This window comes from Xanthomonas sp. DAR 34887 (genome assembly GCF_041245805.1).
Taxonomy (GTDB): Bacteria; Pseudomonadota; Gammaproteobacteria; order Xanthomonadales; family Xanthomonadaceae; genus Xanthomonas_A; species Xanthomonas_A tesorieronis.
Window position 1 is genome coordinate 937052 of record NZ_CP162490.1, and the last position, 461373, is coordinate 1398424.

A 461373-nucleotide genomic window follows, 5' to 3' on the forward strand; every position below is an offset into this window, starting at 1 on the left:
GAAGTCGGCGTCGTGGCCGGGGCGCTGGGTCTGCCAGCGCGCCGCCGGGCCGGGGCCGGCGTTGTAGGCGGCGATGGTCAGGTAGGGCAGGCCGTAGGTATTCAACAGTTGGCGCAGGTAGGCGGTGCCGATGGCGATGTTGGTATCCGGGTCGTACAGGCTGGCGGCGCCGCCGTAGCCGGCCAGGCCGAGGTTCCTGGCCACGCTGGCGCCGGTAGCCGGCAACACCTGCATCAGGCCCATCGCGTTGGCCGGCGAACGCGCGTTCGGATTGAAGATGCTCTCGGCGCGGATCTCGGCGGCGACCCAGGCCGGGTCGATCGCGTTCTTGCCCGCTTCGCGGCGGATGGTGGCGTCGTGGTGCAGCGGGAAGCGCAGCGAATACAGGCGTTGCTCGTCCGGCAGCCTGCCCAGCGAAAACACCGCGCGATCGAACCAGCCGTTGTCGCGCGCCACTTCCACCGCGATGCGCCGCTGGGTGTCGTCGAAGCGGGTCAGCGCGTCGTTCCACTCGGCCGTGGCCCACGCCGCGCGGTCGATCTTGAACAGTTCCAGCGCGCGCATCAGCGCCGGATCGCGGGCCACCGCTGCCTGTGCCTGTGCGCTGTCGTTGGGTTCCCACGGGCACAGCGCGTACGCCTGCTTGAGCCGGTCGGCGGCCATGAAGCCATGGAAGGTGGCGGACTTGGCGGCCTCGCGGTACAGCCGCTGCGCCTCGCCGGCATTGCCGGTCTTTTCCGCCAGCCGCGCCTCGAAATACTGCCAGCGCGAATCGTTGCGCTGCGCCGGCCCCATCTTGCGGATCGCCGCCAGCGCCGCCGGCCAGTCGCCGCGCGCCATGGCCTCGCGCGCGCGCCACTCGTGCAGGCGTTCGTCGTAGGCGGACTCGGGCACCGCGTTGAGCCGGCGCGCCGAATCCGGGCCGTACGAGGCCACCGTCCACAAGGCGATCTGGTACAGCACCTCGCCGCGCTGCGCCTCGCTCAGCTGTAGCGCCTGGGCGAATTGCGGCAGCTGCCGCTCGGCCGCGTCCGGATCGGTCTTGGCCAGTTTTTCCAGGCCGTCCACCGCCACCTTGCGGCTGCGCTCGGTCTTCGGCCAGGTCAGCGCACGCGTGTGCACCGCATCCAGGAACGCCGCGTAGTCGTTGGCCAGGGCCAGCTCGGCGGCGGGCAGGCCGCGCGCGGCGCTGCGCATCACCGCCGGCTGCTGCGCATCGGCCGCCGCTTCCACGCGCGCCCAGCGCAACGCGTCGGTCATGCCGCCGCGCGCCTGCAGCACCGCGAACACGGCGTCGCAGGCATCCGGCAGCGACTTGCCGCTGCTGCGCCACAGCGCCTGCGCCTCGTCGATCCATTGCGCATCGGCACGGCCGGTGGCCTGGCGCGCGTTGAGCTGGGCGCAGCGCAGGCCGGTGTTGTCGGTGGGTTTCCAGTTGGCCAGCAGCGCCGGCCAATCCTGGCGCCGCGCCAGCGCCGGCAGCCACAGCGCGCGGAAGCTCTCGGCCACCGGCTGCCCGGCGTAGCGCTTGAGGAAATCCTGCGCCTGCGCATCGGAAATGCGGTCGATGTTGCGGCGCAGGTTGGCGTATTCGAGCCAGCCATACAGCGGATGCTGTTTGAACGCGGCCGCTTGCGCGGGATCGAACTGGCCACGCTCGGCGGCGTCGATCGCCGCGCGCAGCGCAGGACGCTGGGCGTCCAGGTTCTGGGCGAGGGCAGGCGCGGTGCCGCACAACGCGGCGGCGAGCAGCAGGAGAGACGTGCGCAATTTCATGCGCGGGACTATACCGAACGCCGATGAATCGACGCGGCAAAGGCTTGCGGCGATTGTGGCGCGAGCGCTGTGGGCAGGGGGGCAGGGGTGTTGCGGCCCAACGCTACCCCGGCAACGTTATTGGCGCAGCAGGGCGCCGGTTGGATCCGGCGCAAGGGCGCTTGGCGTACCGATGCACCGGGCGGTCGTCATGCGCTGCGCGTGCCACACACTTGAAGCTGCACGAAGCTGTGTCTGTCGTGCATCGTCGGAGGCTGCGATACGGTATTGCGAATGGGCGCACTGTCGCGCTACAGGTGGCCATGTCGCTCGCATCGTCCGGCAAGGTGGGCCGCATATGCGGTGCTCGCACTTCGCGAGTCGGCCTGCGCACGCCGCCTGCCGTTGTCTTTCGCCGTGTCCTGGCGCCCGTCTGCCTGGTCCGCCTTGTCCTGCGCCGGTCGGAGTGCGAGTCCGGGTGGACTGCCGCCATGTCTACGAGATCGTCCAGTCGGTCCAGGACTGTCCGAATCGCGGTCCGATTGCTTGCTTAGGGTTTACGTTTTGTTTACAAGGTAGGCCACGCCGTCGCGGTGCAGGGGGTCGCAGCGGCCGACCCACATCCTTTCTGGAGAGAGAGACGGATGAATTGCCTGCACCGCCATCCTTTGGTTTTCGCGGTTTCCTTGTCCTTGCTGGCCGGTTCGCCCGCGCTGGCCATCGCCCAGCAGGCAGCGCCCGCTGCCCCCGAGTCCGCCACCACCCTGGACAGCGTCCAGGTCACCGGCACGCGCATCCGCAAGGCCGAGCTGGAGGGCCAGGTGCCGGTGCAGACGCTGAGCCGTGCCGACATCGAACGCACCGGCCTGACCTCGATCGGCGACGTGCTGCAGGAACTGACCGCCTCCGGCTCGGCGTTGAACACCAAGTTCAACTCCTCCGGCAACTTCGGTTTCCCGCCCGACGGCAGCGGCGTCGGCGCCGGTTCGGCGCAGGTGGACCTGCGCCATCTGGGCGCCAAGCGGGTCCTGGTGCTGGTCGACGGCATGCGCTGGGTCAACGAGTCCTCCGCGTCCGGCGTGGGCGCGGCCACCGACCTCAACACCATTCCGCTGGCCATCGTCGAGCGCATCGAGGTGCTGGAAGACGGTGCTTCCTCGCTGTACGGCTCCGACGCCATCGCCGGCGTGGTCAACATCATCACCCGGCGCAAGTTCGATGGCGGCCAGGTCACGCTGAACTACGGCCAGTACGACAAGGGCGACGGCGCCAGCAAGGGCGTGGACCTGGCCTGGGGCCACAGCACCGATCGCACCAGCCTGTTCCTCGGCGCCAGCTACACCAAGCAGGATCCGATTTACGCGCGCGACCGCAAGCAGTCGCTGTATCCGGTGCCCGGCACCGGACTCGCCTTCGCCAGCTCGGCCACGCCGAACGGCCGTTTCATCTTCGTCGATCCGATCACCGGCGCCGAGCAGGACCTGACCCCGAACAGCGGCGCCAGCACCCCGACCTACGACGGCAGCGCCGGCTGCGCCCGCAGCGACGACTACCACTGCTTCAGCACCGCCGACCGCTACAACTTCGCCGCGTCCAACCTGTTGCTGACCCCGTCCGAGCGCAAGGGCGTGTTCGGCCAGTTCCGCTACTTCTTCAACGACGACGTGCAGTGGTACCTGAAAGTGCTCGGCAACCGCCGCGAGTCGACCAACCAGGCCGGGCCGGAGCCGATCTTCCTCGGCCCGGATGCCGGCACCGGCAATCCGCTGGCCGACAACATCGTCATTTCCGCGGCCAATCCGTACAACCCGTTCGGCTTCGACCTGGATTCGTCCAGCAACCTGATCATGATCGGGCGGCGGCCGGTGGAAGGCGGCGCGCGCGTGTTCGAACAGCGCGTGGACACCCAGTACGTGGGCACCGGCTTCATCGGCAGTTTCGAGAGCGCCGACCGCACCTGGTTCTGGGACGTCAACGGCGCCTACAGCAAGAACAAGGCCGAGCAGACCAACTACGGCAGCTACAACATCTACAACATCAACCTGGCGCTGGGCGATCCGGCCGCCTGTGCGGCGGTGGCCGGTTGCGTGCCGTTGAACATCTTCGGCGGCGCCGGCAGCATCACCCCGGAGATGCTGCGCTGGATCCAGCCGGTGGTGCACGACCGCAGCCAGAACGAGCTGACCCAGTTCACCGCCAACCTCAGCAGCGACCTGTTCACCCTGCCGGCCGGCGAGGTGTCCTTCGCCACCGGCGTGGAATACCGCAAGTACGAAGGCTGGTACCACCCGGATCCGTTGACCGTGATCGGCCACTACAACGGCGTGCCGTCGTTGCCGACCGAGGGCAGCTACAACGTCAAGGAAGCCTATCTCGAACTGAGCGTGCCGATCTTCGCCGACTCGCCGCTGGGCGATAAGCTGGACCTGAGCCTGGCCGGGCGTTACTCGGATTACTCCACCTTCGGCGGCGAATTCACCCCGAAGTACGGCCTGCGCTGGCAGGTGTCGCCGGACTTCGTGCTGCGCACCAGCTATGCCGAAGGCTTCCGCGCGCCGACCATCGGCGAGCTGTACGGTTCGGCCGCGCGCGCCGACCTGACCCTGTCCGATCCGTGCTCGATCGGTCTGGGCGGCACCGCGCCGCGCGGCAGCGCCGCCAATTGCGCCGCGCTCGGCGTGCCGGCCGGCTATCAGCAGGCCAACTCGCAGATCTCGGTGACCACCGGCGGCAACCGCGCGCTGGAGCCGGAGAAGGCACGCAGCTTCAGCGCCGGCTTCGTGTGGAGTCCGTGGTTCGCCAGCAACGTGCCGTGGTCGGACCGCTTTGATGTGGAGGTGACCTTCTACCGCCACGACATCGATGGCGCGATCCAGGCGATCAATGCGCAGACCCAGCTCGACCTGTGCGTGGACACGCTGGACGCGACCTATTGCGACGGCATCACCCGCGCGTCCACCGGCGGCATCAATGGCTTCAACAACCGCCTGACCAACCTGGGGTCGATCAAGACCGACGGCTGGGACGTGGACCTGTTCTGGACCTCGCCGCAGACCGCCGCCGGGCGCTTCAAGATCGGCTGGCAGAACACCTTCGTCACCCGCTACGTCGCCACCGGCGCCGCCGGCCAGGTGCAGCCGCAGGAACCGGGTGTGGAAGTGGTGGACAGCGCGATCCCGGAGTGGACCAGCAACCTGACCCTGGACTGGTCGTTGAACCGCTGGAACGCCTCGTGGACGGTGCGGCACATTTCCGAACTGACCGAGCAGTGCGGCGACGCGGTGGCGTTCCCGGTGTGCAGCAACCAGGCCGCCGGCACCAACACGCTCGACGCGATCACCTACCACGACCTGCAACTGGGCTACCGCTTCGACTGGCTCAAGGGCCTGACCGTGAGCGGCGGCGTCAACAACGTCTTCGACAAGGATCCGCCGATCTGCCTGTCGTGCTCGCTCAACGGCTACGACGCGTCCACGTACGACATCCCGGGTGGGCGTTATCTGTATGTGCGGGCGGATCTGAAGTTCTAGGGCGCTTGCGCTTATGCAGAACATGGGAGCGACTTCGGTCGCGACGGAGCTGGTCGGTAACGCCCGTCGCGACTGAAGTCGCTCCCACATTGTCCGCACGCCATCGCGCTTTCTGTAGGAGCGGCTTCAGCCGCGACGCTTCACCGATGGCGCACGGTCGCGGCTGAAGCCGCTCCTACAGGGAGCGTTGCCGCAGCGCAGCGATGCCATGCCGCACAGGAAACGCGGCAGCTGGCTAGCGCAGCAGCCCCTGCGGCACTTCGATCTCGGTCGCCACTGCCAGGTGGTCGGAGCGACCGGCGCATTTCTGTAGGAGCGGCTTCAGCCGCGACGCTTTACCGATAGCGCCCGGTCGCGGCTGAAGCCGCTCCTACAGGGAGCGTTGCCGCAGCGCAGCGATGCCATGCCGCACAGGAAACGCGGCCGCTGGCTAGCGCAGCAGCCCCTGCGGCACTTCGATCTCGGTCGCCACCGCCAGGTGGTCGGAGAACGCGGCCGGGAGCGCGCGCTGCGCGTTGCAGCGCAGGCCGTCGCTGACCAGGATGTGGTCGATCGCGCGCTGCGGGCGCCAGCTGGGGAAGGTCGGCACCACGCAGCCCGGCGGTTGCAGCCGGGTGCGCTTGTACAGGGCCTGCATTTCGGGCCGGTCGGCGACGCAGTTGAAGTCGCCCATCAGCACCGCGTTGGGATGGTCGGACAGCAGCTCGGCGATGAACGCCAACTGCGCCGCACGCGAGTTGGCGCCCAGCGACAGATGCGCCACCGCGATCGCCAATCCTTCCGCGCCGTCGCCGAACTTGGCCAGCAGCACGCCGCGTCCGCCGAGCCGGCCGGGCAGGGGATGGTCCTGCACTTCGACCGGCTCCAGCCGGCTGAGCAGGCCGTTGGCGCTGGAGGCCACGCCGCCCATGCGCCGGTTCGGCTGGTGGCTCCAGTAGTTGAAGCCGGCGCGCTCGGCCAGGTAGTGGGTCTGGTTGGTGAAGCCTGAGCGCAGGCTGCCGGGATCGCTTTCCTGCAGGCCGACGATGTCGTGCTCGCGGGCCAGCTGCGCGATCGCATCCAGGCTGCTGCGCTTGCTGCCCGCCGGCAGCGCGTGCGACCAGCTGCGGGTCACGTAATCGCTGTAGCGGCGCGTGCTGGAGCCGGCCTGGATATTGGCGGTGAGCACGCGCAGCGTGCGGGTGGTGGGAGCGGTCACGGCAGGGCGGCCTGGTGGGAGCGGGAGCTTACTTGGCCAGCGCCGCACGCTCGCGCGCGATCAGGTGATCGGCGATGCGCAGCTTGTCCGGGTAGCTGTTGCCCTTGATCAGATACTTGCCGTTGACGATCAGCGACGGCGTGCCGTTGATGCCGCTGCGCGTGGCGAACTGCTTGGCACGGTTGGTCTTGCTGCTGACCGCGAAGCTGCCCATGGTGTCGGCGAACTGCTTGGGATCCACGCCGTACTTGGCGTAGAAGCCGGCGATGTCCTGCACCGAGTCGCGGCCGCGCTCGCCCTTGAGGGTCTGGTCGACGTGGATCGCCTTGTACAGCGCCTCGTGGGTCTTTTCCTGCACGCCCAGCGCCTCGGCGGCGTAGAACGCACGCGCGTAGTCGTCCCAGGTGCCGCCGAACATCGCCGGCACGTACACGAAATGCACATCCGCCTGCAGGCCGGCCTTCCACGGGCCGATCAGCGGCTGGAAGCCCGCACAGGCCGGGCACACATAGCCGAACACTTCGACTACTTCGATCTTGCCGTTGGTCGGCTGGAACGGCTGGCCGCCCGGGATATCGACATAGTCGGTGCCGGCGACCGGCTCGGCGCCGCTCGGCGCACGCGCTGCGACCGGCGCGGCCGGCGTTTCGGCGGCAGGCGGCGCTGCGGCATCGGTCGCCGGGGTGGAGGCGGTTTCGGCGGTGGCGGACGGTGCGGTGTCGCTGGCGGCGGGCGCGGCCGGCGCTGCGGCCGGTGCGTCGGCGGCCGGGGCGACGGTGTCGGCAGAGCCGTCCTGGGCCTTGCATGCGACCAGGATCGGCAGCAGGGCCATCAGGGTCAGGGCGAAGCGGGTCTTCATCGGCGACATCTCCAGCAGGATGGGGGGTAGAACGCCGGCCGCGCCGAATAGCGCGGCAGGCAACCCCGGCATGATGCCATGGCGTGGATGAAGCGCCGTGCTGCGGGTTCGCGCGGGATTACTTGCCCGCGCGCTCGCGGGCGACCAGCGCATCGGCGATGCGCAGCATGTCCTGGAAATTCTTGCCCTTGACCAAGTACTTGCCGTTGATCACCAGCGCCGGCGTGCCGGGGATATCGCTGCGCGTGGCGAAGTCGCGCGCGGCCTTGACCTGCGCGGCCACCTGCGGGCTGTTGTAGGCGGCGACGAAGTCCTGCGGCTTGACCCCGTACGCGGCGTAGAACGCGGCCAGCTCTTCCGGCGCCACGTTCTGGACCGGCACGCTGTGCTTGTCGTGGATCGCCTCGAACAGGTCGTGGTGGCTGCGGGTCTGCACGCCCAGCTTCTGCGCGGCATAGAAGGCGCTGGCGAAGCTGTCCCAGAAACCGCCGAACGCCGCCGGCACCAGGGTCACCCGCACGTCCTTGCCCTGCTTGCGCGTCCACTCTTCGAAGATCGGTTCGAAGTGCGCGCAATGCGGGCAGGTGTAGCCGAACACTTCCACCACCTCGATCTTGCCGGCCAGCGGCGCGAACGGCTGCGGCTTGGCGATCAGCGCGTAGTCCTCGCCTTCGACCGGGGCGGCGGTCTTGGGCTGCGCGCAGGCGCTCAGCGGCAACAGGGTGAGCAGGCACAGCAGCAGGCGGGGCAAACGGTTCATGCGATCTCCATGGCAAAAAACGAACGCCGGTCGTGACGACCGGCGCGAGGGGGAAGCGGTCCGGCGCCGCGTTCGCGGCGCACGGTTAGGATTGTTGCGCAGGCGCCGCCTGTTGTGGCGCCGGCCCTGCCTGCGCCGCAGCCGCGTCGTCGGCGCGGTCGTGCAGGCCCTGCAGATAGCTGCCTAGCGCCTTCATCTCCTGCTCGGTCAAGGGCTTGGCCACCTGCGCCATGATCTTGAACATGGTCTGGTCGCGCTCCTGCGTGGTGCCGGACTGGTATTCCTGCAGACGCCGCGCCACGTAGTCGGCGTGCTGGCCGCCCAGGTGCGGATACGCCGGGCCGGGATTGCCGGCGCCGGTGGGGCCGTGGCAGGCCATGCAGGCCGGAATCCCGCGCGACGGATCGCCACCGCGGTACAACTGCTGCCCGACCTCGTAGAACTTCATGCCGGCGTACGGGCCGTCGCTGACCACCGCGTCGTCGGCGATACCGGCGCCGGCCTTCTGCGTGGCGAAGTAGGCGCCGATGTCGCGCATGTCCTGTGCGCTCAGCGGCTGCACGAACGGCACCATCGCCGCCACCGCGCCGGATGTGCGCTCGCCGTGCGCGATCAAGGCCATCTGCCGCGCACTGTAGCGTTCGCTCTGGCCGGCGATGCGCGGGTACATCGCGATCGCGGGGTTGCCGTCGGCGCCATGGCAGGCGGCGCAGGCCGCTGCCTTGGCCTGGCCGGCCTTGGGATCGCCCCAGGCGACCTTGCCGACGTCGCCTTCCAGCGGCGCGGTGCGTACCGGCGCGTTGTCGGGAATGGGAACCACCGAGGTCTGCGCGAACGCGACGACAGCGGCGGCGGAAACGGCTAGACCGGCAAAGGCAAGAACGCGAGCGTGGCGCATTAGCTGAAGCTCCGTGTGACCCGACCCGCGGCTGCCAGGTCGGCGACCGCACTCGCGCGATTATCCCTGCGTGGCGCCCTGCCGGTCAACGAACCCCGCCCGGAGCGGCGGACGTGCGATCCTAGCGCCATGTCGCTCCTCATCGAACGTGCCCAATACCTGCTTTCCGCCCACAATCCCCGGCAGCTGCCGGAGGACGGGGGCTGGGAGGTGGCCTTCGCCGGCCGCTCCAACGCCGGCAAATCCAGCGCGCTGAATGCGCTCACCCGGCAGAACGCGCTGGCCCGCGTGTCCAAGACCCCTGGCCGCACCCAGCAGCTGGTGTTCTTCCATATCCAGCCCGAGCGCTATCTGGTGGACCTGCCCGGCTACGGCTACGCCAAGGTGCCGCTGGAGCTGCAGGCGCACTGGCAGGCGTTCATCGACAAGTATTTCCGCACCCGCGACGCCCTGCGCGGGCTGGTGGTGGTGATGGACATCCGCCATCCGCTGAAGGATTACGACCGGCAGATGCTCGGTTATGCGGTGCAACGCGGATTGCCGGCGCATGCGCTGCTGACCAAGGCCGACAAGCTCGGCCGCGGCCAGCAGGCACAGGCGCTGCAGCAGGTGCGCAAGGAGCTGTCCAGCTCCTTCGGCGACACGGTCAGCGTGCAGCTGTTTTCCGGCGAGACCCGCCAGGGCGTGGACGAGGCGCGTGCCATCGTCGGCGGCTGGCTAGGGCTGGAGACGGAGCCGACCGCCGCGGAGTGAGCGTGGTGCGCGCGGCCTCTCGTACCCAAACGCCGCGAGACGCTTTCGCGCCGCACCCTCACCCCAACCCCTCTCCCGGTGGGAGAGGGGCTAGCGGTTGTTCCTTCTCCCCCCGGGACCATGGCCCCCTTTTGGGGGAAGATGCCCCGAAGGGGCGGATGAGGGTACGGGCGAAGCCTCGTGCGCCCAAACTCCGCGAGACGCTTTCGCGCCGTACCCTCACCCCAGCCCCTCTCCCGGTGGGAGAGGGCCAGCAACTGCTCCTTCGTCCGCAGGGAGAAAGCCGCCCTCAAGGCGTCGCCGGCAACGGCGTGAACTCGGCGGGCACCCAGGCGAAGGCTTCGCCCTCGCGGCGCACATGGCCCAGGCCCGGGAAGGGCAGATGCGCGCCGGCCACCCACCAGCCGCCGTCGGCGGCCTGGGCCATGGTCCGCTTGCGCGCGGCGATCGCCGCCGTGCGGTCGCTGTCGGCTTCGTACGACGCCTGCGGCTGCGCGAATTGCACCGCGTGGTAGTGCACCAGATCGCCCCACACCAGCAACTGCTGGCCACCGCCGCCGTCGAAGCGGTAGGACACGTGGCCGGGCGTATGCCCGTGCGTGTCCAGCGCCACCGCGCCGCCGGGCAACGCATCGCCGGGACGGAAGCGGCGCAGCCGGTCCTTGGCCTGGTACGGCGCCGCCGCCGCGCGCGCCAGCGGGAAGGCGAACTTCAGCATCTGCGGTGCGCTGGTTTCGCTGGCCGGATCCAGCCAGTACGCGGCATCGGCCGCGCTCAGCCACACCGTGGCGTTGGGATAGGCGGCCTGTCCTTGCGCATCGAGCAGGCCGCACATGTGGTCTGGGTGGGCATGCGTCAGCAGCACGTCGTCCACCTGCGCCGGCGCGTAGCCGGCCGCGCGCAGGTTCGTCAGCACCTGGCCGAGCCCGGGGCCAAAGCACGTGGCGGTGCCGGTATCGACCAGAGTCAGGTGCGTGCCGTCCTGGATCAGATAGGCGTTGACCGCGGTCTGCAGGCCTTTGTCGTTCTCCGGCACATAGCGGTGGTCGAGCAGGCGGGCGATCGCCTCCGGGGGAATGTTCGCCAGTTGCGCGCGCGGCAGCGCCACGGTGCCGTCGAACAGGGCGGTGACGCGCAACCGGCCGATCGCCTGGCGATACACGCCGGGCACCTGCGTCTGCGCGCTGGTCGGCGCGGCGGCATGGGCGGGGGATGGCAGCGTCAGCGCCGCGCTGGCGCTCAGGGCCAGCGCGCACAGCGCGCGCAACGGGAACACGGACATGGGGACTTCCTGGCAGAGCGGCAGGCGCCGCGGTACCGGCATGCTGCGCCTGCGCTGCTGCGCGATTCGCTCATTCCGCTGCGCGCGGCGCTCAGCGCCGACGCGGCTCAGTTGCCGATGCTGGACGGGTCCAGGCCGTAGCGTTGCTGGAAGCGTTGGCTGAAGCTGCGTACCGAGCGGTAGCCGGCGTGCGCGGCGACCGTCTTCAGCGGCCAGCGCGTGGTGTAGAGCAGCTGCATCGCATGCGCCAGGCGCGCATCGGCGAGCAGGTCGCGCAACGAGGTTCCTTCGCTGGCTAGGTGCCGGCGCAGGGTCGCGCCGCTGAGACCGAGGCTGTCTTCGATGTCGCGCGAACGCCAGGCGCGTTGCGGCTGCGCGACGACCAGGTCGCGCACCCGCGCGGCCACGCTCGGCGCCGGCGGCAGCAGCAGTCCGCCGTGGCCGCGCCGGCACAGCGCCACCACCAGGGCCGCCAGCGCCAGCCGCGCCTCGGTGTACCGGCCGTCCTGCAGCGCCTGCCGCCATTGCAGCAGGGTGCTGCCGAACTCCTCGGCGCGCAGGCGTGCCAGCTCCGCGCCGGCGGCGGGAAGCGGTTCGTTCCACAGCACGCGCGCCGCGCTCAGCGCTTCCTCGCACAACGGCACCAGCACGCTCAGGTACAGGCCGCTGTGCGGATCCGGGATGTTGACCACATCGATGCGGCAGCGCCGCGTCACCAGGAACAGGTCGCCCGGCACGAAGTCCAGGGTCTGCGTGGCGGTGCGCACCTGCTTGCGTCCCTGCAGCAGGATCGCCAGCTGCGGCTGCGGGATCTCCACCGAGCGCGCGCCGTGTTCGCGACGCGCGGTGATGCAGGCATAGCCCTCGGCCTGCGTACAGTCGGCCAGGCTGGCCAGGCGCGCCAGCAGCAAGGCGTCGGGGGAAGTGGTGTCGGCCATGGCCGTGATGCTAGCGCAGCGCGGTGCGCGCGTGCTCAGAGTAAAGCACCGGGCCGCTACGTCGCAGCCGGCAGGACCAGCACGACTATGCTGGTGCCGGCCCCGCAAACTGCCGGTCTCCGCGCGCCACAGGCCGCTTCCCCGCGGGTTGGCCATCCGCGCCGCGGACAGCGACGCATATCGCCTCAAAGTGCATCACTACACTTTAGCCAGCGGCGATCGAAAGTGCCGGAGCGCCCCACGCCATGCCGGATGAGACTTTAGAGTGGCTAACAAAACGTCGCGAGCAGTCGCCATGCCGGCGCGGGCGGCGCACAGGAACTGCAGCATACAAGTGGGACATGAGGATTCCGAGTGCTGCACGCACCCGGCCGGCGGCTGCGCAGTCGTTGTATTAGCTACTCTTACCTGGGAGGTTGCATGACCTCGATGGTGATCCCGTCGGGCCCGCTGACATAGGCAACGACGGTTCCCGCGCGTGGCCCGGCCTCGATCGGCCGCGGAGATCCTTTCAAGTGCCATCCGTGCGCCTGGATCCTGGCGACAGCCACGTCGATATCCGTCACGGTGACGGCAAGATGGGCCGCGCCGATCGCGCCAGCGCTTGCGGGTGTCTTGCCCAACGTGCGGGCTGTCGAGTATTCCAGCAGTTCGATGGGAAAGCCGGCAGGCGATACCACCAGCGCCATGCGGCAACGAGGATCGTCGACGCCCGTCACCTCGCGCAGGAAATCGCCGCCCATTTCGCCTGTGCGGACAAGTTCGAAGCCCATGGCCTCAGTCCAGAACTCGATCGCCTCATCCAGCGATGAAACGGAAAATCCCATGTGGTCGACGACGAAGGTACCAGTGCTAATTTTCATTACTCCAAGTCAGGTTCCGTTTTGAGCGATGGGCGTGCGGTTGCCTTGCATTTCGGGGGAACAGGTGTCGCCATGCCGGTGATGCTACCCAGTACGGTACGCGTCCGCTCAGACGTGCACGCCGAACAGGCGCCCGACCGCGCCGGTGGCGAGCATCGCCGCCGCGCCCCAGAACACCACGCGCACCGCGCCGCGCAGCCCGGAGGCGCCGCCGGCGCGTGCCGCCAAGGCGCCGGTCAGCGACAGCCCGAGCAGCGTCGCTGCGACCGTCACCCACACCTGGCGCTCGGCCGGCGCCAGCAACGCGGCCAGGATCGGCAGTGCCGCGCCGCAGCAGAACGCGGCCGCCGACGCCAGCGCGGCCTGCAGCGGCCGCGCGCGCAGGGTCTCGGTGATGCCCAGTTCGTCGCGCGCATGCGCGCCCAGCGCATCGTGCGCGGTCAACTGCTCGGCGACCTGGCGCGCCAGCGCCGCGTCCAGCCCGCGTTGGCGGTAGATGCCGGCCAGTTCTTCCAGTTCGCTGTGCGGGTCCTCGCGCAGTTCGCGGCGCTCGATCGCCAGGTCCGCGCGCTCGGTGTCCACCTGCGACTGCACCGAAACATATTCGCCCGCGGCCATCGACATCGCACCGGCCACCAGGCCGGCGATGCCGGTCGCCAGCACCACTGGCGCCGGCGCGCCGCTGCTGGCCACGCCGACCACCAGCCCGGCCACCGACAGGATGCCGTCGTTGGCGCCCAGCACCGCGGCACGCAGCCAGCCGGCACGATCGGCGCGATGCAGTTCGGAATGGGCGGGGCGCATCGGCTGCCTGCATGGCGAAGAACAGGCCTGCAGCCTAGCCGAGCCCGGCGCGGCCGGCGGTGCTGCGTCTCACTCTCGCTGGCGCCGAGCGGGCGGTCCGTGGAATGCTGCGGTACCGCCGGTAGCGATGTGGGCTTCGCGCCGGTCACGCTATAGTGCGGGCCTTGCGATGCGGGCGTTCCGTCCCCACATCGCCTCATCTTCCGTGCGAGCCTGCCCTTGTCGAGCCCAAGCCACGTTGCCGAAACGCTGATCACCGACCGCAACGAACTGGTCGAGGTGCTGGCCTCCGGCGAAAAGCCCGAAGCGCAGTGGCGCATCGGCACCGAACACGAGAAGTTCGGCTTCCGCCTAGACGACCTGCGCCCGCCGACCTTCGACGGCGAGCGCGGCATCGAGGCCCTGCTCACCGGCCTGACCCGCTTCGGCTGGGAGCCGGTGCAAGAAGGCGGGCATACCATCGCGCTGCTGCGCGACGGCGCCTCGGTGACGCTGGAACCGGCCGGGCAACTGGAGCTGTCGGGCGCGCCGCTGGAAACCATCCACGACACCTGCGTGGAAGTGGGCAGCCACCTCAACGAGGTCAAGCAGGTCGCCGACGAACTGCGCCTGGGCTTCCTCGGCATGGGCTTCCAGCCGAAGTGGCGCCGCGACGAGATGCCGTGGATGCCCAAGGGCCGCTACCAGATCATGAAGAACTACATGCCCAAGGTCGGCAAGCTCGGCCTGGACATGATGACCCGCACCTGCACGGTGCAGGTCAACCTGGACTACGCCAGCGAAGCGGACATGATCAAGAAATTCCGCGTGTCGCTGGCGCTGCAGCCGATCGCCACCGCGCTGTTCGCCGACTCGCCGTTCGCCGAGGGCAAGCCTAACGGTTACCTCAGCTACCGCTCGCACATCTGGACCGACACCGACGCCGATCGCACCGGCATGCTCGACTTCGTGTTCGAAGACGGCTTCGGCTACGAGCGTTATGTCGACTACCTGCTCGACGTGCCGATGTACTTCTCCTATCGCGACGGCACCTACGTCGACGCCAGCGGGCAGAGCTTCCGCGATTTCATGCAGGGCAAGCTGCCGGCGTTGCCGGGCGCGCTGCCGACGCTGCGCGACTGGTCCGATCACATGACCACCGCGTTCCCGGAAGTGCGACTGAAGAAATACCTGGAAATGCGCGGCGCCGACGCCGGCCCGTGGGGTCGGCTGTGCGCGCTGTCGGCGTACTGGGTCGGCCTGCTGTACGACGATGCCGCGCTGGACGCGGCATGGGACCTGGTCAAGGATTTCAGCCTGGTCGAACGCCACGCGCTGCGCGACGGCGTGCCGAAGCAGGCGCTGAAGCTGCCGTTCCGCAGCGGCACCGTGCAGGACCTTGCCGCCGAGTCGGTGAAGATCGCCTTGAACGGCCTGCGCCGCCGCGCCCGTTTGAACGGCGATGGCCAGGACGAATCGCGCTTCCTGGAACCGCTGGTGGAGATCCTGCACGCCGGCGAGACCGCGGCCGAGCGCAAGCTGGAGCTGTATCACGGGGCTTGGCAGGGGAGTGTGGACCCGGTGTTTTCCGAGTTCGCTTACTGATCTGCGTGCGCCGGCCGCTGTCGATGCGGCTGGCGGTTCTGTATCGTGAAGTCTTGCTTCGGAGAGCTGCTTCATTGCCGGCGTGGTGTCGCACTCCCATGCTATTTGGCGTGCGCACGCTTGATGCATAGGGAGAGGAACCCAGCCGGAGCCGGCCGGGGAGTTTCTCCCACGCTGCCGAGAGTAGATGCCCCGTTACGCCTTCACAGTCACAGGTGTAACTCATACCACCTGTGCGAACGTCGGATAACGCGATTGCTGTCTTTGGCCGAACTGCCATCCATGAGCTGGCAAGTCGCTGAAAGGTAATGGGAATTAACTTCTTTCCAGATTCGTCCGATGGTGGATACTCGGTGCAACACCGCTTTTAGGCGGTCCAATAGTAGTTAGCCATCACAACGGACATCAGGGCTAATCCATGGAGTTCTCTGCGGTAGACGTTCTTGATGTGTCTCAGGCCGGCTTCATAGCCGTAGTTGTTACCCCTGACTTGCCTGAATTTCCTCCCGGCAGCGTCCATCCGGTACAAGTGACGCGCCCTGATGGGAGCCTTCTTGAGGTGCCGGCCATTGTTGAGTATCGGCGGCGCCCACCACTCAAGCCAGTGCTCCTCCGATTCTCTGGGCTCGTTCCCGCTGATATTCCAGTAGGCTCTACACTCGTCATCGACACCATGGCCGAGTTAATGGCTAACAATTCATTCAAGCCGAACCCGCTTCACGGGTCGGCTTAATTCAGGCGTTAGGCCGCCGGAGAGATCATGCACCCGTTGACTTATTTACCTCTAGTTCTATTTGCTGCCGTCATAGCGAATGATTGGTTGCTGGCCCATAGGATCCGCAAGGCCGTTGGGGCGCAGCGGCTAGAGTCAGCTGGCCTGGGGGATTTTCGCTCCGGTGGCTCGCCGCTTGGGATCGTCCTTAACCTATTCCGCATGCGCAAAATTCCCGCAACTAATGATCTGTCAGACCCAGACCACATTGTCATTAGGCGGCACTACCGTGCTCACCAGGTTCTCGTCGGGTTGTTGGGCGCTTGCATTGTCGTGCTCTTGCTCCTTCGGGCAGCGGCCTAACAATTCATCCAAGTCGAACCCGCTTCGCGGGTCGGCTTAATTCAGACGTTGGGCCGCAGATCATGCAACCACGCGTAGTCATTGGTACCCTCGCTCTATCTGGGATGCTGACGGGCTGTGGCTTGTTCGACTCCGGCAGTCCTTGGAGTTCCGGCAAGTTTGAGGTGCTCTGGGTCGATGGCCCCTCTAATAGTCATCTGGCATATCGTATCGACGCCACCACCTCTACCGAGGTTGTAAGCGGCTGCATTGTTGCAGCTGGCGCAAACGAAAAATACGTTGTCGTTAAGCAACTCAATCAAACGCGCGAGAGTTTCTATGTCGTCACGAGAGACCGATATGGCCTGTCCGGCCTGGCACCAGGTGCCGTCGTCGGGCCGTTGTCGGGGCCAGAGTTCGCAACTTCTGGCGCGGCGCTCGCACTACCCGCTCTCAAGGATGTTCTACCTGCCAGCTCATGCAATACTGCGACCTGACAATTCATTCAAGCCGAACCTGCTTCGCGGCTCGGCTTAATTCAGGCGTTAGGTGGGCGGCCATGCATATCGTCAAGGACAAAATTCCAAAAAGCGCGAGCTTCGTGCTCAGGCCAAGTCTCTTGGAGAGGATGATCCAAGAGGTTGGCCTATCTGCGCGTATCGATCTGCACCAAATTCACTCTGCCATCCTCTTTGACGCCTTCTTTTGGCCGCCTCGGCCAAATGTGCCGCACGAGTTTTTTTTAGTCCGTGCGGGCACAGTTCCTGCAAATCAGGCGAAGATTGCGCGTGCCCACATTGAGACGAGTGTGCTACCGGATTTCATCGCATGGGCTGCAGCCATCCTGCAGCTCCCGCCTAATTCCCCCGTCCGTCGGAGCAATCAGAAGTTCGCCCGCGTGCTTCCCGGCCATATGCCTAACCATTCATCCAAGCCGACGCCGCTTCGCGGCGTGGCTTAATTCAGGTGTTAGCACCAATGAAAGTCATTGTCCTTCTGCTGCTTTTCTGGGCGCCTATTGCGCCCTTGGCTGCAAAATGTGGCGATAGATTCCTTGTCTTTTCTGGATCTGTCATAGACAAGCAGGGCAATCCCGTCAAATCTGCACTGGTGAGCGTTGCTTGGTCCGAGAACTCCATGTCACGTGGTCCCGCCATGTCGCTCACGGATTCAGCAGGTCGCTACTCCATTCCAATCACCTTTAACACGTACTCAGGCCATTTCGCTTTTCGGGGCGACAACTGCAACGGCGCTCTTAAAAGAGTGTCCGTATCTGCTTACACCGATTCGAAACGATCGTGGCCCCTGATTCTAGATATCGGCTCCAAGTCACAGGTTGACGTTCCTTTGCTAGAGATCGTTTTTCCAATCCAGCGCGAGCCAACTTGGCCACATGAGGTTGGGGCTAACAATTCATTCAAGCCGAACCCGCTTCGCGGGTCGGCTTAATTCAGGCGTTAGCCCCCATGAAATACGACGACGCATCTTGGCATTCTGGCGGAGAGTTCCCGAAGGATCTGCCGTCTGAGGCTGGTGCCACCCACTCGGGGATGTTTGTAGCTTGGGCGTTGCTCTCCGGACTTGCTGGCGAGCTTCACCTTGAGGACTTCCCAGCGAGCATTCCGCGATTGACGGATCGCTCAATCACGCCTGGCGCCTTCTTTTTAGCTGTCTGTGACGGAAAGTTCACTGACGAAGACCTGAGCGATGATGGTAATGCCTTCGCTGAGCACTACTTTGACTTTGACAAGGGCCAGTACCTTGCAGATTACGAGGCGGCGCTGGGTCATGGAATTCCTGCGGGGCCCAATGGGATCTATTACATCGCTGACACATGGGACAACTTCGACAAGCTAAGGCCCGTGCTGGATCGTCGCCTAGAGGAGTGGCGCGCCAATGTGGGATAACAATTCATTCAAGCCGAAACCGCTTTGCGGTTCGGCTTAATTCAAGCGTTAGGCCTACAAAGCGATGATGTCGCCACGTTCTAAGCAAAAGAAGGAACTCTACAAACTGGTCGTTGCCAGATCTGGCATCTTTCAGGCTCAGAGGACGTGTCAGATGATCCTAGAGAAAGTGACGGGCTTTAGTGACAGTTTTTACGCGCCGCTGTTCCATGCCGCAGTGATTTCGTATGGGCGGCCGTTTGTGGACAACAAATCCACTGGAGTGTTGTCTAGGCACTGGTCTGACTTCACGGATGCAAGACTATCAAAGACACACAAGACTTTGCTCAAGACGCGGCACGAACTTGTGGCACACAGTGACTCTCAGACCCGGATAGTTCATGTTATTCCCACGTCAGCCGACGAGCCCGGCATGTCCAAGCCGCGAGATCATGTGTCCGTCAAGATCAGCTCTTACTACTACAAACCTCAATTATTTGCGGACGGCTACGACACCTGTAATTATCTAGTTGGGCGCCTCTCAGACCGCATCGACACCCTGATATCGGAGCTATACGACGGCCTATACCTGCCATCGCAATCCTTCAAACTGGACTTCACAGACGGGCTGTAGGCCTAACAATTCATTCAAGCCGAAGCCGCTTCGCGGCTCGGCTTAAATCCTAGTGTTAGGTGGCGCACTTGAGTGACCTGAGCATGAGCGATAAGAGCGGGCAGCAGCCAATTCCAACTCATTGGCGGCAGACGTTTCGCGAGGTGGTGAAAGCATTTGCGGCCGACGACTACCGTCCTGAGATTCCTGGAGTCGAACCTCTCTCGGCTGATACGGCAACTCAAGTCCAACACTACATCCGAGACTATGGCGCCACGTTGGTAGCCCTGCCGGAGGAGACTTGGGGATCCTCCGTCTGCATGTGGGCCGGCGACCACTGGGAAGCCCTGATTGACCTGTGGACACAAGAGGAAGGGCGGAGCGATCTGGTGCTCCATGCTAAGGTAACCGACGAGCCTAGATTCTCGGTTAGAGTGCATCTGGTCTATGTGCCGTAACCGGGCGGCATCTGACAATTCATTCAAGTCGAACCCGCTTCGCGGGTCGGCTTAATTCAGGCGTTAGGCATCAGATGGCTGTTACCTCGAAAACATCACCGTACCGTTGGAGGACCGCCTTGAGGCGGCGCTTGCCGTGGTTTCTGATTGACCTAGGAATCGCAGACAAAGGACTGAATTGTGAGGCTGCTGGCGGGACCCATTCCTGGTACAACGTGGACGACAGGAGCAGCGGGTGCTACCACTGCAAGGTCGTCCGGACGGGTCGCCTGTGGGAGTCGGCTGATGCCTAACAAGTCAATCAAGCCGATGCCGCTTCGCGGCACGGCTTATTTCCAGCGTTAGGCCATTCATGGGTCTTAGGACGCTCTTCGTAGTATTGCTTGTGGCGCTTGGCGTGCTTTCGCTGCTAATGGCTACCACGTTTCTTGTCGCGGCTATCTATGCATCAGCAACAATTCCAGCGGGTCAAGTCAACGATGCCGGCTTTGGCTTTGCGTTTGCATGTTTTTTTTGGAGTTGTTGGTCTTTTCTTGTTTGGCTTAGGTAGGAAATCTCGAGTCAGGCCACATACCCCGCATTAGCTGCCGGGGCACGGTGAGCAGTCGTGGTGCCGTGCTGACCTCTGCCGGCGCGCTAGCCTGGCTGTGCGGTGTCGCCCTGTCCTACCATCCGGACGCCGCTTCGTGGCGCGGCTTAACGCAGACGTTAGGGCGCATGGCGAGAACGTGCGAGTCGTCGTGGCATCGAGAGCAGCTGCTCGGCGGCGATGTTGGCGTTTGCTACGACTTCTGCTTCGAGTTCGCTGCTTCAACAATCATGCGGTGGTGCGACGAACACAAGGATGGCGTTGGCGCAGCGGCTGGCAAGCTGTGTGAGTTGGCTTGATCCTTTTAAGATCAGCGAGTTGCGCGCCATGTCATGCGACTGGCGGCTCCGTGGCGGGTCGCTGACGTAGACGCATTCCGGGTTTTTCGTACACGATCCAGCCGCTCAATCCAAGGACGAAAAGATGATCACGCATAAATTTCGGCTCAAGAGAGGTTGGTCCCAGCAGCAGCTGGCCGACATCAGCGGAATCAGCCTGCGCACGATTCAGCGTCTGGAGGCCGGCGCCAAGCCGAGCCTGGAAACACTCAGGTCCCTGGCCGCGGTTTTCGAAGTGTCCATCGAAGACCTGGGAGAACCGGACATGACGGCCGCGGAACACCGGATCCCATCGCAGGAGGTGATGGCCATGAAGCAGGTCAGCCAGCTGCGAGAGTTCTATCACCACATCGTGGTCTACGTCGTCGTATGCGCGGCCGTCGTCGCCGTTCTCCTGTTGCTGTCCCCCGAACACTGGTGGGCCGGGCTGCTGTTGGGGCTGGTCTGGGGCGCTGACCTATCGATCCACGCGCTCAGGACATTTTTGCTGGGCGGTGCGTGGGAGCGGCGCCAGGTCGAGCGATGGCTCGGCCGACCCTTGTAACGATCGTGCTCCGGTACGGCGAGCACATGAAGATATTCGGAAATTTGTCCTACAAGCCGCAGCCGAACCTGGTCGCGACTTTCCGGAGGGCATGCTCCGATTCATGCGAGTGCCCATTCGGACGGGGGTACATGAAATTTCTGGTGAGTAGGCCGTCACGGCTCGGCCTAATTCAGGTGCAAACGCAATGAAGAAGGTCTAAAAGGCGACCGGCGGCTTGTGTCTCTGCGATGGAGGCCATCTCGGCTTGCTGGGGAGCTTTTCACGTTGTTCGTGTTCTTTTGGCCATGGTGCATCCGCCACAAGGCGTGTTTGAGCCGCTCGTACCTTTGGTAGCAGGCGGCGCTGCGATGTTGATGGGCCTTGGGCTGCTCAAGATCGGACGCGGGTTGCGGCCGGCCGATAGGGCCGGCTCTGATCAGTTGTCTCCAGTGGCCTTGGGCCATAGAATCCGCCGAAGCCTGGCAGGTTTTTTTGCGGGCGTTTATTCAGGCATTGGATGCCATGCCCAAACTTCGTGCACTTTTCTGTATCAGTATCTGCACTGCGTTGCTTGCCACTTCATGCAAGCCGCAGCACGACCAGGCGGCGCCCGCTCCGCAGCCATCTACTTCCGATGATGAGCCCACTCGCTCTACGGGTCAGAAAAATTTGCCTGCCCATGTCCGCACGATCATTGCAGCCAGTCGGGCGCGGATGTCTCTGGGAGAGATCTACGATCCGGCCTACTACACCATCGCCTACCCGGGCGGTGATGTTGCCAATGATCGTGGCGTTTGCACTGATGTCGTCATTCGAGCCTACAGGCATCTCGGCATCGATTTCCAGCAATTGATTCATGAGGACATGCAGCAGAATTTTTCTGCGTATCCGCAGCGCTGGGGGAGTAAATCGCCCGACAAGAACATCGACCACCGGCGGGTACCCAACATCGAAACGTTCCTGGCCCGCAAGGGTGCATCGCTGCCGATCAGTCATCGTGCCGTGGACTACCGCCCCGGCGATTTGGTGACGTGGCGGCTGACAGGTGGGTTGCCCCATATCGGCATCGTCTCCGATCGCCATGCGCCAGGAAGCGATCGCCCGCTGATACTCCACAACATCGGTGCCGGTACTGCCGCAGACGACATTATTTTTGCTTATCCGATCGCCGGTCATTTCCGCTACTACCCGGACGGTACCTAGTCCGAGCTGCATCGTCTCTCAGCGCGCTTGAGTCATTCGCGTGGAAGCCGACACGCAGCGCGATACAGATGAACTATCAACATCCTCATTGGTGACCACATGTTGCGTTACTTCCTTGCTATCGCCCTTGCCGTGTGCCCCCCCGTAGCCCTTGCGGATGGGGCGCTTCCGCAAGCGCTTCCGCCAGAGCAAGAGGCTGCAGCGCTAAAGGCGGCAGAAGCCACCGGCTTGGATATTTACCGACACGATCGTGCTGCCGCCGTCGCAACAGACGCCGTCATCGCGTTGCGGCGGTTCAAGAACGACGCGCGGGTCAGAGGATGGGTAACGGAGGAGCATCAGGATCGAATCATTGTCACCTTCATCGATCAGGCGCCTGCGGCGCTGTATCGGGTATCCGTTTCAAAGGAGGGTGTCGCTGGCCCGGTCACTGCGCTGGACGAGCCAGCGCCACTTAGTCACTATGAGCTTGGGGCTGCAACTGCTCGTGCCGCCGCTATGGCATCGGCGATCGAGCCTTGCTCAAAGAACTACAACTCCGTGGTGCTTCCGTCCGGCGCCACGCCGGGGACCGATTGGAATGTGTACTTGCTTCCGGGTACCACCAAGCACAATGTCGTGCCCATCGGTGGAACTTACCGTATGGAGATCGATGGTGCGAAGGTCGTCTCGCAGCGCGGTTTCACTCGTACGTGCATCGCGCTGCAGAGCGAGCCCGAAGCGGTTGGCCTCATGATCACGCACTTGCTGGACCCGATTCCCACAGAGGTTCACGTGTTCTGGAGTCTGTGGGCAAAGAAGCCTATCTACGTTGCAACTCCGCCAAATGGGACCATCTGGATCGTCGACGGCAACAAGATCGGGCTTGTTGAGCGCAAGGCGGCAGAGGGCTGATACTTCGTTGGTCTTTGGGGGGACTGGAAGTGGGACTTCTTTTGTTCGCGGTCGTCGTCTTCGCCAACGTCCTCGCATCGGTCGCGGTACTTCGCGCGCCTGTCTTTTCGCCATCGCAACGCTTTTGGCAGCTCGCGCTCATCTGGTTGGTGCCGCTGGTCGGTGCCGTTGTCTGCGGAGTCTTTGCTTTTTCTCAGGCGCTTGGCCCTGATTCGCCTGGCACGATCGAGGCGCTCCACTCGCCTTCGGACGGAGGCGGTACAGATGACCTGAGTGTTGGGCTGCCTGCTTTCGGCGAAGATGGGAGCGATTGATGCTTCAGGAAAACACTCCATCGGAGCCGATGCCGCTCAGCGGCATGGGACAGTCCCGCCTCGAGGGGAGGACCATCATCAGCCGGTGTCTCGCCAACTTTTCTTGGCCGATCTACTGCCGCAGCTAGCTTGTCACGCTGGCTGTGCTCTTCATAGGATTTGGCTACATGCTCGTGGCCCGCCATCGGGAGGCGTCGGGGCGCTTTCTCAAGGCTGTCAGCTTGGATTTTGGCTCGCCTTGCGCATCGGGATACTTCTGGTGCTCGCGGGCTCGCTGGGGTCGTCCCGCCTGATCGCGGGTTGGGCCGATACTTGGTCTCGGCATGGGATCGCGCTCGTTCTCATGCTTCTGGCGGTCCCGTTCTATCTAGTGCTTGTTCCCATCTATCGACGCCGCTAGAGCGCGAGCCTGGCTGCTTATTCAAGTTCGCGTTACTGAGCGCTGCGCGTCATGGCGCGGCGCCGCTGCTCAACCCGCAGGCACCTGGCACGGCAGCTCCACGCACACCCGCAACCCGCCTTCGGGGCGGTTGGTCAGGGTGATCTCGCCGCCATGGGCGAGCACGATGCTGTGGGCGACCGACAGGCCCAGGCCGATGCCGCCGGTGTCGCGGTTGCGCGAGTTCTCGCCGCGGAAGAACGGAAGGAACAGCTGTTCGTGCTGGGCCGGGTCGATGCCGGGGCCGTCGTCGTCGATCCACAGCACGCAGTCGGGACCGTCGCGATGCAGTTGCAGGCGCGCGCGCTTGCCATACTTCAGTGCGTTCTCGAGCAAGTTCATCACCATGCGCCGCAGCGACAACGAATCGCCATCGAGGGTGATGGCCTGGCCGGCGACGAAGCTCACGTCGGCGCCGGTGTCGCTGGCGTCGTCGACCACGCTTTCCACCAGTAAGCGGAAATCCAGCGGTGCGCGGGTGCCGCGGCGGCTGTCGTTGTGGATGAAGTCCAGCGCGGCGGAGATCATCGCCTTCATCTCGTCGATGTCGGCGATGGTCTTGTCGCGCAGCGGCGGCTGCAGGCCTTCCAGGCGGAACGCCAGGCGCGCCAGCGGGGTGCGCAGGTCGTGGGCGATCGCCGCGACCATGTGCGTGCGCTCGTTGATCAGGCGGTTCAGGCGCGACTGCATGGCGTTGAACGAGTCGGCGGCCTGCACGATTTCGCTGGGACCGCTGCGCTGCAGCGGCTCCGCGTCGGGATTGCGGCCGAGCCGGTCGGCGGCTTCGGCGAAGCGCTTGATCGGCGCGGCCAATGCGCGCGAGAACCACCACGCCAGCGGCAGCATCGCCAGCAGGCCGGCGACGAACAGCAGCGCGACCTGGGTCTTGAATGCGGTGGAGAAACGCCGCGGCGGCGACACCACGCTGCGCCAATGGCCGTCCGGTTGCTGAAGTGCGGCAGTGAAGCCGCCCAGGAGCGGGGATTCGGGAGCGAAGCCGCGCTTGCGCCAGCGCGAGCCCGCCGCGCGCATCGCATCGCCGAATGGCGCGCTATCGGCGTCGTTCGGCGGGGGTTGCCGCCGTGCATCGGCTTCGGCGCCGAATGGCGCGGGCGGCGGCGCGCCGGGATCGTCGAACGGCGGCGGCCCGTCATGAGGGAACCGCGCGTCGCCGGGCGGTCCGGAACGCGCCCGCAAGCGCGCCAGTTCTTCCGGCGGGAAATCCATGTTGGGAAGCTTTTCGTCGCTGCTGCGATAGAAACGCACCCGCTCCGGCGCCACGTCCAGCCAGTTGGTCAGCATGAATTCCGCGAAATGGTCGCGGATCTGTCCGCGCGCAGGCAGCGGCGCCTTCGCCGAGTCGTGCACCTTGAGGGTCTGCGTGCCGGCCGGCATCTTGGTGGTCAGCAGCGCGATCACTTCCGGCGGATGCACCGGCATTTCGTAGACCGGCGTGCGCAGCACCAGCAGGGCGATGCCGATCAGTTGCGCGGTCAGCAGGGCGGCCAGCAGCAGCAGGAAGGTGCGGACGAAGATCGAGACGCCGCGGCGGCCCCGCTGCCTGGGCGCGCTCACAGCCGGGCGACGCTCGGCAACAGCATGTAGCCCTCGTTGCGCACGGTGCGGATCAGTTCGGTCTGCACGCGTTCGTTGATCTTGCGGCGCAGGCGGCTGATCTGGCTGTCGATGGCGCGATCGTAGACCTCGGTGTCGCGGCCGCGCGCGTAGTCGAGCAGCTGGTCGCGGCTGAGCACCCGCTGCGGATGCTCGACGAAGGTGCGCAGCAGGGCGAATTCGCCGTCGGAGAGGTTGATGAAGATGCCGGTGGGATCGCGCAAGTCGCGGCGGATCACGTCCAGCCGCCAGCCGGCGAACTCGTAGACGTTGCCGCGCGCTTCCGGCGGCAGCGCCGCTGCCTGGCTGCGGCGCAGCAGCGCGCGCACCCGCGCCAGCAGCTCGCGCGGATTGCACGGCTTGGCCAGGTAATCGTCGGCGCCCACTTCCAGGCCGATGATGCGGTCGGTGTCGCTGCCCAGTGCGCTGAGCATGATCACCGCCGGCGCGCCGCGCTCGCTGGCCAGTTGCCGGGCGGCGCTGAGGCCGTCTTCGCCGGGCATCATCACGTCCAGGATCACCAGGTCGGGTTGGCGGATCGCCATCAGGCGGCGCATGTCCGCGACATTCTCGGCGGCTTCCACCTGGTAGCCGTGCTCTTGCAGGAACTCGCTGATGAGCCGGCGCAGATCGGGGTCGTCGTCGACTACCAGAATGAAGGATTGCATATCCATGGTCTTGAAGGGCGGCCGCTCGGGATACAGCCAGTCTAGACGCGGCCGCTGCCGCCTGTAACTGGTGCGGGCAGGCCATCGCTGCCGGAGCAAGGCGGGCGCATGATCGCAGCGCCATGATAGGCAGCGCCGGCGGTGGCCTCATGGCGGGTTTGTGTCGTATTCAGACACATATCGACACAAAGCGCTGACGTGTCAGGACTCTTGCGGGGCGCCATCGCGAAGAGGAGCGCGCGGCGCGGCAGTGGCGCGGTGCCGAAGCGGATTACTGCATCAGCTCCACGCCGAACGGCTCCAGTTCGATCCTGCCGGCATAGGTCTTGTGCGTGAGCACGCCGGTCTTGCTGCCGGGGAAGGTGACGCTCGCCGGAGCGTCGGTAGTGTTGACGTACATGGTGCGCCCGTCGACCACCCGCGCCACCACGCCCGCGGGCGTCTGCGGGCCGCGGGCGATGTGCAGCGACGCATACAGCGAGCGGATCAGCGGTGCGATGAACGGCGCTTGCGCCGCGGTGGCGAGGTAGATGGCCTGTCCCTTGCCGTAGCGGTTGATCGCGATCGCCGGGCTCTTTTGCGGCGTGTTGTCGAACATGGCCAGCGGCCTGGCGGTGCCCAGTTCCAGCACTTCGTAATACGGGTCGGTGCCGGTCAGCGCGGCGCCGTCGAAACTGATCTCCAGCGGTTTCTGCGAGCGGTAGAAGGCGTTGGTGCGCAGTCCGAACACATCGGTCAGCCGGCCCGGCAGCGGGGTTTCGAACCACTTGCCGGTTTCGTCCACCTTCGCCGAATAGCCGGTCATGATCACGGTGCCGCCCTTGGCCACATAGTTGCGCACCGCGTCGGCGGTGTCCTGATCCATGATGTAGGCGCTGGACAGCACCACCAGCTTGTACTTGTCGATCGCGTCGTGGCCGATGTCGATCACCGCGGTGTCGATGTTGTCCTCGAACAGCGGCGCGAATGCGGCCTTGACCTGGTCGCCGTAGTTGCCCTTGAAATACTCCTGCATGGTGTTGGGCCCGGGCGGCGGCGTGGTCAACCAATTGGTGTCGAAGGAATAGTGCAGGGCGATCTCGGGCTGGCCATAGCGCGGGAAGCCCATGCCGCGCAGGGTCTTCATCTCGCCGGCGATGCGCTTGAATTCGTCGACCTTCCAGGACGGCCGGCTGTCGTGATCGAGCAGGCCGAACAGCGCCTGTTCCTCGCCGCCGATGTGCGAGTTGAAGGTCCAGGCGAGGAAGGTCTGCGAATAGTGCAGCAGGCCGAAATAGGCCCACATCCGCGAACGCCCCGGCGTGCCGTAATAACCGCCGCCGCCGGCGGTGAATTCGTTGAACCAGGTCGGTGTGCGGTGCCCGGCGCGGGTCATCATCACGTCAAGTGCGGCGGTCACCGGATCACCGGGGTAGAAGCCCTGCGCGCCGTAGGTGGAGATCTGGTCCCACGCGCGCAGATAGTCGAAGCCTTTGGTCGGCGCGGTCGGCCACAGGTTGGAGGCCACCGGCAGGTTCGGCGCGTAGCGCTTGCGCGCCGCTTCCAGATCCTTGAGTGCGCCGATGGTGTCGTCGGACCAGAAGCGGCGCAGGTCGAGATAGCGTTCGTTCGGTCCGGGGCCTTTGCCGTAGGGCAGATCGACCTGGTCCCAATCGTTGATCCGGCGCGACCAGCGCTGCGTGGCCCAGGCCTTGTTGAGTGCGGCGACCGAGCCGTACTTGCGCTGCAGCCAGGCGATGAAACGTTGCCGGTCGGCTTCCGAATAGGACAATTGGCCGTTGCCGATCTCGTTGTCGTAGCCGAGCGCGATCACCGCCGGGTTTCGGGCGTAACGCTGCATCATGGTTTCGGCCAGGCGGCGTGCCAGGCGTCGGTAGTCGGGGTCGGCGATGTTGTCCCAGTAGCGCGTGGCGGCGTGCAGGCGCACGCCGTCCTGGTTGACCAGGTCGACGCCGGGGTAGGCCTTGTGCAGCCAGATCGGCGCCGGTTGCCCGGGGATATCGAGCACGACCTTGATGCCGGCGGCGTGCATCTGGGCGACGACGTCGTCGAACCACTCGAAGGTGAAGCGGCCTTCCTCCGGCTCGAACGAATCCCACGACAGATCGCCCATGCGCACCATGCTGAAGCCGGCCGCCTTCATGATCGCGATGTCCTGCCGGATCTGTTCCGGCGAGCGGTCGATCGGCTGGTAGTTGGTGCCGACGAACAGCTGACCCTTGCCCGGCCAGTCCGGATGCCCGTCGGCGCTTTGCGCATGGGCGCTGCGCGGCGGCACGACGAGCGCGAGGACGGCGCCGAACGTCAGCGTCAGGGCAAGGCCGGCCAGGCGGACGATCGACTGCGTCATGCGGGTCTGTTCCTGATCAGGATGCGGTGCAATGCGCAGCAACTGGAGCGGCATGCATCTGGCGCGTGCGTTCGGCCGCGGCCGGGAACGCCATGCAGGTTCATGCAGTGTGGGCGAACGGCGCATGCCGCGCTTGTCGAACAGGGCATTCGTCTCTCCGCCTGCCTGGACATACTCGATTACCGCGCTTCCCCAGAAGCAGGACGCTCCCACGCGGCACGCGTCCGGCATGGTTGCAAATATCGCCGTACCCGACAAGCGGCCTGCGACCCGGGAAGATCGGCATCCGAAGCACCCTCGCGGCGGGCGCTGGCGCAGCGCTGCGTGCGGGTCGCCGTCGCGCCATCGATGGCGCGACGCGCGCGGCCATGCCGACGCCGGGCCGCATCGCGGCACTGTGTCGTGTTCTGCCACATGCTGACAATCCGTCGACACTCGCAGCGCCGAGGCTGGGGGCCTCCTTTCGCGTCCCACCTGCATGGCGTCCGATCTCTACCGCATCGTCAGCTGCGACAACGGCACCGGTCTGAGCCGGGATCTGGGGCTGATGGCCGAGGCGCTGGCGCTGGGCGGCCAGCAGGTGCAGCAGCTGGGCTTCAGCCGCGGCAAGCTGACCCGGCAGGTGCAGGAGGTCGGCGCGCGGCTCGCAAAGACGTTCGGCCATCGGGTGCACACCCAGGTGTTTTCCGAGCGCATCTATCCCGCCTGTCTGGCGCTGGCCGAGCGCAACCTGCTGGTGCCCAATCCGGAATGGTTCCTGCCGCAGTGGTTGTCGCTGCTGCCGCGCTTCGAGGCGGTGCTGTGCAAGACCCGTCATGCGGAGGCGGCGTTCCGGCGGCTCGGTTGCCGCACCCGCTACATCGGCTTCACCAGCCGCGACCGCCACGATCCCGCGGTGCCGCGCCGCTATGCCTTCTTCCATCTGGCCGGGCGCAGCACCGCCAAGGGCACGCGGGTGCTGCTGGAAACCTGGCAGCGCCATCCGCAATGGCCGCAACTGACGGTGGTGCAGAACCCGCGCAGCGCCGGCGAACCGGTCCGCGCCGACAACATCGCGCATCGCATCGCCTACCTGGACGATGCCGAGCTGCGCACGCTGCAGAACGCGCATCTGTTCCATCTGTGCCCGTCGGAGGTGGAAGGCTTCGGCCATTCGCTGATGGAAGCGATGAGCGTGGGCGCGGTGACTCTGACCACCGATGCCGAACCAATGAACGAGCTGGTGACCGCGGCGCGCGGCCTGCTGTTGGCGCCGGCGCGCTCGCGCGTGCAGCGGCTGGCCAGCTATCACTACGTCGACCATGCCGGCATCGAGGCCGGCGTCGAGCGGGCGCTGGCCCTGTCGGCATTGCAGCGCGCTTCGATCTCGCGCGCGGCGCGCCGCTATTTCTGCAACAACGACGCGGCCTTCGCCGCTCGCTTCCAGGCCGCTGTGCTCGCCCCGTCGGCACCCGCCATGGCGGCCGGTGCGGCGGAGCGCATCGCCGCGATCGGCGCGCCGGCGCCATGAGCTTTCCGATGCTGGCGCGATGTCTGCGGTTGCGCCGCCACCGGCGGCCGAGCGCTGCGCTGCGTGCGGCGTGCCCGGCAAGCGGGTTTTACCGCGTGTCGCACGGCGACAACGGCGCGCGATATCGACATGAAACGATGCCGTGCGTGGGCGCCTTGGCGAGCACGCCGCGCAGAGCGGGCGCAGCGCTGTCGGCGCACCGCGTCCGTTGTCCATTTCACCACCCCGCCATCAGGAGGAGGCATGACTAGCATGACGTCGCATCGAGTCGCCAAAGGGGCGTTGACCCTGGTATTGAGTGCCGCACTGAGCGGCTGCGTCACCGTCTGTGTCGGCGGCCCCGCAGCGCCGCCCCCGCCGCCGGATGGCGGGCCGCATCACGGCCCCGGTCACGGCGCGGACACAGGGCCGGGCCGCGACCAGCCGCCGCCGCGCGATCCCGCGTTCGAGGCCGCGGTGCAGTTCTGTGCGCGCGAGCTCGGGCTGCCGCCGCCGCCGCATGGTCGCCCGCCGGGTCCGCCGGGTTCGCCGCCGGCCGCTGCCGGCACGGACGGCGCCCCGGCCGCACAGCCGCCAGGCTCCAAGCCTGACCCGGCGATGCGCGCCAATTTCGCCAAGCTCGATGCCTGCCTGCGCGGCAAGGGCGTCGAGCCGCCGCCGCGGCGCGGCCCGCCGCAGGATGGCGCGGCGCCGTCCCCGGCTGCGCCGCCCGCCCAGCGCTGAGTCCTGCGGCCCGGTGCCGCACGCCTGCGCCGTCCCGATCCGGGATGGCGCGGGCGTTTTCTTTTTCGGGCAGGGTAATATACTGTCCCCCAGTATAGTTCCCAGGTCGCACCGCATGCCGCATACGCCCCACGAGAAGAAACGCGTCCTGGCCCGCATCCGCCGCATGCGCGGACAGGCCGAGGCGCTGGAGCGGGCGTTGGAAGGCGGCGCCGATTGCGCTGCGGTGCTGCAGCAGATCGCCGCGATCCGCGGCGCTGTCAACGGCCTGATGTCGGAAGTGATGCAGGCGCACATCCGCGAAGAATTCGGCCACGCCGCCGCCTCGGACACGCAGCGCGCCGCGCGCGTGCGCGAGATGGGCATGCTGGTCCGCTCCTACCTCAAGTGATCCCGAACCCCACGACCCAACCCGTTCTTCCAGGAGAAACCTCATGAAATCCCGTGCCGCCGTCGCTTTCGAAGCCGGCCAGCCGCTGCAGATCGTGGAGATCGACGTCGAACCGCCGCGCCAGGGCGAGGTGTTGGTCCGCATCACCCACACCGGCGTCTGCCATACCGATGCGTTCACGCTGTCCGGCGACGATCCGGAAGGCATCTTTCCCGCCGTGCTCGGCCATGAAGGCGGCGGCATCGTCGAGGCGATCGGCGAGGGCGTGACCAGCGTCAAGGTCGGCGACCACGTGATCCCGCTGTACACGGCCGAATGCCGCAAGTGCAAGTTCTGCCTGTCCGGCAAGACCAACCTGTGCCAGGCCGTGCGCGCCACCCAGGGCAAGGGCCTGATGCCGGACGGCACCACCCGCTTTTCCTACAACGGCCAGCCGATCTTCCATTACATGGGCTGCAGCACCTTCAGCGAATACACCGTGGTGCCGGAGATCTCGCTGGCGGTGGTGAATCCGGAAGCGCCGCTGGAGAAGGTGTGCCTGCTCGGCTGCGGCGTCACCACCGGCATCGGCGCGGTGCACAACACCGCCAAGGTCAAGCCGGGCGACTCGGTGGCGGTGTTCGGGCTGGGCGGCATCGGCCTGGCGGTGATCCAGGGCGCGGTGCAGGCCAAGGCCGGGCGCATTCTGGCCATCGACACCAATCCGGGCAAGTTCGAGCTGGCGCGCAGCATGGGCGCCACCGACTGCATCAATCCGAAGGACTACAGCAAGCCGATCCAGGAAGTCATCGTCGAGCTGACCGATGGCGGCGTGGATTTCAGCTTCGAGTGCATCGGCAACGTGCACGTGATGCGTTCGGCGCTGGAGTGCTGCCACAAGGGTTGGGGCGAGAGCGTCATCATCGGCGTGGCCGGCGCCGGCCAGGAGATCAGCACGCGCCCGTTCCAACTGGTCACCGGCCGTGTGTGGCGCGGCAGCGCGTTCGGCGGCGTCAAGGGCCGCACCCAATTGCCGGGCATGGTGGAGCAGGCGATGCATGGCGAGATCGATCTGGATCCGTTCATCACCCACACCCTGCCGCTGGAAGAGATCAACGAAGCCTTCCATCTGATGCACGAAGGCAAGTCGATCCGCACCGTGATCCATTTCTGACCCGACGGTCAGTCCGGCGCGCGGCCGATTCCGCGCATGCAGGTACGCAACGAACCCGGGAGGGGCATGATGAGTACCGTAACGATTCATCCGTCGGTGGACGGCGGGGTGCGCGCAGGCGCGGACAATTTCCAGGGCGGCACCCTGGAATGCCACTGCGCCAGCGACAAGGTGACCGTGGAAGTGGGAGCGCAGACCGCGCACAACCACGCCTGCGGCTGTACCAAGTGCTGGAAGCCGAAGGGCGCGACGTTCTCGGTGGTGGCGGTGGTGGGCCGCGACAAGGTCAAGGTCACCGCGCACGAAGAGAAGTTGAAGGTGGTCGACGAGAGCGCGACGATCCGGCGCCATGCCTGCACCGGCTGCGGCGTGCACATGTACGGTCGCATCGAGAACACCGAGCATGCGTTCTACGGCCTGGACTTCATCCATACCGAGCTGTCGCCGCAGCAGGGTTGGTCGGCGCCGGGCTTCGCCGCGTTCGTGTCCTCGATCATCGAGAGCGGTACCCGTCCTGAAGCGATGGATGGCGTGCGCAGCCGGCTGCGCGAGCTGAAGCTGGAGCCGTACGACTGCCTGTCGCCGGCGCTGATGGATGCGCTCTCCGCCCACGTCGCGCGCAAGAACGGCGTGCTGCAGTAAAGCCTGCTGCCCGCCGCGCGCCGCCCTGGTGGCGCGCGGCGGCAGCGTCTCCGGATGCGGCCGGGGTCTGCCCGGCCGTATCCCCCCAATCCGGGATCCTTTCCATGGAACGCATCGAACACCATGCCTGCTGCGGTGGCTGGCAGGACGTCTATCGCCATGAGTCGACCGTGCTCGGCTGCACGATGAACGTGGGCGTATACCTGCCGCCGCAGGCCGAACACGCCGCGCTGCCGGTGCTGTACTGGCTCAGCGGGCTCACCTGCACCGAGCAGAATTTCATCACCAAGGCCGGCGCGCAGCGCTACGCCGCCGAACACGGGGTGATCCTGGTCGCGCCGGACACCAGCCCGCGCGGCGACGATGTCGCCGATGCCGAGGGCTACGACCTGGGCAAGGGCGCCGGCTTCTACGTCAACGCGACCCGCGAGCCGTGGGCGAAGCATTACCGCATGTACGACTACGTGGTGCAGGAACTGCCCGCGCTGATCGAAGCGCAGTTCCCGCACAACGGGCGGCGCGCGATCAGCGGCCACTCGATGGGCGGCCACGGCGCGCTGGTGATCGCGTTGAAGAATCCGGGCCGCTATCGCAGCGTGTCGGCGTTCTCGCCGATCGTGGCGCCGTCGCAGGTGCCGTGGGGCGAGAAGGCGTTTTCGGCCTATCTCGGCGACGACCGCGCCAGCTGGAAGGCCTACGACGCTACCGCGCTGGTCGCCACGGCGAGCGAGCGTCTGCCACTGCTGATCGACCAGGGCGGCGGCGACGAGTTCCTCGACAAGCAGCTGCAGCCGCAGTTGCTGCAGGCCGCGGCCGATGCCGCCGGCTATCCGCTGACGCTGCGCCTGCAGCCCGGCTACGACCACAGCTATTACTTCATCGGCAGCTTCATCGGCGAGCACATCGCCCACCACGCGCGCGCGCTGCAGGGCTGAGCGGGCTGCGGTGGCGCATCGGACCTTCCGTGCGCCGTCGGTTGCATCCGGCAGTGGCCGCGTGCGCTGCGTGGGTGGCGATGGCGGGGTGCCGGGGCATCGCTGTGGGACCGGCTTCAGTCGCGACGGGCATTACCGGGAAAGCCCGTGGCGACCGAAGGGCGCCTCTAGTAACTCCATTCCGGGGGCTGCACGCTGCGCGTGGCGATGGCGTGTTCCTTTTTCTGTCGCGGCTGAAGCCGCTCCTACACATGCGCGCCTTACCCTTGTAGGAGCGGCTTCAGCCGCGACAGGAGGACGAAGTGGCCGTGATGCCAAGGCGTCCATGAAAAACGCGGCCGCAACGCCACCGTGTCTATCCACAGTGCGCCTTAGCCACCCATCGCATCTCGAACGTATCGATGCCCGAACCTGCGGGCTGGGCGTGTCGGCGTCTCGCAAGCGCATCGACATGCTTTTGGGGGGTAGTAGAGGTGCCCTGAAGTCGCTCCTACCAGGGCACGTCGCTTGAAAGGGAACAGAGGGGCAGGTCTGGCGCCCTCATGCGGCGGCGCCGGAGTTGCGTCACCGGCCAGCTTTTGCCGCCCCTGACCATCGCGATCGCTACTGCAAGATGGCGTTGCCGTGACAGTGGCATGGCGATTCCGCTCGCGTCGCGGCGCTACGCGTAAACAAATGGGCGGCGCATCGTCCAATGCGCGGTTGTGCGATTGCCGTCGCGTTGGCTGAGACGGCGTGCGGCTAGATTCCTCGGCCTTCGCCATCGTGTTTTCCGGACCGGAGTCGCGCCATGCTCGCTTGCCGCAAACCTGCATCGTTGTTCTCGCGGCAACGCTGGCGCAGTCCGCTCAGTGCGCGGGCCATGCTCGCCTGTACCTTGTTCGGCGCTTGCGCGGCGCTGGCGATCGGCGCGGCGACGCCGTAACCGAGGCCATGCTCGGGGTGAGCCGCGGTGCGTTGCGGGCCCACGAACAGCGTCGGTCGCGATAGTGAGCACAGGGGGTGAGCCGCCGCCCCGTGCCGCGGTGCCTTGCTGGACTAGAGAGTCGGTCGGCGCATCGCGACCTGACGCTGCGACGCGAAGGCCGCTCGGTACGGAATGCGATTGTCGGTAGCGAGTGCACTGTCTGCACAGCGCCGGCATGGTGGTCGGCGCGCGACCGCGCTTGCCATAGGCAATCTCCAAACGCATTCCGGCTCGGAGAATCGGCGAGTCGGCGGCTGTGTGAGCGAGCGCCTCAGCGCGGCAGCCGCCTGGCCAAGGCGCCCAGCCGCCGCATGGCCGCGTCCAGGGTGTCGCTCCACGGCTGGCCGCAGGTCAGGCGCAGGTGGTCGGCGTAGTCGCCGCGGCTGGAATACAGGTGGCCGGGCGAGGTGCCGATGCCCGCGGCCAGCGCCGCCTCGAACAACGCCTGGCCGCTGCCGCCGTCGGCCAGCTGCAGCCATAGCGACAGCCCGCCGACGGGATCGCCGACCCGGGTGCCGGCGGGCCAATGCCGCACGATCGCCTCGCGCAGGCGCTGGCCGTTGTCGGCGAGGGTGCGGCGCAGCTTGCGCAGGTGCCGTTCCAGGTCATGCTGCGCCAGGTAGTCGGCCAGCGCCAGCTGCGGCAGGCTGGCGCCGCCGACCGTGGAGAAGTACTTGGCGCGCACCAGGGCATCGGTCCATTCGCCGCCGAGCAGCCAGCCCACGCGCAGGCCCGGCGCCAGCACCTTGGAGAACGAACCGCAGGTGATCACGTTGCCGTGTGTGTCGAAGTGGCGCAGCGGGCGCGGGCGCTGCCCGGACCAGTCCAGCTCGCCGTAGATGTCGTCCTCGATCACCACGGTGCCGTGGCGCGCGCAGCTGTCGAGCAGCGCGCGCTTGGCGTCGTCGGGGGTGAGGCTGCCGAGCGGATTGTTGAAGTTGGGCACCAGCACCGCCGCGCGCGCCGGGGTGCGTTGCAGCAGCGCGTCCAGGCGTGCGGCGTCGATGCCGTGACCGGCGCGGTTGGGTACTTCCAGCACCTTCAACCGCAGCGCCGCGACCGCTTGCAGGATGCCGTGGTAGGTCGGCGTTTCCACCAGCACCACGTCGCCGGGTGCGGTGAGCGTACGCAGCGCCAGGCTGATCGCCTCCATCGCGCCGGCGGTGACCACCACTTCGTCCGCCGCTATCGTGGTGGCGCAGTGCGCGTAGCGCTGCGCGATCTGCCGGCGCAGCGCGGGGTGGCCTTGCGGCGGGGCGTAGTCGAGTGCGGCGGCGCGATGACGGCGCAGCTGCCGCGCCAGCGTGGCGGCGAGTTGCGCGGCCGGCAGCAGCGCCGGCGCCGGAGTGGCGGTGTGCAGCGGGACCAGGTCCGAGCGCGCGAGCATGTCGAGCACGCCTTGCAACGCCGGGTTGTCGACCGTGCCCGGCGTGCGCCGCCGCATCGGCGCCGGTAGCGGCGGCAATGCGTCGGTTGCGGCGCGCACGAAATAGCCCGAGCGCGGCCGCGCCTGCACCCGCCCTTCGCGCTCCAGCTGCAGGCAGGCCTGCACCGCGGTGGCGGTGCTGATGCCGTGGTTGGCGGCCAGCTGCCGGATCGATGGCAGGCGCTCGCCGGCGCGCAGCGTGCCGCGCGCGATCTGCTCGCGCAGCTGTGTGGCGAGCGATTCGTACAAGAGCATGCGGGCGTCTCATCTGTATCGGTCCACTTACAGCGTATCTGAATCTGTACTGGTCGGGGAGGGCGCTGCACACTGCTTGCGTGCCGGCCACCGCGCCGGCGTTCCCATTGCGTGCGAGGCCGGTCATGCCGCTTTCCATGTTCGTCGTCGATGCCTTCACCACGGTGCGCTTCAAGGGCAATCCGGCTGCGGTGGTGCCGCTGCAGGCCTGGTTGCCGGATGCGCTGATGCAGGCTATCGCCAGCGAGAACAACCTGTCGGAGACGGCGTTCTTCGTCCGCGAGGCCGACGGCGCGTTCGCGATCCGCTGGTTCTCGCCGCTGAAGGAAGTCGGCTTCTGCGGCCATGCGACGCTGGCCAGCGCGTTCGTGATCGCTACCCAGCAACTCGCGTCGTTCCCGCTGCGCTTGCGTGCGGCCGCGGTCGGCGAACTGAAGGTGGAGCGGCTCGCCGACGGCAGCTTCGAGATGCGCTTTCCGAATCAGATGCCTGCCTCGTTGGCGGAGGTGCCACACGCCTTGGTCGATGCCTTGTCGATCGCGCCGCAGGCGGTCTACGCCAACCGGCAGGCGTACATCGCGGTGTACGCGGACGAGCGCCAGGTGCGCGAGGTGGTGCCGGATCTGACGCGCATGCTGGCGCTGGCACCGCGCGATGTCGCAGTGACCGCGCCCGGCAGCGGCCACGATTTCGTGTCGCGCTATTTCTGGCCGGCTAATGGCGGCGCCGAAGATCCGGTGACCGGCTCCATCCATGCCGCGCTGGCGCCGCTGTGGGCGCAGACCCTGGGCAAGGCGCAGCTGACCGCGCTGCAGGCGTCGGCGCGCGGCGGCGAGCTTGGCTGCCGGGTCGAGGCGCAACACGTCTACGTGCGCGGTAGCGCGGTGCAGTATCTGCACGGGACGATCGCCTTGTGAGCGCGGCCGTCGCGGTTGCCGGCGGCGCCACGCGGCGCGCGCTGTGGCAGTTGTTGCTGGCCGAAGTGCTGATCGGCTCGGTCGGCGTGTTCGTGCACGAGAGCGGGCAGGACCCGGTGACCTCGGTGTTCTACCGCTGCCTGTTCGGCGCGTTGTTCCTCACCGTGTGCGGGCTGCTCGGCGGCCAGTTGCGCGGGCTGTGGCGCGAGCGCAGGTTGCTGCGCGATGCCGCGCTCAGCGGCGTGCTGCTGGTGTTGAACTGGGTGGCGCTGTTCGCCGGCATGGCGCGCTCGTCGATCGGCGTGGCGACGATGGTCTACCACGTGTTCCCGTTCGTGATGCTGATCCTGGCCGCGCTGCTGCAAGGCGAGCGCACGCGCCGCAGCGACCTGGGCTGGACGCTGCTGGCCTTCGTCGGCGTGGCCTGCTCGGCGGATCCTGCGCGGCTCTGGCAGACCGCCGATCGCGGCTATCTGCTCGGCATCGCGCTGACCTTGCTGGCGGCGCTGCTGTGCGGCGCGTCGCTGTTGATGTCGCGGCGTATCAGCCGCGAGCGGCCGCTGGCGGTGGTGACGGTGCAATGCTGGGTGGGCACGCTGTTGCTGGCCGGATTTTCCAGCGGCAGCGCGTTGCATGCGGGGACGCACTGGCTGTGGCTGGCCGGGCTGGGGGTGATCCACAGCGGCATCGTCTACGTGCTGTTCTATTCGTCCTACCGGCACCTGCACGTGGCGACGATCGCGATCCTGGCGTTCGTCTACCCGTTGGTCACCTTGCTGCTGGACTTCCTGCTGTACGGCCACCGGCTGGTGCCGATGCAATGGCTGGGCCTGGCGCTGATCGTGCTCGGCACGCTGGCGGTGAACCTGAAATGGCGGTGGCCGCAGCGTGCTGCAGCCGCGGCGCCGGGCGGCGTGGCGCCTTAGAGGTTCATTGCAGCCGGACAAGCACTGTAGGAGCGGCTTCAGCCGCGACAGACTTTTTCAGCAAAGCCTATCGTGCCCGAACGCGCTCCCATCAATGTCATCACCTTCCATCGAAGCCGCAGATACGAGACGAAGATCCGCTCAGCGGACGTTGCGCAGTTCCCAGCCGCTGCCGGCGAGCAGGCGCATGCGTTGCTTGAGGATGTCGCCGGGAATGCTGGTGGTGGCGGCCAAGTCGATGCGCAGGTCGTCCTGCTTGCCACTGACCTTGGCCGCAGGATCGACCACGCCCAGCGACGGATCCACATCGTCCGGTTCCGGCTGCAGCGCGCGCCAGCGCTCGAACCAAGCCGGGTCGCTCAAGGCCTGCTGCAACTGCTCGGCGAAGGCGTCGGCGCCGTTGGCGCTGAAGCTGAGCGAGGGCTCGCTGCCGCGTGCGCGGGCGGGGTCGGGCAAGCTGATCGAATAGGTCACGGCCATGGCGGTTCCTCTGAAGCGGTGCGGCGCAGCCTAGCAGGCGGCGTCGTGATCGGTTCGTCTACGCGGCGCAGGTTGTTGTAGGAGCGGCTTCAGCCGCGACAGGCCATTGAGGACATCTGTCGCGGCTGAAGCCGCTCCTACAGCTGCGTGATCCGCGCGATGTTTAGGCAAACGTGTGCGGCGCATCGGCAAAGCCGAGGGTGAGCGCGCCCTTGCCGACGTTGACCATGCCGGTCAGGCTCATCACGCTTTCCAGCACCTCCACCGCATGCGCCGCGCAGACCTCGCGCAGCGCCGCGTAGCCGGGCAGGGCGCGCAGTTCGCTCAGTTCGCCGCCGTAGCTCAGGCACAGCGTCGGCGTCATCAGCCCGGCGGCGACGCGCTTGCCGACGAACTCGAACAGCTTCTGCACCGCGGCGTCGAAACCCTTGATCTTGGCGACCGGCGCGGTTTCGCCGCGATAGCCGTGCAGCACCGGCTTGATGTCCAGCGCGGTGCCGAGCGCGGCGCTGATCAGGCCGACGCTGCGGTCGCCCTTGCTGCGCGCGCGTGCGCGCATGTAGTACAGGTCGCGGGTGACCATATAGCCGTGCACGTTGCCGGCCAGTTCCTCCAGCCGCTCGCGGATCGCCTGCACGCTGGCCCCGGCGGCGCGCAGCCGCACCGCCTCCACCGCGGTCACCGCCTGCGCGGCGAACAGGTTCTGCGTGTCGATCACCCGCAGCGCGAACGGCGAGGTGTGTCCGGCGGCCTGGCGGATCGGCTTGTAGTCGTTGAGGATGGCGAAGCTGGCCTGCAGCGCATGCTCGTGGATCGGACTGCGGGTCTTGGTGATGGTCATGCAGAACACGTGGTCGAAGTCGATCACCAGCCGGCTCAGGAACAGCTCGCGGATCTGCGCCACGCTGAACGGAATGGTCTCCGCTTCGGCACCGTGCTCGGCGACGTGGGCATGCAGGAAGCTCAGCGTGGCTTCTTCGTCGCGATGGTCGGCCAGCACCGCCTCGCCGATGCGCACGCTGATCGGCAGCAACACGATGTTGTTGTCTGCGATGTAGTCCTGCGGCAAGTCGCAGGCAGAATCCACCACGATCCCGATACGCATCTGGCCCCCCTTCCGGCGTTGCGCTTCGTCGGTACCGGCTAGGGTAGCGCAGACGCCTGGCGACGTCGCGGCCGGTCAGGCGCCGCGTTGTACGGCGACCGGCAGCGCCGCCAGCCGCGCCATCTCGCCGCGCTGCAGCAACTGCGGATCGGCCAGCAGCGCCTGCATCAGCGGATGCGCGTCGTTGCCCCACAACAAGGTCTCGCCGACCTGCAGCGTCGGCACGCCGAACACGCCGGCGGCGATGGCCTGCTCGGTATTGCCGCGCAACCGCGCCTTGACCTGCGGATCGCCGACGGCGGCGGCCGCATCGGCGATGCCCAGGGCCTGCGCCACTGGCGCCAGCGCGGCGGCATCGTCGCCGGCGTGGCCGTCGCGCCACAGCCAATCGAACAGCGCGTCGATCGCCTGCGGCGTGCTGCCGGCGGCGATGCACAGCCGCAGCGCGGCCAGCGGGTTGAACGGATGCGCCGGCGGAAACCGCAGCGGCACGCCTTCCTGCTGCGCCTGCCACTGCACGAACTGGTAGGTGAAGCTGCGCTTGTGCGGGATCTCCGCCGGCCCGCGCGTGTGCAGGTGCTGCAGCACCGCGCCGAACACGATCGGCACCGCTTCGATCCGCGCGAACTCCGGCAGCGCCTTGAGCTTGTGCCAATGCAGGTAGGAAAACGGCGAGACGAAATCGAAATACCAGCGCAGGCGCATGAGCGGGCTCCGGTCGGGATGCGCCAGCTTACTCGCCTGCCGGCGCGCGGCGCAGCGTGTTGCACTGCGGCGCATGCCGCGCTCGTGTGGTCACCGCGACCTGGGCGCTGGACGCTGCGGTAGACAATGCCTCGCCGCCGATCTCGATGGCGTTTGGGAACTGGGAACGCCCGCACGCTGCAGGTCTCGATCGCGTGGCGCTATTGCCGCAGCGCATGTCGGTAGGCGTTCTTCGCATAGCTCGTGCCGCGACGGTCTTGCTAGCGTCCGCCGCGGCAGCACCTCCGCTGCCGTGCTTGCCGACTTCCTGGAGAACCGAACATGCATGATGACCAGATCGCTTCGATCGCCGCGGCGCAGCTGCGCGCCGCCGCGCCGCGCGCGCGCCTGCGCCGACGCCTGCTGCAGGCGCTGTTCGCCGTGTCGTGCCTGGCCGCTGCGCCGTTGGCCCTGGCCGGGCCGTACAAGATCTTCGGCAACCACTATGCGTGGGTCAACAATTTCAACGATCCCAACAACGTCATCCAGGGCACCTTCGGCAACGGCAGCACGCCGGAGCTGACGGTGACCTTCAATTTCGCCAACTCCAGCCTGTACGGCTATCCGGCGATCGTGCGCGGCTGGCACTACGACTGGAACCCGACCAGCGACACCCTGTTCCCGCGGCAGGTGTCCTCGCTGAGCACGATCCCGGTGAAGTTCGCCTACAGCGCCGGCGGCAGCAACCTGGGCGGCGATTTCGCCTACGACCTGTTCTTCCGCCACGACACCAGCAAGGGCGTGCCGCAGCTGGAAGTGATGATCTGGGGCGGACACAACTCCTGGCCGATCGGCACGCTCAGCGCCAGCAACGTGCTCAGCGCCGGCGGTTACACCTTCGACCTGTGGGAAGGCAACAACAGCGCCGCCGGCTACTACGTCTACACCTTCATCCCGCACGCCACCGCCGGGCAGCCCAACCTGCCCACCAGCGGCACCCTCAACGTCGACGTCAAGCCGTTCCTCAACTGGCTGCAGGCCAACCGCAGCAAGGACGGGCGCTACAGCAACGCGCTGTATCTGCACGTGGTCGAGGCCGGCTTCGAGGTGGTGCGCGGCAACGGCTGGGCCAAGGTCAGCGCGACCATCGACGCGCATTGAGCGCGCGGTGCTTGCGGCGCGCCGTGGCGCTGCGCGTGTGTGGCCGGGACGCGGCGAGGCTGCGTCCCGGCTGATGCATCGCGCTGCTGCGCTGTGCCGCGTCGGGCCTGCAGTCGCTAGCCGAGTAGGGGAGAAGCAGCGCTTGTTGTCGAAGGATGGTGGATCTAGGCGCTGCAACGGCAGGCTTTCAGCGTCGGCTTGTCGACCTGCTCGGTCGTCTGCACGCAGAAACGCCGTGCGCCGCTCGGAGGCCCGGCGGCGCATATCGGCGTCGGTGCCGCGCTACTGCGTATACGCCCGCGGCAGCGTGCCGGCCTGCTTCATGTAGCGGTCGCGCAGTTCGGTCTGGCGCGAGCGCATCGGGATCGCGCGGCCGCCCAGCCAGACCTGCTCGGCGTAGTGGGCCACGTCCAGCGGGTCGCCTTCCCACAGCACCAGATCGGCCAGCTTGCCCGGGGCGATGCTGCCCAGCTTGTCGCCCACGCCCAGCGCTTCGGCCGGAATCCGGGTCAGGCCGGCCAGGCCGTCTTCCCAGGGCAGGCCATGCGCCACCGCGTTGCCGGCCAGCTGGCGCTGCTTGCGCGCGTTGTGCGAGCCGTCGCCGCCCTGGGTGAAGCTCACCGCGACGCCGGCCGCGCTCAGGCGTGCGGCGTTCTCCAGGGTCGCGCCGATCTGGTCGAAGCTGCTGGGCAGGTCGTCCAGCGCGTTGACGAACACCGGCACCTTCATCGCCGCCAGCAGCGGCGCCAGCTTCCACGCCTCGTCGCCGCCGGCGATGGCGATGCGCACCTTCTCGCGCTCGGCCCAGCGCAGCAATTGGCGGATGTCGGCGGCGCGGTTCACCGCCACCACGATGCGGCCCTGGCCGGCCAGGTACTTGGCCAGCACGGCGCGCCCGGCCGGGGTCAGCAGCGCGTGCGGCGAATCGGCCGGCATGCGTCCGCGCGCTTCGGCCACCAGCTGGTCGAGCAGCATCCACTGCGCGGCGCGCGACTTGCCGCTCAACTCCAGCGCATCGCTGCCCAGGCGCACGTACAGCGCACGCGGGCCGATCGGGTCGGGGCCGCCGTCCAGGCGCATCACCGCGCCCTGGCCGGCGATGAAGGCGCCGCCGCTGTTGGCGCCGAGCGCGGTGAAGCCGATGCCTTCCACGCGTGCGACCGGGATCAGCACCGAGTCGGGGTTGTAGGCCAGGGTCACGTCGAACTCCGGGCGCATCGGCTGGTCGTGCGGCAGGCTCAACGCGCTGTCCACCGTGGAGGACTCGCCGGACACTTCCTCGATGCCGATCTCGGTGATGCCGCCGAACAGCGCCGGGGTCAGCGGGCGGCCCTTGGCTTCGACCACGGCGACGCCGGCCGGTGCCGACAGGCCGGAGCCGACCGCACGGATGGTGCCGCCCTGGACCAGCACGTCGGCATTCTGCAGCGTGCCGCGCGCGCTGGCGGTGTGCACGGTAGCGCCGCGGATCAGCACGTCCTGGGCGAAGGCGGGCGCGCTGCCCAGGACCAGGCAGGCGGCGAGCGCCAGGCGCTGGGCGATCATGCGGCGCGCATGCGAAACGGAGCGGCTCATGGGGCAGCCTCCTGGCCGAGCATGAAGTCGGATCTGGGTTGCAGGCGGCGGTCGGCGCGGTCGTAGACCTGCGCGCCGTCGATGTAGACCTTCTCGGCCAGCGCATAGGAACTGAACGGGCTGCCGTTCCACACCACCACGTCGGCCATCTTGCCCGGTTCCAGCGAGCCGGTCTGCTTCTCGATGCCCAGCGCCTTGGCCGGATTGCTGGTCAGCCAGCGGATCGCGCGCTCGGGCGGGATGTCCATGCCGGCGCGGCGCCCGGCGGCCATCGCCTTGGCCGCTTCCTGGTTGAGCCGCTGGATGCCTTCCTCCGAATCCGAATGCACGATGGCGCAGCCGTTGGCCGGGCGATCGACCAGCGCGATGTTCTCCTGGATGCCGTCGAAGGCTTCCATCTTGAAGCCCCACCAGTCCGCCCACAGCGCGCCGCAGACGTTCTCCTGGGCCAGCCGGTCGGCGATCTTGTAGGCCTCCACGCCGTGGTGGAAGGCGGCGATCTTGAAGCCGAATTCCTTGGCCAGGTCGAGCATGGTGGTCATCTCGTCGGCGCGGTAGCAGTGGATGTGCACGCGGATGTCGCCGTTGATCGCGCCGGCCAGGGTGTCCAGCTTCAGGTCGCGCTTGCCGCCGCTGTCGCCGGAGCTGTCGTTGTCGCCGGCGCCGCGGCTCCACCAATGGCGCTTTTCCGGCGCCTTCTTCTTCGGCGCGTTCTTGCGCAGGTATTCGCTGGCGTCGATGAACGCGGCGCGGTAGCCGGCGACGTTGCCCATGCGCGTGGCCGGGCCGCCCTTCTCGCCGTACACGCGCTTGGGATTTTCGCCGCAGGCCATCTTCAGGCCCCACGGCGCGCCGGGAAACTTCATCGCCTGGTAGGTGGTGGCCGGCACGTTCTTCAGGGTCACGCCGCGGCCGCCGACCAGGTTGGCCGAGCCCGGCAGCACCTGCAGCGAGGTGACGCCGCCGGCCAGCGCGGTGCCGAAGCCCGGATCCTGCGGCCAGATCGAATGTTCGGCCCAGACGTTGGGCGTCACCGGCGCGGTCATCTCGTTGCCGTCGCTGTGCGCGCTGACGCCGGGGCTGGCGTACACGCCCAGGTGCGAGTGCACGTCGATGATGCCGGGCGTGACCCACTTGCCGTGGCCGTCGACGCGGGTGGCGTTGGCCGGGGCGGCGAGCGCGCGGCCCACGGCCTGCACGCGGCCGTCCTGCAGCAGCACGTCGGCATCGTCCAGGCGCTCGCCGGTGCCGGTGAGCACGGTGGCGTGCTCGATCAGCACCGGCGTGGACGCCAGCGGCCGGTAGGTGCTGGGGTAGGGGTCTTCGACGAAGCGCGAGGCGGCCGCGGCAGGGCCGCACAACGCCACGCCCAGGCAGGCGAGCAACAGATGACGCATCAGATTTTCCCCGGATGTTGGCTGCAGCGTTGGCGCCGCCTGCGCACGCTAGCCCGAGCCGGCGCGCTTGCCAAGTGCGGGCGGCGCGCGCGCCGTGCCGGCGCGCCGTGGCGCACACCGCATGCCGACGCCGGATCGGGTATAGAGGCCGATTGCCGACCGATGGAAATGCGATGACCGAGATCCTGCCCCGCGATGTCGTGGAGTTCTGGCGCAGCGCCGGCCGCGAGCGTTGGTTCGTCGCCAACGACTCGTTCGACGCGAACGTGCGCCAGCATTTCCTGGACGCGCATCACGCCGCGGCGCGCGACGAGTACGCCGGGTGGATGGACGGCGCCGAGGGCGCGCTGGCGCTGCTGCTGTTGCTCGACCAGGTGCCGCGCAACGCCTTCCGCGGCAGCGCGCATGCCTACGCCACCGATGGCCTGGCCCGGCGCTACGCGCAGCTGGCGCTGGCGGCCGGCTACGACCTGCAGGTGGAGCCGGAGTTGCGCATGTTCTTCTACCTGCCGTACGAGCATGCCGAAGACCCGGCCTTGCAGCGCGAGGCGGTGGAGCTGTTCAGCGCGCTGGGCGATGCCGACAGCCTGCAGTGGGCCACGCAGCACGAGGACATCATCGCGCGCTTCGGCCGCTTCCCGCATCGCAATGCGGCGCTGGGGCGGGAGAGCACGCAGGACGAGCAGCGGTTCCTGGACGAGGGCGGCTTTGCTGGGTGAGTAGCGCGGGGCGGTGGCGCTCTTGTAGGAGCGGCTTCAGCCGCGAGAGGCTCTTCGGGTAGAACCTGTCGCGGCTGAAGCCGCTCCTACAGTGGATGGCGACCGGTTCGCGGCCGGCGGCGCTCAGCAGCCGCCGACCAGGTCGTCGCTGCGCCACTGGCCGTCGACCAGGTGCAGCAGCCAGAAACCGTAAGTCTCGTAGCCGCTGTGCTGGATCAGGAAATCGACCGCGCCGTCGCCATCGATATCGGCGAACTGCAGCAGCGCATAGTCGTTCTTGCGATCTTCGCAATCGTCGCAGCCGTAGTCGGCGAAATTCTTGCGCATGCGCCAACCGCCGTCGCTGTGTTCCAGGACCGCCAGCAGGGTGGTCAGCTTGGGCGAGGCGCCGTCCGCGTTCGCGGCCGTGGCCGGGTCGTAGACGCCGGCGGTGACCAGCGCCACCTCGTGCCCCGGCTGTTTGGCATCGGCGATCACGGTCAGTGCCGGCTTCTCGTCGGCGGGGGGCGCGGCCAGATGCGCCAGCAGCCGCTTCAGCGCTGGGGCAGGCAAACGCTTGCGCACGGATGCGTCGCTGCCGACGACCTGCAGCAGCGCGCGCCGCTGCGTGGCATCGAGCTCGCGGCGGGTGAAGCGCTGGCCGGGGTTGAGATCGAACGAGGCCAGCAGGGCATCGTGGGCGAAGGTGGCGCCATGCGCAGTCTTCAGGCGCACGCGCAGATCGCCGCCGCACATGGTGTTGTCGTCGACCGAGAACCCCATCGGCGTCGCCACGCCGTCCTCGATGCCTTTGTCGAATACGCGCAGCGGCTTCTTCAACCCGCGCCAGGCGCCCAGTCCGGCTTCTTCCGACGGTGCGCCGCGCACCGGGATGTAGCTCATCACCTGCGCCTCGTCCGAGACCGGGGTGACGTAGATCACCGTCTGCTGCGTGGGGGCGGGTGGCGCCGCGGCCGCAGGCAGGGCGGCGAGGCAGATCAGTGCGGCGGTCCAGCGTTTCGGTGCGCGTGCCATGGCGTGCTTCCTCCCCGGAAGCGCAAAAATCGTTCGCAAAAAAACGGGCGACCCGTTGGATCGCCCGCCGTGATGCCGCTGCGGCGTGCGCCGCCGGCTCAGTATTTCGCCACGCTGCCGTCCACGGCGTCGGCCCAGGCATCGATGCCGCCGACCACGTTGTGCACGCGGCTGAAGCCCAGCGCGCGGAACTGTTCGGCGGCCTGCGCGCTGCGCCCGCCGTGGTGGCACAGGAAGGCCAGCGCGGTGTCCTTCGGCAGCGCTTCCAGCTGCGCGCGCCCATCGCCATCCAGCGTGCGGAACGGCACGTTCACCGAGGCGATCGCGCGCTCTTCCGGCGGGCGCACGTCCACCAGGATCAGGCCGCCGGCGCGCACCTGGTCGTCGGCGTCGCGCACGCTCAGTTCCTGCACCGGCTTGGGCGCGTTCGGGTTGTCGATCGCCAGGCCGCGGCCGCGCAGGTCGTCGACCCAGTCGATGGTGATGCCGTCGGCGCGGCGCGCGCTGGCCAGATCGAACTGCACGCGCAGGCCGTTGGACTCGGCGGCGATGGCGTTGGGGTCGGTCGGGGCCAACTGGAAGTTCGGCTGGAACTGCGCGTCGATCGCCAGCGCCAGGGTCGCGCCCGGGGCATCGGCCAGCGCGCCGCGCAACATTTCCGCGGCGGCGTCGGTGATGGTGATCGTCGGCGGGGTGCGGTCCGGCGCTTCCACTCCGAGCAGCTCGCTCAGCTCGCCGCTGCCGGCCATCTGCAGGATGATGTCGCTGCCGCCGACCAGTTCGCCGTCCACGTACAGCTGCGGAATCGTCGGCCAGTCGCCGTAGGCCTTGATGCCTTCGCGGATGTCCTGGTCGGCCAGCACGTTGACGTGGGCGAAGTCGACGCCCAGTTCGTTCAGCGCGCCCACCGCCTTGGCGGAGAAGCCGCACTGCGGCATGCTCGGCTGGCCTTTCATGAACAGCACGACGCGGTTGGAACTGAGCAGCGTTTCGATGCGGGAGCGCAGGGCGGGATCGAGGGACATGGCAGTGATTTCGGTCGCTGAGTCGGACCGGTCATTCTACGCCGCATGGCATCATGGGGCATGACAGTTCCGGAAACGCTGCATCGCATCCCCCGCCACCCCTACCGCTGGCTGCCGCTGGCGCTGCTCTCGCAGGCGCTGGTGGCGGCGGTCTGGTGGCACTGGGGCTGGCGGATCGGGCTGCCGGCGCTGCTGGCCTCGCACGCGGCGCTGGTGCTGCCGGTGTTCCTGCCGCGGGCCCGGCTGTACGCCCCGGTGCTCAGCCGCCTGCCCGGCACTGCGCCGCGGGTGTGGCTGACCATCGACGACGGCCCCTCCGACGACACCGCGCCGCTGCTGGACCTGCTCGACCGCCACCAGGCCAAGGCCACCTTCTTCCTGGTCGGCGACCGCGCCGCCGCGCGGCCGCAGCTGGTGCGCGAGATCCTGCGCCGCGGCCACGGCATCGGCAACCACAGCCAGACCCACCCGCAGGCCTGGTTCTGGGCGTTGGGGCCGCGGCGCATGGCGCGCGAGATCGGCCAGGCGCAGCAGGCGCTGGCCGCCATCGCCGGCACCGCGCCGCGCTGGTACCGCTCGGTGGTGGGCATGACCAACCCCTTCGTCGCCGCGCCGCTGCGCCGCCACGGCCTGACCCGGGTCGCCTGGAGCGCGCGCGGCTTCGACGGCGTGCACTGCGATCCCGCCGCGACCGTGGCGCGCATCGCGCGCGACCTGAGGCCCGGCGCGATCGTGTTGCTGCACGAAGGCGCGGCGCATGGCCACAACCTGGCGATCGTGGAGGGGGTGTTGCGGGCGATGCGCGAGAAAGGCCTGGTCAGCGTATTGCCGGGCTAGCGGCGCCGGCAGCCGCGGTCGATCCGCCAGTCCTGCGCCGCCCATCCCGCCGCTGCGTGTGCGCGACGCATTCCCCTTGTCCTGCGCGCAGCTGCGCCAGGACGATCTGCATCTCAACGGAATCCTCATGACATCGCCAACGCTTCCACCCTATTCCGGTCTCGGCATCGCTTCGTTCGCGGTCAGCCTGATCGCCGCCGTGCTGACGTTCGCCATGATCGGCGTCTCGGCGGTCCTGGCGTACTCGCAGCCCGGCAGCCTGGACGAGGACTCGCCGCTCTCGATCCTGGTGGGCTTGGCGATCATGGTCTGCGTCTTCGCCGAATTGGCCGCGGCAGCGCTGGGCATCGGCACGCTCTTCCAGCGCGACCGCAGGAAGCTGTACGGCGTCCTCGGCCTGGTGTTCGCGATCGCCACCCTGGTCGGCCTCGTTGCGCTGATCGTCTTCGGTCTCGTGCAGGAGGGCTAGCGTGTCGCGTGTGCCGCTTCGTGCAACAGCAGGATAGGTAGGCCCGCGAAGGCGTTGAGCCGCGGTGCTTGCGACTGCAGCGCATGGCTTAGCTGTGGACGACGGTTGTGGGCGTGGGTGTTGGCGTTGGTGTTGGTGTTGGTGTGGGGGTCGTCGGCGCCGGCGCCGTGGGCGTGGTCGGGCGCGGGGCAGGCGGCGGTGGTGCCGGCGGCGTTGCCGCAGGCGTGACCGGCCGTGCCGCGCTGGCGATGCTGGCGTCAAGCGCGGTGCGGCGTTCGCGTTCGGCGCTCTGCTGCGCATGCAGGCGCGCGGCGCGGGCCACGCTGGGATCGGGGATGTCGGCGCTTGGATTGAGGGTGGCGCTGCGGATGCGCTCGGCCTGCGCGGGCGCGGCCATCTGGTTGAGCGGCAGGTAGTCGCTGCGGAAATTCAGTTCCACCGAGGAGGTGAGGTCCAGGTCGGTGTTCATTTCCTCGCTGCTCTGCGAGCGCTGGGTGGAGACGTAGCCGATGTTGTTCTCGATCTCGGCGCTCGCGCCCCAGGGGCCTGCGCCGAAGCTGCCGGAGGCGCGAACCCGGTTCTGCAGGCTGAACTGGCTGCCACGGTCTTCGTTGGCGGCGCTGTGGGTATCGATGTGGAAGCGCATCGCGGCGTTGATGCGGCCGCTGTCCACGACGATGCGCTGCATGCCCATGGCCACCATCGTCGCCAGCATCTGCTGGCGTTGCCGCGCCAGGTAGCGCCGTGCCAGCGGCACCAGTTGCTCCGGCGACGAAGCGTCCAGCGGTTCTTCCGGGGCCATGCCCAACGTGGCGCGGATGTCCTCCGCGTTCGGCATGGCGGCGCCGCTGCGCAGGCGCAAGCGCACCGCCGCGGCGTCTTCCGGATCGGGTTCGTCGCCCGGGTCGGGCGTGTCGTATTCGATCGCTTCGGGAAAATGATCCGCCACCCATTGCCGTACCTGCGGCAGGCCGAACTGGGTGCGCTCGAAGCCGGCCGCAGACGCGGAGACGGCGCCGAGCAGCTCGACGTATTGCTGCATCTGCTGGGCATTGGAGTCGAGCATGGCGCGGAACACGCCGTTGATGAGGTCGGTGACGAAGCGCGGGAACGAGACGGCGTTGAGCACGTTGCGGGTGGTGCCGGCGATGCGGTCGGCGGCCGCGCCGAAGTCCTCGGCCTGCGCATGCGCCAGCACCGGCGCACGCTTGGCGATCTGGTGTTCGGCTTCGTGTTCTTCGCGGATCAGGTCGGCGGCCAGCGCCGAGACGCTCACCATCGAGCGCGCCAGCGCCTGCCGGTCGTTGGGCGCCAGCGCCTGGTACTGCGGGCTGCGTTCGAGCACGTCGCGCACCGCAGCGCGGACCCACGGCGGCGGTGCGGCAGCGGAGCCTGCGCTGGGCGGGGCGGCGACGGCGTGCATCGCTCAGGCCGCGGCCGGCAGCGACACCGGCGCCGGCGTTGCCGCCACCGCCGGCAGCGACGCCAACCAGCGCTGCGCGGCGGTCATCACCACCACGTCCTGCGGCTGTGCCGGATCCAACTGCAACGGCGCGTTGGGCGGCTGCGCGGCCAGCCACAGCAGCACGCTCTGTCCGACGCGACCGCGTTCGGCCTGCGCCTGCAGGCCGCTGGCGCGGCCGGCAGGCGCGGCGGCGGCGACCAACGGCCACAGCCCATCGACGCCGAACGCGGCCTGCAGGCGGCGGTCGCGCAGAAAGCCGAGCGCGGCGTTGAGGTTGTCGACGATCTCGCGCGCGGCCATCGCGGCCATCGCGTCGGTGCGCAGCGCCAGGAATTCGCCCAGGTCCTGCACGCCGATGCCCAGCGCCACGTCCTCGCGCAGGTCGCGGCCGTCGGCGGTGGCCACGATCGCCGTGCAGCACACGCGCATCAGCCGCTCGAACTGCGGCGCCTCGAACACGCGCCGGAAGATGGCGTCGCGCTCTTCGCGCTGCAACCGCTCGCGGCGGCCGCGCCAGAAGGCGTTGAGCATCTGCGCGACCGGGCCCAGCGGCTGGGTGATGGCGCCGCTGGCGAACAGGCCGGCGATCTGCTCGGCTGCGGGCAGCACGCCGGCGCTTTCCAGCGCGCTGGCGAAATACAGCGGCGCGGCCGCCTGCAGTTGCGCGCGGTCCAGCACGGTGGGCGCGCCGGGCGGCAGATCGATATCGCCCAGCTCGGCGAGCGCCTGCGCCAGGGCGTGTTCGCGCTGCGCCAGCGTCGCGCGCGCCAACGCCAGCGCCTGCAGCAGCGGCGCATGCGGATGGCAGTGCGGCAGGCGCAGGTCCGCGGGCGGCGGATGCAGGCGCATGGCCGCCGGCTCAGCCGCCCGCCGCGGCAGGTGCACCCGCCGCGGCGGGCGCCGCACCGGCGCGGGCGTTGGCGGGCGTGTTCGGATCGAACGGCATGGCGTTGCCCTGGATGCTGGCGATCATGCCGGGCGTGGCCAGTTTCTCCATCGGGAAATAGTCGGACTTGAAGTTGACCCGCACCTCGCCGGTGAGCTTGGCCTTCATTTCCTGCTTGGATTCGGAATCTTCGTTGACCGAGGACTGCACCGTGGTCATGTGCCGCTGCACGTTGGTGTTGGCGCTGCCGGCGGCGCCCCAGCCGAAGCCGACCGCCGCGGCGCTGGTGTTGCGGTTGTAGCTGGACTGGCTGTCGCGCAACGAGGCGCCGGCGTGGCGGCTGGCCTGGTCGCTGGCGCGGAAGTCGAACACCACCTTGGCGTTGATCGCGCCGTCGGTGACCACGATGCGGTTGATGCCCAGCATCACCATCGACGACAGCAGCTGTTGCCGGCTGCGCGCCATCTGCAGCCGCGCGGCCTGCACCAGCCGCGTTTCCTGTTCCTCGTCGGACAGGTCGGTGACCGGCTTGGCCAGCTGCATTTCCTGGTTCATGCTGCCCAGCACGGCGTCGGCGCGGTCCTCGTTGCCGATCGCCAGGCGCGCGCCGTCGTCGCCGCTGTTGACCACCACGTCGCCGGGAAAACGCTCGGCCAGCCAGCCGCGCGCGCTGTCCATGCTGATGTTGTCGGCGGCGAACTGGTCCACCGTCTGCGCCACCGACTTGAGCAGTTCGCCGTAGGCGTTCATCTGCTGGATCGAGGCGTCGACGATGGCCTGGAACACGTTCTGGATCAGGCCGCCGACGAAGGCCGGGAAGTCCACCGAGCCGACGTACTTCTTGAAGTTGTCGGCGCCTTGCTCCACCGAGCCGGCCTTGAAGTCGCTGCCGGCGAAGGTGCCGACCTTCTGCGAAGCCTTGGCCTTGGCGTCCTGCACCGGATCGGCCAGCGCGCGCGCCGGCGCGGCCTCCTGCGCCTTGGCCAGTACGCCGCCGGTCGGCGCCAGTTCCTGCTTGGCCAGGCCGTCCGGGTTGGACATGTACGAGGCCACGCGCACCATGTTGCGCGCCAGTTCCTGTTGTTCGGCCAGCGGCAGCTGGCGGAAGCCGGGCGAGGATTCGAGCAGGCGCCGCACCTGCGGCCGCACCGCGGCCAGGGTGTCGTCGTCGAGCCAGGCCGGCGTTTGCGCCGCGGCGAAGGTGCGGGAGGTGGCGGCGTACATGGGCGGCGCTCCGGATCAGGTGGCGGGCGTCGGGGTCGTCGCCGCTGCCGGCGCGGGTGCCGCCGGCGCGGCTGCCGTGGCGGCGGGACGGTTGGTCGCCAGCGACTTGACCATGCCCGGCTGTGCGTTCATCTGGATCGCGGCGATCGATTCGGGGTTGGCCAGCTTTTCCAGCGGCAGGTAGTCGCTCTTGAAGTTCACCTCGACCTGCCCGGCCAGGCTGGCCTTGGCCTGCAGCGAGGAATCGCTCTGCAGTTGCGAGGTGCTCATCATCTTGATGATCGGCTGCTCGGAATACTTGTAGTTGCCCTTGGCGTAGTAGCTGCCGTCCTGGCGGTCGACCGCGCCGTCGGCGCCGCGGGTGTAGCTGCCGCCCTCGCTCTTGTTGTCGTATTCGCCTTCGTAGCCGCGGGTCTTCTGCACGTTGCCGGCCGCATCCTTCTGATGGTCCATCTTGGTCGCGCTGTAGCGGTAGCGGCTGTTGTCGCGCGCCTGGAAGTCGTACATCACCTTGGCCGAGATGCGCCCGTCGGTGACCACGATGCGGTTGATGCCCAGCATCACCAGGGTGGCCAGCAGTTGCTGGCGGCCGGTGGCGATCTGGGTGCGCGCGGCCGGCACCAGCAGCGCTTCGACCAGGTCGTCGTTGAGCGAGGTGATCGGCTTGTCCAGCGGCAGCGACTGGTTGATGCGGTTGACCGCGGCGCGTTCGTCCACGTCGCCGCGCACCACCACCCTCGGTTGCTGCGCGCCGCCGCCCTCGTCGCCGAAGCCGCCCATGTCGCCGAAGCCGTCGCCGCCCATCTGCAATTGGAAGATGTCCGGGAACTGCTCCACCAGGTGATCGCGGCCCTGGTTCTGCGTGGTGTTGTCGTCGCGGAACTGGTTCAGGCTCTTGGACACGTCGGCGACCAGCTTGGCGTAGGCCTCCATCTGTTCGATCGAGGAGGTGACGATGGAATGGAACACGCCGTTGATCAGGCCGCTGACGAAGGTGGGGAAGTTCACCGCATCCATCAGCGCGCCGGCCTGCTGCACGCCGGTGCGCAGCGCCTGGCCGAATTCGGGCTGTTTGTCCTCGGCCAGCGGGGTGCTGTCCCCTTCGGCCATCGCCCGCACCTGCGGGCTCTGCCGTTTCAGGCGCACGCCGTCGGGTTCGGCCAGGTAGCTGCCGATCTGCACCAGTCCCTTGGCCAGGGTTTCGCGCTTGTCCGCCGGCAGTTCGTTGAACGATTGGCTGCGCTCCAGCAGGTCGCGCACCGCCAGGCGCGCGGCCTCGTGGGTCTCGCGGCTGGCGGGGGCGGCCGTGGCGCGGGCGGCGGGCACGGATCGGGGAAAGATGGAGGACATGGGAGCGCTCCGGTGGCGAGGCGATTCGGGTCGGAAGGGCGGGCGTGCGGTGCGCGGCAGGGCAGGGACGCTGCCGCTGTGCGCGATGGGCAGACAGCGGTCACTGCAGGGCGCGCGCCTCCTCGATGGCTTCGCGCATCTCGAATTCGATCGGGCGCACGTACAGGCTGATGCGCGCCGGCGACGCCGGGGTGACGCGGATGCTGAGCACCGAAAAATGGCCTTGCTCGCCGGCATCGTCCATGCCGAACGCATCCAGCCAGCGCGACAGCGCGGCCAGCTGCCGCGGGCGTTCGGCGAGGCCGAGCTTGAGCAGGTCGAGGAAGCGCGCCGGCAGGTCGGGAATCGCCGCCAGCAGGATTTCCAGTTTCAGTTCGGCGCCCTCGGCGGTATCGCGGATACCGACCAGCACCGCGCCCGGCGGCAGTTCGAAGCGCCCGCCCAGGGCCACGCCGACGATGCGCATCAGGCTCGGCAGCTGGTGGCCGATGCCCAGCCGGTTCATCAGCGGGCCCAGCGCGTTCACCGCCAGCGCGCCGCGGTGCAGGAAGGTCACGCGCTGGCTGCCGGTGTCGCGTTTGCAGCCGATCGAGGTGAAGATCGGCATCAGCCCCGGCATCTCGGCGATCACCTGCCGGGTCAGCCTTGCCAGGCCCGGCGCCAGCGCGTCGATCTGGGTGGGCAGCAGTTCGTAGTAGATCTTGGTCGCGTACAGCCCGTCGCGGTCGAAGGCGCTGCCGAACCAGGCGCCGTAGTTCATCCAGCTCATGCCGCCGAAGCCGCGCCACTCCTCGCTGCGCGAATCGAACCAGCGCAGCGCGTCGTTGCCGAAGATCGGCGCCACCAGCCGGCGCATCTCGCGGGTGGCCTCGTCGCGGCGCGCGACCGGCGGCGCGTCCGGGCCCAGCGGTTCGATGGTGAACCGCAAGGTGTTCGGCTCGGTCTCGGAGAACGAGGGCTCGTACGGCACCGCGCCCGGCGCCAGCGAGTTGCGCGCATACGACACGTCGTCGTCGGGCAGGTAGAACGCGCGGTCGATCAGGCCGTCGACGTAGGGCATCGGATCGCGCGTGCCCAGCGCATGGGCGGCGGCGCGCAGCGAGTGCTTGACCAGGTTCTTGACCGGTTGCGGGCGGTTGTCGGGAATCGGCATGACGGCGCTCCTACATGCCCGGCAGGCTGACGCCGGCCTGGTTGAGCAGGTCGCGCGCGGCCTGCGGGATCTCGATCGGGCGGCTGGTGATCACCGGCGATTCCACCGATTGCGAGTACTGCTCGATGCTGGCGTCCTGCACGCCGCCCACCGCCAGCCACTGCTCGCAGGCCTGCACCAGATCCCAGTCGGTGGGATCCACGGTGGGCTGGTCGCTGCCGCGCAACTGCGGATTGGTCAGCGCGCTGATCGAGATCACCTCGCCGTAGCGGCTGCCCAGGCGCTGGTGGTTGTTGGCGATCCAGCGGATGATCACCGCGCCGGCGCGGGCCTGGGTGCGGAAGCGGTTGGTGTTGCGCGCCCCGCCCAGGTAGTTGGCGTTGACCTGGTCGATCACCTGCCACATGTCGCGCGCGCCGAACGAGCCGCGCACTTCGCTGTCGCTGAGCAGGTCGCGGTATTCCAGGATCATCTGCTGCAGCTCGGTGGCGGCGAAGTAGGCGATGCCGTAGCCGCTGCGCGACATGCTGGCGCCGAGGTCGCGCGCGGCCTTGCGCACCTGTTCCTGCGACACCGCGACCGGGATGTTGGTGCGCAGCATGCGGTCCACGCTGAGCTGGCGGCCGAACGCGGACACCGCGGAGATGAAGCGCAGCCACAGTTCGTTGAATTCGCGGTTGGGCTCGTTGCCGTTGGGATCGCCGCCGGGGGCGCCGAAGCAGCGCATGTACAGGTCGCGGCGCTCGCCTTCGGTGATGCGCTCGGCCGCGGTCTTGTAGTAGCGGAACAGGTAGTCGCCGGCCTTGCCGCGGCCCAGCGGCAGCAGGCCGCTGCGGAACAGTTCGACGATGCGCTCGACCACCTGCGGCATGCGCGTCTCCTCGAGCATGTAGGCGAAGTAGATCGCCTGCACCGCGTTGAGGTTCTCGCGCACGATCTCCACGTCGGTGGCTTCGTCCAGGTCCGGCAGGATGATCTCCATCGCCGACGGCGGCGCGCCGGCGACCACCCCGGTCTGCATCTCGTAACCGTTGTGCAGGTGGCTGGCCAGCCAGGCGTTGTCGGCGTCGATGCCGTTGCTGGCCAGGCGCCGCACGGTGGCGGCGAGGTTGCGCGTGCTCAGCGCGCAGACTTCGTCGTCGGCGCCGGGGCGGAACTCGGTGTCGGTGCTGTAACGCTCGCGCCGGTCTTCCGGATTGTCGTTGGGCCATTCGCAGCCGACGATGTCCGCATCGATCGTGCCGCTGGCGATCTGCGACTTCAGCGTGACCTTGTACAGCGGCGCCAGCAGCGTGTACGCCGCATCGAACAGCGCGCGGTTCTGCCGGTATTCGCCCTGGGCCACGCTGATCCGCTGCACGAAGCCCTTCAGCGAGGCGTCGGTATAGCCGTCCAGCTGCATCAGTCCGCAGATGCCGAGGATCTCGCGTTCGTCCGCGCCCAGGGCCTTGCGCAGCTTCTCCGGCGTGCGCTGCGAGCCGACCAGGCCGTACTTGTGCACGTTCTCCTGGTTCTTTTCCAACTCGTTCCACGGCTTCTGCTGCTGAGTGGCCGCGACCAGCCGGTAGAACGGGTCGATGGCCACGTCGCTGCCGAGGCTGGCCTTGATCTGCGCCAGTTCCGCGCTTTGCCGCGCGTTCAGTCCGCCGCTGGTGTCGGCGGTCTTGTCGAGGGTTTCCAGGACCTGGCGGCGCGCGCGCAGTTCCTGGCGCTTCTTGGTCTCGCGTTCGCCAAGATCGACCAGCAGGATTCGGTTCATGGGTGTGGCTCCGTTAGCGGAAGGTGGGTCTTGCTGCGAGGCGGCGGCCTCTTGTTTTGCGGTGGCGGCCTGCACGGCGGCAACCTCCGCGCTGCGCTTGGCGGCACGCCGCGCGGCGGCGCGGGCCTTGCTGGCGGCGGCCTTGGCGGCCGCATCGGCCTGTGCCTGTTTGCGTGGAGAGGGTTTGCGTGTTGTCGCCATCAGGGTGTCCTCGGCAGCGTCTGGGAGATCAGGCCGCGACGGGCGCGGAGGGAAGCGGAGCGGGGGTGGCGTCGGGCTCGAGGTCTTCGCCGGCCTCGCGCATCTGCGCATCGATGCTGGCGTCGAGCGCGTACAGCACCGCCTGCGCATCGACCACGCCGCTGCCGCAATCGGTCACCCCGGCGGCGGCGAACGGCCGCGCGCTGGCGTGCAGCAGGCGCCGCGCCAGGTGGCTGTCCAGCGGCCAGGCGCGACGCTGCGCGCGCGCCACCATCAGGCCGCACACGGCCGCGACGAACGGCGCGGCGAAGCTGGTGCCGGAGGCGACCTGGTAGCCCTCCAGCGCACAGGTGCGGATGTCGCGGCCCGGCGCGCACACCGCGACATGCGCGCCGCGGGTGCTGAACCCGGCCGGGACCAGGCCCGGATCGACCGCGCCCACCGCGATCACGCCGTCGTGCGCGGCGGGATAGAAACGTTCGTTCAGTCCGGAATTGCCGCTGGCCGCGACCAGCACCACCCCGCGCGCCAGCGCGTAGCGCACGGTTTCCTCGTGCGGCTTGGGCGCATCCGCCAGCAACGCCGATTCGGGCGTGCCGAAGCTCATGTTGATGACCTTGACCCCCAGATCGATCAGTCGCTTCATGCCGGCGTCGATGTTGTCCAGCGCACCGACGCCGACGCGGCGATCGCCGCTGCCCAGCGCCGCGCCCAGCACCCGCACCGGGGTCAGCCCGCAGGCACCGGCGCTGCCCGGCGGCAGCTGGCGGCCGTTGGCGACCAGGATCGCGGCGCAGCCGCTGCCGTGGCCGACTTCGTCCTGCGGGCGCTCGCCGCTGCGGCGGAAATCGCCGACCAGGGCCAGGCCGCCGACGCTGTCCGGATCCAGGTCGACGCTGTCGAAGCCGGCGCGCAGGCGCCCGGCCAGCTCCGGGTGCTGCAGGGCCACGCCGGTATCGGCCAGGCCAATCACCACCGCCGGATCGCCCGGCTCCAGGCGCAGCGCCTGCGGCAGCCGCATCGCCTCGCGCGCCCAGGCGTCGTGCGCGGGCGCGGCGTTGCGCTCGCCGGCATCGCGCGCATCGAACGGCAGGCCGCACAGGTGATCGGCGCCGACCCGTTCCACCATCGGCAGTTCCGCCAGCGCGCGCAGCAGCGTCGGCAGGTGTTCGCCATCGCGCAGGTCGATGCGCAGCACCCGCGCCACGCCGCTGAGCTGCTCGGCCTCGTCGAAGCGGCGCGCGCCGATCGCGCGGCTGTCGTTGCGGCGCAGGCGCGCGCTGTGCAGGCGCGCGGCGCGGAACGCACCGCCGTGGTGGCGCAGCAGCCGGTCGATCGCGCCGCGGTCCACGTAGTCGCCCATCGCCGCGCCGTAGCCGCGCACCGCGCGCAGCCCGGGCAGGTGTTCGGGCATCTCGCCGAGCTTGAGCGTCAGCAGCAGCCGGCGCGGTACCAGCAGGGGGCGATGCGGGGCGTTCATGGCGCCACCCATTGCCCGAGTTCGCCGCTGCGCAACGGCACGCGCGCGATCTCGCCGTCGCCGAAGTCGAGCTCGGCCTCGCACCCCAGTTGCGAGGCCAGCGGCGCCAGCACCATGCGCCCGTCCTCGGCGGCGCTGACCGGCACCGCCAGGCCCGCGGCATGCACCCGTGGCAGCCGCGCCGCGCGCAGGCCCGGTGCGCTCAGGTGCACGCGCGGTGCCGGGGCCTCGCCGTCGGCGGCGGTGTCGTCGATGCGGGTCACGCGCGGCGCGGCGGCCTTCAGCAACGCCTGCTGCAAGCGGTTGATCGGCATCCGCGACAGGCGCGCGATCACGTCGGTGCCGGCGCTTTCCTTCAGTTCGTTGAGTTGGGTGATGGTGCGTACGCCGATGCGTTCGAGCTGGCGTTGCTCGTTGTCGGAGATCTGGTCGCCGAGCGCGGCCTTGAGCCCGAAGCCGGGGTCCTCGGCGCGGAAATCCACCGCGTTCTCCTCGATCATCGGCTTGGTGATCGTGGTCAGCGACAGGCGGATGGTGCTGGCCTCGCTCTCGCCGGGACCGGCCGGGCGCAGGTACACGTCGTCGTCGATCATCTGCACGAAGGCGCGGATGTCCAGGGCCACGTCCTTGACCGCGAAGGTCAGCGGCAGCTTGCCGACCCGCGCCTTGATGGTCATCGCCGCCTGCGCCTTGTCCAGCTGTTCGGTCAGGGCCTGGATGAACAGGTCGAACGGCACGCCGGCGTCCTGCAGCAGCGGGGGCAGTTGCGCGCTCATGCGGCCTCTCCGATGCTCCAGCACAGGCGCAGTTTCGACGGCGCGGCCAGCCATGCGTCGACCGTGCGGCTGCGCGGCACGTCGGCCAACAGGCGGCAGCCGCCGTCGCGCAGGATCGGGCGCAGTTCCAGCGGCAGGGTCATCTCCACCTGGGTCAGCTGCAACCCGGCGCGCCCTTCGATCGCGAGCAGGCCGTCGTGCAGTTCGTCCAGCAGTTGCGACAGTTCGCGCAGCATCACGGTGCTCCTTCGGCGGCAGGACGCGGCAGGGCGGCGGGCGCGGCGGCGGCCGCGGCTGGCGCCGCCGACGACACGGGCGGACCCAGCGTCGGCGAGTGGCGCTGCACCAGCGCGATCTTGGCGGCATCGGCCAGGCGGTCCAGCGGCAGGGTTTCGCTGACGAAGTTGAGCTTGACCTCGCCGTACAGGTCGGCGCGCACGTTGGATTCGTTCTGCGCGTTGACCTGCACCGTGGAGACCATGGTCGAGGCCTGCGCGGTCTGCGTGGCCGACCCGCGCGCACCCCATTTGTCCAGCTGCGCCGGATCGCTGCTGGTCGCGTAACCGACCTTGGCCGCGTCCTGCGCGGCGGCGCGGAACATCACCTTGCTGCTGATGCTGCCGTCGCGCACCACCACCCGGTTCATGCCCAGCAGCACCATCGTCGCCAGCAGCTGCTGGCGCTCGCCGCCGACCTTGAGCCGCACCTGCGGCAGCACGGTGTTCTCCAGCAGGTCCGCGGTGAGTTCCTCGTCTTCCACGCCGTAGGCCGACAGCCACGCCGGGCGCAGGCCTTCGCTGCGCGGCAGCAGTTGCGGCTGGGTGCGCGCGCCGCCATCGGGCAGCAGCAGCTGCACGTCGCCGGGGTAGTGCGCGGCCAGCCAGTCACGGGCCTGGTTCGGGGTGACGTTTTCCTCGGTGAACTGGTCCACCGTCTTGGCCACCGCCGCGACCATGCTCGAATAGCTTTCCATCTGCCGGATCGAGGCATCGACGATGGCGTCGAAGGTGCCGTGCACCAACTGCGCGACGAAGCCGGGGAAATCCACTTCGTTGACCATCGCGCCGGTGCGCTGGGCGATGCTCTCGGTGGCCTGCGGCTTGACCGTGGCCGGTGCCGGTGCCGATGTAGGAGCGGCGGCCGGCGCCGCCTCGGCCAGCGCGCGCACCGCCGGCACGCTGGCGCGTGGCGGGAAGATGCGGCTGCCGGGGCGGGCGCTGGCGTTCATCGCTCTCAGGCCGCCACCGCGGCGCCGGCCGGCTGCGCGGTCCAGCGGTTGATCCGCTCGTAGCGGCCATCGCCGAGCAGGCGCAGTTCGATGCTGGCGGCGGGATTGCCCTGGGCCAGGCCGCTGAAGCGGTAGTCGATGGAGACCTTCAGCGTGGCGACATTGCCCACGTCCTCGGCGTCGTCGATGCGGGCGCTCACCTCCACGCCGTAGTCCAGGCGCGCCGGCACGCCGGCGTCGATCCGCACCTCGCCGACGCTGCCGGCCTCGGCGTAGAAGCGCACCGTCAGCGGCAGCGGCGTGGCCGCGCCGTCGATCGCCGGCCAGTCGTCGAGCGCGATGCGCACGTCGCCGCCGGCAAGGCTGCTGGGCCCGCTGCCGCCGCTCCGCGGCGCCTTGCGGCCCTGCAACTGCTCCAGCGCCCAGCGGCAGCCGCCGGCGCTGCCGCGCACGCGGCGCATGCGCGTGCCGGCGATGCGGCTGGGTTCCAGCGGCTCGTCGCCCTGGCCTGCGGCCGGGTCGGCGTCCAGCGCACGGGCCGGTGCCGGCGGCCGCGCCAAGCGCATCGCGCCGGTGCCCAGGCCCTGTGCGGTGGCCGCGGTGGCGGGCAGGTACAGCACGCGCCAGTTGCCGTAGTCCGGTTCGGCCATGTTGCCGAAGTCCGAGGCGAAATCCTGGAACGGCAGCCAGTCGGCGTAACCGGCGTTGGGCGGATTGAACGCGACCGGGTCGTTGTCGAACGCCACCCGCGTGTCCCAGGGATTGAGCAGCAGCACCTGGGTGGCCGCCGGATCGGCGAGGTTGCCGCGGATGCCGGCCAGCACCACCGCATGCGGCGCGCCGACGATCACCACCCACAACGGGCCGTGCGCACTTAGCCAGTCGGCCCATTGCTGCGGTGTGTGGTACAGGCTGGCGTTGGACGGCTGCTCGATGGCGACGAAGCCGTAGCGTGCCTTCACCGCATCCAGCAGCGCCCAGTCGTACGAAGTGCTCAGCGACTGGCCGACTTCGGCGGCCAGCGTCTCCGGCGCGATCGAGGCATGGCGGCGGTACGACAGCAGCATCGCCATCGACGCGGCCCAGCACGCGTCCTTGTCCGGTTGCGGGATCAGCGGCACGTCGTAGCGCGGTTCGGCGCCCAGCGTACGCGCCGTGCCCGGCAGCGCGAACGCGCTGCTGCTGCCTTCGATCCATGCGAGCTTGGCGGGGGTGAGGAAGCAACCGCGGTTCAGCCCCTGCGCCGCCGGCGCGCCGGAGATGTGCACCGCGCAGACCCGCGCCTCCAGTTGGCCGCTGCTGCGGTCCAGCGCGTACACCGGCGCGCCGCTGGCGCGATGCAGGGTCAGGATCGGGTATTCGATCAGCTCGGCGCTGCTCATTGCCCGCGCGTAGCCGCCGTGCAGGTGCTGCTTGTCGCCGTTCATCAGCGCGGTCAGTTCCGGCACCGCGTCCGAGCTCCGCGAATAGCCGCAGACGACAAGCGGCATATGCTCGGACGGAGTCGCCTGCAGGAAGCGGAACCACCGGCCGTTGGGCGCCTCGATCGGCACGTTCTCGATCACCGCCAGGTCGCGCTCGCTGTCGCTGGACGAGGCATAGCCCGGCGCCAGCCGCCACGACGACGCCGGCACCGTGCAGCTGCCGAACGGCGCGTTGCCGGTGCCGTTGAGCGCGGGCACGATGGTGACCTGCGAACTGCCGTGCAGGTTGTGTGCGCAGGTGAGGATGCGGTTGCGGCCGATGTAGAAACCGGTGCCGGTGCCGTCGTCCGACACCAGCTGGCAGATCGCCGAATGCGGGAACGCGCGGGTGTCCTCGACCCCGATGAACCATTCCTCGCGCGCCTGGCTGAAGGCATCGTCCTGGCAGGTCAGCGCGGTGGCCGGATCGCTCGGGTCGTAGAACGGGGTGATGATTTCCTGTGCGCGCGCATAGCCGCGCGTGGCCAGGCTCTGTGCGGTTGTCGCGTGCGCGCTGCGCTCGGCCAGCGCCTGCTGCACGCAGGCCATGTAGTGGTCCCAGTCCCAGATCGAGGAAGGACAATCGTGGTTGTCGCGGGGGGAGATCTCGTAGTGGCCGACGATGTGCTCGCGATCGGCGGCGATGCCGAATTGCGCGCACAGCCATGCCACGAGCTGCGCGGAGGCCTGGTATTGCGGCTCGGTGAGCGGCAGGTCGCGCGGATTGCCGCGGCTGGGCTTGTTGGCGCAATGCTCGATGCCGACGCTGCGCGAATTGGCGGCGCTGGCGTGGTAGGCGGTGTCGGCGTTGCGCACCATCTGCACCACTTCGCCGTCGCGGCCGACGATGTAGTGCGCGCTGCTGACGTTGGGCCGGTCGCCGTTCTGGAACCAGGCGATGGTGCCGTCGATGCGCGGCCCGCCGGCGGTGATGTGGATGACGATGCGGTCCACGCTGCTGCCGGCGCGGCGGCCGCGGCGGAAATTGCGCGCATGCGCCGGGGCGAAGCGGCTGGCGCCGGGGTAGTCGGGCGCGGGCGCCTGCAGTGTGTTCGCGCGCAGCGCTTGCGCGCCGGCGGCGACGCTGTCGGTGGGTTCGTCTTCGCAGATGCCGAACGCATCCGGATCGATCTCGGCCTCGCTTGTAGCGGCCGCCTCCTGCGCCAGCGCACGCGCGCCCAGCGAGAACGCCACGGTCTGGCCCCAGGCGGCCGCCTGCTGGCGGATCCAGGCCAGCTTGCCGGCGGTGATCCGGCAGCCCAGATTGGTGGTGGCGGTGGCGGGAGCCACGTGCACGCCGACCATGTGGGCGCGCGGCACGTCGCCGGCTTCGATGTAGTACACCGGCGAACCGCTGGCGCCGCCGAGCGACTGCAGGTCGTAGTCGAACGTCTCCTCGCTGGGCAGCGAACGGATATGGCCGCCGTGCAGGTGCTGCTTGTCGGGATCGATGACCGCATTGACCAGCCCGCCGATCGCGCTGCTGTCCGGCGAATAGGCCGAGTAGCCGCACACCACCACGTCCTCCGGCCGCGACTGGGTCAGCTCCTCGACCAGGTCGAAATAGTCCGGCGCGGCGGCGCCGGCCGGCACCCGGATCAACGCCATGTCGAAGTCGCGGTTGTCCGCGCTATAGGCCGGATGCATCTGCATGTCGGCGGCACCGACGCGGAACCGCCCGCGCGGTTCGCCGGCGCTGTCGCTGCCGGCGCCGTTCTTGCCCGGCACGATGATCAGTTCGTCCTGCCCGTCGACCACGTGCGCGGCGGTGAGCAGCAGGCGCGGGCCGATGAAGAACGCGCTGCCGTGCGCTGCGCCGCCCTCGCTGCCGTCCACGCGCCGCGCCTGGCAGATCGCGCTGTGCGGCGGCACGCTGGTGTCGTCCACGCCGAGCAGCCATTGCGCGCTGCCGGCGAAGAATTCCAGCTGCGCACGCAGCGCGTCCAGCCAGCCGCTGGGCCGGTAGTACGGCCCGACCACGCGCATCGCCTGCGCCGGTGCCGTGGCCCTGCGCGGTGCGGCGCCGCGCACGGCCAGACCCTGCGCGGTGGCCGCTGCGGGCCCGGCCAGGCAACTGCGGCTGGTGATCGACTGCATGTACGCCGGCCACTCCCACACCGCATCCGGGCAGCCGCGATGGCTGGTCTGCGGATCGGCCTCGGCATGGCCGAGGATGTGCGTGCGGTCGGCGGGAATGCCGTAGCGCTCGCACAGCCACAGCACCAGCGCCGCCGACGCGCACAGCTGCGCCTGGCTCGGGCGCAGGCCGCGCGTGTTGGCCACGTGCTCGATGCCGATGCTGTTGCCGTTGGCGCTGCGCGCATGCCAGGCGACATCCTCGTGGCGCACCATCTGCACCACTTCGCCGTCCTGGCCGATCACGTAATGCGCGCTGACCCGCGCCGCCGGATTCTGGAACCAGCCCAGCGTGCCGTCGATCCTGGCGCCGCCATCGGTGATGTGCAGCACGATGCGTTCGATGCTGCGCGGCGCGCTCGACGCGCGGTAGTTGGTCGGGTTGGCGGCGACGAAGCGGCTGGCCTGCGGGTATTGCGGCGCGGGTGCGCCCAACGGCGAGGCGAGCGTGCGCAGGCCCAGGCTGCCGGCGCTGAGCGTGTCGTCCGGAATGGGGCCTTCGATGCCGTAGGCGGCGTCGGGGTCGGATGCGGTGTCCTGCGCCAGGCTGCGGGCGCGCCAGGCTTGCGCCGAAGCGGTCGGCGCGGCGGGGCTGGAGGCGGCGGGCGCAGCAGGCGCCGCTGCGGGCGCCTGTGCAGGCGGCGCTGCATTGCCCGCGCCGTTGCTGGCGGGCGGGGCAGGTTGCTGCTGCCATAGCTCGTCCGAATAGCCATCGCTGTAGCCGCCGCGCGTGCCGGTGGTGCCGCCGCCGGCGTTCGGTGCGGTGGCCGCGGAGCCACTGTTGCCGGTGGCGGGCGCTGCGGCGTCGCCGCCCCAGCCCAGGTCGATGCCGCCGTTGCCGTAGTTGCCGCTGTCGCCGCTGCGCGTGGCGCGGCGCAGGCTGCGCTCGCTGAGCCCGGCCAGGCTGACGTACATGCTGCCGCGATCGGGCAGGTTCACTTCGATCGGCTGGCTGCGGTTGCGATCGCTGTAGGTGACCAGCCCGAAGTACAGCCGCGGCTGGCCGACGAAGCGCGCCATCACGCTCGGCGGCACCAGGTACATCGCCTCGCGGTCCTTGCTGCGCGGCTGGATGCGGCTGGAGAAGAAGTTGCGCGCGGTGCGCTGCGCGCGATTCTCCGGCTTGAGCAGCTGCGGATCGGTCGCCAGGCCGATCTCGAACAGCGGATTCTCGGTGCGGACGCTGAAGCTCAGCACGTTGAAGCGATCGTTGACGGTATCGCGGGTGGCGCGGATCAGGGCCATGACGCACTCCTAGCGGCGTTTGCGTGGGCGGGGCGGCGAGACGGTCACGGGGAGGGCCACCGCTTCCAGCGCGGCGCCGTCGCCGGGTTCGGGATCGATCGCCGCGGCGATGCGTTCCCAGAACCGTTGCCGCCCGTCGATGCCGATGCCTTGCAGGTGCGGCTGCATGAAGGCGAGGGCATGTTCGAGGTGGCGGAAGAAGCGGCGTTCCCCGGTCTGCACGTGTTCCACCGAGCCGCGCCATTCGCCCAGTGCGCTGTCGGCATCGCCGCGCTCGCACCAGATGCGGATGATGAAGACGGCGGTGCGGTCCTCGAGCAATGCCATTGCCGCGTTTCCATCGGGTTGCAGCCACCCTAGGCGGCCGCGCTCACCGCAGTGTCACCGGCGCATCACCGCCGTCTCACCGCATCCGTGAGGGTGGTGATGTCGCAGTGATGCGCATCCCGGAAGCATGCGGCGAGACGCGGCGCAGACATACGCCGCCGGGGCTGTCGGCAGATGGGCACCTCTGATAACTCCGTTCCTGAAGCTGCACGCTGCACGTGGCGATGACGTGTTCCTTTTTTTCTGTCGCGGCTGAAGCCGCTCCTACACATGTGCGCCTGCTCTTGTAGGAGCGGCTTCAGCCGCGACAGGAGGACGAAGTGGCCGTGATGCCAGGGCGTCCATGAAAAACGCGGCCGCAACGCCACCGGGTCTACCGCCAGTGCGCCTTTGCCACTTCATGGCATCTCGAACGTATCGATGCCGGAACCTGCGGGCTGGGCGTATCGGCGTTTCGCAAGTGCATCGACATGCTTTTGGGGTTATTAGAGGTGCCCAAATGCCGGGGGGAGGACGAACGCGGCATGCGCCGCGGTGACTGGCGTGGCTGGCGTCTGCCAGGACAGGCGCGACACGGTGACGCGGCGCGGGCAGCCAGTGCCCACGCCGTCGGCGGGAACGCGGTCTGCGCGCTCAGTGTTCCAGGAATTGCAGGCTCAGCTGCAACTGCGCATCGGCCGAGGCCAGGCCGCGGCGGGCGGTCTCGATCAGCCATTGCGCCTGCATGGCGGCGCTGGGCATCGGCGTCGGCATCGGCATTGTGGCCGGGACGGCGAAGCCGGCGTAGGCCGCATGCGGTTCCGCCGCCGCGCCGATCGCGCCGTCGGCGATGCGCTGATACAGGCTCAGGGTTTCGCGCATCGGCTGGATCGCCAGTTCGCGGCGCAACAGATCGCGGCAGCGTTCGAACTGGCGCAGGGCGTGCGCGCGCTGTCCGTTGAGTTCGAACAGTTGCATCAGTTCCCGGTGCACATCCTCGCGCAGGGGGTCGTGGTCGAGGATCGCCTGCGCATGACGGATGCCGTCGGCATAGTCGTGGCGCAGCCGCGCCAGCTGCATCAGCCGCCACAACGCGTTGAGATAGCTGCGGCGGTGCCGCTCGCGCTCGCGCAGCGCCCAGTCGTCGGTCAGGTCCATCAGGATGTCGGAGCGGTACAGGGCCACGCCGCGGCGCAGCGCCTCGATGTCCACCTCGCTCATCCGTTCCGGCGGCTTGCTCAGCGCCGGCCCGACCAGGCTGGAGAACTCGGCCACATCCAGCCAGATCTCCGTGGGGCCGTCCAGGCCGATGGCGCCGCGGCGATCGCTGACGATCAGATCGCCGTGCCGCAGCGGCGGCGTTTCCACGATTCGCCGCAGGCGCCATAGCGCCGTGTTGAACGAGCCGCTGGACGCGCAGGCGTCGCGCTCGGGCCACAGGTTGGCGAGCAGTTCGCTGCGGCTGAAATAGCGCCGCTGGCCCAGCGCCAGATAGGCGAGCAGGCTGCCGCAGCGTCCCGACACCGCAACCGCGCGCGCATCGCCATAGGCGATCGACACCGAGCCGAATACCCAGATCCTGAACATCCTTGCTGTCCTCCTCCGGAACCGCACCTTCCCCTGTCTGAACCCAAACGCGAATCGGCGGCGGCAGCGGCCATCGCCTTCCAGGCGTTGCGCACCCGGCCGTAGGGAGCCGCTGCAGCCCAGGGGGCAGAAGGGCGAATCAGCGGGGAATGCGCTGTGCCAGTGCCAGCGCAGCGTGCCGCTGGCCGATGCGATGGCGTATGGCCGCCCCGATCGGGCACGGTCGGGGCAGCGCGACATGCGCCATCTGTTTTTTTGGCAGCGCCTGCTGCCTTTCCCAGGTCCGTCCAGCGGACGCAATGGTTCTGTACCCGAACCGCGGTGCGAAAACGAACAGATTCTGGCGTTCCGGGTCAGGCCGAGCGCGTGGCCGGCCACATCAGCGCGGTTTGGCCACGATCAGCCAGTTGTTGAACGGGGTGTTGCCGTACAGCGGCGCGAAGGTGGCGCGCAATCCGGCATCGCCGAGCTGACGTTCCAGGCTGTCGCGGGTGGGATAGCACTTGGGCACTTCCTGCATCCAGCCGGCCAGATGCGCGAGCACGTCGGTGATGCGGCTGGTGCGACCGCGGCCGCTGGTATCGCCCAGCCCGCTGCGGATCACCAGCTTGGCGCCGGGCGTGAGCATTTTCGCCACGCTGCGGATCAGGTTGGCCTGCATGGCCGCGTCCAGGTACTGCAGCACGTCCAGGATCGCGACGCTGCCGCTGTGTTCGGGCCAGGCCTGGCCGAGGTCGACCACCTCGAAATCGGCGTCGTGCAGGTCGCTGCGCTCGGCGATGCGGATCGCGCGGCGGATCTTCGCCGCGTCGATGTCCACGCCGTGGTAGCGCTGCCGCTGGCCGTCGGCGCGCAGCGCATGCGCGAGCAGGCCCAGGCCGCAGCCCAGATCCAGGACAGGCGCTTCGGTGCCGCGCAGCGCGGCGAGCACGCCGGGGTAGAGCGGGTCGGTGCGCAGCTTGGTGCGGGTGTAGTAGTAGTCGTAGCGATTGCCTAGCGGATGCGTCGGCAGGAAGGCGCGGGCGATGGCCAGGGCCTGCAGGCGGGTCATGGGCTGGATGGTGCTGGCGTCGCGCAATGTCGGTCCTTGGCAGCGGGGCGTCGTACGTCGCTAGGCTAACGCATCGCGCACCGCGGGCAACAGCAGGCCGGTCCAGCGCGCATACATCGCCGCCGACGGATGCAGGCCGTCGGCGGCCAGCATCGCCGCGCTGCCGCCGCCATCGCGGCTGGCCGCGGTGATGTCGACGAAGCGCACCGCACGCGCCCGGCAGCAGGCCTGCGCGGCCGCATTGAATGCATCGATCTGCGCGCCGATGCGCGCCGGATCGTGTTCGGGCGTCTGCGCGAACGCGGTCACGCCCCAGTCCGGAATCGACACCGTCAGCACCCGCCGCGGCTGGCCGTCGGCGAAGCCGATCGCGCGTTGCAGCAGCGCGGCGAACTGCGCGCGGTAGTCGTCGAGCGCGCGCCCGCGATACTGGTTGTTGACCCCGATCAGCAGCGTCACCAGCGCGAACGGACCTTGCGGTGCGGCCGCGTCGATGCCGGCGTCGAGTTCGTCGGTGGTCCAGCCGGTGGTGGCGACGATCTGCGGATCGTCGATGGCGATGCCGTCGTGACGCAGCGCCGCGGCCAGTTGCATCGGCCAGCGCCCGCTGTCGGCCACGCCTTCGCCGATCGTGTAGGAATCACCCAGCGCCAGATAGCGCAGCGGGGCCTGGTGGAGCGTGGCGAAACTGCCCTGGCTCATCTACGCGGTACCAAAGGCTGCCAACTCACCGGGGCTCGGGTCGCAGGAACGGCGCACGCTTTGCCCATTCCCGATTCCCCATTCCCGATTCACCGCCCCACAGCCACACTGCGCGGCTTCAGCGGCACCACTTTGGTCGCCGCGTCGGCGCGGCGCGCCAGCACCCGGTCGATGCGCGCGAACACCTCGCGCATCACCGCCGCTTCCGGCAGCAGGGTCACGCGGAAATGGTGGCGGTAGGGCACGTTGAAGCTGGAACCGGGCACCACCAGCACGCCTTCGTCGTTCATCAGCTCCAGCGCGAAGTCGTGGTCGTCGAAATTGCGCGCGGCCGCGCCGACCACCGCCGGGAACGCGTACAGCGCGCCGGCCGGCTGCACCAGCGCCAGGTGCTCGCTGGCCGCGCAGGCCTCGATCACCGCGCGGCGGGTTTCGTACAGGCGCCCGCCCGGCGCGCACAGCGGCGAGATCGTGTCCGGGCCGTTGACCGCGGCGTCGATCGCGTACTGGCCCGGCACATTGGCGCACAGCCGCAGCGCGCCGAGCAGGTCCATCGCGTTGCGGAACTCGGTGACGCGCTCGGCGGCGCCGGACAGCAGCGCCCAGCCCACCCGCCAGCCGCAGGCGCGGTGCACCTTGCTCAGGCCGCCGAAACTGATGCACGGGTGCTCGCCGGCCAGCGGCGCGACCGGCACGAAGTCGGCGCCGTCGTACAGCACCTGGTCGTAGATCTCGTCGACCATCAGCAGCAGGTTGTGCTTGGCCGCGATGGCGACGATCTTCTCCAGCAGTTCGCGCGAATAGCTGGCGCCGCTGGGATTGTTCGGGTTGATCAGCACGATGGCGCGGGTGCGCGAGGACACCAGCGTCTCGATCTCCACCGGATCGGGCTGGAAGCCGTTCTCCGGCGCGCAGCGGTAATACACCGGGCGGCCGTCGTTGAGGATGGTGGCGGCCGACCACAGCGGGTAGTCGGGCGAGGGCACCAGCACTTCGTCGCCGGGATTGAGCAGCGCGCGCAGCGACAGGTCGATCAGCTCGCTGACCCCGTTGCCGATGAAGATGCGGTCCGGATGCGCGTCCGGGTGCTGGCGCCGCGCATAGGCCGCGGCGATCGCCTCGCGCGCCTCGGGCAGGCCCTGCTGGTGGGTATAGGGATCGGTGCGGCCCATGTCGTCGGCGATCGCGCGCTGCAGGTGCTCCGGCGCGCGGAACCCGAACGCGCCGGGATTGCCGATGTTGAGCTTGATCAGCTTGCGCCCCTGCGCCTCCAGCTCCCGGGCTCGCCGCGCCAGTTCGCCGCGGATCTCGTAGCGGACTTCGGACAGGCGTTCGCGGATCGCGAGCGGCTTGATCGGCAGGGTGGGCATCGCATAGGCCGGTGGGGGCGTGGAACCGGCATGGTAGCGGAAATGTGACACGGCGGCCGGGCCGGGGCCCGCACCGTCTAGAATCCGCCCCATGACTTCCCCCCAGATCGACTTCGACGCCCTGCGCCCCATCGGCTGGCCCTGGCCCGGCATGCCGGAAGAGCCGGCCTGGCTGGCGGCGATGGCCGCGCATCCGCTGGCGCGGCCGGCGCGGGTCAGCGAGCAGCATCGCACCGGCTACGTGGTGGCCGATGCGGTGGAGACCGGCTTCAAGGTCGAGTCGCTGCCGGAATGGCAGCGGCCGCGCTTCCCCAGCCACGAGCGCGCCGCGGTCGGCGACTGGGTGTTGCTGGAGGACGGCAAGCGCATCGTCGCGCTGCTGCCGCGGCGCACCGCGATCAAGCGCGGCGCGGCCGGCGAGCACTACCACCAGCAGGTGATCGCGGCCAATATCGATACCGTGTTCATCGTCTGCGGCCTGGATGCGGACTTCAATCCGCGGCGCATCGAGCGCTACCTGCTGCTGGTGGGCGGTGGCGGCGCCGAGCCGGTGGTGATCCTGACCAAGGCCGATCTGACCGAATACGCCGACGATGCATTGGCGGTGCTGGAAGAGCTGGCGGCGCAGAACATTCCGCTGCTGACCGTCAACGCCAAGGACGCCGACAGCGTGGCGGCGTTGCGGCCATGGCTGGGTGCCGGGCGCACGGCGGTGCTGGTCGGCTCGTCCGGCGCCGGCAAGTCCACCCTCACCAATACCTTGCTCGGGGTGCAGAAGATGCGCACCGCGGCGGTGCGCGAGAACGATTCGCGCGGCCGCCACACCACCACCCACCGGGCGCTGCTGCCGCTGCCGTCCGGCGCCTGCCTGATCGACACCCCGGGCATGCGCGAACTCAAGCCCACCGGCGAGGAAGACCTGGCCGAAGGCGGGTTCGCCGACATCGAGGCGCTGGCCGCGCAGTGCCGTTTCAACGATTGCGCACACCAGGCCGAGCCGGGCTGTGCGGTGCAGGCGGCGATCGAGCGCGGCGAGATCGAGGAGGCGCGGCTGGCCAACTACATGAAGCTGCGCGAGGAAGTCGCCGGCGCCGCCAGCAAGCTGGCGCAGCGCCAGGCGCAGAACGCGGACGCCGCCAGGTCGGGGCGGCCCGGCTCCGGCAAGCCCGGCGGCAAGCGGCCGCCGCCGCGCAACCAGCGCCGCTGACCGGCCGCCTCCGCCCGCTACGCTCGCGATGACCGCGCTGCCCGCCGAGATCCTGCACCATGCCACGCTGGATGCGCGCCTGGTCAAGGCGGTGCGCGGCATCCGCCTGCTGGCGCTGGCGAGCTGGCCGGCGGCGGTGCAGGCGCCGTTCCTGGACAGCGTGGCGCGCGGCCAGCCGCAGCTGCCGCAGGTGCAGTATCCGCGGCTGGATTTCGCCGACACGCGCCGCGAGCTGGCGGCGATCGCGCAGGCGGCGGATCCGACGCATCCGCTGGGTGCGTATCTGCAAGCTTCCGCGCATAGCTGGGACCTGGCCGCGGCGTTGCTGGAGTCGCTGGGCACGGCGGCGGTCGGCACGTACTCGGCACAGCTGTTCGGTGTGCCCGAGGATCCGATGCCCGGGCATGGCCCGACCACCCGCGATGCCGCCGGTCACTTCATCCGCATCGCGCAGGAACTGGATCGCGAACTGCTGTCGGCCGAAGAGCAGGTGCCGGTCTCGGCGACGGCGCTGCGCCTGCAACTGCAGCGCGACCTGGACGCATTCTTCGGCGAACGGGTGATCGCGGTGGAGCTGGATCCGCAACTGCTGGCCAAGGCCGCGGCCGGCGCGCACCGCATCCGCCTGCGCTCCGGCGCGTCGTTCAGCGACTACGATCGCGCGCAGCTGTTCCACCACGAGGCGCTGGTGCATTCGCTGACCGCGCTCAATGGCCGCGAGCAGGTGCACCTGCCGAGTCTGGCCTTGTCGTCGCCGCGGGTCACCGCCACGCAGGAGGGCCTGGCGACCTTCGCCGAGCAGATCACCGGCAGCATCGATATCGAGCGCATGAAGCGGATCAGCCTGCGCATCGAGGCGATCGCGCTGGCGCGCGGCGGCGCCGATTTCGTCGAGGTGTTCCGCTATTTCGATGCGGCCGGGCAGTCGCCGGCGGAGAGTTTCTCCTCGGCGCAGCGCGTGTTCCGCGGCGTGCCGACCGGCGGCGGTGCCGCCTTCACCAAGGACACTGTGTATCTGCGCGGGCTGGTCTCGGTGCACACCTTCTTCCGCCAGGCCCTGCAGCGCGATCGCCTGCCGCTGTGCCGCTGGCTGTTCGCCGGCAAGATGGCACTGGAGGACGTGGCCGCGTTCGCGCCACTGTTCGAGAGCGGCGTGCTGGCGCCGCCGCGCTGGCTGCCGACCTGGGTCGCGCGGGCCAGCGGCCTGGCCGGCATGCTGGCGTTCTCGTTGTTCGCCAACCGCATCCGCATGGACCAGCTGGACGGCACCGGCGGCGCCTGAACGCCGCCACGCAACGCTCACCCGCCGCGAATGGTCGCGTGCAGATACTGCGCGCCCGGCCTGCCTGCGCATGGCCACCGTTCCCCACGCAAAAGGACACCCGCATGAAGATCCTGATGGTGCTGACCTCGCACGACCGCCTCGGCGACACCGGCCACAAGACCGGCTTCTGGCTGGAAGAATTCGCCGCGCCGTACTACGTGTTCAAGGATGCCGGCGCCGAGATCACGCTGGCCTCGCCCAAGGGCGGGCAGCCGCCCCTGGACCCGAAGAGCGATGCGGCCGATGCGCAGACCGACGCCACGCGCCGCTTCAAGGCCGATCCGGCGGCGCAGCAGCAACTGGCGAACACGCGGCCGCTGGCCGACGTGCGGATGGAAGACTACGACAGCGTGTTCTATCCCGGCGGCCACGGCCCGTTGTGGGACCTGGCCGAAGATCAGACCTCGATCGCGCTGATCGAGGCGTTCGAATGTGCCGGCAAGCCGATCGGCTTCGTCTGCCATGCGCCGGGCGCGTTGCGCCGGGTCACGGCTGCCGACGGCACGCCGCTGGTCAAGGGCCGCCGCGTCACCGGTTTCACCAATGGCGAGGAAGCGGCGGTCGGGTTGACCGAGGTGGTGCCGTTCCTGATCGAGGACGAGTTCCAGCGGCTGGGCGGCCTGTACGAGAAGGGTGCCGACTGGGGCGTGCACGTGGTGGTGGATGGTCGGCTCGTTACCGGCCAGAACCCGGCCTCGTCCGAAGAGGCGGCCAAGGCCCTGTTGGGCTTGCTGGCGAAGTGAGCTGAGCGCGGCCGGCGCGGTGTCGTCGAAGCTCATCCGCGGACGCTGGCCGGTGGCAGTCGGTGCTATGCCGGAAGTGGGTGCCGATCGCACGCAGCGCACTCGCATCGGACGCGGCGAACACCGCGTCCGGCCGATCGGCGCAGCCGCCAGCGCACGCGGGGAGCGGGGACGCGGCGCAGGATGGCGGCCATCCGGCCGCCGCATTTCGCCGTCAGCCCATATGCAAGCCGCCGTTGACTGCATAGTCGGCGCCGGTGACGTAAGCCGCTTCGTCGGACGTCAGCCAGCCGCACAGCGCGGCCACTTCTTCGGGCTTGCCGAGCCGGCGCAGCGGCACCGAGGTCGCCAGGCGGTCGAGCACGTCCGGCGGAAAACTGCTGATCGCGGCGCTGGCGATATAGCCGGGCGACACCGTGTTGACGGTCACCCCGCGCGAGGCCACTTCCTGCGCCAGCGCGCGGCTGAAGCCCTGCATCGCCGCCTTGGCGGTGGCGTAGTTGATCTGCCCGATCTGGCCCTTCTGCGCGCTGACCGCGCCGATGTTGACGATACGGCCCCAGCCGCGCGCGGTCATGCCGTCCACCACCTGCTTGGTGATGTTGAACAGCGCGTTGAGATTGCTGGCGATCACCGCCTGCCAATCCTCGCGGCTCATCTGCCGGAACAAGGTGTCGCGGCTGCCGCCGGCGTTGTTGACCAGCACGTCGATCTCGCCGACCTCGGCCTTGACCTTGGCGAACGCGGCGACGGTGGAGTCCCAGTCGGTGGCGTTGCCTTCGGAGGCGACGAAATCGAAGCCCAGCTCGCGCTGCTCGCGCAGCCACGCCGACTTGCGCGGCGAATTGGGGCCGCAACCGGCGACCACGGTATGCCCGTTGCGCGCCAGCTTCTGGCAGATCGCGGTACCGATGCTGCCCATGCCGCTGGTGACGTAGGCGATTCGTAGAGTCATGGAGGAACTCCTTCGGAGTTGGGATTCGGGAGTGGGGATTCGGGATTGGATGGGCGCGCGGGCTGTGGCTTCTACGAATCCCCAATGCCAATTCCGAATCCCGGGCGGCGCTCACTTGGCCAGCGGAAAGAGACCGAATAACAGCCCGCCGCCCATCAAAAGCAACGACACCAGCACCGCCCACTTGATGGTGAAGCGCTGGTGGTCGGCGAAATCGACCTTGGCCAGCCCGACCAGCAGATAGGTCGAGGGCACCAGCGGGCTGAGCAGGTGCACTGGCTGTCCGGCCAGCGAGGCGCGCGCCATTTCCACCGGGGTGATGCCGTAGTGGCTGGCCGCTTCGGACAGGATCGGCAGCACGCCGAAGTAGAACGCGTCGTTGGACATGAAGAAGGTGAACGGCATGCTGGCCAGTGCGGTGATCACCGCCAGGTACGGGCCCCAGGCGTCGGGAATCACCGCCAGGAAGCTGCGCGACATCGCTTCGACCATGCCGGTGTTGGACAGGATGCCGGTGAACACGCCGGCGGCGAAGATCAGCGACACCACCGACAGCACGTTGCCGGCGTGGTTGACCAGGCGCCGGCGCTGCTCGGCCAGGTTCGGATAGTTGATCAGCAGCGCCAGCGCGAAGCCGATCATGAACAGCACCGGCATCGGCAGCACGCCGACCACCAGCGCCGCCATCAGCGCCAGGGTCAGCGCCAGGTTCACCCACAGCAGCTTCGGCCGCTTGATGTCCTCGGCGTCCTCCACGGTCGGCAGCGCGTCGCCGTCGTCGGCCACGCTGCTGTCCATCCAGCTGTCGCCCGGCAGCGCGGCCACGCCGAGGCGGCGCCGCTCCTGCATGCCCAGGTACCAGGCCAGCAGCAGGATGCCGGCGATCGCCAGCGCCATCGCCGGCACCAGCGGCACGAACACGTCGGCCGGGTCCACGTGCAGCGCGGTGGCTGCGCGCGCGGTCGGTCCGCCCCACGGCGTCAGGTTCATCACTCCGCCGGCGAGAATGGTCACGCAGGTCAGGTTCAGCGCGTTCATGCCGATGCGCCGGTACAGCGGCAGCATCGCCGACACGGTGATCATGTAGGTGGTGGAACCGTCGCCATCGAGCGAGATCAGCAGCGCCAGCACCGCGGTGCCGACCACGATCTTCATCGGGTCGCCCTTGACCAAGCGCAGGATGCGCCGCACCAGCGGGTCGAACAGGCCGGCGTCGATCATCACCCCGAAGTACAGGATCGCGAACATCAGCATCACGCCGGTCGGCGCGATCTTCTTGATCCCTTCCAGCATCATCTCGTTGATGCCGGTGCCGAAGCCGCCGGCCAGCGCGAACACGATCGGCACGATGATCAAGGCGACCAGCGGCGACAGCCGCTTGCTCATGATCAGGTACATGAAGGTGATGACCATTCCGAAACCGAGCGCGGTCAGCATGAGCGTTCCTCAGGGTGGTGCGTGAAAGAAGTCGGACGCAGGAGCCGAAAAAGGGATCCGCGGAAAGGAAGCCGATAGCGCGTCACATCGCGCAACCTGCTTCTGCGATTCCCGAATCCCCATTCCCCAATCCCGGCCTTCAAAAGTCGTACTGGAAGCGGCCGGTGATCGCGCGGGTATGGTCCAGCGTGGTGCCGGCCAGGTGGTCGCGGTTGCGGCTGTCGATCAGGTTCAGCATCAGGCGCAGGTTCGGCTTGAGGTACCAGTTGCCGGCCAGCGTCCACGACGCGGTGGACGCATCGAGGAAGTCCGCCTGGCCATCCAGGTGCTGCTTGCCCTGCATGCGGTCGTAGCGCAGCGCAAGTTCGAACGCGCCGCGCGGGTTGTTGACCTGCTTGATGCGGGTGAAGCGGCCGGTCTTGCCGTCGTAGCGGCGCGATTCGCCGGTGACGAACCAGCTGACGAAGCCGTAGGCGGACAGCACCTGCGCCCGCTGCGCGCCGTCGTCGAACAGGCCGCCGCTGAATTCGCCTTGCCACGACAGCGGGCCGCGCACCTGCGCGTACTCCAGCGACCACTTGTCCACGTCGGTATCGCGGCCGTCGGCGAAACGCGCCAGGGTGACGCGGCTGTCGTCGGACAGATGCCCAGCCGGGCGCGGGCGGATGCTCAAGGCCGGCGCGCCGTTGGCGCCGGGGTGGTCGTAGCGCTCGTGCGCCAGCGACAGGCCCAGGTGCAGCACGTCGCCATCGCGTGCACTGGGCGCCCAAGTGCCGCGGCCGCCGAACGCATCGCCCTTGATGTTGGACACGTCGATGCTTTCCAGGCTGTAGACGCTGGCGGCCCAGGTGTAGTCCTTGCCGGCGGCCTGCCACGACACCGCCTTGCGGTACAGCGGCGCCAGCGTGCTGGCCGCGCCGCTGCGCTCCAGGAACTGGCCGAAGTTGGAGCCGGTGCGGTCGTCCAGCGAGAAGTACTGCTTGAACTGGCCGACGCTCAGCGTGCCAGCGTCGAACTTGCGGGTCAGGTAGACGTCCTTGGCCTCGATGCCCTTGCCGTTGAAGTCGTCCTGCAGCCCGGCGAAATCGCCTTCGACCTTGTAGCCGAAGCCGAAGAACTTGCCGGACACGTCGATCCACAGGCGGCGGATCTCGGTGTCGTCGGGATTGGGCGTGCCGCGCTGGTCGTTGTCGAACTGGGCGAAGTCCCAGTGCAGGCGGCCACCGATCTCGGCGGTGACCGGGCCGTCGTCGTCCCCATCGGCGGCCCGCGCCAGCGCGGGCAGTGAGAACAAGGCGCAGGCGCAAGCGCCGCACAGGCTCAATTTCTTCAGGTCCACGTACCCTCCCAGGTGCGCGCAGCGCGTCGATGAGTCGGTAGCCCGCAGCGCAACGCGCAGGCCAGCGTGGCTGCAGCCTAGTGCGGCGTAGCTGTCATCGACCTGTCGGTGGGGAGCCAACCGTTTCGGCGCGACCGCTAGCCCATTGCCGGACCTTCCGCCCCGGCGCGCGGGCGGCGATGGCGACTGCTGCAGCGCTCGTCGTTGTGCAACCGGCGCAGTCTAGGTAGGTTATCGGCGCTGGACTTTCGGCCAGCGGGAGACCGCGTTCCCTCGCGTCGCGGCATCTCCCTGGTCCCAATGCCCGTCATCGGAGTCGCCATGCGTAGAGTGCTCGCGGGCCTGTCGGTCCTGCTTCTTGCGGTCGGAGCGTTCATGCTTTGGCAGCGGGCGCCTGACGCCGCGCGCTCGCAGTCAGGCACTGGAACCTCCGCTGCCGCCGCTAACGGCGACACGCGCGATGCGCTCGCCGACGGCGCAAAAACGCGCTCGGGGACGGACCTGCTTCGAGCCGAGGAACCGCAGCCCGCCCTCGCCGACACGTCCACTGCAACGCAGGATCCCTCACCCGCAGCTGCGGCGGAGATGGCATTCCTCACGGGAAAATCGATCGACGGCGACACGGCCATGCGTGTCATCGGCGGCAAGGACTTCGACCTCATTCTGCAAAAGGTCGCAAGGCAGGCCGAGTCCGACGGACTGAACAAGTCCAGGGCCTACAAGGAGAATTTCAAGGACTACCTGCGCGAGGCCGATCCTGGTTTCGCAGTCAGAGATGTCGCATGCGGATCCCATGTCTGCATGGCATCGGCCTCGAACACGCACCTCAGCGATGCGCAATTCTCCACTGCAGTGCAGGCCATGGCCGGCTCTGTCGATGCGCCGATGTATTCCACCGTCATGCAGACGTTGCCGGATCCGGCCGTGCCTGGCGCTTACCAATACCGGCTTATTTTCACCACGGATCCGAGCATGGCGGCGATCACCATGCGGTCGCCGTGAACGCGTCATCGGTAGGCGCAACGGCGATGGCCGTGATCTGCGGTTTCGGTGCCGGGCATCGCCGCCGCCTGAATCGCCGGCCCGATTGCCGGCTGCCAGCGCGACCCGAACGAGTCAGCATCCGCCGGCCGAATGGCTCTTGCGAATCCCCAAGTCCCGCTTTCCACAGGTGCATGGCTGGTCATCCCCAATGCGTCTCTTACTAGTCGAGGACAACGCCGATCTGGCCGATGCGATCGTGCGGCGCATGCGCCGCAGCGGGCATGCGGTGGATTGGCAGAGCGACGGGCTGGGGGCGGCCAGCGTGCTGCGCTACCAGAGCTTCGATCTGGTGGTGCTGGACATCGGCCTGCCCGGGCTGGATGGATTGCGCGTGCTGGCCGGGCTGCGCGAGCGTGGCGACACCACGCCGGTGCTGATGCTGACCGCGCGCGACGGCATCGAGGACCGGGTGCAGGCGCTGGACGTCGGCGCCGACGATTACCTGGGCAAGCCGTTCGACTTCCGCGAGTTCGAGGCGCGCTGCCGGGTGCTGCTGCGGCGCAACCGCGGCAATGCCAGCGAAGTGGTGCAACTGGGCGGCTTCGCCTTCGACAACGCCGCGCACAGCGTCAGCCTGGACGGTGCGCCGATCGAGCTGCCCAATCGCGAATATCGCCTGCTGGAAATCCTGATCGGCCGGCTCGGCCAGGTGGTGGGCAAGGACGAGATCGGCAACGGGCTGTTCGGCTTCGACGACGAGGCCGGGCCGAATGCGATCGAGCTGTACGTTGGGCGCCTGCGCAAGAAGCTGGTCGGCGCGCCGCTGCGCATCGTCACCGTGCGTGGGGTCGGCTACAAGCTGGAAGCCGCGGATGCGCAAACGCCATCGACGCCGCCGCAGGACACGCATGGCGATGGCTGAGGCCGCGCTGCCGGCACCGTCGATCCGGCGCACGCTGCTGCTGTACCTGGGGGCGCTGTCCCTGCTCGGCGCGGTGGCGCTGTTCTTCGCCGCGCGCGATTACGGCCAGCGCGCGGCCAACCGTTCCTACGATCACCTGCTGGTGTCCTCGGCGCTGTCGATCGTCGATTCGGTGGCGCTGGCCGACGGGCAATGGCAGGTGGACCTGCCGTATGCGGCGCTGGATCTGTTGGCGATGGCGCCGGAGGACCGGGTGTTCTACCGCGTGTTCGATGCGCGCGGGCGCACCATCACCGGCTACGGCGATCTGCCGAAGGCGCCGGCGCTGCCGCGTGCCAGCGCGCCGCCGCAGCTGTTCGATGCGCCCTACAGCGGCGAGCAGGTGCGCTTTGCGGTGGTGGCGCGGCGGGTGTCGTCGGCGGCGGTGCAGGACGAGGTGTGGGTGCAGGTCGGGCAGACCCGGCGCGCGCGCGAAGCATTGGCGCAGGATGTGGTGCTGCACGCGCTGGTCGCGATCGCGGTGCTGTCGCTGCTGTCGCTGGCGCTGGTGTGGCTGGGGGTGTATCGCGCGTTGCGTCCGCTGCACCGGATCGAGCGCGACCTGTCGCGGCGCGAGCCCTCGGAGCTGAAGCCGCTGGCGGTGGCGGCGCCGCAGGAAATGCACCAGATGGTGGCGGCATTGAACCGCTTCATGGCGCGCCTGGCCAGCAGCAACGAGACCTTGCGCGCGTTCATGGCCGAGGCCGCGCACCAGATGCGCACGCCGCTGGCCGCGTTGCGCGCGCAGGCGCAGCTGGCGCTGGACGACGACGATCCGCGCGACATGCGCCGCAGCCTGGAGGCGATCGAACGCAACGCCACGCACATGAGCCGGCTGCTCAACCAGTTGCTCAGCGACGCCAGCGTGATCCACCGCGCCAACCTGCAGCGCTATGCCAGCGTGGACCTGGCCGAGGTCGTGCACCAGGCGCTGCACGAAGCGTTGCCGCAGTCGCAGCCGCGGCCGCGCGTGCAGCTGGCCGTCGCCAGCGAGCCGGCGATGGTGCATGGCGATGCGCTGCTGCTGCGCGAGGCGATCAAGAACCTGATCGACAACGCCAGCAAATACGGCGGCGACGGCGCGCTGCAGGTGGCGCTGACCTGCGAAGCGCGCGATTGCGTGGTGACCGTGGCCGACCACGGCCCCGGCATCGCCGCGGCCGACGCAGAACGCGTGTTCGAGCGCTTCGCGCGCGGCGAGGGCGCGGCCGCCGGCGGCGCCGGGCTCGGCCTGGCGATCGTCAAGCGCGTGGTCGACAGCCACGGCGGGCGCATCGATCTGTCCAACCGCGTCGGCGGCGGCCTGATCGCCAGCCTGCGCCTGCCCAGGTTGCATCCATGATTCCGCTTGCCTCGTTTCGCGCGGCCGTCCTGCTGCTGGGCTGCGTCTTCGCGCATCACGCGCTGGCCGCGCCCGGCGACATCCGCCGCTTCCCGGCGCAGGGCGGCGCCGAGGCGCAGCTGTGCATCCAGGGCTCCACCGACATCGAAGTCTTCGCCGCGGTGATCGGCGACTACCAGCGGCTGCACCCGCGCACCGAGGTGGTGTATCAGGACGTGATCGCCTGGGACATGTACCAGCGCTACCTGCATCCGCGGCCCGGCGCACGCTGCGCCGACCTGCTGATCAGCGCCAGCATGGACCTGCAGACCAAGCTGGTGAACGACGGCCACGCGCTGGCGCACCGCTCGCCGCAGACCGAGGCGCTGCCGGCGTGGGCGCAATGGCGGCACGAGGCGTTCGGGATCAGCTACGAACCGGTGGCGATCGTCTACAACAAGACGCGGCTGCCGGCGGCGCAGGTGCCGCGCACGCGCCGCCAGTTGCTGGAGCTGCTGCGCGCGCCGGGCATGCCGCTGCGCGGCAGGATCGGCACCTACGACGTGGAGCGCAGCGGCGTGGGCTATCTGTTCGCGACCCAGGACGGGCAGATCGGCAGCATGGCCGGCGCCTTGCTGGCGGCGATGGGCGACAACCAGGTGGTGCTGGAGGAACGCACCGGCGTGCTGCTGGACCGGGTCAGCCGTGGCGAACTGCTGCTGGCCTACAACGTGCTCGGGTCCTACGCGCAGGCGCGGATCGACGCCGGCGCGCCGCTGGCGATCGTGCAGCCGGAGGACTACACCCTGGTCGCGCTGCGCACTGTGGTCATCCCGCGCGATACGCCGCACGCGGCCGAGGCGCGCCGGTTCCTCGACTATCTGCTGTCGCCGCGCGGGCAGCGGGTGCTGTCGCGCGAGGCGCGGCTCAAGCCGATCCTGCCCGGGGCCGGCGGCAGTGGCAGCGCGACGCCGGCCACGCCTGCATTCCGCCCGATCGCGCTGGGCCCGGGCTTGCTGGTGTACCTGGACGCGCTCAAACGCCGCCAGTTCCTGGATGCCTGGCGCAGCAGCATGCGTCGCCATCCGCCGCGCTGAACGCGCCGCCGCGGACGCCGGCGCTCAACGCGCGAAATGCGGCGGCTGCGCGGTGGAATGCACGATGCGCACGCTGTCGCCGAGCTGTTCGGGCGCGCCGCCGGCAAGCAAGGCCTGCACGCTCGGCCGATCCGGCGCAGCGCCGGCGCCCACTCCGACCCAGGCGTTCTTGCCGGCGCCCTTGGCCGCATACAGGCAGCGGTCCGCCAGGCCCACGCTCTGTTCCCAGTCGCCCAACGCCGGCCATGCCGCCACCAGCGGCCATGGCGCGAAACCGATCGAGCAGGTCAGGGTCAGTTCGCGTTGCTCCAACGCGAAACGCTGCGCAGCCACCGCCGCGCGCAGCCGCTCGGCCAGTGCCTCGGCCGCGCCGTCGCGCGGCAGGCGGGTGACCAGCAGGAATTCCTCGCCGCCCCAACGCACCAGCAGATCGCGCTCGCCGCACAGCGCGCGCAGGCTGTCGGCGCAGTGCACCAGTGCGGTATCGCCGGTCTGGTGGCCGTAGTCGTCGTTGATGCGCTTGAAGTTGTCGAGGTCGATCATGAAGAAATACAGCGCATCGGCGCTGCTGCCGGCATCGAGCTGGGCGCGCAGTGCCGGGCATTCGCGGGCCAGCCAATCCTGCAGTTCCCGTCGGTTGGGGACCCGGGTCAGCGGGTCCAGGCGGGTGGCCGCTTCCAGTTGCGCATTGCTCTGCAACAGCTGCTGGTTGGCGCGCTCCAGCTGCCGCGTGCGCTCGGCGACGGTGAGGTTCAGCAGTTCCACCATGTCGCGCTCGCGGTTGACCGTGCGCCGCACCCGCTGCGCGGTCAGGCCGAGCAGCAGCAGGCCCAGCAGCGCGTACCCGGCATACGCCAGCGGATGCCGCCACGGCGGCGGCCGCACCTCGATCTGCAGCGTGCGCGCGGCGCCGAACTGGCCGTCGCGTCCGGCCGCCTGCAGTTCCAGCGTGTAGCGGTCCGGCGGCAGATGGCTGACCGAGAATTCGCTGTGCGCGGTCTGCGGATAGATCCAGCCCTTGTGCAGGCCGTCCACCCGGTAGCGCAGCCGCGCCGTGCCCGGCGCGGTGAAATCGATCGCGGTCATGCCCAGGGTGAACACGTTGTCGCGATAATCCAGCGCGATGTCGTGCGCATACACCACATCGGTCTCGGTCTGCCGCTTGCCCGCGTGGTCGCCTTCGCTGGCGTCGAGCACGCGCAGGTCGGTCAGCACCGCGCGCGCGGGTTGGCTGCGCAGCGGCAGCTTGCGCGGGTCGATTACGTCCACGCCCTGCGTGCCGCCGAAATACAGCAGCCCGCGGCTGTCGCGGTAGCCCTGGCCGCTGTTGTATTCCTGGTTCTGCAGGCCGTCGCGGCTGCCCAGGTTCTGCACGATGCGGGTGGCCGGGTCGAGTACGCTCAGGCCGTTGTTGGTGCTCAGCCACAAGCGTCCCTGCGGGTCCGGCAGGATGGTGTAGATGACATTGCTGCTCAGGCCTTCGCGGTCGGTGTAGCGCACCGCCAGGTCGCGCTTCAGGTCCACCGCATACAGTCCGCCGGAGAACGTGCCCACCCACAGCACGCCGTCCTTTTCGTAGAGCGACCACACCGACGGATACAGGCCGGCGCCGCCGGGTCGATACGGCTCGGCCGGCCGATCGCCGCGCATGCGCCACAGGCCGCAGTCGTTGCAGCCGATCCACAGCGTGCCCTGCGTATCGCGGTAGATCCGGGTCAAGATGCGCCCGGCCAGTGGCGCCCAGCGCGGATCGTCCTGGACGCGGCCATCGACCACCCGGGTCAGCCCGCGGCGCGTGGCCACCCACAGCGTGTCGCCCTCGCGCAGCAGGCCGTTGACGTGCGCGTCGGCCAATCCGTCCACGCGCGCCAGCGCGCCGTTGCCGTCCAGGCGCCACAGGCCGTGGCGGGTGCCCAGCCACCAGTGGCGGCCGTCGCCCTCGATGGCGCGCACCATGCGCGTGGCCAGCGCGGCGGGGACCTGCCAAGGCGCGTGGTCGCGCTCGCGCAGCAACAAGCCCTGATCGGTGCCGATCAGCATGCGCGCGCCGTCGCGCCAGATGCCGCGCACGCTGGGACTTGGCCAGGCGTGGGTGTCGCTGAGGTCTTCCTCGTCGTTGCGGATCACCGCCGACATCGGCCGCACCCGGTACAGGCCGGCGGTGTAGGTGCCGATCCACCAGGTGCCGTTGCCGTCCTGGTAGAACCGGGTGATGGCGCTTTGCGGCGGCACGTCGAAGCTCAGCCGTCGCGGCGTCGCCGCGTCCTTGTCCAGCTGCGTCACCGTGGCATTGGTGGAGCCGACCAGTACCCGCCCGTCGGCCAGGCGGATCAGCGCGCTGAGATCGCTGCGCCCGGTCAGCAATTGCTGCGGGCTCCAGTGCGCGAGCGTGGCGCCTTGCGCATCGAGCTTGAACAGGCCGGCGCTGGCCGAGGCCAGCCACAACCCCTCCGGCCCGGATTGCAGGCCCACGCATTCGTCGATGCCGGACGGCGCCGGCAGCGCCTGGCGGGTGCTCGCGCCGAGCAGCCACAGCCGGCAGCGCCGGTCCAGCGCCACCGCGTGCTTGCCGTCGGGCATCCAGGTCAGGCCGACCACCGGCGCATCGCCGCCCAGCGGCAACACCTGGCTCAGTGTCGCGTCGACGCGGTCGATGCCGTGCTCGGTGCCGAGCCAGGCGCCGCCCTGCGGATCGATCAGGATGTTCATGATCCGGTTGTGCGACAGGCCTTCGGCCACGCCCAGCCGATGCCGTTTCCAGGTGGCCAGGTCGATCACTTCCAGGCCGGCGTCGTTGCTGCCCAGCCACAGCCGGGTGCCGCGGGCGTCGAAGGCGAGGCTGTCGACGCTGCTGCTGAGCAGGCTCTGCCGGTCGCTGGCGTTGAGCTCGTGTCGGTAGACGCGGAACAGATGGCCGTCGAAGCGGTTGAGGCCCTCCTGCGTGGCGACCCACAGGAAACCCTGGTCGTCGCTCTGCAGCGCGGTGATGGTCAGCTGCGACAGCCCGTCGTCCAGGCCGAAATGCTCCAGGCTGCTCGGCAGCTCGGTGTCGTCGCCGCTGTCTGCGAGCGTCGCGGCCACGCTCGCGCCCGGCGCCAGCAGCGCCGCCAGCAGCGCGCAGCGGCGCAGGGTCGGGCGCAGGCCGCGCAGCAGGGTCGAAAGGGTCTGGATCACGCCTCGCTATCGGCCGCCACCGCTGCGGCTTGAACGCCGCCGCTGCCGGGGGTTGCCCGCTTCCAGACGCAGGACCGGCACGGCCGCGGCCGCGCATGCCAGACTGTAGGCATGGATGCGCCCACGATTCTGGTCGCCGACGACCATCCCCTGTTCCGCGCCGCGGTGCTGCACGCGCTGCGCCAGGCCTTGCCGCGCGCGCGGGTGACCGAGGCCTCCAGCGCCGCCACGCTGGATGCCGCATTGGCTGCGCAGGCGCACGCCGACCTGGTGTTGCTGGACCTGGCGATGCCTGGCGCGCGCGGTTTCTCGGCCCTGCTGCACGTGCGTGGCGAACGTCCGGAGGTGCCGGTGGTGGTGATCTCCTCCAACGACCACCCGCGGGTGATCCGCCGCGCGCAGCAGTTCGGCGCGGCCGGCTTCATTCCCAAGTCCTCGCCGGCCGAGACCATCGGCATCGCGGTGGCGGCGGTGCTCGACGGCGGCACCTGGTTTCCGCCGCTGACCGCCGCGCGTTCGGAAGCCGACGCGCAACTGGCGGCACGCCTGGCGCAGCTGACCCCGCAGCAGTTCCGCGTGCTGCTGTGCCTGGCCGACGGCCTGCTCAACAAGCAGATCGCCTACGAGCTGGGCCTGGCCGAGAACACGGTCAAGGTGCATGTGACGGCGATCCTGAAAAAGCTCGAATGCCACAGCCGCACCCAGGCCGCGGTCCTGGTCAAGGCGCTGGAGCCGGAAGGCGAGGCCTGAATCCCGCGCGGCGCTAGGCCGTGCGGCGGCCGGGCGTTTTCCGCCGCGCCCGGATACGCGATGCTATGCACTGGCGCCCGCGCTTCCTGCGGGCGGAAAGGATCCCCGGACCATGCCTATCCGCAACGAGCAGATCGCCTACTACCCGTTCCTGCAGGAAATGCTGGACGACGATTATTTCCCTTCCTTTCTGGTCGGCAAGGGCCAGAAGATCCTGCTGCGGCTGTGCGAGGCGATCGAGGCGCAGGCCCCGCCGGACCTGCCGGCGCTGTACAAGCTCACCCACGCCGCCACCGAGGAATTCAACGCGCTGGCACTGGAGTTCGAGGCGCACGACAGCGAGATCGAGACCGCCGCGCGCGACAACATCGGCGTGGACTTCCTGTACATCGCCAAGACCTATGGCTTCGATGCGGCCGACGCCGAGGAGTTGATCGCGCCGCGGGAGTGGTGAGGTGCTGCGGTGATGGGTGCTATCCGCTATGCGAGACGCTTTCGCGCCGGACCCTCACCCCAACCCCTCTCCCGGGGGAGAGGGGCTAGTCGGCTGTTCCTTCTCCCTGCGGGAGAAGGTGCCCCGAAGGGGCGGATGAGGGTACGGGCGTAGCCTCGTGGACCCAAACGCCGCGAGTCGCTTTCGCGCCGTACCCTCACCCCAACCCCTCTCCCGACGGGAGAGGGGCTAGCGCTCCGGTGGGAGCGCTAGCCCCGCCGCAACAGCATCTGCGTCATCAGTGCGCGCAGGGCCGGTGCGCGCACCGGCTTGGACAGGAAGCCCCATCCATGTTCCTGGGCCAGCGCGCGTAGCGCCGGGTCCGGTTCGGCGGTGACCAGGATCGCTCGCGGCTCGGCGTTCCAGCGCTCGCACAGCTGCGCGAACAAGGCCGGGCCGTCGCGCTCGCCCATGCGCACGTCCAGCAATACCAGCTCCGGCGCCTGGGCTGGTTGCGCGGCGGCCAGCGCCTCCTCCGGGCCGGCGGCCAGTTCCACCCGGCACGCCCAGCGTTCCAGCAGCGTGCGGCTGGCTTCGCAGACCCGTGGGTCGTCGTCGATGCACCACACCCGGCAGCCGTGCAGGATCGGGTCGTCGCCGTGGTCGCTGGCCACCGCGGTCGGTGCCTGCGCCTGCGCCGCCGCGGCGGCGTCGCCCAGCGCCACGGTGACCGCGAACACGCTGCCGCGGCCGAGCTGCGAGCGCAGGCCGATGCGGTGCCCGAGCAGGCGGCCGATGCGCTCCACGATCGCCAACCCCAGGCCGGCGCCGCGGTCGTGGGCGACCCCGTCGCCGAGGCGGCGGAATTCCTCGAAGATCTCCTGCTGCAGCGCCTCGGGGATGCCCGGGCCCTGGTCGTGGACCTCGATGCGCAGGGCGTCGCCGTCGCGGCGGCAGCCCAGCAGCACGCGGCCGCGCGGGGTGTAGCGGATCGCGTTGGACAGGAAGTTCTGCAGGATGCGCCGCAGCAGGGTCTCGTCGCTGCGCACCGCGGCGCGCGTGGGCACGTAATCCAGGCGCAGGCCGCGGTCCTCGGCGACGATCCCGAACTCGTGCGCCAGGGTCTGCAGCAGCGGTCCCAGCGCGAAGTCGCGCACCTGCGTCTTCAGCGTGCCCGCTTCCAGCCGCGAGATGTCCAGCAGGCTGTTGAGGATCGCGTCCTGCGCGACCAGCGCGTTGTCGACATGGTCGGCGATCTGCCGCGCGTCGGCGTCGTGCAGTTTGCCGCGCAACGCGGACACGAACATGCGCGCGGCGTTGAGCGGCTGCAGCAGGTCGTGTACCGCCGAGGCGACGAAGCGGGTCTTGTAGCGGTTGGCGTTCTCGGCCTCGCGCTTGGCATCGGCCAGGTCGCGGGTGCGTTCGGCGACGCGGTGCTCGAGCGCGTCGGCCAGCGAACGCAGTTCGCGCGCGGCGTTCTTGTAGCTGGTGATGTCGGCATAGCTGGTGACGAAGCCGCCGTCGGGCAGCGGGTTGCCGCGGATTTCCAGCACCGTGCCGTCGTCCTTCTCGCTCTCGCGCATGTGCGGGCGGCCGCTGCGCAGGTGGTCGAGGCGGCGCTGGATCGCCGCTTCCACCGGGCCGGGGCCGAGCAGGCCGCGGCGCGCGTTGTAGCGGAACACGTCCTCGATCGGGCGGCCGATGCGGATCAGGTCCGGCGGGAAACGGAAGATCTCCAGGTAGCGCGAATTCCACGCCACCAGGCGCAATTGCGCATCGATGATCACCACGCCCTGCGGCAGATGCTCCAGGCTGCGGCTGAGGCCGGTATCGGCCTGTTGCGCGGCCTGCACCACGCCGTCCTGCGCGGTGCGCAGTTCCTGCGCATGCTGTTGCAGCAACGACTCCAGCTCGCGCCGGCTGCGCTGGCGCAGCCGCGCCAGGCGTTGCCGTTGCTGGAACAGCAGGCCCAGGAACACCAGCGCCAGCCAGATCCCGGCCGCGGCCAGTGCGGCGGCGCGGCCGGCGGCGCGGCTGCCGCCGATGTCGTGCAGCAGATGCAGGCGCCAGCCGCTTTCCGGCAGCGCCATGCTCTGCCACAGCAGCGGCGCCGATTGCGTAGGCGCGTCGATGCGCATCACCTGACCGCCATCCTCCAGTGTGGCCAGGCTGCGCCGCCGCGCGGGCAGCAAGGTCTGCCGGGCATATTGGCGGGTGGCCAGCAGTTCGTCGCGTTCGTGCGCGCTGAGCGCCTGCAGCTGGCGGTAGCGCCATGCATCGCGGCTGGACAGGAACACCACGCCATGGCGATCGCTGACCAGGACGACGTCGGGCACGCGCAGCCATTCGCGTTCCAGCGCGGCCAGTTCGATCTTGATCACGATCACGCCGAGGGTGCGCCCGGCATCGTCGTGGATCGCCTGCGACAGAAAATAGCCGGGGACGCCGGTGGTCATGCCGATGCCGTAGAAGCGGCCACTGCCCTGCGCCAGCGCCTGCTTCACGTAGGGGCGGAAACTGTAGTCGGCGCCGACGTTGCTGCTGGCCAGGCGCCAGTTGCTGGCGGCCACCGCCACGCCGTCGGCATCGATCAGGGTCAGCGTCGAAGAGCGGGTGACGTCGTTGGCGCGTTCCAGCTTCAGGTTCAGCCGCTGATGCGCGGCGGCGTCCAGCGGCCGGCTCAGCGCCTCGCGCAGTTCCGGATCCAGCGCCAGCACCTGCGGCAGCGTGCGGTAGCGGTCGATGCGCTGCTGCAGGGTCTGCGCGTACAGCTCCAGTTGCTGGCGCAGTTGCCGGCTCTCGGCGCGCAGCGCGCGCTGTTCGGCGAAATGCCCGGCCGACAGCATCGCCAACGCCATGCCGCCGAGCGCGGCGAGCAGGAGCAGGACGAAGCGGCGATAGCGCAGGGCAGGGTACATGCGGAGTGGGCGCGGTCGGAACGGTATCGTGCCAGCTTAGCGGCAGTGGCACGCGTGCTGGTGGCGATGCGTTGCGCGGCCGGTCGCCGCGTCGCGCCGAACGCGCGAGCGGCCCATCGCGGCTGAGGCCGAATGCACGACGGCAGCGCCGGCCCGTGCGCAGGGCCGGCGCTGCCGCCGTGTGTCTTCGCTGCGAACGCGTCGCGATCGGACAGGGCCGATCGCGATGCGATCAGGGCCTGCCGATCAGAACTGCACCTGCGCGCGCAGGTCGATCGAGTCCGGCTTGGTGTGCACGCCGGCACGTTCGGCATCGGCGCGCACGTAGTTGGCCTGGAACTTGAAGTGACTGGTCAGGTACCAGTTGGCGCCCACGGTCCAGTCGTGCTGGCGGCCACCGAGCACCGTGCCGTCGTCCAGATCCAGGCGGCTGTAGCGCAGCAGCAGTTCGACCGCGCCGTAGGCGTTGGCCGGCTTGATGTTGGCCACGTTGCCGGCGCTGTACGGGCGCGACTCACCGGTCAGCACGTAGCTGGCGAACACGTACTGGCCGTCGGCGGTGTAGTCGGGGCGGCCGTTGTCGCGGGTCACTTCGGCGCGCAGCGCTTCGCCCTGCATCGAGAACGGACCCTTGATCCAGATTCCTTCCAGGCCGGTGCGGCGCACCTGGTCGGCATCGACCAGGGTGCCCGAATCGACCAGGCGCACATCGGTCAGGCCGGCTTCCGGGCGCGCACGCAGGCGCACGCGCGGGCTGAAGCTCACGTCCAGGCCGTTGTGGTAGCCGCGCGGGTTTTCCTGCGAATACGCCAGGCCCAGGTGCAGCACGTCGCCCTCGGCCTTGAACGGGGTCCACACGCCACGCACCGCCTGGGTGGTGCCGGGGTTGTCGCCCTGCAGATCCTTGCCGCCGTACGCGCCGGCCTGCAGCAGGTACTGCGGACGCTCGAAGGTCCACTCCACGCCGGTGCGGCGGCCCTGGTAGATCGCCTGGATCGGCAGCGCGGTTTCCAGGAAGCTGTCGGCGCGCGAGCTGGTCACGCCTTCCAGGCCGACCGGCACCTTGATGTAGCCCAGGCGCACCTTGCCGTAGTCGCTGCCGAACAGCGCCTTGGTCTCGAAGCGGAAGAACACGTCCAGCCACAGCTTGGACTGGAAGTCGAAGTACACCATCGCGTCGTAGACGCCCTTCTTCTTCAGCGTGGCGCCGAATTCCTTGCGGCGGAACGCGTTGTCGTCTTCCAGGCGCGCGTCGTCGTCGGAGAAGTTGTTCCAGTCGTAGCCGTAGTTGCCGGTCACGGCCAGTTCGGTGCCGTCGTTGAAGGCGACCTTGGTCGGCCAATCGTCGAATCCGTTGGCGGCAGCGGCAGGAGCGGCGGCGGTCAGGCACAGCGCAGCGAAGAGAAGGGTATGGCGCATGGTGTGATGTCTTCTTGATGAGGAAAAAGCGCGCCGGCACTCGACTGACGGGACGGCAAGGCTTGCGCGGGCGGTGCAGCGGGAGACCGACCGCGACCTTCCCTCGGTCGCGGTGCGGGGCGCATCGCCGGAATCACGAGCCGCCCGCATGCAATAGCGGACGAATCCGGCGGTTCTTTACAGCGGTGTTGCGATCCTGCGACGGCGCATCGCCCCTGAATACGCATGCGACGCCGGCAGCGCCGGCGGCAGATCGGCAGGCGACGCGGCATCGGCGGGCATTCCCATGGCCGGCCTTGCGCGTCGCACCTCCCTCCCGTGAGCGTGCCGGGACACTGTAACTGCGTCCGCGGCGTCACGAACAGGGGACTAGTACCAATAGGTTATCTGCTTAGAAGCTGGCGCCGCGTACAAAGGCAGCATTCCGCGACCTGCGTCGGGTCGCCGGTCTACATCCGCTCCGGAGCGCACACATGCATATCCCCGCTTCCCCTGCCGGCCACGTGCCGCGCCCTGTGCCGTTCTACAGGCATACGTACGTCCAGGTGCTGGTCGCCATCATCATCGGTGCCTTGCTCGGCCATCTGGAACCGTCCTGGGGCACCCAGCTCAAGCCGCTGGCCGACGCGTTCATCAAGTTGGTGAAGATGATCATCGCGCCGGTGATCTTCCTGACCATCGTCACCGGCATCGCCGGCATGACCCAGCTGAAGATGGTGGGCCGGGTGTTCGGCAAGGCGATGATCTACTTCCTGTTCTTCTCCACCCTGGCGCTGGTGGTGGGCATGATCGTCGCGCACGTGGTGCAGCCCGGCGCGGGCATGAACGTCAATCTGGCGACGCTGGACCAGAGCAAGGTCGCCAGCTATGTGCAGAAGTCGCACGACCTGACCCTGGTCGGCTTCCTGATGGACATCATTCCCAATTCGCTGATCGGCGCGTTCACCGGCGACCAGGTGGTCAACGGCAAGCTGGCCGGCCCCAATGTGCTGCAGGTGCTGTTCGTCGCCGTGTTGTTCGGCGTGTCGCTGGCGCTGGTCGGCGAGCGCGGCAAGCCGGTGGTGAACCTGCTGGAGGCGCTGATCGCGCCGGTGTTCAAGCTGGTGCACATCCTGATGAAGACCGCGCCGATCGGCGCGCTGGGCGCGATCGCCTACACCATCGGCGAACACGGCCTGCACTCGCTGGTGCAGCTGGCCTGGCTGGTCGGTTCGTTCTACGTCACCTCCCTGCTGTTCGTGGTGGTGATCCTCGGCGCCGTGGCGTACCTGTGCGGGTTCTCGATCTTCAAGCTGATCCGCTATCTGAAGGCGGAGTTGTTGCTGGTGCTGGGCACGTCCTCGTCCGAATCGGCGCTGCCGTCGCTGATGGAGAAGATGGAGCGCGCCGGGTGCGAGAAGTCGGTGGTCGGCCTGGTCGTCCCTACCGGCTACTCGTTCAACCTCGACGGCACCAACATCTACATGACCCTGGCGGCGCTGTTCATCGCCCAGGCCACCAACACCGAGCTGACCCTCGGCCATCAGATCACGCTGCTGCTGGTGGCGATGCTCAGCTCCAAGGGCGCGGCCGGCGTGACCGGCGCCGGCTTCATCACCCTGGCGGCGACCCTGGCCGTGGTGCCGGAGGTGCCGGTGGCCGGCATGGCACTGATCCTGGGCGTGGACCGCTTCATGAGCGAGTGCCGCTCGCTGACCAACTTCATGGGCAACGCGGTGGCGACCGTGGTGGTGTCGCGCTGGGAGAACGCGCTGGACCGCGATCGCCTGCGTCTGGCGCTCGACGGTGGGACCGTGCCGCTGCCGGCGGTGACGGCCGAACCGCTCCCCGCGCGCTGATCAGCGGCAGTGCACGACGCGCCGGCAATGCCGGCGCGTCGCGTTTTTTCAGGCGCCGGCGCGCGCGGCGACAGCCGCCAGACAGGACCGGCCATGGTCGCGGAGGGTAGAATTCCAAGCCTCCGCGCCTTTCGACAAAAGAAGCCCTCGATGTCAAACGACGATTTCAAACAGGCCGCTCTCGACTATCACCGCCAGCAGCCGCCGGGCAAGATCAAGGTCGCCGCGACCAAGCCGATGCTGACCCAGCGCGACCTGTCGCTGGCCTATTCGCCAGGCGTGGCGTTCGCCTGCGAAGCGATCGTCGCCGATCCGCAGCAGGCCAGCGAGCTGACCGCGCGCGGCAACCTGGTCGCGGTGATCAGCAACGGCACCGCGGTGCTGGGCCTGGGCAACATCGGTCCGCTGGCGTCCAAGCCGGTGATGGAAGGCAAGGGCGTGCTGTTCCAGAAGTTCGCCGGCATCGACGTGTTCGACATCGAGATCAACGAGAACGACCCGGACAAGCTGGTCGACATCATCGCCAGCCTGGAGCCCACCTTCGGCGGCATCAACCTGGAAGACATCAAGGCGCCGGAGTGTTTCATCGTCGAGCGCAAGCTGCGCGAGCGGATGAACATCCCGGTGTTCCACGACGACCAGCACGGCACCGCGATCATCGTCGGCGCGGCGGTGCTCAATGCACTGGTGGTGACCGGCAAGAAGATCGAGGACGTCAAGCTGGCCACCACCGGCATGGGCGCGGCGGGCATTTCCTGCGTCAACATGCTGGTGTCGCTGGGCCTGAAGCCGGAGAACATCCTGGCGCTGGACCGCGACGGTGTGATCCACACCGGCCGCACCGATCTGGATCCGGACAAGCAGCGCTATGCGCGCGATACCGACAAGCGCACTCTGGCCGAGATCGTCGAGGGTGCGGACATCTTCCTCGGCCTGTCGGCCGCCGGCATCCTCAAGCCGGAGATGGTGGCGACGATGGCGCCGCAGCCGGTGATCTTCGCGCTGGCCAATCCCAATCCGGAGATCACCCCGGAAGCGGCCAAGGCGGTGCGCCCGGACGCGATCATCGGCACCGGCCGTTCGGACTACCCGAACCAGATCAACAACGTGCTGTGCTTCCCGTACCTGTTCCGCGGCGCGCTCGACGTCGGCGCCACCGGCATCAACGAGGCGATGAAGATCGCCTGCGTCAAGGCGATCGCGGCGATGGCGCGGCGCGAGGCCTCCGACCTGGGCGCGGCCTATGGCGGCGAGACCCCGAGCTTCGGCCCCGATTACCTGATCCCGCGGCCGCTGGATCCGCGCCTGCTGGTGGAGCTGTCCTCGGCGGTGGCGCAGGCGGCGATGGACTCGGGCGTGGCCACGCGTCCGATCGCCGACATGGAGGCCTACCGCGACAAGCTCGGCCAGTTCGTCTACCGCACCAGCCTGATGATGAAGCCGGTCTACGACCGCGCCCGCGCCGACAAGCAGCGCGTGGTCTATGCCGAGGGCGAAGAGGAAGTGGTGCTGCGCGCGGTGCAGAGCGTGATCGACGAAGGCCTGGCGTTCCCGATCCTGATCGGCCGCCCGGACGTGATCGAGGCGCGCATCCAGCGCCTGGGCCTGCGCATCACCGCCGGCGTGGATTTCGAGATCACCAACATCCACGACGATCCGCGCTTCAACGACTACTGGCAGTACTACCACTCGCTGACCGAACGCCGCGGCGTCACCGTCACCGCGGCCAAGGAGCTGATGCGCTCGCGGCCGACGCTGATCGCCGCGGTGATGGTCGCGCGCGGCGAAGCCGATGCGCTGCTCACCGGCGTGGTCGGCCGCTTCCACAAGAAGCTCGGCTACGCGCGCAGCGTGATCCCGCTGGAGCCGCGGGTCAGCTCGACCTCGGCGATGACCGGGGTGATCAACCCGCAAGGGGCGTTCTTCTTCCTGGACACGCACGTGCAGGAAGATCCGAGCGTGGAGCAGATCGTCGAGGCCACGCTGCAGGCCGCGTTCCGCTTGAAGCTGTTCGGCATCGAGCCGAACATCGCGCTGCTGTCGCATTCTAACTTCGGCAGCCACGACTCGCGCGACGCGCTGAAGATGCGCCAGGTGCGCGAGGCGCTGCTCAAGCGCAGGCCCGAGCTCAACATCGACGGCGAGATGCAGGGCGACACCGCGTGGGACGAAGCGCTGCGCAAGCAGATCATGCCCAACAGCACCTTGAAGGGCCGCGCCAACCTGTTCGTGCTGCCGAACCTGGAAGCGGCGAACATCGCCTACAACCTGGTGCGCGTGTTCACCGACGGCGTGGCGATCGGCCCGATCCTGATGGGCATCTCCAAGCCGGTGCACATCCTCACCACCAGCGCCACCTCGCGCCGGGTGATGAACATGACCGCGATCGCCGCGGTCGATGCGCAGATCCGCAAGCAGCTGGAAGCGGAGAAGGGCGCGCCGTAAGCGGAGCGCTTTGGCGCGTTCGGCCCGATGCGCGCAGCCGCCGATGGCTGCGCGTTCTCTGCGCGGCCCGGCCCGTTGGTTGGTGCGTATGGCGGGCTGCCTGCAGCGCGGCCCTGCAGGCAATCGCGCCGGGCTTGCCCGACGTCCGGCACGATGGCACCGATCCGGCGATGGCTTGCCCTGCGCGAACGCGCTTCACAGATGGCCGAATGCGGCAGCGAAGTTGAGCGACCGACGCCGAGGCGGGTCGAAGTCAAGGCGGGCTGGTTGGGCACCAGGCCAACGAACGCCGCGGACACGCTAAATGCCTGTGCAGTCAGCGCAGCTCGTGAACGATTTAGAATTTTCTGCGTACAAGCCCGCGGTCAGCTGCGCTGAAGCGCGAGGCCATGCAGCGTCACAACGCCTTTGCGCAGGATCGAACGCGGCGCCCCAGCGGGCGCCGCAATGCGCTCAGGCCAGGCGCTTGCCTACCGGCAACGGCAGGCTTTCGTGGTCGCCCTGGTTCAGCTTGGACGGCTTGCCGGTCAGCAGCACATAGGCGTCGACGCCGGTAAGTTCGGCAATCTTCAGCAAATGCCGGGCATTGGGGACGGAACGATTGTTCTCCCAGTGACCGAGGGTGCTATGCGCCACGCCCAGCAAGGCCGCCAGTTCGCGCAGCGTGAAACCGGCATTGCGCCGCGCCTGCATCAATCGCACACCTATATCCACGGGACACCTCAGAGCGGCATGGTTGCGCCGCGTCCCCCGAGCATAGTGGATGTCATCGCCTGGCATCAAGCCGACAGGAAAGGACATTTTTGGGACAGGACCGGCGGCGCCTTCTCGGCCGGCGCGTGGGCGGGGCGGGCTGCTAGAATTCCCCGTCTCCTCCCGCCGCATCCCACCGCCATGAGCCATACCGCCACCGCGCCCGCCAATGCAGAGAAGCGCTACACCGTGCACCGCGCCGACCTGCCGCTGAGCTGCCCGACCCCGGAGATGGCGCTGTGGAACTCGCATCCGCGGGTCTATCTGCCGGTGGACGAAGAACCCAGCCACGAGGCCCAGTGCCCGTACTGCGGCGCGGTCTTCGTGCTGGTCGACTGACCGCCGGGTCGATGCACCGCCTGACCGTGGTGCAACTGCTGCCGGCGCTGGAATCCGGCGGCGTCGAACGCTCCACCCTGGAAATCGCTGCGGCGCTGGTCGCGGCCGGGCATCGCGCGCTGGTGGTGTCGGCCGGCGGCCGCCTGCTGCCGGCGCTGGCGGCGACCGGTGCCGAGCACATCGCCCTGGACATCGGCCGCAAGTCGCTGCTGAGCCTGCGCCACGTGCCAACGCTGCGGCGCCTGTTCGTGCGCGAGCGGGCGGACATCGTGCACGCGCGCTCGCGGCTGCCGGCCTGGCTCGGCTGGCACGCGCTGCGCGGGTTGCCGGCGGCGCAGCGGCCGCGCTTCGTCACCACCGTGCATGGGCTCAATTCGCCCAGCCGCTACAGCGCGGTCATGACCCGCGGCGAGCGCGTGATCTGCGTGTCGGCCACGGTGCGCGACTACGTGCTGCGCCACTACCCGCGGACCGACCCGGCGCGCCTGCGGGTGATCCCGCGCGGCATCGACCCGGCGCAGTTCCCGCGCCGTACGCAGCCCGATCCCGGCGCGCGCGCCTGGGCCGCCACCCAGGCGCCGGCCATGGCCGGCAGCGGCCCGTTGCTGCTGCTGCCCGGGCGCGGCACCCGCCTCAAGGGCCATGCCGATGCGCTGCGCCTGCTCGCCGCGCTGCGCGCCGACGGCCGCGACGCGCGGTTGTGGCTGCCCGGCGCGCGCGAGGCCGGGCGCGCCGCCTATGTGCAGGAACTGGAGGCCGAGGCCGCCGCGCTGGGCGTCGCCGAGGCGGTCGCCTTCACCGCGCCGACCGCGCGCATCGCCGAGGCCTATGCCGCCAGCGATCTGGTGCTGCAGCTGTCGCGCAAGCCGGAAGCGTTCGGCCGCACCGTGGTCGAGGCGCTGGCGGTGGGGCGGCCGGTGCTGGGCTGGGCGCACGGCGGGGTCGGCGAACTGCTTGCGCAGCTGCAGCCGTCCGGTGCGGTGCCCGCGTTCGATGCGCAGGCCCTGCATGCCGCGGCGGCGCGGCTGTTGGCGCAGCCGCCGGCAGCGCCGGCGCAGATTCCCTACACGCTGCAGGCGATGCAGCATGCGACCCTGGCGGTGTATGACGAACTCCGGCGCTGATTCCTCCCTGCTGCCGCCGCTGACGCCGGCGCGCAACGAACGCTGGGCTCCGGTCTGGGTGCTGGTGTTCGTGGCGCTGTGGCCGGCGCCCGGCCTGGCCGCCGGCGTGCTCGCGCTGGGCGCGCTGGCGACCCTGGCGCGGCTGCTGCACAGCCGCTTTCGCGGCGGCGCCAGCCTGCTCAGCGGCCCGGCATGGGCGCTGACCACGCTGCTGTTCCTGACCTACTGGTTGCCGCAGCCGCTGTCGGCGCTGGATGCGGTGGACGTGCCGCTGGCGCTGCGCGAATCGGCGGTGGACCTGCGCTTCCTGCCGTTCCTGTGGCTGGTGGCGATGGCGGTGGCGACGCCGCGCGGCCGCCGCACCACCTTCAACGGGCTGGCGGTCATCGTCGCGGTCTGGACTGTGGATGCGCTGGCGCAGGCGCTGTGCGGCGCCAGCCCGCTATTCTGGTCGATGGACCAGTTGAAGTGGGCGATCAGCCACCACGGCCTGTGCACGCCGCAGGAAATCGCGCTGGCCGACCGTCTCAGCGGCGTGTTCGGCCCGTGCAACCTCAAGTTCGGCCAGGTGCTGGCCAGCCTGTCGCCGTTCCTGCTGTTCGCGGCCGGACGCCGCGGCGGCGCCTGGGGCTGGCTGCTCGCCGCCGCGGCGGTGGGCGTGGTGCTGGTGCTGGCCGGATCGCGCGCGTCGTGGATCACCTACGCGCTGGTGCTGTTGCTGTCGGGCTGGCGCCTGCTGGGCATGCGCCGGATGCTGGCGTTGGGCGTGGCCGCGGTGCTGGTCGCCGGCGTGCTCGGCGCGCTCTCGCCGCAGGTGCGCGAACGCTTCGCCCGCACCACGCTGGCGTTGAGCGGGCGCCCGGCCGACGTGAACGCGGCGCTGGCCGGGCGCACCCAGATCTGGGACGCCTCGTGGTGCATGATCCGCCAGCATCCGCTCAACGGCGTCGGCGTGCGTGGTTTCCGCGAAGCCTACGTGGCCTGCGACCCGGATCCGGCGCATGGCGGCGCCTGGGGTCGCGAGCCGGCCTTCCATGCCCACCAGATCGTGCTCGAAGTGCTCAGCGAGACCGGCGCGATCGGCCTGCTGCTGTGGCTGGCCGGCGCCGCGCAGGCGTGGCGCGCGTGGCGCTACGCCTCGCCGCAGGCGCGCGAACGGGCGCGGCCGGCGATGCTGGCGCTGCTGGTGACGGTGTTCCCGTTCAACACCCACCTGGCGTTCTATTCGTCGTTCTGGGGCTCGCTGGCGCTGATGCTGGTGGGCCTGTATGTCGGCGCGCTGCTGGCCGAGGAGCGCGACGCCGGGGACGACGCTGCGCGGTCCGCCTTGCCTGCCTCTGCCTAGAAGGCGATCGCACGATCACGTCGAGCATGCTGGTGAACTTCCCGATGGGGAAACGAGCGCGGTGCATTAGCCCCTCTCCCGCCGGGAGAGGGGTTGGGGTGAGGGTCCGGCGCGAAGCGACTCGCGGAGGTTGGATGCACGAGGCTGCGCCCGTACCCTCATCCGCCCTTCGGGGCACCTTCCCCCGATGGGAGAAGGAACAGCCGCTAGCCCCTCTCCCATCGGGAGAGCGGTTGGGGTGAGGGTCCGGCGCGAAGCGGCTCGCGGAGTTGGGTGTGCGAGGCCGCGCCCGCACTTACCGCGCTCACTCGCGCTCGTAGAACGTACTGCGCCCGCCGGGCTGGCGCTTGAAGCGGCGGTGGATCCACAGGTATTGCGCCGGCGCTTCGCGCACCATCGCCTCGATCGCAGCATTGACCTGCGCGGTGTCGGCGACCATGTCCTGCGACGGGAAGTTTTCCAGCGGCGGCGCGATGCGCAGCACGTAGTCGGCGCCTTCGCGGCGGTGGAAATACGGCACCACCGCGCAGCCGGTCAACCGCGCCAATTGGTGGGTGGCGGTGATGGTCGACGCAGGCATGCCGAAGAACGGCACGAACACCGTGTCCTTGCCGCGCATGTCCTGGTCCGGCGCGTACCACAGGAAGCCGCCGCGCTTGAGGTGGCGCACGCTGCCGCGCAGGTCCTCGTTGGCGAACATGGCGATGGCGTAGCGCAGGCGGCCGCGCTTGACCGCCCATTCGAATACCGGGTTGCGGTGGCGGCGGTACATGCCGGCCAGCGGCACGTACTGGCACAGCAGCCGGCCGCACATCTCCAGGGTCATGAAATGGCCCGACACCAGCAGCACGCCGCGCCCCTGCGCCTGCAGCGCACGCAGATGCTCCAGGCCTTCGATGCGGGTGCGGCGGCGGATCGGGCCGATGCTGCCCCACCAGGCGCGCGCGAACTCGAACACGCCCACGCCCAGCGCATCGAAGCTGTCGTGCAGCAGGCGCGTGCGCCAGGCCTCGCTCTGCTCGGGGAAGCACAGCTTCAGATTCACTTCGGCGGCATGGCGGCGGGTGCCGGCCAGGCGCAATGCGATCCAGCCGACGCCGCGGCCGAGCGCGCGTTGCAGCAGCCAGGGCAGCCGCGCGGCGGCCACCGCGATGCCGAGCAGCAGCCAGGTCGGCCAGTGCCGCGGCGAGCGCGGCGGCGGCGCGGCCGTGGTGGCGGCGGACGGAAGAGCGGGGGTCGGATCGGACATGCGCCAAGTTTAGCCGGGTGCGGGCGATGCGGCATTGGCGCGGCACGGCGGCGTCTGCGCTTGGTGACCGCGGTCGCGCTGTCTGCCGCCTGCGCGACGCAACCCGCTATGCTTTCGCGATGCGCAACGATTTCACCGAACGGCTGCTGCGTGGCCTGTACTCGACCGTGCTGTACATGCTGCTGCCGGTCACCGTCTATCACCTGGTCTGGCGCGGGTTCCGCGTGCGCCAGTACTTCCAGCGCTGGGACGAGCGCTACGCCTCGTATCCGCAGGCGCGCGGGCGGCCGCGGGTGTGGCTGCACGCGGTGTCGGTGGGCGAAGTCAACGCCGCCGCACCGGTGGTCAACGCGCTGCGCGCGCAGCGCCCGGACATCCGCTGGGTGATCACCACCATCACCCCGACCGGGTCGGAGCGGGTGCGCGCGCTGTGGGGCGATGCGCTGGACCACGTCTACCTGCCGTACGACGTGCCAGGCAGCGTCGGCCGCTTCCTGCAGCATTTCCGCCCGAGCCTGGCGCTGATCCTGGAAACCGAACTGTGGCCGAACATGCTGTTCGGCTGCCGCGACCGCAACATCCCGGTCTACGTGCTCAATGCGCGGCTGTCGGCGCGCTCGCTGCGCGGCTATCGCCTGCTGCGGCCGTTGATCGGGCGCGCGCTGCGCACCGTCACCTGCGTCGCCGCGCAGTCGCAGGCCGATGCCGAGCGCTTCATCGAGCTCGGCGCGGATCCGCAGCAGGTGCGCGCGCTGGGCAACCTGAAGTTCGACATCGCCGTCCCCGCGCAGCTGCCGGCGTTCGTCGCCGCGTTCGGCGAACGCGTGGCGAAGGGCCGGCCGGTGTGGATCGCCGCCAGCACCCACGACGGCGAGGAGGCGGCGGTGATCGAGATGCACCGGCAACTGCGCCGGCACTGGCCCGACCTGCTGCTGCTGTGGGCGCCGCGTCATCCCGAACGTTTCGCCAAGGTCGAGGCGCTGGCGCGCGACCAGGGCTGGCGCGTGGCCACGCGTCGCCAGCAGCAGTGGCCTGGCGCCGAGGACAGCGTGTTCGTGATCGATACGCTGGGCGAGTTGATGCTGTTCTACGCCTGCGCCCAGGTGGCCTTCGTCGGCGGCAGCCTGCAGCCGATCGGCGGGCACAACCTGCTGGAGCCGGCCGCGGTCGGCACGCCGTCGGTGAGCGGGCCGCATCTGCACAACTTCGCCGAGATCTCGCGGCGCATGCGCGAGGCCGGTGCGGTGGCGATCTGCGAAGACGCCGCGGCGGTCTGCGCGGCGCTGCAGGAATTGCTCGGCGACGCGGACGCGCGCGCACGCATGGCCGAAGCCGGCTGCGCGCTGGTCGCCAACGGCCGCGGCGCGCTGCAACGGGCGCTGCAACTGATCGCCGAGCATCTGCCGCCGGTGGCGCACGACGCGCCGACGAACGAATAGGGCGGTTCGCCCCGGGCATTGCAGTTGGCGCTGTGTTGTGGGAGCGACTTCAGTCGCGACGGGCTTCACCGGTGATGCCCGTCGCGACTGAAGTCGCTCCCACACGTGGCATCGTCATGATCGAAGATGCCCAGCGCCAGGCGGCGTTCCTCTGCAATTTGGCCGCCCCATGCAAAACGGCGGACCCGAAGGCCCGCCGTTCGCACTCGCGCAGTTGCCGGTGCGGCGTTACTGGGTGCTGGTGCCGGAGTTGAGCTTGGATTCGGCGCTCTGCGTCAGCAGCGCGTTGATCGACTGCACTTCGGACACGTCCAGCGAGCCCAGCGCCTGGCTCAGCAGCAGGCGGTTCTGCAGGAAGTTGTAGCGCGACTGCGCGTAGTTCAGCTGCGCCTGGTACAGGGTGCGCTGGTTCTGCACTACATCCAGCACGGTGCGCGTGCCCACTTCCAGGCCAACCTGCGAGGCGTCGTACGCAGCCTGCGCCGACACCACCGCCAGGCGCCGCGCCTCGATTTCGCTGATGCCGGCGACGACGGTCTGGTAGGCGTTGCGGGTATTGCGGTCGAGCGCGCGCTTCTGCTGCTCGAACGTGTCCTGGGCGATGTCGCGCTGCGCCAGCGCCTGGCGCACCGCCGACTGGGTGGCGCCGCCGGCGAAGATCGGGATGTTCAGGGTCACGCCGATGACGTTGCTGTCGGTGCGCGGCGAATTGCTGCCGGACACGCCGTCGCCCCAGCTCGCATCGCGGCCGGCGCTGGCCGACAGGCTCAGCGTCGGCAGATGGCCGGCGCGCGCGGTGGAGACGTTGTCCTCGGCCTGCTGCACCTGGTATTGGTAGGAACGCAGCGACGGGTTCTTGTCCAGCGCCGAGGCGATCAGCGCGTCGATGTTGCCGCTGTCGGCGGGCAGCTGTGGGCGGAAGTCTTCCGGCAGGCCGCGCAGGTCGTGCACCGGCTGCCCGGTGATCTCGGTCAGCGCCTGGTACAGGTCCTGCAGCGAGTTGCGCGCGGTGATCGTGTCGGCGCGCGCCTGGTCGTATTCGGCGCGGGCTTCGTGCACGTCGGTGATCGGCGCCAGGCCCACTTCCAGGCGCTTGTCGGCGTAGTCGAACTGCTTCTTGGCGGCGGCTTCGTTGGTCTCCGCGGCGACCAGCGACTCGATCGCGACCAGCACGTTGAAGTAGGCGGCCGAGGTGCGCACGATCAGGTCGTCCTTGGCCGATTCCAGCGTGTAGTCGGCGGCCAGGCTGCGCGCCTTCTGCGCGCGCAGGGTGGAGAACTGGGCGAAGTTGACCAGCGTCTGCGAGCCCTGGATCGCGTAGCTGCGGCTCTTGCCGGTGCCGGCCAGCTCGCCGCTAGCGCGGTCGATCTCGCTGTGGCTGCGCTGCAGCGAAGCGGAGCCGTTCAACTGCGGCAGCAACGCTGCGCGCGCCTGCACCTGGCCTTCCTTTTCGTACAGCTGGGTCGATTCCGCGCTGGCCAGCTGCGGGTCGCTATTGCGGGCCATTTCGTAGACTTGCAGCAGGTCCGCGGCGTTGGCGGCCAGCGGAAACAGCGCGGCGGCCAGCGCCAGGGCGAGGGATCGGCGGATCATTGCGGCTTCCTTGATGGATCAGAATGTGAACTGGGGGACCGGCGCGGCACCGCGCAGGTAGTACGCCAAATCGGTTTCGAACAGCGATTCCACGCGCGGCGCGCCGGCCTCGGCATGCACCAGCACCGCTTCCATGACCGGGGCGCGGCCGCGGATCGCGAACAGGCGGCCGCCGGGGCGCAACCAGGCCAGGAACTGCGCCGGGATCTCGGTGACGGCCGCGGTGACGCAGACCACGTCGAAGCGGCGCTCGCTGTGCCAGCCGAACGCGTCGGCGGTCTCGATGCGCACATTGCTGCCCAGCCCGGCGGCATCCAGATTGGCGCGCGCGGCGGCGGCCAGCGCCGGCTCGATCTCCAGGCTGACCACCTCGCGGCCGAGTTCGCCCAGGCAGGCGCTGACGAAGCCGCTGCCGGTGCCGATCTCCAGCACGTCCTCGCCCGGTTGCAGGTCCAGCGCCTGCAGCATGCGTCCTTCGATCACCGGCTTCATCATGTACTGGCCGTGGCCCAGCGGAATCTCCAGGTCGGCATAGGCCACCGCGCGGTGGCTCTGCGGCACGAAGGTCTCGCGCGGCAGCCGCGCCAGCACGTCGAGGACGCGCAGGTCGAGCACGTCCCAGGGACGCACCTGCTGTTCAACCATTTTTTCGCGGGCTTGGGAGTAGTCGATCGTCATCTGGGGCATCCAACGCGGTGGGTCGCGCATTTTAGCCGGCACACGGGCCGGGCGTACGCGCCAGCATCGCCGCAGCGGCGCCGCCGCGCGCAGTGCCGGAAGTCATCGGGCCGGCCTGCCGGCGCGGGCTCAGCGCGCCGCATAGGCGCGCAGGAAGAAGTCCACGCTGGCCTGGACATGGGCCTGGATCTGCGCCTGGCTGGGGTCGCGGCACAGCCCGCACATCATCAGCGGGTGCAGTTCGCCCTTGATCAGGCAGAAGAACTGGGAGGCGGCCAGGCCCAGGTCGGCGATCTCCAGCTCGCCGGCGGCGACATGCGCCTGCAGCAGCTGCGCCAGGTCCTGCTGGGTCCGTTTGGGACCGGCATTCCAGAACATCTCGCGCACGTGCTCGTCGCCTGTACCGGGCGCCAGCATCATGCGATGCGTGGCCATCGCCGCGTCGCTGCTGATCATCGCGAAGAACGCCAGGCCGATCTCCTCCAGTTGCGCGCGCAGCGGCCCTTTCAGCGCGTGCCCGAACAGGTCGTCGGGCAGCAGCGCCTGGCATTGCGCGCGCACCGCCTCGGCGAACAGGGTCTCCTTGTCGCCGTAATGGCTGTAGACGGTGAGCTTGGACACCCCGGCGCGCGCGGCGATGCCGTCCATGCTGACCCCGCCGAAGCCCAGCTCGGTGAACATCTGCTTGGCCGCTTCCAGGATCGCCGCACGCTTGCCCATGTCCTTGGGACGGCCCGGCCCGGCGGCGCGGGAAGAGGCTTTGGGGGAGGGAACGGGTTTGCTGACCATGGCTGCAATACTAGACCAGTCGGTTCGATATTTATACTATACCGTATGGTTCATTATTAAATGTGTCAGTCCGTTGTCGCCTCATTGACCACTGGTCGGCTGGCCGGTTAAGCCTGCGGCAGGGTTCGCCGATGCGGCAGAGCGCATACGGCGCCCGCGTAATGATTCCCTGATGCGCGGCTTACATTCGCCTAACGTTCGGCTCATGGTCGGCTAATCGACGGCACCGACGATGCCGCCATGGCCATCGTTCCCCTCTCTGTCGTGTCTCCTTCGCGTTTCGTCCGTGCCGCGTTGATCGGTCCGGAACACCCCGAGCGCGCCGCCGTGGAAGCCTTCATCGCCCGCGTCTATCGCCAGCGCTACGGCGCGGTGCTGCGCGGTTTCCTGCCGCATCTGCTGGCCTACCGCGATGCCGATGACATCGTTCGGGCCGCGGTGGGGCTGCGCTGCGCCAGCGAAGGAGATCTGTTCGTCGAGCAGTATCTCGAGCGATCGGCCGAACTCGAGATCGCCGCACGGGTGCCGCGGCCGGTGGCCCGTACGCAATTGGTGGAGGTTGGCAATTTCGCCGCCGACCAGCCCGGCGACGCGCGGGCGATGATCCAGGCGTTGACCGCGACCCTGCATGCGGCCGGACTGCGCTGGGTGCTGTTCGTGGCCACCCGGCAATTACGCAATACCTTCGACCGGCTGCACCTGGCCACGGTGGACTTGGGCGAGGCGCGCGGCGAGCGCCTGCGCGGCGATCCCACCGACTGGGGCGACTACTACGCGGCGCAACCGCGGCTGATGTTCGGCGATATCGCGGCCGGCCATGCCTTCCTGCAGCGCGACAGCGCATCGCGGCAGGATTTGGCATCGCCGTTCCACGTCGGCATGTTCGGCGGCTGCATGGCGGCTGCGCCGTGAGCACACCCAGTTTCGCCGAGCTGATCGGCCAACTGCGCGGCGGCGAGGAGCGCCTGCTTACCGCCCATGGCGCGATCGGTGCGGCTGCGATGGCCGACCAAGTCCGCGCGCTGGCCGATATTCTGCAGCGGCATGACCTGCACTGCGTCGCCAGCCGCCTGGACAACGGCAGCGACTGGCTGGCGCTGGACCTGGCGATCCGCCTGCGCGGCGGCGTGCACGTGCCACTGCCGACCTTCTTCAGCCCTGCGCAGGCGCAGTACGCGCTGGACGGCAGCGGCGCGCAGTGCCTGATCGCCGCTGTGGGTAGCGCCGTACCGGGAGGTGAGCCGCTGCAATTGCCGCTGTCGGCGCCCGGCCTGGGCTGCTGGCGCCTGGCGCCGCCACCGGTGCCGGTGACGCTGCCGGCCGGTACCGGCTGCATCACCTACACTTCGGGCACCACCGGCCAGCCCAAGGGCGTGTGCCTGGAGGCGGACGCGCTGCTGCGGGTGGCCGGGTCGTTGGCCGATGCGGCCTCGGCGCTGGCGCCGCGCCGCCACCTGTGCCTGATGCCGCTGTCGACCTTGCTGGAGAACGTGGCCGGGGTGTACGCCACGCTGTTGTCCGGCGCGCAGATCGCGGCGCCGTCGCTGGCCGAGATCGGCTACAGCGGCGCGGCCGGGCTCGACATTCCCAGCTTGATTGCCTGCCTGCACCGCTACCAGCCGCACAGCGTGATCCTGGTGCCGCAACTGCTGTTGGCGCTGGTGATGGCGGCCGAACAGGGCGTCGCGCTGCCGTCCTCACTGCGCTACCTGGCGGTCGGTGGCGGCAAGGTCGGACCCGGCCTGCTGCGCCGCGCCGCGGCGCTACGGCTGCCGGTGTTCGAAGGGTACGGGCTGACCGAGTGCGCTTCGGTGGTGGCATTGAACCGGCCCGAGGCGCAGCGCTTGGGCAGCGTCGGCCGCGCATTGCCGCACGCGCAGGTACGTGCCATTGATGGCGAACTGTGGGTCGACGGCGTGCGCTGCCTGGGCTACCTGGGCACGGGGGGTCCCCCGGCCGGCGCCATCGCCACCGGCGACCTGGGGCATATCGACGACGAGGGCTTCGTCCACGTCACCGGCCGCCGCAAGCATGTGTTCATCACCGCCTTCGGCCGCAACGTGTCGCCGGAATGGGTGGAAAGCGAACTGTTGCAGCACCCGCACATCGCCCAGGCGGTGGTCTGCGGCGAAGCGCGCGCGCACAACCTGGCGGTGCTGTGGCCGCGCAACGCCGCGCTGGACGATGCGGCGATCGCACGCGCCCTGGCCGAGGTCAACGCCGGCCTGCCGGACTACGCGTGCGTGTCCGGCTTCGTCCGCGCAAGCGCGCCGTTCACCGCCGCCGACGGCCTGCTCACCGGCAACGGCCGCCCGCGTCGCGACGCGATCCTGCAGCGCCACGCCGATGCCATCGCGCGGCGCTACGCCGAACTCGAATCCCCATCCTCCCACGGAGTTTCCCGATGAGCTTCCACGAACGCCTGCTCGCCGACACCCAGGCCGAGCGCGCCGCGATGATCTCGATCCCGATCATCCAATCGGCCTTGGCCGGGCAGATCGCGCGCGAGGACTACATCGCCTTCCTCGGCCAGGCCTACCACCATGTGCGCCACACCGTGCCGTTGCTGATGGCCTGCGGCGCGCGTCTGCCGGCGCGGCTGGAATGGCTGCGCACGGCGGTCGCCGAATACATCGAGGAGGAACTGGGTCACCAGGAATGGATCCTCGACGACCTGGCGGCCTGCGGCGCCGACCGCGCCGCGGCCGCGGCGTCCGCGCCGGCCGCCGCCACCGAGCTGATGGTGGCCTACGCCTACGACACCATCGCCCGCGGCAACCCGGTCGGCTTCTTCGGCATGGTGATGGTGTTGGAAGGCACCAGCGTGGCGCTGGCCACGCGCGCGGCCGAGAGCATCGAAACCACGCTGGGCCTGCCGCGCAATGCCTTCAGCTATCTGCGCTCGCACGGCGATCTGGACCTCGAACATGTCGGTTTCTTCGTCGGCTTGATGGACCGGCTCGACGACGCCGACGACCAGCGCGCGGTGCTGCACGCGGCCAAGCGCTTCTACGGCCTGTATGGCGACATCTTCCGCAGTCTGCGCACGCTGCCCGCGTTGCGCATGGCGGAGGCGGCGTGATGGATCTGCGCGGCCGCAGCGTGGTGTTGACCGGTGCCAGCGGCGGTATCGGCGCGGCGCTGTGCGACGAACTGGTCGCCGCCGGCACCCGGGTGCTGGCGGTGGGGCGCGATCCGCTGCGGCTGGCGCAGGTGGCCAGCCGCCACCCGCCAGGTCAGGTGCTGCCGCTGCCGGCGGACCTGTGCAACGACAGCGGCCGCGCGCAGGTGCTGGCGGCGGCGCGCGCGCTGCAGGCGCCGCCGTCGCTGCTGCTGATCGCGCATGCGCAAAGCGGCTTCGGTCTGTTCGCCGAACAGTCCGAGCAGGAACTGCGGCACATGCTGGAAACCAACCTGCTGGCGCCGATGCTGCTGGTGCGCGCGCTGCTGCCGTTGCTGCAGGCGCAGCCGCAGGCGGCCGTGGTCGCAGTCGGCTCGACCTTCGGCAGCCTGGGGTTCCCCGGCTTCGCCGGCTACAGCGCCAGCAAGTTCGGCCTGCGCGGTCTGTTCGAGGCGCTGGCCCGCGAATACGCCGACAGCCACGTGCGCTTCCAGTACCTGGCGCCACGCGCCACCCGCACTGCGTTCAACACGGCCCAGGTCGATGCGCTGAACCAGGAACTGAAGGTCGGCGCCGATTCGCCCGCGCAGGTGGCGCGCGCCTTGCGCCAGGCGATCGAGCGCGGCGACAGGCGGCTACAGATCGGTTGGCCGGAAAAACTCTTCGCGCGCCTCAATGGCGCCTTGCCCGGCCTGGTCGACCGCAGCCTGAAAGCGCAATTGCCCGTGGTGCGGCGTCATGCCGCACGGGTTCCTTCCGATCTTGGAGACGTCCGATGAAGACTTGCCGCCGTTGCCTGCTGCTGATCCTTGCGCTGTTGCCGCTGGCCGCGGTGGCGGCCACACCGCTGTCGCCCGCAGTCGCGGCGGTGCGCGAACAATGGGCGCAGGTCGCCTACCAGACGCCCAAGCCGCAGCGCGTGCAGGCCTATTCGGCGCTGGCCACGCACGCGGCGGCGGCCAGGCAGGCCGCGCCGCAGGATCCGGCCGCCCTGATCTGGGAAGGCATCGTGTTGTCGAGCGAAGCCGGCGAGCGCGGCGGCCTCGGCGCGCTGAGCCTGGTCAAGCGCGCTCGCGCCGACTTCGAACAGGCGCTGCAGCTCGATCCGGCCGCGTTGAACGGTTCGGCCTGCACCAGCCTGGGCGCGCTGTACTACCAGGTGCCGGGCTGGCCGGTCGGTTTCGGCGACGACGCCAAGGCGCGCGCGTTGTTGCTGCAGGGCCTGCAATACGATCCCAACGGAATCGACGCGAACTACTTCTACGGCGACTTCCTGCGCGAACAGAAGGACTGGAACGGCGCGGCGGCGCTGAAGAAGGCGTTGGCGGCGCCGCCGCGGCCGGGCCGCGAACTGGCCGACCGTGGCCGTCGCCAGCAGATCCAGGCGGCGCTGCAGGAGGTCGAGCCGCACCTTGCCAGCCATTGAGCGGCCGCCCACACTGGTCCACATGCGCATCTTGCTGGTCGAGGACGATCTGTCGCTGGGCGAAGGCATCCGTACCGCGTTGCGCCGCGCCGCCTATTCGGTGGACTGGGTGCAGGACGGCGCGGCGGCGCTGATCGCGATCGGCGATGGCGGCATCGACCTGGTGCTGCTGGACCTGGGCTTGCCGCGCATGGACGGGCTGGAGGTGATCCGGCAATCGCGCCAGGCCGGCACCGACGTGCCGATCCTGGTGCTTAGCGCGCGCGAGCGCCCGGCCGACCGCGCGCTGGGCCTGGACCTGGGCGCCGACGACTACCTGGGCAAGCCGTTCGACACCACCGAACTGCTGGCGCGTACCCGCGCGCTGCTACGGCGTAGTGCCGGGCGCGCCACGCCGCAGCTGGAGATCGGCGCGCTTTACTTGGATCCGGAGCGGCTGGCGGTGCGCTGGCGCGGACGCTCGCTGGACCTGACCCGGCGCGAATTCGCGCTGCTGTGGCTGCTGGCCGAGCGCCACGGCCGCGCCATCGCGCGCGAGGCGATCCAGCAGCGCCTGTACGGCTGGGACGAGGACGTGGCCAGCAATGCGGTCGATGTGCACGTGCACCAGCTGCGGCGCAAGCTCGACCCGGCGTTGATCCGTACCGTGCGCGGGGTCGGCTATGCGCTGGACGAACAGGCCGCGGCCGCGGTGACGGCGCCATGAGTTCGATGCGGCGGATGCTGCTGGGCGGTCTGCTCGGCGTGGTGACCCTGGTGTTCGCGGCGGCCGCACTGCTGAGCTATCGCGCCGGCCTGCAGGAAGCCGGCGAGATGTTCGATGCCAAGCTGGTGCAGTCCTCGCGGGTGCTGATGAGCCTGGTCGACGAGCCGCTGGACGAGCTGGCCCGGCTCGGCCCGACCGGCGAGCCGATCGTGATTCGCGGCTGGCACGGCCAGGCGCAGGGTGTGGGCGAGGCGCTGGCGTTCCGCACCGGCCACGCCTACGAAAGCAAGCTGGCGTTCCAGGTCCGCGACGCGCGCGGCCAGTTGCTGTTGCGTTCGGACAGCGGGCCGACGCAACAACTGGCGCCGCTGGTCGCCGGCTACGCCGACGTGACTCTGGATGGCCGCCGCTGGCGCACCTTCAGCCTGCATTCGGCGGGCGGGCGCTGGTTCCAGACCGGCGAGCAGGCAGACATCCGCCAGGAGCTGGCCGAAGACATCGCGCTGGGCACGGCCTTGCCGCTGCTGCTGGCGCTGCCGGTGCTGGCGTTGCTGGTGTGGGCAGTGGTGAACTGGGCCAGCCGCGCCTTGAGCCGGGTCTCGCAGGCGATCGGCGAGCGCGACCCGCAGCGGCTGGAACCATTGCCGCTGCACGGCGTGCCGCGCGAGATCCGTGGGCTGGTGGCCGCGGTCAACGACCTGATGCAGCGCCTGGAGGCGGCGCTGGCGCGCGAGCGCCGCTTCATCGCCGACGCCGCGCACGAACTGCGCACCCCGATCGCCGCGCTGAAGGTGCATGCCGACAATCTGGGTCAGGCCCGCGACGCGGTCGAACGCGACGAATCACAGCGGCACCTGGATGCCAGCGTGCACCGGGCGGAGCGGCTGGTCGCGCAGTTGCTGACGCTCAGCCGGGTCGAACCGGGTGCCGCCGAGCCGGCACAGGAACGGTTGGCGCTGGACGGCCTGGTCGCGCTGCAGGTGGACGACGCGCAGCCGCTGGCGGCGCGGCGCCAGCAGCGGCTGCGGATGCTGTGCAACGACCCGGTCATGCTGCTCGGCAACGAAGCGGGCCTGTCCGCGCTGGTGCGCAATCTGATCGACAACGCCGTGCGCTATGCGCCGCAGGGTGGGCAGGTGGAAGTGGCGCTGCGTGGCGACCAGGCCTGCGCCTGGTTCACGGTCGAGGATTCCGGCCGGGGCGTCGCCGAGGCGGCGCGCGAGCGCGTGTTCGAGCGTTTCCACCGCGAACTCGGCAGTGGAGTGGAAGGCAGTGGACTCGGCCTGGCGATCGCGCGCGAGGTGGTGAACGCGCACGGCGGCGACATCGTGCTCGATGCCTCGCCGACGCTGGGCGGGCTGCGGGTCAGGGTGCGCCTGCCGTTGCGCTGAGCGGCGGGCCGGACTGCCAGCGTTCGGCAATGTGAGGAACGTCCTGACATCGGCGGCGAACATGGAGTGATAAATTGGCTTCTCGTGCGGTTCGGAGCCGCATGCCGCCGAGAGGCATGATTCGGGAAGCAATGAAGCAGGGGGACCATCGTCACACTACCATCGGCAGCGCGTCCGCGTTGCGGCAACGCCTGCGCGCTCGCATCGGCGTCATCGGTGTATTGCTGATGTTGTGGTGCGCCTGCTGCGCGGCAGGGACTGCCCTGGCCCAGGCCACGCTGCCGCTGACCGCGCGCAGCGTCACCGACCGCCCGACGGTGGTGCGCTGGACGATGGACGAAGGCCTGCCGCACAACCTGGTGCATGCGCTGGCGCAGGACCGCGACGGCCTGCTCTGGATCGGCACCTGGGAAGGCGTGGCGCGCTTCGATGGCCGCGCCTTCACCGTGTTCGACCGGCAGAACACGCCGGGCATGGAGATGTCCGGCGTGTTCGCGATCGTGCCCGAGCGCGACGGCGGGGTGCTGGTCGGCACGGCCTACGACGGCGTGTTCCGCTACGCGGGGGGCGCCTGGGAACATCTGGGCGATGCGCGTGCGCAGCGGCTGCAGGTGGCGTCGATGCTGCGCGCCCGCGACGGTGCGCTGTGGGTCGGCAGTGAGGACGGCTTGTTCCGGATCGAGGCCGATGGCCGCCTGAGCGCGGCCGGCGCCGCCGCCGGGCTGCCGAAGGCCCGGGTCGCGGCGCTGCTGCAGCAGGCCGACGGCAGCGTGCTGGTCGGCACCGCGCTGGGGCTGTTCCGCCTCGACCCGGCGACGGGCCGCGCGCGGCGGTGGGGCCGTACGGACGCGATGCGCACGGCGCCGGTCCGGCGGCTGAGCCGCGATCGCGACGGCGGCTTGCTGGTCGCCGGCGACGCCGGGGTGTTCTGGCTGCACGCCGACGGCGCGCTGCAGTGGTTGCGCCAGGGCCAGCGCGTGGATGCCGCGTTGCAGGACCGCCAGGGCCAGGTGTGGACCAGCCTGTCCAGCGGCCAGTTGCTGCGGCGCTCGCCGAGCGGCGTCAGCGAGGAAATGCTGTCGATTTCCGGCGTGGTCAGCCCGGCGCTGATCGAGGATCGCGAGGGTCTGATCTGGGCCGGCAGCACCGACGGCCTGTTCCGCGTCGCCGCCGGCGACGCCGGCGGCTTGACCCGGCGCGACGGCCTGGGCGGCGACTACGTGCGGGTGGTGCAGCAGAGCGCCGATGGCGCGGTCTGGATCGGCCATGCCGCCGGCCTCGACCGCTGGCAGCACGGCCGCATCGCCCCGGTGCGCATCGCCGCCAGCGGCCGCGATCCGTCGGTGCTGGCGCTGGCCGCGGCCCACGATGGCGGCATGTGGGTCGGCACCTACAACCAGGGTGTGCTGTTGCTGGCGCCCGACGGTGCGGTCCGGCAACGGCTCGGGACCGGGGCCGGCATCCCGCAGGCCATGGTGCGGACGCTGTTGCAGGATGCGGACGGCGGATTGTGGGTCGGCGGCAATGCCGGCCTGGCCTACCGCAACCGTAGCCGCACCCGTCTGTACACGCTGGCCGATGGCCTGCCGGCGCTGCAGGTGCAGGCGCTGTACCGCGATCGCGCCGGCGTGCTGTGGATCGGCACCAGCGGCGGCATCGCGTCGCTGTCGGCCGACGGCACGCTGCGCGGGTGGCCGGCCGGCGCCGCGTTCCCCGCGCACAACGCGTTCGATTTTCTGGAGGACGCCGACGGCGCGCTGTGGATCGGCAGCGACCGCGGCCTGCTGCGGCTGCGCGACGGCCGCTTCCGCATCTACGACCATCGCGTCGGGCTGCCGCGCGACAAGCTGTTCCGGGTCATCGACGATGGCCAGGGCCATCTGTGGGTGACCAGCAACCAGGGCGTGTTCCGCATCGCCCGCGACAGCATCGCGCAGCTGGATGCCGGCCGCCGCACGCAGTTGGCGGTGGACGTGGTGGATCGCAGCGACGGCATGCCCGGCAGCCAGGGCAACGGCAGCAGCGCGCCGGCCGGCTGGCTGGGCCGCGACGGCATCCTGCTGATCCCGACCTCCGCCGGCCTGGCGCTGATCGATCCGGCGCTGCCCAGCCGGCGTTCGCTGCGCGCGCCGTCGGTGGTGATCGAGCGGCTGCAGGTCGATGGCCGCGAGCAGCCGCTGCGCGCCGACTACCGTTTGCACGGCAGCGTCGGCCGGCTCAGCGTCGATTACGCCGGGCTGAGCTTCCGCTCGCCGGACAAGATGCGCTACCGCTATCGCCTGCACGGCTTCGACCGGCAGTGGATCGATGCCGGCAGCAGCGAGGAGGCGGTCTATACCAACCTGCCGCCCGGCGACTACCGGCTGGAAGTGCAGGCGACCACCAACGCGATGGACTGGTCGCGCAGCGATCTGGTCGGTCGCGCCGCGCTGCAGCTGGACCTGGTGCCGCCGTTCTGGCAGCGCGGCGCGTTCGTGGTGATCGCGGCGATCGCGTTCAGCGGATTGCTGCTGTGGTGGTACCGCGGCCGCAGCCATCGCTACCTGCGCCGCCAGCGCCGGCTCAACCGCATCATCGCCGAGCGTACCCACGAACTGCGCGCGAAGAACCTGGCGCTGAAGCTGGCCGATCTCGAACGCGAGGAGCTGGTGCGCAAGCTCGCCCACCAGGCCGGCCACGACGCGCTGACCGGGCTGCCGAACCGGCGTACCGCCGATCCGCACCTGACCGCGGCGCTGGAGCACGCGCGGGCCATGCAATCGCCGCTGTGCGTGGCGCTGCTGGACATCGACAACTTCAAGCGGATCAACGATAGCCACGGCCACGAGATCGGCGACGAAGTGCTGCGCCGGGTCGGCGAGGTGCTGCGCGCCACGCTCGGCGAACTCGCGTTCGCCGCGCGCCATGGTGGCGAGGAGTTCCTGCTGGTGCTGCCGGGCCTGGACCGCGAACAGGCGCGGGCGCGGCTGGACGACCTGCGCCGCCGCGTCGCCGCGATCGTGGTCCACGACGTCGATGGGCGCACGGTGCAGTGCACGGCCAGCGTCGGTTTCGCCTGCGTCAGCCCGGCGCTGCAGACCCGGCGCGAATTGCTGGTGCTGGCCGACCAGCGCCTGTACCAGGCCAAGCACGAAGGCCGCGATCGGGTGATCGGGTAGCGGGGCGGAGTAGCGGGCGTGCGTTGCAGCGCCTGCATCGCGCCGCATGTTTGGTAGCGAGCGCGGGCGATGACTGCATCGTCTGGACTGAAGTCCCTTCACCGTGCGTCGAGCCGGCGTGCCACCAGCCCGATGGGGCTGGCTGCGGTCGCGACGAGCCACGCAGTGATGTATCGCGTGGACCGCGTCGGGACTGAAGTCCCTCCCACAGTGCAGTCCGTGGGAGGGCCGCAAGCCTTATGCAGTGCGGCTTCAGTCGAAACGAAGGGAGTGGTGGGCGATGCCGGCTCCGGCGGCCGCCGTCATCGAACTGCGGCCGCCGGTGCGTTTCCCGCATCCCGGCGCTGCGCAGCCGCATGGCTGGCAGGCCGGTGTGCCGCTCAGTCGTGCGCTTCCTCGGCCGGCACCGAGCCGTGCGCCTGCAACTGCTCCACCACCGCGCGCGCGGCCGCATTGGTGGAAATGCCGTGGCCCGGGGCGGCGAGGTCGGCGGTGAAGGCGTGCGCGTGGAGCGCGGCGTCCACCGCCTGTTCGATCGCCTCGGCTTCGGCGTTCAGGCCCAGCGAATGGCGCAGCAGCAGCGCGGCGCTGAGAATGGTGGCGTAGGGATTGGCGATGCCCTTGCCGGCGATGTCCGGCGCCGAGCCGTGGATCGGCTCGTACAGGCCGATGCGGCCTTCGCCCAGCGAGGCCGACGGCAGCAGGCCGAGCGAACCGGCGAGCATCGACGCCTCGTCGGTGAGGATGTCGCCGAACATGTTCTCGGTGACGATCACGTCGTACTCGCGCGGCTTGGCCAGCAGGTGCATCGCCATCGAATCGACCAGCTGGTGTTCCAGGCGCACGTCCGGGAATTCGTCGCGGCCGATGCGCGTGGCCACGTCGCGCCATAGCCGCGAGGTTTCCAGCACATTGGCCTTGTCTACCGAAGTGACGTGATTGCGGCGTTGTCGGGCCAGGCGGAACGCGCTGCGCAACACCCGCTCGATCTCCTCGACGCTGTAGCGGCACAGGTCGCTGGCGTCGGTGGCGGTGCGGGTCTTGTCGCCGAAATAGATGCCGCCGGTCAGCTCGCGTACCACCACGATGTCCACGCCGGTGAGCAGGTGCGGCTTGATCGGCGAGGCGTCCAGCGCCGCCGGATGCGGCTTGACCGGGCGCAGGTTGGCGAACAGGCCCAGGCCGCGACGGATCGCCAGCAGGCCCTGCTCGGGGCGGATCTTGGCGTTGGGGTCGGACCACTTCGGCCCGCCGACCGCGCCCAGCAGCACCGCGTCGGCCTGCTGGCAGGCGGCCAGCGTCGCCGCCGGCAACGGCTCGCCGTGGCGGTCGATGGCGATGCCGCCGATGTCGTGTTCGTGGAATTGGAACGTGTGCTGGTAGCGGCGGGCGATGGTGCGCAGCACCGAGACCGCGGCGGCGGCGACTTCGGGGCCGATGCCGTCGCCGGGCAGGATGACGATGTCAGCGTGCATGGGTGGCCTCGTACTGTTCGATGGCGGGTTGGCGCAGCAGCAGGTAGCCGAGTTCGTCGACGCCTTCGAGCAGGCAGGTCTGCGAGAACGCGTCGAGCGGGAAGATGTAGACGCGGCCGTCGGGCGTGCGTAGTTCGCGCGCGGCCACGTCCACGGTCAGCTGGTCGTCCGGGCGCTGCATCAGGGTCTGCACGTCGGCCTCGTCCAGCACGATCGGCAGCAGCCCGTTCTTCAGGCTGTTGTTGCGGAAGATGTCGGCGATCTCGCTGCTGACGATGGCGCGCAGGCCCAGGTCGGTCAGCGCCCACGGCGCGTGCTCGCGCGAGGAGCCGCAGCCGAAGTTGCGCCCGGCCAGCAGGATCTGGCGGCCGGCGTTGTGCGGTTGGTTGAACGCGAACTCCGGGTTCGGCGTGCCGTCGGCCTGCCAGCGCCAGTCGTTGAACGCGTTGCGGCCGAGACCGGCGCGCTCGGTGGTGGACAGGAACCGCGCCGGGATGATCTGGTCGGTGTCGATGTTGGTCTGGCGCAGCACCACGCTGGCCGAGGTGAGGGCGGCGAATCCGGCCATCAGCAGGTCTCCTGTGACACGGTGGCGGGGTCGGCGACGGCCGCATCGGGCACTGTCGCCGGCGGCAGTGCCGCGGTGGGGACGTGCGGCGGCAGCAGCGGCTTGCCGCGATGGGCGAAGGCGCGGGTGGTGGCGGCGACGAAGGTCAGCGTGGCCGCGAACGCGGCGATGTGCGGGACCATCACGCGACCTCCGCAAACAGCGTGCGCGGGTCGCTGACCTTGCCGTTCACCGCCGCCCAGGCCGCGGTCATCGGCGACGCCAGCAAGGTACGCGAACCGGGACCCTGGCGGCCTTCGAAGTTGCGGTTGCTGGTGCTCACCGCCAGTTGCCCCGGCGCGACCAGGTCGCCGTTCATCGCGATGCACATCGAGCAGCCGGATTCGCGCCACTCGGCGCCGGCGGCGCGCACCACCTCGTGGATGCCTTCGGCCTCGGCCTGGCGCTTGACGATCTCCGAGCCGGGCACCACCAGCATGCGCACGTTCGGCGCGACGCGGCGGCCGCGCAGCACCTGCGCCACTTCGCGCATGTCGCTGAGCCGGCCGTTGGTGCACGAGCCGACGAACACCACGTCCACCGGGGTGCCGATCAGCGCGTGGCCGGAGGCGAAGTGCATGTAGTCCAGGCCCTTCTGCGCGGCCGCGTCCTGTGCCGCCGGAATCGGCACGTCCACCGCGATCGCGGTGCCTGGGTGGGTGCCCCAGGTCAGGGTCGGGCGGATGTCGCGCGCGTCGATGCGCACCTCCACGTCGAAGCGCGCACCGTCATCGCTGCGCAGCTGCGACCAGCGCTGCACCGCGGCGTCGAGCTCGGCGCCCTTGGGGCCGCGCGGGGTGTTGGCCATCCAGTCGAAGGTGACCTGGTCGGGCGCGACCATGCCGGCGCGCGCGCCGGCCTCGATCGACATGTTGCACAGTGTCATGCGCTGCTCCATGTCCATCGCGGCGATGGTGGAGCCGCGGTACTCGAGCACGTGGCCGGTGCCGCCGTTGACCCCGATCACGCCGATGATGTGCAGGATCACGTCCTTGGCGCCGACGCCGGGCGCCAGCGGCCCGTCGACGGTGATCGCCATGGTCTTGGCCTTGCGCTGCAGCAGGCATTGCGTGGCCAGCACGTAGCCGACCTCGCTGGTGCCGATGCCGAACGCCAATGCCCCGAACGCGCCATGGGTGGAGGTGTGGCTGTCGCCGCAGACGATGGTCATGCCGGGCTGGGTGAAGCCCTGCTCGGGCGCGATCACGTGCACGATGCCGCGGTTGTCCGAGCCCATGTCGAACAGCTCGATGCCGTAGTCGGCGCAGTTGCGCGCGAGCATGTCCACCTGCGCCTCGGAGGCCTTGGTGTAGTACGGCAGCTTGCCGTCGGCGCCGCGCGGCAGGGTCGGCGTGGAATGGTCCATCGTCGCCTTGGTGCGGTCGGGACGGCGCGGCTTCAGGCCGCGCGCCTTGAGTTCGGTGAACGCCTGCGGCGAGGTCACTTCGTGGATCAGGTGCAGGTCGATGTACAGCACCGCCGGAGCGGTGTCGCTTTCGGGGACGACGACATGCGCGTCCCACAGTTTGTCGTACAGGGTGCGGGGGGTCGAAGACATTACGGGACTACCTGGCAGGGACGCTGGGCAAGGAGGGGAAGCTGGAAAGGGTGCATCGCGACGATGACGGCGGCGTGGCCGCTCAGGCGGCCGCCGTCGCGGCGTCGGCCGGCGCGCCCTGGCGCTGGCGCAGCACGCGATTGGCCACGTCCAGCCAGGCCAGCGCGCTGGCCTCGATGATGTCGCGGCTGGTGCCGCTGCCGTCGTATTCGATCTCGCCGTGGCGCACGCTGAGGTTGGCTTCGCCGCGCGCGTCGGCGCCGATGCCGACGCTGTGCACCTGGTAGCTGTCCAGGGTCAGCTGCACGCCGGTGGCCGCGGCCAGCGCGGCGAACAGCGCATCCACCGGGCCGTCGCCTTCGGCGCGCTCGCTGACCCGCTGGCCGTCCGGATCGGACAGCTCGACCTGCGCGCTGGCGCGCTGGCCGCGGTCGCTGACGGTCATCGACGACAGCCGGTAGCCCTGGCTCTCCGGCGCGTCCTGCATCATCGCCTGCAGGTCGGCGTCGTTGACCACGCGCTGCTGCTCGCACAGCGCCTTGAACGCCTCGAACGCCAGGTTCAGTTCGGCCTCTTCCAGCACATAGCCCAGCGCGCGCAGGCGCTGTTCGACCGCGGCGCGGCCGCTGTGGCGGCCCAGCACCATCTGCGAGGACTCCCAGCCCACGTCTTCCGGACGCATGATCTCGTAGGTGCCGCGGTGGCGCAGCATGCCGTGCTGGTGGATGCCCGACTCGTGGGCGAAGGCGTTGCCGCCGACGATCGCCTTGTTGCGCTGCACCGGCATGCCGACCAGCCGCTGCAGCAGCTGCGAGCTGGCGACGATGCGCTGGGTGTTGATCGCGGTGTCGATCTCGTAGAACGCGTTGCGCACCTTCAGCGCCATCGCGATCTCTTCCAGCGCGCAGTTGCCGGCGCGCTCGCCGATGCCGTTGATGGTGCATTCCACCTGCCGCGCGCCGCCTTCCACCGCGGCCAGCGAGTTGGCCACGGCCAGCCCCAGGTCGTTGTGGCAGTGGGTGCTGAATACCACGCGGTCGGCGCCGGGCACGCTGGCGATGATCCGCGAGAACATGCCGCGGATCTCCTCGGGCGTGGTGAAGCCGACCGTGTCGGGCAGGTTGATGGTGGTGGCGCCGGCGGCGATCGCCACCGCGCTCACTTCGGCCAGGAAGTCTTCCTCGGTGCGGGTGGCGTCCTCGGCCGAGAATTCCACGTCGTCCACGTACTGGCGCGCCAGCGACACGTGCTTGCGCACCGATTCCAGCACCTGCTCGCGGCTCATCCGCAGCTTGTGCTCGCGGTGCAGCGGGCTGGTCGACAGGAACACGTGCAGGCGCGGCTTGGCCGCCGCCTCCAGCGCGCGCGCGGAGGTCTCGATGTCGGCGGCCAGGCAGCGCGACAGCACCGCCAGGGTCGGCTCGCGCAGTTCGCGGCCGATTAGCGCCATGGCCTCGCGGTCGGACTGCGAACTGGCCGGAAAGCCGGTCTCGATGATGTCCACGCCCAGCTCGGCCAGGGCGCGCGCCATGACCAGCTTCTGCGGCGGGGTCATGCTGCAGCCGGGGGATTGCTCGCCGTCGCGCAGGGTGGTGTCGAAAATGCGGATGCGGGGGGTCTGGGAAGAAGGAGAAGTGTTCACCAGATGGTTTCCTCTACGGCGGCGGTGGCTGGCGGATGGGAGAGCGAAGACGCGGGGCGAGCGGGAGCGGGCGGGGCGGCGGCACGTTGGTTGCGAAGTCGCTCGGCATTGCGGCGGCGCGGCTTGCGTGGCGCGCGCGGGCGCACCTCCGACAACAGCGTCGCCAGCACGCCGGCGTCGATGTTGCCACCGGACACCACCGCGCATTTGCGCTTGCCGGCGACGCGGCGGCCGGCCGCCAGGGCCAGCGCGCCGGCGCCCTCGGCGATGACGTGCTCCTCCAGCGCCAGGCGGACCAGCGTTTCGCGCAGTTCCGCCTCGCGCACGATCACCACGTCGTCGAGCAGGCTGGCGCACAGCCGGCGGGTGATGAACCCGGGGATTTTAACCTTGACGCCGTCGGCCAGGGTGGGTACCGGGTCGATCGCGCGCAGATCGCCGCGGACCGCCCGTGCCATCGAATCCACGCCCTCGACCTGGGCGCCGACGATGCGCACGCCCTGCGAGCGCAGCGCCAGGGCCACGCCGGAGGCCAGGCCGCCGCCGCCGATCGGCACGATCACCACGTCCGGGGCGTGCGCGGCCAGCTCGATGCCGACCGTGCCCTGGCCGGCGATCACGTCCGGGTCGTCGAACGCGGACAGGAAGCGGTAGCCATTCTGTTCGGCCAGTTCGCGGGCGAAGGCGTAGGCCTCGTCGTAACTGTCGCCGTGCTGGCGCACGGTGGCGCCCCAGTGGGCGACGCCGGCGATCTTGGTCTGCGGCGCGCCGTGCGGCATCACCGTGATCGCCTGCACGCCCAGCCGGTGCGCGGCCCAGGCCACGCCCTGCGCATGGTTGCCGGCCGAGGCGCAGATGATGGTGCGCTCGTCGCCGCGCTCCAGCCCGGCCAGCAGCGCGTTCAGCGCGCCGCGCACCTTGTAGGAGCCGGTGCGCTGCAGGTTCTCCAGCTTCAGCCACACGCCGAAACGCTCGGCGTAGTGCACCGGCGTCGGCGGCAGGTAGCGGCGCAGCCGCGCCTGCGCAGCCAGCACGTCGGCGACGCTGACCGCTACGTCGCCTACGTCGGGCTCCTGCGGGGCGGGGCGGCCGCGGTCAGGCATGGAGATGCCGGGATTTGGGATTGGGGAGTGGGGATTCGACATGCGAATCCTGTGCCCGAAGAAGAAACCTCCGTGGAAGAAGACTCCTCCGTGAGATGGCATAGCGCTGGCGGATCGCCGGCGCGGCAGCGGCGACGGCGCAGCCGTCGGCGGGCTTGCCGAATCCCGAATCCCGACTCCCGAATCCCGGCCTCGTCATGGCACCACATCCAGCGCGGTGACCCGTACCGACTCGCAGTCGTACACCTTTTCCATCTGCAGCCGCAGGCTCTCGCCGGGGCGAGTGCCGTCCACCACCATCTGCAGGTGCCAGCGGCCGGCGTCCTCGGCGACCGGCGCGCCGCTGATCGAGATCGGCGCGAAGCCGCGCCGTTCGGCCATCCCGATCGCGCGCAGCAGTGCGCCGTCGATCGGTTTCAGCACCAGGTCAAGCTGGTATCGCATGGGGGATCTCCTGGCGCTGGGTCGCGGGGTTGCTCTCCAGCATGGTGCTGTTGGCGGTGTTCGGCGGCACCAGCGGCCACACGTTGGCGCGCGCGTCGATGGCCACATGCAGCAGCGCCGGACCCGGCTGCGCCAGCAGTTCGGCCAGGCCGTCCTCGACCTGGCCGCGCGCGGTGATGCGCTTGGCCGGGATGCCGAACACCTGCGCCAGCGCGGCGAAGTCCGGGTTGTCGGACAGGTCGATCTCGCTGTAGCGCTCGGCGAAGAATAGTTCCTGCCACTGCCGCACCATGCCCAGCGAACTGTTGTCCAGCAGCACGATCTTCACCGGCAGCTTGCAGCGCGCGATGGTCACCAGCTCCTGCACGTTCATCATGAAACTGCCGTCGCCGCTGACCAGCACCACGGTGCGGTCCGGGCAGGCGAACTGCGCGCCCATCGCTGCCGGCAGGCCGAAGCCCATGGTGCCCAGCGCGCCGCTGGTCAGGTGGTTGCGCGGATGGTTGAAGCGGCAATGCTGCGCCACCCACATCTGGTGCTGGCCGACGTCGCAGGCGATCACGGTATCGGCCGGGGCCAGCTCGCTCAGCCGCTTCAGCAGGCCGGGTGCGTAGATGTCCTCGCCCGGCGCGTCGTAGCGCGCGCCGAATTTTTCGCGATGGCCGATGCAGCGCGCATGCCACGCCTCGCAGGTGCTGGTCGCCGCGCTCAGCGCGCGCAGCGCTTCGGCCACGTCGCCGGGCACGGCGATGTCGGCCTGGCGCAGCTTGGAGATCTCGCAGGCGTCGGCATCCAGGTGGATGACCCGCGCGAACGGGGCGAACTCGGCCAGCTTGCCGGTCGCCCGGTCGTCGAAGCGCGCGCCGACCACGATCAGCAGGTCCGACTCCTGCACCGCCATGTTGGCGGCGCGGGTGCCGTGCATGCCGAGCATGCCCAGGTAGTGCGGATGCCCGTGCGGCAACGCGCCCAGCCCGCGCAGGGTCAGCACGGTGGGGATGCGGGTGGCGTCGACGAAGTGGCGGAACGCGTCCACCGCATTGGCCAGGGCGATGCCGCCGCCGCCGTAGATCACCGGCTTGTCGGCGCCGGCGATCGCCGCCAGCGCGTCGGCCAGGGCCGCCGCGTGCGGTGCCGGCGGTGTCGGCACCGCGGCCGGCACGTGGTCGGGCAGGTGCGAGGCGTCGGCCAGCTGCACGTCCTTGGGCAGATCGATCAGCACCGGTCCCGGACGCCCTTCGCGGGCGATGCGGAACGCGTCGCGCAGCACCTGCGGCAGGTCGTCCACACGGCGCACCAGGAAGCTGTGCTTGACGATCGGCAGGGTCAGCCCGAACACGTCCAGTTCCTGGAACGCGTCGGTGCCCAGCAGCGGCGTGGCGACCTGCCCGGTCAGGCAGATCATCGGCACCGAATCCAGCATCGCATCGGCGATGCCGGTGACCAGGTTGGAGGCGCCCGGGCCGGACGTGGCGACGCAGACCCCGACCCGCCCGCTGGCGCGGGCGTAGCCGTTGGCGGCCAGCGCCGCGCCCTGCTCGTGGCGGACCAGGATGTGCTTGAGCTGGCTGTCTACCAGCGCGTCGTAGAACGGCATGATGGTGCCGCCCGGATAGCCGAACAGCGTGTCCACGCCTTCGGCTTCCAGGGCCTGCGTCAGCCAGCGCGCGCCGTTGCGGGGCGTGCCGTGAGCGGAGGAGTTCATACGGTGGCGACCTTTCGGTGGAAGCGGGTGGGGGAGCCGCGGGTTACGCGGCTTGCTGGCCGGTCGCGGCCGGCTTGGCGGCAGCGGCGTCGTTGCTCAGCCAGACCATCTTGGCGCGCAGCTGCTTGCCGACCACTTCGATCGGGTGCTCCAGATCGGCCTGCTTGAACTTGGTGTAGTTCGGCAGCCCGGCGTTGTATTCGGCCACCCAGTTCTTGGTGAAGGTGCCGTTCTGGATATCGGTCAGCACGTCGCGCATGCGCTCCTTGGTGGCCGCGTCGATCACGCGCGGGCCGCTGACGTAGTCGCCGTACTGCGCGGTCTCGGAGACGAACTCGAGCATGCGGGTGATGCCGCCTTCGTAGAACAGGTCCACGATCAGCTTCAGTTCGTGCAGCACTTCGTAGTAGGCGATTTCCGGCTGGTAACCGGCTTCCACCAGCACTTCGAAGCCGGCCTGGACCAGCGACGAGGCGCCGCCGCACAGCACCGCCTGCTCGCCGAACAGGTCGGTCTCGGTCTCTTCCTTGAAGGTGGTCTTGATCAGGTTGGCGCGTGCGCCGCCCAGGCCGGCGGCGTACTCGAGCGCGAACTGCTCGGCCTTGCCGCTCTTGTCCTGGTACACGGCCCAGATGCACGGCACGCCGCGGCCGATCTCGTACTCGCGGCGCACCAGTGCGCCCGGTCCCTTCGGCGCGACCAGCACCACGTCCAGGTCTTCGCGCGGCTTGATCATGTCGAAATGCACGTTCAGGCCGTGCGCGAACAGCAGGCAGGCGCCCTGTTTCATGTTCGGCGCCAACACCTCGTCGTACAGCTTCTTCTGCACCATGTCCGGGGTCAGTACCGCGACCAGGTCGGCGTCCTTGACCGCGTCGGCGGGGCTCTTCACCACGAAGCCGTCGGCCTGCGCCTTGGCTTCGGTCGGGCCGCCCGCGCGCAGGCCGACGGTGACGTCGAAGCCGGACTCGCGCAGGTTCAGCGCGTGCGCGCGGCCCTGGCTGCCGTAACCGACGATGGCGATCTTGGTGGTGGGCTGTGCGGAACTGGTCATGGGGCGAATTTCCTCGAAGCGTGTGGGTAGGAAGGGAAGCGGGTGTTTCGCGGTTACTAAAATGAAAAACCCCGCGCCGTTGCCGGTGCGGGGTCTGATCGAATCCAGGCTGCTTGTCGCTTACACGCCGGTTCGTCCCGCACTTGTGGGCGAGGTAATAAGCACGAGTACGAGGAGCGACGCGGCGGCGTCCGCGCGCAGCGCGGCGGGCAGGCGGGTCGGCTTCGGGCTGGTGTGGCGATGCAACATGCAGCGAGATAAACATGGCCTTTGCAGGGCTGTCAACCCTGCTGCCGCGTCGAAACCGCGAATGTGCCGAAAGCCGCACCAGCACAGCATCGTTACGCCTGAAACGGTGCGCGGGCACAGCGTCTGCGCGGCCGATTGCGCGGAAAATCGGCACCTCGCGCGCCTGCGACACGCTGTCAACTGGCGGTTGCCGTCCTGCGGTACTCTGGCGCGGTTGCCACGGCCCACGCCGTTGCCGGCCACCTTCAACCACTTCCGTTCGACGATCCGGCGCATGCATTCCGAATCTCTTCCCGTGGCGCTCGCTCCGCGCAAGCCCTCCGCGTCGGCCGTGGCCGAGAGCGGGCAGGTCACCGGTCTGCTGCAGCGCTGGCGCAGCGGCGACACGCAGGCCGAAGCGCGATTGCTGGAACTGGTCTATGCCGCGCTGCGCGAGATGGCCGCCGCGCGCATGGCGGTGCGCCATGGCGACGCCCTGCTGCAGCCGACCGCGCTGGTCCATGAAGCCTTGCTGCGCATGCTCGACGCCGACGTGGAGTACCGCGACCGGGTGCATTTCTTCGCCCTGGCCTCGCTGAAGATGCGCGCGGTGCTGGTCGATTACGCGCGCGCCAACCTGGCCGCCAAGCGTGGTGGCGGGGCGATGATGATGACCCTGTCGCATGCCGACCGCGATGGCGCCGCGCCCAGCGAGGAATACCAGGTGCTGGCCCTGCACCAGTCGCTGCAGCGCTTCGCCGATGTCGATCCGCGCGCGGCGCATGCGGTGGAGCTGGCCTACTTCGGCGGCATGACCCACGACGAGATCGCCTGCCTGCTCGAGGTGTCGGTGCCGACCGTCGAGCGCGACCTGCGCATCGCCCGCGCCTGGCTCAAGCGCGAACTCAGCGCCGATCCGGGCCGCCCATGAGCGACGAACGCTGGCAACAGGTACGCCAGCTGTTCGAATCGGTCTGCGATCTGCCGCCGGCGCAGTGGCAGCCGACCCTGGAGCGGCTCAGCCAGGATCCGGCGCTGGTGCAGGAAGCGCTGGCCCTGCTCGCCGCGCAGACCGTGCAGTTGCAGCAAGTGGCCGAACCGTTGCGGGCGTTGGCCGGACGCATGGCCGCGCCGGAACTGGGCGTGGGCGACCGGCTCGGTCCATGGCGGCTGACCCGCTTCCTGGCCAGCGGCGGCATGGGCAGCGTGTTCGTCGCCGAGCGCGCGGACGAGCAATATCAGCGGCAGGTGGCGGTGAAGCTGCTGCGCGGCCTGCCCGACGCGTTGACCGCGCAGCGGCTGGCGGCCGAGCGGCAGATCCTGGCCAGCCTGCAGCATCCCAACGTCGCGCGGCTGTACGACGGCGGCGCCACCCCGGGCGGGCAGCCGTACCTGGTGATGGAGTACGTCGACGGCGTCGCCCTGGATGTCTACCTGCAGGCGCGGGGCTTGGACCTTCCGGCGCGGCTGCAGCTGTTCCTGCGCATCTGCCGCGCGGTGCAGGCGGCGCACCAGCGGCTGGTGCTGCATTGCGACCTGAAGCCCGGCAACGTGCTGGTCCGCGCCGATGGCGAGCCGGTACTGCTGGACTTCGGCATCGCGCGATTGCAGGACGCGGCCGACGGCGCCGAGCGCGGCCGCTTCTGCACGCCGCCCTATGCCAGCCCCGAACTGCTGGCCGGGCAGCCGGTGGGCGTGGCCGGCGACGTCTACAGCCTGGGCGTGATGCTGATCGAAGTGCTGTCCGGGCAGCGTCTGCCGGCGCACGCCGGGGCCGGGGCGGCCTGCCCCGCACCCAGTGCGCTTGCGCAGCGGCCGGCGGCGCGCCGGCAGCTGCGCGGCGACCTGGATGCGATCGCGGCCAAGGCCTGCGCGCAGGATCCGGCGCAGCGCTATGCCAACGTCGCCGAGCTGGCCGCCGATCTGCAACGCCATCTCGACCGCCGCCCGGTACAGGCGCGTGGCGGCGGCCGCCGCTATGCGCTGACCTGCCTGCTGCGCCGCCGCTGGCGTGAAAGCGCGGTGGCCGCGGCGGTGCTGCTGCTCAGCGCCGGCTTCATGTGGCGCCTGCTGGAGACCCGCGCACAGGCGCAGCGCGAGGCGGCGATCGCGCAGCAGGTCAGCCAGTTCATGACCGCCGCCTTCGACGCCGCCGATCCGCGCAGCCGCGGCGCCCATGGCACCGAGACGATCAGCGCGCGGCAGGTGCTGGACAGCTGCGCGGCGCAACTGGACCAAGGCCTGGCGCAATCGCCGGCAGTGCGCGCGCGGTTGCGGGCCACGCTCGGTCGCGCCTACCTGAACCTGGGCGAGGACGCGCGTGCCGAGGCGCTGTTGCGTCAGGCCGCGCGCGAACTGCAGAGCGCACAGGTCGACGCGCCGGCATTGGCATCGCTGGCGCTCGGCGACCTGGCGGTGCTGCTGTCCAACAACGAGCGCGGCGATGCGCTGGCCGTGGCGAACGAGGCATTGCGCCTCGCCGAACGCAGCGGCGACCGCGACGCCCTGGCCAAGGCGACCAACGCGATGGGTCTGGCCTTGAGCCGCGTCGGGCGCGCCGACGAAGCCGTGGCGATGCTGCAGCGCTCGCTGGCATTGCGGATGCAGCCGGGAACGAAGACCGACGGCGGCCCGTCCTCGGTGATGCACAACCTGGGCCAGGTGTTCAAGGCCAAGGGCGATCAGGCGCAGGCCGAGCAGTGGTACCGGCGCGCATTGGCGCTGAAGGAACGCGAATCCGGCGTGCGCAGCGTCGACTACCTGCACAGCGCCGACGGCCTGGCCAAAGCACTGGCCGCGCAGGGCGAATTGCCCGAGGCGAGCGCGCTGATGCAGCGCAACCTGGAACTGGCGCGTGCGCTGTTTGGCGCGCAGAGTCCGCTGCTGGCCGATGCGGAGAACGAACTCGCGTCGGTGTACCAGGATGCCGGCGATTTCGCGGCGGCACGCACGCACTATCTGCAGGCGCTGGCGATGCTGCCAGCGCTGGGGTTGGCGCAAAGCGTCGATCATGCGCGCTATCTCAACAACCTGGCCACGCTGGAAGAATCGCGCGGCGATCTGGCCGCTGCCGAAGACCTGTATCGGCAGTCCTGGCAGATCCGCCGCCAGCGGCTGGACCCGGACAACCCGATGACGCTCAATGCCGAAAGCAACCTCGGCCGCATGCTGCTGCGCCAGGATCGGGTGGACGAAGCCGAGCCGCTGTTGCGACACGCCTACGAGGGCATGGCGCGGCAGTATCCGGTCGACCATCCGCGGCAATTGGTGCAGCGCCTGAACCAGGTGGAGCTGCGCATGCGCCGTGGCGAACTGGCGCGCGCGCAACGCGAGCTGGACGCGATACGGCCCGTGGCCGGCTGGCCTTCGACGCAGCTGCAGCGGCGCCGCGACATGTTGGCCGCGGAACTGGCGCAGCGCGCCGGCGACACCACCGCCGCGCTGCGCGGCTGGGAACAGGTGGTGCAGGCGGACCAGGCCGAACTGGGCGGCGCGGCGGTGCCGACGGCGATGGCGCGGGTGTCGCTCGCCGAAGCGCTGCTCGCCGCCGGCCGGCGCGAGGAGGCGCACGCGCAATTGCGACAAGCGCGGCCGGTGCTGGTCGCGCAACTGGCGCCGCAGGCCGAGTTGCTGCGCCGCCTGGATTCCGGGCAGGCGCTCGCTTCGCGCTGAGCGCGGCGGCGGGGATGCGCCGCGTCCGCGCAGCGCCGACAATGGAACGCCGTGCAAGGTGTTCGCCATGTCCCGTCCCGAAGACCAGCCGCCATCGCCGACAACCACCGATGCGGAGTGCGCCGCGCGCATCGCCTACGAATGGAGTCTGCTGGGCGATCCGCCGCCGGCCGCTGCGCCGCATCTGCGCCGCAAGGCGCCGTTGCCGATGCAGCTCGACGACGCGCGCATCGCCAGCGCGCTGCGGTTGATGGAGCGCAATCCGGCGGGACCGCTGTCGCTGGACGCGATCGCCGGCCATGTCGGCCTGAGCCCGTTCCACTTCCAGCGCACGTTTCTGGAGGCGATGGGCGAGACGCCCAGCGCGTACATCCGCCGCGTCCGCCTGGACCGCGCCGCGATGAACCTGGCGATGAGCGAGGCGCCGGTGCTGGAAATCGCGCTGACCTGCGGCTACGCCAGCCACGAGGCCTTCATCCGCGCCTTCCAGCGCCAGTTCGGGCTGGTTCCCAGCCAATACCGCGCGTTCGCCCGGCAGGTCTCGGTGGGCCCGGCACCCGGCGACGCCGAGCGGGCCGCACAGGCGCGGGTGGCGCGACACGGCGCACAGCGGCTGTTGGCGCTGCGCTTTTTCGGGCCATGGACCGAGGTGGAGACCTATTGGCAGCGCTTTGCCGACGTGCTGTGCTCGGCCGGAATCGATCCGCAGGCGTGCCAGCCGGTGGGCGTGGTCAAGGACACGCCGGAAATCACCGCGCCGGCGATGTTGCGTTACGACTGTGCCGTGGTCGACACCGGGTTGGACGTGGCCGGCACTGCGCTGACCCCGATCGAGTTCGAGCCGGGCCGCTATGTTTCGCTGCGCCATCAAGGTCCCTATGCCGAGCTGTTTCATAGCTACCGCGCATTGAGCTTCGCCTGGCTGCACGGCGCGGGGGAGACCTTCGCGGCCGATGCGACCGGCGGTTTCCAGTTCTTCCATCAGCCGCCCTGGCTGCACGCAGGTGGCGCCCACGATCTGGATCTGCGCCTGCCGCTGCAGGGCTGAGCGGGCGCCGAGCTCCTTGGCCGGGGCCGCCGACCGACCGCAAGTCCGATCAAGCCGACCGGCAGCGGCCTGGGCATAGTCGCGGCCGAGCGTGGCCCGGCGTTGCGGCGCCACGCGGGATACCCGGCGCCGCGTGCGCCGGTACGGCATCGGCGAGTTGCGCGGCAGCGACGGAGGCGAGGATGGACCGCTCGGGCAGCATGGCAGCGGAACCTGTCACGGACGGTGCGTGGACCTGCAGCGCCAGCGACGGCAGCGAAGGTCGCGCGGACGATGCGGCGTGCGCGCCCATCCGTCTGCTGGGAACGCCGGCATTGGGCGATCCGCTGCGCGCGGTCGGCCTGCGTTACCGCAAGGGCTGGGTACTGCTGGCGTACCTGGCGCTGGAGCGGCGCGCGCACCGGCGTGTGGCGCTGGCCTGGCTGTTGTGGCCAATGCTGTCCGAAGCCGCGGCACTGACCAATCTGCGCCAGGTGGTGGCCGACCTGCGCCGCGCGCTGCGGGCGATCGATCGCGATGCCTGGCTGTGGGGCACGCGCCACACCCTGGCGCTGGACCCGCAGGCCCGCTGCGACATCGATGCCCTGGACGTGCGCTGCACGTCTGCTGCGCTGGACGATGCGATGCTGGATGGCAGGCTTCTGGAGGGCGTGGAGATCGACGACGGCGCCGAGGCCCGGGCCTGGTTGGATGCGGCCCGGGTGCGTTGCGCAGCCTATGCAGCGCATCGCCTGGAGCGGCGTCGCGATGCCTTGCTCGGCGCAGCCCGGCCGGATCTGGCGATCGGTCTGGCGCGCCGGCTGCTGGCGGCGGATCCCTGCAATGAGCGCCATGCGCGCGCGCTGATGGCGACGTTGGCGGCGGCCGGCGCGCCAGACCTGGCGCGCTTGGAGTTCGAGCAACTGCGGCAGCGCCTGCGCAGCGAACTATGCGTTGCGCCGGCGCCGGAGACGCTGCAACTGGCTGCTGCGCTACGCGACGACCTGCGCGCAGATCGATCGCGCCAACTGCGGTCCTCCAGCACCCGATAGCCGACGGCGTCGGCGGGACCGGGCGCCGCCACCGGCGTATCGCGCGCCGGCACGTGCCGGCGGCGAGCCGCGAGCGGCAGGATCGGCAGCCGCCCGATGGGCACCTCTAATAACTCCATTGCGGAAGCTGCACGCTGCACGCTGCACGTGGCGATGGCGTGTCCTTTTTCCTGTCGCGGCTGAAGCCGCTCCTACAAGAGCACGGCGCGCATGTGTAGGAGCGGCTTCAGCCGCGACAGGAGAACGAAGTGGCCGTGATGCCAAGGCGTCCACGAAAAACGCGGCCGCAACGCCACCGTCTACCGCCAATGCGCCTTTGCCACTCCATGCCATCTCGAACGTATCGATGCCGAAACCTGCGGACTGGGCGTGTCGGCGTCTCGCAAGTGCATCGACATGCTTTTGGGGTTAATAGAGGTGCCCTATGTCGCAGCGATGCCTGGGCCGTCGCGGTCGGTGCCGTGGCTGCGGACACAGTACGTCGGCACATCGGTGGCGTTTCGCGCGTGCGCCGTGTTCGCGCAGGCGCGCGGCGCGGGCGCGGGCGTGGCAGGCGCCTGCGGCGCCAGCTCGACTGGCGCTTGCAACAGCGCGCGTACGCTTGCGCTGCACAGCGGCAAGCCGCTGATGGCGCCGCGCAATGCGGGCGAAGGCTCTGGGCCATGCGGCGCCGCCGGTTGTATGTAGGCGGCGTATGGCGCCGATGCGGTGGCGTTCGGCAGAAGCATCGCGGCAAGCAGCACGATGCTCCGAGGCTCTATTCCCTGCACGGCGCGACATTCCCCCGTGGCGAACCCGCGCCGGATGGCGCGGGTGCGCGGCGGCGCGCGCGGGACATGGATAGAGCGCCGCCGTAAGCGCTGCGTAAGAGACCGGCGCGGCCGCAGCTGCGCGTGCGGCCCCGCTCGGGTAGGGTGGTGCGGTATCCGCACTGAGGGGAAAGCGCATGTCCGTTTCGAAGTTGTCCGTTGCCTGCCTGGCGCTCGCGCTGGGCCTGCCATCGCTCGTCGCAGCCGCCGACCGCGTCACCGGCCAGGCGTTCGCCACGCGCTCGGAAGTGATCGCGCCGCACGCGATGGCCGCCACCTCGCAGCCGCTGGCCACGCAGATCGCGCTGGACACGATGAAGGCGGGCGGTTCGGCGGTGGATGCGGCGATCGCCGCCAACGCCGCGCTCGGCCTGATGGAGCCGACCGGCAACGGCGTCGGCGGCGACCTGTTCGCGATCGTGTGGGATCCGAAGACGCACAAGCTGTACGGTTACAACGGTTCGGGCCGTTCGCCCAAGTCGCTGACCCTGGCCGAGTTCCAGCGCCGCGGCTTGAAGGACATTCCGCCGACCGGGCCGCTGCCGGTGTCGGTGCCGGGCGCCGTGGACGGCTGGTTCGCGCTGCACGAACGCTTCGGGCGCAGACCGATGGCGCAGAACCTGGCGCCGGCGATCCGCTACGCGCGCGAAGGCCATCCGGTGGCCGAGACCATCGCCTATTACTGGGACCGCTCGGTGCCGCGACTGTCGCAGTACCCCGGCTTCAAGGAGCAGTTCACCATCGACGGCCATGCGCCGCGCAAGGGCGAACTGTGGAAGAACCCGAACCTGGCCAATACGCTGCAGCAAATTGCCGACGGCGGCCGCGACGCGTTCTACAAGGGGCCGATCGCGCGCACCATCGACGCCTATTTCAAGGCCAATGGCGGCTTCCTCAGCTACGACGACCTGGCCAGCCACCATGGCGAATGGGTCGAGCCGGTCAGCAGCAACTACCGCGGCTACGACGTGTGGGAATTGCCGCCCAACAGCCAGGGCATCGCCGCGCTGCAGATGCTCAACATCCTGGAGGGCTACGACTTCTCCAAGATCCCGTTCGGCTCGGCCGAGCACATCCATCTGTTCACCGAGGCCAAGAAACTGGCCTTCGCCGACCGCGCGCGCTTCTACGCCGATCCGGCGTTCCAGCCGGCGCCGCTGGCCAAGCTGATCTCCAAGGACTATGCCGCGCGGCGGCGCGCGCTGATCTCGATGGACAAGGCGCTGAAGGAAGTGCAGCCGGGCACGCCGAAACAGCTGGAGGAAGGCGACACCATCTACCTCACCGTGGCCGATGCCGACGGCATGATGGTGTCGCTGATCCAGTCAAACTACCGCGGCATGGGCAGCGGCATGGCGCCACCGGGGTTGGGTTTCATCCTGCAGGACCGCGGCGAGATGTTCGTGCTGAAGAAGGATCATCCCAACGGCTACGCGCCGGGCAAGCGCCCGTTCCAGACCATCATCCCGGCGTTCGTGACCAAGGACGGCAAGCCGTGGCTGAGCTTCGGCGTGATGGGCGGGGCGATGCAGCCGCAGGGCCACGTGCAGATCGTGATGAACCTGATCGATTTCCACATGAACCTGCAGGAAGCCGGCGACGCGCCGCGGATCCAGCACGAAGGCTCCACCGAACCGACCGGGCAGGCCACGGCGATGAGCGATGGCGGCGAGCTGAATCTGGAAACCGGGTTTTCCTACGATGCGATCCGCGCGCTGATGCGCAAGGGCCACCGCGTGATCTTCGCCGACGGCCCGTATGGCGGCTACCAGGCGATCGCCCGCGACCCAGCCAGTGGCGTGTACTACGGCGCCTCGGAAAGCCGCAAGGACGGGCAGGCCGCCGGCTACTGAGTCGGCGCCGCGACGGTTACGTGGACGGCGCGCGTGCAGTGGCCGGCAGTGCGGCCCGCGTGCTCATTCCTGCGCGCGCTCCGCTTCGCTGCGCGTGGGGGCCTGCGCCGCCTGTTCGCGCGCGATCCACGCCTCGATCATGTGCCTGGCGTGTCGATCGCGGTGGCGTTCGCGCGTGTACTCGGCGTCCAGCACGCGGTACAGCGCAACGATCACCAGCACCATCAGCACCGCGAACGGCAGCGCGGCGATGGTGATCATGCCTTGCAGCGCGTCCAGGCCCCCGGCCAGCAACAACACCGCCGCGATCAACGCCACCGCCACGCCCCACACCAGCTTGCGTCCCAGCGGCGGATCGCCGGCCTCGTCGGTGGACATGCTGGCCAGCACCAGCACCGCCGAGTCGGCCGAGCTGACGAAGAAGATCGTCAGCAGCAGCAAGGCCACGCTGGACAGCAGCAGTGAGCCGGGTAGGCTGTCGAACAGGGTGAACAGCACCGTCTCGTAGCCGTTGCCCAGCGCCTGCAGCATGTCGACGTGGCCGAACAGCTGCGCCCACAGCGCCGCGCCGCCGAACACCGAGAACCACACGAAGCCGAGCAGGGTGGGGGCCAGCACCACGCCCACCACGAACTCGCGGATGCTGCGCCCGCGCGAGACCCGGGCGATGAACGCACCGACGAACGGTGCCCAGGCGATCCACCAGGCCCAATAGAAAATGGTCCATTCGGCCACCCACTTGCTGCCGGAGAACGGCGACATGCGCAGGCTCATCGTCACCAGCTGGTTGAGATAGGAACCCAACGTGGTGGTGAAGGTGTCGAAGATGAAGCCGGTCGGACCCAGCACCAGCACCGCGGCCAGCAACAGCGCGGCCAGCGCCAGGTTGAAGTTGGACAGCCACTTGATGCCGCGCTCCACGCCGCTGGCGGTGGAGGCCATGTACAGCACGAAGGCCACCGCGATGATGCCCATCTGCACCGGGATGCTGGCCTGCACGCCGACCACGCGTTGCAGGCCGGCGGCGATCTGGATGGTGCCGAAACCCAGCGTGGTGGCCACGCCGATCGCGGTGGCCACCACCGCAGCGATGTTCACCGCGTTGCCGATCGCACCGCGGTGGTGGCGGCCGATGACCGGCTGCAGCATGTCGCTGACCAGTCCGCGGCCGTTGCGGTTGTACTGGAACCAGGCCATCGCCAGGCCGATCAACGCGTAGATCGCCCACGGATGCAGGCCCCAATGGAAGAACGCGTAGCGCATCGACGCGCGCGCCGCCTCCATGCTTTGCGGCGGCAGGCCTTCCGGCGGCTTGAGGAAGTGCGAGATCGGCTCGGCCGCGCCCCAGAACACCAGGCCGATGCCCATGCCGGCGGCGAACAGCATCGACAGCCAGCTGGCGCGGGAGAAATCCGGCTCGGCATCCTCGCCGCCGATGCGCAGATGGCCGAAGCGGCCGAAGGCCAGATACAGCATGAAGGCCAGGGTCAGGAACACCACCAGCAGGTACATCCAGCCGGCGCCGCGGATGACCTGGGCCAGTGCCGCCTGCACCACGTCGTCGAACGGACCGGGTGCGACGCCGGCGATCAGCACCAGCAAGGCCACCTGCGCGATGGAAATACGGAACACCATGCAGCAGCGTCTCCGGGCAAGGAATCGAGAGGAAGCGCGCCGTCCTTGCGGCAAGGCCCAAGGGCAGGCGGCGCGCAGCGGTTGCCGGTCTGGAATCGCTGCAGCGGCAGCGAAGGGCGATCGCGACGAAGTCGGCAACGATACCGGGCGTATCGTCACGGGACCGTTATGGTGCGTTGCGTTGCGCGCCGCAGGCGTGTGAATTCAGGGGTGTTCCGGCAGTCAAACAAGCCCGGGCGCGCAGCCGATTCCAGTGGGTTCCCACAAGCAAAGCCGCCCCTTCACGATGCTGTCCGCAGCCATCGGCGGTGATCCTTGCCGTCGCGGCGCGGCCGCAGGCGGCTGAATCGCTAAGAGCCCGGGCATGACGCCGATCCCGGTTGCGCGCCTGCCCGCTCAGGTTGCGCGGAGGCGGCCGATACCATGGCGAAGAATTCCTGGAGGGTGAAGACGATGGCGTTGTTCACACGCAGCCCGGACGCCGATGCCGGGCATGCCGCGGCCTTGCCGGACGCACCGGTAGCGTTGCTCAGGCTGGATCAGCTAGGACGCGTGAGCGCCGTCAACCGTGCAGCGCTGGACCTGCTTGGCGTACACGTCGAGGCCTTGCTGGGCGAACCCTGCGCGGCGGTATGGGGGCTGCCGCTGGCGGCGCTGGTCGGCAGCGAGGGCAGCTGGCTGGCCTCGAACGACGATCCGGCGCGGCGCGTGCGCTACCAGCGCGATCGCGACGGCGACGGATGGCTGCTGTCGCTGCCGCATGCGGAAACCGCCGCACTGCTGCGCGACGTCGCCCTGCTCGGCGCCGGGCAGCCGCAAGGCGCCATCAGCCCGGCCTTGCAGGCGCTGGCGCAGCGGCTGCAGGCCGGTGCGCAGGCGCAGACCTTGCTGGACCGGGTCGGCGAGCGCCTGACCGGGTGCGACCTGGATCTGGGGCTGAGCACCCCGCTGTCCGCGCAGGAAACCGAGGCGATGGCCGGGCGGCGCCTGTCGGCCGGCTTCGGCAATCTGGCCGAGGCGATCCGCCAGGCGGTGGCGCTGTCGCTGCAGATCGCCGCCGACGTGCCGCATGTGGTCGCCGAGAACGACGCGCTGGCGCAGCAATCGCAGACCCAGATGGAGGCGTTGCAGACGGTGGTGGCGACCACCCGGCGGCTGCTGCAGGGGCTGCACGAAATGGACCAGGAGCTGCGCGCGGTGATCGCGGTGGCGGCCAGTGCCGACGACAGCGCGCGCCAGGGCGCGGACGCGGCGCGTGCGCTGAGCCAGGCGATGCGCGAAGTGGAGCGGCGCTCGGCGCGCGCCAACGAGGTCATCGAGGTGATCGACGCGGTCGCGTTCCAGACCAACATCCTGTCGATCAACGCCAGCATCGAGGCGGTGCATGCCGGCGCCGCCGGGCGCGGCTTCGCCGTGGTCGCCAGCGAGATCCGGCGCCTGGCCGAGCGTGCCGCCGCCGCCGCGCGCGACGTGCGCGTCATCGTCGGCGAGACCAGCAGCGCCTTGCACGACAGCGCCGCTTCGGCGCAGCACACCGAGCAGGTGCTCGGCGGCATCGGCCAACTGCTCGGCCGCGCCAGTGCGGCCATGGAGACCGTGGCCACCCGCGTCGCCGCGCAAGGCGAGGAGATCGGCGGCATCGATCGCGCGGTCGAGCATGTGGTCGGGCTCAGCCGCAGCAACCTGGACCATGTCGCGCGCGTGGTCGAGCGTAGCGCGGCATTGGCCGCGGGCAGCAGCACGCTGCACGACTGCGTGGGCCTGTTCCGCTTGCCGGCCGATCCGATGCAGCAACCGCGGCACGCGCGCATCCGCGAACTGGCGACGTCGACCGCCGGCAGGATCGGGCAGGCGCTGGCCGATGCGGTTGCGCGCGGCCGCATCGGCGAGGAGGCGCTGTTTTCCACCGACTACACGCCGATCGCGGGCATCGATCCGCCCAAGTACCGCACCGCCTTCGACGCGTTGTGCGACGAACTGCTGCCGCCGCTGCAGGAACCGCTGCTGGCCGCGCATCCATGGATCGTGTTCGCGATCTGCGCCAACCCGGATGGCTACGTGCCCACCCACAACCTGCGCTTCAGCCAGCCGCTGAGCGGCGACCGCGCCCGCGACCTGGTCGGCAACCGCACCAAGCGCATGTTCACCGATCGGGTCGGGCGCAGCGTCGGCCGCCATACCCAGCCCTATCTGTTGCAGGTGTATCGGCGCGACACTGGGCAGATCCTGTTCGACCTGTCGGTGCCGGTGTACGTGCGCGGCCGCCACTGGGGCGGGCTGCGCGTGGCCTACGTGCTGGAATGAGCGTCGCGGCGGACGCCGCACAAAAAAACGCCACCGGGGTGAGCCGGCGGCAGGGAGAGAGAGACGTCGTTCTTGTGGAGCCCAGGCTAGGCGCGGCATTTCGCCGGGGTTTGCCGCAACGGCGCGCGCGCGTGGCAGCGCTGACAAGAAGCGGGCCGGGTTGTGCGCCGATTCAGCTGCGCGCGGTTGGCGGCCGGCGCAGAAACGGGTCTAATAGCCGCAGAAGCGGGGGTACCGTCGGCGCAGGCCGCGGTTGAGACAGTCCCTTCGAACCTGATCCGGTTGATACCGGCGTAGGGAAGCTTCGCAAGCCTGGTCCGTGCGCGTTCGCGCCGGGCCGTGCCCGCGCCGCCGCTTCGTCCGTGATGCGAGTTCGCTCGCAACCGCCCGCACTCGCTGCAGGCTCTCAGAAATAGGACGAATGCCGATGAATGCCGTACCCAGCCCGTTGCCGCAGCAGGCCGATACCCTGTCCGAGTCGGTGACCCGGCCGATCCCCGGTTCGCGCAAGATCTTCGTGCCGGGCTCGCGTCCGGACCTGCGCGTGCCGATGCGCGAAATCCAGCTGACCCGCACCCCGACCCTGTTCGGCGGCGAAGACAATCCGCCGGTCACCGTGTACGACACCTCCGGGCCGTACACCGATCCGGACGCGACCATCGACCTGCGCGCCGGCCTGGCGCCGCTGCGCGCGCGCTGGATCGCCGAACGGGGCGACACCGCGGCGCTGGCCCAGCCCAGTTCCGATTTCGGCCGCGGCCGCGCGCACAACGCGCGGCTGGACGCGGTGCGCTTTCCGGCCCGGCACCTGCCGCGGCGCGCGCTGGCCGGCGCCAACGTCACCCAGATGCACTATGCGCGCCGCGGCATCGTCACGCCGGAGATGGAGTTCGTGGCGATCCGCGAGAACCAGCGGCTGGAGGCGGTGCGCGATGCGCTGCTGCGCCAGCAGCATCCCGGCGAGGCGTTCGGCGCCAGCATCCAGCACGTCATCACCCCGGAGTTCGTGCGCGAGGAGATCGCCCGCGGCCGCGCCATCCTGCCCAACAACATCAACCATCCGGAAAGCGAGCCGATGATCATCGGCCGCAATTTCCTGACCAAGATCAACGCCAACATCGGCAACAGCGCGCTCAGCTCGGGCATCGCCGAGGAAGTGGAGAAGCTGGTGTGGTCGATCCGCTGGGGCGGCGACACGGTGATGGACCTGTCCACCGGCAAGCACATCCACGAGACCCGCGAGTGGATCATCCGCAATTCGCCGGTGCCGATCGGCACGGTGCCGATCTACCAGGCGCTGGAAAAAGTGGATGGCCGCGCCGAGGAGCTGACCTGGGAGATCTTCCGCGACACGCTGATCGAGCAGGCCGAGCAGGGCGTGGACTACTTCACCATCCACGCCGGGGTGCTGCTGCGCTACGTGCCGCTGACCGCCAAGCGCGTCACCGGCATCGTCTCGCGCGGCGGCTCGATCCTGGCCAAGTGGTGCCTGGCGCATCACAGGGAGAATTTCCTCTACACCCACTTCGAGGACATCTGCGAGATCATGAAGGCCTACGACGTGGCCTTCTCGCTGGGCGACGGGCTGCGCCCGGGGTGCATCGCCGATGCCAACGACGCGGCGCAGTTCGGCGAGCTGGAAACGCTGGGCGAACTGACCAGGATCGCGTGGCAGCACGACGTGCAGACCATGATCGAAGGCCCCGGCCACGTGCCGATGCAGTTGATCAAGCAGAACATGGACAAGCAGCTGCGCGAATGCGGCGAGGCGCCGTTCTATACGCTGGGCCCGCTGACCACCGACATCGCGCCCGGCTACGACCACATCACCTCGGCGATCGGCGCGGCGATGATCGGCTGGTTCGGCACCGCGATGCTGTGTTACGTGACGCCGAAGGAGCACCTGGGCCTGCCCAACCGGCAGGACGTGCGCGACGGCATCATGGCCTACAAGATCGCCGCGCACGCGGCCGACCTGGCCAAGGGCCATCCCGGTGCGCAGGTGCGCGACAACGCGCTGTCCAAGGCGCGCTTCGAGTTCCGCTGGGACGACCAGTTCCATCTCGGCCTGGATCCGGAAAAGGCCAAGGACTTCCACGACGAGACGCTGCCGAAGGACGCGCACAAGCTGGCGCATTTCTGTTCGATGTGCGGCCCGCATTTCTGCTCGATGAGCATCTCCCAAGACCTGCGCGGCGAGTCCGCGCAGGGCACCCAGGACGTACGCGACTACGCCGCCGAGCACGGCGTCGGCGAGGCCGACGCGCTGCAGGCCGGCATGGCCGAGAAATCGGCGCAGTTCCTGGAGGCCGGTGCCGAGCTCTATCGGCGGGAGTAAGGCCGAGGCCGCGGCATTGCCGCCGCCGTGGCGTGCGCTTGTCTATGATGCGCGCACGCCACTTCCGGAATTCCGCATGCTTCGCTACTCGCTCGCCTTGCGCCGCCACCCGTCCGCGTTGCTGCTGGGCGTGCAGTTGCTGGGCCTGCTGCTGTATCCGCTGATGGAAGACACCGCCGCCGGGCGCGCGCTGTTCGGCGCGTTCGGCATCGTGGTGCTGGGCTTGGCGCTGTGGGTGGTCAACCGCAGCCCGTCGGTACTGTGGATCGCCTGGTGCCTGGCGGCGCCGTCGGTGGTGCTGTCGATCGCCGCGGCGCTGCAACACAGCCCGCAGCTCGGCGCGTTCGCGCAGCTGCTGGAAAGCCTGCTGTATTTCTATACGGCGGCCAGCCTGATCGCCTACATGCTGCAGGACCACGAGGTCACCCGCGACGAACTGTACGCGGCGGGCGCGACCTTCACCTTGCTGGCATGGGCGTTCGCCTTCGCGTTCTCGGTGTGCCAGCAGTGGCTGCCCGGCAGCTTCATCGGCGCACAGATGACGCAGTCGCCGCGCACCTGGATGGAGTTGCTGTACCTGAGTTTCAGCGTGCTGTCCGGGGTCGGGCTCAGCGACGTGCTGCCGGTGTTGCCGCTGGCGCGTTCGCTGGTCATGCTCGAGCAGTTCGCCGGGGTGATGTATATCGCCCTGGTGGTGTCGCGGCTGATTGGGCTGAGCGTCACACGCAAATCGAAAACCTGAACCGACGTTAAAAAAAACGCGCCAACTGGCGCGTAATCTTGCAACGTTTATGTGAGTTTCGTCGGCGGAGAGAGAGCCTGTAGTGCTTCGCCGCGATTGGCGGCGGCAACGACTAGGGTAGAATTTGTCGGCATCGCCACGCCTGGCTGCATTCGTCGCATTGGTTTGCCGAATCTGCCCGTTGACGCCACGTGGCGCCATTTTTGCCGTGACGCGGTTCCCACTCCATCGCAGATCGTCGTTGCCTTAGCCGCATGTCCTCACCATCTTCCGCCACGCCGCTGCTTCCGGACCGGTTGCAGGTCGGCGATTGCCTGGTGCTGCTGTCGCTGCGCGAAGTGCATGCGCCGCGCGCGCGGCGGCCGCAGCGGCTCACGCCCAAGGCGATGGGCGTGCTGCGCGCGCTGCTGGCGCAGCCAGGGCAGGTGGTGGAGCGCGAGACCTTGCTGGCCCAGGTGTGGCCGGACACGCAGCCGACCAACGATGTGGTGACCCAGGCCATCACCCAGCTGCGCAAGGCGTTCGCTGCCGGTGTGAAGGGCGATGCGCCGCCCTACATCGAGACCCTGGCCAAGACCGGCTATCGCCTGGTGGCGCCGGTGCAGGCGCTGGCGGAGGTGGATGCCGCTGCGCCAGCGGCCGCTGCGGCGACGAACGAGCAGCCGCGGGCCGATGCCGACATCGCCGCGCCGGCGCTCGCCGACGCCGCGCCGTTGCCGGCCGCGGTTGCGCCTGTGCCGCCGCCGCGCCGCTGGCAGGCGGTGCTGGCGGCCGCCGCGGGCGCGAGCCTGATGTTGCTGGCGATGCTGATCTGGTGGCTGCCGCAGCGGGGCCAGGACGCGGCCGGCAGCGAGCAGGAGCGGGTGATCGGCAGCCCGGAGCGGCCGTACCGCCTGATCACCACGATGCCGGGCTTCGAACTGGAGCCGGTGTTGTCGCCGGATGGCGCGCAGGTGGCCTATGCCGCGGGAATCGAGGGCCGTGCGGGGACGCAACTGCTGGTGCAGGCGACCGGCCGTGCGGCTGGCAGCGTGCCGCCGCGCTCGCTCGGCGTGCCGGGCAAGGGCTATTCCGATCGCCTGCCGGCCTGGTCGCCCGATGGCCGCCGCATCGCCTTCGCCCGGCTGGGGCCGGAGGGGGAATGCCAGGTGCTGCTGGTGGCTGCCGACAAGCCCGGCGTCGCGCGCGAAGCGACCCGCTGCGACGGCACCGAGCTGCTCAGTTTCGACTGGACGCCGGACGGGCGCGGCCTGCTGTTCGGCAGCATGACCGGGCGCCAGCCCAACCGCGGGATCCGCGTGCTGGATCTGGCCAGCGGCCACTGGCGCGCGCTGCCCTACACGCTCGCGGCGGGCGATTTCGACTACGCGCCGCGGTATTCGCCCGATGGCCGGTGGATCGCGTTCGTGCGCAACCCGCAGTTGGGCGGGCTGTGGCGGATGCCGGCCGGCGGCGGCCGCGCCGAGCCGCTGACCCGGGAGCTTGCCGAGATCCGTGGCTGGGACTGGACCCAGGACAGCCGCGGGCTGGTGTTCGGGCGCAGGGTCGACAGCGAGACGCGCCTGTACCGGCTGGATACCGCCTCGCGACGCCTGCGCGACCTGAACCTGGGCGACGCGCAGTCGCCGACCCTGTCGCGCGACGGCGAGCGGCTCGCCTTCGTGCACCGGCGCCCGCAGTTCGCGCTGTATCGCATCGCCGCCGCCGATCGCCATGGCAAGCGCGAGAGCCAGCGCCTGTTCGCCTCCACCGGGCGCGACAACCAGCCGGTAATCGCGCCCGATGGCCGCCAGTTGGTGTTCACCTCCGACCGTTCCGGCAGCTTCGCGCTGTGGTGGGGCGATGTGACCCGGCCGCAGTCGCTGCGCATGATCGAAGGGTTGCGTCCGGAAACCGGGCAGCCGCCGGCCTGGTCGGCCGACAGCCAGTCGCTGCTGATCAACGGCCGCGATGCGCTGGGGCGTTCGCTGATCTACGAAGTGCGGCCGCAGTCGGGCAGCGTCGTGCCGTTGCCGTTGCCGGTGCCGTCCGGCGAGCCGCTGCAGGCCGCCTACACCGCCGATCCGGCGCAGTTGCTGGTGCTGCTCGGCGAGAACGGCCACACCCGTCTGCAGCTGTACGACCGGCGCAGCCTGCCGTGGCGGCGGCTGGCGGCGCTGGACGATGTCTCGCAACTGCGCGTGGACGCGGACAACGGCCGGGTGCTGTTCACCCGCCTGGCGCGCAGCGGCCTGTGGCGTGCCGACGCCACCCTGGACCCGGCCAGCGTGGCGGCGGTCGACGCGGCGGTGCCGTCGCTGTGGCGCTACCGCACCTGGGCGCTCGGTGCGGACGGCGCCGTGCGCTACCTGTTCCCGACCGGCGAGTGCGCCAGCCGGCTGGCGCGGATCGGCGGCGGCCTCGGCGACAGCACGTGCCTGGACCGCGACCGGCTCAGTTCGGTCAGCGGCTTCAGCATCGACCGGCGCAGCGGCGACGTGTATGCGTCGCTGGCGGTGGAGGACGGCAGCGACATCGGCTTCATGCGCATGCCCGAGAGCACCGGCTGGTTCTCGGTGATTGCTTCCAAGTGGTTGATGAACAAGGGGAAGTGAGCTTCGTAAGTTGTTCGTGACGGCTTCGTGCCGATTTCGGACAAATATCGCCACATCGTCCTGACCTTGCCGCCACATCCGGCAAGACTGCGCGCCTGTTCAAGCAAAGCGGGTGCAGCGGATGCGACAAGTCTTCATGGCCGATCGTGGGCAGCAACGGATCCTGGACAACGAGGACGCGCCGGCCGGCTCGGCCTGCCTGGGCGCGGCGCGCCTGGGTAGCCTGCAGGCCTCGGCCACCGCGTTCACGGTCTGGATCCAACTGCGCGGCAGCGCCTGGATCGAAGCCAAGGAAGGCCGCTTCGAACTGCAGCGCGGCCAGTGGCTGGCCTTGGAGCGCGATTCGCGTCCGCTGGTGCAGGCCGATCGCGACGGCTTGTGCATCGGGCTCAGTCTGGACGCCGATGCGCTGAAGGCGCTGGGACGGATGGCCGATGCGACCCTGTACGCCGGCCGCGGCGTGCTGCCGCCGCGCGAGGCGCGGATCGCGCTGCGGCTGTGGCGGCAGGCGGCCGCGCGGCCGGGCGATGTGCTGGCGATGCGTCCGGTGCTGTTGCACCTGGCCTCGATGCAGGGCGAGCTGTCGCACCGTGTGCAGCGCTGCCCGGGGCGTTCGCGGGTGCGCAAGCGCCAGGTGTTCGGACGCATGCAGCGCGCGCATCTGTATCTGGAAGGGCACCGCGACCGCGTGGTGCGGATCAGCGAACTGGCCGAGCTGACCAACTTCTCCAGCTGGTACCTGTCCAAGACCTTCCAGAGCCTGTACGAGGAAAGCCCGCAGGCGCTGTCGGCGCGCCTGCGCCTGGAACGCGCCGCGGACCTGCTGCGCGAGACGCCGATGATGATCGGCGAGGTCGCCGCGGCCAGCGGCTTCGACAATTGCTGCAGCTTCGCCCGTGCTTTCCGTGCGCGCTTCGGCGTGTCCGCTTCGCAATATCGGCAGGCGGCCACGGTGCCGCCAGAGTCGGCAAAGTCTGCGAACGGCCGCGGCAAAGCGCCGGTGCTCACCGGAACGTAACGTGCCGAGGGCGCTTAACACGCCCCTAACGTTACCCCTGGAGAGATGAATGAACCTTCGCACTTCCGCAGTGCGGCTGGGCCTGTTGCCCGCCAGCATCGCGATCGCGTTGACGCCGGCCATGGCCGGCGCGCAAGAATCCGCCGCGTCGACCACCACCCTGGATCGCATCGAGATCACCGGCTCGCGCATTCGCAGCGCCGATGTCGAGACGCAGCAGCCGATCCTGACCCTGGATCGCCAGGCGCTTGAGCGCCAGGGCTACACGTCGGTCGCCGACGTGCTGCAGAACCTGACCTCGGCCGGTTCCCCGGCCATCTCGCGCGCCGACGCACTGGCTTCTGGCGAGAACGTCGGCGGCTACTACGTGGATCTGCGCAATCTGGGCGCCGAGCGTACCCTGGTGCTGGTGAACGGCAAGCGCCTGGGCGCAACCACCTCGGGTCTGCAGGACCTCAGCCAGATTCCGATGTCCGCGATCGAGCGTATCGAAGTGCTGAAGGACGGCGCCTCGTCGATCTACGGCTCCGACGCCATCGCCGGCGTCGTCAACGTCATCACCCGCAAGCGCTTCGACGGCGCCGAGGCCTCGGTCGAGTACGGCCAGTTCGGCCAGGGCGACGGCGAGACCTCGCAGTACTCCTTGACCATCGGCTCGCAGGGCGAGCGCGGCGGCGTGACCCTGAGCGCCGAGTACTCCAAGCAGGATCCGGTGTTCGCCAAGAACCGCTGGTTCAGCCGCGACGGCAGCCGCGGTCCGAACTCGACCCCGGGCAGCTGGAGCCCGATCAGCCAGAATGGCTCCTGGTGCAACCCGCTCCAGGTCGACTGCACCGATCCCAGCGTGGCGGTGTGGCAGACCCTGAATCCGGGCGGCAACCCGAACAACCCGGCCGACTACCATCCGCTGACGGCCGCCGAGCGCGCCAACTCGAACCAGCAGATGATGTTGCAGACCGGCATCGAGCGTAAGTCGGTGTTCGCCAACGCGAACTACGACCTGACCGACGCGATCGTGTTCAACGCCGACATGCTCTACAACGAGCGCACCACCGACCAGCAGATCGCCGGCTACCCGTACCAGTCCGCGTCCTTCGACACGCCGCTGTCGGGCGACAGCGCGTTCAACCCGATCGGGCAGGACGTCGATTTCCGCCGCCGTCTGTGGGAAGTGCCGCGCACCACCGAGAGCAAGCTGAAGACCACGCGCTTCGCGCCGACCGTCAGCGGCTACTTCGAATTCGCCGGCAAGACCTGGGACTGGGACGTCGGCGCGCTGTGGAACCGCAACGAGAGCACCAAGACCGGTCACGGCGACATGAGCCTGATCGCCTCGCGTCAGGCGCTGGGTTCGTCCTTCATCAACGCCAACGGCGTCGCCCAGTGCGGCACCGCTGCCGCGCCGGTGTCGCTGAGCAACTGCCGTCCGTGGAACCCGCTGCTGCCCTACGGCGTCGCCGGCCCGGGCTCGCTGGCCGACCCGGACACCCAGGCCTTCCTGTTCCCGTACTTCACCGACACCGGCCTGACCAAGACCACCAGCTACACCGCGAACCTGAGCGGCACGCTGGCGACCCTGCCGGCCGGCGATCTGGGCATCGCGGTGGGTTACGAGCACCGCAAGGAAGAAGGCCGCTTCTCGCCGGACGCGTTCGCGCAGTCGGGTGAGAGCACCGGTCTGGGCGCCAAGACCACCGCCGGCAACTACAAGCTGGACGAGTTCTACCTCGAGTTGAACGTGCCGATCCTGCGCGACATGGCGTTCGCCAAGGAACTGACGATCAATGCCGCCAGCCGCTATTCGGACTACAGCAACTTCGGCGACACCGTCAATTCCAAGTTCGGCTTCACCTGGAAGCCGATCGACGAGCTGCTGGTCCGCGGCACCTACGCCGAAGGCTTCCGGGCGCCGACCATCAACGATCTGTACGGCGGCCTGAGCAGCAGCTTCGAGTCGTATGTCGATCCGTGCGGCGTGGGCGCTCCGAACAGCGTCAACGGCAACGCGGCGTGCACCGGGGCCGGCGTGCCGATCGGCTACACCCAGCTGGGCCAGGGTTACGTCCCGTGCACGACCTATCCGTGCCAGACCCCCGACGAGTTCATCAGCGGCGCCAACCCGAACCTGAAGCCGGAAACCTCCACCAGCAAGACCGCGGGTCTGGTGTGGAGCCCGCGCTGGGTGCAGGGCCTGGACATCTCGCTGGATTGGTACCGCTACGAGATCAAGGACATGATCATCTCCGATAGCGTGGACCGCATCCTGCGCGACTGCTACGTGCTGGGCGACGCCTCGCGCTGCGCGGGCGTGACGCGTGCGGCCGACGGCCACATCTCGGCGATGACCTACGGCGTGGCCAATCTCGGCCAGATGGAAACCGAAGGCTACGATCTGGGCGTGAAGTACCGTCTGCCGGAAATGGGCATCGGCAACATCCTGATCGACTGGCAGACCAGCTACGTCAGCAAGTACGACGAAGCGGGCCAGAACGGCGCCGGCGACAACATCATGATCGGCCGCGTCGGCGAGCCGGGCATCTTCCGCGTGCGCTCCAACCTGGGCGTGAACTGGTCGATGGGCGACTTCGGTGTGAACTACACCCTGCGCTACTACTCGGGCATGAAGGAAAGCTGCATTTCTCTGGCACAGGACTACTGCGACGCGCCGGACCATTTCGCCAACGGCGAATCCGATCCGCTGCGTCACACCGGCTCCAACACCTTCCACGACCTGCAGGTCAACTGGAAGGCGCCGTGGGATGCGACGATCGCCATCGGCGCGAACAACGTGTTCGATCACCGCGGTCCGCTGATGTACTCGGCACCGGATAGCGCATTCGCCTACTACGGCGGCTTCGATATCGGTCGCTACATGTACATGAAGTACACCCAGCGCTTCTGATCCACCGACGTTTGAGCAAAAAGAAGACGGGCCGCAAGGCCCGTCTTTTTTTGTGCGGTTTGCGCGAGCGAGGCAGCGGCAGTCGCGAGGCAGTGCGTCCTGTGTGGGAGCGACTTCGGGGCAGCTTTAGTAGCTTCATTCCGGAAGCTGCGCGCTGCACGCTTCGTGTCGATGGCGAGTCGTTTTCCTGTCGCGGCTGAAGCCGCTCCTACAAGAGCACGGCGCGCATGTTGTAGGAGCGGCTTCAGCCGCGACAGAACGACGAAGTGGCCGCGATGTCAAGGTATCCATGAAAAAAGCAACCGCAACGCCACCGAGCCCACCGCCAATGCGCCTCTGCCACTTCATGGCATCTCGAATGCATCGATGCCGAAACCTGCGCGCTGGCCATGCCGGCGTCTCGCAAGTGCGTCGACATGCTTTTTGGGAATTATTGAGGTGTTGAAGCCACTCCCACACATGGCAGCAGGAGTACCCGTGCTTATCGTCGCTGCAGCGGCGAAACGTGCTGGCGGCGGTGTCGCGCTCAGCGCGATCGAGGAGAGAAGCCGAGCGGCTCTTCCGCTTATCGGCGCTTGCTGCGCTGCCGTAGGTGGCGGCGCTGAGGAAGGTACGGATGCCCGGAATCGGCGGCACCGCGCATGGCACTGCGCATCCATCGCTGCGATCGCGATCGGCATGCGCGCCAAGGGAAGCCATTTCCCTGAACGTTCCCTGCGCCACGCGGGCGCAGCGCTGCCGCGGCGCTAGGCCGAGGTCAGCCCCATCAGGTTTTCCGCCTGCTCGCGCCAGGCCGGCAGCTTGTTCAGCGTGCCGGTCTTGGCCAGATAGTCCTCGTCGATGTCCGAGCCGCTAGCCAAGGCCATCGCCACGTGCACCGCGCCGGTGACCCAGAAGCTGCGGGTGCTGGAGCGCTGCGGCTCGCGGTGGAACGCCACCGCTTCGATGATCGGCATCGGCAGGCCCCACAGGCCGAGCAGGTAGGCGCCCGCTTCGGCATGGCCGGGACGTTCGTCGTCGCCTTCTACGGCAGGCTCGCGCTCGTTGCGGACGCCTGGCAATAGCAGGCCGATATCGGCCAGCAGCGCGGCGGTCGCACCCAGTTCGGCGCTGGAGGATGGCAGCATCTTCGACGCCAGCTTCGACGCCAGCAGCGAGCGCTGCTGCAGCGCGTTGCGCTCGGCATTGGACAGCGCCTGCACCGAGAACACTTCGCTGGCCAGGACCAGGTCGCGCAAGGTGGCGATGCCCAGCCGCGTCACCGCGGTGCGCAGGTCGGAAATGGTGCGGCCGTTGGAGAAGTATGCCGAATTGCACAGCTGCAGCACCTTGGCCGCGATCGCCGGATCGGCCGAGACCAGCTTGGCCAGGTCGGCGGCGTTGCTGCCGTCGTCCTGTTCCAGCGCATGCATCAGGCTCAGGTACAGATGCGGCGGCGAGGGCAGCTTCTCGATGCGGCCGATGCTGGCGCGCAGCCTGGGATCGCCGAGCAGCTCCTGCAGTTCCTCGATGCTGGTGACCGCCTCGAGCAGCATTTCCGGCGCCAGCGGCAGCGGCAGGAAGCGATGCGCCACGCCGATGATGCGCGCCGGCGGTGCACGATTGCTCTGTTCGGCGTCGATCAGCGCGATGCGGATGGTCTCCGGGCTCAGCGTGCGGATCTGGCCGAGCAGGGTGGCCGTGGTCAGGTCGGGCAGCGCAGGCGCGGCAATTACCGCGTCCAGGTGCACGGTCGCGGCGGCGGCAATGGCGGCATTGCCGTCGGTCACGGTCTGGACCTGCCAGTCCTCGCCCAATTCGCGGATGTATGCGGTGACTTCGGCCGGCAGGCTCGCCTCGTCGCCGACGAACAGGATACGCAAGAGACTACCCCCCAAGAGGAGCCGGTTCACGCTCGACCGGCCCGGACATTCGTTCAGCAATGTACTCTAAACCCGGGAATACGGCAGCGTCCGTATTCGTAAAACGTGAAGCGAGTCAGCCGCGGCGGCGATCCCCCGCCGCCGCGTCGGTTTTCGTGGGGTCAGCCGCCGGCCTTGTAGCGCTCGACCGCGTCCAGCAGGATCTGCTTGGCCTCGGCGGCGTTGCCCCAGCCATCCAGCTTGACCCACTTGCCCTTCTCCAGATCCTTGTAGTGCTCGAAGAAGTGGCCGATGCGCTCCATCCAGTGGCCCGACACCTGGGCGATGTCCTCGATGTGGCCATAGCCCTCGAACACCTTGGCCACCGGCACCGCCAGGATCTTCTCGTCGCTGCCGGCCTCGTCGCTCATCTTGAGCACGCCGACCGGGCGGCAACGCACCACGCAGCCCGGCACCAGCGGCAACGGCAGCACCACCAGCACGTCGGCCGGGTCGCCGTCGCCGCACAGGGTGTTGGGCACATAGCCGTAATTGCAGGGATAACGCATCGGCGTGGACAGGATGCGGTCGACGAAGATCGCGCCGCTGGCCTTGTCCACTTCGTACTTGACCGGCTCCGAATCCTTGGGGATTTCGATGACGACGTTGATTTCTTCCGGGAGATTCTTGCCGGAGGTGACCAGTTCCAGACCCATGCGCTAGCTCCAGTGGAGTGGCTTCAAAAGAGGTCTGCATTCTAGTCGGTTGGCTGTTGCAATGCAGCGCGGGCGGCTCAGCCTATTCCTACAAGGCTTTCGGACTCCGTACCGCTGCGCATGGGCGGGTTTCCGATAGTGCCCGGCCGGCTGCGGGGCGACGCTATGCGCACAGTCCACCCAAGGAGCAAGGCGATGAAAGGAATCCCGTTGTTGGTCGGCGCGACGTTGGCGGGCGCGCTGCTGGTTGTCGGTGCGGCCCGGGCGCAGGCGCAGCAGGTCTATGTGGATGCGGTCGACTATCCCACCGCGGGCGCGGGCTGGGAGGCGTTCGACGACCTGGAGCGGCGGCTGGCCGAAGACTTCGACCAGAGTTGTGGCGACACCTTCTGCGAAGGCGAGTACAGCGACTACCAGCCGCTGCGCTACCGCTGCTCGGTACGCCAGCGCGATGGCGCGATCGGCCAATGCGTGTGGACCTTCGGCGCCAGCGAGGCCAGCATCGACCCGGCCACCGGCCAGGTGCAGGTGGATGCGAAGCTGTGGCAATGCCCCACGCCGTTGCTGCCGCAGACCCGGCTGGTCGCGCTGTACCAGGCTCTGGCAGGAGAGCATCCGTTGTTCGCGCCGCTGCCGCACAGCGAGCGCAGCGTCAACGATGGGCTGATCGATTGCCTGTAGTCGCGCTCGTGCGGCCCGGCGCCGGCGGATCGCCAGCGCCGGTGCCGGGCGGTGCCGCTACAGCAGCGGCACCATCAGCAGCGCGACGATGTTGATGATCTTGATCAGCGGATTGATCGCCGGGCCGGCGGTGTCCTTGTACGGATCGCCGACGGTGTCGCCGGTGACCGCGGCTTTGTGCGCCTCGCTGCCCTTGCCGCCGAAGTGGCCGTCCTCGATGTACTTCTTGGCGTTGTCCCAGGCGCCGCCGCCGGTGGTCATCGAGATCGCCACGAACAGCCCGGTGACGATGGTGCCGATCAGCAGGCCGCCGAGCGCGCGCGGGCCGAGCAGCAGCCCGACCACCACCGGCACCGCCACCGGCAGTAGCGATGGCACGATCATTTCGCGGATCGCCGAACGGGTCAGCATGTCCACCGCGCGGTCGTACTGCGGCTTGCCGGTGCCTTGCATGATGCCGGGGATTTCGCGGAACTGGCGCCGCACCTCCTCGACCACGGCGCCGGCGGCGCGGCCTACCGCCTCCATCGCCATCGCGCCGAACAGGTAGGGGATCAGCCCGCCGAGCAGCAGGCCGATGATCACCGTGTGGTCGGACAGGTCGAAGGCGAAGGTGTCGCCCGGATGCGCAGCGCGCAGGTTGTGCGTGTAGTCGGCGAACAGCACCAGCGCGGCGAGTGCGGCCGAACCGATCGCATAGCCCTTGGTCACCGCCTTGGTGGTATTGCCGACCGCGTCCAGCGGGTCGGTCACCGCGCGCACGTCCGGCGGCAGCTCGGCCATCTCGGCGATGCCGCCGGCGTTGTCGGTGATCGGCCCGTAGGCGTCGAGCGCGACGATCATGCCGGCCATCGACAGCATCGCCGTGGCGGCGATGGCGATGCCGTACAGGCCCGACAGCGCGAACGCGCCCCAGATCGCCGCGCAAACCGCGATCACCGGCAGCGCGGTCGATTTCATCGAGATGCCGAGCCCGGCGATGATGTTGGTGCCATGTCCGGTGGTCGAGGCCTGCGCCACATGCTGCACCGGCTTGTACTGGGTGCCGGTGTAGTACTCGGTGATCCACACGATCAGGCCGGTCAGCACCAGGCCGATCAGCGCGCAGCCGTAGAGCTTGGTCGCGCCGGCCGCGGTGTCGCCCATCAACTGCTGGGTCACCGGCCAGAACGCCGCGGCGGCCAGCACCGCGGACACGAGCACGCCCTTGTACAGCGCGCCCATGATCGAGCCGCCGGGTCGCACCCGCACGAAGAAGGTGCCGACGATCGAGGCGACGATCGACACCCCGCCGAGCACCAGCGGATACAGCACCGCGTTGCGCCCGGCCTCGGCCGCCATCAACCCACCCAGCAGCATGGTGGCGATGACGGTGACCGCGTAGGTCTCGAACAAGTCCGCGGCCATGCCCGCGCAGTCGCCGACGTTGTCGCCGACGTTGTCGGCGATCACGGCCGGATTGCGCGGGTCGTCCTCCGGGATGCCCGCCTCGACCTTGCCCACCAGGTCCGCGCCGACATCGGCGCCCTTGGTGAAGATGCCGCCGCCCAGCCGCGCGAAGATCGAGATCAGCGAACTGCCGAAGGCCAGGCCGACCAGCGCGTGCAGGCTTTCCTCGACGTTGCGCCCCAGCCATTGCAGCACGCCGTAATAGCCGGCCACGCCGATCAGGCCCAGCCCGACCACCAGCATGCCGGTGATCGCGCCGCCGCGGAACGCCACGTCCATCGCTGGTCCCAGGCCGCGCCGCGCCGCCTCGGCAGTGCGCACGTTGGCGCGCACCGACAGGTTCATGCCGATGTAGCCGGCCGCGCCCGACAGCACCGCGCCGATCGCGAAGCCACCGGCGGTGTACCAGCTCAGGAATAACCCGACCAGCAGCAACAGCGCCACGCCGGCGATGGCGATGGTCTGGTACTGGCGGTTGAGGTAGGCGCGTGCGCCTTCCTGGATCGCATCGGCGATCTGCCGCATGCGTTCGTTGCCGGCGGGCTGCGCCAGGATCCAGCGCGTGGACACCACGCCGTAGAGTATTGCCAAGACCGCGCACGCCAGTGCCACGGTAACCGCATATCGTTCCAGCATGACCCCTCCCAAGGATGTGGATGTCGCCCAAGCGGTGGGGCGTACAGCGGGATCACACCGAAAGGAGCCTGAGGCATGCAACGACTCCGCGGCCGCAATGCGCCGGTGGTGCGTATCGCAATGTGCGACCTGGCCTGAACGCGCCGAGTATGCGCCCGGGTTCTGCGCATCGCCAGCACCAGGCGCCTGCGCTGTCTTGGCGCCGCGTTCAGTCGGCGCGTGGCAGCGTTGCGCATCGCTTTCAAGGAGCAAAGCCCATGCAATCGACGATCCCGGCGCAGTTGCGCGCACTCGCTTCGACTCTGGCCCTGGGCCTGTGCGCCTGCGCGCCGCTGGTCGCCTTGGCCGCCGATCCGGTCCCGGAACTGCAGCGCCAGCCCGGTGCCGCGCAGGCGGTGGGCGTGGTGCATACGATCCGGCAGATCCCAGAGGCCTGCGTGCGCTTCGAAGGCGTCTACACCGGCGATGCGGCGCAGCCCTACAAGTTTTCCGCGGTGCGCAGCAGCCCCACCTGCCAGCCGCGCGCCAAGCTGGTGGAGTTCGACCAGGCCAAGCCCAGCGAGGCGACGGGTTGGAAGTTCAACGACGTGATCCGCGTGCCCAGCGCCGCCTGTCCGTCGCAGCAGGCGGTGGTGCGGGTGTGGCGCAAGCCGGTGGCGACCAAGGCGGATCTCGACGGCCAGGGCCAGTCGCGGATCTACCTGGAAGAGGCGAAGAAGCAGGCGGCGGCCGGCGCGATCGCGCAGGTGCCGCAGTTCGCCGCGCAGATGACGGTGGAAGGGAAGGCCTGCCGCTGAGCTGTTGCGCGTAGCGACAGGCCTCGCGGCATTCGGCTGCTCGCGACTGCTAGCGCAGCATCGCCGATGGGTTGCGCGGTCATCGAGTGGCCGCGCACGTTTGCTGGCTCACCGGTGCGCTCGCATGCTCGCGCCGTTCGCCGGGCTCAGCTCCGTAGCCGCTGCCTGAAATGCATTTCTCTCGGCCGCGAACGCGCGGTGCCGCGCACCGTCGCCGGTTCCAATCAACTGCATAGGCCGTGCGAACCGCGCGCACTATCGAACCAGCTACCCTCGTGGCTGCCGTCGGCGCAACCATTCGTCGGCAACCTTGCCCATGCGCTTGGGCGTGCCGTCCTTGATCCACGCCATGAAGGCGCGATCGAACTTGAACTCGGCGCCACAGGCGCCGGCCAGGAACCGGCGCACTGCCTGCGTATTGCGGTAGGTCTCGTTCACCGGCGTTGCGCGCGTGATCGGGCCGTTGTGCCAGTCGAAGCTCATCTCGTTCCTTGTCGATCGTGCGCGCCGATCGCGGTCTTGTCTTTCGTCGCGCTCTTGGCAATAGTACTGCACGCGCCAGAAGATCCGAGCATCCATGCGATTTCAATCGATTGTCAGCGGCTTGTTGTTGCTGACGGCGGCGACGGCCGCGAGTACGGCCGCGGTGCCTTCCGCCACGGCCGTGCCGGATGCGCCCGCGCCGGATACGGCGGCGCGCGTCCAGGCCGCCAACGACCAGTCCGTGCAGGACGCCATGCATGGCCGCTATCTGGATGCCTCGTTCGGCCTGCTGGCGCATCTCGGCGTGGCCTCGGCGGGCGATATCCAGGATGCGGACGTGTTCGACCAATGGGCGCAGGTGATGTCGTGCATGACCGGTATGCCGACGTTCAATCCGGCGAAGGCGGCGGACTTCCACGTGCCGGAGGAGCAGCTCGCCGACCTGCGCGGCGCGCACGGCGTTGCCGCGGTTGCGGAGATCGTGCGCCGCGCGCGCCGCACCAGCATCGTGATCCTCGACGAGAACCATCTCGATCCGCGCGGCCGCGCGTTCGGGCTGGAGGTCGCGCGCGCCTTGCGCCCGCTCGGCTACACTGTGCTGGCGGCCGAGGCGTTGAAGCGCGATGCCGACGATGCGGTCTCGCGCGACAAGATGGCGGCGCTCTCGAAGGATGGCTACCCACGGCAGACGAGCGGCTACTACCTGCACGATCCGGTCTTCGCCGATTTCCTGCGCCAGTCGCTCGCGCTGGGCTATCGCCTGGTGTCGTACGAAACCACGCGCACGGACTACGCCGCCGATCCCGGCGAGGCCCAGGCGCAGCGGGAGCAGGACCAGGCCGACAACCTCATCCGGCGCGCGCTCGAGCAAGCTCCCGCCAGCAAGATCCTGATCTATGCCGGCGAACACCATGCCGCCGAACGGCCGATCGCCGCAGAGGGCGGAAAGGTCGAGATGATGGCGCAGCGGCTCAAGCGCGCCACGGGCGTCGATCCGCTGACGATCGACCAGGCGGGCCTGTCGCCGATCCCGATGAATCGGCCCGACGCCGACCTGTACGCCATCGCCGAACCCAAGACGCACGGCCGGTCCGTGGTCCTGATGCGGCACGGCAAGCCGCTGACGGTGGGCCTGCTCGCCGGTTCGGTGGATCTGCAAGTCGTGCACCCGCGCACGACGCTCGTCGCCGGGCGTCCGCAATGGCTGACGGGCATGGGCCGCACGCCGAGTCCGATCCCGCAGGCGCTGTTGCCGACCGCCGGCACCCGCCTGGTCCAGGCCTTCGTCGCGCGCGAGGGCGACGACGCGATCGCGCTGGACCAGGTGCTGGTCGCGCCGGGAACCGCAGCTCCCGCGTTGATGCTGCCGTCGCTGCCGGTTCGCTACGCCGTGCAGGAACGCGACGCGCGCTAGGGCGTGTCATCGATCCCGAGTAGGTCGCGTTGGGTCTGTCAGGTTGCCAGCCGGCGCTGCGTGGCGCAGCGCCTGACTGGCGGTCAGGTCAAGCCGCGCGGCGCTGGCTGGCGGCCTGACAGGCCCAACCCGCAGGGCCGCTCTTGTGCGCCCTGGGCGCCAGGTCATCGCCCGGGTGGAGCCATCCTCCCCGCCTTCTCACGCGTGCTGCCTCGTGCACGCACAAGAACGGCGCGATCTGCTCGGGGATTGATGACACGCCCTAGGGCCGACGACGCGATTGGACTGGATCCATTCCATCCGCGTTAACCGGCGCTAGGCCGTCGCGAGGGCGCGCGGCGCGGGTGCCGGAGACGGCAAGCCTAATGAGGCGAATTCGCTGCGTTCGCTGCAGCTTTCGCCAACGCGTTCGCGGGCGGTGATGCCATCCTCCATGCACCACGCGCGCATCGACGTGAGCCTATGCGCCGTCATGGCCGGCGCGCGCCGGGCGGGTCAGCCCTCCCAGGCCGGCAGCTTCTTCTTCATCGCCACGTTCTTCAGCGCCACGTACTTCGGCAGCCCGTCGCTGCGGTCGTAGGGCGGATACGCTTCGCCGCGGATCAGCGGCTGCAGGTAGCGACGCGCCTTCTCGGTGATGCCGAACCCGTCCTTGCGCAGGAACGCCGGCGGCATCTTCTTCTCGTGGTTGGCGATCTTGCTCAGCGGCGCGGCCTCGATCTTCCAGCGGTACGGCGCATCGCTGCTGCGCACGATCACCGGCATCACCGCGTTCATGCCCTTCAGCGCGAACTGCACCGCGGCCTTGCCGGCCGCCTGCGCCTGCTCCCAGTCGGTCCTGGAGGCGATGTGGCGGGCCGAGCGCTGCAGGTAGTCGGGCAGGGTCCAGTGCACCTTGTAGCCGAGTTCGGCCTTGACCTTGCCGGCCAGGTACGAGGCCACGCCGCCGAGCTGGCTGTGGCCGAACGCGTCGGTGCCGCCGCGGGCGTCGGCGACGAAGCGGCCGTCGGCGGTCTGGATGCCTTCGCTGGCCACCACCACGCACCAGCCGACCTTGTCCACCACCTTGCGCACCTGCGCCAGGAACGCGGCTTCGTCGTAGGCGCGTTCTGGGAACAGGATGATCTGCGGCGCGTCGTCGGGCGACTGCGCGGCCAGTCCGGCCGCGGCGGCCAGCCAGCCGGCATGGCGGCCCATCGCCTCGTAGACAAAAACCTTGGTCGAGGTCTCGGCCATCGCCGCCACGTCCAGCGCCGCCTCGCGCACCGACACCGCGGTGTACTTGGCGGCCGAACCGAAGCCGGGACAAGTGTCGGTGACCGCCAGGTCGTTGTCGATGGTCTTGGGCACGCCGATGCAGTGCAGCGGATAGCCGAACGCGTCGGCCAGCTGCGACACCTTCCACGCGGTGTCGGCCGAATCGTTGCCGCCGTTGTAGAGGAAGTAGCGCACGTCGTGCGCCTGCAACACCTGCAGCAGACGCTCGTACTTGGCGCGGTCGGCCTCCAGCGACTTGAGCTTGTAGCGGCACGAACCGAACGCGCCGCCGGGCGTGTGCGCCAGCGCGCGGATCGCCGCGGCCGACTCCTTGGAGGTGTCGATCAGCTCCTCGCGCAGCGCGCCGAGGATGCCGTTGCGCGCGGCCAGGACCTTGACCTTGCGTGCGCGCGCCTCGCCGATCACGGCGGCGGCGCTGGCGTTGATGACGGCGGTGACGCCGCCGGACTGGGCATACAGCAAGGTGCCTTGGGCCATGGTCGGGACTCGCTCCTGGGGTGGGGACATTGCCGGGACATTGCCCGGATGCGTTAAGCTGGGGGCCTTGCGGTACAGCGCAGGCGTGGCCCCGAGTCTAACGCCGCCGGCCGCGCACGGTAATTTCCTCGAGGAGTCAGGTTGATGCGATTGGTTCTGTTGGGACCGCCCGGATCGGGCAAGGGCACGCAGGCGAGCCGCCTGAAGGACAAGCTGCAGATCCCGCACATTTCCACCGGCGATCTGTTGCGTGCCGAAGTCGCCGCCGGCACCCCGCTGGGCGTGCAGGCCAAGGAAGTGATGGCGCGTGGCGACCTGGTTTCCGACGACATCCTGCTCGGCATGCTCGAATCGCGCCTGGGCCGCGACGACGTCGCCAACGGTTTCATCCTCGACGGCTATCCGCGCAACCTGGCGCAGGCCTCGGCGCTGGACGAGCTGCTGGCCAAGATCGGCCAGCCGCTGGACGCGGTCGTGCAACTGGACGTGGCCACCGAACTGCTGGTCGAGCGCATCGCCGGCCGCGCCAAGGCCGAAGGCCGCGAAGACGACAACCCCGAGTCGGTGCGCAAGCGCCTGCAGGTGTACAACGATTCGACCGCGCCGGTGATCGGGTTCTACGACAAGCGCGGCACCCTGGCGCGCGTGGACGGCGTCGGCTCGCTGGACGACGTGCTGGCGCGCATCCTGGCGGCGATCGGCCGCTGAGACGGCCTTGCGCCGAGCGCCCGCCTCGTTGCGGCGTGCTCGGCGCGAGCGATGGTCGATGGTCGATGGTTCGTCCCGTCCGCGGCGCCCCCTTTGCGGACCCGCGGCCATCTTGCTGGGCGCACTGTAGAAGGGCTTCAGCCCCGACGGTTTCGGAAGTCGGAAGGTTCGCCGCTGCGCTTGTCGCGGTTGAACCGCTCCTGCAAGGTTTGGGCTTGGTTGCCTGGGGACGTTGTGGAAGTGCTTTTCGTTCCAGCATTGCCCGCGCCGGCGCTTCTGCTGCTTTTTCTATCGCGACTGATGATCCGGGCCATCTGGAGCCTCTCCCAAGGGATTGCAGCCTGCTCGCTTGGTGCACTGTGGGAGGGACTTCAGTCCCGACGGTTTCCGAAGCCGCCGAGTCCGCCGCTGCATTCGTCGCGGCTAGAGCCGCTCCAGCAGGGACTTGCGGCAAGCTGACTGGGTGCACTGTAGGAGGGGCTTCAGCCCCGACAGGCTGTGTCCGAAGTCTGCACATCTCGCACTTCCCTTGTCGCGGTTGAAACCGTTCCTGCAAGGGAAAAGGACGTAAGGCCGGCGTGTGCGGCGCGCGCGCAGGGTTCAATCCCGCCAGGGCGTCGACCAACTCCGGCTGCCGCGCGTCCGTGCCACTAGGTCAGCGAACCGCTTTCTGCGCAAGATCCAACCGCATCCGCCGTCAACAGTGGGCAGGCCAAACCGACGCCTCCCGCCACGCGCGGACGCGGGCGGGAGGCCGGAAACGTTAGGTGCCAGCGAACGGGCTTGCTCAGGGCCCCACAACATGAGCTCCCTTGGGGATGGCCTCTTGGGGAGTAGGACCGTAGGGTGTTGCGGCTGGCCCGTTCATTTTCGATGTTGGCTCCCGACTTGCCTATCGGGAACTTTCTTCAGGGGGTGTGGGGGATTCCCTACTTGACGTCGCCGCCATTTCGAGCGCTGAGCGGCAGGCGCCAGCCCATCGGTGGGCCGCGCCGCGGACCGGCCGCCGCACCGTGCCGGTTTGCGCGCGTCGGGGGATCGGCGACAATCGCGGCATGAGCAAGATCCATATTCTCGGCATCGCCGGTACGTTCATGGGCGGTGTCGCCGCGTTGGCGCGCGAACTCGGCGATGAGGTCGAAGGCAGCGACCAGGCGATCTACCCGCCGATGTCCACGCAACTGGAACAGCTGGGCATCGCGCTGAAGCAGGGTTACCTGCCCGAACACATCGCGGCCGACTGCGCGCAGGTGATCGTCGGCAATGCGCTGTCGCGCGGCAATGCCGCGGTCGAGGCGGTGCTGGATTCCGGTCGCGCCTACACCTCCGGCGCACAGTGGCTGAGCGAGCGGGTGCTGCCCGGGCGCGATACGCTGGCGGTGGCCGGCACCCACGGCAAGACCACCACGACCAGCATCCTGACCTGGCTGCTGCAGGCGGCCGGCCGCGAGCCCGGGTTCCTGATCGGCGGCGTGGCCGAGGATTTCGGCGTGTCCGCGCGTTTGGGGCGTCCGGTTGCCGAACTCTCATCCATCGCTTCGCGCCAGCTTCTCCCGGAGGGAGAAGGAGATCAGGTGCAGGACCTGGCGGACCGGCCGTTGTTCGTTGTGGAAGCCGACGAATACGACACCGCGTTCTTCGACAAGCGCAGCAAGTTCGTGCACTACCGGCCGCTGGTGGCGATCCTCAACAACCTCGAGTACGACCACGCCGACATCTTTCCGGATGTCGCCGCGATCCAGCGCCAGTTCCACCATCTGGTGCGCACCGTGCCGCGGCGCGGGCGGCTGATCGTCAACGGCGAGGACGCGCATCTGCGCGAGGTGTTGGCGATGGGCTGCTGGACGCCGGTGGAGCGCTTCGGGTTCGATCCGGCGTTCGAATGGAGCGCGCGCCTGCTCGCGGCCGACGGCAGCCATTTCGCTGTCTTGCATCAAGGCCAGCAACTGGGCGAAGTGCGCTGGCCGTTGCTCGGCCGGCACAACGTGATGAACGCGTTGGCCGCGTTGGCCGCGGTACACGCTGTAGGGGTGACGCCGGCGCAGGTGATGCCGGCGCTGGCGCAGTTCCGCAGCGTCAAGCGACGCCTGGAAGTGCTGGGCCAGGCGCAGGGCATCACCGTCTACGACGATTTCGCGCATCACCCCACCGCGATCCGCACCACCCTGGAAGGCTTGCGCGCCAAAGTGGGCGCGGCGCGCATCGTGGTGGCGATGGAACCGCGCAGCAATTCGATGCGGCTGGGCGCGCATGCCGATGCGCTGGCGCCGGCGCTGGACGCGGCCGATGCGGTGGTGTTCCTGCAACGGCCGGAGCTGGCCTGGGATGCCGGCAAGGTGATCGCGGCGGTCCGCGGCCAGGCCTGTGCCGCCGCGGACGTGGACGCGTTGCTGGCGGCGCTGCAGGCGCAGGCGCGCGCCGGCGACCACGTGGTGTTCATGTCCAACGGCGGCTTCGACGGCGCGCCGCGGCGCTTCCTGGCGGCGTTGCAATGCGCGTAGTGGCGCGCGCTGGAGCGCACGCATGAGCGACGAGCGCAGCACGCTGGCGTTGTTCCCGCTGCATGCGGTGCTGCTGCCGGGTGCCTCGATCAAACTGCGCGTGTTCGAACGCCGCTACCTGGACATGGTGCGCGATTGCGGTCGCAGCGGCGGCGGCTTCGGCGTATGCCTGATTCTGGAGGGCGCCGAAACCGGCGTCCCGGCGGTACTGGCGGCGTACGGCACCGAGGCGCGCATCGTCGATTTCGATGTCGGTGCCGACGGCGTGCTGGTGCTGAGCCTGCGCGGCGAACGCCGCTTCCATGTGCTGCGCAGCCGGGTCCGCGACAACGGCCTGGTGGTCGGCGACGTGCGCTGGCGCGAGCCGGACGAGGACGACGAGTTGCGGCCGCAGCACGCGCTGTTGTCGACCGTGCTGGACAGCATCCTGGACCAGGCCGCCGACGTGTATCCGGTGGCCGGCCCGCGCCTGCTCGACCAGGCCGCCTGGGTCGGCTGGCGCCTGGCCGAACTGTTGCCGCTGGCCGAGCGCCAGCGCCTGGCGCTGTTGCAGGAGGACGATCCGCACGAGCGGCTGGAGCAGTTGTTGTCCTGGATTCCTTGAAGCCGGGATTCGGGATTCGGGATTCGCAGCGCTGGCGGCGGATGCGTCGATGACAGCCTGCAGCAGCACGTTCGATCCGGTAATGCCCCTCTGTGGGAGCGGCCTCAGGGCCTCTAACCCCTCGGCAGCATGGCAGTGCGCTTGCGCCGCCGATGCGTTCGCATGGATGCCGTGGCACCGCGGCCACTTGGTTCTCCTGTCGCGGCTGAAGCCGCTCCTACAGGGGCGCTGCGCGCATGGTGTAGGAGCGGCTTCAGCCGCGACAGGAAAACGCCATGCGCAACGTATAGCTTCGGACTGAAGTTATTAGAGGTGCGCTTCAGTCGCGACGCCGTTTGCCTGGTTGGCTGTCGCGATCGAGACCGTTTCGGCTATAAGCGGTACGCAAGCTGGCGGTCATAGCGGCGGCGTGTGACGCGGAGAGCGAGGGCGCGTCGCGTGTTCGCATGCTTGGCGCGACATGGCGTTGGACGGCGTGCTGCGCTGTGGTCGGGAGTGGACCGAGGCCATTGCGTTCCATGTGAAGCGTGGTATTTCGCGGTCGCGCAAACGCGCGGGCGATGGCACCAGGCCGACCGAATTCAATCCTGCATACGTCGCGGTTCGCCCACACCGCCGGGGAGTGGAGGCTCATGGCGACGACGGGCAGCATGGCACTGCCTGGATGGCCTGTCCGCGCGCCGCCCGCGAACGCGCTCAGGGCGCGGCAGGCGGCGCCTCGCCCTCGCTGCGCACCAGCAATACCGGCACATCCGACGGGCGATGCATGTCCCTGCGCGTGGGCAGCGCGTGCAATGCGTCGGTGACCGCGTTGAGTGCCGGATCGGCGCCGCGCAGCGGGCGCCACAGGCCGATCAGGTTGAAGTGGCGTTCGTAGCGCAGGCTCTGCGCGCTGCCCAGCCACAGCGGCACGTCGCCCGGTTGCAGCCGCGCCGGAGCCGGCCACAGGCGCAAGGCATAGAGTTCGCCGGGGCGCGGGCCGCTGCGCAGCATCAGCAGCGATTCCACCTGGGTGTCCAGCGTGGCCGGCAGCACCGGGACGCGTTCGGCCTGGGTCTTGTAGTCGAGCAACTGCAGCGCCTGCTGCCAGCCGGCTTGCGGCTGCACGCGCCAGCCGGCGGCTTCGAGCTGGCGCTGCAGCGGCGCCAGCGGGCCGGCCACCTGCAGGTCCAGCGGCCAGCGCTGGTCGTCGTCGAACTCGTTGCGCCGCGACGGCAGCAGCCGCCATTCGTCCTGCCACCAGGTGCTGGCCGCCAGGTCCATCAGCACCGGCGGCGGCGGTTCGAACTTGGCCAGTTTCCGCTCCAGGTTGCGCGGCGCGTACCACAGTGCCGCGGCGACGAAGCCGCCATAGAACAACCAGGCCAGCGGCTTCATCCAGAACGCGCGGTTGAAGCGGCGGCGGTAGGCGATGCCCAGCACCAGCAGCCAGAAGATGCCGAACAGCATGCCGCCGACCACGTCGCTGAGCCAGTGCGCGCCCAGGTACAGGCGGGCGAAGCCGATCAAGGTCACCACCACGCCCGACAGCAGGTACGGCCACACCCGCGAGCGCCCGGGCAGCTCGCGCGCGATCAGCACGGCGAAGAAGCCGAAGCTGATCGTGGCCATGGTCACCGCCACCGAGGGAAAGCCGAAACCGCTGCTGGCCGCCGGCGGACGCACCACGTGCACCGTGGTGCCGAGCAGCTTGGTCAGGGCCAGGCCGAAGGCCAGTGCCGCCAGCCAGTGCGCCGCGGCCATCCAGCGCTGGCGCCAGATCAGGTAGACCAGGCCCAGGGTGGTGGCCGGCACCAGCACCTGCCAGTCGCCGAGCGAGGCCAGCGCGGTCATCGGGTAGTCGGCCAGCGGGTTGCGCAGCGCCAGCATCAGATCGTGCACAGCCAGGTCAAGCCGCAGCGGCTCGCCGTGGCCGACCACCACCATCAGCAGCGCGAACCAGCCCCAGCCCAGCGCCAGCAGCATCACCGCCAGCATCGCCAGCGGCACCGACTCGCGCCGTTGCGGGTCGAACGCGGCGATCGAATAGCGGCCCAGCACCGGGTGCCGGCGCGACCAGTCCAGGCCGCGCGCCAGCAACGCGTCCATGTGCCCGGCCGACCAGCGATAGCCGTACAGCACGATCGCCCACACCAGGCCCAGCGCCAGCACCAGCAGCCCCAGCACCAGGAACAGGCGGCCGGCGACCGCGGCGACCGCGTCGTAGGCCTGGCCGAGCAGCCAGCCCGGGCCCAGGAACAGCAGCGCCCAGCTCACCGCGGCCACGCCGCTGGCGATGAAATAGCGGCGCAGCGGCATCTTCATCATGCCGGCCACGGCCGGCACGAACGGGCGGATCGCGCCGACGTAGCGCGCCACCAGGATGCTCTTGAAGGCGTTGCGGCGGAACATCGCCTCGCCGCGGTCCAGCAGCTGCGGGTAGCGCTTGAACGGCCAGTAGTTGCGCAGCTGGTGACCCCAGCGATGGCCGACCCAGTAGCTGAGCGCGTCGCCGGCCAGTGCGCCGAGCGCTGCACTGATGACCGCATACGGGCCGGAAATCTGGCCGAGTCCGATCAGCACGCCGATCGCGAACAGCAGCGGCAGCGCCGGCACGATGGTGCCCAGCACGATGACCGCGTCGCAGAACGCGATCGCGAAGATGACCACGCCGGCCAGGATGGGATGCGCTGCGACCCACTCCAGCGTGGCGTCGATCCATGATGCATTCATGGGTCCAGTATAAGTGGGCGAGCATGGCGTTCCGCTTAAACTGGGTGGATGACACGCGCGCCGGCCGCTTCCACCCACATCCTCAAGTCCGACAGCTTCGGGCGCATCCTGCTGGTGCGCGAGGCCGGCGGCCACGGCGAGCGCGTGTTCGTGCGCCGCGACCTGACCGCCGCGCCATGGTGGCTGCGCCTGCCGGCGTGGTGGCTGGCGCGGCGCGAGGCGCTGGCGTTGCGGCAGTTGGACGGGATGGCGGCGACGCCGCAGCTGCGCGGCTGGGACGGCACCTTCCTGGACCGCAGCTATCTGGCCGGCGATGCGATGTACCAGCGCCCGCCGCGCGGCGACCTGGCCTACTTCCGCGCCGCACGGCGCCTGCTGCAGCAGGTGCACCGGCGCGGCGTGGCGCACAACGATCTGGCCAAGGAAGCGAACTGGCTGGTGCTGGAAGACGGCAGCCCGGCGCTGATCGACTTCCAACTGGCGGTGCGCGGCGCGCCGCGTTCGCGCTGGATGCGGCTGCTGGCGCGCGAGGACCTGCGCCACCTGCTCAAGCACAAGCGCATGTACTGCCGGCAGGCGCTGACCCCGGTCGAACAGCGCCTGCTCAAACGCCACTCCTGGGTGCGCGAACTGTGGTTCGCCACCGGCAAGCCGGTCTACCGCTTCGTCACCCGGCGCATTCTGAAGTGGGAAGATAATGAGGGGCAGGGGCCGAAGCCCTGAGAAGCCGGCATTCGGGATTGGGGATTCGGGATTAGTAACGGCGCATGGTGGCGTCGGGGAGTGTCTTGGCGCGGATAGCAAAGGCGCTAAGCTCTGGCGAATCCCCAATCTCGAATCCCTAATCCCGTGACCTTACAAGGCAAAACCCTCCTAATCACCGGCGCCTCGCGTGGGATCGGTCTGGCGATCGCGCTGCGCGCGGCGCGCGACGGCGCCAATGTGGCGATCGCGGCCAAGTCGGCGGTGCCCAATCCGAAGTTGCCCGGCACCATCCATAGCGCGGCGGCGGCGGTCGAGGCGGCCGGCGGCCGCGCGCTGGCGCTGAAGTGCGACATCCGCGAGGAGGAGCAGGTGCGTGCGGCGGTGGCGGCGACGGTCGAGGCGTTCGGCGGCATCGATATCCTGGTCAACAACGCCAGCGCGATCTGGCTGCGCGGCGCGCTGGATACGCCGATGAAGCGCTTCGACCTGATGCAGCAGGTCAATGCGCGCGGCAGCTTCCTGTGCGCGCAGGCCTGTCTGCCGCACCTGTTGCGCAGCGCCAATCCGCACATTCTGACCCTGGCGCCGCCGCCGTCGCTGGATCCAAAATGGTGGGCGCCGCATACCGGCTACACGCTGGCGAAGATGGGCATGAGCTTGGTGACCCTGGGCCTGGCCGGCGAATTCGGCCCGCAGGGCGTGGCGGTCAATGCGCTGTGGCCGCGCACGCTGATCGCCACCGAAGCGCTGAACATGATTCCCGGTGTCGCCGCGGGCAACGGTCGGCGTCCGGAGATCATGGCCGATGCGGCGCATGCGCTGCTAACGCGCACCGCGGCCGGGTTCCATGGCCAGTTCCTGATCGACGACGAAGTGCTGGCCGCGATCGGAGTGACCGATCTGTCCGGCTACGCGCTGGATCCGGCGCAGCCGTTGTTGCCGGATCTGTTCCTGGATTGAGTGGCGCTGCGTCGTAGGGCGTAGGCGCGGCGAGCGTCCGCAGCGGGGGCGGTGCCGCGCTGGTGCTGTGCCCGGTAGGGTAGCCGCAGCGGTGTTGATCTCTGCGAGGTTCCTGCTTCGTTCGTCGCGGCTGAAGCCGCTCCTACAGGGAGCGTGGTGCGGATGACTGCGCGGTGGTGGAGTGTTCGGGCAGCCGGTGCGGTGGCAAGGGCCGCGTCCTGAAGTTGGTCGATTCACTAACTAAAGGTGAATTAAATATTTCAACTTGCCCGGGTATGCTGCGCCGACCTTCTGCCAGTCCCCGCTCATGCCCGCTCCCGTCGCCGTTTCGCTGCCGCGCGCTGCCCGCTCCGTCCACGCCACGCAGGCCGATCTGAGCGACAACGAGCGGCGCATGCTCGACAGCCTGCGCCTGTTCGGCACCGTCACCCGTGCCGACCTCAGCCGCATCACCGGATTGACCGTGCAGTCGGCGGTGCGCCTGATCGACGGCCTGGCCGAACGCGGGCTGGTGCTGATCGGCGCCTCGCTGGCGCACGGCGGCCGCGGCAAGCCGGGCGCGGCGATCGCGCTCAATCCCGCGCACGGCCATACCGTCGGTTACTCGATCGCCACCGACGCGCTGTCGCTGGCGCTGCTGGATTTCAGCGGCCAGGTCCGCGCCACCGCCGAGCATCCGCTGCGCTCGACCGAGCCGGCCGCCTTGCTGGCGCAGTTGCGCGAGGCCGACGCGGCGCTGCTGGCCGAGGCCGGACGCGGCCTCGGGCCGCGGCTGGGCGCGGGCGTGGCGATGACCGGATTTTTCGTCGATGGTGCCCAGCACATGAACCCGCCCGATCCGCTGCGCGCGTTGGGCGAACTGTCGATCGGCGACTGGCTGGCCGACGCGCTGCGCCTGCCGGTGTGGGTGGACAACGACGGCAGCGTCGCCGCGGTCGGCGAAAGCCTGCTCGGCGTCGGCCGCCAGTACCGCGATTTCGCCTATCTGTATTTCAGCTACGGCCTCGGCGGCGGCGTGGTGATTGACGGCGCCTGCCTGCGCGGCGCGCACGGCAACGCCGGCGAATTCGCCGGCATGCTGCCGGGACCGGGCCTGGAGCGCGGCACGCTGGAGTTGCTGCGGCAGATGCTGATCGAGGACGGGGTGGTGCTGCCCGACGTGCGCGCGCTGGTGGCCGCCTACGATCCGTCCTGGCCGACGATCGAGCGCTGGATCGCGCGCGCGGTGCCGGGCCTGTCGCTGATCGTCTCGGCGATCACCGCGGTGTTCGATCCGCAGGCGGTGGTGTTCGGCGGACGCCTGCCGCGGGATCTGGCGCTGCGCCTGATCCCGCAGCTGCGCATCGACAACCAGCCGCGGCGCGGCCAGGCGCGGCCGCTGCCGGTGCTGCTGCCGGCCGCGGCGATGGCCGACGCCAGCGCGGTCGGCGCGGCGACGCTGCCGTTGAAGGCCTGTTACTTCCGCTGAAAGGCGTGGCGCACGGCGGCGTGCCTGCGGCTTGCCCGCGTCTGCACGCCGCGGGCGCTACCCTATGCGCCTGTGCCAAGAGCGCGCAGCCGCACGCCGCGGCGCGTGGTCCTGACCGTTTCCCCCATCACTGGAGTTGTCGCGATGAAATACCTGCACGCCATGATCCGCGTCCACGATCTGGACAAGACCAGCAAGTTCTTCACCGAAGGTCTGGGCCTGAGCGAAACCCGGCGCATCGAGAACGAAGCCGGCAAGTTCACCCTGGTGTATTTCGGCGCGCCGGAGAACCCGGAAGCCGAAGTCGAGCTGACCTACAACTGGGGCTCGGACGAGGACTACGGCAGCGCGCGCAACTTCGGCCACCTGGCGTTCGAGGTCGACGACATCCACGCGATCTGCGCGCATCTGCAGGCGCAGGGCGTCGTCATCAACCGCCCGCCGCGCGATGGCCGCATGGCCTTCGTGCGCAGCCCGGACCTGATCTCGATCGAACTGCTGCAGAAGGGCGAGGCGCTGGCCCCGGCCGAGCCGTGGGCATCGATGCCCAACACCGGCGTGTGGTGAGGGCTCAGGACGCGGAATCGGGCAACGCCTGGCCGCAACCCCGGCAATAGCCGGCGCTGCGCTCGTGGCCTTGCAGGCCGCAGCGCGCGCAGGTGCGTCGATCCGGCGCGCGGCTGCGGTCGGCGTCGCGCAGGCTGTTGGCCAGTTCGGCGGTGTAGATCCCGGTGGGCACGGCGATGATGCTGTAGCCGATCAGGATCAGCACCGAGGTGATGGCGCGGCCCAGCGGCGTGAGCGGCGCGATATCGCCGAAACCGACCGTGGCCATGGTCACCACCGCCCAGTACATGGCGGTGGGAATGCTGGTGAAGCCGTTGGCCGGCCCTTCCACCACGTACATCAGCGCACCGAAGATCACCACCAGCGTGATCACGGTGAACAGGAACACGAACACCTTGCGCCGGCTGCGCCATAGCGCATCGATCAGCAGGCTGCTTTCCTCGACGTAGCGGGTCAGCTTGAGGATGCGGAACAGCCGCAGCACCCGCAGCACCCGCACCACCAACAGCGTCTGCGCGCCGGGCAGCAGGAACGAGATGTAGGTGGGCAGGATCGAGAGCAGATCGATCACGCCCCAGAAGCTCAGCGCATAGCGCAGCGGCCGCTGCACCGTCATCAGGCGCAACGCGTACTCGGCGGTGAACAGCGCGGTGAAGACCCACTCCAGCACGTAGATGTAGCCGGCGTAGCGCGCGTGCAGCGCCGGGACGCTGTCGACCATGATCACCGCGACGCTGGCGACGATCGCCGCGACCAGCAGCAGATCGAAATTGCGCGCCGGCCGGGTGTCGTGCCGATAGATGATGTCGAACCAGCGCCGCCGCCAGCCGTGCTCGCGTGCGGGGGCGAGCTGGGGATTGGTGAACAGTCGCATCCGTGCATGCTAACCCGCCCTTGGCGTTCGCGGGTCGCTGCCACACTGCGGCGAAGGAGCGTGCATCGCGCCGCCCCGGTGCGGTGGCGTTGGTCACGCACCCAGCCGACTGCGGGGGCCGGGCGATGGGCGGTCACACCGCTTGCACGGATGGCAGGCCGCCGCCGTCACGCAGGCATCCCGATGCTGGCGCCGGTCCGGGTTGCCGACGAATGCATCGGGCGCGGGGCGGCCGGTCCTCGCGCCAGCTGCGGCTGCGCAAATACGGGTCCGCGCGACCGGTCGGCGCTGCGCTGGCGTCGCTGCAGCGGTGCGTGCCCCTCGACCGTTCATCGCCGGTCAAGCCGTCAGCGCTGCTCGCCGGCCTTGCATTTGCTGGCTTGGCCGGGCGCTGCGCGCGCTCATGACGCGGCGTTGCAGCGCATGCGCGTGCGCGCATGTGGCCGGCACGCCGCGGCAATCCACCGCCACATCCGCTGCAGACCCTTCGGCGCTCCCTTCGCGCCCCTGGAGCTGCCCATGTCCTCGTCTTCGCCCACCGCACTGCAGGCCGCGCCGACGGTGTCCGTCGTCATCTGCACCTTGAACGAACACGAGGCGATCGGCCCGGTGCTGCGCGAACTCGCCGCGCACCTGCGCCATATCGACTACGAAGCGATCGTGGTGGACGACTCCGACGACGAGCGCACCGCGCAGGCGGTGGCCATGCACGCGGCCACCGACCCGGCGGTGCGCCTGGTGCGCCGGCGCGGCGGACGCGGCCTGGCCTCGGCGGCGATCGCCGGGTGGGACAGCGCCCGCGGCCGCTGCCTGGCGCTCATGGACGGCGACGGCCAGCACGATCCGGCGCTGATCGCGCGGATGTTGCGGCGCATGCAGGAGAGCGAAGCCGAGGTGGTGGTGGCCAGCCGCTATCTGGACACGGGCGATTCCGGGCTGGGCCGCTGCCGGCATGCGCTCAGCCGTGTCGGCGTGCGCCTGAGCCAGGCGTTGCTGGGGCTGGGCGTGGCCGATCCGATGAGCGGCTGCTTCCTGATGCGGCGATCCTGGTACCGGCAGGTGCGGCCGCAGCTGTCGGGCGTCGGCTTCAAGATCCTGGTCGACGTGCTGGCCTCGGCGCGGCGGCGTCCCTACGTCGCGCAGGTGCCGACGCGGCTGCGCAGCCGCCGCGGCGGCGCCTCCAAGCTCGACGCGCGGGTGGTCGCCGAACTGGCCGCGCTGCTGCTGGAGAAACGCACGCGCGGCTGGCTGCCGGCGCGGATGAGCCTGTTCTTCGCGGTCGGCTGCAGCGGCGTGGGCGTGCATCTGCTGGCGCTGGGCGCGCTGCTGCTGTCCGGCGTGGCGTTCTGGCTGGCGCAGTTGCTGGCGATCTGCGCGGCGATGGCCTGGAATTTCCTGTGCAACAACCTGTTGACCTTCCGCGACCGGCGCCTGAGCGGCATGCGCCTGCTGCGCGGCATGGCGATGTTCTATGCGGCCTGTTTCGGCGGCGCCATCCTCAGCGAGCTGATCGGCAGCGGCCTGCATGCGCTGCAGTGGCCGTGGTGGCTGGCCGGCGCGGCCGGCGCCCTGGCCGCGGGCGGCTGGAACTACTACGCGGCCAAGCGCACCGCATGGCGCCCCGCGCATGCGGCGGCGGATGCTGCGCCGTGCGGCGAGAGCGCCGCGCCGTCGCCGCTGGCGATGAAGGAATGAGCGAGCCGCGCGACGTCGCCGCGCCGCGCTGGCGGGCGCTGGCCTTCGCCGCGATCGCGGCCTGCGCCTGCGTGTTCGCCTTCGTCGGCCTGGGCGCCAGCAATTACTGGATCGACGAGCTGTACACCGTGCACGTGATTGGCCATGGCCAGGGCCTGGGCGAACTGTGGCGGCGTGCGCTCACCGATACCCATCCGCCGCTGTACTACGTGCTGCTGTATGCGTGGAGCCATCTGGCCGGCGCCAGCGAGGCGGCGCTGCGCCTGCCCAGCGCCGCGGCGGCTGTGCTGGCGCTGGGCGTGTTCGGCATCGGCCTGCGGCGGGTGTTCTCGCCGACCGCGCTGGCCTTCGCCATGGCCGCCGGCGCGGTGTCGGTGTTCTGGTTCGAGCAGAGCCAGAACGCGCGCAGTTACGCACTGTGCCTGCTGTTGTCGGCCGGGTTGCTGTCCATCGCGGTGGCGTTGCGGCGGCGCGCGCAGGCCGCCGCCGCGTTTCCGTTCGCGCACTGGGCCGCACTCAGCGTGCTGGGGCTGTGCGCCAGCCTGACCCATTCCTACCTGCTGCTCTGCATCGGCATGCTGTTGCTGTTCCTGGTCGCGACGCTGCGCGACACGCGCCTGCGCGTGGCGTTGGTCGTCTCCGGGGCGGTGATCCTGGCGGTCAATGTCGCGTTCGTGCTGCTGTTGCTGCGCTCCACCCAGCAGGACGTGCACCAGCTGTGGTTCCGCAACGACGCGCGGTTCTTCTACAGCCAGTTGCGCAGCGCCAGCCGCGGCCTGCTGTCCGGCGGAACCACGCTGGCGGTGCTCGGGCTGCTGGGCGCCTGGCTGTGGCGGCGGCTGCGCGCGGTTCCGCGCGATCCGGCGCGCACCGGCGCGCAGGCCGACTGGGCCGCGGCGCTGTGCGGTTGCGTGCTGGTCGGCATGGTGCTGAGCGGGATCGCGGTGAGCCTGGCCATTGCGCCGTCGTTCTCCGCGCGCAATCTGCTCACCGCCGCGCCGTTCGCCTGGGCCTTGCTGGCGCGCCTGTACGACGCGGCAGGACCGCGTGCGCGCAGCACTGGCGGGCGCATCGCGGCGGTCTTGCTGATCGTGCTGGTGGGCGCGCAGCTGTGGCTGCTGCGTGGCCGGCCGCTGCAGCGCAACGAGGCTTGGCGCGCGTCGGCGCAGCTCGTGCAGCGCCTGCCCGGCTGCCGCGACGCCGAGCTTCCGGTGGTGCTGCCTTACAAGTTCGGCCCTTCCAGCGCGCCGTACCGCATCCTGGCCGAGCAGGATTTCTTCGGCCACTACCTGCGTGGCCATCGCCTGCGCGCCTACACGCCCGACGAACTCGCCGGGCGGGTTGCCGCAGACGGGCTCGCCGCGCGGCTGGCGGCACGAGCGCAGGCCGCCGCAGGCGGCGGTTGCGCGTTGCTGGCCTGGGGCGTGCACGATCTCGATGCGGCCAGCGCGCTGCAGTTGGCGCAGGATCTGGCGCGGCTCCCCGGCATGGCCCCGCACCGGGTCGTGGTGCAGCCGGTGCTGCGCTGGCGTCGGCGCCGGCTGGGCTGGAAGCAGGTGGCCGACGGATACGTATTCCTGGCCGCACCGCCGCTGCGCCCCGGCCAGGCGTCGGCCGATCCGGGCGTGGCGTCGGCCTGGGCTCGGCTGCCGGCGCTCGGTGCGCGCTGGACGGTCGGCGCGGACGGCACGGTCTGCGCGCCCGACTGTGCCGCCGACCCCGGCAACGGCGCCAGGCCGTAGCGGCGCACGACTGGCTGCGCGCATGGCGAACCGCGCGCGGCGGTCGTGCCGGCAGTCTTATACTCGTGCGCTTTCCCCCAGGAATCCCTTCGATGACCGCTTCCTCCGCCGCGGATCTGCTCGCCCTCGGCCAGCACTACTACCTGCCGATCTATCGCCCGCGCCAGCTGGTGCTGGAGCGCGGCCAGGGCGCCAAGGTGTGGGACAGCGAAGGCCGCGACTACATCGACCTGTCCGCGGGCATCGCGGTGTGCGGGCTCGGCCACAACGATCCGGACCTGACGGCGGCGCTGCTAGAGCAGGCCGGCAAGCTGTGGCACACCAGCAACGTGTTCTACAGCGAGCCGCCGCTGCGCCTGGCCGAGGAACTGGTCGCCGCATCGCGCTTCGCGCAGCGGGTGTTCCTGTGCAATTCCGGCAGCGAGGCCAACGAGGCGGCGATCAAGCTGGTGCGCAAGTGGGCCGCCAGCCAGGGCCGTGCGCCGGACCGGCGGGTCATCGTCACCTTCCGCGGCAGTTTCCACGGCCGCACCCTGGCCGCGGTCACCGCCACCGCGCAGCCGAAGTACCAGGAGGGCTACGAGCCCCTGCCCGGCGGTTTTCGTTATGTGGACTTCAACGACATCGTGCAGCTGGAAACGGCGATGGCCGCCGGCGACGTGGCCGCGGTGATGCTCGAGCCGGTGCAGGGCGAGGGCGGGGTGATGCCGGCCGCGCCGGGCTTCCTGGCAAAGGTGCGCGCGCTGTGCGATCACCATGGCGCGTTGCTGCTGCTGGACGAGATCCAGTGCGGCATGGGCCGCACCGGCACGCTGTTCGCGCACTGGCAGGACGAGGTGACGCCGGACATCGTGACGCTGGCCAAGGCGCTGGGCGGCGGTTTTCCGATCGGCGCGCTGCTGGCCGGGCCGAAGGTCGCCGAGACGATGCAGTTCGGTGCGCATGGCAGTACGTTCGGCGGCAATCCGCTGGCTGCGGCGGTGGCGCGCGTCGCGCTGCGCAAGCTGGCGTCTGCGCCGGTCGCGGCGAATGTGTCGCGGCAGGCGGCGGCGTTGCGGCAGGGGCTGGCAGCGCTCAACGAGGAGTTCGCGCTGTTTTCGCAGGTGCGTGGGCGTGGCTTGATGCTGGGCGCGGTGTTGAATCAGGCGCATGCGGGGCAGGCTGGGGCGATTCTCGATCATGCCGCTGCGCAGGGGTTGTTGACGTTGCAGGCTGGGCCGGATGTGTTGCGGTTCGTGCCTTCGTTGAATATCACCGATCAGGAAATGGCTGAGGGGTTGAAGCGGTTGCGGGCGGCATTGCAGGAGTATGTCGGGAAGCGTTGAGTCGATTGGTAGTGTTGGTCGTCTAGTTGTGTGGCAACGGCAACGGCAACGGCAAGAGCAGTAGCAAAGCTTTCGCGCGTTGCGCGAGTCACTTTTCTTTGCTTGTGCAAAGAAAAGTAACCAAAAGAAAGCACACCCCAGACGCGCGCCCTTCGCTGCGCTCCGGGTGCGCGAGGGGGACAGGAATTTTCCGATGACACATCCATGTGCCAGCGGAAACGCCACGCATCCTGCGTGGCGCCCCTGCGGGGTTTACCTGCCCCCCTCGCCGCGCTCTATGGGGACCCCAAAAAGCCAAGATCAACATCTGAGCTACGGCAACAGCTGGTGCACCGCGTTCGGCTGAAGGTCGAGCTTCGAGGTGGCGCCGGAATGCCACAGGCGACTGCTCGAAGCTAATGGCGATCTGCTGGCTGTACTCGCGTTAGTCAGGCCAGGCCGTGGCGTGCCAAGGCGCGGCGCAGGGCGCGGGTGCCGCTGGCGGTTTCGGCGGGTAGGCCGATCGCGCGGGCGCCGCGGACATTGACGAACAGGTCGTCGATGAACAGGGCGTGCCGCGGGGCGACGCCGAAATGGACGAGCGCGCGGCGGTAGACCTCGGCCTGCGGTTTGCGGCCGCCGAGTGCGCCGCTGCACAGCACGCGTCCGCGTAGCAGCGGAAATAGCGTCGGCACGATCTGCGGGATCGCTTGCGCCATCAGTGCGCCGTTGTTGGTCAGTACGCCGATGTCGATCCCGTCGGCCAGCGCCAGGACGCGTTCGATCACGCCGGGGTCGCCACGGCTGCCGGCCACGCGCGCGGCGATCCAGTCGGCTTCGTCCACCTGCGCGCCCAGACCTGCGCCTAGCCGGTGCAGATAGGCGGCGGTGGCGATGTCGCCGCCGTCGTAGGCGGTTTCCAGTCCGGAGGCGAACAGGACTTCGCACACCCGCGCCGGTTCGCAGCTGCAGTGAGCGGCCAGGTGCGCGATGCGTGCCGTCCGCGAGTAGGCCGCCAGCACGCCGTCGAAGTCGAGCAGCAGCAGTTTCGGGCGTGGCTGGATCAACGCGCCCACCGCGGCTGGCGCTGCACGCAACGGCGTTGCAGGAACATGGTCGGCTCCGAAGTGTCGGTGGCCGAGAGTAACCCACTGCCCTCGGCGCTGAGCGCCACTACCCGCGCCGGGATGCCTGCCGGTCCCCGCCCACCCGCTCGCTGCGCACCTACCCGTCGGATGCGGTCGCCCGGCGCCGTGCGCTGGCTATGGTCCCTGCACGCCGCGATCGCGGCGCCGCCGGCCGGGGAGCCGGTGCGCATCCACGCCACATCCATGCCATCTCGGGGGTCTTGAACATGAGCAAGCGTTTGAACGCCGATCGTCTGGCGGAATCGGTATGCAGGGGATTGAGCAATGCACGGCATGGCCACGGACTGGCCAAGCTGACGCTGTTGCTGGCCGGCGCACAGGCGCTGCCGGCGTTGGCGGAAGAGCCGGGTGGCGACGCCAAGACGCTGGACGCGATCACGGTCATCTCGACCGGCACGCGCAAGGCCAACATGGCGGTGACCGACAGCCCGGCACCGATCCAGCTGGTGAGTGCGGAAATGCTCAAGCAGTCGGCCGCGCCGGACCTGATCAACGCCATCGCCAACCAGGTGCCGTCGTACAACGCCAACCAGACCGGCAACGACATGGCGAGCCAGACGCTCACCGCCAGCCTGCGCAACCTGTCGCCCAACCACACGCTGGTGCTGGTCAACGGCAAGCGTCGCCACATTACCTCCAACGTCAACACCACCACCGGCGCGGCCTCGGCCGATCTGTCGTTCATTCCGGCCGCGGCGATCGATCACGTCGAAGTGCTGACCGATGGCGCCGCGGCGCTGTACGGGTCGGACGCGATCGCCGGCGTCATCAACGTCATCCTCAAGAAAAACCACGACGGCGGCGAAGTGGACGCCGGTTACGCCGGCTACAAGGATGGTGGCGGCGGCACCGATTCGTGGGGCGCCAACATCGGTTTCGGCAGCGACGCGGCGTATTTCAGCCTCAGCGCCGAGGTCGAGAACCGCAAGACCGTATACCGGCTCGGTTCCTACAGCTACGCCGACTGCGTGGCCAACTACGCCGACTGCTCGGCGGTCAATCCGAGCATGGCCGAGTTCCTGGCCGACGACGTCGAAGGCATGACCCTCAACGGCCGCTTCCCCAACGTCAACGCCTGGCTCAATCCGCCGGAAGTCCATCGCAAGGCGCTGTTCTTCAATTCGGGGGCGGTGCTCAGCGACACCCTGGAGTTCTACGCGTTCGGCAGCTACGGCAAGAAGACCGCGGAGTCGGAGGAAAACTACCGCCGTCCCAGCCAGGACGGCGGCTACGTCGACCCGGTGACCGGCGCGGTCAGCCACAAATATCCGCTGGGCTTCAATCCGTCCGAAGCGTCGGACGAGATCGACTACGAACTCACCGCCGGGTTGAAGGGCGTGCTGGCCGACTGGTCCTGGGATTTCTCCAGCAGCTACGGCAAGAACGAGATGGACGTGTACACGCTGAACTCGATGAACTTCAGCCTGTGGCAGGACGACGGCTACTCGCCTGAGGACTTCTACGACGGCAGCTTCTGGGCCAGCCAGTGGACCACCAACCTCAACGCCACGCACGATTTCGACGTCGGCCTGTCGCAGCCGCTGACCTTCAACGCCGGGGTCGAATACCGCCGCGACCAGTACGGCATCGATCCGGGCGATCCGACCTCGTACTACGGCGCCGGCGCGTCCTCGTTCCCCGGCTACAACCCGCTGTTCAACACCGGCTCGTACAGCCGCCACAGCTACGCCGCCTACGCCGACGTGGTGTTCAACCCGACCGAAAAGTGGCTGCTGGACGTGGCCGGTCGCTACGAGAACTACAGCGACTTCGGCAGCAAGGTGGTCGGCAAGCTGACCACGCGCTTCGACCTCACCGACACCTTCGCGGTGCGCGGCACCGCCAGCACGGGCTTCCGCGCGCCGACGCTGCAGGAAGGCTACTACTCGGCGGTGCAGGTCGGCCCGACCAGCGCCACCCCGACCCTGCAACCCAACAGCGCGGCCGCGGCGGCGCTGGGCTTCGGCAACCTGAAGCCGGAGACCAGCACCAACTACAGCCTGGGCTTCGTGTTCCGGCCGATGCAAAACTTCGACAGCACGCTGGATTTCTACCGCATTACCATTTCCGACCGCATCGGCGTGGGCACCTTCGAGTATTCCAAGGCCGGGCAGCCGGGCGACACCAACGGCGACGGCACGCCCGACGCCGCCTACAACGCCGCGCTGGGCCAGGCGCTGGTCGACTTCGGCTACCTCGGCGGTATCGATCCGGCGGCGCCGGGCGGCTCGCTCGACGCCACCGCGCGGCAGAACATCTCGGTGGCGATCTTCAACAACGCTTTGAAGACCCGCAGCAGCGGCGTGGACTGGGTGACCAACTACATCACCGAGTTCGACTGGGGCTCGATCGACTGGATGCTGGCGGCCAACTACAACAAGACCGAGGTGCTCAGCGCCAAGCCGGCGCCGGAGGTGCTCGGCGGCGCCACCATGTACAGCGCGGCGACGCTGATCAACCTGGAGAACAACGCGCCCAAATACCGGGTCAACCTGGGCGCCACGTTCAACGTCGGCAAGTTCAGCCTTCGCGTGACCGAGGCGGTGTACGGGCCGCAGTACCAACTGGTGGCGCCGTACGACGAGTGGAACGGCGACATCTTTCCCGACAGCGTGCTGAGCCAGCTCGACGTGGTCGACGTCAACGGCGCGCCGTACTACAAGCAGAAGATCGGCACGATGGCGCTGACCAACGTCGAACTGACGTTCCGGCCCACCGAACAGCTGACCGTCAGCGTCGGCGGCGACAACGTGTTCAACAAGTATCCCGACAAGATCCCGTCGGCGGCCTACGAGTACCTCGAGAAGAACTACCTCAGCTACTACAACTCGCCGTATCTGACCGGCAGCCCGGTCGGCTACTTCGGCGCGCGCTACTACGCCAAGCTGACCTACCGCTTCTGAGCGGGTGCCCGCGCCTGAGCCCCTCTCCCACCGGGAGAGGGGTTGGGGTGAGGGTCCGGCGTGAAGCGGCTCGCGGAGTTGGGTGCACGAGGCTTCGCCCGTACCCTCATCCGCCCCTGCGGGGCACCTTCTCCCGCAGGGAGAAGGAACAGCCGACTAGCCCCTCTCCCCCCGAGAGAGGGGTTGGGGTGAGGGTCCGGCGCGAAGCGACTCGTGGAGGTTGGGTGCACGAGGCTGCGCCCGTACCCTCATCCGCCCCTGCGGGGCATCTTCTCCCGCAGGGAGAAGGGAACAGCCGACTAGCCCCTCTCCCACCGGGAGAGGGTTGGGGTGAGGGTCCGGCGCGAAAGCGACTCGTGGAGTTTGGGTGCATGAGGCTGCGCCCGTACCCTCGTCCGCCCCTGCGGGGCACCTTCTCCCGGTGGGAGAAGGGAACAGCCGCTAGCCCCTCTCCCCTCGGGAGAGGGGTTGGGGCGAGGGTACGGCCGCCAGCAGACGCCACTCACACAACGCCGCCCCATCCGCGGCCTACCCACTCCATCGCGACCTACCCGCCGCGCGCAGCCTGCACCACCGCCGCGGCGGCTATGGTCGATCCGCAATCCGTGAGGCGATGTCGACGATGCAAGCAACAACCAAGGGCGGCATGACCCGCCGCCAATTGCTCGCCAGGATCGGCCTGGCCGGCGGCGGCGCGATGATGTACCAGGCGATGCACAGTCTGGGCATGGCGGCCGAATCCCGTTTCAACGGCGTGCCGCGGCTGGACGGCGACGCCAAGGGCGCCTCGGTGCTGGTGCTCGGCGCCGGCCTGGCCGGGCTGACCGCCGCCTACGAACTGCGCAAGGCCGGCTATCGGGTGCAGGTGCTCGAGTACAATGCGCGCCCCGGCGGCCGCAACTGGACGCTGCGCGGCGGCGACCGCTACACCGAGCTGGGCGGCTTCGAACAGCACTGCGGCTTCGACGAGGGCATGTACCTCAATCCCGGTCCGTGGCGCATCCCGCACCACCACAAGGCGGTGCTGTCCTACTGCGAGCAGTTCGGGGTGGCGCTGGAACCGTTCGTGCAGGTCAACTTCAACGCGCTGCTGCACAGCCGCGAGGGCTTCGGCGGCAAGCCGCAGCGCTTCCGCGACATCGACGCCGACTACAAAGGCCATGTGGCCGAACTGCTGGCCAAGAGCACCCGGCAGGGCGCGCTGGACGCGCAGGTGCAGCGCGAGGACCAGGAGATCCTGCTCGAGTCGCTGCGCAACTGGGGCGCGCTGGACAAGGACTTCGGCTACGTCAAAGGCCGCGAGAGCAGCGAGCGTCGCGGCTTCGCCAAATATCCCGGCGGCGGCCTGTCCGGCAAGCCGCAATTCTCCGAACCGTTCAGCACCCAGGACATCCTGCGCTCGCGGCTGTGGGCCACGCTGGCGGCGGGCAACAACTACGAGATGCAGACCGCGATGTTCCAGCCGGTCGGCGGCATGGACCAGATCGGCAAGGCGTTCGCGCGCCAGCTCGGCGATGCGATCCGCTACAACGCCCGGGTCACCCGCATCGACCAGGACGCGCACGGGGTCAGCGTCGCCTACCAGGACGGCAGCGGCAGCGAACAGCTGGCGAAAGCCGATTGGTGCGTGTGCACGATTCCGCTGTCCATCCTCAGCCGCATCCCGCTCGCGGTGGGCGAGAAGATGGCGGCGGCGATCGGCCAGGTGCCGTACGCGGCGTCGGTGAAGGTGGGGCTGCAGTTCAAGCGCCGCTTCTGGGAAGAGGACGAGGCGATCTACGGCGGCATCAGCTACACCGACCTGCCGATCACCCTGATCAGCTATCCCAGCACCGGCTTCCAGAGCGCCGGCAAGGGCGTGCTGCTCGGCGCCTACGTGTGGGGTCTGGAGGCGTTCGAGTTCACCTCGATGACGCCGCAGCAGCGCGTGGCCAAGGCGGTGGAGTACGGCACGCAGCTGCATCCGCAGTACCCACGCGAATTCGACAACGGCATCGCCGTGGGCTGGCACCGGGTGCCGTTCACCCATGGCTGCTTCGGCATGTGGAGCGACGCCGCGCGCGCCGAGCATTACGAAAACCTGTGCCAGATCGATGGCCGCATCGCGCTCGCCGGCGAACACGCCTCGTACATTCCGGCCTGGCAGGAAGGGGCCATCACCTCGGCGCTGGATGCGATCGAGCGCCTGCATCGCCGCGTCGTCACTGGAGCCCGCGCATGAAGCCCGATCGTCACTGGTTGCTCGCTGCGGCAGCTGCCGCCGGCGTGTTCGCGCTGATGCTGCCGCCGGCGATCGGCCCGGCCGCGGCGCAGAGTTCCGATGCCACCCCGCTGTATCCGCAGGCCACGTTCTCCACCGCCTCCGGCGCCACCGTGTACGCGGCGATCTGCCAGAGCTGTCACATGCCCGGCGGGCAGGGCGCGCGCGGCGGCGGCGAGTATCCGGCGCTGGCCGGCAACCCCAAGGTGGCCGCGGCGCCGTACGTGGCGATGATGGTGCTCGACGGCCGCGGTGGCATGCCCGGCTTTGCCGGCATGCTCAACGACCAGCAGGTCGTCGAGGTGGTGCACTACGTGCGCAGCCAGTTCGGCAACGATTATCCCGGCAAGCTCAGCGCCGCCGAGGTACGCACGCTGCGGCACTGAGCAGGTTCCGTTTCATTCCCCTTTTCGACCGCGAGGAGTTCCGCATGCGCCGTTCGTTCGTTTCCCGCTCGCTCCGTGCCGGCCTGTGCGCCGCGCTGTGGCTGCCCGCCCTGGCCGGCGCCGCCGAGGTCGTGCGCCACAAGATTCCCAACAGCGACTTTCCGATTTCCGCGGCGGTGGAGATTCCGGCCGGCAAGACCACGGTCTATCTCAGCGGCGCGGTGCCGCGGCCGATCGATGCCAGCGCGCCGAAGGATTCGCCGGCCGCTTATGGCGACACCAAGGCGCAGACCGTCAGCGTGCTGTCGCAGATCGAGGCGCAGCTGAAAGGCATGGGCCTGGGCATGGGCGACGTGGTCAAGATGCAGGCGTTCCTGGTCGGCGATCCGGCGCTGGGCGGAAAGATGGATTTCGCCGGTTTCATGGAGGGTTACCGGCAATTCTTCGGCACGCCCGTGCAGCCCAACCTGCCGTCGCGCTCGGCGTTCCAGATCGCCGCGCTGGGCAATCCGCTGTACCGCATCGAGATCGAAGTGGTCGCCGTGCGTCCGTAGGTTCTTCGCCCCGTTTCCAAGGAGTCCGTCATGCAGCAGCCGTCGCGTTCGCGCCGCACTTTCCTCAAGGACTCGGCGCTGGTCGCCGCGGCCGGCTTCGGCGCGCCATGGCTGGCGCAGGCTGCATCCGGCGCAACGCAGGCGGCCGATGCCGAACTGGCGCCGGTGCTGATCAACGCCAACGAATATCCCGATGGCCCGTCGCCGGCCGCGCAGCGGGCGATCGCGGCGATCGCCTCCAGCGGCGGCCGTTACCTGGGCGAACTGCAGATGGAGTTGCTGCGGACCCTTGCCGGCCAGCTCGGCGTGGGTGTCGATCACCTGATGGCCTACGCCGGTTCCACCGAGCCGCTGGACTACACCATGCTGGCGTTCACCTCGCCCGGCGCGTCGCTGGTCACCGCCGATCCCACCTTCGAGTCCGGCTGGCGCGCCGCTGCGCGCAACGGCGCCAAGGTGATCAAGGTGCCGCTGCGCAAGGACGACGCGCACGATGTGCAGGCGATGTGCGCCGCCGATGCCAATGCCGGAGTGCTCTACATCTGCAACCCGAACAATCCCACCGGTTCGGTGACCGCGCGCAAGGACCTGGACTACGCGCTGGCGCACAAGCCCAAGGGCTGCGTGCTGGTGGTCGACGAGGCGTATCTGCATTTTTCCGACAGCGCCAGCAGCATGGTCGATCGCGTCGCCGCCGGCGACGACGTGATCGTGCTGCGGACCTTCTCCAAGCTCTACGGCATGGCCGGCATCCGCCTGGGCTATGCGGTGGCGCGGCCGGACCTGCTGGCCAAGCTGAAGTTCTACAGCGTCAACAGCCTGCCGGTGACCGCGGTCGCCGCCGGCCTGGCCAGCCTGCGCGATCCGGCGCTGGTGCCGCAGCGCCGCGCACTCAACAGCGCCATCCGCAACGACGTGGTGCGCTGGCTCGCCGCGCAGGGTTATGCGTGCACGGCGTCGGAAAGCAATTGTTTCATGCTCGACGTGAAGCGCCCGGCGCAGGCGTTCATGGACGCGATGGCCACGTACGGCGTGTTCGTCGGCCGCAGCTGGGCGCTATGGCCGAACCGCTCGCGCATCACCATCGGCACCGCGCCGGAGATGGCGCGGTTCAAACGCGCGTTCGCGCACGTGGTGGCCGGCAAGCGCGGGCCATTGCCGGTGCCGCCGCCGAGGATGGCGCTGCACGATCCGTTGCACGGATTCTTTCGTAACGCCTAGTGGGCACCTCTAATAACTCCATTCCGGAAGCTGCACGCTGCGCGTGGCGATGGCGTTTTCTTTTTTCTGTCGCGGCTGAAGCCGCTCCTACACATGCGCGCCGTGCTCTTGTAGGAGCGGCTTCAGCCGCGACAGGAGGAGGACGAAGTGGCCGTGATGCCACGGCGGCCATGAAGAACGCGGCAGCAACGCCACCGGGTCCATTGCCAATGCGCCGTTGCCACTCCATAGCATCTGGAACGTCTCGATGCCGAAGCCTGCGGGCTGGGCGTGTCGGCGTCTCGCAAGTGCATCGACATGTTTTTTGGGGGGATTATTGGAGGTGCCTGCGCCGGGATGCTGCAGTGCACGAGCGTTTGTCGTTGACAAACATTTGCGCAAAGGCAGACAGTCGCAGCGACGCCGCTGCGCGCAGCGCAGGCAGGCGTTGTTCGTGTCGTTGTGCCGCCCCCATTGCCAAGGAGTCCGTCTTGAAAGCGAAGTCGCTACACCTCTTGCTGGTCCTCGCCGCGCTCGCGTTCGCGCCGGCGGCCTGGGCCAAGACCTGTGCGGTGACCATCACCGGCACCGACCAGATGTCCTTCGACCAGCAGCAGATCAAGGTCGCCGCCGACTGCACCGAAGTGGCGCTGACGCTCAAGCACAGCGGCAAGCTCGCCGCTGCGGTGATGGGCCACAACTGGGTGCTGGCCAAGACCGCGGACTTCCAGGCGGTGGCCAACGCCGGCACCAGTTCCAGCCTGGCCGACAATTACCTGCCGAAGAACGACGCGCGCATCATCGCGCACACCAAGGTGATCGGCGCCGGGCAATCGGACACGATCAAGTTCTCCACCGCCAAGTTGAGCAAGGGCGGCGACTACACCTTCTTCTGCTCGTTCCCCGGGCACTGGGCGATGATGAAGGGCAAGTTCGTGTTCGGCTGAGGCGTGCCGCGGTTGCGCTGCAGGTTGCGGCCAGCGCGCTGCAACGCCTTTCGAACACGATGGCGCCGCAGGCTTCGGCCTGGCGCAACGCCGACTCCCTGTAGGAGCGGCTTCAGCCGCGACAGGCACCCTCCGGATAGGACCTGTCGCGGCTGAAGCCGCTCCTACAGGCCCGCGACGATTCTCGCGATCGCGAGATCTCAGTCCAATCCCGTATCCGGCGGCGCCATGCGCTGCAGCAGGCCGCGTTGCAGCGCGCTGGCCAGCGCGGCTTCGCGGGTGCCGGCTTCCAGTTTGCGGTACAGGTTCTTCAGGTGGAACTTGACCGTGTTCTCCGACAGCGCCAGGCGTCGCGCGATCTGCTTGTTCGCGTCGCCCTGCGCCAGCAGCGCCAGCACTTCCAGTTCGCGTTCGCTGAACAGCTCGGCACCGCTGTCCTGGTCGTGGCGCAGCTTGTCCAGAAGCGCCTGGATGGTCATCGCCAGCGTGGTGTTCGGCGCGGCCTGCGGATCCTGCTGGCGCGCCATGCGCAGCAGCGCCTTGCCCGGCACGCCCAGTTCCAGCAGGCATTGCCAGGCCTGGGTGCTGGCCACGTGCTGCAGCGCGTGGCGCAGATAGGGCAGGGCAGCGGCGGATTCGCCGCGGTCGTGCAGCACCAGCGCCATGCGCGCGCGCACCCGCGCCAGATGCACCTGATTGTCGGCGGCCATGCAGGCCGCCTCCACGCCTTGCAGCACCGCCAGCGCAGCGCGGGTGCGTCCGCCGAGGCGGTGCCAGCGGGCCAGGGCGAAGCCGAGCGCGGCGAGAAAGCGCCAATCCTGCGGCTGGCCCAGCGCATGCGCGAACCGCGCCTCGCCGCCGGTGCGCGCGACCAGTACGTCGATCGCCGGCGACGGCGGTTGGTCGAGCAGTACGTGCAGCCGCCACGCCAGCGCCAGGTCGGCGAGCCGGCCCAGGTGCCGCGCGTGCGCGATGCGGTCGATATGGTCGAGCAGGTCCAGCGCGGCGCGGCCGCTGCGGTCGTGCTGGCGCGCCAGCACCAGCGCGGTCTCGTAGCCGGCGGCATAGATGTCCAGCCAGCCGTCGTGCTGTTCCAGGAAGCCCAGCGCCGGCTGCAGGCAGTCTGCGGCCTCGTCGTAGCGGCCGTGCTCGCATTGCAGCTGTGCCAGCAGGCACTGGCCGACCGCCTGCAGGGTGGGATCGAGCTGCTGCTGGCGCTGGGCGATGGCCAGCGCCTGGCGGCAGGTGGCTTCGGCGCGCTCCAGGTGGCCGCGGTAATAGTGGCTCTGCGCCAGGTGGATCAGCGCATAGCTGGCACCGACCTCGCTGCCGCCGGCCTGCATCGCGCTGCCTGCAAGCTGCGCATAGCGTTCGGCACCGGCGAAATCGGCGCGGCCCAGGGCGGTGGTGGCGCAGATGCACCACAGCGTGCCGCGGCCCAGGCCGTCGTCCTCGTCCAACGCCGCCGCCTGCGCGGCGATCTGCGCCAGGCCGCGCGGGTTGGCGCAGACCTGGTCGAGCAGGTCGCGCAGCAAGGCCACCACCACCGTGTAGTCGCGCTCGAACGGCGCACGCACGTGTTCGGGGAAGTCGCGGAAGCGTTCCAGCAGGGTCTGCGCGTGCGCGAACTCGCCCAGCTTCATGTGCAGATAGGCCTGGGTCAGATTCAGCGCCGGCCGCTCGCCGATGCTGCTGCGCGGGAAGCGGCGCAGCAGCGCGCGAATCGGCGCGGTGCCGTGACGCAGCAGCAACTGCCAGGTGCCGGCGCGGGCGATGCAATCGGCGGCGCTGTCGATCGCGCCGCCGCGCACCGCATGTCGCACCGCTTCGGGCAACTGTCCGTGCGCGTCGAACCAGTGCGCGGCGCGCCGGTGCAGTTGCGGCGCCAGTCCGGGCGTGTCGCGTTCCAGCTGCTGGTACAGGTAATCGGCGAACAGCGGATGGAAGCGGAACCATTCGTGTTCGCCGTCCAGCGCCACCAGCAGGCCCTGGAAGTGCGCCAGCCGCTCCAGCAGGCGGCCGCTGTCGTCGCGCTCGCGCACCGCATCGGCGAGCGCGGCGTTGAACCGTTCCAGCGGCGACAGTTGCAGCAGCAACGCGCGCAACTCCGGATCCAGGTCGTTGAGTACCTGTTCGGCCAGATACGCCGCCAGCTCGGCGGTGCGTCCGGAGAACCGGCCCAGATCGTCGCGGCGGCGTTCGTCGCCGCCCAGCCACAGCCCGGCCAGTTGCAGCGCGACCGCCCAGCCCTCGGTCTGCCGGCGCAGCTGGCGGGCCATCGCCACCGGCACCTGCGGTCCCAGCAGCGCCAGCGTCTCGGCTTCGTCCAGCGCCAGTTCGCGTGCGCCGATGCGTTCCAGCTGGCCCTGCAGCGCCCAGCGCGCCAACGGCAGCGCCGGCGCGCGGCGCGTGGCCAGCAGCAGGTGCAATTGGCCGCCGGCGTGTTCGACCAGCCGCGTCACCACCTCGTCGAGCGCGCTGGCGTGGCCGCGGTCGTAGTCGTCGAGGATCACCAGCAGGCGCCGCGGCGCGGCACGGATCGCGCGAATCAGCACCGGTAGCGTGGACGCCACCTCCAGGTCCTGGCCGTGCTGCTGCAGCGTGGCCTGCAAGGACGCGCCGAGTTCGATCCCGGCACCGCGCGCGGCCAGCGCCAGGTAGGCGAGGAAGCGCCCCGGGTCGGCATCGTCCTCGTCCAGCGACAGCCATGCCACCGCGGCTTCGCCGCGTTCGCGCAGGCGCTGGTGCCATTGCCCGAGCAAGGTGGTCTTGCCGAAGCCGGGCGGCGCCAGCAACAGGGTCAGCGGCAGCTCGGCGGCGCGGTCCAGGTGCTGCAGCAGGGCCTCGCGCGGCACCGCGGCCACGCGCGAGCGCGGCGGCGCCAGTTTGTCGGCCAGCACCCAGTCGGGCATGGCGGAACTGTCGTGCACGGCCGGCGGCAAACGCGGATTCAACAGCGTGACAGGCTTGAGCATGTCGCCATGAGTGTCTGCAGCGGTCGCCCTCGCGCCCTCTGGCGCTTCGGGTGACGGTACGGAGTCGGACGCGTGCCGGCTCACCGCGCAGATCGCGGAAAGCTCGGGTGCGGCGCCGATTCCACGAGCCCCCGCCCTGATGCCGTCCGTTGGCCGTGAACGTTGAACTTATGACACGGCCGCGACAAAAGCAAAGTCGCGACCGGGTGCTCAGTTTCCGTTCAGCCGGCGGCGACCACGTCAAATGCCTCGCGCGCCGCGGCCAGCGTGGCCTCCAGCACGCCTTGATCGTGCGCGCTGGACAGGAAGCCGGCTTCGTACGCCGACGGCGCCAGGAACACGCCGCGCTCCAGCATGGCGTGGAAGAAATGGTTGAACGCGGCGGTGTCGCAGGCGATGGCCTGGGCGTAGGTCTCCACCTTCTGCGTGGTGAAGAACAGCCCGAACATCGCCCCCACCCGGTTGGTGGTCACCGCCACGCCGGCGTCGGCCGCGGCTTGCTCCAGCCCCGCGCACAGCGCCGCGGTGGCCGCCTCCAGGCGCTGGTGGAAGCCCGGCGCCTGCACCAGCTCCAGCATCGCCAGGCCGGCGGCCATCGCCACCGGATTGCCGCTGAGCGTGCCAGCCTGGTAGATCGGCCCGGACGGGGCGATCTGCCGCATCAGCTCGGCGCGGCCGCCGTAGGCGCCGACCGGCATGCCGCCGCCGATGATCTTGCCGAAGGTGGTCAGGTCCGGCACCACGCCGTAGTGCGCCTGCGCGCCGCCCAGCGCGACGCGGAAGCCGGTCATCACCTCGTCGAAGATCAGCAGCGCGCCGTGCCGCGTGCACAGCGCGCGCAGGTGTTGCAGATAGCCTTCGCGCGGCGGGATGCAATTGGCGTTGCCGACCACCGGCTCGATGATGACCGCGGCGATCTCGCTGCCGATCTCGTCGAACAGCGCGGTGGCGCCGTCGAAGTCGTTGTAGCTGAGCGTGGCGGTGAGTTCGCTCAGGCCCGCCGGCACGCCCGGCGAGGTCGGCACGCCCAGGGTCAGCATGCCGCTGCCGGCCTTGACCAGGAACGAGTCGCCGTGGCCGTGGTAGCAGCCTTCGAACTTGACGATGCGGCTGCGCCCGGTGGCGCCGCGCGCCAGGCGCACCGCCGACAGGGTGGCTTCGGTCCCGGAATTGACCATGCGCACCATTTCGCACGAGGGCACCAGCCGAGTGATGGTCTCGGCCATCGTCACCTCGGCCGGGCACGGCGCACCGAACGACAGGCCGTCGCCGATCGCGCGCTGCACCGCTTCGCGCACTGCCGGGTGATTGTGCCCGGCGATCATCGGGCCCCACGAGCCGACGTAGTCGATGTAGCGGTTGCCGTCCACGTCGTACAGGTAGGGGCCGTCGGCGCGCTGCACGAAGAACGGCTCGCCGCCCACCGACTTGAAGGCGCGGACCGGCGAGTTGACGCCGCCGGGGATCAGCGATTGCGCCTGGGCGAAGAGGGCGTGCGAGCGGGCATGGTGCATGGGAGGAAATCCTTGGCGGGCTGGCTGGGCCGGTTGGCCGGGCGCGGAGCGATGCCGACTATTGTCGCGGCTGGCGCCTGCACGTGCCATGTCGCCGCGATTCGGCCGCGGACCTACCCGCTCGCGGCGCACCTACCCGCCGCGGTCGGCTCCGCCGTGTGATCCGCTGCCTAGTATCGGAACGTCCAGGGGCGCACGGCCCGATCGCCGATGGCGAGCGGCCGTGCGGTGGGCGGAGCTGCCACAGGGTTCGCGGGGCGCGCCATCGGCCATTGGCGCCGCGCCTGCATTTTTCGTTGGGTTGCCAACGATTTCATTTTCGGGGAGAGAGCATGCACCGTACGATCCGCAGGAGCGCCTTGGCGCTCGCGTTGGCGCTTGCCGCCGGCAATGGCTATGCGCAGTCCACCACCGGCAGCATCGTCGGCAGCGTGCCGCCCGGCGCCGGCGAGAGCAGCGTGCTGATCACCAACACCAGCGGCTTCAGCCGCGAGGTGAAGGTGGACGAACGCGGCCGCTACGCGCAGGGCAACCTGCCGCTGGGCACCTACACGGTCACGCTCAAGCGCGACGGCCAGGTGGTGGAGACGCGCGAGAACATCAGCCTGGTGGTCGGTGCCGGCACCGAAGTCGGCTTCGGCGGCGGTTCGGCGCAGACGCTGGACGCGGTGAACGTGGTGGCCGGCAACGTGGCCAGGATCGACGTGGCCAGCGTCGACAGCCGCACCGTGATCACCGCCGAGCAGCTGGCGGTGCTGCCGCTGGGCCGCAGCGCCGAGGCCATCGCCTTGCTGGCGCCGGGCGTGGTCGCCAACAGCGGCGGCTACGACAACGGCCCGCTCGGCGGTTCGCTGGCCAGCTTCGGCGGCTCGGCGGCGAGCGAGAACGCCTATTACCTCAACGGCTTCAACACCACCGATCCGGCCAGCAGCCTCGGCGGGCTGACCCTGCCGTACGGCGCGATCGACCAGCAGGAAATCTTCACCGGCGGCTATGGCGCGCAATACGGCCGTTCCAACGGCGGCGTGATCAGCCAGGTCGGCAAGCGCGGCAGCAACGAATGGCATTTCGGCGCGGCGGTGATCTGGCAGCCGGACAGTCTCAGCGCCCGCCAGAGCGATCTGTATTTCCGCAAGGACAGCGTGTACTGGGATCCGAGCAACGCCAAGTACACCGCCGGCAACTACATGCCGCTGAGCGAGACCAAGGCCGACCAGACCACCTACAGCGCCTATGTCGGCGGCCCGCTGGTGCAGGACCGGTTGTTCTTCTTCCTGGCGCTGGAGCAGGTCGATTCCAGCGGTACCCGCGTCGCCGATGCGCGCGTCACCTCCGGCGGCATCTCCGGCTCGCCATGGACCCGCTATGACTACAAGCAGACCCGCGCCTACGCCAAGATCGACTGGCAGATCAGCGACAACCACCTGCTCGAATTCACCGGCGCGCAGGACAAGGCGCGCACCAACGGCAACATCTACGGCTACGACTACGTCAACCGCGAGGTCGGCAGCTACAAGGGCCGCGAAGGCAAGAACGAGTTCGGCCCGACCCTGTTCGTAGGCAAATACACCGGCTATTTCGGCGACAACCTCACCTTGACCGCGCTGTACGGCAAGGAAAGCCTGCCCAACAAGCTCACCGCGATCGGCTACGACGCCGGCAACGGTCCGTTCCTCAACAGCGTCGCCAACCAGAATCCGGCCTATACCGGCGGCACCGCGATCGGCAACGCGCAGACGGTGGTGTCGATCACCGATCCGGACCGCGAATACAAGAAGGACAACCTGCGCCTGAATCTCAACTGGCGGCTCGGCGCGCACAGCATCGATGTCGGCATCGACAACCAGAAGAGCGAAGCGATCAACATCGGCTCGTACAAGTCCGGCCCCGGCTATGCCTGGACCTACGGCTACACCCCGGACCCGTACGGCTTGAACAGCGGCGGGCTGGTCAGCGGCTCGGTGGCCGAGGACGGCAGCGTCGGCGTGCCCAGTCCGGGGCTGGCCGATCCCACCTACGGCAGCACCGGCTACTACGTCACCCAGGACATCGACACCAATCTGTATTCCTACGACGCCAAGCAGACCGCGTATTACGTCGAGGACCATTGGCAGGCCACCGAAAAGCTGATGCTCTCGCTCGGCGTGCGCAACGACAGCTTCACCAACTACACCCCGTTCGGCCAGGCCTACATCGAACTGAAGAACCAGTGGGCGCCGCGGCTGGGTTTCAGCTGGGACGTCAAGGGCGATTCCAGCCTGAAGGTGTACGGCAACATCGGCCGCTACTACCTCGGTCTGCCGCTGTCGCCGGCGGGCCTGTTCACCCCCGCGGTGTCCACCACCACCTACTACACCTACAGCGGCATCAACGCCGACGGCACGCCGATCCTGGCCACCCAACTGGCGCCGCCGGTGTCGGCCAATTCGCGCTTCGGCCGCCTCGCCGACGTGCGCACCGCGGTGGCCGAGGACATCAAGGGCGAGAACCAGGACGAGGTCATTCTCGGTTTCACCACGGTGTTGCCGAACGACTGGGTGTTCGGCGTGCGCGGCACCCACCGCCGGCTCAACGACGGCATCGACGACACCAACCTCGACAACTCCAACGCGGGCCTAGTGGCCGCGGCGGCCGCGGCAGGCGTGGACATCGACTGGACCAAGAACGCCAGCGCGGCGCTGGTCAATCCGGGCAAGACCAACACATACCGGGTGATCGGCACCGACGGCCAGGTGCACGCTTTGACCGTGACCCGCGAGCAGGGCGGCTACCCCGAATTCAAGCGCCGCTATTCGGCGCTGGAATTCAACCTGGAACGCCCGTTCGACGGCCGCTGGTACGCCAAGGCCAGCTACGTATGGTCGCACAGCTACGGCACCACCGAAGGCCAGCTGCGTTCGGACCTGTGGCGCACCGGCGGCGCGCTGGGCAGCTACCAGGGCCAGGCGGCGACCTCGACCACGCAGAGCTGGGATCACGCAGCGCTGATGGAGCACTTCAACGGCAACCAGTCCAACGACCGCCGCCACCAGCTCAAGGCGTACGGCTTCTACCAGCTGACCGAGGAATGGGGCGCTTCCGGCAACCTGAGCCTGATTTCCGGCGCGCCACGCCCGTGCCTGGGCTACTACTACGGCAGCAACTACGACGCCGGCGACCGCGATCCGGCCGGCTATGCCAACCCCAGCATCACCGGCGGCACGTACCACTTCTGCTACAACCCGGCCACCGGCACCGGCGAGGCGTCGCCGCCAGGATCGCACGGCAATCTGAGCTGGGTGGCGCAGCTCGATCTCGGCCTGACCTACAAGCCGAAATTCGCCGAAGGCAAATTGGCGCTGAGCCTGGACGTGTTCAACGTCACCAACCGGCAGACGGTGACCAACGTCTATCCGTTCTCCGAATTGAACCCGGGCGAAGTCAATCCGCTATGGAACCAGGCGGTGGCCTACCAGGCGCCGCGCTCGGCCCGGGTGACGCTGAGCTACGACTTCTGAACGGGGATGGCTTTAAGCCCCTCTCCCCTCGGGAGAGGGGTTGGGGTGAGGGTACGGCGCGGAAGCGACTCGCGACGTTTGGTGGCGCGCGAGGCTTCGCATCAAGATCGCTACGTCATCGGCGCATTCGCAAGTCGCGCCGCCTCCGCAGCTCAGTCGAAGCAGGCGCGGTACGCAGCCAGGGCCGCGCGCGGATCCTCGGCGTCGAACACGCCGCTGATCACCGCCAGCAGGTCGGCGCCGGCGGCGACCACGGCGCGGCCGTTGTCGGGAGTCAACCCGCCGATCGCCACCCGCGGTAAGCCAAACGCCGCGGCATCGCGCAGCAGGCCGGGGTCGGCACGGCGCGTGGTGACCTTGCTGCGCGTGGGGAAGAACGCGCCGAAGGCGACGTAGCTGGCGCCCGCCGTGACGGCGGCACGGGCCAGTGCGAGGTCGTCGTAGCACGAGGCGCCGATCAGCGCATCGGCACCGAGCGCTGCGCGCGCGGCGGCCAGGTCGCCGTCGTCTTCGCCCAGATGCACGCCGGCGGCGCCGACCGCCTGCGCCAGGGCCACGTCGTCGTTGACGATCAGCGGCACCCCGGCCTGCGCGCACAGCGCCTGCAGCGCCGTCGCCTGGGCCAGGCGCTGCGCCGCGTCGGCGCGCTTGTTGCGGTACTGCAGCCAGGTCGGACCGTGGCCGAGCAGCGGCGCCACGCGCGCGAGCAGGCGTTCGCCGTCGGCCTCGTCGGGGGTGATCAGATAGACGCCGCGGGGCGGCGGTGATGCCTTCATGGAGAAGCCTTTCAGTGCGCAGGCGAGGGTGGGACAATGCCCCTCCGTTCCGCCAGCAGACCCGCGATTATCCAATGAGCGATGCCACTGCCACCACCTACCGCGCCTGGATGTGCGTCGTCTGCGGCTTCATCTACCGGGAAATCGACGGCCTGCCGGAAGAGGGCATCGCCCCCGGCACGCGCTGGGAAGACGTGCCCGACACCTGGACCTGCCCCGACTGCGGCGTGACCAAGGACGATTTCGAGATGGTGGAGATGGACTGATCGAAGGCCAGGATTGGGGATTCGGCATTTGGGATTCGTAAAAGCGGCTTGCTGCAGGCCGTCAAATTGCCGAGCTCCGGCAGGAGTGGCTTCACTCCAGGCGCCCTGTCGATAAATCAAGTCAGGATTTGAAAGCCCACACTGCAGGCCGCAGCGAATCACGGGTCAGGCGCTGAAGCCGCGTTTGCGAATCCCCAATCCCGACTCCCCAATCCCGGCCTCAATGCATCCGCTGCGCCCGCGCACTAAGCTCCACCAGGCGTTCGCGGATCGGCAGCACGTCGTTGGCTTCCGGATTCAGTTGCAGGTAGCGGCTCAGGTCGCGGCGCGCGCCCGGCACGTAGTCCATCTGCAGGTAGGCCATGCCGCGGTCGCGCAGGGCTTCGGGCTGGTCGGGCATCAGTTTGAGCACGCGGTCGGCGCTGCGTGCGGCGCGGTCCCATTCGTCGCGTTCGGCGTAGACGCCGTGCAGGTTGCGCAACACCCGGGTCAGGATCGCGCGGTGCGGCGCCGGATCCAGGATCTGCAGCAGCGCGCGGTCGTCCGGGGTCTCCCCGCCCAGGTGCGGACGCGCGCGTTCGCGCAGTTCTTCCACCGCCAGCGGGCGGCCGCCGTTGAACGGGTCCATCACCAGCAGGCCGTCGTCCACCGGCAGGCGCACCAGGAAGTGCCCGGGGAAGGACACGCCGTCGAGCGGGATGTCCAGCCGCCGCGCCACTTCCATCTGCACCAGCGCCAGCGAGATCGGATTGCCCAGGCGGCGCTCGAACACCTGGTTCATGTAGCTGTTGCGCGGGTCGTAGTACTCGTCGTGGTTGCCGCTGTAGCCGAGTTCTTCGAACAGGTGGCGGTTGATCGCGGCCATCTTCAGCGGCCACGGCTCGATCATCGCCACCTCGTGGCGCAGGTGTTCGGCGTGGTTCTGCGCCAGCGTGTCGTAGTGCTCGGCATCCAGTTCCGGATACTCGTCGCGGGCGATCAGCAGCGCGGTGGCCAGCAGCGGCAGCGCATCGTCGTCCAGCGCGGCCAGGGTATTCCAGCTCGGCAATGTCAGTCGATCGGCCATGGCCCAAGACTGGCCGCAAAGTGCGACGCGATCAAGTCCGGGGGTTCCCGACAGCGGTGTCGGGTTCAGCGCCACAGCGGCGGCGCGTTTCCCGACCCCGGCGCGGCTCAGCGGGCGGTGGGAATGCCCGGGCCGAAGCGCAGTTCGGCGCCGTCCTGCAGCTTGAGTTGCGCGGCCTGGCCGGCATTGAGTTCCAGCACGTAGCGTGCCGGCGCATTGCTGGGATAGGGCGGACAGGCGTTGCCGGCCGAGCACGGCGGCACGTCGCGCTGCTGCGCCACCAGCTTGCGCCGGCTGTCGAAGTACAGGATGTCCAGCGCGATCTTGGTGTTCTTCATCCAGTACGCCTGCGGTTCCTCGCGGTCGTGGATGAACAGCATGCCGTGGTCGGCGTCCATCTGGTCGCGGAACATCAGCCCGCGCGCGCGGGTCGCATCGTCCTGGGCCAGCTCGACCTGGTAACGGTGCCCGGCCAGTTCCACCCACTCGCCGCCGGCGCTGGCGCAGCCGCTGAGGGCCAGCAGGACGAGCACGAACAGGGCGCGGAACAGGGACATGGCGTTGCCGGGGAAAGTGGATCAGCGCGCACCTTGTTGCATGGTGCGTGGCCAGTCAAGGGAGCCGGGATTGGGGATTCGGGATTCGGGATTCGCAACAGCGGATCCGGAGGCCGGACAGAGCTTCTGGCTTTTGCGAATCCCCAATCCCGAATCCCGAATCCCGCGCGCGTCCTACAGGACGCGCGGCGGCTCGCCGCCGACGATCACCACGTCGGCGGGGCGGCGTGCGAACAGGCCGACGCAGACCACGCCGGGGATCTGGTTCAGTTCGCGCTCCAGCGCCACCGGATCGGTGATGCTGAGGTGGTGCACGTCGAGCACCACGTTGCCGTTGTCGGTGACCACGCCGTCGCGCCAGACCGGCTGGCCGCCGGTGCGCGCCAGGATCTCGCGCGCGACCAGACTGCGCGCCATCGGGATCACTTCGATCGGCAGCGGAAACGCGCCCAGCGTCTGCACCTGCTTGCTCGGGTCGATGATGCACACGAAGCGCTCGCTGGCCTCGGCGATGATCTTTTCGCGGGTCAGCGCGGCGCCGCCGCCCTTGATCAGGCAGCGGTTCGGATCGCATTCGTCGGCGCCGTCCACGTACAGCGACAGGTTGCCGGTGTGGTTCAGTTCCAGCACCTCGATGCCGTGCTGGCGCAGGCGCGCGGTGCTCTGCTCGGAGCTGGATACCGCGCCCTTGATGCGATGGCCGATGCGGCCCAGCGCGTCGATGAAGTAGGCCACGGTGGAGCCGGTGCCGACACCGACGATCATGCCGTCTTCGACGTATTCGATGGCTTTTTCGGCGGCCAGGCGCTTGCTTTCGGACATTGGAGACTCGGGATTGGAGATTCGGGATTCGGGATTGGTGAAATGCGGCCGGCGGGCATAGGGCAGGAGACGAATCCCGAATGCCCAATCCCCAATCCCGGCTATTCGAGCGCCAACAGCAGCTTCCACTGCGCGGCGCTGACCGGGAACACCGACAGGCGGTTGCCGCGCGCGGTCAGCGGGAAGCCTTCGCCGAGCGCGTCGGCGTGCTGCTTGATCTCGTCCAGCGCGATGGTGCGCGCGAGCTTGCGCTCGAAGGCGACGTCCACCAGATACCAGCGCGGCTGTTCGCGGGTGGCCTTGGGGTCGTGGTAGTCGGATTTCGGATCGAACTGGGTGACGTCCGGGTACGCTTCGCTGGCCACGGTCGCCGTGCCGACGATCCCGGGCACCTTGCAGTTGGAGTGATAGAACAGGATGCCGTCGCCGACCTTCATGCCGTCGCGCATGAAGTTGCGCGCCTGGTAGTTGCGCACCCCGTTCCAGGGTTCGCTGCCGACCCGCTGCAGGTCGTCGATCGAGAAGGCGTCCGGTTCGGATTTCATCAGCCAGTAGCGCTTGCGTGCGGTCATGCGGGGAGATCGGTCGCGGTCAGGAGGGTGAGGGAGTCGGTGCAGACCGCATCCAGCGCTACGTCCCAGGCGGCGACGGGCAGCGCCGCGACCTGCTGCGCAGCGAAGGCGGCGCCGACCAGCCAGGGCGGAGGCGCGTGCCGCTGGCGAAATGCGAAGCTGCGATCATACCAGCCGCCTCCCATGCCCAGGCGCCCACCGCCGGCGTCGAAGCCGACCAGCGGCGCCACCACCAGCGCCATCTGCTCCGGCGCCAGTGTCGCCTCGGCGGCGACGTCGGGTTCGGGAATGCCGTAGCGGTTGGCGGTCAACGGCTGCCCCGGACGCCACGGCGCGAAGCGCAAGGTCTTGCCGCTGAGCACCGGCAGGCAGTACTGCACGCCGGCCGGCAGACTCAATTGCCAGCGGTGCAGCGCGATCTCACCGTCCATCGCCCAATAGCCGGCGACATGGCCGTGCTGCGGCGCGAACGGCAAGTCCAGCAGGCGCTGCGCCAGCGCGTCGGCGGCGGCCAGGCGCGCGGCTGCGGGGAGCGCGCGGCGGCGCGCGCGCAGTTGCTGGCGCAGGAGGTCGCGGTCGTCGGGAATCATCGGGCAGGCGCGGGAAGGGACGGCGCTATTGTCGGTGCCGGCGCGTGGACTGGCTAGGGCGTAACTGCCTTTGCGGGGTCAGGCGTAGATCGCCACCGTCTGCCGGCCCGACAGCACCAGCCGCCCGGCGTTGTCCCAGATCTGCATGTCCTGCAGCGAGTAGCCGTCGGCGGCGTGCTGGCTGGCCGATCGCAGCAGGAACCAGTCGCCCGCCGTCGCCGGTTGCGGGAAATCCAATGTCCAGGTCATCGAACTGACCGGTGCCGGTTCGGTGAAGCAGGCCATCGCCGCCGGCGGCAGGCTGTCGCCGAGCGCGACCAGGGCCAGGCTCGGATCCACGCCCGCGCTGTCGCGATGGCGCACCCAGACCATCAGTTCCGGGTTGGCCGCGCCGGACACCGGCAGCGCGCCGCCGGCCAGGCGCATCTCGAAGTTGCCTGCGAACGCCGGGGTGATCGCACTGGCGGCGATCGGCATGGCGGCATCGGGCCCGCACACCGCCGGCCGCGCCGGCATGAAGTCGTGGGCGATGCGGCTGGGACGCGGCTGCGCGAACAGCAGCGACGCGCGCAGCGCGACCTGCGTGCCGGCCAGGCAATCGACCGCGATCGAGGTGGCGGACTTGCCCTGGCGCAGCAGCTGCGCCTGGAAACGCAGCGTGGCGTCGGTGGGGCCGACGAACCAGATATGCGCCGACTTCAGCGGCGGCAACGCGGACGGCGCCGCGCGCAGCGCCGTCTGCAGCGCCAGCGCCGCGGACAGGCCACCGAAGGCGGTGCGTCCCTGCAACCAGCTGGCAGGTACGTCGAACCCGGCGTTCGGGTCGAAGCGGTCGATGATCTGGGCGAGCGAGGGCATGCGGCGTCTCCTTGAAGGGCGCGACAGTATCCCAGGCTTGCGGGGCGCTGATCAGTACGTGGTTGCCGTGCGCTGCAAGAAGGCCAGCGCGACGGCATCGATGCGCTGCGCCGTTGGGCACGATGCACGCGAGCGCACAAAAGGAAACGGCGCCTTGCGGCGCCGTTTCCGGGATATTGCATTCTCCGCCGTAGACGATGCGTGCGAAACGACCTTGAACCCGGGGTTCAAGTGGGATAGCTGGGGAACCATCGGGCTTCCCGCTACAAGGCGGACCTGCACACCCGATTCCGTCGCCACCCCGTGGTCGTAATTAAGGGACAAGGCGAATGTTTGCACACGCTGTCGTTTACAGCAGAGAACGCAAACGAAGTATAGCGCTGTCGCCGCGCTTGGCTAGTCCGTTCGTCGGTCGCGCGGTACAGCGCAATTCACGTTGATGATCGAAATGCGAGGCACGTATCAACGCGCCGTATCGACCACGCCGTCGAGCCGGCGATTGAGATCGGCGAGCGTGCGCGCCATCTCATGATCGCGCCGCGCCTGCTCGTCGCGCAGTTGCTGCAGTTCGTGCGCAAGATTGAGCGCGGCCAGCACCGCGACCCGGTCCACTGCGGCCATGCGGTTGCTGCCGCGCACTTCGCGCATCTTCGCGTCGAGCAGGCGTGCGGCGGCGAGCAGGCTGTCGCGTTCTTCCGCTTCGACGCCGACGGTGTATTCGCGGTCCAGGATGCGGACGCTGACCGGTTCGCTCACGTGTGCTGCTCCAACGACTTGAGCCGGGTGATCATCGCCTCGACCCGCGAGCGCGCCTGTTCGTTCTTGGTCAGCAGCTGCGAGCGCTCGCCGATCAACTGCTCCTGCTGCTGGCGCAGGCTGCGGTTCTCATCGGTCAGGCGCTGGCAACGCTCGACCAGCGTTTCCACGCGTGTGGCGAGGGTGCGGAGCTGGGCGAGGGCGTCGGGGCTGTCCATGGCGCTCACGATAGGCATGCGCCCGAGCGGCGGTCAAGACGGCGGCCGACCGCGCCACGGCCGCCGCTCAGGCGGGCAGCAGCAGCGGCTGCTGCAGCAACTGCAGGCAGGCGTCCGGTTCCAGCGCCGGCGCGACCAGGTGGCCCTGGATCTCGTCGCAGCCGTGCTGGCGCAGGAAGGCGAGCTGGCCGGGCAGTTCCACGCCTTCGGCGACCACTTTCAGGGTCAGCGAGTGGCCCATCGCGATGATGGTGCTGGTGATCGCCTCGTCGTCCGGATCGCGGGTCAGGTCGCCGATGAATTCCTGGTCGATCTTCAAGGTGTTGATCGGCAAGCGCTTCAGGTAGGCCAGCGACGAATAGCCGGTGCCGAAGTCGTCGATCGCCAGGGCCAGGCCCAGCGCGCGGCAGGCGTGCAGGGTGGCGGCGTTCTTGCCGACCTGCGACATCACCACGCTTTCGGTGAGTTCCAGCTCGACGCTGGCGGCCGGGACCCCGGTCTCGGCCAGGATCCGCGCCATCAGCGCCGGCAGGTCGCCGCGTTCGAGCTGGATCGCCGACACGTTGATCGACATGCACAAGTCGGTCAGGCCCAACTGGCGCCATTCGCGCAGCGTGCTGCAGGCCTGACGCAGCACCCATTCGCCGATCTCCAGGATCAGCCCGGTCTCTTCGGCCAAGGGGATGAACTGGCTCGGCGAGACCGTGCCGAAATCGGCGCTGTGCCAGCGCAGCAGCGCTTCCACGCCGACCACGCGCTGCTCGCGCAGCGAATAGCGCGGCTGGTAGACCAGCTTCAGTTCCTGGTCGAACGGGATCTTGCGCAGGGTGCTGGCCAGCGTGGCGCGGTGGCGGGTGGCCTCGTCCATGCGCGCCGAATAGACCTGCACGTTGCGGCGCCCGGCCGCCTTGGCCTGGTACATCGCGGTGTCGGCGTGCTTGAGCAACTCGCTGGGCAGCAACGCGTGCTGCGGGAACAGCGAAATGCCGATCGATGAGGAGATCGCCACTTCGCGGCGATCCTCCAGTTGCAGCGGCGCATCGAACGCGGCCAGCACGCGCGTGGCCACGGCTTCGGCCTCGGCCTGATCGGCGATGTCCTCCACCACCACGGTGAATTCGTCGCCGGCCAGGCGCGCGACGGTGTGCTGCGGGCCCACCGCCTGCTGCAGGCGTTCGGCGACCGCGCGCAGTACCCGGTCGCCGACCGCGTGGCCGAGCGAGTCGTTGATGTCCTTGAACCGGTCCAGGTCCAGGAACAGCACCGCCACCGAACTGCCCTGGCGCCGCGCCCGCACGATCGCGCGCGCCAGCCGCTCGGACAGCAGCGCGCGGTTGGGCAGGCTGGTCAGCGTGTCGTAGTTGGCCAGGTAGCGCAGTTCCTGCTCGGCGCGCTTCTGGTCGGTGATGTCTTCCAGCACCACCACGTGGAAGCTGTGCCGGCCGTCGGCATCGACGACCGTGTTGCGGCGCACGTGGCAGAGGATTTCCAGGCCGTCCTTGCGCCGCTTCCAGGCATCGCCGCGCCACGAGCGGCCGTGCTCGAGCGACGGCGCGGCGGGCACGTCGGGCGCATGGTCGAGCAGGGTCATCGGCTGGCCCAGCACCTCGCGTTCGCTGTAGCCGGTGATGCGGGTGAAGGCCGGGTTGACCGAGATGAAGCGCAGGTCTTCGTCCAGCACCGCGACCGCTTCGCTCATGCTGCGCAGCACTTCGCTGGCGATGCGCCGTTCCAGGTCGGCCTGGCGGTGCGAGGTGATGTCGCGCGCGGTGCCGGCGAGCCGGCGCGGCTTGCCGGCGGCGTCGTAGTCGACCACGCGGCCGCGCACCCGCGCCCACAGCCACACGCCGTCGCCGGCCAGGTCCACCCGGTACTCGGCCACGTAGACCGGGGTCAGGCCCTGCAGGTGTTCGCGCAGCGCACGCTCGGCCTGCGGCACGTCGTCGGGATGGATGCGCAGCGGATCGTCCTCGCGGATCACCATGGTGATCTCCTGCGCATGCGGCGCCGCTTCGTCGGCGCGCATGCGGCGCAGCTTGCGCTGCTGCAGGTCGTAATCCCAGAAGTGCTCGCCGGAGGCCCACAGCGCCAGCTTCAGGTGACGGTCGCGCTGCTGCAGCTGTTGCTGGCGTTTCTGCTGTTGCTGCATGCGCCGCCGCCAATGCAGCGCCTGCAGCGTGGAAATCGCCGCGGCCGCCGCCAGGATCGCCGCGGCGGCGGCCCAACCCCAGCGCCAATCCCTCGCGGCGTAACCGGCAATTCCCGCAGCGACGTGCTCGATCGACATGGCGGGAAGGGGCTTCGGTCAGGAAAGGGGGTGGTGGAGTGTAGGCGCGCGCCGGAAGCCTTAACAAGCAGCGCGACACATGCGGATTGCTACACTGCGCAGCCCCGCTCCGCCGCTGCGCCCCGACGTTCGGTGGCGAGCGCCCAACAGGCCTTGTGTCCATGATCGAACTTCCCAGCGCCGACGACGTCACCCAAGCCAGCCAGCAGCTGGGCCTGGCCGCGTCGGCGGCCGAACTCCACGGCGCCTTGTGCGGCTGGCTGGCCGGCGGCGGCGCCGACCTGGCGGCGTGGCCGGCCGCGGTGCTGGCCGATGCCGGCATCGCCGCACCGCGCCCCGGCGACGTGCTGGACCGCCTGCGCGAGGCCACCGCCGCGCAGCTGGAGGACCGCGATTTCGCCTTCGATCTGGTCCTGGCCGATGCCGGCGCGCCGCTGTCCGAGCGCGCCGACGCGCTGTTCGACTGGTGCCGCGGCTTTCTCGGCGGTTTCGGCCTGGCCGCCGGCGCCACGCCGCCGTTGTCGGAGGAGGGCGAAGAGTCGCTGCAGGATCTGGCGCGACTGGCGCAGGCCAGCACCGACGATTTCGACAGCGCCGACGAGGACGAGGACGCGTTGGCCGAGATCGAGGAATTCGTGCGCGTGGCCGCGCTGCTGCTGCACAGCGACTGCGTGCTTGGCCCGCGCCATCGGCAACGCCTGAACTGAGCGATGAAACGACTCACCGGCATCGGCGCGGGCGAATACGCGCGGCGGCGCAAACACTTGATGGACATGGCCGGCGACCACGCCATCCTGGTGCTGCCGAGCGCACCGGAGCGGGTGCGCAGCCACGACACCCATTACCCGTACCGGCAGGATTCGGATTTCTGGTACCTGTGCGGGTTCCCCGAGCCGGAGGCGGTGCTGGTGCTGGTACCGGGGCGCAAGCACGGCGAGGCGCTGCTGTTCTGCCGCGAGCGCGATCCCGAGCGCGAAGCCTGGGACGGCCCGCGCGAAGGCCAGGAAGGCGCGGTGGAACGCTACGGCATGGACGATGCGTATCCGATCGAGGACCTCGACGAGATCCTGCCGGGCCTGCTGGAAGGCCGCTCGCGGGTGTACTACCACTTCGGCCGCGACGTCGATTTCGACCTCAAGCTGATCGGCTGGGTCAATCGGGTGCGCGAACAGGTGCGGCATGGCGCGCAGCCGCCGCACGAGTTCCTGGAGCTGGGCCACCTGCTGCACGAGCAGCGCCTGTTCAAGTCGCGCGACGAGATCGCGCTGATGCAGGTCGCCGCCGATCTCAGCGTGGCCGCGCATCGCGCGGCGATGCGGCTGGCGCGGCCGGGCATCCACGAATACCAGTTGCAGGCCGAGATCGAGCGCGAGTTCCGCGCCGGCGACGCCTGGCCGGCGTACGGCAGCATCGTCGGCAGCGGCGCCAACGCCTGCGTGCTGCATTACCGCGCCAACGCCGCGCGCCTGCGCGACGGCGAGCTGGTGCTGGTCGACGCCGGCGCCGAGTACCGCGGCTATGCCGCCGACATCACCCGCACCTTCCCGGTGAGCGGCCGCTTCAGCGCCGAGCAGCGCGCGCTGCACGACCTGGTCGGTGCGGCGCATGCGGCGGCGCTGGCGCAGGCGCGGCCGGGCGTTGCCTACGAGGCCGGGCACCTGGCGGCGGTACAGACTCTGACCGAAGGCCTGCTGCGGCTGGGCCTGCTCAAGGGCACGCTGGAGCAGAACCTGGCCGATGGCGACTACCGGCGCTTCTACCGGCACAAGACCGGACACTGGCTCGGCCTGGACGTGCACGACGTCGGCGACTACAAACTGGCCGGCGCCTCGCGCCTGCTGGAGCCGGGCATGGTCTTCACCATCGAGCCGGGGTTGTACGTGGCGCCCGACGACAAGCAGGTCGATGCGAAGTGGCGCGGCATCGGCATCCGCACCGAAGACGACGTGCTGATCACCGACGACGGCCACCGCGTGCTGACCGCCGCGCTGGAACGCAGTGCGGAGGAGATCGAGGGCTTGATGGCTGGGAATGGGGAATAGGGAATCGGGAATGGGAAAGGCGGTGGTCGCGCGCGCGATGGCCGCAAGCGAGAATCTCAGATGATCGCTTTTGCTCTTGCGATTGCCGGTTCCCTACTCCCGCTTCCCAGCGCTTTTCCCATTCCCGATTCTCGATTCCCCATTCCCGGCGGCGGCCCTCAGGCCGCCGCGGCAAACGCCGGCCGCGTCAGGTTCTCCGGATCGCCCTCGGTGCACGCCACTTCGTCTTCGATGCGGATGCCGCCGTAGGGCTTGAACTGCGCGACCCGGTTCCAGTCCACGCTGGCGGCATGGCCGTTCTTTTTGACCTCGTCCAGCAGCATGTCGATGAAGTACACGCCCGGTTCGATCGTCACCACCATGCCCGCTTCGAGCACGCGGGTCATGCGCAGGTAGGGATGGCCGGCGGGGCGCTCGATGCGGCCGCCGCGGTCGCTGGCGGCGAAGCCGGCCACGTCGTGGACCTGCAAACCGATCGGATGGCCGAGGCCATGCGGGAAGAACGCGGCGCTGACGCCGGTGGCCAGCGCGGCTTCCGGCGACACGGTGATCACCCCGAAGTCCTTGAGTACGCCCATCAGCGCCAGGTGCGCGTCGAGGTGCAGCTGCTTGTAGTCCACGCCTGCGCGCACGCTCTGGCCCATGCGGATCTGCGCGGCGTCGACCGCGTCGATCAGCGCCTGGAACTCGCTGCCGGCGTCGGCGGCGTAGCTGCGGGTGATGTCGCTGGCGTAGCCGTGCGCGGAGGCGCCGGCGTCGATCAGGAAACTGCGCCGTTGCGCCGGTGCCTGCCGCTCCAGCTCGGTGTAGTGCAGCACCGCGCCGTGCTCGTTGAGCGCAACGATGTTCCCGTACGGCAGCTCGTTGGCGTCCTGGCCGACCGCGCTGCAATAGGCCATGTGGATCTCGAACTCGCTGCGGCCGTCGCGGAACGCGGCTTCGGCGGCGCGGTGGCCGCGCACCGCCAGGTGCTGGGCCTGACGCAGCAGCGCCAGTTCGTAGGCGGTCTTGTAGGCGCGGTGGTATTCCAGGTACTGCACGACCGGCTCGGGATTGTTCGGCACGTAATCGCCCAGCGCGCTCTGCGCTTCGCCGAGGATCGCGCAGCGCGCGGCCGGTCCCGGCAGCAGCGCCAGCGCGTCTTCCGGGGTGCGGATGACGTGGATATCGCAATGCTCCACCCACCAGCCGCTCGGTGCCGCCGGCACCACGTGCCAGTAGTCGCGCGGCTGGTGGAAGATCAGCTGCGGACGGCGTCCGGGCGTGTACACCAGCCAGCTGTTCGGCACCCGGGTCAGCGGCAGCCAGGCCTTGAACTGCGGGTTCACCGCGTACGGATAGTCGCGGTCGTCGAACAGCTGGTAGTGCAGGCTGCCGCTGGGCACCAGCAGATGATCGAAGCCGCCGCGCGCCAGTGCCGTGTCGGCGCGTTGCGCCAGCGTGCGCAGGTGGTCGGCGTACAGGGCGCTGGGGTCTTGCTGGATCATGGCGGCAGCTCGGTCGGCGATGCGGAATAGAGAGAGGCGCCAAGTTTGCCGCAAACCGCAAGAGCGTGTTGACGCACCGCGTGCCTACGCGTGGCATGCGGCTGTGCGTAGGCGTCGTCGTTGCCGAGCCCAGCGGATGTTCTTTCGTCTTGTGCAAGCGATGGCCACTGTAGGAGCGGCTTCAGCCGCGACAGGATCCATCGACGGTGCCTGTCGCGGCTGAAGCCGCTCCTACAAGGATTCGCCGCGAGGCCGCCGGCGCGCTAGCCGGCCGGCCCGGCATTGATCCACTGCCGCAGCAGCTCGCGATGCGCCGGCGAGATGGTCAGGAAGCGGAAGCCGGCCCAGGCCTGGCCCGGCGCCTGCGCGCGTTCGCTCCACAGCAGGTGCACGCCGACGTCGATCTGCGCCTCGCGGCCGAGTTGCGGCAGCGCGAAGCGCAGCTGGTACAGCGCGTCCTCGTGCAGCGGCGCCGAGGCCAGCAGCAGCATGCCGCTCTCGGAAAGATTGCCCAGACGGCCGACCACGGCGTCTTCCATCATGTCCAGCACCGGCACCATGTCCGGGACCTGGCGGCGCGGCGAACGGCGGGCTTCGGCGATCATGCGTCCTCCAGGGTGTCAGCGGGAATCGGCGCGCCGGCCAGGGTGCGCAGCGCGCGCACGGTGGCGTGCCAGGCGCGGTCGATCAGGCGCGCGCGGTCCTCGGTGACGATCCGCGCCTGGCCCTGCGCCAACAGCCGCGACAGCGCGTCCAGCGAATACTCGGCGGTCTTGTGGCCGCGCTGGTTGACGAACAGGGCGCGGTCGGTGATCGGGCTGTACCAGGACAGCCGCTGCCGTTTCAGGTCACCCTGCTGGTTGGTCACGAATTCGAACCAGGTGCCGAACGGCAGGCTGCGCAGCCGCGCATAGGCCGCCTGTTCTGCCTCGTTGCGCGGCGCCAGCAGCGGCCGCTCGCCCTCCTCGCCCTGGTCGCCGAGACGGGTGCGCGCCTTCAGCTTGGCGCTGAGTTCGGTGCGCGAGGTCAGCGTGTCGCCGCCGCCCGGAGTGGACAGGCGGCGCGCGATCGCCTCGGCTTCGTCCTGGTGGTAGCCGACCTGCAGCAGGGCGCTGCGCACTTCGCCGGCCAGGTCCGGATCGGGGTCGCCGCCGCTGGCGCGGCAGGTGACCTCGGCGATGCACTGGCTCAGCTGCTTGCGCTCGCGCCATGCATCGGAGTCTTCGCCTTGGCGCAGCAGCGTCAACGTCAGCACATCGGACCAGGCCTGGTTCAGCAGCGCCTGCACGAACTTGGGCGGCTCCCAGGTCCGGCACATCGCATCCAGCGTGGAGCTGGCCAGTTCCTTGGCCACTTCCAGCCGCTCCTTGCCGCGCGCGGCCTCGATGTGGCGGCGCTCGGCGATCTCGGCCTTGTGCGCCAGCGCGCGGTACTGCGCCTGGATGTCCTGATGGGCCTGCTCGAAGACCTGCTCGTCGCCCTCGTATTCCTCGACCACCCGGTCGACGGTCTGGTTCAACTTCAGCAGCAGCTGCGGATCGGTGTCCTCTTCGCTGAGCCAGGTGGCGCCGGACTCGGCGACCGCGTTGAGCAGCTCGCGCGCCGGATGCTGGCTGCGCACGAAGAACGCGCTGTCCTGCAGCGCGGCGCGCACCAGCGGCACCTGCAGGCGCTCCAGCAGCGCGGCGGCCGGCGCATCGCTGCGCACTTCGCGTTCGATTTCCGCGTACAGCAGGCCGAGCAGGTCGAAGGTGTCGGCATCCTGCGGCGCCAGCGCCGCCTGCGGGCCATGTTCGGTGCGCAGCGTGGCCAGCAGCGCCGCCTGCACGTCGCGCACCTGGCGGCGCCCGCGCAGGCCGGCCAGGGTGCTGTGCGCCGGCGGTTGCGCCTGCAGTTCGCCCAGGGCCTGCAGCAGCGATGCGGTAGCGACGCCGGGGGCGCTGCTCTTGGTAGAGCTGCTTGCCGCGCCGTTTGCGGCGGCGGCGCGCGGAGCCGAGGTCGGGGCGTTGCCGGATGATGCGGGCATCGCGGGCCCAGCGGACGCTGCGGCAGCGTTTGTGGAAGCGGTGCCCGCGGCTGCGGGCGGTGCCGCCTGGGCGGCCGGCACCGTTGCACGGTCGCGTGCGGCAGCGAGCAGCTGGCGCAGCGTGGCCAGGTCGGGCGGTGCATGGCCGGGCGCGGCCGGCGCTGCGCTCGCTGCCGTTGCGGCGTTGGCCACGGTCGGGCGCGGCAGCGGGCCCGCGTCGCCGCTGGCGCTCGGGCCCGGGCCGGACCAGCCTCCGGGCGCCGCCTGCCCGGACCAGGCGGTAGCCGGGCGCGTGGCGGAGGAGGCGCGCGCCGCGCCGCGGTTGCCTGCGGCCGCGGCGGGCGCGGTCGCCGGGCGCGCCACGTAGGGCAGGTAGACCAGGCCGGGCAGCACGCCGGCGTGCGCCAGCAGCACGTTGGCGCGTTCCACCATCTCGCCGTAGCGGACCAGCACCTGGCGCTCGAAGGCGCGGTACAGGGTCAGCTGCGCGTCCAGCCCCAGCTGCAGTTCTTCGCCGGCGTCGCGCAGGATCCGGCACAGCAGGTGCGGCCCCAGCGGCGTGTGTTCGGCTTCGAACGCCGGTCGCGCGGCGAGCACGCCGAAGCGCTGGCCGAGCAGTTGCAGGGGAGTGCTGGCCCGCGTCGCCTCGCGCCGGGCGATGTCGTGCAGGACGATGTCGCGGTCGATGTCCACGTCGGCGACCAGGGTCAGCATCTGCATCGCCGCGCTGGCCTTGTCCTGGCGCAGCGGGCCGACTGGGGCGGGCGGTGCCCGCAGCGTGGCCAGGGAGGCTTCCAGCTGCGCCTTGTAGAACGGCGCGAAGCGCTCGCGGCGCGCCCGCAGGCCCTGCAGTTCCTGGTACGTGTCCTGCTGCAGCTGGCTGTGGCGCGCGCGCTCGGCCTGGTCGAACAGCTCGCGCTCCAGCTCGCTCAGGGTCGACTGCAGCGGCGCCTCCAGCGACTGCCACAGCAAGGCTTTCAGCGCTTCCAGGATGTCGCGCACGCGGGCGGGCAGGGCGGCGCCGGCAAGCGTCGCCGGGGGTGCCGACGGAATGGCAGACAATGACATCCTGTGATCGCCGTTTGATTTTCCGGGTCCGGTATGTAGCACGTTTCTGGCGGCGCAACCATGTCGGCGGCCGCCGGGCACCGCGTTTCAGAGCATGAACAGGGCGACCACGTCGTTGGTGAAGCGCCGTCCCAGTTCGGTCGGCAGCGCATGCCCGGATTCCACCTGTAGCCAGCCCTGCGCCTGCGCCTGGGCCAGCGCCGGGGCGATCGCCTCCGGGTCCAGGCCGGTGCGCACGGCGAAGTCGCGCAACGCGAAGCCCTGGTTCAGGCGCAGCGCATTGAGCATGTAGTCGAAGGGGCGCCGCTCGGCGCCGATCCACTCGTCGCCGCCGATCGCCGCCGGGGTGCCGGCGGCGGCCAGGAACGCCTGCGGATGCTTGGTCTTCCAGCGGCGCAGGATGCTCTGCTCGGCGCCGGAGCTGATCTTGCCATGGGCGCCCGCGCCGATGCCCAGGTAATCGCCGAACTTCCAGTAGTTGAGGTTGTGCGCGCACTGGTAGCCGTCGCGGGCGTAGGCGCTGACTTCGTACTGGGCGTAGCCGGCGGCGGCCAGCAGCGCCTGGCAGCGCTCCTGCATGTCCCAGGCGTCGTCGTCCTCGGGAATGCCCTGCGGCGGGCGCGCGGCGAACACCGTGTTCGGTTCCAGGGTCAGCTGGTAGTGGCTGATGTGGGTGGGCTGCAGCGCCAGTGCGCGGGCGATGTCGGCCTCCGCCCCAGCCAGGGTCTGCTGCGGCAGCGCGTACATCAGGTCCAGGTTGAGGTTGGTGTAGCCGGCGTCCTGCGCCAGCTTCACCGCGCGCTCGGCGTCGGCGCTGTCGTGGATCCGGCCCAGGCGCTGCAGCGCGGCGTCGTCGAAGCTCTGGATGCCGAAGCTGAGCCGGTTGACCCCGGCCGCCAGGTAGCGGTCGAAGCGCCCGTGCTCGGCGGTGCCCGGGTTGGTCTCCAGGGTGATTTCCAGGTTCGGCGCGAAGCGCAGGCGCGCGCTGGCCGCCTGCAGGAAACGGTCGATCGCCTCGGCCGGAAACAGGCTGGGGGTGCCGCCGCCGAAGAACACGGTCTGTACGGTGCGGCCCCAGACCAGCGGCAGGTCCTGGTCCAGGTCGCGGATCAGCGCGTCCACGTAGTCGTCGAACGGCAGCGCGCCCTTGGCCGCATGCGAGTTGAAGTCGCAGTACGGGCATTTGCGCACGCACCAGGGCAGGTGCACGTACAGCGACAGCGGGGGCGGGATCAGCATGATCGCGTCAGCGGGTCCAGTAGCCCACGCAGCGCTCGGCCGTGGTCAGCGCTGCGCTGAGCCGGTCGAGCTGCGCGTAGCGTTCGCGGCCGTACGCCAGGCAGTGCGCGTAATCGGCTTCGTCGCGCCAGCGGTCGATGCTCAGGTAGGCGCCGGACGCCTGCGCGCGCAGCAGTTCGGTGCTCAGATAGCCCGGGAATTCGGCGAACAGCGCGGCCCAGCCGCCATCAGCGGCATACAGCGCCTCGAATGCCGGCGCCTGGCCCTCGGCTACCTCGTATTCCCAGATCGTGACGAACATCGGTGTCTCCCTCAGGTGTTCCAATGCGCCAGTTGCTTGCGCAGCAGCGCCAGCGCCTGGCCGCGGTGGCTGATCCGGTTCTTCAGCGCCAGCGGCATCTGCGCCGCGCTCTGGCCGTGGTCCGGATCGAAGAACACCGGATCGTAGCCGTGGCCGCCGTCGCCGGCGCGCGCATGCAGGATGCGCCCGCGCCAGCTGCCTTCCACCAGCAGCGGTTGCGGGTCTTCGGCGTGCCGCAGCAGTACCAGCACGCAATAGAAATGCGCGGTGCGTTGCGCGTCGGGCACATCGCGCAGCGCGTGCAGCAGCTTGTCGATGTTGGCCGCGGCATTGCCGTGTTCGCCGGCGTAGCGCGCCGAGTACAGCCCGGGTGCGCCGCGCAGCGCGTCCACGCAGATGCCAGAGTCGTCGGCCAGCGCCGGCAGGCCGGTGACCTGGGCGGCGTGGCGCGCTTTCAGCAGCGCATTCTCGACGAAGGTCAGGCCGGTCTCGTCGGCATCGCGCACGCCGAGCGTGGACTGCGCGACCAGGTCGATGCCGGCGCCGTCGAGCAGCGCATGCAGTTCTTCGAGCTTGCCGGCATTGCTGCTGGCCAGGACCAGTGTCTTCATTGCTTGGGTTCCAGCAGGTCCCACTTGGTGCCGTACAGGTCGCGGAACACGGCGACCGTGCCATAGGCTTCCGTGCGCGGGGATTCGAGAAACTCCACGCCCTGCGCCAGCATCGCGGCGTGGTCGCGGGCGAAATCGTCGGTGTACAGGAAGTGGTCCACGCGCCCGCCGGTCTGGTCGCCGATCCGCGCGCGCTGGGCCGCGTCGCCCGGCTCGGCCAGCAGCAGCGCGGCATCGTCGCTGCCGCCCGGGCCGACCACCACCCAGCGCTTGCCGTCGCCGAGCGCCACATCCTGCAGCAGGGCGAAGCCGAGCTTGCCGGTGTACCAGGCGATCGCCGCGTCGTAGTCGGCCACGAGCAGCGTGGTCAGTGCGATCCGTCGCTTCACCGGGCCAGGGCCTCGCGTTGGGCGGCGAGCAGTTGGCCGATGCCGGTTTCGGCCAGGGCCAGCAGCGCATCCAGTTCGTCGCGGCGGAACGCATGGCCTTCGGCGGTGCCCTGCAGTTCGATGAAGCCGCCGCCGTCGTTCATCACCACGTTCATGTCGGTGTCGCAGTCGCTGTCCTCGGCGTAATCCAGATCCAGCACCGGCGTGCCGCGGTAGACGCCGACCGAGACTGCAGCGACCGCGCCGAGCACCACCGGCTTCTTCAGGTCGCCGCGCTTCTGCAGCCAGTTCACTGCGTCCATCAGCGCCACATAGGCGCCGGTGATGGCCGCGGTGCGGGTGCCGCCGTCGGCCTGCAACACGTCGCAATCCAGGGTAATGGTGCGCTCGCCCAGCGCATTGCGGTCCACGCAGGCGCGCAGCGCGCGGCCGATCAGGCGCTGGATTTCCAGCGTGCGCCCGCCCTGTTTGCCGCGCGCGGCCTCGCGGTCGGAGCGCGAATGGGTGGCGCGCGGCAGCATGCCGTATTCCGCAGTGACCCAGCCTTCGCCCTTGCCGCGCAGGAAGCCCGGCACCCGGTTCTCCACGCTCGCGGTGCACAGCACACGGGTGTCGCCGAAGCTGACCAGCACCGAGCCTTCGGCGTGGCGGGTGAAGGCGCGTTCGATGCGCACCGGGCGCAGTTGATCGGCCGTGCGGCCACTGGGACGGGAAAAGGTCATGGGGAGCGATCCGGAGGTGTCGTGAGGGCCGGGCGCGGCAGCGGGCCGGGCCGTGGGAGCGGAGAGGCGCTAGGTTACCATTCGCGCTTTGCACGCACCGGAACTGCACATGATCCGCAGCATGACCGCCTTCGCCGGCGCCGAGCGCATCACTCCCTGGGGCACGCTGGGCTGCGAACTGCGCTCGGTCAACCACCGTTTCCTGGAAGTGGGCGTGCGCCTGCCGGAAGAGCTGCGCGCGCTGGAGCCGCAATTGCGCGAACGCCTGGCCGCCCGCGTCAGCCGCGGCAAGCTGGACCTGATGCTGCGCCTGCGCGCGCCGGACGCGGCGCAGTCGCTGGCGGTGAACGAGCCGCTGGTCGAACAACTGGCGGTGCTTGCGCAGCGGCTGGGCGCGCGTTTCCCGCAGCTGCAGGTGCAGTTCGCCGACCTGCTGCAGCTGCCCGGCGTGCTGCAGGGCCAGGCGGTCGACCCGGCCGCGCTGCAGGCGCAGGCGCTGGAGCTGCTGGACGAGGTGGTGGCCGAGTTCGTCGCCGCGCGCGAGCGCGAGGGCGGCAAGCTGGCCGCGGCGATCGTCGAGCGGGTCGATGCGGTGGAGCGCATCGCCGCCGAGGTCAAGCAACTGATCCCGGCCATCCGCGAAGGGCAGCGCGCCAAGCTGGCCGCGCGCCTGGCCGACCTGCCGCATCCGGTCGATCCCGGCCGCGCCGAGCAGGAACTGGTGCTGTGGCTGCAGAAACTCGATGTGGACGAAGAACTGGACCGGCTCGGCAGCCACATCAAGGAGATCCGCCGGGTGCTGCGTCAGCCCGAGCCGGCCGGCCGGCGCCTGGATTTCCTGCTGCAGGAATTCAACCGCGAAGCCAACACCCTGGGTTCCAAGTCGGTGGACAGCCGCACCTCCAACGCGGCGGTGGAGCTGAAGGTGCTGATCGACCAGATCCGCGAGCAGGTGCAGAATCTCGAATAGCCGGGATGAGGGGATTCGGGATTGGGGATTGGCACAGCGGATCCCGGCGTCGGCCGGGTCGCGCTCAATACCGGGTAGCATATTGTCCCCGTGGGTGCTGGCCCGCGGCCCTGTTCGCGAATCCCGATTCCCCAATCCCGAATCCCTGATCCTATGCGCGGCACTCTCTACATCGTCGCGGCGCCTTCCGGCGCCGGCAAGAGCAGCATCGTCAACGCCACCCTGGCGCGCGATCCGCAGATCGCCCTGTCGATCTCGTTCACTTCGCGTGCGCCGCGGCCGGGCGAGCGCCATGCCGAGCACTACCACTTCGTGTCCGCCGACGCGTTCCAGGGCATGATCGATGCCGGCGACTTCTTCGAGTACGCCCGCGTTCACGGCGACTGGAAGGGCACCGCGCGGCAATCGGTGGAGCCGCAGCTGGCGGCCGGTCATGATGTGCTGCTGGAAATCGACTGGCAGGGCGCGCGCCAGGTGCGGGCCAAGGTGCCCGACGCGGTCAGCGTGTTCATCCTGCCGCCATCGCGGGCGGCGCTGGAGCAGCGCATGCGCAAGCGCGGCCAGGACAGCGAGGCGGTGATCGCGCAGCGGCTGGCCGCGGCGCGCGAGGAGATGTCGCACTACGCCGACTTCGACTACGTGATCGTCAACGAGGACTTCGACACCGCGGTGGACGAGATGTGCGCGATCTTCGTCGCCAGCCGCCTGCGGCGCCTGCCGCAACAGCAGCGCCATGCCGACCTGATCGCCGCGCTGCTCGACCAGGATCAGGCAACTGGCTGATTCCAAAGGAAACTGAATGGCGGCAGGTTGATTTCGGCCGGCCCTGGTCCTACAATCGCCGCCCTTTCCCTCATTCGAGCGCGTGGCCGTTGCCGGCCCGCCGGGAGCCCGCATGGCCCGCATCACCGTAGAAGATTGCCTGGAAGTCGTTAACAACCGTTTCGAACTGGTCATGATGGCGTCCAAGCGCGCCCGCCAGCTCGCCAACGGCGTGCAGGCCACCCTCGACAACACCGAATCGGCCGACAAGCCGACGGTGCTGGCGCTGCGCGAGATCGCCGCGCGCAAGATCGACAACGCGCTGATCGACGAAGTCGAGAAGGCCGAACGCGAGCGCGCCGAGCGCGAAGCGCTGGAGTGGGCCGCGGCCGAGGTCGTCGCCGACGAAGACATGTCCAAGAACGACGACTGATCGCCTCGCCGCGCTCGGAGCGTCTGCCGAACAGCCCGCATCCGCGGGCTGTTTCGTTTTGCGGGTTTGCCGTCCTTGCGCCGCTGGCATAGTCTTCGCGCATGAACCCAGGCCCTTCTGCCCAGGTCGCCGCCGCCGCGCCGTCGCCGGCCAACGAGGCGATCCCCGACTACGTTCTGCAACTCGAACGCAGCGCCAGCTATCTGCCGGCCGAGCAGATCCCGCTGCTGCGGCGCGCGTGGGAAGTGGGCGCGGCCGCGCATGCCGGACAGACCCGCAAGTCGGGCGAGCCCTACATCACCCATCCGGTGGCGGTGGCCGGCGTGCTGGCCGAACTCGGCCTGGACGTGGAGGCGCTGATCGCGGCGATCCTGCACGACACCATCGAAGACACGCCGCTGACCCGCGCCGAACTGGCCGCCGAATTCGGCGAGGCGGTGGCCGAACTGGTCGATGGCGTCACCAAGCTGGACAAGCTGAAGTTCCGCGACCGCCAGGAAGCGGCGGCCGAGAGCTTCCGCAAGATGCTGCTGGCGATGTCGCGCGACCTGCGCGTGATCATGATCAAGCTCGCCGACCGCCTGCACAACATGCGCACGCTCGGCGCGCAGAGCGCCGAGGCGCGCGGCCGCATCGCCCGCGAGACGCTGGAGATCTACGCGCCGATCGCCCAGCGCCTGGGCATGAGCCTGATGAAGTCCGAGCTGCAGAACCTCGGTTTCCGCGCGCTGCACCCGTGGCGCCACGCGATCATCGAAAAGCACATCCGCAGCCAGCCGGTGGTGCGCCGCGAGTCGATGGCGCAGGTGGAGGTGCAGCTGTCGCAGCGGCTGGCAAAGGAAGGGCTGGAGCACCGCCTGGTCAGCCGCATCAAGACCCCGTGGAGCATCTACAACAAGATGCGCGACGAGAACAAATCCTTCGACCAGGTGATGGACGTGTTCGGCTTCCGCCTGGTGGTGCGCGGGGTGCCGGACTGCTACCACGCGCTGGGCGCGGTGCACGCCACGTTCAAGCCGCTGGATGCGCGTTTCCGCGACTTCATCGCCATTCCCAAGGCCAACGGCTACCAGTCGCTGCACACGGTGCTGTTCGGCCCTTACGGCTCGCCGATCGAGGTGCAGATCCGCACCGAGGAAATGGACCTGATCGCCGAGCGCGGCGTGGCCGCGCACTGGACCTACAAGTTCGGCGGCGATTCGCCCAACAGCGCGCAGAGCCGTGCGCATGCGTGGATCGTGGAATTGATCGAATCGCAGCGCGCCGCCGGTTCGTCGCTGGAGTTCCTGGACAACGTCAAGGTCGATCTGTTCCCGGACGAGGTCTACCTGTTCACGCCCAAGGGCAAGATCCTGGCGCTGCCGCGCAACTCCACCGCGCTGGATTTCGCCTATGCGGTGCATACCGACGTCGGCAACCGCGCGGTGGCCTCGCGGGTGGACAAGAAACTGGTGCCGCTGCGCACCAAGCTGGTCAGCGGACAGACCGTGGAAGTGATCACCGCGCGGTCGGCCACGCCCAAGCCGCAGTGGCTGGAGTTCGTGGTCAGCAGCAAGGCGCGTACCGCGATCCGCCACCAGCTCAAGCAGCTCGAGCACGAGGATGCGGTGCAGCTCGGCCACCGCATGCTCGACCGCGCGCTGGAGGCGATGGACAGCGCGCTGGAGCGCTTGCCGAAGGGACGCCTGGACTCGTTCCTCAGCGAGCACCGCTATCCGCGCCTGGAGGCGTTGCTGGCCGACATCGCGCTGGGCAACTGGATGCCGAACCAGGCCGCGCAGGCGCTGATGGCCTATGCGGAACTGCGCGGCGGCGGCCTGTCCAAGCATTCGCAGGAAAAGATCCTGATCAACGGCACCGAGCGCGGCGTGGTCAGCTTCGCCAACTGCTGCCAGCCGATTCCCGGCGACGAGATCATGGGCTACCACACCGCCGGCAAGGGCATCGTCGTGCACCGGCTGGATTGCCCGAACCTGGCCGAACTGCGCAAGTCGCCGGAGCGCTGGGTGCCGATCGGCTGGGACACCAGCGTCATCGGCGACTACGACACCGCGCTGGTGGTGGACGTGGAGAATCGCACCGGCGTACTGGCGCAGCTGGCCGCGGCGATCGCGCAGAGCCAGTCCAACATCGAGCGCGTGGACTACCTGGATCGCGATTTCAACGCCGCGGTGCTGCGCTTCAACATCCAGGTGCGCGACCGCAACCACCTGGCCGAAGTGATGCGCCGCCTGCGGCGGCTGACGGCGGTGCAGAGCGTGCGCAGGCAGTAGTGGGGCCGGGCTCGGGCTGGTCGCAAGTGCGCTGCATTTCGCCTTTCTGTAGGAGCGGCTTCAGCCGCGACGCCTTCCCGGTAAAGCGTCGCGGCTGAAGCCGCTCCTACAGAAAAGCGGTCGATCGGCAGCTGCAAGAAGCCGCTTCCTTCTAAGGAATCGGCGCTTTCAAGCCGTTTGACAGCGATATGCGGCGAGGCATCATCCTGCCGTCCCGAGTCCCGAGTCCCGAGTCCCGAGTCCCGAGTCCCGAGTAAAATACCCATTCCCTTTTCCGTTGGAGCCGCCATGTCCCGCCAGATCATCCACACCGAGCAGGCGCCGGCCGCGATCGGCCCGTATTCGCAGGCGGTGCGCGCCGGCAACACGGTGTATTTCTCCGGGCAGATTCCGCTGGATCCGGCCACCGGCGACGTCGTGCCCGGCGATATCGGCGCGCAGGCGCGTCGCGCGTTCGACAACCTCAAGGCGGTGGCCGAAGCGGCCGGCGGTTCGCTCGACCGGATCGTGCGGCTGGGCCTGTACCTGACCGACCTGTCGCAGTTCGCCCAGGTCAACGCGGTGATGCAGGACTATTTCCAGGCGCCGTTCCCCGCGCGTTCCACCGTCGAAGTGTCCGCGCTGCCGAAGGGCGTCGGCTTCGAGGTCGATGCGGTGATGGTGCTCGACTGACCCTTGCCCGTGCCGCGTGTGCAGGTTCCGGCGCCGGCGCTGTCGGCGGCAGGCGAGGCGCCGTTGTCGGCGCTGCCGGGCGTCGGCCCGAAGGTCGCCGAGAAGTTCGCCGCGCGCGGCCTGCTGACCCTGCAGGACCTGTGGCTGCACCTGCCGCTGCGCTATGAGGACCGCACCCGGCTGACCCCGGTGGCGGCGCTGCAGCCGGGCGTCCCGGCACAGGTCGAAGTGCGGGTGGAGGCGGTGGACCGCGGTTTCCGCTACCGGCCGATGCTGCGCGTGGCGGTCGCCGACGATTCGCGCGCCACGTTGGTGCTGCGCTTCTTCCAGTTCCGCGCCGCGCAGGTGGCGCAGTTCGCGGTGGGCGCGCGGCTGCGCGCGTTCGGCACGCCCAAGCCGGGCCAGCACGGCCTGGAGATCGTGCACCCGAGTTACCAGATCCTCGGCGGCGACGAAATCGCGGGCCTGGACGACAGCCTGGACCCGGTGTATCCGGCGGTCGAAGGCATCGGCCCGGCGACGCTGCGCAAGCTGATCGGGCAGGCGCTGGACCGGTTGCCCGAGGAGGCGTCGCTGGAGCTGTTGCCGGCCGCGTTGCTGGCCGAACTGGGCCTGCCGTCGCTGCGCAGCGCGCTGCTGGTCGCGCACCGGCCGCCGCCGCAGGCCGATCTGGGCGCGCTCGCCGCCGGCCTGCATCCGGCGCAACAGCGGTTGGCGCTGGAAGAATTGCTGGCCCACCACCTGAGCCTGCGCCGCCAGCGCATCGCGCTGCAGCGGCAGCGTTCGCCGTCGCTGCGCGGGCGCGGCCTGCTGGCCAAGCGCCTGCAGCAGTCGCTGCCGTTCCAGCTCACCGGCGCGCAGCAGCGGGTGTTCGCGCAGATCCGCGCCGATCTGGAAAACCCTTCGCCGATGCTGCGCCTGGTGCAGGGCGACGTCGGCAGCGGCAAGACCGTGGTCGCGGCGCTGGCGGCGATGCTGGCGGTGGACAAGGGCAAGCAGGCGGCGCTGGCGGCGCCGACCGAATTGCTCGCCGAACAGCACCTGGCCAACCTGCGCGCCTGGCTGGAGCCGCTCGGCATCCGCGTCGCCTGGCTGGCCGGCAAGGTCACCGGCAAGGCGCGCGCCGCGGTGCTGGCGCAGATCGCCTCGGGCGAAGCGCAGGTGGTGGTCGGCACGCATGCGCTGATGCAGGCGGCGGTGACCTTCCACGACCTGGCCCTGGCCATCGTCGACGAGCAGCACCGCTTCGGCGTGCACCAGCGCCTGGCCTTGCGCGACAAGGGCGCCACCGGTGCCGGCGTGCCGCATCAACTGGTGATGACCGCCACGCCGATCCCGCGCACGCTCGCGATGGCCGCGTACGCGGACCTGGACGTGTCGGCGATCGACGAGTTGCCGCCCGGGCGCACGCCGGTGCAGACCATCGTGCTCAGCGCCGAGCGCCGCCCGGAGCTGGTGCAGCGCATCCGCGTGGCCTGCGCCGAAGGCCGCCAGGCGTACTGGGTGTGCACCTTGATCGACGAAGCCGAGGAGGGCGACAAGCCGGCGCCGGGGCAGGGCGGAGGTGCGGGCAACCGCATCGATGCCAGTGCCGCGCAGGCCACCTACGAAGCCTTGTCGGCGCAATTGCCGGAGCTGAAGGTGGGGCTGGTGCACGGGCGCATGAAGGGTGCCGAGAAGCAGGCGGCGATGCGCGCGTTCAAGCAGGGCGAGATCGACCTGCTGGTCGCGACCACGGTCATCGAGGTCGGCGTCGACGTGCCCAATGCCTCGCTGATGATCATCGAGAACGCCGAGCGGCTGGGCCTGGCGCAGCTGCACCAGCTGCGCGGCCGGGTCGGGCGCGGCGCGGCCGCGTCGAGCTGCGTGCTGATGTACCAGGCGCCGTTGTCGGCGATGGCGCGGGAGCGGCTGCAGACCATGCGCCAGACCAACGACGGCTTCGTCATCGCCGAGAAGGACCTGGAACTGCGCGGGCCGGGCGAGTTGCTCGGCACCCGCCAGACCGGCCTGGCCGCGTTCCGCGTCGCCGACCTGGCCCGCGACGCGGGCCTGTTGCCGCGGGTGCATGCACTGGCCGACCGGCTGCTGGCCGACTCGCCGGCCCTGGCCGATCGCATCGTCGCGCGCTGGGTGGGCGGCGCGGCGCGGTTCGCGGGGGCATGAGGGGCCGAGATTCGGCATGACCAGCCTGCGGCTGTTTAAAGCCGGGATTGGGGATTCGCAAAAGCGGCATCGCCACGTCTTCGTTCGTAGGGCGGCTTCAGCCGCGATGGGGCTTTCCCGGTAACGCCGGCCGCGGCTGAAGCCGCTCCTACGACGGAGCGCGGTAGCGCCGCCTTTGCGAATCCCCACTCCCGAATCCCCAATCCCCGCTCCTTCCCATGCCCGCCCCGCGATGCCAGACTCGGCGGCCGAACGGACTGACGAAGAATCACGCATGAGCGACAAGATTCCCCTGTTGATCGACACCGATCCCGGCGTGGACGATGCCCTGGCCCTGCTGATGGCTTTCGCCGACGACCGCCACGACGTGGTCGGCCTGACCATCGCCGCCGGCAACGTCGGCCTGCAGCACACCGTGCGCAATGCGCTGAAGGTGTGCGAAGTGGCTGGGCGCGAGGACGTGCCGGTGTTCGCCGGCTGCGCCGATCCGCTGCTGCATCCGGCGGTGGACGCCGCCCATGTGCATGGCCTGGACGGTTTCGGCGATGTCGGCCTGGCGCCGGCGGCGCGCACCGCCGAGTCCGAACACGCGGCGCTGGCGATCCTGCGCCTGTCGCACCAGTACGCCGGCTCGCTGCTGCTGGTCGCGCTCGGTCCGCTGACCAACCTCGCGCTGGCGCTGAAACTGGATCCGACCCTGCCGCAGCGGGTGCGCCGTTTCGTGGTGATGGGCGGGGCGATCACCTGCCACGGCAACATCACCCCGGCTGCCGAGTTCAACATCGCCTTCGATCCGGAAGCGGCGCATATCGTGTTTTCCGGGTTCCCGCACATCGAGGTCGCCGACTGGGAGGCCACCGTCGCGCATGGCCTGCCGCATCGCGAGGTCGAGCAATGGCTGGCCGCGGACGCCGACAAGGCGCGCTTCTACGAGGAGATCTCGCGCAAGACCCGGCTGTGGTCGGAGGATTCGCGCGGCGAGCACTGGTACGCCGCCGATGCGCTGGCAATGGCCTGGGCGCTGCAGCCCGAGGGCGCGCTGGAGGTGCAGTCGCGGCCGCTGCAGGTCGAGCTGGCCGGGGTCCACAGCCGCGGCGCCACCCTGGTCGACTGGAACCGCCAGCTCGGCCTGGCCGACAACGCGGCGATGCTGATCCGCTACGACCAGGCCCGGTTCCAGGCGCTGGCGCGCGCGGCGGTCGGCGCCGGTTGAGCGGGCCGGAGACGCCCGGGCGTGGTCGGGGCTCCTCCCCGAGCCCAGGCCCCGGCGGGCCGTGAATTCGGCGCAAGTTGTTCTTGCGCGCAGGCCCGGTGAGTTGCTATAGTTTCCCTCTTGTCCAGCAGCCCCCTACGGTGCGAGCCCATGAAGGCCGACATCCATCCCAAGTACCACAACGTCGTTTTTCACGACGTCACCTCCGATTTCAAGATCCTGACCCGTTCGACCATGTCCTCGAAAGAGACGGTCAAGTGGGAGGACGGCGAAGAATATCCGCTGGTCAAGGTCGAAATTTCCTCGTCTTCGCATCCGTTCTATACGGGCAAGCACAAGGTCATCGACACCAGCGGCCGCATCGACAAGTTCCAGAAGCGCTACGCGCGCTGATCGAGCGGTCGAAGTGGTAAAGGACGGCCGCGCCCTGCGCGGCCGTCTTTTTTGCGTCTCCGGAAAATGTCGCCGCGCGGTCGCGCTGGCGGTTTGTACACATCCTTCCCGTCCTGGCTATGGCGAGGGCGCAACGCTGTGTCCCCAGTGGCACCCATCCTGCGGCGCGAGGACGAGCAACGACTCAAATGTTGCTGTGCGATAATGGCGCGATCCGTGGTAATTGCCGTGGACTTCCTTCACGCGTCTGTTCGCAAAGTACGGGCAGGCGCCTTCCACTGAGGAGCGCACACTGTGTCCGATCTTGATCAGGTCACGCTGAATGCCGGCGACAAGTCGGTCGTTCTGCCGGTACTCAAACCCACCTTGGGCAACGATTGCGTCGACATTTCCAAGTTGACCAAAGAAACCGGTCTGTTCACCTACGACTCGGGCTTCACCGCGACCGCCAGCTGCAAGTCGGCGATCACCTACATCGACGGCGACAACGGCGTGCTGCTGTACCGCGGCTACCCGATCGAGCAGCTGGCCGAGAAGTCCAACTTCCTCGAAGTGGCCTACCTGCTGATGAACGGCGAGCTGCCCACCGCCGACGAATTCAAGAAGTTCGACCACGAAGTGACGCATCACACGATGATGCACGAGTCGCTGAAGAACTTCCTCGGCGGCTTCCGCCACGACGCGCACCCGATGGCGATGATGGCCGGCACCGTGGCCTCGCTGTCGGCGTTCTACCACGACACGCTGGACCTCAACGATCCGGAGCAGCGGCGCCTGGCCGCGATCCGCCTGATCGCCAAGGTGCCGACGATCGCCGCTGCGGCGCACCGCTATTCGATCGGCTGGCCGATCCGCTACCCGCGCAACAACCTCGGCTACGTCGAGCGCTTCCTGCACATGATGTTCGAAGTGCCGAGCGAGCAGCTGGAGATGAATCCGGTCGTGGCCAAGGCGCTGGACCTGCTGTTCATCCTGCATGCGGACCACGAGCAGAACGCCTCGACCTCGACCGTGCGTCTGGTCGGCTCCACCGGCGCCAACCCGTACGCGTCCGTCGCCGCGGGCATCACCGCGCTGTGGGGCCCGGCGCATGGCGGCGCCAACGAAGCCGTGCTGAAGATGCTGGAAGAAATCGGCACCGCCGACAACGTCGAGAGCGCCGTGGCCAAGGCCAAGGACAAGAACTCGAGCTTCCGCCTGATGGGCTTCGGCCACCGCGTCTACAAGAACTTCGATCCGCGCGCCAAGATCATCCGCGAGATGACCCACAAGGTGCTGGGCGAACTGGGCGTCAACGATCCGCTGCTGGAAGTGGCGCTGAAGCTGGAAGAGGCCGCGCTGAAGGACGACTACTTCGTGCAGCGCAAGCTGTACCCGAATGTCGACTTCTACTCGGGCATCATCTACAAGGCGCTGAACATTCCGGTGGAGATGTTCACCGTGATGTTCGCCATCGCGCGCACCGCGGGTTGGGTGTCGCATTGGCTGGAACAGCAGGTCGATCCGGAAATGAAGATCGGCCGCCCGCGCCAGATCTACACCGGCTACGACAAGCGCGACTACAAGGCCGACGGCCAGCGCTGATCGCGCTGCCTTCGGTTTGTCGCGAAAACGCCCCGCTTTGCGGGGCGTTTTTTATGGGGTGGACCGCGATGCGATGATCTTCCGCAGTCCTCTTGTCGTGACTGATGGACTGGGATCGTCTGGCGCGCACAAAGACATGCGTGCACTCACCGCGCTGAAGCGCTTCGTGTGCGAGAAGGTTCGGCCCGGACAGTGTTGGCAGCTGCAAGGTCTGCCGCTTCCTTGGTCGCGACTTAAGGGCGCCTCTAATAACCCCCAAAGCATGTCGATGCACTTGCGAGATGCCGACACGCCCAGCCTGCAGGTTTCGGCATCGGGACGTTCGAGATGCCATGGAGTGGCAAAGGCGCACTGGCGGTGTACTTGGTGGCGTTGCGCCCGCGTTTGTCATGGACGCCTTGGCATCACGGCCGCTTCGTCTTCCTGTCGCGGCTGAAGCCGCTCCTACAAGAGCAAGGCGCGCATGTGTAGGAGCGGCTTCAGCCGCAACAGACAAAAGGAACACGCCATCGCCACGTGCAGCGTGCAGTTTCCGGAATGGGTTTTTAGAGGTGTCCTTAAGCCGCTTCTACAGGGCGCGCGCGGCCGACTCGCTGGCAGCACTGTGCTGCGACCTCAGATGGGCCGGGACCAACCCGATGCCGTTTCCGCGGAGTTGCTCCCGCGGCACGCGGGGCGGAGCGGCAGACCTGGATCGCGATGCCCTACAGCTGCGCTGGCACTTCGATCTGCGTCACCAGCGCATGGCTGTCGGCCTGGTGCATGCGCGCGGTGCCGTCCAGGTCGAGCAGGTAGAAGTGGCCGCGGTCGGTCAGGAAATGCCAGGCCAGCACCTGGCTGCCATTGTGCTGGTGGCTCGGGTCGCCGGCAGTGACGCGGTCCAGCGTGTGTCCGCTGTCGGCGCATAGGCGGCGGATCAGTTTCATGTAACGCGGCTCGTTCTCCAGCGCCGCGGCGATGCGCTCGAGGCGATCGGGCAGGGCGGCGCCGCGGCGCTGGACCTCGGCCTGCATCTCCTCGATCGACAGCGCCACCAGTTGCGGATGCGCGCGCAGCCAGGCCGAATTCAGCGCGATCAGGTCTTCCTCTTCGGCCAGCGCGAAGAACGCATCGCCATGCCGGTCGAGCGCATCGCGCGCCGGGTTGTCGCCGAAGTATTCGCCATCCATGAATGCCTGCAGCGTGTCCTCGTCCATCCGTTCGAGCAGCGCGCGGCTGGCGGCGTACAGCGCCGCATGCCGAGGTGCCTGCATCGCCTGCAGTCCGCGTCCCACCTGGTCCAGTACCAGCGGATCGGCGTTGCAGTTGTAGACGAATTGGGCGAAGCCGCCGTTTTCCACTTGCGCCACGTAGAAGTCGACGTAGTAGCTGCACATCGCATCGGCGGCGATCTCGTCCGGACGCAGCCACTGGTCGAGCTGGGCGTTGATGAAGCTGATGTTGGACTGGATCGGCGCGTACGCGTCGTCGCTATCGAGACTGTTGCGCGAGACGACGATGGCGTCGGGCGGAATGGCGGGCATGCAGCTAGGTCCGTTGGCGGAAGGAATCGGTGCGCGGAGCGCGGCGCGCGCTGCGCTCAGCGGCGCTGCTGGTAGTCGGCGATGTCCTGCTCGGTCAGCAACTGCCGCAGCTGGCTTTCCGAGGCGCGCCGCATCGGTTTCTCGTCGACCTGCGACAGCGGCGCCTGGCGCAGCGCGTCGTAGGGCAGCACGGTCAGGTCGAAGGTCAGTTCCTCGGCGGCGAACACCCACACCGGGAAGTCCTCGCTGCGTTCGCGGTCCAGGCGCAATCGGCGCGTGCGCGATTCGGCCGGGATCCGGTGCTCTTCGAGGAAGCGCGCCACCGCATCGGCGTCGTCGCTGTGCAGGTGCAACTGCACCGGGCTGTTGGCATCGGCGGTGCCGTCGTACACCGGACCGACCAGGCGCGGGGCGAAGCCATGCAGGAAGTCCATCGCGCGCAACGCCGCCTCGCGACGCAGGCGCAGGCCGCCGGCGTGGTCGGGTCCAGCGAACAGGCGCTGGTACTCGCGCAGCGCATCCTCGATCTCGCGGTTGCGCGGCAGCGAGGCGTCGTCGTGGATGCCGAGCCGCTCGGCGGCCTTCAGCTTGGCCTGGTGGAAGTCGCGGATGCCGCCTTCGGCCATCAGCCGGGCGGCTTCGTGGGCCAGCCGGCGGCGGCGTTCGTGCGTGCGGGTCTGGGCATGTTGCCGAGCGTGATGCATGGGGCCGCCTCCCTCAAAGCCTGACCCGACTGTACAGCAGCGCGGTGACAGCGGCATGCAGCGCGATGACGCGCTGGGCGGCCGCGGCTGTCCGCGCGGCATCTCGGCGACGCGGCGTCCGCCGGTGTCGATACCGCCTATCGCCGCCTCGGCATCGGGACCCGCCGCGTCCCGAGTCCCCGGTCCCACGTTTCGCGCCCGTCAGAAAATATCGAACGCCGCGTCGTCGGTCTTCTGGTCCTGCAGGCCGTAGTCGAAGTCCTGGATGCGATCCATGTCCTCGACCTTGACCCACTCGGTGGCGCCGTTGAGCGTGGCCTGGACCATGCCGGCCGGCGGATCGTTGCTGGCGATCGGCTTGTCCTTCAGTGCTACGCGCATGTAGTCGATCCAGATCGGCAGCGCCGCCTTGCCGCCGTACTCGCGGTAGCCGAGCGAACGAAAATCGTCGCGGCCGACCCACACGGTGGTCACGTAGGGGCCGCCGAAGCCGGAGAACCAGGCGTCGCGGTGGTCGTTGGTGGAGCCGGTCTTGCCGCCGACGTCCTCGCGACCCAGCACCTTGGCCGCGGTGCCGGTGCCGCGCTGGACCACGTCGCGCATCATCGAGACCAACTGGTAGGCGGTACGTTCGTCGATCGCGCGCGGTGCCACCTTGGCCTCGGGATCGGTCGCCGGCGCGGTCTCGGCCGGGGTCGCAGCGGCGGTGGCCGCCGGCTTGGGCGCCGGCGGCGGCGTCGCCGCGCCGAAGTTGAAGCCGTCGACGACCTGGCTGGCCGGCGTGACGCTGCCGCCGACGCTGCCGCAGCTGCGGCAGGCGGTGGGCGGGTGCTCCTGGAACAGCACGTTGCCGTCGCGGTCGGTGACCTTGTCGATGATCCAGGGGTCCACCCGCGAGCCGCCGTTGGCGAATACCGCATAGCCGCGCGCCACCGACAGCGGGGTCAGCGAGGCGGTACCCAGCGACATCGACAGGTTGGGCGGCAGCTCGGCTTCCTGGAAGCCGAACTGGCTGATGTACTTGCGCGCGAAGTCCACGCCGATGCTGTCGAGCAGGCGCACCGAGACCAGGTTGCGCGACTGCACCAGCGCCTCGCGCAGGCGCATCGGGCCGCGGAAGCCGCCGCCGTCGTTCTGCGGCGACCAGGTCTTGCCGCGGCGGTCGCGGAACACCACCGGCGCGTCGAGCACGATCGAGGCCGGGTTGAAGCCCTTCTCAAACGAGGCCGCGTACAGGAACGGCTTGAAGCTGGAACCCGGCTGGCGCCGCGCCTGGGTGGCGCGGTTGAACTTGTTGCCGGCATAGCTGAAGCCGCCGACCAGGGCGCGCAATGCGCCGTTGCTGGCGTCCAGCGATACCAGCGCCGATTGCCCGCGCGGCAGCTGGGTGATTTCCCATTCGCCCGGCTTGTCGCCGGCCTGGATCCGTACCAGGTCGCCACGCTTGAGCAGGGCGGCCGGGCTGCGCCCGGTCCAGCGGCTGGACGCGACCGGCAGCACCAGTTCGCTCTTGTTGGCCAGCACCACGGTCGCGCTGCCGTCGCTGCCGGTGGCGGCGACGATGCTCGGCACCATTCCGCCCTGCACGTAGCTGCCGGTCAGATGGCTGGCCAGCGCCGCGGCGTCGGCGTCGGCGGCCACGTCGAAATGCTTCTCCACCCCGTTCCAGCCATGGCGGCGGTCGTAGATCACCAGGCCCTTGCGCACCGCGGCATTGGCCGCGGCCTGCAGCTCCGCGTCGATCGTGGTGGTCACGTGGTAGCCCTTGTCGAGCACGTCGCCGCCGAAGCGGGCGATCATCTCCTGGCGCACCAGCTCGGCCACGTAGGGCGACTCGACCTCGACCGGGCGCTCGTGCGGGGCCGCGTGCATCGGCACCGCCTTGGCGGCGTCGGCCTCGGCCTGGGTGACGAAGCCCAGCGCGGCCATGCGGCTGAGGACGTAGTTGTCGCGGCGCTGCTTGGCGCGCTCGGGATTGCTGATCGGGTTGCCGCTGGACGGGAACTTGGGGATGCCGGCCAGCGAGGCCATTTCGTCCAGGCTCAGTTCGTTGAGCTTCTTGCCGTAGTAGTACTCGGCGGCGGCGGCGATGCCGTAGGCGCGGTTGCCGAAGAAGCTCTTGTTGAGATACAGCTCGAAGATCTCGTCCTTGCTCAGCTCGGCCTCGATCTTGCGCGCCAGCAGGATCTCGGCCAGCTTGCGGGTATAGCTGTACTCCGAGCTCAGGAAGAACTGGCGGGCGACCTGCTGGGTGATGGTCGAACCGCCAGGCACGCGCTTGTCGTTGGTGGTGGCCAGCAGCCACACCGCGCGGGCGATGCCTTTGTAGTCGACCCCGCCGTGCTGGTAGAAGCGGGCGTCCTCGGTGGCCAGGAACGCCTGCTTCAGCTGCTCCGGCACGTCCTTCATGGTGATCGGATAGCGCCGGGTCTCGCCGAACAGGGCCATCAGCTTGCCGTCGCTGGCATAGACGTACATGGGCTCCTGCAGCTCCACCTGGCGCAGCGTCTGCACGTCCGGGAGCTTGGAGGAAACGACGTAATACAGCCCGCCGGCGGCGGCTGCTCCGATCAGGGCGAGGACGACGAACGTGACCAGCGCCCAGCGCAGCCAACGACGAAAACGGGGCATCGAGAGAGATTCCGATTGCAGATTTCTTGGGCGCAGAGTATAGAGTACGCCGGGGAAAGGCTGGGGCCGATTCCGGGGATGCGACCGGTTTGCTGCCACGGGATGTGTTGTGACCTAGGTCGCGACATGTCCAGGGCGGTTGCCAATTGCAAAAAATTTGTTATTAATGCGTGGGCGCAACATTGCCGTCCAAGTGCCCGTCGGCAGGGGAAAATCCGTGGGGCTTATTCCAAAAAGTCAGCAACCGCTGATCGGTGTCGATATCAGTTCGACCGCGGTCAAACTGTTGCAGCTGTCCCGTAGCGGCAACCGGTTCCGCGTAGAGCACTACGCCGTGGAACCCTTGCCGCCCAACGCCGTGGTCGAGAAGAACATCGTCGAGGTCGAGGCCGTGGGCGAGGCGATCCGCCGCGCCGTGACCCGTTCCGGCACCCGCGCCAAGCATGCCGCCGCGGCGGTGGCCGGCTCGGCGGTGATCACCAAGCTGATCCCGATGCCGGCCGAGCTCGACGAGAACGAGATGGAAGCGCAGGTCGAGCTGGAGGCGGTCAACTACATTCCGTACCCGATCGACGAAGTGAACCTGGACTTCGAAGTGCTGGGGGTCATCCCCAACAACCCGGAAATGGTGCAGGTGCTGCTGGCCGCGTCGCGCTCGGAGAACGTCGAGCTGCGCCAGTCGGCGCTGGAACTGGGCGGCCTGGTCGCCAAGGTCATGGACGTGGAGGCCTTCGCGGTCGAGAACGCGTTCGCGCTGGTCGCCAGCGAGCTGCCGGTGGCGGCCGACGGCGTCGTCGCCCTGGTCGATATCGGCGCCACCATGACCACGCTCAACGTGCTGCGCAGCGGACGCAGCCTGTACAGCCGCGAACAGGTGTTCGGCGGCAAGCAGCTGACCGACGAAGTGATGCGCCGCTACGGCCTGACCTACGAGGAAGCCGGCATGGCCAAGCGCCAGGGCGGGCTGCCGGAAAGCTACGAGATCGAGGTGCTGGAGCCGTTCAAGGAAGCCACGGTGCAGCAGATCAGCCGCCTGCTGCAGTTCTTCTACGCCGGCAGCGAATTCAATCGGGTCGACCATATCGTGCTTGCCGGCGGTTGCGCGGCGCTGGCCGGGCTGCCGGAGATGGTCGAGGAACAACTGGGGGTGGCGACCGTGGTCGCCAACCCGCTGGCGCAGATGACCCTGGGACCGAAAGTCCAGGCGCATGCGCTGGCCCAGGACGCGCCGGCGCTGATGATCGCCACCGGCCTGGCTCTGAGGAGCTTCGACTGATGGCAAAAATCAATCTGCTGCCCTGGCGGGCGGAGCGGCGCAAGCAGCGCGAGCGCGAGTTCTACGCGATGCTGGGCTTCGCCGCGCTGGCCGGCGTGCTGCTGGCGATGCTGATCTGGTTCTATTACGACCGCCAGATCACCGGACAGAACGAGCGCAATGCCTATCTGCAGACCGAGATCGACAAGGTCAAGGCGCAGAACCAGGAAATCGACAAGCTCGACGAGCAGAAGCGGCGCCTGCTGGCGCGCAAGCGGGTCATCGAGGAACTGCAGGCCAAGCGCTCGCAGATGGTGCACCTGTTCGACTCGCTGGTGCGCACGATCCCCGACGGCGTGGTGCTGACCGCGGTCAAGCAGGAGGGCGACATCCTGACCCTGGAAGGGCGCTCGCAGTCCAATGCCCGGGTCAGCGCCTACATGCGCAACCTCGAGGGCTCGGGCTGGATGACCAATCCGGAGCTGTCGGTGATCGAGGCCAAGGCGCAGGAGAAGGAGGTCAAGGGGCCGATCGTCGACGCCAAGGCCTTGCCGTACGTGTTCACCCTCAAGGTCAAGCTGCCGGTGCCCGGCGATACCGCTGACGCCACGCCCGGCGCTGCCGCGCCGGCGCCAGGCGCGCCTGCCGCAGTCCCGGCGCCGGGCGCTGCCGCCGCGCCGGCACCCTCTGCCGGTCCCGCGCCTGCTGCACCGACCGCACCCACGACGCCGCCGGCCGCCGCGCCGGCGCCGCCAGCTGCCACGCCAGCGCAACAGGGACCGGCGTCATGAGCAAGAAATTCAACGTCAAAGACCTGGACTTCAACAACCTCGGCAACTGGCCGCAGCAGGCCAAGATCGGCTTCTGCGTGCTGGTCGCACTGTTCATCCTGATCCTGTCGTGGTTCTTGCTGATCAGCGACAAGCGCGACGAGCTGGGAACCTTGGAACAGAAGGAAACCGAGCTGCGCGCTTCGTTCGAGAAGGAGCAGAGCCGTGCGGTCAATCTGCAGCCGCTGAAGCAGCAGCTGGCGCAGATGGAGCAGGTGCTGCAGCAGATGCTGCGGCAGCTGCCGAGCAAGACCGAAATGCCGGACCTGATCATCGACATCTCGCAGACCGCGTTGTCCAGCGGCCTGGCCAACGAACTGTTCCAGCCGGGTCCGGAGTCGCCGAAGGAGTTCTACGCGGAGAAGCCGATCGCGCTGCGCATGGTCGGCAGCTATCACCAGTTCGGCGCTTTCGTCAGTGGCGTGGCGTCGCTGCCGCGGGTGGTGATCCTGACCATGCACGACATCAATCTGAAGCCGCGGGACAAGACCGCGGGCATTACCGCGCGCGGCGAGCTGGAGCTGTCCGGTACCGTCAAGACCTATCGCTACCTCGACGACAAGGAGATGGCGGATCAGGAGAAGGCGGCGGCCGCGGCGAAGAAGGCTTCCAAGCAAGGCGGTGGCGCATGAAGCGGCGGACCAGGGCATTCAAGTGCTTGGCGGGGCTGGCGCTGGTGGCGTTGCTCGGCGGTTGCGGCCGCGGCGTGACCAGTACTCCGGGCGATGCACCGAATCTGGAGAATTGGGTCAAGGAAGTACGCGCGCGGCCAGCGCAGCCGCTGGAGCCGCTGCCGGTGATGCAGCAGTTCGAGACCTTCGAATACGCGGCGCAGGGCCTGCGCGATCCGTTCAGCGATGCCTGGGCGAGCCCGGACGGCAACAGCGGCCTGCGCCCGGATCCGAACCGGCGCAAGGAGCCGCTGGAGCAGTTCCCGCTGGACGGCCTGAAGATGGTCGGCACGCTGGGCAACGGCGGGGGGCTGGTGGCGCTGGTGATGGCGCCGGACAAGGTGACGTATCGGGTCCGTCCGGGCATCTACATGGGGCAGAGCGATGGCCGCGTGACCGGGGTGCACGAGGATCGCATCGATTTGATTGAACTGGTGCCGGATGGCGCTGGCGGTTGGCTGGAACGTCCGGCTGCCGTGGCGCTGGACGATCAATGATTGATTATGGGGATAGCACGATGACTTTTTCCAAAGCCCTGAGCCTGCGTCCCATCCGGCGCCACGCGACGGTGCGGCTACGCGCATTGGGGTTGGCGGCGCTGCTGGGGAGTTCGGCTGCGATGGGCGCGGCGCTGGCGGCGACGCCTGCGGCGGGTCCGGCGCTGGCGACAGCGCAGGCACCGGCCAAGCTCGCGGTGTCGAAGATCGACTTCAAGCGCGGCGACGGCGATGCGGGGCGGCTGATCCTGCACTTCAGCGGCGCCGGCGCCAGTCCCGACCTGCGCACCCAGGGCAACACCGTGGTGGTCGATGTCGGCAACGCATCGTTGCCGGCGGAGCTGCAGCGTCCGCTCAACGTCACCGACTTCGCCACCCCGGTGCAGCGCATCGACGCCAAGCCGTACGCCGGTGGCGCGCAACTGGTGCTGAGCACCAACGGCGCCTTCGAGTCGTTGGCTTACCAGTCAGGGAACGAGTACGTGGTGGAGATTTCGCCGCGGACCTCGGCACCGGCGGTGGGCGCGGTCAGCGCGGCCACGGTCAGCCAGGCGGCGGCGCAGGTCGCCGCGCGCGGCTACAGCGGCCGCCCGGTGACGTTCAACTTCCAGGACGTGCCGGTGCGTACCGTGCTGCAGCTGATCGCCGAGGAATCCAATCTCAACATCGTCGCCTCCGACACCGTGCAGGGCAGCGTCACTCTGCGCCTGGTCAACGTGCCGTGGGACCAGGCGCTGGACATCGTGCTGCGCGCCAAGGGCCTGGACAAGCGCCGCGACGGCGCCGTGGTCTGGGTCGCGCCGCAGCAGGAGCTGGCCAAGTTCGAGCAGGACAAGGAAGACGCGCGGATCGCGATCGAGAACCGCGAGGACCTGAGCACCGACTACATCCAGATCAACTACCACAGCGCTACCACGATTTTCAAAGCGCTGACCGAGGCCAAGGGGATCGGTGGCGGTGGCGGCAGTGGTGGTAGTGGCGGTGGTGGTGGCGGCCAGACCGACAACGGCTTCCTGTCGCCGCGCGGGCGTATCGTCGCCGACGAGCGCACCAATACGCTGATGATCAGCGACATCCCGAAGAAGATCGCGCAGATGCGCGAGCTGATCAACGTCATCGACCGACCGGTCGACCAGGTGCTGATCGAGGGCCGCATCGTTATCGCCACCGATACCTTCGCCCGCGACCTGGGCGCCAAGTTCGGCATCGGCGGCACCCACACCTACGGCGACAACACGGCGACCGTGGGTAGTGGTGCGACCGGCGGCGGGACCGCCGCCACGCGCGGGCTTAACGTTGACCTCGGTGGTACGACGTTCACCAATGCAACGACGCTGCCAAGCTTGGCCTATACCTTGCTCGGATCCAATTTCAATCTGGATCTGGAACTGTCGGCGCTGCAGGAAGAAGGTCGGGGCGAAGTTATCTCCAACCCGCGTATCGTGACCTCCAACCAGCGCGAGGCGGTGATCAAGCAGGGCAAGGAGATCGGCTATGTCACCATCACCGGCGGCACCGCCGGTACTGCGGCGACGCCGAACGTGCAGTTCAAGGAAGTGTTGTTGGAACTGAAGGTCACCCCGACCATCACCGATGACAATCGCGTCTTTCTGAACATGAACGTGAAGAAGGACGAAGTCGACCAGTACCGTGTTCTCGAAGGCTACGGCACCATCCCGGAAATCAACCGCCGCGAGGTCAATACCGCCGTGCTGGTGGACGACGGCCAGACCGTGGTGATCGGCGGCGTATACGAGTTCACCGACCGCAACAGCGTTTCCAAGGTGCCGTTCCTGGGCGATATCCCGTTCCTGGGCAATCTGTTCAAGAAGCGCGGCCGCAGCAAGAGCAAGGCCGAACTGCTGATCTTCGTGACCCCGAAGGTGATGCGCGTGGCCAAGCGCGCGCCTACCGCGGGCTGACGCGCCTGCCTTGCCGAACCACGGCGCACAGGCCAGCATCATGGCGGTATCCAGACGGGAGAAGCAGTCGCTTCTCCCGTCGTCGTTTGTGCCGGCGGATGAGGAAAATCTGAATTTGCGACCGATTGTCGCGCGCGACGCAGAACCATTTCACCGCCGATGGGTCAAACTCGGCACATGAACACCACGCCCTCCAGCTTCGAGCCCACTCCCGCCACGTCCGAGCAGCAGCGCCTGCACGCGGCATTCCTCGCCCTGCGCGACGGCCTGTCCGAAACCATCGTCGGCCAGTCCGCGCTGGTGGAGCGCTTGCTGATCGCGTTGCTCGCCGATGGCCACCTGCTGGTCGAAGGCGCGCCCGGCCTGGCCAAGACCACCGCGATCCGCGCGCTGGCCTCGCGGCTGGAGGCGGACTTCGCCCGCGTCCAGTTCACCCCGGACCTGTTGCCGGCCGACCTGACCGGAACCGAGGTATGGCGTCCGCAGGAAAGCCGCTTCGAGTTCCTGCCGGGGCCGATCTTCCATCCGATCCTGCTCGCCGACGAGATCAACCGCGCGCCGGCCAAGGTGCAGTCGGCGCTGCTGGAAGCCATGGGCGAGCGCCAGGTCACCGTCGGCCGGCATACCTATGCGCTGCCGAAGCTGTTCCTGGTGATGGCGACGCAGAACCCGATCGAGCAGGAAGGCACGTTCCCGCTGCCGGAAGCGCAGTTGGACCGGTTCCTGATGCACGTGCGGATCGGCTATCCCGAGGCCGCCGCCGAGGCCGAGATCCTGCGCCTGGCGCGCGAGCGCGCGCGCGAAACCCTGGAACACGGCGAGGTGCCGCCGCAGCGGATGCCACTGGACGATGTGTTCGCCGCACGGCGTGCGGTGCTGTCGCTGCACATGGCGCCGCCGCTGGAGCGCTATCTGATCGAACTGGTGCTGGCCTCGCGCGACGCCAGCGGCTACGACCCGGCACTGGGGCGGCGCATCGCCTGGGGCGCCAGCCCGCGCGGCTCGATCGCGCTGGAGCGCTGCGCGCGCGCGCGGGCCTGGCTGGCGGGCCGCGATTTCGTCACCCCGGACGACGTGCGTGCGGTGGCGCCGGACGTGCTGCGCCATCGCGTGCTGCCCAGCTACGAAGCCACCGCCGAGGGCTGGGACGGCGATCGGCTGGTCGCCGCGCTGCTGGACAAGGTGCCGCCGCCTTGAGCGGGCGCCAGCACCAATTCGGACGGCTGCAGCACCGCTGCGCTCCGGTGTATCGCGCTGCGGTGCCGCCAGTGCGCGGCAGCGTGACGCAGGCGAGGTAAGCGACGATGGCGGTGCAGGTGATGCCCCCGCAGACGCTGCGCGTCGATGCCGCGACCGGCGCGGATGGCGTGCGGCCGACCCTGGCCGAGCTGGTGGCGCTGCGCGCGGCAGTGGTGCGGGTGCCGCCGCCGCGGCGCGGCCGGCATGGCCTCAGCGGCAGCGCGCCGGCGGCGCTGCGCGGTCGCGGCATGGAATACGCCGAGTCGCGCGAATACGTGGCCGGCGACGACGTACGCCATATCGACTGGCGGCTCACCGCGCGCAGCGGGCGCACCCATACCAAGCTGTTCCAGGCCGAGCGCGAGCGGCTCAGCCTGATCGTGGCCGATACCGCGCCGACGCTGTATTTCGGCACCCGCGTGCGGTTCAAGTCGGTGCAGGCGGCGCGTGCGGGGGCGGTGGCGGCGTGGACCGCGCAGCGCCAGGGCGACCGCCTGGCCGCCTTGCGCGGCAGTCGCAGCGAGGCGCCGGTACCGCCGGCGGCCGGGCCGCGCGGCGCGTTGCGCGTGCTCGATGCGCTGGCGCGCTGGTACGCGCAACCGCCGCAGGACGATGCAGGCCTCGGCGTGGCGCTGGAACACGCGGCCAAGCTGTTGCGGCCGGGCTCACGGCTGGTGGTGCTGGCCGATCCGGCCAGCGCGAACGCGATTCCGGCGGCGCGCTGGGCCGGGCTGGCGCTGCACAGCGATGTGGTGCTGCTGCTGCTGGCCGACGCGCTGGAACTGCAGCCGCCGCGGGCGGCGTTGCCGTTCTGGGCTGGCGGGCGCCGGGTGGAAATCGATCTGCTGGCGGCCAGTGCGCAACAGCGCTGGCACGAACAGTTCGTCGCACCGCTGGAAACGCTGGCGGCCGAACTGCCCGGCCGCGGCGTGCAAGTGCGCGTGCTGCGCAGCGATGCGGCCAGCGAATCCTGGCTGCTGCCGGTAATCGGCGGGAGCGCGCCGCGATGACGCCGCAACAGTTGCCGCTGCGCGATGTGCATCTGCCGCCGGCGCCGCCGTGGTGGCCGCCGGCGCCGGGTTGGTTGCTGCTTGGCGCAGCGCTGTTGTTGGCGCTGGGCATCGCGCTCGGCTTGTGGGTCTGGCGACGTGCGCGGCGACGCCGCTGGCAGCGCCAGTTCGATGCGGCGCTCGGCAGCGGCGCCGCGCCTGCACAAGTGGCCGCGGTGTCGGAACTGCTGCGCCGCGCGGCGCGGCGCCGCGACCCGGCCGCCGCGGCGCTGCAGGGCGAGCCATGGCTGCGCTTTCTCGACGGGGACAAGCGCCGGGATTTTTCCGCGGGACCGGGCCGCGTGCTGCTCGATGGCGGGTATCGGCGCGACCTGGAGCATGCGCAGCTGCAGGCGCTGCTGCCGCTGGCGCGGCGCCGCTTCCTCGAACTGATGGGCGGGCGCGGCGGGTGATGGCGATGAGTACGCTTTCGCTGCACTGGCAAAGCCTCAGCGATCTGCTCGCCGGGTTCGCCTGGCCGTGGATGTGGCTGGCGATGCCGTTGCCGCTGCTGGCCCGCCTGTTGCTGCCAGCGCAGCGCGGCAGCGCACCGGCCTTGCGCGTGCCCTATGGGGCGCGGTTGCAGGCGGTGGCGGCCGCGCCCGCGCGCGGCGGCCTGTGGCGGGTCGGCCTGTGGCTGACCTGGCTGGCCTGGTTCTGCCTGTGCGGTGCGGCGGCGCGGCCGCTGCAACTGGGCGAGCCGATCTCGCCGCCGCAGCAGGCGCGGCAACTGATGCTGGCGGTGGACCTGTCCGGCAGCATGAGCGAGCCGGACATGACCCTGGGCGGGCGCGTGGTGGATCGGCTGACCGCGGCCAAGGCGGTGCTGGCCGACTTCCTCGACCGCCGCGACGGCGACCGGATCGGCCTGCTGGTGTTCGGCCAGCAGGCGTATGCGCTGACGCCGCTGACCGCCGACCTGGCGACGGTGCGCGACCAGTTGCGCGACAGCGTGGTCGGCCTGGCCGGGCGCGAGACCGCGCTCGGCGATGCGATCGCGCTGTCGGTCAAGCGCCTGCGCGAGCAGCCGCAGGGCGACCGGGTGCTGATCGTGCTGACCGATGGCGTCAATACCGCTGGCGTGCTGGAACCGACCAAGGCGGCGGAACTGGCCAAGGCCGAGCACGTGCGCGTCTACACCATCGCCTTCGGTGGCGCCGGCGGCTATTCGCTGTTCGGCTTGCCGATGCCCGGCGGCGGTGGCGACGATCAGGTCGACGAGGACACCTTGCGCAAGATCGCGCAGGACACCGGCGGGCGCTTCTTCCGCGCCCGCGATACCGAGCAACTGGTCTCGATCTATGCCGAGCTGGAGCGCCTGGAGCCGGTACGCTCGGCCGGTCCGGCGGTGCGCCCGCGGATCGAGCGCTATGCGTGGCCGCTGGGCGCGTCGCTGCTGCTGGGAGTGATGGGCTTCATCTGGCCTTGGAGGCGGCAATGAACGCGGTGCTCGGCTTCCTGGAGGCATTGCATCTGTTGCGCCCGCAGTGGTTGTGGGCATTGACGCTGCTGCCGTTGCTGGGCTGGAGCTGGCTGCGTCGGCGTCGGCGCCGCAATGTATGGCGGCACGCGGTGGACGCGCATCTGCTGCCGCATCTGCTGGCGAAGGAGGATGGCCGGCGATCGCTGTCGGGGATGTGGCTGGCCGCGCTGGGCTACGTACTCGCGGTGGTGGCGCTGTCCGGACCGAGCTGGCGCCAGGAACAGCAGCCGCTGTGGCAGTCGCGCACGCCGCTGGTGATCGCGCTGGATCTGTCGCCGCGGATCGAAGCCGGCGACCTGCCGCCGTCGCGATTGCTGCAGGCACGCGCCAAGCTGGCGACGCTGCTGCGCGAACGTGCCGGCGGCGAAGTCGCGTTGCTGGCCTATGCCGGCGAACCCTATACCGTCGCACCGTTGACCGACGACGCGGCCAACGTCGCGCTGTTCCTGGACGCGCTGTCGCCGCAGGTGATGCCGGCGCCTGGGCAGCGCACCGATCTGGCCATCGATTGGGCGGCACAGCTGCTGCGACAGGCCGGTTTCACCCGCGGCGACATCCTGCTGCTCAGCGACCAGGCCGACGCGCAGGCGCAGCAGGCCGCGGCGCGTGCGGCCGGGCAGGGCTACCGGGTGTCGGTGCTGGGATTGGGCACCGCGCAGGGCGCGGCCTATCGCGATAGCCAGGGCGGCGTTGGTCACGCGCAGCTGGATGCCGGTTCGCTGCAGGCGCTGGCCAGCGCCGGCAACGGCCGCTACGCCGCGCTGACGCCCACCGACGCCGATCTGCGCGGTCTGGGCGTGCTGCAACCGGCGCAGCAGGAAGACGCGACAGCCGCCGGCGAGCGCAGCGGCAAGGTCTGGCTGGACCAGGGCTATTGGCTGCTGCCGCCGCTGCTGCTGTTGGCCCTGTTCGCGTTTCGCCGCCGTGGCGGCGCTGCGCTGCTGCTGGTGGCGCTGCTGCCGTTGGCGATGCCACAGCCGGCGCATGCGGCGGCGGCCGAGGCGGCCAGTGGCGATTGGTGGCGGCGCCCCGACCAGGTGCGCCAGCAACGCCTGGACGCGGGCGTGCAGGCCTACCGCAAGGGCGATTTCGCCGCCGCGCAGCAACAGTTCCAAGGCGTCGACAGCGACCAGGGCTGGTACAACCTGGGCAATGCCTTGGCCCGCCAGGGCCGCTACGACGAGGCGATCGACGCCTACGACAAGGCGTTGCGGCAGCATCCGCAGATGGCCGACGCGATCGCCAACCGCGCCGCGGTCGATGCCGCGCGCAAGCGCCAGTCCGGGCAGAACAACGCCGCGCAGAACAAGCCGGGACAGCAGGGCAAGCAGCAATCGCAGCAGAACCAGAAGGGCCAGTCGCAGCCGGGTGCCGGCGGCGCGCCGAAGGGCCAGGATCCGTCGCAGGCCAAGGCGCCGGCGGATGCGCAAGGCCAGCCGGGGCAGAAGAATGCGCAGTCGCAGGCCGGGTCCAAGGAAAAGGATGCGACGCCGCCGGGGCCGCCGAAGCCGGGCGATGCGCAGGCGCAGCAGCAGGCCGACGCGGCGCAGCGCCAGCAGATGCAACAGGCGATGGCGCAGCAGGGCGCGGCAGGCAAGCAAGCGGACGCACGCGCCGCCGCCGCGGCGGCGGAAACCCCGCAGCAGCGCGAACAGCGCCAGGCGGTGGAAGCATGGCTGCGGCGGGTGCCGGACGATCCGGGCAACCTGCTGCGCGCCAAATTCAAGCTCGAACACGAACGCAGGCAGCGGGAAGGACCATGATCGAACGCAAGCAACGCCGCTGGCGCGGGGGCGTATCCGCGATGCGGATGCGATCGGTACTGCTGACGGTGTGGGCAGCCGTGTTGCTGGCCACGCTGGCGCTGCCGGCCGCGGCCGCGACCCGTGCCTGGCTGGACCGCGACAGCATCGGCGCCGGCGAAAGCGTCACCCTCAACATCGAGACCGACCAGCGCGTGGCGGCGCCGGAGTACGCGCCGCTGCGCGCGCAGTTCGCGCTCAGCGACGAGGTCAGCAGCCGGCAGATGCAGATCGTCAATGGCCAGGTCACGGCCAAGTCGCTGTTCGGCGTGGCGCTGACCCCGCGCGGCACCGGCACGATCGACATCCCGTCGGTGCAGGTGGGCAACGAGCGCACCGCGCCGTTGCGGCTGCAAGTCGCGGCCGCCGCGGCGGCGCCGGCCGGCAGCACCCGCGCCGGCGATCCGGCGCAGCTCGGCAACGCCGACGTGTTCGTGCAGACCGTGGCCGACGACGCGCAGCCGTATGTGCAGCAGAGCGTGGGCGTGGTGGTGCGGCTGTACCTGGGCGTGCCGCTGACCTCGGGCGAACTGGATCTGGATCCGCCGGCCGGGGCGGCGCTGCAGCGCATCGGCGACGATATCCAAAGCCGGCGCGAGATCGACGGACGCATGTTCACCATCGTCGAGCGCCGTTATCTGCTGGTGCCGGAGCACAGCGGGCCGTTGACGCTGCCCGGCGCGCGCTTCCGCGGGCGCGGTCCCAGCGGCTTCTTCGACGATTATTTCGGCCGTGGCGGCGACCTCAGCGCGCGCAGCGCGGCGCAGGCCCTGCAGGTGCGCGCGCAACCGGCCAACGCGCCGCAGCCGTGGCTGCCGCTGCACGACCTGCGCCTGCGCTACACCGCCACGCCGCAGCGTGCGGCGGTGGGCGAGGCGGCCGACATCGTGGTCGAGGCCAGCGCGCGCGGCGCCACCCAGGCGCAGTTCCCGGAGTTGCCGACGCCGAGCGTCGATGGCGCGCAGGTGTTCGCCGAGCCGCCGCAGTTCGACGAGACGTTTGTCGACGGCAGCCCGCAACTGAAGATCACCCGGCGCTACTCGATCGTGCCGCAGACCGCTGGGCCGTTGCGGGTCAGCGGGCTGCGCGTGCCATGGTGGGACGTGGCGGCCGGCAATGCGCGCGAGGCCAGCTTGCCCGAGCTGAACCTGCAGGTGCTGCCAGGGCGTGCCGCACCCGCCGCGCCTGCGACGCCGGCCAGCGTAGCGGCGCCGAGCCTGACGGTGGTGCCGACCGACAACGCGGTGACTCCGACTCGCGCGGCGTCCGGATGGCTCGGGTCGTTGCCGCTGTGGATGGCGCTTGCCGGACTGTTCGCGCTGCTGTGGCTGGCGACGCTGCTGTGGGCCTGGCGCCGCAGCCGCGGTGCGCATGCGCCGGCCGGCGCATACGCTGCGCCGGCGGTAGCGGCAGGCGCGGCGCCGCGCGCCCGCTACGGCCTGCCCGACCTGCGCAAGGCGCTGGATGCCGGCGGCCTGGACGAGGTCGCGGCGATCCTGTGCGCGCAGGCCGGCGTCGCCGACCTCGATGCGCTGCTGGCCCGCCTGGATGATCCGGCGCAACGCGAAGCGGTGGTGCGCCTGCAACGCGCACGCTGGGGCGGTGCCGGCGACGTGCCTGGCGCGCGTGCCGCGCTGCGCCAGGCGTTTTGGGCCGGGCCGCGTTGGCGCGACACGCCGCGCAAGCGTGGCAAGGACGAGCTGCCGCCGCTGTACCCGCGCGACGCGTAAGAACGTCGTCCTGGGGACGAGCGGCGCGAGGCGCAGTGCACTGGCGAGGACGCTGGCTTGCGGCCTGCCGCTACGGGTTTGTTAAGCTCGGTGTTCCCTTCTGCAAGGCGCACACGATGACCGACACCCCCGTGAAGGCCAAAACCGGCATGCCGTTGCATTGGAAAATGGCGATCGGTTTCGCTTTCGGGCTGGTGTTCGGCCTGGCCGTGCACATGAGCGTGGGCGGCGATGCGGCCTGGGTGCAGGCGCTGACCACCTACCTAACCACGCCGTTGTCCAAGCTGTTCCTCAGCCTGATCTTCATGCTGATCGTGCCGCTGCTGTTCTCGGCGCTGGTGATGGGCATCTCCGAGATGGGCGACATCCGCGCGCTGGGCCGGATCGGCTGGAAGACGCTCGGCTACACGGTGGTGTTGTCGGGCATCGCGGTGCTGCTCGGACTGGTGCTGGTCAACGTGCTCAAGCCTGGCACCGGCGTGGACCACGCGCTGGCGCAGCAACTGCTGCAGCAGAACGCGGAGCGCGCCGCGCAGATCGTCGACCAGAGCAAGGAGCAGCCGCGCGGCATGGACATGCTGCTGGCGATCGTGCCCGACAACGTGGTCGCCGCCGCCTCCAGCAACGGCGCGATCCTGTCGCTGATGTTCTTCGCGGTGATGTTCGGCGTGGGCATGGTGCTCAGCGACGACGCCAAGGTGGCCACGCTGCGGCGCGGCATCGAAGGTGTGTTCGAGATCTCGATGACCCTGATCGGGCTGGTGATCCGCCTGGCGCCGTACGCGGTGGCCTGCTTCATGTTCAATCTGGCGGCGCTGTTCGGCTTCGAACTGTTGATCCGGCTCGGCGCCTACGTCGGCGTGGTGGTGCTGGCGCTGGGCCTGCACATGGTGGTGACCTACGGGCTGGCGGTGAAGTTGGCCGGGCGCTCGCCGCTGGAGTTCTTCCGCGCCACCCGCGAGGCCACGGTGATGGCGTTCTCCACCGCCTCCAGCAACGCCACCTTGCCCACCGCGTTGCGCGTGGCCGACGAGATGGCGCTGCCGAGCAAGGTGTCGCGCTTCGTGCTGACCGTCGGCGCCACCGCCAACCAGAACGGCACGGCGCTGTTCGAAGGCGTCACCGTGATCTTCCTCGCCCAGTTCTTCGGTGTGGAGCTGAGCATCGCGCAGCAGTTCATGGTCATGCTGGTGTGCATCCTCGGCGGCATCGGCACCGCCGGCGTGCCGTCCGGCTCGCTGCCGGTGGTGGCGCTGATCTGCGCGATGGTCGGGGTGGACCCGGTCGGCATCGGCATGATCCTGGGCGTCAACCATTTCCTGGACATGTGCCGCACCGCGCTGAACGTGACCGGCGACCTGGCGTTGACCACGCTGGTGGCGAAAGGCGAGGACGGTTGAGGGCCGGGATTAGGGATTGGGGATTAGGGATTGGTAAAGGCGGCAGTGCGGACGCCCAAGCGGCTGCGTGTGTGAGCGGCTTTGAGTGCCGCGGCTGCTATCGGTAATGCCCGTCGCGGCTGAGGCCGCTCCTACAAGGCCTGGCGGCGTCCGTGCCGTGCCGTTGCGAATCCCCACTCCCGAATCCCGAATCCCCGCCTGTGGGACAATAGCGGACCCGAAGCCCCGTGCCCGCTAACAGAACCCACATGACGACGCCCACCCGACGCCAGCTCGCCAACGCGATCCGTTTCCTCGCCGCCGATGCGGTCGAGGCCGCCAAGTCCGGCCATCCCGGCATGCCGATGGGCATGGCCGACATCGCCGAAGTGCTGTGGAACGACTTCCTCAGCCACAATCCGAACAATCCGAAGTGGTTCAACCGCGACCGCTTCGTGCTCTCCAACGGCCACGGTTCGATGCTGCAGTACGCACTGCTGCACCTGTCCGGCTACGACCTGCCGCTGGACCAGCTCAAGCGCTTCCGCCAGCTGCACAGCAAAACCGCCGGCCATCCCGAGCGCAGCGAGACCCCCGGGGTGGAGACCACCACCGGCCCGCTCGGCCAGGGCTTCGCCAACGCGGTCGGTTTCGCGCTGGCCGAGAAGCTGCTGGCGCAGCGTTTCAACCGCCCCGAGCACCAGATCGTCGACCACCGCACCTGGGTGTTCATGGGCGACGGCTGCATGATGGAAGGCATCTCCCACGAAGCCGCCTCGCTGGCCGGCACCTGGGGCCTGGGCAAGCTGGTCGCGTTCTGGGACAACAACCATATCTCCATCGACGGCAACACCGCCGGCTGGTTCAGCGACAACACCCCGGCGCGTTTCGAGGCCTACGGCTGGCACGTGCTGCGCGATGTCGACGGACACGGTGCCGACGCGATCAAGGCCGCGATCGAGGCCGCCATCGGCGAGAGCGACAAGCCGACCCTGATCTGCTGCCGCACCACCATCGGCTTCGGTGCGCCGAGCAAGGCCGGCAAGGAATCCTCGCACGGCGCGCCGCTGGGCAAGGACGAACTGGAAGGCGCGCGCAAGGCGCTGGACTGGCCGTACGGCCCGTTCGAGATCCCGCAGGAGATCTACGACGGCTGGCGTGCCGGTGGCGCCGGCACGCTGCGCCAGGCCGAGTGGGAGCAGGCGTTCGACAAGTACGCCAAGCAGTTCCCGGCCGAGGCCGCGGAGCTGACCCGCCGCTCGCACGGCGAACTGCCGGAAGACTTCGTCGCCCAGGCCGACGCCTACATCGCCAAGCAGGCGAGCGAGGCGCAGACCATCGCCTCGCGCAAGGCCTCGCAGATGGCGATCGAAGCGTTTGCGCCGCTGCTGCCGGAGCTGGTCGGCGGTTCGGCCGACCTGGCGCATTCCAACCTGACCCTGTGGAAGGCCAGCAAGTCGGTCGCCAGCGACGACCCGAACGCCAACTACGTGTACTACGGCGTGCGCGAGTTCGGCATGACCGCGATCGCCAATGGCCTGGCGCTGCACGGCGGCTTCATCCCGTTCGACGCCACCTTCCTGGTGTTCAGCGACTACGCGCGCAACGGCGTGCGCATGAGCGCGTTGAACCCGGCGCATGCGATCCACGTCTACACCCACGATTCGATCGGCCTGGGCGAAGACGGCCCGACCCATCAGCCGGTGGAACACCTGGCCTCGCTGCGCTACATCCCCAACAACGACGTGTGGCGCCCGTGCGACACGGTGGAATCGGCGGTGAGCTGGAAGGCCGCGATCACCCGCCAGGACGGCCCGAGCTGCCTGGTGTTCAGCCGCCAGAACCTGCCGTTCCAGGCGCGCAGCGAGGCGCAGATCCAGCAGATCGAACGCGGCGGCTACGTGCTGGCCGATGCCGAGGGCGGCGCGCCGGACGTGATCCTGATCGGCACCGGTTCGGAAGTGGGCCTGGCCGTGGAGGCGAAAAAGACCCTCGATGCCGCGGGCATTAAGACGCGCGTGGTGTCGATGCCGTCGACCGACGTGTTCGACCGCCAGGATGCGGACTACCGCGAGTCGGTGCTGCCGAACGCGGTGCGCAAGCGCGTGGCGGTGGAGGCGGGCGTCACCAGCTTCTGGCGCAAGTATGTGGGCCTGGACGGCGCGGTGGTCGGCCTCGATACGTTCGGCGCCTCGGCACCGGCCGACGAGCTGTACAAGTACTTCGAGATCACCGCCGAGCACGTGGTCGCGGCGGCGAAGGCGTTGTAATCCGCGGTATCCCGCGGCACTGGAAAAGGCCGGCGCAAGCCGGCTTTTTTCTTGCGTCGTCGCGGAATTCAAACGCGCCACCTGTAGGAGCGGCTTCAGCCGCGACATGCACCCTGATGGCGTCTGTCGCGGCTGAAGCCGCTCCTACAAGGGCGTTATCGGCCTGATTGGGCCGTATGCCTGGCACGCATGGCGGCGGCCTGTGCGCGGCCTTGTTTCAGCCGCGCTTGCGCGGCTTGCCGCGCGCCGGCTTCCTGCCGATGGCGGCGTTGGGCTTTTGCTGCGTGGCGAGCACGTCGTCGTCGTGCATCTGCTGCAGCCACGACAGCGCGTCGACGTAGGCCAGGAAATGCTGCAGATAGCCAGGCGACAGGGTGCGCATCAGCGCCAGCGAGCGGTGCACCAGCACGCCGGAATTCAGCGGCCCGGCATCGGAAGGGGCCTGTTGCAGCGATTGCCGCAGCTGGCTGCGGCTGCGCAGCTCGGTCCACAGTCTGCGCGCATCGTCGAGTGCAGGTAATTGCGGCGCAGACTGCAGCGGCGTGGCGCTTGCCGTGCCGTTGGCATCGTTCGCGGTGGCGGCGGGGAACCGCTGCAGCAGCTCGCCGAGCGGGCTGCGCGCAGTCGCGCTCACTGTCGCGGCGGGCGCGGCATGGGCATCGGTGACGTCGCCGCCGCAGGCATCGGCATTGGTGCCGCCTTGCGCCAGCGCCGGCTGCAGCGCGACTGCCTCCTCCTCGCCGGCAACGCGTACCGGCTGCGCAACCGGCATCCTGGCCAGATCCGCGGCGTAGGCGTCGAGCAGCGCGGACAGCTTCTGCTCCAGCAGGTGGCGCGCCTGGCCATGATGCGCATCGACGCGCCGCGCCAGCGCTTCGATGAAGCGGAAGCGCAGCGGATCCAGGCGCTCGGCGTGCTGTTGCCGCCATGCGCCGAGCAGTTCGCTCGCCGGTGTCGCGTTATCGCGCATGCGGGTTCGCGGCAGACTTGGACAGTTTCGGCAGCGGCGCCATTTCCACGCGTCGGTTGCTGGCGCGTCCGGCTTCGTCGGTGTTGGGGCTGACCGGTTGCTGCGCGCCGAACGCGGCGGCGAACACCGCGTCGGCCGGTACGCCTTCGTCGATCAGCGCGCGGGTCACGGTCAGCGCGCGCTGCGCCGACAGTTCCCAGTTGTCGGCGAACTGGCGGTTGCTGTCGCGCACCTGGCGGTCGTCGGTGAAGCCGCTGACCATCAGGATCTCGCCGCGCGCCTTGAGATAACCGGCCAGCGGCGCAGCCAGGCTCTTCAGCAGCTCGCGTCCCTCGGGCTGCAACTGGTCGGAATTGAGCGCGAACAGCACGCTGCCGCGGATACCGATGCGGCCATCGACCAGGGTCACCCGGCCCGCCGCCAGCGGCGCGGCCAGCGCCTGTTCCAGGGTCTTGCGTTGCCGCGCTTCGGCTTGCCGCTGCCGGACTTCCTCGTCCAGCTTGTTCGACAATTGCAGTTGCACGCCGATCACGCCGATCAGGATCAGCACGAACGCGCCCAGCATGACCGACATCAGATCGCCGAACACCGCCCAGATCGGCGCGCCGGCGTCGGCGTCGATCTCCAGCTCGTCGCTCATGCCGCTTCGGCCCCGCCGTCGGCGTGCTGGCCGGGCAGCTGGCGCAACTCCTCGAGGATCTGCTTCTGCGACAGCATGCTCAGGTCGATGACTTCGCGCGCCTGCGCCACGTAGTAGGCCAGTTGCTCGTCGCTACGTGCGAGCGACTTGTCCAGCGCCTGTTCGATGCCCTGCAGGCGCTCCAGCAGCGCCGCGTTCGACTGGCCGAACGCTTCCACCGCGCCGCCGAACGCATCGCCCAGGCTCGCCACTTCAGTGGCGCCGACCGCGACCTGCGCGGCGACCGATTCGAGTTTGCCGGTCTCGGCTTCGATGTGGTCGGTGAAGCGGGTGCCGACGCGTTCGAGCAGGTCGGCCGAGGTGGTGACCAGCGCATCGACCGCCGTGCGTTGTTCGGTGGAGGCGTGGTTCACCGCATCGAGCAAGGTGTGCAGCGTGTCCAGCAGGCGGCTGCGCTCTTCCAGCATGGCGGTGTCGCGGACCATGCTCTCGGAGAGTTTCTGGCGCAGTTCGGCGACGACGTCGGCGGCGGCCTTCGGCGCTTCCGAGGCGGTCTGCACCAGGCGCGAGATCTCGGCGATGGTCTCGCTGGCATGCGCCTGGGTCTGCGCCGCGATCGCGGCCGCGGTGCGTTCGAGGGTGGCACAGATGTCCTGCTGGCGTTGCGCGATGCGCTCGCCGTTGCGCTCCCACTCCGCGTTCAAGGCGGCGACCATCGCGGCGAACGTGTCGGTCCACGTGGCCAGGCGCGCCTGGTCGCGCGCCTGCAGCGCGTCCTGCAACTGCGCATGCGAGTGCTGCATGGTCTCGACCAGCGCTGCCGCGCGTTGTTCCAGCGTCGCCGCGGCAGCGTCCAGCGCCTGCGCGTTGCGCTCGGCCAGGGCAGCGTTGATGTCCTCCTGGCGCGACAGCGCGTCGCTCCAGGCCTGCTTGGCGCCATCTGCGGCGGCGTCGAGCCGTGCCGAGATCGCGTCCAGCGCCTGCGCGTTGCGCTCCGCCAACTGCGCATTGATGTCCTGCTGGCGCGACAGCGCATCGTTCCAGGCCTGCCTGGCGCCGTCCGCCGTGGCATCCAGCCGCGCCGACACGGCATCCAGCACGCCGTTGGAGCGCGTCGCGAAGCTGTCGCCGAAGCCTTCCAGCGCGCTGCGCAGATCCTGCACCAGCGCCTGGTTGGTGTCGCGCTGGCCGGCCAGCGCGGCCTCCCACGCCTGCGCGGCGCGCGCGGCGGCGTTCTCGAAGCCGCTGGCCAGGCCATCCAGCTGGCGCTGCACGGCCTGGCCGACATGCTCGTGCAGCGTGGCGGTTTCGCGCGCCAGGCCGTCCAGGGTGGACTGCACCAGCGGCTGCAGCGCCGCGCCCAGCGCGCGCGCGTTCTCCGCGACGCCGGCCTGCAGCGACTGCTCCACCGCGCCGGCCAGGCGCGTGTAGGCGGCCTCGGTTCTGGCGTGGAAGGCGTCCTGGTTGCCCGCCAGGCGTTCGCCACTGGCGGCGCCCTGCTGCTCGATGCCGGCCGCCATTGCCTGCAGCCGGTCGATCAATGCCGGCATCAGGTCGGTCTGCCGCTGCAGCAGCTTGAACGCTTCGTTGCGCTGGAACGCCTGCGAATGCACGTGCAGCGTGGTCGCGATGGCCAGATCGAGCGCTTGCACCGCCTGTAGTCGCTCGCGCCGGCACAGCGCGGCGAGCAGGCCGAGCATCGCCGAACTGGCCACGCCGGCGATGGAGGTGCCGAACGCGAAGCCCAGGCCCTTGACCGGTGCGGCCAGCGAGTCGCGGATCGCCTGCAGGTCGGTCGCGCTTTCCAGCGCCAGGCCGGTCCCGCGCAGGGTCGCCATCATGCCCAGGAAGGTGCCGAGCATGCCCAGCAGCACCAGCAGGCCGACCAGGTACGGGGTCAGCCCCGGCGCCGGCAAGGCGACGCGCTCACCCTCGATGCGCAGGCGCACCGCGTTGCGCAGGCCTGGATCCAGGCGCTGCAGCCAGCCGCCCATGTCGGATCGTGCCGCCTGCGCGTCGTCCACGGCGTGGACCAGCGTGGCCGTGGCCTGCCGGTAGCGGTACAGCTCCAGCGCGCCGGCCACGTAGCACGCGCCGATCAGCAGCGCGAAGCCGACGCCCAGCGGGTTGTTGCCGAGGTAGCCCACGCCGATCCAGCACACGGCGGCGAGGCCGGCCAGGAACACGATGGAATTGAAGAAGTTCTTGAACATGAGATCTCGGTCAGCGGGGGCGCAGCGCTGCGAGCAGCGCGTCGATGGGGTGGAAGCGGACATCCAGCTCGGCACGCAGCACGCTGCGCATGTCCTGCCGGAACACGTCCAGCCAGGCGTTGGCGGTCGGTGCCTGAGCGGTGTCCGCCGTGTGCGTGTCGGCCGCCGCGGTGGGGGCGATCTCGCGCAGGCGTTCGAAATGCTGTTGCAGCAGCGCCGGCACGGCCGCCAGCAGGGTCTGTTCGCGCGGACTCAGGGTCAGCTCCATGACCGCATCCACTTCCGCCAGCCGCGCCATGTCGGCCGACGTCCGCGCCAGCGTGTCGCGCAGTTGGCCGCGCAGGCGGCCGGTCGCGGTCAGCATCGTCCGCTGCAGCGACAGGTAGCGCTGGCGGAACGGCGCATAGTCCAGCGGCGCGTTCGCGTCGGCGGTCTGGCCGGGCCGGGGGACTTGCTTGCCGGCGTCGGTCGCGCTGTCGCTGGAAATCGCCTCCTCCAGCGCGCTGCGCACGCGTGCGCATTCGTGCTCATCGATGCCCTCGAACGGCGCGTCGGCGTCGATCGCGGGTAGCGTGCCGTCCAGCGCCCGGGACACGGCCACGGCGCGCGTCCAGTCGATCCATTGGCCTAGCCGGTCGGCCAGCACGGGGCTGGACGGCGCGATCTCGGCGTCGGTGAGACGTGCGAGGAGGCGAATGAACGCCGGGCCCGGGACAGGCGGCCGTGGAAGAGCTTTCGCCATTGCTTCTGGGTAAAACCGGGAATTTTACACGCGAATGACATGCCGGGCCGGCCGGCGACTCCGGCGGCGGCCCCAACGCCGGTCCCCCGGCCCGGTGCGGTTCAAGCTGGCGTGGCTGGGTTTGCCCCCAGCAATGGTGTAGTGCAGGGCCTGCGCGAGCTTGCGGCAGAACAGCACCTGCGGCGCTTCAGGGTATCGGGAAGCCCCGTCCCGAGTGCCCCGCGGTCCCGCGCCCCGCCAGGGGGCGTGCCTGGGCCTACAGCCGCTGCTCGCCCCGCAGCAGCGGATACGGATTGAGCGATTCGCCCTTCCACCACTGCTTTTCCGGTCCCAGCTGGTGGATCTCGAAATGCAGGTGCGGGGCGCCGGGATCGGCATTGCCGGTGCTGCCGACATAGCCGAGCACCTGGCCGCGGCGGAGCGTCTGTTTCTCCGCCAGGCCATCCGCGTAGCGCTGCAGGTGCGCGTAGTAGTAGGCGTAGCGGCCGCTGGGTTCGAACTGGTACACGGTAAGGCCGCCGCGTTCGCTGTCGAACAGCTTCTCCACGCTGCCGTCGGCCACCGCCAGCACCGGCGTGCCGGCCGGCGCCAGGATGTCGATCGCATCGTGGCGCCGGCCCTGGCTGCGCGCGTCGGTGAAGGTGTCCTGCAACTGGTCGCGGCGCACACCCTGTACCGGGATCAGCAGCTCATCGGAGACATTCGCCGGCGCGGCCGCGGGGGCCTCCGCCACGGGCGCAGGTGCAGGGGCCATCGCCTCGCGCTGCGCCGGTGCCGCTGCCGGCGCTGCGGCGGGGGACGGCGCCGGCGCGGCCGCGGCGTCGCCAACGGCGGCCGCACTGGGCCGCACCTGCACGCCAGCGCGCAGCACCCAGTAGCCGAGCGCTACCGCCAGCACCAGCGCGGCCAGGCTGAGCAGGGTCTTCATCCGCTCACTCCTGCATCGTTACCGGTACCGACGCGTTCACCGCGGCGGCCACGGTCAGCGCATCCCAGTTGGTCAGGCGCACGCAGCCATGCGATTGCGCCTTGCCGACCCGCGCCGGATCCGGCGTGCCGTGCAGGCCGTAGTGGTCCTTGGACAGGTCGATCCACACTTCGCCGACCGGGTTGTTCGGGCCTGCGGCCAGCGTGGCCTTCTTGTCCGACTTGTCGGCGTCCCAGAACAGCTTGGGGTTGTAGTGGAAGGTCGGTTGCCGCACCACGCCCTTGATCTTCCAGTCGCCGATCGGCAGCGGATCGTGTTCGCTGCCGGTGGAGGCGGGGAACTGGGCCAGGATCGCGCCGCCGGCGTCGAGCAGGCGCACGGTGGAATCGGATTTGTCGACCACCAGCTTGGCCGCCTTCGACAGTGCGGCGGTGCCGAGCACGTTCGGCACCTGCACGCTGGCGCCGGCCTGGCCGAAGTCGACCGCCGGGTTGAGCGCGCGCAACAGCGCAGGCGCGGCGTGGAAGCGTTCGCCCAGGCGCTCTTCCACCGACTCGTAGCCCAACGCCGGCAGCTTGGCCTTCTCCGCAGTGTCCTCGGGGATCTTGGGGAACGGACCGGCGACGTCCTCGGCGGTGAGCGTGTAGGCGACCAGCGCGGGCGCGCCGTCCTGCGCCAGCGCCTGCCAGGTGGCGTCGTCGAGTTCGCCGCTCACGGTCAATCCGCGCGCCTGCTGGAAGCCGGAGACCGCGCGGCGCTGGTTGGAGCCCGGCTGGCCGTCGATCTCGCCCGGGGAGAAATGCGCGCGGTCCAGCAGCACTTGCGCGCGCAGCGGCGAACGCTCGCCGCTGTCCGGGGCCGCGGTGGACGTTGCGGCCTTGCCCGGTTGTTGCGCCGATGCGTTGCCGGCTGCGCTGGCGAACAGCACGGCGAGGCAGGCGAGTGGGAGCGATAGGCGAGACATCGGCGACTCCGGCGTGAATTGCCGTCACCATGCCTAAGCGCCGCGACTAGCCCGCGTGAAATGACTGGCTGGCTGCTGACCAAAGCGTGGCCGGCACTGCCGGGCCGCGCTTCCGCATCGCCTTCGAGATCGCAGACCCGAGGCCTCACGCGCTTGGCCGGAGGCCGGCCGCGCTCAGTAGGTGTAGCCCACCGTCAGCATGTACACCCGCCCCGTCTCGACATACGCGCCGTCGGCGCCGGGGTCGTAGGCCATGTAGCGCTTGGATTTGCCCTGGGTCTCGTAGAACGTGGCCGCATCGAGCAGGTTCTTGGCCGACACGCCGACGTCGATGCCGTGCGGCAGGTGGTAGGTGGCATGCAAGTCCAGCGACTTCACCGGTTGCAGGTAGTAATTCAACCGGTCGCTGGTCAGGCCGAGCAGCTGCAGGCCGGTGTAGTTGTAGCTCAGGTCCGCACGCAGCCTGGTGTCGTCGTAGAACAGATCCAGGTTGTAGATGCGCTCCGGCGCGCGCGGCAACCAGGTGTTCTCCGGCTGGTCGGCGCGCTTGCTGTCGGCCGAGCTGTGCTGCAGGGTGAGATTGGCGGTGGCGCCGAAATTGCCCCAGAAACCAGGCAGATCCTGCAGGCGTTTGCTCAGCGCCAACTCCACGCCGTACAGCTTGGCCGTGCCGCCGTTCTGCGGCATGGTCACCGGTACGCCGTTCTCGAACGTGGTGCCGGTGGGAACCAGACCGCCGAGCGTGTTGTCGTTGCTGGTGGCAGATTGCGAGGTGTAGATGAAGCCGGTGATGCGCTTGTAATAGGTCGCGGCACTGAGCACGCCGCCGTGGTGATCGTAGAATTCCGCGGACAGATCGGCGTTGTCGGCCTTGCTCGGATTCAGGTCCGGATTGGGCTTGGAGATGCCTATGACCGTGTTGTTGGGGTCGATGGTATAGACCGTCTCGCCGGAAATCAGGCCGAAGGCCGGACGGCTGAAACTGCGCCGCAGCGAGGCGCGGTAGACGGTGAGATCGTCCGGGCGATAGTTGAGGCTGATCCCGGGCAGCACTTCGCCGTAGGTGCGGCCGTTGCCGACGAACTGGCCATTGATGCCGTCGCCGCTGGATTGCCAGGAATCGGCCGAATAGCGGGTCAGTTCGTAGCGCACGCCGGGCAGCACGGTCACGTCGCCGAGGTGCAGCGTGGCCATCGCATAGCCGGAATAGATCGCCTCGGTGCTGGAAGTGGTGTTGGCGTTGTAGTCGTTGGCGGTATAGACACCCGCGCCGTTGGGATCGTCGACGTATTTGTAGGGTACGGCCTGCGCCAGCATCCAGTTGCGGTCCAGGATCTTGAACGGGCCGGCGTAGTGGCCATCGAATGCGCCGTAGGTCAGCCGCCCCGGGATCGCGCTCAGCGGCGGGCCGCCGGCGGTGGGGAACGCGTAGTTGGGGCCGCCGAAGTAAGGGCCGTTGCTGACGAAGTTGCCGTCCTTGTGGAAGAACGGATGGTCGTAGGCGCTGCGGTCGGCGTGGTCGGCCGCCAGCCCGAGCTTGACGCTGTCCAGCACGCTGTCGTCCACGCTGTAGGTAATGTCGGTGTGCGCGTTGATGCGGTTGTCGTGGCTGCCGGCGTCATGGCCCTGCACTTTCCACAGCAACGACGAATCCAGGTTGTAGAAGAAGTTCTTCAGCGCCTCGGAGCTCGGGCCGATGCTCGGATAGGTCGGATCGCCGAGGTCGAAGGCGAAGCTGCCGGGGGTGAAGCCGTACAGGCTGGCCGAGACGTAGTCCGGGCGGCTGCGGGTGCCGCGGCCGAAGGAGGCGCCGTAGTCGAAGCGCAGCCGGTCCAGCGTGGTCCGGCCGCCCAGTTGCAGCGTCGCCAGTGTTTCGTCGATGTCGTGCGTGTTGAAGTAGCCGCCGCGCACGGCGGTGGGCTGGTTCAAATAGGTTTCGAGGCGCGCGCTGGACTGGTCCTGCTGCCCGGTGACGCCGTAGCTGCCGTAGATGGCGCGGGCGTACAGCGCGCTGCGTTCGCCCTGCCAGTCGAACGCGAGATTGGCGCCGTAGCGTTCGATCTGGCTGGTGTAGACGCTGTACTTGTAGCGGGTGCTGACCAAGCGCCCCACGTCGCGCAGATCGACAGCACTGGCCTGCGCCGGATCGACCGGGACGTATTTGCTGTTGGGCGCAGGCGCCTGCGCCATGTTGTTGTTCTTGCCGTAGTAGGCCGAGGCGTAGAGGCCGAAGGCCTGGTCGTCGCCGAACTTCCAGGCCAGTTCCTGTTGCAGCGTGCCGCCCTTGTCCTTGCCGCCCAGGTCCGAGGCGAGCGCGTTGAACTGGCCCTGCGCGGTGGTCTTGCCGTAGAAATCGCCGTTGAAGTCGAAGGCGCTGGGAGTGCGCATGTCGATCGCGCCACCGATCGCGTCGCCGGGCATGTCCGGCGTCGGCGCCTTGGACACCTGCACCGTCTGGATGCCGAACGGGGCCAGCATGTTCAACGAGATCGCGCGGGTCGACGAGTCGGTTTCGGGCATGCCGAAGCCGTTGAGGGTGTAGGCGTTGTAGCTGGCGTCCATGCCGCGGATGCTGACGTAGGCGTTTTCGCCGGTGGTGGCCTGGCCCAGATGCATGTCGCTGTAGGCCGACAATCCCGGCATGTGCGCGAGCACGCCGGCGATGCCGGCCGAGGGAATGGCGTCGATCTGCTCCTTGTCCATCACGCTGTTGACGCTGTCGGACAGGCGCTGTTCGTTGATCGAACCGGGCGCGGGCGCCTGGTCGGCCTGCACGTTGACCGAGTCCAGCGTGGTGGGGGTGCGCGGGCCCGCGTCCTCCGCGAAGGCGGGGGAGGAGAACGTTAGGGCGATGCTGATGGCGTAGCTCAGGCGGCTGATGGAACGGAAGGACGGCATGCGGAACACTCGCGGTTGGTGAGCTGGGGTAACCCTGGCCCCGGCCATGCGGGCGCAGGCGATGGCATCGCCCATGCGTTCCATTGCGACAGGTGTGTGGGGGTGGTGCGGTACGAAACGCTGCGAGCGGCGTCGATTCAGTGGGCCAGATCGACGCCGTCGCAGCGTGCGTTCGGGAATTGCGGATTGCAGCGCGCTACCGCGTCGCCATCGAAACGCACCACGTAGCCGGAAGCGGCCGGCTCGTGGTCGGGAAAATCGGTGCTGAGCAGTTGTGCGCCGCTGGCGAGCATGCGGTCGCGGCGCGTGGTGTCGTTGTGCGCCGGTTCTTTCAGGTCCGCATCGGTCCGCGTACGCACCAGATAGCCGGCTTTCACCAGGCCCGCGATCTCTTCCACGCTGCCGTCGTTGCGCTCGGTGAAGGCCGCATCGTCTTCGCCGGGAGTGGCATTGGTGAAGCACACGCGGCCGCGCAGCGAAGGGTGGCCGGGCAGGTAGTTGCTGCCCACCGAATGCTGATCGAGCAGGAACACGATCTTGCCGCGCGCCTCGGCCAACGGCGGCCAGCCGTGGGCGAGAATCGCGGCGTTGAGCGTGGGTGCGCTGCCGCGCACCTGGTCGGGGCTCAGGTATTCGTCGCGCCGGAATACCGAGCGGATTTCCGCATCCAGCGCATCCATCGCCTTGGCGTCGAAGGGCTCGGGCTGCACGGTCGGGAACGCCAGGTGCAACGAAGACTCTTCGGTTTCCAGCAGCACGAACACCGGCAGGTGGCGCGGATGGCGCTTGGACCACGCACGCACTTCCTGCAGGCAGGCGAGTAGCGGTTGGCAGGTGCTGCGCTGGTCCAGGTCCTGCACGTGCATGACCTTGAATCCCGGCTTCTCCATCACCCCGGGCGCAGCGATGGGCGGCGCCGGCGGCAGCCCGGCCCCGGCGATCTGCGCGTCGATCGCCGGATGCGCATAGCGGCCGCCCTTGGCATCGGCATAGATGTCCAGCTCGATCTGCCTGACGCCGTCGTCGAGTTGCTGCGCCAGCGGCGGATGGCGGTAGTCCAGCTTCGCGAACGTCGCCGGATCGGTCCGCTTCCAGAGTTCGGCTTCACTGGGAGCGAAGCCCGCGTGGTAGCTGTTGTGACTGCCGATGTACTGCAGTTCATTGAGCCGCGGAGCGGCGTGCACGGCGAGCGGGACGATCGTCAACAGGCCGAGCAGGGCGCTTTCGATGCGTTTGCTGCGCGGCGAACGCGCGCCTGGCGTGGCGGTGGCACAGACCGATGCCAGCGCCGACAGGATGGATGCAGAGAAACGCATGCGGCGACGCCGGAGAACGAGATCGCGCCATCATCGGCGGTGAGCTTGACGCGTATCTTTCCATCTTGTTGCCACTCGGCGTCATGCATTGCAAGCGTTCGCCATCCACGCGGCAACCGCTGCAACGCGGTGTCGCCGCTTGGTAGGCGCGAGCGCTGCCCGTGGCAACTTCAGCGCGACCTGGTCTGCTGCAAGGCGTAGGCCAGCAGGCGCGCGGCGATGCGTTCGCCGAGGCCGCGCGGCGCATCCAGCGCCATGCGTTGCAGGCTGGCCGGATCGCCGGGATCGCGCGAAAACAGCGCGCGTGCCACGGTGGCCAGCTTCGTGCCGGTGCTGGCGGTGTTGCGCTTGAGCCAGGCCAGTGCGCGCAGCAGGCGCTGTTCGACCGCGGTGAAGTCGCTGCCCAGCGGATAGTCGGGCAGGGTGCCGTCGGCGCGGAACGAGGCCAGCGCGGCGCGCACGCGTTCGCCGCGGTTGCGCTGCCAGTGCGGCCGCGCGATGACGTCGGCGCCCAGCTTGCCGGCTTGTTTGGCCTCGGCCAGTAGCGCAGGCTGGAACGCCGCGTCGGCGATGCCGATCATGCCGACGATGCAGTCTTCGTCGGTCATGCCGCGCAGGTCGGCGATGCCGTACTCGTTGAGATAGATGTCGCGCAGGTGGCGCGGGATCGTGGTGTGGCCGTAGTTCCAGCGCACGTTGGAGTGCAGCGCGGGCGCCTCGCCGCGGATGGCGCGGAACATCAGCACGCTGCGCGCGTCGTCCAGCGCGTGCGCCATCGCCACGAAGTTGTATTGGCCGCCGACCCCGGATACCACGCGGCCATCGTCCAGCGCATCGGACACCGCCGCGCCCAGCGCGGTGGCCATCATGCAGGAGTTGAAGAACCGCGCTTCGCGGCGTTGCAGGCGGCGCAGGCGCTCGTCGCCGTACAGCTGGTTGATCGCGCTGATGCGGTGCATGCCGATGCCGGCGCGCGCTTCCGGCGCCATCTCGCGCAGCCAGGCATAGAACTCGGGCGAGCCGAGGTAGAACGCGCCCTGCAGGTATTCGCCGTCGCGCTGCAGCCGGGCCTGGTCGCCGGCATCGGCGCTGCCGTCGGCCACGCGCTGCATCAGCTCCACGTCGTCGAGCACCTTGCGCTTGATCACGCCGCACTGGACCAGCTGGCGGAAGCCTTCGTTGAGCATCTCGCTGCAGCCGAACAGGCCGATCGAAAAGGGTGCGAGTCCGCCGCATTCCTGGACCGCGGGGTGCGTTTCCAGTTGCGGATCCAGCGCCGCCAGCACCTGCCGGTAGCGTGCGTTGTCGGTGTGCCGCAGTACCAGCGCGTGGCACAGCGCGTCGGCCAGGGTGCCGATGCCGATCTGCAGCGTGCCGCCATCGCGCACCAGCGTGCTGGCATACAGGCCGATGGCGTAGTCGGCATCGGCCACCGGCTGCCGCGGCAGTCCGAACAGCTGGGGATAAGGGCCCGGCGGGGTCACCACCACGTCGAAGAACGACGCATCCACTGCCGCGCTGCCGCCGATCCACGGCAGCTGCGGATCCACCTCGGCAACCAGCAGCGGCCGCGGCAGGCCGCGCCGGCGCACCGCATCCAGGGTGTCCTGGGTGATGTCGTTGTTGCAGGAGAACGACAGGCGGGTGCCGCCGGGTTCGCGCGCTACCTTCTGCACGATCAGGTTGGGCGCACGCTGCGCCACCGCGTCGGCCGCATACGTGTAGTTAAGGCTGGTGTAGTTGCGCTGCGCCTGCGTGGAGCGCAGCAACGCGCCGGACTGCATGTAGAACTCTTCCACCTGGATATGCGCCGGCAGCGCATCGCGCTGCAAGGCCTGCACATACTTGAGCTTCGGGAAGTCGTCGCCGAAATGGCGCTGCACGAACGGGCGCAGGAAACGGCCTTCCAGTCCGCCGCCGGGCGCCGGCGGGTTCAGCGACAGCGCGGTGTAGAGCTGCAGCGGCCGTTGCGGATCGGCGGCGACCCGGTCGTACAGCGCGTTGAGCAGGCGGTGCGGCTTGCCGATGCCCAACGGTGCGCCGATGCGCAGTGGGCCGGGGATGCGCTGCAGGATCAGCTCGGCAGCGGCGTCGAGGTCTTCGAGGGAGTCGGTCATAGCAGCATAGCTTAGGCGAGCGCCGCCACGGCGTGCTTTCGGCGGTTGCCGAAAGCGCTTGACAATGGTTTCGATTACCCATGTAATCGGTAAAAATTACACGCGTAAACGATATGTCGATCAGTGATGCCGAAGCCGTGGTGATGGAGGTGCTGTGGAACCGAAGCCCGCTGGGCGCCGAAGAGGTGTTCGCGGCGCTGTCCGGGCATGGCGGCTGGGCCGAACCCACGGTCAAGACCTTGCTCAATCGGCTGCTCAACAAGGGCGCGATCCGCGCCGACAAACAGGGCCGCCGCTATCTGTACGCGCCGCTGCTGCAGCGCGAGCAGTGGGTGCAGCAACAGAGCGAAGGCCTGCTCGAACGCCTGTTCGGCGGCCGCGTCGCGCCGCTGGTGGCGCATTTCAGCGAACGCGGCAAGCTCAGCGACGCCGATATCGCCGAACTCAAACGACTGATCCAGGAGCTGGACGATGAGCGTTGAAACCTTCGTAGCGGGAATGTGGGCCACGGCGCTGTCGGGCAGCGCGGCGATCCTGTTGGTGCTGGCGCTGCGTGCGCCACTGCGGCGCGCGTTCGGTGCCGGCGTCGCCTACGCGGCATGGGGGATGGTGCCGTTGGCCATGCTCGCCGTGTTGCTGCCTGGCGATGTGCGTCCGGCGCTGCCGACGGTGTTGGCGATGCCGCAGGTCTGGGTGAGTGCGCCGCAGGAAGCGGCGGAGACCGCGGGTGCGCTGCCGATCGCGGGCAGCGGAGTCGCATTTTGGATGGTCGCGCTGTGGTTGCTGGGCGCAATGACGATGGCGGTCGTCCAGTGGTGGCAGCAACGGCGCTACCGGCGCAGCCTGGGGCGGCTGTCGCCCGGCGCCGATGGGGTGCTGTACGCGCAGCACGCCCTGCACGGCCCGCTGGTGCTCGGCGCCTGGCGCCCGCAGGTGGTGCTGCCGATGGATTTCGCGCAGCGCTATCCGTCTGCGCAGGCGCAACTGGTGCTGGCCCACGAGCGCATGCATATCGCCCGCGGCGATACCCGCCACAATCTGTTGCTGGCGGCCTTGCGCTGTGCGTACTGGTTCAACCCCTTGCTGCACTGGGCCGCGGCACGGTTCCGCTTCGACCAGGAGCTGGCCTGCGATGCGGCGGTGCTGGCGCGGCATCCGGCTTCGCGGCGCAGCTATGCCGAGGCGATGTTGCAGACCCAGCTGGACGCGATCGCGTTGCCGGTCGGCTGCCACTGGCAGGCCGGGCAGACGTTGCGGCAGCGGATCGGGATGTTGCAGCGGCCGGTCGTGAGCGGCTGGCGGCGGCGTGCGGGCATCGCCGTGGTGGCGATGGCGACGCTGTGCGGCGGTGGCGCGGCGTGGGCGTTGCAACCGCTGCCGGCGTCCGCGTTGGCGGGAAGCGGCATTGCGCCTGGGCTGGCGATTGCGCAAGCACCGGATGCAGGCGCGCGGCCGGGGGGCGCTTCCTCCGTGGGCGCGGCACCGGCCAGCGCTGAAACGCGCTCGCCAATGCTGCTCGCGTCGGCAGCCGATGCTGCGACCACATCCGAGAAGCGTGCGATCACACCGGCCAAACCGTTGGTCATGCCGCCACCGGCTTATCCGGCCGATGCACTGCGCGAGGGCGCCTCGGGAAAACTGACGCTGTTGGTCAGCGTGGACGCTACCGGTTCCGCCAGCGACGTGCAGTTGCGTGGCCGTGGCACCGGCAATGCCGCGCTGGACCAGGCGGCGATTGCCGCCGCCAGGCAATGGCGCTTCGTTCCGGCGCAGAAGCAGGGACGCGCCGTTGCATCGCGATTGGAGATACCGGTCACCTTCGAATCCGGGAGGGAGCCGGTGGATGCGCCACCAGGAGCCACCAATGCATCGGACTACCGCTGGTATCTGGTGGATACGACGTCGGACGATGCGCCTGAGCAGACCTGCGACATCGTCTCCGTCGATGGGCAAGGACCGAACCGACGCGTGTATTGCGGCATGTCCCTGAAGGCGGCCAAGCGATGAGCCTGCGCAGGATCTGCCTGGCCAGCGTGTGCCTGTACCTGGCCAGCTGCGCCAGCCAGCCGCAGCGCGAGCAGACCCAGCGGCTGGATTCCGTGGACCAGCACCTGCTGGCACCCCGGGGCGATGGCACTGAAGGCGGCGCCATCGCGGCCTACACGATGCAGCCGCAGCAGGTGTTCCGCATGCCGCAGCCGCTGGCCGCGGCCACGCCGCAACTGCCGGCCGATTCGCCGCGGCGCACGCTGGCGCCGACCACCGTGTGCATGCGTGTGGTGCTGTCCGCGCAAGGCGAGGTGCAGCGCAGCGAGCCCTTGCACGATCGCGAGGAATGCGAGGCCGGCGCGCTGGCGGACAACGCCGACCTGGTGCAGGCGGTACAGCGGGAGGTCGCGCACTGGCGTTTCGTGCCCGCGGCGATCTGCAGCTATGCCGATCCGGCGCAGCGGCCGGCCGTGGAGGGCCGCTGCGACGATGCCGTGTCGGTGGAAGAGGTGCCGGTGACGCTGGCCTACGCGTTCACCTTCGAGGTGCGCGAGGGCAAGGCCAGCGTGCAGGCCGGGCGCGTGGGCGCTCGTGGGGCGCGTTGAGTGGCAGGCGCGCGGGCTGCGGCGGGAGCACGCTGCGCGCATTGCCGTAGTTGTGCGAGCGGTGCCCTGGTTCCAGACACACCGGTTGCGGCATATGTGGTCGTGCGTCGCCAGTCGCGGCTGAAAGGCACCTCTAATAACCCCCAATAGCATGTCGATGCACGTGCGAGACGCCGACACGCCCAGCCTACAGGTTCCGGCATCGAGACGTTCGAGATGCCATGGAGTGCTAAGGCGCGCTGGCGATAGACTCAGTGGCGTTGCGGCCGCGTTTTTCATGGACGCCTTGGCATCACGGCCACGTCGTCCTCCTGTCGCGGCTGAAGCCGCTCCTACAAGAGCAGGGCGCGCATGTGTAGGAGCGGCTTCAGCCGCGACAGAAAAAGAAACACGCCATCGCACGCGCAGCCTGCAGCTTCAGGAATGGAGTTATTAGAGGTGCCCTGAAGCCGCTCCTGCATTGGGCTTCGTCCTGGCCGCATCAGGCCGTTGCCGTGCCGCGGTTACAGCATCTCCGGCTTGAACAGGCGTCGCCGCGAGACTTCCGCGCCGGACAGCATGAACTTGCCGTCGCCACGGTAGTGCAGGGTCTTGGGTCGTTTCGGCGATGTGGCGACATGCGCCTTGATCACCTCCCAGACGAACAGGTTGTGCCTGGCGATCTGGCGACCGTCGTGCAGGCGGCATTCGAAGCTCGCATAGCACTCGGCGATCGATGGCGCATCGACGTGCGTGCCGGCGACCGCGGTGAGGCCGAAGTGCGCGAACTTGTCGAGCTGCGCGCCGCTGCTGTTGCCGATGCCGACCACGGTATCGAGCAGGTCCGCAGTGGGCAGGTTGATCGTGCACTGCTTGCTGCGCCTGACCAGCTCGAAGCTGTGGTTGGCGCTGGAGATGCAGCAGGCGATCAGCGATGGCGAGAAGTCCAGCACCATGTGCCAGCCCATGGCCATGATGTCGCGCTGTCCTTTCCATGCCGAACCGACCAACACCACCGGGCCGGGTTCGAGGAACCGGCGCACCTGGTCGAGCGGAAAATCGTGCTTGCGGTAGCGGCGCATGGCGGCGGCCTCGCTTCGATTGCGATGGCGCACAGTCTGGCCACCGGCGGTGAACGCGGCGCCGGTGCGTGTTATTCCAGCCGATGGATCGCGTCGGCGATGCGTTCCACTTCCTCGGCCTGGTGGCTGACGTAGAGCATCGGCAGCCGCACTTCGTCGCGCACGCGCTGCAGGTACGGGATCAGCTCGCTGCGGCGTTGCGCGTCCAGCGCCGACAGCGGTTCGTCGAACAGTAGGATCGCCGGCTGCGACAGCAGCGCGCGGCCGATCGCCACGCGTTGCGCCTCGCCGCCGGACAGATTGCCGGGGCGCCGCGCCAGCAGCGGCGCGATGCCGAGCAGCTCCACCACCGCGTCGAAGCCGAAGCGCTCGGCCTGGCCGCGGCCGTGGCGGCCGTAGCCGAGGTTGCGGCGCACGTCCATGTGCGGGAACAGCCGCGCATCCTGGAACACGTAGCCGATGCGGCGCCGATGGGTGGGCACGTCGATGCCGGCGGCGCTGTCGTAGAGCACGCGCTCGTCGATGACGATGCGTCCGCGGCGCGGGCGCAGCACGCCGGCGATGGCGTTGAGCATGCTGGTCTTGCCGGCGCCGGAGGGGCCGACCAGCGCGACCACGCGCGCGGTTTCCTCGACCCGCAAGCGGCGCTGGAAGCGGCCGCGCTGCACTTCGATATCGATGCTCAGCATCGGCGCACGCTCGCATCGCGCAACGAATGCGCGGCGCCGTGGAGGCGCGCTGCGCACCGGCCGCGTGCAGCGCCGCTGCGCCGGCTCATGCATCCGCCTCCGGCCCGCGCTGGCGCCGCACCAGCCATTCGGACAGCAGCAGCGCGGCCAGCGAGATCGCCAATGCCACCGCCGCCAGCCGCCAGATCCCGGCTTCGCCGCCGGGCACCTGCAGCAGGCCGTAGATCGCCGACGACAGGGTCTGGGTTTCGCCGGGAATGTTCGACACGAAGGTGATGGTGGCGCCGAATTCGCCCAGCGCCTTGGCGAAGGCGAGCGCGGTGCCGGCGACCAGCCCCGGCCAGGCCAGCGGCAGGGTGATGCTGAAGAACACCCGCCATGGCCCGGCACCGAGCGTGGCCGCAGCCGCCTCCAGGCGCCGGTCGGTGGATTCCAGTGCCAGGCGGATCGCGCGCACCATCAGCGGAAATCCCATCACCGCGCTGGCCAATGCCGCGCCGGTCCAGCGGAAGGCGAACTGCACGCCCAGCTGTTCCAGCAGCCAGGCGCCGACCGGCCCCTGCGTGCCGAGCACGATCAACAGCGCATAGCCGGTGACCACCGGCGGCATCACCAGCGGCAGATGCAGCAATGCATCCAGCAACGCCTTGCCGGGGAAGCGGCGCCGCGCCAGCAGCCAGCCGCAGGCCACGCCGAACGGCAGGCTGCCCAGCGCCGCGACCAGCGCGACCTTGACGCTGAGCGCGATCGCGGTGAGCTCTTGCGGCGTGAATGCGAACAACGGCAACGACTCAGCGCGCGAGCGAGAAACCGCGGCGCTGGAAGATCGCCTGCGCCGGCGCGGTGCCCAGCCAGCGCACGAAGTCGGCCGCGGCCGGGTTCTTGCTCGCGCGCAGCGCCGCCACCGGATACACGATCGGCGCATGGCTGTCGGCCGGGAACACCGCCACCACCCGCACCTTCGGTTCGGCCTTGGCATCGGAGCCGTAGACGATGCCCAGCGGCGCCTCGCCGCGCGCGACCAGCATCAGCGCCGCGCGCACGCTTTCCGATTCGGCCAGGCGCGCCTGCACGCCGTCCCACTGGCCGAGCTTTTGCAGCGCGGCGCGCGCGTACTTGCCGGCCGGCACGCTGTTGGTCTGGCCGACCGCGAGGCGGCCCTGCGCACCGAGCGCGGCGGCGAGCGTGTCGGGTTTGCGCAGATCGACCTTGGCGGCGCTCGACACCGGCGCGACCAGCACCAGCGTGTTGCCGAGCAGGTTGTGGCGCTGCGCCGGATCGACGAGCTGGCGCTGCTGCAGATAGTCCATCCACTCCAGGTCGGCGGAGAAGAACACGTCCGCCGGCGCGCCTTGCTCCACCTGCCGCGCCAGCGCCGAACTGGCCGCGTACGACACCTGCACCGGCGTGCCGGTGGAGCGCTGGTAGGCGGCGGTGGCCTCGTCCAGGGATTCCTTCAGGCTGGCGGCGGCGAACACGGTCAGCGGCGCCTGCGCCCAGACCGGCGGCACGGCCATGGCGACGGCGAGCGAGAGCAGGCACAGCAGGCTACGTAGCGAACGGGACATGGCGGGGCTCCTTGGAAAATCAGGGGGTGACGACGGCGATCGACTGCACCTGGCGGACCCAACGCGCGGGCCGCTGGTCCTGCGGCACGATCAGGCGCAGCGGGCCGTCCCCGGCAGCGAGCGGCTTGCCGTCGCAGCGATCAACCAGCAGCACGCGGCGCGCGCCCAGCGTGGGGTCCAGTTCGGCCAGGGTGAACACGGCGACATAGCCGTCGCGCGCGCCGACCTCGACCCGCCGTTGCAGCTGCGCGCCGCGCAGCGGCTCGGTGGGCATCGCGCGCTGCGCCTGCAGCACGCTGCGCAGCGCCACGCCTTCGCACTCCAGCGCTTGGCCGTGCGCCTGGGCGCTGACCCGCTCGCGCGGCAAGGTGCCGAGCGTGGCGTCATCGAGCGCGAGACGCACTACGCCGGTGGCCGCTGCGGCAGCATCGGCGTCGGCGTGCGCGGCGTGCGCCGGCGGACACAGCAGCGCCAGGCCGAGAAGAGCGAAAAGGCGGGATTGGAGCATGCCCGCATCCTACCGTCTTCAGCGCGGCGCGGCGTGCAAGTCGTCGGTGCGGCCGGCCTGGATGTTGGCGCGGACCGACGGCTGCATCAGCCGCGGTTGCGCCAAGGTCGCGTCGCGCGCCTGCCGCAACGCGACGAACTCGGCTTCGCCGACGCCGTCGCGTACGTGGATGTTGTCGCGGCGCTGCGCGCCGATGCTGGTTTCGCAGGCGACCGCGCGGCCGCCTGCGCCGTAGTCGTGGCAGACGAATACGCGGGTGGATTCGGGCAGCGCGTAGAGCCTGTGGATCGAGCGGAACAGCGTGGCCGCATCGCCGCCGGGGAAATCGCAACGGGCCGTGCCGCTGTCGGGCATGAACAGCGAATCGCCGGGGAACACCGCATCGCCGATCAGGTAGGCGATGCTGTCGTCGGTATGCCCGGGCACCGCGATCACCTGCGCCTGCAGCCCGCCGATCGCGAAGCGCTCGCCATCGGCGAACAGGTGGTCGAAGCCGCAGCGCGTGTCGCCGGCATCCTCGGCCAGGCCGAACTGCGGCGCGAAGCGCGCGCGCACCGCGCGGATGCCGGCGCCGATCGCCAGCGTCGCCTGCGGCCAGCGCTGCTTGAACCACTGTGCGGCCGAAACATGGTCGGCGTGGGCGTGGGTTTCCAGGATCCAGCGCAGGTGCAGGCCGCGCGTGGACAGCAACTCGGCCAGGCCCTGCACCGGTGCGTCGCGCAGCGTGGCGGTGTCCGCATCGAAGTCCAGCACCGGATCGATCACTGCGGCGTCGTGGCCGTCTTCGACCAGATAGCTCCAGGTGCCGGAACCGGCGTGGTGGAAGGGGTGGACGTTGGGAATGTGGCTCATGGGCCTGCCTTGGCGGAAGAGGAAGGGCCGACGCTGCAGTAGATGCCGTGCAAGGTCTCGAGGATGCGCTGCGCCGGGCCGGGAACCAGCGAATAGTAGATGGTCTGCCCGTCGCGGCGGGTCTGCACCAGGCCGTCCTCGCGCAGCACCGCGAGATGTTGCGACAGCGCCGATTGGCTCAGGTCCAGGCGCGTGTTGAGCTCGCCCACCGATTGTTCGCGGTCCACCAGCAGGCACAGCAACAGCAGCCGCTTTTCGTTGCCGAGCGCCTTCAGCAGGCGCGCGGCCTCGCCGGCATGCGTGCGCATCGCCGCCGGGTCCATCGCCGGTTGCAGGCGCCGGGCCATCGGATTCAGAAGGCGACCGGCAGGCCGGCCGCGGTCCAGCCGAGGAAGCCGCCATTCAACGAGCGCACCGCGCTGTAGCCGAGTTGCTGCAGGCTCAGCGCGGCCAGCGTGGAGCGTCCGCCGCTGGCGCAGTACAGCAGGATCGGCTGGTCGCGCTTGGCCAGCGCCGGGTCGCTGTCGAGATGGAATTCGAGGATGCCGCGCGGAACGTTGATCGCGTTGGGCAGGTGGCCGACGGCGAACTCGCCGGGTTCGCGCACATCGATGATCCATTCGCCGGGCAGCGGTGTGGCGGCGGCGTCGGTCTCGACTTCGTGGATCTGCAGGCGCGCCCGGTCGACCAGGGCTTGTGCGGAGGTGTGGGGCATTGGGGGCTCCGGTGGATGAACGGCGCTCATAATATCAGTTGACTCTAATATAAGAAAATTCTAATTTATCTGGCAGCCAGCGACGCGTCGCTGGCATCGATCGGGTTCCGTCGAACCCTCGCCCTGGAGCCGCTGCGTGAAGCCGTTTGCCTTTTCGATCGCGCTGGCCGCGAGCCTGTCGCTCGCGGCGTGTCGCCATGAAGCCCCTTCGGCGGTTGTGCCGCCGCTGCCTGCGCTGCAGACCGACGTGGTGGGAGTGGCCGGCTCGCCGGCACGCGCCTGGGATGGCGTGGTCGCCGCGGTCGAGCACGCCGACCTGTCGGCGCAGACCGACGGACGCGTGCGCGAGGTAAGCGTGGACGTCAACGATCGCGTCGCCGCCGGCCAGGTGCTGCTGCGTCTGAGCGCCGTGGAGCAACGCGCCGGCGTGGACAGCGCGCAGGCGCAGCTGCGTTCGGCCACGGCCAGTGCCAACGAGGCCGAGGCCAGCTATCGCCGCTATGCCGCGTTGGCCGGCGCGCAGTACGTGTCCGGGGCGCAGCTGGATCAGGCGCGGGCCAGCCGCGATGCCGCGGTCGCGGCGCGCCAGTCCGCCGCTGCGCAATTGGCGCAGGCGCGGCAGCCGGCCGACTACACGGTGATCCGCGCGCCGTTCGCCGGCGTGGTCAGCGCGCGGCAGGTGCAGCCGGGGGAAGCGGTGGCGAGCGGCCAGGCGCTGCTGTCGCTGTACGCGCCTGGCGCGCAGCGCATCGACGTGCAGGTGCCGCAGTCCGCCGCCGCGGCGATCCGCGCCGCGCCGCATGCGCAGGTGCGGCTGGACGACGGGCGCGCGCTGACGGTGCCGCAGGTGCTGGTGTTCCCCACCGCCGATCCGAGCAGCCACAGTGTGACGGTGCGCGTGCCGTTGCCCGCGCTGCTGCCGGCGCCGGCACCGGGGACGACCGCCAAGGTGGCGTTCGCCGCCCGCGACGCTGGCGCCGAGGCGGCCACGCTGTGGATGCCGCGCGCGGCGTTGCTGCAGCGTGGCGAACTCAGCGCGGCCTATGTGCTCGCTGCCGGCACGCTGAGCCTGCGCCAGCTGCGCGTGGGCCGGCAGGAACCGCAGCGGGTCGAGGTGCTGGCCGGATTGCGCGCCGGCGAGCGCGTGGCGCGCGATCCGGTCGCCGCCGGGCAGGCGCTGGCCGCGCAGCGGCGCGCGCTGGCGGAGCGCTGAGATGGCGCCGCGCCTGGGTGTGTCCGGACGTCTGGCAGCGGCGTTCCAGGCCAATCCGCTGACCCCGTTGCTGGCACTGCTGGGCCTGCTGCTGGGCCTGGCCGCGTTGGCGATCACCCCGCGCGAGGAAGAGCCGCAGATCGACGTGACCATGGCCACCGTGTCGGTGGCCTTCGCCGGCGCCGAAGCGCGCGAAGTAGAGCAACTGCTGAGCACGCCGCTCGAGCAGAAACTGGCCGGGATCGAAGGGGTCAAGCACGTGACCTCGGTCAGTCGCCCGGGGCAGGCGCTGCTGACCGTCGAGTTCCAGGTCGGGGTGCCGCGCCAGGCGGCGCTGGTGCGCCTGTACAACCAGGTCTATTCGAACCTGGATGCCTTGCCGCAGGGCATGGGCGTGGGCACGCCGCTGATCAAGCCCAAGGGCATCGACGATGTGCCGGTGATGGCGGTGACCCTGTGGAGCGACGATCCGCAACGCAGCGCGCTGGCGCTGGGCGAGGTCGCGCATACGCTGGAAACCGAGCTCAAGCGCATCCCCGGCACGCGCGACATCTACAGCATCGGTGCGCCGCAACGGGTGCTGACGCTGACCCTGGATCCGGCGCGACTGGCCGCCTATGGGCTGACCGTGTCCGATCTGAGCCAGTCGCTGCAGGCGGCCAATGCGGTGCGCCAGCTCGGCGATCGCATCGGCGGCGGCCGCGCCGTGCCGGCCGCCGCCGGCACCTTCCTGGCCGATGCGGACACGGTGGCGGCGCTGGTGATCGGCGTGCACGACGGCCAGCCGCTGCATCTGCGCGACGTGGCGCAGGTGCGCGCCGGCGCCGACCTGCCGAGCCGCTATGTCTGGTACGGCGCACCGGCGGCCCGTGGCGGTCCGGCGCAGGGGCGCGCGCCGGCGGTGACCCTCGCCATCGCCAAGCAGCCCGGCAGCGATGCCGCCGCGCTCACCCGCGCCGTCGCCGCGCGCCTGCAGCAACTGCGCGGCGAGCTGGTCCCGCAAGGCGTGCACGTCGAGGTGACCCGCGACTACGGCGCCAGCGCCGACGCCAAGGCCGCCAAGTTGATCCACAAGCTGGTGTTCGCGACCGCCTCGGTGGTGCTGCTGGTGTTGTTCGCGCTGGGCTGGCGCGAGGCCGTCGTGGTCGGCAGCGCGGTGGTGCTGACCCTGGCGCTGACCCTGTTCGCGTCGTGGGCGATGGGCTTCACCCTCAACCGGGTCTCGCTGTTCGCGTTGATCTTTTCGATCGGCATCCTGGTCGACGACGCCATCGTGGTGGTGGAGAACATCCACCGGCACATGCGCGCCGGCGGCAAGACCCTGCGCGAGGCGATCCCGCCGGCGGTGGACGAGGTCGGCGGGCCGACCATCCTCGCCACCTTCACCGTGATCGCGGCGCTGATGCCGATGGCCTTCGTCAGCGGATTGATGGGGCCGTACATGCGGCCGATCCCGATCAACGCCTCGGTCGGCATGCTGCTGTCGCTGGCGATCGCGCTGATCGTGACCCCGTGGCTGTCGCTGAAACTGCTGGCGCGGCATGCGCCGGCGGCGACCGCTGCCGACAGCGCGACGGCGTCCGCATCGCCGCGCCTGCTGCGCTTCTTCTCGAGCCTGTTGCACCCTTTTCTCGCTCCAGAACGCGGCGCGCGGCGGCGCGGCTGGCTGTTCGCCGGCATCGCCGCGTTGCTGCTGCTGGCGGTGTCGCTGGTCGGCCTGCAATGGGTGGTGATGAAGATGCTGCCGTTCGACGACAAGTCCGAATTGCAGATCGTGGTCGATCTGCCCGAAGGCAGCACGCTGCAGGACACCGATGCGCTGCTGGCCGAGCTGGCCGGCGTACTCGACCGCACCCCGGACGTGCACGACTACCAGGGCTATGCCGGCACCTCGGCGCCGGTCAATTTCAACGGCCTGGTGCGCCAGTACGACCTGCGCAGCGGCAACAACGTCGGCGACCTGCAGGTGAACCTGGTCGACAAGCAGCTGCGCACGCGGCACAGCCACGCCATCGCGCGCGCACTGCGTCCCGCATTGGCGGCGATCGCGCGCCGCCATGGCGCGGCGCTGAAGGTGGTGGAAGTGCCGCCCGGTCCGCCGGTGCTGTCGCCGCTGGTCGCCGAGGTGTACGGTCCGGACTACGCGCGCAGCCGCCAGTTGGCGCTGGCCTTGGAGCGGCGCTTCCTGCGCACGCCGAACGTGGTCGATGTGGATACCAGCGTAGAAAGCGCCGCCACGCGCGAGGTGATCGTGGTCGATCGGGTGCGTGCGGCACGGCTGGGCGTCAGCCAATCGGCGATCGCCGATGCGCTGGCCGTTTCCGTGCAAGGCGTGGATGCGACCTGGCTGCACGATGGCGCTTCCAAGTACCCGCAACCGGTGCGGCTGCGCCTGTCCGCGGCCGACCAGGCCGGGGTCGCGCGCATGCTGGCGCTGCACGTGCGCGGCGGCGATGGCCAGTTGGTGCCGTTGTCGGAGCTGGTCGCAATGCAGCGGCTGCCCTGGGATGGTGCGATCTCGCACAAGGATCTGCGGCCGGTGGTGTACGTCACCGGCGACGAGGCCGGGCGCCTGGACAGCCCGCTGTACGGCATGTTCGACCTGGTCGGGCAACTGCGCCGGCAGCGCGGCGGCGGGCAGGCTGTGGCGCAGTCTTTCATCGCGCAACCCCTCGACAGCGGCGACTTCGCGGTGAAGTGGGACGGCGAGTGGCAGATCACCTACGAGACCTTCCGCGACATGGGCATCGCCTACGCGGTCGGCCTGCTGCTGATCTATCTGCTGGTGGTGGCGCAGTTCCGCAGCTATCTGGTGCCGCTGGTGATCATGGCGCCGATCCCGCTGACGGTGATCGGCGTGCTGCCGGGGCATGCGCTGCTCGGCGCGCAGTTCACCGCCACCAGCATGATCGGCATGATCGCGCTGGCCGGCATAATCGTGCGCAACTCGATCCTGCTGGTGGACTTCATCCGCCAGGCGCTGGCGCAGGGCCGCAGCGCCGAGCAGGCGGTGGTGGACGCCTGCGCGGTACGCGCGCCGCCGATCGTGCTGACCGGGCTGGCGGCGATGCTGGGCGCCTTCTTCATCCTCGACGATCCGATCTTCAACGGCCTGGCGGTGTCGCTGATCTTCGGCATCCTGATCAGCACCGCGCTGACCCTGCTGGTGATCCCGCTGTTGTACTACCCGCTGGCGCGGCGCGCCGCCACGCCGGCGTGAGCGCAATGCGCATGCGCGTCCACGCCGTCTTTGCGCCGCCGGCGTAGAGTCGGGATTCCCATTTGCGGCCTGCTGGAGACCTGCATGAGCATCGGCGATCCGATCCGCGTCACCCTCGAACAGGAGGCCGATTTCGCGTTCCGCATCCAGTTCGACGAAACCGAGCTGGCGCCGTGGCTGGGCGACGAGACCGCGCCGCTGGGCCACGAGCGCGGCCCGAACCCGTCGCGCATCCTGTTGGCCAGCATCGCCAACTGCCTGGCGGCGAGCCTGCTGTTCGCGCTGCGCAAGTTCAAGAACGATCCGGTCGGCGTGGTCGCGCACATCACCGCCACACCGATGCGCAACGCGGACGGGTTCTGGCGCATTCCGCAGGCATCGGTGGAGCTGCAGTTGCCCGACGGCAACCAGGACTACGCGCAGCTGCAGCGCGTCCTCGATCAGTTCGAACAGTTCTGCGTGGTCACCCAGAGCGTGCGCCAGGGCATCGACGTGCAGGTCACGGTGAAGGACGCACACGGCAACATCCTGCTCGGCGACAAGAGCATCGAGGCTGGCGCGTGAGCGATCCGCTGCATATCGCCTGCCCGCACTGCCAGGCGCTGAACCGGGTGCCGGGCGAACGCCTGGCGGCGGCACCGCAATGCGGGCGTTGCCATCGCGCGCTGTTCGTCGGCGTACCGGTCGCCCTGACCGCGGACACCTTCGCCGCGCATGCCGAGCGCAGCGACATTCCGCTGTTGGTGGATTTCTGGGCGCCGTGGTGCGGCCCATGCCGCACCATGGCGCCGCAGTTCGAGGCCGCCGCCGCGCAGCTGGAGCCGCGCATGCGCCTGGGCAAGCTGGATACCGAAGCGCAGCCGGCGCTGGCGGCGCGGTTCGGCATCCGCAGCATTCCGACCCTGGCGCTGCTGCGGCATGGCCGCGAGCTGGCGCGGCACAGCGGTGCGATCGGTGCTGCCGACATCGTGCGCTGGGCACGGGCGAACGCGGGTTAGCGTCGTTTCCGCGGGCTAACGCAATCCCGCCCCGAACCCTGTAGATACCGTCTTCCGGCCTAACAGGCAATGGCCTTTTGAGGATCGAAGGGTGTGCGTGATTTGAGCACGCCATAGGCGATGTGCAGTAGCTTGCGCATGGCGGCGCAGATGATCTGCTTGTTGGCCTTGCCGCGTTGTCGCATGCGCTGCTTCAGCGCACGGACGACCGGATTGTGGGTCATGGCGACCAAGGCCGGCAGGAACAGGCCAGCACGCAGGCGCGAGGAGCCAGTGCGGGAGATGCAGACCTGCCCCTGGCGCTTGCCGGACTCTTGCAGGCGTGGGTTGAGCCCGGCAAAGGCGGTCACCGCCGAAGCGCGGGCGAAGCGGTCCACGTTGCCAAGTTCGGCCAGCATCAAGGCCGCGCTGGTGTCGGCGATTCCGTCGATGCTCACCAGCAACTCGCGCTGCCCGCGCAAGGTGGGATCCTGGTCGATATGATCGTCGATGGCGCGTTCGATCTGCGCGATGCGCGCCTGCAACTGGCCGATGTTCTCCAGGATCGAGTCGCGCACCACCAGTGTAGCCACGTCCAGGCGGTTGCGCTCCATCTGCAGCATCTGCAGCAGGTCGTCCCGACGCCGCACCAGCGCCTTGAGCTGCTTGAGCGCCGGCGGATCGGGCTGCCAGCGCCGCAGCGACTCCCGGTGACGCAGGCCATAGCTGGCGATCAGCTTGGCATCGCTGCGGTCGGTCTTGACCCGGGTCAGCTGGCTGCGCGCATACAGCGCCATCTGCGCCGGGTTGAGCACGCACACGCGATAGCCCTCCCCATGGACAAACTCGGCCAGCGCCTCGTGATAGGTGCCGGTGGCTTCCATGACGATCCAGCTATCCGGCTGCGCATGGGTCCGCAACCACGCATGCAGGGCGTGGAAGCCCTTCGGATCGTTGGGTAGCTTGGCCTTGGTGCGGTACTTGCCGTTGGCCAGGTCGATGGCCAGGTCGAAACTGCGTTTGGCGACGTCGATGCCGACGACTGGGGACATGAGAATTCCTCCGTCGGATGGGGATCACGATCATCGCTGCGCCCGGTCCTGCCTTGTGGATGCGAGTTCACGCCGAGGGCGGACTCTGGATACCGTTCGGACACCGTGGGCCAGCATGTGGAGGGCGGGAGCCGATCTACAGCACAAGCTCGAAGCTTCAGGAGCGACTGGACTTCCCGCACCTCCTCCGATGATCAGTCGGAAGACATAACGTCCTAACGGCGTCATGTCCAGATACAAGGAGCGGCTTCAGCCGCGACACGCCTTACCGATAGATTCTGTCGCGGCTGAAGCCGCTCCTACAAGAGAGACGCATCCCGCCGACCCGGCAACGGATACGTAAGTCGCGCGGTCGTCGCGACTATTTCCCCAGCGCCGCGTTCAGCGTCGCCGCCAGATCCGCGCCGGCCTGGCGCAGCTGCGCTTCGGCCACCGGGCGCCAGGTCGCCACGTAGTCCGCCGGCAGTTTGGCGCCGGGCGGATAGAAGCCCGGGCGCAGCATGATCTTGCACGAGGCTTCGGCCCAGGCCGCGGCCGGCGGCGGCAGCGCGCTGCCGGCAGGCGAGGGGGGCGGCAGCGGTTGCGCCTGCAATTGCGCCAGGTAGTGCGCCTCGTCCAGGCCGCGGCTGCGCAGCAGGCCGCTGTCCCACAGCGAGTGCAGGTTGCTGCCCTTGCCCTCGAACTGGATCTGGAACGTGTTGGCGCCCTTGTCGTGGGCATAGCCGGCGTGCAGCGGCTGCTGGATGTCGCCGGCGAAATGCACCACGAACTTCAACGCCTGCGCGCGTGCCGCCTGCGGCTGGCGACGGTCGGCGAGGATCGCGGCCTGGCGGCGCAGCGCCTCGACCACGCAATTGCCGTCTGGGCAATCGCGGGTTTCCTCGTAGTGGCACTGTTCTTCGCCGATGTTGACGTAGTGCCAGGGGCCGCTGCGCTTGCCCAGGTCCGGGTCGCTTTCGCGCAATCGGTCGGCCCAGTTGGCGACGCCGGCCAGGGTCGGCTCGGGTTCGCCCTGCAGCAGTTGCTGCACCTGCGCGCGGGCTTGCGGAGTGAGTTGGGAATCGGCGAGATCGGCGACCAGGCGATGGCCCAGCGGGCCCCAGGCGAAGGCGGCGGACGGCGCGGCGGCCAGCGCCGCGGCGAGCGCGGCGGAAACGAACAGAGCGGATTTTTTCATGCGCGGATTCTAGCCGGCGCCGATGACGTTGCCATGGCCGCGTCATCGTGCCGTTGCGCAACCGCTAAGCCTCGTCCGTGCGGACGGGTGCGGACCCTGTGGATCAGAAATACAGCAGGTAGGCCAGGCCGTAGGTGATGGGATCGAGCTTGGCCTTGCCGAGCGTGCCGCTGTCCACTTCGACGTCGCTGCGCATGCTGGTCCAGCGCGCGTCCACGCGCAGCGCGCCGCGCTCGCCAATGGCGAAGTCCACACCGGTATGCACGGCCGGGCCGACGCTGTCCTTGAACTTGACGTCGTCGCTGGAGAACGCACCCTTGCCGTCGGCGCCCAGGAAGGTGGTGTAGTTGAGGCCCACGCCGACGAACGGGGAGATGTCGCCGTTGCCGTTGAAGTGGTATTGCAGCGAGACCGTCGGCGACAGCGCCCAGGCGCTGCCGATGTCGCCGCCCTGTTCCAAGCCGATCTTCTGCTGCCCGACCAGGGTCTGGATCTCCACGCCGAGATTGCCGCGGAAGAAGTATTCGTAGCTGAACGAGAGCGCCGGCGCGGTGTCGGCGCTGAAGCGCTGGTCGCTGCCGCTCAGGTTGCCGTTCGACGAGCCGGGCACCATGCCGTGGATGCCGTAGCTGGTGGTGAAGTGGCCGGCCGACTGCGCCGCGGCGGGCAGGGCGATGGCGGCAAGGGCGGCGACGGCGAGACGGCGGAACAGGCGTGGCTTCATTGGGGACCCCGGTGACGGCGAATGGGCGGATGCGAATCCCAGTGTCGGCCCGGCGGCGACCGATCCACATCCTTGTGGAGCGTAGTCTGCCAGAGAAGCGCGGCGGCTGTGCGGCCTCAGAACTTCATCACGTAGGCCAGGCCGTAGACCAGCGGATCGATGTTGGCGGTGCCCATGTTGGTGCCGTTGACCTTGACCTTCGTGTCAATGTCGGCCCAGCGCAGGTCCACCCGCAGCGCGGACTTGTCGGTGAGCGCGAAGTCCACGCCCGCGTGCGCGGCCAGGCCCCAGGAATCCTCCAGCTTGAGCTTGGTGCCGGCCAGTGCGCCGGTGGTGTCCTCGCTGAAGAAGGTGGTGTAGTTGATGCCGGCGCCGACGAACGGGGAGACCTTGCCGGCGCTGTTGAAGTGGTACTGCAGCGAGACCACCGGCGGCAGCTGCTTGGTGCTGCCGACCTTGCCGACGCCCTTGACGTCGATGTCGTGCTTGAACGGCAGCGCGGCCAGCACCTCGATGCCCAGGTCCTGGTGCACGAAGTATTCGAAGGTGACGGTGGGCTTGATGTCGCTGCCAATGCTCAGCGGCAGGGTGCCGCCGGCCAGCTTGCCGTTGTCGGACTTCGGGTTGACCTGGTGGGCGCCGATGCCCACGGTCCAGTCGCCCTGCGACTGTGCCAGCGCCGGCAGGGCGCACAGCGAAAGGGCCATGGCCAGGCCGGACAGCAGGAGGGGGGAGGTCTTGCGCATGATGGGCGTCTCGTTTGGGTGTGGGCGCAGTGTCCTACCCATGCCGCGGCGCCGCCTTGATCCTGATCAAACGCGTTCAATGCGCGTGCCGGGCGCGATGCGGCCGGCCTGATAGAATGTTCGCCCCCTTCCATCCGCCGCGTCTGGCGCGGCCGCAGGAGCTACTGAAATGGCAATCAAGGTTGGCATCAACGGTTTCGGTCGCATCGGACGCAATGTGCTGCGCTCGGCGGTACAGAATTTCGGCAGCGACATCGAGATCGTCGCCATCAACGACCTGCTCGAGCCCGACTACCTGGCGTACATGCTGCAGTACGACTCGGTGCACGGCCGTTTCGACGGCGAAGTGTCGGTCGACGGCAATCACCTGGTGGTCAACGGCAAGAAGATCCGCCTGACCCAGGAACGCGATCCGGCGGCGCTGAAGTGGGATGAGGTCGGCGCCGAGGTGGTGATCGAATCCACCGGCCTGTTCCTGACCAAGGACACCGCGCAGAAGCACATCGACGCCGGCGCCAAGAAGGTGATCCTGTCGGCCCCGTCCAAGGACGACACGCCGATGTTCGTGTACGGCGTCAACCACGCCACCTATGCCGGCCAGGCGATCGTCTCCAACGCCAGCTGCACCACCAACTGCCTGGCGCCGCTGGCCAAGGTGATCAACGACAAGTGGGGCATCAAGCGCGGCCTGATGACCACCGTGCACGCCGCCACCGCCACCCAGAAGACCGTGGACGGCCCCAGCAACAAGGACTGGCGCGGTGGCCGCGGCATCCTGGAGAACATCATTCCGTCCAGCACCGGTGCGGCCAAGGCGGTGGGCGTGGTGATTCCGGAGTTGAACAAGAAGCTGACCGGCATGAGCTTCCGCGTGCCGACCTCGGACGTGTCGGTGGTCGACCTCACCGTGGAGCTGGACAAGCCCGCTACCTACGCCGAGATCTGCGCCGAAGTGAAGGCGCAGAGCGAAGGCGCGCTAAAGGGCATCCTCGGCTACACCGAGGACAAGGTGGTGGCCACCGACTTCCGCGGCGACGCGCGCACCTCGATCTTCGACGCCGACGCCGGTATCGCCCTGGACAGCACCTTCGTCAAGCTGGTGTCCTGGTACGACAACGAGTGGGGCTATTCCAACAAGTGCCTGGAAATGGTCAAGGTGGTGGCGAAGTAAGCCGCCACGCCGCCCACAAAAAAAGCGCCTTCGGGCGCTTTTTTTGTGCGTGCCGGGCGGCGCCGGCGCAATGGCCGCGCCGGTGCAGCTCACTCGGCCTCGATGCGCATGTCCTCGCCGCTGCCGGTCACCTTGACCCGGCTGCCGACCGCCAGCCCGGCCACGTCGGCGCTGGGCTTGGACACCACCGTCTGCGACTTGTTGTCGAAGCGGATCTTCACCATGTAGTGCGCGGCCGGGCCGTTGCCGGCGATCTTGGCGCCCACGGTTTCGCCGGCGGCGGCGCCGGCGGCCTGCCCGGTGCCGACACCCACCGCGCTCTTGCTCTTCAGACCGAGGAAGCCGCCGGCCAGGCCGCCGAGGTTGGCGGCGGCATTTTTGATGGTCTTGGTCCGCTCGGGCACGTCGGTGTTCTTGTTCTCGATCGGCTCCAGCGCCACGATCTCGCCGTGGCGCGGACCTGCGGCCAGCGCCGGGGCGCTCAGCGCCAGCAGCGTCAATGCGATCGCCGACCAGGCGACACGGGCGAGTGAATTCTTTGCGCTCATCGGATGTTCCCCTGTGTGTACGAATCGAAAGCCGGCACCACGCGCGGCGACTATTTCTTCTTCTTCGGCCGGCCCCAGCTGCGGATATACGGCTGGCACTTGCTGCCGGCGAAATCGTAGCGGGTGATGATGCCTTCGGCATCGGCGACGAAGGTGATCTCGCAGTGGTGCTCGGCCGGCACGAAGGTGGTCTGGCTGCGCTGGTTCTGCTCGAAGATCGGCGTGGGCGCCACGCCGTTGCCGCCGGGGGCCATGCCGATCACCCCGCCCTGCTCGGTCCAGTAGTCGGTGCGGTAGTGCGCCTCGGTGCCGAAGTTGTAGGTGTAGGCGGTTTCGTGGGTCTCGGTGTTTTCCGAGGTGTACAGGCCGCGGTCCACCGGCCACTGCAGCATCAGCTCGGCGGCGTCGTGGCCGAGCCAGCTGCGGGCGATGTCTTCGGGGCTGCCGAACATGTCGGCCGAGGCCAGCGGCGCGCTCCCCAGCAGTGCCAGGGCGCACAGCGCGGGCAGGACACGGGGGCGACGGTAAGTGGGCATTACGGCACGTCCTTGCGGTGGGGCGGTGGCGCCGGATCCATTGGCTGCGCCTGGAATGCGCATCACGCTGGCGCGATTTTTAGCATGCCCGGCCGGTGCCGGCAAGCGGCGATGGCGGCGCCGCGCAGGCGTGGACATCGGCGCCGACGCATGCACTAATGCGCCGCTGGCCAGCGGATGTTCCCGCGCTGGCACGACAGACGTTGGACAGGGGGCACTCAATGGAAGCAAGGAGCGAGAAGATGCAGATCAACCGTGTATGGACGGGAGCCCTGGTGCTGGCCGTGGCGATGGTGGCCGCGGTGCCGATGCAGGCGATGGCGAAGAAGCAGAGCGGCACGCCGAGCTGGATGAACGCCGATGGCGAGGTGACCGATTCCTCGAAGGTGGAAGCCGGTTACGGCGAGACCGTCAAGGGCGTCAACGATTACGAAGGCGAGATCACCGGCAAGCCGGCACCGGACAGCAAGTTCACCCAGCTCAAGATCGGCATGCCGATGAAGCAGGTGACCGACCTGATCGGCGAACCCACCGACCAGGGGTCCTATGTCACCGGCAAGGCCTTCATCCCGTTCTTCTACGGCGGCGATCGCTACCGCTACGAACTGGCCTACAAGGGCCAGGGCCGCCTGGTGTTTGCCGGCAAGTCGATGGGCAGCGGCGGCAACCTGATCTGGATCATCCACAACGAGAACGACAGCGGCTACCGCGAGTAAGCGGGCGCAGCAGCACAGCCCGGGCCGCGGTGCGCGCCCGGGCTTTTTTTTGCCTGCGAAAGCCGTTCGTCCTTGCCTTGAGGCATCCGTTGCGGGGGCGGCAGGTGGAAGCCGGGCGCCCGCGCTGGGGACGCGTGCGGCTGGCCCGCAGCGCCTTGCCGGATTCACCGGCCGATATCGCCCGGCCTTGGCGGCGCGCCCGTGTGCGATCGCCGGCGACAGGCCTGCGCGCCGCCGGCGCGTGGCACTCCCGCGCTCAGGTTCCGCTGCGCTCGCCTGCCACCGGGGTCGTATCCAGCGCCGCGAGCAGGTTGGCGCGGCATACCGCGAGGATCTCGTCCGCCAGCGGCGAATCGTCCGGACAGGCCCGCGACATGACGATCGCGCCGAGCGCGTGCGCCAGCATGTCCAGGCGCCTGGCGCGCGCATCGGCGGGGCTGGCGCCGGTCGCTGCGGCGTCCTCGCGCTCCAGGGCCGCCAGTGTGGCCTCGACGCCGTCCGCGAACGCGGACCGGACCATCTCCGGCTCGCGCGCGGCGTCGCCGCCCAGCGCGGCCATGGTGCAGCCCGCCGCGCGGGCATCGCGGTGCGCGCGCGAGACGTAGCGGCGGACGAATTCCCGCGGCTCGACCCCCTCCACCAAGGCCACCGTCTGCGCGATCCCGCACGCCGTCGCCTCCGCCATCAGGTCGGCCTTGGACGGGAAGTGCTTGTAGAAGCCGCCGTGGGTGAAGCCGGCCGCGGCCATCAGATCGGCCACGCCGATGCCTTCGTAGCCGCGTTCGCGAAACAGCGCGGACGCGGTTTCGACGATGTGCGCCCGGTTCGCCTGCGCCTGCGCCTTGCTGACCTTCATTGCGGATGCCTCCAACGGCGCCATTCCAGGCCTAAGGATACATTGATGTTGGTCGTCATCAAAACGTTGACAAGTAAGATTATGGTCGTCATCATTATGGAACTTGCTTCGAACCGCCTGCTCGCCTGTCGCGCCGCCGGCGCGCCTCCCTCCATCGAGAACGTTCTCCGCCATGTCCGACTCCGCACTGTTCACGCCGTATCCGCTGGGCCCGCTGACGCTGGCCAACCGCATCGTCATGGCGCCGCTGACCCGCAACCGCGCGGGCAAGGGCCTGGTGCCCGGCGAACTGGCCGCTACCTACTACGCGCAGCGCGCATCCGCTGGCCTGCTGATCACCGAGGCGACGCAGATCTCGGCGGACGCGCAGGGCTACCAGGACACGCCGGGCATCTACACGCCGGCGCAGATCACGGGCTGGCGCGCGGTCGCCGAGGCGGTGCATGCCAGGGGCGGGCGCATCTTCATGCAGCTCTGGCATGTCGGCCGTGTCTCGCACGTGGACCTACGCCCTGGCGGGACCCCTCCGGTGGCGCCTTCGGCGATTCCCGCGGCCACCAAGACCTTCGTCAACAACGGCTTTGCCGATGTCTCCGCGCCGCGCGCGCTGGCGCGCGAGGAGCTGCCGCGCATCGTGGACGACTTCCGCCAGGCCGCGGTCAACGCCATCGCCGCCGGCTTCGACGGCGTGGAGCTGCACGGCGCCAACGGCTACCTGCTGGAGCAGTTCATCAAGGACGGCGCGAACCAGCGCAGCGACGCCTATGGCGGTTCCATCGAGAACCGCGCGCGGCTGCTGCTCGACGTCGCCGCGGCGGTGGCGCAGGCGATCGGCGCCGAACGCACCGGCGTGCGCATCTCGCCGGTGTCGCCGGCCAACGGCATCTCCTGCAGCGATCCGCAGCCGCAATACGACTACATCGCCGAGCGGCTCAGCGCGCTGGGCGTCGTCTACCTGCATGTCGTGGAGGGCGCCACCGGCGGGCCGCGCGACGTGGCGCCGTTCGACTACGCGGCGCTGCGCCGCCGCTTCAAGCAGACCTATCTCGCCAACAACGGCTACGACCAGGCGCTGGCCAGTGCCAGTCTCGTCGCCGGCCGCGCGGACCTGTTCGCCTTCGGCCGCGCGTTCATCGGCAATCCCGATCTGGTCGATCGGCTCAAGGCCGGCGCGCCGCTGGCCGCGCTCGATCCGGCCACGCTCTACGGCGGCGGCGCCAAGGGCTATACCGATTACCCGACGCTGGCCGAGAGCGCCAGCGGCTGACACTGCCCCGCATCACCGGCCGCGTCCTGGCGGCCGCACCTTCCCTTTGATCCGAAGAGACCACTCGCATGAGCAGCAACTCCACCGTCCTCATCACCGGCGCCTCCAGCGGCATCGGCGCCATCTACGCGCAACGCTTCGCCCAGCGCGGCCATGACCTGGTCCTGGTCGCGCGCGACAAATCCCGCCTGGATGCGCTCGCCGCGCGCCTGCGCGAGGAACACAAGGTCGCAGTCGACGTGCTGCAGGCCGACCTGACCGCACAGGCCGACCTGGCCACGGTCGAAGCGCGCCTGCGCGACGACGCGCGCATCGGCATCCTGATCAACAACGCCGGCATGGCCCAGTCGGGCGGCTTCGCCGAGCAGACGGCGCAGGACGTCGAACGCCTGGTGGCGCTCAACACCACCGCGCTGACGCGGCTTGCGGTGGCGATCGCGCCACGGCTGGCGCAGTCCGGCAGCGGCGCGATCGTCAACATCGGCTCGGTGGTCGGTCTGGCGCCGGAATTCGGCATGACCGTGTACGGCGCGACCAAGGCCTTCGTGCTGTTCCTGTCGCAGGGCATGCACGTGGAACTGGCGCCCAAGGGCGTGTACGTGCAGGCGGTACTTCCGGCGGCCACGCGCACCGAGATCTGGGAGCGCGCGGGCATCGACGTCGATACGCTGCCCGAGGTGATGGACGTGGAAGAGCTGGTCGATGCGGCGCTGATCGGCTTCGACCGCCGCGAACTGGTGACGATCCCGCCGCTGCACGATGCCGATCGCTGGGACGCGCTGGACGGCGCCCGACAGGCGCTGCTGGGCAGCATCCGGCAGGCCAATGCCGCGGAACGCTATCGGCCGGCGGCCTGACGCCCGCAGCAACGCGCCTGGCGCGATCGGGACGATCCACATGCAAACACAACGCGATGGTTGGGTGCTGATCACCGGCGCCTCGAGCGGATTCGGCGAGGAGTTCGCCAGGCAGTACGCGGCGCGCGGCCACCGGTTGATCCTGGTCGCGCGGCGCCTGGACCGGCTGGATGCGCTGGCGCAGGCGTTGCGGCAGCGGCACGGCGTCGAGGTCCTCGTCGAGCAGGTGGATCTGTCGCAGATCGCGGCCGTGCGCCTGCTCCACGCCGGCTTGCAGGCGCGCGGCATCGAGGTCGAGGTGCTGATCAACAATGCGGGGCACGGACTGCAGGGGCCGTTCCTGGATGGCGACCTCGAGCCGGCGTTGTCGATGATCCAGCTGGACATCGCCAGCCTGACCGCGATGACCCACCTGTTCGGCCAGGACATGCGCCGGCGCGGGCGCGGCAGGATCCTGCAGGTGGCCAGCCTGCTGGCCTACCAGGGCGTGGAAAACTTCGCGGTGTATGCGGCCGCGAAGGCCTACGTGCTGCGCTTGGGCGAGGCGCTGCATCGCGAGTTCGCGCGCGACGGCGTCACCGTCACCACGCTGTGCCCTGGGCTGACCGACACCGGGTTCGCGCGCGTCGCCCAGCAACGGATCACGTCGCAGTTGAAGGCGTTGATGATGCAGACCCCGCCGGTGGTGCGCGCCGGCATGCGCGCGCTGGATGCCGGCCGCATCAGCGTGGTGCCAGGCCTGATCAACAGGTTGAACGCGGTCTTCATGTGGGCGACGCCGCGCTGGATCCACCAGGCCGTGCTGTCGCGCATCCTCAACCGGTGACCGCCATGCGCCCGAGTTTCCGTTCGCTGTCGGTCGTGGTCTCGCTGCTGTTCCTGGTGATCGCCTGCACCTGGATGTTCGTGCCCGGCGCGATGCTGGCGAACTGGGGCATCGGCACCTCGCCAGCGGCCGAGCTGATGGCGCGGCGCGGGGCGGCGCTGTATGCGGGCCTGAGCGTAATGTTCTTCATGGCGCGCGGCGCGGCCCCGACGCCGGCGCGTTCGGCGCTGGTGGCGGGCTTCGTCACCGCCTGTGCCTTGCTGGCGGCGCTGGGCATCGGCGAACTGGCCAGCGGCCACGCGGGCCGCGGGATCCTGGTCGCGGTCGTGCTCGAAAGCGTGTTCGTCCTCGCGTTCCTTTTCGTCAGGGAAAAATCATGAAAGCGTTCTTCATCGAAGGCTATGGCCACAAGCATCCAGGCCGGATCGGCGCGCTGCCCGAGCCGGAGGTGGGCGAGGACGAGGTGCTGGTCGAGGTGCATGCCGCCAGCGTCAACGTGCTCGATGCGAAAATCCGCAAGGGCGAGTTCAAGCTGATCCTGCCGTACCGCTTTCCGCTGGTGCTGGGCAACGACCTGGCCGGCGTGGTGCTGCGGGTCGGGACCGGCGTGCGCGGCTTCAAGCCGGGCGACACGGTGTATGCGCGTCCCGACCACACGCGCATCGGCAGCTTCGCCGAACGCATCGCGGTCAAGGAAAGTGCGCTGGCATTGAAGCCGGCCAGGTTGAGCATGGAAGAAGCCGCCGCGGTGCCGCTGGTCGCGCTGACCGCGTGGCAGGCCCTGGTCACGACGGCGCGGCTGCAGAAGGGACAGAAGGTGCTGATCCATGCCGGCTCCGGCGGCGTCGGCAGCATCGCCATGCAGCTCGCCAAGCACCTCGGCGCCTACGTCGCGACCACCACCGGTACCGGCAATGTCGGCTGGGTCAAGGCGCTGGGCGCCGACCTGGTCATCGACTACCGGACGCAGGACTTCGCGACCGCCTTGCGCGACTACGACGTGGTCCTCAACAGCCTGGGCAGCGACGTGCTGGAGAAATCCCTGCGCGTGCTCAAGCCCGGCGGCAAGCTCATTTCCATCTCCGGCCCGCCGGACCCGGACTTCGCCGTGCGACAAGGCCTGGCATGGCCGCTGCGGCAGGCGATCCGCCTGCTGAGCGGCGGCATCCGCAGGAAGGCCAGGCGGCACGGCGTCGACTACGCGTTCCTGTTCATGACCGCCAACGGCGAACAGTTGCGTGAGATCGGTGCGCTGATCGAGGCCGGCGTCATCACGCCGGTGTTGGATCGGGTGTTCCCGCTGGAGCAGGCGGCGCAGGCCCTGGCCTACGTCGAGAGCGGACGCGCCAAGGGCAAGGTGGTGATCCAGGTCGGTCAGCGCTGAGCGTTGGCCGACCCGCGCGCGCGGCGCGCTACAGCGCCTGCAGAATCAGCGAATGCCAGCCGGTGCGATAGGTTTCGTAGCCGGGCGAGGCCGCATGCGCGATGCAATGCGGACGCCCGTCGAGATCGCTCAGCACGGCGCCGCGCGGTTGCTTGAACAGCGCGTCGCGGCCCTGGAATTCGATCCGGTCCTGCAGCATGCGCCCGGCCGAATCGGCCAGGACCTGGCCGCGCTGGTCGACGATGCAGACCCGGCTGCGGCCCCATTCCTGCTCCGACAGCGGCGTGCGCTGCACCACCGTCTGCGCCAACGCGTCCCAGCGGAACACGATGCCGAGCACGCCCAGCACGCGGCCGTCGACGCGGCCGCCGTCGCGCACCGTGCACGAATACACCAGCACGCGTTCGCCATCGGCCAGCGTGCTGGCATGCACGTCCTGGAAGCCGAATTCCTCGCCGCTGCGGGTGCGCGTGGCGTCTTCGAACCAGGCCTGCCCGGAGACGTCGCTGCCGGCCGAGGCGTACTGCTGCGGCCGGCCATTGGTGAGGATGCGGCCGTCGGTGCCGGCCAGCACCAGGTCGAAGTAGACGGTGTACGAATCCAGGATCTGGCCCATGCGCCGCGACGCGTAGGCGAGTTCGTCGTCGCCGCGGCCGGGGCGCGCGGCGGCGACGATGGCCGCGTCGGTCGCCCACCAGCGCACGTCGCAACTGCGTTCGTAGAGGTTGCGGTCGATCAGGTCGATGTTGCTCAGCGCCAGTTCGCTCAGGCGCGTGCGGCGCACGTCGTCTTCCAGCCGCTGCAGGGTGTGGCGCATGTCGGCGCTGGTGCTGGCGGCGACCTTGTCCAAGTCCTGGGTGGCATCGGCGACGCGCCGCGACAGCACGTCCATTTCCTGCGCGATGACGCTGAAGCCGCGCCCGGCCTGGCCGATCCGCGCCGATTCGATGCGGGCATTCATCGAGATCACGTGGGTGGTGCGGTTGATCTCGTCGATGCGCTGCAACGACCGCCGCAGCTGTCCGAGCAGTTGATCGGACAGGCCGACCACGGAGCGGATGTGGTCGTCGATTCCCGCTTCGGTGGGCTTGGCTGGCAGGTTCATGGGTGCCGTCGGTGGGAGGGGAGGGAACAGCGGACGCAACGTGGGATAAGGGAGGTAGCGGCCGCAAATGCACCGGCTTTAGCGCCGATCGCGCCGGCTTCCATTGCCCGAATGCCTTGCCGCGCCTGGGTTGCGCCACCGTCGGCACGATGGCGGCGAGGCCGAACTCGTCTACCATCTGCCCCAGGACCGGCGCCGCCGGATCATTGGTACGCCGCCCAGCGCCGTGCCGGCTTGGGCATGGAGTGCGGATGGAAGCGTTGATCGTGTTGGTGGTGGTGGCGGTATTGGCAGTGCCGATCCTGATCATCGTGATGCTGGTGGCGCTGGCCGGCGTGCGCCGGCGCGTGGCGGCGCTGGAACTGCAACTGGCGCAACTGCGCGGCGCGGCGCCGCAGCCCGCGCACGCCGCGTCCCGCTTCGACGCAGCCAGCGACGCCGATGACGTCTGGACCGAAGCCGAGAGCGCTGCGCCGTTCGCCGCGGACGATGGCGTGGAGGATCGTCCGTTCGTCGTGGCCGCGGCTGCCGCCCCGACAGCGCCCACGCCACCGCCGCTTCCGCCGCCGTTCGTCGCGCCGACCGCCAGCGCGAACGCGGCCGCGGACCCCGTCGCCGCGCCATTGCCGCCGGCACCGCGCGGCCCGGATCCGATCGAGCGGCTGTTGGCCGGCACCAAGCGCTGGTTCACCGAAGGCAACGTGCCGGTGAAGATCGGCATGCTGGTGCTGCTGGCCGGCGTCGCCGCGCTGCTGAAGTACGCCGGCGACCAGGGCTGGCTGCGCATGCCGATCGAACTGCGCTACGCCGGCATCGCCGCCGCGGCGCTGGGCGGCCTGGGCTTCGGCTGGCGCCAGCGCGAACGCAAGCGCAGCTTCGCGCTGGCCTTGCAGGGCGGCGCGATCGGGGTGTTGCTGCTGACGGTGTTCGCCGCGTTCAAGCTGTCGGGGCTGATTCCGGCCAGCGCCGCGTTCGCGCTGAGCATCGTGCTGGTGGCCAGCATGTGCGTGCTGGCGGTCGTGCAGGAATCGCGCACGCTGGCCGTGCTGGCCACGCTGGCCGGATTCCTGGCGCCGATCTGGCTGTCCACCGGCAGCGGCAACCATGTCGGCCTGTTCTCCTACTACGCGGTATTGAACGCGGCGGTGTTCGCGATCGCCTGGTACCGGCCGTGGCGGGTACTGAACCTGCTCGGGTTCGGTTTCACCTTCGGCATCGGCACGCTGTGGGGCGCGCTGCAGTACCAGCCGGCGAAGTTCGCCAGCACCGAGCCGTTCCTGCTGCTGTTCTTCGCCTTCTACCTGCTGATTCCGATCCTGTACGCGCGGCGCCAGCCGGCCACGCGCGGCAACCTGATCGACGGCAGCCTGGTGTTCGGCACGCCGCTGGTCGCGTTCTCGCTGCAGGCCGGGCTGCTGCGCGGCGAGGGCTTGCCGCTGGCGCTGTGCGCGCTGGGCCTGGCGGCGGTGTATGCGGTGTTGGCCGCGGCGCTGATCCGGCGCGAACGCTTCGCGGTGCTCGGCCACGCCTATGCGCTGCTGGCGGTGGGCTTCGCCACGCTGGCGGTGCCGCTGGCGCTGTCCGCGCGCGCCACCGCCAGCATCTTCGCGCTGGAAGGCGCGGCGTTGGTGTGGCTGGGCTTGCGGCAGCGGCGCTGGCTGCCGCAGGTCACCGGCGCCGGCCTGCAACTGGCCGCGGCGGTCGGCCTCGTGCTGGCGCAGGCCGTTGCCTGGAGCGTCACCACGGCGGTGGTCAATGCCACCTTCATGAGCGGTGCTCTACTGGCCCTGGCCGGTTTCGCCAGCGCCTGGAGCTATCGCCGCGCCGGCGCCAATGCGCCGGCCTTGGTGTACTACCTGTGGGGCCTGGCGTGGTGGTGCGGGATCGGTGTCTCCGAGATCGAACACTTCGTCGCGTCCGCGGCGCAGGCCGACGTGTTGCTGGCGTTCGTCGCGCTCAGCGGCTGGCTGGCCGCCGAGGCGCAGCGCCGCTGGCCGGCGCGCGCGCTGGCCACGACCACGCTCGTTGGGCTGCTGCTGGCGCTGCCGCTGGCGCTGCTGCAGGCCGAAGCGCACGGCCAGCCGTTCGCCGGGCATGGCGCCTGGGCCTGGACGCTGTTCGCGGTGCTCGGCGTGCGCAGCCTGATCTGCCTGCGCGGCAGCGGCGGCTGGGTGGCGCGGGCGGCGCAATTCGCCTGGTGGCTGGTGTGGCCGTCGGTGCTGTCCCTGCTCGGTATCTGGCTGGCGCAGCACTTCGCCCTGGCCGAGGGCTGGCAATGGGCCTTGCTGCTGGCGCCATGGCTGCTGGTGGCGGCGTTGTCGCTGCTGCGCTGGCCGTGGCTGGCCGCGCCGCTGGGGGCGGAGTTCGACCGGTGCCGCACGGCGCTGCAGGGCAGCTATTTCGGCCTGCTCGGCCTGGCCTGGCTGTGGACGCTGTGCGTGCCCGGCGCCAGCGCGCCGCTGCCGTGGGTGCCGCTGCTCAATCCGCTGGAACTGAGTCAGCTGCTGGCGGTGGCGCTGGCCGCGCGTTGGCTGTGGTCGGCGACCGCGCCGGCGCTGTTGCGGGCGCAGCGCCTGCAATTGCTGGCCGCTGTCGGATTCCTGTGGGTCACCAGCGTGACCCTGCATGCGGTGCACTACTGGGCGCCGGTGCCGTGGGCGTCGCTGTTGTCTGCCAGCGTGGCGCAGACCAGCCTGACCGTGGTGTGGAGCGTGCTCGGCGTGCTCGGCTGGGTGCTCGGCTCGCGCCGCGGCCAGCGCGGCCTGTGGCTGGCCGGTGCGCTGCTGATGGCGGTGGTGCTGGGCAAGCTGTTGCTGGTGGATCGCGGCAACCTCGGCAATGTCGCCGGCATCGCTTCGTTCATCGCCTACGGCCTGCTGTGCACCGTGGTCGGCTATTTCGCGCCTGCACCGCCGCGCGCCACCGAACCGGCCGAGGAGGCCCATCCATGAAACGCCTGATCCTTCCGGCAATGCTGCTGGCCTTGGTTCCGCTGGTCGGCGTCGCCGCCAGCCAGCGCGACGACTATGCGCAGCAATGGCCGCTGACCCTGCAGGATCCGGCGGCCGGCGCCTACCGCGTGCAGCTCGACGATGCGGTGTACCGCAGCGCGCACCTCGCGTCGCTGGGCGACGTGGAGGTGTTCAACGCGGCTGGCGACCCGCTGCCGGCGGCCGTGTTCGCGGCCGAACAGGCCGAGAGTGCGCCGCGCCGGCAGCCCTTGCCCTGGTTCCCGCTGCCGGCCGTGGCCGCTGGCGGTGCCGACAACCTGGAGCTGATCGCCGAGCGCGATAGCGACGGCAGCGTGCGCCGCATCCGCACGCGCATTGCCAGCGGCGGCGCGACCAGCGCCGACGCCGGTTGGTTGATCGATGCCAGCGCGTTGCGCGAGCCGTTGCGCGCGCTGTCGCTGCAGTGGGCGGCCGATACGCAGCCGCGGCAGGCGCGCTACCGGGTCGAGGCCAGCGACGATCTGCGCGACTGGGATCTGCTGGTGCCGGAGGCGACCCTGGTCGACCTGGCCAACCAGGGCAAGCGCCTGCAGCAGTTGCGCATCGCCATCGATCGCAAGGTGCGCTACCTGCGCCTGCTGCCGTTGTCGCCGCCGCCGCTGCCGGCGCTGACCGGGGTGGAGGCCGAACTGGCGCCGGCACCGGTCGCCGCCGACTGGCACTGGCAGCAATTGGACGCGCTGCACGCCGATCCGGCGCAGCACAGCTTCGACTTCGTATCGCCCGGCCGCTATCCGGTCGCGCAGATCGACATCGCGCTGCCCGGCAACAGCGCGATCGAATGGCGCGTGCAGAGCCGCGACAACGCCGAGGCGCCATGGCAGGACCGGGCCGGGCCGTGGGTGGCCTACCAGGTCGGCACTGGCGCCGGCCGCTCGCCGCCGCAGGCGCTGGCGCAGCCGGTGCGCGACCGTTACTGGCGGCTGCTGGCCACGCAGGACCCGGGCAAGCAGCGGCCGGCGCTGCGCCTGGGCTATCAGCCGGAGACGCTGATCTTCCTGGCCCAGGGCGTGCCGCCGTACGCGCTGGCTGCCGGCAGCGCGCGCACCCAGCGCGCTGCCGCGCCATTGGCGACCACCTTGCAGGCGCTGCGCGCACAACGCGGCCCGCAATGGACGCCAGCCACGGCCACGCTCGGCGCGGCGACCCCGTTGGCCGGTGCCGCGGCGCTGCAGGCGCCGGCCGCGCCGCGCGACTGGAAGACCTGGCTGCTGTGGGCGCTGCTGGTCGGCGGCGCGCTGATCGTGGTCGGTTTCGCGGTCAGCCTGTTGCGCAAGCCGGTCGCGCCCGGCGCGGACTGAGCGTCGCCGGCGTCGCCGGCGTTGCCGCGCCACGCGCCTGCTGCGGCGTGGCGAGCCTCGATGCGCGCGGGGTTTTGCGCGGGCCGCTGCGCTGCGCCACCCGCTGCGCGATGTCTCGATTTGCCGCTGCGCGGCCGACACCGGACAATGGCCGCCTCGGCCCCGCCCGCGCGCGCTGGCGCCAGCGCGCCTAAAGCGGGCGTTCCGACCGCCGCGCCCAGGCTGCGCACCGCATCCTCTTTCCTCAGCAACCCCACGATAGCGAGCAACCGACAATGCCCATCCTGCGAATGACCGACCTCGACCTGTCCGGCAAGCGTGTGCTGATCCGGCAAGACCTCAACGTGCCGATCGACGACAACGGCCAGATCACGTCCGAGCAGCGCATCCTGGCTTCGGTGCCGACGCTGAAGCGCGCGCTGGAACAGGGCGCGGCGGTGATGGTGACCTCGCACCTGGGGCGGCCCAAGGAAGGCGTGTGGACGCAGGCCGATTCGCTGGCGCCGGTCGCCGCGCGGCTGACCGCGCTGCTCGGCACCGAGGTGCCGCTGCTGCGCGACTGGGTCGACGGCGTGGAGGTGCAGCCCGGGCAGATCGTGCTGCTGGAGAATTGCCGCATGAACGTCGGCGAGGGCAAGGACGACGAGGCGCTGGCGAAGAAATATGCGGCGCTGTGCGACGTGTTCGTGATGGATGCGTTCGGCACCGCGCACCGCGCGCAGGCGTCCACCCACGGCGTGATCCGGTTCGCCCCGGTGGCAGCCGGCGGCCCGCTGCTGATGGCCGAGCTGGACGCGCTGGCCAAGGCGCTGGAGCACCCGGCCAAGCCGCTGCTGGCGATCGTCGCCGGCAGCAAGGTCTCGACCAAGCTGGAACTGCTGTCGAATCTGGTCAACAAGGTCGAGCAGCTGATCGTCGGCGGTGGCATCGCCAACACCTTCATCGCCGCGGCCGGCCATCCGGTCGGCAAGTCGCTGTGCGAGCCGGACCTGCTCGACACCGCGCGCAAGATCGTCGCCGACGCCAATGCGCGCGGCGCGGCGATCCCGCTGCCCACCGACGTGGTGGTGGCCAAGCAGTTCTTGCCCGATGCCGAGGCCACGGTGAAGGCGCTGGCCGACGTCGCCGACGACGACCTGATCCTGGACATCGGCCCGCAGACCGCGGCGCACTACGCCGAGCTGATCGCCAAGGCCGGCACCGTGGTGTGGAACGGCCCGGTCGGCGTGTTCGAGTTCGACGCGTTCGGTCACGGCACCGAAACCCTGGCGCGCGCCATTGCCGCCTCGCCTGCGTTCTCCATCGCCGGCGGCGGCGACACCCTGGCCGCGGTCGACAAGTACGGCATCGCCGAGCAGGTCAGCTACATCTCCACCGGCGGCGGCGCGTTCCTGGAGTTCCTGGAAGGCAAGACCCTGCCGGCGGTGGCCGCCCTGCAGGCGCGCGGCGCGTGAGCGCGCCCACCCTGTTCTTCGACCTGGACGGCACCCTGGTCGATTCGGAGATCGGCATCGTCGGCAGCATCGCGCATGCGTTCGAGCAGTTGCACCAGCCGGTGCCGGGGCCGGACGCGCTGCGCGCCTGGATCGGCCCGCCGCTGCGCGACAGCTTCCACGCGCATTTCGACGATCCGGCCGTGGTCGAGCAGGCGTTGGCGCTGTACCGCCAGCGCTACGACGAGCGCGGCTGGCGCGAGCACACGGTGTTTCCGGAGATCGGTGCGGCGGTCGAGGCATTGGCCGCGGCCGGCCATCGCTTCGCGGTGGTGACCTCGAAGAACGAGCGTTTCGCCCGGCGCATCGTCGAGACGCTGCCGTTCGCCGCGCATTTCGAGGAGGTGGTCGGCGCCAGCGAGGACGGCCAGCGCCGCTTCAAGCCGGACCTGATCGCCGAGGCCCTGCGGCGGCTGTCGCTGCAGCCGGCGCAGTGCGTGATGATCGGCGACCGGCGCATGGACATCGAAGGCGCCAACCACCACGGCATGCGCAGCATCGGCGTGCTGTGGGGCTTCGGCGACGAGGCGGAGCTGCGCCAGGCCGGCGCCAGCGCGCTGGCGCAGGTGCCGGCGCAGTTGCCGGGCTTGGTGGCTTGACGGCGGGGATTGGGGAGTCGGGATTGGGGATTGGTGAAAGCGGGAGCGCCGCCGTGGGCCGGGCGGTGCGGCTGCGAGTCCACATACTGTCCCGCACTGTCTGCAAGACATGCATGAATTCGCGGTGGCCTATTCCGATTCGCCATCCTGTCGCAGGGGCGCCTGTGCTAGTTTTGACGGCTTTTCCAGGGAACGACGTATCATGATCGAACGCCAGCGCCGCACCAAGATTCTCGCCACCCTCGGCCCGGCCACGGATCCGCCCGGCGTGCTCGAGGACCTGTTCCGCGCCGGCGTCAACGTCGTGCGCCTGAATTTCTCCCACGGCGACCCGTCCGGCCAGGCCAAGCGCGCCGCCGAAGTACGCGCCGCCGCGCAGCGCGTGGGCAGCGAAGTGGGCATCCTCGCCGACCTGCCGGGTCCGAAGATCCGCATCGAGCGCTTCGCCGCCGGCAAGGTGTCGCTGAAGGCCGGCGCGCGCTTCGACCTGGTCGCCGACGCCAATGCGCCGGCCGGCAACGAAAACGAGGTCGGCGTCAGCTATCTGGGCCTGCCCAACGACGTCAAGCCCGGCGACGTGCTGCTGCTCGACGACGGCCTGCTGCAGTTGCAGGTGGTCGAGGTCGACGGCCCGCGCATCGTCAACACCGTGCTCAACGACGGCGTGCTGTCCGATCGCAAGGGCCTGAACAAGCAGGGCGGTGGCCTGTCGCTGGGCGCGCTGACCAAGCGCGACGAAGAACTGATCGGCATCGTCGCCAAGATCGGCGTGGATTTCATCGCGGTGTCGTTCTGCCGCAATGCGCAGGACATGCACGACGCGCGCCGCATCGCCCAGGAACACGGTTGCAACGCCGCGCTGGTGTCCAAGATCGAGCGCACCGAGGCGATCGAGAACCTGAGCGAGATCGTCGAGGCCAGCGACGTGGTGATGGTCGCGCGCGGCGACCTGGGCGTGGAGATCGGCGATGCCGAGCTGCCGGGCCTGCAGAAGAAGATCATCAAGGAATCGCTGGCGCAGAACAAAGTGGTGATCACCGCCACGCAGATGCTGCAGTCGATGGTCGAGAACCCGATCCCGACCCGCGCCGAGGTGCTGGACGTGGCCAACGCGGTGATCGACGGCACCGATGCGGTGATGCTGTCGGCCGAGACCGCCGCCGGCGCCTACCCGGTCAAGGCGGTGCAGGCGATGGCGCGGATCTGCCTGGGCGCCGAGCGCCAGTTCGAGATGGATACCGACTTCGAGGCCGCGCAGCGCAACCTCGAGCGCGCCGACCAGGCGATCGCGATGGCGACGATGTTCCTGTCCGAGCACATCGGCCTGAGCGGCGTGGTCACCCTGACCGAATCCGGCGGCACCCCGCGCTTCCTGTCGCGGTTCCGTTCGAAGATGCCGATCTACGCGTTCACCCGCCACGACGGCGCGCGCCGCGGCATGGCGATGATGCGTGGCGTGTTCCCGATCAACTTCGACAGCCGCGGCCTGACCCCGCGCGAAGCGGCGCGTGCGGCGATCCGCCTGCTGGTCGAGGCCGAGCGCATGGGCCCCGGCGACCGCGTGGTGTTCACCAGCGGCGAGCACATGGAAACGCACGGTGCGACCAACACCCTGCGCCTGCTTGAAGTCGGCCCCGACGGCCGCGCCAGCGGCCTGGGCGAGCTGTAACCGCGCCGGCGTCGCCACGCCGGCCCACCGACCGCGCGCTGCCTGCCTGGGCAGTGCGCGGTTTTTTTATCCCGGCTCCAGCGCAGTACTTCGCTGGACCACGCGCAGGTATGCGCTCGGGCTGTCGATGCAGGGTTTGATCGAGCGGGCCGAGACGAGGCGCAAACTCGACGGTTGGCGATACGTACATGCGTACAGCGTTTGTCCGCTATCGGTGCATGTCGAATATCACGCAGGTCGTGGTCGCATGCGCGTAGAGCTTTCCGCTTTCGTCTTCGACACGCGCCTCGGTCGTGGCAATCCGGCGGCCAGCGTGGATGATCTTGGCGACCGCGCGCAACGGCCCGGTTTGGTGCGAGGCCGGACGCACGATGTTGATGCTCAGCTCTGCCGTCGTGTACGAACGCCCCGCTGCCAGCGTGCTTTGCACCGCGCAGCCAAGCGCCGAGTCAAGCAGCGTCGAAAACCAGCCGCCGTGGACCGTGCCTAACGGGTTGTAGTGCCGGAGCAACGGAATACCCTGGAACACGGCGCGGCCATCATCCACCTCCAGCAGGGTCATGTTCATCGTGTCGTTCATCGGAGGATACGGGAGTTCGCCGGACATCATCGCCTCGAGGATGTCACGTCCGGTTTTCCGGCGATCTGCTCGATTCGCGCAAGACCGGGATTGCCGCCCCCGGCAAGAGCGCGCCGACATGCTGCTTCGTGCTGGGCCAGCCAGTCATTGTTCGATAGGGAATCCATCGGTTGCCTCCGGCGATCGTGTTTGCGAACGTGACAGGGATATGCCGGCAGCAGACAGTGCTCCGGCACGACGTTTCCTACGGTTTTTCCGGACTCGCTTGCAGCGGGCGGGATGTGGCGATGGCTGCGGGCGATGTGCGCACGGGCAGGCACAGCAGCGCGGTGATCAGCGCCAGGCTCATGTGCCACAGGTAGATCGCGTCGAAGTCGGCACGCTGCAAGCTGCCGCTGCCGAGCAGCAGCACGGTCAGCGCCACTCCCATGACCGAGCCGATTTGCCGTACCGCCTGGTTGACGGCACCGCCGACGGCGTAGTGCTCTGCCGGCAAGCGGCTGACCGCGGCCCCGGACAGCGACGGCATGACCATGCCGACCCCGATCCCGCTCAACAGCATGCCGGGCAGCCACTGCGTCACATAGGCCGGTTCGGTGCCAGGCACCAGCAAGAACCACACGGCGCTGGCCGCATAGATCAGGCAGCCCACCACCAGTAACGGGCGGTGTCCATGTCGGCCTGCCACCCGGCCCGAGAGCGCCGCCGCCGGAACGACCATCAGCGGCCCCGGCGCCATCGCCACGCCCGCCAGCGGCAATGGATATTTCCAGATCGCATTCATGTAGAAAAAGAACGCGAAAAACATCATCGAGAACGCGATGCCGAAGCTGAACGTTGCCAGATTGACGTAGCGATAGGTCGCATTGCGAAACAGACGCAAGTCGACCAGTGGAGCAGGGGCGATCCTCGCCCAAACGACGAACCCGACGATGCTCGCCAGTCCGATGCCCGCAGCCGACAGCAGTGCCTGCTGCGACCAGTTCGGCGACTGCGCTTGCACGATGGACAACGCCAACGTGCCGATGCCGACGACGAGCAGGCACATGCCCACCACATCCAGCGGGCGCTTTGTGGTTGGCTGCCTGGATTCGCGCAGCAGCGCCGCACCGCGCCAGATGGAGAAAATCCCCAAAGGCACATTCAGATAGAACGCCCATTGCCAGCCAAGCGAGGCGATCACGAACGACCCCATGCTGGGGCCGACGGCCGCAGCCAGGCCGCCGACAGCACCCCATAGACTGACCGCGACGGCTCGCTTGCCGAGCGGGAATGCCGCCAGCACAAGCGAAAGCGATGCGGGCGTGAGCAATGCGGCGCCCATGGCTTGCAGGCTTCGGGCAAGGACCAGCCATTGCACGCTGGTGGCCAAGCCACAGGCAACGGAGGCCGCCAAGAACAGCGCGACGCCAAGCAGGAATATCTTCTTGCGTCCATGCTTGTCTGCCAATCCGCCCGAGGGAATCAGCATCGCGGCATAGACCACGGTGTAAGCATTGATCACCCACGACAGGTCCGCTGCGGTGGCCTGCGCAAACCCGGCCCGCAAGGCGCTGAAGGCGGCAAACAACATCGTGCCGTCCATCGAGACAAGAAACACCGCCATGCTCACCACCCAGAACACCGGCCACGGTGACGCGGTGTCGGGCGGCTCGCTGGGCAAGGCTTGGCTGTTCGAGTAGGCCAAGGAGTTGTTCCGATCGTTTTCCGCGCGTTGCATGGCAGTTCGTCGCGTCGCCTCAGGCCAATCCGAAGGTCTTTCTCAGGCCTTTTTCGACCGGGCCAGCTGGCAGGAATCGGCGCAACCTGGCCAACAGCGAGGCCTCGCCCTTGGGCGTGCGGCGCATCTTCCAGGTTCCCAACGCCGCATCGAGGATCGTGCTGGCGACGCCCTCGGGATCGGGTGCGTTCTGAACATTCTTCCGAATGGCTTGGGAGACGACAGCGAACTCGCTGCTGTAGTCGGCAATCCTGGACGTTGTCTGTGGCGCGTTGAGATCCAGGTTGGTTTTGGTGAAGGACGGCTCGACCAGCGCCACGCGAATCCCGAATTGGCGTAGCTCGTGATCCAGGGTTTCCGAGAGGCCTTCGACGGCGTGCTTGGAGGCTGCATAGAGCGCCATGTAGGGTGCGGGCAGAAAGCCCAGCACCGAGCTGATGTTGACGATTCGGCCGGAACGCTGCCCACGCATGTGCGGCAGCACCGCCTGGATCGTGCGCAACACGCCGAACAGGTTGGTGTCGAACAACGCCTGAGCTTCTGCAATCGACGTTTCTTCCGTTGCGCCGAGCAAGGTCACGCCCGCGCTGTTGACCAGCACGTCGATACGGCCGGCTTGGGCGATGATGGTCTGGATGCCGCGTTGAACCGACGCGGCGTCCCGAATATCCATCTCGACGAGCGCAACGCCGGGGATCGCCTGTGCCTTTTCGGCATTGCGCACGGTTCCGAATACCTGGCAGCCAAGTTCAGCAAATTTCGCTGCGGCGGCGCGCCCGATGCCCGAGGACACGCCGGTGATGACAACGACCTTGGAATTTTCCATGGCGGTTCCTTTGGTGAGTTGAATTGGTGCGAGGGATGATCAGTGATGCAAAGGAACTGGCTTGATCTTGAACCAGATGGAATACATGGCTGGCAGAAACACCAGCGTCAGAATCGTCCCCGCGAGCGTGCCACCGATCAGCGTGTAGGCCAGCGTTCCCCAGAACACCGAATGGGTCAGCGGGATGAAGGCCAGGATCGCGGCCAGCGCCGTCAATATCACCGGTCTTGCGCGCTGCACGGTGGCTTCGACGACCGCATTGAACGGACTCAGTCCTTCCTGTTCGTTGTGATGGATCTGCCCGATCAGGATCAGCGTGTTGCGCATCAGGATGCCCGACAGCGCGATCAGGCCGACCAGCGCATTGATGCCGAACGGTTGCTGGAAGATCAGCAAGGTCGGCACCACGCCGATCAAGCCGAGCGGACTGGTGGCGAAGACCATGACCATCGCCGCGATCGATCGCACCTGCAGGATGATGACGAGCAGGGTGAGCGCGATCATGATCGGGAACAGCGGCAGCATCGCCGTGGTGGCCTTGGCGGCCTCTTCGATCGAGCCGGCCTGTTCGATCCGGTAGCCGGAAGGAAGCGTCTCGATGATCGGTTGCAACTGCTTCAAGACCGCGGTGGAAACGTCCGGCGGCTGCAATCCTTCGGCGATGTCGCCGCGCACGGTGATGGTCGGCGTGCGGTCGCGACGGCGCAGGATGGGATCTTCCATGCGCACATCGACGCTGCCCACCTGCGACAGCGGGATGCGTTGACCCGCCGATCCGACCAGCGTAAAGGCGGCGATCTTTGCCGGATCCAGGCGGGTAGCGCCGGCCGCGCGGCCAACCACCTGCACCGAACGGATGTCCTCGCGCACCTCGGTCAGCGGCACTCCGCTGAGCAGGAATTGCAACTGCAAGGACACGGAATTGGAGGTCAGCCCGACAGCCTGGAGTCGATCCTGATCGAGCGTGAAGTGCAGGGTCGGAACGCGCGGACCCCAATCCGTGTTGACGGTGCGCATCATCGGACTGGCGTGCATCACGCTTTCGACTTCGTTTGCGATCGCGCGCAGTTTGTCCGGGTCTGGGCCCATCACGCGGTAAGCGACGGGAAACGGCGAGGGCGGGCCGAACACGATCTGGGTGACGCGCACCCGCGCCTCGGGCGCCAACCCGTCGGCCACCGCCCGGCGCAGCCTGAACTTGAGCGCTTCCCGCTCCTTGTCGTCGCCGGCGAGTACCACGATCTTGGCGAACGCCGGGTCGGGCAGTTCGGGCGCCATGGCCAGGAAGAAGCGTGGCGCGCCCTGGCCGATGTAGGACGTGACGATCCTGGCTTCCTGCTGCTTCGCCAGCCAGGCTTCCAGCTTCGCCGTTGCCGCGCTGGTTTGCGCGATGGAGGTGCCATATGGCATCTGCACTTCGACCAGCACCTCCGGCCGATCGGACGTCGGGAAGAACTGCTTCTTGACAAGGCCCATGCCGACCACAGCCAGCACGAACGTGCCGACCACGGCGCCGGCGACCAGCCACTTGCGCGCGATGACGCGCGCGAGCACCTGCCGGAAGCGGTTGTAGTTGCGGGTGTTGTAGATGGCTTCGTGCCCGCCCTCGACCTTCTTGATATCCGGCAGCAACTTCACGCCCAGGTACGGCGTGAACGCCACCGCCACTACCCAGGACACGATCAGGGCGATGCCGACGATCCAGAACATGTTGCTGGTGTATTCGCCTGCCGTGGAGCGGGCGAAGCCATTGGGCATGAAGCCGATCGCCGTGACCAGCGTGCCGGAAAGCATCGGCGCCGCGGTGTGGCTCCAGGCGTAGGCGGAGGCCTTGCTGCGGCTGTAGCCTTCCTCCATCTTCACCACCATCATTTCGATGGCGATGATGGCGTCGTCCACCAGCAGGCCCAGCGCCAGGATCAGCGAGCCCAGCGTGATGCGGTCGAAGTTCTTGCCGGTGGCCGCCATGATCACGAACACGGCCGCCAGCGTCAGCGGCACGGCGGCCGCGACCACGATGCCGACCCGCCAGCCCATGCTGAGAAAGCACACCACCATCACCACCAGCAGGGCGACGAAGAACTTGACCATGAACTCGTCCACCGCCGAGCTGATGTTGACGGCCTGGTCGGTGACTTTGCTCAGCGTCATGCCCAGCGGCAACCCGGTATTGATCTTGGTGACTTCCGCCTCGAGCGCCTTGCCGAGATCGAGCCCATTCCAGTCGTCGCGCATCACCACGCCCAGCAACAGCGTCGGCTCTCCGTTGTTGCGCACCAGGAAGGTGGCCGGATCTTCATAGCCGCGCGCGACGGTCGCCACATCCGACAGCTTCAGCGTCCGGCCCTGCGCCATGACCGGGGTCTGGCGGATCTTCTCCAGGTCGTCGAACGCGCCGTCGACGCGAACGAAGATCTGCGGCCCCTGCGTCTCGATGGAGCCTGCAGGCGTCAGCACGTTCTGGCTGTTGAGCGCGGCGAAGATGTCTTGCGGAGTGACGCCCAGCGTGGCCAGGCGATCGTGGGAGAACGAGACGAAGATACGTTCTGGCTGTTCGCCGATGATGTTGACCTTCTTCACCCCTGAAACGTGCAGCAACTGCTGGCGCAGCGCCTCCGCATCGCGCGCCAGTCGGCGCTGCGGCTCGCCCTTGGCCTTGAGCGCAAACAGCGCGAAGGTCACATCCGCATACTCGTCGTTGAGCATCGGGCCGATGACGCCGGCAGGCAGTTTCTTGGCCTCGTCCCCCAGCTTCTTGCGCGCCTGATAGAACTCCTCCTGGACCGCCGCGGGCGGCGCGCTGTCGCGCAGGGAAATCATGGTGACGGCCAGGCCGGGGCGCGTGTAGGTTTCCGCGCGGTCGTACCAGCGCAATTCCTGCAGGCGCTTTTCCAGCGGTTCGGCGATTTGATCCTGCATTTCCTGCGCCGTTGCGCCCGGCCAGGCGGTAATGACGGTCATCTGCTTGATCGTGAACGGCGGGTCTTCCGCGCGGCCGAGCTTGAAGAACGCGAGGATGCCCGCCACCGAGACCAGGAAGATCAGGAACAGCGTGACGGAACGCTCGCGTACCGCAAGCGCCGAAAGATTGAAGCGCCCTTCGCTCATGGACGATCTCCGGCAGGCATCGCTTCGCCTTGGCCTATCGGCCTGACGGCCTCGCCTTCGCGAAGCAGATGCGCACCGAGTGAGACCACCTGGTCGCCGACCTTGAGATTGCCTTTCACCTGCGCCGCTTCGTCCGACAGGCCCAGCACCTGGACGGAGCGCCAAACCGCTTTTGCAGGCTTGCCTTCGATGGCCCACACGCCCGGCCCTTTGCCTGGGTCGAACAACGCGCCGATCGGGACCTTCAGCGATGCCGTGGCGTGCGTGCCGTCGGGAATGTCGACGGTGACGGTGGCGCCCAGCGGCGCCTGCGCCAGCGCACCTTCTAGCACATACCTGGCCTCGTAAGTACGCGTTGCGGGATCGGCCGCGTCGGAGAGCAGCCGCAGTTTTGCCGATACGGCGGCCTGCCGATTTCCGAACAACGTCGCTTGCGCAAGCGATCCAACGGTCGGTCGCAGCGTTTCCGGCAGATGCACGATGGCTTCGCGCTGGCCGGCCCGGGCAAGGCGCACGACCGGCTGCCCGGCACTCACCACCTGCCCCTGCTCGGCGAGGGTCTCGACCACGACGCCATCTGCATCGGCAAGCAGGAGCGCATAGCCCGACGCGTTCCTGGCGACGCCGGCTTGCGCCTCGGCGGCCTTGAGTTGTGCTCGCGCCGAGTCGGCTGCGGCTTTGATTTGATCGTATGCAGAGGCCGAAACAGCGCCTTCGGCGACCAGGTCGCGGTAGCGCGCCTCATCGTCGGCGGTTTGCTTCGCACGCGCTCGCGCCGCGGCCACCGCTTCCTGTTGCGCTTGAGCCTGCAACCCCAGGTCGATGGGGTCCATCCGCATGAGCGGCTGGCCGCGCCTGACGGTCTGCCCGGTATCGACGAGGCGCTCCAGCACCTTGCCAGAGACGCGAAAGCCCAGGTCGCTCTGAACCCGGGCCGCCACCACCCCGGTGAACGCTCGAGACGTGGCGGAGGCGCCCTCGACGGCCCCGACCCGGACCAGCGGAGCCTCCGTACGCGGATCGGAAGAGTGGCCGTTACCGCATGCCGTCAGGGCAAGCGGCAACAGACAGACGGCATACGAAGCGAGCTGGCGCCGGAACATGGGAACCCTTCTGGGCGAGGAGAAAGTGTTCCCATCTTATACTTGTGACCAATACAGTCAATAGTCACAACATCCGGATTACGGTGCCAGGCTGCGCAGTATCAGGTTGGATAGCTGGGCCGTCGCCTCGGCCGCGTTGTCCAGGTTGTGCTGCAACTGCAGCGGATTGATGTAGGGGCGCATGACCAGGTAGATGGCATTGACCGCTTCATCCAGCGGCGTCTTGCGCTCGAATTCCCCGGCTTGGCGGCCATCGCGCACGATCTGCAGCACCATGGCCTTGAGGCGGTCTTCGTATGCGCCAACCGACGGCCAGGACTCGCCGGCCGAGGTCGCGGCGATGTCGTAGAGCTTGCGGTCGTGGAAGAACAGATAGCTGCCGGCCTCCACCAATGTCTTGAATACCCGGCGCAGTCGCTCGGGAGCGGCGGGAACGTCGGCGACGGCTTCGTCGACAGCGGCCATGATCATGCTCAGGCGATTGGAGCAGATGACCTCGCCGATCGCCTGTTTGGAATCGAAGAACTTGTAGATGTAGGCCTTGGAGAAGCCGATCGCCTTCGCCAGATCGGAAACGGTGGTTTTCTCATAGCCGTAGCGGCCGAAATATTCGGTCGCCGCCTCGACGATCTGAGCGCGGACGTCATGATCCGAAGGCCCCCGAAGTTGGGGCGCGGGAGTGTGTGCTTTCGTCATCGGGTCAGCTTACTGCCGGCGTCCATGATTGACAATGAGTGACCATTTCGTATTATGGTCACAGCGTGCCATCTCCCAAGGATCATCATGTTTCCACGTCGCTCCTTTGCGCTGTTCCTCTGCGCCAGCCTGATGGCCGGTTGCGCGGCAGGCCCGGACTATCGCCGCCCGGATGCGCCCCTCCCGAGCCATTACATTGGGCGGGCGGCCGAACCAGGGCGTGGCCCATCTGCCTCCGAACTGGCGGCGTGGTGGCAGGGGTTCGACGATCCGCTGCTCGCCCACTTCGTCTCCTTGGCGCTGGAACAGAACCTCGACCTGGCACAGGCCGCTGCCCGCGTCAGCCAGGCGCGCGCCGGGCTTGGCGCCGCCAATGCGGCCTTGCTTCCGTCGGCGGCGATCGACGGCTCGGCGGCTCGCGCCCGCCAGTCGGTCGAAACCCCGCTGGGACAAGTGCTCGCGTCCACGCCCGGATACGACAGGTGGGGAAATGCCTACGAAGCCGATCTGGGTGCGAGCTGGGAGCTGGATGTTTTCGGAGGCCTGCGGCGCGGCCGCGAAGCGGCACTGGCCGACTACCAGGCCTCGCAGGCCGGGGCCGTTGCGACACGCCTGGCGGTCGCTGCGCAGACAGCGGACATCTACGTCACCATTCGCGGCTTGCAGGCCCGCCTCGGCATTGCCCGGCAGCAAGTCAAGACCCAACAAGATCTGCTGACCAAGGTCGGTCTGCTTTACGGCAAGGGACTGGCTGCCGAGTACCAGGTCCGGCAGACGGAGGGGGCGTTGTCGCAGGTGCAAGCGACGGTTCCCGTTCTGCAGGCAGGTCTCGATGCGTCGATGAATGCATTGGACGTGATGCTGGGTGTTCCTCCAGGCACGCATCGCCCCGAACTCGAAACTGTCGTCCCGATTCCGGCAACGCCGCGGATCGGCGAGACGGGCTCGCCGGCCGATCTTCTGCACAGGCGCCCCGACCTGATCGTGGCCGAACGCCGGCTGGTTGCGTCCAACGCCCGGATTGGTGAGGCGATCGCCGAGTATTACCCCAAGTTCTCGCTGAGCGGTTTGCTGGGAAGCGCCACGGCGATTTCCAGCGACAATCTGTTCACCAGCGGCGCGAGCCAGACGTCGGCCGTGTTGGGGCTGAGGTGGCGTCTTTTCGACTTCGGCCGCATCAATGCGCAGATCGATCTGGCGAAGGGACGCGATGCCGAGGCATTGGCCGCGTACCGCCAGGCCGTTCTGCGCGCGACCGAGGATGTCGAGAACGCTTTTTCGGCATTGGCCAATCGCGGCGAACAGGCCGCGACGTTGACGCAAGGCGAGCTCGCGCTTTCTCGCGCAAGGGCGTCCTCGTTCGCGGCCTATCGGCGAGGGGCCGCGAGCCTGATCGACGTGTTGCACGCCGACGCATCGCTGTTGCAGGCGTCGGATGCGAGGGCGCAGGCGCAGACCGAGTCGGCGCGCGCTGCCGTCGCCGCGTTCAGGGCGCTTGGCGGCGGCTGGCAGTCAACGCCTTCGGACGCAACGGCGGCTCGCTGAGGTTCGGCAATCCGGTGGCTCGGCGCGGCGCCAACGCGGTCTTGGGCGACGTGCCGCAGTGCAGGGTGGGGGAGACCCAGCGGCCGGTATGGGCTTACGGCCATCCGCTCGGTTCCAATGAACGCGCGACACCGCTTCTTCTTGTCCGCGCCGCGTGCGTGCATGCGGCGCTGCGTCCAGCGTCGCAGTTTGCGTCTACCGGATGGAAACGGTTGCAGGCATTCCGTGAAGGAATCGGTAGCGTTTGCCGCGATATACTTCGGGTTTCCCCCCGTGCCATAGGAATTCCATGAGCATCGAACAGCTTGCCGAAACCGCACAGGCGATGGTCGCCCCGGGCAAGGGCATCATCGCCATCGACGAATCCACCAGCACGATCGCCAAGCGCTTCGCCAGCGTCGGCATCGAGAATGTCGAGGAGAACCGCCGCGCGTATCGCGAGCTGCTGCTGACCACGCCGAAGCTGAGCGATCACATCTCCGGCGCGATCCTGTACGACGAGACCATCCGCCAGAAGACCAAGGACGGCGTGCCGTTCCCGAAGTACATGGCCGAGCACGGCATCATTCCCGGGATCAAGGTCGACAAGGGCACGCACCCGCTGGCGGGCATGCCCGGCGAGCTGATCACCGAAGGCCTGGACGGCCTGCGCGCGCGCCTGGAGGAGTACTACAAGCTCGGCGCGCGCTTCGCCAAGTGGCGCGCGGTGATCACCATCGGCGAGGACATCCCGTCGGGCGTGTGCATCGAGACCAACGCGCACGCGCTGGCGCGCTACGCCGCGCTGTGCCAGGAGCAGGGCCTGGTGCCGATGGTGGAGCCGGAAGTGCTGATGGACGGCGACCATGATATCGAGACGTGCTACGAAGTCACCGAAGCCACGCTGCGTTCGCTGTTCGGCGCGCTGTACGAGCAGAACGTGGTGCTGGAAGGCACCATCCTGAAGGCCTCGATGGTCATCGCCGGCAAGGGCTGCGACGAGCAGGCCAGCGTCGAGGAAGTGGCCGAGTCCACCGTGATGTGCCTGAAGAGCACCGTGCCGGCGATCCTGCCGGGCATCGTGTTCCTGTCCGGCGGCCAGACCGACGAGCAGTCCACCGCGCATCTCAATGCGATGAACCAGCTCGGCACTCTGCCGTGGCCGCTGAGCTTCTCCTACGGCCGCGCGATGCAGCAGGCCGCGCTGAAGCTGTGGTCGCAGGACATGAAGGGCAACTTCGCCAAGGCGCAGCAGGTGGTCTACGAGCGCGCCAAGGAAAACGGCCTGGCCGCACTGGGCAAGTGGCAGGGCTGAGTCCAGCCACAAGGAAGCTACGAAAAACGCCGGCAGCGCCGGCGTTTTTCGTTTCCGCTTCTCCTTCCCGCTGCGCGAGCATGGCCGCATTTCGGGGGGACGTGCCGGATGAGGGTAGGAGCGACGCTCCGGAACGACCCTGTCGGCGCAGCAACGCCTGGCACGCACTCAGGGTTTCAGCGCCGCGGGCGCATGAAAGCGGTAGCCGCTATTGCGCAGCGTCTTCACCGGCAGCGGCCGCCCGCTGATCTCTTCCACGCGCCGCCGCAGCCGGTACATCTGCGTGTCCAGCCGGCGGCGATCGTGGTCCAGGAAGTTCACGCCGAGCGCCTCGGCGATCTCGCGATGGCCTACGCTCTCGCCGGCGTGGCGCATCAGGCAGCCGAGCACCAGCAGGTCCTGGTGCGAGAGCGGCACCGGCGGCGCATCGGGGACGTTCAGGCGTGCCGCCGCCATCTCCAGGATCCAGCGCGCCGGCGGCGGCTGCAGCGCCAGGCGCCTGCCGAGCGAGGCCAGGGTCGCGGCGAGTTCGTCCAGGTCGGCACCCTTGCCCAGGTAGTGGTCCGCACCGATGTCCAGGCCGGCGATGCGATCGCCGCCGGTGTTGTGCGCGCTGAACACCACGATGCCCAGGCGGTGGCCGGCGCGGCGAAGGTCGCCGATCAACTCCAGCCCGCTGCCGTCGGGAAGGCCCACGTCGATCACCGCCATGGCGTGGCGCAGCGGATCGAATCGCTGCCGAAACTCGCCGATACTGGCCACGCATGTCGCAAGATGCCCCAGATCCTGCAGGAACTCGCCGAGCTCCTCGCGCAATACCGGCTCGTCCTCCAGCAAGATCACCTCGGCCATCGCGCAGATCCTCGTGCATCGTCGTTTGCTGTAACTTAATCGGTTGGCGACCGTGCGGTACAGCAAATGATGGCGGACTGTCTTCGCTGGCTCGTGGCGGCATGGCTGGTACTGGGGATGAATGCGGGTCTGGGCGCGGAACCGGCGCGGTCGCCGACGGCCGCGTTGCCGCTGACGGCCGACTACCAGGACGCCAGCGGATACCTGCAGCGCCTGGACGATCCGCACCACCGGCTGGATGCCCGCCAGGCCGCCTCGGCGTCCGGCTGGACCCGGTTGCCTGCCGGCCTCAATGCGGGTTTCACGCCCGGCACCGTGTGGTTGCGGCTGCCGCTGCGGGTCGAGCGCGTACCGCCGGGAGGCTGGATGCTGCGCTTGAGCAATGCCGTGATCGACGATGCGCAGGCCTACGCCAGCGTCGATGGCGGCGCCTGGCGCGAACTAGGCCACAGCGGCGAGAACGTGCGGCGGCGCGACTGGCCGGTGGACTACCGCAGCCCGGTGTTCCCGTTCGCGCCGTCGCATCCCGGCGACTACGTGGTGCTGGTACGGCTGCGGAGCAAGAATGCGCTGGTCACTCGCCTGGATGTCTGGCAGCGGCTGCCGTTCGACAACCAGTCGCGGCGCGAGGGACTTGAGTTCGGCCTGTACTTCGGCTTCTACCTGCTGCTGCTCTGCCTGCATCTGCTGTTCTGGATCGCCACGCGCGCGCGCATGAGCGGGCTGTTCGTCGCCTACCTCGGCGGCTGCGTGCTCAACGAAGCGATGTCGATCGGCCTGGTGCAGCAGGTCTCGGGATTGCCGGTGGCGTGGAGCGACAGCCTGCTGGGCATCAGCATCGCCTGCAGCCTGCCGGTGGGGTTCCAGGTCGCTAGCCGGCAATTGAACCTGCGCGCGTTTCGTCCGGGATTCGTGCGCTGGAGTTCGCGCCTGCTGTGGACGGTCGCACTGCTTTGCGCGGGGTGCGTACTCGCTGGCCGCTACGCCTGGGGCATGCGACCGGTGCAGGCGCTGGCCTTGCTGGAGATCGTGCTGCTGACGGCAGTGGCGCTGGGCCTGCTGTGGCGACGCTATCCGCCGGCGCTGTTCTTCGTGCTGGCCTTCTTTCCGTTCTACCTGGGGGTGGCGCTCGGATTCCTGCGCAACCTGGGAATCGTCCCGCTCAATGCGTGGACCCAGTACGCCACCACGCTCGGCACCATGCTGCACATGACGCTGATGAGTTTCTTCATCATCGGCCGCTACGAGCGGCAACGGCGCATCCGCGAGCGCCGGCATGCCAATGCCGCCACGGAACTGGCGCGCCGGCACGGCATGCAGCTGGAGCGCGAGGTGGCGCTGCGCACCGCCGAACTACGCAGCGAGATACGCCGGCGGCAGTCGCTGGAGGACGAACTGCGCGCCTCGCTGGACACCGAGCGCAGGGTGATGCAGGAGCAGCGCGACTTCGTGGCGATGGTGTCGCACGAGTTCCGCACGCCGTTGGCGGTGATCATGACATCGGCGCAGCAACTGGCGCGCAAGCTGGAGGCGCCGCCGGAACGCAATCGCGTGCGCTGCGGCAATATCCGCAATGCCGCGCAACGGCTGCTGGCGCTGGTGGACGAGTACCTCGCCGAAGACCGCATGGGCGAAACCAGCTCGCAATTGCGGCTGCAGCACTGCGCGTTGCGCGCGATGCTGGACGAGTTGTGCCGGGACTTCCCGCCGCAGCGCGTGGTCTGCGACTACCAGATCGACGACGACAGCCTGTTCACCGACGCCGGCTTGTTGCGGGTCGCCTTGCGCAATCTGATCGCCAATGCCGACCGCCATTGCCCGCAGGGCGAATCGATCGGCATCCGCGTGCGCGGTCGCGGCGAGGGAGTGCGGGTGGAAATCGCCAATCCTGGCGAGCGCATCGCACCTGCAGATCGGGAGCGGCTGTTCCAGAAGTACTATCGCGGCGCGAACGCGGGGAACACGTTCGGCGCCGGACTCGGCCTCTATCTGGTGCGCAGGATCGCCGAACGGCTTGGCGGCTGGGTCGGGTTGGCCGGCGAAGCGTCCGGCTCGTCCATCCGCTTCGTGCTGCTGCTGCCGCGACGTGCGGACACGCCGATTGCGATGTCGCTGTCGTTGCCTGCGCCCGATCCCTGAGGCGGTACTGCCGGGCGTGCGCATCCCAGCGCGCCGGGGCATCCGATCCGTTGCCGACTCAGGCGTGCCTGCACGGCTCGCTTCGAGCGTCGGCGAACAGCGGCCGCTCCAGCGCCGCAAGGGCGGCGCCACGCCCCAGCACGCCGCAACCCGGCGTCCTGGGGCATGCATCGGCTATTGCTGGATGATGCAGGCTTCCGCCGGCACGCTGGACCCGCCCTGGCTGCAGGCGAATGCCGGCGTGCGCACGCCACCGTCGACGATCATGATCGAGCCGTTGCCGGACACGGCGCCGCCGCCCTGGGGCTGGGCGCTGGCCGCCAGTTCCCTGGCGACCTCGTCGCTGGCCTGCGGATCGTTCGGCAGCGCCGAACCGGTATCGCCGCTCCATGCGCTCGCCGCCACCGAACTGTTGATCGCCTGCACCGTCGAAGTGCCCAAGTCGATGCCGGGCGTGGTCTCCCCGCCCGCGGCCAGGACGGTCAACAGGCCATCGACGTAGCTGATGGTGTAGTTGGACAGGCCCGCGCCGGTGGCGCCGGAAGCGTTGATGGCATAGCGGCCGACCGCGGCGCCGGCCGCCGTACCGGTGCTGCTCAGCGAAACGCCGGACACCGCATCGCCGTTGAGCAGGCCGGAGACGCTGTAGCCGCTCAGATTGAGCGTGCTGCCGAAGGTCTTGCTGGCATCGGTGGCGACGATGCGCAGCGTCGCCGGATCGACGCCGAGGCTGCCGTCGACGTAGCTGATGACGTAATTGGACAGGCCCGCGCCGGTGGCGCCGGAAGCGTTGATGGCATAGCGGCCGACGCCTGCGCCGGCGCCGGAACCGGCGCTGCTCAGGGTGACGCCGGAGACCGCGTCGCCATTGACCAGGCCGGAGACGCTGTAACCGGTCAGGCCGACCGTGCTGCCGTAGGTCTTGCTGCTGTCGGTGGCGACGATGCGCAGCGTGGCCGGATCGACGCCGAGGCTGCCGTCGACGTAGCTGATGACGTAGTTGGACAGGCCCGCGCCGGTCGCGCCGGAAGCGTTGATGGCATAGCGGCCGACGCCTGCGCCGGCGCCGGAACCGGCACTGCTCAGGGTGACGCCGGAGACCGCATCGCCATTGACCAGGCCGGAGACGCTGTAGCCGGTCAGGCCGACCGCGCTGCCGTAGGTCTTGCTGCTGTCGGTGGCGACGATGCGCAGCGTGGCCGGATCGACGCTGAGGCTGCCGTCGACGTAGCTGATGACGTAGTTGGACAGGCCCGCGCCGGTCGCGCCGGAAGCGTTGATGGCATAGCGGCCGACGCCTGCGCCGGCGCCGGAACCGGCACTGCTCAGGGTGACGCCGGAGACCGCGTCGCCGCTGACCAGGCCGGACACGTTGTAGCCGCCGAGGTTGGCGGTGGTGCCGTAGGTCTTGCTGCCGCTGGAGGCGGTGACCGTCAGCGACGCCTGGGCGATGGTGACGCTGCCGGTCGACGAGTAAGCGATGTCGTAACCCCGCTGGCTGGAATACAGCCCGCCGACAGTGAGGCCGCCGTTGCCGGTCGAGTAGGTTCCCGCGTTCTTGCCGGTGGTCGAGTAGCCCAGCGACGAGCCGAACAGCAGGCTGCTGTCGACGTTGCCGGACGTCGTGTAGCCGGACACCGTGCCGCTGGCGACCGCGCCGTCGTAGGTCTTGTCCGCGCCGGAGACGTTGGCGCTGACGGTGAGCGTCTGCAGGAAGCTGCGCAGCAACGGGGTCGTGTCGCCGTCGTAGATGCGCCAGGCCAGGCCGGTCCCGCCTTTGTCGTCGATGTTCCAGCCGGCATCGGTGAAGGTGGACAACGTGGTCAGCTGGGTCCAGGTCCTGCCGCCGCTGTAGCCGTCGATGCTGCCGCCCGCGTTGCCGGCGATGTTCAGGCCGGCATTGATCGCGTTGCCGCCGGCATCGGTGGTGGCGAAGAAGCTGGCGGCGATGGTGCCGTTGGAATTGGAGCCGACCAGGCCGCCGACCGCGTTGCTGCCGGACACGCTGCCGGTGCTGTAGGAGTCGCTGATGGTGTTGTTGTAGTTGACCCCGACCAGGCCGCCGACATACGCGTTGCCGGCGGCATTGCCGCTGGCGTAGGTGTTGGCGATGGTGCCGTTGTAGTTGTAGCCGGCCAGTCCGGCGACATACATGTCGCCGGTCGCGGTGCCGGTGGCGTAGGCGGTCGCGATGCTGCCCTCGTCGTTGTAGCCGACCAGCCCGGCGATGTAGTCGTCGCCGGAGACGTTGCCCGTGGCGTAGACCCTGGCGACGGTCGCCGAATCGTTGTAGCCGACCAGTCCACCCACATAGCTTCCGCCCGACACGTTGCCGGTGGCGTAGGCCGACTCGAGGCTGCCGCCGGACAGGCTGCCGACCAGTCCGCCGGTATCGTAGGTGCTGCCGGTCACGGCGCCGGTCGCATACACGTTGTCGATCGCGGTGCCGGAACTGCGGCCGACCAGGCCGCCGATACTCTTGGTTCCGGACACATGCCCGCGGGCATAAGCGTTGTGGATGCTGCTGGACGCCGCAAGACCGACCAGGCCGCCCGCGCTCGCGGTGGTCGCAGTGACGTCGCCGGTGGCATGCGCATTCAAGATGGTGCTCTGGGTCGCGCTGCCGACGAGGCCGCCGACGTTGTTGCCGGTGGTCGCGCTGGTGCTGGTCACGTTGCCGTTGGCATGGACGTTGTCGTACGTGCCCTGGTAGTCGTTGCCGACCAGGCCGCCCACGCTGCTACCGCCGGACACCGTGCTGCTCGAGGACGAGGCGGAAATCGCGCCGGCGTTGTTGCTGCCGATCAGTCCGCCGACGTAGTTGCCGCTGTACGCGCCACCGCTGCCGACCACGCTGCCGTCCGTCTGCGAGCCGGAAATCGCCCCGCCGGTGTTGTAGCCGACCAGGCCGCCGACGAAGTTGCCGGTGCCGGTCACGGTGCCGACGGTGGAGACGCCGCTGATGTTGCCGGCATTCTGGCCGACCAGCCCGCCGACATACGCCGTTCCCGACATGCTGCCGTTGCTCAGCGCGAGGTCGCGGATCGTGCTGCCGCTGCCGGTCACCCCGAACAGGCCGACATTGTTTTCGGCGCTGCGCGCGATGCGCAGGCCGCTCACCGTGTGCCCGCGCCCGTCGAGGCTGCCGTTGAAGACGTGGGTGGTGTCGCCGACCGGATCGAAGCCGGCGCTGCTCCACATGCCGCTGACATTGCTGCCGGAGGTCTGGCTGGCATCGATGTCGTCGGAGACGGTGTAGTTGGCCGACAGGTTGTACGCCATCAACTGCAACTGATGGGCGTTGGCGATGTGGGTGCTGTACTCGCTGGCCAGGAACGGGCGCGTCTGCCCCTCGATCATGATCCAGGCCGCAGTGCCGTTGCTGTCGGTGGCCACGTAGACGTCGCTGGTGCCGCCGACCAGCGACCAGGTGCCCAGCGCGCCGTAGCTGGAATGGGCGTAGCGGCTGCCGCTGGCGATGCTGGCGACATTGGACGACGTCGAATTCTCGAAGCTGTAGCCGATCGCGTTGGCCTGGCCGGAACTGCCCGCGTCCCAGTAGGCATTGCTGAGGCTCGAGTTGTAGCGGTGGTAGCCGACCAGGCCGCCGACCGAGACGGCCGAGGAATTGGTGGCGGTCACCGTGCCGGTCGCGTAGACGTGGTCGATGGCCGACTGATAGGTATAGCCCACCAGGCCGCCCACCTCCGAGGTCGCGCTGACGTTGCCGGTCGCATAGGCGCCGCTGATCGGGCTGCCGACGCTCTGCCCGACCAGGCCGCCGCCGTTGTTGCCGGTGGCGGAGACATTGCCGGTGGCGTAGACGTTGGTGAGGGGGCCGGCGCTATAGCCGGCCAGGCCGCCGACATAGGCCTGGCCGGAGACGGTGCCGGTGGCGTAGGACGCGTTGACGCTGCCGATGTTGTATCCGACCAGCCCGCCTGCGTAGCGGTAGGCCCCGGCGACATTGCCGGTCGCGTAGGAATCGCTGATGCTGCCGCCGTTGTAGGCGACCAGGCCGCCGAAATACGTTCCGGTCGCGCTCACCACGCTGGTGGAATGGCTGGCGGTGATGGTGCCGTCGGGGTTGTAGCCGACCAGCCCGCCGACGTAGTTGGCGGCGCTGACGCTGCCGCTGGCGTAGACGTTGCTGACCGTGGCCCTGCTGCTGCCGGCGAGCGCGCCCACGTAGTTGTTGCCGGAGACCGTGGCATTGACCAGGCCGAGGTCGCGGATGGTCGCGGTGCCGACATAGCCGAACAGGCCGACGTAATTGTTCCCGGACGCGATGTTCAGGTTGCCGATGGTGTGGCCCAGGCCGGCGAACGTGCCGCTGAACTCGCCCGAGGCCGTGCGCGCCATGATCGGCGCTCCATACGTGGTTCCGCCGGCATCCAGATTTCCGGCCAAGGCATAGTTGCCGGTATTGCCCACGACGTTCTGCAGGTCGCTCATGGAGTGCAGCAACGTGTAGGCATCGCCATTGATGTGCAGCTGGGCGTTGCTGCCGCCGAGCGTGACCGGGGCATTGACGCGGTAGTCGGTGCCGCCGGTGGCGGCGCCGTTGGCGGTGTAGCCGCCGTAGTTCAGCACCAGGCCGGCACTGTCGCCGGTCGCGGTGATGGCCGCATTGAGGTTGATGTCGTGGTAGGCATCCAGGGTCAGCGTGGTGTTGCCGCCCCAGTTGATCGCCGCGTTCACGTTGATGTCGCCGTTGCCGCCGCTGGTCACGCTGCCGGGACCGCTGGCGGTGGTGCTGGTGGTGATCAAGGTGACGTTGGTGCCGCCGTCCAGCGCGGTGCCGATGGTGCCGGCGGCGGCGCTGTCCACGGTGAGGTCTTCCGGGTCGACCAGCCAGGTGCCGGCCGCGCCGGTGCCGGCCGCCTTGGCGCCGACCGCGATCCCCGAGAAGTCCACCGTGTGGCCGCTGGTTTCGAGCAGGCCGCCGTTGCCGTTGCCGGCGCCGTTGGCGGCCAGCGCGCCATGCACCGCGGTGTGGCCATTGGACCAGACCACGACCGAGCCGCCGTTGCCGGCGCCGGTCGCGCTGGCATCGAGCACCGCGCCGCTGGCGACCGTGGCCGAACTGGCCTGCAGCAGGTTCTCGCCGCCCTGGTAGCCGCCGCCGATGCGGATGCTGCCGCCGGCGGTGGCACCGCTGGCATCGATGCGGCCGCCCACGTTCACCGCGGCATCGGAAAGCAGCTGCACGCTGCCGCCGCTGGTGCCGGAGACGTCGATGCTGCCGCTGCTGGCGATCGCGCCGCCGCTGGCGACGAACCTGACGCTGCCGCCCGACGTGTCGATGGCGGAGGCCTCGATGGTGCCGGTGTTGTTGATCAGCAGGTCGGAAAGGCCGTTGCTGGCGGCCTGCAGCAGGATCTGGCCGTTGCCGGCGCGCAGGCTGCCGCTGTTCTCCACCGCTGCCTCCGTGCCATCGGCGGATGAGCCGGCGGCGGCGACGAGCTGCAGGCCGATCGCACCGGCGGTATCCATGGTCACCTTGACCTGGTCGGCGGAGACCAGGCGAATGGCGCCGTTCTCGGCGGCGATCGCGCCGCTGTTGGCGACGTGGTTGCCGACCAGGTTGACCGAGCCGCCGCCGTTGGCGGTGATGCTGCCGCGGTTGACCACGCTGGCGGCGGCGTGGTCGCCGCGGGCCAGCACATAGGCATTGTCGTCGTCCCCGGCCAGGCCGAGCGAACTGGCGACCAGGCCGCCGACGTTGACCTTGGCAGTGCTGCCGAACAGGATGCCGGCCGAGTTGATCAGGAACACGTTGCCGTTAGCGCGCAGGCTGCCGTTGATGGTGCTGGCGCCGTGGCTGGCGTCGATCAGGTTGAGCGCCACCGCCGAGCTGGACGGCTGCACGAACACCACGCTGGCGTCCTTGCCGATGTTGAAACTGTTCCAGTTGAGCACGGCCTTGGCCGCGTTTTGGTCGATGTGCAGCGTGCTGCCGTTCTGCGACACGCTGGCGCCGGTGGCGCTGGACAGCGAGGGCACGCCGCCGGCGTGGGCCGGCGCTGCCAGCGCGCAGGCCAGCGCGAACGGCAGCAGCGGCGCGGCCAGGCGCGCGGCGCCGGCGCTGCCGCCGCCGGCATGGCCGGCGGCGACTTCGGAGGCGACCTGGAGCACGCCGAGATTGCGGTTGAAAACGAGGCGGTAAATGCGGTTCATGGTGGTCCCCAGGTCAGAAGGTCAGGCCGAAACGGGCCCAGTAGCGCACGTCCTTGCCGTCGGCCGGCTCGGTGCCGCCGGTGGGCTTGGCCGCGGCCAGGTCCAATGCCAGCCCATGCCAGTGGGGAACGCGGAAGTTCAGGCCCACGCCCGGGCCCTGGAACGTGGTGACGGCGTCGTACACGGCGCGGTTGGCGCCGTTGGGATAGACCCGGCCATAGTCGTAGAACACGCTGGCGGTCAGCAGGTCGCTCCAGGGACGGCCGCCGAACGGCGAGGCGGCGCCGGCGAAGCCGGGCGCATCGACCTGGTATTCCAGGCTGGAGTCGAAGCCGCGATCGCCCAGCGCGCTGCCGAGGGCGAACGCGCGCACGCTGGTGGGGCCGCCGAGCGAGAACTGTTCCAGCGGGGTCAGGGTGTCGTCGCTGTACTGGCCATTGAGGCGCAGCTGCAGGCGCTGGGTGGCGGTCAGGCCCTGCAGGCGGGTGTAGGCCAGGCGCGCGACCAGGAAGTGGCGATCGTGCCGGGCATACAGGTAATCGGTGCGTGGCGAGTCGTCGTCCAGCGCGCCGCGCACGCTGAGTTGCAGCATGTCGATCGCATGCCGCTCGCGGTCGTCGTGGCGGAACGAGGCGCCGAGTTCGAGCACGTCGAACTTCTGCTTGGACAGCAGCACGCCCAGGCCCTGGATGCGCGAGCTTTCCTGCACCAGGTGCAGCCAGCTCTGCATGCGCCAGGCATCGGTGTTGCGGAATTTCCAGTCCAGGCCGAGCGAGGTCTGTTCGGTCGGCCCCTGGATATCGAGCGCGGCGAACGCGCCGGTGTTCAGGTCGACCAGGCTGCGGGTGTAGGCGGCGCTGACGCCCAGGCCCGGGACGTCGGCGATCGGCGCCTGGTAGGCGACGCTGCCCTGCCAGTTGTTGGCCGGATCGAGCGCATAGGCGTAGCTGGCGGAGAAATGGTCGCCCAGGCCGAGCGGGTTGTTCCAGTCCACGCCGAGCTGGGCGCGATAGCGTCCGATGCTCTCGGTGCCGTAGTTGCTGGCGCCGACGCTGACCTGCAGCGGGCGCGCTTCGCTGGCCTGGATCACCACGTCGGTCTCGCCGGGCTGCGCGCCGGGCTTGAGCACGGAGGTGACCGAGACGCCGGGCAGGTCGCGTGCGTACAGCAGCGCGGACTGCAGGTCCTGCTGGCGCAGGATCTGGCCTTGCAGCGCCAGCGCCGGGCTGGCGATGAGGCGGTCGTCGTAGCGGCGCGCGCCCTCGACGGTGATCTTGCCGACCCGGCCCTCGGCGACGCGGATTTCGACCACCTGGTCGGAACCGAGGGTCTGCACCGGCAGGTAGGCGCGGGCGACCAGGAAGCCGGCCTGGCGGTAGGCCTGGGTCAGCGTGTCGGCGATCTGCTGCAGCTGGGCGAAGCTGAGCTGCGCCGGCAGCGAGCCGCCGCCCAGTTCGCGCAGGCGTGCGTCGGCCAGCGCCTGCAGGCGCGGTGCGCTGATGTCCTGCCGCGGATGCTCGCCGACACCGGTCACACGGATTCCCTGCACCGCGATCGGTGCCGCCGCCGCGGTCGATGTGCCGGCAGCGGGTGCGGCGTCTTGCGCAAGCGCCGGCGCGCAGGTCAGGGTCAAGGCCAGGCTGGCGGCCCAGGGCAGCGCGAACAGGGCGTTCGCCAGCGCGCTCGGACGCGGACGGCAGGAAATCGTCATGATGTTAAGGCGGCGTTAGTGTGAAGTCCCGCGCAATTTAGCCTTCCCACCTGGGACCAATCTGAGCAAATCTGAGCGCCACGGCGAATACCTGTGGCCTTCCCCCACAGGGGTGTCGGGGAAACACCTACAGCGCGCCTGCGGTCGCGTGCGCGTTGTCGTCAGGCAGTTACAAGGGCCGCGAACGCGGGATCCGATTGGCGCAGGATCGGCAAGACGCTCGCCGCCGAGCGTCCAACCCGGACGCGGCGGTCGCGTGACCGCTCAGGCCGCGGCGCTGGTGTACTGGACGTCGCGCAGCGCCTGCTGATAGGCCTTGGCGGTGGCGTCGTTGTAGGCGACCAGGATGATGCGCTTGGGCACGGCGTGCGCCTTCTGCCAGGCGTCGGTTTCGGCCACCGCGATGCGCGCGGCCTGGTGCAGCGGATACCCGTAGACGCCGCAGCTGATCGCCGGGAACGCCACCGAATGCAGGCCCATCTGTTCGGCCAGGCGCAGCGAGCGCCAGTAGCAGTTGGCCAACAGCGCCGGCTCGTCGTGGGCGCCGTCGCGCCACACCGGGCCGACGGTATGCAGCACATGGCGCGCCTTGAGCCGGTAACCGGCGGTGGCGCGGACCTCGCCGACCGGGCAACGCACGCCCGGCTTGAGTTGCGGCAGGGCGAGGCATTCCTCCAGCAATTGCGGGCCAGCGGCACGGTGGATCGCGCCATCCACGCCGCCGCCACCGAGCAGGGATTCGTTGGCGGCGTTGACGATGGCGTCCACGTCCAGTTCGGTGATGTCGCCTGGCCAGATTTCGATCTTCATGCGGCGATCTTTATGGGATTCCAATGATGGAAACGTGATGAAGGTGGGGTTCGCGCCGCGCCGATGCAACGGCGGCTTAACCGACGAACGGCAAGACTGCTGCGTCTTCGTCTCAGCGCCTGCGACATGAACCGCACCCAGCCGCCACCCGCCATCGCCGAAGCCCTGGCGCGTGGCGAAATCATCAAGGCCATCAAGCTGTTGCGCGCGCAGAGCGGCATGGATTTGCGCAGCGCCAAGCTGCAGGTGGATGCGTGGCTGCAGGCCGGCGCGGCACAGACGGTCGCGGACATGCTCAACCGGCATGCCGACACCGCCCAGACCCAGGCCGAGGCGTCGATGGTGGCGGGGACGTATCGGCTGTCGCCGGCGGCGTTGTCGGCGCTGGCCCAGGGGCAACTGCTGCAGGCGATCAAGCTGACCCGCGAGCAGCATCCGGGCATGGGCCTGCGCGAGGCCAAGGAAGCGGTCGAGCGCTACCGCGACCGCAACGCGCCGCGCGCAGGATCGTCGCCGACCGTGGCCGGCGGCGACCGCTCCAGCGCGTGGCTGTGGTTAGGCATGCTGGTGCTGCTGGCCGCTGCTGCGGCGTTCTGGTGGCTGCGCGGCGGTTGATGTGGGAGCGACGTCGTCGGAAGCGACGGCTCACTGCCAAGGTCCGTCGTTGTCCATCAAGTGGCGGATCGAAGCCTTTGCCCAGGCGAGCGCAGTCGCGATCCAGCGCGATGCCATCCGATTCGCCGTGCGGCGCCGCCTACAGCCAGCGCCTCACCTGCGCGCAATAACGGTCGTAGGCGCTGCCGAAGCGCTCGCGCAGGCGTGCTTCCTCGAACGGGATCACCACGCGTTGCAAGGCGAGCAGCGGCAACGGCAGCAACAGCAGCGCCCACGGCCAGCCGATCTGCACGCACAGGCCGGCGTAGCTCAGCACCAGGCTCAGGTACATCGGATTGCGGGTGTGGCGGTGCGGACCGCGCAGCACCAGACTGGACGGATCACGTTCGGGCAGCACGGTGGTGCGCCGCTGCACGAACAGCGCCAGGCACAGCACCGACAGCAGCAGCCCGGCGACGGCGACCACGCCACCGCCCAGCTGCATCCAGGCCAGCGCACGGCCTTGCGGCAGCGGCAGGTCCAATGCGTGCTGCAGCCATGCGCCGAGCAGCATCGCGGCAATGAAATGCGCAGGCGATGTGGTGCGCACCAGCAGCGGAATACGTGCGTACCGGTCCTGCCGCTGGCTGCTTGCTTGATCGCTCAACCCTAGTTCTCCTGCCCGAGGCTCCGTGCAGCGCCACTGTAACGCGCCGCAGCTCAGGCGTGAGCACGCCATCGTTCGCCGCGGCGCTGGCTGCATGCGCCGATGGCCTGCACGCACGCGTGGGCTGTGCAGCGCCGGCGCAATGGTGTTCACTTGGATCGCCGCACACGCGTCGCCTTCCTCCTCCTTCTCATACGCAGTCCATGCCCGCTCCGACATCCGCTTCCGCTGCTTCCCTCGCATCACGCCGCCGCGTCATCCTCGAAGACGACATCGACGGCTTCACCCCCGCGCAGCTGCTGTTGCTGCAATCGCCGGAGGTTGAGGTGCTCGGCATCTCGGTGGTCAGCGGCAATATCTGGCGCGACGAGGCCCTGGCGCACACGCGCCGCTTGCTGGAAATCGCCGGCCGCGGCGAGGTGCCGGTGCTGCCCGGGCCGGTGCAGCCGATGCTCAACAGCGAGCTGGCCACCGAGCGCTGGGAGGCGCTGTACGGCAAGCTGCTGTGGAAGGGGGCGTGGACCCGGCACTGGATCGAGCACGACACCGTGCAGAGTGCGCCGCGCTACCACGCGCACGACGTGGTGCCGGACCTGGCGCTGGGCAATCCGTCGGTGGTGCAGGCCGCCAGCGAGCCGGCGGCCTTGTTCATGATCCGCAAGGTGCGCGAGTTCCCTGGCGAAGTCAGCATCGTCGCCACCGGCCCGTTGACCAATCTGGCGCTGGCGCAGCGGCTGGATCCGCAGTTCGCGTCGCTGGCCAAGGAGCTGGTCTACATGGGAGGCAGCCTCAACCCGCGGCAGCGCCGCGACAGCGTGTCGGCGCGGCAGTTCGCGCGCGAGTTCGTCAATTCGCCGCGGCGCGAGTTCAACATCCGCTGGGATCCGGAAGCGGCGAGCATCGTGATGCGCTCGCCCTGGCGCAAGATGGTGATGGTGCCGGTGGATCCGTCCACCGCCACCGAGTTGACCCCGCAGTTGCTGGCACGGATGAGCGCCGCCGACACGCCGATCGGCCATGCGTTGCGCCGGCGCGAGCCGGGCTTCCCTATGTGGGACGAACTGGCCACCGCGGTGTGGCTGCGCCCGGAGCTGGCCACCGTCAGCGAGACGCTGTACGTGGATACCAACACCGAATTCGGCCCCGGCTATGGCGACATCCTGTCGTGGGCGCCGGGCTACCAGCCCGGGCTCGGCGAGCAGGCGCAGCAGGTGGTGCGCGAGGTCGACGTGGAGGCCATCGAGCAGTTGCTGGTGGAGCGCCTGACCGCGCCGCAGCCGCCGGCGCTGGGTGTGCCGTTGCCGGGCTGACGGTTACGCGGCGCCAGCGATGCAGGCGCACTCGCGCCACGTTGCTGCGTTCGCTGGCTGCTCCGCTGTACGGCGCGACCTACAGTCGTCAGCAGCCTGCTACGCAGCCACGCTTGCACGATCCGCTCGCCGCGGGCGACCCTGCCACCGCGGCGAAGGTTGGCCGGCTCCCCCCCAACGAGAGACAAGCGTCATGCAGATCCCCGCGACGTGGCAGGCCGGCATCCAGCGCAACACCGAGTTGCTGCTCGGCTATGCGCAACTGCTGCAGGCGTTCGAGGCGCCGCCCGAGCCGTTGGCCGCGGACGGCGGCGGCGCGATCGCCGCGCTGGTCGCCGCCACGCGCGCGGATGGCGCGGCCGCGCAGCGGCATGCGCGGCAGGCGCTGGCGCAGATCGAGCGCGAAAATCCGCGGTTGTGCGCGGTAACGCGGCCGTTGCCGGCGCGTGCCGACGCCGATGCCGCGCGCGTGCAGGCGGCATTGGCCGGTGGCGGCGATGGCGGTGCGCTGGCCGGGGTGCCGTTCGTGGTCAAGGACCTGTTCGATGTCGCCGGCCTGGCGACCACCGCCGGCGCCGCGTTGCGCGCCGAGCTGCTGCCGGCCACGCACGATGCGGCGGTGGTGCGGCGCCTGGCCGACGCCGGCGCGGTGCTGGTCGGCACCGCCAACATGGACGAATTCGCCTACGGCTTCGCCACGGTCAACGCGCACTACGGCACCACCGCAAATCCGCACGATCCGCAGCGCCTGGCCGGCGGCTCCTCCGGCGGCTCGGCGGCGGCGGTGGCCGCGCGCTGGGTGCCGTTCGCGCTGGGCTCGGACACCAACGGCTCGATCCGCGTGCCGGCGGCGCTGTGTGGCGTGTACGGCCTGCGCCCGAGCCACGGCAGCCTGGAGATGGAGGGCGTGTTCCCGTTCGTCGAGGCCTTCGACGTGATCGGGCCGTTCGCGACCACGGTCGCCGACCTGCGCGCGGTGTACACGGCGATGCGCGGGCAGGCACTGGCGCCGGTGGACACCGCCGCGTTGCGCGTGGCGCGCCTGGGCGGCTGGTTCCAGCGCAACCTCAATCCGGACCTGGAGGTCGGCCTGGCCGCCGTCCATGCCGCGCTCGGCGGCAATGCGCTGCGCGACCTGCCGCAGGCCGAACGCGCGCGCGCCGCGGCTTTCGTGATGACCGCGGCCGAAGGCGGCTACCGCCATCGCCAGGCGTTGGCCACGCACGGCGAGCGTTTCGATCCGGCCACCCGCGAGCGTCTGCTCGCCGGCCTGCAATTGCCCGCGGCCGCCATCGCCGATGCGCAGCGTTTCGGCGCGTGGTTCGCCGGTGCGATGCAGCGCCTGTGGGACGAGGTCGATGTGCTGCTGGCCCCGGCCACGCCCTGCGTCGCGCCGCGGATCGATCAGGAGACGATCCAGATCGACGGCAAGGCGGTGTCGGCGCGCGCCAACCTCGGCATCTTCACCCAGCCGCTGGGCCTGGCGCGTTGCCCGGTGCTGGCCGCGCCGCTGTACCGTCCCGGGCGCCTGCCGCTGGGCGTGCAGCTGATCGCCGCGCCGGGACGCGAGGACCGCCTGTTCGCGCTCGCCGCGCAACTGGAACGCGACGGCTTGATCGGTTCCACGCCGCCCTCGCTGGAGCCGCGCTGATGCTGCACACCTTGCGTTCCCGGCGCGGCATGGTGGTCGCGCCGCATCACCTCGCCGCGCAGGCCGGGCGCGATGTGCTGCGCGACGGCGGCACCGCGGTGGAAGCTGCGGTAGCCACCGCCGCGTGCCTGGCGGTGGTCTATCCGCACATGACCGGGATCGGCGGCGACGGCTTCTGGCTGATCGCCGAAGCCGATGGCCGCGTGCATGCGATCGACGCCTGCGGCCGCGCCGCGCAGGCGGCCACGCTGCAGCATTACGCCGGGCAGGCGGCGATCCCCTGGCGCGGTCCGGGCGCGGCCAACACCGTCGCCGGGACCGTGTCCGGCTGGGCGCTGGCGCTCCAGCGCAGCGACGCGCAGTTGCCGTTGTCGCGCCTGTTGGAGGACGCCGTGCACCACGCCGCGGCGGGTGTGCCGGTCACCCTCGGCGGCGCCGCCATCGCCGCGGCCAAGAGCGCCGAGCTGCGCGCGCAGCCCGGCGCCTATGCGGCCATCTTCGAAGCCGCCGGCCGTCCGTTGCGCGAAGGCGAACTGCTGCGCCAGCCGCAGCTGGCCGCCACGCTGCAGCGCCTGGCCACGGCCGGCCTGGACGATTTCTACCGCGGCGCACTGGCGGCCGACATCGCGGCCGACCTGGAAGCCTTGGGCAGCCCACTGCGCGCCTCCGATCTGGCCGCGCACCACGCCGAGCCCAGCGTGCCGCTGTCGGTGGCGATCGCCGGCGCGCGCCTGTACAACCACGCGCCGCCCACCCAGGGCCTGGCTTCGCTGCTGATCCTGGCGCTGTTCGACCGCCTGGCCGCCGACCAGGCCGATGGCTACGCGCATCTGCATGGGCTGATCGAGGCGACCAAGCAGGCATTCCTGGTGCGCGATGCGCACGTCGGCGACTCGGCCTGGATGACGCTGGACGCGCAGGCGCTGCTCGACGACGCCGGCGCGCTCGACGCGCTGGCCGCCCGTATCGATCCCGCGCGCGCGCTGCCTTGGCCGCAGCCCTCGCAGGCCGGCGACACGGTCTGGTTCGGCGCGATCGACGGCGCCGGCCGTGCGGTCAGCTGCATCCAGTCCACCTATTTCGAATTCGGTTCCGGGCTGGTGTTGCCGCGCAGCGGCATCGTCTGGCAGAACCGCGGCTGCAGTTTCCGCCTCGCCGCCGACGGCTGGAACGCGCTGGCGCCGGGACGCAAGCCGTTCCACACGCTCAATCCGGCGTTGGCGCGCTTCGACGACGGCCGGCTGATGGCCTACGGCACCATGGGCGGCGAAGGCCAGCCGCAGACCCAGGCGGCGCTGTTCAGCCGCTATGCGCGCTTCGGCATGCCGTTGCAGCAGGCGGTCAGCGCGCCGCGCTGGCTGCTCGGCCGCACCTGGGGCGAGGACAGCACCACGTTGAAACTGGAAGACCGCTTCGATCCGGCCGTCGTCCAGGCCTTGCGCGACGCCGGCCATGCGGTCGAACTGTTGCCGGCCTACAGCGCGGTGATGGGCCATGCCGGCGCGCTGGTGCGCGAGGCCGACGGCATCCTGTGCGGCGCCAGCGACCCGCGCAGCGATGGCGCGGTGGCGGGCTGGTAGCGCGGGCTTCGCATCCGATGACGAGCGACCACGACAGCCACTCCCTCGCGCGCGCCAGAGCGCTGGTGGAGGCGGCGATGCGCGATGCGCAGGGCGGGTCCGCCCCGCTCGCGCAGGCCGAGTCGCTGCTCAGGGCGGCGGCCGCATCGGCACCGGACGACAGCGCGGTGCTGACCTGCCTCGGGGCGGTGTTGTGCGACCAAGGGAAATACCGCGAGGCGGCCGAGGCGCTGCAGCGTGCGCTGCGCCTGCGCTCGAACGACCGCAACACCCACTTCAATCTCGGCGTCGCGCTGCTCAACAGCGGCAAGCGCCGCCAGGCGATGCAGCGCTTCCGGCAGGCGGCGTCGCTGCGTGCGTCGGCGGCAACCTGGGAAGCCTATTTCGATCCTCATGCGCAGTGAAGCGCCACGAGCAAAATACGGTACGCGAAGCAACCCGCGTTGGTGCTCTGCGTCGCTTCGTACTCTGGCACTCCTGACGATGAGCAACCGCCCCAAGGCCTGGTCGTTGCCGATCCTGGTGCTGTTCAGCCGCTATGCGCGATTTGGAGTGCCACGATGAAGTGAGTGCGCCGCGCTGGCTGCTCGACCGTACTTTGGGGCGAAGATGCCACTACGGTGAAGATGTTTGCATTGCCATTGCACCATTGCAATCGGCCCCAGGCTCAGGCACGGCTGCGCAAAGTCGCAGTCGGCGAGATGCAGCAGTGGGATGGTTGATTCGGCGATATCGCCGCTCAATCAAGGAGTACTTATGGCTGACGATACCCTCAGAAGCGATCTTGCGGATCCTGCACAAGGTGCGGCGCTCGTCGCTTATCTGGCCGGCGGCTCGGGCATGATCGCGCGAACCATAGCCGATAGACTCGATGACGAGGTCAGTGCGTTTGATGCGATGACGGCTGCGCAACGTTCCGACGTGCGCTCCGGAGCGGGGGCCTCGAATGTTTCGGCGGCCCTGCAAGCAGTGGTGGACAAACTGGCAGCTATGGGCGGCGGTCGTGTGAAGTGTCCGCCGGGCGTGTATCGCCTGACTGCGACGGTCAATGTTCCCAACGGCGTCACGATCGAAGGGAGCGGGTGTGCGCCGTACATCGGAACCGGAGAGACGTCCAAGCCTCGCGGTGGCGGTACGTGGTTTCACCCGGATCATGCCGGCGTTGCGTTCCAGGCAAATGCGAATGCGGGTAGCCCGGTGGGTTCCGGCGCGGTGCTGCGCAACTTCGGGGTGTTCCGTACCCACGCCGTGCCGGCGGCCGGTTGGGCGCCGACGACCTACGATTACGATATCGTGACCTATGGCGTCGACTTGCTGATCGAGGATGTGACGCTTCTCAATGCCTGCAAGGGCATCAAGATCGCAAGCGCGGGATTCGGTCGGTTGCACGTGAATCGCCTCAAGATGCAAGCTTTTCAGGTCGGCATCGATCTCGATCAGTCTTTAGATACCTGTCGGGTCGAGAACGTGCAGATGTGGCCGTTCTGGTCGGATCACTTTGCGGTGCGTGACTATATGCTGCAGAACCTGAAAGCGTATCGGATCAAGCGCGCCGACAATTCAGTGATCCATGGCTGCTTCAGCATCTATCATCAGGTCGGGATCTATGTCGATGGGGATGGCGCAGGAGCCACTGCCTACGCGTTGCGCATCAGCAACTGCAACATCGATCCCGGTGGTTGCTCTGTCCAGTTCGCGCCTGGGGCCGACAATGCCACCGCGCTGATCGAGAACTGCATTTTTGCCGGTGCAGATGAAGTTGCCGGGTCGTTCGGAATACTGTTCGAATGCGACAACGCGCGCGTCGGCGTGTCCAATTGCGAACTGGTCAATTATGGATCCTATGCATTAGCGGTATGGGGTGCCAACAATTTGCTGAGAATGAATAACGTCCACGTCGCGAACTGGAACAAAGGCAATGCCGCCATGGCCGCGATCCAGGTCGGTGTCACCAACGAGGTGCGGCAGGCTAATGTCACCCGGTCCGGCGGCAATGGCGCGAATCTGTGGAGCGGTGGCGGTCTCATGTTCGGATATACAGGGGGCGGAGAGGTCGCGTCGGGGACCGATGCATTGGGCGATATCACGGTTAGCCATAACCTGCGCATGGTGCCCCGTCGCGTGTATGTCCAGCAGACCGAACCCGACACTGCTTACGATTTGCGTGTGCATTCGCGCAATGCAACGACCTTCAAGGTGCGTGTCTACAGCGCTTCGGGAACGGTGGTGGCAAATGGAGGTGCACTCACGCTTTTCTGGCAGGCCGAAGGCATGTGATTTTCCATGCCTTGATCGGATCCGATAGGCGGACTTAGCCGCCTAAGGCGCCTACCTTTGGGGCCCGTCGCGGTGCTCGCGACGGGCCGTTGATGGTTCGCTTCCACCGGCTGTCTGTCGTTTCGGCTTCGACCAAAGCAACGATTTGCGAAAACGAGTGCAGACGCTTCCTCGTTGTTGGAGAGTGTATTGCGTTCCAATGTACGAACATGCCACTGTCGCTGCTAGTTGCTATGTGTTTGCTGAGATCGCGGCGGCGGGTCTGCGCTCCTCGCTATGCTTCTCACAGGAACCGCCATGCCGACCTTCTCCCGCTTCACCCGCTATTTCATGGAAGTGGCGCATTGGCGCAGCATCCGCCGCGCCGCGGAGGCGCTGCACGTGTCGGCGTCGGCGATCGACCGGCAGATCCTCAAGGCCGAGCAGGAACTGGGCGTGCCGTTGTTCGAGCGGCTGCCGGGCGGGCTGCGCCTGACCAGCGCCGGCGAGTTGCTGCTGGTCGATGTGCGGCGCTGGGAGAAGAGCTATCAGCGTACGCGGGAGCAGTTCGACGAACTGAGGGGGCTGCGCCGCGGCCATGTCGAGATCGCGATGATCGATGCCTTGAGCGAGGGCATCGTGGTCGATGCGCTGGCGCAGCTGATCGACGAGCATCCGGGCCTGACCTTCGGCCTGCAGACCGAGGACAACCAGAAGGTAGCCGACAAGGTCATCGCCGCGGAGGTGGATTTCGGCCTGTTGCTGGACCCGGTCAGCGGCATCGACCTGGAGGTGGTCGCCTTCGCCGAGATCCCGCTGGGTATCTGCATGCCCGCGGGGCATCCGCTCAGCGGCAGGGCCAGCCTGCAGTTGAATGAAGTGCTCGACGACCACCGCCTGCTGCTGCCGGCTGCGCCACTGATCGTCAACGAACACGCCAAGGTGGTGTACCAGCGCCAGCACATCGACACGCGTCGCTGCATCCGCTGCAACGACGTGCGCACGCTGCGTGCGCTGGTGCGGCAGGGCGTGGGCGTGGGCCTGCTGTCGCAGCTGGACGTGTTGCCCGATCTGGCCGACGGGCGGCTGGCGTTCGTGCCCTTGCGCGAAGGCCTGGCCAAGCCGATGACGCTGTCGCTGTGCGTGGCGCCGCAGCGGCAACTGTCCAGAGCCGCGCAGACCATGCTCAAGGCGCTGGCGCCGCGCGTGGAAGCCATCCTGGAACCGCAGTAGCCAAGCCGGCCGGATGCGGTCGAGGTGAAACCCCTCCCTGCAGGCGCACCCGCAAACCCACGACTTCCCTGTAGGAGCGGCTTCAGCCGCGACAGCCCCCGACCGGCGCCAACCAAGGCCCCGTTTTCGAAAGTGCACGCAGCATCGCTTCCAAAACCGTCTTAGCGCGCGAATAAGCACGCACATCCCTGCCGCGTTGCATTTTTTGCACTGCAGACACGCGAAAACGGTGTTTGCCGGCCTTCCGCGCGGTTCGTATAGTGCTTTCAACCCGGCAAAGCTGCGTTTCTTCGGAAATAAGCTTTTGAATTGAAAGAATTTTCCTTGGGTATGCCAGTTGCAGGCCTAGTTGCCGCCGATCGCCCGTCCCGCTCCGTCCGCCCCCTAAACGAACCCATCATGCGCACCACCACTCCACATCCCGGCCCAGCCGGCGGCCGCACCTGAGGCGACAGCCGCCATGCTGATGCCGGCTAGCGTTCCTGGCCCGCGTGCGGTCGCACGCTGCGACGCGCTCGGCGTGGCGCCTTACAGCGACACCGCGGATGGCCTGTTCCGCGGCTGGCTGAGTCCGGCGCATCGCGCCAGCGTGGCGGCCGTGGCCGGGTGGATGGCCGAGGCCGGCCTGCACACCCGGATCGATCCTGCCGGCAACCTGATCGGCCGCTACGAGGGCGTCGCCGCGCAGGCGCCGGCACTGCTGATCGGCAGCCACCTGGACAGCGTGCGCGACGCCGGCCGCTACGATGGTCCGCTCGGGATCATGCTCGGCATCGAATGCGTGGCTGCGCTGCACGCGCAGGGCCGCCGGCTGCCGTTCGCGGTCGAGGTGATCGCATTCGGCGACGAGGAAGGGTCGCGTTTCCCGGCCTCGATGCTGAGCAGCCGCGCCGTCGCCGGCACGCTGGACCCGGCGGCGTTGCAGGTGACCGACGGCGATGGCGTGGAGCTGGCCGATGCGCTGGCCGCCTGGGGCCTGGACATCGCCACGCTGCCAAGCGCGGCGCGCGCGCCGCACAGCGTGCTGGCCTATCTGGAAGCGCATATCGAACAAGGGCCGGTGCTGGAGGCCGAAGGCCTTGCGCTGGGCGCGGTCACCGGCATCGCCGCGCAGCGCCGCTACCGCGCGCTGCTGGTCGGCCGCGCCGGCCATGCCGGCACCACGCGCATGGATCTGCGCGCCGATGCGCTGGCCGCCGCCGCCGAATGCGTGCTGGCGGTGGAGCAGGTCGCGCGCGCTGGCAGCGCGGACCTGGTGGCCACGGTCGGGCGCCTGCAGGTCGCGCCGGGCGCGGTCAACGTGGTGCCGGGGCGGGTCGAGTTCTCGATCGACGTGCGTGCCGGCGACGACGCCGTGCGCGACGCGGCGGCCGCGGCGATCGCGCAGCGCCTGCACGCGGTCGCCGCGGCGCGCGGCGTGCAGTTGCAGCTGCAGTGCGTGCAGGACCTGCCGGCCAGCCCCTGCGATCCGCGCCTGGTCGCCGCGCTGGACGCGGCGATCGCCGCGCAGGGTCTGGCGCCGCGGCGGCTGGTGTCCGGCGCCGGCCACGACGCGATGGTGATGGCCGCGTTGTGCCCGACCGCGATGCTGTTCCTGCGCTGCGCCGGCGGCGTCAGCCACCATCCCGCCGAACATGTGGATCCCGCCGATGCCGACCTGGCGGTGGCGGCGATGCTGCACTTCATCGAGTCCCTGGGAGACACCCTTGTCCGTTGATCCGTCGCACGCCGAGCTGTTCGGCGAACTCGATCCGCCGCAACGCCTGCTGATGGGGCCGGGCCCGGTCAATGCGCATCCGCGCGTGCTGCGCGCGATGTCGGCCGACCTACTCGGCCAGTTCGATCCGGAAATGACCGGCTACATGAACCAAGTGATGGCGCTGTACCGGCCGCTGTTCGGGACCGAGAACCGCTGGACCTTTCTGGTCGACGGCACCGCGCGCGCCGGCATCGAGGCGGCGCTGGTGTCGCTGGTGGCGCCGGGCGATCGCGTGCTGGTGCTGAACTTCGGCCGCTTCGGCCTGCTGCTGGGCGAGATCCTCGGCCGCATCGGTGCGGTGGTGGAGAACGTGGATGCGCCGTGGGGCGAGGTGGTGCCGATGGCGGCGGTGGCCGAGGCGATCGAACGCTTCGCGCCGAAGCTGGTCGCCTGCGTGCACGGCGATACTTCGACCACGATGGCGCAGCCGCTGGACGGCCTCGGCGCGCTGTGCCGCGCCGCCGGCGCGCTGTCCTATGTCGATGCCACCGCGACCATCGGCGGCATGCCCATCGCCAGCGACGCCTGGGGCGTGGACGTGGTGACCGGTGGTCTGCAGAAGTGCCTGGGCGGGCCGTCCGGTTCGGCGCCGATCACCGTGTCCGCGCGCGCCGCCGAGGCGATCTTCGCGCGCCGCCATGTCGAGCGCGGCATCGTCCGCGACGATCTCGCCAACGGCAGCGGCGTGCGCATCGGCTCCAATTATTTCGACCTGGCGATGGTGATGGACTACTGGTCGGACAAGCGCCTGAACCACCACACCGAGGCCACCAGCATGTTGTACGCGGCGCGCGAATGCGCGCGCGTGGCGCTGCAGGAGGGCTTGCCCGCGCGTTTCGCCCGGCATGCCGCCGCCGGCCGCGCAGTCGCCGCCGGCGTGCGCGCGCTGGGACTGCAAGTGTTCGGCGACGACCGCTATCGCATGACCAATGTCACCGGTGTGGCGATTCCCGCGGGCATCGACGGCGAGGCGGTGCGGCGGCGCATGCGCGAGGATTTCGAGATCGAGATCGGCACCGCGTTCGGGCCGCTGCAGGGCAAGCTGTGGCGGATCGGCGCGATGGGCTACAACGCGATGAAGCACAAGGTGCTGATCACCCTGGGCGCGCTGGAAGCGGTGCTGCGCGCCGAAGGTTATGTGTGCACCCCGGGCGCCGGGGTGGACGCGGCGCTGGCCGCCTGGCATGCCGACGGAGCGCCGCGGTGATCGCGGTGCGCGATCTGGTCGGCTACGGCGCGCAGCCGCCTGACCCGCAGTGGCCGGGTGGCGCGCGGGTGGCGTTGCAGTTCGTGATCAATTACGAGGAGGGCGCCGAGAACTGTGTGCTCAACGGCGATGCCGGCTCGGAGGCGTTCCTGTCGGAGATGGTCGGCGCGCACAGCCAGCCGGGCGCGCGCGCGATGGCGATGGAGAGCCTGTACGAATACGGCAGCCGCGCCGGCTTCTGGCGGCTGCAGCGGCTGTTCTCCGCGCGCGACGTGCCAGTCACGGTGTTCGGCGTAGCGCAGGCGTTGGCGGCCAATCCCGAGGCGGTGCAGGCGATGCGCGACGCCGACTGGGAGATCGCCAGCCACGGCCTGCGCTGGATCGATTACCAGCAGGTGCCGGAGGCGACCGAACGCGCGCATATCGCCGCGGCGATCGCGCTGCACACGCAAGTCGCCGGGACGCGCCCGCTGGGCTGGTACCAGGGCCGCACCAGTCCCAACACCGCGCGCCTGGTGGCCGAGGAGGGCGGCTTCGTCTACGACGCCGACAGCTACGCCGACGACCTGCCGTATTACGACCGCCGCCACGGCCGCGTGCAGCTGGTGGTGCCGTACACGCTGGACGCCAACGACATGAAGTTCGTCGCCTACAATGGCTTCGCCGATGGCGAACCGTTCTTCCGCTACCTGCGCGACGGCTTCGAGCAATTGTGCGCCGAAGGCGGGCGGATGATGTCGGTGGGCCTGCACGGGCGCATCGCCGGGCGCCCGGCGCGTGCGCTGGCGCTGGCCCGTTTCGTCGATCATGCGCTGGCCAGCGGCCAGGCCTGGATCGCGCGGCGCATCGACATCGCCCGCCACTGGCAGCAGGTGCACCCGGCATGATCATCGATGCGCCCGAGGTCCTGGCCGAGGTGCAGGCGGCATTCGCCGCCTACGAGCATGCGCTGATGGCCGACGACGTCGCCGCGCTGGACCGGCTGTTCCACGATGCGCCGACCACGGTGCGCTACGGGGTCGGCGAAACGCTGTACGGCGCCGAGGCGATCCGCGCGTTCCGCCGCGCGCGTGGCGGATCGCCGCAGCGGCAGTTGCAGCGGGTGCAGATCGTCGCCTATGGGCGCGACTTCGCCACCGCCGATGCCGAGTTCCTGCGCGAAGGCAGCACCCGCCGCGGCCGCCAGAGCCAGAGCTGGGTGCGCTTCGCCGACGGCTGGAAGGTAGTGTCGGCGCACGTGTCGCTGCAGGGGGACCACGCATGACCGGCATCGACTGGAATGCGCTGCCCGAGGCCGAGTTCGTCGCGCGGCTGCACGCGCTGTTCGAGCATTCGCCGTGGGTGGTGGAGCGGGCGGCGGCGCGGCGCCCATTCGCCGATCTGCATGCGGGCCTGTTGCAGGTACTGCACGCGGCCGGCGCCGACGAGCGGCTGGCGCTGATCCGCGCGCATCCGGAGCTGGCCGGCAAGGCCGCGATCGACGGCAGCCTGACTGCGGCCTCGGCGGCCGAGCAGGCGCAGGCCGGGCTGGATCGGCTCACTGCCGAGGAGTTCGCGCGGTTCCATGCGCTCAATGCGGCCTATCGCGCGCGTTTCGATTTTCCGTTCGTGATCTGCGTGCGCCTGACCGACAAGGCCGGGATTCTCGCGGCGATGCAGGCGCGGTTGGCGAATACGCGCGATGCCGAAATGGCCGCCGCGCTCGACGAGATCGGCAAGATCGCGCGCTTGCGCCTGGAGGCCTTGCAGTGAGCGCGGGCAACGGCTTGCAGGCGTTGTCGGCGCAGGTCGCGCGCGAACTGCAATGGCTCGGCCATGGCGGCCCGGACTGGATCCGCCCGCAGCGGCATGGCGCCGAACATGTCTACGACGTGGTCGTCGTCGGCGGCGGGCAGAGCGGGCTGGGTGCGGCGTTCGGGCTGCTGCGCGAGCGCATCTCCAACCTGCTGGTGATCGACGAGAACCCGGCCGGCCAGGAAGGCCCGTGGGTCACCTACGCGCGCATGGTCACGCTGCGCACGCCGAAGGAACTGAGCGCGCTGGACTTCGGCATGCCGTCGCTGACCTTTCGCGCCTACTGGGAAGCCCGCCACGGCGCGGCGGCCTGGGACGCGCTGGGCAAGATCGCGCGCGCCGACTGGATGGACTACCTGCGCTGGTACCGCGAGGTGCTCAGGCTGCCGGTGCGCAACCAGACGCGGCTGCTGCGCATCGAGCCGCTGCAGGCGCAGCGCCTGCAGCGGCTGCACCTGGCCGGCGGCGACAGCCTGCTCGCGCGCAAGGTGGTGCTGGCGACCGGGATCCAGGGCGGCGGGCAATGGCACGTGCCGCCGCTGGTGGCGCAGACGCTGCCGCGCTCGCGCTACGCCCACACCTCCGAGGCGATCGACTACGCGGCCCTGGCCGGGCGCCGCATCGGCATCCTCGGCGGCGGCGCCTCGGCCTTCGACAACGCCCAGCACGCGCTGGCCGCCGGCGTCGGCGAGGTGCACGTGTTCCTGCGCCGCGCCGAACTGCCGCGGGTCAATCCGATCCGGCACATGGAGCGCAGCGGCATCATCCCGCGCTTCGCCGCGCTGCCCGACGCCGACAAGTACGCGATGATGGCGAGCTTCTTCCGCCACAACCAGCCACCGACCAATGACACCTTCGAGCGCGCGGCGGCCTGGCCCAATTTCCACCTGCATCTGGGCAGCCCGTGGCAGCACGTGGCAGAAGACGCCGGCGGCGTGGCGGTGACCACGCCGCACGCGCGCCTGCAGTTCGATTTCGTGGTGCTGTCCACCGGCCTGGTCACCGATCCGGCGCTGCGCCCGGAGCTGGCCGCGGTGGCCGACGGCATCGTGCGCTGGTCCGATCGCTACCGGCCGCCGCAAGGGCAGCAGGTGCCGTTGCTGGATGCGCATCCCTACCTGGGGCCGGGCTTCGAACTGCTGCCGCGCACACCCGCGCATGCGCCGGCGCTGCACGGGCTGTTCGCGTTCAACTATTCGGCGCTGCTGAGTTTGGGCCTGTCGGCGGCGGCCTTGTCCGGTCTCAAGCACGCGTTGCCGCGGCTGGTGAAGGCGGTCGCCGACCAGTTGTTCCTGGACGAGCGCGAGGCGATCGTCGGCGCCTACCTGGACTACGCCGAACCCGAATTCGTCGGCCAATGGCCGTTGCCGCAAGCGGAGGACTGCGTCGGATGAGCACGCTATCGACCCATGTGCTGGACCTGAGCCGCGGCGTGCCCGCCGCCGGCGTGGCGGTGCGTCTGTTCGCCGGCGAGGCGCTGCTGCACGCCTGCGTCACCGATGCGGATGGGCGCTGTCCTTCGCTGCGCGAACTGCGCCTGGAGACAGGACGTTATCGGCTGGAATTCGCGGTGGCCGACTACTTCCGCGGCCAGGGCGTGGTCTTGCCCGAGCCGCCGTTCGTGGACGTGGTGCCGATCGCGTTCGGCCTGGCCGCTGCGGCGCACTACCACGTGCCGCTGCTGGTCTCGCCGTTCGGCTATTCCACCTACCGGGGCAGCTGAGATGGACGCGGTGCGGTTCCTGCTCGATGGGCAATTGCTGGAACTGGAGTCGGTGGACCCGACCGCCAGCGTGCTCGACCTGCTGCGCTACCGGCTCGGCCGTACCGGCAGCAAGGAAGGCTGCGCCGAAGGCGATTGCGGCGCGTGCACGGTGCTGGTCGGCGAACTGGCCGGTGCCGAGGGCGAGGAGCGGGTGCGCTGGCGCGCGCTCAACGCCTGCATCCTGTTCGTGCCGATGCTCGACGGCAAGGCGCTGCTGACCGTGGAGAGCCTGGCGACCGGCGGTGCACTGCATCCGCTGCAGCACGAACTGGTGCAGCGCCATGGCTCGCAGTGCGGCTTCTGCACGCCGGGCTTCGTGATGTCGCTGTACGCACGCAGCATCGGTGCGCTGGGCACCGAGCAGGCGGTGCTGGCCGACGTGATCGCCGGGAACCTGTGCCGCTGCACCGGCTATGGCCCGATCCTGGAGGCCGGCGCGGCGGTGCCGCTGGCGCGGCGCGACGACGCGGCCACGCTCGCCGGCCTGCGCGCGTTGCGCCGCCAGACCGCGCTGGTGCAGACGCATGCCGATGCCACGGCCGGCCGCGTGCGGCGCAGCGAGACGCCGCGCAGCGCCGACGCATTGGCCGCGTTGCTGCTGGAGCGCCCGGACGCGCGCCTGGTCGCCGGCGCCACCGATGTCGGTCTGTGGGTGACCAAGCAGCAGCGCGTGCTCGACGATGTGGTGTTCATCGGCGACATCCCCGAGCTGCGCGAACTGCGCGACACGCCCGACGGGCTGCACATCGGCGCCTGCGTGCGCTACAGCGAAGCGCATTCGGCATTGGCCGCGCTGCACCCGGCGCTGGGCGAACTGCTGCGGCGCATCGGCGGCACCCAGGTGCGCAACGCCGGCACCATCGGCGGCAACATCGCCAATGGCTCGCCGATCGGCGACATGCCGCCGGCGCTGATCGCGCTAGGCGCCAGCGTGACCCTGCGCCGCGGCGATGCGCGGCGCGTGCTGCCGCTGGAGGACTTCTTCCTGGCCTATGGCCGCCAGGCGCGCCTGCCGGGCGAGTTCGTGGAGAGCGTGTACGTGCCGCGCCCGGCGGCTGCCACGCTGTACCGCGTCGACAAGCTCAGCAAGCGCTTCGACAGCGATATCTCCGCGGTCTGCGGCGCGTTCGCGCTAAGCATCGACGATGGCCTGGTGACGAAGGCGCGGATCGCCTTCGGCGGCATGGCCGGCATTCCGCAGCGTGCGCGTGGCGCCGAACAGGCCCTGCTCGGCCAGCCATGGAGCGAGGCGACGATCGAGGCCGCCGCGGCCACGCTGGCGCAGGACTTCCGTCCGCTCAGCGATGTGCGCGGCTCGGCGGGGTATCGGCTGGCGGTCGCCGCGAACCTGCTGCGGCGGCTGTGGATCGGGCACGCGCAGCCGCACGAACCGCTGTCGGTGCTGGCGCCGGAGCTGGTCGATGGCTGACGGACCGGCCGCCAGCGACGCGGCGTTGCCGCAGGTGCAGCGTTCGTTGCAGCACGACAGCGCGCAGGCGCATGTCAGCGGCCAGGCGCGCTATATCGACGATCTGCCGGAGCCGCCCGGCATGTTGCATCTGGCGTTCGGCCTGAGCGAGCACGCGCATGCGCGGTTGTTGCGGGTGGACCTGGCGCCGGTGCGCGCCGCGCCCGGCGTGGTGGCGGTGTTCGCCGCCGCCGATATTCCCGGCGAGAACAACGTCGCTCCGGTCGCGCACGACGATCCGCTGTTCGCCGGCGACGAAGTGCTCTATCACGGCCAGCCGCTGTTCGTCGTCGCCGCCGACAGCCATGCCGCCGCCAGGCGCGCGGCGCGTCTGGCGCAGGTCGAGTACGCGCCGCTGCCGGCGCTGCTGAGCATCGCCGAGGCGCGCGCCGCCGGTGCGGTGCTGGAGCCGGCGCAGCGCATGGCGCGCGGCGGCGATGTCGATGCCGCCCTGGCCGCGGCGCCGCGGCAGTGCAGCGGCGCGCTGGAGATCGGCGGGCAGGAGCATTTCTATCTGGAAGGGCAGATCGCGCTGGCCTTGCCGGGCGAGCAGGGACAGCTGCATGTGCTGTCCTCGACCCAGCACCCGAGCGAGGTGCAGCACCTGATCGCGGAACTGCTCGGGTTGCCCAGCGCCGACGTGACCGTGGAAGTGCGGCGCATGGGCGGCGCATTCGGCGGCAAGGAAACCCAGGCGGCGGCGCCGGCCGCGGCCTGCGCGCTGGTCGCGGCGCTCACCGGGCGCCCGGCCAAGCTGCGCTACGACCGCGACGACGACATGCGCATCACCGGCAAGCGCCACGACTTCGTGGTCGACTACCGCGCCGGCTTCGACGGCGACGGCCGCATCCTGGCGCTGCGCCTGGAACTGGCCTCGCGCTGCGGCGCCACCACCGACCTGTCGCTGGCGATCAACGACCGCGCCATGTTCCATGCCGACAACTGCTACTGGCTGCCGGTGGTGGAGATCGTCTCGCACCGGCTGCGCACGCATACCGTGTCCAACACCGCGTTTCGCGGCTTCGGCGGGCCGCAGGGCATGCTGGCGATCGAGCGGGTGCTGGACGCGGTCGCCGCCGCGCTGGGCCGCGATCCGCTGGCGGTGCGCCGCCTCAACCTGTACGCGGCGCCGCACCGCAACGTCACTCCGTACGGCATGACCGTGGAGGACAACGTCGCGCCGGCGCTGATCGAGGAACTGGCCGCGCGCGCCGACTACGCCGCGCGGCAATCGGCGGTCGCCGCGTTCAACGCGCGCCACCGGGTGCTGAAGAAAGGCCTGGCGCTGACCCCGGTGAAGTTCGGCATCAGCTTCACCACCAGCCACCTCAACCAGGCAGGCGCGCTGGTGCTGGTCTACGCCGACGGCTCGGTGCAGCTCAACCACGGCGGCACCGAGATGGGCCAGGGCCTGATGATCAAGGTCGCGCAGATCGTCGCCGACGTGTTCGGCATCGGCGTGGAGCGCGTACGCATCACCGCCACGCGCACCGACAAGGTGCCCAATACCTCGGCCACCGCGGCCTCCTCCGGCACCGACCTCAACGGCATGGCCGCCTACAACGCGGCCAGCGAGATCCGCGCGCGGCTGGCCGCCCTGGCCGCCGAGCGCGGCGGCGTGGCGCCGGAGCAGGTGCGCTTCGCCGCCGGCAAGGTCGTCGCCGGCAGCCTGGAACTTGCGTTCGGCGCGCTGTGCCGGCAGGCGCACATGGCGCGCATCTCGCTGGCCGCCAGCGGCTACTACGCCACGCCCAAGATCCACTACGACCGCGCCAGCCACCGCGGCCGCCCGTTCTACTACTTCGCCTACGGCGCGGCGCTGAGCGAAGTGGTGATCGACACGCTGACCGGCGAGCACAAGGTGCTGGCGGTGGACGTGCTGCACGACGTCGGCCGCTCGCTCAACCCGGCGATCGACCTGGGCCAGATCGAGGGCGGCTTCGTCCAGGGCATGGGCTGGCTGACCACCGAGGAACTGGTCTACGACGCGCACGGCCGGTTGCTGACGCATGCGCCCTCCACCTACAAGATTCCCACCGCCAGCGACCGCCCGGCGCGGATGGACATCCGCCTGTGGCAGGCCGGCCGCAACAACGAGGCCACGATCCACCGTTCCAAGGCGGTCGGCGAACCGCCGTTGATGCTAGCCATCTCGGTGTTCTCGGCGCTGACCCAGGCGGTGGCCGCGGCGGCGCCTGGCACCGGACTGCCGGCGCTGGATGCGCCGGCCACGCCGGAACGGATCCTGGCCGCGATCGCGGCACGGCACGCCGATGCGCGCTGACTGGAGCCTGCAGGCCGAAGCGGCGCTGGCCCGCGGTGCGACCGCGCTGGTCACGGTGCTGGCCACCGCCGGCTCCACCCCGCGCGAGGCCGGCACGCGCATGCTGGTGAGCGCCGACGGCAGCATCGGCACCATCGGCGGCGGCGTGCTCGAGTGGCGCGCCTGCGCGCTGGCGCGTGAGCTCCTCGCGCAGCCGCCAGGCAGCTGGCAGGTGCAGGACTACACGCTGGGCGCGGTCGCGCCGGCGCGCGCCGTGCGTTGCAGCGGCAGGTGCGGCGATTGCGCGACGCACGCCCGGGCCGACGATCTGCTCGGCCAATGCTGTGGCGGCCGCGTGCGGCTGCTGCTGGAGCGGCTGGACCCGGCGCGCAGCGACTGGCTGCGACAGGCGACGCTGGGGCGCACGCTGCTGACCCAACTGCGGCGCGGCGATCTCGAACACCGCATCGGCGATGCGCCGGCGCAAGCGCTGTCGCTGCGTGCGCCGGCGCCGGCGGCGGGCGCCTTGCTGGCGCAGGCGATCGGTCCGCGCTGCACGCCGCTGCATTTGTTCGGTGCCGGCCATGTCGGCATCGCCATCGCGCGTGCGCTGCACGGGCTGCCGTTCGCGCTGGCCTGGTCCGATTCGCGCGCGGACCTTGCGGCTGCGGCCGGCGCGGAGCATCTGCAGGAAGCGGCACTGCTCGCGCGTGCCGCCGCGGCGCCGGCCGAGGCGATGCTGCTGATCCTGACTCACGACCACGCGCTGGATTATCGGCTCACCGCGGCGGCGCTGGGTGGCGAGGCGGGCTTCGTCGGCCTGATCGGCTCGGCCTCCAAGCGCGCGCGCTTCCTGTCGCGACTGCGCCAGGACGGCCTGGGCGAGGCCGCGCAGGCGCGGCTGACCTGCCCGATCGGTCTGCCCGGCATCGACGGCAAGGCCCCCGCGGTGATCGCGCTGGCGGTGGCTGCACAGCTGTTGCTGCGTGTGTCGGCCTTGGAGACGCAGGGTCCGCAGGTGGAGGGCGCTGCGTCACTGCTGCAGCTATCTGTGCTCGGTGCGCGCTGATATCGCCATCGTGGAGGTGCTGCGTGGCCTCGGGTGATCAGTCACGATGAGCCAAGTGTGAGAGGTTCGGACTTCGGACACAGCCTGTCGGGGCTGAAGCCCCTCCTACAGTGCACCCAGGCAGCTCGCCGCAAGCCCGTGTAGGAGCGGCTTCAGCCGCGACGAGCGAAGCGGTGCGCTTGCCGATGGCGCAATGCGTCGGGACTGAAGCCCTCCTACAGTGCACCCAGGCAGCTCGCCACAAGTCCCCTGTAGGAGCGGCTTCAGCCGCGACCAGCGAAGTGTGGGAGGTTGCACTTCGGACAGAGCTTGTCGGGGCTGAAGCCCCTCCAACAGTGCACCCAGGCAGCTGGCCGCAAGCCTGTAGGAGCGGCTTCAGCCGCGACGAGCGAAGTATTGGAGGTTCGGACTTCGGACACAGTCTGTCGGGGCTGAAGCCCCTCCTACAGTGCACACACGCAGCTTGCCGCGAGTCCCTGTAGGAGCGGCTTCAGCCGCGACGAGCGAAGTGGTGTGCTTTCCGTCGGTGCGATGCGTCGGAGCTGAAGCCCCCTACATTGCATCCAACTCACGCGCCGCAAGTGCGTGGCGACGCGGCTGCATCACCGCGCCGCCACGGCGATCACGGCAGGCCGGCCAGCCAGTCGTCGTCGGAGCCCTCGTTGATGTCGGCGAACAGCGGGGTGGAGAAGTAGCGCTCGCCGGTGTCGGGCAGCATCGCCAGGATCACCGAGCCGGGCGCGGCGGTCTCGGCCACGCGCAGTGCGGTGGCCACGGTGCCGCCGCCGGAGATGCCGGTGAAGATGCCTTCCTCGGCGGCAAGGCGACGCGAGACGGAGATCGCGTCGGTGTCCTCCACGCTCAACACGTCGTCGTAGACCTCGCGGTTGAGCACCTCCGGCACGAAGTCCGGGGTCCAGCCCTGGATCTTGTGCGGCTTCCACTCCTGGCCCTGCAGCAGGGCGGCGCCGGCCGGCTCGGTGGCGGTGATGCGGATGTCCGGGCGCGCCACGCGCAGCACTTCGCCGACGCCGGTGAGGGTGCCGCCAGTGCCCCAGCCGCTGACGAAATGATCGAGCCGGCGGCCGGCGAAATCGCGCAGGATTTCCGCGGCGGTGGTGCTGCGGTGGTAGGCCGGGTTGGCCGGGTTGGCGAACTGGCGGGCCAGGAACCAGCCATGCTGCTGGGCCAGTTCCTCGGCCTTGCGCACCATGCCGCTGCCGCGCTCTGCGGCCGGGGTCAGGATCACCTTGGCACCGAACGCGCGCATCAGCTTGCGGCGTTCGATCGAGAAGGTCTCCACCATCGTCGCCACGAACTTGTAGCCGCGCGCGGCGGCGACCATCGCCAGGGCCACGCCGGTGTTGCCGGAGGTGGCTTCGACGATCGTGTCGCCGGGCTTGAGCAGACCCTTGGCCTCGGCGTCGAGCACGATCGCCAGCGCCAGCCGGTCCTTGACCGAGCCGCCGGGGTTGAATGCCTCGACCTTGACGTACAGGTCCACGTGCGCGGGCGGCAGGCGGTGCAGCTTGACGATCGGGGTGTGGCCGATGGTGTCGAGGATGTTGTCGTAGATGGCCATGCGCAGGGTCTCCGTAAAAAGGATGCGGGTCAGGCGGCGTGGGCCAGGGTAGGCACGGCCGGCTTCGGGAAAGGTGAGGGCGCGGCGCCCAGCGGCGCGGCGCCGAACCAGTGCAGGCCGGTCGCCAGCGCGGCCACCTCGCCCAGGATCAGCAATGCCGGCGAACGCACCTGGTGCGCGCGGGCGGTGTCGGGCAGGTCGGCCAGGGTGCCGACCACCACCCGCTGCTGCGGGCGCGAGCCGTTTTCCACCAGCGCGAAGGGGGTGTCGGCGGCGCGGCCGGCGCGCAACAGGCGTTCGCGCACGGTGTCCAGTCCGGCCACGCCCATGTATACCGCCAGGGTCTGCCGCTCCTGCGCCAGCGCGGCCCAGTCCAGCGTGTCGAAGGAGTCCTTGCAGTGCGCGGTGGCCAGGCGCAGCGACTGCGCGTGCGCGCGGTGGGTCAGCGGGATGCCGGCGTAGGCCGCGCAGGCCAGCGCCGCGGTGATGCCCGGCACCACCGCGTAGGGCACGCCGTGTGCGCGCAGGTATTCCAGTTCCTCGCCGCCGCGGCCGAACACGAACGGATCGCCGCCCTTCAGCCGCACCACGCGGCGCCCGCGCCGCGCGTGCTCCAGCATCAGCGCGTGGATCTGCTCCTGGCGCATGCTGTGGCCGCTGCCCGACTTGCCGACTTCGATCCGCTCGGCCGTGTCCGGCAGCAGGTCCAGGATCGCGGCGCTGACCAGGCGGTCGTGCAGGACCACATCGGCGCCGCGCAGCGCGCGCAGCGCGTTGAGCGTCAGCAGGCCGGGATCGCCGGGGCCGGCGCCGACCAGGGTCACCGTGCCGGGACGGAGCGCTTGCGCTGCAGCGGCGGATGCGTCGATGCCGTTGCCTGCATCGTCCGCCGATGCGTTGGCTGCGACCGTGACGGTTGCGCCGATCGCATCCTGCGCCAGCACCCGCAGCGCCGCGGCGGCCTGCAGCGCCTGCCGGTTCAGCGCGGGGTCGTCGCTGGCGGCGACCAGATACCACACCGCATCCAGCCAGGCGCCATCGAAGCGGCCGCGCAGCCACTGGATGCGTCCTGCATCGGCCAGGGCCTGCAAAACCGGCGTCAGCGCCGGCGCCCCCAGCCGCGGCAGCGCGCCGGCCGCGAGCAGCGCCTGTATCTGACGCTCGGCGGCGGCGCCGCCACCGACCACCAGCACGGGCCGCTCGCGCAGGTCCGGATACAACGCAATCGGGGCAGGGCTCACGGCGGTCGCAACGCAGGAAGGAGGTGGGAGGCGTGACCGTAGCGCCGCCTTATAGCCGCCGGAAATGACTTCATGCCTCTACCAGATAGCTTTCGGTTATAAGGTGAGAGGCCCATTTCCACTACAGTCGTGGCTGCTCCCGCCAGGCGGCGCCTCGCCCTCGCTCCGATGACGCTGACCCAACTCCGCTACCTCGTCGCCATCGCCGATGCCGATCTCAACATCACCCTGGCCGCGGCGCGCGTGCACGCCACCCAGCCGGGGCTGTCCAAGCAGCTCAAGCAACTGGAGGACGAACTCGGCTTCCTGCTGTTCGTGCGCAAGGGTCGCAGCCTGGAAACGGTGACCCCGGCCGGCCGCGAAGTGATCGAGCGCGCCCGCGCGGTGCTGGCCGAGGCCAACAACATCCGCACCTACGCCGCCAACCAGCGCCGCGAGAGCCAGGGCCAGCTGACCCTGACCACCACCCACACCCAGGCGCGCTTCGTGTTGCCGCCGGCGGTGGCGCAGATCAAGCAGGCGTATCCGCAGGTCAGCGTGCATCTGCAGCAGGCCGCCGAGAGCGCGGCGCTGGACCTGCTCAGCCAGGGCGATGCCGACATCGCCATCGTCAGCACCGCCGGCAGCGAACCGGGCGCCGGCATCGCGGTGCCGCTGTACCGCTGGCGGCGGCTGGTGCTGGTGCCGCGCGGGCATGCGCTGGACGTGCCCAAGCGGGTGCCGGACATGGCCGCGCTGGCGGTGCAGCCGCTGATCAGCTACGAATCCTCGACCCGCTCCGGCTCTTCGCTGCAACGCGCGTTCGGCCGGCTCGGGCTGGAGCCGAGCATCGCCCTGACCGCACTCGATGCCGACCTGATCAAGACCTACGTGCGCGCCGGCCTCGGCGTCGGCCTGCTCGCGGAAATGGCGGTGCATGCCGGCGACACCGACCTGCGCGCCTGGCCGGCGCCGCCGGAGATTCCCGAGTGCATCGCCTGGGCGGTGCTGCCGCGCGACCGCGTGCTGCGCGACTACGCGCTGGAACTGGTGCACGTGCTGGCACCGCAGATCGACACCCGCGACCTGCGCCGGGTCATGGAAGGCAACCAGGAACCGGACTGGCCGACCCCGCCGACCTGGGAAGAGCTGACCCAGACCATCACCAGCTGAGCGGCGCTACCGCGTCGTCGCCGCGCCTGGCGCAAGCCGCGACGGCCGTGCGATCTCCGCATCGGCGGCGTCGACGGCGCCGCGCAAACGGCGCGCCGCCGCTACGCGCATCTGCCACCCGGTTGCGGTTGCCATTGCCATCGCGGCGCGCGGCCGCTACGGTGCGCGCTCTTTTATCCACCACAAGGATGTCCATGCACCCCGTCCTCCAGCAGAACCTGTTCTTCGTCAAGGAGCAGGTCGGCATGTTCAAGGCCGCCAACAACTACGACGTGTTCGATCCGCAGAGCAACCAGAAGGTGCTCGAATGCCGCGAGCCGAACCTGGGCGTGTTCACCAAGATCTTCCGGTTCACCGACTACAAGCGCATGACCCCGTTCCAGGTGGAAGTGCGCACGCCGAACGGGCAGAAGGTGCTGACGGTCAAGCGCGGGTTTTCGCTGTTCCTGTCCAAGGTCGAGGTGCTGGACGAGCACGATCGCCTGGTCGGTTCCTTCAGCCAGAAGTTCTTCTCCATCGGCGGCAAGTTCGACGTGCTCGATGCGCGCGAGAAGCTGGTGTGCACGCTGCGCGGCAAGTGGACCAGCTGGGATTTCCGCTTCGTGCAGGGCGAGCGCGAGCTGGCGCGCGTGGCCAAGAAGTGGGCCGGGCTGGGCAAGGAGCTGTTCACCTCCGCCGACAACTACATGCTCGCGATCGAGAATGCGGTGCCGGCCGAGGACGACGTGCGCATCCTGATCATGGCCGCGGTGCTGTGCATCGACATGGTGCTGAAGGAATAACTGCAGTGTCGCGCGCGCCACGGCGCGCGCAGCGCGGCCGCGCTCAGGCGTCGGTCGCGCCCGCCAGCGGCAGGGTCACCGAGAAGCGGCTGCCCTGGCCCGGGCGGCTGCGCACCTCGACGCTGCAGCCCAGCGTTTCGGCGGTGCGGCGCACGATCCACAGCCCCAGGCCGAGGCCTTCGCTGCGCGGATCGGCCTGGCGGAAGGCCTGGAACAGATGGCGCAAGCTGTCGCCGTCCATGCCGATGCCGCTGTCGATGATCTCCACCGTCACCTGCCCGCGCCGGCGCCGGCAGCCGACCAGTACCGAGCCGTGCTCGGTGTATTTGACCGCGTTGCCGAGCAGGTTGCCGAGCAAGGTGGCCAGCAGCGTGGCGTGGCTGCGCACGCGCAGCGTGGTCGGCACGTAGCGCAGGCGCAGTCCCTTGGCCGCGGCCTGCGGTCGCCAGGTATCCAGGATCGGGCCGAGCAGGTCGCCCAGGACCATCTCGCCCTGCACCGGCAGGCTGTGTTCGCCGCCGGCGACCGCACTGGCGGCGAGCTGGTCCAGGCCGGCGGCGACCTGGTTCAGTGCCTTGCGCGCCTCGTCCAACGGCACGCTGCCGGCCGCGTCGAGCTGGCGCTGGACCTTGGCCAGCGCATAGGAGACGGTGCGCAGCGGCGTCTTCAGGTCGTGGCCGGCGATGGCCAGCAGGCGGCTGCGGTAGTGGTTGGATTCCTGCGCCAGCGCCAGCGCCTTGCGCAATTCCAGCTGCGCCATCGCCTGCCGCGCCAGCGCGCGCAGCGCCTCGATCTGGTCGTAGGTCAACTGCCGCGCGCGCCGGTCGAGCACGCAGACCGTGCCCAGCGGCAGGCCGTCGGAGGTCTTCAGCAAGGCGCCGGCGTAGAAGTGCAGGCGCTCTGCGCCGGTGACCAGCGGATTGGAGGCGAAGCGCGGATCCTCGCGCGTGTCCGGCACCAGCAGCAGATCGTCCTCCAGCAGCGCGTGCGCGCAGATCGAGGTGGCCAGCGGCGTTTCCCGCGTGCCCAGGCCGATCTCGCTCTTGAACCACTGCCGCTCGCTGTCGATCAGGTTGACCACCGCGATCGGGGTCTGGCAGATCATCGCGGCCAGCCGAGTAATGTCGTCGAAGGCCGGCTCGCGCGGCGTGTCCAGGATCGCGTAGCTATGCAGCGCGTCCAGGCGCAGCGTTTCGTTGCCGGGCTTGGCGGCGCAATAGACCGGGCCGGCAGCGGATGCGACGGAAGACATGCGAGCGCCTCGGCGGCGATGAGGCGCGCATTCTATTGGTACAGATCACACTTCCTCACGACGCCGTCTTCACGCCGACGCAACGGACGCAGGCGGTGCCGCGCCCGATGCCGCGGCCAAAGATTCGGTGTCAGGCCGGCGTTCGCTGTAGCGGTCGACGAGGTACGGCGCCAGGTCACGGGTGAGCAGGGTGAACTTGAGCAGTTCCTCCATCACGTCGACCAGCCGGTCGTAGTAGGGCGAGGGGCGCATCCGCCCGGGGCTGTCGAATTCCTGCCAGGCCTTGGCCACCGACGACTGGTTGGGAATGGTGAGCAGGCGCATCCAGCGGCCGAGCACGCGCATCTGGTTGAGCGCATTGAACGACTGCGAGCCGCCCGACACCTGCAGCAGCGCCAGGGTCTTGCCCTGGGTGGGGCGCAGCGCGCCCTGGCTGAGCGGGATCCAGTCGATCTGCGCCTTGAGCACGCCGCTCATCGCGCCATGCCGTTCCGGCGAGGACCAGACCATGCCTTCGCTCCACAGGGTCAGCTCGCGCAGTTCCTGCACTTTCGCATCGCTGTCGGGAGCGGCGTCGGGCAGCGGCAGGCCGCTGGGGTCGAACAGGCGCGTTTCCGCGCCCATCGCCTGCAGCAGTCGCGCCGCTTCCAACGCCAGCAGCTTGCTGTAGGAGCGCTCGCGCAACGAGCCGTACAGCAGCAGGATGCGTGGCGGATGGGGGGCGCGGGCGGCGCTCAGCGCCAGCGGATCCGGGCGCACGAACGCGGCCGGGTCCAGGTTCGGCAGCGCGGACAGGTCAACCGACACGGCGGCCGTCCGCGTCGATCACGGGTTCGCCGTCTTCCTTGGCGAAGGCGCCGCGCTGCGGCGAGGGCAGGATTTCCAGCACCGTTTCCGACGGCCGGCACAGGCGCGCGCCCAGCGCGGTGACCACGATCGGCCGGTTGAGCAGGATCGGGTGCTGCAGCATCGCGTCGAGCAATGCGTCCTCGCTCAGCGTGGGATCGTCCAGGCCCAGTTCGGCGTAGGGCGTGCCCTTCTGCCGGATGGCCTCGCGCAGCGGGATGCCCAGCGCCGCGATCAACGCCTGCAGGGTGGCGCGGTCCGGCGGGGTCTTCAGGTATTCGATCACGGTCGGTTCTGCGCCGCTGTTGCGGATCAGGGCGAGGACATTGCGCGAGGTGCCGCAGGCGGGATTGTGGTAGATCGTGATGGCGCTCATCGAGGGCTCGGTGCGATAGGAGGGGGCGCTGCGCTATGGCGCGCGCACGGCGGCAGGCGCCGCAGCGTCGGCGGAACACGTGCCGTTGCCACAGCAGTTCTCGGTCAGGAAGCCGATCAGCGCGTACATGCGCGCGTAGTCGGCGCGCAGCCGGATCACCCGGCCCTGGCGTTCGTCGGCGATCAGGCCGGCACCGCGCAGCACGTGCAGGTGCGCGGTCAGCGTGGCCGCGGGCAGCTCCAATGCGGCGCGCAATTCGCCCACCGCCATGCCGTCGGGCCCGGCCTGGACCAGCGCGCGATAGGCGGCCAGGCGGTGCGCGTGGGCGAGGGCGCGCAGGGCGGAAACGGTGCTGTCGGCATTCATCGTTTCGATAATTCCGGAAATTTCGAAATGATGCAAGCGCGGCCCAGTTCCACAAACGACAGCGGGCGCATCGCTGCGCCCGCCGGGTGGGAGAACCGTTGCGCGGCGCTCAGGTCGGCATGTCCTCGATCTGCAGGTACACCATGGTCTGGTTGAGCAGCTGGTAGGCCACTTCGCCAAAGGTCACCGGTCCGATCAGTTCACCGGTGCGTTTGCCTTCCAGTTCCGAGTACAGGAAGTTGAGGATGCAGTTGCAGCTGAACTCGGGGCTGCTCACGGTCTGCGGCAACTGCCGCGAGAATTCCTCGACGTAGTTGGCCACCGGTGCAGCGACGCGGTACTCCACGCCGCGGAACACCGGCGCGTACAGCGTGACCTTGTGCGCGTCCTGGTCGATCGACTGGATGCTGGCGTTGATCTTCTCGCCGTTGTAGTCGGCGACCAGCGGCAGCCGCACGTCGATCTGGTTGGCGGTGAGGTACTCGGCGAAGTCGCGCGGCGCGCCGTTGACCAGCGCCTGGCCGACGTCGAAGCCGTCCTGCGCGAAGGTGATCACGTCGCCGTCGCCCTGCTCGAAGCAGTTGACGATCCCGACCGAGACCATCTTGTCCTCCGGCAGCGTCGCGTGCAGGACCACGCAGCCTTCGCTGTAGGACTTGCCGCTGGTGCCGTCATAAATGCGCGGCGCCACTTTGCCCAGGTCCGACAGGTCCACGCCGGACACCCAGCCGACGATGTTCTTCATGAACAGCCCAGGGTAGTCTGGCGAATCCTGCGCATAGCGCACGTGCGCCTGGCTGGTCGCCGGCAGGATGATCACGCTGAAGCCGTGATCGGGCGAGTCGCTGGCGATGGACGGCAGTTCGCCCACGTCGTACCAGCGCACGCTCGAGCCGCTGACGCAGTGGTCCTGCTCGCTGACGAAGATCAGTTCGCGGCTGTGGGTGCCGCCTTGCTTGTCCATGAAATAGGGAATGGTGCCGCCGATCCAGTTGCCCTTGGGCAGGCTGTCGAGCAGGGCCTGGTCGCCGGCCAGATACAAGGTGGCGCCGGACTGGATCTTCTGGGCGGCTTGTTCGCGTGTCATCAACATGTCGTTGCTCCTCAGAAGTGGGACTTCAGTTCGGCCGAATAGAGATTTTCGTACTTGCTGAAGAATGCGTGCGCCTCGTCCACGCAGGCTTGCACGGTCTGCGGCGACGGATCGCTTTTGATCTTGCGCGCGCACTGGCTCAGCATCATGTTCCCGGCGAAGACCTTGAATTGCAGCTTGGCATCGCCACGAAGCAGCGGAACCCACTTGGGATGGATTTTACTCGGAATCATCTTCGTCCCTCCACGGATGAAGTGTCTGGAATGGCCGACGCACAGGCGCGGCTTCGACGCAGGTATCGACAGGACCCACGCGGGCTTGAGCGCCGCATCGGGCTGTAAGCGATTACCGTCGTGGAACTGGGTCAGTCGTCACCAATGGCCTGCGTCAAGCTGTCGCAGGGGGGAGCTAGCCCGGCTGCGGCAACAGGCCTAGACTGCCGCGGTGATCCGTCGCCGCCAGCCATCATCGTTTTGGGCAACGCTCGCCATGCTGGCGATCGTGCTGATGCTGGCTGCGCCGTTGCTGAGCCGCTGGCAGCAGGCGCGCTCCGGCGACTGGGCCGCTGCCGCGGCGAGCGCGCTGTGCACCAGCCGCGGCCTGCAATCGGTGCTTGCCTTGCCTGCGGTGTCGTTGCCTGCCCACGCCGGCGCCCATGACGACGGCAGCATGGCGCACGAGCATGTGTGCGATTACTGCCTGCTGGCCGCGCGCCTGCTGCCCTTGCTGGCGTTGCTGTTGCTGGTGTTGCCGTGGGTGCGCCAGCGCACGCCGCTGGCCGCACCGCGCATGCCGGTGGTGGACACGGGCATCTGGCGCGCTCACGCCGCACGTGGGCCTCCGCTGTATTCCTGAAACGCGAACGCTTGTTCTTCGTGCCGTGGCGCTGCCGCGGCGCGTTTTCGTGCTGATGGAGCCATCGATGATCCGTTTCTTTTCCGTGCCGCGCATGGCGGCGTACGGCTGCGCCTGTCTCGCGGCCGGCGTCTGCCTGCCGACGCATGCCGCCGATAGCGGCGTACAACCGCCCGCCGGCGATTCCGCATTGACCCTGGGCAAGGTCCAGGTCCGCGCCGATCCGCTGTCCTTGCCGACTGCACGCAGCGTGCTGAGTTCCGTGGACATCCTCGGCGGCGACCTGCTGCAGGACCAGCACGTGGACTACAGCTGGGAGCTGCTGATGCGCGCGCCCGGGGTGCAGGTCACCCAGTTCAAGATGGGCACCGACGCCGGCCGCTTCTCGTTTCGCGGCTTCAACGGCGAGGGCCGGGTCAACGCGGTCAAGCTGCTGATCGACGGCATTCCCAGCAACGACAACGCCGGCGCCATGCCGTACCTGGACGCGGTGTTTCCGCTGGACATCGCCGCGATCGAGATCGTGCGCGGCACCAACGATCCGCGCTATGGGCTCGACGCCATCGCCGGCAGCGTCGACGTGCTGACCCGCAGCGGCGGCAACGACGGCCGCGCCAGCGTCACCATCGGCAGCTTCGGCACGCGCGAGGTGCAGGCCAGCCAGGGCATCGAGCGCGGCGGCTGGAGCCAGAACTATTTCGCCGCGTGGCGCGACAGCGACGGCTACCGCGACCATGCCGACGCGCGCAAGCGCGCCTTCGCCGGCAAATGGTTCTACACCGCGCCGGACGCCGCCTTGCGCGCCGGGCTCAGTGCGCGTTACTACCGCAACGAAGCGCTGGAAGCGGGCTACCTGGACTATGCCAGTGCGCAACGCGCACCGCGCAGTTCGCCCGGCTACGCGCGCGACGATCGCAGCGAACGCCAGACCGGCCAGGTGAGCCTGCATCTGGATGCGCAACTGGCCGATGCCGTGCAGGGCAGCGCCAGGCTGTACTGGAATCGCTACCAGAACCAGCGCTGGGTGCGCTTCACCAATGCCGGCGCGCAGCAGGAGCGCGATACCGACGAGACCCAGCGCGGCTTTCTGGCCAAGGCCAGTTGGCGGCCCGAGGTCGACTGGGCGACGTCGTTCGCGCTGGAAGGCGGCATCGACGGGCAATGGCAGGACAATACGTCGCAGCGCTATCGCACCGTGGCGCGGGTACGCACCGCGCCGTTGCGCGACTGGGATTTCGACCTGGATACGCGCGGTGTTTATGTGCAGGCGGTGATCCGTCCGTTCGAGCGCTTGCAACTGGTGCCGGGCTACCGCGTGGACTGGGTCGATGGCAGCTTCCGCGACCGGCTCGGCGGCGCGCGCTATCCGGCCTACGCCTACGGCGCGATCCGACAGCCCAAGCTCAGCGCGGTGTTCGCGCTGACCGCGCAGACCAGCGCTTACGCCAACATCGGCCGCAGCTTCCAGATCGGCAGCGGCAACGGCGCTTACCGAAGCCAGCCCGGAAACCTGGCGCCGTCGTACAACGACGGCTGGGAAGCGGGCTTGAAGTTCGCCGACGGCAAACGCCTGGATGCGCGCATCGCCTACTGGGAGCAGCGCGCCTCCGACGAGGTGGCGACCATCCTCGGCGTCGATGGCAGCGTCGGCACCGGCGAGGTCGGCAACGTCGGCAAGACCTTGCGCCGCGGCTGGGATGCGCAGCTGAACCTGCGTCCGGACGAGCGCTGGACGCTGTGGCTGGCGTATTCGCGGCAGCGCGCGGTCATCGTCACTCCCGACCCGAGCGCGCCGGCCACGCGCGGCAAGGAGATCGAGAACGTGCCGCACTACCTGGCCAACGCCGGCATCGACTGGCAGGCCACGCCACGGCTGAAGCTGTCGGCCTGGGGCAATGCGCAGGGCGACTACTACGTGGAGCGCAGCAACACGCTGGGCCGCTACGGCGGTTACGCGCTGGCCAACGTCGGCGCGACCTGGGCCTGGCGCGCGCAGCGCGAGCTGTCGCTGCAGCTGAAGAATCTGAGCGATCGTCACTACGTCTACGCCTGGTACGACAGCGGTTCCTCCGGCTACTCGCCGGGCGATGGCCGTGCGTTGTACGCCAGCCTGAACTGGGGTTGGTGATGGCCACGCCGAATCCGACCGCGGTGCCGCCGGCGCGCTTCTACCGCGCCGTGTGGCGCTGGCATTTCTACGCTGGCCTGCTGGTGCTGCCGCTGCTGGCATGGCTGGCGCTGACCGGTGCCGCCTTCGTCTACCAGCAGCCGATCGATGGCTATTTCCACCGCGCGCTGAAGACGGTCGCGGTGCCGGCGCAGGCGCAGGCGATTGCGCCGCAACGTTTGCTCGCCGCTGCATTGGCGGCGCAACCGGGACAGGCGCTGCGCTACACCACGCCACCACAGCGCGATGCGGCGGCGGAAGTGACCGTGGGCACCGCCGATGGCCGCCGCGTGGTGGTGTATGTGGATCCGTATCGGGCGCGGGTGCTGGGCAGCTTGCCCGAGCACGGCACGGTGGCGTGGACGATCCGGCGCCTGCACAGCCTCGCCCTGGTCGGGCCATGGGCCAGCGCGCTGATCGAAGTGGCTGCGGGCTGGGCGATCCTGCTGGTGCTGACCGGCGTGCACCTGTGGTGGCCGCGCGGCCGCCGCGGCGGTGTCACGACGGTGCGTGGGCGGCCGCCGCAACGCGTGTTCTGGCGCGATACGCATGCGCTGACCGGCAGTGTGGTCGGCGCGATGTTGTTGTTCCTGGCGCTGACCGGCATGCCGTGGTCGTGGTTCTGGGGCGAACAGGTCAATCGCCTCGCCAATGGCCACCACTATGGCTATCCGGCAGGCCTGCGTGTGGACGTGCCGATGTCCACGCAGCGCCTGAGCGACGGAGAGGTGCCGGCGTGGTCGCTGCGCCAGGCGCGGTTGCCGCAGTCGCAGCTGCCGGGGGATGCTGCGATGCCGATGCCGATGCCGATGCCGATGCCGATGCCGGCGACGGTGACGGCGAATGCGGCATCGAGCATGGCGGACCACGGTAACGATGCGCATGCGGAGCATGCCGCGCATGGCGGCACGGCGATGGATGCCATGGACACGATGGCGCCGGAGCCCGGCGCCATCGGCCTGGACGCGGCGGTGGCGCGGTTCCAGGCACGGGGGATCGCCGCCGGCTACAGCGTGGCGCTGCCGCGTGGCGTGCGCGGCGTCTATACCGCGTCGGTGTATCCGCCGGACCTGGCGCAGCAACGGGTGGTCCACCTCGACCAGTACAGCGGCAAGGTGCTGCTGGACATGCGCTACGCCGATTACGGGCCGATGGCGAAGGCGTTGGAATGGGGCATCAATGTGCACCTGGGGCAGCAATACGGCACCTTCAATCAGCTGCTGCTGATCGCATCCTGCATCGGCATCCTGCTGTTGTGCGCCAGCGCCGCGCTGATGTGGTGGAAGCGGCGCCCGGCCGGCGGATTGGGCGTGCCGCCGCTGCCCGCGGACCGGCGCACGCTGCACGGCGTGATCGTGTTGTTGGCGATCGGCGGCGTGCTGTTCCCGCTGGTCGGGGTGTCGCTGTTGCTGATGCTGGCGCTGGATTGGTGGTGGGTGCTGCGGCGGGAGTGAGGCGGTGTGGTGGCGTCGAACTGGCCGAATGCCCCGTGGCAGGGTCGCCAGTCCCGGCGCTGGCTGTAGCCGTCGAGTGCGCCGCGCCGCTCGTCGCACCTGACGTCGCTCCCGCAGGGGATGGCTGCGACTGGCTGGGGTGCACTGTGGAGGGCTTCAGTCCCGGCTGGGAGTTGTCGGCATTGCACGCTGTCTGTCGCGGCTGAAGGCGCTCCTACAGGGGGCTTGCGGCGAGCTTGATGGTGCACTGTGGGAGGGACTTCAGTCCCGACGGTGTCCGAAGCCGGAAGGTTCGCCGCTCCGCTCGTCGCGGCTGAAGCCGCTCCCACAAAAGAGGCGTGCGCGGCCCGAAGAAGGGCCGCAGCACGCCCGCCTCAGATGTCCTCGTGGATGCCGCACTCGCGCTTGAGGCCGAAGAAGCGGGTATCTTCCTCGCGCATGCCCGGCTCCCAGCGGCGGGTGGTGTGGAAGTCGCCGATCGACACGTAGCCTTCTTCCCACAGCGGGTGGTAGGGCAGGCCGTGCTGCTGCATGTACTGCCACAGGTCGCGGTCGCTCCAGTCGGCGATCGGGTTGATTTTGTAGCGCTCGCCGCGCTTCTGCACGAACGGGGTCTGCGCGCGGCTGTCGGACTGGCTGCGGCGCAGGCCGGTGAACCAGGTGCCGACCTTCAGTTCGTCCAGCGCGCGGCGCATCGGCTCGACCTTGCGCAGGTTGTTGTACTGCTCGATGCCGACCATGCCCTGTTCCCACAAGCGGCCATGGCGCGCTTCCATCCACGCGCGGCTGACCAGCGGCCGGTACACCTTGAGGTTGAGCTTGAGCTTGTCGGTGAGCGCGTCGGCGAAGCGGTAGGTCTCGGCGAACAGGTAGCCGGTGTCGATCAGGATCACCGGGATGTCCGGCAACTGCTGGGTCAGCAGGTGCAGCGTCGCCGCCGATTGCGCGCCGAAGCTCGACGACAGCGCGGCCTCGGCCGGGCCGTGTTCGAGCGCCCAGGCCACGCGCTGCACCGCGGTCATCGGCGCCAGCAACGCGTTGACCGCGTCGAGATCCCATGCCGTCGCTGGCGCGTTGGCGGAGTCGTGGTGGGCGGAGGCGGGCAGGGCGCTCATGCGTGCAGTTCCGAGGGAATGAGATGGCGGTGGGTGGGGTAGGCGGGCAGTGCGACCAGGCCGCTGCGGTGCAGGAAGTCGCCGAAGCCCTCATCGGCGTCGCGTTCGCTGGCGTAGCGCGCGAACAGCGGATCCAGCGCGTCCAGGATCTCCGGCTCGGCGATGTTTTCGCGGTACAGCGTGTTCAGGCGCTGGCCGCGGTGATCGGCGCCGAGCATCAGGTTGTAGCGGCCGGGCGCCTTGCCGACCAGCGCGATCTCGGCCAGGTACGGCCGCGAGCAGCCGTTCGGGCAACCGGAAATGCGCAGCAGGATCGGCGTCTCGCGCAGCCCGTGGCGGTCCAGCAACGGCTCCAGCTTGCCGACGAAGTCGGGCAGGTAACGCTCGGCCTCGGCCATCGCCAGGCCGCAGGTGGGCAGCGCCACGCAGGCCATCGCCGCGCGCGCCAGCGCGGTGCGCGCCTGGTTGCCGATGTCCAGCGCATGCGCGCGCACCAAGGTGTCGATCGCCTCGCGCAGCGCAGCCGGAATGCTGGCGACGACCAGGTTCTGGTTGGAGGTCATGCGGAAATGCGCGCCTTCGCCGTCGCGCTGCAGCAGCTCGGCGATCTCGCGCAGGCCGCTGAGATGACGCGCGCCGTCGTCACGGTCGGCGATGCGCCCGGCCGGCAGCGACAGGGTCAGGTGCGCGCGGCCGTCCTCGCCTTCGCTCCAGCCGTAGCGGTCGCCGTTGTGCTCGAACGCGAACGCGCGGGTCGGCTGCAGGGCGATGCCGGCGCGGCGCTGGATCTCGGCGACGACGACGTCCAGGCCATGGTCGTCGATCGTGTACTTGAAGCGCGCGCGCTTGCGCAGCGTGCGGTTGCCGAGATCGCGCTGGGTGGTGACCACCGCGGTGGCGACATCGAGCAACTGGTCGCGCGCGATGAAGCCGATCACGTTGGCCACGCGCGGATAGGTCTCGGCGTCGCCATGGGTGGCGCCCATGCCGCCGCCGATGCTGACGTTGTAGCCGGCCAGTTCGCCGTCGGCACCGAGCACGCCGATGAAGCCCAGGTCGTTGGCGAACACGTCCACGTCGTTGACCGGGGGCAGCGCGAAGCCGATCTTGAACTTGCGCGGCAGGTAGGTGTCGCCGTAGATCGGCTCCTGTTCCTGGCCGCTGCCGACGATCTGCTCCTCGTCCAGCCAGATCTCGTAATAGGCGCGGGTATTGGGCAGCAGGTGTTCGGACGCGCGCGCCGCATCGGCGTACAGGGTCGCGTGCGCGCGCGAGGCGAGCGGATTGGCCGCGACCTGCACGTTGCGGTTGACGTCGCCACAGGCGGCCAGGGTGTCGATCAGCGCGGCGTTGATCGCCTGCATCGTCGCCTTCAGTTCGCGCTTGATCACGCCATGGAACTGGAACGCCTGGCGCGTGGTGACGCGCAGCGAGTGGTTGCCGTAAGTGGTGGCGATGGCGTCGAGCTTGAGCCACTGCTGCGGCGTGATCACCCCGCCCGGCGTGCGCGTGCGGATCATGAACTGGTAGGCCGGTTCGAGCTTCTGCCGGCGGCGCTCGTCACGCAGGTCGCGATCGTCCTGCTGGTAGCTGCCGTGGTACTTGATCAGCGTCTGATCGTCCTCGCGCAACGCCCCGGTGACCGGATCGGCCAGGCTCTGCAGCAGCGACCCGCGCAAGCGGCGGCTTTCGGCCTTGATGTCTTCGACGTTGCTCATCGCGGGATTCGGAATTCAGGATTGGAAGTTGGCAAATCAGAAACGAAGGCGGCTCGGAAACACGCAGAAAAACGGAACCCGCTCTTACGAATCCCCAATCCCGACTCCCCAATCCCAGCCTCAATAGACATCGCGCGCATACCGCCCCTCCCGTTGCAGCGAGGTCAGGTAGGCGGCCGCATCCTCGGCATTGCGCGCGCCGTGCTCGACCACGATCTGCTGCAGCGTGGCGTGCACGTCCTTGCCCATGCCGATCGCGCCGCACACGTACAGGTGCGCGCCGTTCTGCAGCCAGTCGTAGACGTCGCGGCCGTGCTCGCGCAGGCGCTGCTGCACGTACACCTTGTCCGGCACGTTGCCGTCGCGCAGCGGCTGCACGTCGCGCGAGAACGCCAGGTCCAGGCGCTGCAGTTCGCCGCTGCGCAGCGCCTGCTGCCACTCGGCCTGGTACAGGAAGTCCTGATTGAAATGGCGGGCGCCGAAGAACAGCCAGTTGCGGCCGCTGGCGCCGCTCTCGGCGCGTTCCTGCACGAAGCCGCGGAACGGCGCCACGCCGGTGCCGGGACCGATCATCAGGATGTCGCGGCTACTGTCGGCCGGCACCCGGAAGCGTTCGTTGGGTTCGATGTAGACCGGGGCACTGTCGCCTTCGGCCAGGGCGGCCAGAAACCCGCTGGCCGCGCCGCCATGGGCGTGGCCATGCGCCTGGTAGGCCAGGACATCGACGGTGAGATGCACTTCGTCGCCGACCCGCTTGCGGCTGGAGGCGATCGAATACAGGCGCGGAGCCAGGGGCCGCAGCGCCTCCAGCAAGGCGCTGTGGTCCCAATCCGCCGGCCAGCGTCGCAGCACGTCGATCACCTGGTGATCGGCCAGCAACGCCGCCAGACCGGCGGTCTGGGTAGGGTCGAGCAGCTGCTCCAGCGCCGGGGCGGCTGAGCGGCGGGCGACCGCGGTCAGGAATGGCCGCGAGGCCCGGGTCAGCTCGCGATGCGCGGCGAGCCACTCGTGCAAGGGTAGAGTCTGCGCATCGACGGTGACGTGGGCATGACCGTCCAGTCGCGTCGCCGTCAAAACGGCCTCGACCAGCGCCGGCGGATTGCGGTGGCGGATGCCCAGCGCGTCGCCGGGTTCGTAGTGCAGGCCGCTGCCGGCCAGCGACAGCTCCAGATGGCGCACGTCCTTGTCGGCCTCGCCATGCGTGGCATAGCGCGGACCCTTGAAATCGCGGCCGCTGATGCGCTGGTTCGCCAGCACCTCGGCGGCGAACGGGCGCTCGTGGCTCCAGGCCGCGGCGGCCGCGCCGCGCAGCGGGGTCACCGTCGCCGACGGCGCTGCCGCGGTCTTCAGCAGCTCGCGCGCCTGCGCCAGCGCCTGGGTGCGCCACGGCGCCGCCACGGTGTCGATGTCCAGGTCGGCCTCGCCCAGCGGCAGCAGCCGCTGCGCGCCGAGTTCGGCCAGGCGCGTATCGATGCGCTTGCCGATGCCGCAGAAGTCGGCGTAGCTGGAATCGCCCAGGCCGAGCACCGCGTACTTCAACTCGGGCAGCTTGGGCGCACGGCGGCCCTGCAGGAACTCGACCAGGCCGATCGCGTCGTCCGGCGGGTCGCCTTCGCCCTGGGTGCTGATGACCACGTACAGCAGGCGCTCGCCGGCCAGTTCGCGGGTCGGATAGGCATCGGCGCGCAGCAGGCGCACCGTCAGCCCGGCGGCCTCGGCCTCGGCGGCCAGTTGTTCGGCGGCGCGGCGGGCGTTGCCGGTCTGGCTGCCGTAGACAATGCTCAGTCGCTGCGCGGCCTGGTGGGTCGCCGCGCCGCCCGGCAACACCGCCAGCGAAGGCGGCGCATGTCCCTGGCCCTGGGCCAGTCCCGCGGCATAGCCAGACAGCCACCACAGGCTGGCCGCATCCAGCCCCTCCACCGTCCGCGCCAGCAGCGCCTTGCGCTCGTCGGGCAAGGGGCTGGGCGGCAACGCGGGCGAGGCGGCGGTCATGACCGGTCCGGGTGGGAAGAAGGGATGACCGATGTTAGGGATTCGTTGCGCAGGGCAGAAAGGAGCAGGGGTTATCGGCTTATGCCCCCCGCTTATTTCAGTGCCTGCCAGACGCATCACACACTGCCGGCCCCGGTCGCCCCAGGCGCCGCGGCCGCTGCTACCCTCTGTGCGCCCCTTCCCGACGAGTCCTGCGTTGTCCCCGATGCGTTCTTCCGCCCTGTCCCACCTCGACCGGCTCGAGGCCGAAAGCATCCACATCCTGCGCGAGGTGGCCGCCGAGTTCCGCAATCCGGTGCTGCTGTATTCGGTCGGCAAGGACAGCTCGGTGCTGCTGCACCTGCTGCTGAAGGCGTTCGCGCCGGCGCCGCCGCCGATCCCGCTGCTGCACGTGGACACGCGCTGGAAGTTCCGCGAGATGATCGCCTTCCGCGACCGCCGCGCCGCCGAGACCGGGGTGGACCTGCGCGTGCACATCAACCCCGACGGCATCGCCCAGGACATCGGCCCGTTCACGCACGGCGCGACCGTGCACACCGACGTGATGAAGACCCAGGGCCTGAAACAGGCGCTGGACCAGGGCAAGTTCGACGCGGCGATCGGCGGCGCGCGCCGCGACGAGGAGAAGGCGCGGGCCAAGGAGCGGGTGTTCTCGTTCCGCAACGACAAGCACCGCTGGGATCCGAAGAACCAGCGTCCCGAGCTGTGGAATCTGTACAACGCCCGGGTCCATGCCGGCGAGAGCGTGCGCGTGTTTCCGCTGTCCAACTGGACCGAGCTGGATATCTGGCTGTACATCTACCGCGAAGCGATTCCGGTGGTGCCGCTGTATTTCGCCGCCGAGCGCCCGGTGGTGGAGCGCGACGGCGCGCTGATCATGGTGGACGATGAGCGGCTGCCGTTGCGCGAGGGCGAGGTGCCGCAGCTGCGGCAGGTGCGCTTCCGCACCCTGGGCTGCTATCCGCTGACCGGAGCGGTCGAATCGCAGGCCGACACGTTGGAAAAGATTATCGCCGAGATGCTGCTGACCACCACCTCGGAGCGGCAGGGGCGGGTGATCGACCAGGATCCGGGCGCGTCGATGGAGAAGAAGAAGCTGGAAGGGTATTTCTGATGAGCCGGGATTCGGGATTGGGGATTGGGGATTCGCAAGAGCGGCACGTCGCGGCGAACGTTGTAGCGGGAGGGGACGCCGTTGCGAATCCCCAATCCCCAATCCCCAATCCCGGCGGCGACGCAGTCGCCGCCTACCTACAGCAACACGAACACAAGCCGCTGCTGCGCTTCATCACCTGCGGCAGCGTCGACGACGGCAAGAGCACGCTGATCGGGCGCCTGCTGTACGACAGCAAGCGCCTGTTCGACGACCAGCTCGCCGCGCTCAGCGCCGACAGCAGGCGCCACGGCACCCGTGGCGGCGAGATCGACTACGCGTTGCTGCTCGACGGCCTGGCCGCCGAGCGCGAGCAGGGCATCACCATCGACGTGGCCTACCGCTACTTCGACACCGACAAGCGCAAGTTCATCGTCGCCGATTGCCCCGGCCACGAGCAGTACACCCGCAACATGGCCACCGGCGCCTCCACCGCCGACGTGGCGGTGGTGCTGGTCGACGCGCGCAAGGGCCTGCTGACCCAGACCCACCGCCACAGCTACATCGTCTCGCTGCTCGGCATCCGCCATGTGGTGCTGGCGGTCAACAAGATGGACCTGGTCGATTTCGACCAGGCCACCTTCGAGGCGATCGTCGCCAACTATCGCGCGCTGGCCGCGCAACTGGGCATCGCGCAGGTGCAGTGCATCCCGCTGTCGGCGCTCGACGGCGACAACCTGTCGCAGCGGTCCGCGCGCACGCCGTGGTACGGCGGCCCGGCCTTGCTCGAATACCTCGAAAGCCTGGACCTGGATGCGCGCGATGCCGCCAGCGGCCTGCGCCTGCCGGTGCAATGGGTCAATCGCCCGAACCAGCAGTTCCGCGGTTTCGCCGGCACGCTCGCGGCCGGTCAGGTGCGGCCGGGCGACGCCGTGGTGGTGCTGCCGTCGGCGCGCCGTTCCACCGTCGCAAGGGTGCTCGACGGCAACGGCGACGTCGACCGGGCCGTGGCCGGGCAGGCGGTGACGCTGACCCTGGCCGACGAGATCGACATCAGCCGCGGCGACGTGATCGCCGCCGCCGACGACCCGCCGGAAGTGGCCGACCAGTTCGCCGCGCATGTGCTGTGGATGGACGATGCCGCGCTGCTGCCGGGCCGTCCGTACTGGCTGAAGATCGGCACCCGCACGGTGTCGGCCAGCGTCAGCGAGATCAAGCACCGCATCGACGTGAACACGCAGGAGCGGCTGGCGGCCAAGCGCCTGGAGTTGAACGAGGTCGGCTACTGCAACCTGTCGCTGGACGAGTCGATCGCGTTCGAGCCGTACGCGCGCAACCGCGCGCTCGGCGGCTTCATCCTGATCGACCGGCAGAGCAACACCACCGTCGCCGCCGGCACGCTGGATTTCGCGCTGCGCCGCGCCGGCAACGTGCATTGGCAACACCTGGACGTGGACCGCGCCGCGCGCGCGCGGATCAAGGGCCAGTCGCCGAAGGTGCTGTGGTTCACCGGCCTGTCCGGCGCCGGCAAGTCCACCGTCGCCAACCTGGTCGACAAGCGCCTGCATGCGCTCGGCTACCACACCTTCATCCTCGACGGCGACAACGTGCGGCACGGGCTGAACCGCGATCTGGGCTTCACCGACGAGGACCGGGTGGAGAACATCCGCCGCGTCGCCGAAGTGGCGCGCTTGATGGCCGATGCCGGGCTGATCGTGCTGGTCAGCTTCATCTCGCCGTTCCGCGCCGAACGGCGGATGGCGCGCGAGCGCTTCGCCGAGGGCGAATTCGTCGAGGTGTTCGTCGACGTGCCGCTGCACGTGGCCGAGGCGCGCGACGTGAAGGGCCTGTACGCCAAGGCGCGCGCCGGGCAGATCCCTAACTTCACCGGCATCGATTCGCCGTACGAGGCGCCGGAACAGCCGGAGCTGCACCTGCGCGCGGACGGCGACAACGCCGAGGCGCTGGCGGCGCAGGTGCTGGGGTGGCTGGAGGCGCACGACTGAGCGCTGCGGCGCCGCCTTCCGGCGGCGCCCGGTCATGCATGCTGCTGAACGCTGGTTGCTGTGCAGCGGGAGTTGCCATCGGCCGCGCCGGTACGCATCCTGTGCATGCAGGGAGGGGTGTGATCCAGGAGAACCCGGGGCCGGATTCCTGCGGCAACGTTCAGGGGGAACGCGTGGATCCGAAGATGCAGGCCTTGCTGGCCAAGACCAATGTCACCGAACTGGTCGCGCCCGCGGCGGTGGAGCAGGTGACGCACCAACCGGTGCGGCCCGAGCCGCCGCCGACGCAGCGGCCGCTGTATTCCACGGCCGATCCGTTCCAGTACCACATGGCCACCACCGAGATCGTCGGCAAGCTGCAGGAGCGCACGACCAAGCCGGCGGTACGGGCGTTCGGCTGGCTGGTGTTCGGCGTGCCGATGGCGCTGTTCGGACTGATGCTGTTGCAGCTGGTCTGGTACGACGCGGCGCTGCATGCGTGGAAGATCCCGCACACCGTCGGCGATGCGTTACGCGCGCTGTTCGGAACCGCTTCCGCGCTGGCCTTCGTCGTGGCCTACCCGTATTTCACCCGTCGCCGCAGGTCTGCCGCCGGTTGACGCGGGGTGAGCATGCGCCAGCATGTGGCGACGGCTGGGGCAGGTAGACGCGAAGGTACTGGCTGCCGGCATCGGCCTGGCGCGCTACGCGGCTGGTCGCCGGTCGCTGGCATCAATGCGCGTCGGGTTGCGCCTGGGTCAGCCGCTGCGGCGCGCGGCGCGGTGCCTGCAGCAATTGCACGAACTGCGCCGCGATCACCGCGCCGGCGAAGTGGCGCTGCACGAACTGGCGGCCGGCCTGTCCCATTCGCTGGCGGCGCTGCGCATCGCACATGCGCAGGATCGCGTCGCGCCAGGCGTTCACGTCGCCCGGCGGCAACAGTTCGCCGCTGACGTCGGCGTCCAGCGTTTCCGCCACGCCGCCGACGCGGCTGGCGAGCACCGGCACTTCGCTGGCCTGCGCTTCCACCGAGACCCGGCCGAAGGTTTCCGGCGCCAGCGAGGGAAACGCCAGCATCGACATCGCGTTGTAGTAGGGCGTGGTGTCGTTGACCCAGCCGACGAAGCGGTGCCGTGCGGCGCTGGCCTGGGCGCTGGCCTGCGCATGCAGGCGCGCCGCATCCGGGCCGTCGCCCAGCCACAGGCAATGCAGCGCCGGTTCGATCGCCATCGCCGCGGACGCCGCCTCCAGCAGCGGAAAGATGCCCTTGCCGTGCTGCAGGCGGCCGCTGTAGCCGATCACGATCGCGTCCTCGGGCAGGCCAAGCAGGGCGCGCATCTCGCGGCCGCGGCGCGGGTCCGGACGCAGGCTGTCCATGTTCACCGGGTTGTACAGCACCTGCACCAGCGCCTCCGGCACGCCGCGGTCCAGGTAGGCCTGCCGCGCATAGCGCGACACCGCGAAGAAGCGCGAGGCCAGGCGCGGAATCGCGTAGCCGGAGAACGCGCGCATCGCCGGCGCGCGGTGCCGGAACAGCGCCACGCGGATGCCGAGCGCGCGGCCGACCAGCAGCAACGGCCAGTATTCCTTGCCGAAATTGCCGACCAGCCAGTCCGGCTGCAGGCGCCGCGCCAGGCGCAGCAGCGGCGCGTAGCCGGCCGGGGCCAGCGCGTTGCGGAAATGGCCGAAGTGCACGCCGATTCCGCTGCGTTGCAGCTCCTCGGCGATCAGCCCGCCCTGGCAGGCGATCACCTCGACACGGTGGCCGACGCCGGCCAGGGCCTGCGCCAGCGCCACGAAGTGCGTCGCCGCGCCGGTGTTCTCGGGATTGGTGCCGACGAACAGGAACTTCATGCGCGCCGATCCTCGTAGCCGGTCAAGGCCCGCAGCGCGAACTGCGGCAGCAGGTGATGCCGTGCCACCTGGATGCGCGGATAGCGCCAGGGATCGGAGCCGGGCACGGCGCGGCCGCGGCGGGTGGTGGTCGCGGCGACATAGCCGGCGTCCTGCACCGTCGCGGCCACGCGTGCGTCCACGTCGCCGTACGGATAGCAGAACTGGGTGACCGGTTCGCCGAGCAGATCCTCCAGCTCGCGCTTGCAGCCGCCGATCTCCTCGCGCAACTCGGCATCGCTGCACGCGGTCAGATGCGGATGCGAACGGGTGTGTGCGCCGATCTCCATGCCGCCTCGGCGCCATTGGCGCAGTTCGGCCAGGCTCATCAGCGGCTTTTCGATGCCGAGCTTCTTCGCGTCCCAGGTGTTGTGGCGGCCGATGCTGCCGCTGACCGCGTACACGGTGGCGCTGAAGCCCAGGCGTTGCAGGACCGGCAATGCCGCATGCAGGTTGTCCAGATAGCCGTCGTCCAGGGTCACCACCGCGACCCGGCCGTGGCGTTCGCCGCGCAGGTAGGGCATGGCGTCGGACATGGACACGCCGCGATAGCCCAACCGACGCAGCAACTGCATCTGCCGCGCGAAACGCGCTGGCGCGACATACAGGCTGCGATAGACCTGCAGTTGTCGCGGCGCCGGCGCGATGTTGTGGTACATGAAGATTGGAATACGTACCGCAGCGGGGGAGGTCGCGGGTGGCATCGGACGGCTCGGGACGATCGCGAAGAAGGGAGGGCGCGCTGCATTAGCGCGCGCCAACCTTTCGACGGCCTGTCGTGCCTGTCGGCAATGGGCCGGGCACGGCAATGTGCGCCGTTGAGGCGCGTCGCAGCGCTCGCTTGTCGCGGCCCTGCGCAGCGCACGCATGCCGCACAGGAACCGGCACCGCGCCACATGCAATCGCCGGTTATGCTCGGCTGCCGATCTGCAGGAGCACGGCCGATGCCCGACGAAGCAAGCGCCACGGCGTGGCGCGACCTGCGCTTGACCACCGACGGGATGCAGCTGCGCCGTTGGCGCGGCGACGATCTCGACGCGCTGCTGCGCCATGCCGACGATGCGCAGGTGGTGCGCGGGCTCAGCGACCGCTTCCCGCATCCCTACACCCTTGCCGACGGCGAGGCGTTCCTGAGCGGGCGCGTGGTGGATCTGGCGCATCCGGTGCTGGCGATCGAGATCGACGGCGAGGCCTGCGGCAGCATCGGCCTGCGTCCCGGCCGCGGCGAGCGCGCGCACGTCGCCGAACTGGGCTATTGGCTGGGGCGCCGGCACTGGGGCCAGGGCCGGATGACGCGGATCGTCGCGACCTACCTGGACTGGGCGATCCCCGCGCTCGGGCTGCTGCGCATCGAGACCAGCGTGCTGGACAGCAACCCGGCCTCGGCGCGGGTGCTGGAGAAGAACGGCTTCGTGCGCGAAGGCATCCGCCGCGGCGCGCTGCGCAAGCACGGGCGCCTGCACGATCTGCACCTGTTCGGCCGCCTGCACGCGCCAGAGTGAGACCTGCGTTTCGCGGTCAGCGCCGATTCATGCACAATCGAGCCAGCCCCATCCGCGGGGCATCCTTCTTGCGCTTCGGGGAACTGCGTGGAATCGATCATCACTGCATTGAATGGCTTGATCTGGAGCAAGGCGCTGATCTTCATGTGCCTGGCGGCCGGCCTGTACTTCACCATCCGCACCCGCTTCATGCAGGTGCGCGGCTTCGCCGAGATGTTGCGGCTGACCATCGGCGGGCAGAAATCCGATGCCGGCGTGTCTTCGTTCCAGGCGCTGGCGATGTCGATGGCCGGGCGCATCGGCATCGGCAACATCGCCGGCGTGGCCACCGCCATCGCCTTCGGCGGCCCGGGCGCGATCTTCTGGATGTGGGTGATGGGTTTCTTTGGCGCCTCCACCTCGTACATCGAATCGACCCTGGCGCAGATCTACAAGGTCAAGGACGCCGACGGGCGCTACCGCGGCGGCCCGGCGTACTACATCGAAAAGGCGATGGGGCTGAAGTGGTACGCGCTGCTGTTCGCGCTCGCCACCATCGTCGCCACCGGCTTCCTGATGCCCGGCGTGCAGGCCAACGCGATCGCCGACAGCGTGGTCAACGCCTGCCGCGGCGGTCCGCTGTGCGGCCCGCTCGACGGACTGTGGATGGGGCTGCCGGCGGCGCAGGCGCTGAAGCTGGGCATCGGCGCGACCGTGGCGCTGCTGCTGGCGGTGATCATCTTCGGCGGGGTCAAGCGCATCGCCAACTTCGCCGAGATCGTGGTGCCGTTCATGGCGCTGGGCTACATCCTGATGGCGGTGGTGGTGATGGTGCTCAACGCCGAGCGGGTGCCGGAGATGTTCGCGATCATCTTCCGCAGCGCCTTCGGCACGCATGCCGCGTTCGGCGCGCTGCTGGGCCTGGCGGTGGAGTGGGGCGTCAAGCGCGGCATCTACGCCAACGAGGCCGGGCAGGGCACCGGCCCGCACGCGGCCGCTGCCGCCGAAGTCTCGCATCCGGCCAAGCAGGGTTACGTGCAGGCCTTTGCGATCTACTTCGACACGATGATGGTGTGCACGGCCACCGCGTTCCTGATCCTGGCCACCGGCAAGTACAACGTGTATGCGCCGAACGGCGGCGAGCCCCTGTTCGCCGGCCTGCGCGGCGTGCAGGAAGGCCCGGGCTACGCGCAGGCCGCGGTGGACGCGATCCTGCCCGGCTGGGGCGCCGGCTTCGTGGCGCTGGCGCTGTTCTTCTTCGCCTTCACCACGATCATGGCCTATTACTACATGGCCGAGACCAATCTCAGCTACATCAACGGCAACCGCCGCCGCCCGCTGACCGTGCTGGTGCTGCGGTTGGGCATCATGGGCATGGTGGTGTTCGGCGCGTTCCACGACGCCAAGCTGGCGTGGTCGCTGGGCGACATCGGCGTGGGCCTGATGGCCTGGCTCAACATCATCGCCATCCTGATCCTGCAGAAGCCGGCGCTGCTGGCGCTGCGCGACTACGAACGGCAGAAGAAGGCCGGCCTGGATCCGGTGTTCGATCCGCTGCCGCTGGGCATCAAGAACGCCGACCTGTGGCGCGAGCGCCTGTCGCCGCCGGTGCCGCGCGGCGAATGATCGACGCGCGGCGTTGCGTGCCGCGATGCACGCTGCCGGCCTGTGGCCGGCAACGGCCCGTGCCAGGGAGGGACTGGGCGCATCAGTAGGAGATCATCGTCGAGGTGGCGGTAACGTCCAGGGCGCAGGTGTATGGCGGGCCGACATCGGAGCCGTCGTCGATCGATTTCCGTGCGGCGAACCCAGTTGCGCAGGTTTTCTGTCGCGCGAACGACGCCAACCGCACCTGCGGGGCAGGGATGAGCGAAAATCGCCGGGTCGCGCCGCTACGGTGCGTTGCCATTGCGGTCCAGGAGGCCTTGCCCATGCGTCACAAACTTTCCTTCCCGCACGTTGCCGCCGCATGCGCCGGGCTGCCGAGCGTGCCGCGATGAACAATCCCTGGGGCAAGAGCCCGCGCGGCCCGCGTCCGCCGGCGCCGCCAGAACGCGCTGCGCCGGTGCCGCGCGCGGCCGACGCCAATCGCGGCGAGCTGCGCCTGTACGGCCTCAACGCGGTGCGCGCGGTGCATGCGCGCCGACCCGAGGCGATCCGCAAGCTGTACCTGGCCGAGGCACGGATTCCGGCGTTGCAGCCGCTGCTCAAGTGGTGCGTGGCCAACCGCGTCGGCTACCGGGTGGTGGAGGACGCCGATCTGAACAAGCTCGCGGCCAGTTCGCACCACGAAGGCGTGGTCGCCGACGTGCTGCGCGCCGAACCGCTGCCGCTGGCGGCGTGGTTGCAGGGACTGGCGCCGGGCCCGGCGCTGGCGTTGTGGCTGGACGGCGTCGGCAACCCGCACAACTTCGGCGCGATCCTGCGCTCGGCCGCGCATTTTGGCGCCGCCGCGATCCTGCTGCCGGAGACCGCGACGCTGGCTCTGTCCGGCGCCGCCGCGCGCGTGGCCGAGGGCGGCGCCGAGGCGGTGCCGCTGGTGCGCCTGCCGCCGACGGACCAGGCGCTGGCGCAATTGCGCGCGGCCGGCTTCGCGCTGGCGGCGACGCTGGTCGACGGCGGCGACGACGTGTTCGCCGCCGCGCTGCCACCGCGCCTGGTGTACGTGATGGGCGCCGAGAGCGAAGGCATGGACCGCGACTTCGCCCAGGCCTGCGAACGGCGCCTGTCGATCCCCGGCAGCGGCGCGGTGGAAAGCCTCAACGTCGCCGCGGCCACTGCGGTGCTGCTCGGTGCCTGGCGCAGCCGCATCGGGCAACCGGGAGCGCCGCGATGAGGCGGGGATGGCTTGGTTTGGCGGGCGCATGCCTGCTGCTGGCGATGGCGCCGTGGGCAGCGGCGATCACGCCGGCCGATGGCGCGGCGTCACCGGCCTCTGCCGCACCGCAGGTGACGTTGGCCGCGGGCACCCTGCGCGGCCAGGTCCAGGACGATGGCAGCGTGTTGTTCCGCGCCATTCCGTTCGCCGCGCCGCCGACCGGCGCGAACCGCTGGCGGCCGCCGCAGCCGCCGGCGCGCTGGCACGGCGTGCGCGATGCCAGCCAGCAGGCGCCCAACTGCGCACAGCCGGCGATCGGCTGGAACACGGCGTTCGCCCAGCGCTCAAGCGAAGACTGCCTGTATGTGGAAGTGCAGACTCCGCACCTGGATCCGGCGGCCAAGCGCCCGGTGATGGTCTGGATCCACGGCGGCGCCAACGTCGCCGGCGGTGCCGACATCCTGCCGTCCTCGCTGGTGCAGCAGGACGTGGTGCTGGTCACCGTGCAGTACCGGCTGGGCGTGTTCGGTTTCCTGTCCTTGCCCGAGTTGAGCGCGGAATCCGGCCAGCATGGTTCCGGCAACTACGCCTTGCTCGACCAGATCGCAGCGCTGCGCTGGGTGCGCGACAACATCGCCCGCTTCGGCGGCGACCCGGCGCAGGTGACGATCTTCGGCCAGTCGGCGGGGGCGCAGGACGTTGGCCTGCTGCAGCTGTCGCCGCTTGCACGGGGCCTGTTCCGCGCGGCGATCGAGCAGAGCGGCACCGCCGGCTTCGGCCTGCCGCCGCGCACCCTGGAGGAGAACGAGGCGCTGGGCGCAACGATCGCGCAGCGCGCCGGCGTCGCGCCGAAGCAGCGTCTGGCGGCCTTGCGCCGGCTGCCTGCGGCCGCTGTGATCGCCGCCGCGCAAGGCGTCGATGTGCCGGCGTTGGACGACGACGGCTACGTGTGGCTGCAGGCCATCGTCGATGGCCACGTGTTGCCGCGCGCGCCGGCGGCGCTGCTCGCCGACGCCACGCAGCCGCGCGTGCCGCTGCTGCTCGGCAGCGTCGCGCAGGAGTTGACCTACGGCGGCGCCGGCGGTGCCGAGGCGCGGTTGCGTCGCGACTACCCGACGCAGGCTACGCAGGTGCTGGCGGCGTACCACGGCCCCACCGCCGCGCCCGATCCGCGCTACGGCGACGCAGCGATGCAACTGGCCACCGACCTGACCTTCCGCTGCCCGGCGCTGGCGGTGGCGCGCGCGCAGGTGCGACAAGGCGTGCCGGTGTGGCATTACGAGTTCGATCTGGCCGCACCCGGCGGCAAGGTGACCCACAGCGCGGAATTGCCGTTCGTGTTCAAGGGCCTGCCGATCGGCCAGTCGTCGTTGAACCTGCAGCGCTACTGGGCGGCATTCGCGCGCAACGGCGATCCCAATGGCGCAGGCCTGCCGCGCTGGCCGGCGTTTGCGCCCAGCCAGGCGTCGTTGCGCTTCGACCAGGATGGCGCGCAGGCGGTGACCGGTTTGCGCAGCGAGGTGTGTGCGCTGCTCGATCTGCCGTAGGCGAGTTGTCGCTCGTAGCGGCGCAGATTCGGTCAAGGCATCGGTCGCTGGCGAAATGCTGGGTGCGGTCGCGGATTCAGGCCACCTCTAATAACCCAGAAGCACGTCGATGCAATGCGAGCCGCCGATGCGCCCAGCCTGCCGGTCCCCACATCGAGGCGTTCGAGATGCCGCCTGGCAGAGACGCATTGGTGATGGGACTAGGTGGCGTTGCGTGAATACCTTGGCAGTACGGCCACTTCGTCCTCCTGTCGCGGCTGAAGCCGCTCCTACAACATGCGCATGCTCTTGTAGGAGCGGCTTCAGCCGCGACAGAAAACCCCAAGCCGTCGCCAAGCGTAACGTGGAGCTTTCGGACTGAAGTTATCGGAGGCGTCATTCAGTCGCGACGCGCCCTATCGATAAGGCGCTCGCGACCGATAGCCCAAGCATCTACAGCTCGCGCCCGCAGGTGTCACCACCCGCACACACTACGAACGATGAAGAGCCGGGCTAGCCCGCCTGCGGCGGCACCGGGTCCGCTGGCGGCGCGGTCGAGCCGCGGGTCACCAGCGTGTACTTCATCACCTGGTGGACGCCGCGGCTGGGCAGGCCGTCGCGGCGTTGGCGGATCTCGCCGAGCAGCAGCGCAACCGCGGCGCGGCCCATCGCGGTGACCGGCTGGTGGATGGTGGTCAGCTCGGGCCAGATCGTGGTCGCCACCGGGGTATCGTCGAAGCCGGCGATCGACAGGTCCTCGGGCACGCGCAGGCGCAGGCTGTAGGCGATGGCGACCGCGGCGGCGGCCATGTCGTCGTTGCTGCACAACAGGGCGGTCGGGCGCGGCGCGGCGTGCAGCAGCGCGGTCGCGGCGACCAGCCCGGAGCGATAGGTGAACAGGCCGTCGGCCACGCGCGTCTGAGCGACCGGCAGCCCGGCCGCGGCCATGGTGTCGAAGAACGCGCGGCTGCGCAGCGCGCTCGGGGTGTGCTTGGGATCGCCGCTGATGAAGCCGATATCGCGATGGCCGAGTTCGATCAGGTGCCGGGTGATCGCGCAGGCCGCCTGGTAGTCGTCGATGCGCACCGAACTGACGCCCTGCATCGGCGCGCCGGTGGCCACGGCCACCACCGGGATGCCGCGCGCGTCCAGTTCCTCGATGGTCTGCCGCGAATCGCACAGCGGCGGCGGCAGGATCACCCCGTCCACGCCGGCGTCGAGCAGGCGCTCGGTGGCGGCGCGCTGGCTGCCCATGTCGTCGCTCTTTTCCACCAGCACCTGGCTGCCGTCCAGGCTGCTCTGCTCGAGGATGCCGAGCATGAACTGGTTGAGATAGGCCGCGCTGGGATTGCTGTAGAGCACGCCGATCCGCGCCAGGCTGGCGGTGCGCAACGAGCGCCCGGCCAGGTTGGGCCGGTAGCCTAGGGTCTTGATCGAGGCCTCGACGCGCTCGCGCATCGCCGCACCCACGCGCGGGTGGCGGTTGATCACGCGCGAAGCGGTCATCGGCGAAACGCCCGCGTGCCGCGCCACATCCAGCAGCGTCACCGCCGAGCCTGCACGACCTTGCCGTTTGCCCATCGTGGGTCCTGACGATGCTGCGAAAAGGGGGAAAGCCTGCGCGCATCCCCGCGGCAGGCGTGCCAGCTTACTCTGTGGGCGGCTGCACTGTCTTGGCCTGGCTGCCGAAGCCGCCGTCGGCCTCCGCGGCCAGATAGGCGAACACCGCGTAGGCGGCGACGTTCTGCGCCAGCGCCTTGGGGTCGATCTTGTCCAGGGTGTCGTCGGCGGTGTGGTGCAGGTCGAAGTAGTCGCTGCCGTCCTGCGCCAGCCACGCCCAGGCGCCGCCCTTGGCCGCGAGCGGACCCACGTCGGGGCCGGGGCCGCCGCTGTCCGGCGCGTAGTCGATGCCGAGCGGCGCCAGCGCCTCGGCGATCTGCCGGGTCGCCTCGCGCGAGCCCGCCGCGTCGCCCGAGCCGGTGTTGAACGCATAGATGCGGCCGGCGCCGAAGTCGCTCTCGGCGGCGATCTGGTGCAGCGCCACGTCCTTGGCATGCGCCTGCGCATAGGCCTTGCCGCCGTACAGTCCCTGTTCTTCGTTGGCGAAGGCGACCACGCGGATGCTGCGCTTGGGCGCGCGCTTGAGCTGGCCGATCAGGTGCCCGGCGGCCATGCTGATGCCGACTCCGGCGCCGTCGTCGATCGCGCCGGTGCCCAGGTCCCACGAATCCAGATGGCCACCGATCACCACCACTTCCTTGGGCTTGCTGCGGCCGGTGATCTCGCCGATCACGTTGTACGAGGTGGCCTGACCGTCCCAGCCGCAGTCCAGCGCCAGGCGCAGCCGTACCGGGCCGCGTGCGACCAGGCGCGCCAGCTGGTTGGCGTCGGGCACCGCCAGCGCCGCTGCCGGCACCGGGGTCAGGCCTTCCTCGAAACGGGTGATGCCGGTGTGCGGCACGCGGTGCGAATCGGTGCCGGCCGAGCGCATCACGAAGCCGATCGCGCCCTTGCGGATCGCCTCCGACGGCCCCTTGCTGCGCACCGCGCCGCCGTTGCCGTAGTCCTTGCCGTCGCGCGCCTTGACCATCTGGTAATCGACGAACGCGATCTTGCCGCGCAGCGAACCGGCGGGGGCGGCCTGCAGCGCGGCGAGGTCGGCGAAGCGCACCACCTCGGCCTCGACCGTACCGGCCGGACTGCCGCCCAGCGCGGTGACGCTCAGCGGCTGCGCATTGGGGCCGAGCACTTGCGCGTGTTCGCTGCGCCGTTCCCATTTCGGGAACGTCACCGGCTCGGTCCACACCTTGTCGAAGCCCAGCGCCTTGAACTTGGCCTTGGCCCACGCCACTGCGCGCGCATCGGCCTCGCTGCCGGCCATGCGCGGACCCACTTCGGTGGTCAACGATTCGACCACTTTCCAGCCGGTGTCGTCGGCCAGCGCCTGCTCGCGCAGCGTGGCGGCGGTGGACAGCGCCGCGTCCGGGATGCGGGTGGTCTCGGCCGCGGTGGCGGACGAGGCAGCGAGCATGGCGGCGATGACGACGGCAAGACGGCGCATGGAGGACTCCGCGACAATGGAAGCCACGAGCTTAGCAGCGCGTGGCGCGCCTGCGCACGGCGCTTACTGCGGCGTGGCGTCGTTCTTCAATGCATCGCGGATCTCGCGCAGCAGCAGCACTTCCTCGCTCGGCGCCTTGGGCGCGGGCGGTTCCTTGCGCGCGATGCGATTGATCGCCTTGACCACCATGAAGATGGCGAAGGCCACGATCACGAACTGGATGATGGTGTTGAGGAAATCGCCGACGCCGATCACCACCGGCGGCACTTCCTTGCCGGCCGCATCCACCGTCGCCGCCTTCAGCGTCCATGCCCAGCGCGAGAAATCCACGCCACCGACCAGCAGACCGATCGGCGGCATGATGATCTTCTCCACCAGCGCGGTGACGATCTTGCCGAACGCGGCGCCGAGCACCACGCCGACCGCCAGGTCCAGCACGTTGCCGCGCATGGCGAATTCCTTGAACTCGCGGATCATGCCCATCGGGGATTCCTCAATCGTTGCGCGGGCCTGTCGCCGCTGCGCAAGCCTAGCGCAGTCGTTGTCGTTCCCGGATCAAGCCGCGCAGCGACAAGCGACGGCGGCGATGCGGCATCGCTCAGCCGACGATCGTGCCATGGCGTTCGGCCACGTTCTCCAGCCGCGCGCTGAAGCGATCGCCCGGCTGCAGCGCGGCCACGCCGGCCGGCGTGCCCATGAACACCAGGTCGCCGGCGCGCAGCGCGAACAGCTTGGACAGTTCGTGCAGGATCTCCGGCACGTTCCAGATCATCTGGTCGAGCAGCGATTGCTGACGCACCTGGCCATTGACCTCCAGCGACAGGTTCAACGCCTCCAGCGCGCCGACTTCGCCGGCCGGGATCAGCTCGCTGATCGGCGCGGAATGGTCGAAGCCCTTGGCGATGTCCCACGGCAGGCCCTTGGCCTTGGCTGCGGCCTGCAGATCGCGTCGGGTCAGGTCCAGGCCGACGCCGTAGGCGAGCACCAGCGCCGCCGCCGCCTCGACGCCGAGCACGCCGCCCGGCGCATCCTGGCCGAGCGCCACCACCAGCTCCACTTCGTGGTGCAGGTCCTGGGTCGCACTCGGGTAGGGAATGGAATCGCCGCCGATCACCAGCGCATCGGCCGGCTTCATGAAGAACGTCGGTTGGCCGCGATCGGCCTTCGAGGCCGGAGCGCTGGCGCCCATCTCGCGCGCATGGTCGGCGAAATTGCGGCCCACGCAATAGATGCGGTGCACCGGAAACAGTCCCAGCCCACGCACGGGCACACGCGGCGCTTCGGCAGCAGCAAACAGGTCTTTCATCGGGCACGCATCCAGAGTATCGGGATGCAGCAGTCTAGCGCGTCAGGTTCGCCCGGATTCCAACAGCCGACGGGACATCGCTTTCACGATTCCCCAATCCCCATTCCCGAATTCCGGCTTTTAAAGCGGCAAGGCGGGCTTGCGCAGCACGCGGTACTCGCCATCGACCACCTGCTGGCGCGCCGCGGGCGCGCGCTTGCCGCGCTGGCTCAGCAGCTTCATCGCGATGCCGCCGAGGATCATCGCCGCACCGACGAACACGCTGACAAACACCAGGCCGGCGAGGATCGCCAGGCCCAATAGGCCGACGGCCAGTTTCACCAGCGGATGGCGCGGCTTGCGCGGCGCGAACACGTGCCGGAACTGATCGAAATTGAAAGCGCGTACACGCATGGCAGAAGTCTGTGTCAGTTGGAACCGATGGCGCAGTATCGACGGAGTCTTCTGTGACGGAGTGAAAAGTTCGTTAAGCGAAAAATTAACACTTGCCGGTTCAAGGTCTTGCATGTCGTCGCCAGGTGAATCGCGGCGCGGGCGTAAGCCGCGGACATGCAAGAATGGCGGCCCTTTCCGCGTTTGCCGCCGTCTTCCATGACCGAGTCATCTTCCGCCGCCGCGCTGGCGCACCTGGACCGGATCGAGCCCGGCAGTCTGGTCGAAGCCGAGGCCAGCATCGGCGGCGAGGTCGAATCGCTGCTGCTCTACCGCGACGGCGACGGCGTGCGCGCGTGGTTGAACGTATGTCCGCATGCCGGGCGCCGGCTCGATTGGGCGCCGGGGCAGTTCCTGAAGAGCCGCGAAGGCCACGTGGTCTGCGCGGCGCATGGCGCCGCGTTCGAATTGCAGCACGGCAGTTGCGTGTCCGGGCCGTGCCGCGGCGAGAATCTGCTCGCGGTGCCGGTGGCGGTGCGCGACGGCCAGGTCTTCCTGGCGTAAGCGACGCCTAGAACGCGCCCCACCAGGCCATCGACATCAGGTTGACCATCAGCACCACCACCGCGGTATAGATCAGCGACAGCGGCGCGCCGACGCGCCACAGTTCGCGCGGCTGGTAGTTGGCCGGGCCGGTGATCATCGAGATCACCGGGTTGGACGCGGTCATCAGATTGTTGGAGGCCGACAGCGCCACGATCAGCGCGAACGCGGTGGGATTGCCGCCGGCCGCCAGCGCCAGGTTGACCGCGATCGGCACCATCACGATGGTCGCGCCGACGTGGCTGATGACCAGCGAAAACGAGGTGGTCAGCAGCGCCAGCGCGATCTCCAGCGCCCACACCGGCACGCCCTCGGGCAGCCGCGCGATGGTATGGCCGGCGACCCAGGCCGCCGCGCCGCTGCTGTCCATCGCCCAGCCCAGCGGGATCAGCCCGGCCATCATGAAGATGGTCTTCCAGTTGATCGAGGCATAGGCCTCGTCCATGCGCAGCACGCCGGTCAGCAGCATGCCGGCCACGCCGGTCATCAGGGTCAGCGCCACCGGCAGCTTGCTGGTCAGCGCGATCAGGATGGTCAGCGCGAAGATGGTCATCGCGATCTTGAACTTGTGCGGACGGTGCTCACCCTTCGGATAGTCGGTGACGACGACGAAGTCACGGCTCTCCGAGGCCTGCGCCAGGTCCTGCCAGATGCTGTGGAACACCAGCATGTCGCCGGCGCGCAGCGGCACCTTGCGCACGTCCTCGCGGATCACCTGCTTGTCGCGGTTGATCGCCAGCAGGCTGATCCCGGCCTGCTTGCGCAGGCGCAGCTCGGCCGCGCTCTTGCCGATGAAGCGCGAGGTCGGCGGGATCACCGCCTCGGAGATGCCGGCGCGGCTGGGATTGAACAGGTCGCCGAGGTTGCGCAGCCGCGAGGACAGGCGCAGGAACTGGTTCTGCGCGAAATCGGCCACCTGCTGCCTGGCGCCCATCACCCCGAGCACGCTGCCGACCCAGATGCGCATGTCCGCCGGCGGCGCCAGGCGGGTGTCGTTGCCGGTCTTCAGTGCCAGCAGCAGCGGCGCGTCGTGCACCGTCTCGGCCTCGCCCAGGGTCATGCCGACCAGCGGGCTGTCGGCGCTGACGATCAGCTCGAACACGTCGCCTTCGATGCCGTAGGTACGCGCGAAGTAGCTCTCGGTGCGCGCCGGAGTGACGCCGTCGTTGATCAGCCGTTCCTCTTCGGCCAGCGCCTTGTCGCCGCGCACGCGGAAGTAGATCAGCGAGGCCGCCAGCAGCGCCACGCCGATCGGCAGCGGCGCGAACATGCGCAGCGGCTCGATCGTGGCCATGCCCGAGGGCAGGTTGTTGTTGGCCGACTGCAGCAGGTCGTTGAGCAGGATCAGTGGCGAGTTGCCGACCATGGTCAGCGCGCCGCCCATCACGATCGCCGCGGCGATCGGCAGCAGCAGGCGCTGCAGGGTCAGCCCGGTGCGCCCGGCCAGGCGCGACGCCACCGGCAGGTACAGCGCCATCACCGACGGATTCTGCATGAACGAGGAATTGAGCCCGGCGATGCCGGTGGTCAGCAGCATCAGCCGCTCTTCCACGCCGTGCGCGCGGCGCAGCAGCCACGACGCCAGCCGGTTCAGCGCGCCGGTGCGCTCGAGCCCGGCGCCGAGGATGGTGGTGGCGATGATGCTCATCACCGCGTTGCCGGAGAAGCCGCTGAACAGCTCTTCCGGCGCGATCAGCCCGGTCACCCCGAGCACCACCAGCACCACCAGCGCGACCACGTCGGCGCGGATGCGCTCGAACACGAACATCGCCATCGTGAAGCCGACCAGCCCGAGCACGAGCTTCATATCGGTGGTCAGCGTCAGCGCGGTGTCCATTGGGGGCCGGGATTGGGGAGTGGGGATTCGGGATTAGCTAATGGCGCAAATCGGGGCTGGACGCTGCAATAGCGTGCCGCGGATGCATTCCTTCCGGATGCTGGCGGATTCGCTCTTCATCCCTAATCCCGAATCCCCAATCCCGGCTTCTCATACAGCAAATCCCAAACGCCATGGCCCAGATTCTGGCCGCGGGTCTCGAAATGGGTCTGCGGGCGCCAGTCCGGGCGCGGCACGTGGCCGCGCGGGCCGGCGCGGTTGACCAGGCCGGCGGTGGCATCGAGCACGTCCCACATCTGCTCGGCATAGTCGGCCCAGTCGGTGGCCGCGTGCAGGCGGCCGCCGTCGCGCAGCTTGCGCACCAGCAGCGCGGCGAAGGCCGGCTGCAGCAGGCGGCGCTTGTTGTGGCGCTTCTTGTGCCACGGGTCGGGGAAATAGATGCGCACTTCGTCGAGCGCGCCGTCGGCGATCTCGTGCTGCAGCACTTCCACCGCGTCGTGGTGGTACAGGCGCACGTGTTCGCTGCCGTCGGCGGCCAGCGCGTTCAACGCGCGGCCCACGCCGGGCGCGTGCACTTCGATGCCGATGTAGTCGCGGGCCGGGTCGTGGCGTGCGGCGAAGCGCAGCGCCTCGCCGTTGCCGAAGCCGATCTCCAGCACCTTGGGCGCGGCACGGCCGAAGGTGGCGTCCAGATCGCGCGGTTGGCCGCTGTAGTCCAGGCCGAAGCGCGGCCACAGTTCGTCGAACGCGCGCTGCTGGGCGGGCGTGAAGCGGCCCTGGCGCAGCACGAAACTGCGCACCTGGCGGCGGCCTTCCTCAATCGTGAAGGGCTTGGGCGGGGTCTTGGCGCCGGCGCTGGAAAACGGATCGGTCATGCGCGCGGCTCAGCCGATCAGGCCGTCGACCGGCGACGACGCGCTGGCGTAGCGTTTGCGCGGGATGCGCCCGGCCAGGAACGCCTCGCGCCCGGCTTCGACCGCCTTGCGCATCGCGCTGGCCATCAGCACCGGGTTGCGCGCGCCGGCGATGGCGGTGTTCATCAGCACGCCGTCGCAGCCCAGTTCCATCGCGATCGCCGCGTCCGAGGCGGTGCCGACGCCGGCGTCGACGATGATCGGCACCTTGGCGTTGTCGATGATTTCCAGCAGGTTGTAGCGGTTCTGGATGCCCAGCCCGGAGCCGATCGGCGCGGCCAGCGGCATCACTGCCACGCAGCCGATCTGTTCCAGGCGCTTGGCCAGGATCGGGTCGTCGCTGGTATAGACCATCACCTCGAAGCCGTCGGCGACCAGGATCTCGGCGGCCTTCAGGGTCTGCACCACGTCCGGAAACAGCGTGCGCTGGTCGCCCAGCACCTCCAGCTTGGTCAGGTTGTGCCCGTCGAGCAGCTCGCGCGCCAGGCGGCAGGTGCGCACCGCCTCGTCGGCGGTGTAGCAGCCGGCGGTGTTGGGCAGGATGGTGTAGCGCTCCGGCGGCAGCACGTCGAGCAGGTTGGGCTCGCCCGGGGTCTGGCCGATGTTGGAGCGGCGGATCGCTACGGTGACGATCTCGGCGCCGGCGGCCTCGGTGGCCTGCCGGGTCTGTTCCAGATCGGCGAACTTGCCGGTGCCGGTGAGCAGGCGGGAACGGTAGGGCTTGCCGGCGATCACCAGCGCGTCGTGGGGGGCATGAGCGTTCATCGCCGGATTATCGCCCATCGCACCCGGCGCTGCCGAGCCGGGCGCCGTGCGGAATTCAGCCGCCGCCCAGCGCGTGCACGATCTCGACCCGGTCGCCGTCGCGCAATGCGTGTTCGGCATGCGCGCCGCGCGGCACGATCGCGCCGTTGACCTCGACCGCGACGCGGCGTTGCGCCAGCCCTTCCTCGAGCAGCAGGGCGGCGACGGTGGTATGGGGCTGCAGCGGGCGGACCTGGCCGTTCAATTCGATGTTCATGTCATCATTGTGCAGTGCGTGCCGTCAGGCGCGCGATTTATTGCGGCAGTGCAACGTGAGCGTGAGGGGCAGAGGTGAAATCATGCCTGCCATGCGGCTGCGTATGTTCTGGCCGTGCCCCGAGTCACCTTCATTATCGCCCGGGAGGGCATCCATGACTTCGTCCATCCGTCCACTCCGCTCGCTGCTGGCCGCCGCGATCGTGCTCGCCGCCGCGCCCGCGTTCGCGCAACAGACCTATAGCCGCACCGTGTTCTTCGGCGACAGCCTGACCGACGCCGGCTACTACCGGCCGCTGCTGCCGGCCTCGGTGCAGGCGGTGACCGGCCAGTTCACGACCAATCCGGACTGGGTCTGGGCGCAGTACCTCGCCGACTACTACCACACCGACGGCCACGCCAACGGCAACGGCCAGATCGGCGACAACTACGCCGCCGGCAACGCCCGCGTCGGCGTGGCCAACCCCAGCGCGCTGGGCGTGGCGCCGTCGCTGGCGACGCAGGCCAGCAACTACCTGTCTGCCAACGGCGGCAAGGCCGACCCGAACGCGCTGTACAGCGTGTGGGGCGGCGCCAACGACCTGCTCGCGGTCGCCGGCGGCGCGCCGGCGCAGACCACCATCGGCAACGCGGTGACGGCCGAGGTGGGCATCGTCGCCAGCCTGCAGAACGCCGGCGCGCGCTACGTCATGGTCACCACCATTCCCGACGTCGGCCTCACCCCGCGCTTCCGCGCCGGCGGCGCCACGGCGATGGCGCAGGGCACCGCGCTGGCCAGCAGCTACAACAGCGCGCTGTTCGCCGGGCTGAAGAGCGCCGGGCTGCAGGTGATCCCGGTGGATACCTTCCACCTGCTGCAGGAAGTGATCGCCAGCCCGTCCAGCTACGGTTTCAGCAACTACACCGGCACCGCCTGCCAGCCGCAGATCACCTCGCAGTCGCTGACCTGCAACCCGACCAGCTACGTCAGCGCCGACGCGGCCGACAGCTACGTGTTCGCCGACGGCATCCACCCGACCGGCCGCACCCACGAAATCCTGGCGCAGTACACGCTGTCGATCCTGGAAGGCCCGCGCCTGCAGCAGGTGCTGAGCCACTCGGCCGAGGTCACCGGCCGCTCGCGCGCCGACCAGGTCGCCTGGCACGTCGATGGCCGCCCGGAAGCGGACGGCATGCGCTGGTGGGGCAACCTGCGCGGCGACATGCAGCGCTATTCGCATGGCGACCTGTACGACGGTCTGGCCCCGGCCGGCCTGTTCGGTGTGGACTGGTCGCGCGGCGAGTGGGTGTTCGGCGGTTTCGGCGGCTTCGGCCGCGTGGATGCCGACTTCGGCAACCGCGGCGGCGACTACACCCAGGACGACAGCACCCTGGGCGGCTTCGCCGGCTGGTACGGCGAGCACGCCTGGGTCAACGCGCAGGTCAGCTACAGCTGGCTGAGCTACGACGTCAAGCGCAAGGTCAACCTCGGCGCGGCCACCATCGAGCACAACGGCTCGCCGGACGGCAGCAACCTGACCGCGGCGCTGCAGGGCGGCTACGAGTTCGGCGAAGGCACGTTCAAGCACGGCCCGGTGGCCGCGGCGATCTGGCAGAAGGTCAAGCTCGACGGCTACACCGAGAGCAACCCGAACTCCAGCGCGCTGGGCTACTACGACCAGGACGTCGAGTCGCTGGTCGGCCGCGTCGGCTGGAAGGCCGGCCTGGATCTGGGCGCGGTGAAGCCGTACCTGCAGGCGACCTACGACCACGAGTTCAAGAAGGGCGAGCAGGCCACCGCATGGCTGCAGACCATGCCCGACCTGGGTGCCTACGCGGTGCCGGGCCTGACCATCGACCGCAACTACGCGTCGGTGGTGCTGGGCGCGCGGACCAAGGTGTGGGGCCTGGAGAGCAATGTCGGCATCGCCGCCACCACCGGCCAGAGCCGCGCGCACGACACCTCGCTGTTCGTGAACTTCGGCGGCAGCTTCTAAACCCGGTCTTGCGGTTGCCCCTCGTGCCCGGCCATGCGCCGGGCACGACATGGACAGCACAGGGCAGCGGCAGCGAAAACGCCGCACTGTAGGGAGGGGCTTCAGCCCCGACGCCTTACCGATAAGGCGTCGGGGCTGAAGCCCCTCCCACAAAAAATCCCATCTGAAGTACCGATATCGCGATCGGGTGGGCGCCGGCGCACCATCGCCGCAGCGCCATCACCGCCGCTGGTTCACACCGATTTCTTGCGCAACCGCCGGCCCACCGCATAAACTGCGCCGGCGACGCGGGCGTAGCTCAATGGTAGAGCTGTAGCTTCCCAAGCTACTGACGAGGGTTCGATTCCCTTCGCCCGCTCCAGATGATCGGCAAAGCCCGCAAGTGGCTTGGCAATTCTTGTTCGGTCCCAGTTTTGTGTGCGCCTAGCAATTTTTCATGGCTAAGAGTCATGGGCGATCGGCATTCTTGCGTTCAGATCCTGACGCTCAGCGCCGTCAGCGTTTCAGTCGTCATGGTGCCGGTGGCGGATAAGCCATGATCGCGCTGGAAGGCGCGTATGGCTGTCTGAGTTTGTGGATTCATCACGCCATCGATAGCGCCAGGATCATAGCTGCGCGCAAAAAGCGCAGCTTGTACTCGCATGATGAGCAGCTTGAGTTCGTTTTCGTTCCGACGTGGTACTTGCGTTTGCGTGGACGACAACGGTCGCGCAGAGGTCGAGGATGGATGGTAGGGCTCGGCTGCATTGCCCGCTGGTGCGGTTGGTGTTCCGGTTGATTGAAGGGATTGTGTTGTAGGCGTGCCGTAAGTTGACGGCGCTGTGTAAGTAGGTGAGGGCGAGTAAGATCGATAGGAGCTTCCCGAACCCGAGGAATGGGAGCTGTGAGAGCTATGCGAACTGTGCGAGCGATGCCCCGCGTAGAGGTTGTAGCGCCCCTCATTTAAGGGCGAGCGCAATACCGCTGCATACTTCCCATCCATCTCCGCTAAATCATGGAGTCCGGCCGGCGTCTGCGGTGGCTCGGTACTGAAGGCGCCAAGCGTCGAGCTTGCGAGGATCAGTGCGTTGGACATGCGGTCTCCTTTTTGATGGCGCCGATGGCGCGGCTCGTCCATTGGGGCGTCACCCAAGAGAAAAAGCCGCCACATTGGGTCTTGGCCGCGCAGCCGGAGCAGTCGTCCAGGTAGTCGTTCTTCCAACTGGAGATGCTTTGCTTGGCATAAGGCCAAAGCGCCTGCGGGATGGCGCAAAGAGGTAGGTTGTAAAGCGATACCGCCATTCCTGCGCGACGAAAGGCGCTGGTCGAGGCGGTTAGCTGCTCGGCGTAATCTGCCGGGTCCGCCCACAGTGATGCGTAGTGCGCTTTTGCGAACCCGATCGGCTCGATGCCCATCAAGGCCACATGTTCGGCAAACGGCAGGTTGCGTAGGATGAAGCGGGTGATTTCTTGTAGCCGCTCGAACGCGGGGCGTACCAGGACGACTCGGATTTCGATCCGCTGCTGCGCAGCATCGAGCGCATAGAGCCCGCGGATGGTCTGTGCGAACGCGCCTTCGCTTTGGACCACATAGTCATGCAGAGCGTAGTGGTCGCCATATAGCGGGATGCCCCAGCTGAGTCTGGGCGTGAGGCCCTTGAACATGCTGGCAAGCGCCTGCTCGCTAAGCAAACGGCCATTGGACAGCACATGAAGCTGCGTATCGGGCAAGGATTCTGCGCATTTGGCGACCACGCGGCGAAGGCCATCGCCAAGTAGCGTCGGTTCGCCACCACTGATCGCCAGCGATGGTTCGGATCGATCAATCAGCTCAACCAACTCGCACAATTGTTCGACTCGCCAGTCATCTTGGATTTGCCTTGGCGGCTGCGAGCACATCAGGCATAAGCTATTGCAGCGTTCGGTCGCAAACAGCACGTTGCCCTTGTCGCCACGGCGATACCGGATCGCGATCTTCTGTTTGATGCGGTCAAGCTCGATGACGTCGCCTGCGCGCACAATACCGGGGTCTCCACTCACGCTGATCGACGGGCGGCCTGGCACCAGCGACTGGTGTTCTCCGCTCAAGAAGGCGGCCCACGGCAGATCCACAAGATCCGTGGAGAGTGCGCTGGCGGGCACTGCCCGCAGATCCAAGGCCATCCGCTCGAAAGGATGCGTGCCGGCGGCAATTTCTGCCAAGCCTGCGATCTTGAGCAGGTTGGTCATAGTGTCGCCCGAGATCGCGGCCTTGCTCTCAAGCGGCAACATTGAGCGCGCCCTCGACTTGTTCGGCAGCGGACGATCTCAAGGCCCAACCTTCGAGAACGTCGCGTTCTCGTGCATCGGCTACCTCATAGCGTTGCAGCAATAGGTCGAAAAGACCCATCTGGCGTCGGCAGAAATCGCTCGTAGGGCGATGTCCGACCATATCGCCTTGCCGGGCGAAGTGGTCTATGGGGTCTGCGCCGCAGAGCGGGACATAAGCACAATCGCTGCATGTAGGCAGCGCCTCGGCGACACCGGCGGAAATTAGTTGCTTCATCGCAGGCGACTTCAACCATTGCTCGACCGTTTGATCGACACGCCCAAGCGAGAAGCGCGCGTCACCCATCGCCGCCAGCATGCGTGCTTCGTCCGAAGGATAGATCTGACCGTCGTAGTCATAGATGACCGCGCCGAATCCGGCGCCGGTGGGTGAGCGCAGATCCACATAGCCATGGGCGAATGGTCCCAGCAACTGCGACAGCAGCAAGCTTGCGTAAGTCTCTTCCATTCGGAAGCCGCTTCGATTGACCTCGACGAGGTGATCCAAGGCCTTGGCATAAAAGTCCAGAAAAGCGTCTGTCGTATAGCCGCTGCGGTGGTGCGTCTTGGCGGCAAAGCCGTAAGGACTCAGCGGGCGCAACGAAATCGAATGGAAACCAAGCTTGCGGTATTCGTCGATGATGGCGGCAGGGACCTCCAGGCTCCGCTTGGTCAAGGTTGTGAGGGCCGATACCGCATCGTCCCCAAGGGCCATGCGGCCGCGGTCGATGCCTTCGAGGGTTCTGCGATAGCTGTCGCGCTCAGGGCGCGGCCGGTTGGCGTTGTGCAGCCACTCGGGGCCATCCAGGGAGGTGGAGAGCTTGAACCTATGCTCCTTGAAGAAGCTGAGCTGGCTGTCGGTCAGGTCGTGGAGCGTAGAAGCCAGAACAAACCGCAGAGAGCGTTTCTCCGTGTTATTGCGTACCAGTATCCGCTCCGTAATCGCTCTGACCTGGTCGAAGTGAAGCAGCGGCTCGCCCCCTTGAAACTCGACGGTGAGTTCAGGGGTCGGCCACTCAAAGAGACGCTCCACTGCCAAGGCCGAGGTATTGGCATCCATGTCGAAGGCGGTTGCCGAAGATTGCTGTCGAGAGACTTGGCAGTAGCTGCAGGTATGGTGACAGCGAAGCGACACCACGAAGATGTGGAGTGCGGGACCACCTAGCAGATAGGACTTGCGCGTGCGGTATTGGCTCATCAGCGGCGCGAGCGAACTTCTGCTCTGGTCGAGGACCAGTAAGTGGCGCGCTTGCAGGTCGGCAAGCAACGGGTCGTCGACGGCAAGGTCGTGTCCAACGAAGCGCTCAAAAGCTGTACGCTGCATCATCAGCCAGTCGCCTGCGAGCGACGAGACGAAAACCCGGTCCTGATCCCACGGCAGTCGTCGGAAGCGAAGAGGCAGGAGATGATAGGTGTTGGCCTTACCTATGAATGCTTGGGGAGGCCGGAACTTCATGTGGTCGAGGTCGCCCCGCGAGGCGATGCTTCTCGGAGCGCGGCCTGGATGAGATCCCGATGGATGTCAGCAGTCTCGACGCGCACCGATTCGCGAAGTCTCTCGTCGAGCGCATCGTTGAGGAAGCGTGATTTGAGGTCGGCGGGTATCTGCACGCCGTCATGCGGCGTCAGTACGACCCCGATTCCAATGTTGCTGCTCAGCAACTCGACGCTGAAAAAATGCGTATAGCGGTGGGCCGCCCGCGCAACGACTTCGTCGCTGAACAATCGCCGTTCGAGCATGATCTTGAAGCCCTGCATCGTTCCGCGTCCCCTCGCAGCCCCCTGCGCAATGGGACTTTGCGCCAAAGTTAGACGGCTTACATCTCTTAAATCAGCAAAAATTCTACTCTCGTAGACAATTCTCGGTTCTTGGAATCTTTAGCAGGGCCAGGCTTGCGGCCGGGCGCCGTTGCTCAGGACTGCGTGGCGATCGCGAACTCGTCGAGCTGGCGTTGCGACATGCTGCTGGTGTTGAGGATCACCACCGTCGCGCCCGCCGCGGTCCACCTGTCAAACCCGCTTCATCCGCGCCGTCTACGCTGGTCGGTCAGTGAGCGCATGCTCGTCGCCGGTTTCTCCACATGGTCGAACACAGCCGTCGCCGTTTCCTCGCCAGCGCATCCCTGGCCCTCGGCGCCGGGGCGGTGATGCCGCTGCTGCCCGGTGCCATCCGCAGCGCGTTGGCGGTGCCGCCGGCGCGCGTCACCGGCACCTTGCAGGACGTGCAGCACATGGTGATCCTGATGCAGGAGAACCGCTCGTTCGACCACTACTTCGGCTGCCTGCGCGGCGTGCGCGGCTTCGGTGATCCAAGACCACTACAGCTACCCAGCGGACGTCCGGTCTGGTATCAGCCGGAGGTGGGCGCCAGCGATCGCTACGTGCTGCCGTTCCGCCTCAACGGCCAGACCAGCAGCGCGCAGTGGATGCAGGGACTCAACCACGACTGGAAGGGCTCGCACGAGACCTGGAAGCACCACGACGCCTGGATCGCGCAGAAGACGGCGCTGACCATGGGCCACTTCCAGCGCGAGGACGTGCCGTTCTACTACGCGCTAGCCGACGCCTTCACCATCTGCGACGGCTACCACGCCTCGCTGTTCGGTCCGACCAATCCCAACCGCATGTACATGTTCACCGGCACCAGTGGCTTGAGCGTAGGCAACGATGGCGAGCAGGCGGTGAACAACCGCGACGACGGCAACTGGACCGCCGACATGGCGCGCGACAACCCGGCGTTTCCCGGCTACACCTGGACCACTTATTCCGAACGCCTGCAGCAGGCCGGGGTGAGCTGGCAGGTGTACCAGGAGTTCGACAACTACGGCGACAACAGCCATCCGTATTTCGCCAATTTCCGCAACCTGGATCGCAACTCGCCCCTGTACCGGCGCGGCCGCGCGATCGTGGCGGGTTCCACCGCCGACAACGCCAAGGCCTCGCGCGGCGAGCACCTGGTCGCTGCGTTCGAACGCGACGTGCGCAGCGGCAACTTGCCGCAGGTGTCGTGGATCGTGGCGCCGTACTTGCTCAGCGAACATCCCGAGGCGACTCCGGCCTATGGCGAGTCGCTGAGCGCGCGCTTGCTGGAGGTGTTGGCGGCCTCGCCGGCGGTGTGGTCGAAGACCGTGTTCCTGATCAACTACGACGAGAACGACGGCTTCTTCGATCACGTGCCGCCGGCGCTGCCGGCGACCGATCCGGCCATCGGCGCCAGCAACGTCGATCTGCGCGGCGAGGACTACCACGGCGTGCCGGTAGGACTCGGGCCTCGCGTGCCGATGCTGGTGGTGTCGCCATGGAGCCGCGGCGGCTGGGTCGATTCGCAGGTGTTCGACCACACCTCGGTGCTCCGTTTCCTGGAGCGCCGCTTCGGCGTCGCCGAACCCAACATCAGCCCATGGCGCCGTGCGATCGCCGGCGATCTGACCTCGACGCTGGATTTCGCCGGGCACGACGATGCCCGCGTCGCCTTGCCGGACACCCGCGATTTCATCGCCCGGGTCGACGCGACCGCGGCCTTGCCGGCGCCGCAGCGGCCTGCGCAGCAGGCCATGCCGGCGCAAGAGCCGGGCCAGCGCCCGGCGCGCGCGCTGCCCTACGATTTCGATGTGCGCCTGCAGGCGGGGCCGCAGGGGCCGACGTTGCGGATGCTCAACCGCAGCACCGTCGGCGTCGCGCTGAACGCCTATGCCGATGGCGGCAGCGCCGGCCCATGGTTCTACACGCTGGCGGCGGGCAGCGAACTAAGTGATGCGCGCGATTGGCGCGGTACGGCCGCCGCTGCCGGCTACGCGTTGCGGGTGCATGGACCCAATGGGTTCCTGCGCGAGTTCCACGGCGACGGCACGACCGATACGGGACTGCAGGCCGATGCCGACTACGACGCCGCCAGTCAATCGCTGCTGCTGGACCTGCGTAATGCCGGCGCACAGGCGTGCCGGCTGCGGATCCGCGACGGCTATCGCGGCGGGGCGGAGCAGGCGCTCGACCTTGCGGCCGGCGCACGCCAGGTGCTGCGCGTTCCTTTGGCGGCACAGCACCATTGGTACGACCTGGAGATCGTGAGCGAGACGATGCCGCAGTGGCGGCGGCGCCTGGCTGGGCATATCGAGACCGGGCGCCCGAGCATGAGCGATCCGGCGATCGGCCGCGCTGTTGCCGGGTAGCTGTCGATCCGGTCTAGACCGCGGCGTTCGGGCCGTGTGTCGCGGCTGAAGCCGCTCCTACAAGAGCCCGGACCCGCGCGCTTTTGTAGGAGCGGCTTCAGCCGCGACCGATGTCCCTGTCAACGCGACGTCCATCAGCACCGCGCGCCATCAAAAACGCCGCCGAATGGCGGCTTCATCCATGCGGCGATACACCGCTTGAACGCAAGCGCCGCCGCTGCTTCCGCAACGGCGGCGCGATCGCCTTCCCTGGCGAGGCGTCAGCTCAGAACTTGCCGCTGAAGGTGACGAAGAACTGCCGCGGCGCGCCGGCCATCAGCGTCTGGTTGTAACCGTCCGGATCGGAGACGACGTAGCCGTTGGTGCCGACGGTGGCGAAATAGCGCTTGTCGAACAGGTTGGTGACATTGGCGCTCAGACCCAGGTTCTGGAACATGCCGACTTCGCCGAAGTCGTAGCCCGCGCTCAGGTCGAAGCGCCAGTAGCTCGGCACCGACGAATCGTTGAGGTAGCTGATGTAGCGGCGGCCGGTGTACTTGCCATCCAGCGCGGCGTGCCAGCCGGCGTTCTCGTAGGCCAGGCTGCTGGAGAACATCCACTCCGGGATGCCGACCACGCGCTTGCCCGAAGTGGCCACCACGCCGCCGTTGAGGTAGTCGTCCTGATAGGTGGAGTCGTCGTAGGACAGCGAGTTGAGCCAGCGCAGCTGCGCGATCGGGCGCCACATCACCGCCAGGTCGGCGCCCTGGCTGCGCACCGAGCCGACATTGTTGAGCGTGGCCGAGCAGGTCTGGATCGCGCTGCACGGCGAGGTCACCAGCAAGCGGTCGTCGAACATGGTGTGGTACAACGCCAGCGATGCCTCGATGCCGTCGCCGCGCACCCGATAGCCCAGCTCGTAGGTCTGCGCCGTTTCCGGCTCAAGCGAGTTCTTGATCGCGTTGAACGCCGCCTGCGATTCCTGGAACGGGGTGAAGCCGAAGCCAGCCATGTTCTTGTTGTAGGACGCGTAGATTTCCTGGTGCTCGTCGAGCTTGTAGTTCACGCCCACCTGCGGCAGCAGATCCGAATCGGCCTTGATCTCGCCGGCCGCGTTGGAGGTGGTAGGCACCAGCGACTGCGCGGTGGTATCCACCTGCAGTTTCTTGGCGCCGAAGTTCACGGTCAGGCGATCGTCGAGCAGGCGCAGCGTGTCCTGCGCATAGAACATGCGCGTGTCGGTGTCGTAGTGCTGGTCGAACTGGCGCGCGAACAGGGTGCCGGACTTGTTGAAGTAGTACAGGTCGGTGAACGGGCCATCGAGCAGGAAGTAGTTGCGCTCCTGCACAGTCTTGGCGTTCTGGTACCAGCCGCCGATCTCGATCTCGTTGCCGGCGACGGTGAAGTTCAGCGACGCGGTGACGCCATGCCGGTTGAGCCGATAGTCGGTGGTGCGCATCGACAGCGGCACCGTGGCCGAGGACGCCACGTACGGCGTGGTCCACTGCCCTTCGCCGTTGTTGTCGTGGTAGTAGCCGGTCAGGTTCAGCGTGGCGTTGCCGCCTAGGTTGAACGCGCCGCTGAGCGCGGCCAGATTGTCGCGGCGCAGGCCGGCGCCGGAGTAGTAGGACGCGTCGGCCTTGTCGTAGTCGGCGGGCAGGGCATTCAAGGACGCCGGATAGCTGCCGTTGCCGTTGAGCGCATTGGCGATCTGCACCGCGCTGTTCCAGTCCGGCATCAGGTAGTCCCAATCCCAGCCCAGCGCTTTCTGCGAGGCCAGCGACAGGTCCATGATGTCGTATTCCTTGCGCTTGGAGCTGTCCAGGAACAGGCTGACCCGGTTGCCGTCGCCCCACTGGTACAGCGCCTTGAGGTTGGCCTGGTTGTATTCGTTGTTGCCGTAGCCCTTCCACTTGTCCGCCTCGCCGTGCACCAGCGAGGTGTACATCGAGAAACCATTGATATCGCCGGTATCGCCGCGCAGGTAAGTGCGGCGGGTGGAGTCGGAACCGAAGGTCTGGCTGAAGCGGATGCCCGGAGCGGCGTCCGGATCGTCGGAGTAGTAGCGCACGGTGCCGCCGAGGTTGCTGCTCGAAGCGGTGCCCAGCGCGCCGGCGCCCTGTGCCAGCTCAACGGAGCCGACGTTCTCGGAAATGATCGCGCGGGTCACCTGCAGGCCGTCGGTGACGCCGTAGCTCATGTTGCCCAGCGGCACGCCGTCCAGGGTGAAGCCGAGGCGGCTCTGGTCGAAGCCGTGCAGGCTGATCGCGGTCGACCACTCGTAGGCGCCCCACGCATCGGCCGACTGGAACTGCACGCCCGGCAGCTTGTCCAGGACCTTCAGCGCGCTGGTGCCGGGCGCGGCGATACCGATGTCCTCGCGGGTGATCCGCTGCACCTGGCGGGTGGTGCCGGTGGACACCACGGTGATCGCGTCGAGCATCGTCGCGTCGCCACTGCTGGCGGTCGCCGTGGCATCGGCACCGGCGTCGGCCGGTGCGGTCTCGGCCAGCGCGGCGAAGGCCGGCAGCGCGGATGCGACGGCGAGCACCAGCGCATGCAGGCGCAGGGATCTGGGGGTGGGGGTCATCGAAATTCACCAATAATGGGAGGAGGCGTTGGGGCCCGGCGTGCGATGCGTGACAGTCACCACACGGCCTTGCGGCCCGCTCGCCACCATGCAACGGTTTTGTGAACGTTTCGGGGCGGTTCCGTGTCGTCTCTGGGACAGCCTGTCTGCAGATGCGCGTGGCCCACCTCGGCGTGCCGGAGCCGATCGTGCGCAGGCACCGCGTTCGCGCATGCGATCGGGTGACGCCACCGATCCCGCAGCGCCGACGGCGCAACGTATGATGCCGGGCCAGCCACCGCCGCCGCGCCTCGATGAAGCTCGCCATCCTGTCCCGCAACACCAAGCTGTATTCGACGCGGCGCCTGGTCGAGGCCGGCCGCGAGCGCGGGCATACGGTGCGCGTGCTCGACCCGCTGCGCTGTTACATGCGCATCGCTGCCGGCGCCTTCACCATGCATTACAAAGGCAAGCCGATCACCGGCTACGACGCGGTGATCCCGCGCATCGGCAATTCCGTCACCCGCTACGGCACCGCGGTGCTGCGCCAGCTGGAGATGATGGGCGTGCGCACGCCCAACCCGTCCGACGCGATCCTGCGCGCCCGCGACAAGCTGCGCGCGCACCAGTTGCTGGCGGCCAAGGGCATCGACATGCCGATGACCGTGTTCGGCGACAACCCGGACGACACCGGCGATCTGCTGTCGATGCTGGGTCCGCCGCCGCATGTGGTGAAGTTGAACGAGGGCACCCAGGGCACCGGCGTGATCCTCACCGAGAAGACCAGCGCGTCGCGCGGCGTGGTCGAGGCGCTGCGCGGCCTGTACGCCAATTTCCTGGTGCAGGAGTTCATCGGCGAGGCCGAGGGGGCCGACCTGCGCTGCTTCGTGGTCGGCAACCAGGTGGTCGCGGCCATGCGCCGGCAGGCGCCGGAAGGGGACTTCCGCTCCAACCTGCACCTGGGCGGCAGTGCGCAGGTGGCGACCGCCAGCCGCAGCGAACAGGAGGTCGCGGTGCGCTCGGCCAAGGCCCTGGGCCTGGGCGTGGCCGGGGTCGATCTGATCCGCTCGCGGCGTGGCCCGCTGGTGCTGGAAGTCAACTCCACCCCGGGCCTGGAAGGCATCGAAGCGGTCTGCGGGCTGGATATCGCCGGCAAGGTCATCGACTACCTCGAAGCCAGTCTGATTCGAAAGAAATCAGTGGGTTAGGGCGCTATTTGCCCCTCCATTCTGGCTTAACGTCGGTTTAATTCCCGCCTGCGTATGCTTCGTCGGACCGCAGCTCTGCCCTCCTCAGCAGGAACGGTAATCGGGATATATCTTTCGGCCCAAGCGGCCTTGCCGCTTGGGCCTTTTTGTTTGCGAAACCGGGCGCGCTCGGCGCGGCGCCGAGCGCGCCAGGCGCGCAGCTTGCGGCCCCGTTCGCGAGGCGGCTACATTGTGATTCACACCACCAATCGCGTAGGGGACAGGGATGAAAAAGCTGATCGGTCTGATGTTGGGGATGGCGCTTGCATACAGCGCGGCGGCAGCACCGAAAGGTGAGGCGCCCATGAACGTGAAGAAATCGTTCGCACAGCAACTCAGTACAATTCGCCAGCAGTTGGACGACGGCAAGACCTACTCCGAACTCAGCGCAGAAAATCGCAGCAAGGTGGAAGCCGCGTTGTCGCGCATGGCGACGGTGCTCAATTCCCATCCCGACGTCGATACGCTGCGCGAGGAAGACAAGGTCGTGCTGTTCAACGACCAGGAAACGGTCAACACGCTGCTGTCCAAGGCGTCGGCGGACAGCCGGTTGATCTGCAGGCGCGAAGCGGTCATCGGATCGCTGCGCACCACGACGCAATGCAAGACCGTGGCGGAACGCCGCCGCGACAACGAGGATGCGCAGGAATTGATGCGGCGCAATCCAACTGGCAAGTACGACTGACGGGGTAAATGTTGGTGCGAATTCTAGTGATCGAAGACAACAGCGATATCGCTGCCAACCTGGGCGACTACCTCGAAGACCGCGGGCACACGGTGGATTTCGCCGCCGATGGCGTCACCGGCCTGCATCTGGCGGTGGTGCACGAATTCGATGCCATCGTGCTCGACCTCAACCTGCCGGGCATGGACGGCATCGAAGTGTGCCGCAAGCTGCGCAACGAAGCGCGCAAGCAGACGCCGGTGCTGATGCTCACTGCCCGCGATTCGCTGGACAACAAGCTGGCAGGCTTCGATTCCGGCGCCGACGACTACCTGATCAAGCCGTTCGCGCTGCAGGAAGTGGAAGTGCGGCTCAACGCGCTGTCGCGCCGCGGCAAGGGCGTGCACACCCGCGTGCTGGAGACCGGCGACCTGGAGTACAACCTGGACACGCTGGAAGTGCGGCGTCAGGGCAAACTGTTGCAGCTCAACCCGACCGCGCTGAAGATCCTGCAGGCGCTGATGGAAGCATCGCCCGCGGTGGTGACCCGGCAGGAGCTGGAAACCCGCGTGTGGGGCGAAGAGCTGCCGGATTCGGACTCGTTGCGCGTGCATATCCACGGCCTGCGCGCGGTGGTCGACAAGCCGTTCGAGGTGCCGATGATCCAGACCCGCCACGGCATCGGCTACCGCATCGCCGCGCCCGATGCCTGAAGCTGGAGAGTTGCCGCGGGCGGTGCGGCGGCGCGGACGCTACCGCCGCCGCCTGCGCAGCCGCATCATCCTGTCCTTCGTGCTGTTGGGCTTCGGCCTGACCGCACTGTTCGCGTTCGCCACCAACTGGGCGCGGGCGCGGGTGGAAAATCAGCTCGTCGAAGTGGTGTTGAACCGCAACATCGACGAGTACTCGCACCGGTATTTTTCCGAACCTTCCAAGAATCCCGATCTGCCCGTGCAGCAGATGGTCGGGCGGGTGGTCAAGAGCGACCGCTTCGAGGCGCTCAAGCGCGAGCAGCCGGAGTGGTACAACTTCACCGACGGCATCCACACCGTCTCCGGGCGCGACGAATCGGGCAAACCGTTCTCGTATAAGGTCGCGGTGCGCAAGACCCCGGACGTCTGGTTCTTCCTTGCCTATGACATGACCCAGACCATCCAGGGCGAGGTGCAGCTCAACCGCACCCTGATCCTGTCGGTGCTGGTGTTCAGTGCGCTGTCGCTGGTGATCGGCTGGTGGTCGGCGTCGCGGGTGATGCGCCCGGTCTCCGATCTGGCTGCGCGGCTGCGCGCCTACCGCGGCAGCAGCGATCCCAAGCCGCTGGCGCCGCATTTTCCCGACGACGAAGTCGGCCAGCTGGCCGAGGCCTTGGACGACTATTCGGCCCGGCTCACCGAAGTGGTGCAGCGCGACCGCGAGTTCAACGCCGACGTCAGCCACGAGCTGCGCACGCCGCTGGCGGTGATCCGCGGCGCCACCGAACTGCTGCTGACCCGCCCCAATCTCGACGACAAGGTGCTGCAGCGCCTGCAGCGCATCCAGCGCGCCGAACAGCAGTGCAGCGACCTGATCGGCTCGCTGTTGCTGCTGTCGCGCAACGAGCGCGGGCAGGGCAACAGCAACGTGGCCAAGGTCGCCGAGCAATTGATCGAATCGCACCGCGCGCAGCTGGGCGGCAAGCCGCTGCAACTGGTGCTGGAAGGCGAGCGCAACCTGACCATCGACGCGCCGGAGGCGGCGCTGTCGGTGGCGCTGGGCAACCTGATCGGCAACGCGGTCAAGTACACCCAGGAAGGCCAGGTGGTGGTGCGGGTGCTGAGCGATGCGGTGCAGGTGATCGACTCCGGCCCCGGCCTCAGCGCCGAAGACGCCGCCAAACTGTTCCAGCGCGGCTACCGCGGCACCCACGCCGGGCACTCGCAGGGCGGCGGCATCGGCCTGTCGATCGTCAGCCGCCTGTGCGATCTGTACGGCTGGCAGGTCAACGTGCGCCCGGGCGCGACCAAGGGCGTGGTGGCGACGCTGTGGTTCCGGCCGGCGGCCGGCTGAGATAGCGCCCGGCGAGATTGCCGAACGCATTCGGATTATTGCAGCTGTAGGAGCGGCTTCAGCCGCGACAGACATTTCTGGGAGCGCCTGTCGCGGCTGAAGCCGCTCCTACAAAAGCGCGCGGTCGTATCGCGTCTAGCCGATCTTCGCCGCTGCCAATGCACGGTACTGGCGATCCAGCGCATCCACCGCGTCCTGCAACCGCGCGGCATCGCCATCGTTCACCACCACATCGTCGGCGATCGCCAGTCGCGTCGCGCGCGTGGCCTGCGCGGCGATCATCCGCTGCGCCAGCTCGGCGGTGATGCCGTCGCGCTGCATCAGGCGCGCATGCTGCAGCGCTTCGGGCGCATCGACCACCACGATCCGGTCCAGCCACGGATACGCGGCGCGCGCGCCGACTTCGGTCAACAGCGGAATCGCCGCCACGGCATAGGGGCTGGCGGCCTCGCGGCACGCCTGCTGCATCAGCGTACGAATCGCCGGGTGCGTGATCGCCTCCAGATCGCGGCGCGCCACTGGATCTTCGAAGATGCGCTGACGCAACGCGGCGCGATCGAGGCTGCCATCCTCGCGCAGGATCTGCGTACCGAAACGGGCCACGATCTGCGCCAGTGCTGGGTGCCCTGACGCGACCACTGCGCGGGCCGCCACGTCGGCATCGGCCACGACGATGTCCTTGGCCTCGAAGCGGCGGCTCAACTCGCTCTTGCCGGAGGCGACGCCGCCAGTGAGGCCGACGATGAAATCGCTCAAGGCGCGGCTCCGCTCAGCGCAGCCCGGACCAGCGCATGTAGGTGTCGATGATTTCCGTGCCCCAGAAGAACACGATCCAGCCGGCGATGGCCAGATAGGGGCCGAACGGAATGGGCGTGGCCCGGTCGCGGCCCTTGGCCGCCAGCCAGATCGAGCCGAGCACCGCGCCGACCAGCGAGGAGATCAGGATCGTCGGCAGGATCCCCTTCAACCCGCACCAGGCGCCGATGGCCGCGAGCAGCTTGAAGTCGCCATGGCCCATGCCTTCCTTGCCGGTGATCTGCTTGAACAGCCACCACACCGACCACAGCGACACATAGCCGACCGCCGCACCGAGCAGCGCGGGCTTGGCCGGCATGTACAGATTGTCCATGCTGCCGACCAGGCCCAGCCACATCAGCGGCAAGGTCAGCTGGTCGGGCAACAGGCGAGTGCGCAGGTCGATCCCCGACATCGCGACCAGGAAGCAACTGAACACGATCGCGCCGAACCCCTGCCAACCGAAGCCGAAGCGCCAGACGCTGGCGACCACCAGCAGGCTGGTCAACATCTCCACCAGCGGGTACTGGATGGAGATCGGCGCATGGCAGTGCCGGCATTTGCCACGCAGCGCCAGCCAGCTGAACAGCGGGATGTTCTCGTACCAGGACAGCTTGTGCTTGCAGTGCGGGCAGTGGGACGGCTCGACCACGATCCCGGGCGGCGGTGGATCATAGATGTCCGGCAGCTCCAGGATCTCGCGCGAATCGCGCTTCCACTGCCAGTCCATGCGCTTGGGCAGGCGCAGGATCACCACGTTGAGGAAACTGCCTACCAGCAAGCCCAGCCCAGCCGCGGCGGGAAAGCCGAGGCCGGGGTGTTGATCGAGAAATGCCATTAATGCTTATCCAACGACGGAGGCCAGCTTGAAGATGGGCAGGTACATGCCGACGACCATGCCGCCGACAATGGTGCCGATGAAGACCATAATCATGGGCTCTAGCAAGCTACTCAAGGCATCGACCGCGTTGTTTACTTCCTGCTCAAAATACTCGGCGACCTTGAACAGCATCGCATCCAGCGCGCCCGCCTCTTCGCCGATGGCAGTCATCTGGATGACCATGTGCGGGAACAGGTTGGTCTGCTTCATCGCCACATTGACCGGATAGCCCACTGACACGTCGTCGCGCATGCGTAGCACGGCCTTCTCATAAACGCTGTTGCCGGTGGCGCCAGCGACGATGTCCAGTGCCTCCACCAGCGGGACACCGGCACGGAAGGTTACGCCCAGCGTCCGCGAAAAACGCGCGATAGAGCTGTTGTGCATGATGGCGCCAATAACGGGCACCTTCAGTATCAGCCGGTCCATGCCGTGTTGCATGGAAGGCGAGCGCTTGTAGGCGAAAATGAAGCCCACGATGCTTCCCAGCAAGACGATCAAAAGCAACAGCCAGTACGACACCATGAAGCGCGACGCCGCGACGATCATCTGCGTAAAGGCTGGCAGCTCGGCGCCGAAACCCTTGAAGACATCCTCGAACTGTGGGACGACCCAGACGAGCAGGATAGAGCTGACCAGCAGTGCTACCGCCATAACGGCCGCCGGATAGAACAGGGCCTTTTTGATCTTCCCTTTCAGCGCTTCGATGTTTTCCTTGTAGGTGGCGACAGTTTCGAGCACGGTTTCGAGTACGCCGGCCCCTTCGCCAGCTTTGACCAGATTGCGATACAGCTCGTCGAACTGCACGGGGTGCTTGCTGATGGCCTCATAGAGGGAAGAGCCGCCCTCGATGTCCGCGCGGATCTGCTCCACCATCTTCTTCATGCGCGGGTTTTTATGCCCGCTGGAAATGATTTCCAGCGACCCGACGATGGGGACGCCCGACTTCATCATGGTCGCCATCTGGCGGCTGAAGAAGGCTATGTCCTTCGATGAGATCTTGTTGCCGGCGGAGCCGAACAGCGGCTTGGGCTTGGGCTTGACCACCGACGGTGTGATGCCCTGGCGGCGTAGCTCGGCCCGCAGCAGGTTGGCATTCTTGGCGGTCTGCTCGCCCTTCATCTTCACGCCGCGTTTGTCCGTGCCCTCCCAGACGAACGACACCTGTTGACTGGTGTTGCGTGTGACGGGCTCTTTTGTGACTGCGCTACGAGTTGCGGACATCAGCTGGGCTCCCCGTCCGACCATCCCCAGGCGGACATACCCAGCATGGTATCGGTTTCCGAGGCATCTGGCATCCGCGGGGCCTTGGCAGCGGGCGGACCCCGGTTGGCGAAGCGGCAGGTCCCGTCATGTGACGTTTTGCGTCACTATCTGACCTTATATGGCAGATGGGAGATCCCATCGCAAATCCCAGCTTTGCCTGCGTCGCATGGCATGCAATAGGGCATGATGCGCCCCGGGGAGACGTCGGATGCGCGCGAGTAAGTTGGCACGCAGTCTGCTTGTATTACCCTCACGTGGCGCTTCGCCGCGCGGCGCTCAGTGTTGCCAACCACAATCTCTAGGGGATTCACATGAAGAAGCAGCAGGGCTTTACCCTGATCGAACTGATGATCGTGGTCGCGATCATCGCTATTTTGGCGGCCATCGCGCTGCCGGCTTACCAGAACTACGTCGCCAAGTCCCAGGTCACCGCGGGCCTCGCCGACATCCGTGGCGCCGTTACCGCGTACGAGGAAGGCATCCAGTCGGGTAAGTCCGGTACGCCGGCTCTCGCCGACATCGGCCTGAACAGCAGTACGCCGCGTTGCACCATCGCTGCGCCGACCATTGCCTACACGGCTGACGGCGGCCAGGTCATCCAGTGCACCCTGAAGGGCAACCCGAAGGTCGTCGGTAAGTACGTCAGGCTGACCCGTACCTCGTCGGGCCAGTGGAATTGCAGCACCGATGCCGATGCGAAGTTCAAGCCGACCGGTTGCACCTAAGGCTAGGTTGATTGGTAATGTTCATAGGATGAGGGGCGAATATCGCCCCTCATCGTTGTTTGCGGGATAAGTTAGTGCCATAGGGGGCTATATGGGTGCTAACCAGCGTGGCTTTACGTTGATCGAGGTGATGATCGTTGTTGTGATCATTGCTGTTCTGGGCGCACTCGCGCTTCCCATTTATCAGGGATATGTCGCCAGATCGCAGGTCGCGGCGGGGCTTGCCGAGGTCAGCGGTGGCCGAACGATGTTTGAGGCACAGCTCTTGGCCAATAGTGCCGCTACCTTCTCGCTGGCCGACATTGGCTTGCCTACGAGCACCGCGCGTTGTGACTTGAGTGTGGATCCGGATGAGTCGGGAAACATTCGCTGCCGATTGAAGGGCAACTCCGCCGTGGAAGGCAAGACGGTGGAGATCGCGCGCTCCGCATCAGGCGAATGGCGCTGCCGAGTTGACGCATCGATCGGTTCGCGGTATTGGCCGGCTGGCTGCAGCTGACATACTTGCCTTGCATCCGTTGCGGTAATAGTAGAGGGGAATGGCTTGAGTTCGCGCGCTTACTGGGTTGCATCCCTTCGCATTGCTGCCTTGCTGGGATTGGTTGCGTTGGTCTACTGGCCCGGGTTGACAGGGCCGTTTCTGTTCGACGATTTTCCGTCCCTTGTGCAGAATCCAAAGGTCCATGCTGCGGACCTGTCTATTTCTTCTCTACAGCGCGCGGCATTCGGTTTTGATCCGGGTGGCGGAGGGCGGCCATTGGCCATGGCGAGCTTCGCGGTCAATTACGTGCTTGGAGGCATGGACCCTTGGGGGTGGAAGCTGGGTGGGCTTGTGGTCCACCTTCTTAACGCTTGTCTGGTTTATCTGCTGTGTCTTAGCCTGTTCAAGCTGGCTGCCGTCGAGCGTCTTCGGCGCGCTTCGGCTTGGGCGGTGGCGGCGCTTTGGGCCGTGCACCCTCTGCAGGTCTCAAGCGTGCTCTATGTTGTGCAGCGGATGGAAACGCTGTCGCTGACGTTTGTGCTTCTGGCGCTATTGGCTTACCTCCGTGGTCGCACAATGCAGCAACATGGACGCGGTGGTTGGCTCTGGATCGCCTCCTGCGTTCCGCTTGTTGGCCTTTCGCTGGCGTGTAAAGAAACGGCAGCGCTTTTCCCTGTGTATACGCTGGCTCTGGAACTTACCTTGTTGAAGTTCGCCGCGTATCGCACCGGTATTCAACGCTTTTGGCGCTGGGGTTATGGGTCGGGCGTGGCGATAGGGTTTGTGCTGTTTTGCGCTGTGGTGCTGCCGCGCTACGGCTCAGAATCCGTCTATGTGCTGCGGGATTTCACGGCTTGGCAACGGGTGCTGACCCAGTTGCGCGTGCTTCCCATGTACCTCGGCCAAATGCTGCTGCCGTCCCCGCAATGGATGACGTTCTATTATGACGACATCGTTGCATCGCGCTCCTTGCTCGCTCCTATGACCACGTTTTGGGGTGGGTTGGTGTTAATGGCGCTGTTGGGCGCCGCTGTATGGGTACGTCAGCGGATGCCACTGCTCAGCTTGGGCATACTTTGGTTTTTTGCCGCTCACCTGATAACAAGCAATGTCGTGCCGCTGGAGTTGGCGTTCGAGCATAGAAACTACTTTGCGCTTCTGGGCATATTGCTGGCGTTGGCCGACTTGGTGCGACGGATACCGGTAAAGGACGGCCCGGCGATCAAGGTCGTAGGGGTATCCGCTGTAGTGCTGGCGATCGCTGCCTTGGGTTGGGTTCGCTCCGCGACCTGGGGGGATGGCCTGTTGCTTGCGACGGAGCTGGCTTCGATCAATCCGCGGTCGCCGCGGGCTGCGCATGACTTGGGTTCCGTCTATTACCAGATGTCCGGTGGAGCGAAGGATTCGCCGTTCTTCGATTTTGCGCAGCGAGAGTTTGAGCGGGAGGCGAGTCTTCCGAACGCATCGATCCTGGCGGAGCAGTCGCTGATCCTTTTACGGGCGTCGCAGGGCGAGGCGGTGGATCCGATGCTTTGGGGGCGCCTGCAACAGCGTCTGCGTGATAAACCGATTACGCCGCAGACTACTGGGGCACTGTTCGGGTTGCTCGAAAATCGTCAGAAAGGCGTCGAGCTCGACGATAGCGAAATCGATCGCTCGTTTGTATTGCTGTTCGAAAGAGTGCAAATGCCGGCGTACAGTTATGCTCAAGCAGCAAACCACGCCTTGCAATACACCGGCGATGAGGCGTTGGCCCGCCATTGGTTCATGACGTCGGTGGAACGTTCAGTGGATCAGCCTGAGTATGTTTCTGTGCTGGTCCGCGATCTGCGCAAAGGCGGGCACGACGACCTGGCGTCAGCAGTAATCTTGCGGGCCAAGGAGCTGGATATCGAGGGCTACGGCAAGTAGGGCGGCGGGTCGCATGGCGTCCGACGCCCGGCAATCCCGTTTCGAGGCGGGATATGGTGATTGCAGCATCTTTCAGACAGAGCTGGGCCCTTGGGGCATTGAGCCGCTGCCCTGGTTCGCTGTTCGTGCTGCTTTCAGTGCCAGATCTAGTTCGTCTGCACAATTTCGCCACGTCGAAATACTGATCCGTGGAGAGCTCCCCTTTTCCAGTTGTACACGAATGCGCTCTGCAAGCATGTTCGGATCTCCTGCTGTGTACAAGCACTGGGGGTGGGAGGCGAGGATGCCGGCGACATCGCCGAGAGCTGCGGCTACTACCGGGATTTGCATTGCCGACATTTCGTGCAATTTCAACGGGAAGCAATAGCGCCCAAACGCTGAATCTCGATTGCAAATTACTCCCACGTCCAGCGACGCCAATACCTGTGGAACCGCGACTTGCGGCAATCTGCCCAGATCGATGATGCGGGGATGCCGGTAGCGGCCAATTGACCGGTCCGTCGGGCCCGCATGGACAAGCCAAAGATCCTGATCGGTCCGGGCCATCTGGATGAAGGCATCAAACAGGTCGCTGATACCTCTGCTTGCCGTTACGGCACCGGCCGTACCGACCAGGCGCGCGTCGACCGGCAATCCCAGGGCCATTCTTGACGAGCGCTTGTCCAGCGGGTGGAACATTTCGGTGCGTATTCCATTCACTACGACGTGGACGGGACAAGCGGTGCCGTAGTCCGTACGAACATGGTCCGCAAGGGTGCGGCTAACCACAGTCAATGCGCTCGCGCGCCGGCATGCCGACCTGAATGCGCGAGCCAGACCGGGTAGGCGTGAAAGTCTAAAGCTCTTGTAGTTGTCGTAGAGATCGATAACGAAGGGAAGGCTCCGCTGTGTGGCCCACCTGGCGGCGAGCACCGCTTGAAGCATGTCCGAGCTGGCCCACACGATATCCGGGCGCCATCGCAAGGTGACGGCGTCAAGCCACTGCGAATGACGGAGAAGGCCTCCCGGCAGCGCATTGGTGGAATACCACCGCACCCCCGCGTCGTCAGGTCCGGAATCCCGGTCCCCGTGGCGTCGGCGATAGCTGAGCGCGCAGACGCGAACGCTGTGGCCTTGCCTGGTCAGTTCGCGAGGAAGTTCGTACAAACGTCCGAAACGGTCGTCAAGGAGGTCCTTGTCCGAATACTGCCGCTTGCATAGCACTAATATCTTCACTCGGGCCTTTAATTGATCAATGGATGACCCGGCGCACGGTCGTCTGGCGTGCTCTTCCAGTGGGGAAGATTAGCCGCGTCAGGTAGTACATTCCAGAAGCATCGACGTTTGCGCCGCATCTTTCTTTGGGCTCTTGGCGCATATGGCCGCGGGCACTGCAGATCATTTCAGAGTGGGGAGTCGCCAATCAAGTCAGGGCTCGTATGTCCGTGTTTGAGGCGCGAGATTGCGGACTAGGCGGATCTCCTGGATGCTTGTTTAAGGACTAGGAGATTTTTCTGAGCTATCTGTTGCATAGATAAATTTTCTATGACATGCGCACGAGCGCGGTCTCCCATGGCACGCAGCGCAGAGCGGGGCGTGGCAAGGGCGGAGCGTAGTGCGTGTTCAAGCGATTCTGTATCGTCAGGTTCCGCTACCCAGCCACTGGATGGATCTATAAGGCAGTCTACCCCTCCGCAACGTGTGCAAAGAATGGGAAGGCCTGCTTCCATTGCTTCCAAGGCCGCGTTAGACATTCCCTCGTATCTTGAGGGGAGTATGAAAATATCCGACTGCATAAGGCGTTCGCGCAGCTCGTTCGGGCTGAGCGTCCCCATGAAATTCACTTTTTCTTTGAGGTCGTATGCTGCAACTTGCAGTTCGAGTTCTCCGCGAAGGCTGCCGTCGCCATAAAGTGCCAGTTCGAAGCCTGGACTCGTAGCGAGTACTTTGGCAATCAAGGGGATAAGTAGGTCAAGCCCCTTCTGCCTCTCAAATCTTCCTGACCAGACCATGAGGATGGGTTCTTGGTGCAGATCTCGGCGTGAAAAATCTGGGCGGGCGACCACACCATTTGGAATCATGTACCTGATTGGCCGTGTGATGCCAATCTGATCTAGCTCTTGAGGAATAAAGCGATTGATGATGCAGAAGGCCGCAACTTGTCGGTTGATGCAACGAATCAGTACTTTCCAGAAAGGGATACTTCTGAGGAATGCGACATCGCCGTTCCCCTTGGCATTGATTGGACAGACAACAATTGCCGATCGAGGCCACCCGCCAAGACATTTCAGCAGCGAAAGCGTAACCGCTGCGTCGGCCAGCCCCCGGCAATAGATCACGTCGAAGCAGGTGCGCCGCTTCCAAGCAAGCCTGGAAAGCGAGGTGGCGAAGGCTACTGCACGCTGCATTCTCCCATGAAGACTCGCTCCCCTTAGACGGTGTGTCCTAACACGGTGACCACCCAGCTCGATGTATCCGTCGGGAATTCTGGTGCCTGCGACTTCGACCACCGCTCCCGCGTTGAGCCAGCCTTCTACGAGCCGCGCGACTTGGTTTTCCGCGCCTCCAAGGACATACGGTGGCAAGTTGCCTATCACCAGGATCCGCAACGGCTCAGTGTGCATGCAGCCTACTCCAAGTGACATACATCAGTAGAGACCAAAGCGCATAACTGAAGTCGGCACGGCCCGACATGTGCAGTGCTTTGCCGCGCGCAATGGCATCGATATTCAAGATGGAGTGGTGTTTCAATATCTCGTCTGCAAATAGATCTTCCGCCCATTCGCGCAGTGGGCCGCGCAGCCAATTGGCGATGGGAACATCAAATCCGTGTTTGGGCAGGTGTGCGTTGTCCAGGGCCGGTGTCAAGCGCAGCAACGAACGTAGGATCTCCTTGCCCTTGCCTCGCTGTAGAAGGAATCCGTGCGGCAAGGTCCAGGCGAACGCCATGATGCGAGGATCGAGTAGTGGACAGCGGACTTCGAGCGCATGGTGCATGCTCGAACGGTCCACTTTGGTCAGGATGCCATCCGGTAATCGCTTGGCTTGGTCCACCCGGCGCATACGTTCGTCTATCTTCCAAGTCCCCGATTCAAAATGATCAATAGAGACGGGGCTCCTGATGAACGCAGAAGCTCCTGGGTGCGATTGGACGGTATTCAGATACTGATTGCAATTCTCGGCAGCAACGCGTTCGGCCATGCGTAATGCTTTCTCGGTCCATTTGCCTGCAGGCAGCAGGTTTCCCGCGCTACGCAGTGCAAAATCCGTCGCCTTGTGCATGAAGCGAGGTGCGTTTCCTGCGGTCTGCCAATACCTGGTCGCATCAATGTATCGCTGATAGCCAAGAAAGAATTCGTCGCCGCCGTCGCCGGAAAGAACGACTTTGACGCGCTGGCGCGCAAAGGCGTTGACAACCATTGCCGGAAGAGCGGCTACATCCGCAAATGGCTCGTCGTAGACCTTCGCAAGCTCAATCACTTCATTCAGCGCTGCAGATGAAGGGAGAGGAACCTCGCTGTGCCTGCTTCCGATGACGCGCGCGACGTGTGCGGCGCGCGAGCTTTCGTCGAATCCGTCTTCCTCGAAACGGACGGTGAACGTGTGAATCGGCTGACTTGATTGCCTTGCCATGCTGGTAGCTATGAGTGTCGAATCCACCCCGCCAGAAAGAAGTGCGCCAACCTCCACGTCGGCCCGCATGCGGATGCGTACCGACTCATCAATGAGATCCTGTAGTGCATGTCTTGCTTCTTCGTACGACCCTGTCCAAGGCGAAGCGATCCCAGCATCTGCCAATTCAGCAGCCGACCAGTATCGCTCCATACGATCGTGAAGTTGTTGACGGCTCCAGTTGGCTTTGGCATCGCCGATTCGTAGCACCAGCATGCAGCCAGCAGGCAACTTAAAGACGTTTGGATGGATGGTTGCCGGAGCGGCAATGTAGCCACGTGACAACATCTCAGCTAGAGCCGATTCATCGATGTTGTGACACCATCGAGGATGGGTTCTCAGCACGCCGAGTTCAGACCCGAATACGATCGTTTTGTCCACCCAGCCAAAATAGAGCGGCTTCTCTCCAATTCGGTCGCGGACGAGGGTCAACGTGTGTTCAATGCGATCCCATATTGCAATGGCAAACATCCCATTGCACTTATATATTGCCTCGCGAGTCCCCCAGATGGCGATCGCCTGAAGAAGTATTTCGGTATCGGAATGGCCGCGCCATTGCTGTTTGCAATGGCGCTCGATCTCATTACGCAACTCGAGGAAGTTATAGATTTCTCCATTGAAGGCAATAACCCATCGGCCATCGGCGGATACCATGGGCTGTCTGCCTGCATCGCTTAGGTCCACGATGGATAGGCGCGTGTGAGCGAAGCCAACCAAGGTATCCATGTCGCACCATGTGCCATGGCCATCGGGCCCGCGATGCGCTATCGATTCTGCCGCTCTATGCAGGAACGCTTCGGGATCGCCGCCAGGTGGCGGGCCGAGAAAGCCAGCTATCCCGCACATGGTCGTTGCTCCGGGGGTTCTCTTCTTCGAAGTATGTATATCTCACAGGCACTTCCAAGAAAGCGGGCGATGCGCCGCCGTGCTGTCGTCCCAATTGAAGCGCCTGCGAAAGCGCTCCCCGTGTAGAAGAGTCGTGCCGGAGCCGAGGCGATCAACTCGAAGCCGGCCTCGGTAAAGGTTCGCTTCCACCACGTTCTTGAGAAATACCATGTTTCGGTCAAGGTATTTCCTCGTACGCCGTGAGGCTGTGGCCAAAGCATTGTCCACCACGGCCGAGGAGCTGCAATGAGGTCGTCGCATCGACTCGCGCTCGTCCTGCGCTGTCCTCCCAGTGCCAACTCGAATGCACGCTTGACTAGCCAGGGATAATGGCTAACGCTCGACCATGTCCGCCAAGAGGAAGTGGGGAGTATGTGAATGCAGATGCCTTCGGGTTTTAATACTCTCGTTATTTCCGCAAACAGGCCATGCAGATCGGTAATGTGTTCGAGCAAATTCGAGGTGAATATACAGTCGACTGTGTCGTCTAGTAGAGGAATGTTTCTTCCGTCGTACTCGGATACGGGGAAAACGCGATCGCCTGCGTAGGGGCTATTGGGCAGGTCTATTGCGATCACGTCGTATCCGACGCGCTGCAGGCAAAGCGCTTGCTGTCCGGTACCTGCACCGATCTCAAGCACACGGGGCGGTTGCGCGGGCGTCGCGTTCGGTAGCCACGGTCGACAGGCCTCGAATTCGGCCCTTCGCAGGCAATCGATCCAGTGCGCCGGATTCACCTGCTTCCTTTCCCGCGCCATAGCGCCCCCCAGAGCAATGCCGTCAGTATGGCCTCGGCGCACACCAGTGACAGGGCAGCGCCTTCCTCTGAATATTCTGGAATCAAGTTGAACATAAGAGCGGCACAGCCCACGGTACTCGTGAGCTCTGCCGCGATGCGCCAGCGCTTGAGCCCTGCGGCCAGCAACAGATTGCCGGCGAGTACGCGCAAACAGTAAATCGGAACATAAATTCCCAGGATTCTGAGGGTTTCTATCGCACCAAGGAAGTCCCTGCCCAAGACCAAAGGAAGCAAGGGCGCCGCCATTGCAATGACGCTGCCGGCCATTGCCCCATAGCATAGGGTCGTGAGGAACAGAGGCTTCACGATTCTGCTCTCGGTCGGGTTCGCTGCGCGAAACAGGCGCGGAAGCGCCGCCATGAGCAATGTATCGATCGGGAGGGCGAGGAGGCTGGCGAAGCGCTGTCCTGCCGAGTAGTTGCCGGCGACAGTCGCGCCACCGATAGAATACGCGGCCGTCTTGTCGAGCGATGTTTGTGCGAGGCCGCTTGCCCAAAGCGAAGCAAAGCCGCTTGATGCACGGACATCTGCCCATGTGACTCGCGCAATCATGGAACAATTCTGAACGGTGGTTCGGCAATAGAGGGCTACGAGCCCGACGGCCAATGCCGATGCGAGCATATGAAACCAAGCATAGGCAGATACACTCGCGGGAACAATCCCTGACCAGAGTAGCGTCGCTGCGAGGAATCGCGCTCCTGCAAGTGCGACGGGTACTGCTGCGGCAGCTGCAATGCGACCTGTCGCTGCCAGCAAGAACGCATATTGCGCGATCCAAGGAGCGACCGCGATCTCGGCAAGTGCAAGTGGCAAGAGTAACGCGCGCGCATCACTGAAAATCAGACGATTGGCTACCAGCACAAACAGAACCGTCAACAGGATACCGGAGATCCATGTCGCGGCTACTGTCTGCGACCAGCGTTCTGCAAGTTGGGCGGGCGTCCGTGCGCCATCCTGGTAGAGGCGCATTCCGAACCCGAGTCCGCTTAGTCCACCCAGCACGATGGCGATCGCGGCAACTGCAACGTATTCACCATAGCCCTTCACGCCGAGCGAGCGGGCCAGTGTGATGACCCAGGCGAGTTGCAATCCAAGTCGTGTGACGTTCCATGCGAATACTTGGGCCGTTTCTTGAGCGAACGGCGAGTGGCGCGCACGGGCTATCGATCCCCAAATCACATGGTGCCAGTTCACCGCGTTACGCGTCCAGGCGATGTTTCAGGCGGGTTGATGGTGTTTGCAGGCGCAATTGGAGCGGAAATTGCCTTCAAAAGGGTGCCATAGGCCTTTGCACGTTCCTCCCAATCCATCGAGGCTACCTTCATCGGCGAGGGGGTCTCGCCGCCAACGAGTTGAGCCGCGATTGCCGCAGCCAGCGCGTGCGCGTCTGCGGGAGGGACCTTGCGAATCCCCGGGCCTGGCTCAAGTTGACGAGTGGCCGGAATGTCGCTAATGATCACGGGGCAGCCACAGGCCAGCGCTTCGTAGGTCACCAAGCCAAGTCCTTCCTGATCCCCGTTCGAGGCCTCCACGAACGGCGCAGCAAAGACCGCCGCTTGGCGATACAGCATCGGTAACCTGTCATTGGCAACGCTTCCAAGGAAGACGACATTCGCTTCGATGCGCAGTCGTTCTACCTGTTTACGCCGCGCAGACTCCTCTGGGCCAAAGCCGACAACAAGCAATCTTGCATCAGGGCGTTGGGCTGCCAGGATGGCCATTGCATCGATAAGATGCTTCAGGCCCTTCTTCTCCACCAATCTGCCGACGAACAACACGTCAGTGTTGCTTCTATGCGCATCCGCCGACGGGCGGAAGTCATTCAGGTCGATCCCCATTGGCTCGACCTGTACGTCCGCCGGGTTGCAACCTACTCGGATCAAAAGTTCGCGCATTGAGTCGCTGACCACAGTGAGCTTGTCTGCACATCGGATCACCCAGCGCTTCAGCCATTGCCAGGCGGTTCCTCTCAGCGTAAACAGGTCCGCCCCATGCGACGTCATGAGCACGGGAGGGGCATGTAGATGTATCGTGGCCAGGCGCCAGGCCAGGCCTTGCGGAATGATCCAATGCACGTGGACAGCATCGGGTCGGAGACCCACGAGGAGTTTTCGTGTCGCCAAGATCTGGGCAATGAGGAAGCCAGGAACAAGCAAGATGGCCCATTTCTTACGTCGGAGATTGGCCATGATGCCGCCGTCATTGACCAGCACTTCCAGTGCCGTGGGGGCATATCTGTACCGCGTGATGGTCACGCCATCCAGTACTGCGGAAGTGTCGGTCCCTGATGCATGCGGGCAAAGAACGTGTACCTCGAAATCTTTCGCCAAGCGTTTGCTCAACTGGTGAACGAAGGACGGCTCGGGATCGCGCGCGAATCTGGGGTAAGTCGAAGCCAGGACCAATAATCTGGGTTTACGGTGGGCACTGGCCGCGGTATTGGATTCAGGCGCGGTCTCGACTTGGGTATGCATTGGACTCAATCTGTATTACGTCGAGAGTTTAAGTACATCAAGCCCGTGATCTGCTCCGAGATCAATCCAATGAGAAATACGATCACCGACGCGCTGAACAGTAGGGTGCTCATGTTGGTGAAGCGGTGCATCGTCGCGAAGGTATAGCCGTAGTAGGCCAGGCCCAGGGCGAAGAACGCCATGGAAACGGGAACGAACAGCTTCAGCGGCGAATACAGCGTGGCGATCTTGAAGATGATCAGGAGGAAGCGGACGCCGTCCTTGAGCGGGCGGATGTGGCTGCCGCTGCCGATGCGCTTGGCGACCGGGATTGGGACGTAGGCCACCGGGTAGGCGCTGCGGAAGAAGGCCATGGTGCTGGTAGTGGGGTAGCTGAAGCCGTTCGGCAGCAGGTGCAGGAACTCGCGAAACCTGTCGGCGCGCACGGCACGAAAGCCGGAGGTGAGGTCCTTCACCTCGAAGCCGGTCATGCGGCTCGCCAGCCAGTTGTAGAAGCGGTTGGCGAGGCCGCGGTGCACGCTGGCCTGCCCGCTGCTGTCGCGCGCGCCGACGACCATGTCGTAGCCCTGGCCTAGGACGGCGAGCAGTTTCTGGATATCGCCCGGATCGTGTTGGCCGTCGGCGTCCATGAGCACGAGGATCTCGCCGCTGGCAGCCCGCGCGCCACGCTTGATCGCCGCGCCATTACCCATCGAGTAGGGACTGCCGATGACCCGTGCGCCCTGGTCGCGCGCCACCTGCGCGGTCGCGTCGGTGGAGCCGTCGTCGACCACGATGATCTCGGCGCCCGGCATTTCCTCGCGCAGCCGCGGCAAGGTGCGCGACAGCCCAGCTACTTCGTTCTTTGCCGGCAATATGATGCTGATCTTGTCCAAGCTCGACCCCTAGTTCCCCGTCCGCTATGGTAATCCCAGTCGCGGCCAGATACGTGGCGCACGCTGCCACCCGGTGGCTTGCTACCGTGAAGGCGGTGGTTCGGAATTTGCAGTATCTTTGGTTCGCAAGAACGGGGACTTTTCCATGAATGCAGCTGTCTCGGCCAACCTGGTTGGCATCACCGGCATCGCGCGCCGCCTGGTTCAGGATGGTGCGGTCGAAGAAGCGGTCGCGCGGACCGCCATGGCGCATGCCGCCGAGGCCAAGATCCCGCTGCCGCAATGGTTTTCGGAGAAGAAGCTGGTCACCGCGGCGCAGCTGGCCGCCGCCAATGCGGTCGAGTTCGGCATGCCGTTGCTGGATGTTTCGGTGTTCGATGCCAACCAGAACGCCATGAAGTTGGTCAGCGAGGAGTTGCTGCAGAAGCACCAGGTGCTGCCGCTGTTCAAGCGCGGCAACCGGCTGTTCGTGGGGGTCAGCAATCCGACCCAGACCCGGGCGCTGGACGACATCAAATTCCATACCAACCTGACGGTCGAGCCGATCCTGGTCGACGAGGACCAGATTCGGCGCACGCTGGAACAATGGCAGGCGAGCAACGATTCGCTCGGTAACGCGCTGGGCGGTGACGACGAAGGCATGGACAACCTCGAGGTCGGTGCCGGCGACGAGGACATGGGCGGCGGCGGCGATAGCGGTGTCGATGCGAAGAGCGACGATACGCCCGTGGTCAAGTTCGTGAACAAGGTGCTGGTGGATGCGATCCGCCGTGGCGCCTCGGACATCCATTTCGAGCCGTACGAGGACGATTACCGGGTGCGCCTGCGCATCGATGGCCTGCTCAAGAGCGTGGCCAAGGCGCCGGTCAAGCTCAACCAGCGCATCGCGGCGCGGTTGAAGGTGATGTCGCAACTGGACATCGCCGAGAAGCGGGTGCCGCAGGACGGGCGCATCAAGCTCAATCTGTCCAAGAGCAAGCAGATCGACTTCCGTGTCAGCACGCTGCCGACGCTGTTCGGCGAGAAGATCGTGCTGCGTATCCTCGACGGCAGTGCGGCCAAGCTGGGCATCGACAAGCTCGGTTACGAGCCGGAACAGCAGAAGCTCTTTTTGGACGCGATCCACAAGCCGTACGGCATGGTGCTGGTGACCGGCCCGACCGGTTCGGGCAAGACGGTGTCGCTGTACACCGCGCTGGGCATCCTCAACGACGATACCCGCAACATCTCCACCGCCGAAGATCCGGTGGAAATCCGCCTGCCCGGGGTCAACCAGGTACAGCAGAACAACAAGCGCGGCATGACCTTCGCCGCGGCGCTGCGTTCGTTCCTGCGCCAGGATCCGGACATCATCATGGTCGGCGAAATCCGCGATCTGGAAACCGCCGAGATCGCGATCAAGGCGGCGCAGACCGGCCACATGGTGCTGTCCACGCTGCACACCAACGATGCGCCGCAGACCATCGCGCGCCTGATGAACATGGGCATCGCGCCGTACAACATCACCAGTTCGGTGACGCTGGTGATCGCGCAGCGCCTGGCGCGGCGGCTGTGCAACAACTGCAAGCGCCCGACCCAGTTGCCGGACAATGCCTTGCTGGCCGAGGGCTTCACCGAGGCCGAGGTCGCCGCCGGCATCCAGCTGTACGAGGCGGTGGGCTGCGACGAGTGCACCGAAGGCTACAAGGGCCGCACCGGCATCTATCAGGTGATGCCGATGAACGACGAGATCGCGGCCATCGTCTTGCAGGGCGGCAACGCGATGGACATCGCCGATGCGGCGCAGAAGATCGGGGTCAAGGACCTGCGCCAGTCGGCGCTGCTCAAGGCGCGCGCGGGCATTACCAGTCTGGCCGAGATCAATCGCGTCACGAAGGATTGATTGAGCCGGGATTCGACATTCGGGATTGGGGATTCGTAAAGAGCCGGGCAGCGGCCCTCGTTTAAGCCTGTATCCGGCTTTTCTGTCTGGGCCGAATGAGGCGCAGGGCCGGGAAACGCATCGCTTTTACGAATCCCGAATCCCGACTCCCCAATCCCGGCGCCTCTACTCCATCCCCAACTTCTTGAGCTTGTAGCGCAGCGCGCGGAAGGTGATGCCCAGCTGCGCGGCGGTGCGGGTCTTGTTCCAGCGGTTCTCTTCCAGCGCCTTCTGGATCGCGGCGCGCTCGAGCTGCTCGATGTAGGAGGGCAGGGCGGAGGAGGTCGGGTCGATGTCGACCACGCCGGGCGGCAGCGCGGGAGCGGCTTCGGCGGCGGCGCGGGCGCTGTTGCCGGGCTGCGGCAGGTGCAGGTCGGCGGCGCTGATCTGGTCGTCTTCGGCCATCGCCAGGGCGCGCTCGAGGATGTTCTCCAGTTCGCGCACGTTGCCGGGGAAGGCATAGCGGTTCAGCGCGTCCAGCGCCGACGGCGACAGCAGGGGAGTGACCCGGCCATGGCTCTTCGCCAGCCGCGCCAGGATCGCCGCGGCCAGTTGCGGCAGGTCGCCGCCGCGGTCGCGCAGCGGCGGCACGCGCAGTTCGATCACGTTGATGCGGTAATACAGGTCGTGGCGGAAGCGGCCATCGGCGACCAGGTCGGCCAGGTCCTTGTGCGTGGCGGAGAGGATGCGCACGTCGGTCGGCACTTCGACCGAGGCGCCGACCGGGCGAACCGACTTCTCCTGGATCGCGCGCAGCAGCTTGACCTGCATCGGCAGCGGCAGCTCGGCGACTTCGTCCAGGAACAGGGTGCCGCCGTGCGCAGCCTGGAACAGGCCGGCCTGGTCCGCATGGGCGCCGGTGAAGCTGCCCTTCTTGTGGCCGAAGAACTCGCTTTCCATCAGTTCGGCCGGGATCGCGCCGCAGTTGACGGGGACGAACGGCCCGGCCGCGCGCGCGCCCTGCTCGTGGATGGTGCGCGCCACCAGCTCCTTGCCGACCCCGGACTCGCCGAGGATGTAGACCGGCGCCTGGCTGCGCGCGACCTTGGCGATGGTGGCGCGCAGCACGTCCATCGCCGCCGAGGCGCCGAGCAGGCGGCTGGCCTGTTCCGGCGGCGGTGCCGGCGGCGCGGCGCGTTCGCTGTTGTTGAGTTCCAGCGCGTGCTTGACCAGGCCGCGCAGCACGTGGATGTCCACCGGCTTGCTGACGAAGTCGAAGGCGCCGGCCTTCAACGCTTCCACCGCCAGGTCCATGCTGCCGAAGGCGGTGATCATCGCCACCGGCGTGCGCGGGTAGTGGCGGGCGATCTCGCTGACCAGTTCGATGCCGTTGCCGTCGGGCAGGCGCATGTCGGTGATGCACAGGTCGTAGGGATTGCTCGCCAGCAGTTCGCGCGCTTCGGCGAGGTTGGCGGCGGTGCTGATGCGCAGCCCCATCCTGCCCAGGGTCAGCACCAGCAGTTCGCGGATGTCGCGTTCGTCGTCGACGACCAGGGCGCTTCGGGTTTCGTTCATGTGCGGAAAAGATAGCCCAGGTGCGGGTGTAGCGCCAAATTATCGACGCGCCAGAGTCTTTGGTGACGTGCGTCTCAACCCGAGAGCATGGTGTGCGGACCAGGCAGGACCACGCGGAAGCACGCGCCGCCGGCCGGCACCGGGACGTATTCCAGGCGCGCCTGGTTGGCCCGGCACAGTTCGCGGGCGATATACAGGCCCAGCCCGGTGCCATGCTCGGAGGTGGTGAAGAACGGGCGGAACAGCTGGGCGGCGACCGCCTCGGGAATGCCGGGGCCGCGGTCCATGACATCGACGATGGCGTTGCGTTCCTGCATCGCCACGCGCAGCCGCACCCGCGCCGGTTCCTCCATCACCCGCCCGTATTTGAGCGCGTTGTGCACCAAGGCGCTGAGAATCTGGTGCAGATGCTTGGGATCGACCAGCGCGTGCACCGGCTGCGGGGCGAGGATGGCTTCCAGGCTGTCGGTCTCGATCGACAGGGTCTGCCGGTACTCCAGCACGAAGCGGCGCACGAACACGCCCAGATCCAGATTCTCCGGATTGGAGCGCTCGCGCCGGGCCAGCCCCAGCACGCTCTCGACGATGCCGTTGGTGCGCTGGCACTGCATATGGATGATCTGCAGCAGGCGACGGTCGGCGTCGCCGATCGCCGGCGACTCCTCGAGCAACTGCGAGGCGTAGCTGATCGCAGCCAGCGGGTTGCGGATCTCGTGCGCCAGGCTGGCCGAGAAGCGGCCCAGCGCCGACAGGGTCAGCGATTCGGCGCGCCGCGACACCACTGTCGCATCGTCCAGGAACACCAGGGTCAGGTCGCCCTCCATCAGCAGCCGGGCGAAGCGCGGCTGCACCTCGGGCTGGTCCGGCGACAGTTGCAGCGGGGTCTCTTCCTGGTTCCAGCCGTTGCGCCAGCGTTGCAGCCGCTTGCCCAGTTCCGGCGCGGCGCTGAGCAGGTCCAGGCGGCCGCTGGCGCTGTTGCCGTCGGCGTCGCCGAGCAGTGCCGAGGCGGCCTCGTTGGCCAGGGTGACGCGGTTCTGCGCGTCCACCACCAGCACCCCGGTGCGCATGCGGCGGATGATCAACTCGTTGATTTCGTAGAGATTGGCGACTTCGGCGCCGCGCCGGTCGGCCAACGTCTGGCTGCTGCGCGCGCGCTGCCCGATCTGGTAGCAGATGTAGGACACGGCCAGATAGCTGGTGGCGAACATCGCCAGTTCGGCCAGGCTGCGGGTGCTCTCGCCGCCGTCCAGCGAGGTCCACGCGTATTCCAGCACGGTCGCCGCCGCCGCGGTCAGGGCGACGCCGAAGCCGTAGCGCAGCCGCAGCAGCATCGCCGCGGCGGCCACGTTGAACAGCAGCATCATCGCGATGCCGGCGCTGGCCGCCGGCAGCGCATGCGCGGCCAGGGTGGCGGCGGCGATGTCGGCGGTCGCGCTGCAGGACACGATCAGGGTCAGGTGGCGTTCGTTGCGGCCCCACAGCAACAGCAGCAGTGCCACCAGCAGGTAGGCCCCGGCCAGCCCGATCGCCAGTTGCGGAAAGCGCGGCGCGCCGACCAGCACGCTCAACGGGCTGAACACCAGCGCGGCAATCAACCCGGCCACCAGGACCCGGTACAGCGCGAAGAAATACAGCTCGCGGCGCGGGATGGACTCGATGCGGTCGATGAGCGAGGCGCTTGTGGGCAAGCCGGACTCCAGCCAGGCGACGGACGGCGCGAGTATAGGCGTCGCGCCTGGGAATGCGATGGCAGGGCATGCCGGTGGCGGCCGCGGCACGGCCGAGGGCAGGCTGCGCGGTACCGTCCGAGCCGCGTCGCGACGGCGGCTCGCCGGCTCTGCAAGGCGGCCGGCGGGGGCGGCAGAACCGGCTTTTTTGCGCCGCCGGCCAGGGTCGGCCACAATATGCGGCCCGTCCGTACCGCTCCCGGCCGCCACTCAGGTCCGGATCGCTGCGGGACGGTCGTTCCTTTTCCCACGGTGACGCATGAATTTTCACGAATATCAGGCAAAACAACTGCTTGCCGAGTACGGCATCCCGGTCCCGGCCGGCAAGGTCGCGGCGACTCCGGAAGAAGCGGTTGAAGCCGCCAAGTCGCTTGGCGCTGGCCCTTGGATGGTCAAGGCGCAGATCCACGCAGGTGGCCGCGGCAAGGCCGGCGGCGTCAAGTTCTGCAAGACCACCGACGATGTGAAGGCCGTTGCCGAGAAGCTGCTCGGCACCAAGATGGCCACCTACCAGACCGCCGGCGTCGAGCTGCCGATCAACCTGGTGCTGGTGACCACCGCCGGCGAGATCGTCAAGGAGCTGTACCTGTCGGTGTTGGTCGACCGCGGCACCCGCACCATCAGCTACATCGCCTCCTCCGAGGGCGGCATGGAGATCGAACAGGTTGCCGCCGAGACCCCGGACAAGATCCACACGCTCAACGTCGACTTCGTCGAAGGCGTGCAGGGTTACCACGGCCGCGACATCGGCTTCAAGATGGGCCTGACCGCCAAGCAGGCGGGCCAGTTCGCCAGCATCATGGTCAACCTGTACCGCATCTTCAATGAGAAGGACCTGGCGCTGGTGGAGATCAATCCGCTGGCCATCCTGGACGACGGCAACCTCTACGCGCTGGACGGCAAGTTCAACAGCGACGACAACGCCAACTTCCGCCACAAGGAACTGGTCGCCATGCGCGACAAGTCCCAGGAAGACGAGACCGAAGTGACCGCTTCGGAGCTGGACATCAACTACGTCACCATGGACGGCAACATCGGTTGCATGGTCAATGGCGCCGGTCTGGCGATGGCGACCATGGACGTGATCAAGCTCAACGGCGGCGAGCCGGCGAACTTCCTCGACGTGGGCGGCGGTGCCAACAAGCAGCGCGTGATCGAGGCGTTCAAGCTGATCCTGTCCTCGGACAAGGTCGAAGGCATCTTCGTCAACATCTTCGGTGGCATCGTCCGCTGCGACATGATCGCCGAGGGCATCATCGCGGCGGTCAAGGAAGTGGGCGTCAAGGTTCCGGTCGTGGTGCGCCTGGAAGGCACCAACGTGGAAGAGGGCAAGCAGCTGCTGCGCGACAGCGGCATGGCCATCATCCCGGCCGACAACATCAACGACGGCGCCAAGAAGGTCGTTGAAGCTGTCAAGAACGCCGCCTGATCCACGACACCAAGGAACTCCAATGTCTGTCCTCATTAACAAGAACACCAAGGTGATCGTGCAGGGCTTCACCGGCCAGCAGGGCACCTTCCACGCTACCCAGATGATCGAGTACGGCACCCAAGTCGTCGGCGGTGTCACGCCGGGCAAGGGCGGCACCACCCACATCGACCTGCCGGTGTTCAACACCGTGGCCGATGCCGTGCAGAGCACGGGCGCCGATGCCTCGGTGATCTACGTGCCGCCGCCGTTCGCGGCCGACGCGATCCTGGAAGCGGCTGCGGCCGGCATCAAGGTCATCGTCTGCATCACCGAAGGCATCCCGGTGCTGGACATGCTGCGCGTCAAGAACGTGCTGACCCGTTCCTTCCCGGAAACTGTGCTGATCGGGCCGAACTGCCCCGGCGTGATCACCCCGGGCGAGTGCAAGATCGGCATCATGCCAGGCCACATCCACAAGCCGGGCAAGATCGGCATCGTCTCGCGTTCGGGCACGCTGACCTATGAAGCGGTCAAGCAGACCACCGAAGTCGGCCTGGGCCAGTCCACCTGCATCGGCATCGGCGGCGACCCGATCAACGGCCTGAACTTCGTCGACTGCCTCAAGCTGTTCAACGAGGATCCGCAGACCGAAGGCATCATCATGGTCGGCGAAATCGGCGGCGACGCCGAGGAAGCCGGTGCCGAGTACATCGCCAAGCATGTCAAGAAGCCGGTGGTCGGCTTCATCGCCGGCGCCTCGGCACCGGCCGGCAAGCGCATGGGCCACGCCGGTGCGATCGCCTCGGGCGGCAAGGGCACGGCCGAGGGCAAGTTCGCGGCGATGGAAGCGGCCGGGGTCAAGACCGTGCGTTCGCCGGGCGACCTGGGCGCGGCAATCGCCTCGCTGGTGAAGTAAGCGCAACAGCACGTGTAGTATCAAAAGGCCCGCCCAGTGCGGGCCTTTTGATGTTCAAAGGTTGCCGGGGAGGGCAGGGGTGAAGTTCCGTAACGGGATCGAAGGGCTGCGTGGCATCGCGGTGCTGATGGTGGTGCTTGCCCATGCCCGGCTTGCCTATCTGCCGGGCGGCTACGTGGGCGTCGACGTCTTCTTCGTCCTTTCCGGGTTCCTCATCACCGGCGTACTGCAGCGGGAGTTGCTGGCCACCGGCCGCATCGACATCCGTGCTTTCTACGCACGGCGGATGAGGCGCTTGCTTCCAGCTTTCAGCGTCATGCTGATCGCGAGTGCGGGACTTACGCTGTGGTTGTTGCCGAGGAGCACATGGGGCGCCCAGGCGGAGGCCGCACGCTGGGCCGCACTGTGGTCGTCGAATCTATTTTTCGCTGCGTCCGAATCCGGATATTTCGATCAAGGAGCGGAAGCCAATCTCTATCTGCACACTTGGTCGCTGAGTGCCGAGGAGCAGTTCTATCTGGTCTGGCCTGCCCTCATCGGCTTCGCATGGACGCTGGGGCGGCAGCGCGGTACCGCTGCTGCGGTGTGGGCGATGGTGGCGCTGGGCTTCGCAGCGACTGTCGCGATGACGGCGCTGCAGCCGTTGCATGCCTATTATCAGATGCCGTGTCGGTTGTGGCAGTTGGCGCTGGGGGCCGGCGTTCAAGTGTCGTTCGGCCAGGCCCGGCTTTCCCTGCGCGGGGTTCACGCTGCACGTGCCGTAGGCTGCTTGTTGCTCGCCGTGGCGGCGGTGTGGCTGGCGCCGGACCGCGTTTCGTATCCGGGCGCGTGGGCCTTGCTGCCGACGCTGGGTGCCGCGCTGCTGCTGCTGAGCGGGCCTGACCGGTGGCGGGATGTCTGGCTGGACACCAAGCCGTTGCGATTCTTTGGCCGCGTGTCGTACAGCTGGTATCTGTGGCACTGGCCGATCCTGGTACTGGCCTTCGCCCTGTTTGGCCGCACTGCGCCGGTCGGCGTCGCGGCAGCGACATTCTCGCTGCTTCCAGCGTGGCTCAGCTGGAAGTGGGTCGAGCAGCGCATCCGCTATATGGACCAAGGTGGTTCTGCGATCTGGCTGCTATCCGGATTGCTGATTTCCGCTGCGCTTGCCTACGCCGCGATGGGTTGGGAGCGAGCGGCGGTGGTTCCTAGTCCGGAGGGAACGCGGAGTCAGGTGTTGCTGGCAACCCTGGCTACGCCCGCGCTCTACCGTCAGCCTGGCTGCGACGAATGGTTCCACGCGGATCGCCTGGTGCCATGCACCCTCGTCCGTGCCCCCACCGCGAGCGCGCCGACGGTGGTGTTGGCGGGCGACAGCGTGGCGGCGCAATGGTCGAGTGCGCTCGAGCCCATTGCCAAGGCGCGCGGTTGGAACCTGGTGGTGTTGACCAAATCGTCGTGTCCGATGATCGACCATCCATTCGTCTATCCGCGGATCAATCGACGCTACGTGGAGTGCGAGCGCTGGCGGGACCGGGTTGTCGCGTATCTGCATCAGCAGCCGGTCGCGCTGCTGGTGTATGGATCTTCTGCCGCCTATGCGATCGACCCTGGTGACTGGGAGCGCGGCACGCGCCTCTTCCTGGACAGGATCGAAGGTACCGCGCAGCGCACCGTCCTGCTCGCACCGACGCCGCTGTTGCCATTCGACGCACCGCAGTGCGTGCAAGCGCATCCTGCGCAGAGCGGCCGGACGGCGCCGGAGTGCAGTGTGCCATTGCACCAGGTCAGCCCGGGCGCGGTGGTGGCAAGTCTCCAACGCGGGGTCGCCGGGCGGCCATTGGTTTGGTTGGTCGACCTGTCGCAGTCCATCTGTCCGGAGCAGACTTGTTCCGCCGAGCGTGATGGGTTGCTCCTGTATCGGGATGGTCAACATCTCAACGCGAACTATGTTCGGCGACTGGCGCCGGCGCTGCAGGCTGCCCTGGATCGATCCGCCGCTCGTTGAGCCCGCGCCGGCCTGTGCTGTGAGGAGCCTGCACTGCGTGGCCTGACGTCGCTCGCGCTTGGTATGTCGCGGAGCGCGGCCGCGGTCCGTGCGCCCTGTGCCCGAAAACTGCGCAATAAGCAGGATGTCCGACCGGACGCGCACCGTTCATCCCGGTATGACCGCCACTAATCACTCAGCGGGCTGTTTCCACCCCACGTCCGGCGTGGGAAGACGCCGCAACGCCGCACACTCGTCACTACATCAAAGCGAGGGCGGTACCAGTGGGCAGCAGATGGCAGGCAGCGATATGCGGTGCGGGACTGGCGCTCGGCGTCGGCGGGATCTGCGCGGCGGCGCCGGGCGACTGGTCCAGCTATGCCGGTGCGCCCGGCGGTGGCCAGCATTCGCCGCTGACCCAGATCACCCCGGACAACGTGGGACGGCTGCGCATCGCCTGGTCGTTCCGCACCGGCGAACTCGGCGCGGGCCTGCCCGATCCGGAACGGCGCCGCTTCGAGGCCAACCCGCTGGTGCTGGGCGGACGCATGTACCTGGTCACCGGCACCGGTATCGCGTTCGCGCTGGATGCGGCCAGCGGCCGCGAACTGTGGTCGTTCGACGCCAAGGTGTCGCGCGGCAAGCACTACAGCGATCCGGCCTCGCGCGGGGTGAGCTTCTGGCGCGACGCGCAGGCCGTGGACGGCGCGTGCCGCGAGCGCATCGTGTTCGGCACCCTGGACGCGCGGCTGATCGCGCTGGATGCGGCCGACGGCCGGCCCTGCGCCGGGTTCGGCAATGGCGGCACGATCGACCTGCACGCCGGAATCGACGTGCACGACAATGCCAGCGATGCCTGGGCCAACTATGCGGTGACCTCGCCACCGGTGGTGGCCGGCGATGTGCTGGTGGTGGGAAGTTCGATCGGCGACAACCGCGGGCATGCGCTGGAACAGGGTGTGGTGCGTGGCTACGACGCGCGCAGCGGCCGCGAGCTGTGGCGCTGGGATCCGGTGCCGCGCGATCCGGCCGCCGCGGCCGCGGCCGGCTGGCAGCCGGAGCAGGCCGCCACGGTCGGCGGCGGCAACGCCTGGGCGCCGCTGGCGGTGGATCCGGCGCTGGGGCTGGTGTACGTGCCGACCGGCTCGGCCAGTCCCGACTACTACGGCGGCGAGCGGCTCGGCGACAACCGCGATGCCAATTCGCTGGTGGCGCTGGACCTGCACAGCGGGCGCCGGGTGTGGGCGCAGCAACTGGTGCATCACGATCTGTGGGACTACGACCTGGCCTCGCAGCCGGTGCTGACGACGGTGCAGACCGCGCAGGGGCCGCGCGCGGCGGTGCTGCAGGCGACCAAGACCGGCTTCCTGTTCGCCTTCGACCGCCGCGACGGCAGCCCGGTGTTCCCGATCAGCGAGGTGCCGGTGCCGGCGACCGACGTGCCTGGCGAGCGCGTCTCGCCGACCCAGCCGATGCCCGAGCCGGCGTTGCGCCTGGCGCGGCATACGCCGCTGACCCCCGCCGATGCCTGGGGGGCGACGCCGGGCGCGCGCCGCGAATGCGCGGCGCTGATCGCCGGGCTGCGTTCGGAAGGCCTGTTCACCCCGCCCAGCGTGCGCGGCACGATCGCGCTGCCGGGCTGGGCCGGCGGAGTGAACTGGGGCGGCATCGCGGTGGACCCGCAGCGGCAGCTGGCGATCATGCCGGTGTCGGACCTGCCGATGCAGGTGGCGCTGATCCCGCGCGAACGCTTCAGCGAGGCCGAGCGCGCGCGCCATCCCGACCAGCAGTTCAACGACATGGAGGGCACGCCGTACTACATGCGCCGCGGCATGCTGGCCTCGTCCGGCGGTATTCCCTGCGTGAAGCCGCCGTGGGGGCGGTTGGTGGCGGTGGACCTGCGAACGCGCAAGATCGCCTGGGAGCGTCCGCTCGGCACGCTGGAAGAGAAGCTGCCGTGGCTGCCGCTGGACGTGGGCACGCCGCTGCTCGGCGGCGCGGTGACCACCGCCAGCGGCCTGACCTTCATCGCCGCGGCCGCCGATTCGCGCCTGCGCGCGCTCGACAGCGCCACCGGCAAGACCTTGTGGGATGCCAAATTGCCGGCCGGCGGCCAGGCCACGCCGTCGGTCTATGCGGTGGACGGCAAGCAGTACGTGGTGATCGCCGCAGGCGGCCGCGAGGGCATGGGCACGATGGGCGATTACGTGGTCGCCTACACGCTCGATGGCGAGGGCAAGGACGTGGTGTTCCAGCACGGCGTGGCCGCGCGCATGGCGACCCTGGGCACCGTCGCGCTGGCCCTGCTCACGGCCGCGGTGGCGCTGTGGCGGCGCTGGCGCCGGCGGCGTCGTGCGCGGTTTGGCGGTCGCGGCAACGGATGAGGCGACGCGCGACATGTCGCTCCGTGGAGCGACCTACAGTCGCGATGCGAGGTCTGTCGGCGACCGGCTTCTGCGCCAGTCGGGGCTGAAGGGCACCTCTAATAACTCCATTCCGGAAGCTGCACGCTGCCCGTGGCGATGGCGTGTTCCTTTTTTCTGTCGCGGCTGAAGCCGCTTCTACACATGCGCGCTTTGCCCTTGTAGGAGCGGCTTCAGCCGCGACAGGAGGACGAAGTGGCCGTGATGCCAAGGCGTTCATGAAAAACGCGGCCGCAATGCCACGGTCTACCGCAATGCGCCTTTGCCACTCCATGGCATCTGGAACGTATCGATACCCGAACCTGGGGGCTGGGCGTGTCGGCGTCTCGCACGTGCATCGACATGCTTTTGGGGTTATTAGAGGTGCCCTGAAGTCCCTCCCACAATGCACGCGGCCGGCACACGGCCTGCCGCTCCTTGTAGGAGCGGCTTCAGCCGCGACGCGGAGTCTGTCAGTCGCTGGCTTCGGAGCCAGTCGGTGAAGTTCCTCCCACAGCGCACCCGGCCGGCACTCGGCACGCGGCTTCTTGTGGGAGCGACTTCAGTCGCGACGCGCAGTCCGTCAGCGGCTCGCTTCGGAGCAGGGACCGAGTTGTCCCCCAGTGCACACAGCCGGTTCCAGCCACAGCGTGAGGTGGACGATCGGATCGCCGGCCGCGGTGCGGCGCTACACTGCGCATGCCGCTGTGCGCATCTCGGCTCCGCTGTTGCTGGCGCCGCGCCGCGGATGGCCGGCATCGGCGCGGCCGCCGCGCTTTCCCCCTCCCGCTTCCGCAAGGTTGTCCATGTCTTCTTCCCTTCGCATCGCCATGGCCCAGTTCGATTTTCCGGTCGGCGCCGTGGCCCAGAACACCGATCGCATCATCGCGATGATCGACGAGGCGCGCGACGAGTACGGCGCCGACATCGTGTTGTTCCCGGAGCTGGCGGTCAGCGGCTATCCGCCGGAAGACCTGCTGCTGCGGCCCGGCTTCCTCGCCGATTGCGAGCTGGCGGTGCAGCGCATCGCGGTGCGCGTGCACGGCATCGTCGCGGTGGTCGGCTGGCCGCAGAGCGCCGGCAGCGTGGTCTACAACGCGGCCAGCGTGCTGCGCGGCGGGCGGATCGAAACCACTTACCGCAAGCGCGAGCTGCCCAACTACGCGGTGTTCGACGAGCGCCGCTATTTCGATGTCGATCCGGACGGCGGCAGCTGCGTGTTCGAGGTCAAGGGCACCCAGGTCGGCCTGGTGATCTGCGAGGACCTGTGGTTCCCCGAGCCGTTGGCCGATACCGCGCGCCATGGCGCCGAACTGGTGCTGGTGCCCAACGCCTCGCCCTACGAACGCGGCAAGCACGCGCAGCGCGACGCGCTGCTGGCCGAGCGCACCCGCGAGACCGGCGTGGCGCTGGCCTATCTCAACGTCGTCGGTGGCCAGGATGCGCTGGTATTCGACGGCGCCTCGGTGGTCGCCGACGGCGACGGCAGCGTGCATCCGGCCGCGGCGGCGTTCACCGATCAATGGCTGGTGGTGGACTACGCGACGCAGACGCGTGCGTTTACCCCGTTGCGCTGGATCGACGACGGCGACGAGAGCATGGACGCGCTGGCCTGGCGCGCGGTGGTGCGCGGGCTGCGCGACTACTGCGGCAAGAACCGCTTTTCCAAGGTGTGGCTGGGCCTGTCCGGCGGCATCGATTCGGCGCTGGTGCTGGCGATGGCGGTGGATGCGCTGGGCGCGGACAACGTCACCGCGGTGCGGCTGCCGTCGCGCTACACGGCCGACATGTCCAACGATCTGGCCGACGAGCAATGCCGCGCGCTGGGCGTGAAACTGGAGACCGTGGCGATCGAGCCGGCATTCGAGGGCTTGTTGAAAGCGCTAGGCCCGTTGTTCGCAGGCACCCAGCCCGATGTCACCGAAGAGAACCTGCAGTCGCGCAGCCGCGGCGTGATCCTGATGGCCTTGGCCAACAAGTTCGGCGGGCTGCTGCTGACCACCGGCAACAAGAGCGAGTACGCGGTCGGCTACGCCACCATCTATGGCGACATGTGCGGCGGCTATGCGCCGCTGAAGGATCTGTACAAGACCGAGGTGTTCGGCCTGGCGAAGTGGCGCAACACGGTCGGCGGCGCGCCGGTCATCCCGCCGGCGGTGATCGCGCGGCCGCCGTCGGCGGAACTGCGCGCCAACCAGACCGACCAGGATTCGCTACCGCCTTACGACGTGCTCGACGGCATCCTTTACCGCTACGTGGACCAGGAGGAATCGCGCGACGAGATCGTCGCCGCCGGCTACGCCGCGGAGGTGGTCGATCATGTGGTGCGGCTGGTGCGCATCACCGAATGGAAGCGGCATCAGGCCGCGCCGGGGCCGAAGGTGTCGCGGCGCGCGTTCGGGCGCGAGCGGCGTTATCCGATCACCAACGGGTATCAGGCCTAGCCAGGGCTGCGCCGCGGTTGCGCGGCGTTTCGTGGTGGGTGTGGATCGGCTGCGTTGAGTGTCTTCGCGGCTGAAGCCGCTCCTACAGGGGCGGCAGGGCAGGGGGCGGCCGGTCAACGCGTCTGCCTCGGTAGCCCGCCAGGCGACGCGCTTGCCAATCCCAAATCCCGATTCCCCAATTCCGGCTCTTCAAACCGCCTGCAGCAAGCGCAGCCCGAACGCATCGCCTTGCGCGTTCCAACCGTGGCTGACTCGCAGCCCGGCGGCGGCGGCCATCTCGCCGAAGCTCTGGTCGGTGTACTTGTGGCTGTATTCCACTTGCATGGCCTCGCCGGCCGCGAAGTCGAAGCGGTGTCCGGCCACGTGCACCTGTTGCGCGCGTTGGCTGACCAGGAAGGTTTCGATGCGCTGGCGCTCGCGCGCATACACTGCGCGGTGGCGGAACTGCGCCAGGTCAAAATCGCTGCCGATCTCGCGGTTGAGGCGGCGCAGCAGGTTCAAGGTGAACTCGGCGGTGACGCCGGCCGCGTCGTTGTAGGCTGCTTCCAGCACCGCAGGGTCCTTGTCCAGATCGATGCCGATCAGCGCACAGCCGTCGTGGCGCATGGTTTCGCGCATCGAACGCAGCAGCTTGATGCCGTCTTCGCGGGTGAAGTTGCCCAGCGTGGAGCCGGGGAAGAACACCAGGGTGCGGCGCGCGCCGCGCTGTGGCGCCGGCAGCGCCACCGGCGCGGTGAAATCGGCGCAGACCGGCAGCATCTGGATGCGCGGGAAGCGCTCGGCCAGGCGCGCGGTGCTGGACATCAGCATGTCGCGCGAAATCTCGATCGGCGTGTAGGCCACCGGCTCGCGCAGGCCTTCCAGCAGCAATTCGGTCTTGCGTCCGCTGCCGCTGCCCAGTTCCACCACATGCGCACCGAGGCCCACCGCCTGTGCGATCGACGGCATCCGCGCTTCCAGCAACTCCAGCTCGGTGCGGGTCAGGTAGTACTCGGGCTGGCGGGTGATCGCTTCGAACAGGCGCGAGCCTTCGGCGTCGTAGAAATATTTCGACGGCAGTTGCTTGGGGCTGCGCGACAGCCCGGCGATCGCGTCGGCGGCGATGTCGTCGGGTTGCGGATGCAGGTCGGTGAGCGCGGCTTCGGTCAGTGCGCGGGCGGTCGCGGCGTTCATGCGGGGTCCTTGGCCAGGCGTACGCCGGCGAATTGCCAGCGCGCATCGGAGGGGAAAAAGTTGCGGTAGCTGGCGCGGATATGGTCGTGCGGCGTCGCGCAGCTGCCGCCGCGCAAAACCCACTGCGCGTTCATGAACTTGCCGTTGTATTCGCCCAGCGCGCCCGACCACGGGCGGAAGCCGGGGTAGGCCAGGTAGGCGCTGCCGGTCCATTCCCAGACATCGCCGAACAACTGCTGCAGGCCGGCCTCGCCCTGCGCGGCGGACTGCGGGTGCAGCGCATCGGCATCGACGAAATTGCCTTCGATGGCCACGCCGGTGGCGGCCTGTTCCCATTCGGCTTCGGTCGGCAGCCGGGCGCCGGCCCAGCGCGCGTAGGCGTCGGCTTCGAACAGGCTGATGTGGCACACCGGCGCATGCGGATCGCGCTCGCGCCAGCCGCCCAGGGTGAACTCGCGCACGCCGTCGGCATGCCAGTACAGCGGCCGCTGCCAATCCTCGGCGTTGCGCCGCGCCCAGCCATCGCTGAGCCACAGGGCGACGTTGCGGTAGCCGCCGTCGGCGATGAACTGCGCGTACTCGGCGTTGCTCACCGGTCGGCTGGCCAGCGCATGCGCCGGCACCAGCACGCGGTGCCGCGGCGACTCGTTGTCGTAGGCGAAGGCCGCGTGCGCCGGCCAGCCGGGGGCGCCGATCTCGCACACCTGTTCGTCGCGCTGGATCCAGCGCAGCGTCCTGGCCGGCGCTTGCGCCATGGCCAGATCGTCGCGATAGGCCGGGGTCAGCGGGTTGCTCCAGAACGCGTGCTTGATGTCGGTCAGCAGCAGTTCCTGGTGCTGCTGTTCGTGGTGCAGGCCCAGTTCCAGCACCTGCAGCGTCTGGTCCGACAGGTCGCCGGCCTGCAGTCGTGCCAGTACGCGCGCCTCGACCTCGGCGCGGTAGCCGCGCACCTGCGCCATGGACGGGCGCGACAGCACGCCGCGGCGCGGCCGCGCATGCATCGGGCCGACGCTCTGGTAGTAGCTGTTGAACAGGTAGTCCCACTGCGGATCGATCGCGCGGTAGCCGGTGTCGGCGGCCAGCACGAAGCGTTCGAAGAACCAGGTGGTATGCGCCAGATGCCATTTCGCCGGACTGGCATCGTCCATGCTCTGCACCATCGCGTCTTCCTCGCTCAGCGGCGCGGCGAGCGCGTTGGTGCGCTGGCGCACGCTGCGAAATCGCGTCGCCAGCGGCACGCTGGACGCTGCGGGCGAGGGGGATGCCGCCAGAGGGGTCGCTTGCATCGGCCAAGCTTAGGGGAAGACCGTGAACATGCCGTCATGCGTGGTGGAACGTCGCGTTACGCTAATGCCTGTTCATGCGATGGGAGCCTCCCCTCTCCGATCGCGCCATCAGGCCCGTCCCCACATGTCCACCCCAGACCCGTCCCACGCATTCATGTCCGCATCCGCGGCCGGCGCCGCCGCGCCGGCCGGCGTGTTCGACCTCACCGAGGCGGCGCAGGCCTTTGTTCTCCCCGAGGAAGTGCGCTACCTGGATACCGCCAGCAAAGGCCCGCGGCTGGCCAGTGTGCTGGCTGCCGGACAGGCGGCGCTGGCCGATTCGATCGCGCCGTGGACGCTGTCCTTCGATGCCTGGCGCGCGCAGATCGAGACCCTGCGCGGCCTGGCCGCCGCCACGCTGTTCGAAGGCGACGTGGACGGCGTGGCGATGTTGCCCTCGGCCGCCTACGGTCTGGCCACCGCGGCGCGGCAATTGCCGCTGGCGGCCGGCGAGGCGGTGTTGCTGCTCGACGGCCAGTTCCCGTCGAACCTGTTGCTGTGGCAGCAGCGCTGCGCCGAGACCGGGGCGCATCTGGCAGTAGTGCGGCGCGGCGAGCACCAGGACTGGACCGACGCGGTGCTGGCGGCCCTGGACGCGGAGCCGCGGGTGCGGATCGCCAGCCTGCCCAATGCCTACTGGCGCGACGGCGCGCTGCTGGACCTGGATCGCATCGCCGCGCGCGTGCATGCGGCGGGCGCGGCGCTGGTGCTGGACCTGAGCCAGAGCCTGGGCGTGCTGCCGGCGCGGCTGGCGGCGTGGCGGCCGGACTTCGTGGTGGCGGTGGGGCACAAGTGGCTGCTCGGACCGATGGGGCTGGCCTGGCTATGGGCGGCGCCGCACTGGCGCGCGCATGGCGTGCCGATCGAACACCATTGGCAGGCCCGCGATTCCGGCGCCGACTGGCACTTCCCGGTCGAGGCGCCGCCGCCGTTCCGCACCGGCGCGCGCCGCTTCGATGCCGGCGGCGTGACCGAACCGCTGCGGCTGGCGATGGCCAGCGCGGCGCTGCAGCAGCTGCAGCACTGGCAGCCGGCGCGGATCGCGGCGCGGCTGGGCGCGCTCGGTGCAGCGTTCGAGGACGAATTGCAGGCGCAGGGCGCCGGCGACTGGACGGTGCCCGGGCACGCGCCGCACCTCGGCGCGCTGCGCCCGCCTGCCGCGGCGATGCAGGCCTTGCTGCCGTGGCTGCAGCGCGCGAAGGTGATCTGCACGCATCGCCACGGTGCATTGCGCATCGCGCCGTATCTGCAGCTGACGCCAGAGGCGATGCGTGGGTTGGGGCGCGAGATGGTCGCTGCGGCGCGCGGGTGAGCGCTGGCTTGGAGCGTTCCTGGACGCCCTTCCAGCTGGCTTGCGGGGTGCACTGCAGGAAGGGCTTCAGCCCCGACACCGTTCGATTACGCTGACTCCGCCGCTTCGTTCGTCGCGACTGAAGTCGCTCCCACAAGGGACTCGCGGCCACTCGCTGGGGGCACTGTAGGAGCGGCTTCAGCCGCGACAGACACACAAAACCGCCAAGATTTCTGACTTCGTTCGTCGCGACTGAAGTCGCTCCCACAAGGGACTCGCGGCCACTCGCTGGGGGCACTGTAGGAGCGGCTTCAGCCGCGACAGACGAACAAGGTTGCCAAGATTCTCGACTTCACAGCGGTTTGCGGGACGCCCGCCGGGTGCACTGTGGAAGGACTTCAGCCCGGACGCTTTCCGCTGGCGTCGCCTATACCGCTTCGTTCGTCGCGGCTGAAGCCGCTCCTACAGGAATTTGCGGCGAACCGGGTGAGTGCACTGTGGGGAGGGACTTCAGTCCCGACGGGTTCCGAAGCCGATCGCTGACCAGCGCCACGGGGCGATCGATGGGCTGCGCGACGATCGCTTTCGCTGTCGCGCCGATGAGCGCCGCCTGGACACGCAGGCATCAGCGCCGCGCCGCCAGGCGCAGGCCGCGCGGGGTCAGCCAGCGCTCCAGGCCCTCGAACACCGCCTGCACCAGCAGCGCCAGCGCGGCCGCCGGCACCGCGCCTTCCAGGATCAGGCCGATGTCGTCCAGGCGGATGCCGGTGAGGATCGGCTGGCCGTAGCCGCCGGCACCGATCAGCGCGCCCAATGTGGCGGTGCCGACATTGATCACCGCCGCGGTCTTGATCCCGGCCAGGATGGTGCGCAAGGCCAGCGGCAACTCGATCCGCCACAGCCGCGTGCCCGGCGGCAGGCCGATCGCCGCAGCGGTCTCGCGCAGTTCGCGGGCGATGCCGGTCAGGCCCGCATGGGTGTTGCGCACGATCGGCAGCAGGCTGTACAGGAACAGCGCGGCGATCGCCGGCTTGGCGCCGATGCCGAACAGCGGAATCATGAACACGAACACCGCCAGCGACGGCAGCGTCTGCAGCACCCCGGTCAGCGACAGCACCACCTGGCCGAGCCGCGGCCGATGCGCTGCCACGATGCCCAGCGGCAGCGCCACCAGCAGGGCAAGGCCCAGCGACAGGCCGACCAGCGCCAGGTGTTCGCGGGTGCGTTGCAGCAGGCGCGTCGGCCGGGTGTCCTGCGCCGGTGCGGCGACGCCCAGCCACTGCGCGGCGATCGCGCTTTCGGCGCGCTTGTCCAGCTTCGCCTCGGCATTGAGCCGCTGCATCGTCGCCGCGTCGATGCGTCCACCCAGGCCTTCCAGCGCCTGCACGAACCGCGGCGCGCGCTGCGCCAGGTCGCCGCGGTACAGGAACACCGCGGCGTAGCGCGGAAAGTAGCGGCGGTCGTCCTGCAGCACCAGCAGGTCGTGGGCCGGGATCTCGGCGTCGGTGCTGTACAGGTCGGTGATGTCGATCGCGCCGCTGTCCAGCGCGCGGTAGGCCAGGTCGTGGTCCAACCCGGTCGGCGTCTGCGGCAGCCCGTAGGCATCGCGCACCCCGGGCCAACCGTCGGCGCGCGATACGAACTCGTTGCTGAGTCCGAGCTTCAGCGACGGATGCGCGGCCAGGTCGGAGATGCGGGCGATGCCCAGCGCCTGCGCGCGCTGCCGGCGCATGCCGAACGCATAGGTGTTGTCGAAGCCCAGCGGCGCGCTCATCGCCAGGCCGCGCTGCGCCAGGGCCCGGCGCAGCGCGGCATCGTCAGCATCGGGCAGGTGCAGCAATTCGGTCGCCAGGGTGCCGGTGTATTCGGCGTAGGCGTCGATCGATCCCTGCTCCAGTGCGCGCCACAGGATTCGGGTGCCGCCGAGTTGGCGGCGGTGTTCGACGTCCACGCCGGCCTGGCGCCCGGCGCCGGCGGCGATCTCGCCCAGCACCACCGCCTCGGTGAAGTTCTTCGAGCCCACCACCACCTTCTCCGGCGCTGCCGCGGCGCCGCAGGCGGGCAGGACGAGCGCCGCCGCGAGCACCAACCGTGCCGCCGCGCGGCGCCGCAGCCAGGCCCTCACCGCGCATCCTCCAGCGTGCGCTGCGCGTGCAGGAACTGGCCGACGAACGGTTCCGCGGGCGCGTCCAGCAGCTCGCGCACGCTGCCTTCCTGCACGATGCGGCCGTTGCGCATCAGCACCAGGGTGTCGCCCAGGTAGGCGGCCTCGGCGACGTCGTGGGTCACCAGCACCACGGTCTTGCCGAGCAGCGCGAACAGTTCGCGCATCTGCGTCTGCAGTTCGTGGCGCACGATCGGATCGAGCGCGCCCAGCGGTTCGTCCAGCAGCAGCACCGGCGGGTCCAGCAGCAGCGCGCGGATCAGGCCGACGCGCTGGCGCTGGCCGCCGGACAGTTCGGCCGGATAACGCGCCAGCAAGGCCTCGGGCAGGCGGCACAGCGCGGCCAGTTCGCGCAGGCGCGCGTCGATCCGCGGTCGCGCCCAGCCCAGCGTCCGGGCGAGCAGGGCGGCGTTGTCGCGCGCACTCAGATGCGGGAACAGCCCGCCTTCCTGGATCACGTAGCCGATGCGGCGGCGCTGCGCCAACAAGGTGTCCCGGCGCAGCGGTTCGCCCTGGAAGCGGACCTCGCCGGCGTCCGGCCATTCCAGCCCGAGCAGCATGCGCAGCGCGCTGGACTTGCCGGCGCCGCTGGGGCCGATCAGCGCGGTGGTGCGACCGGCGGCGATGCGCAGATCGACCCGGTCCAGCGCAAGTGCGTCGCTATAGCGGCGGGTGACCCGATGCAGTTCGAACATGCGCCCAAGCATAGCCGGGCCGCGCCGCATGGCGCGCGAAGGCGCCGCGCGACCGACGCGCTCAATCGGCGGAATCGGTCAGCAGCTGCAGCGTCGGCTTCGGCCGCGCCAGGTCGTACATCAGGCCGAAGTGGCTTTCCACGCCCTGCAGGTTGGGCTGGTCGAGCAGTTCGTAGAGATTGATCTCGGCGACCACGTCGGCGTAGTCGCTCTGCAGCGTGCGCACGATCTGCGCCACGCTGTCGTAGCAGGCGCCGTCGCCGGCATGCCCGCCGTCGGTGTTGCCGATGTACACGTCGGCGCAGTTGACCTCGTTGAAGAACACCTTGCCGCCGTACTTCTGCGCCGCGCCGCGCATCTGCCCCAGATACAGGTCCATCCAGTAGCCGCGATCTTGATAGAACGGGTAGTAGTGGAAGCTGATGTGGTCGAAATCGAAGCCGGAGGCCTTGGCCATGTCCAGGAACCACAGCGAGCCGCGGCGGTCGCCGGGGCAACGCGCGTTGGCCGACTGGTCGTCGCTGTTGCAGGCGGTGATGTTGATGGTGAATTCCAGGCCGGCGCCGAGTTCGTCCGAGGCCTGCTTCATGCCACGGTACATCTCTGTCATCGCATCGATGCGCGCCTGTGCGCCGTCGCGGCTGTAGTCCTGCTCGTTACCGATCTCCCACAGTTTGATGTCGGCCGCATAGCGCCGCGCCAGCTGGTAGCCGATCTCGCGCGACATCGGGTACACCATCGGCCGCAGCGCGATGCCGTAGCGCCGCGCCAGCGGCACCAGCCGATCGAGCACGGCGAAGTTGCGCGGATCCACGTCGAAGCGGTAGCTGCGCAGGTTGCGTTGGTCGAGCAACTGGAACACCGCCTCGGACTGGCTCAGCGGATAGGCGGGGCGGTCGTCGTGGCCGTTGACGCCGAACACGATGGCCGGCTCGGCGGCGCCGGCCGGCAGGGCGGTGCCGAGGGCGAGCGACAAACTCAGCATGGCGGCGGGAAAACGGAACATGGCGCGTCTCCTGGCGGGGGCCGACGAGCGCCGTGGCGATGGACGGCGCCGCAGGCGCACCGGAACGGCGGGCGAGTGGATCGAGCCTAGCAAGCGGCAGCTGCGCGCGGCGCGCAGCGGCTGGGCGCTGCACCACAGATCGCGACACTGGCTGTGGCAGGCGGCATCGGCCCGGGTCGCATGTCCAGGCCGATGCCGCTGGCGGTTGCCCGACGACGGCAGTGCCGCGTGGGCGCCCGGGCCGTGCAGAAGGCGGCGCCCACATGCCGCGGTCGCCAAAACGCAACAGGGGCCTTGCGGCCCCTGTTGCGGTGTCCCTGACAGCGTGGCTCAGTTGGCCATCTTCGAGTTCGACTGCCCGGTGGCGGCGGACTTTTCGCCGGCGAACGGATTCAGCTTGCGGATCATCCACGGGTACTTCGGCCAGTGGCCGGTCAGCCACGGATGCTGCGGATCGTTGAGTTCCAGCACCCGGCGCGCATCGTCGGCCAGCGGCTTGTTGCCCAGGTGGGTGTAGGCATCGGCCAGCACCGCCACCGCGTCGTACTGGTAGGCGCTCTGCGGGTAGGTTTCCAGCAGGTAGGTGGCGCGGCCGGCGGCCGACACCCAGGCGTTGCGGCGCAGGTAGTACAGCGCGTTGTCCAGTTCGTGCTGGGCGAACACGTTGCGCAGCGCGATCATGCGCTGGCGCGCGTCGGCGGCGTAGCGGCTGTTCGGATAGCGCTCGGCGACGATGTTGAAGTCGGCGTAGGCCTGCTGCGGCGTGGACAGGTCGCGGCGGCTCGGGTCCAGCGACCACACCCGGCGCAGGAACACCGTGTCGCGGTTGGAGTTGGACAACCCGCGCAGGTAGTACATGTAGGAGATGTTGCGGTGGGTCGGGTAGGTGCGGATGAAGCGGTCGATGCTGGACACCGCGTCGTCGTGCTTGCCGGCCTTGTACTGGGCGTAGGCGCTCTCGATCATCGCCTGCTCGGTGTACTGGCCGTAGGGGTACTGCGCGATCAGGCGCTTGAAGCTGCCCTCGGCGCCGGCCCAGTTGCCGGTCTCCATCTGCGTGTGCGCCTTCTGGTACAGCTGCTCCACCGGCATCCCTTCTTCGGGATTCTTGTTCTTCTGGCGGTGGCAACCCGTTGCCACGACGACCATGACCAGCATCAGGGCGATGAAACGGACGTGCGCGGAGAGCGGGACGGAGCGTCGGATCATGGGTTCGGGCAGGACACGTCAGGAATACGAAGGGGCGATGATAGCCTAGTGGCCTGTCCGGCGACTGACTATGGCCGCCGCGGCCCTCCCTTTCCGACGTAGCCGTGCCCTTTTCATGCCCAATACCCTCCCGGACACCCCTGAGGACGACGCTTCCGACGGCCCGCGCCAGGCGCGCGTGCCCGACCACGCCGCCGGCCGCCGCTTCGATGCGGTCCTGGCCGAGCTGTTTCCCGAGTTCTCGCGCTCGCGCCTGGCCGAATGGATCAAGTCCGGCGACGCGCTGCTGGACGGGGCCCCGGCGCGGCCGCGCGACGCCCTGCGCGGCGGCGAGATCGCCAGCCTGCATGCGGTGCTGGAGACCCAGACCCATGCGCTGCCGGAAGACATCCCGCTGGAGGTGCTGTTCGAGGACGACCAGGTCATCGTGCTGAACAAGCCGGCCGGGCTGGTCGTGCATCCCGGCGCCGGCAACCCCAGCGGCACCCTGGTCAATGCGCTGCTGTACCGCGATCCGTCGCTGGCGGCGCTGCCGCGCGCGGGCATCGTGCACCGCCTGGACAAGGACACCAGCGGCGCCATGGTGGTGGCGCGGACCCTGCCGGCGCACACCTCGCTGGTGGCGCAGCTGTCGGCGCGCGACGTGCACCGCCAGTACCTGGCAGTGGTGGCCGGGCCGCTGGTCTCCGGCGGCACCGCCAATGCGCCGATCGACCGCCACCCGCGCGACCGGCTGCGCATGGCGGTGCGCGAGGACGGCCGCGACGCGGTCACCCATTACCGGCTGCGCGAGCGCTTCCGCGCGCATACCGCGCTGGAATGCCGCCTGGAGACCGGGCGTACCCACCAGATCCGCGTGCACATGGCGCACCTGAAGCACCCGATCATCGGCGACCCGCTGTACGGCGGCCCGCTGAAGCTGCCCAAGGGCGCGACCGAGGAACTGATCGCCGAATTGCGCGGTTTCAAGCGCCAGGCGTTGCACGCCGAGACGCTGGAATTCAAGCACCCCACCCATGGCGAGCCGGTGCGGGCCACCGCCGCGGTGCCGGCCGACATGTTGCGCCTGCTGTCTGCGCTGCGCACCGATTCGCGGCTGGCCGCCGAGCAGGCGCGGCGCTGAGGATGGCGCCGATGGGCGAGGGCGGGCCTGGCGCCTTGCACCGCTTCCCGAGCGGGCCTGCGCGGGAAGGCGCGACCAGGCTGGGCGCGCCGGTGGGGATGCACAGCCGGTGCGGTCGCCGCCGCGATGCCCGCGCGGCCGCTGCAGCGCGGTTGGCGGTCGCCGGCGGCGTTGCGCTGCGCCTGCCATCGCGGGCCACACGCGCATGACCGACTTCGCCCTGGCCGCCGACTGGCCGGCAGCGCCGCGAGTGCATGCGCTGACCACGTTGCGCACCGGCGCCGGCGCGTCGTCGCCGCCGTTCGACCGGTTCAACCTGGGCAACCGCAGCGCGGCCGACGGCGACGATCCGGCCACGGTGCAGCGCAACCGCGACGAACTCGCCGCGCGCCTGGCGCTGCCGTCGCCGCCGCACTGGTTGCGGCAGGTGCACGGGGTGCAGGTGTTGCGTTTCGAGCGGCCGCCGGCCGCGGCCGGCATCGACGCCGAGCCGACCGCCGATGCCGCGGTGACCGCGGTGCCCGGGGTGGTGTTGGCGATCCTGACCGCCGATTGCCTGCCGGTGACCTTCGCCGCCCGCGACGGCAGCGAAGTCGGGGCCGCGCATGCCGGCTGGCAGGGCCTGGCCGGCGGCGTGCTGGAAGCCACCGCCGCCGCGTTACATACCCCGCCGGCGCAGCTGCAGGCCTGGCTGGGCCCGGCCGCCGGGCCGCAGGCGTACGAGATCGGCGAGAACGTGCGCGATGCCTTCCTCGGCCACGATCCGGCCGCGGCCAGCGCCTTCGTCGCCACCCGCCCGGGCCACTGGCGGGTGGACCTGTATGCGCTGGCGCGGCAACGCCTTGCCGCCGCCGGCATCGACCCGGCGCAGGTGCATGGCGGCGGGCTGTGCACGATTTCCGACGCGCAGCGCTTCTTTTCCTATCGCCGCGACCGCCGCAGCGGCCGCATGGCGACGCTGGCATGGATCGCGGACTGAGCACGCCGCTGTTCGCGCAGCTGCTGGGGCCGGGCTTCGCGCGGCTGCCGCCGGCGCTGCGCGCGCTGCATTCGGTGCCGCAGCGGCAGCGTTACGTCGGCCATGCCGAGGTGCGCCGCGGGCGGCATCCGTTGCTGCCGCTGTGCGCATGGCTGGCGCGTCTGCCGCCGGCCAGCGCCGCGCTGCCGATCGAGGTGACCTTCAGCGCCGACGCGCAGGGCGAGCGCTGGCAGCGCCGTTTCGGCACCCACGCGATGCCGTCGCGGCTGTGGCTGCAGGACGGGCGGCTGCGCGAGCGCCTGGGTGCGGTCGAATTCGAATTCGCGCTGCGCGTGGAGGGCGCCGCGATCGTCTGGAGCGCCACGCGCGCCTGGGCGTTCGGCGTACTGCCGTTGCCGCGGCACTGGCTGGCCGGTGTGCACTGCCGCGAATCCGAACGCGACGGCCGCTATGCGTTCCTGGTCGACGTGGCGCTGCCGTGGATCGGTCCGTTCATCCGTTACGAGGGCTGGCTTGAACCGGCCTGAGCCCGCGCGCGACGCGACGCCCGCCGCGGCTGCCGACAGCGCGATCGTGGTGTTCGACGGGGTGTGCCTGCTGTGCAGCCGCTGGGTGCGTTTCCTGTTGCGCTTCGACCGCCGCGGTCGCTACCGCTTCGCGTCGATCCAATCGGCGAGCGGCCGCGCCTTGCTGGTTCGCCACGGTCTGGATCCGGACGACCCGCTGTCGTTCCTGCTGCTGACGCCGCAACGCGCGTGGACCGATTCGGACGCGGCGATCGGCGTGATCGCCGGCCTCGGCGGCGCCTGGCGTGTGGTGGCTGTGTTGCGCCTGCTGCCGCGGCGCTGGCGCGATGCCGCGTATCGGGTGCTGGCGCGCAATCGCTATCGCTGGTTCGGCACGTCGACGCAATGTTTCCTGCCCGATCCGCAGCAGCGGTCGCGCTTTCTGGAGTGAGCGTTGCGGTCGCCGCGGTCCGGCCGCGCGACGTTCGCATCCGAACCCGCCTGCCGCACTGCGCGCCCGCTCAGCGGGCGCTGCGCACCAGCGCGGTGACCTTGCCGCCGCTCGGCTGCGCGCGATGGGCTTCGATCCGGAACACCGCCACCGCGGTGGCCAGGCCGCCGGCCTGTTCTTCCATGCTGCGCGCGGCGGCGGTGGCTTCTTCCACCAGCGCGGCGTTGCGCTGGGTCACTTCGTCCAGCTGCATCACCGTGCGGTTGACCTGCTCGATGCCGCTGGATTGCTCGGCGCTGGCGGCGCTGATCTCGCCGATGAGTCCGGTCACGCGCTGCACCGAGCCGACGATCTCGTGCATGGTGGCGCCGGCGCGGTTCACCAGGCCCGAGCCCTGCGTCACCTTGCTCGTGGAGTCCTCGATCAGGTGCTTGATCTCCTTGGCTGCGTCCGCCGAGCGCTGCGCCAGCGAGCGCACTTCCGAGGCGACCACGGCGAAGCCGCGGCCCTGCTCGCCGGCGCGCGCGGCTTCGACCGCGGCGTTGAGCGCGAGGATGTTGGTCTGGAACGCGATCCCGTCGATGACGCTGATGATCTCGCCGATGCGCCGCGACGAGGTGCTGATCGCGCTCATCGTGGCGACCACCTCGTCCATCACCTTGCCGCCGGACTGCGCGATCTCGCCGGTGCTGTGCACCAGGCCGTTGGCCTGCTGCGCATTGTCGGCGTTCTGCTTCACTGCCGAGGTCAGTTCCTCCATCGAACTGGCCGCTTCCTCCAGGCTGGCCGCCTGCTGCTCGGTGCGGTCGGACAGGTCGGTGTTGCCGGCGGCGATTTCCATCGCCGCGCGGCGGATCGCCTCGACCGCGCCCTGGATGCCGACGATGATCTCGGTCAGCTTGGCCACGGTGCGGTTGGTGTCCTCGCGCAGCCGCGCGAACACGCCCTGCGCGTCGCCGTCGACGCGATGGGTGAGATCGCCTTCGGCCAGCGCGGCCAGCGCGCTGGCCAGCGCCGCCAGGTTGTTCTCCACCGAATCGGAGATGCGGTTGACGCCTTCGGCCAGCGACTTGAGCACGCCGTCCATCGACGCGGTATCCAAACGGCGGCTGAAATCGCCGTGCGCGGCGGCCTCGATCACCGCGGTCAGCGCCTGCTCGGCATTCACCTGCGCGGTCACCTCTTCCCACTGCGCGATGGTGCCCAGGCGCACGCCGTCGGCGCCGGTGATCGGGCTGTAGACGAAGTCGATCTGGCGGCCGAAGAACGGCGCGCGCACGCGCTTGGAACCGGTCAGCGCGCGCATGCGGTCGATCGCCGCCTGGCTGTCCGGATAGATGTCGCCGATGCTGCCGCCGACGAACTGTTCGGCGCTGAATTCGGGGCGGAAGCTCTGCACGTCGGGCTCGATCATGCGCAGCATCTGCAGCAGCTTGCGGTTAGCGAAGTGCACGCGGCCGTCGTCGTCGGCGATGCGGACCATGGTGTCCAGATCGTCCAGCGCCTGGATCACGAAGCGGCCGCGGCGCAGTTCGGCCTCGGTCTCGGCCTGGCGTGCGGCCAGCCGCGCCTGCGCCGCCTGCAGCGCGCGCAGCAGCGCGGCGTCGGCGGCGTCGCCGGCGCCATCGAGGCGTTGGTCGAAGCGGCCTTCGCCCAGCGCCTGGATTGCCTGCAGCGCGCGCTGCGACGGCGCCGCGCGCCGCGTGCCGGCCCAGGACAGCGCCGCCACCAGCAGCGCCGCGGCCACCAGGGCCGGCGCCAGGCGCGCCAGCGCCGGAGCGTTCGGCCCGAGCTGGCGCCCGAGGTGCAGCGCGTACAGCGCCATCGCCAACAGGCCAAGCGCATAGGCCAGTGCGAACAGCAGCGGGCGCGATGGCAGGCGGAGGGCGCCAATCGGGCGAGGGGATGCGGCGTCTGGCAGGGTCATGGCGGCTACCGGCTGGAAGATCGGCGCGATCTGTTCGCGTCGACAAAAGTCAAATATGCCTCTCAGTATCGGCCGGCAGGTTCCCGGGCTTGACCGCGCCACAGACCGCTCGTCGGAAATATCGCGCCTGAATAGGCGGCGCAGGTCCCTGAAAAAACTGAATTTTTTTGCTGCAGCGCAATAGGTCGCTCAGCGAAGCCCTGGCCCACGACGCGCACCTGCGCGAACACGCCGCGGTTGGCCGCAGCGCTTCCCACACAAAAAGCCGGCCGTCTTGCGACGGCCGGTCGGGTGCATCGGAGCGGGCCGGCGTTACTTCGCCGGTGCGGCGTCCGGCAGGGTCCAGGCGATCACGCTGTCGCCGGGCTTGGTCTCCATGCGGTCGTGGCCGCCGATCGCGGCGACGATGTACTGCTTGCCGTTCGCCGTGTAGCTCAGCGGCGCGGCCTGCGGGCCGGCTGGCACCCGCACTTCCCACAGCAGCTTGCCGGTCTGGGTGTCGTAGCCGCGCAGGAAGTTGTCCAGCGCCGCGCCGATGAAGGTGACGCCGCCGGCGGTGGCCAGCGAGCCGCTGTTGTTCGGCGTGCCCAGCTCGAACTTCATCTTCGACGGGATGCCCATCGGGCCCTGGTCGTAGCCGGTGCCCAGCGGACGCCGCCAGATCACCTGCTGGGTGCGCAGGTCCACGCCGGAAATGTAGCCCCACGGCGGGGCGATGCACGGCGTGTTCAGCGGCGACATCCACGGTTCCTTGCGCGCGCCGTAGGCCAGGCCTTCCTGCGCCATGTAGCCGGGCGTCTTGCTCTTGCCGTTGAACACCGACACCACGCCCAGCGCGTTCATTTCCTGCCGCGGATAGACGTGTTCGGTATACGGCAGGCGGTTGCTGTTCATCACCATGATGCCGCGCTGCAGGTCCACCGACACGCCGCCCCAGTTGATGCCGCCGTGGTTGCCGGTGAACGACAGCGAGCCCTGCAGGCTGGGCGGGGTGAACATGCCTTCGTAGCGCAGCTGCTTGAACTGGATGCGGCAGGCCAGCTGGTCGAACGGGGTGATGCCCCAGGCGTCGGATTCGACGATGGTCTCGTAATCCTTGCTCGGCGCGCCCACGGTGTTGGGCATGCCCGGCGACACCGGCTGGGTCTTGGCGGTCCAGTCGCCGTGGTCGGTGCCCTGCGGCACCGGCAGTTGCTGCACCGGCATGATCGGCTTGCCGGTCTCGCGGTCGAGCACGAACACCTGGCCGGACTTGGTGGCCTGGATCACCGCCGGGCGCGTGCCGCCGCCGGGAACCGGGAAATCGACCAAGTTCGGCTGCGGGCCGATATCGTAGTCCCACAGGTCGTGGTTGACCGTGCGGAAGTGCCAGCGCTCCTTGCCGGTGGCCGCGTCCACCGCGACCAGCGAGGCGGTGTATTCCTCTTCCTGCGGGGTGCGGCCCTTGCCGAAGAAATCGCCGGAGGCGTTGCCGGTGGGCAGGTAGACCAAGCCCAGTTCGTCGTCGGCGGCCATCAGCGACCACACGTTCGGAGTCGAGCGGGTATAGGTCTGCCCGGCCGGCGGCGCGGCGGCGATCGCCGGGTTGCCCAGGTCCCAGGCCCAGCGCAGCTGGCCGCTGATCGCGTCGAAGGCGCGCACCACGCCGGACGGCGCATCGCGTTCCTGGCCGTCGCGGACCTGGCCGGTGGGCTGAATCACCACGCCGCGCATCACCACCGGCGGCGAGGTCGGGCCGACGAAGCCGGGCTTGGTGTTGCCGGTGTCCTTGTTCAGATCCACGTAGCCGTGGTCGCCGAAGCTCTCGCACAACTTGCCGGTGGCGGCGTCGAGCGCGCCCAGGCGGCCATCGACCATCGGCCAGAAGATGCGTTTGGCGCATTCGGCGACCTGGGTGGTGGCCTCGAAATAGGACACGCCGCGGCAGGTGGTGGCGGCGACGCCGGCCATCGCCTTGGGGTTGGTCTTGGGATCGAAGCGCCAACGCTCCTTGCCGGTCGTGGCCTCGACCGCGATCACCTTCTGCGTCGGCGTGCAGATGTAGACCAGGTCGCCGACCTTCAGCGGGGTGTTCTGGAACGCATAGCCGAGCTTGGAGCCGGCCGGCTTGAGGTCGCCGGTGTGGAATTCCCAGGCGATCTTCAGGTCCTTGACGTTGTCCGGGGTGATCTGCGCGCCGGGGCTGTAGTGGTTGGACAGGTTGGAACCGGCATAGGCGGTCCAGTTGCCGGCATCGTGATTGGCGGCGACGTTGCCGTCGGGGCTGCTCACCGTGGCGCGACTGAACGCCGCCTGCGGCCGTTGCGCGGCCAGCCCGGGGTCGGCCAACTCGATGCTGCGCGGGAACAGCAGCGGCCCGAACACCAGCAGCGCACCGAGCACCGGCAGCACGCCGGCGACCAGCGCGTAGCCCAGGCCGGACAGCGGCGCCATTCGCCGGCGCGCCACTTTCCAGAACGGCAGCAGCACCAGCCCCAGCACCGAGATCATCGCCAGGCGCGGGATCAGCGCCCAGCCGTCCAGGCCGACTTCGGCCAGCGCCCAGGCGATGGTCGCGGCCAGGGTCATGCCGAACAGCCACAGCCCGGCACGGCGGCCGAGCGCCAGCAATATGCCGGACACGGCCAGGGCCAGGCCGGCCAGCAGGTAGTACCAGGAGCCGCCGACGGCGACGAGTTGCCCGCCCATGGCGGCCAGGGCGGCGCCGATCAGGGCGATGACCACGGCGTAGGCGACGAACAGCCAGGTGCCGGGTCCGGAGGTGGTAGTGGGATCGTTCATGGAAATGGGGAGTCCAACAGGGACCCGGACGCGTCGCAGAGGGGGCTACGGCATAAGCGGGTCGTGGAGGGGCAGGCGAGGGCATGACCGCATCGGGGCGGTGGTCCTGCGCACAACGGGAACACCGCGCTACCCCTCCCAGGGTGCAGAAAAAGCACGGTGCGTATGGGCGATTTTAAGGCATCGGAGTTGTCGAGCCGTGACGGCAGACGCAACCTTCCGTCCTGTTTGGCGGAAGCAGTGCGCAAGGCAAGAGTGGGATGTGCATCACCAGCGACGCACGCCGATGTTTCGTGCCGGCGCATCGCTTGGGTAGAGTGCGAGGCGCAGGAACCGCGTCGAGGCGCAGCTGCTGCTGCGTGCACGCATTGCGTGCGGGCAGCGCTCAGCGGCTGTCGACAGCCTCGCTGCTTCCTGTGCCTTGCGATCCAGTCATGTTGTGCCGAGCCAAGAGGGATCTTGTATGGCCAATTCGCCGACTGTTCGACTTCCCAGCGACCCGCTGCATCCCGATCACGAGATGTACCAGCGCCTGTTGACCGGCGTGCAGGACCTGCATCGCGGCACGCCGGAGCAGAATGCCAACCTGGCGGCCGCCTTGTATGCGGAGATCCGCACGCGGCAACCGCATATGGCGGCGCGCGATATCGGCCAGGTCATGGCGGGCGATCCGGGCGCGCGACAACCTTCCGTGCTCGTACTGCCGAGGGCGGGTTACCACACGCACGATCCCGATCCTGCGGCATCGCGCTTCAGCGTGCCGATGGAAGCCGCGTCGCGGCCTGCGCCGCAGTCGCTGGCGCCGTTCGGGCGCGAAACCACGATCGGGCGGGACGGCTTCCTGACCGATCCGGGCATCACCCGCACGCCGGTCGCCAAGATCGAGCACGGCGCCATGCCGCAGGTGAATGGCATCGTGCTGCACCGGACCGACTCCAACACCGCGGCGAGCACGCTGAATACATGGCGGACGCGTGCGGACGCCACCGGTGCGCACTTCCTGATCGATACCGACGGCACCGTCCACCAAACCGTCAGCGTCGACAGGCAGGCCTGGCACGTGGGCCCGGTGCGCTCGCGTGGCGAGGTGGAGGGAACGATCACGCCTGCCGACCAGCGCGAACTCAATGCCGCCAGGGGCACGACACCCGAGTGGCAGGGGACGGCGGTACGGGCGGTCAGCGCCGTCGAAGCGACGCGGCCGTACCCCGAGCGCTATCCGACCAACGGCGACAGTGTCGGGATCGAGGTCGTCGGCCGCTACAACGCGGCAACCAAGACATGGGACCCGCCGACGGCGGCGCAGACGGCCTCCATTCAACGGCTGGTGGGAACCTTGCAGAACAACTTCGGGCTAAACGACCATGACGTGTATCAGCACGATGCCATCTCGCGCAAAACCCCGGGCGAAGGCGCAGGCCTTTACACGCCTGCCGCCCCTGCTGCTCCTGCTGCCGATGCTCCTGGGGTGTCACCCGCAGGTCCGAGCAGATAGCGGCGCGTCGCAATTGACCGTCCTGGAGATTTCCAAGGCGGTCTACGAGCCTGCGCGCGGCGCCGCCAGGCTGGCCAAGGAGCAGGCGATGTGCAGCGCCTGGTCGCTGGACCGGACGCAGGCGGAATCCTTCTTCGGCCTGAGCAAGCAACTGGGCGAAGGAGAACTGCACGACTTCGACTGGCTACCCTGCTCGATCAAGGGCCGCGTGCGGGCGCAAGGGCGCGTGTGGGAGTTCGAGATCAATGCCGCAGGCACCAGCACCTGGCGCAACGGCGAGCAGACGCGGATGCTGGGATGCGCGCAGGCCGCATGCGCGCCGTTCGTGGTATTGATGCCGGAGACCGGCGGGCCGTAACCGCGGGCGGTTCGCGATCGCTTCGCCATCCGCTCCGTGTCGACGCGCCGCAGGCCCGCGTCCGCGTGGCCAATTGTCGTCGAACCGCAGTGTATGCGAGGCTGCGCGACCGGCGTCGCGCAGGCCTCGTCGCCTCAGCGCTCCAGCGCCTGCAGGTAGCGTTGCCGCCACACGCCGATGTCGTTCTTGCGCAGGTGGTCCATCATGGTCTGCCAGCGCTCGATGCGCTTGGCCTTGGGCAGCGAGGCGGCGGTGGCGATCGCATCGGCCACACCGTCCAGGTCGTGCGGATTGACCAGCAGCGCTTCCTTCAGTTCGTCGGCGGCGCCGGCCAGCAGCGACAGCACCAGCACGCCGGGATTCTCCGGGTCCTGCGCGGCCACGTATTCCTTGGCCACCAGGTTCATGCCGTCGCGCAGCGGCGTCACCAGGCCCACCTGGGCGGCACGGTAGAAGCCGGTCAGGGTGGCGTGGGTGAAGTTGCGGTTGACGTAGCGCAGCGGGGTCCAGTCCGGCTCGGCGTGGCCGCCGTTGATGTGCCCGGCGATCTGTTCGAGCTGGTTGCGCAGCTGCTTGTATTCGGCGACGTCACCGCGCGAGACCGGCGCGATCTGCAGATAGGTCAGGCTGCCGCGCTGGTCCGCATGCCGTTCCAGGTAGCGTTCGAAGCCGAGAAAGCGTTCGGGCAGGCCCTTGGAGTAGTCCAGCCGGTCCACGCCGATCGCCAGCTGGCGCTCGCGCAGGCTGCTGCGCAGGTCGCGCACCGCCGGCTTGGAGACCGCCGCGCGCGCCTGCTGCGCGATCAGTTCGGTGTCGATGCCGATCGGGAATTTCTCGGCGCGGAAGCGGCGCCCGCCGGGCGCTTCCAGCACGCCGTCCTTGATCACCTTGCCGCCGCCGAACAGACGCACGTAGGCCTGGAAGCGGTCCACGTCGCGCTGGGTCTGGAAGCCGACCAGGTCGTAGGCGTAGAAGCCGGAGAACAGCCGCGCATGGTCGGGCAGGGCCTGGATCAGGTCGGCCGAAGGGAACGGCACGTGCAGGAAGAAGCCAATGCGGCAGCCGATGCCGCGCTCGCGCAGCAGCGAGGCCAGCGGGATCAGGTGGTAGTCGTGGATCCACACCGTGTCGTCTTCGCGCAGCAGCGGCGCCAGCTTCTCGGCGAACATCGCGTTGACCCGGCGGTAGCCCTCGCGGGTGGCGCGGTCGTAATCGACCAGGTCCAGGCGGAAATGCAGCAGCGGCCACAGCGTGCGGTTGGCGAAGCCGTTGTAGTACGCGTCCAGGTCGGCGCGGTTGAGGTCCATGGTGACGAAGCGGATGTCGCCCTGGGTCTGCTCGTGCAGCGCGCCGCTGTCGCCGCGCACGGTCTTGCCGCTCCAGCCGAACCACACCCCGCCGCGTTCCTTCAACGCGGCGAGCAAGCCCACGGCCAGGCCGCCGGCGCGGTTCTCGCCGGGCAGGGCCACGCGGTTGGATACCACGACCAGTCTGCTCATGAAGCCTCCTGCCAGCTGCGCGACAATCGCATCGCGGCGATGATCAATCCGACGTGCGAATAGGTCTGCGGGAAATTGCCCCAGGCCTCGCCGTTATCGAAGGCTAGATCCTCCGACAGCAAGCCCAGGTGATTGCGGCGGGCGAGGATGCGCTCGAACAGCTCGCGCGCCTCGTCCTTGCGCCCGATCGCGGCGAGCGCGTCGATGTACCAGAACGTGCAGATGGTGAAGCTGGTTTCCGGCTCGCCGAAATCGTCCGGCGCCACGTAGCGGTACAGCGCGTCGCCGTGCTTGAGGTCGCGGCCGATCGCCTCGACCGTGGCGACGAAGCGCGGATCGTCCGGGGCGATGAAGCCGATGTCGGCCAGCAACAGCAGCGAGGCATCCAGGCGGTGGCCGCTGAAGGTGTCGGTGAAGTGGCCGCGTTCGGCGCTCCAGGACTCGGCCAGCACCCGCGCGTGGATGGTGTCGGCGCGTTCGCGCCAGTAGGCCACGCGCGCGTCCAGGCCAAGCCGTGCGGCGATCTTGGCCAGGCGGTCGCAGGCCGCCCAGCACATCGCGCTGGTGTAGGTGTGCACCTCGGCGCGGCCGCGGAATTCCCACAGCCCGGCGTCGGGCACGTCGTGCAGCGCGAACGCGTGCTCGCCCAGCGGTTCAAGACGCAGGAAGGTGTCCTTGTCGCCGGGATCCTTCAGGCGCAGATCGAAGAACAGCTGCGTGGACGCCAGCACCACGCTGCCGTACACGTCGTGCTGTTTCTGGATCCAGGCCAGGTTGCCGCGCCGCACCGGGCCCATGCCGCGGTAGCCGGCCAACGACGGCACTTCGTGTTCTTCCAGCGCCGCTTCGAAGCCGATGCCGTACAGCGGCTGCAGGCTGCCGTCGGTGGTGGCGATGTTGAAGATATAGCCGAGGAACTGCTCCATGGTGCGGGTGGCGCCGAGCCGGTTCAGCGCGCGCACCACGAACGCGGCGTCGCGCAGCCAGCAATAGCGGTAGTCCCAGTTGCGCGGGGTGTCCGGCGCCTCGGGGATGGAGGTGGTCATCGCCGCGATGATCGCGCCGCTGTCCTCGTACTGGCACAGCTTCAGCGTGATCGCGCTGCGGATCACCGCGTCCTGCCAGTCCAGCGGCACCGACAGGTAGCGCACCCACTCGCGCCAGTATTCCTCCGTGCGTTCCTGCGCTTCCTGGATATAGCCGGTCAGCGAGCGGGTCAGCGATTCGTCCACGCCGAGCATCAGGTTGACCGGGTGGCTGAGCACGAACGGAAGTTCGTCGCGGATGAAGCGCACCGGCACGTCGGTGGTCAGGCGCAGGGTGAAATCGGGCAGCAGCCAGCGCACGTGGTTGCTGCCCCAGGTGCTTTCCGGCTTGCGTGCGCCCCAGTCGGCCAGCGGCCGCGCCAGCACGCGGATGCGCGGATTGCCGGCCAGCGGCCGCACCTGGCGGATGATGCTGACCGGCCGGTAGAAACGGCCGTTGTTGCGCCAGCGCGGCGCGAAGTCGATCACTTCCACCGCGCCGCCGTGCGCGTCGCGCAGCACGGTGCGCAGGATCGCGGTGTTGGCCAGGTAGTGCTGCTCGCTGTCGGCGAAATCCTCCAGTTCGATGCTGAAATCGCCGCCGTCGTGGTCGCGCGGCGACAGCAGCGCGCAGAACGCCGGGTCGCCGTCGAACGCCGGCAGGCAACTCCACACCACGCGCGCCCGCTTGTCGACCAGCGCGCCGAAACTGCCGTTGCCGATCACGCCGAGGTCGAGAGTGGGGGAACTCATTGAGGAAGCGGATCCTTGTGCATGGTCGGGGAGGGGACGAAGCGGAGCGTTGCCGCCGGGCGCGGTACTCATGCGGCGTTGTCGCGCAACCAGGCGTGGACCCCGCGCGGGTCGGGCAGGGCGAACGTCGCCGCGCTGCGTTCGCGGGTGCCGACCAGCACGCTCCAGCCGCCGGCGGCATTGGCCGCGGCGAAGCCGAACTCGTCGGTGAGGTCGTCGCCGACGAACACCGGGCGGCGGCCCTGGAACGGCGGCTGCCGCAGCAGCGTGGTCAGCGCCCGGCCCTTGTCGCTGCCCTCGGGCACGAACTCGACCACGTGGTCGCCGGCCTGCAAGCGATAGCCGGGCAGTGCGTCGATCTGTTCCTGGGCGAAGGCGATGACGTGGTCGCCGGCGTCCGGCGCGGCGCGCCAGTGCAGCGCCAGGCTGGCGCCCTTGTCTTCGACCAGCACGCCGGGATGCGCCTGCTTCAGGTGCGCGGCGCGTTGATGCAGGCCATGCAGCCACTGCGAGGTATCGGCGGGCATCGCCGCGCGGGCGTTGCTGTCGCTGCGCAGCTCGTGGCCGTGCAGGCCGGCGGCAGGCAGGCGCAAGGGCGCGAACAGCGCGTCCAGCTGGGCCAGCGGCCGGCCGCTGACCAGCGCCAGCGCGCCGTGCAGGCGCTCGCTGATGCGGCCGATCGCCTCGCGCACCTCGGGCAGCAGGTGCACGCCATCGGGACGATCGGCGAATTCGATGAGGGTGCCGTCCACATCCAGGAACAATGCGCAGGCATCGTCCAGGCGCGGCGGCGGCGGTCGGAGGGGGAGCGCGTCTGCCATTCGTTCATCATGAACGGGACAGCGTTAGGGCCAAGTGGAGTGGAGCCAGGATTCGGGATTGGGGATTCGGGATTGGCAAAAGCCGTGCAGGGTCCCGCTGCTGCGAATCCCCAATCCCAAATCCCCAATCCCACACCTTCGTCAGAAGGTGTACCGTACCCGCCCGTAGTAATAAGCGCCGTTGCTGCCGATCGGCGACAGCACGTCGTAGGGCAGGTTGCCGAAGTAGTAGATGTCGGTGTTGGAGCGGTCGGAATAGTTGTCGGTGAGGTTCTGCCCGCCCAGCGCCACGCTCCACTGCTGGGTGATGTGGTATTCGACCTCGGCGTCGAGCTGCCACTCGGCGCCGTAGGTCTGCCGCGGCACATAGCCGTCGCCGAAGTCGAACACGCGGGTGGCGCTGCCGTAGCGGCTGACCCGGGTCTGCAGCGCCCAGCGGTCGTTGTTCCAGTTCACGGCGAGCTGGGCGCGGGTGCGCGGCGCGGCGTCGGTCAGGGTGTTGCTCTCCTCCACGCCGAACAGCACGTAGTCCGGGTTCAGCGCCAGCAGCTGCGCCGGCGTGGCGACCACGTTCTTCAGTTCGGTCTTGGCGTAGCTCCAGGTGCCGGTCAACTGCAGCTGGCCGTCGCCCAGCGCCTGCCGCCAGTTGCTGACCAGCTCCGCGCCGCGGGTGCGGGTGTCGGCGGCGTTGACGAAGAAGCTGGCGCTCTGCAGGCCGGTGACGCCGAAGTTCTGCGCGACGAACGCGGTCAGCGCGTCGCCGCTGATGTCTTCGGACAGCGCGATGCGGTCGTCGATGTCGATCTGGAACAGGTCCAGCGACAGGTCGAAGTGCGGACCGATGCGGCTGGTGAAGCCCAGGCTGTAGTTGACCGACTTCTCCGGCTTCAGGTCTTTCGCGCCCAGCGCCTGCGCGATCGGGTTGTTGACCGACAGCAGCCGGCCCTGCAGCAACTGGCCGGCGGCGTCGTAGCCGGTGGACGTGGCTTCGTAGCCGATCTGGCTCAGCGACGGCGCATGGAAGTTGTTGGAGATCGCGCCGCGCAGCGCGAACGCCGGCACGAACTCGTAGCGCGCGGCCAGCTTGCCGGTCAGTTCCCCGCCGAAATCCTGGTAGTGCTCGTAGCGCGCGGCCAGGTCGGTGGAGAACTTGTCGCCGAACTGGCTCGACACGCTGGCGTAGGCGCTGGCCACGTTACGCGACAGGTCGGCCGCGTCCTGCGGGGTCAGCCCGCCGCCGGCCTGGGCGCCGGTGGGGCGGTCGGTGTAGGCGCCGGCGGCGTAGCTGGCCGGGTCGCCGGGACGGGTGCGGTAGTGCTCGCGACGGAATTCCACGCCGCTGCCGACGGTGTGGGTGGCGCCGGCGGCGTCGAAGCTGCGGCTCAGGTCGAGGTTGGCCACGCTCTGCTCGAAGGCGTAGTCGCCGGTCTTGAAGCGGGTCGGGCTGCCCGGGCCGAGCGAGGCGTTGAGCGAGTTCTTCAGCCGGTATGTGAAGTCGTTGCGGCCGTAGTCGACGCTGGCGTCGTAGGCCCACTCGCCCCATTGCCCGCGCGCGCCGGCCACGCCCTGCAGGTCGCGGTTCTCGCCCAGCGACACCGGGCGGTAGCCGTTCGGGTAGACCTGGGTCCAGTTGGCGTCGCTGTCGGGATAGCGGAAATAGTTGGCGCCCTGCGTGTCGCGCTGGTTGTAGGTACCGAAGAAGTAGAACTCGCTGGTCTGGCCGAACGGCAGCTTGCCGTTGATCCAGGCGTTGAGGTCCTTGCTGGCGCCGTCGCCGAGCACGTAGTTGCGCTTGCCGGCCAGCGCCAGGTTGGCCGGGGTCTGCGCTTCGAACGGCGGGATCTGGTCGTAGCCGGCGCGGTTGGTGCCCTCGCGGTTCTTCAGCTCCAGGCCGACCTTGAAGAAGCCGCCATCGTCGCCCAGGCGGGTGCCGACCTTGGCGCTGGCGTAGCTGGTCTGGCCGTCGGTGACGGTGCGGTCGATCGGCTTCACGTCGGTGTGGTTGGCGCCGAAGCTGGCTTCCAGCGCGCCGCTGTCCGGATCGTCGTCGAGGATCACGTTGATCACCCCGGCCACCGCGTCCGAGCCGTATTGCGCGCCGGCGCCGTCGCGCAGCACTTCGATGCGCTTGATCGCGCTGATCGGGATCGAGTTGAAGTCCACCGGGGTGGTGCCCTTGCCGATCTTGCTGTCGGTGTTGACCAGCGCCGAGGTGTGGCGGCGCTTGCCGTTGACCAGCACCAGCACCTGGTCGGGCGAGAGCCCGCGCAGCTGCGCGGCGCGGATGTGGTCGGCGCCGCCGGAGTTGGACTGGCGCGGGAAATTGAACGACGGCAGCAGCGCCTGCAGCGCGCTGCCCAGCTCGCCGTTGACCACGCCGGCCTTGCGGATGTCCTCGGCGCTGAGCACGTCCACCGGCGCGGTGGATTCGAGCACGGTGCGGCCGCTGGCGCGGGTGCCGGTGACGATCACCGTGTCCAGGTTGGTCGCGGTGCCGGGATCGGCCTGCTGGGCCAGGGCGGGGGCCGACAGCGCCAGGGCGATGGCCAGGCTCAGCGGGCGGGCGAACGGATACGACATGGGGGTCTCTCTCCTGCGGTGACGCAAAGACCGGCTGCGGCGGTGGTCCGTGCCGCGCAGGCGGAGCAAATTCGGGTACATCCATCCGGATGAAGCGATATATTATCTTATCGTTAACGTGACCGCGAGCCGCCGCGTCCACTCCGTTCGGCATCAGCTGATGCTCTGCGGTTATCGGGCGCGCGCTGCCGCCGTCGCCTACCATCCCGTCTTTCCGTTCCGCTTCCGAGACCTGCCGATGCTGCTGCGTGCCCCCTTGCTTGCCGTGTTCCTGGCCCTGACCGCCTGCGCCAGCGTGGCCCCGTCCGCTTCCACCGCGCCGGCCAAGGTCGCTGCGGCGATGCAGGGCGATGCCGCGCGGCCGGCGCAGGCCAGCGGCTGGGTGCGCAGCGAGCTGTACTTCGGCGTGGGCGAGGAGAGCGGCCCGGCCGACCGTCCGCAGGCCGAGCCGATCAGCGAGGCGCAATGGCGCGCGTTTCTGGACAAGCAGGTCACGCCGCGTTTTCCCGATGGCCTGACCGTGTTCGATGCCTACGGCCAGTGGCTGTTCCGCGGCGCCAAGGAGCCGAACCGGCTCAACACCAAGGTGCTGGTGATCCTGCACGAGGACACCCCGCAGCGCCGCGCCGACATCGAGGCGATCCGGCTGGCGTGGAAGCAGGCGACCGGGCATCAGTCGGTGCTGTGGTCGCGGCAGCCGGTGGAGGTGTCGTTTTGATGCCGGGATTTGGGAATGGGGAATAGGGAATTGCAAGAGCGGGGTGCTGCGGTGAGTCCAGTGCCGTTCGCGATCCGGCCAGCGGCGCTGGACGATGCGGCGGTGCGCGCGTTGCTGGCGTATCACCTGCAGCAGATGCAGGCGCAGTCGCCGCCGGGCAGCGTGTATGCGCTGGATCTGTCAGGGCTGCAGCGCGCCGACGTGCGCGTGTGGAGCGTCTGGCGCGGCGACGCGCTGGCCGCGGTCGGCGCGCTGCGCGTGCTGGGCGACGGCGGCGGCGAGCTGAAGTCGATGCGCACCCATCCCGACTTCCTGCGCCAGGGCGCGGCCGCGGCGTTGCTGGAGCACATCGTGGCCGCCGCGCGCGCCGCCGGCCTGCACCGGCTGAGCCTGGAGACCGGCAGCGGCGCGGCGTTCGAGGCGGCGCTGGCCCTGTACCGGCGACGCGGTTTCCGCAATGGACCGGCGTTCGCCGATTACGTGCCGAGCGCGTTCAACCAGTTCCTGCATCTGGCGCTGTAACCGCGTCGCACACGCGCAAGCCGGGATGCTGCATCCTGAGTTCGCGCGCCAATCCGCACGCGCCGCTTCCATTACCATCCTTCGACCCCCCACCCAGCCATCGCCCACATGCCCAGCACCGCTCCCGTTTCCTCGCGCCCGCGCTGGTTCGTCGCCGGCGACCTCAATGGTTTCTTCGGCCTGGTGCTCGACAACCTGTCGATCCTGGGCTTCATCAGCGCGGCCTTGGTCGGCCTGTTCCAGTTCCCGGCCGAGGTGATCTACACGCGGATGATTCCCGGCACCGCGTTCGGCGTGCTGATCGGCAATCTGCTGTACACGTGGATGGCGCGCCGGCTGGCCGCGCGCAGCGGGCGCAGCGACGTCACCGCGATGCCGCTGGGGCTGGACGCGCCGACCAGCATCGGCATGGCGCTGCTGGTGCTCGGCCCGGCGTTCGCGCGCTACAAGCAGCAGGGCCTGGACCCGCAGGCCGCGGCGATCGCCACCTGGCACCTGGGCATGGCCGCGCTGGTGGTGATGGGGGTGCTCAAGACCGTGCTGTCGTTCTTCGGCGACGCGGTCACCCGCGCCCTGCCGCGCGCGGCGCTGCTCGGCTCGATCGCCGGCATCGCGTTGGTGCTGATGGGCTTTCTGCCGTTGCTGGAGACGCTGCGCTCGCCGCTGGTCGGCCTGGTCGTGCTGGGCCTGCTGCTGTACGTGCTGATCGCCAAGGGTCGCCTGCCGTACGGCGTGCCCGGCGTGCCGCTGGCGCTGGTGCTCGGCACCGGCCTGTACTACTGGTTGAACGCGGCCGGTTTCGGCATCCCCGGCTACCAGGCGCCGCAGTGGGTGGCGCCGCAGCTGGTGCTGCCGTGGCCGAGCCTGGGCTTCGTCGCCGGCCTGGCCGATGCGGTGCCGTTGTTGCCGCTGCTGCTGCCGTTCGGCCTGCTGATGGTGGTCGGCGGCATCAACGTCAGCGAGAGCGCGCGCGCCGCCGGCGACGACTACCGCACCCGCGACATCCTGCTGGTCGAGGCCTGCTCGACATTGATCGCCGGCGTCTGCGGCGGCGTCGCACAGACCACGCCGTACATCGGCCAGCCGGCGTACAAGCACATGGGCGCACGCAGCGGTTATACCCTGCTGACCGGGCTGTTCATCGGCCTGGGCGGCATGTTCGGGCTGGTCGCCGGGCTGGTGCAGTGGCTGCCGCTGGCGGTGCTGGCGCCGATCATCGTGTACGTGGCCATCGACATCACCACCCAGGCGTTCCAGGCCACGCCCACGCGCCATGCCGGGGCGATGGTGCTGGGCTTCCTGCCGTCGGTGGCCTACCTGCTGGCGATCAAGGCGCCGGGCTGGATCCCGCCGGACAAGCTGGCCGCGTTGACCACCGCGCTGGATGGCCACGGGCTGCCGGAACTGGCGGTGATCTTCACCCTGGGCAATGGTTTCATCATCACCGCGATGTTGTGGATCGCCGCGGTGGCGGCGATGGTCGACGGGCGCCTGCGCCGCGCCGCGGTGTTCCTGCTGGTCGCGGCCGGGTTGACCCTGTTCGGCCTGATCCACTCGGTGGATCCGCGTGGCGGCATCTACCTGCCGTGGACGCTGAGCGGCCTGCCCAAGCTGATCGCCTGGCAATTCGCCGGCGGCTACCTGGCCCTGGCCGCGCTGCTGGGCCTGCTGTCGCTGCAGAAGCCGCGCGCGGTGCTGGTGGATTGAGCGCGCGACAATCGGCGCCGGCAGCGCGCCGGCGCGCGGGCGGAGGGTGAAATGGACAGGAAACATGGTCTGCGCGCGAGTGCGCTCGCACTGACGCTCGCTTGGATCTCCACGGCCGGGGCGGTGTCGTTCGACTGCGCCAAGGCGTCCAGCGCGGTCGAACGCCTGTTGTGCACGGACCAGCGGCTGGACGCCGCGGACGAATGGCTGGCCCGGCGCTATGCGGCGCTACTGGCGGCCGTGCCGACCGCGCAGCGACAAGCCGTGCGCCGCGCGCAGCAGGCCTGGCTGGCGCAGCGCGATAGCTGCTGGCCCAGCCCGATCCGGGCGCCTGCCTGAAGAAGCGGATCGAGGCGCGGGTGCGCGCGCTGGACAGCCAGTTCGCGCCACAGGCGGCGCGCTTCGATCGCATCGTCGCCAGCATCCCTGACGCGCCGGCCGCGGCGGCGGTGCAATTGCGCGACTACGACGGCGGCCTGGCGTCGGCCTGGCTGGTGTACTTGCATCGCTTCGTGCCGGCGGCCGGGGTCGGCGCGTCCGAGGCGCGTGCGCGGTTCGCGTCTGCAAGCCGCGTGTTGCGCCAGCAGGACGGGGTGTCCGCCGGGCTGCTCGACACCGCCGAGCCGGCCAGCCGACAGGCCGGGGAGGCGCGTGATCTGACCCTGTTGCGGCTGTGGATCGAGCGCAGCGGCTATACCCCGGATGCGGCCACCCAGCCCAATCCGCGTCCTTACGTGCACTGTTTCGTGTTCGTCCAGCAGGGACAGGCGGCTTACGACGCGATGGGGCCGATGTACGGTTCCAGCCGGGATCTCGATGCGCCGATCTGTCGGCCTGCACCGGGTCTGTTCGACCAATCCGCCTGGAAGCGTCTGTACCGGGCGTTCGGCAGCCTGGTGGACCGCGTGTCCGACGATGCGGGCACCATGCGCTATGCGGATTTCGCTGCATGGGCGGTGATCTCGCTGCAGGCGACGGCGTCGCCACTGCTGTTGCTGCAGCAACAGCGGGGCGCGCAGCCGCCCGCCGATCCAGCGGCGGCCATTGCAGCGTGGCATGACGCCGCGTTGTGGCCGGATGCCGATCGCAAAGCCGCCTTGGCCGCCTTGCCGGCGGCGCGTGAGGAAGCCGCGCAATGGATGATCGAGCACAAGCGCATGCCGCCGACACAGGCGCGTCAGGTTGCCGACGCGCTGGTCGCGCAATGGGTCGACGCGCGGATCGCCTTCGGCAAAGGACCCGAAGGCTAGCGTCGCTCGCTGGACCTGCAGCGTTGCAATCGCGGGCTCAGGCTGAACGCTGGCCGTCCCACGATGGAACCGGCGCCGAGCGCGGTGGTCACAGCTGCCACTGTGCAACGGAGAACCGGACCCCATGCAGCCGCGTCAGTCGTTCTGGCCCTGGATCCTGGTCGCTGTATTGGTCGGCGCTGCCGCCGTGTGGCTGTTCCGCGACAACATCAGTGCGCTGCTGCATGGCGCAGCGCCGGTGCCTGTCGCGGTGGCACCGGCAGCAGCGCCGCCCGTGGCGCCGCCCGCGCCTGCGGCCAGCGCCGCGGCTGCGCCGCCGATCCAGCATCCGATCGATCCCGCCGCCGCGGCCGATGCGGCGATCCCGGCGCTGGCCGACAGCGATGCGGCGGCATGGACCGAACTGGCGACGCTGGCCGGCAGCGAGGCGCCGCTGGCGCTGTTGATCCGCGACCATCTGATCCAGCGCGCGGTGACCATGATCGACAACCTGCCGCAGCGCCGCGTCGCGGCGCGGACCCTGGCGCTGAAGCCGGTGCCCGGGCAGTTGCAGATCGACACCGATGCCGCTGGCAACAGTGCCATTGCCGAGGCCAACGCACAGCGTTACGCCCCCTACGTGCAGGCCTTCACCCAGGCCGATGCCGGCGCGATGGTGGCCGCGTACCGGCGTTTCTATCCCTTGTTCCAACAGGCGTATGTGGAGCTGGGCTATCCCAACGGCTATTTCAACGACCGCCTGGTGCAGGTGATCGACCATCTGCTGCAGGCACCGGTGCCGGCGACGCCACCGGCGGTGATCGCCGATGCGCGCACCGGCAAATACCGCTTCGTCGATCCGGCGCTGGAGTCGCTGTCGGTCGGACAGAAGGCGCTGCTGCGCCTGGGGCCGGCCCAGGCCGCGGCAGTGCGCAAGCAACTGCAGGCGATCCGTGCGGCGTTGGTGCGGACCTGAGGGATCGTGCAAGACGGCGGGGCAAGCGCCGCGCATCGCGCACGCTCTGTAGGAGCGGCTTCAGCCGCGACAGGTACTCCGGCAGCTTGTCGCGGCTGAAGCCGCTCCTACATCGATCGAGGCTCGGCGAACTGGCGCCACCTCGCGGCCACGCGTCAGTGATGCGTCACCGCTCACCCGTCCAACTCGGGGTAATGACGGAAAATCCCGTTGTCGTTGAACGGCAGGCGCCGCTCCGAGGCCAGATACGCCGCGATGGCGGGACGTTCGGACACCCGCTGCTGCAGCGCGCGCAGTTGCGGCAGCTTCGGCGAGAGCTTCTTCATCGCGCTGGGGAATGCGTAGTCCAGCCCGCTCATCAGCTGGAACAGCGACAGGTCCACGTAGGAATGTTCGCGCAATGCGTGGCGGCCGCCGCCCTGGCTCATGACCTGTTCGAAATAGCCGAGGAATTTGGGCAGCCGCTGCTTGCGCAGGTCCTCGGCGCGGCGCCGCGCCTCCGGCTTCTGGTCTTCGAAGTACAGCGCGCTGGCGATGGGATGGTGGCTGTCGTGGATCTCGGTCACCAGGTCGGCGATGGTCAGCTGCAACTGCAGCGCCTGCATGCGCCGCGACTCGCTGTCCGGCACCAGGCCCAGCGACGGGCCCAGGTAGTGCAGGATGTTGGCGACCTGCGCGATCACCAGCCGCCCGGCCTTCAGGAACGGCGGCGCGAACGGCCGCGCGCCCGGCTGCTCGCCATCGAGAAAAGGCTGCATGACCGCGTCGCCTTCCTCGCGGGCGACGTCGCGGTAGGCCGCGCCGGCATCCTCCAGCGCCAGTCGCACGAACTCGCCGCGGCCCTGGATGCCGGTCCAGTAGTAGAGGTCGTAGTGCATGGCGGCTCCTGTGCGGGAAGGGTCGGAAGCGCGAGGGTAGAGGCTGTAGCGGTAGTGGCGTGTGACCGTGCTGCGACCGGCGCCGGGAATCGCGCTGGGCGAGGGCGCGATGCCGGATGGCGGCCTGAGCAGGGGACGCGCGCATCGCGCGCCTTGCGTGGAGCCCCTCTGGGGTGGCGCAGACGTATACAGGCCGCCGCGCGGCCTTGAAACATGCCGCGCCAACCGCATCTGACTAGCATGCCGGCACGGCCGGCCCTTCATTCAGAGGAATTCCCCGATGCGGATGGACAAGCTCACCTCGCGTTTCCAGCAGGCGCTGGCCGACGCCCAGTCGCTGGCCGTGGGCCGCGACCACACCATCGTCGAGCCGGTGCACGTCTTTACCGCGCTGCTCGACCAGGCAGGCGGCAGCACCCGGCCGCTGCTGGCGCAGGCCGGCGTCAACGTGCCGGTGCTGCGCGAGCGGCTGGGCGAGGCGCTGGACAAGCTGCCCAAGGTCAGCGGCCAGCCCGGCAACCTGTCGATCGGCAACGACCTGAGCCGGCTGCTCAACCAGACCGACAAGCTGGCGCAGCAGCACAACGACCAGTTCATCGCCAGCGAATGGTTCGTGCTGGCCGCGGCCGACGATGGCGGCGCGCTGGGCCTGGCGCTGCGCGCCGCCGGCGCCGACAAGAAGAAGCTCGAAGCGGCCATCGACAAGCTGCGCGGCGGCGAGACGGTGCAGTCGGAAAGCGCCGAAGACCAGCGCCAGGCGCTGGAGAAGTACACCATCGACCTCACCGCGCGTGCCGAGAGCGGCAAGCTCGATCCGGTGATTGGCCGCGACGAGGAAATCCGCCGCACCATCCAGGTGTTGCAGCGGCGCACCAAGAACAACCCGGTGCTGATCGGCGAGCCCGGCGTCGGCAAGACCGCCATCGTCGAGGGCCTGGCCCAGCGCATCGTCAACGGCGAAGTGCCCGAAGGCCTGCGCGGCCGCCGCGTGCTGTCGCTGGACATGGGCGCGCTGATCGCCGGCGCCAAGTTCCGCGGCGAATTCGAGGAGCGGCTCAAGGGCGTGCTCAACGATCTGTCCAAGACCGAAGGCCAGGTCATCCTGTTCATCGACGAACTGCACACCATGGTCGGCGCCGGCAAGGCCGACGGCGCGATGGATGCGGGCAACATGCTCAAGCCGGCGCTGGCGCGCGGCGAGCTGCACTGCATCGGTGCGACCACGCTGGACGAGTATCGCAAGTACATCGAGAAGGACGCGGCGCTGGAGCGGCGCTTCCAGAAGGTGTTCGTCGGCGAGCCGACGGTGGAGGACACCATCGCCATCCTGCGCGGGCTGAAGGAGCGCTACGCGGTGCACCATGGCGTGGAAATCACCGACCCGGCGATCGTCGCCGCGGCCACGCTGTCCAACCGCTACATCGCCGACCGCCAGTTGCCGGACAAGGCCATCGACCTGATGGACGAGGCCGCCAGCCGCATCCGCATGGAAATCGACTCCAAGCCGGAGGAACTGGACCGCCTGGAGCGTCGGCTGATCCAGCTCAAGATCCAGCGCGAGATGCTGAAGAAGGAAAAGGACGAGGCCTCGCGGCAGCGCCTGGCCGACCTGGAAAACGACATCGACAAGCTCGAGCGCGAATTCTCCGACCTCGACGAAGTGTGGCGCTCGGAGAAGGCCAGCCTGCAGGGCGCGACCAGGATCAAGGAACAGATCGAGCAGGCGCGGGTCGAGCTGGAAGCGGCGCAGCGCCGCCAGGACTACGCCAAGATGAGCGAGATCCAGTACGGCCTGCTGCCGAACCTGGAGAAGCAGCTGGCCGCGGCCGGCGATGCCGAGCATCACGATTTCAAGCTGGTGCAGGACCGCGTCACCGCCGAGGAGATCGCCGAGGTGGTGTCGCGCTGGACCGGCATCCCGGTCAACCGCATGCTCGAGGGCGAGCGCGACAAGCTGCTGCGCATGGAAGACGAACTGCACCGGCGCGTGGTCGGCCAGGAAGAGGCGATCAAGGTGGTGTCCGACGCGGTGCGGCGCTCGCGCGCCGGCCTGTCCGATCCGAACCGGCCCAGCGGCTCGTTCCTGTTCCTGGGCCCGACCGGCGTCGGCAAGACCGAGCTGTGCAAGGCGCTGGCCGAGTTTCTGTTCGATAGCAGCGAGGCGATGATCCGCATCGACATGAGCGAGTTCATGGAGAAGCATTCGGTGGCGCGGCTGATCGGCGCGCCTCCGGGCTACGTCGGCTACGAGGAAGGCGGCTATCTGACCGAGGCGGTGCGGCGCCGGCCGTATTCGCTGATCCTGCTCGACGAGGTGGAGAAGGCGCACAGCGACGTGTTCAACATCCTGCTGCAGGTGCTCGACGACGGCCGCCTCACCGACGGCCAGGGCCGCACCGTGGACTTCCGCAACACCGTCATCGTGATGACCTCGAACCTGGGCTCGCACCAGATCCAGGAACTGAGCGGCGACGGCTCGGCCGAGGCCTACACGCAGATGAAGGCGGCGGTGATGGGCGTGGTGCAGGCGCATTTCCGCCCGGAATTCATCAACCGCCTGGACGACATCGTGGTGTTCCACCCGCTGGACAAGGCGCAGATCAAGTCGATCGCGCGCATCCAGTTGCACGGCCTGGAGAAGCGCCTGGCCGAGCGCGGGCTGAAGATCGAACTCGGCGACCGCGCGCTGGAACTGCTCGGCAACGTCGGCTTCGATCCAGTGTACGGCGCGCGGCCGCTGAAGCGTGCGATCCAGTCGCAACTGGAGAACCCGCTGGCACAGCAGATCCTGTCCGGGCAGTTCCTCAACGGCGACACCATCCGCGTCGAGGCCGAGGGCGGGCACCTGACGTTCCTGAAAGCCTGATGGGTTCCGGCGCCGAGGCGCCCGCGGTGCGGGCGCTGCTGATCGACCTGGACGGCGTGCTGCGCCTGTGGCCGGACGACGATGCGGCCCTGGAGCGTGCCTACGGCGTCGCGGTCGGCAGCCTGCGTGCGGCCGCGTTCGCGCCGGCGTTGCTGGAGCGCGCGATTCGCGGCGCAACGACCCACGCACAGTGGCTGGACGAAGCGGCCGCGCGCATCGCCGCGCTCGCGCCGCAGGCCGATGCGGCGGCGCTGGTTGCCGCATGGTCGGCGCCGCAGGCAGCGCGGCTCAACCAACCGGTCCTGGACCTGGTGCGGCGCGTGCGCCGGCGCATGCCGGTGCTGTTGCTGAGCAACGCGACTTCGCGGCTGCAGCGCGATCTCGAGGCGCTCGGCATCGCCAACGCGTTCGATGCGGTGGTGAACTCCAGCGAGGTCGGCGCGATCAAGCCGGAGCCGGCGATCTTCGCGCATGCGCTGGCGCAGCTCGGCGTGGCAGCGGAAGCCGCGTTGTTCGTCGACGACACGGCGGGCAATGTCGACGCCGCACGCGCGCTGGGACTGCGCGCCGAACGCTATGTCGGTGCCGATGCACTGCGCGCCTGCCTGCTTGCCCACGGTGCGCTCGGCGGCGACTGAGGCGCCGTCGCCAGGGCGCGACGCTGACGATTTTCCACTGCCGGCCACGACCCGGAGATTCGCAAGCCGCAGCACGCGTGCGCCGACGCGTAGGCGGCGATGATGGCGCGGCACACTCGCGCCGCCATGCCGGCGCCGGCCCGTCGCCAGCGGGCCTCTATTTCGCCAGGGTAAGCGTGATTCTCGCCACGCATGCCGCCTCGGGGTCGGCGCGTTGTTCGACGAACAGGCCTTGCAGGGTGGCCCCGACCGCAAGCCTGTCGCGCTGGAAGCTGGCACTGACCCCGTAATCGGAATCCGCATCGTCCGGTTCGGGCGGCTCCAGGGGGCCGTACTCCTTGGAAAATCCAGCGGCAGCGAGCTTGCCCGCCAGTTGCCCGAGCCGCAGCGGGCAGGCGTCGCCCATGTCGCGGTAGCGGTACTCCGGTGCATGGGGCGGGAACGCAGGCGTGTCCGCGTTCGAGCTGAAGGACAGCGAGAGCGACGCGCTGTCCGCCAGGTAGGTCGCTTCCAGGCTTTGCTGAAACGCACCGCCGGGTAAATCGACATACGCGGTGAAGACGGTGCCGACCGGCTGCGGCGGCGAGGGATTCCACGGCTCGGGGCGTGGCGGCGGCAGCGCGCCAGGATGGAAATCGACGCCGAGCCGCGCGCATAAATGGGCGAACTGCAAGGCCGCCGCGTCACCGGCAACCACCTCGTCGAGCACGCCGAGGTAGCGCTGCATCAGCACCTGCGCGGGGACGCCGCTGGCGGACGTCGGGTCCGCAGCATGGCGCCGATGCTGCGTATCGCAATCGCCGGGCTGGCTCCACTGTTCCATCGCATAGGACGACAATGGCGGCGCGGCCCGCGCGAACGCCGGCAGGGCGAAGAGCAGCAGCGGGAGCGAGCGGATGGCGGCGCGTTGCATCGGGTGAGCATCCCTGCGGACTGGCCGGTCCATCATACGGGGGGCGCCTGCGCACCGCCGCACCGGTGCGGCGTGCCAGCCGCGAGTGTCCGCGCCGGGTGGGCTGACAACCCGGCGGCATGGCGTCATAACCGCAGGTTTGCATTCGCCGCCGCGCATGGCGCTATCGTCTCGGCTCCTCTTGCCGAGACCCGCCCATGTCCGACCCGAACTGGAAGCTGGAAACCATCGCCGTGCACGGCGGCTACCGTCCCGATCCGACCACGCGCGCGGTGGCGGTGCCGATCTACCAGACGGTGGCCTACGCCTTCGACGATACCCAGCACGGCGCCGACCTGTTCGACCTGAAGGTGCAGGGCAACATCTACAGCCGCATCATGAATCCCACCACCGATGTGCTGGAGCAGCGCATCGCCGCGCTGGAAGGCGGCATCGGCGCGCTGGCGGTGGCATCCGGGCAGGCGGCGGTGACCTATGCGATCCAGACCATCGCCGAGGCCGGCGACAACATCGTCTCCTCCAGCGCGCTGTACGGCGGCACCTACAATCTGTTCGCGCACACGCTGCCGCTGTCGGGCATCGACACCCGCTTCGCCGACTACCGCGATCCGGGCGCGTTCGCCGGGCTGATCGACGCGCGCACCAAGGCGATCTTCGTCGAGTCGATCGGCAATCCGCGCGGCAACGTCACCGACCTGGAAGCGGTCGCCGCGATCGCGCATGCGCATGGCGTGCCGCTGATCGTCGACAACACGGTGCCCACGCCGTACCTGCTGCGGCCGATCGAGTTCGGCGCCGACATCGTGGTGCATTCGCTGACCAAGTACCTGGGCGGGCACGGCACCAGCCTGGGCGGGGCGATCGTGGATTCGGGCAAGTTCCCGTGGGCGGCGCATGCGCAGCGCTTCCGCCGGCTCAACGAGCCGGACGTCAGCTACCACGGCGTGGTCTATACCGAGGCGCTGGGCGAGGCGGCCTACATCGGCCGCGCGCGGGTGGTGCCGCTGCGCAATACCGGCGCGGCGCTGTCGCCGTTCAATGCGTTCCAGATCCTGCAGGGCATCGAGACGTTGCCGCTGCGCATGGACCGGATCAACCAGAACACGCTGGCGGTGGCCCGGCATCTGCAGAGCGAGGCCAAGGTGGAATGGGTCAACTACGTCGGCCTGCCCGGGCATCCGGAGCATGCGCTGGCGCAGAAGTACCTGCGCGGGCAGGGCTCGGGCGTGCTCACCTTCGGCCTGCGCGGCGGCCGCGCCGCCGGCGCGCGCTTCCTCGATGCGTTGCAGTTGTTCACCCGGCTGGTGAACATCGGCGATGCGAAATCGCTGGCCACCCATCCGGCCTCGACCACGCACCGCCAGCTGTCGGCGCAGGAGCTGGAGCGCAGCGGGGTCAGCGAGGACACGGTGCGGCTGTCGGTCGGCATCGAACACATCGACGATCTGCTCGCCGACCTGCGGCAGGCGCTGGCGCAGGCCTGATCCCGGCCCACGCCATGGCGGCAGCGGCGGCCTGGACGCCGCTGCCTGGGCGATCGCGACGGCAAACGCACACGCAAGCGGACAGCCAGGCGAAAGGATTGGCCGCCACGCTATGCGGTGTCGTCCATCTTCGAGCGGGTCGCGTCGAGGGTTGGCAGGCCGTCGGCGGGCGGTGCGTGGCGTAGCGCCAGACTGGGCGGTCGGGTCGCGCCGCGCGGCGCCGGCCGCTGGCCTGTTCGCTGCGGCGCACTCCGCGCGGGGATGGACGGCATGCCCAGATGCCCGGCCCCCGCGCCGGCGTCGTCGTGTCCGCAGGCCAGGAGCCGTCTTGATGTTGTCCATCGCGCATGTCTGGTCCGTCGTCGTCGCCGCGGTGGCCGAACATGCGGTGGCGCCGCTGCTGGCGGCGTTGCACCTGACCGGACTCAGCGACGATCCGCGCGACATCGCCGCCTCGCTGCTGATCGCGGCCTTGCAGCTGTGCATCATCGGCGTGCTGTTCCGCCCGCTGGAAAGCCTGTGGCCGGCCGAGCGCTGGGAGCATCGGCGGCTGGCGCGGATCGACTTCCACTATACCTGGCTGATGCTGATCGGGGTGTTCCCGCTGTTCTCGTTCCTGATCCTGACCCCGCTGGCCAACGCGCTGGGCGGCGCCGACCCCAGTGCCGCGGCGGCGCCGGAAACGGGCCTGCGCCACGCCTGGCCGTGGCTGGACCGGCATCCGCTGGCGCTGTTCGCGCTGTACTACCTGGCCTACGACTTCACCTACTACTGGATGCACCGGATCCAGCACTGGCTGCCGTGGTGGTGGGCGATGCACAGCATGCACCACAGCCAGCGTCAGCTCAGTTGCTGGGCCAACGACCGCAGCAACTACCTGGACGGCATGCTGCAGTCGTTCGTGCTGGCCGCGGTAGGCATTGCCTTCGGCATCGAGGCCGACGAGTTCGCCTGGCTGATGCTGCTCGGCGAGCTGGTGCAGAACCTGTCGCACGCCAACGTGCGTTTCGGCTTCGGCCCGGTGCTCGACAAGATCCTGGTCGATCCGCCGTTCCACCGCCTGCACCACATGCGCGTGGATCCGCAGCGGCCGAACCTGCACAACTGCAACTTCGGCCAGGTGTTCGCGTTCTGGGACGTGCTGTTCGGCACCGCGTTGTACGGTGAGCCGGTGCGTCCCACCGGGGTCGGCGACCCGATGGTGGACCGCGACAACGAGCTGGGCCTGGTCGCGCTGCAGTGGGAAGGACTCAAGCGCTTCTGGGGCGCGGTGCGGCGGCGTTCCGGATGGACGCCGGGCGAGGTCGCGTTCGGCGAGGACTATGCGCCGATCCCGGTGGATCATGGGAGAAGCGGGGATTCGGGAGTCGGGATTGGGGATTCGTAGGGGCGGCTTCAGCCGCGACCGACTGCCAGCCTTGCTGGCTTCGCTGGCTGTCGTACCCTCACCCCAACCCCTTTCTCCCGCGGGGACTCCCTTCGGTCGCCGGGGGGAGAGGGGCTTGCGGCGCTCATTGGTTCTTCAGGCAGCCGCTCATGAAGGTCTTGCGCGCATCGCCCTGCAGCTTCTGCGTGGCCGCCTTGGCGTTGCAGTCCTTCATCCGCTGCTGCGAGGCGTTGCCGGCGGCGGGCGCCGCGCTTTTGCCGCTGAGGCAGGCCTTTTGCGCGCTCTTGTACTCGTCGCCCTTCTTGCCCTTGTTCTGCGCCGAGCACTGGGCCATCAGCGACTGCTGCGCGGTCTGCGGCTTGGCCGCGGCATCGGCCAGCAGCGGTGCGGCGCTCAGGCTCAGCAGCAGGCAGACGGCGAGCGGGAGGGAACGGGTCATGGCGGTGCTCCGGTCGGGTGGTGCGCGCATCCTGCGCCTGCGTCTCTGACCGAACCGTGACATGGTTCGCGGAGCGGCGATGGGCGCGCGCCCCGACTGCCCGAACCGGCGTTCGCATATCGCGGCGGACGCGCCGGGCGGCCGGGGCCGCGTCGATCGCCGATCGCCGATCGAAGATGCGGCCGTCGCTGTCCGCGACGGCCGTCAGTGGCCGAAGTCCGCCTGTCGGCGAATGCGCGCCTGGCTCAGACCTGGGCGAATCCGCCGTCCACGAAGACTTCGCTGCCGGTCATGAAGCTGCTCTCGTCCGAGGCCAGGAACAGCGCCGTCGCCGCGACTTCCTCCGCCCGGCCGATCCGGCCCAGCGGCAGCTGCGCGGTCATGCCGTCGATGATCGCCTGCTGCTGGCCGGTGCTGGACAGCGCCAGGTCCAGGCCCGGCGTCGAGATCGGCCCGGGCGAGAGCACGTTGACGCGAATGCCGGTGCCCTTCAGGTCCAAGGCCCAGCTCCTGGCGAAATTGCGCAGTGCGGCCTTGGTGGCGCTGTACACGCTGAAGGCCGGTGTGCCCATGGTGCCGGTGGTCGAGCCGGTCAGGATCACCGAACCGCCGTCGCCCATCAGCGGCAACGCTTTTTGCACGGTGAACAGCGTGCCCTTGACGTTGATGCCGAAGGTGCGATCGAAGGATTCCTCGGTGATCGCGCCGAGCGGCTGGAAATCGCCCAGTCCCGCATTGGCGAACAGCACGTCGATACGACCCTTGGCGGTTTCGACCTGGGCGAAGACGCGGTCCAGATCGTCCAGCTTGGAGATGTCGCCTTGGATTGCGATGGCGTCGTGGCCGATCAGGCGCAGCGCCTTGTCCAGTTCTTCCTGCCGGCGTCCGACGATGACCACCTGTGCGCCTTCGGCCGCAAAGCGCACCGCGCTTGCCAGACCGATGCCGCTGTTGCCGCCGGTGACCACTGCAATCTTGCCGTTGAGCCTACCCATGGTGCGCTCCAGAAAATAGTGAGGCGCCACTGTAGATCTCGGCTATTCTTTTGAATAGTATGCACCATCTGGTAAGTACCTTCGGAGCGATCGGAGCATGGCCAACCCCACCTTCAGTTGCGGGCTCGAGGCAGCCCTGTCCGTGCTCGGCGGCAAGTGGAAGCCGCTGATCCTCTACAACCTGGCGAAGAACGTGCACCGCTACGGCGAGTTGCGGCGCGCCATCGGCGGCGTGACCGACAAGGTGCTGATCCAGCAGCTCAAGGAGCTGGAACGCGACCAGGTCGTCGCGCGCATCGACTTCCAGGAGATCCCGCCCAGGGTCGAGTATTCGCTGACCCCGTTTGGGCAATCCCTGGCGACCGCCCTGGGAGGGCTGTGCGAGTGGGGCACGGAACACATGCAGACGGTCGAACGCATCAGCGAGCGTCGCGCGGCCGCACTCTCCAAATCCGGGTCTCCTGCCTGATCTGCATGCGGCGGCGATGCCGCCGCATGCTCTTGAGGTCCGGTCTGCGCGCGCGGCGTGTTGGGCAGGCGAGCGCGTCGGCATCGGTGCGGCGCCGGTGTGCGGCAGGGCGCCTGGCGCCGCCGCCGCTACCGGAAGAACTGGCTCGGCGGCTGCCCGAACTGGCGCTTGAACATCGCGGTGAACGCGCTGGGGCTGTCGTAGCCGAGTTCGATCGCCACGTCGAGGATGCGGTCGCCGGCGGCCAGCCGTTCCAGCCCGCGCAGCAGGCGCAGCTGCTGCCGCCATTGGCCGAAGCGCATCTGCAACTCGCGTCGGCACAGGCGCTGAATGGTCTTGACGTCCACGCCCAGCCGCGCCGCCCAGGCGTGCAGGGTGGTGGTGTCGGCGGGGTCGGCATCGAGCGCGGCGGCGATGCGCAACAGGCGCGGATCGTGCGCTTGCGGCAGGTGCAGCGGCAGCGCCGGCAGGGCATGCAACTCGTCCAGGATCAGCCGCATCAGGCGCCCGTCGCGCGAGTCGGCGGCATGGTCCCAGGGCACACTGGCGGCACTGCGGATCAGCGCCTCCAGCAGCGGCTCCACCGCCATGACCGTCGGCTGCGCGGGCATGCCGGCGATGGCGCCGGGGCGGATGAACAGGCTGCGCATCGCCAGCGTGCCGACGCAGCGCACGCTGTGCACGGTGCCGGCCGGCATCCACAGCGCGCGGGTGCTCGGCACCACCCAGTGGCCCTGGCCGGAGCGCACCACCATCAGCCCGTGCAGCGCGTAGACCAACTGGTGGCGCGCATGCTGATGCGGCGCGATGGCGGTCTCGCTGGGATAGTCGGCGACCTTGCAGACCACGTCGGCGGGCGCGTCGTCGATGCTCCACGCCGGCGCCGGCGCCGGCGCGGCGCTGGCGGAGGGCATGTCCTTTTCTCGACGAGTGGTGGGCATGTTGCGCAGGAAGGTCGAGGCCGGCCAGCCTACCATGCGCGCCGTGCCCTCCACTGTCCGGTCCGCCATGTCGAGCTTGCGTCCTGCCGCTGCCCCCGTTCCCGCCGCCGCCGCGCCCCGCGCCGTGGTGGCCGGTGTCCTCGCCGCGATCACGTCCTCGCACCTGATCAACGACATGATGCAGTCGCTGATCCTGGCGCTGTATCCGGTGCTGAAAGGCCAGTTCCAGCTCAGCTTCGCCCAGGTCGGACTGATCACGCTGACCTACCAGCTCACCGCCTCGCTGTTCCAGCCGCTGATCGGCTTGCGCACCGATCGCCGCCCGGCGCCGTACTCCCTGCCGCTGGGCATGACCTCGACCCTGTGCGGCCTGCTGCTGCTGGCGTATGCGCCGAGCTTCGCGATGGTGCTGCTGGCCGCGGCGCTGGTCGGGATCGGCTCGGCGATCTTCCATCCCGAATCCTCGCGCATCGCGCGGCTGGCCTCGGGCGGGCGCCACGGGCTGGCGCAGTCGGTGTTCCAGGTCGGCGGCAACACCGGCACCGCGCTGGGGCCGCTGATCGCCGCGGCGGTGATCGTGCCCAATGGCCGCCACAGCGTGGCCTGGTTCGGCGCCGCGGCGCTGCTCGGCATCGCCCTGCTGTCCTACGTCGGCCGCTGGTATGCGCTGCACCTGCAGGCGGTGCGCGCCGCGCCGCGGCCGGTGGTCACGGCGCCGGCACTGCCGCGCAGGACCGTGCTGCGGATCGTGGCGGTCCTGCTGCTGCTGATCTTCTCCAAGTATTTCTATATCGCCGGGCTGAGCAGCTACTACACCTTTTACCTGATCCAGCGCTTCGGGGTGTCGGTGCAGAGCGCGCAGCTGCACCTGTTCGCGTTCCTGCTGGCCTCGGCGCTGGGCACGCTGATCGGCGGTCCGGTCGGCGACCGGATCGGGCGCAAGCCGGTGATCTGGGTGTCGATCCTGGGCGTGGCGCCGTTCGCGCTGGCGTTGCCGTACGTGGGCCTGCATGCGGCCACCGCGTTGACCGTGCTGATCGGCTTCGTGCTGTCCTCGGCGTTCTCGGCGATCCTGGTCTACGCGCAGGAAATGATGCCCGGCCGCATCGGCACCATCTCCGGGTTGTTCTTCGGCTTCGCCTTCGGCATGGGCGGGCTGGGCGCGGCGGTGCTCGGCCTGCTCGCCGACCGCGAGGGCATCGTGTTCGTGTACCAGGCGATGTCCTATCTGCCGCTGCTGGGCATCGTCGCGGCGCTGCTGCCGAGCCGGCGCCCGCTGCCGGCGCCGGCGCACTAGGCGCAGCCCGGGGGCGGGCGGCCGGGCTGCGCGATCGGCGCAAGATCGGGAACGCGCGGCGCCAGACGGCGCGGCACACTGGGCCGGGCTTATGGAGACCGGCCATGCAGCGGACGCGGATGTCTTCCCGGCAGCGCGGCATCGAAGGCGCGCTCGCCTATCTGCAGCAGCGCGTGCAGGCGCGTGCGGCCTTGCCCGATCTGGCCGAGCTGGCGCTGGCCGCGCGAACGCAGGCCGGCGCCGTGCCGGTGCGGCGCAACGCCCGCTAGCCCGCGTCGTCCACGAACAGCATCTGCGGCGGCGGATGCATCAGGAACTGCTGGTGCGAGATGTTCCAGGCATAGGCGCCGGCGAGCGGAAACGCCAGGCAGTCGCCCGGCGCCAGGGCCGCGACCGGTTGTGCGCGCGCCAGCACGTCCTTGGGCGTGCACAGCTGGCCGACCAAGGTCACCTTCGTGTCGCGCAGCAGCGGCGGCTGCATGCCGCGCAGCACCAGGAACGGATGATCGTGGGCTTGCGCGGCCGGGGTGCGGAAGTGATGGGTGCCGCCGCGGCCGATGGCGAAATAATCGCCATGGCTGCGTTTGATATCGAGCACCTCCATCAGGTACCAGCCGCAGCTCGCGCTAACGTAGCGGCCCGGCTCCAGGCGTAGGCGCAGGCCGTCGCCATGCGTGCGCAGCAGCGCCGGCAGGCCGGCGCAGAACCCGGACCAGTCGAACGAGGCCGCCGCATCGGCGTAGTTCACGCCGAAGCCGCCGCCGGCGTTCACCGTCAGCGGACCCAGCGCGTAGGCCTGGCGCCAGCCCTGTACGGTCTGCAGATAGCCGGCGACCAGGCGCAGCTGCGCCTGCGCGTCGCACTGGTGCGACAGCAGATGGAAGTGGAAGCCGGCCAGCTGCAGCGCCGGCGCGTCGCGCAGCAGGTGCATGGCCGCGTCCAGGTCGAGCGCGTCCAGCCCGAACGGCGAGGGCCGCCCGCCCATCACCAGGCGCGTGTCCTGCATGCCGGGCACGGCGATGTTCATGCGCAGGAACACCGCCACGCGGCGCCCGGCGTGCGCGGCGATGCGCGCCAGCCGCTGCAGTTCGCCCAGGCTTTCCACGTGCAGCGTGCACGCGGGAAGCGAGGTGGCCAGGTGCAGTTCGGCGTCGAGCTTGCCGGGGCCGCCGAACAGCAATGGCCGCCCCGGCTGGTGGTCGCTCAGCCATTGCAGCTCGCCTCCGGATGCGGCCTCGAAGCCGTCCACCCACGGCGCCAACGTGCGCAACAGCGGCGGCTCGGCATTGGCCTTGGCCGCGTAATACAGCTCGCACTCGGCGGGCAGCTGCGCGCGCATGGCCTGGGCGTGTCGGCGCAGCGCCGCCAGGTCGTAGACGTAGGCGCATACCGGTCCATCGCTGCGTTCGCGCAACTGTGCCAGCGCCGCCGCCAGCGGTGCGGAATCGATGCGCAGGCTCATGCCGCGGCCTGCCGTTGCGCCGGCCGCGCGATCGGGTTGGGCAGCAGGGTGTAGTCGGCGTGGCGGTCGGCGCGTTGCAGCAGGCGCAGGCGCAGGTTGTTCTTGGCCGGCAGCGGCGCGCCGTCGAGCAGCGCCTGCAGCGCCGGTTGCGCGCCGTGGCGCTGCTGCCAGGCCTGGGCGATGTCGCCGACGATCCGCCACAGCTGCCGTTCGCGGTGGTCGTGGCCGTCGGCCAGGTGGAAGATCGCCTCGGCCAGGTTGTTGACCAGCGCGCAGTAGGCGATCCGGTTCCAGCCCTGTTCGTCGCTGTAGTAGAGCGACTGCCGGGCGGTCTCGGACATGCCGTCCAGGCGCGCGGCCGGCCAGCGCGCCGGCAGCAGCTTGGTGCCTTCCAGGTCGCGGATCCAGACCCGTGCCGGCAGGCCGTCGGCAAAGCCGATCACGGTGTTCTGCAGATGCGGCTCGAGCACGATGCCGTAGTCGAACCACGCGCTCCAGACGCCGTCCAGCAGCAGCCGCGCATAGGCGTGGAACCAGGCCGCGGTTGCCGCATCCAGGCTGCCGTGGCGCCGTGCCAGCGCCTGCAGCGGCGCCGCGCAGGCGGCATTGCCGCGCGCGTCGCGGGTGAACAGCGCGCCGGCGACCTGCGGCTGGAACCGCAGCCGTTGCGGTGCCGGGATCGCCTGCCGGTAGAGGATGCCGAAGCTTTCGCCAAGCGCGCGGCAGGCCTGCGCATCGCCGTCCAGGGCCGAGAAATCCAGATCGGTGGCGGCCGGTTCCAGCAACACCTGGAAGCCCGGCACGCGCTGCGCCAGTGCGCGCCAGGCCGGCGCCAGCAGGCGGGTCAGCGCGACCGCGCTTTCCAGTTCGTACCAGGCGTTCTTGCGCACGCAGTTGGTCAGGCGCACGTGCACCGACAGCTTGAGGAAGTAGTCCAGCTCGGCGTGATAGAGCGTGCGCACCGAGGAGGTCGGGCGCAGCGCCAGGCCGCGTTCGCCCAGCGGTTCGATCCAGCCGCGCGCCTGCGCCTGGCGCAGCAGCGGATGTGCCAGCACGCGCTCGGCTTCCCAGGGATGGCACGGATACAGATCCGCTGAACCGCCGGCCTGCGCCAGCGTGGCGCGCACGTCCTGGCCCTGCGCGCGGTACAGGCGCGGGTCGATGCGGAACCAGAACAACGGGAAGCGGCTGCGCGCTTCCGGCGCGCAGGCCAGCACCTGCGCCAGCGGCACGCCTTCGCGGCTCTTCGGCGTCGGATGCAGTGCGTGTCCCCACAGCATCGACTGTTCGGCATCGATCATCGCCTCGCCGCTGGGCGCGGCGGCGTCGGCGCAGCGCAGCAGCTGTGCGGTCACCGCGACGCTGTTGTCGCTCTGTGCCAGCAGTTCGGCATTGAACGCCTCGCCGTTGGCCAGTTCCTGCAGCAACAGGCGCACCAGCGCCGTCGTATCCAGGCAGTGCCACGGCTGGCCGTTGGCCTTGAGATATGGCGCCGAGCCGAAGCTGCAGCGGCCCAGCGTGTCGGCCTGCGTCACGCGGATGCACAACGCGGCGCCGGAAGGCAGCTGCAGGCGCAGCCAGCGCTCGCCGGCGCTGGCGATGCCGGGGCGGTCCAGGCCGCGGTAATCGAACTCGGCCTGGCCGCGGCCAATCGCCACTTCGCGCAGGTAGCAGTTGAGCCAGCAGGTGATCGCCTGCGCTTGCGCCAGGCTGTCGTACCACGGGTCGTGCATCGGTTCATGCTTCGCGAGCTGGGACATGCGCGGTTCTCCGGATGGACGTGAGCGAGAGGGCCGGCGCCAGCGCCAGCAGGGCCGCCGCGGCGGCAGCGAGAAATGGCACGGCCAGGCCGTGGTGTTGCACCAGCGCGCCTGCAAGTGCGCCGCCGGCCACGCCGGCGTATTTGCCGAACGCATCGAAGCGGCCGAACAGCTGCCCGGCGGCGTGCGCGCTGGCGATAGCGGCGAGGCTGCGGTTGAGCCCACGCAGCGCCATCCACATGCCCACGCCGAACAGCAGGCGTGCGCCGATCAGCCACGCCGGCGCGTGCAGCACCGCCTGCAGCAGGCAGGCAAGGGCAAACAGCGCCAGCCCGGCCGGCAGAGGCGAGGCGCCATGCGCGCGGCCGCGCCAACATGGCAGCAGCACCAGGTAGACCAGGTGCGGCAGGCTGTACAGCAGGCCAGCGGCCGCGGCGCTGCCGATGCCCTGCGCCTGCGCGTACGGCAGGAAATACGGGAAGGTCACCACCATCGCGAAGCAGAACAGGAACTGCATGCTCCACAATGCCCAGCGCTGGCGGCGTCGGCCGCTGTCGTCGTGCGCATCGCCAGCCGTTGCCGCCGTGGCATGGCGTGGCCGCGGCGGATCGGCGGGCAGTCGCCAGCTCAGCGCGAAGGCGAGCAGCGGCAGCAACGCCAGATAGCGGTACAGCGATTGCGCCGGACCCAGCGTGCTGGCCAGGCCGAGCAGCACCGGCGCGGTGACCATCGCCAGCCGCGCCGAGAACTGGGTCCAGTCCAGCGCGCGCGCCAGCGGTCCGGTCCGCGCCTGGGTGGTCAGATAGGCATTGGTCGCGGCCAGGGAGCCGCCGCAGGCGCCTTGCACCACCAGCCCGGCCACCAACCAACCCAGATCGGGCGCGAAGCCGGCCATCGCGAAACCCAGCGCCAGGCCGAGTTGCGCACGCAGCAGCGAGCGCTTGCGTCCGTAGCGATCGGCCAGCCGGCCCCAGGCGCTGGCGGTGAGCGCGGTGCACAGCGTCGGCAGCACGTACAGCACGCCGCTCCAGCCGATCGCCGCGCCCGGCGCCAGCTGGTTCAGCACCTGCGGCAGGAACAGCGGCATGCCCAGTGCGGTGAACGCGGCCAGGTAATGCGCGGCCAGCACCGGGCCGAGCACGCGCTTCATCGCGACCCTCCGTGCGCGAACGCCGCCGGTGCCGGCACCGCGACCGCGGGCGCTGCCGCGGCATCGTTCGCCTCGCGCAGCAGATTGGGCGCGCTGTCGCCGTAGAACTTGTTGATGTCGGCGGCGCCGGTAATCTGCTTGCCGAGCAGGCTGCCGGCGCTGAGCAGGTATTTCACCGGCAGCCGCGGCATCGCCAGCAGCGCATGCGCCGGCGCGGTCTCGATGCCTTCGGCGTGCAGCTCGCGCAGCGTGCCGTGCAGGCGCGCGCGCAGTTGCGCGTACAGCGGCGCGCGCAACGCGGGCTGCGTTTCGGCCAGGCCTTCCAGCACCGCCTGCAGGTCCAGTTGCAGGATGATGGTGCAGAACATGCGCGCCAGCGCGGCCTCGTCTTCCACCGCGATGCGCACGTCGCGCGGCGGCCCCAGTCGCGCCAGTTCCGGCCGCTGCGCATACAGCCGCGACAGCTTCACCCGCGCCGCATCGTTGTCCTTCAGCAGCAGGCGCGGTGCGCCGCCGTGGGCATAGATCAGCACGCTGTTCTGCTGGTTGGCTTCCAGCGCGATGCCGTAGCGCAACCACAGCCGCAGGTGCACCTGGCACATCAGCGCGAGGTAGGCGTCCCACCATGCGTGCAGGTCGCCGCCATGGAAGCGCTCGGCCAGGTGCAGGGCCAGCGGGCGGCCGTCCGGCAGCGGCGCGCACAGGCCGGCGACCGGCACCAGCGTCGCGTCCGGCAGGGACGGATAGCGGCGCAGCAGATAGGCCAGGTGCCGCGCCTCGCCGACCTGGCCGGCGTGGGATTCGTCCACGTGCAGGTAGCGTTCGCCCAGGGCCGGATCGTGCGCGGCGATGGCGCACAGCACGCGTTCGAACCAGTGCCCGTCGTACAGCGTGGATGGCTTGATCAGGCGCAGGTTGAGCGCGCCCAGGCTGCGCATCGGCAGCGGCAGCTTGAGGTGGTGGTCCGGGTAGTCCAGCGGAATCACCGTGCGCACCGACAGCGACGGACGCACCCGCAGCCAGGGCCGCGGCGCGGCGATGGCGCCGTCGGGCAGGGCGAAGTCCGCTTCGCCCAGACGCGCGAAGGTCAGCGGGTGCAGCGGCCAGGCGACGTGGCTGGCGTCCAGCGTCGGCGCCAGGCCGAGCATGCTCGGGCGCGGCCAGAACGCCGGCGGCGGCGTGGTCTGCGTCGCGTCGGCGGCCGGCAGCGCCAGCCAGCGCAGCGCGAAGCACGGCGCGAACTCGGGCGCGTAGTGCGGCAGCTGTGCGTCGTTCAGCCCGACCTTGGCGCGCGCGGTCGGATAGAACGGATGGTCGCGATGGCTGGCCAATTGTTCGCAGCGGTAGGCGCGTTCGTGCGCCTCGGCCGCGTCCAGCACCGCGGCCAGCAGCGGGCGCTGTTGCGCGTAGGCCTGCCGCGCCAGCCCGCGCTGACGCACCGCGCAGCCCGCTTCGTCGGCATAGGCGCGGTGCAGGCGCCGGGTGTCCGCGTCCAGGCCCGCGCTCATCCGCGCCAGCCAGGCGGCGGCGCCGTATTCGAAGACGATGCGCTCGCCGTCGCGCAGCAGCCAGCCGTCGCTGCAGGCGCTGAGCTCCTGCAGGTAGCCGCGACGCTGCAGCGGCAGCCACAGCTCGCCGTCGGGCAGGTGCGCGATGCGCCACCACAGCGCGTTCGGCAGCGGCGCCGGCCAGGCCGCCAGCAGCGCCGGCGATGGCGTGGCGGCGGCACCGCGGCTGAGGATGCCGCGCAGGTCTTCGCGCAGGCAGGCGTCGATGATGCGCAGGTCGACGTAGCGGCGGTCGTCCAGGTTCATGGCTGCGCTCCGGCGTTGTCCTCGATCCGCCAGTGCAGCGGCGCCTCGGCGGCGGCCAGCGCGCGTTGCAGGTCGGGCGCGGCGTCGGCGAGCACGTCCAGCGCGCCCAGGTAGTCCTTGTTGGAGTGGCTCAGGCGGATGCTGTCGCCGGGTTGCCGCAGGCGCCGGTAGCGCGCTTCCCAGCGCGTGTCGTGGCAGGCCTGGTCGTCGCTGGCCATGGCCAGGGTGCCTTCGGCGTCGGCGACGTAGTAGCGCACCAGCGCGTGTTCGCGCTGCGCGCGCAGGGTGGGCAACGGCCGCCCCAGGTGCAGGCCGAGCACGCTGTCGAACCAGCGTCCGCCGAACATGCGGTCGAGCAGGAATTCGCGGCCGTCGCCGATGCTGCGGTAGTTGATCTCCACCAGCACCGGCCCGTCGGCGGTGAGGATGAATTCGCTGTGGCAGGCGCCGAAGCCGATGCCGAACGCCTGCAGCTGCGCCACCGCCTGGCGCAGCGCCGGCGTGTCGGCAGCGCCGCGCCAGCTGGCCTCGCATTCGACGAAGTGCGGTGGCGGCGACAGGCGCACGTCGAAGCCGCCCAGCGCCTGCAGGCGCTGCCCATCGCCCAGCGTTTCCACGGTGAACAACGGCCCTTGCAGCACGCTCTCCAGCAACACGCTGCGCTGCGGATGGCGCTGCCAGAAATCGGCGAGATAGGCCTGCAGCGCGGCGGCGTCGGCGCAATGGCGCACGTCCAGGCTGGCCACGCCTTCGCGCGGCTTGGCGATCAGCGGCCACGGCGCCTGCGCCGGTGGTGCGGCGCCTGGCGCCAGGCTGCAGAACCACGGCGCCGGCAGGCCGTGCGCGCGCAGCCGCTGGCGCATCGCGGCCTTGTTCTTGGCCGCATAGCAGATCTGCCAGTCCTTGCCCGGCAGCTCCAGCGCGGCGGCGACCAGCGCGGCGCTGGTCTGCAGGTGATCGCTGTTGCTGAACACCGCGCGCGGCTGCAGTTGCAGGGTGCTGAGCAGGTCGAGCACGCCGAGCGGATTGAATACGTCGCACTCCAGCACCTGCACCGGCGCGGTGGGCGGATGCTGGCGGAAGTGCGCCAGGTGGTCGTGGCGGTGGTCGGTCAGCAGCAGCGCCGGCACGCCCAGGCGCTGCGCGGCGGGAATGAAACCATCGGTCACCGCCGGATGGCAGACGTGGCTCAGAATCAGCAGGGGAGCATCATGCGGGGTCATGATCGGTTCTCGTTCGGAAGGCGGGGACGGACGCGCGCGACGCCGCGCGCGGCCGCGAGCGGGCGGACACGGTGAGCGAGCCGCGGCTGCGGCGGTTCTGTGGATTGCCTGGCGCACGCGTCGGGCGTGCGCTGGGTACGCAGCGCACGCGGCCGCGTTCGCTGCAGACGCCCGCGTCTCCCGCGGGCGGCGGCGCGCCGGAAGGCGCGCGGTACGGCGGGCGCTACCGTCGTCGTTCGACGGCAGCGGCGATCAGAAGCGGTATTCCAGGCCGAGGGTGACGCTGCGTCCCGGCGCCGGCTGCCGGCCCCACGGGCTGGTGTCGATGCCGCGGTACCAGTACTTGCGGTCGAACAGGTTGTTCACCGCCAGCGAGGCGCTGAGCTTGCCGCTGTCGCGCTCGCTGAGCACCTGGCTCAACTGCGCGTTCCAGACCCAGTACGCCGGCAATTCGCCGACCGAGCCGATCGCGTTTTCCTGCACGGTATTGGCGGCGTCGCTGAAGGCGCGGCTGAAGTAATAGCCGGACACGGCGACAGTGGTGTGACCGGGCTGATAGGCCGCGCCAAGGCTGAGCTGGTTGCGCGAGGTGTAGGGCACCAGCTTGCCGTCGTAGGTGCCCGATTCCTGGCGCGCGTCCAGGTAGGCGTAGCCGGCGTTGAGGATCAGCGCGCGCAGTTGCGCCGGACTCCACTGCAGTTCCACTTCGCCGCCTTGATGGCGGGTCTTACCGAGGTTGCGGTAGGTGCGGGTGGTGTTGTCGAGCTGGATCTGCTGGTCGAAATCGATCAGGTAGCCGCCGAACTGCACGCGGGTGCGGTCGTTGGGCTGGTAGCGCGCGCCGGCCTCGTAGTTCCAGGCCAGTTCCGCGTCGAGATTG

376 protein-coding genes, 1 tRNA gene, 2 other RNA genes, 2 pseudogenes and 1 riboswitch (2 of these 382 only partly in view) are annotated in these 461373 nt (G+C 68.8%); of the genes and pseudogenes, 190 read left to right on the top strand and 191 right to left on the bottom strand.

Annotated elements, in window-relative coordinates; genetic code table 11:
• Positions 1-1776, bottom strand: partial view of a transglycosylase SLT domain-containing protein gene (locus AB3X08_RS04055; RefSeq protein WP_369936397.1) — the 5' portion only. Its footprint begins 177 nt before the window's first position; only the first 1776 of its 1953 coding nucleotides appear in the window; the start codon lies at positions 1774-1776; the stop codon falls past the left edge of the window.
• Between the two features lie 623 nt (positions 1777-2399).
• On the opposite strand from AB3X08_RS04055, the gene AB3X08_RS04060 reads away from it, so the two are divergent.
• Positions 2400-5285, top strand: coding sequence for a TonB-dependent receptor (locus AB3X08_RS04060; RefSeq protein WP_369936399.1), 2886 nt, complete (start codon positions 2400-2402; stop codon positions 5283-5285).
• A 430-nt stretch (positions 5286-5715) separates the two neighbouring features.
• Here AB3X08_RS04060 and AB3X08_RS04065 read toward each other — a convergent pair whose 3' ends face one another.
• The 4 genes from AB3X08_RS04065 to AB3X08_RS04080 form a co-directional block, all read right to left on the bottom strand.
• Positions 5716-6483, bottom strand: a complete 768-nt coding sequence (locus tag AB3X08_RS04065; RefSeq protein ID WP_369936401.1) for an endonuclease/exonuclease/phosphatase family protein — start codon at positions 6481-6483, stop codon at positions 5716-5718.
• Positions 6484-6511: 28 nt separating this feature from the next.
• Positions 6512-7342: a thiol:disulfide interchange protein DsbA/DsbL gene (locus AB3X08_RS04070; RefSeq protein ID WP_369936402.1), complete on the bottom strand. Its 831-nt coding sequence runs from the start codon at positions 7340-7342 to the stop codon at positions 6512-6514.
• A 118-nt stretch (positions 7343-7460) separates the two neighbouring features.
• Positions 7461-8102, bottom strand: a complete 642-nt coding sequence (locus AB3X08_RS04075) for a thiol:disulfide interchange protein DsbA/DsbL (RefSeq protein ID WP_369936404.1) — start codon at positions 8100-8102, stop codon at positions 7461-7463.
• 85 nt (positions 8103-8187) lie between these two features.
• Positions 8188-9000 (bottom strand): c-type cytochrome, encoded by an 813-nt coding sequence (locus AB3X08_RS04080; protein WP_369936406.1) that lies wholly within the window; start codon positions 8998-9000, stop codon positions 8188-8190.
• A gap of 129 nt (positions 9001-9129) precedes the next feature.
• Here AB3X08_RS04080 and yihA point away from each other — a divergent pair, with 129 nt between their 5' ends.
• The gene (gene yihA, locus AB3X08_RS04085; RefSeq protein ID WP_369936408.1) at positions 9130-9753 is read left to right on the top strand and encodes a ribosome biogenesis GTP-binding protein YihA/YsxC; all 624 of its coding nucleotides are present in this window, start codon (positions 9130-9132) and stop codon (positions 9751-9753) included.
• Positions 9754-10042: 289 nt separating this feature from the next.
• On the opposite strand, the gene AB3X08_RS04090 is transcribed toward yihA, so the two are convergent.
• The 5 genes from AB3X08_RS04090 to AB3X08_RS04110 all read right to left on the bottom strand — a co-directional run bounded on the left by AB3X08_RS04090 (position 10043) and on the right by AB3X08_RS04110 (position 13640).
• Positions 10043-11035: an MBL fold metallo-hydrolase gene (locus AB3X08_RS04090; RefSeq protein ID WP_369936409.1), complete on the bottom strand. Its 993-nt coding sequence runs from the start codon at positions 11033-11035 to the stop codon at positions 10043-10045.
• 107 nt (positions 11036-11142) lie between these two features.
• Positions 11143-11973, bottom strand: coding sequence for a helix-turn-helix domain-containing protein (locus AB3X08_RS04095; protein WP_369936411.1), 831 nt, complete (start codon positions 11971-11973; stop codon positions 11143-11145).
• Between the two features lie 267 nt (positions 11974-12240).
• Positions 12241-12316, bottom strand: a non-coding RNA gene (locus AB3X08_RS04100) — sX9 sRNA.
• A gap of 61 nt (positions 12317-12377) precedes the next feature.
• Positions 12378-12836, bottom strand: a complete 459-nt coding sequence (locus AB3X08_RS04105; RefSeq protein ID WP_369936412.1) for a VOC family protein — start codon at positions 12834-12836, stop codon at positions 12378-12380.
• A 108-nt stretch (positions 12837-12944) separates the two neighbouring features.
• The gene (locus AB3X08_RS04110) at positions 12945-13640 is read right to left on the bottom strand and encodes a VIT1/CCC1 transporter family protein (protein WP_369936414.1); all 696 of its coding nucleotides are present in this window, start codon (positions 13638-13640) and stop codon (positions 12945-12947) included.
• A gap of 219 nt (positions 13641-13859) precedes the next feature.
• On the opposite strand from AB3X08_RS04110, the gene AB3X08_RS04115 reads away from it, so the two are divergent.
• The 9 genes from AB3X08_RS04115 to AB3X08_RS04155 all read left to right on the top strand — a co-directional run bounded on the left by AB3X08_RS04115 (position 13860) and on the right by AB3X08_RS04155 (position 23099).
• Complete coding sequence (locus AB3X08_RS04115) at positions 13860-15224, top strand: glutamate--cysteine ligase (RefSeq protein WP_369936416.1); 1365 nt, start codon at positions 13860-13862, stop codon at positions 15222-15224.
• A gap of 1613 nt (positions 15225-16837) precedes the next feature.
• Positions 16838-17239 (top strand): hypothetical protein, encoded by a 402-nt coding sequence (locus AB3X08_RS04120; RefSeq protein WP_369936418.1) that lies wholly within the window; start codon positions 16838-16840, stop codon positions 17237-17239.
• A gap of 505 nt (positions 17240-17744) precedes the next feature.
• Positions 17745-18185: a hypothetical protein gene (locus AB3X08_RS04125; RefSeq protein WP_369936420.1), complete on the top strand. Its 441-nt coding sequence runs from the start codon at positions 17745-17747 to the stop codon at positions 18183-18185.
• Positions 18186-18339: 154 nt separating this feature from the next.
• The gene (locus tag AB3X08_RS04130) at positions 18340-18798 is read left to right on the top strand and encodes a hypothetical protein (protein WP_369936421.1); all 459 of its coding nucleotides are present in this window, start codon (positions 18340-18342) and stop codon (positions 18796-18798) included.
• An 83-nt stretch (positions 18799-18881) separates the two neighbouring features.
• Positions 18882-19235: a DUF7668 domain-containing protein gene (locus tag AB3X08_RS04135; RefSeq protein WP_369936423.1), complete on the top strand. Its 354-nt coding sequence runs from the start codon at positions 18882-18884 to the stop codon at positions 19233-19235.
• 1012 nt (positions 19236-20247) lie between these two features.
• Complete coding sequence (locus AB3X08_RS04140) at positions 20248-20706, top strand: helix-turn-helix domain-containing protein (RefSeq protein ID WP_369936424.1); 459 nt, start codon at positions 20248-20250, stop codon at positions 20704-20706.
• A gap of 504 nt (positions 20707-21210) precedes the next feature.
• Positions 21211-21891, top strand: a complete 681-nt coding sequence (locus AB3X08_RS04145) for a DUF1287 domain-containing protein (protein ID WP_369936425.1) — start codon at positions 21211-21213, stop codon at positions 21889-21891.
• A gap of 99 nt (positions 21892-21990) precedes the next feature.
• Positions 21991-22785, top strand: coding sequence for a hypothetical protein (locus AB3X08_RS04150; RefSeq protein ID WP_369936427.1), 795 nt, complete (start codon positions 21991-21993; stop codon positions 22783-22785).
• Between the two features lie 41 nt (positions 22786-22826).
• Positions 22827-23099 carry a hypothetical protein gene (locus AB3X08_RS04155; RefSeq protein WP_369936429.1) on the top strand — a complete coding sequence of 91 codons (273 nt, stop codon included), beginning with the start codon at positions 22827-22829 and terminating at the stop codon, positions 23097-23099.
• Positions 23100-23568: 469 nt separating this feature from the next.
• On the opposite strand, the gene AB3X08_RS04160 is transcribed toward AB3X08_RS04155, so the two are convergent.
• The 3 genes from AB3X08_RS04160 to AB3X08_RS04170 form a co-directional block, all read right to left on the bottom strand.
• The gene (locus AB3X08_RS04160) at positions 23569-25113 is read right to left on the bottom strand and encodes an ATP-binding protein (RefSeq protein ID WP_369936431.1); all 1545 of its coding nucleotides are present in this window, start codon (positions 25111-25113) and stop codon (positions 23569-23571) included.
• Entirely contained in the window at positions 25110-25826 is a 717-nt protein-coding gene (locus tag AB3X08_RS04165; RefSeq protein WP_184412103.1) for a response regulator, read from the bottom strand. Before AB3X08_RS04165 ends, AB3X08_RS04160 begins: the two co-directional genes overlap by 4 nt.
• Positions 25827-26091: 265 nt before the next feature.
• Positions 26092-28170: a beta-galactosidase gene (locus AB3X08_RS04170; protein WP_369936434.1), complete on the bottom strand. Its 2079-nt coding sequence runs from the start codon at positions 28168-28170 to the stop codon at positions 26092-26094.
• A 481-nt stretch (positions 28171-28651) separates the two neighbouring features.
• On the opposite strand from AB3X08_RS04170, the pseudogene AB3X08_RS04175 reads away from it, so the two are divergent.
• The 6 genes and pseudogenes from AB3X08_RS04175 to fghA all read left to right on the top strand — a co-directional run.
• Positions 28652-29680 (top strand): annotated as a pseudogene (locus tag AB3X08_RS04175) (glycosyltransferase); the annotation flags it as partial.
• A gap of 252 nt (positions 29681-29932) precedes the next feature.
• Entirely contained in the window at positions 29933-30403 is a 471-nt protein-coding gene (locus AB3X08_RS04180) for a hypothetical protein (protein ID WP_369936436.1), read from the top strand.
• A 115-nt stretch (positions 30404-30518) separates the two neighbouring features.
• The gene (locus AB3X08_RS04185) at positions 30519-30794 is read left to right on the top strand and encodes a metal/formaldehyde-sensitive transcriptional repressor (protein WP_369936438.1); all 276 of its coding nucleotides are present in this window, start codon (positions 30519-30521) and stop codon (positions 30792-30794) included.
• A 43-nt stretch (positions 30795-30837) separates the two neighbouring features.
• A complete protein-coding gene (locus tag AB3X08_RS04190; protein WP_184412100.1) occupies positions 30838-31947 on the top strand; it encodes an S-(hydroxymethyl)glutathione dehydrogenase/class III alcohol dehydrogenase in 1110 nt (369 codons plus the stop codon).
• 69 nt (positions 31948-32016) lie between these two features.
• Positions 32017-32589 carry an S-(hydroxymethyl)glutathione synthase gene (gene gfa, locus AB3X08_RS04195; RefSeq protein ID WP_369936439.1) on the top strand — a complete coding sequence of 191 codons (573 nt, stop codon included), beginning with the start codon at positions 32017-32019 and terminating at the stop codon, positions 32587-32589.
• A 104-nt stretch (positions 32590-32693) separates the two neighbouring features.
• Positions 32694-33524: an S-formylglutathione hydrolase gene (gene fghA / locus AB3X08_RS04200; protein ID WP_369936441.1), complete on the top strand. Its 831-nt coding sequence runs from the start codon at positions 32694-32696 to the stop codon at positions 33522-33524.
• A 1238-nt stretch (positions 33525-34762) separates the two neighbouring features.
• Here fghA and AB3X08_RS04205 read toward each other — a convergent pair.
• Positions 34763-36172 carry a PLP-dependent aminotransferase family protein gene (locus AB3X08_RS04205; protein ID WP_369936442.1) on the bottom strand — a complete coding sequence of 470 codons (1410 nt, stop codon included), beginning with the start codon at positions 36170-36172 and terminating at the stop codon, positions 34763-34765.
• Positions 36173-36297: 125 nt separating this feature from the next.
• On the opposite strand from AB3X08_RS04205, the gene AB3X08_RS04210 reads away from it, so the two are divergent.
• Together AB3X08_RS04210 and AB3X08_RS04215 are read left to right on the top strand one after the other, a co-directional pair.
• Complete coding sequence (locus AB3X08_RS04210) at positions 36298-37089, top strand: PhzF family phenazine biosynthesis protein (protein ID WP_369936444.1); 792 nt, start codon at positions 36298-36300, stop codon at positions 37087-37089.
• Positions 37086-38015 (top strand): DMT family transporter, encoded by a 930-nt coding sequence (locus tag AB3X08_RS04215; RefSeq protein WP_369936446.1) that lies wholly within the window; start codon positions 37086-37088, stop codon positions 38013-38015. The genes AB3X08_RS04210 and AB3X08_RS04215 overlap by 4 nt, the downstream gene beginning before the upstream one ends.
• Before the next feature lie 141 nt (positions 38016-38156).
• On the opposite strand, the gene AB3X08_RS04220 is transcribed toward AB3X08_RS04215, so the two are convergent.
• The 3 genes from AB3X08_RS04220 to AB3X08_RS04230 all read right to left on the bottom strand — a co-directional run bounded on the left by AB3X08_RS04220 (position 38157) and on the right by AB3X08_RS04230 (position 40305).
• Positions 38157-38495 (bottom strand): hypothetical protein, encoded by a 339-nt coding sequence (locus tag AB3X08_RS04220; RefSeq protein ID WP_369936448.1) that lies wholly within the window; start codon positions 38493-38495, stop codon positions 38157-38159.
• A 163-nt stretch (positions 38496-38658) separates the two neighbouring features.
• On the bottom strand, positions 38659-39600 hold the full coding sequence (locus AB3X08_RS04225) for a DegV family protein (protein WP_369936449.1): 942 nt from the start codon (positions 39598-39600) through the stop codon (positions 38659-38661).
• A 75-nt stretch (positions 39601-39675) separates the two neighbouring features.
• Entirely contained in the window at positions 39676-40305 is a 630-nt protein-coding gene (locus tag AB3X08_RS04230; protein WP_369936450.1) for a 2-hydroxychromene-2-carboxylate isomerase, read from the bottom strand.
• Between the two features lie 321 nt (positions 40306-40626).
• On the opposite strand from AB3X08_RS04230, the gene AB3X08_RS04235 reads away from it, so the two are divergent.
• Positions 40627-41445 carry a GH12 family glycosyl hydrolase domain-containing protein gene (locus AB3X08_RS04235; protein WP_369936451.1) on the top strand — a complete coding sequence of 273 codons (819 nt, stop codon included), beginning with the start codon at positions 40627-40629 and terminating at the stop codon, positions 41443-41445.
• A 282-nt stretch (positions 41446-41727) separates the two neighbouring features.
• On the opposite strand, the gene AB3X08_RS04240 is transcribed toward AB3X08_RS04235, so the two are convergent.
• Both AB3X08_RS04240 and AB3X08_RS04245 read right to left on the bottom strand, forming a co-directional pair.
• Complete coding sequence (locus tag AB3X08_RS04240) at positions 41728-42990, bottom strand: amidohydrolase family protein (RefSeq protein ID WP_369938416.1); 1263 nt, start codon at positions 42988-42990, stop codon at positions 41728-41730.
• Between the two features lie 26 nt (positions 42991-43016).
• Complete coding sequence (locus AB3X08_RS04245) at positions 43017-44417, bottom strand: amidohydrolase (RefSeq protein ID WP_369936452.1); 1401 nt, start codon at positions 44415-44417, stop codon at positions 43017-43019.
• A 173-nt stretch (positions 44418-44590) separates the two neighbouring features.
• Here AB3X08_RS04245 and AB3X08_RS04250 point away from each other — a divergent pair, with 173 nt between their 5' ends.
• Positions 44591-45136 carry a DUF924 family protein gene (locus tag AB3X08_RS04250; RefSeq protein WP_369936453.1) on the top strand — a complete coding sequence of 182 codons (546 nt, stop codon included), beginning with the start codon at positions 44591-44593 and terminating at the stop codon, positions 45134-45136.
• 123 nt (positions 45137-45259) lie between these two features.
• On the opposite strand, the gene AB3X08_RS04255 is transcribed toward AB3X08_RS04250, so the two are convergent.
• Positions 45260-46150: a hypothetical protein gene (locus AB3X08_RS04255; RefSeq protein WP_369936455.1), complete on the bottom strand. Its 891-nt coding sequence runs from the start codon at positions 46148-46150 to the stop codon at positions 45260-45262.
• A gap of 98 nt (positions 46151-46248) precedes the next feature.
• Positions 46249-47175 (bottom strand): Grx4 family monothiol glutaredoxin, encoded by a 927-nt coding sequence (gene grxD / locus AB3X08_RS04260; RefSeq protein ID WP_369936457.1) that lies wholly within the window; start codon positions 47173-47175, stop codon positions 46249-46251.
• 45 nt (positions 47176-47220) lie between these two features.
• Here grxD and AB3X08_RS04265 point away from each other — a divergent pair, with 45 nt between their 5' ends.
• Together AB3X08_RS04265 and AB3X08_RS04270 are read left to right on the top strand one after the other, a co-directional pair.
• Positions 47221-48012, top strand: a complete 792-nt coding sequence (locus AB3X08_RS04265) for a polysaccharide deacetylase family protein (protein WP_369936459.1) — start codon at positions 47221-47223, stop codon at positions 48010-48012.
• 76 nt (positions 48013-48088) lie between these two features.
• Positions 48089-48481 carry a hypothetical protein gene (locus tag AB3X08_RS04270; RefSeq protein WP_369936461.1) on the top strand — a complete coding sequence of 131 codons (393 nt, stop codon included), beginning with the start codon at positions 48089-48091 and terminating at the stop codon, positions 48479-48481.
• An 88-nt stretch (positions 48482-48569) separates the two neighbouring features.
• Here the strand turns inward: AB3X08_RS04270 and AB3X08_RS04275 are convergent, their stop codons facing one another.
• The 16 genes from AB3X08_RS04275 to AB3X08_RS04350 form a co-directional block, all read right to left on the bottom strand.
• Complete coding sequence (locus tag AB3X08_RS04275) at positions 48570-49904, bottom strand: hypothetical protein (protein ID WP_369936462.1); 1335 nt, start codon at positions 49902-49904, stop codon at positions 48570-48572.
• A 3-nt stretch (positions 49905-49907) separates the two neighbouring features.
• Positions 49908-50795, bottom strand: a complete 888-nt coding sequence (locus tag AB3X08_RS04280) for a hypothetical protein (RefSeq protein ID WP_369936463.1) — start codon at positions 50793-50795, stop codon at positions 49908-49910.
• A gap of 10 nt (positions 50796-50805) precedes the next feature.
• Positions 50806-52056 carry a hypothetical protein gene (locus AB3X08_RS04285; protein WP_369936464.1) on the bottom strand — a complete coding sequence of 417 codons (1251 nt, stop codon included), beginning with the start codon at positions 52054-52056 and terminating at the stop codon, positions 50806-50808.
• A 15-nt stretch (positions 52057-52071) separates the two neighbouring features.
• Positions 52072-53406, bottom strand: coding sequence for a hypothetical protein (locus AB3X08_RS04290; protein WP_369936465.1), 1335 nt, complete (start codon positions 53404-53406; stop codon positions 52072-52074).
• A 100-nt stretch (positions 53407-53506) separates the two neighbouring features.
• Positions 53507-54559: a hypothetical protein gene (locus AB3X08_RS04295; RefSeq protein WP_184412078.1), complete on the bottom strand. Its 1053-nt coding sequence runs from the start codon at positions 54557-54559 to the stop codon at positions 53507-53509.
• A gap of 10 nt (positions 54560-54569) precedes the next feature.
• A complete protein-coding gene (locus tag AB3X08_RS04300) occupies positions 54570-56318 on the bottom strand; it encodes a hypothetical protein (RefSeq protein ID WP_369936467.1) in 1749 nt (582 codons plus the stop codon).
• A 229-nt stretch (positions 56319-56547) separates the two neighbouring features.
• The gene (locus tag AB3X08_RS04305) at positions 56548-57999 is read right to left on the bottom strand and encodes a S8 family peptidase (protein ID WP_369936469.1); all 1452 of its coding nucleotides are present in this window, start codon (positions 57997-57999) and stop codon (positions 56548-56550) included.
• Positions 57996-58775, bottom strand: a complete 780-nt coding sequence (locus AB3X08_RS04310; RefSeq protein ID WP_369936470.1) for a hypothetical protein — start codon at positions 58773-58775, stop codon at positions 57996-57998. The genes AB3X08_RS04305 and AB3X08_RS04310 overlap by 4 nt, the downstream gene beginning before the upstream one ends.
• On the bottom strand, positions 58772-59011 hold the full coding sequence (locus tag AB3X08_RS04315) for a hypothetical protein (RefSeq protein WP_369936471.1): 240 nt from the start codon (positions 59009-59011) through the stop codon (positions 58772-58774). Before AB3X08_RS04315 ends, AB3X08_RS04310 begins: the two co-directional genes overlap by 4 nt.
• The gene (locus AB3X08_RS04320) at positions 59011-60003 is read right to left on the bottom strand and encodes a hypothetical protein (protein ID WP_369936472.1); all 993 of its coding nucleotides are present in this window, start codon (positions 60001-60003) and stop codon (positions 59011-59013) included. Before AB3X08_RS04320 ends, AB3X08_RS04315 begins: the two co-directional genes overlap by 1 nt.
• A gap of 5 nt (positions 60004-60008) precedes the next feature.
• Entirely contained in the window at positions 60009-64847 is a 4839-nt protein-coding gene (locus AB3X08_RS04325) for an N-acetylmuramoyl-L-alanine amidase (protein WP_369936474.1), read from the bottom strand.
• 9 nt (positions 64848-64856) lie between these two features.
• The gene (locus AB3X08_RS04330) at positions 64857-65174 is read right to left on the bottom strand and encodes a hypothetical protein (protein WP_184412071.1); all 318 of its coding nucleotides are present in this window, start codon (positions 65172-65174) and stop codon (positions 64857-64859) included.
• A gap of 633 nt (positions 65175-65807) precedes the next feature.
• Positions 65808-66740: an AfsR/SARP family transcriptional regulator gene (locus AB3X08_RS04335; protein WP_369936476.1), complete on the bottom strand. Its 933-nt coding sequence runs from the start codon at positions 66738-66740 to the stop codon at positions 65808-65810.
• A 379-nt stretch (positions 66741-67119) separates the two neighbouring features.
• The gene (locus AB3X08_RS04340; protein ID WP_369936477.1) at positions 67120-67791 is read right to left on the bottom strand and encodes a methyltransferase domain-containing protein; all 672 of its coding nucleotides are present in this window, start codon (positions 67789-67791) and stop codon (positions 67120-67122) included.
• A gap of 60 nt (positions 67792-67851) precedes the next feature.
• Entirely contained in the window at positions 67852-68493 is a 642-nt protein-coding gene (locus AB3X08_RS04345) for an SGNH/GDSL hydrolase family protein (RefSeq protein WP_369936479.1), read from the bottom strand.
• 89 nt (positions 68494-68582) lie between these two features.
• The gene (locus AB3X08_RS04350; protein ID WP_369936480.1) at positions 68583-69863 is read right to left on the bottom strand and encodes a pyridoxal phosphate-dependent aminotransferase; all 1281 of its coding nucleotides are present in this window, start codon (positions 69861-69863) and stop codon (positions 68583-68585) included.
• Between the two features lie 91 nt (positions 69864-69954).
• Here AB3X08_RS04350 and rsgA point away from each other — a divergent pair, with 91 nt between their 5' ends.
• From rsgA to AB3X08_RS04365, 3 genes are all read left to right on the top strand, one after another.
• The gene (gene rsgA, locus AB3X08_RS04355; RefSeq protein ID WP_369936482.1) at positions 69955-71070 is read left to right on the top strand and encodes a ribosome small subunit-dependent GTPase A; all 1116 of its coding nucleotides are present in this window, start codon (positions 69955-69957) and stop codon (positions 71068-71070) included.
• 28 nt (positions 71071-71098) lie between these two features.
• A complete protein-coding gene (locus tag AB3X08_RS04360) occupies positions 71099-72352 on the top strand; it encodes a flavohemoglobin expression-modulating QEGLA motif protein (RefSeq protein WP_369936484.1) in 1254 nt (417 codons plus the stop codon).
• Positions 72353-72456: 104 nt separating this feature from the next.
• On the top strand, positions 72457-73137 hold the full coding sequence (locus AB3X08_RS04365) for a type 1 glutamine amidotransferase domain-containing protein (protein WP_369936485.1): 681 nt from the start codon (positions 72457-72459) through the stop codon (positions 73135-73137).
• A gap of 214 nt (positions 73138-73351) precedes the next feature.
• Here AB3X08_RS04365 and phbB read toward each other — a convergent pair whose 3' ends face one another.
• The 3 genes from phbB to AB3X08_RS04380 all read right to left on the bottom strand — a co-directional run bounded on the left by phbB (position 73352) and on the right by AB3X08_RS04380 (position 76868).
• Complete coding sequence (phbB, locus tag AB3X08_RS04370; protein WP_184412063.1) at positions 73352-74092, bottom strand: acetoacetyl-CoA reductase; 741 nt, start codon at positions 74090-74092, stop codon at positions 73352-73354.
• Positions 74093-74203: 111 nt separating this feature from the next.
• Positions 74204-75529 (bottom strand): CitMHS family transporter, encoded by a 1326-nt coding sequence (locus AB3X08_RS04375; RefSeq protein ID WP_369936486.1) that lies wholly within the window; start codon positions 75527-75529, stop codon positions 74204-74206.
• 139 nt (positions 75530-75668) lie between these two features.
• Positions 75669-76868: an OprO/OprP family phosphate-selective porin gene (locus AB3X08_RS04380; RefSeq protein WP_369936487.1), complete on the bottom strand. Its 1200-nt coding sequence runs from the start codon at positions 76866-76868 to the stop codon at positions 75669-75671.
• 321 nt (positions 76869-77189) lie between these two features.
• Between AB3X08_RS04380 and AB3X08_RS04385 the strand changes: the two genes are divergently transcribed.
• From AB3X08_RS04385 to AB3X08_RS04400, 4 genes are all read left to right on the top strand, one after another.
• On the top strand, positions 77190-77870 hold the full coding sequence (locus AB3X08_RS04385) for a hypothetical protein (RefSeq protein ID WP_369936488.1): 681 nt from the start codon (positions 77190-77192) through the stop codon (positions 77868-77870).
• A 190-nt stretch (positions 77871-78060) separates the two neighbouring features.
• Positions 78061-78774 carry a response regulator gene (locus AB3X08_RS04390; RefSeq protein WP_369936489.1) on the top strand — a complete coding sequence of 238 codons (714 nt, stop codon included), beginning with the start codon at positions 78061-78063 and terminating at the stop codon, positions 78772-78774.
• A complete protein-coding gene (locus AB3X08_RS04395; RefSeq protein ID WP_369938418.1) occupies positions 78767-80155 on the top strand; it encodes a sensor histidine kinase N-terminal domain-containing protein in 1389 nt (462 codons plus the stop codon). The genes AB3X08_RS04390 and AB3X08_RS04395 overlap by 8 nt, the downstream gene beginning before the upstream one ends.
• The gene (locus AB3X08_RS04400; protein WP_369936491.1) at positions 80152-81231 is read left to right on the top strand and encodes an ABC transporter substrate-binding protein; all 1080 of its coding nucleotides are present in this window, start codon (positions 80152-80154) and stop codon (positions 81229-81231) included. Before AB3X08_RS04395 ends, AB3X08_RS04400 begins: the two co-directional genes overlap by 4 nt.
• A gap of 24 nt (positions 81232-81255) precedes the next feature.
• Here the strand turns inward: AB3X08_RS04400 and AB3X08_RS04405 are convergent, their stop codons facing one another.
• Complete coding sequence (locus AB3X08_RS04405; protein WP_369936492.1) at positions 81256-84405, bottom strand: diguanylate cyclase domain-containing protein; 3150 nt, start codon at positions 84403-84405, stop codon at positions 81256-81258.
• 111 nt (positions 84406-84516) lie between these two features.
• Between AB3X08_RS04405 and AB3X08_RS04410 the strand changes: the two genes are divergently transcribed.
• Together AB3X08_RS04410 and AB3X08_RS04415 are read left to right on the top strand one after the other, a co-directional pair.
• Entirely contained in the window at positions 84517-85155 is a 639-nt protein-coding gene (locus AB3X08_RS04410) for a LuxR C-terminal-related transcriptional regulator (protein ID WP_179567135.1), read from the top strand.
• Between the two features lie 112 nt (positions 85156-85267).
• Complete coding sequence (locus AB3X08_RS04415) at positions 85268-85609, top strand: DUF5713 family protein (protein WP_184412056.1); 342 nt, start codon at positions 85268-85270, stop codon at positions 85607-85609.
• Positions 85610-85857: 248 nt separating this feature from the next.
• On the opposite strand, the gene AB3X08_RS04420 is transcribed toward AB3X08_RS04415, so the two are convergent.
• Entirely contained in the window at positions 85858-88506 is a 2649-nt protein-coding gene (locus AB3X08_RS04420) for a PAS-domain containing protein (protein ID WP_369936494.1), read from the bottom strand.
• 246 nt (positions 88507-88752) lie between these two features.
• Positions 88753-89925 carry an OprO/OprP family phosphate-selective porin gene (locus tag AB3X08_RS04425; RefSeq protein ID WP_369936496.1) on the bottom strand — a complete coding sequence of 391 codons (1173 nt, stop codon included), beginning with the start codon at positions 89923-89925 and terminating at the stop codon, positions 88753-88755.
• A gap of 473 nt (positions 89926-90398) precedes the next feature.
• Between AB3X08_RS04425 and AB3X08_RS04430 the strand changes: the two genes are divergently transcribed.
• Both AB3X08_RS04430 and AB3X08_RS04435 read left to right on the top strand, forming a co-directional pair.
• Positions 90399-91763: a dicarboxylate/amino acid:cation symporter gene (locus tag AB3X08_RS04430; protein ID WP_369936498.1), complete on the top strand. Its 1365-nt coding sequence runs from the start codon at positions 90399-90401 to the stop codon at positions 91761-91763.
• A 150-nt stretch (positions 91764-91913) separates the two neighbouring features.
• Positions 91914-94208 (top strand): NADP-dependent malic enzyme, encoded by a 2295-nt coding sequence (locus AB3X08_RS04435; RefSeq protein WP_369936500.1) that lies wholly within the window; start codon positions 91914-91916, stop codon positions 94206-94208.
• A gap of 453 nt (positions 94209-94661) precedes the next feature.
• On the opposite strand, the gene AB3X08_RS04440 is transcribed toward AB3X08_RS04435, so the two are convergent.
• The gene (locus tag AB3X08_RS04440) at positions 94662-94901 is read right to left on the bottom strand and encodes a helix-turn-helix domain-containing protein (protein ID WP_145703540.1); all 240 of its coding nucleotides are present in this window, start codon (positions 94899-94901) and stop codon (positions 94662-94664) included.
• 201 nt (positions 94902-95102) lie between these two features.
• Between AB3X08_RS04440 and AB3X08_RS04445 the strand changes: the two genes are divergently transcribed.
• Genes AB3X08_RS04445 through AB3X08_RS04455 form a run of 3 tightly spaced genes read left to right on the top strand, consistent with a single transcriptional unit; the run spans position 95103 to position 97769 of the window.
• A complete protein-coding gene (locus tag AB3X08_RS04445; RefSeq protein WP_184412051.1) occupies positions 95103-95300 on the top strand; it encodes a zinc-finger domain-containing protein in 198 nt (65 codons plus the stop codon).
• 11 nt (positions 95301-95311) lie between these two features.
• The gene (locus tag AB3X08_RS04450) at positions 95312-96424 is read left to right on the top strand and encodes a glycosyltransferase (RefSeq protein ID WP_369936502.1); all 1113 of its coding nucleotides are present in this window, start codon (positions 95312-95314) and stop codon (positions 96422-96424) included.
• Positions 96405-97769, top strand: coding sequence for an O-antigen ligase family protein (locus tag AB3X08_RS04455; protein ID WP_369936503.1), 1365 nt, complete (start codon positions 96405-96407; stop codon positions 97767-97769). Before AB3X08_RS04450 ends, AB3X08_RS04455 begins: the two co-directional genes overlap by 20 nt.
• Before the next feature lie 304 nt (positions 97770-98073).
• On the opposite strand, the gene AB3X08_RS04460 is transcribed toward AB3X08_RS04455, so the two are convergent.
• On the bottom strand, positions 98074-99018 hold the full coding sequence (locus AB3X08_RS04460; RefSeq protein WP_369936505.1) for an LpxL/LpxP family Kdo(2)-lipid IV(A) lauroyl/palmitoleoyl acyltransferase: 945 nt from the start codon (positions 99016-99018) through the stop codon (positions 98074-98076).
• A 119-nt stretch (positions 99019-99137) separates the two neighbouring features.
• Here AB3X08_RS04460 and waaA point away from each other — a divergent pair, with 119 nt between their 5' ends.
• On the top strand, positions 99138-100457 hold the full coding sequence (gene waaA, locus AB3X08_RS04465) for a lipid IV(A) 3-deoxy-D-manno-octulosonic acid transferase (protein WP_369936507.1): 1320 nt from the start codon (positions 99138-99140) through the stop codon (positions 100455-100457).
• Between the two features lie 228 nt (positions 100458-100685).
• On the opposite strand, the gene AB3X08_RS04470 is transcribed toward waaA, so the two are convergent.
• The 3 genes from AB3X08_RS04470 to AB3X08_RS04480 form a co-directional block, all read right to left on the bottom strand.
• Positions 100686-102050: a TolC family outer membrane protein gene (locus tag AB3X08_RS04470; protein WP_369936508.1), complete on the bottom strand. Its 1365-nt coding sequence runs from the start codon at positions 102048-102050 to the stop codon at positions 100686-100688.
• A gap of 18 nt (positions 102051-102068) precedes the next feature.
• On the bottom strand, positions 102069-102728 hold the full coding sequence (locus AB3X08_RS04475; RefSeq protein ID WP_369936510.1) for a protein-L-isoaspartate O-methyltransferase family protein: 660 nt from the start codon (positions 102726-102728) through the stop codon (positions 102069-102071).
• Positions 102729-102857: 129 nt separating this feature from the next.
• Positions 102858-103517, bottom strand: a complete 660-nt coding sequence (locus tag AB3X08_RS04480; RefSeq protein WP_369936511.1) for a TetR/AcrR family transcriptional regulator — start codon at positions 103515-103517, stop codon at positions 102858-102860.
• 240 nt (positions 103518-103757) lie between these two features.
• Here AB3X08_RS04480 and AB3X08_RS04485 point away from each other — a divergent pair, with 240 nt between their 5' ends.
• The 8 genes from AB3X08_RS04485 (at position 103758) to AB3X08_RS04520 (ending at position 113319) form a co-directional block, all read left to right on the top strand.
• Positions 103758-104429, top strand: a complete 672-nt coding sequence (locus AB3X08_RS04485) for a thermostable hemolysin (RefSeq protein ID WP_369936512.1) — start codon at positions 103758-103760, stop codon at positions 104427-104429.
• Complete coding sequence (locus tag AB3X08_RS04490; protein ID WP_369936513.1) at positions 104426-105925, top strand: AMP-binding protein; 1500 nt, start codon at positions 104426-104428, stop codon at positions 105923-105925. The genes AB3X08_RS04485 and AB3X08_RS04490 overlap by 4 nt, the downstream gene beginning before the upstream one ends.
• Positions 105922-106599 (top strand): TenA family transcriptional regulator, encoded by a 678-nt coding sequence (locus AB3X08_RS04495; RefSeq protein ID WP_369936515.1) that lies wholly within the window; start codon positions 105922-105924, stop codon positions 106597-106599. Before AB3X08_RS04490 ends, AB3X08_RS04495 begins: the two co-directional genes overlap by 4 nt.
• Positions 106599-107417 carry an SDR family oxidoreductase gene (locus tag AB3X08_RS04500; RefSeq protein WP_369936517.1) on the top strand — a complete coding sequence of 273 codons (819 nt, stop codon included), beginning with the start codon at positions 106599-106601 and terminating at the stop codon, positions 107415-107417. The genes AB3X08_RS04495 and AB3X08_RS04500 overlap by 1 nt, the downstream gene beginning before the upstream one ends.
• Complete coding sequence (locus AB3X08_RS04505) at positions 107414-108064, top strand: hypothetical protein (RefSeq protein ID WP_369936519.1); 651 nt, start codon at positions 107414-107416, stop codon at positions 108062-108064. The genes AB3X08_RS04500 and AB3X08_RS04505 overlap by 4 nt, the downstream gene beginning before the upstream one ends.
• A gap of 22 nt (positions 108065-108086) precedes the next feature.
• On the top strand, positions 108087-108770 hold the full coding sequence (locus tag AB3X08_RS04510) for a response regulator transcription factor (protein ID WP_369936520.1): 684 nt from the start codon (positions 108087-108089) through the stop codon (positions 108768-108770).
• A 17-nt stretch (positions 108771-108787) separates the two neighbouring features.
• Positions 108788-110161 (top strand): ATP-binding protein, encoded by a 1374-nt coding sequence (locus AB3X08_RS04515; protein ID WP_369938420.1) that lies wholly within the window; start codon positions 108788-108790, stop codon positions 110159-110161.
• Between the two features lie 131 nt (positions 110162-110292).
• The gene (locus tag AB3X08_RS04520; RefSeq protein WP_369936522.1) at positions 110293-113319 is read left to right on the top strand and encodes a two-component regulator propeller domain-containing protein; all 3027 of its coding nucleotides are present in this window, start codon (positions 110293-110295) and stop codon (positions 113317-113319) included.
• A 380-nt stretch (positions 113320-113699) separates the two neighbouring features.
• On the opposite strand, the gene leuB is transcribed toward AB3X08_RS04520, so the two are convergent.
• The 10 genes from leuB to AB3X08_RS04570 form a co-directional block, all read right to left on the bottom strand.
• Entirely contained in the window at positions 113700-114794 is a 1095-nt protein-coding gene (leuB, locus tag AB3X08_RS04525) for a 3-isopropylmalate dehydrogenase (protein WP_369936523.1), read from the bottom strand.
• The gene (gene leuD, locus AB3X08_RS04530; protein WP_369936525.1) at positions 114784-115362 is read right to left on the bottom strand and encodes a 3-isopropylmalate dehydratase small subunit; all 579 of its coding nucleotides are present in this window, start codon (positions 115360-115362) and stop codon (positions 114784-114786) included. The genes leuB and leuD overlap by 11 nt, the downstream gene beginning before the upstream one ends.
• Positions 115362-115544, bottom strand: a complete 183-nt coding sequence (locus tag AB3X08_RS04535; protein ID WP_369936527.1) for a hypothetical protein — start codon at positions 115542-115544, stop codon at positions 115362-115364. Before AB3X08_RS04535 ends, leuD begins: the two co-directional genes overlap by 1 nt.
• Positions 115544-116959 carry a 3-isopropylmalate dehydratase large subunit gene (gene leuC, locus AB3X08_RS04540; RefSeq protein WP_369936529.1) on the bottom strand — a complete coding sequence of 472 codons (1416 nt, stop codon included), beginning with the start codon at positions 116957-116959 and terminating at the stop codon, positions 115544-115546. Before leuC ends, AB3X08_RS04535 begins: the two co-directional genes overlap by 1 nt.
• 82 nt (positions 116960-117041) lie before the next feature.
• Positions 117042-118601, bottom strand: coding sequence for a 2-isopropylmalate synthase (locus AB3X08_RS04545; protein WP_369936531.1), 1560 nt, complete (start codon positions 118599-118601; stop codon positions 117042-117044).
• Positions 118598-119704, bottom strand: coding sequence for a threonine dehydratase (locus AB3X08_RS04550; protein WP_369936532.1), 1107 nt, complete (start codon positions 119702-119704; stop codon positions 118598-118600). Before AB3X08_RS04550 ends, AB3X08_RS04545 begins: the two co-directional genes overlap by 4 nt.
• 195 nt (positions 119705-119899) lie before the next feature.
• Positions 119900-120148, bottom strand: a complete 249-nt coding sequence (locus AB3X08_RS04555; RefSeq protein WP_369936534.1) for an ACT domain-containing protein — start codon at positions 120146-120148, stop codon at positions 119900-119902.
• Complete coding sequence (gene ilvG / locus AB3X08_RS04560; RefSeq protein WP_369936536.1) at positions 120132-121853, bottom strand: acetolactate synthase 2 catalytic subunit; 1722 nt, start codon at positions 121851-121853, stop codon at positions 120132-120134. Before ilvG ends, AB3X08_RS04555 begins: the two co-directional genes overlap by 17 nt.
• Positions 121854-121896: 43 nt before the next feature.
• Positions 121897-122907, bottom strand: coding sequence for a ketol-acid reductoisomerase (ilvC, locus tag AB3X08_RS04565; protein ID WP_369936538.1), 1011 nt, complete (start codon positions 122905-122907; stop codon positions 121897-121899).
• A 120-nt stretch (positions 122908-123027) separates the two neighbouring features.
• The gene (locus AB3X08_RS04570) at positions 123028-123432 is read right to left on the bottom strand and encodes a hypothetical protein (protein WP_369936540.1); all 405 of its coding nucleotides are present in this window, start codon (positions 123430-123432) and stop codon (positions 123028-123030) included.
• Here AB3X08_RS04570 and AB3X08_RS04575 point away from each other — a divergent pair.
• The 5 genes from AB3X08_RS04575 (at position 123431) to ggt (ending at position 131548) form a co-directional block, all read left to right on the top strand.
• On the top strand, positions 123431-124066 hold the full coding sequence (locus AB3X08_RS04575; RefSeq protein ID WP_369936541.1) for an ECF-type sigma factor: 636 nt from the start codon (positions 123431-123433) through the stop codon (positions 124064-124066). The two genes, AB3X08_RS04570 and AB3X08_RS04575, sit on opposite strands and share 2 nt — an antisense overlap.
• The gene (locus AB3X08_RS04580) at positions 124063-126807 is read left to right on the top strand and encodes a tetratricopeptide repeat protein (RefSeq protein ID WP_369936543.1); all 2745 of its coding nucleotides are present in this window, start codon (positions 124063-124065) and stop codon (positions 126805-126807) included. Before AB3X08_RS04575 ends, AB3X08_RS04580 begins: the two co-directional genes overlap by 4 nt.
• A 67-nt stretch (positions 126808-126874) precedes the next feature.
• Positions 126875-127855 carry an AraC family transcriptional regulator gene (locus AB3X08_RS04585; RefSeq protein ID WP_369936545.1) on the top strand — a complete coding sequence of 327 codons (981 nt, stop codon included), beginning with the start codon at positions 126875-126877 and terminating at the stop codon, positions 127853-127855.
• Positions 127856-128055: 200 nt separating this feature from the next.
• On the top strand, positions 128056-128886 hold the full coding sequence (locus AB3X08_RS04590; protein WP_369936546.1) for an AfsR/SARP family transcriptional regulator: 831 nt from the start codon (positions 128056-128058) through the stop codon (positions 128884-128886).
• A 946-nt stretch (positions 128887-129832) separates the two neighbouring features.
• Entirely contained in the window at positions 129833-131548 is a 1716-nt protein-coding gene (gene ggt, locus AB3X08_RS04595; protein ID WP_369936548.1) for a gamma-glutamyltransferase, read from the top strand.
• A gap of 63 nt (positions 131549-131611) precedes the next feature.
• On the opposite strand, the gene AB3X08_RS04600 is transcribed toward ggt, so the two are convergent.
• Positions 131612-133183, bottom strand: coding sequence for a BCCT family transporter (locus AB3X08_RS04600; protein ID WP_369936549.1), 1572 nt, complete (start codon positions 133181-133183; stop codon positions 131612-131614).
• A gap of 453 nt (positions 133184-133636) precedes the next feature.
• Between AB3X08_RS04600 and AB3X08_RS04605 the strand changes: the two genes are divergently transcribed.
• From AB3X08_RS04605 to AB3X08_RS04630, 6 genes are all read left to right on the top strand, one after another.
• The gene (locus tag AB3X08_RS04605; RefSeq protein WP_369936551.1) at positions 133637-135487 is read left to right on the top strand and encodes a methyl-accepting chemotaxis protein; all 1851 of its coding nucleotides are present in this window, start codon (positions 133637-133639) and stop codon (positions 135485-135487) included.
• A gap of 217 nt (positions 135488-135704) precedes the next feature.
• Positions 135705-135805, top strand: a riboswitch (TPP riboswitch).
• 109 nt (positions 135806-135914) lie between these two features.
• A complete protein-coding gene (thiC, locus tag AB3X08_RS04610; RefSeq protein ID WP_369936553.1) occupies positions 135915-137825 on the top strand; it encodes a phosphomethylpyrimidine synthase ThiC in 1911 nt (636 codons plus the stop codon).
• Positions 137826-137901: 76 nt separating this feature from the next.
• Positions 137902-138567: an ion channel gene (locus AB3X08_RS04615; RefSeq protein ID WP_369936554.1), complete on the top strand. Its 666-nt coding sequence runs from the start codon at positions 137902-137904 to the stop codon at positions 138565-138567.
• Between the two features lie 254 nt (positions 138568-138821).
• Positions 138822-141161: a winged helix-turn-helix domain-containing protein gene (locus AB3X08_RS04620; protein ID WP_369936555.1), complete on the top strand. Its 2340-nt coding sequence runs from the start codon at positions 138822-138824 to the stop codon at positions 141159-141161.
• Between the two features lie 121 nt (positions 141162-141282).
• Entirely contained in the window at positions 141283-142179 is an 897-nt protein-coding gene (locus tag AB3X08_RS04625) for a helix-turn-helix transcriptional regulator (protein ID WP_369936556.1), read from the top strand.
• 49 nt (positions 142180-142228) lie between these two features.
• The gene (locus tag AB3X08_RS04630; RefSeq protein ID WP_369936557.1) at positions 142229-145081 is read left to right on the top strand and encodes a TonB-dependent receptor plug domain-containing protein; all 2853 of its coding nucleotides are present in this window, start codon (positions 142229-142231) and stop codon (positions 145079-145081) included.
• 746 nt (positions 145082-145827) lie between these two features.
• Here AB3X08_RS04630 and AB3X08_RS04635 read toward each other — a convergent pair.
• Together AB3X08_RS04635 and ppa are read right to left on the bottom strand one after the other, a co-directional pair.
• Complete coding sequence (locus AB3X08_RS04635; protein ID WP_369936558.1) at positions 145828-146943, bottom strand: HDOD domain-containing protein; 1116 nt, start codon at positions 146941-146943, stop codon at positions 145828-145830.
• A 161-nt stretch (positions 146944-147104) separates the two neighbouring features.
• Positions 147105-147638, bottom strand: a complete 534-nt coding sequence (ppa, locus tag AB3X08_RS04640; protein WP_369936560.1) for an inorganic diphosphatase — start codon at positions 147636-147638, stop codon at positions 147105-147107.
• 195 nt (positions 147639-147833) lie between these two features.
• On the opposite strand from ppa, the gene AB3X08_RS04645 reads away from it, so the two are divergent.
• Positions 147834-148319 carry a hypothetical protein gene (locus AB3X08_RS04645; protein ID WP_369936562.1) on the top strand — a complete coding sequence of 162 codons (486 nt, stop codon included), beginning with the start codon at positions 147834-147836 and terminating at the stop codon, positions 148317-148319.
• 57 nt (positions 148320-148376) lie between these two features.
• On the opposite strand, the gene AB3X08_RS04650 is transcribed toward AB3X08_RS04645, so the two are convergent.
• Positions 148377-150404, bottom strand: a complete 2028-nt coding sequence (locus tag AB3X08_RS04650) for a sodium-translocating pyrophosphatase (RefSeq protein ID WP_369936564.1) — start codon at positions 150402-150404, stop codon at positions 148377-148379.
• A 257-nt stretch (positions 150405-150661) separates the two neighbouring features.
• Here AB3X08_RS04650 and AB3X08_RS04655 point away from each other — a divergent pair, with 257 nt between their 5' ends.
• Entirely contained in the window at positions 150662-151201 is a 540-nt protein-coding gene (locus AB3X08_RS04655) for a hypothetical protein (protein ID WP_369936566.1), read from the top strand.
• Between the two features lie 267 nt (positions 151202-151468).
• Here AB3X08_RS04655 and AB3X08_RS04660 read toward each other — a convergent pair whose 3' ends face one another.
• A complete protein-coding gene (locus tag AB3X08_RS04660) occupies positions 151469-151684 on the bottom strand; it encodes a DUF6434 domain-containing protein (protein WP_369936568.1) in 216 nt (71 codons plus the stop codon).
• 94 nt (positions 151685-151778) lie between these two features.
• Here AB3X08_RS04660 and AB3X08_RS04665 point away from each other — a divergent pair, with 94 nt between their 5' ends.
• On the top strand, positions 151779-153098 hold the full coding sequence (locus AB3X08_RS04665) for a hypothetical protein (protein WP_369936569.1): 1320 nt from the start codon (positions 151779-151781) through the stop codon (positions 153096-153098).
• A 495-nt stretch (positions 153099-153593) separates the two neighbouring features.
• On the opposite strand, the gene AB3X08_RS04670 is transcribed toward AB3X08_RS04665, so the two are convergent.
• Complete coding sequence (locus tag AB3X08_RS04670; RefSeq protein WP_369936570.1) at positions 153594-154853, bottom strand: 6-phosphofructokinase; 1260 nt, start codon at positions 154851-154853, stop codon at positions 153594-153596.
• 144 nt (positions 154854-154997) lie between these two features.
• Here AB3X08_RS04670 and AB3X08_RS04675 point away from each other — a divergent pair, with 144 nt between their 5' ends.
• From AB3X08_RS04675 to AB3X08_RS04685, 3 genes are all read left to right on the top strand, one after another.
• The gene (locus AB3X08_RS04675) at positions 154998-155561 is read left to right on the top strand and encodes an adenylate kinase (RefSeq protein WP_369936571.1); all 564 of its coding nucleotides are present in this window, start codon (positions 154998-155000) and stop codon (positions 155559-155561) included.
• Between the two features lie 1055 nt (positions 155562-156616).
• Positions 156617-158062, top strand: coding sequence for a UDP-N-acetylmuramate:L-alanyl-gamma-D-glutamyl-meso-diaminopimelate ligase (mpl, locus tag AB3X08_RS04680; protein ID WP_369936573.1), 1446 nt, complete (start codon positions 156617-156619; stop codon positions 158060-158062).
• Positions 158063-158084: 22 nt separating this feature from the next.
• Positions 158085-158666 carry an LON peptidase substrate-binding domain-containing protein gene (locus AB3X08_RS04685; protein ID WP_369936575.1) on the top strand — a complete coding sequence of 194 codons (582 nt, stop codon included), beginning with the start codon at positions 158085-158087 and terminating at the stop codon, positions 158664-158666.
• A 696-nt stretch (positions 158667-159362) separates the two neighbouring features.
• Here the strand turns inward: AB3X08_RS04685 and AB3X08_RS04690 are convergent.
• A complete protein-coding gene (locus AB3X08_RS04690) occupies positions 159363-161378 on the bottom strand; it encodes a bifunctional DedA family/phosphatase PAP2 family protein (RefSeq protein ID WP_369936576.1) in 2016 nt (671 codons plus the stop codon).
• A 48-nt stretch (positions 161379-161426) separates the two neighbouring features.
• Between AB3X08_RS04690 and AB3X08_RS04695 the strand changes: the two genes are divergently transcribed.
• The 4 genes from AB3X08_RS04695 to AB3X08_RS04710 all read left to right on the top strand — a co-directional run bounded on the left by AB3X08_RS04695 (position 161427) and on the right by AB3X08_RS04710 (position 165078).
• Positions 161427-162101: a serine/threonine-protein kinase gene (locus AB3X08_RS04695; protein ID WP_369936577.1), complete on the top strand. Its 675-nt coding sequence runs from the start codon at positions 161427-161429 to the stop codon at positions 162099-162101.
• A 126-nt stretch (positions 162102-162227) separates the two neighbouring features.
• Positions 162228-163043 carry an SDR family oxidoreductase gene (locus AB3X08_RS04700; protein WP_369936579.1) on the top strand — a complete coding sequence of 272 codons (816 nt, stop codon included), beginning with the start codon at positions 162228-162230 and terminating at the stop codon, positions 163041-163043.
• A 307-nt stretch (positions 163044-163350) separates the two neighbouring features.
• Positions 163351-164511, top strand: a complete 1161-nt coding sequence (locus tag AB3X08_RS04705; protein WP_369936581.1) for an ROK family transcriptional regulator — start codon at positions 163351-163353, stop codon at positions 164509-164511.
• 144 nt (positions 164512-164655) lie between these two features.
• Complete coding sequence (locus tag AB3X08_RS04710) at positions 164656-165078, top strand: VOC family protein (RefSeq protein WP_369936583.1); 423 nt, start codon at positions 164656-164658, stop codon at positions 165076-165078.
• 4 nt (positions 165079-165082) lie between these two features.
• Here the strand turns inward: AB3X08_RS04710 and AB3X08_RS04715 are convergent, their stop codons facing one another.
• Positions 165083-165952, bottom strand: coding sequence for an ion transporter (locus AB3X08_RS04715; protein ID WP_369936585.1), 870 nt, complete (start codon positions 165950-165952; stop codon positions 165083-165085).
• A gap of 519 nt (positions 165953-166471) precedes the next feature.
• On the opposite strand from AB3X08_RS04715, the gene AB3X08_RS04720 reads away from it, so the two are divergent.
• The 3 genes from AB3X08_RS04720 to AB3X08_RS04730 all read left to right on the top strand — a co-directional run bounded on the left by AB3X08_RS04720 (position 166472) and on the right by AB3X08_RS04730 (position 170714).
• Positions 166472-167647 carry a glycosyltransferase gene (locus tag AB3X08_RS04720; RefSeq protein ID WP_369936587.1) on the top strand — a complete coding sequence of 392 codons (1176 nt, stop codon included), beginning with the start codon at positions 166472-166474 and terminating at the stop codon, positions 167645-167647.
• Positions 167644-169389: a hypothetical protein gene (locus tag AB3X08_RS04725; RefSeq protein ID WP_369936589.1), complete on the top strand. Its 1746-nt coding sequence runs from the start codon at positions 167644-167646 to the stop codon at positions 169387-169389. The genes AB3X08_RS04720 and AB3X08_RS04725 overlap by 4 nt, the downstream gene beginning before the upstream one ends.
• 92 nt (positions 169390-169481) lie before the next feature.
• A complete protein-coding gene (locus AB3X08_RS04730) occupies positions 169482-170714 on the top strand; it encodes an acetylornithine transaminase (protein ID WP_369936591.1) in 1233 nt (410 codons plus the stop codon).
• A gap of 428 nt (positions 170715-171142) precedes the next feature.
• On the opposite strand, the gene AB3X08_RS04735 is transcribed toward AB3X08_RS04730, so the two are convergent.
• Positions 171143-171760: an HAD-IA family hydrolase gene (locus AB3X08_RS04735; protein WP_369936593.1), complete on the bottom strand. Its 618-nt coding sequence runs from the start codon at positions 171758-171760 to the stop codon at positions 171143-171145.
• A gap of 287 nt (positions 171761-172047) precedes the next feature.
• Between AB3X08_RS04735 and AB3X08_RS04740 the strand changes: the two genes are divergently transcribed.
• From AB3X08_RS04740 to azu, 6 genes are all read left to right on the top strand, one after another.
• A complete protein-coding gene (locus tag AB3X08_RS04740) occupies positions 172048-174744 on the top strand; it encodes a TonB-dependent receptor plug domain-containing protein (RefSeq protein ID WP_369936595.1) in 2697 nt (898 codons plus the stop codon).
• 646 nt (positions 174745-175390) lie between these two features.
• Positions 175391-176965 (top strand): NAD(P)/FAD-dependent oxidoreductase, encoded by a 1575-nt coding sequence (locus AB3X08_RS04745; protein WP_369938422.1) that lies wholly within the window; start codon positions 175391-175393, stop codon positions 176963-176965.
• Entirely contained in the window at positions 176962-177390 is a 429-nt protein-coding gene (locus AB3X08_RS04750) for a c-type cytochrome (RefSeq protein WP_369936597.1), read from the top strand. The genes AB3X08_RS04745 and AB3X08_RS04750 overlap by 4 nt, the downstream gene beginning before the upstream one ends.
• A gap of 44 nt (positions 177391-177434) precedes the next feature.
• Positions 177435-177944, top strand: a complete 510-nt coding sequence (locus tag AB3X08_RS04755; RefSeq protein WP_369936599.1) for a RidA family protein — start codon at positions 177435-177437, stop codon at positions 177942-177944.
• A 30-nt stretch (positions 177945-177974) separates the two neighbouring features.
• On the top strand, positions 177975-179165 hold the full coding sequence (locus AB3X08_RS04760) for a pyridoxal phosphate-dependent aminotransferase (protein WP_369936600.1): 1191 nt from the start codon (positions 177975-177977) through the stop codon (positions 179163-179165).
• 575 nt (positions 179166-179740) lie between these two features.
• A complete protein-coding gene (gene azu / locus AB3X08_RS04765; protein ID WP_369938423.1) occupies positions 179741-180091 on the top strand; it encodes an azurin in 351 nt (116 codons plus the stop codon).
• Positions 180092-180291: 200 nt separating this feature from the next.
• Here the strand turns inward: azu and AB3X08_RS04770 are convergent, their stop codons facing one another.
• Together AB3X08_RS04770 and hemL are read right to left on the bottom strand one after the other, a co-directional pair.
• Positions 180292-183066, bottom strand: coding sequence for a LuxR C-terminal-related transcriptional regulator (locus AB3X08_RS04770; RefSeq protein ID WP_369936602.1), 2775 nt, complete (start codon positions 183064-183066; stop codon positions 180292-180294).
• Between the two features lie 221 nt (positions 183067-183287).
• Positions 183288-184580 (bottom strand): glutamate-1-semialdehyde 2,1-aminomutase, encoded by a 1293-nt coding sequence (gene hemL / locus AB3X08_RS04775; protein ID WP_369936604.1) that lies wholly within the window; start codon positions 184578-184580, stop codon positions 183288-183290.
• A gap of 332 nt (positions 184581-184912) precedes the next feature.
• Here hemL and AB3X08_RS04780 point away from each other — a divergent pair, with 332 nt between their 5' ends.
• Positions 184913-188077: a TonB-dependent receptor gene (locus AB3X08_RS04780; RefSeq protein ID WP_369936605.1), complete on the top strand. Its 3165-nt coding sequence runs from the start codon at positions 184913-184915 to the stop codon at positions 188075-188077.
• Between the two features lie 152 nt (positions 188078-188229).
• Here AB3X08_RS04780 and thiE read toward each other — a convergent pair whose 3' ends face one another.
• Positions 188230-188853: a thiamine phosphate synthase gene (gene thiE, locus AB3X08_RS04785; protein WP_369936607.1), complete on the bottom strand. Its 624-nt coding sequence runs from the start codon at positions 188851-188853 to the stop codon at positions 188230-188232.
• Here thiE and AB3X08_RS04790 point away from each other — a divergent pair.
• Positions 188844-189119, top strand: coding sequence for a rubredoxin (locus AB3X08_RS04790; protein WP_369936609.1), 276 nt, complete (start codon positions 188844-188846; stop codon positions 189117-189119). The two genes, thiE and AB3X08_RS04790, sit on opposite strands and share 10 nt — an antisense overlap.
• A 220-nt stretch (positions 189120-189339) precedes the next feature.
• Here the strand turns inward: AB3X08_RS04790 and AB3X08_RS04795 are convergent, their stop codons facing one another.
• The 10 genes from AB3X08_RS04795 to AB3X08_RS04840 all read right to left on the bottom strand — a co-directional run bounded on the left by AB3X08_RS04795 (position 189340) and on the right by AB3X08_RS04840 (position 196845).
• Complete coding sequence (locus AB3X08_RS04795; protein ID WP_369938424.1) at positions 189340-190254, bottom strand: SirB1 family protein; 915 nt, start codon at positions 190252-190254, stop codon at positions 189340-189342.
• Between the two features lie 38 nt (positions 190255-190292).
• Positions 190293-190742 (bottom strand): DUF192 domain-containing protein, encoded by a 450-nt coding sequence (locus tag AB3X08_RS04800; RefSeq protein WP_369936610.1) that lies wholly within the window; start codon positions 190740-190742, stop codon positions 190293-190295.
• A gap of 174 nt (positions 190743-190916) precedes the next feature.
• The gene (gene rpiA, locus AB3X08_RS04805; RefSeq protein WP_145702709.1) at positions 190917-191564 is read right to left on the bottom strand and encodes a ribose-5-phosphate isomerase RpiA; all 648 of its coding nucleotides are present in this window, start codon (positions 191562-191564) and stop codon (positions 190917-190919) included.
• A 101-nt stretch (positions 191565-191665) separates the two neighbouring features.
• A complete protein-coding gene (locus AB3X08_RS04810; RefSeq protein WP_369936612.1) occupies positions 191666-192136 on the bottom strand; it encodes an EVE domain-containing protein in 471 nt (156 codons plus the stop codon).
• Positions 192133-192723 (bottom strand): 5-formyltetrahydrofolate cyclo-ligase, encoded by a 591-nt coding sequence (locus tag AB3X08_RS04815; RefSeq protein ID WP_369938425.1) that lies wholly within the window; start codon positions 192721-192723, stop codon positions 192133-192135. The genes AB3X08_RS04810 and AB3X08_RS04815 overlap by 4 nt, the downstream gene beginning before the upstream one ends.
• Positions 192724-192804: 81 nt before the next feature.
• The gene (locus tag AB3X08_RS04820) at positions 192805-193584 is read right to left on the bottom strand and encodes an acyl-CoA thioesterase (protein ID WP_369936614.1); all 780 of its coding nucleotides are present in this window, start codon (positions 193582-193584) and stop codon (positions 192805-192807) included.
• A gap of 178 nt (positions 193585-193762) precedes the next feature.
• Positions 193763-193948, bottom strand: a non-coding RNA gene (ssrS, locus tag AB3X08_RS04825) — 6S RNA.
• 98 nt (positions 193949-194046) lie between these two features.
• Positions 194047-194340 carry a cell division protein ZapA gene (locus tag AB3X08_RS04830; RefSeq protein WP_003471552.1) on the bottom strand — a complete coding sequence of 98 codons (294 nt, stop codon included), beginning with the start codon at positions 194338-194340 and terminating at the stop codon, positions 194047-194049.
• Positions 194337-194558: a TIGR02449 family protein gene (locus AB3X08_RS04835; RefSeq protein WP_053836518.1), complete on the bottom strand. Its 222-nt coding sequence runs from the start codon at positions 194556-194558 to the stop codon at positions 194337-194339. Before AB3X08_RS04835 ends, AB3X08_RS04830 begins: the two co-directional genes overlap by 4 nt.
• A 67-nt stretch (positions 194559-194625) precedes the next feature.
• Positions 194626-196845: a putative bifunctional diguanylate cyclase/phosphodiesterase gene (locus tag AB3X08_RS04840; protein ID WP_369936615.1), complete on the bottom strand. Its 2220-nt coding sequence runs from the start codon at positions 196843-196845 to the stop codon at positions 194626-194628.
• A 161-nt stretch (positions 196846-197006) separates the two neighbouring features.
• Here AB3X08_RS04840 and AB3X08_RS04845 point away from each other — a divergent pair, with 161 nt between their 5' ends.
• A complete protein-coding gene (locus AB3X08_RS04845) occupies positions 197007-197552 on the top strand; it encodes a YecA family protein (protein WP_369936616.1) in 546 nt (181 codons plus the stop codon).
• Positions 197553-197555: 3 nt separating this feature from the next.
• A complete protein-coding gene (locus AB3X08_RS04850) occupies positions 197556-198887 on the top strand; it encodes an aminopeptidase P N-terminal domain-containing protein (RefSeq protein ID WP_369936618.1) in 1332 nt (443 codons plus the stop codon).
• Between the two features lie 158 nt (positions 198888-199045).
• On the opposite strand, the gene pepQ is transcribed toward AB3X08_RS04850, so the two are convergent.
• The 8 genes from pepQ to rph all read right to left on the bottom strand — a co-directional run bounded on the left by pepQ (position 199046) and on the right by rph (position 206730).
• Positions 199046-200374, bottom strand: coding sequence for a Xaa-Pro dipeptidase (gene pepQ, locus AB3X08_RS04855; protein ID WP_369936620.1), 1329 nt, complete (start codon positions 200372-200374; stop codon positions 199046-199048).
• 263 nt (positions 200375-200637) lie between these two features.
• Entirely contained in the window at positions 200638-200979 is a 342-nt protein-coding gene (locus AB3X08_RS04860; RefSeq protein ID WP_369936622.1) for a PilZ domain-containing protein, read from the bottom strand.
• Entirely contained in the window at positions 200976-203468 is a 2493-nt protein-coding gene (locus tag AB3X08_RS04865; protein ID WP_369936624.1) for a DUF1631 domain-containing protein, read from the bottom strand. Before AB3X08_RS04865 ends, AB3X08_RS04860 begins: the two co-directional genes overlap by 4 nt.
• An 87-nt stretch (positions 203469-203555) precedes the next feature.
• Positions 203556-204707: a radical SAM family heme chaperone HemW gene (gene hemW, locus AB3X08_RS04870; RefSeq protein ID WP_369936626.1), complete on the bottom strand. Its 1152-nt coding sequence runs from the start codon at positions 204705-204707 to the stop codon at positions 203556-203558.
• A 7-nt stretch (positions 204708-204714) separates the two neighbouring features.
• Positions 204715-205008 (bottom strand): antibiotic biosynthesis monooxygenase family protein, encoded by a 294-nt coding sequence (locus AB3X08_RS04875; protein ID WP_369936628.1) that lies wholly within the window; start codon positions 205006-205008, stop codon positions 204715-204717.
• A gap of 11 nt (positions 205009-205019) precedes the next feature.
• Positions 205020-205619: an RdgB/HAM1 family non-canonical purine NTP pyrophosphatase gene (rdgB, locus tag AB3X08_RS04880; RefSeq protein WP_369936630.1), complete on the bottom strand. Its 600-nt coding sequence runs from the start codon at positions 205617-205619 to the stop codon at positions 205020-205022.
• Positions 205616-206008, bottom strand: coding sequence for a VOC family protein (locus AB3X08_RS04885; protein ID WP_369936632.1), 393 nt, complete (start codon positions 206006-206008; stop codon positions 205616-205618). Before AB3X08_RS04885 ends, rdgB begins: the two co-directional genes overlap by 4 nt.
• The gene (gene rph / locus AB3X08_RS04890) at positions 206005-206730 is read right to left on the bottom strand and encodes a ribonuclease PH (RefSeq protein WP_184411979.1); all 726 of its coding nucleotides are present in this window, start codon (positions 206728-206730) and stop codon (positions 206005-206007) included. Before rph ends, AB3X08_RS04885 begins: the two co-directional genes overlap by 4 nt.
• A 109-nt stretch (positions 206731-206839) precedes the next feature.
• Between rph and AB3X08_RS04895 the strand changes: the two genes are divergently transcribed.
• The 9 genes from AB3X08_RS04895 to AB3X08_RS04935 all read left to right on the top strand — a co-directional run bounded on the left by AB3X08_RS04895 (position 206840) and on the right by AB3X08_RS04935 (position 217196).
• Positions 206840-207700 (top strand): YicC/YloC family endoribonuclease, encoded by an 861-nt coding sequence (locus AB3X08_RS04895; RefSeq protein ID WP_369936634.1) that lies wholly within the window; start codon positions 206840-206842, stop codon positions 207698-207700.
• Positions 207701-207853: 153 nt separating this feature from the next.
• A complete protein-coding gene (gene gmk, locus AB3X08_RS04900; RefSeq protein ID WP_046980815.1) occupies positions 207854-208483 on the top strand; it encodes a guanylate kinase in 630 nt (209 codons plus the stop codon).
• Between the two features lie 112 nt (positions 208484-208595).
• The gene (gene rpoZ / locus AB3X08_RS04905; protein WP_010343101.1) at positions 208596-208895 is read left to right on the top strand and encodes a DNA-directed RNA polymerase subunit omega; all 300 of its coding nucleotides are present in this window, start codon (positions 208596-208598) and stop codon (positions 208893-208895) included.
• Positions 208896-208996: 101 nt separating this feature from the next.
• Positions 208997-211168 (top strand): RelA/SpoT family protein, encoded by a 2172-nt coding sequence (locus tag AB3X08_RS04910; protein ID WP_369936636.1) that lies wholly within the window; start codon positions 208997-208999, stop codon positions 211166-211168.
• A 288-nt stretch (positions 211169-211456) separates the two neighbouring features.
• Entirely contained in the window at positions 211457-211840 is a 384-nt protein-coding gene (locus AB3X08_RS04915; protein ID WP_369936638.1) for a RidA family protein, read from the top strand.
• Positions 211841-211849: 9 nt separating this feature from the next.
• On the top strand, positions 211850-214006 hold the full coding sequence (gene recG / locus AB3X08_RS04920; RefSeq protein ID WP_369938426.1) for an ATP-dependent DNA helicase RecG: 2157 nt from the start codon (positions 211850-211852) through the stop codon (positions 214004-214006).
• Positions 214007-214280: 274 nt separating this feature from the next.
• A complete protein-coding gene (locus AB3X08_RS04925) occupies positions 214281-215219 on the top strand; it encodes a nucleoside hydrolase (protein WP_369936639.1) in 939 nt (312 codons plus the stop codon).
• A 150-nt stretch (positions 215220-215369) separates the two neighbouring features.
• Complete coding sequence (locus AB3X08_RS04930) at positions 215370-215612, top strand: type B 50S ribosomal protein L31 (RefSeq protein WP_184411972.1); 243 nt, start codon at positions 215370-215372, stop codon at positions 215610-215612.
• Positions 215613-215906: 294 nt separating this feature from the next.
• Positions 215907-217196, top strand: a complete 1290-nt coding sequence (locus tag AB3X08_RS04935; RefSeq protein WP_184411971.1) for a citrate synthase — start codon at positions 215907-215909, stop codon at positions 217194-217196.
• Between the two features lie 704 nt (positions 217197-217900).
• On the opposite strand, the gene AB3X08_RS04940 is transcribed toward AB3X08_RS04935, so the two are convergent.
• From AB3X08_RS04940 to AB3X08_RS04950, 3 genes are all read right to left on the bottom strand, one after another.
• A complete protein-coding gene (locus tag AB3X08_RS04940) occupies positions 217901-218719 on the bottom strand; it encodes a DMP19 family protein (RefSeq protein ID WP_369936640.1) in 819 nt (272 codons plus the stop codon).
• Positions 218720-218775: 56 nt separating this feature from the next.
• On the bottom strand, positions 218776-219423 hold the full coding sequence (locus AB3X08_RS04945) for a hypothetical protein (RefSeq protein ID WP_369936641.1): 648 nt from the start codon (positions 219421-219423) through the stop codon (positions 218776-218778).
• 201 nt (positions 219424-219624) lie between these two features.
• Entirely contained in the window at positions 219625-222054 is a 2430-nt protein-coding gene (locus AB3X08_RS04950) for a penicillin-binding protein 1A (protein WP_369936642.1), read from the bottom strand.
• A 217-nt stretch (positions 222055-222271) separates the two neighbouring features.
• On the opposite strand from AB3X08_RS04950, the gene AB3X08_RS04955 reads away from it, so the two are divergent.
• The 13 genes from AB3X08_RS04955 to tkt all read left to right on the top strand — a co-directional run bounded on the left by AB3X08_RS04955 (position 222272) and on the right by tkt (position 238181).
• Complete coding sequence (locus AB3X08_RS04955; RefSeq protein ID WP_369936643.1) at positions 222272-223330, top strand: pilus assembly protein PilM; 1059 nt, start codon at positions 222272-222274, stop codon at positions 223328-223330.
• Positions 223330-224100, top strand: coding sequence for a PilN domain-containing protein (locus tag AB3X08_RS04960; RefSeq protein ID WP_369936645.1), 771 nt, complete (start codon positions 223330-223332; stop codon positions 224098-224100). The genes AB3X08_RS04955 and AB3X08_RS04960 overlap by 1 nt, the downstream gene beginning before the upstream one ends.
• Complete coding sequence (locus AB3X08_RS04965) at positions 224097-224771, top strand: type 4a pilus biogenesis protein PilO (protein ID WP_369936647.1); 675 nt, start codon at positions 224097-224099, stop codon at positions 224769-224771. The genes AB3X08_RS04960 and AB3X08_RS04965 overlap by 4 nt, the downstream gene beginning before the upstream one ends.
• A complete protein-coding gene (locus AB3X08_RS04970) occupies positions 224768-225307 on the top strand; it encodes a pilus assembly protein PilP (RefSeq protein WP_369936648.1) in 540 nt (179 codons plus the stop codon). The genes AB3X08_RS04965 and AB3X08_RS04970 overlap by 4 nt, the downstream gene beginning before the upstream one ends.
• A 20-nt stretch (positions 225308-225327) precedes the next feature.
• Positions 225328-227229, top strand: a complete 1902-nt coding sequence (locus AB3X08_RS04975; protein ID WP_369936650.1) for a type IV pilus secretin PilQ — start codon at positions 225328-225330, stop codon at positions 227227-227229.
• 177 nt (positions 227230-227406) lie between these two features.
• Entirely contained in the window at positions 227407-228426 is a 1020-nt protein-coding gene (locus AB3X08_RS04980; protein WP_369936652.1) for an AAA family ATPase, read from the top strand.
• A 122-nt stretch (positions 228427-228548) separates the two neighbouring features.
• On the top strand, positions 228549-229478 hold the full coding sequence (locus AB3X08_RS04985) for a DUF58 domain-containing protein (protein WP_369936654.1): 930 nt from the start codon (positions 228549-228551) through the stop codon (positions 229476-229478).
• Positions 229475-229930, top strand: coding sequence for a DUF4381 family protein (locus tag AB3X08_RS04990; protein ID WP_369936656.1), 456 nt, complete (start codon positions 229475-229477; stop codon positions 229928-229930). The genes AB3X08_RS04985 and AB3X08_RS04990 overlap by 4 nt, the downstream gene beginning before the upstream one ends.
• A gap of 5 nt (positions 229931-229935) precedes the next feature.
• Positions 229936-230958 carry a vWA domain-containing protein gene (locus AB3X08_RS04995; protein WP_369936658.1) on the top strand — a complete coding sequence of 341 codons (1023 nt, stop codon included), beginning with the start codon at positions 229936-229938 and terminating at the stop codon, positions 230956-230958.
• Complete coding sequence (locus tag AB3X08_RS05000) at positions 230955-232763, top strand: vWA domain-containing protein (protein ID WP_369936660.1); 1809 nt, start codon at positions 230955-230957, stop codon at positions 232761-232763. Before AB3X08_RS04995 ends, AB3X08_RS05000 begins: the two co-directional genes overlap by 4 nt.
• 41 nt (positions 232764-232804) lie before the next feature.
• A complete protein-coding gene (locus AB3X08_RS05005) occupies positions 232805-234532 on the top strand; it encodes a BatD family protein (RefSeq protein ID WP_369938428.1) in 1728 nt (575 codons plus the stop codon).
• A 116-nt stretch (positions 234533-234648) separates the two neighbouring features.
• Positions 234649-235932 (top strand): dicarboxylate/amino acid:cation symporter, encoded by a 1284-nt coding sequence (locus AB3X08_RS05010; RefSeq protein WP_369936662.1) that lies wholly within the window; start codon positions 234649-234651, stop codon positions 235930-235932.
• Between the two features lie 248 nt (positions 235933-236180).
• Entirely contained in the window at positions 236181-238181 is a 2001-nt protein-coding gene (gene tkt / locus AB3X08_RS05015; protein ID WP_369936664.1) for a transketolase, read from the top strand.
• 217 nt (positions 238182-238398) lie between these two features.
• On the opposite strand, the gene AB3X08_RS05020 is transcribed toward tkt, so the two are convergent.
• The 9 genes from AB3X08_RS05020 to AB3X08_RS05060 all read right to left on the bottom strand — a co-directional run bounded on the left by AB3X08_RS05020 (position 238399) and on the right by AB3X08_RS05060 (position 250969).
• Positions 238399-239151, bottom strand: coding sequence for a DUF2894 domain-containing protein (locus tag AB3X08_RS05020; RefSeq protein ID WP_369936666.1), 753 nt, complete (start codon positions 239149-239151; stop codon positions 238399-238401).
• Positions 239141-239791 (bottom strand): OmpA family protein, encoded by a 651-nt coding sequence (locus tag AB3X08_RS05025; RefSeq protein WP_369936668.1) that lies wholly within the window; start codon positions 239789-239791, stop codon positions 239141-239143. The genes AB3X08_RS05020 and AB3X08_RS05025 overlap by 11 nt, the downstream gene beginning before the upstream one ends.
• A complete protein-coding gene (locus tag AB3X08_RS05030) occupies positions 239788-242004 on the bottom strand; it encodes a DUF802 domain-containing protein (protein WP_369936670.1) in 2217 nt (738 codons plus the stop codon). Before AB3X08_RS05030 ends, AB3X08_RS05025 begins: the two co-directional genes overlap by 4 nt.
• Before the next feature lie 10 nt (positions 242005-242014).
• Entirely contained in the window at positions 242015-242746 is a 732-nt protein-coding gene (locus AB3X08_RS05035; protein WP_369936672.1) for a DUF3348 domain-containing protein, read from the bottom strand.
• Between the two features lie 256 nt (positions 242747-243002).
• Positions 243003-243674, bottom strand: coding sequence for a M23 family metallopeptidase (locus AB3X08_RS05040; protein ID WP_369936674.1), 672 nt, complete (start codon positions 243672-243674; stop codon positions 243003-243005).
• 4 nt (positions 243675-243678) lie between these two features.
• Positions 243679-244638 carry a L,D-transpeptidase family protein gene (locus tag AB3X08_RS05045; protein WP_369936676.1) on the bottom strand — a complete coding sequence of 320 codons (960 nt, stop codon included), beginning with the start codon at positions 244636-244638 and terminating at the stop codon, positions 243679-243681.
• Positions 244639-244812: 174 nt separating this feature from the next.
• The gene (locus tag AB3X08_RS05050) at positions 244813-247536 is read right to left on the bottom strand and encodes a TonB-dependent receptor (RefSeq protein ID WP_369936677.1); all 2724 of its coding nucleotides are present in this window, start codon (positions 247534-247536) and stop codon (positions 244813-244815) included.
• A gap of 137 nt (positions 247537-247673) precedes the next feature.
• Positions 247674-248852, bottom strand: a complete 1179-nt coding sequence (locus AB3X08_RS05055) for a phosphatidylinositol-specific phospholipase C1-like protein (protein ID WP_369936679.1) — start codon at positions 248850-248852, stop codon at positions 247674-247676.
• 170 nt (positions 248853-249022) lie between these two features.
• Positions 249023-250969 (bottom strand): acetyl-CoA hydrolase/transferase C-terminal domain-containing protein, encoded by a 1947-nt coding sequence (locus AB3X08_RS05060; protein WP_369936681.1) that lies wholly within the window; start codon positions 250967-250969, stop codon positions 249023-249025.
• 113 nt (positions 250970-251082) lie between these two features.
• Between AB3X08_RS05060 and AB3X08_RS05065 the strand changes: the two genes are divergently transcribed.
• The 3 genes from AB3X08_RS05065 to AB3X08_RS05075 are packed head-to-tail and all read left to right on the top strand — an operon-like array spanning position 251083 to position 253563.
• Positions 251083-251451, top strand: coding sequence for a BlaI/MecI/CopY family transcriptional regulator (locus AB3X08_RS05065; protein ID WP_185815421.1), 369 nt, complete (start codon positions 251083-251085; stop codon positions 251449-251451).
• Positions 251441-252976 (top strand): TonB family protein, encoded by a 1536-nt coding sequence (locus AB3X08_RS05070; RefSeq protein WP_369936683.1) that lies wholly within the window; start codon positions 251441-251443, stop codon positions 252974-252976. Before AB3X08_RS05065 ends, AB3X08_RS05070 begins: the two co-directional genes overlap by 11 nt.
• A 2-nt stretch (positions 252977-252978) precedes the next feature.
• Positions 252979-253563 (top strand): hypothetical protein, encoded by a 585-nt coding sequence (locus AB3X08_RS05075; RefSeq protein ID WP_369938430.1) that lies wholly within the window; start codon positions 252979-252981, stop codon positions 253561-253563.
• 503 nt (positions 253564-254066) lie between these two features.
• Here AB3X08_RS05075 and AB3X08_RS05080 read toward each other — a convergent pair.
• The 8 genes from AB3X08_RS05080 to AB3X08_RS05115 all read right to left on the bottom strand — a co-directional run bounded on the left by AB3X08_RS05080 (position 254067) and on the right by AB3X08_RS05115 (position 258956).
• A complete protein-coding gene (locus AB3X08_RS05080) occupies positions 254067-254624 on the bottom strand; it encodes a flavin reductase family protein (protein WP_369936685.1) in 558 nt (185 codons plus the stop codon).
• 71 nt (positions 254625-254695) lie between these two features.
• Positions 254696-255313, bottom strand: a complete 618-nt coding sequence (locus AB3X08_RS05085) for a molybdenum ABC transporter ATP-binding protein (RefSeq protein ID WP_369936687.1) — start codon at positions 255311-255313, stop codon at positions 254696-254698.
• Between the two features lie 85 nt (positions 255314-255398).
• Positions 255399-256094 (bottom strand): molybdate ABC transporter permease subunit, encoded by a 696-nt coding sequence (modB, locus tag AB3X08_RS05090; protein WP_369936689.1) that lies wholly within the window; start codon positions 256092-256094, stop codon positions 255399-255401.
• Positions 256095-256104: 10 nt separating this feature from the next.
• A complete protein-coding gene (gene modA / locus AB3X08_RS05095) occupies positions 256105-256830 on the bottom strand; it encodes a molybdate ABC transporter substrate-binding protein (RefSeq protein WP_369938432.1) in 726 nt (241 codons plus the stop codon).
• A gap of 70 nt (positions 256831-256900) precedes the next feature.
• Positions 256901-257389: a hypothetical protein gene (locus AB3X08_RS05100; RefSeq protein WP_369936690.1), complete on the bottom strand. Its 489-nt coding sequence runs from the start codon at positions 257387-257389 to the stop codon at positions 256901-256903.
• A gap of 18 nt (positions 257390-257407) precedes the next feature.
• The gene (locus AB3X08_RS05105; protein ID WP_369936691.1) at positions 257408-258241 is read right to left on the bottom strand and encodes an MBL fold metallo-hydrolase; all 834 of its coding nucleotides are present in this window, start codon (positions 258239-258241) and stop codon (positions 257408-257410) included.
• The gene (locus tag AB3X08_RS05110; RefSeq protein WP_369936693.1) at positions 258238-258588 is read right to left on the bottom strand and encodes a metalloregulator ArsR/SmtB family transcription factor; all 351 of its coding nucleotides are present in this window, start codon (positions 258586-258588) and stop codon (positions 258238-258240) included. Before AB3X08_RS05110 ends, AB3X08_RS05105 begins: the two co-directional genes overlap by 4 nt.
• Positions 258589-258593: 5 nt before the next feature.
• Complete coding sequence (locus AB3X08_RS05115) at positions 258594-258956, bottom strand: rhodanese-like domain-containing protein (RefSeq protein WP_369936695.1); 363 nt, start codon at positions 258954-258956, stop codon at positions 258594-258596.
• Positions 258957-259092: 136 nt separating this feature from the next.
• Here AB3X08_RS05115 and AB3X08_RS05120 point away from each other — a divergent pair, with 136 nt between their 5' ends.
• The 4 genes from AB3X08_RS05120 to trxC all read left to right on the top strand — a co-directional run bounded on the left by AB3X08_RS05120 (position 259093) and on the right by trxC (position 264387).
• Positions 259093-260169: an efflux RND transporter periplasmic adaptor subunit gene (locus AB3X08_RS05120; RefSeq protein WP_369936697.1), complete on the top strand. Its 1077-nt coding sequence runs from the start codon at positions 259093-259095 to the stop codon at positions 260167-260169.
• Position 260170: 1 nt separating this feature from the next.
• Entirely contained in the window at positions 260171-263389 is a 3219-nt protein-coding gene (locus AB3X08_RS05125; RefSeq protein ID WP_369936698.1) for an efflux RND transporter permease subunit, read from the top strand.
• Positions 263390-263473: 84 nt separating this feature from the next.
• On the top strand, positions 263474-263953 hold the full coding sequence (locus AB3X08_RS05130) for an OsmC family protein (RefSeq protein WP_369936700.1): 480 nt from the start codon (positions 263474-263476) through the stop codon (positions 263951-263953).
• Positions 263950-264387 carry a thioredoxin TrxC gene (trxC, locus tag AB3X08_RS05135; protein ID WP_369936701.1) on the top strand — a complete coding sequence of 146 codons (438 nt, stop codon included), beginning with the start codon at positions 263950-263952 and terminating at the stop codon, positions 264385-264387. The genes AB3X08_RS05130 and trxC overlap by 4 nt, the downstream gene beginning before the upstream one ends.
• A 59-nt stretch (positions 264388-264446) precedes the next feature.
• On the opposite strand, the gene AB3X08_RS05140 is transcribed toward trxC, so the two are convergent.
• The 4 genes from AB3X08_RS05140 to AB3X08_RS05155 form a co-directional block, all read right to left on the bottom strand.
• Complete coding sequence (locus AB3X08_RS05140; RefSeq protein WP_369934106.1) at positions 264447-265418, bottom strand: IS110 family transposase; 972 nt, start codon at positions 265416-265418, stop codon at positions 264447-264449.
• Positions 265419-265779: 361 nt separating this feature from the next.
• Complete coding sequence (locus AB3X08_RS05145) at positions 265780-266595, bottom strand: S1/P1 nuclease (RefSeq protein ID WP_369936703.1); 816 nt, start codon at positions 266593-266595, stop codon at positions 265780-265782.
• A gap of 103 nt (positions 266596-266698) precedes the next feature.
• Positions 266699-267319 carry an OmpW/AlkL family protein gene (locus tag AB3X08_RS05150; RefSeq protein ID WP_369936705.1) on the bottom strand — a complete coding sequence of 207 codons (621 nt, stop codon included), beginning with the start codon at positions 267317-267319 and terminating at the stop codon, positions 266699-266701.
• 116 nt (positions 267320-267435) lie between these two features.
• On the bottom strand, positions 267436-268065 hold the full coding sequence (locus tag AB3X08_RS05155) for an OmpW/AlkL family protein (protein WP_369936706.1): 630 nt from the start codon (positions 268063-268065) through the stop codon (positions 267436-267438).
• Between the two features lie 169 nt (positions 268066-268234).
• Between AB3X08_RS05155 and gap the strand changes: the two genes are divergently transcribed.
• Positions 268235-269236 (top strand): type I glyceraldehyde-3-phosphate dehydrogenase, encoded by a 1002-nt coding sequence (gene gap, locus AB3X08_RS05160; protein ID WP_184411928.1) that lies wholly within the window; start codon positions 268235-268237, stop codon positions 269234-269236.
• An 89-nt stretch (positions 269237-269325) separates the two neighbouring features.
• Here gap and AB3X08_RS05165 read toward each other — a convergent pair whose 3' ends face one another.
• Together AB3X08_RS05165 and AB3X08_RS05170 are read right to left on the bottom strand one after the other, a co-directional pair.
• The gene (locus AB3X08_RS05165; RefSeq protein WP_369936707.1) at positions 269326-269784 is read right to left on the bottom strand and encodes a hypothetical protein; all 459 of its coding nucleotides are present in this window, start codon (positions 269782-269784) and stop codon (positions 269326-269328) included.
• Between the two features lie 50 nt (positions 269785-269834).
• On the bottom strand, positions 269835-270320 hold the full coding sequence (locus AB3X08_RS05170) for a hypothetical protein (protein WP_369936708.1): 486 nt from the start codon (positions 270318-270320) through the stop codon (positions 269835-269837).
• 290 nt (positions 270321-270610) lie between these two features.
• Here AB3X08_RS05170 and AB3X08_RS05175 point away from each other — a divergent pair, with 290 nt between their 5' ends.
• A complete protein-coding gene (locus tag AB3X08_RS05175; RefSeq protein ID WP_369938433.1) occupies positions 270611-271036 on the top strand; it encodes a hypothetical protein in 426 nt (141 codons plus the stop codon).
• A 256-nt stretch (positions 271037-271292) separates the two neighbouring features.
• Here AB3X08_RS05175 and AB3X08_RS05180 read toward each other — a convergent pair whose 3' ends face one another.
• A complete protein-coding gene (locus AB3X08_RS05180) occupies positions 271293-271892 on the bottom strand; it encodes a TetR/AcrR family transcriptional regulator (RefSeq protein WP_369936709.1) in 600 nt (199 codons plus the stop codon).
• Positions 271893-272064: 172 nt separating this feature from the next.
• On the opposite strand from AB3X08_RS05180, the gene AB3X08_RS05185 reads away from it, so the two are divergent.
• The 5 genes from AB3X08_RS05185 to AB3X08_RS05205 all read left to right on the top strand — a co-directional run bounded on the left by AB3X08_RS05185 (position 272065) and on the right by AB3X08_RS05205 (position 276226).
• Positions 272065-273159, top strand: coding sequence for an alkene reductase (locus tag AB3X08_RS05185; protein WP_369936711.1), 1095 nt, complete (start codon positions 272065-272067; stop codon positions 273157-273159).
• 68 nt (positions 273160-273227) lie between these two features.
• Positions 273228-274016, top strand: a complete 789-nt coding sequence (locus AB3X08_RS05190) for an SDR family NAD(P)-dependent oxidoreductase (RefSeq protein WP_369936712.1) — start codon at positions 273228-273230, stop codon at positions 274014-274016.
• A 40-nt stretch (positions 274017-274056) separates the two neighbouring features.
• Positions 274057-274842 carry an SDR family NAD(P)-dependent oxidoreductase gene (locus AB3X08_RS05195; protein WP_369936714.1) on the top strand — a complete coding sequence of 262 codons (786 nt, stop codon included), beginning with the start codon at positions 274057-274059 and terminating at the stop codon, positions 274840-274842.
• A 35-nt stretch (positions 274843-274877) separates the two neighbouring features.
• A complete protein-coding gene (locus tag AB3X08_RS05200; RefSeq protein WP_369936716.1) occupies positions 274878-275222 on the top strand; it encodes a hypothetical protein in 345 nt (114 codons plus the stop codon).
• Positions 275219-276226 carry an NADP-dependent oxidoreductase gene (locus AB3X08_RS05205; RefSeq protein WP_369936717.1) on the top strand — a complete coding sequence of 336 codons (1008 nt, stop codon included), beginning with the start codon at positions 275219-275221 and terminating at the stop codon, positions 276224-276226. The genes AB3X08_RS05200 and AB3X08_RS05205 overlap by 4 nt, the downstream gene beginning before the upstream one ends.
• Before the next feature lie 28 nt (positions 276227-276254).
• On the opposite strand, the gene AB3X08_RS05210 is transcribed toward AB3X08_RS05205, so the two are convergent.
• Positions 276255-277331 (bottom strand): methyl-accepting chemotaxis protein, encoded by a 1077-nt coding sequence (locus tag AB3X08_RS05210; protein ID WP_369936718.1) that lies wholly within the window; start codon positions 277329-277331, stop codon positions 276255-276257.
• A gap of 251 nt (positions 277332-277582) precedes the next feature.
• Between AB3X08_RS05210 and AB3X08_RS05215 the strand changes: the two genes are divergently transcribed.
• The 5 genes from AB3X08_RS05215 to pyk all read left to right on the top strand — a co-directional run bounded on the left by AB3X08_RS05215 (position 277583) and on the right by pyk (position 285404).
• A complete protein-coding gene (locus AB3X08_RS05215; protein ID WP_369936720.1) occupies positions 277583-280282 on the top strand; it encodes a DUF2339 domain-containing protein in 2700 nt (899 codons plus the stop codon).
• A complete protein-coding gene (locus tag AB3X08_RS05220; protein ID WP_369936722.1) occupies positions 280279-281643 on the top strand; it encodes a DUF3999 domain-containing protein in 1365 nt (454 codons plus the stop codon). Before AB3X08_RS05215 ends, AB3X08_RS05220 begins: the two co-directional genes overlap by 4 nt.
• 275 nt (positions 281644-281918) lie before the next feature.
• Complete coding sequence (locus tag AB3X08_RS05225; RefSeq protein WP_369936724.1) at positions 281919-283097, top strand: phosphoglycerate kinase; 1179 nt, start codon at positions 281919-281921, stop codon at positions 283095-283097.
• Positions 283094-283735, top strand: a complete 642-nt coding sequence (locus AB3X08_RS05230; protein WP_369936726.1) for an HAD-IA family hydrolase — start codon at positions 283094-283096, stop codon at positions 283733-283735. Before AB3X08_RS05225 ends, AB3X08_RS05230 begins: the two co-directional genes overlap by 4 nt.
• A 202-nt stretch (positions 283736-283937) precedes the next feature.
• A complete protein-coding gene (gene pyk, locus AB3X08_RS05235; protein WP_184411916.1) occupies positions 283938-285404 on the top strand; it encodes a pyruvate kinase in 1467 nt (488 codons plus the stop codon).
• Between the two features lie 208 nt (positions 285405-285612).
• On the opposite strand, the gene AB3X08_RS05240 is transcribed toward pyk, so the two are convergent.
• From AB3X08_RS05240 to AB3X08_RS05265, 6 genes are all read right to left on the bottom strand, one after another.
• Positions 285613-285984, bottom strand: a complete 372-nt coding sequence (locus AB3X08_RS05240) for a PaaI family thioesterase (RefSeq protein ID WP_369936728.1) — start codon at positions 285982-285984, stop codon at positions 285613-285615.
• Positions 285985-286228: 244 nt separating this feature from the next.
• Complete coding sequence (locus AB3X08_RS05245) at positions 286229-287704, bottom strand: DHA2 family efflux MFS transporter permease subunit (protein WP_369936730.1); 1476 nt, start codon at positions 287702-287704, stop codon at positions 286229-286231.
• A gap of 19 nt (positions 287705-287723) precedes the next feature.
• Positions 287724-288530, bottom strand: coding sequence for an oxidoreductase (locus AB3X08_RS05250; RefSeq protein ID WP_369936732.1), 807 nt, complete (start codon positions 288528-288530; stop codon positions 287724-287726).
• A 39-nt stretch (positions 288531-288569) separates the two neighbouring features.
• Positions 288570-291638 carry an efflux RND transporter permease subunit gene (locus tag AB3X08_RS05255; protein WP_369936733.1) on the bottom strand — a complete coding sequence of 1023 codons (3069 nt, stop codon included), beginning with the start codon at positions 291636-291638 and terminating at the stop codon, positions 288570-288572.
• Complete coding sequence (locus AB3X08_RS05260) at positions 291635-292741, bottom strand: efflux RND transporter periplasmic adaptor subunit (protein WP_369936734.1); 1107 nt, start codon at positions 292739-292741, stop codon at positions 291635-291637. The genes AB3X08_RS05255 and AB3X08_RS05260 overlap by 4 nt, the downstream gene beginning before the upstream one ends.
• Before the next feature lie 78 nt (positions 292742-292819).
• The gene (locus AB3X08_RS05265; protein WP_369936736.1) at positions 292820-293437 is read right to left on the bottom strand and encodes a TetR/AcrR family transcriptional regulator; all 618 of its coding nucleotides are present in this window, start codon (positions 293435-293437) and stop codon (positions 292820-292822) included.
• A gap of 87 nt (positions 293438-293524) precedes the next feature.
• Between AB3X08_RS05265 and AB3X08_RS05270 the strand changes: the two genes are divergently transcribed.
• Both AB3X08_RS05270 and AB3X08_RS05275 read left to right on the top strand, forming a co-directional pair.
• Positions 293525-294982 carry an efflux transporter outer membrane subunit gene (locus tag AB3X08_RS05270; RefSeq protein WP_369936737.1) on the top strand — a complete coding sequence of 486 codons (1458 nt, stop codon included), beginning with the start codon at positions 293525-293527 and terminating at the stop codon, positions 294980-294982.
• A gap of 289 nt (positions 294983-295271) precedes the next feature.
• Positions 295272-296276 (top strand): class I fructose-bisphosphate aldolase, encoded by a 1005-nt coding sequence (locus tag AB3X08_RS05275; RefSeq protein WP_369936739.1) that lies wholly within the window; start codon positions 295272-295274, stop codon positions 296274-296276.
• Between the two features lie 168 nt (positions 296277-296444).
• Here AB3X08_RS05275 and AB3X08_RS05280 read toward each other — a convergent pair whose 3' ends face one another.
• Positions 296445-297128 (bottom strand): response regulator transcription factor, encoded by a 684-nt coding sequence (locus tag AB3X08_RS05280; protein ID WP_369936740.1) that lies wholly within the window; start codon positions 297126-297128, stop codon positions 296445-296447.
• Positions 297129-297245: 117 nt separating this feature from the next.
• Here AB3X08_RS05280 and AB3X08_RS05285 point away from each other — a divergent pair, with 117 nt between their 5' ends.
• Positions 297246-299267, top strand: coding sequence for a sensor histidine kinase (locus AB3X08_RS05285; RefSeq protein WP_369936742.1), 2022 nt, complete (start codon positions 297246-297248; stop codon positions 299265-299267).
• Between the two features lie 174 nt (positions 299268-299441).
• Here AB3X08_RS05285 and AB3X08_RS05290 read toward each other — a convergent pair whose 3' ends face one another.
• From AB3X08_RS05290 to AB3X08_RS05300, 3 genes are all read right to left on the bottom strand, one after another.
• A complete protein-coding gene (locus AB3X08_RS05290; protein WP_369936744.1) occupies positions 299442-305447 on the bottom strand; it encodes a GLUG motif-containing protein in 6006 nt (2001 codons plus the stop codon).
• Positions 305448-305460: 13 nt separating this feature from the next.
• Positions 305461-307158 carry a ShlB/FhaC/HecB family hemolysin secretion/activation protein gene (locus AB3X08_RS05295; protein ID WP_369936745.1) on the bottom strand — a complete coding sequence of 566 codons (1698 nt, stop codon included), beginning with the start codon at positions 307156-307158 and terminating at the stop codon, positions 305461-305463.
• A gap of 264 nt (positions 307159-307422) precedes the next feature.
• Complete coding sequence (locus AB3X08_RS05300) at positions 307423-307968, bottom strand: O-acetyl-ADP-ribose deacetylase (RefSeq protein WP_369936746.1); 546 nt, start codon at positions 307966-307968, stop codon at positions 307423-307425.
• A 126-nt stretch (positions 307969-308094) separates the two neighbouring features.
• Between AB3X08_RS05300 and AB3X08_RS05305 the strand changes: the two genes are divergently transcribed.
• Positions 308095-308583, top strand: a complete 489-nt coding sequence (locus tag AB3X08_RS05305; RefSeq protein WP_369936748.1) for a hypothetical protein — start codon at positions 308095-308097, stop codon at positions 308581-308583.
• Positions 308584-308722: 139 nt separating this feature from the next.
• Here the strand turns inward: AB3X08_RS05305 and AB3X08_RS05310 are convergent, their stop codons facing one another.
• Positions 308723-309136 (bottom strand): methyltransferase family protein, encoded by a 414-nt coding sequence (locus AB3X08_RS05310; RefSeq protein ID WP_369938434.1) that lies wholly within the window; start codon positions 309134-309136, stop codon positions 308723-308725.
• 296 nt (positions 309137-309432) lie between these two features.
• Here AB3X08_RS05310 and AB3X08_RS05315 point away from each other — a divergent pair, with 296 nt between their 5' ends.
• From AB3X08_RS05315 to xdhC, 16 genes are all read left to right on the top strand, one after another.
• Positions 309433-310539 (top strand): nucleoside hydrolase, encoded by a 1107-nt coding sequence (locus AB3X08_RS05315; RefSeq protein ID WP_369936749.1) that lies wholly within the window; start codon positions 309433-309435, stop codon positions 310537-310539.
• Positions 310540-310732: 193 nt separating this feature from the next.
• Positions 310733-312190 carry an AtzE family amidohydrolase gene (locus tag AB3X08_RS05320; protein WP_369936750.1) on the top strand — a complete coding sequence of 486 codons (1458 nt, stop codon included), beginning with the start codon at positions 310733-310735 and terminating at the stop codon, positions 312188-312190.
• A complete protein-coding gene (locus AB3X08_RS05325; RefSeq protein ID WP_369936752.1) occupies positions 312190-313770 on the top strand; it encodes a gamma-glutamyltransferase family protein in 1581 nt (526 codons plus the stop codon). Before AB3X08_RS05320 ends, AB3X08_RS05325 begins: the two co-directional genes overlap by 1 nt.
• A 17-nt stretch (positions 313771-313787) precedes the next feature.
• Positions 313788-314174 carry a tetratricopeptide repeat protein gene (locus AB3X08_RS05330; protein ID WP_369936753.1) on the top strand — a complete coding sequence of 129 codons (387 nt, stop codon included), beginning with the start codon at positions 313788-313790 and terminating at the stop codon, positions 314172-314174.
• 352 nt (positions 314175-314526) lie between these two features.
• Positions 314527-316047: a right-handed parallel beta-helix repeat-containing protein gene (locus AB3X08_RS05335; protein ID WP_369936754.1), complete on the top strand. Its 1521-nt coding sequence runs from the start codon at positions 314527-314529 to the stop codon at positions 316045-316047.
• A 297-nt stretch (positions 316048-316344) separates the two neighbouring features.
• Complete coding sequence (locus AB3X08_RS05340; protein WP_369936755.1) at positions 316345-317259, top strand: LysR family transcriptional regulator; 915 nt, start codon at positions 316345-316347, stop codon at positions 317257-317259.
• A 460-nt stretch (positions 317260-317719) separates the two neighbouring features.
• Positions 317720-318976, top strand: coding sequence for an allantoate amidohydrolase (locus AB3X08_RS05345; RefSeq protein WP_369936756.1), 1257 nt, complete (start codon positions 317720-317722; stop codon positions 318974-318976).
• A gap of 52 nt (positions 318977-319028) precedes the next feature.
• Positions 319029-320225 (top strand): pyridoxal-phosphate-dependent aminotransferase family protein, encoded by a 1197-nt coding sequence (locus tag AB3X08_RS05350; protein WP_369938437.1) that lies wholly within the window; start codon positions 319029-319031, stop codon positions 320223-320225.
• A complete protein-coding gene (gene puuE / locus AB3X08_RS05355; RefSeq protein WP_369936757.1) occupies positions 320222-321112 on the top strand; it encodes an allantoinase PuuE in 891 nt (296 codons plus the stop codon). Before AB3X08_RS05350 ends, puuE begins: the two co-directional genes overlap by 4 nt.
• The gene (gene hpxZ, locus AB3X08_RS05360) at positions 321109-321489 is read left to right on the top strand and encodes an oxalurate catabolism protein HpxZ (protein ID WP_369936758.1); all 381 of its coding nucleotides are present in this window, start codon (positions 321109-321111) and stop codon (positions 321487-321489) included. The genes puuE and hpxZ overlap by 4 nt, the downstream gene beginning before the upstream one ends.
• A complete protein-coding gene (gene uraD, locus AB3X08_RS05365; protein WP_369936760.1) occupies positions 321486-321977 on the top strand; it encodes a 2-oxo-4-hydroxy-4-carboxy-5-ureidoimidazoline decarboxylase in 492 nt (163 codons plus the stop codon). Before hpxZ ends, uraD begins: the two co-directional genes overlap by 4 nt.
• Positions 321974-323413, top strand: coding sequence for an FAD/NAD(P)-binding protein (locus AB3X08_RS05370; protein WP_369936761.1), 1440 nt, complete (start codon positions 321974-321976; stop codon positions 323411-323413). Before uraD ends, AB3X08_RS05370 begins: the two co-directional genes overlap by 4 nt.
• Positions 323377-323742 (top strand): hydroxyisourate hydrolase, encoded by a 366-nt coding sequence (uraH, locus tag AB3X08_RS05375; RefSeq protein ID WP_369936763.1) that lies wholly within the window; start codon positions 323377-323379, stop codon positions 323740-323742. Before AB3X08_RS05370 ends, uraH begins: the two co-directional genes overlap by 37 nt.
• Before the next feature lies 1 nt (position 323743).
• Complete coding sequence (xdhA, locus tag AB3X08_RS05380) at positions 323744-325213, top strand: xanthine dehydrogenase small subunit (RefSeq protein WP_369936765.1); 1470 nt, start codon at positions 323744-323746, stop codon at positions 325211-325213.
• Complete coding sequence (xdhB, locus tag AB3X08_RS05385; protein WP_369936767.1) at positions 325206-327536, top strand: xanthine dehydrogenase molybdopterin binding subunit; 2331 nt, start codon at positions 325206-325208, stop codon at positions 327534-327536. Before xdhA ends, xdhB begins: the two co-directional genes overlap by 8 nt.
• Positions 327526-328584 carry a xanthine dehydrogenase accessory protein XdhC gene (gene xdhC, locus AB3X08_RS05390; RefSeq protein WP_369936768.1) on the top strand — a complete coding sequence of 353 codons (1059 nt, stop codon included), beginning with the start codon at positions 327526-327528 and terminating at the stop codon, positions 328582-328584. The genes xdhB and xdhC overlap by 11 nt, the downstream gene beginning before the upstream one ends.
• A 622-nt stretch (positions 328585-329206) precedes the next feature.
• Here the strand turns inward: xdhC and cysK are convergent.
• Positions 329207-330166, bottom strand: a complete 960-nt coding sequence (cysK, locus tag AB3X08_RS05395) for a cysteine synthase A (protein WP_369936769.1) — start codon at positions 330164-330166, stop codon at positions 329207-329209.
• 29 nt (positions 330167-330195) lie between these two features.
• Positions 330196-331407, bottom strand: a complete 1212-nt coding sequence (cobA, locus tag AB3X08_RS05400) for a uroporphyrinogen-III C-methyltransferase (RefSeq protein ID WP_369936770.1) — start codon at positions 331405-331407, stop codon at positions 330196-330198.
• Positions 331408-331575: 168 nt separating this feature from the next.
• On the opposite strand from cobA, the gene AB3X08_RS05405 reads away from it, so the two are divergent.
• Both AB3X08_RS05405 and AB3X08_RS05410 read left to right on the top strand, forming a co-directional pair.
• On the top strand, positions 331576-332559 hold the full coding sequence (locus AB3X08_RS05405) for a LysR family transcriptional regulator (protein WP_369936772.1): 984 nt from the start codon (positions 331576-331578) through the stop codon (positions 332557-332559).
• Positions 332560-332753: 194 nt separating this feature from the next.
• Positions 332754-333341, top strand: coding sequence for a phospholipid scramblase-related protein (locus AB3X08_RS05410; protein WP_369936774.1), 588 nt, complete (start codon positions 332754-332756; stop codon positions 333339-333341).
• Between the two features lie 43 nt (positions 333342-333384).
• On the opposite strand, the gene AB3X08_RS05415 is transcribed toward AB3X08_RS05410, so the two are convergent.
• The 6 genes from AB3X08_RS05415 to AB3X08_RS05440 form a co-directional block, all read right to left on the bottom strand.
• Positions 333385-334593 carry a sensor histidine kinase gene (locus tag AB3X08_RS05415; RefSeq protein ID WP_369936776.1) on the bottom strand — a complete coding sequence of 403 codons (1209 nt, stop codon included), beginning with the start codon at positions 334591-334593 and terminating at the stop codon, positions 333385-333387.
• Positions 334594-334662: 69 nt separating this feature from the next.
• Entirely contained in the window at positions 334663-335400 is a 738-nt protein-coding gene (gene arsH, locus AB3X08_RS05420) for an arsenical resistance protein ArsH (RefSeq protein WP_369936778.1), read from the bottom strand.
• Entirely contained in the window at positions 335390-335815 is a 426-nt protein-coding gene (gene arsC / locus AB3X08_RS05425) for an arsenate reductase (glutaredoxin) (RefSeq protein WP_369936779.1), read from the bottom strand. The genes arsH and arsC overlap by 11 nt, the downstream gene beginning before the upstream one ends.
• A 33-nt stretch (positions 335816-335848) precedes the next feature.
• Complete coding sequence (locus AB3X08_RS05430; RefSeq protein ID WP_369936780.1) at positions 335849-336217, bottom strand: ArsR/SmtB family transcription factor; 369 nt, start codon at positions 336215-336217, stop codon at positions 335849-335851.
• 73 nt (positions 336218-336290) lie between these two features.
• Positions 336291-337274: a DUF6976 family protein gene (locus tag AB3X08_RS05435; RefSeq protein ID WP_369936781.1), complete on the bottom strand. Its 984-nt coding sequence runs from the start codon at positions 337272-337274 to the stop codon at positions 336291-336293.
• Positions 337275-337285: 11 nt separating this feature from the next.
• Complete coding sequence (locus AB3X08_RS05440; RefSeq protein ID WP_369936782.1) at positions 337286-337507, bottom strand: hypothetical protein; 222 nt, start codon at positions 337505-337507, stop codon at positions 337286-337288.
• Between the two features lie 256 nt (positions 337508-337763).
• On the opposite strand from AB3X08_RS05440, the gene AB3X08_RS05445 reads away from it, so the two are divergent.
• The 3 genes from AB3X08_RS05445 (at position 337764) to AB3X08_RS05455 (ending at position 341750) form a co-directional block, all read left to right on the top strand.
• The gene (locus AB3X08_RS05445; RefSeq protein WP_369936783.1) at positions 337764-338129 is read left to right on the top strand and encodes a DUF2946 family protein; all 366 of its coding nucleotides are present in this window, start codon (positions 337764-337766) and stop codon (positions 338127-338129) included.
• 67 nt (positions 338130-338196) lie between these two features.
• Entirely contained in the window at positions 338197-340257 is a 2061-nt protein-coding gene (locus AB3X08_RS05450; protein WP_369936784.1) for a TonB-dependent receptor, read from the top strand.
• Positions 340257-341750, top strand: a complete 1494-nt coding sequence (locus AB3X08_RS05455; protein ID WP_369936785.1) for a PepSY-associated TM helix domain-containing protein — start codon at positions 340257-340259, stop codon at positions 341748-341750. Before AB3X08_RS05450 ends, AB3X08_RS05455 begins: the two co-directional genes overlap by 1 nt.
• Before the next feature lie 374 nt (positions 341751-342124).
• Here AB3X08_RS05455 and AB3X08_RS05460 read toward each other — a convergent pair whose 3' ends face one another.
• From AB3X08_RS05460 to AB3X08_RS05470, 3 genes are all read right to left on the bottom strand, one after another.
• On the bottom strand, positions 342125-342865 hold the full coding sequence (locus AB3X08_RS05460; RefSeq protein ID WP_184414758.1) for a phosphoadenylyl-sulfate reductase: 741 nt from the start codon (positions 342863-342865) through the stop codon (positions 342125-342127).
• The gene (cysI, locus tag AB3X08_RS05465) at positions 342862-344583 is read right to left on the bottom strand and encodes an assimilatory sulfite reductase (NADPH) hemoprotein subunit (RefSeq protein WP_369936786.1); all 1722 of its coding nucleotides are present in this window, start codon (positions 344581-344583) and stop codon (positions 342862-342864) included. The genes AB3X08_RS05460 and cysI overlap by 4 nt, the downstream gene beginning before the upstream one ends.
• 120 nt (positions 344584-344703) lie before the next feature.
• A complete protein-coding gene (locus AB3X08_RS05470; protein ID WP_369936787.1) occupies positions 344704-346575 on the bottom strand; it encodes an assimilatory sulfite reductase (NADPH) flavoprotein subunit in 1872 nt (623 codons plus the stop codon).
• Between the two features lie 205 nt (positions 346576-346780).
• On the opposite strand from AB3X08_RS05470, the gene cysD reads away from it, so the two are divergent.
• From cysD to AB3X08_RS05485, 3 genes are all read left to right on the top strand, one after another.
• Positions 346781-347689 (top strand): sulfate adenylyltransferase subunit CysD, encoded by a 909-nt coding sequence (gene cysD, locus AB3X08_RS05475; protein WP_369936789.1) that lies wholly within the window; start codon positions 346781-346783, stop codon positions 347687-347689.
• Positions 347689-349674 (top strand): sulfate adenylyltransferase subunit CysN, encoded by a 1986-nt coding sequence (cysN, locus tag AB3X08_RS05480; RefSeq protein ID WP_369936791.1) that lies wholly within the window; start codon positions 347689-347691, stop codon positions 349672-349674. The genes cysD and cysN overlap by 1 nt, the downstream gene beginning before the upstream one ends.
• A 173-nt stretch (positions 349675-349847) precedes the next feature.
• Positions 349848-350273 carry a hypothetical protein gene (locus tag AB3X08_RS05485; RefSeq protein WP_369936792.1) on the top strand — a complete coding sequence of 142 codons (426 nt, stop codon included), beginning with the start codon at positions 349848-349850 and terminating at the stop codon, positions 350271-350273.
• Positions 350274-350385: 112 nt separating this feature from the next.
• Here AB3X08_RS05485 and AB3X08_RS05490 read toward each other — a convergent pair whose 3' ends face one another.
• Positions 350386-351507, bottom strand: coding sequence for a glycosyltransferase family 4 protein (locus tag AB3X08_RS05490; protein ID WP_369936793.1), 1122 nt, complete (start codon positions 351505-351507; stop codon positions 350386-350388).
• Positions 351504-352205: a polysaccharide deacetylase family protein gene (locus AB3X08_RS05495; protein ID WP_369936795.1), complete on the bottom strand. Its 702-nt coding sequence runs from the start codon at positions 352203-352205 to the stop codon at positions 351504-351506. Before AB3X08_RS05495 ends, AB3X08_RS05490 begins: the two co-directional genes overlap by 4 nt.
• 285 nt (positions 352206-352490) lie before the next feature.
• Here AB3X08_RS05495 and AB3X08_RS05500 point away from each other — a divergent pair, with 285 nt between their 5' ends.
• A complete protein-coding gene (locus AB3X08_RS05500) occupies positions 352491-353048 on the top strand; it encodes a GNAT family N-acetyltransferase (RefSeq protein ID WP_369936797.1) in 558 nt (185 codons plus the stop codon).
• Between the two features lie 144 nt (positions 353049-353192).
• On the top strand, positions 353193-354653 hold the full coding sequence (locus tag AB3X08_RS05505; RefSeq protein ID WP_369938438.1) for an alanine/glycine:cation symporter family protein: 1461 nt from the start codon (positions 353193-353195) through the stop codon (positions 354651-354653).
• An 82-nt stretch (positions 354654-354735) separates the two neighbouring features.
• On the opposite strand, the gene AB3X08_RS05510 is transcribed toward AB3X08_RS05505, so the two are convergent.
• Positions 354736-354960, bottom strand: coding sequence for a hypothetical protein (locus AB3X08_RS05510; protein ID WP_369936798.1), 225 nt, complete (start codon positions 354958-354960; stop codon positions 354736-354738).
• A 63-nt stretch (positions 354961-355023) separates the two neighbouring features.
• Here AB3X08_RS05510 and AB3X08_RS05515 point away from each other — a divergent pair, with 63 nt between their 5' ends.
• On the top strand, positions 355024-355863 hold the full coding sequence (locus tag AB3X08_RS05515; protein ID WP_369936799.1) for a TrmH family RNA methyltransferase: 840 nt from the start codon (positions 355024-355026) through the stop codon (positions 355861-355863).
• A gap of 44 nt (positions 355864-355907) precedes the next feature.
• On the top strand, positions 355908-357392 hold the full coding sequence (locus AB3X08_RS05520; RefSeq protein ID WP_369938440.1) for a carboxylesterase/lipase family protein: 1485 nt from the start codon (positions 355908-355910) through the stop codon (positions 357390-357392).
• Between the two features lie 492 nt (positions 357393-357884).
• On the opposite strand, the gene AB3X08_RS05525 is transcribed toward AB3X08_RS05520, so the two are convergent.
• From AB3X08_RS05525 to AB3X08_RS05545, 5 genes are all read right to left on the bottom strand, one after another.
• On the bottom strand, positions 357885-358952 hold the full coding sequence (locus AB3X08_RS05525) for a LacI family DNA-binding transcriptional regulator (RefSeq protein ID WP_369936800.1): 1068 nt from the start codon (positions 358950-358952) through the stop codon (positions 357885-357887).
• A 67-nt stretch (positions 358953-359019) separates the two neighbouring features.
• Complete coding sequence (locus AB3X08_RS05530; protein ID WP_369936802.1) at positions 359020-360432, bottom strand: M28 family peptidase; 1413 nt, start codon at positions 360430-360432, stop codon at positions 359020-359022.
• Between the two features lie 63 nt (positions 360433-360495).
• Positions 360496-360915, bottom strand: a complete 420-nt coding sequence (mscL, locus tag AB3X08_RS05535; RefSeq protein WP_184414746.1) for a large-conductance mechanosensitive channel protein MscL — start codon at positions 360913-360915, stop codon at positions 360496-360498.
• 115 nt (positions 360916-361030) lie between these two features.
• Entirely contained in the window at positions 361031-361738 is a 708-nt protein-coding gene (locus tag AB3X08_RS05540) for a fumarylacetoacetate hydrolase family protein (RefSeq protein WP_369936803.1), read from the bottom strand.
• Between the two features lie 120 nt (positions 361739-361858).
• The gene (locus AB3X08_RS05545) at positions 361859-362131 is read right to left on the bottom strand and encodes a hypothetical protein (RefSeq protein ID WP_369936804.1); all 273 of its coding nucleotides are present in this window, start codon (positions 362129-362131) and stop codon (positions 361859-361861) included.
• 198 nt (positions 362132-362329) lie between these two features.
• On the opposite strand from AB3X08_RS05545, the gene AB3X08_RS05550 reads away from it, so the two are divergent.
• Positions 362330-362674 carry a Rieske (2Fe-2S) protein gene (locus AB3X08_RS05550; protein WP_369936806.1) on the top strand — a complete coding sequence of 115 codons (345 nt, stop codon included), beginning with the start codon at positions 362330-362332 and terminating at the stop codon, positions 362672-362674.
• Positions 362675-362681: 7 nt separating this feature from the next.
• Here the strand turns inward: AB3X08_RS05550 and AB3X08_RS05555 are convergent, their stop codons facing one another.
• The 4 genes from AB3X08_RS05555 to thiS form a co-directional block, all read right to left on the bottom strand.
• The gene (locus AB3X08_RS05555) at positions 362682-364550 is read right to left on the bottom strand and encodes an SLC13 family permease (protein WP_184414742.1); all 1869 of its coding nucleotides are present in this window, start codon (positions 364548-364550) and stop codon (positions 362682-362684) included.
• Between the two features lie 122 nt (positions 364551-364672).
• Entirely contained in the window at positions 364673-365425 is a 753-nt protein-coding gene (gene trmB / locus AB3X08_RS05560) for a tRNA (guanosine(46)-N7)-methyltransferase TrmB (protein WP_369936807.1), read from the bottom strand.
• Positions 365426-365434: 9 nt separating this feature from the next.
• Positions 365435-366229 carry a thiazole synthase gene (locus AB3X08_RS05565; RefSeq protein WP_369936808.1) on the bottom strand — a complete coding sequence of 265 codons (795 nt, stop codon included), beginning with the start codon at positions 366227-366229 and terminating at the stop codon, positions 365435-365437.
• 55 nt (positions 366230-366284) lie between these two features.
• Positions 366285-366485, bottom strand: a complete 201-nt coding sequence (gene thiS, locus AB3X08_RS05570) for a sulfur carrier protein ThiS (RefSeq protein ID WP_003477142.1) — start codon at positions 366483-366485, stop codon at positions 366285-366287.
• A 154-nt stretch (positions 366486-366639) separates the two neighbouring features.
• On the opposite strand from thiS, the gene AB3X08_RS05575 reads away from it, so the two are divergent.
• Both AB3X08_RS05575 and AB3X08_RS05580 read left to right on the top strand, forming a co-directional pair.
• Positions 366640-368460, top strand: a complete 1821-nt coding sequence (locus AB3X08_RS05575) for an autotransporter outer membrane beta-barrel domain-containing protein (protein WP_369936809.1) — start codon at positions 366640-366642, stop codon at positions 368458-368460.
• Positions 368461-368747: 287 nt separating this feature from the next.
• Positions 368748-368821 (top strand) — tRNA-Gly (locus tag AB3X08_RS05580).
• Between the two features lie 111 nt (positions 368822-368932).
• Here the strand turns inward: AB3X08_RS05580 and hxsA are convergent.
• Genes hxsA through AB3X08_RS05600 form a run of 4 tightly spaced genes read right to left on the bottom strand, consistent with a single transcriptional unit; the run spans position 368933 to position 372504 of the window.
• Positions 368933-369535 carry a His-Xaa-Ser repeat protein HxsA gene (hxsA, locus tag AB3X08_RS05585; protein WP_369936810.1) on the bottom strand — a complete coding sequence of 201 codons (603 nt, stop codon included), beginning with the start codon at positions 369533-369535 and terminating at the stop codon, positions 368933-368935.
• Complete coding sequence (gene hxsC, locus AB3X08_RS05590) at positions 369520-370668, bottom strand: His-Xaa-Ser system radical SAM maturase HxsC (RefSeq protein ID WP_369936812.1); 1149 nt, start codon at positions 370666-370668, stop codon at positions 369520-369522. The genes hxsA and hxsC overlap by 16 nt, the downstream gene beginning before the upstream one ends.
• 28 nt (positions 370669-370696) lie before the next feature.
• The gene (gene hxsB / locus AB3X08_RS05595; RefSeq protein ID WP_369936814.1) at positions 370697-372202 is read right to left on the bottom strand and encodes a His-Xaa-Ser system radical SAM maturase HxsB; all 1506 of its coding nucleotides are present in this window, start codon (positions 372200-372202) and stop codon (positions 370697-370699) included.
• Positions 372199-372504 (bottom strand): hypothetical protein, encoded by a 306-nt coding sequence (locus tag AB3X08_RS05600; protein ID WP_369936815.1) that lies wholly within the window; start codon positions 372502-372504, stop codon positions 372199-372201. Before AB3X08_RS05600 ends, hxsB begins: the two co-directional genes overlap by 4 nt.
• A 323-nt stretch (positions 372505-372827) precedes the next feature.
• Between AB3X08_RS05600 and AB3X08_RS05605 the strand changes: the two genes are divergently transcribed.
• Positions 372828-374915 carry a phosphocholine-specific phospholipase C gene (locus AB3X08_RS05605; protein ID WP_369936817.1) on the top strand — a complete coding sequence of 696 codons (2088 nt, stop codon included), beginning with the start codon at positions 372828-372830 and terminating at the stop codon, positions 374913-374915.
• A gap of 265 nt (positions 374916-375180) precedes the next feature.
• Here AB3X08_RS05605 and AB3X08_RS05610 read toward each other — a convergent pair whose 3' ends face one another.
• Positions 375181-377484: a TonB-dependent receptor gene (locus AB3X08_RS05610; protein ID WP_369936818.1), complete on the bottom strand. Its 2304-nt coding sequence runs from the start codon at positions 377482-377484 to the stop codon at positions 375181-375183.
• Between the two features lie 293 nt (positions 377485-377777).
• Between AB3X08_RS05610 and rimK the strand changes: the two genes are divergently transcribed.
• From rimK to AB3X08_RS05630, 4 genes are all read left to right on the top strand, one after another.
• The gene (gene rimK / locus AB3X08_RS05615; RefSeq protein ID WP_369936820.1) at positions 377778-378671 is read left to right on the top strand and encodes a 30S ribosomal protein S6--L-glutamate ligase; all 894 of its coding nucleotides are present in this window, start codon (positions 377778-377780) and stop codon (positions 378669-378671) included.
• A 265-nt stretch (positions 378672-378936) separates the two neighbouring features.
• Positions 378937-379395, top strand: a complete 459-nt coding sequence (locus AB3X08_RS05620) for a hypothetical protein (protein ID WP_369936821.1) — start codon at positions 378937-378939, stop codon at positions 379393-379395.
• Between the two features lie 14 nt (positions 379396-379409).
• Complete coding sequence (locus AB3X08_RS05625) at positions 379410-380087, top strand: response regulator transcription factor (RefSeq protein WP_046978044.1); 678 nt, start codon at positions 379410-379412, stop codon at positions 380085-380087.
• Positions 380080-381420 carry a sensor histidine kinase gene (locus tag AB3X08_RS05630; protein ID WP_369936822.1) on the top strand — a complete coding sequence of 447 codons (1341 nt, stop codon included), beginning with the start codon at positions 380080-380082 and terminating at the stop codon, positions 381418-381420. Before AB3X08_RS05625 ends, AB3X08_RS05630 begins: the two co-directional genes overlap by 8 nt.
• A gap of 135 nt (positions 381421-381555) precedes the next feature.
• Here AB3X08_RS05630 and coaE read toward each other — a convergent pair whose 3' ends face one another.
• From coaE to AB3X08_RS05645, 3 genes are read right to left on the bottom strand one after another with little or no spacing between them, the layout of a single operon-like run.
• Positions 381556-382176 (bottom strand): dephospho-CoA kinase, encoded by a 621-nt coding sequence (coaE, locus tag AB3X08_RS05635; RefSeq protein ID WP_369936823.1) that lies wholly within the window; start codon positions 382174-382176, stop codon positions 381556-381558.
• Between the two features lie 13 nt (positions 382177-382189).
• Complete coding sequence (locus AB3X08_RS05640) at positions 382190-383053, bottom strand: prepilin peptidase (protein WP_369936824.1); 864 nt, start codon at positions 383051-383053, stop codon at positions 382190-382192.
• A 6-nt stretch (positions 383054-383059) separates the two neighbouring features.
• The gene (locus tag AB3X08_RS05645) at positions 383060-384319 is read right to left on the bottom strand and encodes a type II secretion system F family protein (RefSeq protein ID WP_369936826.1); all 1260 of its coding nucleotides are present in this window, start codon (positions 384317-384319) and stop codon (positions 383060-383062) included.
• A 353-nt stretch (positions 384320-384672) separates the two neighbouring features.
• Here AB3X08_RS05645 and AB3X08_RS05650 point away from each other — a divergent pair, with 353 nt between their 5' ends.
• The 3 genes from AB3X08_RS05650 (at position 384673) to AB3X08_RS05660 (ending at position 387478) form a co-directional block, all read left to right on the top strand.
• Positions 384673-385086: a pilin gene (locus AB3X08_RS05650; RefSeq protein WP_369936827.1), complete on the top strand. Its 414-nt coding sequence runs from the start codon at positions 384673-384675 to the stop codon at positions 385084-385086.
• 91 nt (positions 385087-385177) lie between these two features.
• Positions 385178-385585, top strand: a complete 408-nt coding sequence (locus tag AB3X08_RS05655; RefSeq protein WP_369936828.1) for a pilin — start codon at positions 385178-385180, stop codon at positions 385583-385585.
• 45 nt (positions 385586-385630) lie between these two features.
• On the top strand, positions 385631-387478 hold the full coding sequence (locus AB3X08_RS05660) for a hypothetical protein (RefSeq protein ID WP_369936829.1): 1848 nt from the start codon (positions 385631-385633) through the stop codon (positions 387476-387478).
• Between the two features lie 72 nt (positions 387479-387550).
• On the opposite strand, the gene AB3X08_RS05665 is transcribed toward AB3X08_RS05660, so the two are convergent.
• The 8 genes and pseudogenes from AB3X08_RS05665 to AB3X08_RS05700 all read right to left on the bottom strand — a co-directional run bounded on the left by AB3X08_RS05665 (position 387551) and on the right by AB3X08_RS05700 (position 396162).
• Positions 387551-388156: a glycosyltransferase gene (locus AB3X08_RS05665; protein WP_369938442.1), complete on the bottom strand. Its 606-nt coding sequence runs from the start codon at positions 388154-388156 to the stop codon at positions 387551-387553.
• Positions 388157-388216: 60 nt separating this feature from the next.
• A pseudogene (locus AB3X08_RS05670) lies at positions 388217-388693 on the bottom strand (glycosyltransferase family 4 protein); the annotation flags it as partial.
• Positions 388694-388926: 233 nt separating this feature from the next.
• Positions 388927-390081, bottom strand: coding sequence for a glycosyltransferase family 4 protein (locus tag AB3X08_RS05675; RefSeq protein WP_369936830.1), 1155 nt, complete (start codon positions 390079-390081; stop codon positions 388927-388929).
• The gene (asnB, locus tag AB3X08_RS05680; protein ID WP_369936831.1) at positions 390071-391975 is read right to left on the bottom strand and encodes an asparagine synthase (glutamine-hydrolyzing); all 1905 of its coding nucleotides are present in this window, start codon (positions 391973-391975) and stop codon (positions 390071-390073) included. Before asnB ends, AB3X08_RS05675 begins: the two co-directional genes overlap by 11 nt.
• On the bottom strand, positions 391963-392772 hold the full coding sequence (locus AB3X08_RS05685; RefSeq protein WP_369936833.1) for a class I SAM-dependent methyltransferase: 810 nt from the start codon (positions 392770-392772) through the stop codon (positions 391963-391965). The genes asnB and AB3X08_RS05685 overlap by 13 nt, the downstream gene beginning before the upstream one ends.
• A complete protein-coding gene (locus AB3X08_RS05690) occupies positions 392748-394007 on the bottom strand; it encodes a lipopolysaccharide biosynthesis protein (protein WP_369936834.1) in 1260 nt (419 codons plus the stop codon). The genes AB3X08_RS05685 and AB3X08_RS05690 overlap by 25 nt, the downstream gene beginning before the upstream one ends.
• Positions 394004-395287 carry a glycosyltransferase family 4 protein gene (locus tag AB3X08_RS05695; protein ID WP_369936836.1) on the bottom strand — a complete coding sequence of 428 codons (1284 nt, stop codon included), beginning with the start codon at positions 395285-395287 and terminating at the stop codon, positions 394004-394006. Before AB3X08_RS05695 ends, AB3X08_RS05690 begins: the two co-directional genes overlap by 4 nt.
• Before the next feature lie 5 nt (positions 395288-395292).
• Positions 395293-396162, bottom strand: a complete 870-nt coding sequence (locus AB3X08_RS05700) for a glycosyltransferase family 2 protein (RefSeq protein WP_369936838.1) — start codon at positions 396160-396162, stop codon at positions 395293-395295.
• A gap of 145 nt (positions 396163-396307) precedes the next feature.
• On the opposite strand from AB3X08_RS05700, the gene pilB reads away from it, so the two are divergent.
• The gene (gene pilB / locus AB3X08_RS05705; protein ID WP_369936839.1) at positions 396308-398044 is read left to right on the top strand and encodes a type IV-A pilus assembly ATPase PilB; all 1737 of its coding nucleotides are present in this window, start codon (positions 396308-396310) and stop codon (positions 398042-398044) included.
• A 165-nt stretch (positions 398045-398209) separates the two neighbouring features.
• Here pilB and AB3X08_RS05710 read toward each other — a convergent pair whose 3' ends face one another.
• Together AB3X08_RS05710 and AB3X08_RS05715 are read right to left on the bottom strand one after the other, a co-directional pair.
• Complete coding sequence (locus AB3X08_RS05710) at positions 398210-399598, bottom strand: sigma-54-dependent transcriptional regulator (RefSeq protein ID WP_369936840.1); 1389 nt, start codon at positions 399596-399598, stop codon at positions 398210-398212.
• A 74-nt stretch (positions 399599-399672) separates the two neighbouring features.
• Complete coding sequence (locus AB3X08_RS05715) at positions 399673-401286, bottom strand: sensor histidine kinase (protein WP_369936841.1); 1614 nt, start codon at positions 401284-401286, stop codon at positions 399673-399675.
• A 298-nt stretch (positions 401287-401584) separates the two neighbouring features.
• On the opposite strand from AB3X08_RS05715, the gene sucC reads away from it, so the two are divergent.
• The 5 genes from sucC to AB3X08_RS05740 all read left to right on the top strand — a co-directional run bounded on the left by sucC (position 401585) and on the right by AB3X08_RS05740 (position 410464).
• The gene (gene sucC / locus AB3X08_RS05720) at positions 401585-402754 is read left to right on the top strand and encodes an ADP-forming succinate--CoA ligase subunit beta (RefSeq protein WP_010342227.1); all 1170 of its coding nucleotides are present in this window, start codon (positions 401585-401587) and stop codon (positions 402752-402754) included.
• A 22-nt stretch (positions 402755-402776) separates the two neighbouring features.
• Positions 402777-403652, top strand: coding sequence for a succinate--CoA ligase subunit alpha (sucD, locus tag AB3X08_RS05725; protein ID WP_026144653.1), 876 nt, complete (start codon positions 402777-402779; stop codon positions 403650-403652).
• Positions 403653-403731: 79 nt separating this feature from the next.
• Positions 403732-405639, top strand: coding sequence for an acyltransferase family protein (locus AB3X08_RS05730; protein WP_369936842.1), 1908 nt, complete (start codon positions 403732-403734; stop codon positions 405637-405639).
• Positions 405640-405902: 263 nt separating this feature from the next.
• Positions 405903-408002: a pyrroloquinoline quinone-dependent dehydrogenase gene (locus AB3X08_RS05735; protein ID WP_369936843.1), complete on the top strand. Its 2100-nt coding sequence runs from the start codon at positions 405903-405905 to the stop codon at positions 408000-408002.
• Between the two features lie 824 nt (positions 408003-408826).
• Positions 408827-410464, top strand: coding sequence for an NAD+ synthase (locus AB3X08_RS05740; RefSeq protein ID WP_369936844.1), 1638 nt, complete (start codon positions 408827-408829; stop codon positions 410462-410464).
• A gap of 189 nt (positions 410465-410653) precedes the next feature.
• On the opposite strand, the gene egtD is transcribed toward AB3X08_RS05740, so the two are convergent.
• A complete protein-coding gene (gene egtD / locus AB3X08_RS05745) occupies positions 410654-411637 on the bottom strand; it encodes an L-histidine N(alpha)-methyltransferase (protein WP_369936845.1) in 984 nt (327 codons plus the stop codon).
• Complete coding sequence (gene egtB / locus AB3X08_RS05750; RefSeq protein WP_369936846.1) at positions 411634-412923, bottom strand: ergothioneine biosynthesis protein EgtB; 1290 nt, start codon at positions 412921-412923, stop codon at positions 411634-411636. The genes egtD and egtB overlap by 4 nt, the downstream gene beginning before the upstream one ends.
• 154 nt (positions 412924-413077) lie before the next feature.
• On the opposite strand from egtB, the gene AB3X08_RS05755 reads away from it, so the two are divergent.
• Positions 413078-414274: an aminotransferase class V-fold PLP-dependent enzyme gene (locus AB3X08_RS05755; protein ID WP_369936847.1), complete on the top strand. Its 1197-nt coding sequence runs from the start codon at positions 413078-413080 to the stop codon at positions 414272-414274.
• A gap of 604 nt (positions 414275-414878) precedes the next feature.
• Here AB3X08_RS05755 and AB3X08_RS05760 read toward each other — a convergent pair.
• The 4 genes from AB3X08_RS05760 to AB3X08_RS05775 all read right to left on the bottom strand — a co-directional run bounded on the left by AB3X08_RS05760 (position 414879) and on the right by AB3X08_RS05775 (position 419327).
• Positions 414879-416366, bottom strand: coding sequence for a glycine betaine ABC transporter substrate-binding protein (locus tag AB3X08_RS05760; protein WP_369938443.1), 1488 nt, complete (start codon positions 416364-416366; stop codon positions 414879-414881).
• Between the two features lie 8 nt (positions 416367-416374).
• Entirely contained in the window at positions 416375-417112 is a 738-nt protein-coding gene (locus tag AB3X08_RS05765) for an ATP-binding cassette domain-containing protein (protein WP_369936848.1), read from the bottom strand.
• Between the two features lie 61 nt (positions 417113-417173).
• Positions 417174-418118, bottom strand: a complete 945-nt coding sequence (locus tag AB3X08_RS05770; RefSeq protein ID WP_369936849.1) for a glycosyl hydrolase 53 family protein — start codon at positions 418116-418118, stop codon at positions 417174-417176.
• 330 nt (positions 418119-418448) lie between these two features.
• Positions 418449-419327, bottom strand: a complete 879-nt coding sequence (locus tag AB3X08_RS05775) for an outer membrane protein assembly factor BamD (protein ID WP_369936850.1) — start codon at positions 419325-419327, stop codon at positions 418449-418451.
• Between the two features lie 115 nt (positions 419328-419442).
• Here AB3X08_RS05775 and rluD point away from each other — a divergent pair, with 115 nt between their 5' ends.
• The 4 genes from rluD (at position 419443) to AB3X08_RS05795 (ending at position 422386) form a co-directional block, all read left to right on the top strand.
• Complete coding sequence (gene rluD / locus AB3X08_RS05780; RefSeq protein WP_369936851.1) at positions 419443-420450, top strand: 23S rRNA pseudouridine(1911/1915/1917) synthase RluD; 1008 nt, start codon at positions 419443-419445, stop codon at positions 420448-420450.
• 205 nt (positions 420451-420655) lie between these two features.
• Positions 420656-421429 carry a peptidoglycan editing factor PgeF gene (gene pgeF, locus AB3X08_RS05785; protein WP_369936852.1) on the top strand — a complete coding sequence of 258 codons (774 nt, stop codon included), beginning with the start codon at positions 420656-420658 and terminating at the stop codon, positions 421427-421429.
• On the top strand, positions 421414-421956 hold the full coding sequence (locus AB3X08_RS05790) for a DUF4166 domain-containing protein (protein WP_369936853.1): 543 nt from the start codon (positions 421414-421416) through the stop codon (positions 421954-421956). The genes pgeF and AB3X08_RS05790 overlap by 16 nt, the downstream gene beginning before the upstream one ends.
• The gene (locus tag AB3X08_RS05795) at positions 421943-422386 is read left to right on the top strand and encodes a thiol-disulfide oxidoreductase DCC family protein (protein ID WP_369936854.1); all 444 of its coding nucleotides are present in this window, start codon (positions 421943-421945) and stop codon (positions 422384-422386) included. The genes AB3X08_RS05790 and AB3X08_RS05795 overlap by 14 nt, the downstream gene beginning before the upstream one ends.
• 70 nt (positions 422387-422456) lie before the next feature.
• Here AB3X08_RS05795 and AB3X08_RS05800 read toward each other — a convergent pair whose 3' ends face one another.
• Together AB3X08_RS05800 and AB3X08_RS05805 are read right to left on the bottom strand one after the other, a co-directional pair.
• On the bottom strand, positions 422457-424211 hold the full coding sequence (locus AB3X08_RS05800; protein ID WP_369938445.1) for a methyl-accepting chemotaxis protein: 1755 nt from the start codon (positions 424209-424211) through the stop codon (positions 422457-422459).
• A 414-nt stretch (positions 424212-424625) separates the two neighbouring features.
• Positions 424626-427055, bottom strand: coding sequence for a membrane-bound PQQ-dependent dehydrogenase, glucose/quinate/shikimate family (locus AB3X08_RS05805; RefSeq protein ID WP_369938446.1), 2430 nt, complete (start codon positions 427053-427055; stop codon positions 424626-424628).
• A 502-nt stretch (positions 427056-427557) separates the two neighbouring features.
• Here AB3X08_RS05805 and AB3X08_RS05810 point away from each other — a divergent pair.
• Positions 427558-428589, top strand: coding sequence for a peptidoglycan recognition family protein (locus tag AB3X08_RS05810; protein WP_369936855.1), 1032 nt, complete (start codon positions 427558-427560; stop codon positions 428587-428589).
• Positions 428590-428602: 13 nt separating this feature from the next.
• The gene (locus tag AB3X08_RS05815; RefSeq protein WP_369936856.1) at positions 428603-428947 is read left to right on the top strand and encodes a hypothetical protein; all 345 of its coding nucleotides are present in this window, start codon (positions 428603-428605) and stop codon (positions 428945-428947) included.
• A 134-nt stretch (positions 428948-429081) separates the two neighbouring features.
• On the opposite strand, the gene otsA is transcribed toward AB3X08_RS05815, so the two are convergent.
• From otsA to AB3X08_RS05835, 4 genes are all read right to left on the bottom strand, one after another.
• Positions 429082-430446, bottom strand: coding sequence for an alpha,alpha-trehalose-phosphate synthase (UDP-forming) (gene otsA, locus AB3X08_RS05820; RefSeq protein WP_369936857.1), 1365 nt, complete (start codon positions 430444-430446; stop codon positions 429082-429084).
• Entirely contained in the window at positions 430443-432224 is a 1782-nt protein-coding gene (locus AB3X08_RS05825; RefSeq protein ID WP_369936858.1) for a glycoside hydrolase family 15 protein, read from the bottom strand. Before AB3X08_RS05825 ends, otsA begins: the two co-directional genes overlap by 4 nt.
• Positions 432225-432292: 68 nt before the next feature.
• On the bottom strand, positions 432293-433045 hold the full coding sequence (gene otsB / locus AB3X08_RS05830) for a trehalose-phosphatase (RefSeq protein WP_369936859.1): 753 nt from the start codon (positions 433043-433045) through the stop codon (positions 432293-432295).
• Positions 433046-433186: 141 nt separating this feature from the next.
• Positions 433187-435625: a TonB-dependent receptor plug domain-containing protein gene (locus AB3X08_RS05835; protein ID WP_369936860.1), complete on the bottom strand. Its 2439-nt coding sequence runs from the start codon at positions 435623-435625 to the stop codon at positions 433187-433189.
• Between the two features lie 238 nt (positions 435626-435863).
• Here AB3X08_RS05835 and AB3X08_RS05840 point away from each other — a divergent pair, with 238 nt between their 5' ends.
• The 6 genes from AB3X08_RS05840 to AB3X08_RS05865 all read left to right on the top strand — a co-directional run bounded on the left by AB3X08_RS05840 (position 435864) and on the right by AB3X08_RS05865 (position 440777).
• Positions 435864-436343, top strand: coding sequence for a DUF3574 domain-containing protein (locus AB3X08_RS05840; protein WP_369936861.1), 480 nt, complete (start codon positions 435864-435866; stop codon positions 436341-436343).
• 60 nt (positions 436344-436403) lie between these two features.
• Complete coding sequence (locus AB3X08_RS05845; protein ID WP_369936862.1) at positions 436404-436865, top strand: GNAT family N-acetyltransferase; 462 nt, start codon at positions 436404-436406, stop codon at positions 436863-436865.
• Positions 436866-436973: 108 nt separating this feature from the next.
• The gene (locus AB3X08_RS05850) at positions 436974-438572 is read left to right on the top strand and encodes a hypothetical protein (protein WP_369936863.1); all 1599 of its coding nucleotides are present in this window, start codon (positions 436974-436976) and stop codon (positions 438570-438572) included.
• Positions 438573-438623: 51 nt separating this feature from the next.
• Positions 438624-438911 carry a lysozyme inhibitor LprI family protein gene (locus AB3X08_RS05855; protein ID WP_369936865.1) on the top strand — a complete coding sequence of 96 codons (288 nt, stop codon included), beginning with the start codon at positions 438624-438626 and terminating at the stop codon, positions 438909-438911.
• Positions 438912-438931: 20 nt separating this feature from the next.
• On the top strand, positions 438932-439822 hold the full coding sequence (locus tag AB3X08_RS05860) for a hypothetical protein (RefSeq protein WP_369936867.1): 891 nt from the start codon (positions 438932-438934) through the stop codon (positions 439820-439822).
• 124 nt (positions 439823-439946) lie between these two features.
• Positions 439947-440777, top strand: a complete 831-nt coding sequence (locus AB3X08_RS05865) for a DUF3014 domain-containing protein (protein WP_369936868.1) — start codon at positions 439947-439949, stop codon at positions 440775-440777.
• 173 nt (positions 440778-440950) lie between these two features.
• On the opposite strand, the gene AB3X08_RS05870 is transcribed toward AB3X08_RS05865, so the two are convergent.
• Positions 440951-441655, bottom strand: a complete 705-nt coding sequence (locus AB3X08_RS05870) for a glutathione S-transferase (protein ID WP_369936869.1) — start codon at positions 441653-441655, stop codon at positions 440951-440953.
• Positions 441656-441935: 280 nt separating this feature from the next.
• On the opposite strand from AB3X08_RS05870, the gene clpB reads away from it, so the two are divergent.
• Both clpB and AB3X08_RS05880 read left to right on the top strand, forming a co-directional pair.
• Positions 441936-444521, top strand: coding sequence for an ATP-dependent chaperone ClpB (gene clpB, locus AB3X08_RS05875; RefSeq protein ID WP_369936870.1), 2586 nt, complete (start codon positions 441936-441938; stop codon positions 444519-444521).
• On the top strand, positions 444521-445159 hold the full coding sequence (locus AB3X08_RS05880; protein WP_369936871.1) for an HAD-IA family hydrolase: 639 nt from the start codon (positions 444521-444523) through the stop codon (positions 445157-445159). Before clpB ends, AB3X08_RS05880 begins: the two co-directional genes overlap by 1 nt.
• A 157-nt stretch (positions 445160-445316) precedes the next feature.
• Here the strand turns inward: AB3X08_RS05880 and AB3X08_RS05885 are convergent, their stop codons facing one another.
• Positions 445317-446072 (bottom strand): hypothetical protein, encoded by a 756-nt coding sequence (locus tag AB3X08_RS05885; RefSeq protein WP_369936873.1) that lies wholly within the window; start codon positions 446070-446072, stop codon positions 445317-445319.
• 197 nt (positions 446073-446269) lie between these two features.
• Between AB3X08_RS05885 and AB3X08_RS05890 the strand changes: the two genes are divergently transcribed.
• Both AB3X08_RS05890 and AB3X08_RS05895 read left to right on the top strand, forming a co-directional pair.
• Complete coding sequence (locus AB3X08_RS05890) at positions 446270-447556, top strand: O-acetylhomoserine aminocarboxypropyltransferase/cysteine synthase family protein (protein WP_369936875.1); 1287 nt, start codon at positions 446270-446272, stop codon at positions 447554-447556.
• Positions 447557-447887: 331 nt separating this feature from the next.
• Complete coding sequence (locus AB3X08_RS05895) at positions 447888-448943, top strand: sterol desaturase family protein (RefSeq protein ID WP_369936876.1); 1056 nt, start codon at positions 447888-447890, stop codon at positions 448941-448943.
• A gap of 124 nt (positions 448944-449067) precedes the next feature.
• Here AB3X08_RS05895 and AB3X08_RS05900 read toward each other — a convergent pair whose 3' ends face one another.
• On the bottom strand, positions 449068-449382 hold the full coding sequence (locus AB3X08_RS05900; RefSeq protein WP_369936877.1) for a PsiF family protein: 315 nt from the start codon (positions 449380-449382) through the stop codon (positions 449068-449070).
• Positions 449383-449627: 245 nt separating this feature from the next.
• Positions 449628-450377, bottom strand: coding sequence for an SDR family NAD(P)-dependent oxidoreductase (locus AB3X08_RS05905; RefSeq protein ID WP_369936879.1), 750 nt, complete (start codon positions 450375-450377; stop codon positions 449628-449630).
• A gap of 97 nt (positions 450378-450474) precedes the next feature.
• On the opposite strand from AB3X08_RS05905, the gene AB3X08_RS05910 reads away from it, so the two are divergent.
• A complete protein-coding gene (locus AB3X08_RS05910) occupies positions 450475-450846 on the top strand; it encodes a winged helix-turn-helix transcriptional regulator (RefSeq protein ID WP_369936881.1) in 372 nt (123 codons plus the stop codon).
• A 128-nt stretch (positions 450847-450974) separates the two neighbouring features.
• Here AB3X08_RS05910 and AB3X08_RS05915 read toward each other — a convergent pair whose 3' ends face one another.
• Positions 450975-451760, bottom strand: a complete 786-nt coding sequence (locus AB3X08_RS05915; protein WP_369936883.1) for an AraC family transcriptional regulator — start codon at positions 451758-451760, stop codon at positions 450975-450977.
• A 94-nt stretch (positions 451761-451854) separates the two neighbouring features.
• Here AB3X08_RS05915 and AB3X08_RS05920 point away from each other — a divergent pair, with 94 nt between their 5' ends.
• A complete protein-coding gene (locus AB3X08_RS05920) occupies positions 451855-453084 on the top strand; it encodes an MFS transporter (RefSeq protein ID WP_369936885.1) in 1230 nt (409 codons plus the stop codon).
• Positions 453085-453203: 119 nt separating this feature from the next.
• Positions 453204-453353: a hypothetical protein gene (locus tag AB3X08_RS05925; RefSeq protein ID WP_369936886.1), complete on the top strand. Its 150-nt coding sequence runs from the start codon at positions 453204-453206 to the stop codon at positions 453351-453353.
• Here the strand turns inward: AB3X08_RS05925 and AB3X08_RS05930 are convergent.
• The 6 genes from AB3X08_RS05930 to AB3X08_RS05955 all read right to left on the bottom strand — a co-directional run.
• On the bottom strand, positions 453350-454546 hold the full coding sequence (locus tag AB3X08_RS05930) for a type III PLP-dependent enzyme (RefSeq protein ID WP_369936888.1): 1197 nt from the start codon (positions 454544-454546) through the stop codon (positions 453350-453352). The genes AB3X08_RS05925 and AB3X08_RS05930 overlap by 4 nt on opposite strands.
• The gene (locus AB3X08_RS05935; RefSeq protein WP_369938447.1) at positions 454543-456279 is read right to left on the bottom strand and encodes an IucA/IucC family siderophore biosynthesis protein; all 1737 of its coding nucleotides are present in this window, start codon (positions 456277-456279) and stop codon (positions 454543-454545) included. The genes AB3X08_RS05930 and AB3X08_RS05935 overlap by 4 nt, the downstream gene beginning before the upstream one ends.
• A 4-nt stretch (positions 456280-456283) precedes the next feature.
• On the bottom strand, positions 456284-457456 hold the full coding sequence (locus AB3X08_RS05940; protein WP_369936889.1) for an MFS transporter: 1173 nt from the start codon (positions 457454-457456) through the stop codon (positions 456284-456286).
• Positions 457453-459270, bottom strand: a complete 1818-nt coding sequence (locus AB3X08_RS05945; RefSeq protein WP_369936891.1) for an IucA/IucC family protein — start codon at positions 459268-459270, stop codon at positions 457453-457455. Before AB3X08_RS05945 ends, AB3X08_RS05940 begins: the two co-directional genes overlap by 4 nt.
• Positions 459267-460493 (bottom strand): ATP-grasp domain-containing protein, encoded by a 1227-nt coding sequence (locus AB3X08_RS05950; RefSeq protein ID WP_369936892.1) that lies wholly within the window; start codon positions 460491-460493, stop codon positions 459267-459269. The genes AB3X08_RS05945 and AB3X08_RS05950 overlap by 4 nt, the downstream gene beginning before the upstream one ends.
• A gap of 252 nt (positions 460494-460745) precedes the next feature.
• Positions 460746-461373, bottom strand: partial view of a TonB-dependent receptor family protein gene (locus AB3X08_RS05955; RefSeq protein WP_369938449.1) — the 3' end only. 1424 nt of this gene lie beyond the right edge of the window; the window shows 628 of its 2052 coding nt (coding positions 1425-2052); its start codon lies off the right edge, out of view; its stop codon occupies positions 460746-460748.

Excerpts from the sequence above, each read along its gene's own strand:
- AB3X08_RS05905 (WP_369936879.1), bottom strand. The coding sequence starts at position 450,377 with ATGGGTAGGCTCAACGGCAAGATTGCAGTGGTCACCGGCGGCAACAGC.
- AB3X08_RS05925 (WP_369936886.1), top strand. The coding sequence starts at position 453,204 with ATGTCTTCCCGGCAGCGCGGCATCGAAGGCGCGCTCGCCTATCTGCAG.
- AB3X08_RS05220 (WP_369936722.1), top strand. The coding sequence starts at position 280,279 with ATGAAACGCCTGATCCTTCCGGCAATGCTGCTGGCCTTGGTTCCGCTG.
- AB3X08_RS04995 (WP_369936658.1), top strand. The coding sequence starts at position 229,936 with ATGAGTACGCTTTCGCTGCACTGGCAAAGCCTCAGCGATCTGCTCGCC.
- xdhC (WP_369936768.1), top strand. The coding sequence starts at position 327,526 with ATGCGCGCTGACTGGAGCCTGCAGGCCGAAGCGGCGCTGGCCCGCGGT.
- AB3X08_RS04600 (WP_369936549.1), bottom strand. The coding sequence starts at position 133,183 with ATGGTGTTCCGTATTTCCATCGCGCAGGTGGCCTTGCTGGTGCTGATC.
- AB3X08_RS04915 (WP_369936638.1), top strand. The coding sequence starts at position 211,457 with ATGTCCCGCCAGATCATCCACACCGAGCAGGCGCCGGCCGCGATCGGC.
- AB3X08_RS04190 (WP_184412100.1), top strand. The coding sequence starts at position 30,838 with ATGAAATCCCGTGCCGCCGTCGCTTTCGAAGCCGGCCAGCCGCTGCAG.
- AB3X08_RS05840 (WP_369936861.1), top strand. The coding sequence starts at position 435,864 with ATGCTGCTGCGTGCCCCCTTGCTTGCCGTGTTCCTGGCCCTGACCGCC.
- AB3X08_RS04105 (WP_369936412.1), bottom strand. The coding sequence starts at position 12,836 with ATGAAAATTAGCACTGGTACCTTCGTCGTCGACCACATGGGATTTTCC.
- AB3X08_RS04300 (WP_369936467.1), bottom strand. The coding sequence starts at position 56,318 with ATGAACCGAATCCTGCTGGTCGATCTTGGCGAACGCGAGACCAAGAAG.
- AB3X08_RS04505 (WP_369936519.1), top strand. The coding sequence starts at position 107,414 with ATGAAGACTTGCCGCCGTTGCCTGCTGCTGATCCTTGCGCTGTTGCCG.
- AB3X08_RS05740 (WP_369936844.1), top strand. The coding sequence starts at position 408,827 with ATGTCTTCTTCCCTTCGCATCGCCATGGCCCAGTTCGATTTTCCGGTC.
- AB3X08_RS05310 (WP_369938434.1), bottom strand. The coding sequence starts at position 309,136 with ATGCTGCTCGGCGCATGGCTGCAGCACGCATTGGACCTGCCGCTGCCG.
- modA (WP_369938432.1), bottom strand. The coding sequence starts at position 256,830 with ATGGCCGTGCCGCCGGTCTGGGCGCAGGCGCCGCTGACCGTGTTCGCC.
- rdgB (WP_369936630.1), bottom strand. The coding sequence starts at position 205,619 with ATGAAGACACTGGTCCTGGCCAGCAGCAATGCCGGCAAGCTCGAAGAA.
- AB3X08_RS04440 (WP_145703540.1), bottom strand. The coding sequence starts at position 94,901 with ATGCAGGCGCGGCGCAATGCCGGTTTCACGCTGCGCGAACTGGCGGCC.
- mscL (WP_184414746.1), bottom strand. The coding sequence starts at position 360,915 with ATGGGCATGATCCGCGAGTTCAAGGAATTCGCCATGCGCGGCAACGTG.
- AB3X08_RS04550 (WP_369936532.1), bottom strand. The coding sequence starts at position 119,704 with ATGCCTGACCGCGGCCGCCCCGCCCCGCAGGAGCCCGACGTAGGCGAC.
- ggt (WP_369936548.1), top strand. The coding sequence starts at position 129,833 with ATGTCCGTTTCGAAGTTGTCCGTTGCCTGCCTGGCGCTCGCGCTGGGC.
- AB3X08_RS04645 (WP_369936562.1), top strand. The coding sequence starts at position 147,834 with ATGAAAGGAATCCCGTTGTTGGTCGGCGCGACGTTGGCGGGCGCGCTG.
- AB3X08_RS04280 (WP_369936463.1), bottom strand. The coding sequence starts at position 50,795 with ATGCGCCTGCATCCGCCGCCCGCGGACCTGCGCCTGCCGCACTGCCAT.
- AB3X08_RS05345 (WP_369936756.1), top strand. The coding sequence starts at position 317,720 with ATGCTGATGCCGGCTAGCGTTCCTGGCCCGCGTGCGGTCGCACGCTGC.
- AB3X08_RS05915 (WP_369936883.1), bottom strand. The coding sequence starts at position 451,760 with ATGCCCTCCGCCAGCGCCGCGCCGGCGCCGGCGCCGGCGTGGAGCATC.
- AB3X08_RS04340 (WP_369936477.1), bottom strand. The coding sequence starts at position 67,791 with ATGACCCGCCTGCAGGCCCTGGCCATCGCCCGCGCCTTCCTGCCGACG.
- AB3X08_RS04140 (WP_369936424.1), top strand. The coding sequence starts at position 20,248 with ATGATCACGCATAAATTTCGGCTCAAGAGAGGTTGGTCCCAGCAGCAG.
- otsB (WP_369936859.1), bottom strand. The coding sequence starts at position 433,045 with ATGGCAGACGCGCTCCCCCTCCGACCGCCGCCGCCGCGCCTGGACGAT.
- AB3X08_RS04185 (WP_369936438.1), top strand. The coding sequence starts at position 30,519 with ATGCCGCATACGCCCCACGAGAAGAAACGCGTCCTGGCCCGCATCCGC.
- AB3X08_RS05470 (WP_369936787.1), bottom strand. The coding sequence starts at position 346,575 with ATGACCGCCGCCTCGCCCGCGTTGCCGCCCAGCCCCTTGCCCGACGAG.
- sucD (WP_026144653.1), top strand. The coding sequence starts at position 402,777 with ATGTCTGTCCTCATTAACAAGAACACCAAGGTGATCGTGCAGGGCTTC.
- AB3X08_RS04715 (WP_369936585.1), bottom strand. The coding sequence starts at position 165,952 with ATGCGACTGTTCACCAATCCCCAGCTCGCCCCCGCACGCGAGCACGGC.
- AB3X08_RS05225 (WP_369936724.1), top strand. The coding sequence starts at position 281,919 with ATGCCCATCCTGCGAATGACCGACCTCGACCTGTCCGGCAAGCGTGTG.
- AB3X08_RS04455 (WP_369936503.1), top strand. The coding sequence starts at position 96,405 with ATGACGAACTCCGGCGCTGATTCCTCCCTGCTGCCGCCGCTGACGCCG.
- AB3X08_RS04495 (WP_369936515.1), top strand. The coding sequence starts at position 105,922 with ATGAGCTTCCACGAACGCCTGCTCGCCGACACCCAGGCCGAGCGCGCC.
- AB3X08_RS04840 (WP_369936615.1), bottom strand. The coding sequence starts at position 196,845 with ATGTCGATCGAGCACGTCGCTGCGGGAATTGCCGGTTACGCCGCGAGG.
- AB3X08_RS05150 (WP_369936705.1), bottom strand. The coding sequence starts at position 267,319 with ATGAAGCCACGCCTGTTCCGCCGTCTCGCCGTCGCCGCCCTTGCCGCC.
- AB3X08_RS04665 (WP_369936569.1), top strand. The coding sequence starts at position 151,779 with ATGCGATTTCAATCGATTGTCAGCGGCTTGTTGTTGCTGACGGCGGCG.
- thiC (WP_369936553.1), top strand. The coding sequence starts at position 135,915 with ATGAATGCCGTACCCAGCCCGTTGCCGCAGCAGGCCGATACCCTGTCC.
- AB3X08_RS04425 (WP_369936496.1), bottom strand. The coding sequence starts at position 89,925 with ATGCGCCATACCCTTCTCTTCGCTGCGCTGTGCCTGACCGCCGCCGCT.
- AB3X08_RS05035 (WP_369936672.1), bottom strand. The coding sequence starts at position 242,746 with ATGGCGAAAGCTCTTCCACGGCCGCCTGTCCCGGGCCCGGCGTTCATT.
- AB3X08_RS05305 (WP_369936748.1), top strand. The coding sequence starts at position 308,095 with ATGAACCGCACCCAGCCGCCACCCGCCATCGCCGAAGCCCTGGCGCGT.
- AB3X08_RS04295 (WP_184412078.1), bottom strand. The coding sequence starts at position 54,559 with ATGCCGATTCCCGACAACCGCCCGCAACCGGTCAAGAACCTGGTCAAG.
- thiE (WP_369936607.1), bottom strand. The coding sequence starts at position 188,853 with ATGAAGGCATCACCGCCGCCCCGCGGCGTCTATCTGATCACCCCCGAC.
- AB3X08_RS05490 (WP_369936793.1), bottom strand. The coding sequence starts at position 351,507 with ATGAAGTTCCTGTTCGTCGGCACCAATCCCGAGAACACCGGCGCGGCG.
- AB3X08_RS05300 (WP_369936746.1), bottom strand. The coding sequence starts at position 307,968 with ATGAAGATCGAAATCTGGCCAGGCGACATCACCGAACTGGACGTGGAC.
- AB3X08_RS04285 (WP_369936464.1), bottom strand. The coding sequence starts at position 52,056 with ATGTACGCCGCCACCTCCCGCACCTTCGCCGCGGCGCAAACGCCGGCC.
- AB3X08_RS04950 (WP_369936642.1), bottom strand. The coding sequence starts at position 222,054 with ATGCCCCGTTTTCGTCGTTGGCTGCGCTGGGCGCTGGTCACGTTCGTC.
- asnB (WP_369936831.1), bottom strand. The coding sequence starts at position 391,975 with ATGTGCGGGATAGCTGGCTTTCTCGGCCCGCCACCTGGCGGCGATCCC.
- AB3X08_RS05125 (WP_369936698.1), top strand. The coding sequence starts at position 260,171 with ATGGCGCCGCGCCTGGGTGTGTCCGGACGTCTGGCAGCGGCGTTCCAG.
- arsC (WP_369936779.1), bottom strand. The coding sequence starts at position 335,815 with ATGAGCGCCATCACGATCTACCACAATCCCGCCTGCGGCACCTCGCGC.
- AB3X08_RS04450 (WP_369936502.1), top strand. The coding sequence starts at position 95,312 with ATGCACCGCCTGACCGTGGTGCAACTGCTGCCGGCGCTGGAATCCGGC.
- AB3X08_RS05290 (WP_369936744.1), bottom strand. The coding sequence starts at position 305,447 with ATGAACCGCATTTACCGCCTCGTTTTCAACCGCAATCTCGGCGTGCTC.
- AB3X08_RS05695 (WP_369936836.1), bottom strand. The coding sequence starts at position 395,287 with ATGCATACCCAAGTCGAGACCGCGCCTGAATCCAATACCGCGGCCAGT.
- AB3X08_RS04710 (WP_369936583.1), top strand. The coding sequence starts at position 164,656 with ATGAAATACCTGCACGCCATGATCCGCGTCCACGATCTGGACAAGACC.
- AB3X08_RS05010 (WP_369936662.1), top strand. The coding sequence starts at position 234,649 with ATGACCGACACCCCCGTGAAGGCCAAAACCGGCATGCCGTTGCATTGG.
- AB3X08_RS05155 (WP_369936706.1), bottom strand. The coding sequence starts at position 268,065 with ATGCGCAAGACCTCCCCCCTCCTGCTGTCCGGCCTGGCCATGGCCCTT.
- cysD (WP_369936789.1), top strand. The coding sequence starts at position 346,781 with ATGCGTTCTTCCGCCCTGTCCCACCTCGACCGGCTCGAGGCCGAAAGC.
- AB3X08_RS05460 (WP_184414758.1), bottom strand. The coding sequence starts at position 342,865 with ATGAGCGCCCTGCCCGCCTCCGCCCACCACGACTCCGCCAACGCGCCA.
- AB3X08_RS05620 (WP_369936821.1), top strand. The coding sequence starts at position 378,937 with ATGAAAAAGCTGATCGGTCTGATGTTGGGGATGGCGCTTGCATACAGC.
- AB3X08_RS05650 (WP_369936827.1), top strand. The coding sequence starts at position 384,673 with ATGAAGAAGCAGCAGGGCTTTACCCTGATCGAACTGATGATCGTGGTC.
- AB3X08_RS05950 (WP_369936892.1), bottom strand. The coding sequence starts at position 460,493 with ATGACCCCGCATGATGCTCCCCTGCTGATTCTGAGCCACGTCTGCCAT.
- thiS (WP_003477142.1), bottom strand. The coding sequence starts at position 366,485 with ATGAACATCGAATTGAACGGCCAGGTCCGCCCGCTGCAGCCCCATACC.
- AB3X08_RS04780 (WP_369936605.1), top strand. The coding sequence starts at position 184,913 with ATGCACCGTACGATCCGCAGGAGCGCCTTGGCGCTCGCGTTGGCGCTT.
- AB3X08_RS05685 (WP_369936833.1), bottom strand. The coding sequence starts at position 392,772 with ATGGCGCGGGAAAGGAAGCAGGTGAATCCGGCGCACTGGATCGATTGC.
- AB3X08_RS05060 (WP_369936681.1), bottom strand. The coding sequence starts at position 250,969 with ATGACCGACTCCCTCGAAGACCTCGACGCCGCTGCCGAGCTGATCCTG.
- AB3X08_RS05825 (WP_369936858.1), bottom strand. The coding sequence starts at position 432,224 with ATGAGTTCCCCCACTCTCGACCTCGGCGTGATCGGCAACGGCAGTTTC.
- AB3X08_RS05675 (WP_369936830.1), bottom strand. The coding sequence starts at position 390,081 with ATGCACACTGAGCCGTTGCGGATCCTGGTGATAGGCAACTTGCCACCG.
- AB3X08_RS04485 (WP_369936512.1), top strand. The coding sequence starts at position 103,758 with ATGGCCATCGTTCCCCTCTCTGTCGTGTCTCCTTCGCGTTTCGTCCGT.
- trmB (WP_369936807.1), bottom strand. The coding sequence starts at position 365,425 with ATGACCGATCCGTTTTCCAGCGCCGGCGCCAAGACCCCGCCCAAGCCC.
- AB3X08_RS05930 (WP_369936888.1), bottom strand. The coding sequence starts at position 454,546 with ATGAGCCTGCGCATCGATTCCGCACCGCTGGCGGCGGCGCTGGCACAG.
- AB3X08_RS05770 (WP_369936849.1), bottom strand. The coding sequence starts at position 418,118 with ATGTTCCGTTTTCCCGCCGCCATGCTGAGTTTGTCGCTCGCCCTCGGC.
- AB3X08_RS04385 (WP_369936488.1), top strand. The coding sequence starts at position 77,190 with ATGCGTAGAGTGCTCGCGGGCCTGTCGGTCCTGCTTCTTGCGGTCGGA.
- AB3X08_RS05665 (WP_369938442.1), bottom strand. The coding sequence starts at position 388,156 with ATGTTCCACCCGCTGGACAAGCGCTCGTCAAGAATGGCCCTGGGATTG.
- AB3X08_RS05890 (WP_369936875.1), top strand. The coding sequence starts at position 446,270 with ATGTCCGACCCGAACTGGAAGCTGGAAACCATCGCCGTGCACGGCGGC.
- AB3X08_RS05115 (WP_369936695.1), bottom strand. The coding sequence starts at position 258,956 with ATGCCCCACACCTCCGCACAAGCCCTGGTCGACCGGGCGCGCCTGCAG.
- sucC (WP_010342227.1), top strand. The coding sequence starts at position 401,585 with ATGAATTTTCACGAATATCAGGCAAAACAACTGCTTGCCGAGTACGGC.
- AB3X08_RS04235 (WP_369936451.1), top strand. The coding sequence starts at position 40,627 with ATGCATGATGACCAGATCGCTTCGATCGCCGCGGCGCAGCTGCGCGCC.
- yihA (WP_369936408.1), top strand. The coding sequence starts at position 9,130 with ATGTCGCTCCTCATCGAACGTGCCCAATACCTGCTTTCCGCCCACAAT.
- AB3X08_RS05910 (WP_369936881.1), top strand. The coding sequence starts at position 450,475 with ATGGCCAACCCCACCTTCAGTTGCGGGCTCGAGGCAGCCCTGTCCGTG.
- hemL (WP_369936604.1), bottom strand. The coding sequence starts at position 184,580 with ATGCACCATGCCCGCTCGCACGCCCTCTTCGCCCAGGCGCAATCGCTG.
- AB3X08_RS05285 (WP_369936742.1), top strand. The coding sequence starts at position 297,246 with ATGAATGCGGGTCTGGGCGCGGAACCGGCGCGGTCGCCGACGGCCGCG.
- AB3X08_RS05130 (WP_369936700.1), top strand. The coding sequence starts at position 263,474 with ATGAGCATCGGCGATCCGATCCGCGTCACCCTCGAACAGGAGGCCGAT.
- AB3X08_RS04690 (WP_369936576.1), bottom strand. The coding sequence starts at position 161,378 with ATGAATGCATCATGGATCGACGCCACGCTGGAGTGGGTCGCAGCGCAT.
- ppa (WP_369936560.1), bottom strand. The coding sequence starts at position 147,638 with ATGGGTCTGGAACTGGTCACCTCCGGCAAGAATCTCCCGGAAGAAATC.
- AB3X08_RS05180 (WP_369936709.1), bottom strand. The coding sequence starts at position 271,892 with ATGAAGGTCAGCAAGGCGCAGGCGCAGGCGAACCGGGCGCACATCGTC.
- AB3X08_RS05775 (WP_369936850.1), bottom strand. The coding sequence starts at position 419,327 with ATGATCCGACGCTCCGTCCCGCTCTCCGCGCACGTCCGTTTCATCGCC.
- clpB (WP_369936870.1), top strand. The coding sequence starts at position 441,936 with ATGCGGATGGACAAGCTCACCTCGCGTTTCCAGCAGGCGCTGGCCGAC.
- uraD (WP_369936760.1), top strand. The coding sequence starts at position 321,486 with ATGACCGGCATCGACTGGAATGCGCTGCCCGAGGCCGAGTTCGTCGCG.
- AB3X08_RS04820 (WP_369936614.1), bottom strand. The coding sequence starts at position 193,584 with ATGCCCTCGCTCGCCCAGATCATCGACCGCTTCGACCCGAACGCCGGG.
- AB3X08_RS04500 (WP_369936517.1), top strand. The coding sequence starts at position 106,599 with ATGGATCTGCGCGGCCGCAGCGTGGTGTTGACCGGTGCCAGCGGCGGT.
- AB3X08_RS05435 (WP_369936781.1), bottom strand. The coding sequence starts at position 337,274 with ATGTTGATGACACGCGAACAAGCCGCCCAGAAGATCCAGTCCGGCGCC.
- AB3X08_RS05070 (WP_369936683.1), top strand. The coding sequence starts at position 251,441 with ATGAGCGTTGAAACCTTCGTAGCGGGAATGTGGGCCACGGCGCTGTCG.
- phbB (WP_184412063.1), bottom strand. The coding sequence starts at position 74,092 with ATGACTCTACGAATCGCCTACGTCACCAGCGGCATGGGCAGCATCGGT.
- AB3X08_RS04220 (WP_369936448.1), bottom strand. The coding sequence starts at position 38,495 with ATGGCCGTGACCTATTCGATCAGCTTGCCCGACCCCGCCCGCGCACGC.
- leuB (WP_369936523.1), bottom strand. The coding sequence starts at position 114,794 with ATGCACGCTGACATCGTCATCCTGCCCGGCGACGGCATCGGCCCCGAA.
- AB3X08_RS04575 (WP_369936541.1), top strand. The coding sequence starts at position 123,431 with ATGCATTCCGAATCTCTTCCCGTGGCGCTCGCTCCGCGCAAGCCCTCC.
- AB3X08_RS04255 (WP_369936455.1), bottom strand. The coding sequence starts at position 46,150 with ATGGCACGCGCACCGAAACGCTGGACCGCCGCACTGATCTGCCTCGCC.
- AB3X08_RS05340 (WP_369936755.1), top strand. The coding sequence starts at position 316,345 with ATGCCGACCTTCTCCCGCTTCACCCGCTATTTCATGGAAGTGGCGCAT.
- AB3X08_RS04165 (WP_184412103.1), bottom strand. The coding sequence starts at position 25,826 with ATGGATATGCAATCCTTCATTCTGGTAGTCGACGACGACCCCGATCTG.
- AB3X08_RS05335 (WP_369936754.1), top strand. The coding sequence starts at position 314,527 with ATGGCTGACGATACCCTCAGAAGCGATCTTGCGGATCCTGCACAAGGT.
- AB3X08_RS05110 (WP_369936693.1), bottom strand. The coding sequence starts at position 258,588 with ATGGCCCGGCGCCTGCAACCGGCGATGGACCCGGCGGCGATGCGCACG.
- AB3X08_RS05500 (WP_369936797.1), top strand. The coding sequence starts at position 352,491 with ATGCCCGACGAAGCAAGCGCCACGGCGTGGCGCGACCTGCGCTTGACC.
- pyk (WP_184411916.1), top strand. The coding sequence starts at position 283,938 with ATGATCGAACGCCAGCGCCGCACCAAGATTCTCGCCACCCTCGGCCCG.
- AB3X08_RS04460 (WP_369936505.1), bottom strand. The coding sequence starts at position 99,018 with ATGTCCGATCCGACCCCCGCTCTTCCGTCCGCCGCCACCACGGCCGCG.
- AB3X08_RS04120 (WP_369936418.1), top strand. The coding sequence starts at position 16,838 with ATGCATATCGTCAAGGACAAAATTCCAAAAAGCGCGAGCTTCGTGCTC.
- pilB (WP_369936839.1), top strand. The coding sequence starts at position 396,308 with ATGAATGCAGCTGTCTCGGCCAACCTGGTTGGCATCACCGGCATCGCG.
- gap (WP_184411928.1), top strand. The coding sequence starts at position 268,235 with ATGGCAATCAAGGTTGGCATCAACGGTTTCGGTCGCATCGGACGCAAT.
- AB3X08_RS04620 (WP_369936555.1), top strand. The coding sequence starts at position 138,822 with ATGTCCTCACCATCTTCCGCCACGCCGCTGCTTCCGGACCGGTTGCAG.
- AB3X08_RS04400 (WP_369936491.1), top strand. The coding sequence starts at position 80,152 with ATGATTCCGCTTGCCTCGTTTCGCGCGGCCGTCCTGCTGCTGGGCTGC.
- AB3X08_RS05800 (WP_369938445.1), bottom strand. The coding sequence starts at position 424,211 with ATGGCGCTGTACGCGCTGCACCTCGGGCGCCAGCTCGGGCCGAACGCT.
- leuC (WP_369936529.1), bottom strand. The coding sequence starts at position 116,959 with ATGTCTTCGACCCCCCGCACCCTGTACGACAAACTGTGGGACGCGCAT.
- AB3X08_RS04770 (WP_369936602.1), bottom strand. The coding sequence starts at position 183,066 with ATGCTCAAGCCTGTCACGCTGTTGAATCCGCGTTTGCCGCCGGCCGTG.
- AB3X08_RS04750 (WP_369936597.1), top strand. The coding sequence starts at position 176,962 with ATGAAGCCCGATCGTCACTGGTTGCTCGCTGCGGCAGCTGCCGCCGGC.
- AB3X08_RS04810 (WP_369936612.1), bottom strand. The coding sequence starts at position 192,136 with ATGACCGCACGCAAGCGCTACTGGCTGATGAAATCCGAACCGGACGCC.
- AB3X08_RS04095 (WP_369936411.1), bottom strand. The coding sequence starts at position 11,973 with ATGGCCGACACCACTTCCCCCGACGCCTTGCTGCTGGCGCGCCTGGCC.
- hxsB (WP_369936814.1), bottom strand. The coding sequence starts at position 372,202 with ATGAAGTTCCGGCCTCCCCAAGCATTCATAGGTAAGGCCAACACCTAT.
- AB3X08_RS05405 (WP_369936772.1), top strand. The coding sequence starts at position 331,576 with ATGACGCTGACCCAACTCCGCTACCTCGTCGCCATCGCCGATGCCGAT.
- AB3X08_RS05445 (WP_369936783.1), top strand. The coding sequence starts at position 337,764 with ATGCTGGCGATCGTGCTGATGCTGGCTGCGCCGTTGCTGAGCCGCTGG.
- AB3X08_RS04790 (WP_369936609.1), top strand. The coding sequence starts at position 188,844 with ATGCCTTCATGGAGAAGCCTTTCAGTGCGCAGGCGAGGGTGGGACAAT.
- AB3X08_RS05645 (WP_369936826.1), bottom strand. The coding sequence starts at position 384,319 with ATGTCCGCAACTCGTAGCGCAGTCACAAAAGAGCCCGTCACACGCAAC.
- AB3X08_RS05920 (WP_369936885.1), top strand. The coding sequence starts at position 451,855 with ATGTCGAGCTTGCGTCCTGCCGCTGCCCCCGTTCCCGCCGCCGCCGCG.
- uraH (WP_369936763.1), top strand. The coding sequence starts at position 323,377 with ATGGCCGTTGCCGCAAGCGGAGGACTGCGTCGGATGAGCACGCTATCG.
- leuD (WP_369936525.1), bottom strand. The coding sequence starts at position 115,362 with ATGGCCGGATTCGCCGCCCTCACCTCGGCCAGCGTGGTGCTGCGCCAG.
- AB3X08_RS04180 (WP_369936436.1), top strand. The coding sequence starts at position 29,933 with ATGACGTCGCATCGAGTCGCCAAAGGGGCGTTGACCCTGGTATTGAGT.
- AB3X08_RS04605 (WP_369936551.1), top strand. The coding sequence starts at position 133,637 with ATGGCGTTGTTCACACGCAGCCCGGACGCCGATGCCGGGCATGCCGCG.
- AB3X08_RS04580 (WP_369936543.1), top strand. The coding sequence starts at position 124,063 with ATGAGCGACGAACGCTGGCAACAGGTACGCCAGCTGTTCGAATCGGTC.
- AB3X08_RS04445 (WP_184412051.1), top strand. The coding sequence starts at position 95,103 with ATGAGCCATACCGCCACCGCGCCCGCCAATGCAGAGAAGCGCTACACC.
- hemW (WP_369936626.1), bottom strand. The coding sequence starts at position 204,707 with ATGCTGATCCCGCCCCCGCTGTCGCTGTACGTGCACCTGCCCTGGTGC.
- azu (WP_369938423.1), top strand. The coding sequence starts at position 179,741 with ATGTCCTTCGACCAGCAGCAGATCAAGGTCGCCGCCGACTGCACCGAA.
- grxD (WP_369936457.1), bottom strand. The coding sequence starts at position 47,175 with ATGTCCCTCGATCCCGCCCTGCGCTCCCGCATCGAAACGCTGCTCAGT.
- AB3X08_RS05835 (WP_369936860.1), bottom strand. The coding sequence starts at position 435,625 with ATGTCGTATCCGTTCGCCCGCCCGCTGAGCCTGGCCATCGCCCTGGCG.
- AB3X08_RS05315 (WP_369936749.1), top strand. The coding sequence starts at position 309,433 with ATGCCCGCTCCGACATCCGCTTCCGCTGCTTCCCTCGCATCACGCCGC.
- AB3X08_RS04835 (WP_053836518.1), bottom strand. The coding sequence starts at position 194,558 with ATGGACAGCCCCGACGCCCTCGCCCAGCTCCGCACCCTCGCCACACGC.
- AB3X08_RS04945 (WP_369936641.1), bottom strand. The coding sequence starts at position 219,423 with ATGCATCACGCTCGGCAACATGCCCAGACCCGCACGCACGAACGCCGC.
- AB3X08_RS04925 (WP_369936639.1), top strand. The coding sequence starts at position 214,281 with ATGAGCGACAAGATTCCCCTGTTGATCGACACCGATCCCGGCGTGGAC.
- AB3X08_RS04980 (WP_369936652.1), top strand. The coding sequence starts at position 227,407 with ATGAACACCACGCCCTCCAGCTTCGAGCCCACTCCCGCCACGTCCGAG.
- AB3X08_RS04510 (WP_369936520.1), top strand. The coding sequence starts at position 108,087 with ATGCGCATCTTGCTGGTCGAGGACGATCTGTCGCTGGGCGAAGGCATC.
- hpxZ (WP_369936758.1), top strand. The coding sequence starts at position 321,109 with ATGATCATCGATGCGCCCGAGGTCCTGGCCGAGGTGCAGGCGGCATTC.
- hxsC (WP_369936812.1), bottom strand. The coding sequence starts at position 370,668 with ATGACCAACCTGCTCAAGATCGCAGGCTTGGCAGAAATTGCCGCCGGC.
- AB3X08_RS04480 (WP_369936511.1), bottom strand. The coding sequence starts at position 103,517 with ATGGTCAGCAAACCCGTTCCCTCCCCCAAAGCCTCTTCCCGCGCCGCC.
- AB3X08_RS04675 (WP_369936571.1), top strand. The coding sequence starts at position 154,998 with ATGCGATTGGTTCTGTTGGGACCGCCCGGATCGGGCAAGGGCACGCAG.
- AB3X08_RS05450 (WP_369936784.1), top strand. The coding sequence starts at position 338,197 with ATGATCCGTTTCTTTTCCGTGCCGCGCATGGCGGCGTACGGCTGCGCC.
- AB3X08_RS05025 (WP_369936668.1), bottom strand. The coding sequence starts at position 239,791 with ATGAGCGACGAGCTGGAGATCGACGCCGACGCCGGCGCGCCGATCTGG.
- AB3X08_RS04330 (WP_184412071.1), bottom strand. The coding sequence starts at position 65,174 with ATGGCATTGCTCGAGGACCGCACCGCCGTCTTCATCATCCGCATCTGG.
- AB3X08_RS05900 (WP_369936877.1), bottom strand. The coding sequence starts at position 449,382 with ATGACCCGTTCCCTCCCGCTCGCCGTCTGCCTGCTGCTGAGCCTGAGC.
- AB3X08_RS04315 (WP_369936471.1), bottom strand. The coding sequence starts at position 59,011 with ATGCTGCGCGAACTGTCGCAACTGCTGGACGAACTGCACGACGGCCTG.
- AB3X08_RS05065 (WP_185815421.1), top strand. The coding sequence starts at position 251,083 with ATGTCGATCAGTGATGCCGAAGCCGTGGTGATGGAGGTGCTGTGGAAC.
- AB3X08_RS05755 (WP_369936847.1), top strand. The coding sequence starts at position 413,078 with ATGTCCGCATCCGCGGCCGGCGCCGCCGCGCCGGCCGGCGTGTTCGAC.
- AB3X08_RS04985 (WP_369936654.1), top strand. The coding sequence starts at position 228,549 with ATGCCCCCGCAGACGCTGCGCGTCGATGCCGCGACCGGCGCGGATGGC.
- rpiA (WP_145702709.1), bottom strand. The coding sequence starts at position 191,564 with ATGTCCGAAAGCAAGCGCCTGGCCGCCGAAAAAGCCATCGAATACGTC.
- AB3X08_RS05550 (WP_369936806.1), top strand. The coding sequence starts at position 362,330 with ATGACCGAGTCATCTTCCGCCGCCGCGCTGGCGCACCTGGACCGGATC.
- AB3X08_RS05575 (WP_369936809.1), top strand. The coding sequence starts at position 366,640 with ATGACTTCGTCCATCCGTCCACTCCGCTCGCTGCTGGCCGCCGCGATC.
- AB3X08_RS05255 (WP_369936733.1), bottom strand. The coding sequence starts at position 291,638 with ATGAGCGAAGGGCGCTTCAATCTTTCGGCGCTTGCGGTACGCGAGCGT.
- AB3X08_RS04535 (WP_369936527.1), bottom strand. The coding sequence starts at position 115,544 with ATGGTCCCGCACATCGCCGCGTTCGCGGCCACGCTGACCTTCGTCGCC.
- AB3X08_RS05555 (WP_184414742.1), bottom strand. The coding sequence starts at position 364,550 with ATGGACACCGCGCTGACGCTGACCACCGATATGAAGCTCGTGCTCGGG.
- xdhA (WP_369936765.1), top strand. The coding sequence starts at position 323,744 with ATGGACGCGGTGCGGTTCCTGCTCGATGGGCAATTGCTGGAACTGGAG.
- AB3X08_RS05275 (WP_369936739.1), top strand. The coding sequence starts at position 295,272 with ATGAGCATCGAACAGCTTGCCGAAACCGCACAGGCGATGGTCGCCCCG.
- cysK (WP_369936769.1), bottom strand. The coding sequence starts at position 330,166 with ATGGCCATCTACGACAACATCCTCGACACCATCGGCCACACCCCGATC.
- AB3X08_RS04435 (WP_369936500.1), top strand. The coding sequence starts at position 91,914 with ATGTCAAACGACGATTTCAAACAGGCCGCTCTCGACTATCACCGCCAG.
- AB3X08_RS05185 (WP_369936711.1), top strand. The coding sequence starts at position 272,065 with ATGTCCGACTCCGCACTGTTCACGCCGTATCCGCTGGGCCCGCTGACG.
- AB3X08_RS05630 (WP_369936822.1), top strand. The coding sequence starts at position 380,080 with ATGCCTGAAGCTGGAGAGTTGCCGCGGGCGGTGCGGCGGCGCGGACGC.
- AB3X08_RS04655 (WP_369936566.1), top strand. The coding sequence starts at position 150,662 with ATGCAATCGACGATCCCGGCGCAGTTGCGCGCACTCGCTTCGACTCTG.
- AB3X08_RS05515 (WP_369936799.1), top strand. The coding sequence starts at position 355,024 with ATGAACAATCCCTGGGGCAAGAGCCCGCGCGGCCCGCGTCCGCCGGCG.
- AB3X08_RS05565 (WP_369936808.1), bottom strand. The coding sequence starts at position 366,229 with ATGAACGCTCATGCCCCCCACGACGCGCTGGTGATCGCCGGCAAGCCC.
- AB3X08_RS05250 (WP_369936732.1), bottom strand. The coding sequence starts at position 288,530 with ATGGAAAATTCCAAGGTCGTTGTCATCACCGGCGTGTCCTCGGGCATC.
- AB3X08_RS05710 (WP_369936840.1), bottom strand. The coding sequence starts at position 399,598 with ATGAACGAAACCCGAAGCGCCCTGGTCGTCGACGACGAACGCGACATC.
- AB3X08_RS04940 (WP_369936640.1), bottom strand. The coding sequence starts at position 218,719 with ATGCCCGCCATTCCGCCCGACGCCATCGTCGTCTCGCGCAACAGTCTC.
- AB3X08_RS05105 (WP_369936691.1), bottom strand. The coding sequence starts at position 258,241 with ATGAGCCACATTCCCAACGTCCACCCCTTCCACCACGCCGGTTCCGGC.
- AB3X08_RS05530 (WP_369936802.1), bottom strand. The coding sequence starts at position 360,432 with ATGCGCCGTCTTGCCGTCGTCATCGCCGCCATGCTCGCTGCCTCGTCC.
- AB3X08_RS04570 (WP_369936540.1), bottom strand. The coding sequence starts at position 123,432 with ATGCGCCGGATCGTCGAACGGAAGTGGTTGAAGGTGGCCGGCAACGGC.
- pgeF (WP_369936852.1), top strand. The coding sequence starts at position 420,656 with ATGACCGACTTCGCCCTGGCCGCCGACTGGCCGGCAGCGCCGCGAGTG.
- AB3X08_RS04075 (WP_369936404.1), bottom strand. The coding sequence starts at position 8,102 with ATGAACCGTTTGCCCCGCCTGCTGCTGTGCCTGCTCACCCTGTTGCCG.
- AB3X08_RS05455 (WP_369936785.1), top strand. The coding sequence starts at position 340,257 with ATGGCCACGCCGAATCCGACCGCGGTGCCGCCGGCGCGCTTCTACCGC.
- rimK (WP_369936820.1), top strand. The coding sequence starts at position 377,778 with ATGAAGCTCGCCATCCTGTCCCGCAACACCAAGCTGTATTCGACGCGG.
- AB3X08_RS05190 (WP_369936712.1), top strand. The coding sequence starts at position 273,228 with ATGAGCAGCAACTCCACCGTCCTCATCACCGGCGCCTCCAGCGGCATC.
- AB3X08_RS04415 (WP_184412056.1), top strand. The coding sequence starts at position 85,268 with ATGCCTATCCGCAACGAGCAGATCGCCTACTACCCGTTCCTGCAGGAA.
- AB3X08_RS04860 (WP_369936622.1), bottom strand. The coding sequence starts at position 200,979 with ATGATCGCCGAAGCCCGCCGTTCGCCGCGCCGCCAGGTCCCGGACATG.
- AB3X08_RS05210 (WP_369936718.1), bottom strand. The coding sequence starts at position 277,331 with ATGAACCTGCCAGCCAAGCCCACCGAAGCGGGAATCGACGACCACATC.
- AB3X08_RS05325 (WP_369936752.1), top strand. The coding sequence starts at position 312,190 with ATGCTGCACACCTTGCGTTCCCGGCGCGGCATGGTGGTCGCGCCGCAT.
- AB3X08_RS04060 (WP_369936399.1), top strand. The coding sequence starts at position 2,400 with ATGAATTGCCTGCACCGCCATCCTTTGGTTTTCGCGGTTTCCTTGTCC.
- AB3X08_RS05540 (WP_369936803.1), bottom strand. The coding sequence starts at position 361,738 with ATGAAAGACCTGTTTGCTGCTGCCGAAGCGCCGCGTGTGCCCGTGCGT.
- AB3X08_RS05100 (WP_369936690.1), bottom strand. The coding sequence starts at position 257,389 with ATGCTCCAATCCCGCCTTTTCGCTCTTCTCGGCCTGGCGCTGCTGTGT.
- AB3X08_RS05295 (WP_369936745.1), bottom strand. The coding sequence starts at position 307,158 with ATGACGATTTCCTGCCGTCCGCGTCCGAGCGCGCTGGCGAACGCCCTG.
- AB3X08_RS05895 (WP_369936876.1), top strand. The coding sequence starts at position 447,888 with ATGTTGTCCATCGCGCATGTCTGGTCCGTCGTCGTCGCCGCGGTGGCC.
- AB3X08_RS04205 (WP_369936442.1), bottom strand. The coding sequence starts at position 36,172 with ATGCTCTTGTACGAATCGCTCGCCACACAGCTGCGCGAGCAGATCGCG.
- AB3X08_RS04250 (WP_369936453.1), top strand. The coding sequence starts at position 44,591 with ATGACCGAGATCCTGCCCCGCGATGTCGTGGAGTTCTGGCGCAGCGCC.
- tkt (WP_369936664.1), top strand. The coding sequence starts at position 236,181 with ATGACGACGCCCACCCGACGCCAGCTCGCCAACGCGATCCGTTTCCTC.
- xdhB (WP_369936767.1), top strand. The coding sequence starts at position 325,206 with ATGGCTGACGGACCGGCCGCCAGCGACGCGGCGTTGCCGCAGGTGCAG.
- AB3X08_RS04670 (WP_369936570.1), bottom strand. The coding sequence starts at position 154,853 with ATGGCCCAAGGCACCTTGCTGTATGCCCAGTCCGGCGGCGTCACCGCC.
- AB3X08_RS05810 (WP_369936855.1), top strand. The coding sequence starts at position 427,558 with ATGGCCAATTCGCCGACTGTTCGACTTCCCAGCGACCCGCTGCATCCC.
- AB3X08_RS05280 (WP_369936740.1), bottom strand. The coding sequence starts at position 297,128 with ATGGCCGAGGTGATCTTGCTGGAGGACGAGCCGGTATTGCGCGAGGAG.
- AB3X08_RS04965 (WP_369936647.1), top strand. The coding sequence starts at position 224,097 with ATGAGCAAGAAATTCAACGTCAAAGACCTGGACTTCAACAACCTCGGC.
- AB3X08_RS04230 (WP_369936450.1), bottom strand. The coding sequence starts at position 40,305 with ATGCGCCTGCGCTGGTATTTCGATTTCGTCTCGCCGTTTTCCTACCTG.
- gmk (WP_046980815.1), top strand. The coding sequence starts at position 207,854 with ATGCGCGGCACTCTCTACATCGTCGCGGCGCCTTCCGGCGCCGGCAAG.
- AB3X08_RS05605 (WP_369936817.1), top strand. The coding sequence starts at position 372,828 with ATGGTCGAACACAGCCGTCGCCGTTTCCTCGCCAGCGCATCCCTGGCC.
- AB3X08_RS05945 (WP_369936891.1), bottom strand. The coding sequence starts at position 459,270 with ATGAACCTGGACGACCGCCGCTACGTCGACCTGCGCATCATCGACGCC.
- AB3X08_RS04745 (WP_369938422.1), top strand. The coding sequence starts at position 175,391 with ATGACCCGCCGCCAATTGCTCGCCAGGATCGGCCTGGCCGGCGGCGGC.
- AB3X08_RS04845 (WP_369936616.1), top strand. The coding sequence starts at position 197,007 with ATGATCGAACTTCCCAGCGCCGACGACGTCACCCAAGCCAGCCAGCAG.
- AB3X08_RS05350 (WP_369938437.1), top strand. The coding sequence starts at position 319,029 with ATGGGGCCGGGCCCGGTCAATGCGCATCCGCGCGTGCTGCGCGCGATG.
- AB3X08_RS04730 (WP_369936591.1), top strand. The coding sequence starts at position 169,482 with ATGACCGCTTCCTCCGCCGCGGATCTGCTCGCCCTCGGCCAGCACTAC.
- AB3X08_RS04865 (WP_369936624.1), bottom strand. The coding sequence starts at position 203,468 with ATGTCATTGTCTGCCATTCCGTCGGCACCCCCGGCGACGCTTGCCGGC.
- AB3X08_RS05175 (WP_369938433.1), top strand. The coding sequence starts at position 270,611 with ATGGTGGCCGCGGTGCCGATGCAGGCGATGGCGAAGAAGCAGAGCGGC.
- AB3X08_RS05265 (WP_369936736.1), bottom strand. The coding sequence starts at position 293,437 with ATGACGAAAGCACACACTCCCGCGCCCCAACTTCGGGGGCCTTCGGAT.
- AB3X08_RS04390 (WP_369936489.1), top strand. The coding sequence starts at position 78,061 with ATGCGTCTCTTACTAGTCGAGGACAACGCCGATCTGGCCGATGCGATC.
- waaA (WP_369936507.1), top strand. The coding sequence starts at position 99,138 with ATGCGCAACGATTTCACCGAACGGCTGCTGCGTGGCCTGTACTCGACC.
- AB3X08_RS05240 (WP_369936728.1), bottom strand. The coding sequence starts at position 285,984 with ATGAACGACACGATGAACATGACCCTGCTGGAGGTGGATGATGGCCGC.
- AB3X08_RS05330 (WP_369936753.1), top strand. The coding sequence starts at position 313,788 with ATGACGAGCGACCACGACAGCCACTCCCTCGCGCGCGCCAGAGCGCTG.
- AB3X08_RS04170 (WP_369936434.1), bottom strand. The coding sequence starts at position 28,170 with ATGACGCAGTCGATCGTCCGCCTGGCCGGCCTTGCCCTGACGCTGACG.
- AB3X08_RS04660 (WP_369936568.1), bottom strand. The coding sequence starts at position 151,684 with ATGAGCTTCGACTGGCACAACGGCCCGATCACGCGCGCAACGCCGGTG.
- AB3X08_RS05655 (WP_369936828.1), top strand. The coding sequence starts at position 385,178 with ATGGGTGCTAACCAGCGTGGCTTTACGTTGATCGAGGTGATGATCGTT.
- AB3X08_RS04625 (WP_369936556.1), top strand. The coding sequence starts at position 141,283 with ATGCGACAAGTCTTCATGGCCGATCGTGGGCAGCAACGGATCCTGGAC.
- AB3X08_RS05935 (WP_369938447.1), bottom strand. The coding sequence starts at position 456,279 with ATGCACGACCCGTGGTACGACAGCCTGGCGCAAGCGCAGGCGATCACC.
- AB3X08_RS05520 (WP_369938440.1), top strand. The coding sequence starts at position 355,908 with ATGGCGCCGTGGGCAGCGGCGATCACGCCGGCCGATGGCGCGGCGTCA.
- AB3X08_RS04760 (WP_369936600.1), top strand. The coding sequence starts at position 177,975 with ATGCAGCAGCCGTCGCGTTCGCGCCGCACTTTCCTCAAGGACTCGGCG.
- AB3X08_RS04430 (WP_369936498.1), top strand. The coding sequence starts at position 90,399 with ATGCATATCCCCGCTTCCCCTGCCGGCCACGTGCCGCGCCCTGTGCCG.
- AB3X08_RS05510 (WP_369936798.1), bottom strand. The coding sequence starts at position 354,960 with ATGGGCAAGGCCTCCTGGACCGCAATGGCAACGCACCGTAGCGGCGCG.
- AB3X08_RS05040 (WP_369936674.1), bottom strand. The coding sequence starts at position 243,674 with ATGAAGACCCTGCTCAGCCTGGCCGCGCTGGTGCTGGCGGTAGCGCTC.
- AB3X08_RS04335 (WP_369936476.1), bottom strand. The coding sequence starts at position 66,740 with ATGTTCAGGATCTGGGTATTCGGCTCGGTGTCGATCGCCTATGGCGAT.
- AB3X08_RS04970 (WP_369936648.1), top strand. The coding sequence starts at position 224,768 with ATGAAGCGGCGGACCAGGGCATTCAAGTGCTTGGCGGGGCTGGCGCTG.
- AB3X08_RS04685 (WP_369936575.1), top strand. The coding sequence starts at position 158,085 with ATGAGCGACGAGCGCAGCACGCTGGCGTTGTTCCCGCTGCATGCGGTG.
- ilvC (WP_369936538.1), bottom strand. The coding sequence starts at position 122,907 with ATGACCAGTTCCGCACAGCCCACCACCAAGATCGCCATCGTCGGTTAC.
- ilvG (WP_369936536.1), bottom strand. The coding sequence starts at position 121,853 with ATGAACTCCTCCGCTCACGGCACGCCCCGCAACGGCGCGCGCTGGCTG.
- AB3X08_RS05855 (WP_369936865.1), top strand. The coding sequence starts at position 438,624 with ATGGACAGGAAACATGGTCTGCGCGCGAGTGCGCTCGCACTGACGCTC.
- AB3X08_RS04225 (WP_369936449.1), bottom strand. The coding sequence starts at position 39,600 with ATGCGTATCGGGATCGTGGTGGATTCTGCCTGCGACTTGCCGCAGGAC.
- AB3X08_RS04135 (WP_369936423.1), top strand. The coding sequence starts at position 18,882 with ATGAGCGATAAGAGCGGGCAGCAGCCAATTCCAACTCATTGGCGGCAG.
- rph (WP_184411979.1), bottom strand. The coding sequence starts at position 206,730 with ATGACCTTTTCCCGTCCCAGTGGCCGCACGGCCGATCAACTGCGCCCG.
- AB3X08_RS05880 (WP_369936871.1), top strand. The coding sequence starts at position 444,521 with ATGGGTTCCGGCGCCGAGGCGCCCGCGGTGCGGGCGCTGCTGATCGAC.
- AB3X08_RS04310 (WP_369936470.1), bottom strand. The coding sequence starts at position 58,775 with ATGAGCGCGCAACTGCCCCCGCTGCTGCAGGACGCCGGCGTGCCGTTC.
- AB3X08_RS04110 (WP_369936414.1), bottom strand. The coding sequence starts at position 13,640 with ATGCGCCCCGCCCATTCCGAACTGCATCGCGCCGATCGTGCCGGCTGG.
- AB3X08_RS04850 (WP_369936618.1), top strand. The coding sequence starts at position 197,556 with ATGAAACGACTCACCGGCATCGGCGCGGGCGAATACGCGCGGCGGCGC.
- AB3X08_RS04070 (WP_369936402.1), bottom strand. The coding sequence starts at position 7,342 with ATGAAGACCCGCTTCGCCCTGACCCTGATGGCCCTGCTGCCGATCCTG.
- AB3X08_RS04910 (WP_369936636.1), top strand. The coding sequence starts at position 208,997 with ATGAACCCAGGCCCTTCTGCCCAGGTCGCCGCCGCCGCGCCGTCGCCG.
- pepQ (WP_369936620.1), bottom strand. The coding sequence starts at position 200,374 with ATGATCCAGCAAGACCCCAGCGCCCTGTACGCCGACCACCTGCGCACG.
- AB3X08_RS04210 (WP_369936444.1), top strand. The coding sequence starts at position 36,298 with ATGCCGCTTTCCATGTTCGTCGTCGATGCCTTCACCACGGTGCGCTTC.
- AB3X08_RS05245 (WP_369936730.1), bottom strand. The coding sequence starts at position 287,704 with ATGCAACGCGCGGAAAACGATCGGAACAACTCCTTGGCCTACTCGAAC.
- AB3X08_RS05145 (WP_369936703.1), bottom strand. The coding sequence starts at position 266,595 with ATGAAAAAATCCGCTCTGTTCGTTTCCGCCGCGCTCGCCGCGGCGCTG.
- egtD (WP_369936845.1), bottom strand. The coding sequence starts at position 411,637 with ATGAACGCCGCGACCGCCCGCGCACTGACCGAAGCCGCGCTCACCGAC.
- AB3X08_RS05085 (WP_369936687.1), bottom strand. The coding sequence starts at position 255,313 with ATGCTGAGCATCGATATCGAAGTGCAGCGCGGCCGCTTCCAGCGCCGC.
- AB3X08_RS05790 (WP_369936853.1), top strand. The coding sequence starts at position 421,414 with ATGGATCGCGGACTGAGCACGCCGCTGTTCGCGCAGCTGCTGGGGCCG.
- AB3X08_RS04800 (WP_369936610.1), bottom strand. The coding sequence starts at position 190,742 with ATGTCCCTGTTCCGCGCCCTGTTCGTGCTCGTCCTGCTGGCCCTCAGC.
- AB3X08_RS05870 (WP_369936869.1), bottom strand. The coding sequence starts at position 441,655 with ATGCACTACGACCTCTACTACTGGACCGGCATCCAGGGCCGCGGCGAG.
- cysN (WP_369936791.1), top strand. The coding sequence starts at position 347,689 with ATGAGCCGGGATTCGGGATTGGGGATTGGGGATTCGCAAGAGCGGCAC.
- egtB (WP_369936846.1), bottom strand. The coding sequence starts at position 412,923 with ATGCAAGCGACCCCTCTGGCGGCATCCCCCTCGCCCGCAGCGTCCAGC.
- AB3X08_RS05005 (WP_369938428.1), top strand. The coding sequence starts at position 232,805 with ATGCGGATGCGATCGGTACTGCTGACGGTGTGGGCAGCCGTGTTGCTG.
- AB3X08_RS05030 (WP_369936670.1), bottom strand. The coding sequence starts at position 242,004 with ATGTTCAAGAACTTCTTCAATTCCATCGTGTTCCTGGCCGGCCTCGCC.
- AB3X08_RS05050 (WP_369936677.1), bottom strand. The coding sequence starts at position 247,536 with ATGCCGTCCTTCCGTTCCATCAGCCGCCTGAGCTACGCCATCAGCATC.
- AB3X08_RS04410 (WP_179567135.1), top strand. The coding sequence starts at position 84,517 with ATGGATGCGCCCACGATTCTGGTCGCCGACGACCATCCCCTGTTCCGC.
- AB3X08_RS04125 (WP_369936420.1), top strand. The coding sequence starts at position 17,745 with ATGAAATACGACGACGCATCTTGGCATTCTGGCGGAGAGTTCCCGAAG.
- rsgA (WP_369936482.1), top strand. The coding sequence starts at position 69,955 with ATGACTTCCCCCCAGATCGACTTCGACGCCCTGCGCCCCATCGGCTGG.
- AB3X08_RS05170 (WP_369936708.1), bottom strand. The coding sequence starts at position 270,320 with ATGCCCACTTACCGTCGCCCCCGTGTCCTGCCCGCGCTGTGCGCCCTG.
- AB3X08_RS04740 (WP_369936595.1), top strand. The coding sequence starts at position 172,048 with ATGAGCAAGCGTTTGAACGCCGATCGTCTGGCGGAATCGGTATGCAGG.
- AB3X08_RS04975 (WP_369936650.1), top strand. The coding sequence starts at position 225,328 with ATGACTTTTTCCAAAGCCCTGAGCCTGCGTCCCATCCGGCGCCACGCG.
- AB3X08_RS04650 (WP_369936564.1), bottom strand. The coding sequence starts at position 150,404 with ATGCTGGAACGATATGCGGTTACCGTGGCACTGGCGTGCGCGGTCTTG.
- gfa (WP_369936439.1), top strand. The coding sequence starts at position 32,017 with ATGAGTACCGTAACGATTCATCCGTCGGTGGACGGCGGGGTGCGCGCA.
- AB3X08_RS04630 (WP_369936557.1), top strand. The coding sequence starts at position 142,229 with ATGAACCTTCGCACTTCCGCAGTGCGGCTGGGCCTGTTGCCCGCCAGC.
- cysI (WP_369936786.1), bottom strand. The coding sequence starts at position 344,583 with ATGAGCAACGTCGAAGACATCAAGGCCGAAAGCCGCCGCTTGCGCGGG.
- AB3X08_RS04930 (WP_184411972.1), top strand. The coding sequence starts at position 215,370 with ATGAAGGCCGACATCCATCCCAAGTACCACAACGTCGTTTTTCACGAC.
- AB3X08_RS04305 (WP_369936469.1), bottom strand. The coding sequence starts at position 57,999 with ATGAACGCCCCGCATCGCCCCCTGCTGGTACCGCGCCGGCTGCTGCTG.
- AB3X08_RS04520 (WP_369936522.1), top strand. The coding sequence starts at position 110,293 with ATGAAGCAGGGGGACCATCGTCACACTACCATCGGCAGCGCGTCCGCG.
- AB3X08_RS05545 (WP_369936804.1), bottom strand. The coding sequence starts at position 362,131 with ATGCGTGTACGCGCTTTCAATTTCGATCAGTTCCGGCACGTGTTCGCG.
- AB3X08_RS04420 (WP_369936494.1), bottom strand. The coding sequence starts at position 88,506 with ATGTACCCTGCCCTGCGCTATCGCCGCTTCGTCCTGCTCCTGCTCGCC.
- AB3X08_RS04475 (WP_369936510.1), bottom strand. The coding sequence starts at position 102,728 with ATGACGATCGACTACTCCCAAGCCCGCGAAAAAATGGTTGAACAGCAG.
- AB3X08_RS04275 (WP_369936462.1), bottom strand. The coding sequence starts at position 49,904 with ATGCACGCCGTCGCCGCCCCGCCCAGCGCAGGCTCCGCTGCCGCACCG.
- AB3X08_RS05140 (WP_369934106.1), bottom strand. The coding sequence starts at position 265,418 with ATGTCCCCAGTCGTCGGCATCGACGTCGCCAAACGCAGTTTCGACCTG.
- AB3X08_RS04320 (WP_369936472.1), bottom strand. The coding sequence starts at position 60,003 with ATGAACGCCAGCGCCCGCCCCGGCAGCCGCATCTTCCCGCCACGCGCC.
- AB3X08_RS04395 (WP_369938418.1), top strand. The coding sequence starts at position 78,767 with ATGGCTGAGGCCGCGCTGCCGGCACCGTCGATCCGGCGCACGCTGCTG.
- AB3X08_RS05765 (WP_369936848.1), bottom strand. The coding sequence starts at position 417,112 with ATGTTCGAACTGCATCGGGTCACCCGCCGCTATAGCGACGCACTTGCG.
- AB3X08_RS04345 (WP_369936479.1), bottom strand. The coding sequence starts at position 68,493 with ATGAGCCAGGGCAGTTTCGCCACGCTCCACCAGGCCCCGCTGCGCTAT.
- AB3X08_RS05940 (WP_369936889.1), bottom strand. The coding sequence starts at position 457,456 with ATGAAGCGCGTGCTCGGCCCGGTGCTGGCCGCGCATTACCTGGCCGCG.
- AB3X08_RS04555 (WP_369936534.1), bottom strand. The coding sequence starts at position 120,148 with ATGCGATACCAGCTTGACCTGGTGCTGAAACCGATCGACGGCGCACTG.
- AB3X08_RS05000 (WP_369936660.1), top strand. The coding sequence starts at position 230,955 with ATGAACGCGGTGCTCGGCTTCCTGGAGGCATTGCATCTGTTGCGCCCG.
- AB3X08_RS04145 (WP_369936425.1), top strand. The coding sequence starts at position 21,211 with ATGCCCAAACTTCGTGCACTTTTCTGTATCAGTATCTGCACTGCGTTG.
- AB3X08_RS04290 (WP_369936465.1), bottom strand. The coding sequence starts at position 53,406 with ATGTCCTCCATCTTTCCCCGATCCGTGCCCGCCGCCCGCGCCACGGCC.
- fghA (WP_369936441.1), top strand. The coding sequence starts at position 32,694 with ATGGAACGCATCGAACACCATGCCTGCTGCGGTGGCTGGCAGGACGTC.
- AB3X08_RS04325 (WP_369936474.1), bottom strand. The coding sequence starts at position 64,847 with ATGGCCCTGATCCGCGCCACCCGCGATACCGTCAACGATCGCTTCAAC.
- rpoZ (WP_010343101.1), top strand. The coding sequence starts at position 208,596 with ATGGCCCGCATCACCGTAGAAGATTGCCTGGAAGTCGTTAACAACCGT.
- AB3X08_RS05045 (WP_369936676.1), bottom strand. The coding sequence starts at position 244,638 with ATGTCTCGCCTATCGCTCCCACTCGCCTGCCTCGCCGTGCTGTTCGCC.
- AB3X08_RS05495 (WP_369936795.1), bottom strand. The coding sequence starts at position 352,205 with ATGTACCACAACATCGCGCCGGCGCCGCGACAACTGCAGGTCTATCGC.
- AB3X08_RS04360 (WP_369936484.1), top strand. The coding sequence starts at position 71,099 with ATGACCGCGCTGCCCGCCGAGATCCTGCACCATGCCACGCTGGATGCG.
- AB3X08_RS05505 (WP_369938438.1), top strand. The coding sequence starts at position 353,193 with ATGTGCCTGGCGGCCGGCCTGTACTTCACCATCCGCACCCGCTTCATG.
- AB3X08_RS04375 (WP_369936486.1), bottom strand. The coding sequence starts at position 75,529 with ATGCTGACCGCGCTCGGTTTCGGAATGGTCATCACCTTCATGTACCTG.
- AB3X08_RS04705 (WP_369936581.1), top strand. The coding sequence starts at position 163,351 with ATGCCCGCTCCCGTCGCCGTTTCGCTGCCGCGCGCTGCCCGCTCCGTC.
- AB3X08_RS04875 (WP_369936628.1), bottom strand. The coding sequence starts at position 205,008 with ATGTTCGTCACGATCTGGGAATACGAGGTAGCCGAGGGCCAGGCGCCG.
- AB3X08_RS05270 (WP_369936737.1), top strand. The coding sequence starts at position 293,525 with ATGTTTCCACGTCGCTCCTTTGCGCTGTTCCTCTGCGCCAGCCTGATG.
- AB3X08_RS05080 (WP_369936685.1), bottom strand. The coding sequence starts at position 254,624 with ATGCGCCGCTACCGCAAGCACGATTTTCCGCTCGACCAGGTGCGCCGG.
- mpl (WP_369936573.1), top strand. The coding sequence starts at position 156,617 with ATGAGCAAGATCCATATTCTCGGCATCGCCGGTACGTTCATGGGCGGT.
- AB3X08_RS04960 (WP_369936645.1), top strand. The coding sequence starts at position 223,330 with ATGGCAAAAATCAATCTGCTGCCCTGGCGGGCGGAGCGGCGCAAGCAG.
- AB3X08_RS05165 (WP_369936707.1), bottom strand. The coding sequence starts at position 269,784 with ATGAGCGCAAAGAATTCACTCGCCCGTGTCGCCTGGTCGGCGATCGCA.
- AB3X08_RS05525 (WP_369936800.1), bottom strand. The coding sequence starts at position 358,952 with ATGGGCAAACGGCAAGGTCGTGCAGGCTCGGCGGTGACGCTGCTGGAT.
- AB3X08_RS04090 (WP_369936409.1), bottom strand. The coding sequence starts at position 11,035 with ATGTCCGTGTTCCCGTTGCGCGCGCTGTGCGCGCTGGCCCTGAGCGCC.
- AB3X08_RS05885 (WP_369936873.1), bottom strand. The coding sequence starts at position 446,072 with ATGCAACGCGCCGCCATCCGCTCGCTCCCGCTGCTGCTCTTCGCCCTG.
- AB3X08_RS05195 (WP_369936714.1), top strand. The coding sequence starts at position 274,057 with ATGCAAACACAACGCGATGGTTGGGTGCTGATCACCGGCGCCTCGAGC.
- AB3X08_RS05440 (WP_369936782.1), bottom strand. The coding sequence starts at position 337,507 with ATGATTCCGAGTAAAATCCATCCCAAGTGGGTTCCGCTGCTTCGTGGC.
- AB3X08_RS04720 (WP_369936587.1), top strand. The coding sequence starts at position 166,472 with ATGTCCTCGTCTTCGCCCACCGCACTGCAGGCCGCGCCGACGGTGTCC.
- otsA (WP_369936857.1), bottom strand. The coding sequence starts at position 430,446 with ATGAGCAGACTGGTCGTGGTATCCAACCGCGTGGCCCTGCCCGGCGAG.
- AB3X08_RS05850 (WP_369936863.1), top strand. The coding sequence starts at position 436,974 with ATGCCCAGCACCGCTCCCGTTTCCTCGCGCCCGCGCTGGTTCGTCGCC.
- AB3X08_RS04365 (WP_369936485.1), top strand. The coding sequence starts at position 72,457 with ATGAAGATCCTGATGGTGCTGACCTCGCACGACCGCCTCGGCGACACC.
- AB3X08_RS05865 (WP_369936868.1), top strand. The coding sequence starts at position 439,947 with ATGCAGCCGCGTCAGTCGTTCTGGCCCTGGATCCTGGTCGCTGTATTG.
- AB3X08_RS05415 (WP_369936776.1), bottom strand. The coding sequence starts at position 334,593 with ATGTCTTCCGTCGCATCCGCTGCCGGCCCGGTCTATTGCGCCGCCAAG.
- AB3X08_RS05055 (WP_369936679.1), bottom strand. The coding sequence starts at position 248,852 with ATGCGTTTCTCTGCATCCATCCTGTCGGCGCTGGCATCGGTCTGTGCC.
- AB3X08_RS04755 (WP_369936599.1), top strand. The coding sequence starts at position 177,435 with ATGCGCCGTTCGTTCGTTTCCCGCTCGCTCCGTGCCGGCCTGTGCGCC.
- AB3X08_RS05320 (WP_369936750.1), top strand. The coding sequence starts at position 310,733 with ATGCAGATCCCCGCGACGTGGCAGGCCGGCATCCAGCGCAACACCGAG.
- AB3X08_RS05410 (WP_369936774.1), top strand. The coding sequence starts at position 332,754 with ATGCACCCCGTCCTCCAGCAGAACCTGTTCTTCGTCAAGGAGCAGGTC.
- AB3X08_RS04470 (WP_369936508.1), bottom strand. The coding sequence starts at position 102,050 with ATGATCCGCCGATCCCTCGCCCTGGCGCTGGCCGCCGCGCTGTTTCCG.
- AB3X08_RS05020 (WP_369936666.1), bottom strand. The coding sequence starts at position 239,151 with ATGCGCGATAACGCGACACCGGCGAGCGAACTGCTCGGCGCATGGCGG.
- AB3X08_RS04590 (WP_369936546.1), top strand. The coding sequence starts at position 128,056 with ATGGCAGCGGAACCTGTCACGGACGGTGCGTGGACCTGCAGCGCCAGC.
- AB3X08_RS04150 (WP_369936427.1), top strand. The coding sequence starts at position 21,991 with ATGTTGCGTTACTTCCTTGCTATCGCCCTTGCCGTGTGCCCCCCCGTA.
- AB3X08_RS05610 (WP_369936818.1), bottom strand. The coding sequence starts at position 377,484 with ATGACCCCCACCCCCAGATCCCTGCGCCTGCATGCGCTGGTGCTCGCC.
- AB3X08_RS05600 (WP_369936815.1), bottom strand. The coding sequence starts at position 372,504 with ATGCAGGGCTTCAAGATCATGCTCGAACGGCGATTGTTCAGCGACGAA.
- hxsA (WP_369936810.1), bottom strand. The coding sequence starts at position 369,535 with ATGTCCAACGCACTGATCCTCGCAAGCTCGACGCTTGGCGCCTTCAGT.
- AB3X08_RS05215 (WP_369936720.1), top strand. The coding sequence starts at position 277,583 with ATGGAAGCGTTGATCGTGTTGGTGGTGGTGGCGGTATTGGCAGTGCCG.
- AB3X08_RS04615 (WP_369936554.1), top strand. The coding sequence starts at position 137,902 with ATGCTTCGCTACTCGCTCGCCTTGCGCCGCCACCCGTCCGCGTTGCTG.
- AB3X08_RS04240 (WP_369938416.1), bottom strand. The coding sequence starts at position 42,990 with ATGATCGCCCAGCGCCTGGCGCTCGCCGCCTGCCTGGTCCTGGGCAGC.
- AB3X08_RS04265 (WP_369936459.1), top strand. The coding sequence starts at position 47,221 with ATGGCATCATGGGGCATGACAGTTCCGGAAACGCTGCATCGCATCCCC.
- AB3X08_RS04695 (WP_369936577.1), top strand. The coding sequence starts at position 161,427 with ATGACACGCGCGCCGGCCGCTTCCACCCACATCCTCAAGTCCGACAGC.
- AB3X08_RS04350 (WP_369936480.1), bottom strand. The coding sequence starts at position 69,863 with ATGCCCACCCTGCCGATCAAGCCGCTCGCGATCCGCGAACGCCTGTCC.
- AB3X08_RS05205 (WP_369936717.1), top strand. The coding sequence starts at position 275,219 with ATGAAAGCGTTCTTCATCGAAGGCTATGGCCACAAGCATCCAGGCCGG.
- AB3X08_RS05260 (WP_369936734.1), bottom strand. The coding sequence starts at position 292,741 with ATGTTCCGGCGCCAGCTCGCTTCGTATGCCGTCTGTCTGTTGCCGCTT.
- AB3X08_RS04130 (WP_369936421.1), top strand. The coding sequence starts at position 18,340 with ATGATCCTAGAGAAAGTGACGGGCTTTAGTGACAGTTTTTACGCGCCG.
- AB3X08_RS04895 (WP_369936634.1), top strand. The coding sequence starts at position 206,840 with ATGATCCGCAGCATGACCGCCTTCGCCGGCGCCGAGCGCATCACTCCC.
- AB3X08_RS04585 (WP_369936545.1), top strand. The coding sequence starts at position 126,875 with ATGTCCCGTCCCGAAGACCAGCCGCCATCGCCGACAACCACCGATGCG.
- AB3X08_RS05640 (WP_369936824.1), bottom strand. The coding sequence starts at position 383,053 with ATGGCATTTCTCGATCAACACCCCGGCCTCGGCTTTCCCGCCGCGGCT.
- AB3X08_RS04245 (WP_369936452.1), bottom strand. The coding sequence starts at position 44,417 with ATGCGTCATCTGTTGCTCGCCTGCCTGGGCGTGGCGTTGTGCGGCCCT.
- AB3X08_RS04725 (WP_369936589.1), top strand. The coding sequence starts at position 167,644 with ATGAGCGAGCCGCGCGACGTCGCCGCGCCGCGCTGGCGGGCGCTGGCC.
- AB3X08_RS04990 (WP_369936656.1), top strand. The coding sequence starts at position 229,475 with ATGACGCCGCAACAGTTGCCGCTGCGCGATGTGCATCTGCCGCCGGCG.
- AB3X08_RS04080 (WP_369936406.1), bottom strand. The coding sequence starts at position 9,000 with ATGCGCCACGCTCGCGTTCTTGCCTTTGCCGGTCTAGCCGTTTCCGCC.
- rluD (WP_369936851.1), top strand. The coding sequence starts at position 419,443 with ATGCCCAATACCCTCCCGGACACCCCTGAGGACGACGCTTCCGACGGC.